This is a genomic window from Amycolatopsis keratiniphila, assembly GCF_000400635.2.
Classification (GTDB): domain Bacteria; phylum Actinomycetota; class Actinomycetes; order Mycobacteriales; family Pseudonocardiaceae; genus Amycolatopsis; species Amycolatopsis keratiniphila.
In genome coordinates this window covers 1,763,789-2,225,161 of sequence record NC_021252.1, presented here as the reverse complement: position 1 = coordinate 2,225,161, position 461,373 = coordinate 1,763,789, and the positions used below count along the sequence as shown (strand labels likewise).

414 protein-coding genes, 3 tRNA genes, 3 rRNA genes, 2 pseudogenes and 2 riboswitches (2 of these 424 only partly in view) are annotated in these 461,373 nt (G+C 69.2%); of the genes and pseudogenes, 215 read left to right on the top strand and 207 right to left on the bottom strand.

What is annotated here, in order from left to right; translation table 11 throughout:
- The 3 genes from AORI_RS51335 to AORI_RS51325 all read right to left on the bottom strand — a co-directional run.
- A protein-coding gene (locus tag AORI_RS51335) for a DUF4153 domain-containing protein (RefSeq protein WP_016332450.1) crosses the window boundary here: on the bottom strand, positions 1–602 show its beginning. 991 nt of this gene lie to the left of the window's left edge; only the first 602 of its 1,593 coding nucleotides appear in the window; its start codon is at positions 600–602; its stop codon lies beyond the left edge, outside the window.
- A 69-nt stretch (positions 603–671) separates the two neighbouring features.
- Positions 672–1,697: a HAMP domain-containing sensor histidine kinase gene (locus tag AORI_RS51330; RefSeq protein WP_016332449.1), complete on the bottom strand. Its 1,026-nt coding sequence runs from the start codon at positions 1,695–1,697 to the stop codon at positions 672–674.
- Positions 1,694–2,377 carry a response regulator transcription factor gene (locus AORI_RS51325; protein WP_016332448.1) on the bottom strand — a complete coding sequence of 228 codons (684 nt, stop codon included), beginning with the start codon at positions 2,375–2,377 and terminating at the stop codon, positions 1,694–1,696. The genes AORI_RS51330 and AORI_RS51325 overlap by 4 nt, the downstream gene beginning before the upstream one ends.
- Before the next feature lie 241 nt (positions 2,378–2,618).
- On the opposite strand from AORI_RS51325, the gene AORI_RS51320 reads away from it, so the two are divergent.
- From AORI_RS51320 to AORI_RS51305, 4 genes are read left to right on the top strand one after another with little or no spacing between them, the layout of a single operon-like run.
- Positions 2,619–4,190, top strand: coding sequence for an NCS1 family nucleobase:cation symporter-1 (locus tag AORI_RS51320; RefSeq protein WP_016332447.1), 1,572 nt, complete (start codon positions 2,619–2,621; stop codon positions 4,188–4,190).
- Complete coding sequence (locus AORI_RS51315) at positions 4,141–4,983, top strand: nitrilase-related carbon-nitrogen hydrolase (RefSeq protein WP_016332446.1); 843 nt, start codon at positions 4,141–4,143, stop codon at positions 4,981–4,983. The genes AORI_RS51320 and AORI_RS51315 overlap by 50 nt, the downstream gene beginning before the upstream one ends.
- Complete coding sequence (gene hydA, locus AORI_RS51310) at positions 4,983–6,368, top strand: dihydropyrimidinase (protein ID WP_016332445.1); 1,386 nt, start codon at positions 4,983–4,985, stop codon at positions 6,366–6,368. The genes AORI_RS51315 and hydA overlap by 1 nt, the downstream gene beginning before the upstream one ends.
- A 12-nt stretch (positions 6,369–6,380) precedes the next feature.
- Positions 6,381–7,370 (top strand): TIGR03842 family LLM class F420-dependent oxidoreductase, encoded by a 990-nt coding sequence (locus AORI_RS51305; RefSeq protein WP_016332444.1) that lies wholly within the window; start codon positions 6,381–6,383, stop codon positions 7,368–7,370.
- Between the two features lie 60 nt (positions 7,371–7,430).
- Here AORI_RS51305 and AORI_RS51300 read toward each other — a convergent pair whose 3' ends face one another.
- Positions 7,431–8,921 carry an FAD-dependent monooxygenase gene (locus tag AORI_RS51300; RefSeq protein WP_016332443.1) on the bottom strand — a complete coding sequence of 497 codons (1,491 nt, stop codon included), beginning with the start codon at positions 8,919–8,921 and terminating at the stop codon, positions 7,431–7,433.
- Between the two features lie 174 nt (positions 8,922–9,095).
- Here AORI_RS51300 and AORI_RS51295 point away from each other — a divergent pair, with 174 nt between their 5' ends.
- Positions 9,096–10,559, top strand: a complete 1,464-nt coding sequence (locus AORI_RS51295; RefSeq protein WP_016332442.1) for an alpha/beta hydrolase — start codon at positions 9,096–9,098, stop codon at positions 10,557–10,559.
- 277 nt (positions 10,560–10,836) lie between these two features.
- Here AORI_RS51295 and AORI_RS51290 read toward each other — a convergent pair whose 3' ends face one another.
- Genes AORI_RS51290 through AORI_RS51280 form a run of 3 tightly spaced genes read right to left on the bottom strand, consistent with a single transcriptional unit; the run spans position 10,837 to position 13,354 of the window.
- On the bottom strand, positions 10,837–12,072 hold the full coding sequence (locus AORI_RS51290) for a serine hydrolase domain-containing protein (protein ID WP_016332441.1): 1,236 nt from the start codon (positions 12,070–12,072) through the stop codon (positions 10,837–10,839).
- Positions 12,073–12,082: 10 nt separating this feature from the next.
- Positions 12,083–12,883, bottom strand: coding sequence for a siderophore-interacting protein (locus AORI_RS51285; protein ID WP_016332440.1), 801 nt, complete (start codon positions 12,881–12,883; stop codon positions 12,083–12,085).
- Positions 12,884–12,913: 30 nt separating this feature from the next.
- Positions 12,914–13,354: an SgcJ/EcaC family oxidoreductase gene (locus AORI_RS51280; RefSeq protein ID WP_016332439.1), complete on the bottom strand. Its 441-nt coding sequence runs from the start codon at positions 13,352–13,354 to the stop codon at positions 12,914–12,916.
- A 76-nt stretch (positions 13,355–13,430) separates the two neighbouring features.
- On the opposite strand from AORI_RS51280, the gene AORI_RS51275 reads away from it, so the two are divergent.
- On the top strand, positions 13,431–14,111 hold the full coding sequence (locus AORI_RS51275) for a TetR/AcrR family transcriptional regulator (RefSeq protein WP_016332438.1): 681 nt from the start codon (positions 13,431–13,433) through the stop codon (positions 14,109–14,111).
- Here the strand turns inward: AORI_RS51275 and AORI_RS51270 are convergent.
- The 4 genes from AORI_RS51270 to AORI_RS51255 are packed head-to-tail and all read right to left on the bottom strand — an operon-like array spanning position 14,108 to position 17,989.
- The gene (locus AORI_RS51270) at positions 14,108–15,127 is read right to left on the bottom strand and encodes a hypothetical protein (RefSeq protein ID WP_016332437.1); all 1,020 of its coding nucleotides are present in this window, start codon (positions 15,125–15,127) and stop codon (positions 14,108–14,110) included. The genes AORI_RS51275 and AORI_RS51270 overlap by 4 nt on opposite strands.
- Entirely contained in the window at positions 15,121–16,164 is a 1,044-nt protein-coding gene (locus AORI_RS51265; protein ID WP_016332436.1) for a hypothetical protein, read from the bottom strand. The genes AORI_RS51270 and AORI_RS51265 overlap by 7 nt, the downstream gene beginning before the upstream one ends.
- Positions 16,161–17,264, bottom strand: coding sequence for a hypothetical protein (locus AORI_RS51260; protein WP_043847980.1), 1,104 nt, complete (start codon positions 17,262–17,264; stop codon positions 16,161–16,163). The genes AORI_RS51265 and AORI_RS51260 overlap by 4 nt, the downstream gene beginning before the upstream one ends.
- Positions 17,264–17,989: a hypothetical protein gene (locus AORI_RS51255; protein ID WP_016332434.1), complete on the bottom strand. Its 726-nt coding sequence runs from the start codon at positions 17,987–17,989 to the stop codon at positions 17,264–17,266. Before AORI_RS51255 ends, AORI_RS51260 begins: the two co-directional genes overlap by 1 nt.
- Positions 17,990–18,311: 322 nt before the next feature.
- Between AORI_RS51255 and AORI_RS84710 the strand changes: the two genes are divergently transcribed.
- From AORI_RS84710 to AORI_RS51235, 4 genes are read left to right on the top strand one after another with little or no spacing between them, the layout of a single operon-like run.
- Positions 18,312–20,546: a glycosyltransferase gene (locus AORI_RS84710; RefSeq protein ID WP_016332433.1), complete on the top strand. Its 2,235-nt coding sequence runs from the start codon at positions 18,312–18,314 to the stop codon at positions 20,544–20,546.
- The gene (locus AORI_RS51245; protein ID WP_016332432.1) at positions 20,543–21,820 is read left to right on the top strand and encodes a hypothetical protein; all 1,278 of its coding nucleotides are present in this window, start codon (positions 20,543–20,545) and stop codon (positions 21,818–21,820) included. The genes AORI_RS84710 and AORI_RS51245 overlap by 4 nt, the downstream gene beginning before the upstream one ends.
- 22 nt (positions 21,821–21,842) lie before the next feature.
- Positions 21,843–23,645, top strand: coding sequence for a carbamoyltransferase family protein (locus AORI_RS51240; RefSeq protein ID WP_016332431.1), 1,803 nt, complete (start codon positions 21,843–21,845; stop codon positions 23,643–23,645).
- The gene (locus AORI_RS51235; RefSeq protein ID WP_016332430.1) at positions 23,642–24,346 is read left to right on the top strand and encodes a hypothetical protein; all 705 of its coding nucleotides are present in this window, start codon (positions 23,642–23,644) and stop codon (positions 24,344–24,346) included. Before AORI_RS51240 ends, AORI_RS51235 begins: the two co-directional genes overlap by 4 nt.
- Positions 24,347–24,590: 244 nt before the next feature.
- Here AORI_RS51235 and hemW read toward each other — a convergent pair whose 3' ends face one another.
- The 3 genes from hemW to AORI_RS51220 all read right to left on the bottom strand — a co-directional run bounded on the left by hemW (position 24,591) and on the right by AORI_RS51220 (position 26,725).
- Positions 24,591–25,805 (bottom strand): radical SAM family heme chaperone HemW, encoded by a 1,215-nt coding sequence (hemW, locus tag AORI_RS51230; protein ID WP_016332429.1) that lies wholly within the window; start codon positions 25,803–25,805, stop codon positions 24,591–24,593.
- 64 nt (positions 25,806–25,869) lie between these two features.
- Positions 25,870–26,226, bottom strand: coding sequence for a hypothetical protein (locus AORI_RS51225; RefSeq protein ID WP_016332428.1), 357 nt, complete (start codon positions 26,224–26,226; stop codon positions 25,870–25,872).
- A gap of 85 nt (positions 26,227–26,311) precedes the next feature.
- Complete coding sequence (locus AORI_RS51220) at positions 26,312–26,725, bottom strand: VOC family protein (RefSeq protein ID WP_016332427.1); 414 nt, start codon at positions 26,723–26,725, stop codon at positions 26,312–26,314.
- An 81-nt stretch (positions 26,726–26,806) separates the two neighbouring features.
- Here AORI_RS51220 and AORI_RS51215 point away from each other — a divergent pair, with 81 nt between their 5' ends.
- The 10 genes from AORI_RS51215 to AORI_RS51175 all read left to right on the top strand — a co-directional run bounded on the left by AORI_RS51215 (position 26,807) and on the right by AORI_RS51175 (position 34,775).
- Positions 26,807–27,379 carry a TetR/AcrR family transcriptional regulator gene (locus AORI_RS51215; protein ID WP_016332426.1) on the top strand — a complete coding sequence of 191 codons (573 nt, stop codon included), beginning with the start codon at positions 26,807–26,809 and terminating at the stop codon, positions 27,377–27,379.
- A gap of 153 nt (positions 27,380–27,532) precedes the next feature.
- Positions 27,533–27,619, top strand: coding sequence for a putative leader peptide (locus tag AORI_RS84745; RefSeq protein WP_350573702.1), 87 nt, complete (start codon positions 27,533–27,535; stop codon positions 27,617–27,619).
- A 36-nt stretch (positions 27,620–27,655) separates the two neighbouring features.
- Positions 27,656–29,350, top strand: a complete 1,695-nt coding sequence (locus tag AORI_RS51210; RefSeq protein ID WP_016332425.1) for a nitrite/sulfite reductase — start codon at positions 27,656–27,658, stop codon at positions 29,348–29,350.
- Complete coding sequence (locus tag AORI_RS51205) at positions 29,347–29,499, top strand: eL43 family ribosomal protein (RefSeq protein ID WP_016332424.1); 153 nt, start codon at positions 29,347–29,349, stop codon at positions 29,497–29,499. Before AORI_RS51210 ends, AORI_RS51205 begins: the two co-directional genes overlap by 4 nt.
- Entirely contained in the window at positions 29,496–30,191 is a 696-nt protein-coding gene (locus AORI_RS51200) for a phosphoadenylyl-sulfate reductase (RefSeq protein ID WP_016332423.1), read from the top strand. The genes AORI_RS51205 and AORI_RS51200 overlap by 4 nt, the downstream gene beginning before the upstream one ends.
- Before the next feature lie 11 nt (positions 30,192–30,202).
- On the top strand, positions 30,203–31,123 hold the full coding sequence (gene cysD / locus AORI_RS51195) for a sulfate adenylyltransferase subunit CysD (protein ID WP_016332422.1): 921 nt from the start codon (positions 30,203–30,205) through the stop codon (positions 31,121–31,123).
- Positions 31,123–32,385 (top strand): sulfate adenylyltransferase subunit 1, encoded by a 1,263-nt coding sequence (locus AORI_RS51190; RefSeq protein ID WP_016332421.1) that lies wholly within the window; start codon positions 31,123–31,125, stop codon positions 32,383–32,385. The genes cysD and AORI_RS51190 overlap by 1 nt, the downstream gene beginning before the upstream one ends.
- Complete coding sequence (locus tag AORI_RS51185; RefSeq protein WP_016332420.1) at positions 32,382–33,119, top strand: sirohydrochlorin chelatase; 738 nt, start codon at positions 32,382–32,384, stop codon at positions 33,117–33,119. The genes AORI_RS51190 and AORI_RS51185 overlap by 4 nt, the downstream gene beginning before the upstream one ends.
- Positions 33,120–33,298: 179 nt before the next feature.
- Positions 33,299–33,922 (top strand): hypothetical protein, encoded by a 624-nt coding sequence (locus AORI_RS51180; protein ID WP_016332419.1) that lies wholly within the window; start codon positions 33,299–33,301, stop codon positions 33,920–33,922.
- A 79-nt stretch (positions 33,923–34,001) separates the two neighbouring features.
- Positions 34,002–34,775 carry an enoyl-CoA hydratase family protein gene (locus AORI_RS51175; protein ID WP_016332418.1) on the top strand — a complete coding sequence of 258 codons (774 nt, stop codon included), beginning with the start codon at positions 34,002–34,004 and terminating at the stop codon, positions 34,773–34,775.
- On the opposite strand, the gene AORI_RS51170 is transcribed toward AORI_RS51175, so the two are convergent.
- The 3 genes from AORI_RS51170 to AORI_RS51160 are packed head-to-tail and all read right to left on the bottom strand — an operon-like array spanning position 34,772 to position 35,819.
- Positions 34,772–35,128: a barstar family protein gene (locus AORI_RS51170; RefSeq protein WP_016332417.1), complete on the bottom strand. Its 357-nt coding sequence runs from the start codon at positions 35,126–35,128 to the stop codon at positions 34,772–34,774. The genes AORI_RS51175 and AORI_RS51170 overlap by 4 nt on opposite strands.
- Positions 35,125–35,604 (bottom strand): guanyl-specific ribonuclease, encoded by a 480-nt coding sequence (locus AORI_RS51165; protein ID WP_016332416.1) that lies wholly within the window; start codon positions 35,602–35,604, stop codon positions 35,125–35,127. The genes AORI_RS51170 and AORI_RS51165 overlap by 4 nt, the downstream gene beginning before the upstream one ends.
- Positions 35,605–35,615: 11 nt before the next feature.
- Positions 35,616–35,819, bottom strand: coding sequence for a CDP-alcohol phosphatidyltransferase family protein (locus tag AORI_RS51160; RefSeq protein WP_016332415.1), 204 nt, complete (start codon positions 35,817–35,819; stop codon positions 35,616–35,618).
- Positions 35,820–35,878: 59 nt separating this feature from the next.
- On the opposite strand from AORI_RS51160, the gene AORI_RS51155 reads away from it, so the two are divergent.
- The 3 genes from AORI_RS51155 to AORI_RS51145 all read left to right on the top strand — a co-directional run bounded on the left by AORI_RS51155 (position 35,879) and on the right by AORI_RS51145 (position 39,627).
- Complete coding sequence (locus AORI_RS51155) at positions 35,879–36,844, top strand: zinc-binding dehydrogenase (protein ID WP_016332414.1); 966 nt, start codon at positions 35,879–35,881, stop codon at positions 36,842–36,844.
- Positions 36,845–37,028: 184 nt separating this feature from the next.
- Complete coding sequence (locus AORI_RS51150; RefSeq protein ID WP_016332413.1) at positions 37,029–38,072, top strand: alpha/beta hydrolase; 1,044 nt, start codon at positions 37,029–37,031, stop codon at positions 38,070–38,072.
- A 79-nt stretch (positions 38,073–38,151) separates the two neighbouring features.
- Positions 38,152–39,627 carry an amino acid permease gene (locus AORI_RS51145; RefSeq protein WP_016332412.1) on the top strand — a complete coding sequence of 492 codons (1,476 nt, stop codon included), beginning with the start codon at positions 38,152–38,154 and terminating at the stop codon, positions 39,625–39,627.
- Here AORI_RS51145 and AORI_RS51140 read toward each other — a convergent pair.
- The gene (locus AORI_RS51140) at positions 39,602–40,654 is read right to left on the bottom strand and encodes an NAD(P)H-dependent flavin oxidoreductase (RefSeq protein WP_016332411.1); all 1,053 of its coding nucleotides are present in this window, start codon (positions 40,652–40,654) and stop codon (positions 39,602–39,604) included. The genes AORI_RS51145 and AORI_RS51140 overlap by 26 nt on opposite strands.
- A 153-nt stretch (positions 40,655–40,807) precedes the next feature.
- Between AORI_RS51140 and AORI_RS51135 the strand changes: the two genes are divergently transcribed.
- Both AORI_RS51135 and AORI_RS51130 read left to right on the top strand, forming a co-directional pair.
- Positions 40,808–42,571, top strand: a complete 1,764-nt coding sequence (locus AORI_RS51135) for a family 20 glycosylhydrolase (RefSeq protein ID WP_016332410.1) — start codon at positions 40,808–40,810, stop codon at positions 42,569–42,571.
- Between the two features lie 56 nt (positions 42,572–42,627).
- Positions 42,628–43,074: a pyridoxamine 5'-phosphate oxidase family protein gene (locus AORI_RS51130; RefSeq protein WP_016332409.1), complete on the top strand. Its 447-nt coding sequence runs from the start codon at positions 42,628–42,630 to the stop codon at positions 43,072–43,074.
- 49 nt (positions 43,075–43,123) lie between these two features.
- Here AORI_RS51130 and lepA read toward each other — a convergent pair whose 3' ends face one another.
- Positions 43,124–44,965, bottom strand: coding sequence for a translation elongation factor 4 (gene lepA, locus AORI_RS51125; RefSeq protein ID WP_016332408.1), 1,842 nt, complete (start codon positions 44,963–44,965; stop codon positions 43,124–43,126).
- Positions 44,966–45,078: 113 nt separating this feature from the next.
- On the opposite strand from lepA, the gene AORI_RS51120 reads away from it, so the two are divergent.
- On the top strand, positions 45,079–45,666 hold the full coding sequence (locus tag AORI_RS51120; protein WP_016332407.1) for a class I SAM-dependent methyltransferase: 588 nt from the start codon (positions 45,079–45,081) through the stop codon (positions 45,664–45,666).
- On the opposite strand, the gene AORI_RS51115 is transcribed toward AORI_RS51120, so the two are convergent.
- Together AORI_RS51115 and AORI_RS51110 are read right to left on the bottom strand one after the other, a co-directional pair.
- Positions 45,663–46,037, bottom strand: coding sequence for a VOC family protein (locus AORI_RS51115; RefSeq protein WP_016332406.1), 375 nt, complete (start codon positions 46,035–46,037; stop codon positions 45,663–45,665). The two genes, AORI_RS51120 and AORI_RS51115, sit on opposite strands and share 4 nt — an antisense overlap.
- A gap of 23 nt (positions 46,038–46,060) precedes the next feature.
- Positions 46,061–46,966: an EamA family transporter gene (locus AORI_RS51110; protein ID WP_016332405.1), complete on the bottom strand. Its 906-nt coding sequence runs from the start codon at positions 46,964–46,966 to the stop codon at positions 46,061–46,063.
- A gap of 331 nt (positions 46,967–47,297) precedes the next feature.
- On the opposite strand from AORI_RS51110, the gene rpsT reads away from it, so the two are divergent.
- Positions 47,298–47,558, top strand: a complete 261-nt coding sequence (gene rpsT, locus AORI_RS51105) for a 30S ribosomal protein S20 (protein WP_005158599.1) — start codon at positions 47,298–47,300, stop codon at positions 47,556–47,558.
- Positions 47,559–47,609: 51 nt separating this feature from the next.
- Here rpsT and holA read toward each other — a convergent pair whose 3' ends face one another.
- The gene (gene holA / locus AORI_RS51100) at positions 47,610–48,593 is read right to left on the bottom strand and encodes a DNA polymerase III subunit delta (protein ID WP_016332404.1); all 984 of its coding nucleotides are present in this window, start codon (positions 48,591–48,593) and stop codon (positions 47,610–47,612) included.
- Between the two features lie 135 nt (positions 48,594–48,728).
- A riboswitch (SAM riboswitch) is annotated at positions 48,729–48,861 on the top strand.
- 13 nt (positions 48,862–48,874) lie between these two features.
- On the opposite strand from holA, the gene thrC reads away from it, so the two are divergent.
- The gene (gene thrC, locus AORI_RS51095; protein WP_005158594.1) at positions 48,875–50,140 is read left to right on the top strand and encodes a threonine synthase; all 1,266 of its coding nucleotides are present in this window, start codon (positions 48,875–48,877) and stop codon (positions 50,138–50,140) included.
- Positions 50,141–50,157: 17 nt separating this feature from the next.
- On the opposite strand, the gene AORI_RS51090 is transcribed toward thrC, so the two are convergent.
- The 7 genes from AORI_RS51090 to nadD all read right to left on the bottom strand — a co-directional run bounded on the left by AORI_RS51090 (position 50,158) and on the right by nadD (position 56,687).
- Positions 50,158–52,563, bottom strand: coding sequence for a ComEC/Rec2 family competence protein (locus tag AORI_RS51090; protein ID WP_016332403.1), 2,406 nt, complete (start codon positions 52,561–52,563; stop codon positions 50,158–50,160).
- Entirely contained in the window at positions 52,560–53,282 is a 723-nt protein-coding gene (locus AORI_RS51085) for a ComEA family DNA-binding protein (protein WP_016332402.1), read from the bottom strand. The genes AORI_RS51090 and AORI_RS51085 overlap by 4 nt, the downstream gene beginning before the upstream one ends.
- Before the next feature lie 146 nt (positions 53,283–53,428).
- Positions 53,429–54,274 carry a DegV family protein gene (locus tag AORI_RS51080; RefSeq protein ID WP_016332401.1) on the bottom strand — a complete coding sequence of 282 codons (846 nt, stop codon included), beginning with the start codon at positions 54,272–54,274 and terminating at the stop codon, positions 53,429–53,431.
- Positions 54,275–54,284: 10 nt separating this feature from the next.
- Positions 54,285–55,013 (bottom strand): diglucosylglycerate octanoyltransferase, encoded by a 729-nt coding sequence (octT, locus tag AORI_RS51075; protein ID WP_016332400.1) that lies wholly within the window; start codon positions 55,011–55,013, stop codon positions 54,285–54,287.
- Positions 55,014–55,016: 3 nt separating this feature from the next.
- Complete coding sequence (locus tag AORI_RS51070; protein WP_016332399.1) at positions 55,017–55,631, bottom strand: histidine phosphatase family protein; 615 nt, start codon at positions 55,629–55,631, stop codon at positions 55,017–55,019.
- Positions 55,628–56,032, bottom strand: coding sequence for a ribosome silencing factor (gene rsfS / locus AORI_RS51065; RefSeq protein ID WP_016332398.1), 405 nt, complete (start codon positions 56,030–56,032; stop codon positions 55,628–55,630). The genes AORI_RS51070 and rsfS overlap by 4 nt, the downstream gene beginning before the upstream one ends.
- A gap of 22 nt (positions 56,033–56,054) precedes the next feature.
- Complete coding sequence (nadD, locus tag AORI_RS51060) at positions 56,055–56,687, bottom strand: nicotinate-nucleotide adenylyltransferase (RefSeq protein ID WP_073846459.1); 633 nt, start codon at positions 56,685–56,687, stop codon at positions 56,055–56,057.
- Between the two features lie 161 nt (positions 56,688–56,848).
- On the opposite strand from nadD, the gene AORI_RS51055 reads away from it, so the two are divergent.
- The 3 genes from AORI_RS51055 to argS all read left to right on the top strand — a co-directional run bounded on the left by AORI_RS51055 (position 56,849) and on the right by argS (position 62,128).
- Positions 56,849–58,954, top strand: a complete 2,106-nt coding sequence (locus tag AORI_RS51055; protein WP_016332396.1) for a RecQ family ATP-dependent DNA helicase — start codon at positions 56,849–56,851, stop codon at positions 58,952–58,954.
- A gap of 91 nt (positions 58,955–59,045) precedes the next feature.
- Entirely contained in the window at positions 59,046–60,332 is a 1,287-nt protein-coding gene (locus tag AORI_RS51050) for an MFS transporter (protein ID WP_016332395.1), read from the top strand.
- Positions 60,333–60,403: 71 nt separating this feature from the next.
- Positions 60,404–62,128 carry an arginine--tRNA ligase gene (argS, locus tag AORI_RS51045; RefSeq protein WP_016332394.1) on the top strand — a complete coding sequence of 575 codons (1,725 nt, stop codon included), beginning with the start codon at positions 60,404–60,406 and terminating at the stop codon, positions 62,126–62,128.
- On the opposite strand, the gene AORI_RS51040 is transcribed toward argS, so the two are convergent.
- The gene (locus tag AORI_RS51040; RefSeq protein ID WP_016332393.1) at positions 62,123–63,397 is read right to left on the bottom strand and encodes an FAD-dependent oxidoreductase; all 1,275 of its coding nucleotides are present in this window, start codon (positions 63,395–63,397) and stop codon (positions 62,123–62,125) included. The two genes, argS and AORI_RS51040, sit on opposite strands and share 6 nt — an antisense overlap.
- Before the next feature lie 91 nt (positions 63,398–63,488).
- On the opposite strand from AORI_RS51040, the gene AORI_RS51035 reads away from it, so the two are divergent.
- The 3 genes from AORI_RS51035 (at position 63,489) to AORI_RS51025 (ending at position 65,426) form a co-directional block, all read left to right on the top strand.
- A complete protein-coding gene (locus AORI_RS51035) occupies positions 63,489–64,124 on the top strand; it encodes a TetR/AcrR family transcriptional regulator (RefSeq protein WP_016332392.1) in 636 nt (211 codons plus the stop codon).
- Between the two features lie 76 nt (positions 64,125–64,200).
- On the top strand, positions 64,201–64,692 hold the full coding sequence (locus AORI_RS51030; RefSeq protein ID WP_016332391.1) for a SigE family RNA polymerase sigma factor: 492 nt from the start codon (positions 64,201–64,203) through the stop codon (positions 64,690–64,692).
- A 2-nt stretch (positions 64,693–64,694) separates the two neighbouring features.
- The gene (locus tag AORI_RS51025; RefSeq protein WP_016332390.1) at positions 64,695–65,426 is read left to right on the top strand and encodes a hypothetical protein; all 732 of its coding nucleotides are present in this window, start codon (positions 64,695–64,697) and stop codon (positions 65,424–65,426) included.
- Here AORI_RS51025 and proB read toward each other — a convergent pair.
- The 5 genes from proB to AORI_RS51000 form a co-directional block, all read right to left on the bottom strand.
- The gene (proB, locus tag AORI_RS51020; RefSeq protein ID WP_043847979.1) at positions 65,423–66,532 is read right to left on the bottom strand and encodes a glutamate 5-kinase; all 1,110 of its coding nucleotides are present in this window, start codon (positions 66,530–66,532) and stop codon (positions 65,423–65,425) included. The two genes, AORI_RS51025 and proB, sit on opposite strands and share 4 nt — an antisense overlap.
- Positions 66,529–67,992, bottom strand: a complete 1,464-nt coding sequence (obgE, locus tag AORI_RS51015; protein WP_016332388.1) for a GTPase ObgE — start codon at positions 67,990–67,992, stop codon at positions 66,529–66,531. Before obgE ends, proB begins: the two co-directional genes overlap by 4 nt.
- Before the next feature lie 112 nt (positions 67,993–68,104).
- Positions 68,105–68,362, bottom strand: a complete 258-nt coding sequence (gene rpmA / locus AORI_RS51010) for a 50S ribosomal protein L27 (protein WP_007034782.1) — start codon at positions 68,360–68,362, stop codon at positions 68,105–68,107.
- A gap of 38 nt (positions 68,363–68,400) precedes the next feature.
- Positions 68,401–68,715 (bottom strand): 50S ribosomal protein L21, encoded by a 315-nt coding sequence (gene rplU / locus AORI_RS51005; protein ID WP_005158538.1) that lies wholly within the window; start codon positions 68,713–68,715, stop codon positions 68,401–68,403.
- Positions 68,716–68,881: 166 nt separating this feature from the next.
- Positions 68,882–71,941 (bottom strand): translation initiation factor IF-2 N-terminal domain-containing protein, encoded by a 3,060-nt coding sequence (locus tag AORI_RS51000; protein WP_016332387.1) that lies wholly within the window; start codon positions 71,939–71,941, stop codon positions 68,882–68,884.
- Positions 71,942–72,562: 621 nt separating this feature from the next.
- Here AORI_RS51000 and AORI_RS50995 point away from each other — a divergent pair.
- On the top strand, positions 72,563–73,993 hold the full coding sequence (locus AORI_RS50995) for a S8 family peptidase (protein ID WP_016332385.1): 1,431 nt from the start codon (positions 72,563–72,565) through the stop codon (positions 73,991–73,993).
- A gap of 4 nt (positions 73,994–73,997) precedes the next feature.
- Here the strand turns inward: AORI_RS50995 and AORI_RS50990 are convergent, their stop codons facing one another.
- Genes AORI_RS50990 through AORI_RS50980 form a run of 3 tightly spaced genes read right to left on the bottom strand, consistent with a single transcriptional unit; the run spans position 73,998 to position 76,556 of the window.
- Entirely contained in the window at positions 73,998–74,825 is an 828-nt protein-coding gene (locus AORI_RS50990; protein WP_016332384.1) for an ABC transporter permease, read from the bottom strand.
- A gap of 1 nt (position 74,826) precedes the next feature.
- Positions 74,827–75,642, bottom strand: a complete 816-nt coding sequence (locus AORI_RS50985; RefSeq protein ID WP_016332383.1) for an ABC transporter permease — start codon at positions 75,640–75,642, stop codon at positions 74,827–74,829.
- Complete coding sequence (locus AORI_RS50980; RefSeq protein WP_046199923.1) at positions 75,642–76,556, bottom strand: ABC transporter ATP-binding protein; 915 nt, start codon at positions 76,554–76,556, stop codon at positions 75,642–75,644. Before AORI_RS50980 ends, AORI_RS50985 begins: the two co-directional genes overlap by 1 nt.
- Before the next feature lie 145 nt (positions 76,557–76,701).
- On the opposite strand from AORI_RS50980, the gene AORI_RS50975 reads away from it, so the two are divergent.
- A complete protein-coding gene (locus AORI_RS50975) occupies positions 76,702–77,685 on the top strand; it encodes a M14 family zinc carboxypeptidase (RefSeq protein ID WP_228688333.1) in 984 nt (327 codons plus the stop codon).
- A 59-nt stretch (positions 77,686–77,744) separates the two neighbouring features.
- On the opposite strand, the gene AORI_RS50970 is transcribed toward AORI_RS50975, so the two are convergent.
- The 4 genes from AORI_RS50970 to AORI_RS50955 form a co-directional block, all read right to left on the bottom strand.
- On the bottom strand, positions 77,745–81,089 hold the full coding sequence (locus AORI_RS50970) for a phosphodiester glycosidase family protein (protein WP_016332380.1): 3,345 nt from the start codon (positions 81,087–81,089) through the stop codon (positions 77,745–77,747).
- Positions 81,090–81,216: 127 nt separating this feature from the next.
- Positions 81,217–81,960, bottom strand: coding sequence for a maleylpyruvate isomerase family mycothiol-dependent enzyme (locus tag AORI_RS50965; RefSeq protein ID WP_016332379.1), 744 nt, complete (start codon positions 81,958–81,960; stop codon positions 81,217–81,219).
- Positions 81,961–82,016: 56 nt separating this feature from the next.
- On the bottom strand, positions 82,017–82,427 hold the full coding sequence (gene ndk / locus AORI_RS50960; protein ID WP_005158515.1) for a nucleoside-diphosphate kinase: 411 nt from the start codon (positions 82,425–82,427) through the stop codon (positions 82,017–82,019).
- Between the two features lie 64 nt (positions 82,428–82,491).
- Positions 82,492–82,839: a winged helix-turn-helix transcriptional regulator gene (locus AORI_RS50955; RefSeq protein WP_016332378.1), complete on the bottom strand. Its 348-nt coding sequence runs from the start codon at positions 82,837–82,839 to the stop codon at positions 82,492–82,494.
- 112 nt (positions 82,840–82,951) lie between these two features.
- Between AORI_RS50955 and AORI_RS50950 the strand changes: the two genes are divergently transcribed.
- Positions 82,952–83,845, top strand: a complete 894-nt coding sequence (locus AORI_RS50950) for an NAD(P)-dependent oxidoreductase (protein WP_043847978.1) — start codon at positions 82,952–82,954, stop codon at positions 83,843–83,845.
- On the opposite strand, the gene AORI_RS50945 is transcribed toward AORI_RS50950, so the two are convergent.
- On the bottom strand, positions 83,799–85,355 hold the full coding sequence (locus AORI_RS50945) for an alkaline phosphatase D family protein (protein WP_016332376.1): 1,557 nt from the start codon (positions 85,353–85,355) through the stop codon (positions 83,799–83,801). The two genes, AORI_RS50950 and AORI_RS50945, sit on opposite strands and share 47 nt — an antisense overlap.
- Positions 85,356–85,600: 245 nt before the next feature.
- Between AORI_RS50945 and AORI_RS50940 the strand changes: the two genes are divergently transcribed.
- Entirely contained in the window at positions 85,601–86,845 is a 1,245-nt protein-coding gene (locus tag AORI_RS50940) for an HNH endonuclease signature motif containing protein (protein WP_016332375.1), read from the top strand.
- Between the two features lie 282 nt (positions 86,846–87,127).
- Here the strand turns inward: AORI_RS50940 and AORI_RS50935 are convergent, their stop codons facing one another.
- Complete coding sequence (locus AORI_RS50935; protein ID WP_016332374.1) at positions 87,128–87,526, bottom strand: DUF4233 domain-containing protein; 399 nt, start codon at positions 87,524–87,526, stop codon at positions 87,128–87,130.
- Positions 87,523–89,199, bottom strand: coding sequence for a bifunctional tetrahydrofolate synthase/dihydrofolate synthase (gene folC / locus AORI_RS50930; RefSeq protein ID WP_016332373.1), 1,677 nt, complete (start codon positions 89,197–89,199; stop codon positions 87,523–87,525). The genes AORI_RS50935 and folC overlap by 4 nt, the downstream gene beginning before the upstream one ends.
- 70 nt (positions 89,200–89,269) lie before the next feature.
- Here folC and AORI_RS50925 point away from each other — a divergent pair, with 70 nt between their 5' ends.
- Positions 89,270–89,899 carry a class I SAM-dependent methyltransferase gene (locus AORI_RS50925; RefSeq protein ID WP_016332372.1) on the top strand — a complete coding sequence of 210 codons (630 nt, stop codon included), beginning with the start codon at positions 89,270–89,272 and terminating at the stop codon, positions 89,897–89,899.
- A gap of 107 nt (positions 89,900–90,006) precedes the next feature.
- Positions 90,007–90,882, top strand: a complete 876-nt coding sequence (locus AORI_RS50920) for an SGNH/GDSL hydrolase family protein (protein ID WP_016332371.1) — start codon at positions 90,007–90,009, stop codon at positions 90,880–90,882.
- A gap of 60 nt (positions 90,883–90,942) precedes the next feature.
- Here AORI_RS50920 and AORI_RS50915 read toward each other — a convergent pair whose 3' ends face one another.
- Entirely contained in the window at positions 90,943–93,576 is a 2,634-nt protein-coding gene (locus tag AORI_RS50915; protein ID WP_016332370.1) for a valine--tRNA ligase, read from the bottom strand.
- Positions 93,577–93,683: 107 nt separating this feature from the next.
- On the opposite strand from AORI_RS50915, the gene AORI_RS50910 reads away from it, so the two are divergent.
- From AORI_RS50910 to AORI_RS50895, 4 genes are all read left to right on the top strand, one after another.
- Positions 93,684–94,661 (top strand): hypothetical protein, encoded by a 978-nt coding sequence (locus AORI_RS50910; RefSeq protein ID WP_016332369.1) that lies wholly within the window; start codon positions 93,684–93,686, stop codon positions 94,659–94,661.
- Positions 94,662–94,690: 29 nt separating this feature from the next.
- Positions 94,691–95,008 (top strand): hypothetical protein, encoded by a 318-nt coding sequence (locus tag AORI_RS50905; protein ID WP_016332368.1) that lies wholly within the window; start codon positions 94,691–94,693, stop codon positions 95,006–95,008.
- Positions 95,009–95,051: 43 nt separating this feature from the next.
- Entirely contained in the window at positions 95,052–97,364 is a 2,313-nt protein-coding gene (locus tag AORI_RS50900; protein WP_016332367.1) for an FdhF/YdeP family oxidoreductase, read from the top strand.
- Positions 97,365–97,445: 81 nt separating this feature from the next.
- On the top strand, positions 97,446–98,333 hold the full coding sequence (locus tag AORI_RS50895) for a hypothetical protein (RefSeq protein WP_016332366.1): 888 nt from the start codon (positions 97,446–97,448) through the stop codon (positions 98,331–98,333).
- Positions 98,334–98,339: 6 nt separating this feature from the next.
- Here AORI_RS50895 and AORI_RS50890 read toward each other — a convergent pair whose 3' ends face one another.
- The 4 genes from AORI_RS50890 to AORI_RS50880 are packed head-to-tail and all read right to left on the bottom strand — an operon-like array spanning position 98,340 to position 102,036.
- Positions 98,340–99,743 carry an LCP family protein gene (locus AORI_RS50890; protein WP_016332365.1) on the bottom strand — a complete coding sequence of 468 codons (1,404 nt, stop codon included), beginning with the start codon at positions 99,741–99,743 and terminating at the stop codon, positions 98,340–98,342.
- Positions 99,744–99,791: 48 nt separating this feature from the next.
- Positions 99,792–100,535: an SDR family NAD(P)-dependent oxidoreductase gene (locus tag AORI_RS50885; RefSeq protein WP_016332364.1), complete on the bottom strand. Its 744-nt coding sequence runs from the start codon at positions 100,533–100,535 to the stop codon at positions 99,792–99,794.
- A 14-nt stretch (positions 100,536–100,549) separates the two neighbouring features.
- Positions 100,550–100,678 (bottom strand): MFS transporter small subunit, encoded by a 129-nt coding sequence (locus AORI_RS84545; RefSeq protein ID WP_016332363.1) that lies wholly within the window; start codon positions 100,676–100,678, stop codon positions 100,550–100,552.
- A complete protein-coding gene (locus AORI_RS50880; protein ID WP_016332362.1) occupies positions 100,675–102,036 on the bottom strand; it encodes an L-lactate MFS transporter in 1,362 nt (453 codons plus the stop codon). Before AORI_RS50880 ends, AORI_RS84545 begins: the two co-directional genes overlap by 4 nt.
- Before the next feature lie 101 nt (positions 102,037–102,137).
- On the opposite strand from AORI_RS50880, the gene fdhD reads away from it, so the two are divergent.
- Positions 102,138–102,968: a formate dehydrogenase accessory sulfurtransferase FdhD gene (fdhD, locus tag AORI_RS50875; RefSeq protein ID WP_016332361.1), complete on the top strand. Its 831-nt coding sequence runs from the start codon at positions 102,138–102,140 to the stop codon at positions 102,966–102,968.
- A 305-nt stretch (positions 102,969–103,273) separates the two neighbouring features.
- Here fdhD and AORI_RS50870 read toward each other — a convergent pair whose 3' ends face one another.
- The gene (locus AORI_RS50870) at positions 103,274–104,716 is read right to left on the bottom strand and encodes a carotenoid oxygenase family protein (RefSeq protein ID WP_016332360.1); all 1,443 of its coding nucleotides are present in this window, start codon (positions 104,714–104,716) and stop codon (positions 103,274–103,276) included.
- A 70-nt stretch (positions 104,717–104,786) separates the two neighbouring features.
- Between AORI_RS50870 and AORI_RS50865 the strand changes: the two genes are divergently transcribed.
- Both AORI_RS50865 and AORI_RS50860 read left to right on the top strand, forming a co-directional pair.
- The gene (locus AORI_RS50865) at positions 104,787–105,485 is read left to right on the top strand and encodes a TetR/AcrR family transcriptional regulator (protein WP_016332359.1); all 699 of its coding nucleotides are present in this window, start codon (positions 104,787–104,789) and stop codon (positions 105,483–105,485) included.
- Positions 105,486–105,583: 98 nt separating this feature from the next.
- Complete coding sequence (locus AORI_RS50860) at positions 105,584–106,525, top strand: alpha/beta hydrolase (RefSeq protein WP_016332358.1); 942 nt, start codon at positions 105,584–105,586, stop codon at positions 106,523–106,525.
- 6 nt (positions 106,526–106,531) lie between these two features.
- Here the strand turns inward: AORI_RS50860 and AORI_RS50855 are convergent, their stop codons facing one another.
- The 6 genes from AORI_RS50855 to tig form a co-directional block, all read right to left on the bottom strand.
- Positions 106,532–107,452, bottom strand: coding sequence for a sensor histidine kinase (locus AORI_RS50855; RefSeq protein ID WP_016332357.1), 921 nt, complete (start codon positions 107,450–107,452; stop codon positions 106,532–106,534).
- A gap of 76 nt (positions 107,453–107,528) precedes the next feature.
- Positions 107,529–107,909 (bottom strand): hypothetical protein, encoded by a 381-nt coding sequence (locus tag AORI_RS50850; RefSeq protein ID WP_016332356.1) that lies wholly within the window; start codon positions 107,907–107,909, stop codon positions 107,529–107,531.
- 103 nt (positions 107,910–108,012) lie between these two features.
- Positions 108,013–109,308 carry an ATP-dependent Clp protease ATP-binding subunit ClpX gene (gene clpX / locus AORI_RS50845; RefSeq protein WP_016332355.1) on the bottom strand — a complete coding sequence of 432 codons (1,296 nt, stop codon included), beginning with the start codon at positions 109,306–109,308 and terminating at the stop codon, positions 108,013–108,015.
- Positions 109,309–109,526: 218 nt separating this feature from the next.
- Positions 109,527–110,198 carry an ATP-dependent Clp protease proteolytic subunit gene (locus tag AORI_RS50840; protein WP_016332354.1) on the bottom strand — a complete coding sequence of 224 codons (672 nt, stop codon included), beginning with the start codon at positions 110,196–110,198 and terminating at the stop codon, positions 109,527–109,529.
- A gap of 27 nt (positions 110,199–110,225) precedes the next feature.
- Positions 110,226–110,828, bottom strand: coding sequence for a ClpP family protease (locus tag AORI_RS50835; protein ID WP_016332353.1), 603 nt, complete (start codon positions 110,826–110,828; stop codon positions 110,226–110,228).
- A 172-nt stretch (positions 110,829–111,000) separates the two neighbouring features.
- On the bottom strand, positions 111,001–112,371 hold the full coding sequence (gene tig, locus AORI_RS50830) for a trigger factor (protein WP_016332351.1): 1,371 nt from the start codon (positions 112,369–112,371) through the stop codon (positions 111,001–111,003).
- Positions 112,372–112,824: 453 nt separating this feature from the next.
- Between tig and AORI_RS50825 the strand changes: the two genes are divergently transcribed.
- The 7 genes from AORI_RS50825 (at position 112,825) to AORI_RS50795 (ending at position 123,816) form a co-directional block, all read left to right on the top strand.
- Entirely contained in the window at positions 112,825–114,837 is a 2,013-nt protein-coding gene (locus AORI_RS50825; protein ID WP_016332350.1) for a fatty acid desaturase, read from the top strand.
- Positions 114,838–115,231: 394 nt separating this feature from the next.
- On the top strand, positions 115,232–116,758 hold the full coding sequence (locus AORI_RS50820; RefSeq protein ID WP_016332349.1) for a sensor histidine kinase: 1,527 nt from the start codon (positions 115,232–115,234) through the stop codon (positions 116,756–116,758).
- 4 nt (positions 116,759–116,762) lie between these two features.
- Complete coding sequence (locus AORI_RS50815) at positions 116,763–118,610, top strand: ArnT family glycosyltransferase (RefSeq protein ID WP_016332348.1); 1,848 nt, start codon at positions 116,763–116,765, stop codon at positions 118,608–118,610.
- 74 nt (positions 118,611–118,684) lie between these two features.
- Positions 118,685–119,938, top strand: a complete 1,254-nt coding sequence (locus tag AORI_RS50810) for a bifunctional glycosyltransferase family 2/GtrA family protein (RefSeq protein WP_123798338.1) — start codon at positions 118,685–118,687, stop codon at positions 119,936–119,938.
- A 3-nt stretch (positions 119,939–119,941) separates the two neighbouring features.
- Positions 119,942–121,792 carry a glycosyltransferase family 39 protein gene (locus AORI_RS50805; protein ID WP_016332346.1) on the top strand — a complete coding sequence of 617 codons (1,851 nt, stop codon included), beginning with the start codon at positions 119,942–119,944 and terminating at the stop codon, positions 121,790–121,792.
- Positions 121,793–121,834: 42 nt separating this feature from the next.
- Entirely contained in the window at positions 121,835–122,656 is an 822-nt protein-coding gene (locus AORI_RS82810; RefSeq protein ID WP_228688332.1) for a hypothetical protein, read from the top strand.
- Positions 122,657–123,117: 461 nt separating this feature from the next.
- Positions 123,118–123,816, top strand: a complete 699-nt coding sequence (locus tag AORI_RS50795) for a PP2C family protein-serine/threonine phosphatase (protein WP_016332344.1) — start codon at positions 123,118–123,120, stop codon at positions 123,814–123,816.
- Between the two features lie 9 nt (positions 123,817–123,825).
- Here AORI_RS50795 and AORI_RS50790 read toward each other — a convergent pair whose 3' ends face one another.
- From AORI_RS50790 to AORI_RS50775, 4 genes are all read right to left on the bottom strand, one after another.
- Positions 123,826–124,290 carry a DUF2127 domain-containing protein gene (locus AORI_RS50790; RefSeq protein WP_016332343.1) on the bottom strand — a complete coding sequence of 155 codons (465 nt, stop codon included), beginning with the start codon at positions 124,288–124,290 and terminating at the stop codon, positions 123,826–123,828.
- 43 nt (positions 124,291–124,333) lie between these two features.
- Positions 124,334–124,738 carry a hypothetical protein gene (locus AORI_RS50785; RefSeq protein WP_016332342.1) on the bottom strand — a complete coding sequence of 135 codons (405 nt, stop codon included), beginning with the start codon at positions 124,736–124,738 and terminating at the stop codon, positions 124,334–124,336.
- 39 nt (positions 124,739–124,777) lie between these two features.
- Positions 124,778–126,235: an amidohydrolase gene (locus tag AORI_RS50780; RefSeq protein WP_016332341.1), complete on the bottom strand. Its 1,458-nt coding sequence runs from the start codon at positions 126,233–126,235 to the stop codon at positions 124,778–124,780.
- A gap of 92 nt (positions 126,236–126,327) precedes the next feature.
- Positions 126,328–126,780 (bottom strand): MarR family winged helix-turn-helix transcriptional regulator, encoded by a 453-nt coding sequence (locus tag AORI_RS50775; RefSeq protein ID WP_016332340.1) that lies wholly within the window; start codon positions 126,778–126,780, stop codon positions 126,328–126,330.
- Between the two features lie 143 nt (positions 126,781–126,923).
- On the opposite strand from AORI_RS50775, the gene AORI_RS50770 reads away from it, so the two are divergent.
- The 3 genes from AORI_RS50770 to AORI_RS50760 all read left to right on the top strand — a co-directional run bounded on the left by AORI_RS50770 (position 126,924) and on the right by AORI_RS50760 (position 131,019).
- Positions 126,924–128,105, top strand: coding sequence for an MFS transporter (locus AORI_RS50770; protein WP_016332339.1), 1,182 nt, complete (start codon positions 126,924–126,926; stop codon positions 128,103–128,105).
- Positions 128,106–128,133: 28 nt separating this feature from the next.
- Positions 128,134–128,967, top strand: coding sequence for an aldo/keto reductase (locus AORI_RS50765; protein ID WP_016332338.1), 834 nt, complete (start codon positions 128,134–128,136; stop codon positions 128,965–128,967).
- A 210-nt stretch (positions 128,968–129,177) separates the two neighbouring features.
- A complete protein-coding gene (locus tag AORI_RS50760; protein ID WP_228688331.1) occupies positions 129,178–131,019 on the top strand; it encodes a M48 family metallopeptidase in 1,842 nt (613 codons plus the stop codon).
- A 4-nt stretch (positions 131,020–131,023) separates the two neighbouring features.
- On the opposite strand, the gene AORI_RS50755 is transcribed toward AORI_RS50760, so the two are convergent.
- Together AORI_RS50755 and AORI_RS50750 are read right to left on the bottom strand one after the other, a co-directional pair.
- Positions 131,024–131,854, bottom strand: coding sequence for an SAM-dependent methyltransferase (locus AORI_RS50755; protein ID WP_016332336.1), 831 nt, complete (start codon positions 131,852–131,854; stop codon positions 131,024–131,026).
- A gap of 139 nt (positions 131,855–131,993) precedes the next feature.
- A complete protein-coding gene (locus AORI_RS50750) occupies positions 131,994–133,091 on the bottom strand; it encodes a sialidase family protein (RefSeq protein ID WP_081809653.1) in 1,098 nt (365 codons plus the stop codon).
- A gap of 145 nt (positions 133,092–133,236) precedes the next feature.
- On the opposite strand from AORI_RS50750, the gene AORI_RS50745 reads away from it, so the two are divergent.
- Both AORI_RS50745 and AORI_RS50740 read left to right on the top strand, forming a co-directional pair.
- On the top strand, positions 133,237–134,553 hold the full coding sequence (locus AORI_RS50745; protein ID WP_016332334.1) for a serine/threonine-protein kinase: 1,317 nt from the start codon (positions 133,237–133,239) through the stop codon (positions 134,551–134,553).
- 48 nt (positions 134,554–134,601) lie between these two features.
- Positions 134,602–134,988: a hypothetical protein gene (locus tag AORI_RS50740; RefSeq protein WP_016332333.1), complete on the top strand. Its 387-nt coding sequence runs from the start codon at positions 134,602–134,604 to the stop codon at positions 134,986–134,988.
- Here AORI_RS50740 and AORI_RS83855 read toward each other — a convergent pair.
- Both AORI_RS83855 and AORI_RS50735 read right to left on the bottom strand, forming a co-directional pair.
- Entirely contained in the window at positions 134,981–135,154 is a 174-nt protein-coding gene (locus tag AORI_RS83855; RefSeq protein ID WP_167337765.1) for a hypothetical protein, read from the bottom strand. The genes AORI_RS50740 and AORI_RS83855 overlap by 8 nt on opposite strands.
- A gap of 59 nt (positions 135,155–135,213) precedes the next feature.
- On the bottom strand, positions 135,214–135,756 hold the full coding sequence (locus AORI_RS50735; protein WP_016332332.1) for a type 1 glutamine amidotransferase domain-containing protein: 543 nt from the start codon (positions 135,754–135,756) through the stop codon (positions 135,214–135,216).
- 97 nt (positions 135,757–135,853) lie between these two features.
- On the opposite strand from AORI_RS50735, the gene AORI_RS50730 reads away from it, so the two are divergent.
- Positions 135,854–136,861 carry a DNA topoisomerase IB gene (locus AORI_RS50730; RefSeq protein WP_043848655.1) on the top strand — a complete coding sequence of 336 codons (1,008 nt, stop codon included), beginning with the start codon at positions 135,854–135,856 and terminating at the stop codon, positions 136,859–136,861.
- On the opposite strand, the gene AORI_RS50725 is transcribed toward AORI_RS50730, so the two are convergent.
- Entirely contained in the window at positions 136,844–138,421 is a 1,578-nt protein-coding gene (locus AORI_RS50725) for a SpoIIE family protein phosphatase (RefSeq protein WP_016332330.1), read from the bottom strand. The two genes, AORI_RS50730 and AORI_RS50725, sit on opposite strands and share 18 nt — an antisense overlap.
- Positions 138,422–138,551: 130 nt before the next feature.
- On the opposite strand from AORI_RS50725, the gene AORI_RS50720 reads away from it, so the two are divergent.
- Positions 138,552–142,955, top strand: coding sequence for a HAMP domain-containing protein (locus AORI_RS50720; protein WP_051552888.1), 4,404 nt, complete (start codon positions 138,552–138,554; stop codon positions 142,953–142,955).
- Positions 142,956–143,122: 167 nt separating this feature from the next.
- Here AORI_RS50720 and AORI_RS50715 read toward each other — a convergent pair.
- Positions 143,123–143,196 (bottom strand) — tRNA-Gly (locus AORI_RS50715).
- A gap of 84 nt (positions 143,197–143,280) precedes the next feature.
- On the opposite strand from AORI_RS50715, the gene AORI_RS50710 reads away from it, so the two are divergent.
- The 9 genes from AORI_RS50710 (at position 143,281) to AORI_RS50670 (ending at position 151,402) form a co-directional block, all read left to right on the top strand.
- A tRNA-Pro gene (locus AORI_RS50710) sits at positions 143,281–143,354 on the top strand.
- Positions 143,355–143,575: 221 nt separating this feature from the next.
- Positions 143,576–144,016, top strand: a complete 441-nt coding sequence (locus AORI_RS50705; protein WP_043848654.1) for a GNAT family N-acetyltransferase — start codon at positions 143,576–143,578, stop codon at positions 144,014–144,016.
- Between the two features lie 60 nt (positions 144,017–144,076).
- Positions 144,077–145,243, top strand: coding sequence for an ROK family protein (locus tag AORI_RS50700; protein WP_016332327.1), 1,167 nt, complete (start codon positions 144,077–144,079; stop codon positions 145,241–145,243).
- Positions 145,244–145,333: 90 nt separating this feature from the next.
- The gene (locus tag AORI_RS50695; protein ID WP_016332326.1) at positions 145,334–146,353 is read left to right on the top strand and encodes an ABC transporter substrate-binding protein; all 1,020 of its coding nucleotides are present in this window, start codon (positions 145,334–145,336) and stop codon (positions 146,351–146,353) included.
- Complete coding sequence (locus AORI_RS50690) at positions 146,350–147,111, top strand: ABC transporter ATP-binding protein (protein ID WP_016332325.1); 762 nt, start codon at positions 146,350–146,352, stop codon at positions 147,109–147,111. Before AORI_RS50695 ends, AORI_RS50690 begins: the two co-directional genes overlap by 4 nt.
- A complete protein-coding gene (locus AORI_RS50685) occupies positions 147,108–147,944 on the top strand; it encodes an ABC transporter permease (protein WP_016332324.1) in 837 nt (278 codons plus the stop codon). Before AORI_RS50690 ends, AORI_RS50685 begins: the two co-directional genes overlap by 4 nt.
- Positions 147,941–149,263, top strand: coding sequence for an LLM class flavin-dependent oxidoreductase (locus AORI_RS50680; protein ID WP_016332323.1), 1,323 nt, complete (start codon positions 147,941–147,943; stop codon positions 149,261–149,263). The genes AORI_RS50685 and AORI_RS50680 overlap by 4 nt, the downstream gene beginning before the upstream one ends.
- Positions 149,260–150,162, top strand: a complete 903-nt coding sequence (locus AORI_RS50675; protein ID WP_016332322.1) for a TauD/TfdA dioxygenase family protein — start codon at positions 149,260–149,262, stop codon at positions 150,160–150,162. Before AORI_RS50680 ends, AORI_RS50675 begins: the two co-directional genes overlap by 4 nt.
- 25 nt (positions 150,163–150,187) lie before the next feature.
- Complete coding sequence (locus AORI_RS50670; protein ID WP_016332321.1) at positions 150,188–151,402, top strand: RNA polymerase sigma factor; 1,215 nt, start codon at positions 150,188–150,190, stop codon at positions 151,400–151,402.
- 462 nt (positions 151,403–151,864) lie between these two features.
- On the opposite strand, the gene AORI_RS50665 is transcribed toward AORI_RS50670, so the two are convergent.
- Entirely contained in the window at positions 151,865–152,308 is a 444-nt protein-coding gene (locus AORI_RS50665; protein ID WP_016332320.1) for a nuclear transport factor 2 family protein, read from the bottom strand.
- 3 nt (positions 152,309–152,311) lie between these two features.
- Positions 152,312–153,187, bottom strand: a complete 876-nt coding sequence (locus tag AORI_RS50660; RefSeq protein WP_016332319.1) for a TIGR03619 family F420-dependent LLM class oxidoreductase — start codon at positions 153,185–153,187, stop codon at positions 152,312–152,314.
- Between the two features lie 112 nt (positions 153,188–153,299).
- On the opposite strand from AORI_RS50660, the gene AORI_RS50655 reads away from it, so the two are divergent.
- Entirely contained in the window at positions 153,300–154,073 is a 774-nt protein-coding gene (locus tag AORI_RS50655) for a hypothetical protein (protein WP_016332318.1), read from the top strand.
- Between the two features lie 234 nt (positions 154,074–154,307).
- Here AORI_RS50655 and AORI_RS50650 read toward each other — a convergent pair whose 3' ends face one another.
- Positions 154,308–155,117: an Fpg/Nei family DNA glycosylase gene (locus AORI_RS50650; RefSeq protein WP_016332317.1), complete on the bottom strand. Its 810-nt coding sequence runs from the start codon at positions 155,115–155,117 to the stop codon at positions 154,308–154,310.
- A gap of 1 nt (position 155,118) precedes the next feature.
- The gene (locus AORI_RS50645; RefSeq protein WP_007034718.1) at positions 155,119–155,592 is read right to left on the bottom strand and encodes a ribose-5-phosphate isomerase; all 474 of its coding nucleotides are present in this window, start codon (positions 155,590–155,592) and stop codon (positions 155,119–155,121) included.
- A 45-nt stretch (positions 155,593–155,637) separates the two neighbouring features.
- Between AORI_RS50645 and AORI_RS50640 the strand changes: the two genes are divergently transcribed.
- The gene (locus AORI_RS50640; protein ID WP_016332315.1) at positions 155,638–156,357 is read left to right on the top strand and encodes a 2-phosphosulfolactate phosphatase; all 720 of its coding nucleotides are present in this window, start codon (positions 155,638–155,640) and stop codon (positions 156,355–156,357) included.
- Positions 156,354–157,157, top strand: coding sequence for an MBL fold metallo-hydrolase (locus AORI_RS50635; protein ID WP_016332314.1), 804 nt, complete (start codon positions 156,354–156,356; stop codon positions 157,155–157,157). The genes AORI_RS50640 and AORI_RS50635 overlap by 4 nt, the downstream gene beginning before the upstream one ends.
- Here AORI_RS50635 and AORI_RS50630 read toward each other — a convergent pair.
- Positions 157,154–157,774 carry a mycothiol-dependent nitroreductase Rv2466c family protein gene (locus AORI_RS50630; RefSeq protein WP_016332313.1) on the bottom strand — a complete coding sequence of 207 codons (621 nt, stop codon included), beginning with the start codon at positions 157,772–157,774 and terminating at the stop codon, positions 157,154–157,156. The two genes, AORI_RS50635 and AORI_RS50630, sit on opposite strands and share 4 nt — an antisense overlap.
- A gap of 167 nt (positions 157,775–157,941) precedes the next feature.
- Between AORI_RS50630 and pepN the strand changes: the two genes are divergently transcribed.
- A complete protein-coding gene (gene pepN, locus AORI_RS50625; protein ID WP_016332312.1) occupies positions 157,942–160,515 on the top strand; it encodes an aminopeptidase N in 2,574 nt (857 codons plus the stop codon).
- A gap of 84 nt (positions 160,516–160,599) precedes the next feature.
- Here pepN and AORI_RS50620 read toward each other — a convergent pair whose 3' ends face one another.
- The 3 genes from AORI_RS50620 to AORI_RS50605 all read right to left on the bottom strand — a co-directional run bounded on the left by AORI_RS50620 (position 160,600) and on the right by AORI_RS50605 (position 162,576).
- Positions 160,600–161,082, bottom strand: coding sequence for a DUF5130 family protein (locus AORI_RS50620; protein ID WP_016332311.1), 483 nt, complete (start codon positions 161,080–161,082; stop codon positions 160,600–160,602).
- Positions 161,069–161,332, bottom strand: a complete 264-nt coding sequence (ctaJ, locus tag AORI_RS50615) for an aa3-type cytochrome oxidase subunit CtaJ (protein WP_016332310.1) — start codon at positions 161,330–161,332, stop codon at positions 161,069–161,071. Before ctaJ ends, AORI_RS50620 begins: the two co-directional genes overlap by 14 nt.
- Before the next feature lie 749 nt (positions 161,333–162,081).
- Positions 162,082–162,576: an HNH endonuclease gene (locus AORI_RS50605; protein WP_016332308.1), complete on the bottom strand. Its 495-nt coding sequence runs from the start codon at positions 162,574–162,576 to the stop codon at positions 162,082–162,084.
- A gap of 418 nt (positions 162,577–162,994) precedes the next feature.
- Here AORI_RS50605 and AORI_RS50600 point away from each other — a divergent pair, with 418 nt between their 5' ends.
- From AORI_RS50600 to AORI_RS50590, 3 genes are read left to right on the top strand one after another with little or no spacing between them, the layout of a single operon-like run.
- Positions 162,995–163,975 (top strand): mechanosensitive ion channel family protein, encoded by a 981-nt coding sequence (locus AORI_RS50600; protein WP_016332307.1) that lies wholly within the window; start codon positions 162,995–162,997, stop codon positions 163,973–163,975.
- Positions 163,976–163,995: 20 nt separating this feature from the next.
- On the top strand, positions 163,996–164,391 hold the full coding sequence (locus AORI_RS50595; RefSeq protein ID WP_016332306.1) for a globin: 396 nt from the start codon (positions 163,996–163,998) through the stop codon (positions 164,389–164,391).
- Positions 164,391–165,944: a glycoside hydrolase family 13 protein gene (locus AORI_RS50590; RefSeq protein ID WP_043847975.1), complete on the top strand. Its 1,554-nt coding sequence runs from the start codon at positions 164,391–164,393 to the stop codon at positions 165,942–165,944. Before AORI_RS50595 ends, AORI_RS50590 begins: the two co-directional genes overlap by 1 nt.
- A 21-nt stretch (positions 165,945–165,965) precedes the next feature.
- On the opposite strand, the gene AORI_RS50585 is transcribed toward AORI_RS50590, so the two are convergent.
- Complete coding sequence (locus AORI_RS50585; protein ID WP_016332304.1) at positions 165,966–167,426, bottom strand: LVIVD repeat-containing protein; 1,461 nt, start codon at positions 167,424–167,426, stop codon at positions 165,966–165,968.
- A gap of 87 nt (positions 167,427–167,513) precedes the next feature.
- Between AORI_RS50585 and AORI_RS50580 the strand changes: the two genes are divergently transcribed.
- On the top strand, positions 167,514–168,155 hold the full coding sequence (locus tag AORI_RS50580; RefSeq protein WP_016332303.1) for a DUF305 domain-containing protein: 642 nt from the start codon (positions 167,514–167,516) through the stop codon (positions 168,153–168,155).
- On the opposite strand, the gene AORI_RS50575 is transcribed toward AORI_RS50580, so the two are convergent.
- The 9 genes from AORI_RS50575 to AORI_RS50535 all read right to left on the bottom strand — a co-directional run bounded on the left by AORI_RS50575 (position 168,152) and on the right by AORI_RS50535 (position 182,498).
- Positions 168,152–168,430, bottom strand: coding sequence for a hypothetical protein (locus AORI_RS50575; protein ID WP_016332302.1), 279 nt, complete (start codon positions 168,428–168,430; stop codon positions 168,152–168,154). The genes AORI_RS50580 and AORI_RS50575 overlap by 4 nt on opposite strands.
- Positions 168,431–168,493: 63 nt before the next feature.
- Complete coding sequence (locus AORI_RS50570) at positions 168,494–169,129, bottom strand: DUF8010 domain-containing protein (protein ID WP_016332301.1); 636 nt, start codon at positions 169,127–169,129, stop codon at positions 168,494–168,496.
- Complete coding sequence (locus tag AORI_RS50565) at positions 169,122–169,541, bottom strand: acyl-CoA thioesterase (RefSeq protein WP_016332300.1); 420 nt, start codon at positions 169,539–169,541, stop codon at positions 169,122–169,124. The genes AORI_RS50570 and AORI_RS50565 overlap by 8 nt, the downstream gene beginning before the upstream one ends.
- Positions 169,541–174,514, bottom strand: a complete 4,974-nt coding sequence (locus tag AORI_RS50560; RefSeq protein WP_016332299.1) for an NAD-glutamate dehydrogenase — start codon at positions 174,512–174,514, stop codon at positions 169,541–169,543. Before AORI_RS50560 ends, AORI_RS50565 begins: the two co-directional genes overlap by 1 nt.
- A gap of 342 nt (positions 174,515–174,856) precedes the next feature.
- On the bottom strand, positions 174,857–177,409 hold the full coding sequence (locus AORI_RS50555; protein ID WP_016332297.1) for a tetratricopeptide repeat protein: 2,553 nt from the start codon (positions 177,407–177,409) through the stop codon (positions 174,857–174,859).
- A 16-nt stretch (positions 177,410–177,425) separates the two neighbouring features.
- Positions 177,426–179,102 carry an energy-dependent translational throttle protein EttA gene (ettA, locus tag AORI_RS50550; protein ID WP_007034699.1) on the bottom strand — a complete coding sequence of 559 codons (1,677 nt, stop codon included), beginning with the start codon at positions 179,100–179,102 and terminating at the stop codon, positions 177,426–177,428.
- Between the two features lie 96 nt (positions 179,103–179,198).
- Complete coding sequence (locus tag AORI_RS50545; RefSeq protein WP_228688329.1) at positions 179,199–179,648, bottom strand: single-stranded DNA-binding protein; 450 nt, start codon at positions 179,646–179,648, stop codon at positions 179,199–179,201.
- A 176-nt stretch (positions 179,649–179,824) separates the two neighbouring features.
- Positions 179,825–180,373, bottom strand: coding sequence for a hypothetical protein (locus AORI_RS50540; RefSeq protein ID WP_016332295.1), 549 nt, complete (start codon positions 180,371–180,373; stop codon positions 179,825–179,827).
- A 97-nt stretch (positions 180,374–180,470) separates the two neighbouring features.
- On the bottom strand, positions 180,471–182,498 hold the full coding sequence (locus AORI_RS50535) for a bifunctional copper resistance protein CopD/cytochrome c oxidase assembly protein (RefSeq protein WP_016332294.1): 2,028 nt from the start codon (positions 182,496–182,498) through the stop codon (positions 180,471–180,473).
- A gap of 42 nt (positions 182,499–182,540) precedes the next feature.
- Here AORI_RS50535 and AORI_RS50530 point away from each other — a divergent pair, with 42 nt between their 5' ends.
- Positions 182,541–183,179: a histidine phosphatase family protein gene (locus AORI_RS50530; RefSeq protein WP_016332293.1), complete on the top strand. Its 639-nt coding sequence runs from the start codon at positions 182,541–182,543 to the stop codon at positions 183,177–183,179.
- Here the strand turns inward: AORI_RS50530 and AORI_RS50525 are convergent.
- Entirely contained in the window at positions 183,153–184,286 is a 1,134-nt protein-coding gene (locus tag AORI_RS50525) for a sensor histidine kinase (RefSeq protein WP_043847973.1), read from the bottom strand. The genes AORI_RS50530 and AORI_RS50525 overlap by 27 nt on opposite strands.
- A 103-nt stretch (positions 184,287–184,389) precedes the next feature.
- On the bottom strand, positions 184,390–185,568 hold the full coding sequence (locus AORI_RS50520; RefSeq protein ID WP_016332291.1) for an MFS transporter: 1,179 nt from the start codon (positions 185,566–185,568) through the stop codon (positions 184,390–184,392).
- 121 nt (positions 185,569–185,689) lie between these two features.
- Here AORI_RS50520 and AORI_RS50515 point away from each other — a divergent pair, with 121 nt between their 5' ends.
- The 3 genes from AORI_RS50515 to AORI_RS50505 all read left to right on the top strand — a co-directional run bounded on the left by AORI_RS50515 (position 185,690) and on the right by AORI_RS50505 (position 187,633).
- Positions 185,690–186,739, top strand: coding sequence for a LacI family DNA-binding transcriptional regulator (locus AORI_RS50515; RefSeq protein WP_016332290.1), 1,050 nt, complete (start codon positions 185,690–185,692; stop codon positions 186,737–186,739).
- A gap of 188 nt (positions 186,740–186,927) precedes the next feature.
- Positions 186,928–187,317 (top strand): peptidase inhibitor family I36 protein, encoded by a 390-nt coding sequence (locus AORI_RS50510; RefSeq protein WP_016332289.1) that lies wholly within the window; start codon positions 186,928–186,930, stop codon positions 187,315–187,317.
- Between the two features lie 242 nt (positions 187,318–187,559).
- A tRNA-Arg gene (locus AORI_RS50505) sits at positions 187,560–187,633 on the top strand.
- Between the two features lie 293 nt (positions 187,634–187,926).
- Here the strand turns inward: AORI_RS50505 and AORI_RS82390 are convergent.
- On the bottom strand, positions 187,927–189,093 hold the full coding sequence (locus tag AORI_RS82390) for a peptidogalycan biosysnthesis protein (RefSeq protein WP_016332288.1): 1,167 nt from the start codon (positions 189,091–189,093) through the stop codon (positions 187,927–187,929).
- Complete coding sequence (locus AORI_RS50495; protein WP_081809652.1) at positions 189,090–190,340, bottom strand: MFS transporter; 1,251 nt, start codon at positions 190,338–190,340, stop codon at positions 189,090–189,092. Before AORI_RS50495 ends, AORI_RS82390 begins: the two co-directional genes overlap by 4 nt.
- A 230-nt stretch (positions 190,341–190,570) precedes the next feature.
- Here AORI_RS50495 and AORI_RS50490 point away from each other — a divergent pair, with 230 nt between their 5' ends.
- From AORI_RS50490 to AORI_RS50435, 12 genes are read left to right on the top strand one after another with little or no spacing between them, the layout of a single operon-like run.
- Positions 190,571–191,779, top strand: a complete 1,209-nt coding sequence (locus AORI_RS50490) for a peptidogalycan biosysnthesis protein (protein ID WP_016332286.1) — start codon at positions 190,571–190,573, stop codon at positions 191,777–191,779.
- A gap of 3 nt (positions 191,780–191,782) precedes the next feature.
- Positions 191,783–192,544, top strand: coding sequence for a beta/alpha barrel domain-containing protein (locus AORI_RS50485; RefSeq protein WP_016332285.1), 762 nt, complete (start codon positions 191,783–191,785; stop codon positions 192,542–192,544).
- The gene (locus tag AORI_RS50480) at positions 192,541–193,788 is read left to right on the top strand and encodes an aminotransferase class III-fold pyridoxal phosphate-dependent enzyme (RefSeq protein ID WP_081809651.1); all 1,248 of its coding nucleotides are present in this window, start codon (positions 192,541–192,543) and stop codon (positions 193,786–193,788) included. Before AORI_RS50485 ends, AORI_RS50480 begins: the two co-directional genes overlap by 4 nt.
- Positions 193,789–193,804: 16 nt before the next feature.
- Complete coding sequence (locus tag AORI_RS50475) at positions 193,805–194,923, top strand: zinc-dependent alcohol dehydrogenase (RefSeq protein WP_158509122.1); 1,119 nt, start codon at positions 193,805–193,807, stop codon at positions 194,921–194,923.
- A gap of 13 nt (positions 194,924–194,936) precedes the next feature.
- Positions 194,937–196,106 carry a pyridoxal phosphate-dependent aminotransferase gene (locus AORI_RS50470; RefSeq protein ID WP_016332282.1) on the top strand — a complete coding sequence of 390 codons (1,170 nt, stop codon included), beginning with the start codon at positions 194,937–194,939 and terminating at the stop codon, positions 196,104–196,106.
- Complete coding sequence (locus AORI_RS50465) at positions 196,103–197,089, top strand: aldo/keto reductase (protein ID WP_016332281.1); 987 nt, start codon at positions 196,103–196,105, stop codon at positions 197,087–197,089. The genes AORI_RS50470 and AORI_RS50465 overlap by 4 nt, the downstream gene beginning before the upstream one ends.
- Complete coding sequence (locus AORI_RS50460) at positions 197,068–198,090, top strand: heme oxygenase-like domain-containing protein (protein ID WP_016332280.1); 1,023 nt, start codon at positions 197,068–197,070, stop codon at positions 198,088–198,090. Before AORI_RS50465 ends, AORI_RS50460 begins: the two co-directional genes overlap by 22 nt.
- 6 nt (positions 198,091–198,096) lie before the next feature.
- Positions 198,097–199,068, top strand: coding sequence for an aspartate/ornithine carbamoyltransferase family protein (locus tag AORI_RS50455; protein ID WP_016332279.1), 972 nt, complete (start codon positions 198,097–198,099; stop codon positions 199,066–199,068).
- Entirely contained in the window at positions 199,065–200,528 is a 1,464-nt protein-coding gene (locus tag AORI_RS50450; protein ID WP_016332278.1) for an amidase, read from the top strand. The genes AORI_RS50455 and AORI_RS50450 overlap by 4 nt, the downstream gene beginning before the upstream one ends.
- A gap of 3 nt (positions 200,529–200,531) precedes the next feature.
- Complete coding sequence (locus AORI_RS50445) at positions 200,532–201,341, top strand: ABC transporter substrate-binding protein (protein WP_016332277.1); 810 nt, start codon at positions 200,532–200,534, stop codon at positions 201,339–201,341.
- Between the two features lie 4 nt (positions 201,342–201,345).
- Positions 201,346–202,023: an amino acid ABC transporter permease gene (locus AORI_RS50440; protein WP_043848650.1), complete on the top strand. Its 678-nt coding sequence runs from the start codon at positions 201,346–201,348 to the stop codon at positions 202,021–202,023.
- 7 nt (positions 202,024–202,030) lie between these two features.
- A complete protein-coding gene (locus AORI_RS50435; protein ID WP_016332275.1) occupies positions 202,031–202,780 on the top strand; it encodes an amino acid ABC transporter ATP-binding protein in 750 nt (249 codons plus the stop codon).
- 25 nt (positions 202,781–202,805) lie between these two features.
- Here AORI_RS50435 and AORI_RS84665 read toward each other — a convergent pair whose 3' ends face one another.
- A complete protein-coding gene (locus tag AORI_RS84665) occupies positions 202,806–203,636 on the bottom strand; it encodes a helix-turn-helix transcriptional regulator (RefSeq protein ID WP_275451464.1) in 831 nt (276 codons plus the stop codon).
- A 345-nt stretch (positions 203,637–203,981) separates the two neighbouring features.
- On the opposite strand from AORI_RS84665, the gene AORI_RS50425 reads away from it, so the two are divergent.
- Both AORI_RS50425 and AORI_RS50420 read left to right on the top strand, forming a co-directional pair.
- Positions 203,982–204,464 (top strand): GNAT family N-acetyltransferase, encoded by a 483-nt coding sequence (locus AORI_RS50425; RefSeq protein WP_016332273.1) that lies wholly within the window; start codon positions 203,982–203,984, stop codon positions 204,462–204,464.
- A 9-nt stretch (positions 204,465–204,473) separates the two neighbouring features.
- The gene (locus AORI_RS50420; RefSeq protein ID WP_016332272.1) at positions 204,474–205,097 is read left to right on the top strand and encodes an MFS transporter; all 624 of its coding nucleotides are present in this window, start codon (positions 204,474–204,476) and stop codon (positions 205,095–205,097) included.
- Between the two features lie 3 nt (positions 205,098–205,100).
- Here the strand turns inward: AORI_RS50420 and AORI_RS50415 are convergent, their stop codons facing one another.
- Entirely contained in the window at positions 205,101–205,511 is a 411-nt protein-coding gene (locus tag AORI_RS50415) for a MarR family transcriptional regulator (protein WP_016332271.1), read from the bottom strand.
- An 87-nt stretch (positions 205,512–205,598) separates the two neighbouring features.
- Between AORI_RS50415 and AORI_RS50410 the strand changes: the two genes are divergently transcribed.
- From AORI_RS50410 to AORI_RS50395, 4 genes are all read left to right on the top strand, one after another.
- Positions 205,599–206,675 carry a substrate-binding domain-containing protein gene (locus AORI_RS50410; RefSeq protein WP_267283972.1) on the top strand — a complete coding sequence of 359 codons (1,077 nt, stop codon included), beginning with the start codon at positions 205,599–205,601 and terminating at the stop codon, positions 206,673–206,675.
- A gap of 84 nt (positions 206,676–206,759) precedes the next feature.
- Positions 206,760–207,269 carry an AmiS/UreI family transporter gene (locus tag AORI_RS50405; RefSeq protein ID WP_016332269.1) on the top strand — a complete coding sequence of 170 codons (510 nt, stop codon included), beginning with the start codon at positions 206,760–206,762 and terminating at the stop codon, positions 207,267–207,269.
- A 27-nt stretch (positions 207,270–207,296) separates the two neighbouring features.
- Positions 207,297–208,295 (top strand): aliphatic amidase, encoded by a 999-nt coding sequence (locus tag AORI_RS50400; RefSeq protein WP_016332268.1) that lies wholly within the window; start codon positions 207,297–207,299, stop codon positions 208,293–208,295.
- Between the two features lie 29 nt (positions 208,296–208,324).
- Positions 208,325–208,789: an SRPBCC family protein gene (locus AORI_RS50395; RefSeq protein WP_043847971.1), complete on the top strand. Its 465-nt coding sequence runs from the start codon at positions 208,325–208,327 to the stop codon at positions 208,787–208,789.
- Here AORI_RS50395 and AORI_RS50390 read toward each other — a convergent pair.
- The gene (locus tag AORI_RS50390; RefSeq protein WP_016332267.1) at positions 208,729–210,222 is read right to left on the bottom strand and encodes an MFS transporter; all 1,494 of its coding nucleotides are present in this window, start codon (positions 210,220–210,222) and stop codon (positions 208,729–208,731) included. The two genes, AORI_RS50395 and AORI_RS50390, sit on opposite strands and share 61 nt — an antisense overlap.
- Positions 210,223–210,271: 49 nt before the next feature.
- On the opposite strand from AORI_RS50390, the gene AORI_RS50385 reads away from it, so the two are divergent.
- Positions 210,272–210,700, top strand: a complete 429-nt coding sequence (locus tag AORI_RS50385) for a winged helix-turn-helix transcriptional regulator (RefSeq protein ID WP_081809649.1) — start codon at positions 210,272–210,274, stop codon at positions 210,698–210,700.
- An 8-nt stretch (positions 210,701–210,708) separates the two neighbouring features.
- On the top strand, positions 210,709–211,683 hold the full coding sequence (locus tag AORI_RS50380) for an ROK family transcriptional regulator (RefSeq protein ID WP_016332265.1): 975 nt from the start codon (positions 210,709–210,711) through the stop codon (positions 211,681–211,683).
- Here AORI_RS50380 and AORI_RS50375 read toward each other — a convergent pair.
- The 5 genes from AORI_RS50375 to ligD (AORI_RS50355) form a co-directional block, all read right to left on the bottom strand.
- Positions 211,661–213,049, bottom strand: a complete 1,389-nt coding sequence (locus tag AORI_RS50375; protein WP_016332264.1) for an amino acid permease — start codon at positions 213,047–213,049, stop codon at positions 211,661–211,663. The two genes, AORI_RS50380 and AORI_RS50375, sit on opposite strands and share 23 nt — an antisense overlap.
- Positions 213,050–213,081: 32 nt before the next feature.
- Entirely contained in the window at positions 213,082–214,446 is a 1,365-nt protein-coding gene (locus AORI_RS50370) for a pyridoxal phosphate-dependent decarboxylase family protein (RefSeq protein WP_016332263.1), read from the bottom strand.
- Positions 214,447–214,525: 79 nt separating this feature from the next.
- Complete coding sequence (locus AORI_RS50365; RefSeq protein WP_123798827.1) at positions 214,526–215,059, bottom strand: MarR family winged helix-turn-helix transcriptional regulator; 534 nt, start codon at positions 215,057–215,059, stop codon at positions 214,526–214,528.
- 114 nt (positions 215,060–215,173) lie between these two features.
- Positions 215,174–215,443: a hypothetical protein gene (locus AORI_RS50360; RefSeq protein ID WP_016332261.1), complete on the bottom strand. Its 270-nt coding sequence runs from the start codon at positions 215,441–215,443 to the stop codon at positions 215,174–215,176.
- Between the two features lie 60 nt (positions 215,444–215,503).
- Positions 215,504–216,421 carry a non-homologous end-joining DNA ligase gene (ligD, locus tag AORI_RS50355; protein ID WP_016332260.1) on the bottom strand — a complete coding sequence of 306 codons (918 nt, stop codon included), beginning with the start codon at positions 216,419–216,421 and terminating at the stop codon, positions 215,504–215,506.
- A 46-nt stretch (positions 216,422–216,467) separates the two neighbouring features.
- On the opposite strand from ligD (AORI_RS50355), the gene ligD (AORI_RS50350) reads away from it, so the two are divergent.
- Positions 216,468–217,433 (top strand): non-homologous end-joining DNA ligase, encoded by a 966-nt coding sequence (ligD, locus tag AORI_RS50350; RefSeq protein WP_043847970.1) that lies wholly within the window; start codon positions 216,468–216,470, stop codon positions 217,431–217,433.
- Here ligD (AORI_RS50350) and AORI_RS50345 read toward each other — a convergent pair.
- Both AORI_RS50345 and AORI_RS50340 read right to left on the bottom strand, forming a co-directional pair.
- Positions 217,411–217,806 (bottom strand): VOC family protein, encoded by a 396-nt coding sequence (locus AORI_RS50345; RefSeq protein WP_016332258.1) that lies wholly within the window; start codon positions 217,804–217,806, stop codon positions 217,411–217,413. The two genes, ligD (AORI_RS50350) and AORI_RS50345, sit on opposite strands and share 23 nt — an antisense overlap.
- The gene (locus AORI_RS50340; RefSeq protein WP_016332257.1) at positions 217,803–218,645 is read right to left on the bottom strand and encodes a sigma-70 family RNA polymerase sigma factor; all 843 of its coding nucleotides are present in this window, start codon (positions 218,643–218,645) and stop codon (positions 217,803–217,805) included. The genes AORI_RS50345 and AORI_RS50340 overlap by 4 nt, the downstream gene beginning before the upstream one ends.
- A gap of 104 nt (positions 218,646–218,749) precedes the next feature.
- Between AORI_RS50340 and AORI_RS50335 the strand changes: the two genes are divergently transcribed.
- From AORI_RS50335 to AORI_RS50320, 5 genes and pseudogenes are all read left to right on the top strand, one after another.
- Positions 218,750–219,163 carry a VOC family protein gene (locus AORI_RS50335; RefSeq protein WP_016332256.1) on the top strand — a complete coding sequence of 138 codons (414 nt, stop codon included), beginning with the start codon at positions 218,750–218,752 and terminating at the stop codon, positions 219,161–219,163.
- A 141-nt stretch (positions 219,164–219,304) separates the two neighbouring features.
- Positions 219,305–220,120 carry a DUF4097 family beta strand repeat-containing protein gene (locus AORI_RS50330; protein ID WP_043848646.1) on the top strand — a complete coding sequence of 272 codons (816 nt, stop codon included), beginning with the start codon at positions 219,305–219,307 and terminating at the stop codon, positions 220,118–220,120.
- A gap of 282 nt (positions 220,121–220,402) precedes the next feature.
- Positions 220,403–220,546, top strand: a pseudogene (locus AORI_RS84190) (IS30 family transposase); the annotation flags it as partial.
- A 155-nt stretch (positions 220,547–220,701) separates the two neighbouring features.
- Positions 220,702–221,958, top strand: a complete 1,257-nt coding sequence (locus tag AORI_RS50325; RefSeq protein WP_016332254.1) for an HNH endonuclease signature motif containing protein — start codon at positions 220,702–220,704, stop codon at positions 221,956–221,958.
- Between the two features lie 386 nt (positions 221,959–222,344).
- Positions 222,345–222,959, top strand: a complete 615-nt coding sequence (locus tag AORI_RS50320; protein WP_016332253.1) for a tyrosine-protein phosphatase — start codon at positions 222,345–222,347, stop codon at positions 222,957–222,959.
- Here AORI_RS50320 and pip (AORI_RS50315) read toward each other — a convergent pair.
- Entirely contained in the window at positions 222,956–223,894 is a 939-nt protein-coding gene (gene pip / locus AORI_RS50315; RefSeq protein ID WP_016332252.1) for a prolyl aminopeptidase, read from the bottom strand. The two genes, AORI_RS50320 and pip (AORI_RS50315), sit on opposite strands and share 4 nt — an antisense overlap.
- A gap of 148 nt (positions 223,895–224,042) precedes the next feature.
- On the opposite strand from pip (AORI_RS50315), the gene AORI_RS50310 reads away from it, so the two are divergent.
- Positions 224,043–225,125, top strand: a complete 1,083-nt coding sequence (locus tag AORI_RS50310) for a carboxylate-amine ligase (RefSeq protein ID WP_228688328.1) — start codon at positions 224,043–224,045, stop codon at positions 225,123–225,125.
- An 11-nt stretch (positions 225,126–225,136) separates the two neighbouring features.
- Here AORI_RS50310 and AORI_RS50305 read toward each other — a convergent pair whose 3' ends face one another.
- Complete coding sequence (locus AORI_RS50305) at positions 225,137–225,742, bottom strand: response regulator transcription factor (RefSeq protein ID WP_043848645.1); 606 nt, start codon at positions 225,740–225,742, stop codon at positions 225,137–225,139.
- 457 nt (positions 225,743–226,199) lie between these two features.
- On the opposite strand from AORI_RS50305, the gene AORI_RS50300 reads away from it, so the two are divergent.
- Positions 226,200–226,898 carry an AraC family transcriptional regulator gene (locus AORI_RS50300; RefSeq protein ID WP_016332248.1) on the top strand — a complete coding sequence of 233 codons (699 nt, stop codon included), beginning with the start codon at positions 226,200–226,202 and terminating at the stop codon, positions 226,896–226,898.
- Between the two features lie 78 nt (positions 226,899–226,976).
- Here the strand turns inward: AORI_RS50300 and AORI_RS50295 are convergent, their stop codons facing one another.
- Complete coding sequence (locus AORI_RS50295) at positions 226,977–227,972, bottom strand: DUF1702 family protein (protein ID WP_043848644.1); 996 nt, start codon at positions 227,970–227,972, stop codon at positions 226,977–226,979.
- A 422-nt stretch (positions 227,973–228,394) separates the two neighbouring features.
- Between AORI_RS50295 and AORI_RS50290 the strand changes: the two genes are divergently transcribed.
- The 3 genes from AORI_RS50290 to AORI_RS50280 all read left to right on the top strand — a co-directional run bounded on the left by AORI_RS50290 (position 228,395) and on the right by AORI_RS50280 (position 230,678).
- The gene (locus tag AORI_RS50290; RefSeq protein WP_043847969.1) at positions 228,395–229,000 is read left to right on the top strand and encodes a response regulator transcription factor; all 606 of its coding nucleotides are present in this window, start codon (positions 228,395–228,397) and stop codon (positions 228,998–229,000) included.
- Positions 229,001–229,166: 166 nt separating this feature from the next.
- Positions 229,167–229,946, top strand: a complete 780-nt coding sequence (locus AORI_RS50285; protein ID WP_016332245.1) for an AfsR/SARP family transcriptional regulator — start codon at positions 229,167–229,169, stop codon at positions 229,944–229,946.
- Between the two features lie 45 nt (positions 229,947–229,991).
- A complete protein-coding gene (locus AORI_RS50280) occupies positions 229,992–230,678 on the top strand; it encodes a winged helix-turn-helix transcriptional regulator (protein WP_016332244.1) in 687 nt (228 codons plus the stop codon).
- Between the two features lie 38 nt (positions 230,679–230,716).
- Here the strand turns inward: AORI_RS50280 and AORI_RS50275 are convergent, their stop codons facing one another.
- Entirely contained in the window at positions 230,717–231,337 is a 621-nt protein-coding gene (locus AORI_RS50275) for an L-threonylcarbamoyladenylate synthase (protein WP_005154159.1), read from the bottom strand.
- A gap of 326 nt (positions 231,338–231,663) precedes the next feature.
- Between AORI_RS50275 and AORI_RS50270 the strand changes: the two genes are divergently transcribed.
- Positions 231,664–233,985: a sensor histidine kinase gene (locus tag AORI_RS50270; protein ID WP_081809778.1), complete on the top strand. Its 2,322-nt coding sequence runs from the start codon at positions 231,664–231,666 to the stop codon at positions 233,983–233,985.
- Here AORI_RS50270 and AORI_RS50265 read toward each other — a convergent pair.
- The 8 genes from AORI_RS50265 to AORI_RS83850 all read right to left on the bottom strand — a co-directional run bounded on the left by AORI_RS50265 (position 233,982) and on the right by AORI_RS83850 (position 238,904).
- The gene (locus AORI_RS50265; protein ID WP_043848643.1) at positions 233,982–234,587 is read right to left on the bottom strand and encodes a response regulator transcription factor; all 606 of its coding nucleotides are present in this window, start codon (positions 234,585–234,587) and stop codon (positions 233,982–233,984) included. The genes AORI_RS50270 and AORI_RS50265 overlap by 4 nt on opposite strands.
- A 245-nt stretch (positions 234,588–234,832) precedes the next feature.
- On the bottom strand, positions 234,833–235,024 hold the full coding sequence (locus AORI_RS50260; RefSeq protein ID WP_016332241.1) for a hypothetical protein: 192 nt from the start codon (positions 235,022–235,024) through the stop codon (positions 234,833–234,835).
- Positions 235,025–235,293: 269 nt separating this feature from the next.
- Complete coding sequence (locus tag AORI_RS50255) at positions 235,294–235,848, bottom strand: carboxymuconolactone decarboxylase family protein (protein ID WP_016332240.1); 555 nt, start codon at positions 235,846–235,848, stop codon at positions 235,294–235,296.
- The gene (locus AORI_RS50250; protein ID WP_016332239.1) at positions 235,820–236,296 is read right to left on the bottom strand and encodes a DUF6187 family protein; all 477 of its coding nucleotides are present in this window, start codon (positions 236,294–236,296) and stop codon (positions 235,820–235,822) included. The genes AORI_RS50255 and AORI_RS50250 overlap by 29 nt, the downstream gene beginning before the upstream one ends.
- Positions 236,289–237,608, bottom strand: a complete 1,320-nt coding sequence (locus AORI_RS50245) for an FAD-dependent oxidoreductase (protein WP_016332238.1) — start codon at positions 237,606–237,608, stop codon at positions 236,289–236,291. Before AORI_RS50245 ends, AORI_RS50250 begins: the two co-directional genes overlap by 8 nt.
- An 8-nt stretch (positions 237,609–237,616) precedes the next feature.
- Positions 237,617–238,102: a DUF6423 family protein gene (locus AORI_RS50240; RefSeq protein WP_016332237.1), complete on the bottom strand. Its 486-nt coding sequence runs from the start codon at positions 238,100–238,102 to the stop codon at positions 237,617–237,619.
- Positions 238,103–238,342: 240 nt separating this feature from the next.
- A complete protein-coding gene (locus tag AORI_RS50235; protein ID WP_016332236.1) occupies positions 238,343–238,651 on the bottom strand; it encodes a DUF6235 family protein in 309 nt (102 codons plus the stop codon).
- A gap of 103 nt (positions 238,652–238,754) precedes the next feature.
- Entirely contained in the window at positions 238,755–238,904 is a 150-nt protein-coding gene (locus AORI_RS83850) for a hypothetical protein (protein ID WP_167337764.1), read from the bottom strand.
- Positions 238,905–239,194: 290 nt separating this feature from the next.
- Between AORI_RS83850 and AORI_RS83845 the strand changes: the two genes are divergently transcribed.
- On the top strand, positions 239,195–239,371 hold the full coding sequence (locus AORI_RS83845; protein ID WP_016332235.1) for a hypothetical protein: 177 nt from the start codon (positions 239,195–239,197) through the stop codon (positions 239,369–239,371).
- Between the two features lie 127 nt (positions 239,372–239,498).
- On the opposite strand, the gene AORI_RS50230 is transcribed toward AORI_RS83845, so the two are convergent.
- The 16 genes from AORI_RS50230 to AORI_RS50160 form a co-directional block, all read right to left on the bottom strand.
- Positions 239,499–239,690, bottom strand: coding sequence for an acyl-CoA carboxylase subunit epsilon (locus tag AORI_RS50230; RefSeq protein ID WP_016332234.1), 192 nt, complete (start codon positions 239,688–239,690; stop codon positions 239,499–239,501).
- Positions 239,691–239,701: 11 nt separating this feature from the next.
- Positions 239,702–241,243: an acyl-CoA carboxylase subunit beta gene (locus tag AORI_RS50225; protein WP_420806985.1), complete on the bottom strand. Its 1,542-nt coding sequence runs from the start codon at positions 241,241–241,243 to the stop codon at positions 239,702–239,704.
- A 158-nt stretch (positions 241,244–241,401) separates the two neighbouring features.
- Complete coding sequence (locus tag AORI_RS83840; RefSeq protein WP_167337763.1) at positions 241,402–241,569, bottom strand: DUF6222 family protein; 168 nt, start codon at positions 241,567–241,569, stop codon at positions 241,402–241,404.
- 17 nt (positions 241,570–241,586) lie between these two features.
- Entirely contained in the window at positions 241,587–242,159 is a 573-nt protein-coding gene (locus AORI_RS50220; RefSeq protein ID WP_016332232.1) for a flavin reductase family protein, read from the bottom strand.
- A gap of 1 nt (position 242,160) precedes the next feature.
- A complete protein-coding gene (locus AORI_RS50215; protein WP_005154182.1) occupies positions 242,161–242,601 on the bottom strand; it encodes an acyl-CoA thioesterase in 441 nt (146 codons plus the stop codon).
- A 1-nt stretch (position 242,602) separates the two neighbouring features.
- Positions 242,603–248,422: a type I polyketide synthase gene (locus tag AORI_RS50210; RefSeq protein WP_016332231.1), complete on the bottom strand. Its 5,820-nt coding sequence runs from the start codon at positions 248,420–248,422 to the stop codon at positions 242,603–242,605.
- Positions 248,423–248,830: 408 nt separating this feature from the next.
- Entirely contained in the window at positions 248,831–249,781 is a 951-nt protein-coding gene (locus AORI_RS50205; RefSeq protein ID WP_016332230.1) for a carboxymuconolactone decarboxylase family protein, read from the bottom strand.
- A gap of 2 nt (positions 249,782–249,783) precedes the next feature.
- On the bottom strand, positions 249,784–251,436 hold the full coding sequence (locus tag AORI_RS50200; RefSeq protein WP_016332229.1) for a GMC family oxidoreductase N-terminal domain-containing protein: 1,653 nt from the start codon (positions 251,434–251,436) through the stop codon (positions 249,784–249,786).
- Positions 251,433–251,990: a DUF5987 family protein gene (locus tag AORI_RS50195; RefSeq protein WP_016332228.1), complete on the bottom strand. Its 558-nt coding sequence runs from the start codon at positions 251,988–251,990 to the stop codon at positions 251,433–251,435. Before AORI_RS50195 ends, AORI_RS50200 begins: the two co-directional genes overlap by 4 nt.
- Before the next feature lie 5 nt (positions 251,991–251,995).
- Positions 251,996–253,348 carry a cytochrome P450 gene (locus AORI_RS50190; RefSeq protein WP_016332227.1) on the bottom strand — a complete coding sequence of 451 codons (1,353 nt, stop codon included), beginning with the start codon at positions 253,346–253,348 and terminating at the stop codon, positions 251,996–251,998.
- Positions 253,345–254,334, bottom strand: coding sequence for a hypothetical protein (locus AORI_RS50185; RefSeq protein ID WP_016332226.1), 990 nt, complete (start codon positions 254,332–254,334; stop codon positions 253,345–253,347). The genes AORI_RS50190 and AORI_RS50185 overlap by 4 nt, the downstream gene beginning before the upstream one ends.
- Positions 254,331–256,295: a CRTAC1 family protein gene (locus AORI_RS50180; protein WP_016332225.1), complete on the bottom strand. Its 1,965-nt coding sequence runs from the start codon at positions 256,293–256,295 to the stop codon at positions 254,331–254,333. The genes AORI_RS50185 and AORI_RS50180 overlap by 4 nt, the downstream gene beginning before the upstream one ends.
- Complete coding sequence (locus AORI_RS50175) at positions 256,292–257,245, bottom strand: DUF1702 family protein (protein ID WP_267283979.1); 954 nt, start codon at positions 257,243–257,245, stop codon at positions 256,292–256,294. Before AORI_RS50175 ends, AORI_RS50180 begins: the two co-directional genes overlap by 4 nt.
- A 159-nt stretch (positions 257,246–257,404) precedes the next feature.
- Positions 257,405–258,307 carry a helix-turn-helix domain-containing protein gene (locus AORI_RS50170; RefSeq protein ID WP_420806976.1) on the bottom strand — a complete coding sequence of 301 codons (903 nt, stop codon included), beginning with the start codon at positions 258,305–258,307 and terminating at the stop codon, positions 257,405–257,407.
- A gap of 235 nt (positions 258,308–258,542) precedes the next feature.
- Complete coding sequence (locus AORI_RS50165) at positions 258,543–259,988, bottom strand: SagB family peptide dehydrogenase (RefSeq protein ID WP_016332222.1); 1,446 nt, start codon at positions 259,986–259,988, stop codon at positions 258,543–258,545.
- Between the two features lie 42 nt (positions 259,989–260,030).
- Entirely contained in the window at positions 260,031–262,301 is a 2,271-nt protein-coding gene (locus AORI_RS50160; protein WP_016332221.1) for a TOMM precursor leader peptide-binding protein, read from the bottom strand.
- A gap of 223 nt (positions 262,302–262,524) precedes the next feature.
- Between AORI_RS50160 and AORI_RS50155 the strand changes: the two genes are divergently transcribed.
- From AORI_RS50155 to AORI_RS50140, 4 genes are all read left to right on the top strand, one after another.
- Positions 262,525–263,364 carry an AfsR/SARP family transcriptional regulator gene (locus AORI_RS50155; RefSeq protein ID WP_016332220.1) on the top strand — a complete coding sequence of 280 codons (840 nt, stop codon included), beginning with the start codon at positions 262,525–262,527 and terminating at the stop codon, positions 263,362–263,364.
- Positions 263,365–263,398: 34 nt separating this feature from the next.
- Positions 263,399–264,085: a winged helix-turn-helix transcriptional regulator gene (locus AORI_RS50150; protein ID WP_016332219.1), complete on the top strand. Its 687-nt coding sequence runs from the start codon at positions 263,399–263,401 to the stop codon at positions 264,083–264,085.
- Between the two features lie 116 nt (positions 264,086–264,201).
- Positions 264,202–264,780 carry a hypothetical protein gene (locus AORI_RS50145; protein WP_016332218.1) on the top strand — a complete coding sequence of 193 codons (579 nt, stop codon included), beginning with the start codon at positions 264,202–264,204 and terminating at the stop codon, positions 264,778–264,780.
- Positions 264,777–266,111, top strand: coding sequence for a copper resistance CopC/CopD family protein (locus AORI_RS50140; protein WP_043847968.1), 1,335 nt, complete (start codon positions 264,777–264,779; stop codon positions 266,109–266,111). Before AORI_RS50145 ends, AORI_RS50140 begins: the two co-directional genes overlap by 4 nt.
- Here the strand turns inward: AORI_RS50140 and AORI_RS50135 are convergent, their stop codons facing one another.
- Entirely contained in the window at positions 266,112–266,807 is a 696-nt protein-coding gene (locus AORI_RS50135) for a maleylpyruvate isomerase family mycothiol-dependent enzyme (protein WP_046199763.1), read from the bottom strand.
- Between the two features lie 212 nt (positions 266,808–267,019).
- On the opposite strand from AORI_RS50135, the gene AORI_RS50130 reads away from it, so the two are divergent.
- Positions 267,020–267,688 (top strand): hypothetical protein, encoded by a 669-nt coding sequence (locus AORI_RS50130; RefSeq protein ID WP_016332215.1) that lies wholly within the window; start codon positions 267,020–267,022, stop codon positions 267,686–267,688.
- Here AORI_RS50130 and AORI_RS50125 read toward each other — a convergent pair whose 3' ends face one another.
- On the bottom strand, positions 267,689–268,051 hold the full coding sequence (locus AORI_RS50125) for a YciI family protein (protein ID WP_016332214.1): 363 nt from the start codon (positions 268,049–268,051) through the stop codon (positions 267,689–267,691). It lies immediately after the preceding gene.
- Between the two features lie 168 nt (positions 268,052–268,219).
- Here AORI_RS50125 and AORI_RS50120 point away from each other — a divergent pair, with 168 nt between their 5' ends.
- Entirely contained in the window at positions 268,220–268,501 is a 282-nt protein-coding gene (locus AORI_RS50120) for a metal-sensitive transcriptional regulator (RefSeq protein ID WP_007034631.1), read from the top strand.
- Here the strand turns inward: AORI_RS50120 and AORI_RS50115 are convergent.
- From AORI_RS50115 to AORI_RS50110, 3 genes are read right to left on the bottom strand one after another with little or no spacing between them, the layout of a single operon-like run.
- Positions 268,452–270,680 carry a heavy metal translocating P-type ATPase gene (locus tag AORI_RS50115; protein WP_016332213.1) on the bottom strand — a complete coding sequence of 743 codons (2,229 nt, stop codon included), beginning with the start codon at positions 270,678–270,680 and terminating at the stop codon, positions 268,452–268,454. The two genes, AORI_RS50120 and AORI_RS50115, sit on opposite strands and share 50 nt — an antisense overlap.
- Positions 270,677–270,838: a hypothetical protein gene (locus AORI_RS83835; RefSeq protein WP_167337762.1), complete on the bottom strand. Its 162-nt coding sequence runs from the start codon at positions 270,836–270,838 to the stop codon at positions 270,677–270,679. The genes AORI_RS50115 and AORI_RS83835 overlap by 4 nt, the downstream gene beginning before the upstream one ends.
- Positions 270,835–271,041, bottom strand: a complete 207-nt coding sequence (locus tag AORI_RS50110) for a heavy-metal-associated domain-containing protein (RefSeq protein ID WP_016332212.1) — start codon at positions 271,039–271,041, stop codon at positions 270,835–270,837. Before AORI_RS50110 ends, AORI_RS83835 begins: the two co-directional genes overlap by 4 nt.
- 96 nt (positions 271,042–271,137) lie before the next feature.
- On the opposite strand from AORI_RS50110, the gene cobF reads away from it, so the two are divergent.
- The gene (gene cobF, locus AORI_RS50105) at positions 271,138–271,908 is read left to right on the top strand and encodes a precorrin-6A synthase (deacetylating) (protein ID WP_016332211.1); all 771 of its coding nucleotides are present in this window, start codon (positions 271,138–271,140) and stop codon (positions 271,906–271,908) included.
- Positions 271,909–272,232: 324 nt separating this feature from the next.
- On the opposite strand, the gene rrf is transcribed toward cobF, so the two are convergent.
- From rrf to AORI_RS50090, 3 genes are all read right to left on the bottom strand, one after another.
- Positions 272,233–272,349, bottom strand: a 5S ribosomal RNA gene (rrf, locus tag AORI_RS50100).
- Between the two features lie 84 nt (positions 272,350–272,433).
- A 23S ribosomal RNA gene (locus AORI_RS50095) occupies positions 272,434–275,571 on the bottom strand.
- A 322-nt stretch (positions 275,572–275,893) separates the two neighbouring features.
- A 16S ribosomal RNA gene (locus AORI_RS50090) occupies positions 275,894–277,412 on the bottom strand.
- Together the 16S, 23S and 5S rRNA genes form the textbook arrangement of a ribosomal RNA operon.
- Positions 277,413–277,872: 460 nt before the next feature.
- Here AORI_RS50090 and AORI_RS50085 point away from each other — a divergent pair.
- Positions 277,873–278,676 (top strand): alpha/beta fold hydrolase, encoded by an 804-nt coding sequence (locus AORI_RS50085; RefSeq protein WP_016332210.1) that lies wholly within the window; start codon positions 277,873–277,875, stop codon positions 278,674–278,676.
- Positions 278,676–279,434, top strand: coding sequence for an SDR family oxidoreductase (locus AORI_RS50080; protein ID WP_016332209.1), 759 nt, complete (start codon positions 278,676–278,678; stop codon positions 279,432–279,434). Before AORI_RS50085 ends, AORI_RS50080 begins: the two co-directional genes overlap by 1 nt.
- On the opposite strand, the gene AORI_RS50075 is transcribed toward AORI_RS50080, so the two are convergent.
- Complete coding sequence (locus tag AORI_RS50075; protein ID WP_043847967.1) at positions 279,373–280,971, bottom strand: IS1634 family transposase; 1,599 nt, start codon at positions 280,969–280,971, stop codon at positions 279,373–279,375. The genes AORI_RS50080 and AORI_RS50075 overlap by 62 nt on opposite strands.
- 185 nt (positions 280,972–281,156) lie before the next feature.
- Between AORI_RS50075 and AORI_RS50070 the strand changes: the two genes are divergently transcribed.
- The 4 genes from AORI_RS50070 (at position 281,157) to AORI_RS50055 (ending at position 287,332) form a co-directional block, all read left to right on the top strand.
- A complete protein-coding gene (locus AORI_RS50070) occupies positions 281,157–283,712 on the top strand; it encodes a bifunctional FO biosynthesis protein CofGH (protein ID WP_016332207.1) in 2,556 nt (851 codons plus the stop codon).
- Positions 283,713–283,850: 138 nt separating this feature from the next.
- Positions 283,851–284,702: a HalD/BesD family halogenase gene (locus AORI_RS50065; protein WP_016332206.1), complete on the top strand. Its 852-nt coding sequence runs from the start codon at positions 283,851–283,853 to the stop codon at positions 284,700–284,702.
- Positions 284,703–284,711: 9 nt separating this feature from the next.
- The gene (locus AORI_RS50060; protein ID WP_016332205.1) at positions 284,712–285,554 is read left to right on the top strand and encodes a class I SAM-dependent methyltransferase; all 843 of its coding nucleotides are present in this window, start codon (positions 284,712–284,714) and stop codon (positions 285,552–285,554) included.
- A complete protein-coding gene (locus AORI_RS50055) occupies positions 285,551–287,332 on the top strand; it encodes a choline/carnitine O-acyltransferase (protein WP_016332204.1) in 1,782 nt (593 codons plus the stop codon). The genes AORI_RS50060 and AORI_RS50055 overlap by 4 nt, the downstream gene beginning before the upstream one ends.
- A gap of 112 nt (positions 287,333–287,444) precedes the next feature.
- Here AORI_RS50055 and AORI_RS50050 read toward each other — a convergent pair whose 3' ends face one another.
- On the bottom strand, positions 287,445–287,882 hold the full coding sequence (locus AORI_RS50050) for a hypothetical protein (RefSeq protein ID WP_016332203.1): 438 nt from the start codon (positions 287,880–287,882) through the stop codon (positions 287,445–287,447).
- Between the two features lie 15 nt (positions 287,883–287,897).
- Complete coding sequence (locus AORI_RS50045) at positions 287,898–289,235, bottom strand: LVIVD repeat-containing protein (RefSeq protein ID WP_016332202.1); 1,338 nt, start codon at positions 289,233–289,235, stop codon at positions 287,898–287,900.
- Between the two features lie 100 nt (positions 289,236–289,335).
- Here AORI_RS50045 and AORI_RS50040 point away from each other — a divergent pair, with 100 nt between their 5' ends.
- Entirely contained in the window at positions 289,336–290,778 is a 1,443-nt protein-coding gene (locus AORI_RS50040; protein WP_016332201.1) for a peptide ABC transporter substrate-binding protein, read from the top strand.
- On the opposite strand, the gene AORI_RS50035 is transcribed toward AORI_RS50040, so the two are convergent.
- Positions 290,758–291,657 carry a LysR family transcriptional regulator gene (locus AORI_RS50035; protein WP_016332200.1) on the bottom strand — a complete coding sequence of 300 codons (900 nt, stop codon included), beginning with the start codon at positions 291,655–291,657 and terminating at the stop codon, positions 290,758–290,760. The genes AORI_RS50040 and AORI_RS50035 overlap by 21 nt on opposite strands.
- Before the next feature lie 71 nt (positions 291,658–291,728).
- Between AORI_RS50035 and AORI_RS50030 the strand changes: the two genes are divergently transcribed.
- Positions 291,729–292,763: an SDR family oxidoreductase gene (locus AORI_RS50030; protein ID WP_016332199.1), complete on the top strand. Its 1,035-nt coding sequence runs from the start codon at positions 291,729–291,731 to the stop codon at positions 292,761–292,763.
- Positions 292,764–293,599: 836 nt separating this feature from the next.
- Here AORI_RS50030 and AORI_RS50025 read toward each other — a convergent pair.
- A complete protein-coding gene (locus tag AORI_RS50025; RefSeq protein WP_016332198.1) occupies positions 293,600–294,340 on the bottom strand; it encodes an SDR family oxidoreductase in 741 nt (246 codons plus the stop codon).
- Positions 294,341–294,589: 249 nt separating this feature from the next.
- On the opposite strand from AORI_RS50025, the gene AORI_RS50020 reads away from it, so the two are divergent.
- Together AORI_RS50020 and AORI_RS50015 are read left to right on the top strand one after the other, a co-directional pair.
- A complete protein-coding gene (locus tag AORI_RS50020) occupies positions 294,590–294,937 on the top strand; it encodes a YegP family protein (RefSeq protein ID WP_016332197.1) in 348 nt (115 codons plus the stop codon).
- A gap of 156 nt (positions 294,938–295,093) precedes the next feature.
- Positions 295,094–296,185 carry a substrate-binding domain-containing protein gene (locus AORI_RS50015; protein ID WP_016332196.1) on the top strand — a complete coding sequence of 364 codons (1,092 nt, stop codon included), beginning with the start codon at positions 295,094–295,096 and terminating at the stop codon, positions 296,183–296,185.
- 72 nt (positions 296,186–296,257) lie between these two features.
- Here the strand turns inward: AORI_RS50015 and AORI_RS50010 are convergent, their stop codons facing one another.
- From AORI_RS50010 to AORI_RS50000, 3 genes are all read right to left on the bottom strand, one after another.
- Positions 296,258–298,150 carry a S8 family peptidase gene (locus tag AORI_RS50010; RefSeq protein ID WP_016332195.1) on the bottom strand — a complete coding sequence of 631 codons (1,893 nt, stop codon included), beginning with the start codon at positions 298,148–298,150 and terminating at the stop codon, positions 296,258–296,260.
- Between the two features lie 197 nt (positions 298,151–298,347).
- Complete coding sequence (locus tag AORI_RS50005) at positions 298,348–299,250, bottom strand: sortase (protein WP_016332194.1); 903 nt, start codon at positions 299,248–299,250, stop codon at positions 298,348–298,350.
- Positions 299,247–301,601 carry a hypothetical protein gene (locus AORI_RS50000; RefSeq protein ID WP_016332193.1) on the bottom strand — a complete coding sequence of 785 codons (2,355 nt, stop codon included), beginning with the start codon at positions 301,599–301,601 and terminating at the stop codon, positions 299,247–299,249. Before AORI_RS50000 ends, AORI_RS50005 begins: the two co-directional genes overlap by 4 nt.
- Positions 301,602–301,858: 257 nt before the next feature.
- Here AORI_RS50000 and pstC point away from each other — a divergent pair, with 257 nt between their 5' ends.
- From pstC to AORI_RS49980, 4 genes are read left to right on the top strand one after another with little or no spacing between them, the layout of a single operon-like run.
- Positions 301,859–302,848 (top strand): phosphate ABC transporter permease subunit PstC, encoded by a 990-nt coding sequence (gene pstC / locus AORI_RS49995; protein WP_051552886.1) that lies wholly within the window; start codon positions 301,859–301,861, stop codon positions 302,846–302,848.
- Positions 302,848–303,972 (top strand): phosphate ABC transporter permease PstA, encoded by a 1,125-nt coding sequence (gene pstA, locus AORI_RS49990; protein ID WP_016332191.1) that lies wholly within the window; start codon positions 302,848–302,850, stop codon positions 303,970–303,972. Before pstC ends, pstA begins: the two co-directional genes overlap by 1 nt.
- 23 nt (positions 303,973–303,995) lie before the next feature.
- Positions 303,996–304,811 carry a phosphate ABC transporter ATP-binding protein gene (locus AORI_RS49985; RefSeq protein WP_420806984.1) on the top strand — a complete coding sequence of 272 codons (816 nt, stop codon included), beginning with the start codon at positions 303,996–303,998 and terminating at the stop codon, positions 304,809–304,811.
- Positions 304,808–306,364, top strand: a complete 1,557-nt coding sequence (locus tag AORI_RS49980; RefSeq protein ID WP_016332189.1) for a substrate-binding domain-containing protein — start codon at positions 304,808–304,810, stop codon at positions 306,362–306,364. Before AORI_RS49985 ends, AORI_RS49980 begins: the two co-directional genes overlap by 4 nt.
- A gap of 72 nt (positions 306,365–306,436) precedes the next feature.
- On the opposite strand, the gene AORI_RS49975 is transcribed toward AORI_RS49980, so the two are convergent.
- Complete coding sequence (locus AORI_RS49975; protein WP_016332188.1) at positions 306,437–307,690, bottom strand: HNH endonuclease signature motif containing protein; 1,254 nt, start codon at positions 307,688–307,690, stop codon at positions 306,437–306,439.
- Between the two features lie 164 nt (positions 307,691–307,854).
- On the opposite strand from AORI_RS49975, the gene AORI_RS49970 reads away from it, so the two are divergent.
- A complete protein-coding gene (locus tag AORI_RS49970) occupies positions 307,855–308,448 on the top strand; it encodes a hypothetical protein (RefSeq protein WP_016332187.1) in 594 nt (197 codons plus the stop codon).
- Positions 308,449–308,480: 32 nt separating this feature from the next.
- On the opposite strand, the gene AORI_RS49965 is transcribed toward AORI_RS49970, so the two are convergent.
- Positions 308,481–309,392: an NADP-dependent oxidoreductase gene (locus AORI_RS49965; RefSeq protein ID WP_016332186.1), complete on the bottom strand. Its 912-nt coding sequence runs from the start codon at positions 309,390–309,392 to the stop codon at positions 308,481–308,483.
- Positions 309,393–309,491: 99 nt separating this feature from the next.
- Between AORI_RS49965 and AORI_RS49960 the strand changes: the two genes are divergently transcribed.
- On the top strand, positions 309,492–309,953 hold the full coding sequence (locus AORI_RS49960; RefSeq protein ID WP_016332185.1) for a GNAT family N-acetyltransferase: 462 nt from the start codon (positions 309,492–309,494) through the stop codon (positions 309,951–309,953).
- Here the strand turns inward: AORI_RS49960 and AORI_RS49955 are convergent.
- On the bottom strand, positions 309,931–310,884 hold the full coding sequence (locus tag AORI_RS49955) for a helix-turn-helix transcriptional regulator (RefSeq protein WP_043848635.1): 954 nt from the start codon (positions 310,882–310,884) through the stop codon (positions 309,931–309,933). The genes AORI_RS49960 and AORI_RS49955 overlap by 23 nt on opposite strands.
- A gap of 62 nt (positions 310,885–310,946) precedes the next feature.
- On the opposite strand from AORI_RS49955, the gene AORI_RS49950 reads away from it, so the two are divergent.
- The 3 genes from AORI_RS49950 to AORI_RS49940 all read left to right on the top strand — a co-directional run bounded on the left by AORI_RS49950 (position 310,947) and on the right by AORI_RS49940 (position 313,539).
- Entirely contained in the window at positions 310,947–312,083 is a 1,137-nt protein-coding gene (locus tag AORI_RS49950; RefSeq protein ID WP_016332183.1) for an epoxide hydrolase family protein, read from the top strand.
- 3 nt (positions 312,084–312,086) lie between these two features.
- Complete coding sequence (locus AORI_RS49945; RefSeq protein WP_016332182.1) at positions 312,087–313,166, top strand: winged helix DNA-binding domain-containing protein; 1,080 nt, start codon at positions 312,087–312,089, stop codon at positions 313,164–313,166.
- 76 nt (positions 313,167–313,242) lie between these two features.
- The gene (locus AORI_RS49940; protein WP_016332181.1) at positions 313,243–313,539 is read left to right on the top strand and encodes a hypothetical protein; all 297 of its coding nucleotides are present in this window, start codon (positions 313,243–313,245) and stop codon (positions 313,537–313,539) included.
- A 17-nt stretch (positions 313,540–313,556) separates the two neighbouring features.
- Here AORI_RS49940 and AORI_RS49935 read toward each other — a convergent pair whose 3' ends face one another.
- Positions 313,557–314,327, bottom strand: a complete 771-nt coding sequence (locus AORI_RS49935; RefSeq protein ID WP_016332180.1) for an FHA domain-containing protein — start codon at positions 314,325–314,327, stop codon at positions 313,557–313,559.
- 98 nt (positions 314,328–314,425) lie between these two features.
- On the opposite strand from AORI_RS49935, the gene AORI_RS49930 reads away from it, so the two are divergent.
- From AORI_RS49930 to AORI_RS83245, 3 genes are all read left to right on the top strand, one after another.
- On the top strand, positions 314,426–314,797 hold the full coding sequence (locus AORI_RS49930) for a PH domain-containing protein (RefSeq protein ID WP_043848634.1): 372 nt from the start codon (positions 314,426–314,428) through the stop codon (positions 314,795–314,797).
- A 920-nt stretch (positions 314,798–315,717) separates the two neighbouring features.
- On the top strand, positions 315,718–316,455 hold the full coding sequence (locus AORI_RS83250; RefSeq protein ID WP_123798329.1) for a hypothetical protein: 738 nt from the start codon (positions 315,718–315,720) through the stop codon (positions 316,453–316,455).
- A gap of 58 nt (positions 316,456–316,513) precedes the next feature.
- Positions 316,514–317,005 carry a hypothetical protein gene (locus tag AORI_RS83245; protein WP_158509120.1) on the top strand — a complete coding sequence of 164 codons (492 nt, stop codon included), beginning with the start codon at positions 316,514–316,516 and terminating at the stop codon, positions 317,003–317,005.
- 43 nt (positions 317,006–317,048) lie between these two features.
- On the opposite strand, the gene AORI_RS49925 is transcribed toward AORI_RS83245, so the two are convergent.
- A complete protein-coding gene (locus AORI_RS49925) occupies positions 317,049–317,519 on the bottom strand; it encodes an NUDIX hydrolase (RefSeq protein ID WP_016332178.1) in 471 nt (156 codons plus the stop codon).
- Positions 317,520–317,529: 10 nt separating this feature from the next.
- A complete protein-coding gene (locus AORI_RS49920) occupies positions 317,530–318,273 on the bottom strand; it encodes a DUF5919 domain-containing protein (protein ID WP_016332177.1) in 744 nt (247 codons plus the stop codon).
- Positions 318,274–318,396: 123 nt separating this feature from the next.
- Between AORI_RS49920 and AORI_RS49915 the strand changes: the two genes are divergently transcribed.
- Entirely contained in the window at positions 318,397–318,636 is a 240-nt protein-coding gene (locus AORI_RS49915) for an AMED_5909 family protein (RefSeq protein WP_043848633.1), read from the top strand.
- A gap of 43 nt (positions 318,637–318,679) precedes the next feature.
- Here the strand turns inward: AORI_RS49915 and lpdA are convergent, their stop codons facing one another.
- The 4 genes and pseudogenes from lpdA to pip (AORI_RS49900) form a co-directional block, all read right to left on the bottom strand.
- The gene (gene lpdA / locus AORI_RS49910) at positions 318,680–320,065 is read right to left on the bottom strand and encodes a dihydrolipoyl dehydrogenase (RefSeq protein WP_016332175.1); all 1,386 of its coding nucleotides are present in this window, start codon (positions 320,063–320,065) and stop codon (positions 318,680–318,682) included.
- 47 nt (positions 320,066–320,112) lie between these two features.
- Complete coding sequence (locus AORI_RS49905; RefSeq protein WP_016332174.1) at positions 320,113–320,883, bottom strand: lysophospholipid acyltransferase family protein; 771 nt, start codon at positions 320,881–320,883, stop codon at positions 320,113–320,115.
- 63 nt (positions 320,884–320,946) lie between these two features.
- Complete coding sequence (locus tag AORI_RS84820) at positions 320,947–321,354, bottom strand: nitroreductase family deazaflavin-dependent oxidoreductase (RefSeq protein WP_435818375.1); 408 nt, start codon at positions 321,352–321,354, stop codon at positions 320,947–320,949.
- 63 nt (positions 321,355–321,417) lie between these two features.
- Positions 321,418–322,356 (bottom strand): annotated as a pseudogene (gene pip / locus AORI_RS49900) (prolyl aminopeptidase); the annotation flags it as partial.
- 38 nt (positions 322,357–322,394) lie between these two features.
- Here pip (AORI_RS49900) and AORI_RS49895 point away from each other — a divergent pair.
- The 5 genes from AORI_RS49895 (at position 322,395) to AORI_RS49875 (ending at position 327,794) form a co-directional block, all read left to right on the top strand.
- A complete protein-coding gene (locus AORI_RS49895) occupies positions 322,395–323,435 on the top strand; it encodes a LacI family DNA-binding transcriptional regulator (RefSeq protein ID WP_016332172.1) in 1,041 nt (346 codons plus the stop codon).
- Positions 323,436–323,513: 78 nt separating this feature from the next.
- Positions 323,514–324,665 carry a dihydrodipicolinate synthase family protein gene (locus tag AORI_RS49890; protein WP_016332171.1) on the top strand — a complete coding sequence of 384 codons (1,152 nt, stop codon included), beginning with the start codon at positions 323,514–323,516 and terminating at the stop codon, positions 324,663–324,665.
- Positions 324,665–325,471, top strand: coding sequence for a sugar phosphate isomerase/epimerase family protein (locus tag AORI_RS49885; protein WP_016332170.1), 807 nt, complete (start codon positions 324,665–324,667; stop codon positions 325,469–325,471). The genes AORI_RS49890 and AORI_RS49885 overlap by 1 nt, the downstream gene beginning before the upstream one ends.
- 69 nt (positions 325,472–325,540) lie before the next feature.
- The gene (locus AORI_RS49880) at positions 325,541–327,013 is read left to right on the top strand and encodes an apolipoprotein N-acyltransferase (protein WP_016332169.1); all 1,473 of its coding nucleotides are present in this window, start codon (positions 325,541–325,543) and stop codon (positions 327,011–327,013) included.
- Between the two features lie 76 nt (positions 327,014–327,089).
- The gene (locus AORI_RS49875) at positions 327,090–327,794 is read left to right on the top strand and encodes a response regulator transcription factor (protein WP_016332168.1); all 705 of its coding nucleotides are present in this window, start codon (positions 327,090–327,092) and stop codon (positions 327,792–327,794) included.
- Here the strand turns inward: AORI_RS49875 and AORI_RS49870 are convergent.
- From AORI_RS49870 to AORI_RS49860, 3 genes are read right to left on the bottom strand one after another with little or no spacing between them, the layout of a single operon-like run.
- Entirely contained in the window at positions 327,788–328,903 is a 1,116-nt protein-coding gene (locus tag AORI_RS49870) for an FtsX-like permease family protein (protein WP_016332167.1), read from the bottom strand. The genes AORI_RS49875 and AORI_RS49870 overlap by 7 nt on opposite strands.
- The gene (locus AORI_RS49865; RefSeq protein WP_016332166.1) at positions 328,900–329,559 is read right to left on the bottom strand and encodes an ATP-binding cassette domain-containing protein; all 660 of its coding nucleotides are present in this window, start codon (positions 329,557–329,559) and stop codon (positions 328,900–328,902) included. Before AORI_RS49865 ends, AORI_RS49870 begins: the two co-directional genes overlap by 4 nt.
- A complete protein-coding gene (locus AORI_RS49860; protein ID WP_228688324.1) occupies positions 329,556–330,071 on the bottom strand; it encodes a P-loop NTPase family protein in 516 nt (171 codons plus the stop codon). The genes AORI_RS49865 and AORI_RS49860 overlap by 4 nt, the downstream gene beginning before the upstream one ends.
- 77 nt (positions 330,072–330,148) lie before the next feature.
- Between AORI_RS49860 and AORI_RS49855 the strand changes: the two genes are divergently transcribed.
- The gene (locus tag AORI_RS49855) at positions 330,149–331,513 is read left to right on the top strand and encodes a sensor histidine kinase (RefSeq protein ID WP_016332164.1); all 1,365 of its coding nucleotides are present in this window, start codon (positions 330,149–330,151) and stop codon (positions 331,511–331,513) included.
- 222 nt (positions 331,514–331,735) lie between these two features.
- Positions 331,736–332,356 (top strand): TetR/AcrR family transcriptional regulator, encoded by a 621-nt coding sequence (locus AORI_RS49850; RefSeq protein WP_016332163.1) that lies wholly within the window; start codon positions 331,736–331,738, stop codon positions 332,354–332,356.
- A 100-nt stretch (positions 332,357–332,456) separates the two neighbouring features.
- Here the strand turns inward: AORI_RS49850 and AORI_RS49845 are convergent, their stop codons facing one another.
- Entirely contained in the window at positions 332,457–333,194 is a 738-nt protein-coding gene (locus AORI_RS49845) for a TetR/AcrR family transcriptional regulator (protein WP_016332162.1), read from the bottom strand.
- A 61-nt stretch (positions 333,195–333,255) separates the two neighbouring features.
- On the opposite strand from AORI_RS49845, the gene AORI_RS49840 reads away from it, so the two are divergent.
- The gene (locus AORI_RS49840) at positions 333,256–334,125 is read left to right on the top strand and encodes an alpha/beta fold hydrolase (RefSeq protein ID WP_016332161.1); all 870 of its coding nucleotides are present in this window, start codon (positions 333,256–333,258) and stop codon (positions 334,123–334,125) included.
- Positions 334,126–334,218: 93 nt separating this feature from the next.
- Positions 334,219–334,701 (top strand): hypothetical protein, encoded by a 483-nt coding sequence (locus AORI_RS82380; protein ID WP_051552885.1) that lies wholly within the window; start codon positions 334,219–334,221, stop codon positions 334,699–334,701.
- Here AORI_RS82380 and AORI_RS49830 read toward each other — a convergent pair.
- Positions 334,650–336,125, bottom strand: a complete 1,476-nt coding sequence (locus AORI_RS49830) for a carotenoid oxygenase family protein (protein WP_016332159.1) — start codon at positions 336,123–336,125, stop codon at positions 334,650–334,652. The two genes, AORI_RS82380 and AORI_RS49830, sit on opposite strands and share 52 nt — an antisense overlap.
- A 97-nt stretch (positions 336,126–336,222) precedes the next feature.
- Here AORI_RS49830 and AORI_RS49825 point away from each other — a divergent pair, with 97 nt between their 5' ends.
- Both AORI_RS49825 and AORI_RS49820 read left to right on the top strand, forming a co-directional pair.
- Complete coding sequence (locus AORI_RS49825; RefSeq protein ID WP_016332158.1) at positions 336,223–337,188, top strand: winged helix-turn-helix transcriptional regulator; 966 nt, start codon at positions 336,223–336,225, stop codon at positions 337,186–337,188.
- A gap of 74 nt (positions 337,189–337,262) precedes the next feature.
- Entirely contained in the window at positions 337,263–337,451 is a 189-nt protein-coding gene (locus tag AORI_RS49820; RefSeq protein WP_016332157.1) for a DUF5302 domain-containing protein, read from the top strand.
- Positions 337,452–337,548: 97 nt separating this feature from the next.
- Here AORI_RS49820 and AORI_RS49815 read toward each other — a convergent pair whose 3' ends face one another.
- The 4 genes from AORI_RS49815 to AORI_RS49800 all read right to left on the bottom strand — a co-directional run bounded on the left by AORI_RS49815 (position 337,549) and on the right by AORI_RS49800 (position 341,742).
- Positions 337,549–338,619, bottom strand: coding sequence for a Glu/Leu/Phe/Val family dehydrogenase (locus AORI_RS49815; protein ID WP_016332156.1), 1,071 nt, complete (start codon positions 338,617–338,619; stop codon positions 337,549–337,551).
- Between the two features lie 159 nt (positions 338,620–338,778).
- On the bottom strand, positions 338,779–339,972 hold the full coding sequence (locus AORI_RS49810; protein ID WP_016332155.1) for a PLP-dependent aminotransferase family protein: 1,194 nt from the start codon (positions 339,970–339,972) through the stop codon (positions 338,779–338,781).
- A complete protein-coding gene (locus AORI_RS49805; RefSeq protein ID WP_016332154.1) occupies positions 339,969–340,751 on the bottom strand; it encodes a tryptophan 2,3-dioxygenase in 783 nt (260 codons plus the stop codon). The genes AORI_RS49810 and AORI_RS49805 overlap by 4 nt, the downstream gene beginning before the upstream one ends.
- Before the next feature lie 169 nt (positions 340,752–340,920).
- Positions 340,921–341,742, bottom strand: a complete 822-nt coding sequence (locus tag AORI_RS49800; RefSeq protein WP_016332153.1) for a PaaX family transcriptional regulator — start codon at positions 341,740–341,742, stop codon at positions 340,921–340,923.
- Positions 341,743–341,790: 48 nt separating this feature from the next.
- On the opposite strand from AORI_RS49800, the gene AORI_RS49795 reads away from it, so the two are divergent.
- Genes AORI_RS49795 through AORI_RS49780 form a run of 4 tightly spaced genes read left to right on the top strand, consistent with a single transcriptional unit; the run spans position 341,791 to position 345,528 of the window.
- Positions 341,791–342,516, top strand: coding sequence for a creatininase family protein (locus AORI_RS49795; RefSeq protein ID WP_016332152.1), 726 nt, complete (start codon positions 341,791–341,793; stop codon positions 342,514–342,516).
- On the top strand, positions 342,513–344,015 hold the full coding sequence (locus tag AORI_RS49790; RefSeq protein ID WP_016332151.1) for a benzoate-CoA ligase family protein: 1,503 nt from the start codon (positions 342,513–342,515) through the stop codon (positions 344,013–344,015). Before AORI_RS49795 ends, AORI_RS49790 begins: the two co-directional genes overlap by 4 nt.
- Positions 344,012–344,704 carry an SDR family NAD(P)-dependent oxidoreductase gene (locus AORI_RS49785; protein WP_016332150.1) on the top strand — a complete coding sequence of 231 codons (693 nt, stop codon included), beginning with the start codon at positions 344,012–344,014 and terminating at the stop codon, positions 344,702–344,704. Before AORI_RS49790 ends, AORI_RS49785 begins: the two co-directional genes overlap by 4 nt.
- A complete protein-coding gene (locus tag AORI_RS49780; protein WP_016332149.1) occupies positions 344,701–345,528 on the top strand; it encodes an enoyl-CoA hydratase family protein in 828 nt (275 codons plus the stop codon). Before AORI_RS49785 ends, AORI_RS49780 begins: the two co-directional genes overlap by 4 nt.
- Positions 345,529–345,817: 289 nt before the next feature.
- Here the strand turns inward: AORI_RS49780 and AORI_RS49775 are convergent, their stop codons facing one another.
- On the bottom strand, positions 345,818–347,071 hold the full coding sequence (locus tag AORI_RS49775; protein ID WP_016332148.1) for an HNH endonuclease signature motif containing protein: 1,254 nt from the start codon (positions 347,069–347,071) through the stop codon (positions 345,818–345,820).
- 124 nt (positions 347,072–347,195) lie between these two features.
- Positions 347,196–348,155 carry a helix-turn-helix transcriptional regulator gene (locus tag AORI_RS49770; RefSeq protein WP_016332147.1) on the bottom strand — a complete coding sequence of 320 codons (960 nt, stop codon included), beginning with the start codon at positions 348,153–348,155 and terminating at the stop codon, positions 347,196–347,198.
- Between the two features lie 62 nt (positions 348,156–348,217).
- Between AORI_RS49770 and AORI_RS49765 the strand changes: the two genes are divergently transcribed.
- Positions 348,218–348,688, top strand: coding sequence for a VOC family protein (locus tag AORI_RS49765; RefSeq protein ID WP_016332146.1), 471 nt, complete (start codon positions 348,218–348,220; stop codon positions 348,686–348,688).
- Here AORI_RS49765 and AORI_RS49760 read toward each other — a convergent pair.
- The 5 genes from AORI_RS49760 to AORI_RS49740 form a co-directional block, all read right to left on the bottom strand.
- Positions 348,680–349,597, bottom strand: a complete 918-nt coding sequence (locus AORI_RS49760; RefSeq protein WP_016332145.1) for an SMP-30/gluconolactonase/LRE family protein — start codon at positions 349,595–349,597, stop codon at positions 348,680–348,682. The genes AORI_RS49765 and AORI_RS49760 overlap by 9 nt on opposite strands.
- 10 nt (positions 349,598–349,607) lie before the next feature.
- A complete protein-coding gene (locus AORI_RS49755) occupies positions 349,608–350,264 on the bottom strand; it encodes a histidine phosphatase family protein (RefSeq protein ID WP_016332144.1) in 657 nt (218 codons plus the stop codon).
- Positions 350,264–351,328 (bottom strand): phosphotransferase family protein, encoded by a 1,065-nt coding sequence (locus AORI_RS49750; RefSeq protein ID WP_016332143.1) that lies wholly within the window; start codon positions 351,326–351,328, stop codon positions 350,264–350,266. Before AORI_RS49750 ends, AORI_RS49755 begins: the two co-directional genes overlap by 1 nt.
- Entirely contained in the window at positions 351,325–352,077 is a 753-nt protein-coding gene (locus AORI_RS49745; protein WP_016332142.1) for an SDR family oxidoreductase, read from the bottom strand. Before AORI_RS49745 ends, AORI_RS49750 begins: the two co-directional genes overlap by 4 nt.
- 101 nt (positions 352,078–352,178) lie before the next feature.
- Complete coding sequence (locus tag AORI_RS49740) at positions 352,179–353,429, bottom strand: S8 family peptidase (protein ID WP_016332141.1); 1,251 nt, start codon at positions 353,427–353,429, stop codon at positions 352,179–352,181.
- 261 nt (positions 353,430–353,690) lie between these two features.
- On the opposite strand from AORI_RS49740, the gene AORI_RS49735 reads away from it, so the two are divergent.
- On the top strand, positions 353,691–354,647 hold the full coding sequence (locus AORI_RS49735; RefSeq protein ID WP_016332140.1) for a hypothetical protein: 957 nt from the start codon (positions 353,691–353,693) through the stop codon (positions 354,645–354,647).
- On the opposite strand, the gene AORI_RS49730 is transcribed toward AORI_RS49735, so the two are convergent.
- Positions 354,644–356,278: an acyl-CoA synthetase gene (locus tag AORI_RS49730; protein WP_016332139.1), complete on the bottom strand. Its 1,635-nt coding sequence runs from the start codon at positions 356,276–356,278 to the stop codon at positions 354,644–354,646. The two genes, AORI_RS49735 and AORI_RS49730, sit on opposite strands and share 4 nt — an antisense overlap.
- A gap of 150 nt (positions 356,279–356,428) precedes the next feature.
- Between AORI_RS49730 and AORI_RS49725 the strand changes: the two genes are divergently transcribed.
- On the top strand, positions 356,429–358,135 hold the full coding sequence (locus tag AORI_RS49725) for a bifunctional 3'-5' exonuclease/DNA polymerase (protein ID WP_016332138.1): 1,707 nt from the start codon (positions 356,429–356,431) through the stop codon (positions 358,133–358,135).
- 200 nt (positions 358,136–358,335) lie between these two features.
- On the opposite strand, the gene hrpA is transcribed toward AORI_RS49725, so the two are convergent.
- From hrpA to AORI_RS49700, 5 genes are all read right to left on the bottom strand, one after another.
- Positions 358,336–362,220, bottom strand: a complete 3,885-nt coding sequence (gene hrpA / locus AORI_RS49720) for an ATP-dependent RNA helicase HrpA (RefSeq protein WP_016332137.1) — start codon at positions 362,218–362,220, stop codon at positions 358,336–358,338.
- A gap of 69 nt (positions 362,221–362,289) precedes the next feature.
- Positions 362,290–363,453: a lactate 2-monooxygenase gene (locus tag AORI_RS49715; RefSeq protein ID WP_016332136.1), complete on the bottom strand. Its 1,164-nt coding sequence runs from the start codon at positions 363,451–363,453 to the stop codon at positions 362,290–362,292.
- A 13-nt stretch (positions 363,454–363,466) separates the two neighbouring features.
- Positions 363,467–364,675: a cation:proton antiporter gene (locus tag AORI_RS49710; protein WP_016332135.1), complete on the bottom strand. Its 1,209-nt coding sequence runs from the start codon at positions 364,673–364,675 to the stop codon at positions 363,467–363,469.
- Positions 364,676–364,717: 42 nt separating this feature from the next.
- Positions 364,718–365,029, bottom strand: a complete 312-nt coding sequence (locus tag AORI_RS49705) for a hypothetical protein (protein WP_016332134.1) — start codon at positions 365,027–365,029, stop codon at positions 364,718–364,720.
- 63 nt (positions 365,030–365,092) lie between these two features.
- Positions 365,093–366,559, bottom strand: coding sequence for an APC family permease (locus AORI_RS49700; RefSeq protein WP_043847963.1), 1,467 nt, complete (start codon positions 366,557–366,559; stop codon positions 365,093–365,095).
- Positions 366,560–366,747: 188 nt separating this feature from the next.
- On the opposite strand from AORI_RS49700, the gene AORI_RS49695 reads away from it, so the two are divergent.
- Positions 366,748–367,389, top strand: coding sequence for a GOLPH3/VPS74 family protein (locus AORI_RS49695; protein WP_016332131.1), 642 nt, complete (start codon positions 366,748–366,750; stop codon positions 367,387–367,389).
- Between the two features lie 49 nt (positions 367,390–367,438).
- On the opposite strand, the gene AORI_RS49690 is transcribed toward AORI_RS49695, so the two are convergent.
- Complete coding sequence (locus AORI_RS49690; protein WP_228688323.1) at positions 367,439–367,819, bottom strand: hypothetical protein; 381 nt, start codon at positions 367,817–367,819, stop codon at positions 367,439–367,441.
- Positions 367,820–367,964: 145 nt separating this feature from the next.
- Here AORI_RS49690 and AORI_RS49685 point away from each other — a divergent pair, with 145 nt between their 5' ends.
- Together AORI_RS49685 and AORI_RS49680 are read left to right on the top strand one after the other, a co-directional pair.
- Entirely contained in the window at positions 367,965–368,921 is a 957-nt protein-coding gene (locus AORI_RS49685; RefSeq protein WP_016332129.1) for an ArsR/SmtB family transcription factor, read from the top strand.
- Between the two features lie 107 nt (positions 368,922–369,028).
- Entirely contained in the window at positions 369,029–369,880 is an 852-nt protein-coding gene (locus AORI_RS49680) for a chitosanase (protein ID WP_016332128.1), read from the top strand.
- Positions 369,881–369,927: 47 nt separating this feature from the next.
- Here the strand turns inward: AORI_RS49680 and AORI_RS49675 are convergent, their stop codons facing one another.
- The 3 genes from AORI_RS49675 to AORI_RS49665 are packed head-to-tail and all read right to left on the bottom strand — an operon-like array spanning position 369,928 to position 372,101.
- Positions 369,928–370,920, bottom strand: coding sequence for a PHP domain-containing protein (locus AORI_RS49675; protein ID WP_016332127.1), 993 nt, complete (start codon positions 370,918–370,920; stop codon positions 369,928–369,930).
- 18 nt (positions 370,921–370,938) lie between these two features.
- A complete protein-coding gene (locus AORI_RS49670; protein WP_016332126.1) occupies positions 370,939–371,442 on the bottom strand; it encodes a metallophosphoesterase family protein in 504 nt (167 codons plus the stop codon).
- A complete protein-coding gene (locus tag AORI_RS49665; protein ID WP_016332125.1) occupies positions 371,442–372,101 on the bottom strand; it encodes a GntR family transcriptional regulator in 660 nt (219 codons plus the stop codon). Before AORI_RS49665 ends, AORI_RS49670 begins: the two co-directional genes overlap by 1 nt.
- Positions 372,102–372,137: 36 nt before the next feature.
- Here AORI_RS49665 and araD point away from each other — a divergent pair, with 36 nt between their 5' ends.
- The 4 genes from araD (at position 372,138) to AORI_RS49645 (ending at position 378,451) form a co-directional block, all read left to right on the top strand.
- On the top strand, positions 372,138–373,856 hold the full coding sequence (araD, locus tag AORI_RS49660; RefSeq protein WP_016332124.1) for an L-arabinonate dehydratase: 1,719 nt from the start codon (positions 372,138–372,140) through the stop codon (positions 373,854–373,856).
- 150 nt (positions 373,857–374,006) lie between these two features.
- A complete protein-coding gene (locus tag AORI_RS49655) occupies positions 374,007–375,809 on the top strand; it encodes a VanW family protein (RefSeq protein WP_016332123.1) in 1,803 nt (600 codons plus the stop codon).
- 74 nt (positions 375,810–375,883) lie between these two features.
- The gene (locus AORI_RS49650; protein WP_016332122.1) at positions 375,884–377,095 is read left to right on the top strand and encodes an MFS transporter; all 1,212 of its coding nucleotides are present in this window, start codon (positions 375,884–375,886) and stop codon (positions 377,093–377,095) included.
- Positions 377,096–377,236: 141 nt separating this feature from the next.
- The gene (locus AORI_RS49645; RefSeq protein ID WP_228688322.1) at positions 377,237–378,451 is read left to right on the top strand and encodes a GGDEF domain-containing protein; all 1,215 of its coding nucleotides are present in this window, start codon (positions 377,237–377,239) and stop codon (positions 378,449–378,451) included.
- Between the two features lie 79 nt (positions 378,452–378,530).
- On the opposite strand, the gene AORI_RS49640 is transcribed toward AORI_RS49645, so the two are convergent.
- On the bottom strand, positions 378,531–379,883 hold the full coding sequence (locus AORI_RS49640; RefSeq protein ID WP_016332120.1) for a TrpB-like pyridoxal phosphate-dependent enzyme: 1,353 nt from the start codon (positions 379,881–379,883) through the stop codon (positions 378,531–378,533).
- Positions 379,884–379,959: 76 nt separating this feature from the next.
- Here AORI_RS49640 and AORI_RS49635 point away from each other — a divergent pair, with 76 nt between their 5' ends.
- Genes AORI_RS49635 through AORI_RS49620 form a run of 4 tightly spaced genes read left to right on the top strand, consistent with a single transcriptional unit; the run spans position 379,960 to position 382,842 of the window.
- Positions 379,960–380,844 carry an arginase family protein gene (locus AORI_RS49635; protein WP_016332119.1) on the top strand — a complete coding sequence of 295 codons (885 nt, stop codon included), beginning with the start codon at positions 379,960–379,962 and terminating at the stop codon, positions 380,842–380,844.
- Positions 380,841–381,530 carry a dienelactone hydrolase family protein gene (locus tag AORI_RS49630; protein ID WP_016332118.1) on the top strand — a complete coding sequence of 230 codons (690 nt, stop codon included), beginning with the start codon at positions 380,841–380,843 and terminating at the stop codon, positions 381,528–381,530. Before AORI_RS49635 ends, AORI_RS49630 begins: the two co-directional genes overlap by 4 nt.
- A gap of 49 nt (positions 381,531–381,579) precedes the next feature.
- Entirely contained in the window at positions 381,580–382,374 is a 795-nt protein-coding gene (locus tag AORI_RS49625) for a PIG-L family deacetylase (RefSeq protein WP_016332117.1), read from the top strand.
- Positions 382,375–382,377: 3 nt separating this feature from the next.
- Positions 382,378–382,842 carry a YfbM family protein gene (locus AORI_RS49620; RefSeq protein WP_016332116.1) on the top strand — a complete coding sequence of 155 codons (465 nt, stop codon included), beginning with the start codon at positions 382,378–382,380 and terminating at the stop codon, positions 382,840–382,842.
- Positions 382,843–382,933: 91 nt separating this feature from the next.
- Here the strand turns inward: AORI_RS49620 and AORI_RS49615 are convergent, their stop codons facing one another.
- Positions 382,934–383,341: a RidA family protein gene (locus AORI_RS49615; RefSeq protein ID WP_228688321.1), complete on the bottom strand. Its 408-nt coding sequence runs from the start codon at positions 383,339–383,341 to the stop codon at positions 382,934–382,936.
- Positions 383,342–383,389: 48 nt separating this feature from the next.
- Between AORI_RS49615 and mtnA the strand changes: the two genes are divergently transcribed.
- Complete coding sequence (mtnA, locus tag AORI_RS49610) at positions 383,390–384,355, top strand: S-methyl-5-thioribose-1-phosphate isomerase (RefSeq protein WP_016332114.1); 966 nt, start codon at positions 383,390–383,392, stop codon at positions 384,353–384,355.
- On the opposite strand, the gene AORI_RS49605 is transcribed toward mtnA, so the two are convergent.
- From AORI_RS49605 to AORI_RS49595, 3 genes are read right to left on the bottom strand one after another with little or no spacing between them, the layout of a single operon-like run.
- Positions 384,352–385,572, bottom strand: coding sequence for a GNAT family N-acetyltransferase (locus tag AORI_RS49605; protein WP_016332113.1), 1,221 nt, complete (start codon positions 385,570–385,572; stop codon positions 384,352–384,354). The genes mtnA and AORI_RS49605 overlap by 4 nt on opposite strands.
- A gap of 54 nt (positions 385,573–385,626) precedes the next feature.
- The gene (locus AORI_RS49600) at positions 385,627–385,842 is read right to left on the bottom strand and encodes a ferredoxin (RefSeq protein ID WP_016332112.1); all 216 of its coding nucleotides are present in this window, start codon (positions 385,840–385,842) and stop codon (positions 385,627–385,629) included.
- A 2-nt stretch (positions 385,843–385,844) separates the two neighbouring features.
- On the bottom strand, positions 385,845–387,035 hold the full coding sequence (locus AORI_RS49595; RefSeq protein WP_016332111.1) for a cytochrome P450: 1,191 nt from the start codon (positions 387,033–387,035) through the stop codon (positions 385,845–385,847).
- 112 nt (positions 387,036–387,147) lie between these two features.
- Between AORI_RS49595 and AORI_RS49590 the strand changes: the two genes are divergently transcribed.
- On the top strand, positions 387,148–387,714 hold the full coding sequence (locus AORI_RS49590; protein ID WP_016332110.1) for a TetR/AcrR family transcriptional regulator: 567 nt from the start codon (positions 387,148–387,150) through the stop codon (positions 387,712–387,714).
- A gap of 40 nt (positions 387,715–387,754) precedes the next feature.
- The gene (locus AORI_RS49585; protein ID WP_016332109.1) at positions 387,755–388,657 is read left to right on the top strand and encodes a phosphotransferase family protein; all 903 of its coding nucleotides are present in this window, start codon (positions 387,755–387,757) and stop codon (positions 388,655–388,657) included.
- Here AORI_RS49585 and AORI_RS49580 read toward each other — a convergent pair.
- Both AORI_RS49580 and AORI_RS49575 read right to left on the bottom strand, forming a co-directional pair.
- A complete protein-coding gene (locus AORI_RS49580; protein WP_016332108.1) occupies positions 388,638–389,840 on the bottom strand; it encodes a cytochrome P450 in 1,203 nt (400 codons plus the stop codon). The two genes, AORI_RS49585 and AORI_RS49580, sit on opposite strands and share 20 nt — an antisense overlap.
- A 45-nt stretch (positions 389,841–389,885) precedes the next feature.
- Positions 389,886–390,437, bottom strand: a complete 552-nt coding sequence (locus AORI_RS49575; RefSeq protein WP_016332107.1) for a TetR/AcrR family transcriptional regulator — start codon at positions 390,435–390,437, stop codon at positions 389,886–389,888.
- 52 nt (positions 390,438–390,489) lie between these two features.
- On the opposite strand from AORI_RS49575, the gene AORI_RS49570 reads away from it, so the two are divergent.
- Positions 390,490–391,038, top strand: coding sequence for a hypothetical protein (locus tag AORI_RS49570; RefSeq protein ID WP_016332106.1), 549 nt, complete (start codon positions 390,490–390,492; stop codon positions 391,036–391,038).
- Here AORI_RS49570 and AORI_RS49565 read toward each other — a convergent pair.
- Complete coding sequence (locus AORI_RS49565) at positions 391,018–393,783, bottom strand: FAD-binding and (Fe-S)-binding domain-containing protein (RefSeq protein WP_016332105.1); 2,766 nt, start codon at positions 393,781–393,783, stop codon at positions 391,018–391,020. The two genes, AORI_RS49570 and AORI_RS49565, sit on opposite strands and share 21 nt — an antisense overlap.
- A gap of 94 nt (positions 393,784–393,877) precedes the next feature.
- On the opposite strand from AORI_RS49565, the gene AORI_RS49560 reads away from it, so the two are divergent.
- The 7 genes from AORI_RS49560 (at position 393,878) to AORI_RS49530 (ending at position 401,092) form a co-directional block, all read left to right on the top strand.
- Complete coding sequence (locus AORI_RS49560) at positions 393,878–395,053, top strand: GAF domain-containing sensor histidine kinase (protein WP_016332104.1); 1,176 nt, start codon at positions 393,878–393,880, stop codon at positions 395,051–395,053.
- Positions 395,038–395,664 (top strand): response regulator, encoded by a 627-nt coding sequence (locus AORI_RS49555; protein WP_038517767.1) that lies wholly within the window; start codon positions 395,038–395,040, stop codon positions 395,662–395,664. The genes AORI_RS49560 and AORI_RS49555 overlap by 16 nt, the downstream gene beginning before the upstream one ends.
- A gap of 573 nt (positions 395,665–396,237) precedes the next feature.
- On the top strand, positions 396,238–397,047 hold the full coding sequence (locus AORI_RS49550; RefSeq protein ID WP_043848629.1) for an ABC transporter ATP-binding protein: 810 nt from the start codon (positions 396,238–396,240) through the stop codon (positions 397,045–397,047).
- The gene (locus AORI_RS49545; protein ID WP_016332101.1) at positions 397,044–397,820 is read left to right on the top strand and encodes an ABC transporter ATP-binding protein; all 777 of its coding nucleotides are present in this window, start codon (positions 397,044–397,046) and stop codon (positions 397,818–397,820) included. Before AORI_RS49550 ends, AORI_RS49545 begins: the two co-directional genes overlap by 4 nt.
- Entirely contained in the window at positions 397,817–398,695 is an 879-nt protein-coding gene (locus AORI_RS49540; RefSeq protein WP_016332100.1) for a branched-chain amino acid ABC transporter permease, read from the top strand. The genes AORI_RS49545 and AORI_RS49540 overlap by 4 nt, the downstream gene beginning before the upstream one ends.
- On the top strand, positions 398,688–399,845 hold the full coding sequence (locus tag AORI_RS49535; protein ID WP_016332099.1) for a branched-chain amino acid ABC transporter permease: 1,158 nt from the start codon (positions 398,688–398,690) through the stop codon (positions 399,843–399,845). The genes AORI_RS49540 and AORI_RS49535 overlap by 8 nt, the downstream gene beginning before the upstream one ends.
- Positions 399,842–401,092: an ABC transporter substrate-binding protein gene (locus AORI_RS49530; protein ID WP_016332098.1), complete on the top strand. Its 1,251-nt coding sequence runs from the start codon at positions 399,842–399,844 to the stop codon at positions 401,090–401,092. Before AORI_RS49535 ends, AORI_RS49530 begins: the two co-directional genes overlap by 4 nt.
- Here AORI_RS49530 and AORI_RS49525 read toward each other — a convergent pair.
- Positions 401,034–402,092 (bottom strand): Glu/Leu/Phe/Val dehydrogenase dimerization domain-containing protein, encoded by a 1,059-nt coding sequence (locus AORI_RS49525; protein WP_043847961.1) that lies wholly within the window; start codon positions 402,090–402,092, stop codon positions 401,034–401,036. The two genes, AORI_RS49530 and AORI_RS49525, sit on opposite strands and share 59 nt — an antisense overlap.
- A 111-nt stretch (positions 402,093–402,203) precedes the next feature.
- Between AORI_RS49525 and AORI_RS49520 the strand changes: the two genes are divergently transcribed.
- The 3 genes from AORI_RS49520 (at position 402,204) to AORI_RS49510 (ending at position 403,693) form a co-directional block, all read left to right on the top strand.
- The gene (locus tag AORI_RS49520; RefSeq protein ID WP_016332097.1) at positions 402,204–402,683 is read left to right on the top strand and encodes an Lrp/AsnC family transcriptional regulator; all 480 of its coding nucleotides are present in this window, start codon (positions 402,204–402,206) and stop codon (positions 402,681–402,683) included.
- A gap of 132 nt (positions 402,684–402,815) precedes the next feature.
- Positions 402,816–403,085: a hypothetical protein gene (locus tag AORI_RS49515; RefSeq protein WP_016332096.1), complete on the top strand. Its 270-nt coding sequence runs from the start codon at positions 402,816–402,818 to the stop codon at positions 403,083–403,085.
- 41 nt (positions 403,086–403,126) lie between these two features.
- Positions 403,127–403,693, top strand: a complete 567-nt coding sequence (locus AORI_RS49510) for a GNAT family N-acetyltransferase (RefSeq protein ID WP_043847960.1) — start codon at positions 403,127–403,129, stop codon at positions 403,691–403,693.
- Between the two features lie 186 nt (positions 403,694–403,879).
- On the opposite strand, the gene AORI_RS49505 is transcribed toward AORI_RS49510, so the two are convergent.
- Complete coding sequence (locus tag AORI_RS49505; protein ID WP_016332094.1) at positions 403,880–404,509, bottom strand: YigZ family protein; 630 nt, start codon at positions 404,507–404,509, stop codon at positions 403,880–403,882.
- 551 nt (positions 404,510–405,060) lie between these two features.
- Here AORI_RS49505 and gltB point away from each other — a divergent pair.
- From gltB to AORI_RS49485, 4 genes are all read left to right on the top strand, one after another.
- Entirely contained in the window at positions 405,061–409,599 is a 4,539-nt protein-coding gene (gene gltB, locus AORI_RS49500) for a glutamate synthase large subunit (RefSeq protein WP_016332092.1), read from the top strand.
- Positions 409,592–411,043 (top strand): glutamate synthase subunit beta, encoded by a 1,452-nt coding sequence (locus tag AORI_RS49495; protein ID WP_016332091.1) that lies wholly within the window; start codon positions 409,592–409,594, stop codon positions 411,041–411,043. The genes gltB and AORI_RS49495 overlap by 8 nt, the downstream gene beginning before the upstream one ends.
- Before the next feature lie 327 nt (positions 411,044–411,370).
- Entirely contained in the window at positions 411,371–412,783 is a 1,413-nt protein-coding gene (locus tag AORI_RS49490; protein ID WP_016332090.1) for a Dyp-type peroxidase, read from the top strand.
- A 262-nt stretch (positions 412,784–413,045) separates the two neighbouring features.
- A complete protein-coding gene (locus AORI_RS49485; RefSeq protein WP_043847959.1) occupies positions 413,046–413,831 on the top strand; it encodes a DeoR/GlpR family DNA-binding transcription regulator in 786 nt (261 codons plus the stop codon).
- 163 nt (positions 413,832–413,994) lie between these two features.
- Here AORI_RS49485 and AORI_RS49480 read toward each other — a convergent pair whose 3' ends face one another.
- The 5 genes from AORI_RS49480 to AORI_RS49460 are packed head-to-tail and all read right to left on the bottom strand — an operon-like array spanning position 413,995 to position 418,517.
- On the bottom strand, positions 413,995–414,888 hold the full coding sequence (locus AORI_RS49480) for an ROK family protein (protein ID WP_016332088.1): 894 nt from the start codon (positions 414,886–414,888) through the stop codon (positions 413,995–413,997).
- Positions 414,889–414,944: 56 nt separating this feature from the next.
- The gene (locus tag AORI_RS49475; protein ID WP_016332087.1) at positions 414,945–415,574 is read right to left on the bottom strand and encodes a response regulator; all 630 of its coding nucleotides are present in this window, start codon (positions 415,572–415,574) and stop codon (positions 414,945–414,947) included.
- The gene (locus tag AORI_RS49470) at positions 415,571–416,854 is read right to left on the bottom strand and encodes a sensor histidine kinase (protein ID WP_016332086.1); all 1,284 of its coding nucleotides are present in this window, start codon (positions 416,852–416,854) and stop codon (positions 415,571–415,573) included. The genes AORI_RS49475 and AORI_RS49470 overlap by 4 nt, the downstream gene beginning before the upstream one ends.
- A gap of 3 nt (positions 416,855–416,857) precedes the next feature.
- Entirely contained in the window at positions 416,858–417,598 is a 741-nt protein-coding gene (locus AORI_RS49465; protein ID WP_016332085.1) for an ABC transporter permease, read from the bottom strand.
- Positions 417,599–417,608: 10 nt separating this feature from the next.
- The gene (locus tag AORI_RS49460) at positions 417,609–418,517 is read right to left on the bottom strand and encodes an ABC transporter ATP-binding protein (RefSeq protein WP_016332084.1); all 909 of its coding nucleotides are present in this window, start codon (positions 418,515–418,517) and stop codon (positions 417,609–417,611) included.
- 313 nt (positions 418,518–418,830) lie between these two features.
- On the opposite strand from AORI_RS49460, the gene AORI_RS49455 reads away from it, so the two are divergent.
- A complete protein-coding gene (locus tag AORI_RS49455; protein WP_005162643.1) occupies positions 418,831–419,037 on the top strand; it encodes a CbtB domain-containing protein in 207 nt (68 codons plus the stop codon).
- Positions 419,038–419,052: 15 nt separating this feature from the next.
- Positions 419,053–419,805, top strand: a complete 753-nt coding sequence (locus AORI_RS49450) for a CbtA family protein (RefSeq protein WP_016332083.1) — start codon at positions 419,053–419,055, stop codon at positions 419,803–419,805.
- Here AORI_RS49450 and AORI_RS49445 read toward each other — a convergent pair.
- The gene (locus tag AORI_RS49445; protein WP_016332082.1) at positions 419,802–421,259 is read right to left on the bottom strand and encodes a cobyric acid synthase; all 1,458 of its coding nucleotides are present in this window, start codon (positions 421,257–421,259) and stop codon (positions 419,802–419,804) included. The genes AORI_RS49450 and AORI_RS49445 overlap by 4 nt on opposite strands.
- A complete protein-coding gene (locus AORI_RS49440; protein ID WP_043847957.1) occupies positions 421,256–422,188 on the bottom strand; it encodes a cobalamin biosynthesis protein in 933 nt (310 codons plus the stop codon). The genes AORI_RS49445 and AORI_RS49440 overlap by 4 nt, the downstream gene beginning before the upstream one ends.
- Positions 422,189–422,224: 36 nt before the next feature.
- On the opposite strand from AORI_RS49440, the gene AORI_RS49435 reads away from it, so the two are divergent.
- Genes AORI_RS49435 through AORI_RS49425 form a run of 3 tightly spaced genes read left to right on the top strand, consistent with a single transcriptional unit; the run spans position 422,225 to position 424,594 of the window.
- Positions 422,225–422,830, top strand: coding sequence for a bifunctional adenosylcobinamide kinase/adenosylcobinamide-phosphate guanylyltransferase (locus AORI_RS49435; RefSeq protein WP_016332080.1), 606 nt, complete (start codon positions 422,225–422,227; stop codon positions 422,828–422,830).
- A gap of 7 nt (positions 422,831–422,837) precedes the next feature.
- Complete coding sequence (cobT, locus tag AORI_RS49430) at positions 422,838–423,851, top strand: nicotinate-nucleotide--dimethylbenzimidazole phosphoribosyltransferase (RefSeq protein ID WP_016332079.1); 1,014 nt, start codon at positions 422,838–422,840, stop codon at positions 423,849–423,851.
- The gene (locus tag AORI_RS49425) at positions 423,848–424,594 is read left to right on the top strand and encodes an adenosylcobinamide-GDP ribazoletransferase (RefSeq protein WP_016332078.1); all 747 of its coding nucleotides are present in this window, start codon (positions 423,848–423,850) and stop codon (positions 424,592–424,594) included. The genes cobT and AORI_RS49425 overlap by 4 nt, the downstream gene beginning before the upstream one ends.
- 250 nt (positions 424,595–424,844) lie before the next feature.
- Here AORI_RS49425 and AORI_RS49420 read toward each other — a convergent pair whose 3' ends face one another.
- Both AORI_RS49420 and AORI_RS49415 read right to left on the bottom strand, forming a co-directional pair.
- Positions 424,845–425,465, bottom strand: a complete 621-nt coding sequence (locus AORI_RS49420) for a hypothetical protein (RefSeq protein ID WP_016332077.1) — start codon at positions 425,463–425,465, stop codon at positions 424,845–424,847.
- 125 nt (positions 425,466–425,590) lie between these two features.
- Positions 425,591–425,983, bottom strand: a complete 393-nt coding sequence (locus AORI_RS49415) for a MerR family transcriptional regulator (protein WP_016332076.1) — start codon at positions 425,981–425,983, stop codon at positions 425,591–425,593.
- A 64-nt stretch (positions 425,984–426,047) separates the two neighbouring features.
- On the opposite strand from AORI_RS49415, the gene AORI_RS49410 reads away from it, so the two are divergent.
- A complete protein-coding gene (locus AORI_RS49410; RefSeq protein ID WP_016332075.1) occupies positions 426,048–426,920 on the top strand; it encodes an NAD(P)-dependent oxidoreductase in 873 nt (290 codons plus the stop codon).
- Here the strand turns inward: AORI_RS49410 and cobC are convergent.
- From cobC to AORI_RS49390, 4 genes are read right to left on the bottom strand one after another with little or no spacing between them, the layout of a single operon-like run.
- Positions 426,893–427,906 (bottom strand): Rv2231c family histidinol phosphate aminotransferase CobC, encoded by a 1,014-nt coding sequence (cobC, locus tag AORI_RS49405; protein WP_016332074.1) that lies wholly within the window; start codon positions 427,904–427,906, stop codon positions 426,893–426,895. The genes AORI_RS49410 and cobC overlap by 28 nt on opposite strands.
- On the bottom strand, positions 427,899–429,233 hold the full coding sequence (locus AORI_RS49400) for a cobyrinic acid a,c-diamide synthase CobB (RefSeq protein ID WP_016332073.1): 1,335 nt from the start codon (positions 429,231–429,233) through the stop codon (positions 427,899–427,901). The genes cobC and AORI_RS49400 overlap by 8 nt, the downstream gene beginning before the upstream one ends.
- Positions 429,227–429,841 carry a cob(I)yrinic acid a,c-diamide adenosyltransferase gene (gene cobO / locus AORI_RS49395; RefSeq protein WP_016332072.1) on the bottom strand — a complete coding sequence of 205 codons (615 nt, stop codon included), beginning with the start codon at positions 429,839–429,841 and terminating at the stop codon, positions 429,227–429,229. The genes AORI_RS49400 and cobO overlap by 7 nt, the downstream gene beginning before the upstream one ends.
- The gene (locus AORI_RS49390) at positions 429,841–431,796 is read right to left on the bottom strand and encodes a putative cobaltochelatase (protein WP_016332071.1); all 1,956 of its coding nucleotides are present in this window, start codon (positions 431,794–431,796) and stop codon (positions 429,841–429,843) included. Before AORI_RS49390 ends, cobO begins: the two co-directional genes overlap by 1 nt.
- A 61-nt stretch (positions 431,797–431,857) precedes the next feature.
- On the opposite strand from AORI_RS49390, the gene AORI_RS49385 reads away from it, so the two are divergent.
- Genes AORI_RS49385 through AORI_RS49365 form a run of 5 tightly spaced genes read left to right on the top strand, consistent with a single transcriptional unit; the run spans position 431,858 to position 438,625 of the window.
- A complete protein-coding gene (locus tag AORI_RS49385; RefSeq protein WP_016332070.1) occupies positions 431,858–432,997 on the top strand; it encodes a bifunctional cobalt-precorrin-7 (C(5))-methyltransferase/cobalt-precorrin-6B (C(15))-methyltransferase in 1,140 nt (379 codons plus the stop codon).
- The gene (cobM, locus tag AORI_RS49380; protein ID WP_016332069.1) at positions 432,994–433,755 is read left to right on the top strand and encodes a precorrin-4 C(11)-methyltransferase; all 762 of its coding nucleotides are present in this window, start codon (positions 432,994–432,996) and stop codon (positions 433,753–433,755) included. The genes AORI_RS49385 and cobM overlap by 4 nt, the downstream gene beginning before the upstream one ends.
- The gene (locus tag AORI_RS49375) at positions 433,752–434,747 is read left to right on the top strand and encodes a Gfo/Idh/MocA family protein (protein WP_016332068.1); all 996 of its coding nucleotides are present in this window, start codon (positions 433,752–433,754) and stop codon (positions 434,745–434,747) included. Before cobM ends, AORI_RS49375 begins: the two co-directional genes overlap by 4 nt.
- Positions 434,744–435,487, top strand: coding sequence for a cobalt-precorrin-6A reductase (locus AORI_RS49370; RefSeq protein WP_016332067.1), 744 nt, complete (start codon positions 434,744–434,746; stop codon positions 435,485–435,487). The genes AORI_RS49375 and AORI_RS49370 overlap by 4 nt, the downstream gene beginning before the upstream one ends.
- A 33-nt stretch (positions 435,488–435,520) precedes the next feature.
- Complete coding sequence (locus tag AORI_RS49365) at positions 435,521–438,625, top strand: arabinosyltransferase domain-containing protein (RefSeq protein ID WP_016332066.1); 3,105 nt, start codon at positions 435,521–435,523, stop codon at positions 438,623–438,625.
- 57 nt (positions 438,626–438,682) lie between these two features.
- On the opposite strand, the gene helR is transcribed toward AORI_RS49365, so the two are convergent.
- Together helR and AORI_RS49355 are read right to left on the bottom strand one after the other, a co-directional pair.
- On the bottom strand, positions 438,683–440,869 hold the full coding sequence (gene helR, locus AORI_RS49360) for an RNA polymerase recycling motor ATPase HelR (protein WP_016332065.1): 2,187 nt from the start codon (positions 440,867–440,869) through the stop codon (positions 438,683–438,685).
- A 478-nt stretch (positions 440,870–441,347) separates the two neighbouring features.
- On the bottom strand, positions 441,348–445,007 hold the full coding sequence (locus AORI_RS49355) for an nSTAND1 domain-containing NTPase (protein WP_051552934.1): 3,660 nt from the start codon (positions 445,005–445,007) through the stop codon (positions 441,348–441,350).
- A 94-nt stretch (positions 445,008–445,101) separates the two neighbouring features.
- Between AORI_RS49355 and AORI_RS49350 the strand changes: the two genes are divergently transcribed.
- Positions 445,102–445,731, top strand: coding sequence for a response regulator (locus tag AORI_RS49350; RefSeq protein WP_228688320.1), 630 nt, complete (start codon positions 445,102–445,104; stop codon positions 445,729–445,731).
- On the opposite strand, the gene AORI_RS49345 is transcribed toward AORI_RS49350, so the two are convergent.
- Genes AORI_RS49345 through AORI_RS49335 form a run of 3 tightly spaced genes read right to left on the bottom strand, consistent with a single transcriptional unit; the run spans position 445,722 to position 448,917 of the window.
- Entirely contained in the window at positions 445,722–447,221 is a 1,500-nt protein-coding gene (locus tag AORI_RS49345; RefSeq protein WP_016332062.1) for a precorrin-2 C(20)-methyltransferase, read from the bottom strand. The two genes, AORI_RS49350 and AORI_RS49345, sit on opposite strands and share 10 nt — an antisense overlap.
- A complete protein-coding gene (locus AORI_RS49340) occupies positions 447,218–447,841 on the bottom strand; it encodes a precorrin-8X methylmutase (RefSeq protein WP_016332061.1) in 624 nt (207 codons plus the stop codon). The genes AORI_RS49345 and AORI_RS49340 overlap by 4 nt, the downstream gene beginning before the upstream one ends.
- The gene (locus tag AORI_RS49335; RefSeq protein WP_043848624.1) at positions 447,838–448,917 is read right to left on the bottom strand and encodes a precorrin-3B synthase; all 1,080 of its coding nucleotides are present in this window, start codon (positions 448,915–448,917) and stop codon (positions 447,838–447,840) included. The genes AORI_RS49340 and AORI_RS49335 overlap by 4 nt, the downstream gene beginning before the upstream one ends.
- A gap of 99 nt (positions 448,918–449,016) precedes the next feature.
- Here AORI_RS49335 and AORI_RS49330 point away from each other — a divergent pair, with 99 nt between their 5' ends.
- The 11 genes from AORI_RS49330 to cobN form a co-directional block, all read left to right on the top strand.
- Positions 449,017–449,922 carry an ABC transporter ATP-binding protein gene (locus AORI_RS49330; protein WP_016332059.1) on the top strand — a complete coding sequence of 302 codons (906 nt, stop codon included), beginning with the start codon at positions 449,017–449,019 and terminating at the stop codon, positions 449,920–449,922.
- Positions 449,919–450,770, top strand: coding sequence for an ABC transporter permease (locus AORI_RS49325; RefSeq protein ID WP_016332058.1), 852 nt, complete (start codon positions 449,919–449,921; stop codon positions 450,768–450,770). Before AORI_RS49330 ends, AORI_RS49325 begins: the two co-directional genes overlap by 4 nt.
- A gap of 3 nt (positions 450,771–450,773) precedes the next feature.
- Complete coding sequence (locus AORI_RS49320) at positions 450,774–451,019, top strand: helix-turn-helix transcriptional regulator (protein WP_016332057.1); 246 nt, start codon at positions 450,774–450,776, stop codon at positions 451,017–451,019.
- Entirely contained in the window at positions 451,016–451,666 is a 651-nt protein-coding gene (locus AORI_RS49315; protein ID WP_016332056.1) for a UvrB/UvrC motif-containing protein, read from the top strand. Before AORI_RS49320 ends, AORI_RS49315 begins: the two co-directional genes overlap by 4 nt.
- Before the next feature lie 132 nt (positions 451,667–451,798).
- Positions 451,799–453,052 (top strand): HNH endonuclease signature motif containing protein, encoded by a 1,254-nt coding sequence (locus AORI_RS49310; protein WP_016332055.1) that lies wholly within the window; start codon positions 451,799–451,801, stop codon positions 453,050–453,052.
- A 265-nt stretch (positions 453,053–453,317) separates the two neighbouring features.
- The gene (locus AORI_RS49305) at positions 453,318–454,754 is read left to right on the top strand and encodes an SLC13 family permease (protein ID WP_016332054.1); all 1,437 of its coding nucleotides are present in this window, start codon (positions 453,318–453,320) and stop codon (positions 454,752–454,754) included.
- 17 nt (positions 454,755–454,771) lie between these two features.
- Positions 454,772–455,926, top strand: a complete 1,155-nt coding sequence (locus tag AORI_RS49300; RefSeq protein ID WP_016332053.1) for a glycerate kinase family protein — start codon at positions 454,772–454,774, stop codon at positions 455,924–455,926.
- A gap of 56 nt (positions 455,927–455,982) precedes the next feature.
- Positions 455,983–456,222: a hypothetical protein gene (locus tag AORI_RS49295; protein ID WP_016332052.1), complete on the top strand. Its 240-nt coding sequence runs from the start codon at positions 455,983–455,985 to the stop codon at positions 456,220–456,222.
- Positions 456,206–457,648 carry a sensor histidine kinase gene (locus AORI_RS49290; protein WP_228688319.1) on the top strand — a complete coding sequence of 481 codons (1,443 nt, stop codon included), beginning with the start codon at positions 456,206–456,208 and terminating at the stop codon, positions 457,646–457,648. Before AORI_RS49295 ends, AORI_RS49290 begins: the two co-directional genes overlap by 17 nt.
- On the top strand, positions 457,633–458,310 hold the full coding sequence (locus tag AORI_RS49285; RefSeq protein WP_016332050.1) for a response regulator transcription factor: 678 nt from the start codon (positions 457,633–457,635) through the stop codon (positions 458,308–458,310). Before AORI_RS49290 ends, AORI_RS49285 begins: the two co-directional genes overlap by 16 nt.
- Before the next feature lie 53 nt (positions 458,311–458,363).
- A riboswitch (cobalamin riboswitch) is annotated at positions 458,364–458,436 on the top strand.
- Between the two features lie 53 nt (positions 458,437–458,489).
- Positions 458,490–461,373, top strand: partial view of a cobaltochelatase subunit CobN gene (gene cobN, locus AORI_RS49280; RefSeq protein WP_016332049.1) — the 5' portion only. The gene runs 698 nt beyond the window's last position; 2,884 of the gene's 3,582 nt are visible here — the first part of the coding sequence; the start codon lies at positions 458,490–458,492; its stop codon lies beyond the right edge, outside the window.

The window sequence follows — 461,373 nt, the reverse complement described above, 5'->3', positions numbered from 1 at the left end:
GGCACCAGGAACCGCGGCCGCGTCCGGCCTTCCTGTTTCGTGCCGAGCTTCCTCAGCCCGCGCCCGGCCCACGGGATCGACAGCAGCGCTTCGATAGGGACCGCGAAGACGTCGTAAACGATCGTGTTCACGGTGCGTTTCCCGACCACCGCGAGGGATCCCGCGACGAAGGCGGCCAGCACGCACAACACGTTCAGCCAGACCGACGCGCGGAACATGCCGACGGCGAGCAGACCGAGCGCCGCGGCCGCCCACAGCGCGTTGACCAGCCGGAAGTGTGGTTCGGCGTCGCCTCGGGCACGCTTGTCGGCGAAGTAGACGGCCACCGCGAAGGCGAGCCCGGCCACGAACCAGCCGGCTCCGGGGTCGTCCGGCATGACGAAGGCGGCGACCAGCCCGGCCGCGACCGCCGCGGGCAGCACGGAGGCGGGCAGCGGGACGATCGCCGATTTCGGCGGCACCCGTGGCCGCATCAGCACCGGCACCTGCGGCGCGGGCGGCATGGGCTTGGGCGGCAGGGCTCCGTCGGGCATGGTCGGAGCCATCGTGCTCGTCGCCTTCGGGGGCGACGCGTGCGCCTGCTTCTCCTGATCTTCGCTCATCGAATCCTCCAGTTTGCGAAAGCACATACCGTTGGCCGTGTTCGGCCGCCCGGAAAAGCGGCCAGGGATTTAAGGAACGGGGATCACGACGCGGATGACACAGCCCGGCCGTCCTTCGGGGGTGACGACGGCGATGCTGCCGTCGTGCAGGTCCACCACCCACCGCGCGATCGCGAGCCCGAGGCCGGTGCCCCCGCCGCCCGCCCGTTCACCGCGGGTGAACCGCTCGAACACGCTGTCCCGCTCCCCCGGCGGGATGCCGGGGCCTTCGTCTTCGACCTCGATGACGACGTCGGCCTCACGGGCCTCCGCCCGCACCCGGACCTCTCCCCCGGCGGGTCCGTGCCGGACGGCGTTGTCGAGCAGGTTGACCACGACCTGGTAGAGCCGGCCGCGATCGGCGACGGCGGTCGCGCCGGGTGGCTGGACGTCGACGGAGAACCGCACGCCGCGACCGGTGACCCCCGCTTCGGTGGCGACCTCCTCCAGCAGCAGTTCGAGATCGAACTCCTCCAGCTGCAAGGGGAACGCGCCGGCGTCGATCCGCGAGAGATCCAGGAGTTCCGAGACCAGCCTGCCGAGGCGTTCGGTCTGCTGCAGCGCGGTCTTCAGCGTCGCCGGATCGGGTTGGGCGACCCCGTCGACCAGGTTCTCCAGCACCCCGTTCAGCGCGGTGATCGGGGTGCGGAGCTCGTGGGAGACGTTCGCGATCAGCTCGCGGCGGCGCTGGTCCGAGGCGTCCAGGTCGGCGGCCATCTGGTTGAAGGCGTGCGACAGCTCGCCGACCTCGTCGCGGGCGGTCGCGCGGACCCGCCGGGTGTAGTCGCCCTTGGCCATCGCGCGGGCGGCGGCGGTCATCTCCCGCAGCGGCCTGGTCATCCCGTGCGCCAGGATCTGCGAGGTGACCACGGCCAGCACCATGGCGGCGATCGTGGTCCGCGGCGGCAGCCAGCCGATCTGCCAGTTGAAGAAGGCGAACGCGATCCCGCCCGACGACACCAGCAGGATCGCGAGCTTGAGCTTGATCGAGCGGACCGGGTCGAGCGGTCTCGGGAGCGCGTCGACCACGCGGCCGAGCAGCGGGCGGAGCTTCACGATCCCACCTCCAGGGCGTACCCGACGCCGTGCACGGTGCGGATGAGGTCCGCGCCCAGTTTGCGGCGCAGCGCCTTGATGTGGCTGTCGACGGCGCGGGTGCCCGAACCGGTGCCCGCGACGTCCCAGTCCCAGACCTCGCTGAGCAGCCGTTCCCTGGGTTGCACCGCCCTCGGGCGTTTCGCGAAGTGGACGAGGAGGTCGAACTCGATCGGCGTCAGCTGGGCCTGGGTGCCCGCCCGCGTGACCCGCCGCTGGTCGACGTCGATTTCGAGGTCGCCGAGCACGATCTTCGTGCCCGTTTCCCCGCCGTCGGCGCGGGCGGACCGCTCGACGCGGCGCAGCAGCGCGTGCACCCGCGCCGAGAGCACCCGCATCGAGAACGGCTTGGTGAGGTAGTCGTCGGCGCCGACGCCGAGGCCGATCAGCATGTCCGTCTCGTCCGAGCGGGCGGTCAGCATCAGCACCGGGACCGGGCGCCGGGCCTGGATCCGGCGGCAGACCTCCAGCCCGTCGAAGCCCGGCAGCATCACGTCGAGCACCACCAGGTCCGGCTCGCGCTCGGCGTCGGCCTCGACGCCGGAAGGGCCGTCGTGCGCCAGGTCGACCGAGAATCCTTCGGCCCGCAAACGCGCGGCGATGCTCTCCGCGATGGTCACGTCGTCCTCGACGACCAGCACCCGGCGTCCTCCCAGTTCCATGGGGATGACTGTAGGCATCGGCCGTGGAGACCATCCGGGTGAGCTGTGGAGATCCTGTGGAGATGTTTCGGCCGGTTTGCCGGATTACTACGTCCGTGTGTGTGACGCACGTCATGCACCAGTGGCCTTCGAACGCAATCGACAGTCTGCGTTCCGACGCCATCAACAGTGAACAGTCTGCCAGTCCCACCCGCGCGGCGCGGGCGAGCACGATTCCGCAATGGAGCCGACGGCACGCGGTACGCAGCACGTGCATCCTGATGGCCGGGTGGAACTCGGCGAGGTCGAGTCCTTGAAGGACAGCCGCTTCTACAACGAAGAACTCGCCCCGGTCCCGGTCGAAAAGCGGACCTGGACCACGTACACCTACTTCGCGCTGTGGATGGGCATGGCGCACAACATCCCGTCCTACGCGCTCGCGGCCTCGCTGATCGCGCTCGGCATGGACTGGGTGCAGGCGCTGCTCACCATCACCATCGGCAACCTGATCGTGCTGATCCCGATGCTGCTCAACAGCCACGCCGGCACGAAGTACGGCATCCCGTTCCCGGTGTTCGCCCGCGCCTTCTTCGGGATGCGCGGCGCGAACCTGGCGGCGTTGCTGCGGGCGTTCATCGCGTGCGGCTGGTTCGGCATCCAGACCTGGGTCGGCGGCGAGGCGATCTACATCATCGTCGGGCGGCTGGCGGGTTCCGGATGGAAGGATTCCACCGTCGTCCTCGGCCAGCACTGGACGCTGTGGCTTTCGTTCGGCCTCTTCTGGCTGTTCCAGATGCTCATCATCTGGCGCGGCATGGAGGCGGTCCGCCGGTTCGAGAACTGGACGGCGCCGCTGGTGTCGGTCGGCTTCCTGATCCTGCTCGGCTACGTGCTGGTCAAGGCGGGCGGTCTCGGCCCGATCCTGTCCGAACCCGGGAAACTCGGCTGGGGGCCGGACTTCTGGAAGGTGTTCGCCCCGGCGCTGATGGCGATGATCGCGTTCTGGTCGACGCTTTCGCTGAACATGCCGGACTTCACCCGGTTCGGCGGCAGCCAGGGCAAGCAGGTCCGCGGCCAGATCCTCGGCCTGCCGACCACGATGACGTTCATCGCGATCGTGGCCATCCTGACCACCTCGGGCGGCAGCGTCCTCTACGGCGAGCAGATCTGGGACCCGGCGAAACTGGCCGACCGGTTCGATTCCCCGGTCGTGGTGGTGGTCGCGCTGATCGCGCTGGTGCTGGCGACCGTGTCGGCGAATCTCGCGGCCAACGTGGTCAGCCCGTCCTACGACTTCTCCAACGCCTTCCCGAAGAAGATCACCTTCGCGGTCGGCGGGCTGATCACGGGCATCATCGGCATCGTCATCCAGCCGTGGCGGCTCTACTCCGACCCGAACATCTACATCTTCGCGTGGCTCGGCTTCTACGGCGGCCTGCTCGGCGCCGTAGCCGGGGTGATGGTCGCCGGCTACTGGGTCGTCTACCGCACCAAGCTGCGCTTGCGGGATCTGTACACCGAACGCGGCGTCTACTGGTTCAACGGCGGCTGGAACTGGCGTGCGCTCGTCGCGACGCTGGTCGGCGCCGTCCTCTCGGTCGGCGGCGCGTACGGCGGGCCGTTCCCCGCCGACGGGCTGATCCCGTTCCTGAAACCCCTCTACGACTACAACTGGGTCGTCGGCCTGGCGGGCGCCTTCGTCGTCTACCTGCTGCTGTCCCTGCCCGAACGCAAGCGCACCACCGATATCGAGGAGGATGCAAGTGAGCGACGTGGTCCGAGCCGGATTGATCCAGCAGCGGTGGACGGGTGACAAGGAGTCCATGATCGCGAACGCGGTCGAAGCCATCGGCAAGGCCGCTTCGCAGGGCGCGCAGGTCGTCTGCCTGCAGGAGTTGTTCTACGGCCCGTATTTCTGCCAGGTGCAGGACACCGACTACTACTCCTACACCGAAGGCATCCCCGACGGGCCGACGACGAAGCTCATGCAGGAGGTCGCCGAACGCCACGGTGTCGTGCTGATCGTCCCGATGTACGAGGTCGAGCAGCCCGGCGTGTACTACAACACCGCCGCGGTGATCGACGCGGACGGCACCTACCTCGGCAAGCACCGCAAGAACCACATCCCGCAGGTGAAGGGCTTCTGGGAGAAGTTCTACTTCCGGCCCGGGAACATGGGTTACCCGGTGTTCGACACCGCAGTCGGCCGCATCGGCGTCTACATCTGTTACGAGCGGCACTTCCCGGAGGGCTGGCGCGCGCTGGGCCTGGCCGGGGCGAAGATCGTGTTCAACCCGTCGGCGACCAGCCGGGGCCTGTCGGAGTACCTGTGGCGGCTGGAGCAGCCGGCGGCCGCGGTCGCGAACGAGTACTACGTCGGCACGATCAACCGTGTCGGGGTGGAACCTTTGGGCGACAACGACTTCTACGGGCAGTCGTATTTCGCGGACCCGCGCGGCCAGCTCGTCGGCGAAGCCGCGTCCGACACCGAGGAGGAGATCGTCGTCCGCGATCTCGACATGGGCAAACTCGCCGAAGTGCGGGATCTGTGGGCCTTCTACCGGGACCGGCGTCCCGACAGCTACGGACCTCTCGCGGAGGCGTGATGACCACCCTCATCAGCGGCGGGCAGGTGCTGTCCACGATGGGCGCTTCGGCGGCGGACGTCCTCGTCGACGGCGAGACGATCTCGGCCGTCGGGGCCCCCGGCACGCTGGGGCCCGCCGACTCGGTGATCGACGCCACCGGGAAGTACGTCATGCCCGGCGGGATCGACGCGCACACCCATATGGAGATGCCGTTCGGCGGAACGCATTCCGTCGACACCTTCGGCACCGGGACGACGGCGGCGGCGTGGGGCGGGACGACCACGATCATCGACTTCGCCGTCCAGGCCAAGGGCACCTCACTGCTGTCCACCATGGACAAATGGCACGAGAAGGCCGACGGCAACTGCGCCATCGACTACGGCTTCCACATGATCGTCTCCGACGTCAACGACTCGTCGTTGAAGGAGATGCAGGCCTGTGTCGACGGCGGGGTCGGCAGCTTCAAGATGTTCATGGCCTATCCGGGGGTCTTCTACTCCACGGACGGCGAGATCCTGCTGGCCATGCAGAAGGCGCGCGAGATCGGCGCGACGATCATGATGCACGCGGAGAACGGCATCGCGATCGACCAGCTGGCCGCGCAGGCGTTCGCGGCCGGGAAGATCGACCCCGTGCAGCACGGCCTCACCCGGCCGCCGGAGCTGGAGGGCGAAGCGACCTCGCGCGCGATCCAGCTCGCGAAGGTGACCGGGGCGCCGCTGTACATCGTGCATCTCTCGGCGTCGCAGGCGCTCGCGGCGGTCGCGGAAGCACGGAACGAGGGGCAGAACGTCTTCGCGGAGACGTGTCCTCAGTATCTCTATCTGTCCATTGAGGACTTGGCGAAGCCCGATTTCGAGGGCTCGAAGTACGTCGCTTCTCCCCCGCTGCGGGAGAAGTCGCATCAGGCGGATCTGTGGCGAGGCCTGCGCACCAACGACCTCTCGGTGGTGTCGACGGATCACTGTCCGTTCTGTTTCAAGGACCAGAAGGAACTCGGCCGCGGCGACTTCCGCGCGATCCCCAACGGGATCCCCGGCGTCGAGCACCGGATGGACCTGCTGCACCAAGGGGTCGTGGCGGGCGAGCTCACCCTCGGCCGCTGGGTCGAGACCTGCTCGACCACCCCGGCGCGCATGTTCGGGCTGTACCCGCGCAAGGGCGTGATCGCGGCGGGTTCGGACGCGGACATCGTCGTCTACGACCCGGCGGCGAAGCAGACCCTCTCGGTCGAGACGCATCACATGAACGTGGACTACTCGGCCTACGAGGGCATGGAGATCACCGGCAAGGTCGACACGGTGCTCTCACGCGGGCGTGTGGTGGTGTCGCCGTCCGGCTTCTCGGGCAGTACGACGCACGGGAAATTCCTCTCGCGCGACCTGAACCAGTACCTGAACTGAGGCGGTGGCCGGATGGATTTCGGGATTGTTCTCCAGACCGATCCGCCCGCACGTGACCTCGTGCGGCTGATGAAGGCGGCGGAGGACCAGGGTTTCCGCTACGGCTGGACGTTCGACTCGTGCGTGCTGTGGCAGGAACCGTTCGTCATCTACTCGCAGATCCTCGCGGCGACGTCGTCGATGATCGTGGGTCCGATGGTGACCAGCCCGGCCACCCGGGACTGGTCGGTGATGGCGTCGACCTTCGCCACGCTCAACGACATGTACGGCAACCGGACGGTGTGCGGGATCGGCCGCGGCGACTCGGCGCACCGGGTGGTCGGTATGCCACCGTCCACTTTGGCCACTGTGCGGGAGTGCATGCACGTGGTCAAGGAACTGGCCGAGGGACGCGAAGTCCTGTTGCGGGACAAGCCGGTGCAGATCCCGTGGATCCGCAACGGCAGGCTCGAGATGTGGATGGCGGGATACGGGCCCAAGGCGCTGAAGACGGTCGGCGAGCACGCCGACGGCTTCATCCTGCAGTGCGCCGATCCCGCGATCGCCCGGTGGACCATCGGTTCCGTCCGCGAGGCCGCTCGCGCGGCGGGGCGGGATCCGGCCGGGATCACGATCTGCCTCGCGGCCCCGGCGTACGTCGGCGACGATCTGGCGCATCAGCGGGAGCAGCTGCGCTGGTTCGGCGGGATGGTCGGCAACCATGTCGCGGATCTCGTGGCGCGGTACGGCGATTCCGGGCCGGTGCCGCACGAGCTGACCGACTACATCCGTGAGCGGCAGGGTTACGACTACGCGCACCACGGGCGGGCCGGGAATCCGTCGACCGATTTCGTCCCGGACGAGATCGTGGACCGGTTCTGCCTGCTCGGGCCGTCTTCGGCGCACGTCGAGCGGCTGGAGGAGCTGGCTTCGCTGGGAGTCGACCAGTTCTCGCTCTACCTCATGCACGACCAGCGCGAGGAAACCCTCAAGCGCTACGGCTCGGAGGTCATCAACCGCTGACACCCGCATTTCGTCCTCTGAATGCGGGAGAACGCATTCAGAGGACGAAATGCGTGGGGGTCAGGCGCCGAACCAGGTGGCGAGGGATTCGCGCAGGCCGTCGGCGTCGTCGCCGGCCCAGGCGACGTAGCCGTCCGGGCGGATCAGGAGGACGTCGGCGGGCCTGTCCTCGGCCTTCGCGGTGTGGACGTCGGCCCGGCCCTGCGCGAGATCACGCAGGTCGGGCCGTCCCGCGAGGTCGAGCAGCACCGGCCGCGCCCCACGCAGCAGCTCGGCGACGCTGGTCGCCCCGTCGTCGGTCTCCAGCGCGAGGTCCGGGACGAACCTGCCGGCGAGCGCGTGCGGGGTACCCGGCATCGGGTAGCGCGTGTCGGTCCCGGCGACGTGGGAGGCCAGCCGTCGCGCGGCCGACTCGTCGTCCAGCAGTTCCTGGAAGACCGCGCGGAGCGCCTCGGCGGCTTCGTCATGCCCGCGCCGCAGCCCCACCTGCGCCCGGGACTGCAACAGCGCACGCGCACCGGCGGCGTGCCGTTCCGCGTGATAGGTGTCCAGCAGTCCTTCCGGCGCCCGGCCCTGGATCTCGGCGGCCAGTTTCCAGGCGAGGTTGACCGAGTCGGACATGCCGACGTTGATCGCCGTGCCGGTGGAGGGCAGCAGGTGCGCGGCGTCGCCCGCCAGCAGGATCCGGCCTTCGCGATAGCGCTCTGCCTGGCGGGCGGAGAACTGGTAGCGCGAGAGCCGGACCGGTTCGCCCAGCGGGACGTCGCCGCCGAGCACGCGGCGGATGCTGTCCCCGAGTTCGGTCAGGGTCATCGGCACGTCGTCGTCGATCTCGCCGGGATCGTCCTCCGTGGTCTGGATGAACACGATCCCCGGCGTCAGCGAACCGAGCGCGAACACGCCGGTGCCGGTGCGGGTGAAGCCCGCCTTGATCCGGCCCAGCTCCGGGGTTTCGATGTCGCCGTTGTCGTGCACGGTCAGCCCCTCGGGGATCTTGACCTGCCCGATCCGGTTCACCTCCGGATAGGTGGTGCCGGGGAATCCGATCCCCGCCATCGACCGGACGGGGCTGCGCCCACCGTCGCACCCCACCAGATACGGGGCGGTGACCTCGTACGTCCCGTCCGGGCCGCGCACCTCGGCGGTCACCGACACGTCGTCCTGGCGCACCCCGGCGACCTCGTGCCCGCGACGCACTTCCGCGCCGAGCTCCGTGGCGTGCTCCTCCAGCAGCCGCTCCAGCGACTGCTGCCGGACCGAAAGCGCCTTCAGCGGCGGCTCGCCGAACCGCGTGAGGTCGACGTGGACCCCACCGAAGGGGAAACGGTGCGGCGGCACGGGATCGGTGACGAGCCCCCGCACCTTCTCCAGCAGGCCGCGATGATGCAGCAGGTCCAGGATCTGCCCGCTGAGGCCGTGGGCCTTCGGAGTCTTCCCCTGTTCCGGCCGCCGTTCCAGGACCAGCGGGCGCGCACCGGCCAGCCGCAGTTCGGCGGCCAGCATCAGACCGGTCGGGCCGGCACCCACGATGATCACGTCGACGTCCGTCAAATCTTCACTCCTGTTCGGCCTGTTCTGGCTACGGCCGAGGATTCTGCGGTATCACCGGGGTCTTGCCGCAAGCCCCCCGGTGCGCTATATGTTGAACGTGGAGGGGCTTACCCCACCATTTTTCCGGGTGCGCGCACCAGGGATCGCGCGTCCGCGAGGCGAGACGCTGGCCCGGTGACCAGAATCCGCGTCGCCGCCGCGCTCACACTTTCCGCACTCGCCGCCCTCACGATCACGCCCGCGGTTTCGGCCGCGCCGAAGGGCCTCACCTGGGGCCCTTGCCCGGCCGGATCGCCACCGGGCTACGACTGCGCCGAGATCGAGGTCCCCTTGTCCTATCAGGATCCTGGCGGACCGCGGATCACGATCGCGCTCGGCCGTCTCCCCGCGACGGACCAGAAGCACAAACGCGGCACCCTCTTCACCAACCCCGGCGGCCCCGGGAACCAGGGCCGCTTCAGCAGATTCCAGACCCCGTCCCTGCACCGGCAGTTCGACATCGTCGGCTTCGACCCGCGCGGTATCGGGGCCAGCACACCGGTCCGCTGCTTCACGTCCGACGCCGAAACGGAGCCGCTCAAACGCATCCTGGGCACCTTCCCGATCACCCCCGAACAGGAGGCCCGGCATTTCGCCGACGCCCGCGAGGTCACCGCCTCCTGCGGCCGCAACGCCGGGCCACTGCTGAACCACCTGTCGACCGCGAACGTCGCCAGGGACCTCGACAGGATGCGCCAAGCCGTCGGCGAGCCCCGCCTGCGTTACTACGGGCTTTCCTACGGCACCTACGTCGGCGAGGTGTACGCCAACCTGTTCCCGCATCGGGTCGGCGCCTTGGCACTGGACGCCGTCGACGATCCGATCGCCTGGTCCACCGGACACCGCCCGGAGGACGCGAACGTTCCGTTCAGCACCAGGCTCGGCGGTTTCCGCGACGCCGACCGTGCGCTACAGGCCTTCCTCGACACGTGCGCGGCCGACACCCGGTGCGCGTTCCGTGAGCCGGGGACGGATCTGCGGGCCAAGTACGACGCGCTCCTCGACCGGCTCGAAACCACGCCGGGACCGGTCACCTATCAGGAGGTCGTCCGGCGCACCCACCACGCGCTGACCGACGAGGCCCACTCGCCCGCGCTGGCGCAGTTCCTCCAGTCGGTGACGAAACCCGTCGCGGCGAAGGCCATCGCGACGCCGTTCGATTCCGCGATGGGTGGCGGCGGGACGATCTGCGCGGACACCACGAATCCGCGTGACCCGGCCGCCTGGCCCCGTGCCGCCCGCGCGGCCGACCGTGAGGGCCGCGGTTTCGGTTCGTACGACACGTATCTCTCCCTGCCCTGCGCCTTTTGGCCCGCTACCGACGAGGCGCGGTACACAGGACCGTGGAACCGGCCGACCGCGCCGATCCTGTTGCTGGCCAACGGCAAGGGCGACCCGGAAACCCCGTACGCCGGGGCGAAGCGCACCGAACGCATCCTCGGCAACGCCCGGCTCCTGACGCTGGACGCCTGGGGGCACGGCGCGCTGAACCGCAGCGCGTGTGTCGACGCGGCCGTCGATGCGTACCTGTCCCACGGACGTCTTCCGGCACGCGGCACCGTCTGCGCCCCGGATCACGCGCCTTTCGACGTCAGGTAGGCCAGGGTTGGTTTGGGGCGGGTCTTGATCCCAAGTGGTGAAGGTTGCCGCAGGTCAAGCGCTCGGTTGCCCTGGCCAACGGGGCGAATCATGCTCAAGCGTCCACTGTGGACACATTTCGATAACTACATGTCCGATTAATGGCGAAACAGGCGATTCCGCCGAGGGGTCGTGAGTGGCAATGGTCGTTCTAACCCTCATTGCCACTCACGACCCCCTGGGGCGAAAGTGGTCAGCCAGGCGGACACCATGATCCGCACCTATCCGCGGCGCCCCCTCAGTCGAGCAAGGCCTGATACACCAAGTTCCTCAATTCGACACGGATCGGGTAGGTCGACGACGGCAGCAACTGGGTGAAGAACAGGACCGTGATGTCCTCGTCCGGATCGACCCAGAACGCGGTGCTCGCCGCGCCGCCCCAGGCGAACTCCCCGGCGCTGGCGAGCGTCTTGGCCTTCACCGGGTCGTCGAGTACGGAAAAGCCCAGCCCGAAGCCGAAACCGTCGTACGGCGCCTCGGAGAACCCGGTCCGTCCGCAGGTCTCCAGATCCACGCCGCCGGGCAGGTGGTTGGTCGCCATGAGCCGGAGCGTGCGCGGACCGAGCAGGCGGACGCCGTCGAGCTCGCCGCCGCGCACCAGCATCTGGGCGAACCGGTGGAAGTCACCGGCCGTGGAGACCAGCCCACCACCGCCCGAAAAGCACGTGGGCGTGACACGGCCGACGGCGCCCATCTCGTCGTGACGGAACGGCGCCTTCGTCACCGGATGCGGCACGTAGAGCGCGGCCAGCCGGTCGAGGGCGCCGGGGTCGGCTTGGAAACCCGTGTCGTGCATGCCGAGCGGGGTGAAGATCCGCTCGGCGAAGAAGATGTCGAGGGGTTGCCCGGAGACGACCTCGACGAGCCTGCCGAGGATGTCCGTCGCGACCGAATAGTTCCATTCCGAACCCGGCTGGAACAGCAACGGCAGCCGCGCGATCGCCTCGGAGACACCCGCCAGGTCGAGCCCGGGCGCGGTGCCGAAATCGAAGCCCGCCTCACGGTAGAGCGCGTCGACCGGATGCGTGCGATGGAACCCGTAGGTGAGCCCCGCGGTGTGGGTGAGCAGATGCCAGACCCGGATCGGTTCGGCGGCGGGCACGGTCGCCTGCTTCACCGACGAACCGGCCGCGTAGACCCGCGGCTCCGAGAACTCCGGCAGCCAGCGGGAGATCGGATCCTTGAGGTCGACGAGCCCCTGTTCGACGAGCATCATCGCGGCGACCGACGTGACCGGCTTGGTCATCGAGTAGATGCGCCAGATCGTGTCGGTCTCTACCGGCAGCCCGGCTTCGATGTCGCGCTGCCCGTTCGCCGCGAGATGCGCGACCTTCCCGTTCCTGGTCACCACGGCCAGGTACCCGGGGAGCCGGTTCCGGTCCAGGTACCCGTCGAAGTGCCGGTCGATCCGTCGCAGCCGCTCCGCGTCGAAACCCACCTCGGCCGGGTCGACGTCCACCTTCAGCTCGATCATGCGACCGAGGCTACGCGTTCCGTTCGGCCTGTTTCTCCAGTCGCCACGCCTCGTCGGTCTTCCCGATCCGCCAGTATCCGGAAATCGACAGCAGGTCGCGCCGCATGCCCCGGTCGTCCAGCAGATGACGCCGCAGGTCCCGGACGAACCCGGCCTCGCCGTGGACGAAGGCCTGCACGACACCTTCGCGCCACTCGAGCGCGCGGACGGCGGTGGCGAGATCGTCGCCCCGGCTCCGGTGCAGCCAGGTGATCCGCGCGTCGCCCTTGGTGGTCAGCGACTGCTCTTCGGCGGAATCCTCGACGAGGATGAACGCGTGCACGGGAACACCCGCCGGCATCGCCTCGAGCGAGGCGGCGATCGCCGGCAGGGCGCTCTCGTCACCGGCGAGCAGATGCCAGTCCGCCTCCTCACCCGGCGCGTACGCCCCGCCGGGCCCGGAGATCAGCAGCTCGTCGCCGGGTTTCGCGGCGGCGGCCCACGGTCCGGCGACCCCCTCGTCGCCGTGGTGGACGAAGTCGAGCACCAGTTCGCCGAGGTTCGCGTCGAAAGCGCGGACGGTGTAGGAGCGCATCCGCGGCCACTGCTCGCGCGGCAGCTCCTCGCGGATCCGCGCCAGGTCGAACGGCTCGGGGTAGGTGACGCCGGGCACCCGGAAGTGCACCTTGACGTAGGCGTCGGTGAAGTCGTTGGGCCGGAACGAACCGATCTCCTCGCCCCCGGCGACGATCCGGACCATGTGCGGGGTGATCCGCTCGGTGCGCAGTACCCGCAACCGGGTCGTCGACACCGCTCTCCGCGCCTCGGCCATCCACACTCCCTCTTTGTGACTTAGGTGAACCTAACCGAGCGTACGCCTCTCCCCGCCCATCGGGACACCGGCGGCCGGATCACTCACCCTGGTGTTCTGGAAGGACGCGACCCGCCAGCCGCCGGACTCCTCGACGAGGACGTACGTCAGCGTCGATTCCCGGCCCGGCCCGGGTTCGCCGCCCGAGAGGGAAGACCCGCCGCCGGACACGACGATCGCGACGTCCGGCCGGACGAACCGGACCTTGGGTTCCCCGCCGCCCGAGACCAGTTTCGACCCGCGGAGCGGCCCCTCGAACAGGGCACGGTGCGCGCTTTCGATGGTCGCGCGGCCCGGCATGTTCATCCCGAAGAAGGTCACGTAGTCGGCGTCTTCGGTGAAGTGCGAGGCGTACGCGGCCGCGTCGCCCGCGTTCCAGGCGTCGGCGAGCTCGCCCAGCACGGCCAGCACTTCGTTCTGTCGATCGGTCATGACTTCCTCCGGTTAGACGAACGCTGTTCGCGTCAAGTAGAGTTCCCGGCGAACCCCGGATCAGGAGGCGAACGAAGTGAGCAGGCCCCGGCGTCGCGCCGAGAAACCCGTGCTGTCCCAGGAGCTTGTGGTGAAGACGGCACTGGACCTCCTCGCCCGCGAAGGGCTGGAGGCGGTGAGCATGCGGTGTGTGGCCAAGGCGCTGGAGACCGGCCCGGCGTCGCTCTACGCCCATGTCGCGAACAAGGAAGAGCTCCACGAGCTGATGGTCGACCACGTGCTCGCCTTCGGCCCGTTCCCCGAACCCGATCCGGATCGCTGGGTCGAGCAGGCGAAGGATCTGCTGCGCGACAACGTGCGCGCGCTGACTTCGGTCCCCGGGATCGCCAAGATCGCGTGGGCCATCCCCGTCCCGGTCGGCGCGAACGCCCTGCAGCAGGCCGAAGCGATGCTCGCGGTCCTGCGCGCCGGCGGCCTCGACCTCAAGCGGGCGCTGTTCGCCGCCGACGCTTTATGGCTCTACGCCAAGGCTTTCGCCTACGAAGGCGCCGGCTGGCAACACGGCGACATCGACCTCGCCGAGCAGGAACAGCGCGGCAGGCGGATGGTCGAGTACATGACGTCGTTCCCGCCCGGCGCCTTCCCGAACCTGCTGGGCGCGGGCGAGTACTTCACCGCGGAGACCGCGCAGGAGCGGTTCGAGTTCGCCATCGACCTCTTCCTGCGCGGCTTGGCCTCCGCGCCTCGGGAGGCTTAGAGCAGCGCGACCGCGGCCGCGTACTGCGGCACCAGATGCGCCCCGAGCGAGGCCTTCATCTCGGACATCTTCTTGCCGAACACCACCTGCGGCCGCCCGGCCCCGATCGCCCAGCGCACCACTTCGCCGTAGAAGTGGAAGTACAGATTGGGCCGCCCGCCGAGTTCCGGCGGCAGCGCCGCCCAGTGCCGTGCGACCGGCAGCGCCGGGTGGTCGAGCAGGGTCGCGATGGCGATCGCGCGGCCGGTGGCGGTCTCGCGGTACTCGATGACGTGTACGTCCGGCTGCCGCAGCAGCGCGCCGACGTAACCGACGAACGCCGGCAGCGGCACGATCGGCACATCGTGGTGTTTGGTCTCGTTGTACCGCAACAGTTCCGCGATCTCGACCGGATCGGCCTCGGCCCCCGGCCGCACGCGCACCGCGAGCGACGGATCGGCCTCGAAGGTGCGGAAGATCTTGCGCAGGTTCTGTTTGCGCTTCCTGGCCAGCGAGTGCATCCAGTCGTCCCGGCTCGAGAACGGCGAGACGTCGAGGACGGCCACGTCCTCCGTCCGGCGCACCATCTTCAGCCCGCGGACACTGTCCACTCCGGACTCCCCGACCTGGCGCACCAGCAGAGCGCGCAGGCCGAGCCCGAGTTCCGCGCGCATGGCGGGGACGAAGGTGTCCAGCAGTCTGCCGACGCCGCCGTCGCCGTCCTCGCCGTCGAACCACCAGCCCGGCATCGCCCCCGCGCCCGGGGAGCGGACGTCGAGCCCGCCGAGCCGCCCCCGTCCCGCCGTGCGGGCGAACCGGTGCCGCCGGGTGAGTCCGGTGACCCACGCGGAGCTGACCACGCCCCGCGGTTCGCCGTCTTCGAGCAGGACCGTGACCGGCTGTTCGGTGCGCACCGCCCACGCCTGGGTGGTGAGCACCTCCCAGCTCCAGTCCGCGCGCAGTCCCGCCTTGCCCCGCAACGCTTTCCAGTACGCGGGTTCCGGGTCGCGGCGGGGGTCCAGCACCTCGGTCACCATCGCGTCACCGGTCTCGGCACGATGACCCCGAGCAGCGGGACTGGCTGGAAACCGAGCGTCGCCTTCAGGTCGGTCAGGCCACGGCCCATCGACAGGGACTTCCGGTTGCCCTCGATCATGTAGCGCACGTTCCGGACGACGGCCTCGAAGTAGAGGTGCTTCGGCCGTCCCTCCTCCGGGGCGAGCGCGGCCCAATGCTGGTGCAGCGGCGCGACGGGGTGGTCGAGCACGTTGGTGAACGCGAGCAGCCTGCCCTCGCCGTCGTGGTAGGTCGAAGTGATCACGTCCGGCCTGCGCACGAGTTCGCCGAGGTATTCGGCGGTGACCGGACCGCGCCGGTCGAACTTCACCGGTCCCATCCGCTCGCGATGCTCCCGCAGCAGGGTCGCCAGTTCCAGCGCGTCGAGGTCGGTGCGGGCGGCTTCGGTGCGGACGATCACGTCCGGGTCGGCGGCGATCTTCTTCGACTGGCCGCGCAGGCTCAGCCGCCTGCTCCGGCGCAGCGACGCGAGCCAGCCGTCGACGTCGACGAACCGGTTCTCCAGCACCGATGTGGGCATCGTGTCGCGAACGAGTCTGCCCCGTCCGGTCAGCATGGCGAGCGACTCCGGCTCGACGGTCCGGTAGAGCACGCCGACGCACCCGGGTCCGGTGAAGCGGCAGACGGCCCGCTCGAACCGGCGCATGATCTCGCGCCGGTCGGCCGCGTCGAGGCCGTCGGCGAACAACCACGGCGGGTATCCGGAAAGCCACGCGTGCTGCACCTCGACCCAGCGCGGACCCAGCCGGGCCATGCCGCGCACGGCACCGGGGCCGTCCGGGGAGATCGGGGCGCACAGCATCGCCAGCACCGCGGCGACGATCTCGCCGCCGTCGCTGATCACGGTGAGCACGTTGGGGCTGCGCGAAAACCGGGACTCCACCCGCAGCAACCCGTAGTCCCACGGGACCGGGGCCTGCTGCGCGGCGAGGAGTCCCGCCCAGCCCCCGGGTTCCGGGTCGGTCCGCGGGTCGAGTACCCGCACTTCCCAGGTCATCGGCCCAGCACCGGTCTCGGTACGGCGACCGACACCAGGGACCTGGTGCCGAAGCCGAGCGGGGTCTTGTTCTCCAGCATCGCCCGGCCCGCGGTCAGTTCGGGGCGCCGATGCGTGATCATGTGCTCCACTCCCCTGGCGTAGAAGTCGACATAGAGGCCTTTCCGTCCGCCTGCCGCGCTCGGCAGCGCGGCCCATTGATGCAGCGCGCATCCGTCGTCGGCGTCGAACACCGTGCCGAAGCCCAGCAGCCGCCCGGATCCGTCCCGGTAGGTTCGGGTGAGGACGTCCGGGCGGCGGATCAACGCGTCCAGATAGGACGGTGCGATCGGGCTCCGGGTGTCCATGTGCAGCCCACCGAACCGCGACCGCTGCCCGCCCGCCCAGGCCCGGTCGTCCTGCCTGCTCCGGTGGGCGTTGAGCAGCACGGCGAGCTCGTGGCAGTCCAGATCCCGGCGGGCGGTGGCCGCCTCGGTGCGCAGGTCCCCGTCTGCCCGCAGTTCGTGCAGTGTCTTCCGGGTCTCGTCGCCGAGTGCCCGTTCCCAATCGTCCACAGTGGAATACTCGTTGGACAGCACGGCGGCCGGGTCGATCTCCCGGGACATCCGGCCTCGGCCTTCCAGCGCCGGGAGGAGCTCCGGGTTCATCGCGCGGTAGATGAGGCCCAGCAGTCCCGGGCCGAGGTGGGCGCACAGTGCCTGTTCGAACCGGCGGACCACTTGCCGCCGCTCGGCCTCGTCGAGCCGCTCGTCGAGCACACCGGCGGGATAGCCGCTGAGCTGCCAGAGGTAGGCCTCGGCCCAGCGAGGACGGAACCGTCCGCCGAAGACGGACAACGGCGCGAAGTCCCCCGCCCGCCAGCTTCGGCACACCATCACGGTGAACGCACCGACGATCGTCCCGTTCCGGCGGAGCACCGCGAGCACCGCGGGATTCTTCGCCATCCAGGCTTCCCGGCGCAGGACGTCGTACTCCCAGACCGGCCACAACTTCGCCCGCCGCCGGAAGCCACTCCAGCCTTCGGGTTCGGCCGCGGTCCTCGGATCGAGCACGTCGACCTCGAACACGGTGCTTCTCGCCGCCACCTTCGTCGTCCCCATCACGTGAGCACGACCGGCGTCCCGTGTCGCGGGCACGGCGCGATCTCACCGCGGACGCCACCGGCCGGGAGCACGTCCACGAACCGCGGGGAATCCTGGCGCAGCAGGGTGAACGCGAGTCCGCCCGTCGTCGGGCGCGCGTAGACACGGGGCCAGTCGAGGTGCCAGCGGCCGCATTCCTCGATCGCGCCCAGGTAACCCAGCGCCGGATCGTGGAGCACCCCGTACGGGCCGGAGTCCATTGTGTCCAGTTCCCGTCGCGGTACGGATTCGACCCGGTACGCACGGTCTTCGGGCAAGGCCGCGGCGAAGACGGCCAGCTGCTTGTCGTCGCCGACCGCGAGCACGCGACGGCCGCGGCGCAGCGCGGAGGACAGTTCGGCCAGCACACTGGGCCCCGGGACGTCGGGATCCACCACACAGCACCGGACCCCGCGCGGCAGGTCCGACGGTGGCCGCACCCCGTCCCCGCCGAGCACGACGACCAGTGCGTCCCCGCTCACCGAACGTGCCTTACGCAGCACGGGACCCAGGCCCCGGCTCGGCTCGATCCGTTGCGCGCCACCGGCGAGCGGGACCAGGTCGACGATCTTGTGCACCGCCTCGGCCAGTGGCGCCGCGCCGGAATCCGTCCCGGTGCGCCCCGGCACCAGCACGGGATCCGTTCTGCCGTCGAGAGCCCAGCGTTCCCGGTAGAACGGCACCGTCGCGAAGGCCGACCGCACGGACCGCCGATAGGCAGCCCGCCAGGCAGCACTCACCCCCACAGTCCACATGGCGCGCAAGCCTGCGTCATCGACGCCGGTTTGGGAATACCCCGCGCCGGGTTCATCCGGTTTTCGGCCGACTTCCCACCTTTTCGACTGAGCTGAAAGGACGAACTTGCGGATTCCGCTAGCGGGAACAAAGCGAGTCTGCCTATAACACGGGAACTTTCGAGCCGGCACGACCTGCCGGACACCTGGGGCCAAGGGGACTCATGAACCGTGAAAACACAACGCGTGACGCTACGAACACATTAGCGTACTCACCGCAGGGATTCGACAGATGAGCTGGTCGACCCCCGGCCCTGCGGAAAGTGGACTCACCGTAGTCGTCCCGTGCTTCAACGAAGTCGACAACGTCGAGCCGTCGTACCAGGAGATCGTCGCCGAGTTGGGGAATCTCCCACTCGAACTGCTCTATGTGGACGATGGCAGCACCGACGGGACGCTGGACGTCATCCGCGCGCTGGCGCACACCGACCCCCGGGTCCGATACCTGTCCTTCACCCGGAACTACGGGTTCGAAGCGGCTTTTTCCGCCGGTTATCGGTACGCGGGAAAACCCTGGTTACTGCACATGGACGCCGATCAACAGTTCCCGGCGTCCGAGGTGGAGAAATTGATCATCGCGGCCGAGGCGGGCAACGACGCCGTTTTCGGTGTTCGCACCAATAGGCAAGACCCCTTACTAAGACGCTGGGGTACCGCCGCCTTCCATTTCCTCGGCCGGCGCGTCCTGCGCATCGAGATCCCGCCCGGCGCGACGGCGTTCCGCCTGGTGCGCACGGAGCTCGCGCGCAAGATCGTCGATCTCCGGCTGGGCACCCCGTACTTCCTCGCCACCGTGCCGAGGCTGACCAGCCGCTACACCACCGTCCACGTGGCACATCGGGCCCGCGAACGCGGCGAGTCCAAAGTGGGCTTCGGTTTCCTTTCCTCGCACGCCATCGAGTTGTTCGTCGGCTTCACCCGGCGGCTGACGACGATGGCTTCGACCACGGCGGTGCTGACCGCGGTGATCTCGGTGCTCGCCGGGATCGCGGCCGCCACCGGGCTTCTCGGGCTGACCGCCGCGTCGACGCTGACGTTCGTCATGTTCTCCGTGCTGCTGACCGTGCTCGCGTTGTCCGTCCGCTACCTGGTCGTGGTCGGCGCGGGGCAGGCGCGGCCACGGCAGTTCTACATCAGGGAAGCCAACTTCCCGGTCGACGAGGACGACCGGCTCTACGCCTCGGCCATGGCCGAGATCCATCCTGGGGAAAGGCAAGCGGGAGTGAAGAACACCGAAGACACGGCGGTGGTACGGAGCCTGGTGATCCTGGGCGGCGCCGACGGTTCGGTCAGCACGTACCACCGGGCACGGGAGCTCGGTTTCCGCACCATCTGCGTGGATGTCCGCGCGAGCGCGCCCGCGGTGGCGCTGGCCGACGAGTTCGTCCAGGTCAGCGTCCGCGCGCCGGAACAGATCGCGGCGGCGCTCGACGGGCGGGACGACATCGCCGGGGTGCTCTGCCCGGCCAGCGACGTCGGGCTGCCCGCGCTCGCCTGGCTCACCCGGCACTGGAACCTGCCCGACCCGTTGCCCGAGGCCGCCGTCGCCGCGTCCGTCGACAAGTCGGTCTTCCGTGAACTCTGCGACAGGCTGCGTCTGCCGACCTATCGCAGCGTCGGCGGGAAGCCCGGCCCGGACCTCGCGCTCGCCGCGCAGCAGCTGCGGTTCCCGACGCTGGTGAAACCGGTCGACTCCTCCGGGAGCCGAGGTGTCATCTCGTGCGCGAGCCCCGGCGGTCTCACCACCGCGTTCTCCGACTCCCTCGCGTTCTCGCCGTCCGGCAAGCTGGTCGTCGAGGAGCACCTCGACGGCTCGCACTACACGATCGAAGCACTCGCGGTCGACGGCCGGATCGTGTTCCACGCGGTCACCCGGCGCACGCTGACGCCGCCGCCGTTCTTCGTGACGGCGTCGCATCTGCTGCCCGCCGGGTTGCCGCCGGTGGTCGACCGCGCGCTGCCGGTGATGCTGACCGCGTTGTGCGCCGAACTCGGCTACCGCACCGGGCCGCTCACCCTCGACGCCGTCCTCGGCCGGGACGGGAAGTTCTACCTGATCGAGATGGGCGCCCGAATGGGCGGGAACGGCCTCGCCGAAGCGATCGAGCACAGCACCGGCGTCGATCTGATCGCCGCCGGGATCGCCGCCGCGACCGGCGACGAGGTCGTGCTGTCCCCGCGCGACCCGCGGCCGACGCTCATCCACATCCTCGCCTCCGACCGCGGCGGCCGGATCGTGCGCATCGAAGGCGTCGACGAGGTCCGCGCCATGCCCGCGGTGCACAACCTGGAACTGTTCGCGGAAGAGGACTCCTACGTCAAACCGTATGAGCAGGCCGGCTACAAGATGGGCTACGCCGTGCTTTCGGCGCCGACGGTGCCCGACGTGCTCGCGGCGGAGGACGAATTGCGCGGCACGCTGAAGTTCCTGCTCGACGAGCAGGGTGCGGCGGTACCGCTCCCTTGACCGGCACTTCGCTCACCGGCGCCGGCACCGCCTCGATCGCGGCGCCGAAGCCGTCGATGATGCTCCGGCTGCTCGCCGGTCGCGGCGTGTTCCGGCTGGCGATCCAGGCGATGGGCCTGGTGCTGGTCACCGCCTGGGGCGCGCACGACTACGGCCGGTTCGCCACCGCGCTCGGGCTGATGACGTGGCTCAACTTCGTGCCGTCGGCGGCGGAGAAGTCGGCGTTGAAGTGCTTGCCGCGCTTGAGGATGACGCGGGACGCGGTCGCGGCGCTGGCCGTCCGCGTCGCCGTCGTCCCGGTGCTGGTGGTAGTGGCGGCGATGGCCGTCGCGCTGCTCGTGGCGCCGGACTCGGACGCCGCGCTGTACCTGACGGCCGCGGGCTGGTCGATCTCCGGCGGTCTGCTGATGACCGTCTCTGGCCTGCACCGCTTCACCGGTAAGTCCACTTTGGATGCTTTGGCGTTCACCGCGGGCGCGCTGGTGGTCGGCGCGGTGACGGTGGGCACCTGGTTCATCCGCTGGTCGCCGTTGACGCATCTCGGCCTGCTGCTCGGCGGGATCCTGCTCATCCTCGGCTTCTCCGCGGCGCTGCTGCCGAGGAAGTGGCTGCGGGTGGAAAGGATCGACGGGCACCGGCTCCTACCCGCCTTCGGCCGGACCACCGTGCTGCTCGGGATGACCGAGGTGCTGGACGTCCTCGCGACGTCGACGGTGTTCGGTGTGCTGGCACTGACCGGGCGGACCGTCGACAGTGGACCGTTCTACGTCGCCTTGCTGGCCAGTAGTGCGTTCTGCTCGCTGCTGTTCTATCAGCTCCGGGTGCACCAGCCGGCGATTTCGGCGCGGCTGCGCGGTGGCGGGGCGGCGGCGGGCCGGGCTCGCGCGGTCGACCTGCTGAAACTGGTCGAACGGGGTGCGCTCGCGTTCCTCGTCTTGGTGGGGGCCGCCCTCGCGATCCCGGCGGCCCGCGCGGTGCTGACCGCCGAAGACACCGCCGGCGCGTACGTCGTCCTCGGCGTCTTCGTCCTGGCTGAAACGGTGTTGTTCGCCGTCCAGCTCTACGCGGGTTTCCTGATCGAGAACACCAACAGCAAGGTCCTCACGCTCACGGCGTCGGCCTCGATCGCCGGGCTGATCGCGACTCCGGCGGCCGCCGCCGCGCTCGTCCCGGCGATGGGGCAGGTCGGCGGATTCGCCGCCCTCGTCGTCGGCATCGGCGTCCGGGCCACCGTCCTCCGGCGGCTGCTGCGCCGCCACCACCCCGAACTCTGAACGTCCGCACTGGAGAAGGAACATGTACGTACTGGGAATCAGCAGGGTCCACGACTCGGCGGCCGCGCTGGTGCGCGACGGCGAGATCATCGCGTTCGCCGAAGAAGAACGCTTCACCCGCAAGAAGCACGACGGGGACTTCCCCGCCGAGGCGATCAAGTTCTGCCTGGAACGCGGCGGGATCACCCTCGCCGACGTCGACCACGTCGCCTACTACTGGCAGCGCTGGCGCGAAGGCATCCACGCGGCGAAGGTGTTCGCGAAGTACTTCCCGGGAACGTTGGAGGTGTTCCGCAACCAGAACGGCGACGAGGGCGGCTCGTCGGCGGGCATGGTGGAGACGTTCAAGACCGGTGGCGGCAAAGGGGTCGACGACTACCACGTCGGCGGCGCGGTGCTCGCGCACATCAAGCGGTCCTTCACCCTCGAACGCGACGTGAAGGAGGCCGTGGGCTGGACCGGCCCGACGAAGTTCAAGACGCATCTGGTCGACCACCACAAGGCGCACGCCGCCAGCGGCTACTTCATCTCGCCGTGGGAAGAGTCGGCGGTGCTCACCTTCGACGGCATCGGCAGCGACGGCACCGCGACCTATCTGGGCCACGGCAAGGGAAACCGGATCATCGACATCCGGCGGATCAAGTTCCCGCACTCGCTCGGCGCGATGTACGCGGGCGTCACCGGTTATCTGGGCTTCTACCCCACCCGTGACGAGGGCAAGATCATGGGGCTGGCGCCGCTCGGCAACGACACCTACGTCGACGCGTTCAAGCAGCTGATCCACCTGGACGACGACGGCGGGTACGAGCTCGAACTGAGCTTTTTCGGCCATCACCGCACCGGCAAGCACGTGATGTCGAAGAAGTTCACCGATCTGTTCGGCCCGGCACGGCCCAAGACCCGGGTCACCGCGGAGAACCCGGTGCCGCAGCACTACTGCGACATCGCCTACGCCCTGCAGGTCACCCTGGAGGAGGCCGGGCTGCACATCGCGCGCTGGCTGCAGCGCGAGACCGGATCGCGGCGGCTGTCCGTCGCGGGCGGGGTCGCGCTGAACAGCGTGATGAACGGCCGGATCCTGCTGGAGACCCCGTTCGAGGACTTCTTCGCCCAGCCCGCGGCCGCCGACGACGGCTGCGCGCTCGGTTCGGCGCTGGAGGTGTCGGTCGGCAAGTACGGCAAGCCGCGTCCTCGCGACGGCTACACCTACACCGGCCCGGACTACACCGAGGCGGAGATGGAGCTCGCGCTGCAGGACGCCGGGGTCCGCTACACCAAGGTCGACGACATCGCCGCGCACACGGCGAAGAAGATCTCCGAGGGCAAGATCATCGGCTGGGTGCAGGGCCGGATGGAGTGCGGGCCGCGCGCGCTCGGCAACCGCTCGCTGGTGGCCGACCCGCGCGACCCCGACTCGAAGACGCGGATGAACGAGAAGGTCAAGCACCGTGAGGCGTTCCGGCCGTTCGCGCCGTCGTGCCTGGCGGAACGCGCGGGCGACTGGTTCGTCAGCGACTACCCGTCGCCGGTCATGCTGCTGGTGTTCGACGTCCTGCCGGACAAACGCGACGTGGTCCCGGCCATCACCCACGTCGACGGGACCGCCCGCGTGCAGACGGTGACCGAGACGGACAACCCGCTGTACTACCGGATGATCAGCGAGTTCGAGAAGCTCACCGGCGTGCCGATGGTGGTCAACACCTCGTTCAACGACAACAACGAACCGATCGTCGCCAGCCCGGCCGACGCGGTCGCCTGCTATCTGAAGACCGACGTCGACGCCCTCGCCCTCGGGCCGTTCTGGGCAGAGAAGGACGACCTGTGACCGCCACCCTGCCCGAAACGGACGGCTGGATCCCCGCGCTCTACCGGCGGCGCAAATGGCTGTGGCTGGTGGCCGCCGTCCCGGCCGTGGTGACCACGCTGCTGATCATGGTGATCCTGCCGCCGGACCAGACGCTGGACAACGTCGCGGACTGGGCGTTCAAGCTGTGCCCGTTCGTCTTCGCTGTCGCCACGGTGGCGCTGTTCCCCCGCACCAAATGGGGTCCGGCGCTGATCGTGCTCGCCGTGTTCGTCTACATGTCCTATTTGGACACCGAGCTGATCATGCGGATCCAGGCGTTCGCCAGGAACGCCGCCACCGACGACGACGCCTTCCAGCCGGTGTACCAGTTCGAGCTGTTCATCGTGACGTTCATCGTCCTGTTCGGGCTGATGGCGTACCGGCTGGGCGGCGGCCGGACGGCGAACGTGCTCAAGACCGGGGTCGCGGCGATCCTCGTGGTGATCTCGGGTGCGAACGACCTGACGTTCTGGGCGCTCAACGACGTCTGGGCCGCCGGGACGAAACCGACCGAGCTCAAATGGGCTTCGCATATGATCGTGTTCCTCGGCGGGCCGCCGAGCGTGCCGGTCGCGGTGCTGTTCATGCTGGTGCACCTGGCGCTGGCGGCGGTCGTGGTGGCGCTTCCGGTGGGCCGGTGGGTCGACCGCAGCTTGTTCGTCAGGTCAAAGCGAGCGTGAAAATACCTGCCGTGCGTGGGCTGAAGGCTCCCTTCGTCGCGTCTGATGCGGCGAAAGGAGCCATCGCACCGGGCGATCAGCCGGCCTTCGGGCCTACCCCTCGCCGAACAGGGCGAACTCGACGTGTGGAGGGCGCTGAAAAGGAGCGCCGGTTGCGGCGTTCGATGACAGCGGACGCTCTCCGTCCCGAATCCTCCCCGCTCGCCGACGTCGGCTCCACCACGGCGACAGGACGGCGTCTGGCTCAGGTGAGCCGTCGCACCAGGCCGTCGGCCAGCAACCGGCCCCGGTCGGTCAGCACCGCCCGGCCCTGACCGTCCAAAGCGGACTGTTCCAGCAATCCCTCGGCGGCGGCGGCGCGGGCTTCGGCCCGGCCGTCGTCGTCGAGCGCGTCGAGCGGAAGTCCTTCGGACAGCCGGAGTTCCAGCATCACGCGTTCCAGATGCCGGTCCTCGTCGGTCAGCAGTTCGCGGCCGGCGGCAGGCGACTCCCCGGCCGCGAGGGACGCGGCGTAGCGGGCCGGATGCTTGACGTTCCACCAGCGCACGCCGCCGACGTGGCTGTGCGCGCCCGGCCCGGCACCCCACCAGTCCCCGCCGCGCCAGTACCCGATGTTGTGCCGGCAGCGGGCCTCCTCCGAGGTCGCCCAGTTGGACACCTCGTACCAGCGCAACCCCGCCGAGGCGAGGACGCGGTCGATCATCTCGTAGTCGGCGGCCAGTACGTCGTCGTCCGGGGCGGGCAGTTCGCCGCGGCGGATGCGGCGGGCGAGCGCGGTGCCCTCCTCGACGATCAGCGCGTACGCCGAAACGTGGTCGACACCGGCGGCCAGCACCGCGTCCAGCGACGCCTGGAGATCCTCGGTCCGCTCCCCCGGCGTGCCGTAGATGACGTCGAGGTTGACGTGGTCGAATCCGGCGGCGCGCGCCTCCTCGGCGGCCGCGACCGGACGGCCCGCGGTGTGCACCCGGTCGAGGATCTTCAGCACGTGCTGCGCGGCCGACTGCATGCCGAGCGAGATCCGGTTGTATCCGGCGTCGCGGATGCCCGCGAAGAACTCGGACGACGTGGACTCCGGATTGGACTCGGTCGTCACCTCCGCGCCCGGCGCGAGCCCGAAGGTCTCACGAACGGCGTCGAGAACGCTTCGGAGCCCGTCGGCGCCGAGCAGGGACGGGGTGCCGCCGCCGACGAAGACGGTGTCGACCGCGGGCGGCGCCTTCAGCACGCGCGCGGCCAGGTCGAACTCGCGCTTGAGGCCTTCGAGCCACGACTGCGGCGACGAACCGCTGTCCAGCTCTCCGGCGGTGTAGGTGTTGAAGTCGCAGTAGCCGCACCGGGTCGCGCAGAACGGGACGTGCACGTAGACGCCGAACGGTCGCGTGCCGAGCCCTTCCAGCGCGCTCTCGGGGAGCGCGGATTCGACGGGCGTGGTGGTTTCGGGCAGCAACGCGGGCACACCCCAGTGTCCCCCACGCCGTGAAGGCCTCCTTCCCGGGGGAAAGAGGCCTTCACGGAACGCGTCATCGGTCGGCGATGCGCACCTTGACCGAGGTCGAACGGGTGCCGTCGTCGAAGCGCACCCAGACGAGGATCTCCATGTTCAGCGAGTAGTCGTTGACCACGTGGTCGACCGACCAGTCGCCCTGCTCGTCCACGACGGCATCGCGGCTCATGGCGACCTCGACCAGCACGGTATGGGCCAGATGTCCCCGGACGCCCGGCGAACAGCCGACCGCCTCGAACCGGTACGAGTCGCCCTTGTGCAGTACCGCCCCTTCCTCGGGCGAGACCAGCCTGCAGCCCTGCTGAGCCCCGGAAGCGGTACCCGGGATCAGCAGGGACGCCAGCACCATCGCGGCGACCACCCATCGGCGCATGCGCAACTCCTCCGTCCTCTGTGGATCGGAGACCGAAGCTAGCGGCGACGGCGGCCCCGCGCGGCCTCACTCACCCGAAGCGGTACTACGCCAACCCGTTAGCGGCCAGCCACTCCGCGGACGGCGGGATGGCCTCGATGATGTCGATCAGGAAGCCGTTCAGGTCCTCGATGTAGAAGTGCCGCTGGCCGAACTCCTCGTCCACGAGTTCCGTCACGATCTTGACCCCCTCCTCGCGCAGCCTTTCGTACTCGGCCGCAGCGTCGGCGACCATGAGGCCGACCATCGACCCGGCGGGCTCCTGCGCCCGCCAAGGCTCCGGCGTGGACTCGTGCCCGCGCTTCACGAAGCTCATCTCATAGCCCGGCACTCCGACGTTGAGGCTGGAGAACCAGTCCAGCTCGATCGTCACCGTCAGCTGCAGGTGCCGCTTCCACCAGGCGGTGGTCTCGGCGATGTCCTCGACGACCACGCAGGCGCCGAAACCGTTGAGTTGCATCTGGTGTTCCTCCCAGGTTGAACCACTTGATGCGTAGTACTATAGACATAGTGGTTTGACCGAAGCAAGGAGAATGTCCCGATGCGACAGAACCCGGAGCGCCGGACCGCGCTCACCGACGCCGCCATCACCGTCCTCGCCCGCGAAGGCGCACGCGGGCTCACGTACCGCGCCGTGGACGTCGAGGCGGACGTGCCGCCGGGTACGACGTCCAACTACTTCCGCAACCGGGACCAGTTGCTCGGGGAGGTCGGCGTCCGCGTGCAGGAGCGACTGTCGGCGCCGGCCGAGGTGATGGCGAACCCGCAGGCCGAGTCGCCGTCCCACGACCGGGTCGGCGTCCTGCTCGGCGAGCTCATGGGGCGGCTGACCGGCCACCGGGAGCCTTATCTCGCCTTGCTCGAACTCCGCCTCGAAGCCACCCGCCGCCCGGATCTCGCGGCCGAGTTGTCCAAGACCGTCCGCGAAGGCATCGACATGAGCGTCGACTGGCACGTCGCGGCGGGCATGCCGGGCGGGCGCGCCGAAGTACTGCTGATGTACCTCGCACTGACCGGGCTCACCGTCGAACGGCTCACCCTTCCGGAGGTGCTCGCGGACGTCACCGACGAGGAGGTCATCCGGATCATCGTGGACCGCGTCCTGCCCTCTTGAGTCGTGCGCGTTCTGCGTCACAATGCCCGGCCGCGAACCCGGGCTTGACCCGCGAAGCATGCCCTTGACCAGCGAAAACCGTGGAGTTCGGACGCTGTTCCCAGTATTCGGACCGGCCTAGACCACATAGTGGGCGCGTGGCACGCTGAATGAATGACCCGCGCCGGAATCAGCCTCGTGGCCCGCCGCCACGTGGACCTCCGTCGTGTGGCGAGCGCGCTCTGTGCGACGAACCGCTGACTCCCCGCCACCACCACGATCAGCCGGAGGACTCCCATGTCGTCGCCCACGCGCGAGACCCCTGCCCGCACGCCCCGGGTCAAACAGAAACGGGGCGAGGGACAGTGGGCACTGGGGTATCGCGAGCCGTTGAACCCCAACGAACGGTCCAAGAAGGACGACAACCCGCTCAACGTCCGGGCGCGGATCGAGAACATCTACGCCCGCGGCGGCTTCGATTCGATCGACCCGGGTGACCTGCGCGGCCGGTTCCGCTGGTTCGGTCTCTACACCCAGCGCAAGCCGGGGATCGACGGCGGCCGCACCGCGACGCTGGAGCCCGAAGAGCTCGACGACCGCTACTTCATGCTGCGGGTGCGGCTCGACGGCGGCGCGCTGACCACCGAGCAGCTGGCCGTGCTCGCCGAGATCTCGCAGACCCACGCACGCGACACCGCCGACATCACCGACCGGCAGAACATCCAGTACCACTGGATCCAGATCGAGGACGTCCCGACGATCTGGGCGAAGCTCGAGAAGGCCGGGATGACCACGATGGAGGCGTGCGGCGACAGCCCGCGTGTCATCCTCGGCTCCCCCGTCGCCGGTATCGCCGCCGACGAGATCATCGATGGCACCCCCGCGATCGACGAGATCAAACGCCGCTACATCGGCGACCCGCGCTACTCGAACCTGCCGCGCAAGTTCAAGACCGCGGTCTCCGGGCAGCAGGACGTCGCGCACGAGATCAACGACGTCGCCTTCGTGGGCGTGAACCACCCGGAACACGGCCCCGGCTTCGACGTCTGGGTCGGCGGCGGCCTGTCCACCAACCCGATGATCGGGCAGCGCCTCGGCGCCTGGGTCTCGCTCGACGAGGTCCCGGACGTCTGGGAAGGCGTGATCAGTGTCTTCCGCGACTACGGCTACCGGCGGCTCCGCGCCCGTGCGCGGATCAAGTTCCTGGTGAAGGACTGGGGCGCCGCGAAATTCCGTCAGGTGCTGGAAGACGAGTACCTCAAGCGCAAGCTGACCGACGGCCCGGCGCCCGAGGTGCCCGCCACCCAGATCGACCACGTCGGCGTGCACCCGCAGATCGACGGCCGGTTCTACGTCGGCGCCGCGCCGGTCGCGGGCCGCGTCTCCGGCGCCACTTTGCTGGCGGTCGCCAAGGCCGCCGAGCGGGCCGGGTCGAACCGCGTCCGGCTCACCCCGCACCAGAAGCTCGTGGTCCTCGACGTCCCCGAGGCCGAGGTGAACGGGCTGAAGACCGAACTGGCCGACCTCGGCCTGCAGACCGAGCCCTCGCCGTGGCGGCGCGGCATCATGGCCTGCACCGGCCTGGAGTTCTGCAAGCTCGCGATCGTCGAAACGAAGGCCCGCGCGATCGAACTGGTCACCGACCTGGAGAAGCGCCTCGCCGACATCCAGGCCGAGATCGAGAACCCGGTGACCGTGCACCTCAACGGCTGCCCCAACTCCTGTGCCCGGGTGCAGACCGCCGACATCGGGCTCAAGGGCCAGATCGTCACCGACGAGGACGGCAAGCAGGTCGAAGGCTTCCAGGTGCACCTCGGCGGCGGGCTCGGCCTGGACGCCGGATTCGGCCGGAAACTGCGCGGGCACAAGGTGACCGCGGCGGAGCTGACCGCGTACGTCGAGCGGGTCGTGCGGGCGTACCTCGCCGGCCGCGAACCCGGCGAACGGTTCGCCCAGTGGGTCCTGCGGGCCGACGAAGGCGTCTTGCAATGACCGAACGCGCGACCCCGTACTACTGCCCTTTCTGTGGCGATGAAGACCTCCGGCCGGAGGAAGGCGGCTCGTGGCTGTGCGCGGGCTGCCGCCGGGTCTTCACCGTGAAGTTCCTCGGACTGTCCTTTCCGGAGGTGTCGCAAGGATGACCGCCACTGCCGACTACAAGACGCTCGCCGAACGGGCCTCGAAGGAGCTCGCGGAGGCGACCGCGACCGAAGCCCTGCGCTGGACCGCGGAGACCTTCGGCGACGACTTCATCGTCGCGTCGAACATGCAGGACGCCGTCCTGATCGATCTGGCCACCCAGGTCAAACCCGACGTCGACGTGCTGTTCCTGCAGACCGGCTACCACTTCCCGGAGACCATCGGCACCCGTGACGCGGTGCAGGCGGTGTACCCGGGCGTGCGGATCGTCAACGCCGAAGCCGAACAGAGCGTCGCCGAGCAGGACGCGGAGTACGGCCCGAAACTGCACGAGCGCGACCCGAACCAGTGCTGCCACCTGCGCAAGGTGGTACCGCTGCGGAAGACGCTCGCGAAGTACTCGGCGTGGGTGACCGGCGTCCGCCGCGTCGACGCGCCGACCCGCGCGAACACCCCCATCGTCACCTGGGACGACCGCAACGGGCTGGTGAAGATCAACCCGATCGCGCCGTGGTCCGACGACGAGTTCAACGGCTACATCAGCGAACACGGGATCCTCGAGAACCCGTTGGTGTCCATCGGCTATCTGTCGATCGGCTGCGCGCCGTGCACCGCGAAGGTCGCTCCGGGTCAGGACCCGCGCAGCGGCCGCTGGGCCGGGCAGGGCAAGACCGAATGCGGCCTGCACGGGTGAGAAGGGACGAAATGACCACGCTCGAACCGGCCACAGACGCCGCCCAAGACAACCTGGCGGCGCTGGAATCCGAGGCCATCCACATCTTCCGCGAGGTGGCGGGTGAGTTCGACCGGCCGGTGATCCTCTTCTCCGGCGGCAAGGACTCCACGCTCCTGCTGCACCTGGCGATCAAGGCCTTCTGGCCCGCCCCGGTGCCGTTCCCGTTGCTGCACGTGGACACCGGGCACAACTTCGACGAGGTCATCGACTTCCGTGATCGCGTCGTCGAGCAGCACGGGCTCCGGCTGGTCGTGGCGAAGGTCCAGGACTGGATAGACGACGGCAGGCTCGAAGAGCGCGCCGACGGGATGCGCAACCCGCTGCAGACCACGCCGCTGCTCGACACGATCGCCGAGAACAAGTTCGACGCGGTCTTCGGCGGCGGGCGCCGCGACGAGGAACGCGCCCGCGCCAAGGAGCGGATCTTCAGCCTGCGCAACGCTTTCGGCCAGTGGGAGCCGCGACGGCAGCGTCCGGAACTGTGGAACCTCTACAACGGGCGGCACCGCCCCGGCGAGCAGGTCCGCGTGTTCCCGCTGTCCAACTGGACCGAGGCGGACGTCTGGAACTACATCGCGCGGGAGAAGGTCGAGCTGCCGTCGATCTACTACGCGCACCGGCGCGAGGTCTACCAGCGCGACGGCATGTGGCTGGCCGAAGGCCCGTGGGGCGGCCCGCGGCCGGACGAGGTCGTCCGGGAACTGACCGTGCGGTACCGGACCGTCGGCGACGGTTCGTGCACGGGCGCCATCGAATCGACCGCCGCCACGGTGGACGAGGTCATCGCCGAGGTCTCGGCCTCCCGGCTCACCGAACGCGGCGCCACCCGCGCCGACGACCGGATGTCGGAGGCGGCGATGGAAGACCGCAAGCGGGAAGGGTACTTCTGATGTCCAGCCTCCTCAGGCTCGCGACCGCGGGCAGTGTGGACGACGGGAAGTCGACCCTGGTCGGGCGGCTCCTGTACGACACCAAATCCGTCCTCGCCGACCAGCTGGACGCGGTCACCCGCGCCAGTGTCGACAAAGGACTGTCCACTCCGGACCTCTCGCTGCTCGTGGACGGCCTGCGCTCGGAACGCGAGCAGGGCATCACGATCGACGTGGCGTACCGGTACTTCGCGACGCCGAAGCGCAGTTTCGTGCTCGCGGACACGCCGGGTCACGTGCAGTACACGCGGAACACGGTCACCGGGGCGTCCACCGCGCAGCTGGCCGTGCTGCTGGTCGACGCGCGCAAGGGTGTCATCGAGCAGACCCGCCGCCACGCCGCGGTGCTCGCGCTCCTCGGCGTCCCGAACCTGGTGCTGGCGGTGAACAAGATCGACCTCGTCGGCTACGACGAAGCGACGTTCACCGTGATCGCCGAGGAGTTCGCCGAGCACGCCGCGTCCCTGGGCTACGAACGGGGTTCCGTGCTCGCGGTGCCGGTTTCGGCGCTGGTGGGCGACAACGTGGCGGAGAAGTCGGACAAGACCCCGTGGTACTCGGGCCCGACCCTGCTGGAGCACCTGGAAACCGTGCCGGTGGCGCCGGATCCGCACGATTCGGCGTTCCGTTTCCCGGTGCAGTACGTGATCCGGCCACGCACGGCCGATCATCCCGACTACCGCGGGTACGCCGGGCAGATCGCGGCCGGCACCGTCCGGCCGGGCGACGAGATCGTCGTGCTCCCGCAAGGAATCCGCAGCCGCGTGGAGGCCATCGACACCGCCGACGGGCCGCTCGCGGAAGCCGGCGCGGGTACCTCGGTGACCCTGCTGCTCACCGACGACGTCGACATCTCGCGCGGCGACCTGATCGCCGCCGCCGATCGGCAGCCGACGGTGACCGACGAGATCACCGCGACTCTGTGCTGGCTCTCGGCGAAACCGCTGAAGCCGGGTGCGCGGGTACTGGTGAAGCACGGAACGCGGACGGTGCAGGCCCTGGTCGGCGAACTCCACGCCCGCTTCGACGAACAGACGTTGTCCAGTGTGGACGATCCGGCCACGCTGGAGCTCAACGACATCGGCCGGGTCACGCTCCGGCTGGCCGAGGAGATCGGCGTCGACGACTACGGCGTCAGCCCCCGGACCGGCGCGTTCCTGGTCATCGATCCGAAGGACGGCGATACACTGGCGGCCGGACTCGTCGGCGAAAGGTTCGCATGACCCCACCGCTCCTCGCCGTCGCCCACGGCAGCCGCGATCCGCGGTCCGCCGCGACCATCCGCGCCCTGCTCGACGTCTCCCGTGGGCTGGCACCCGAACTCGACATCCGCGAGTCCTTTTTGGATCTTTCGGAGCCGTTGCTCACGGACGCCCTCCGCGGCCTGTACGCCGAGGGACACCGCGAGGTCGTCGTGGTGCCCCTGCTGCTCGGCGTGGCCTACCACGCCCGGGTCGACCTGCCCGCGCTCGTCGCCGAAGTGACCGCCGAGTGCCCGGGCCTCGACGTGCGGGTTTCCGCGGTGCTGGGCATCGACCCGCTGATCGAGACGGTCGCGCTGGACCGGCTCACCGAGGCGGGCGCCGATCTCGACGACCCGGAGCTCGGTGTCCTGCTGGCCGGCGTCGGCTCGTCGAACGTGGCGGCGAACGACGCCGTCGCCGGGATCACCACTCGCTGGCATCTGCGTCGCGGGCTGCTCGCGACCCCCGCCTTCGCCAGCGCCGCGCAGCCGGACATGCCCGCCGCCATCGCGCGTTTGCGGCTCAACGGCGCCCGGCGGCTCGCGGTCGCGGGCTGGTTCCTCGCACCGGGACTGCTGCCGGACCGGATCGCGCGCCTGGCCCGCGAAGCCGACCCGTCGGTGATCGTCGCCGGGCCGCTGGGGCCGGATCCGCGGATCGCCGGGCTCGTCCTGGACCGCTACGACGTCGCCGCCGCCCGGCTCGCCGCCTGAGTAGCACGACCCGTCCCGTACGGGCGCTTGATACCGATTTTCGGTGGGTTCCGTTCCCAGTTCCGTGACACCCCGCGTATGGGAACGGAGATTTCTTGACGAGTTACTTAACTTGCCGGTAACTCTCTAATCGCTGCGCAGCTCCCTCTCTCCCCATCGAACCCCCAGGTAGGTGGAACATGAAGGCTGCCATCCGTGCCCTCGTCTGCGCTTCGGCCGTACTCGTCCCGATCGCCGGTCTGGCCGCGCCGGCTTCGGCGGCGACCACCGTCGTCTTCGACTGCGAGGCCAAGCCTCCGCTCGTCGGCAACAAGTACCTCAAGCTGAACCAGGACGCGGACGTCACCGCCCCGGCGACGGTCGCCCCCGGCGCCGCGCTCGACGTCGTCATCGACCCGGCGCCCAACACCGTCCCGGCCGAGGTCAGCGGCTACCAGGTCAAGAACATCAAGGACTTCTCCCTGAAGATCCCGATCCCGGCGAACTCGACCTGGGTGGGCGCCGACCTCGCCGGCGGCTCCGGCATCGGTTCGACCCCGCCGAAGATCACCGTCTCCGGCAGCGTCGCGACGCTGAGCTTCCCCGGTCCGATCGCGGGCGGCTCGACGTTCGAACTGCCGACCGTGACCGCGCATCTCACCGCGGGCTCGTCCGGCACCATCGAGACGAAACTGGGCGGTTCCAGCTACAGCGATCCGGGCCTGACGTTCACCGCCGTGGTCAGCGCCGGTTTCGACGTCTCCGCCCCGACGGCGTGCTTCCCGAACCCGAGCCCGACGTTCACCACGACGACGATCGGCTGACCCGTGCCTGCGCCACCGTCGCCTGCGATGGTGGCGCAGGCCACTGCCCGGCCCGACTTCGCCCGTGCGAAGGTGGGGCATGGCTGACGAACTGGTGCACTACGACGTGGTGGGCGGCACCGCCACGATCACCTTGGACTCCCCGCACAACCGCAACGCGCTCTCCGCCCAGCTGCGGCGCGAACTGAGCGAATCGCTGGACAAGGCACAGGCGGACGACGCGGTGCGGGTCATCGTGCTCACCCACACCGGTCCGGTGTTCTGCGCGGGTATGGACCTCAAGGAGGCCCGCGGCGCCGGTGCGGGCGCCCAGGGCGTGAACGAGTTCCCGAAGATCCTCGAGCAGCTGTGGACCAGCCCCAAGCCCGTCGTGGCGAGGCTCGCGGGCCCCGCCCGGGCCGGCGGGATCGGCATGGTGGCCGCGACCGACATCGCCGTCGCCGTACCCGAAGCGACCTTCGCCTTCTCCGAGGTGCGGATCGGCGTCGTACCCGCCGTCATCTCGCTCACCGTGCTGCCGCGGCTCAACGCCCGCGCCGCGCACGAGCTGTTCCTGACCGGTGACACCTTCGACGCGAAGCGCGCCGTCGAGATCGGCCTGCTGAACTCGGCCGTCCCCGCCGACGAGCTCGACGACGAGGTCGCCCGCTACGTCAAGGCGCTCGCGCTCGGCGGCCCGAAGGCGCTCGCGGCGACCAAGGAACTGCTCAGCAAGCCGCGCCCGGCGACCCCCGCCGAAGGCTTCGAGGCCATGAACAAGCTGTCCGCCGGATTCTTCGCGAGCGAAGAAGGCCAGGAGGGCATCACAGCCTTCGCGCAGAAGCGCAAGCCGAACTGGGTCCCGGAGGCCTAGTCGGGCAAGACGACGGTGAGGCGCCGGGAGTCCGTCCGGTCCCCGGACGGGCCCAGCGCCCTCTGCGCGTCGGAAAGCACGCTGCGGACGGCCAGATACGCCTTGGGATCGCGCTCCCGAAGCCCCGAGGAACCGGCCCAGATCAGAACGTGCTCGCCCGGCGGGAGCCAGGACAGGTCGGTGAGGCAGTCGTAGAGCGCGTCGAGGTTCTTCCCGAAGTAGTCCGGGAACGACAGCGCCTCCGCGATCGCGTCGAGCGTCGAGTCCTTGTCGACCGTCCGCGCACCGTCGAGCAGGTGCGGATACGCGCCGCGGGCGAACGCCTTGTCCGCCGCTTCCTTGCCCGCGCTCATCGGCTGGGGTCCACGACGACGAAGGACTTGTAGTGGTCCTCGGTGTAGTACAGCTCCTTGCCACCACCGGTCACCAGCCGCCTCGCCCCGCGATCCGGGCTGCCCGGCGTCTTGACGGTGTACTCCCGGTAGTAGCCGGAACCCTTGGCGGGCAGGACCTTCTCCCGGTTCTGGAAGGTGACGTCGTCGTTGCGCGGATACGGGTACGGCCCGCCCGCCTGGATGAGCTTCCAGGTGTCGGACGCCTGGGCAGGAAGCTTCGTCAGCGGCTTGACCGGGAGACCGGATTCCTCGCCCGCGACCTTGCCCTTCGCCCCGCTCGCCGCGGCGTCGCCCGACGGCGCGGCCGAAGCGGACGAACTCGCCGGAGCGCTCTTCGTGTCGTCACCGCTGATGCCGTCCTTGACGAACCAGCCTGCGAGCACCAGCACGATCAGGCCGATCAGGGCGGCGGTGATCCGCCTACGGTTGAACATGGTGTGCCAGCTTAGGACGGCCGGTCGGGGTCGTTCGCATCGCGGGCGGTGCCGAAGCGCCGGGCGACCTTGCCGAAGACCGTGTCGAGCACCCAGGCCGCGACCAGGCACAGCGGCACCACGACCGCCATGACCAGCACGAACTGCACGGGGAACGGGGCCTGCGCGAGCCACAGTTCGACGCCGTCCCACCAGTCCGCAAGCCCGTTGAACACACTGTGAGCCTACGCGCGCACCCGGTGCCGCCACCGGTCAGGCCATGTAGGTTGCTGACATGTTCGCCGTTTACGCTTCCGAACCCAACGCCGAAAAGCCGCTGGACTCGCTGGTGATCGGCGAGCGACCCGAACCCGAGGTCCCCGAAGGCTGGGTGCGGGTCAACGTCAAGGCCGCCAGCCTCAACATGCACGACCTGTGGACTTTGCGCGGCGTTGGCATCAAGCCCGAGCAGTTCCCGATGATCCTGGGCTGTGACGGCGCGGGCACCCTCGACGACGGCACCGAGGTCGTCGTCCATTCGGTGATCAACGCCCCGGGCTGGCAAGGCGACGACACCCTCGACCCGAAGCGCACCCTGCTCACCGAGAAGTACCAGGGCACCTTCGCCGAGCAGGTCGTGGTCCCTGCACGCAATGTCGTTCCGAAGCCGTCGGGCCTGAGCTTCGCGGAAGCCGCGACCATGGGCACGGCGTGGCTGACCGCGTACCGCATGCTGTTCGTGAAATCCGGGCTGCGGCCCGGACAGACGATGCTCGTCCAAGGCGCCTCCGGCGGTGTCTCGACCGCGCTGATCCAGCTCGGGCGTGCGGCCGGTTTCCGGGTCTGGGTCACCGGACGTAGTGAAGAGAAGCGTGCGCTCGCCGAGAATCTGGGCGCACATCAGACCTTTGAGTCCGGCGCGCGGCTGCCCGAGCGGGTCGACGCGGTCTTCGAAACCGTCGGCAAGGCGACCTGGTCCCACTCGGTGAAGTCGCTGAAGCCGGGCGGCATCATCGTCGTCTCGGGCTCGACCAGCGGCCCGGACGCTCACGCGGAGTTGCAGCGCGTGTTCTTTCTGCAACTGCGCATCGCCGGTTCGACCATGGGGACCAGGGACGAACTGAACGATCTCCTCGCGTACCTGGAACTCACCGGGGTCCGGCCGCAGATCGGCGCCGAACTGCCGTTCGCCGAAGCCGAAACCGGGTTTAAGAACATGCTCGACGGGGAAACTTCTGGCAAGGTGGTCTTCACGCATTGATCGGAGGGGTGAGTTCGCCCCCCTCGCCCGGATCAAGCGCGCACACAAACGCACGTCCGCGCGTTCCGCGCAGGTCAAACAGCCATTTCGCGGTCTTGTCAAGTGTCAAGAACGTTATGACTTGGCGAGCTTCTTACGACCAAAGTTCGACCAAAATCCGACCTCTCGCGGTTAGCCTGGAACCATGACCGCATCGCAGCGGCCCGAACCGGCGGACCCGGGGGGCCGGACCACCACCGACACCGACCCGATCCGCGTCTCGTTCCGGCGCTACGCCGGTGTCCGCACCAGAGTGCTCGAAGTCGGGCCGCCGCCGGTGGAATCCACCGACCGCACCCCTCGGCGGATGCTCGGGAAGCGGGCCACGGCACGCGGGCAGGTCAAGCCGACCGCACCGAGGCTGGTGCTGCTGCACGGCTACTGCGACAGCGCCGACACCTGGCGCCCCGTCCTGGAGCTGCTCGCGGCCGCCGGTGTTCCGGCGGTCGCGGTCGATCTGCCCGGATTCGGTGACGCTCAGCCACTGCGGCCGGGACCGATGCTGCCGCAGCTGGACGCGTTCACCGCGGCCGTGGTCAAGGAACAGGCCGTACTCGGCACGGTGGTCCTCGCCGGCAACTCGCTCGGCGGCACGATGAGCCTGCGTGCCGCGGAGAACCACCGGCTGCCGGTCGCCGGCGTGGTGTCGATCGCCGCGCCCGGTTTCGTGGACAGCTGGCTCATCCGCACCGTGGCCAGGTACCCGCTGCCGCTGCGGATGTACTCGGCCCTGCCGCTGCCGATCCCCGGCTTCCTCGTGCGCGCCGTCGCCGAGCAGGTCGTCCCCCGGCTCCTGTACGCCGACTCAGCCGCCGCAGACGCGGACCAGGTGCGCCGGTTCACCTCGCTGTTCCCGGACTACCGCTCCACCACCACCAGGCTCGAACAGGCGAGGCAGCTCGTCGAAGAGCTGGCGAACGCGTACCGGCTCGAAGAGGTCCGCGTCCCGCTCCTGGTGGTGGTCTGTGGCAAGGACAAGCTGGTCAGCGCCGCATCCGGACGGCAGCTGCACGCACTGGTCCCGCACAGCAGGCTGATGGTGCGCGAGGACTGGGGCCACTGCCCGCAGCTGGACGACCCCGTCGAGATCTCGGAGCTGCTCACCTACTTCTCCGCCGGCGCGTCCCGGCCGTCGAAGATCGCCGCTCGTGTCGCCGCCGAAGTGAGCGAGGACACCGTCGCCGGATAGGTGCGATCGCCCGTCTGCCAGTACGGTGCCCTTCGGACTGTGACCCAGTCCGAAGGGCACAACCTGTTGGGAGACGACGATGTCCGCACCGCGCAGCCTGGGCTCGGGATCCGGGATTTTCCGCCGTAAACCGATCGATCAGATCCAAGAACTCAGTGGAGGCGGAGGGCTCCAACGCACGCTGGGCCTGCGGCAGCTGACCGCGATCGGCGTCGGCGGCATCATCGGCGCGGGGATCTTCTCCCTGGCCGGCGCGGTCGCGAACAAGACGGCCGGACCCGCCGTGCTCATCTCGTTCCTCATCGCGGGTATCGCCAGCGCCGCCGCCGCGTTCTCCTACGCCGAGTTCGCCGGGCTGATCCCCCGCGCCGGGTCGGCCTACACCTACGGCTACACCGTGCTGGGCGAGATCGTCGGCTGGTTCATCGGCTGGGACCTGCTGCTGGAGTACACCGCGATCGTGGCGGTGGTCGCGATCGGCATCTCCGGCTACTTCAACGAACTGCTGGGCTATCTCGACATCAAGCTCCCGACGTGGATGCTGGGCGCTCCGGGCACCGAAACGGGCGATGTCGCACCGGGGTCCTACAAGATCAACCTGTTCGCCGTGCTGCTGTGCCTGCTGATCGCCTTCATTCTCAACCAGGGCATGAAGAACGCGGCCCGTTTCGAAACGCTGCTGGTCTACCTGAAGGTCGGCCTGGTCCTGCTGGTGATCGTCGTCGGCGTCTTCCACATCAACACCGACAACTACTCGAACTTCTTCCCGTTCGGCCTCAGCGGCGCGTTCACCGGAGCGGCGACGGTGTTCTTCGCGGTCTTCGGGTACGACGCCATGTCCACCGCGGCCGAGGAATCGACAGACTCCCAGAAGCACATGCCGAAGGCGATCATCTACTCGCTCGCGATCTCGATGGTGCTCTACGTGCTGGCCTGCCTGGTCCTGACCGGGATGGTCAACTACAAGGACATCGACAGCGAAGCCGCCTTCTCCAGCGCCTTCGCCGGCCTCGGGATGAAGTGGCTCGGCCTGATCATCGCCGTCGGCGCGATCATCGGTATCACCACGGTGCTGTTCACCTTCCTCATGGGCGCGAGCCGCGTCGGCTACTCGATGAGCCGCGACGGCCTGCTGCCCAAGTGGTTCAGCAAGACCCATCCGGTGCGCAAGGTGCCGAGCCGGATGACCTGGGTGCTCGGCGTCGCGTCGGCGGTCATCGCCGGCCTGCTGCCCATCGGCGAGGCCGCGGAACTGACGAACATCGGCATCCTGCTCGCGTTCGTCGTGGTCTGTGTCGCGGTGATCGTGCTGCGCTACAAGCAGCCGGACCTGCCCCGGTCCTTCAAGACCCCCGGCATGCCGATCGTGCCGATCATCGGGATCGTCTTCTCGATCTGGCTGATCACGTTCCTGAACCCGGAGACCTGGCTGCGGTTCGCGGCCTGGTTCGGCGTCGGCCTGATCATCTACTTCGCTTACAGCCGCCGTCACTCGGCGATGAACGCCAACAACGGCGACGCGAAGCAGGTCAGCGGAGACGACTCAAACGCGTAGCGGCTTCGCGGGCTTCGGCCTGGAGGCGTTCGACGATCGACGCCGCCGGGCCGGAGCCCGCGAGTTCGTAAGTCTGCCCCGCGTAGAGGGACATGATCTCGGGGTCGCCCGCCTTCCCCGCCGCCGCGCGGATCGGCTTCGTCAGGTTGTTGACCTCCGGATACGCCGACGGCGCGGTGGCCGAGAAGTCCGCGACCGCGCGGTTGACCAGCGACCGGGCGGGACGTCCGCTGAACGCCCTGGTGAACGCCGTCGGCCTTCGCCCGTCCGCCAGCGCCTGCCGGTGCGCGGGCTGGGTCCCGGCCTCGTCCGCCCGCAGGAACGCGGTGCCCAGCTGAGCCGCGACGGCCCCGGCCGCCAGCACCGCCGCGATGTCGGCGCCGTGCACGAGTCCACCGGTCGCGACGAGCGGCAGGTCGGTCCGTGCCGAGACCAGCCGGAGCAGGCTCAAGACGCCATACTGCGCGCCCCCGCCTTCGGCCTCGGGCTCATCGGAGAAAAGCCCTCGATGCGCTCCCGCCTCGAATCCCTGGACCACGAGCGCGTCCGCGCCGACGGCCACGGCCCGATCGGCTTCCACCGGGCTGGTGACCGTCACGGCCACCTTGCTCCCGTTGGCGTGCAAGCGTTCGACGTCCTCGGCCGAAGGAGTGCCGAAGGTGAAGGAAACGACCGGCACTTTCCGTTCCAGGACGACCTCGAGCTTCGCGGCATAGGCGTCGTCGTCCCAGCTCGGCTCACCCGGCTCGACGCCGAGGCGCTGGGCTTCCGCGCGCCAGCGCTCGATGTGCACACCGAGATCCGCTTCGGCGGCGGAGCCACCCGATACGAAGAGGTTCACGCCGAACGGCTCACCGGTCAGCTCGGCCGTCTTGGCGATCCGGTCCGAGAGGGCGTCGGCGCTGAGATAGCCCCCGGCCAGAAAGCCGAAGCCGCCCGCCGCGGTCACCGCGGCGACGAGCCCGGGAGTGGTCGGCCCGCCCGCCATCGGGGCCGCGATCACGGGAAAACGCAAGTCTTCGAACACGTTTCCGACGATAGTCCCCTCGCGGTGGCACGCATTGTGACGTTCGAGTCACTCCAAGGTTCCTTCCTGGTGGTCTAGACCTTTAACGGCGAAAATGCGACGATCGGACAGTCGTGACGCACGTCACGGCCCCCGTCCCCCTTGGAGGCCCCGGTGAAGACCTTGAGAGCGCGACTGGGCCGCGCCTTCGTCGGGGTGGCGCTGCTCGCCGGCGTCACCACCGCAGCCGCCCCCGTCGCCGACGCGGCCACCCCGCCACTGCAGGCGATCGTCCCGATCCCGGTCTCGGCCCAGGCGGTCACCGGCTCCGACCACACCCTGACCGCGAACACCAAGATCTACACCCAGGCCGGGTCGGCGCAGGCCAAGGCCGTAGGCGAATACCTCGCCGGGATCTTCCGGACGTCCACCGGCTTCCCCCTGCCCGTCGCCGACGCGCCGTCGGGCACCCCGGTCGACGGGATCTCGCTCCTCCTGTCCGGCGCCGACTCCCGTGTCGGCGAACAGGGCTACCAGCTGAACTCGACGTCCGCTTCGGTCATCCTGCGCGCGACGACGGCACAAGGCCTCTTCGGCGGCGTGCAGACCCTGCGCCAGCTGCTGCCCGGCAAGATCGAAAGCCCCACGGTGCAGCAGGGTCCTTGGACGATCCCGGGCGCGAACATCCTGGACTACCCGCGCTTCGGCTACCGGGGCGCGATGCTCGACGTCGCCCGGCACTTCCACCCGGTCGCCACGGTCAAGCGGTACATCGACCAGCTGGCCCAGTACAAGATCAACAACCTGCACCTGCACCTCGCCGACGACCAGGGCTGGCGCATCCAGATCGACAGCTGGCCACGGCTGACCACCTACGGCGGCAGCACCCAGGTCGGCGGCGGCCCCGGCGGCTACTACACCAAGGCGCAGTACTCGGAGATCGTGAACTACGCGGCCTCGCGATTCATCACGGTCATCCCGGAGATCGACATGCCGGGGCACACCAACGCCGCCTTGGCGTCGTACGCCGAGCTGAACTGCAACAACACCGCTCCTCCGCTGCGCACCGACACCGCCGTCGGCTACAGCTCGCTCTGCATCTCGAAGGAGATCACCTACACCTTCGTCAACGACGTCATCCGTGAGGTCGCCGCGCTGACGCCCGGACCGTACTTCCACCTCGGCGGCGACGAGGCCCAGGCCACCAGCGACGCGGACTACCGCACGTTCATGAACCGGGTCCTGCCGATGGTGGCCGCCGCGGGCAAGCAGGTCGTCGGCTGGCACGAGATCGGCAAGGCCACCCTGCCCGCCACGGCGACCCCGCAGTTCTGGGGTACGACGACGTCCAGCACGGAGGTCTCGAACGCCGTCGCCCGCGGCAGCAAGGTGATCCTGTCGCCGGCGAACAAGGCGTACCTGGACATGAAGTACAACTCCAGCACGCCGATCGGGCTCTCGTGGGCGGGCTACATCGAGGTCCAGGACGCCTACAACTGGAACCCGGGCGCCTACCTCTCCGGGGTGCCGGAATCCGCCGTACGCGGCGTCGAATCCCCGCTGTGGACCGAAACCGTGGTGACCCCGGCGAACATCGACTACCTCGCCTTCCCCCGGCTCCCGGCGCACGCCGAACTCGGCTGGTCGCCGTGGTCGACGCACGACTGGAACACCTTCCGCGTCCGCCTCGGCGCTCAAGCCCCGCGCTGGCAGGCACAGGGCCTCGACTACTACAAGTCGGGCCAGGTGCCTTGGGAGACCGGATCCGGCAACCCGGGCACCTGCACGCTCCCCGCGTGGGACCGTGCCGCGGTCTACACCGGCGGAGCGACCGTCTCCCACAACGGGCACAAGTGGACGGCCCAGTGGTGGACGCAAGGCGAAGAGCCCGGAACGACCGGCCAATGGGGTGTCTGGCGCGACAACGGCACCTGCTGACCGTCCCCGTAGCCCGCTCGGCCCCTTCACCGGGCCGAGCGGGCTACGGTGGTTCCATGGCCGCAGACCTCGAACTCGTCCGCACCCTTTCCTTGCGCGAAAACGGACTCGCGACCGTCTCGACGGTCCGCGCGGACGGCACCGTCCACTCGTCCGTGGTCAACGCCGGTGTCTACGAAGACCCGGTCACCAAAGCACCGGGAGTCGCTTTCGTGGCGATGGGCGGCGTGAAGAAACTCGATCTGTTCCGCCGGGCGGGCCACGCCACGATCACCTTCCGGCGTGGCTGGGAATGGGCGGCGGTCCAGGGCAACACCCACCTCATCGGCCCGGACGACCCGGATCCCGGCTTCGATCCCGCCGGTCTCCCCAAGCTGCTGCGTGAGGTGTTCATCGCGGCGACGGGGACTCACGACGACTGGGACGAGTACGACCGTGTGATGGCCGCCGAACGCCGTGTCGCCGTCTTCGTCACCGCGAACCGGATCTCCGGCAACCGCTGACACGAAAGGCCGCCCGGACGGTGATCCGGGCGGCCTTCGCGGGTATCGGTTACTTCTTCTTGCTGCCGGCGTCCTCAGTGGACAGAGCGGCGACGAAGGCCTCCTGCGGGACCTCGACCCGGCCGACGGTCTTCATCCGCTTCTTGCCTTCCTTCTGCTTTTCCAGCAGCTTGCGCTTACGCGAGATGTCACCGCCGTAACACTTCGCGAGCACGTCCTTGCGGATCGCGCGGATGGTCTCGCGGGCGATGATCCGCGACCCGACGGCCGCCTGGATCGGCACCTCGAACTGCTGCCGCGGGATCAGCTCGCGCAGCCGCGTCGCCATCCGGTTTCCGTAGCCGTACGCGGCGTCCTTGTGCACGATCGCCGAGAAGGCGTCGACGGTCTCCCCCTGCAGCAGGATGTCGACCTTGACCAGATCGGCGATCTGGTCGCCGCCCTCTTCGTAGTCGAGCGACGCGTAACCGCGCGTACGCGACTTCAGCGTGTCGAAGAAGTCGAAGATGATCTCCGCGAGCGGGATGTTGTAGCGAAGCTCGACGCGATCCTCGGAGAGGTAGTCCATTCCCAGCAGCGTGCCGCGCTTGGCCTGGCACAGCTCCATGATCGTGCCGACGAACTCCGACGGCGCCAGGATGCTCACCTTGGAAACCGGCTCGTGGACCTCGGAGATCTTCATCCCGGACGGCCAGTCCGAGGGGTTCGTCACCACGACCTCGCTCTTGTCCTCGAGCACGACGTTGTAGATGACGTTCGGCGCGGTGGAGATCAGGTCGAGGCCGAATTCGCGCTCGAGCCGGTCACGCGTGATCTCCAGGTGCAGCAGGCCGAGGAAACCGCAGCGGAACCCGAACCCGAGCGCCACCGACGTTTCCGGCTCGTAGGCGAGCGCGGCATCGTTGAGCTGGAGCTTGTCCAATGCCTCACGCAGTTCGGGGTAGTCCGAACCGTCCACCGGGTAGAGGCCGGAGTAGACCATCGGCTTCGGCTCGCGGTAGCCCGCGAGCGGCTCCGACGCGCCCTTGCGCTCGGAGGTGACGGTGTCACCCACCTTCGACTGGCGGACGTCCTTCACCCCGGTGATGAGGTACCCCACCTCGCCGACCCCGAGCCCCTTGCTGGCCTTGGGCTCCGGCGAGATGATCCCGACCTCGAGGAGTTCGTGGGTGGCGCCGGTGGACATCATCTTGATGCGCTCACGCGGCGTGATCTTGCCGTCGACGACCCTGATGTAGGTCACCACGCCCCGGTAGGTGTCGTAGACCGAGTCGAAGATCATCGCGCGGGCCGGCGCGTCCGGGTCACCGACCGGCGGCGGGACCTGCCGCACGCACTCGTCCAGCAGATCCGTCACGCCCATGCCGGTCTTCGCCGACACGCGGAGCACGTCGGAGGGCTCGCATCCGATGATGTGCGCCAGCTCGGCCGCGTACTTGTCCGGGTCGGCCGACGGCAGGTCGATCTTGTTCAGCACCGGGATGATGTGCAGGTTCTTCTCGAGCGCCAGGTAGAGGTTCGCCAGCGTCTGCGCCTCGATCCCCTGCGCGGCGTCGACCAGCAGAATCGCCCCTTCACAGGCCTCCAAGGCCCGAGAGACCTCGTAGGTGAAGTCCACGTGGCCGGGGGTGTCGATCAGGTGCAGGACGTGGTCCTGGCCGTCGACCTTCCAGGGCAGGCGCACGTTCTGCGCCTTGATGGTGATCCCGCGTTCCCGTTCGATGTCCATGCGGTCGAGGTACTGAGCGCGCATGGCCCGCTCCTCGACCACGCCGGTGAGCTGCAGCATCCGGTCGGCCAGGGTCGACTTGCCGTGGTCGATGTGCGCGATGATGCAGAAGTTCCGGATGAGCTCCGGGGGCGTGAAGGTCGTGTCGGCGAACGTCGTCAACGGGTTTCCTCGCGAAGGTCGGGGTGTGCCACCTCTATGGTCCCATGCCGCTCCGGGTGCGAGTGGGGGTCATCCCCGATGCGGCCCGTGATGAGCTGTGGTGCCCTCGAAGTATGAGTACTTCACTGTCCCAAATGCTCGACCGGACGTTCGGTCATCCCCGGGGACTGCTCGGCCGGTTCGGCGGGCGGGCGATGGCGCACGGCAATGCCGCCACCGAGCTTCGCGTCGTCGAGCTGGCGTCGATCGAGTCCGGCGAGACCGCCCTGGTCGTGGGCCCCGGCCCGGGCGTCGGCCTGCAGGCCACGGCCGAACGCGCGGGCCGGGCGATCGGGGTCGACCCCTCCCAGGAGATGCTTTCCCGCTCTCGCCGTCGTTGCGGCGACAACGTGGAGCTGCGGCAGGGCACCGCGGACTCCACCGGTGAACCCGACGACAGCGTCGACGTGGTCCTGAGCGTCAACAACGTGCAGCTGTGGGACGACCGGGCGGCCGGGTTCGCCGAACTGTTCCGGGTGTTGCGTCCCGGTGGCAGGCTGCTGCTTTCCTCGCACGAGAAGTGGTTGCCGGTGTCCAGGCACGAGCTGGCCGAGGAGGCGGCCGCCGCCGGCTTCGTCGACCTGCAGACCTGGACCTGGGACCCGCCGGGCTTCGGCGCGTCCCTCGCCGCTCAGCTGCGCGCGATCAAGCCCCTGGACTAGCGCGGGTCGGTGCGCAGCGGGTGCTCACGCGGCACTTCGACCAGCACGATCCTGGTGCCGTCCGGGTCGGCGATCCACGCTTCGTCCAGCCCCCAGGGCTCACGCCGTGCCCCGCGAACCGGCTCCAAGCCCTTCCCCGCGAGTTCCTCGAGCGCCGCGGGCAGGTCCCGGACCTGGAGCCACAAGGCGACGTCAGGGGTCGGGCCGGTCTCTCCGGTACCGACGATCTCGATCGACCCGTTCCCGGCGAAGAACACCGTCCCGCCGGGGAACTCCTTGTCGATGGCCAGGCCCAGGGTGTCCCGATAGAACGCCGTCGACACGTCGAGGTCCTTCGGGTGGATCAGCACCCTGCTGCTCAGCACGTCCATGGCTCAATCCCTACCGGATGGGTTCAGGCCATCGCAATCGCGGCGATACCCGCCAGCACCACCACCGACCCGGCCAGCCGCCGGACGGCGTTCGCCTCCCCGAGGACCAGCCAGGCGGCGATGCCGCCCAAGACGATGCTCAGCTCCCTCGCGGGCGCGACGAGGCTCACCGGGGCGATCTGGAGGGCGTAGAGCACCAGCAGGTAGGCGACCGGGGAGAACACGCCGACGATGACGACCTCACGCTTGTGCTCGCGCCAGAGCCACGCGACCTCCTCGCGGTCCTTGAGCGCGTACGGCGCCATGAGCAGGCTCTGCACGATCGCGCCGGTTCCGAAGTACACGATCGGCGGGACACCGAGCCCGGTGACCGAATGCGCGTCCCACAGGGTGTAGGCGGCGATCGTGAGGCCGGTCAGCAGGCCGTAGAGCAGACCTTTGCGGCGGGCGACACGCTCGGCGGCGCCGACGTGGGCCGGTGCCCGCCCGGTCCCGATCACCAGTACCCCGGCGATCACGAGGAAGGCGCCCACCAGGCCGAGGATCCCCGGCCGCTCGCCGAGCAGCACGACCGCGGCGAGCACCGAGATCAGCGGCCCGGTCCCGCGGGCGACGGGATAGACGACGGACAGATCGCCGACGGCGTACCCCCGCTGGAGGACGACGCCGTAGGTGACATGGAACACCGCGGTGACCACGGCGGCGAACAGCCAGGTCCACTGTGGACGTTGTGGTTCCACGGCCAGCGAGATCGCCATGACGGGGACGAGCAGGATCGCGGAAAGACTGTAGTAAGCCCAGACGAACCGGGCTCCGCCACGGCGGATCCGTTTGGCGGCGAGGTTCCAGCCCGCATGGATGACGGCGGCGATGACGACGAAGGACAGAGCGGTGGCGTTCACAGCGGACCTTTCACGTTTTCCGCGCATGCGGAAAACCGGGTCCTCCAGGCTTTTGTCCCGTCAGATGAACGGCGGTGCTTCCGGCTCCGCCGATGGTGCCGCTCGGACCTGTCCCGTCTGCCCTGATTGTGTGTTTTCGCTGGCCGGGCAGGCGGCGGAACCCTAGGCACTACGATCTTCACCGTACCGCAAGCACCCCTCCCGAGGCTGCCGCGAGCCGCGCCGGGACGGCTGTTAAGCTTGCCTTTCACCGTCGTGTGGCATTCCGTCATGGAGGAAACCCGCGCCGCTCCACGAGCACGCAGGGCCGGTCACAGCGCGGCGGTGAAACCACCGAGAGATTCAAGAGGAGCGCCCCGTGGCCAACATCAAGTCGCAGATCAAGCGCATCACCACCAACGAGAAGGCGCGTCAGCGCAACCAGGCGATCCGGTCCTCGGTGAAGACCGCGATCCGCAAGTTCCGCGAGGCCGCCGACGCCGGCGACAAGGCCAAGGCCCTGGAGCTGCAGAAGGACGCGGCCAAGAAGCTGGACAAGGCCGTGACCAAGGGCGTCATCCACGCCAACCAGGCCGCCAACAAGAAGTCCGCGCTCGCGAAGCGCGCGAACTCTCTCTGATCGGCTTTCGAAGGGCCCCGGCGACTCGGTCGCCGGGGCCTTTCGCCGTTCTCAGCGGCTTGTGCCGTGAGCGTCGACGACCTCCAGGACGGCACGCTCCAGGGCGTACTCCGGGTTGGCCGCGACTCCCTTGACCTCGGCGTTGAGCCGGGCGACCACTCGCATCGCGGTGGCCAGCCCGTCCTGCCCCCAGCCGCGGGCCTGTCCCTGCGCCTTGCGCACCTTCCAGGGCGGCATCCCCAGCTCGCCGGCCATCTGGTTCGGGTTACCGCGACCGGCGCCGGACACCCGCGCGATCGTCCGGACGGCGTCGGCGAGCGCGTCCGCGACCAGGACGTGCGGTACGCCCAGCTGCATCGCCCAGCGCAGCGACTCCAGCGCCGCCGCCTTGTCACCGGCGACGGCCTTCTCGGCGACGGCGAAACCGTTCACGTCCGCGCGGCCACGGTGGTAACGCCGGACGGCCTGCTCGTCAACCGCCCCGCCGGCGTCCGCGACGAGCTGCGTCGCCGCCGACGACAGCTCACGCAGATCGGAACCGACGGCGTCGATCAGCGCGAGCACGGCCGCACCGTCGATCTTCCCGCCGACCCGCCGAACTTCGTTGCGGACAAAGGATTCCCGCTCGGCGGCCTTGGTCAGCTTCGGGCACTCGACGACCTCCGCGCCCGCCTTCTTCAAGGCGGCTGGAAGCCCTTTCGCGGCCTTGCTCCGGCCGCCTCCGCTGTGCACGACGACGAGCACGATGCCGTCGGCGGGCGCCTTGACGTAGGCCATCACCCCGTCGGCGAGCTCCTGCGAGATGTCGTGCGCGGATTCGAGGACGATCACCCTGCCCTCGGCGAACAGCGAGGGGCTGACCATTTCCGCGAGCGCCGGGACTGTGAGGTCCGACACCCGGATCCGGGTGAGATCCGCCGTCGGATCGGCCGCTTTGGCCGCGTCCGAAGCACTGCGGACCGCTCGCTCGATCAGCAGCTCTTCCTCACCGAGAACCAGGACCAGCGGCGATGGGGCGGAAGCTTGCGTCGTCACGGTGACGATCCTGCCACTCCTCCTCTCGTGTGCTTTGTCCGGTGATGTGTTCCGGGCACGGTGGCCCCACCGGAGCCTCATGTCGTACGGTGTTGGCGAGGCGACGCGATGACACGCGTGCCGACAATCGAATACCGCTCATCCAGAGGGGCAGAGGGAACGGCCCGATGAAGCCCCGGCAACCGGCGTCAGCCTGTCATCCCGCGATCGCGGGGTAGCTGACGAACACGGTGCCAATTCCGGCCCGCCACGGCGGGGCAGATGAGGAAAGGAACCTCGCGATGACCGCAACCCTCGGCACGACCTCCACCACCAAGACCCCGGATCTCGGACCGGCCGTCGAACTGGTGTCGAAGGAAGAGGGCCACCGGCAGCCGCTCGCCCCCGAATTCGTTTCCGCCGAGGACTTCTCGCCGCTCGAGGTCGCCTACGACTTCGGCCGCGTGCGCCGCGAGGACATCGAAGCCGGGCCGAAGAACATCTGGCGCTACAAGAAGCTCCTTCCCGTTCCGTCGAACGTCGAAGAAATCCCCAACACCGAACCCGGCGCCACGCGGCTCATCCAGGCCGACAGGCTCGCGAAAGCCTTGGGCGTCAAGAAGGTCTGGGTCAAGGACGACACCGGGAACCCCACGCACTCGTTCAAGGACCGCGTGGTCGCCGTCGCGCTGGCCGCCGCCCGCGAATTCGGGTTCGACGTGCTGGCCTGTCCGTCGACCGGCAACCTGGCCAACGCCGTCGCCGCCGCGGCGGCCCGTGCGGGCTGGCGGTCGGTCGTCCTGATCCCGAAGACCCTTGAGCGCGCCAAGATCCTCACCACCGCCGTGTACGACGGAGACCTGATCGCGGTCGACGGCAACTACGACGACGTGAACCGGCTCGCCACCCAGCTCGCCGCCGAACAGGAGAGCTGGGCGTTCGTGAACGTGAACGTCCGGCCCTACTACTCGGAAGGCTCCAAGACGCTGGCCTTCGAGGTCGCCGAACAGCTCGGCTGGCGGCTCCCCTCCCAGATCGTGGTGCCGATCGCCTCCGGTTCCCAGCTCACCAAGGTGGACAAGGGTTTCCGTGAGTTCGGCCAGCTCGGCCTCGTCGACGAGACGCCGTACAAGGTGTTCGGCGCGCAGGCCACGGGCTGCTCCCCCGTCTCGGCGGCCTTCCGCGCCGGCCACGACGTCGTCCAGCCGGTCAAGCCGGACACGATCGCCCGGTCGCTGGCGATCGGGAACCCGGCCGACGGCCCCTACGTGCTCGACGTGGTCAACCGCACCGGCGGTGCGATCGAAGACGTCACCGACGAAGAGGTCGTCGAGGGCATCCGGCTGCTCGCCCGCACCGAAGGCATCTTCACCGAGACCGCGGGCGGCGTCACCGTCGCGACGGCCAAGAAGCTCATCGAGACCGGCAAGCTCAACCCGGACGAGGAGATCGTCCTGCTGATCACCGGTGACGGCCTCAAGACCCTCGACGCCGTCGAGGACAAGATCGGCCCGAAGGCCACCGTCAGCGCCTCGGCCGACGCGGTCCGCGAAGCTCTGGGTATCTGAGTTCCCGCCGGCCCGCCTCAGGAACGAGGCGGGCCGCGGGGCTCACCCCGTCGTACCAGGGCGAGGCCTCGCCCGTCGGCGATCACCGCGGTGTCGCCGTCCGTGTCCGTCCGGGCGACCGACGCGCCGACCGCCACCAGGTTGTCCAAAGTGGACTTGTTCGGATGACCGTAGGTGTTTCCGGCACCGACACTCACCAAAGCGGCCCGTGGCGCGACGGCGTTGAGGAAATCCGGTGCCGTGTAACGGCTTCCGTGGTGCGGGACCTTCAGGATTTCGGCACGCAGGTCTGCTCCCTCGGCCATCAGGTCGGCCTGTGCGGCGAGCTCGATGTCGCCGGTCAGCAGTAACCGGCCCGCCGGGGTCCCGGCGCGCAGGACGACCGAACCGTTGTTGATCACCGTACCGTCCTGTTCACGAACAGAGCGCCGGGTGACATAGCGCGGACCCAGTACGTCGAGTGACAACGCCTGCCACTCCAGGCGTTGGCCGATCTCCAGCTCCAGCAAGGGAATCCCGCGGCGCGCCGTCTCGTCCGCGACCTGCTGCCACGCCCAGGCCGGAGCCCGGCCAGGCCCGACGGCGACCGCTCCGACCGACCGGCCCTCGAAGACTGATCCGAGACCGCCGATGTGGTCGGCGTGCAGATGACTCAGCACGATCAGCGGCACGCGGTCCACGCCGAGCCTGCTCAGGCATTCGTCCACCGGTCCCGGTTCCGGCCCGGTGTCGACCAGGACCGCCCTCCCCGGCTCGCCCGTGGCGAGGGCGACGGCATCTCCCTGCCCGACGTCGCAGGCGACGGCATTCCACGCCGACGGCGGCCACGCCGGCGCCAGCACCCGCACCGGCACGAAGACGACCAGCCCGGTGGCCAACGCGACCGCCAGCAGGATCCTGCCGTGCCGCAACCGGACGACCACGAGCAGAACGGAGAGCAGCCCGGCCGCCAAAAGCCCACCCCACCAGCCATCCGGCCAGTCCACGACCGCGCCCGGCGCCCGGGCACCGTGACGGGCCACGGTGATGAGCCAGCTCGCCTCGGGTTCGGTCAGGCGGACGAGCAGTCTGCCCGCCGACGGCCACCATGGCCCGACGGCGGTGGCGAGCACGCCGAACACGGTGGCCGGTGCGACCACCGGCGCGGCGAGCACGTTGGTCAGCACCGAGACGAGACTGACCGATCCCGCCATACCCGCGATGACCGGCGCCGTCATCACGAACGCGGCCAGCGGGATGGCCAGTCCCTCGGCATAGCCGGCCGGAACGCCGCGTCCGACCAGCCAGTCCGCCCACCTCGGCGCCAGCAGTACGAGCCCGGCCGTGGCGAGCACCGAAAGCGCGAACCCGAAGTCTGCGGCCATCGCGGGATCGGCGACCACCAGCCCTGCCACCGCGAACGCCAGCGCGGGCAGCGCCGAACCCCGGCGCCCCAGTGCCAGCGCCAGCAGCCCGACCGCCCCCATCACCCCGGCGCGGAGCACGCTGGGCGCGGGCCCGGCGAGGACCACGAACCCGGCGAGCCCCACGGCGGCCGCGGCGGCGGAAGTCCGCGGCCCGACCCGGAGCACTCGCAGCAGGAGCAGGATCGAGCCGCAGACGATCGCCACGTTCCCACCGCTCACGGCCATCAGGTGGGACATGCCGGAGTCGGTGAACTCGTGTTCCACCCTCGGGGAGAGGGTGCTCGTGTCCCCCACGACCAGTCCGGGCACGAGACCGGCTTCCTCCTCCGGGAGGACGGCGCACAGCTCCCGGAGCCCGGTGCGCAGCGATTCCGCGGCTCGCTGCCACCAGGGCGCCGGCGCGACGGCCGACGGCGGGCCTCGCACCGAGAGGACCGCGACCGTCAGCTCGGCCCCCTTCGCCGGTGCGAGCCGCCCGGAGGCGGTGACCTGCTGCCCGGGCAGCAGGTCCGTCCATCCCTCGGCGGGAGCGAGCAGGAGAATCCGGCCGGCCGAATCCACCACCCGCTCACCCGCCACCGCGGTGCCCACCGTCGCGGCGATGACCATCAGGCGGGTGCCCGCCCGGCGATCGGCGTATCCGGCTCCGCGGACCGGACGTGGCCGCTCGGTGACCACCACCGTCGTGGTGGCGTCGCTCCCCCGTGCGGCGGCGGCACGGAGGTCGTCGTGCTCGGCGGCCCGGATCCGCAGCGCCACCGGGCCGGCGGTGAGCACGCCGAGGACCGCCAGGGCACCCAGGCCCGCCACCCACCGGGACGCCGTCCGGCGGGCACGGACACCGGCGATGATCGCGAGCACCACGGCGGCCGCACCGCAGAGCATCGTGATCCACCAGCCGGCGAGAAGCCCGGAAAGTGTGCCGAGCCAGGCCGTCGCCGCGGCCGGTAACAGCCGCAGGTCTTGACCCCGCCACGACGCGGTGTCCACTTCGGACGGATCGGCGGACGGGTTCATCCGACGGACACCAGTTCCCGGAGCTTTCGGTACTTGCTTTCGCCGATCCCTTCTACGTCACGGAGTTGCTCGACGGTGGTGAACCCGCCGTGCCCGGACCGCCAGTCGACGATGCGTTTCGCCATCACCTCGCCGACCCCGGGCAGCGTGTCGAGTTGCTCGGCCGTGGCCGTGTTCAGGTCGAGCTTTCCCGCCGGTGCCGCCGTTCCGGCCGCGGCCGGGACGGGGACACCGACGGCCACCTGCTCACCGTCGGTGAGCCGCCGGGCCAGATTCACTCCGGTCAGATCCGTTCCGGGCTGTGCCCCACCGGCCGCCGTGAGGGCATCGGCGACCCGTGCGCCCGGAGGGATCGTGACCAGGCCGGGTCTGTGCACCCGGCCGACGACGCTGACCACCAGAGGCGCCTTGCCCGCCGCGGCGGGGACGTCTCCGGCGGCCTTCGCCGACGGCAGGGGCGGCACGGTCTCCGCCCCCGGCCGGTGTCCGAACAAGGCGATCGCTCCGGCCACGATCACGGCCACCGCGATCAGCACGGCCACCACGGCGAACCACCGCCGGTTCACCGGGATCCCGTCCGCCGTGAACCGGGCGGGCACCCAGCGGCGGACGAGCCTGCCCGCGGGCGGGCCCTGGGTGGGCGGCGACAGCTGGGCGGCCAGCCACGCCAGCCTGGCGTTGACGGAGGGACCCGGTGACCGGGCGGTTTGGTCGAACACGTGAACGACCCTACGGAGGGGAGGCGGCGGGCGGGAGTGGTGAATGCCGAGGCTGTGGACAAGTGGGGTGTTGTGGACAACTCGGCCGCGACCGGGACCGGATCACCGTTTCCCGTCGGGACCTTGTGGGACGCTGGCGGGTTTCCCTAGCCCGTTCGCTGGATCACGACACCGAGCACACCGGGTCCGGTGTGGGCCCCGATGACCGCGCCGATTTCCGAGACCACGCACCCTTCCGGGCAATCGATGGATTCCTCGAGCCGGTTGGCCAGTTCGACGGCGCGCTCGGGCGAGGCCAGGTGATGGACGGCGATGTCGGCGAGCCCGCCTTCGGCCGCCTTCACGGCGAGTTCGACCAGCCGCGCCACCGCGCGATTCATCGTCCGCACCTTCTCCAGTGGCTGGATCCGGCCTTCGGACATGTGGAGCACCGGTTTCACCGCGAGCGCCGTACCGAGCAGGGCCGCCGCCGGGCCGATCCGTCCGCCGCGGCGCAGGTATTCGAGGGTCTCGACGGCGAACAGGGTCTCCGAACGGTTCACCGCGTCGACCGCGGCCGCCTCCACCTCGGCCGGTTCCGCTCCGGCCGCGGCGGCGCCCGCCGCGCGCAGGGCGGCGAACCCGAGCCCCATCGCGGTGCTGCGCGAATCGACCACGCGCACCTTGTCCGGCCCGACCTCCTGGGCCGCGAGTACCGCCGCCTCCCAGGTTCCCGACAGCTCCCGCGACAGGTGGACCGACACGATGGCGTCCGCGCCCTCGGCCAGCGCCGCCCGGAACTCCTTGACGAACTCGGCCGGCGTCGGCCGGGAGGTCGTCACCAGGCTGCGTTTGCCGAGCGCCTCGGCCAGGGCCGCGGGCCCCATCTCGACGCCGTCGAGGAACACGACGCCATCGACGAGGACATGCAACGGGACCACCCGGATCCCGTTCCGTTCGGCGAAGCCTTCCGGCAGGTGGGCGGTGGAATCCGTGACTACGGCGACCGACACGGCAGCCAGCCTACGTTGCCGAGGGGCGGAGCACCGGGGCCATCAGGCGGGCCATTTCCGCGCCGACGGCGGCATGTCCTTCCCATCCCCAGTGCATCCCGTCCGGATTGCCCCGTCCGCTCAGCACGTGGTCGCCGACGACGGCTTCGAGATCCAGCAGCGGGACGTCCGCGCGCCGCCCCCAGGCGGCGAGGGCCGCGGCGGCACCGGCGCGGGCGGTGTGGACGCGGCCGTACGAGTCGGATCGATGCACGGAGGGCAGCATGCCGAAGATCGGCAGCTCCGGTCGCAGCGTGCGCAAAGCGCCGACAGCGGTGTCGAGGTACTGGATCGTGAGCTTCGACGGCAGGACCACCGGACGTCCTCGGAGAGCGATCGCGAGCCGCGGCTGGGCGGCCAGATAGGCCTTGCGCGCCACTCGCCGCAGCGGATCGGGCCGCAGGTACCGCAGGCCGGTGCGCAGGTAGGTGGGCAGCGGCGAGGGCAGCGTGTCCATGCTCCCGACGGCCAGCACGACGGCGTCGACGTGACGGAGATCCGCCCAGACCCGCGGGTCGCCGATCAGTGACCACCAGGCGTCACGGGCGGTCCAGCCGAATCCGGCGACGAGGTCCACCCCACCACCGCCGAGCGCCTCGGCCGCGACGTTGGGCCACAGGCGCGCGTCGTCGGCGGCGTGCGGGCCGTCCGGGCCGTGGAAGCTGAGGGAATCGCCGAACACCAGCAGGCGCGGGGCCATGGATCAGCCGGTGATTCCCGCGTTGTAGGCGGCCAGGCGCCAGTTGCCGTCACGCCTGGTCAGCTCGACCCAATGGCAGTTCGCGATCCCGCCCAGCGACGGCCACGACGCGACCGGCAGGCCGAGCAGTTTCGCGGTCAGGGCGATGATCAGACCGCCGTGCGTCGCCAGCAGCACGGCGTCGCCGGCCTCGGAATTGGCCTGATCGAGGTCCGCGACGACCTCCAGCGCGCGTTCGGCGACGTCGACCCGCGACTCGCCGCCGGGCGGCGCCCAGGTCGCGTCGACACGCCAGCGGGCGCGTTCGCCGGGGTACGCCTCGTCGACCTGCTGGCCGGTGAAGCCCTGCCATTCACCCAGATGGGTTTCCCGAAGGCGCTTGTCGATGCGCAGCGGGACGCCGATGGCCTCGGTGAGCACCGTGGCCGTGTCGGTCGCGCGGCGCAGATCCGAAGCGATCACCAGATCCGGGGAGAACCGGGCGAGCGCAGGAACGGCGAACCTGGCCTGGTTCCAGCCGACCTGGGTCAGCGCGGAGTCCAGATGCCCCTGCATCCGGCCCGCCGCGTTGTAATCGGTCTCGCCGTGGCGCCAGAGCACCAGCCGCCGCGGGCTCACGAGGCGCCTTGCGCGTCGGCGGGGTCCTCCTCGGCGGGTGTCTCCAGACCGGCGACCTCGATCCGCGGGCAGTCCTTCCAGAGCCGCTCGAGACCGTAGAAGGAGCGTTCCTCCTGGTGCTGGACGTGGATGACGACGTCGACGTAGTCCAGCAGGACCCAACGGCCTTCACGGGCGCCTTCGCGGCGGACGGGCTTGTGCCCGCCGAGCCGCAGCTGCTCCTCGACGTTGTCGACGATGGCGCCGACCTGGCGCTCGTTGGGCGCGGACGCGATGACGAAGGCGTCGGTGATGACCAGCTGGTCGGACACGTCCAGCACGACCACGTCGCTCGCCTTCTTGTCCGCCGCCGCATGGGCGGCCGCTACGGCCAGCTCTCGTGCCTCGGACGTGGCTGTCACAGTTCTCCTCAAACAGATGGCTTTACTCGCGGGTGCGCCCGACGAGGGTACCCGGTGGCGAACCCCGGTCTTTGCGATAGAGGTCCTTTTTGGCGATGTAGCGCACCACACCGTCGGGAACGAGGTACCAGACGGGCTCCCCGCCTTCGACCCGCTCGCGGCACGCGGTGGACGAGATCGCCATCGCGGTCACCTCGACCAGGCTCACCTTCCCGCTCGGCAGATGCTGCGAGTTGAGACGGTAACCCGGCCTGGTGACACCGATGAAATGCGCGAGGTCGAACAGCTCGTCGGCGTTGCGCCAGGTGAGGATCTGTTCGAGCGCGTCCGCGCCGGTGATGAAGAACAACTGGTCGTCCGGATACTCCGCGCGCAGGTCGCGCAGGGTGTCGACGGTGTAGGTCTGCCCGACGCGGTCGATGTCGACGCGGCTGACCGAGAAGACGGGGTTGGACGCCGTCGCGATCACCGTCATCAGATAGCGGTCCTCGGCGCGGGTGACCACCCTGTCGGACTTCTGCCACGGCTGACCGGTGGGCACGAAGATGACCTCGTCGAGCGCGAATCGCGACTGGACCTCACTGGCCGCGACGAGGTGCCCGTGGTGAATGGGGTCGAACGTGCCGCCCATGACCCCGATCCTGCGTGGTGACATGGGTCGTGAGCCTATACAGCGCGCGAGGCTTCACGCTCGGGTCGCCGAACCCACCGAACAGGAGTGATCTGGATCACATTACAGTCGGTTCCATGGATGAACGGTCCGTTCACGACATGCCGATCGCGACTTCGTCGGTGGCATGGGGTAGAGGTGGGGACGTGGACACATCGACTCTCCGGGATCGCGCCGAGACCCTCCTCCAGTCGCTGGCGGGCGAGGGCGCCCGGCTGCGCGACGACCAGTGGACGGCCATCGAGGCGCTGGTCGCGCACCGCCGTCGCGCGCTCGTCGTGCAGCGCACCGGCTGGGGGAAGTCGGCCGTGTACTTCCTGGCCACCGCGTTGCTGCGAGAGCGGGGCAACGGCCCGACCGTGATCATCTCGCCGCTGCTCGCGCTGATGCGCAACCAGATCTCCGCGGCGGCGAGGGCGGGCATCCACGCGGCGACGATGAACTCCGCGAACCCGCAGGAGTGGGATCAGGTCCAGGCCGCGATCGCGGCCGGCGAGGTCGACGTCCTCCTGGTCAGCCCGGAACGGCTCAACAACCCGGACTTCCGGGACACCGTCCTGCCGAAGCTGACCGCGAGCGCCGGTCTGCTCGTGGTCGACGAGGCGCACTGCATCTCGGACTGGGGTCACGACTTCCGGCCGGATTACCGGCGCCTGCGGACGCTGCTGAAGGACCTGCCCGACGGCGTCCCGGTGCTCGCCACCACCGCCACCGCGAACGACCGCGTGGCGACCGACGTCGCCGAACAGCTCGGCATCGGCAACGGGGGCGACACCCTCGTCCTGCGTGGCAGCCTGGATCGCGAAAGCCTGCACCTGTCGGTGGCCAAGCTGCCGACGTCGCAGGCACGGCTCGCCTGGCTGGCCGAGCATCTGGAGGAGCTGCCGGGTTCGGGGATCATCTACACGCTCACCGTCGCCGCCGCCCACGACGTGGCGGGCCTGCTGACCGAGCGCGGGTATCCGGTCGCCGCCTACACCGGGAAGACCGACCCCGCGGACCGCCAGGCGGCCGAAGACGATCTGTTGAACAACAACGTCAAGGCGCTGGTGGCCACTTCGGCGCTGGGCATGGGGTTCGACAAGCCCGATCTGGGCTTCGTCGTCCATCTCGGCGCTCCGTCCTCCCCTATCGCGTACTACCAGCAGGTCGGCCGTGCCGGGCGTGGCGTCGATCGCGCCGAAGTGATCCTGTTGCCGGGCCACGAGGACAAGGACATCTGGGCGTACTTCGGCTCGCTCGCGTTCCCGGACGAACTGCGGGTGACTCAGGTGCTCAACGCGCTGGCGTACGCGGACCGTCCACTGTCGACACCCGCGCTCGAACCGTTCGTCGAGCTGTCCCGTTCCCGGCTGGAGATGGTCCTCAAGGTGCTGGACGTCGACGGCGCCGTCCGCCGGGTGAAGGGCGGCTGGGAAGGCACCGGCGAGGAGTGGCGCTACGACAAGGAACGCTACGCGCGGGTGAGCGCGGCGCGGACGAACGAGCAGAACGCCATGCTGGCCTACCTCGAAACCACCGGCTGCCGGATGGAGTACCTGCGGAAGCAGCTGGACGATCCCGAGGCGACACCCTGCGGACGGTGCGACAACTGCACCGGGAAGCATTGGGACACCACGATCTCCGACGACGTCGTCGACGCCACCCGGCAGCGGCTGCGCCGTCCGGGGGTCGAGGTCGCGCCGAGGAAGATGTGGCCGACCGGGATGGCCGGGCTGGAGGTCCCGCTCTCCGGACGGCTGCCGGCGGGCGAGCAGGCCGAAACCGGTCAGGTCGTCGGGCGGGTGACCGACGTCGGCTGGGGCACGCGGCTGCGCGAACTCGTCGGTCCGTCCGCGGCGGACACCGAACTCCCCGATCCGGTCTTCCAAGCCTGCATCGAGGTGCTCAAGGGCTGGCAGTGGGCGGAGCGTCCGGTCGCGGTCGTGGAGGTGCCGTCCGCCACCCGCCCGCGTCTGGTCCACAGTCTGGCGACGAAGCTGGCGTCCATCGGACGGCTGGACTACCTGGGCGCCATGACTTCGACGGGGCCGCCCCCGCGTCAGGCGAACAGCGCGCAGCGGCTGGCCGACCTGTGGAATCGCCTCAGTCTTTCCGAGGAGCTCGCCGCCGAAGTCGCCTCGGCAGCGGGCCCGATCCTGTTGGTCGACGACCTGATCGACACCGGATGGACGATGACCCTGTCCGCGCGCTTGCTCCGCCAGGCCGGGGCTCGCGCCGTACTGCCGTTCGCTCTCGCGAGCACCTCGTAACCGGGGATCCCGATCCCGACATTCGACAGGTTCTTTCCCGCGCGGGAACTTTCTGGCAATGTTCCGTCCACGCGCGAGTACGGAGGTGCCGATGGCGGACGCAACGACGGAGCGGCTGAAGCATCGGCTCCCGGTGAAGAAGTTGTTCGCCGCCAGTGTCGGGAACGCGCTGGAATGGTTCGACTGGACCATCTACGCGACCTTCAGCATCTACTTCGCCAGTGAGTTCTTCCCAAAGGGCAACGAAGCCCTGGCGTTGATCAACACCTTCGCGACGTACGCGCTGGCGTTCTTCTTCCGGCCGCTCGGCGGGATGCTGCTCGGGCGCTTCGCCGACATCAAGGGCCGGAAGCCCGCGATGATCCTGACCATCGTGCTGATGGCGGGTGGTTCGGTGGCCATCGGCCTCCTGCCGACATTCGACCAGGTCGGCTGGCTGGCCCCGATCCTGTTGCTGCTGGCGAGGGTGGCGCAAGGACTGTCGCTCGGCGGCGAGGTCTCCAACGCTTCGGCGTACCTCGGCGAGATCGCGCCGCCCGCCCGCCGCGGGCGGTACTCCGCCTTCTTCTACATCTCGACCGGTTCCGCCGTTCTGATCGCCTCGATCCTCGGATTCGTGCTCGCGCGGACCATGTCCAAGGCGGATCTGACGGCATACGGCTGGCGGATCCCGTTCCTGCTCGGTGGTGTTCTCGGCATCATCGGCCTGTGGCTGCGGCGCAGTCTCGCCGAGACCGAGATCTTCGAGGAGAAGAAGTCGACGGCGCGCCGGGTCGAGCGACCGCTGCGCACCACCCTCCGCGAGCACCCGCGAGCCGTCGTGCAGCTCGTGGGCTTCTCGATGCTGTCGACCCTTTGCTACTACACGTTCTTCAGCGCGCTGACCTCGTTCGCGGTCAAGACCCGCAAGGCCGACGACGTCGACGTGTTCCTCGCGTTGTCGATCGCGACGGCGTTGTTCGTCGCGCTTCAGTACCCGATGGGTGTCCTGTCGGATCGCTTCGGCCGCAAGCCACAGCTGCTCGTCTGGGCGGCGGCGACCGCCATCCTCATCGTCCCGCTGTCCACTTTGGTCCGGCCGGGGCTACCTGGTCTGCTGGTCGTGTTCTGCGTCGGGCTCTGCCTGTACACGGCGATGACGTCGATCGCGCCCGCGATCATGAGCGAGCTGTTCCCCACCGAACTGCGCGGCCTGGGCATCGGCGCCTGGTACAACCTGACCGTCGCGTTGTTCGGCGGGACCGCTCCGCTGGTGCTCACGGCGCTGTCCGACGCCGGGCTTTCGACGCTGTTCTTCTGGTACGTGGCCGCCGGCGCGGTGATCGCCTTCTTCGTCATCCGGACCCTGCCGGAGACCAAGGGCAGCGACCTGCGCTGAAACTCCGTCGCCGACGATGTGGGTAGGTGGCTACTCTCGCGCTCCTACGACGAGCGCGAAGGAGGGACACCGTGTTGTTCGGCGATGTAAGCGAGGAATTGGCGCGACGCTTGGTGAAGGCCCTTCGCCACGTCACCGACTTCGAACCGCCGTCCGTCCTGGTGCGGGTTTCCGCGCAGAGCGGCGTCGACTATCAGTGCGATCTCGCGATGAGCTTGGGCAAACGGCTCGGCAAGCCGCCGAGGCAGATCGCCGCCGACATCGCGGCCCGGCTCGACGTCGCCGATATCGCCGAGCCGCCGGAAGTCGCGGGGCCAGGCTTCCTCAACTTCACCCTGCGCTCGTCCTGGCTCGCGGAGCGGACGACCGCGCTCAACGGTGACCCGCGGCTGGGCGTCGCGGCGGCGCCGCGGCCCCGGCGGATCGCCGTCGACTACAGCAGTCCGAACGTGGCGAAGGAAATGCACGTCGGGCACCTGCGGTCGACCGTCATCGGCGACGCGATCGTCCGGCTTTCACGGTTCGCCGGCCACGAGGTCGTCCCGCACAACCATCTCGGTGATTGGGGGACCCCGTTCGGCATGCTGATCGAGCATCTGCTCGACGAACGCCCGTCGGGCCCGTACGCGATCGGGGACCTCAACGGCTTCTATCGGGCCGCCCGGTCGAAGTTCGACACCGACGAAGGCTTCGCGACCCGCTCGCGCGAGCGGGTGGTGCTCCTGCAAAGCGGCGACGAAGAGACGCTCTCGCTGTGGCGGCGCCTGGTCGACGAGTCGACACGGCATTTCACCCAGGTCTACGAACTGCTCGGGATCGGCCTGGCGAGCGAGGACGTCTACGGCGAGAGCTTCTACAACCCGTTTCTCGCCGCGGTCGTGGACGACCTGGGCACCGCCGGGCTGACCGAGATCAGCGACGGCGCGGTCTGTGTCTTTCCCGACGGTTTCCGCAACCGGGAAGGCGAACCGCTGCCGCTCATCGTGCGGAAGCGGGACGGCGGCTACGGCTACGCGGCCACCGATCTCGCGACCCTGCGGTACTGGACGGAACAACGCGGCGTCACCGATCTGCTCTACGTCGTCGGCACGCCGCAAGCGCAGCATTTCGCGATGGTGTTCGCCGTGTGCCGGGCGGCCGGCTGGCTCCGCGAGGAGCACCGAGCCGAGCACATCGGGTTCGGCTCGGTGCTCGGTGAGGACGGCCGCGCCATGAAGACCAGGGCGGGTGAGTCGGTCCGGCTCTCCGACCTGCTCACCGAGGCGATCTCCCACGCCGCCGAAGTGATCGACGACCGGGCCGACCTCTCCCCCGAAATCAGGGAAGAGGTCGCCAAGGCGATCGGGATCGGTGCGATCAAGTACGCCGACCTTTCCGGTGATCGCGAACGTGACTACGTCTTCTCCTGGGACCGGATGCTCGCCAAGAGCGGGAACACGTCGGTCTATCTGCAGTACGCCAACGCGCGGATCCGTTCCGTGCTGGCGAAAGCGGATCAGGACCTCACCGGCGCTCGAGTCCTGCTCGGCCACCCCGCGGAACGCGCGTTGGCGCTCGCGCTGGCTCGCTTCCCCGAGGCGATCGGCGCGGCGACCGCCGGACATCTCCCCCACAAGCTGTGCACCTATCTGTACGAGACCGCGGTCGTCTTCTCGCGGTTCTACGAACAGTGCCCGGTGCTGGAAGCGGAAGGCCCCGGCGTCCGCGACTCGCGACTGCTGCTGGCCGAACTCACCTCGAGGACACTGACGCTGGGCCTGTCCCTGCTGGGCATCTCCACTCCCGCCCGGCTATGAGTCACCGTGGTCGCTGAAGACCTTGCGCTTCAGCGGAGGGACCGCCTGGAAGAAGCGGAACATCCCCCGTGCCATCGTGCGGCCCGCCCGGTTCTCCGACACGAACTGGCGGGCACTGCGTTCCGAGTCGCGCACCGCCGCGAAGCCGTAGTCACGCATCCGGTGCTCGTAGTCGGCGACCGCGGAGCGCACCGTGCCGGTCTTCCGTGCTTCGACGAGGTTGCGGCACAACAGTTGCGCGTCCCGGAGCGCGGTGTTCGCGCCGATGCCGCGAAACGGGGTCATGCTGTGGATCGCGTCGCCGATCAACGTGACGTTGCTCGTCGGCCATGGCTCTACGGGCTTCGACGTGAAGATCGGCAGCCGGGACACCGCCTCCTCGGGCGAACCGGCGACCAACTCTTTGAAGGCGGGGTCCCAGTCGTGGATCAGGTCCAGCACCAGGGCCCGCAGCTCCGCACCGTCCAATGAGGTCAGGTTGTCCGGGTAGCGCCGGGCGTCCGCCGCGTACGCCCACATGACGTAACTCGAGGTGTTGTCGAACAAGACGGGTTCGTAGTCCACGGTCTCGTCGTTCACCGAAGGGACGCCGGCCAACTCGTGCGGCGCGGTGAACAAGCCCGCCCCGGTACGCGGCATCACCATGCTCGGACCGTCGGTGAGCCGGGCGGGCAACCGCTTGCGGGTCTCTTCGGTCAGCGGATGCTTGCCCGCGATCGCGATGATCCCCGTGTCCACCCGCTCGGCGCCGGGAAGAAACTGTTTGCGCACGCGGGAATTGGCCCCGTCGGCGCCGATGACCAGGTCGGCTTCGACGGTGCTGCCGTCGGCGAACTCGCAAACGACCACCTCGCCTTCACGGCGGTAGCCGACGAATTCCTTGCCGTGGTGCAGAACTCCTTCGAGCCCGTCGGACAGCACCTGATGCAGGCTGATTCGGCTGACCGAATGATGGTCCGACGCGGGATCGGGGCTCGACGTGAGCTCGGTGTCGATCACCATCAGGTCCCGCAGCCGCTCGGTCACGAAGGAGAACGGGCCGCTAGTGGTGCCGGTGGTCTCCAGGAACCGCTGCCAGAGCTCGGCGGGCAGGCATTCGTGCAGGGCGGCGGAGCCGTGCGGGTTGATGTGCACGCGATAGCCCTGCAGGCGTTCGGTCCGGGTGCGGCTGCGTTCGTGAACGGATACGTCGATTCCCGCCTGGCGCAGTCCTTGCGCCAAGCAGAGACCGCCCGTTCCGCCGCCGATGATCGCGATTCTCGTGGTCATGGGGTTCTCCTCTCTCCGCCGACAACTATCAACCATGTGGATGATAGTGTCAACCGTATGTTTGAAAGAGTCAGCGGCTAAGCTGAACCGCATGTCCGAAGCCGCCCCGCGCAGCCCTCGCCGTGCCCCCGTCGAACGCCAGCGCGATCCCGAGCGCACGAAGGCTCAACTCCTGGAGGCGGCGAAGGCGGAGTTCGGCGCGAAGGGCTACGCCGCGGCACGCGTCAGCGAGATCGCTGCTAAAGCGGGCGTGAACAAGCAGCTGATCTCGTACTACTTCGGCGGCAAGGAAGGGCTGTACAACGCGCTGACCGCGACGATGTACGACGACTACGTCGCGGTCGCCGACCACGAGAAGCCGTTCGCGGAGGTCGTCCGGTTCTTCGCCCAGTCGGGAGTCCGGGACCACGACCTCGCCAAGCTGTTCCTCTGGGAGAACCTGACCGATGGCGCCCCCGACGCGATCGGTGTCGAGGGGCAGCGCGAATTCCTCCAGCGGCAGGTGGAGTACGTGCGGGCCCGTCAAGCCGCGGGCGATTTCCCCGCCGACCTCGACCCGGCGTTCCTGCTGGTGATCTTCATGGCCGCGTCCAGCGCCGCACTGGCGCTGCCTCGGATCGTCCGGGCCGTCTCGGGCCAGGACCCCCAATCGGCCGAGTTCGCCGAGGCCTACGGCGAACAGCTGGCGCGTCTGGTCGGCCACCTCGCCGATCCGGGGAAGCGGTAGCAAAGGTCCCCTGCTGTCGCTTGAACCTTTCGGGCCTCCTCCGGACTAGAGAGGGCAGACGAAGAGGGGGTGGCCGATGGGACAAGCGAGAGACACCGACTTCAGCGAGTACTTCGCGGCCCGTGTACACCGGTTCCGGCGACTGGCGTTCGGTATGTGCGGCGACTGGCACGGCGCCGAGGATCTGGTGCAGGCCACGTTCGTCCAGTTGTACCGGCGCTGGCGGCGCGTCCGGCCGGACACCGTCGACGCCTACGCGCGCCGGATCCTGCTCAACCTCTTCCTCAGCGGGAAACGCAAACACCGCGGGGAACTGGTGACCTCGGCGCCGCCGGACCGGGCCGCGCCGGCAGGCCACGACAGCCACGACCGGATCGATCTCGAGCGGGTGCTCAGCGACCTGACGCCGCGTCAACGCGCGATGGTCGTACTTCGCTTCCTCGAAGACCTCTCGGTCGCCGAAGTCGCTTCGCTGCTCGGCGTCGCCGAAGGCACCGTCAAAAGCCAGACCGCCCGCGGGGTCGAGGCACTGCGCGCCGTACTGGCCTCCCCGACGAGCAAGGAGTAGTCATGGAAGACCAGGATGTCCGCTCCGCGCTGAAGGAGTACGTGGCCGAGACGGAGCCGCCGATCGGGCTCACCGAGGAGGGCGTGCTCGGTGCCGGTCGCCGCTCACGGCGCCGTCGTCTGACGACAATGGTCACGGCCGTCGCGCTGGCCGCGGCGGGATTCCCGGTGGGAACCGCTCTCATCGTGCTGCAGGACCGGAACGAACCGGCCGCGACCTCACCCTGCGGTGAGAAGTCGCCCGGCGAAAGCCGTGACGCGGTGACCGCGCGGTTGGATTGCCTGCTCGAACGGGCGATCCGCACCTACGTCACCCCGGCGGACCCGCTCGACCTGGAGACCTATCCGGGGCCGGATAAGACGCTCTACCTCATGTCGGCCGACGTGGGCGACCGGACGGGATCGGTCTTCGTGGAACTGATGACCAACGACGGCACGCTGCTTTCGGCGGAAACCGCCTGCAAAGTGCAGGTCCCGGCTCCGACCACTTGCTCGGCGAGCCTGGTTCGCGGCGGAACCCTCGTGGAGACGACGATCAAAAAGCCCGACAGCCCGGGTTTCGTCGCCTACCAAGCCGCCTACCGGACCGCGCAGGCCATCGTCGTCATCACTTCCACCAACAGCACCGAAGCGGGCACTGACGCACGGCCGTATCCACCGGCTCAGCGTGAACTGCCTCCCCTGACCGAGGCCCAGGTCCGTGAAATCGCCCTGACCCCGGGGCTGGTGCCCTAGCGGCGCAGGGGAACGAGATCGTCCGCGTGGACGACCTCGCGACGCTGTTCCGCGGGGAGGTCGTGACTGGAGCGTCCGATGAGGTCGGGCAGTTCGCCCGCGTCGAAGGCCACGACACCCCGTGCCACGGTCCGCTGCCGGAGATCGACGAGATCGACGACGTCGCCCGCCTGGAAATCGCCGTCGACGCCGGTGATCCCGGCGGCCAGCAGGGAGCGACGGCGGCGGACGACGGCCGCGACCGCGCCGTCGTCGAGATGCAGTTTCCCGGACGCGCCCGCGGCGTAGCCCAGCCAGAACCGGCGGGCCGACAGCCGGGAGTCCGCGGCGGCGAACGCCGTGCCGACCTCGGCGGTGGTCAGGGCGCGCGCGGCCTCGGAAGCGGCGGCGAGCAGGACCGGGATCCCGGCGCCGGCGGCGGTGCGGGCGGCGGCGAGCTTCGACACCATGCCGCCGGTGCCGAGCCCGGAGCTCGACATGCCGACGGTGATTCCGTCCACATCGGACTCCCCGGCGACCTCGGCGATCTTGCGGGTCGCGCCGTCACGGGGATCCCCGTCGTACAGACCGTCCACATCGGACAGGAGGACGAGCGCGTCGGCGCCGATCAGGTGCGCCACCAGCGCGGCCAGCCGGTCGTTGTCGCCGAAGCGGATCTCTTCGGTGGCCACGGTGTCATTCTCGTTGACCACGGGAACGGCGCCGAGGGCCAGCAGCCGGGTGAACGTGTTCTGCGCGTTGCGGTAGTGCGCACGGCGCACGACGTCGTCCGAGGTCAGCAGAACCTGGCCCACTGTCAACGAAAACCGGCCGAACGACTCGGCGTAGGCGTGGGCCAGCGCGAGCTGCCCGACACTGGCCGCGGCCTGCTGGGTGGCGAGATCACGCGGTCGTTTGCCGAGCGAGAGCGGCGCGAGCCCCGCGCCGATCGCGCCCGAGGACACCAGCACGATCTGTGTGCCGCGGGAGACCCGGTCGGCGATCGCGTCCACCAACGCGTCCAGCCTGGTCACGTCGAGACCGTCGCCGGCGGTGGTCAGTGCGGAGGAACCGACCTTGACGACCACACGCTTCGCGTCGGCGATCGCCACCCGGGTTGAGCTCACTCGTCGTCCATCTCGTCTTCGTCTTCGACGCCGTCCGGACCGTCACGACGGATCCGGCGGGCTTCCTTGCGCTCGGCGGCACCGACGCGGCTGGTGTTCTCCAGCCGCACGTCCGTGCCCCGGCCCGACAGGTGCACCGCGACCCCGGCCGGGGTCGACGGCTCCCATTCGAACTGGACGTCGCCGATGGTGACGGGGCTGCCGGGTACGGCGCCCTTGCGTGCCAGTACTTCCTCGACACCCAGCCGGTTGAGCCGGTCCGCGAGGTAACCCACGGCTTCGTCGTTGCCGAAGTTGGTCTGCCGGATCCACCGCTCCGGACGGGAGCCGCGGATGATGAACGCGCCTTCCTCCTCCGGGTCGAGTTCGACGGTGAAGCCGGCGTCGTCGACGGCCATCGGCCGGAGCACGACCTTCGCCGGCTCGGGGGCGGGCTGTTCGGCGCGGTACTTCTCGACGACGGCGGCGAGCGCGTAGGTCAGTTCCTTCAGGCCCTGCCGCGACGCCGTCGAGATCTCGAACACGCTGAGCCCGCGGGCTTCCAGTTCCGGACGCACGAACTCGGCGAGCTCGGCGGCGTCCGGGATGTCGATCTTGTTCAGCACCACCACCCGCGGCCGGTCGGCCAGGTCGCCGCCGAGGCTCGGGGTGTAGCGGGCCAGCTCCTCTTCGAGGGCGTCGATGTCGGACAGCGGGTCACGACCGGGCTCGAAGGTGGCGCAGTCGACGACGTGCACCAGCACGGCGCAGCGTTCGATGTGGCGCAGGAAGTCGAGGCCGAGGCCTTTGCCCTCGCTCGCGCCGGGGATCAGCCCCGGCACGTCGGCCATGGTGAACACGGTCGATCCGGCGGTGATCACGCCCAGGTTCGGCACCAGGGTGGTGAACGGGTAGTCGGCGATCTTCGGCTTGGCCGCCGACAGCACCGAGATCAGCGACGACTTGCCCGCGGACGGGAAGCCCAGCAGCCCGACGTCGGCGACCGAACGCAGCTCCAGGACGAGGTCGCGGGTCTCCCCCGGCTCGCCCAGCAGCGCGAACCCGGGTGCCCGGCGGGCCTTGGAGGCCAGCGCCGCGTTGCCGAGGCCGCCACGGCCGCCCTGGGCGGCGACGAAGGTGGTGCCCGGCCCGACCAGGTCGGCCAGGATCTCGCCGTCCTCGGTCATCACGACGGTGCCGGACGGGACGCGCATCTCCAGCGTCTCCCCCGCCGCACCGGCGCGGTTGCCGCCCTGGCCCAGCTTGCCGTTGCCGGCGCGGGCGTGCGGGCGGAAGTGGAAGTCGAGCAGCGTGTGGACGTTCGGGTCGACGACCAGCAGCACGTCGCCGCCGTTGCCGCCGTTGCCGCCGTCCGGGCCGCCGAGGGGCTTGAACTTCTCGCGGTGCACCGAGGCGCAGCCGTTCCCACCGTCGCCGGCGGCCAGATGGATCACCGCTCGGTCCACGAACCGGGACGCCATGACTTGCCTCTATTCACTCGCGAAAGAAAAGGGGATACACAAAACAAACGAGGGGTGGGCCCGGATATTCCGGCCCCACCCCTCGTCCGAGGTTCTAACTCGAAGCCGGAACTCAGGCTTCGGTCGGCACGATGTTGACCGTCTTGCGGCCACGCTTCTCGCCGAACTGGACCGCACCGGCGGCCAGCGCGAACAGCGTGTCGTCGCCGCCACGGCCGACGTTCACGCCGGGGTGGAACTTGGTGCCACGCTGGCGGATCAGGATCTCGCCCGCGTTGACTTCCTGACCGCCGTAGCGCTTGACGCCCAGCCGCTGCGCGTTCGAATCGCGACCGTTGCGGGAGCTGGACGCACCCTTCTTGTGAGCCATGGCTCAATCCTCTTTCTGACGAAGATCCGGAGAAAGTCCTACTTGGAGATGCCGGTGACCTCGACGCGGGTCAGCTTCTGCCGGTGACCCTGGCGCTTGTGGTAGCCGGTCTTGTTCTTGAACTTGTGGATCCGGATCTTCGGACCCTTGGTCTGCTCGACGACCTTGCCGGTGACCGAGACCTTCGCCAGCGCGTCGGCGTCCGTGGTGACGTCGCCACCGTCCACAAAAAGGACTGCGGGGAAGGTGTGCTCGGTACCCGGCTCGCCTTCGAGCTTCTCGACCTCGACGACGTCGCCGACGGCCACCTTGTACTGCTTGCCGCCAGTCTTGACGATCGCGTACGCCGACACGGAAGTCTCCTGCTTACTCGACAACGGGTGGGGGCTTGCGTGATCGGCCCACCCAAGTTTCGGTGGTCCGGATGCTGCGCAAGGTGCCCGCTCTAGGTGGCGGGCCGTTCTACAGGTTACGTGGGGCTCCCCGGTGCGATCACACCGGGGTGCCCCTAGGTGTTCACTAGCTCTTTTCCGACGCCTTGACCGGCGGACCGGCCGGCCGTGAGGCCGCCCGTCGCGGACGACGGCGGGTGGTGGAACGCACGGCCGGGGCCGGGACGTCCACGTCGGGCTCGGTCTCCTCCTGAACCGAAGAAGGAGCCTCGGAAACCTCTTCCGTCACGACAGCCTCAGGAGTCACCGGCACCTCGGGCGCTTCGGGCTCCGGGCCCGATTCCGCGACGACGGCGATCTCTTCCTCGCGCACGGCCGGAGCCTCGTCGTCCGGAGTCGTCACCGGTTCACCGGCGAGTTCCGTCGCGGGTGCCTCGGCGACCGGCTCGGAGACCGGCTCAGCGGCCGCCTCGGCCGCCTGTTCGACGGTCGCTTCGGCAACGGGCTCCGAAACCGGCTCGGCCGACTGCGGGGCGTGCCCGTTCAGCGCGGCGCCCTCGGCGTTCTCGGTGGCCTCGTGCGGGTGCTCGCCCTTGGCCGCCTTCGTGGCGTTGGCCACGGCCTGGACCGCCGAAACCACCGACTCGCGCTGGGCGGGCGGAGGCGTTTCGGCCTTGGCCGCGGCGGGCTCGTTCTGCCCCTGGTCCTCGCCCTTGCCCCGGCCACGGGACCGGCGGGAGCCCTGCTCCTTGGTGCCGCCGCCACCGCCACCGCCGTGGTTGTGACCGTTGCCGCCGCCACCGGTGCGCTGCGGCTCGGTCGAGACGACCACACCGCGGCCCTTGCAGTGCTCGCATGGCGTCGAGAACGCCTCGAGCAGCCCGGTGCCGATCTTCTTGCGGGTCATCTGCACCAGGCCGAGCGAGGTGACCTCGGCGACCTGGTGACGGGTGCGGTCGCGGCCGAGGCATTCGGTCAGCCGGCGCAGCACGAGCTCACGGTTGGATTCGAGCACCATGTCGATGAAGTCGATGACGATGATGCCGCCGATGTCCCGGAGCCGGAGCTGGCGGACGATCTCCTCCGCCGACTCCAGGTTGTTCCTGGTCACCGTCTCCTCGAGGTTGCCACCCGATCCGGTGAACTTGCCCGTGTTGACGTCGATGACCGTCATCGCTTCGGTGCGGTCGATGACCAGGTACCCGCCCGAGGGCAGCCAGACCTTGCGGTCCAGCGCCTTGGTGATCTGCTCGTCGATGCGGTGGTCGGCGAACGCCGAGCCGGTTCCGGTGTACCGCTTGACGCGATCCGCCAGGTCCGGCGCCACGTGCTGCACGTAGTTGTAGATGGTGTCCCAGGCCTTGTCGCCCTGGATCTCCAGCTTCGCGAAGTCCTCGGTGAACAGGTCGCGGACGACCTTGACCAGCAGGTCCGGCTCTTCGTAGAGCATGACCGGGGCGCTGTTCTTCTTGCCGCCGTTGCCGGCTTCGGCCTTCTCCTTGATGACGTCCCACTGCGCCTTGAGGCGGCGGACGTCCCGGTCCAGCTCCTCCTCGCTGATGCCCTCGGACGCGGTGCGGATGATCACACCGGCGTCCTCGGGGACGATGCGCTTGAGGATGTCCTTCAGACGGCGGCGCTCGTTCTCCGGGAGCTTCCGGGAGATACCGGTGGCGCCGCCCGCGGGCACGTAGACCAGGAAGCGGCCCGGCAGCGAGATCTGCGTGGTCAGCCGGGCGCCCTTGTGCCCGACCGGGTCCTTGGTGACCTGGACCAGCACGGAATCGCCGGTGGAGAGCGCCTGCTCGATCTTGCGGGCCTTGCCCTCGAGACCGGCGGCGTCCCAGTCGACCTCGCCGGCGTAGAGCACGGCGTTGCGGCCGCGGCCGATGTCGATGAAGGCGGCCTCCATCGACGGCAGCACGTTCTGCACTCGGCCGAGGTACACATTGCCGACGATCGAGCCGGTGCCCGACGACGTCACGAAGTGCTCGCACAGGACGCCGTCCTCGAGCACGCCGATCTGGGTGGACTCGCCCTTCTCGGCGACGACCATGGTGCGCTCGACCGACTCGCGGCGGGCGAGGAACTCGGCCTCGGACAGGATCGGCGCACGACGGCGGCCCGCCTCGCGGCCGTCCCGGCGGCGCTGGCGCTTGGCTTCGAGCCGGGTCGAGCCGCGCACGCTGCGGACCTCGTCCCGCGCGGGGCGCTCGGTCTCGGCGGCCTTGGCCTGGCGCACGTGAACGACCGTGTTGGGCGGGTCGTCGCTGGTGGCCTCGGCGGTGTCGTCGTCCCCGCCCTTGCGACGGCGGCGGCGACGGCGGCGCTTGCTGCCGCTGTCCGATTCGCCGTCGTTGTCCGGCTCGGCCTCGGCGGACGCCTCTTCGGCGCTCTCGGCGCCGGCCTCTTCGGTCTCAGCGTCCTTGTCCTTCGCGCGCTGCTGACGACCGCGCGGGGCTTCGGAAGGCTGCTCGTCCTCGTTCTCGGCCTCGGCCGAGCCCTCGTCGCCACCCTTGCCGCGGCCACGGCCACGACGTCCGCGACGACGGCGGCGACGGCCGTTGGCGTCGTCACCGTCCTCGTCGGTGCCCTGGCCTTCGGCCTGCTCGGGCTGCGTCTCGTCCTCGTCGGAAGCGGGCTCCTCGGTCGGCGCGAAGGCGGGCTCCGGCTTGCGGGCGGGCTTCGCCGTGACGGGCTCCGGCGGCAGGAACACCGGCGACGGCGCGGCGAACACCGGGACGTGCACGGCGGCCTTCGCGGGCCTGGTCGTCGGCTGCGGCGGCTCCGGGGTCACCGGGGCGGCCAGCGCGGGCGGAACACGCCGCGAAGGCGCCTCGACCTGCGGAGCGGCGGGCTCCGGCTCGGCCTTGACCTCAGGCTTGGCTTCGGCCTCGACCTCGGGAGCCGCGGGGGCCTCGGCGACCGGCTCCTCGGCGGTTTCGGGCTCGTCTCCACCCGCGAGGGCTTCGGCGAGCTTGAGTGCCACTTCGCGGGTGACGCTGGACTGCGCGCTGCGTACGGTCTCGCCGAGCTCACCGAGCTTGGCCATCAGTTCACGGCTGTTCGATCCGAGCAGCTTCGCCAAGGCGTGCACCCGGATGCGGGGCGGCAGTTCGGCCAGCTGACCTGCGATGGGTGTGGCGGTATTCCCGCCGGTGACGGCGGGTGTGTCCGCGTTCGACATATATCTCCTCCGCCCCCGGGCGCGTCGGCTGGCTCACACCGGCTCGACGCGGCCGCGCAGGGGCCCCTTTCTGTTCGTTCCGCCGTGGTGGTCACCAGCAGCGGGAATCCTTGCCCGGACCGCGACGGCGCCGGGGTTGTCCGGGCGCCGCGTACGGCTGAAGGTCTGCTCGGCGGAGCGCTGGCCACGTTCGCGACATCGGGCCGCCCGCCACGTCGTCGAGCCGCATACAGCGGCGACGCGTGTGGAGGATGTGCAGCACACCACCGGGCCACGAGACCGCGAGCGCCACCTCTCACGTGTGCCCGTCGGCCAGCGGCCACCGCGAGTATCCCACACCCCGGCCCCACTCCGGTGTACTCGGTGCCACAGGGCCTGTTGGCGGAGCTGGACCTCGCCCCCGAAAAGCGACCGAACGTGTGAACCCGGCCCGCTATCGCGGACGCGGGTTCACCTCCGGACAACACAGACCTGGCTCCCGGGCGCGCCGCGGCCACCGGCCGAGCGAACTTCGCGGGAGAGCTTGTCGACCCGGCCGAGGGTGGCTAGCGTGCCGCTCGGGGGTACCGAAGCGTAGGCAGCGGTGCCCTCGTTGTCCGATGTTCTCCGGTGGGAGGTCCGGTGTCCCTGCTGGGGCGGTCCCTGCGAGCGGCCGTATGCGCCTTCGTGGTGCTCTGCGGTTCGGTCGCCGCTGTCGCGACGGCCGAGGCCGAGCCCTCGTGTCATCCCCAGGGACGGGCCCTCCGTTACGTCGTCGCCTTCGACAAGGGCACCTCCGAGGCCGAGGCCAGGGCGGCCGTCGCCGACGGCTGCGGCAACACGACCGTCTACTACCCGCAGATCGCCGTGGCCGTGGCCACCTCGGCCGACCCGGACTTCGCCGGACTGGTCCGGCCCGCCGCCGCGTTCAGCGCGCAGGCCGAACGGCTGGCCGTGCAGCGGGCCAACGGCACGTCACCGGCCAGATCCGCGCCCGCCCGCGCCGAACTCGAACCGACGGATCCGGCGAAGGTGCCCTTCGCCGATCGCACCGGCGAGCAGTGGGACATGCGCGCGATCGGCGCCGACCGGGCCCACTCGATCGAACCGGGCAGCCGTGACGTCGTCGTCGGCGTCCTCGACTCCGGCATCGACCCGACCCACCCCGACCTGGCGAACGCCCTCGATCCGGGCAAGTCCGCGGGCTGCCTGACCGGCGCGCCCGACCGGAACTGGGCCGCGACGACCTCGGTGCACGGCACGCACGTCGCCGGCGTCATCGCCGCCGCCGACGACGGCAAAGGGGTCACCGGGGTGGCGCCCGGCGTGCGGATCGCCTCGGTGAAGGTGATCGACGATCGCGGGTACGCCGACCCCGAAGCCGCCGTCTGCGGGCTGATGTGGGCCGTTTCACAGGGCATGGCGGTGACGAACAGCAGCTACTTCGTCGATCCGTGGTCGCTCTCCTGCGCCCACGCCGACGAGCGGGGCGTGGTGAACGAGGTCATGGCCCGCGCCGTCGAGTACGCGACCTCGGCGGGCACCCTCAACGTCGCGGCGGCGACCAACGAAGCCGCCGAGCTGGTGCCGTCACCGCGCTCGGGTGCCCGGCGCCAGGCCGAAGGCTGTCAGGCGCTGCCCGCCGGTCTGCGGGACGTCGTCGCGGTGTCGTCCGTGAGCGAAGAGCGGGTCAAGGCCGGCTACAGCTCGTACGGGCTCGGCGTGATCGACGTGACCGCTCCGGGTGGCGAGGCCGGGCAGTGCGTGCTTTCGACCGTTCCCGGCGGGTACGCGCCGCTGTGCGGGACGTCGATGGCGGCGCCGCACGTCGCCGGTGTCGCGGCGTTGCTCGCTTCGAAGCATCCCGGCTACAGCGCCCGTCAGCTGCGGCGGACGCTGGACGCCCAGGCCACCCCGATCGCGTGTCCCGCCGACTACGACCTGACCGGTGACGGCTCGCAGGACGCGTACTGCACCGGGTACGCGGGGTTCAACGGCTTCTACGGGCACGGCATGGTCGACGCGCTGGCCGCCGTGGCGCCCCGGCGGACGGGCGCGAACCCGGCCCGATGACCGGTCAGCGCAGCAGGAGCTTGCCGAACCGCTTCGAGGACGCGTAGATCCCGACCGCCGCCAGCGCCACCAGGTACGCCACGTTGCCGGCCATGCCCCACGACAGGACACCTGCCGAGAGCCCGCGCATCAGCTCGATGCCGTGGTACAGCGGGAAGATCTGCACGATCCACTGGATCCCGGCCGGGTACACCGAAAGCGGGTAGAACGTCGTGGAGAACAGAAACAGCGGCATCAGCACGAGGTTGATGTAGTCGAACTGCGACACCGACCGCAGGAAGGTCACCAGCACGATGCCGATGGCCGAGAACGCCATCGCGATCAGCAGTGCCGCCGGGATCATCAGCAGGGCCCACCACGACCCGGGCAGCCCCATCACGGTCATCACGCCGAGGAACGTCGCCGAGTAGATCCCGCCGCGCAGCACCGACCAGCCGACCTCGCCGAGCGCGATGTCCAGCGGCCCGATCGGGGTGGCGAGCATCGCGTCGTACAGCTTGGCGTACTTCAGCTTGAAGAACAGGTTGTACGTCGAGTCGAGGATCGCGCCGTTCATCGCCGACGCCGCGAGCAGGCCGGGGGCGACGAACGCGACGTAACTCATCGCCTGTCCGCCGGGCCCGACGACCTCGCCGACGAGCTTGCCGAAGCCGAGCTGGAAGGCCATCAGGTAGAACAGCGGCTCGAAGACACCGGACACGAACAGCATCCAGGCGTGCGAGTACGTCAGGAAAGTGCGCTCCAGCACCGCCGTCGACCGGCCGCTGTACAGCGCGGACGGCAGGATGCGCAGCAGCACCCCGCGGCGCGGGGCCTCGGTGAGCACCGCCATTTCAGACCACCAGCCGTCGGTAGAAGTACTTGTGCGCCAACGCCCAGCCGACCCCGGCCAGGACGACCAGGAAGGCGAGGTGGCCCAGCGTGGCGAGCGGGCCGACGGTGCCGAGGCTGACCGCCCTGGCGGCCTCGTTGCCGTGCCACAGCGGGGAGATCCAGGCGATCCACATCAGCGGGGCGGGCAGTTCGCTGATCGGGAAGAACGTGCCGGAGAACAAGGTCATCGGGATCAGGATGAACCGGAAGACCAGGCCGAACCGGGTGCCCTCGTCGTAGGTGGTCGCGGCCAGCGCCATCACCGGGGTGCCGCAGGCGATGCCGGTGAGCGTGCCGATCAGGATGACGGCGAGCACGCCGAAACTCGTCCAGGAACCGAAGAGCGCCGCGATGACGGCGTAGATCGTGCCCGCGAGGGTCAGCCGCAGGCTCACCCACATGATCTGGCTGCCGAGCACCTGCCCCGGCGTGATCGGGGTGGCGGTGACGGCGATGTAGTCCTGCTGCCATTTGAACCCCGACAGCACCGGGTAGCTCGACTCCCCCACCGCCAGCTGCGCGGCACCCGCCACGAGCAGTGCCGGGGCGACGTACTCCAGGTACGAGAACCCGCCCGTCGCCGCGCCCGCCTGCACCTGCGAGCCGAAGCCGAGCCCCATCGCGGCCAGGAACAGCACCGGTTGCAGGCCCGTCGAGTACAAAGTGGACACCCAGTAGCGGCGGTACCACATCCAATGGCCCTCGACCCGCAGCCAGGCTCCCGCCCAGCGCGAGACCACGCGGCCCGTCGACGCCTTCGTCTGCGCTGTGGTCATCAGTCCACCAGCGTCCGGCCGGTGAGGCGGAGGAAGACGTCCTCCAGCGAACTGCGGCGGACCAGGCTCGACAGCGGACGCAGCCCGCGCGCGTGCGCCTGCTCGAGGGTGGCCTCACCGGTCATCGTGTAGAGCAGGACGCGGTCCGGCAGCACCTCGACGCGTTCGGCCAGGCCCTCGATCCGCTTCGCGGCCGCCTCCTGCTCGCCGTTCGGGAAGCGCAGCTCCACGACCTCGCGGGTGGAGTACCGGCTGATCAGGTCCGCGGGCGAGCCTTCGGCCGCGATCCGGCCGTTGTCCATCACGACCAGCCTGTCGCAGAGCTGCTCGGCTTCGTCCATGTAGTGCGTGGTGATGATCAGCGTGGTCCCGCCGGCCTTGAGCCGGAACAGCCTGTCCCACAACAGGTGCCGGGCCTGCGGATCCAGCCCCGTGGTCGGCTCGTCGAGCAGGAGCAGCTCCGGGTCGTTGACCAGCGACCGCGCGATGGTCAGCCGCCGCTTCATCCCGCCGGAGAGCGAATCGACCTCCGCGTTCGCCCGGTCGGTGAGCTGGGCGAACTCCATCAGCTCCTCGGCCTTGCTCCGCACGTGCGACCGCGAAAGGCCGAAGTAGCGGCCGTAGATCTGCAGGTTCTGCCGGACGGTGAGCTCGGTGTCGAGGTTGTCCTGCTGCGGCACCACGCCGAGCCGGGCGCGGATCTTCGGCCCCTCGACGTCCGGATCCATACCGAGGACCCGCAGGTCGCCGTCGGTGCGCGGGGAGACGCTCGCGATCATCCGCATGGTGGAGGACTTGCCCGCGCCGTTGGGCCCGAGGAAGCCGAAGGCCTCCCCCGGGCGGACCTCGACGTCGATCCCGCGTACGGCCTCGAAATCGCCGAAACGCTTGACCAACGCCTTCGCCTGCACCATCGCCGGTTCGTGCTCCGAATCACCCACGGTAGGCACCCTAGGACCTGCCACCGACAAAATTCGACCGGTTTATCCGTGCCCTTGTCGGCCGTTGCCCGCTCGTCGATACTCACCGACCATGAGTCTCAAGCCCAAAATCGCCCTGTTGTCCGTTTTTGTCAGCGCCGGGCTCCTGATCGCGCCCGCCGCGCAGGCTGCCGAGACCCGTGCGGCCACTGTGGACCCGCGGCCGTCCACCGCCAAGCTGGCCTTCGAACTGCACAAGCTGGCGGCGCTCAGCCACGGGAAGATCCGCGTGGACAAGATCGGCCGCAGCAACGAGGGCCGTCCGGTGTGGGCGGCCAGGGTCGGCCACGGCAAGACCCGGATCCAGTACGTCACCCAGCAGCATGGCGACGAGCCGCTCGGCACGCCCGCCGCGCTCGGTTTCCTGCGCGAGGTCGGCGTCGGGAACAGCGCGTGGGCGCGGAAGCTGCTGGCGAAGGTGACCGTCGACATCGTCGTGCGGGCCAACCCCGACGGGCACGAGCGCGACTGGCGCTACAACTACGACCCGGACGCCACTCCCGAATACGGTGAGAAGGGCAAGGGGTACGACATCAACCGCTACCACGACCCGGCCGTCGCGCCCAAGGACAACCCGGCCACCGAAGCGGGCCTGATCCAGCGGCGGAACGCGGAGTTCAAGCCGGACATCATGGTCGACTACCACATGCAGGGCCGCTACCAGGACGCGAACGGAAAGGAGATCACCGCTTCGACGATGTGGCCGACGCATCCGGGCGTGAAACCGTCCGATGTGGACTTCGCGAAGCAGATCGCGGTCGTGGTGCAGCGGTCGATCGACGGTAACGGCGGCTACGTCTCGCAGTATCCGGGCGGTTCGTACCAGGGCATCGCGCGCAACGGGTACGGGCTGCTCGGCAACGGCAGCGTGCTGATCGAGCTGAGCCTCATCCCGGAGCGGGAACAGCAGCAGATCCAGGACGCCAAGGCCTCGATGCTCGCGATCGCGCGGGCCGCGGCCGACGGTTCGGTGCGGAACGTGGACCCGGCCGCCGCCGACGCGATCCCGCCGCGCGGTCCGGCGCTGCCGGGCACGGTCGAAGAGGCGCACGAAGCCGCCTGACGCGTGCAATGAAAGGTCCTTTCCTTGCAAATTTTGCAAGGAAAGGACCTTTCATTGCCTCAGCGGACGGTGACCGAGAGGCTCTTCGTCACCCCGTTGACGGTCACCGAGAGGTTCGCCGTCCCCGGCCGCAACGCGGTCAGCACCCCGCTCGCCGGGTCGTACGACGCGACGTCCCACGGCATCGCGGGCAGGAATCCGCCGGCGACGTGCGTACCCCAGCCGCCCTTCCAGTCCGCGCTGACCGGGTACGAAACCGGCACCTGACGCGCTCCCTGCGTCACCACCGCCCGGATGTCCGCCTTCTCCCCGCGCGCCAGCGAAGTGGGCCCGGACAGCGTCAGCGCGTCGACGTTCGGCCACGTCTCGAACCGCACCGGCTGCGCCTTGTCCCCCGGCTCGAACCGGACCATCGTCCAGCCGACGAACCCGCCGTCACCCGGAGCCGCCGCGGGCGACTTCCCGGAATTGCCGTTCACCAGATACGGCACTCCGTCGACCCGCGAAAGGTTGAAAACGCCCGCGTGCGAGGCGATCGCGGCCGCCTGCTTGCCCGATTCGCGTTCGAAGGCGGTCAGCCAGCCGGTCAGCATGGCCGCTTCCTTGCGGTCGGCCAGCTGCGAGTTCCCGGCGGGGCTGGGGTCCTTCACCGGATGGTGCATCGCGACGACCACGCCGCGGATCCGCCGGTCCGCCTTCGCCCCGTCGAGCGCCTCGCGCAACATCCGGATCTGGTCGAACCCGCCCGCGCGCAGCGATCCGCGCGAGGAATCCATCAGTACCAGCCGGATCCCGGCGATGTCGGCGACGCGATGGGTCTCCCCGAACGCCGCCTGGAACTCGGCGAGCCCGTGCCCGCCGTCGGCCTCGTGGTTGCCCGGAACGTAGTACCAGGACGCCTTGCCGACGAGCTCTTCATCGATGACCGACTTCGCCAGCACGAAATCGGCGGCCGTACCGCGGTCGACGAAGTCGCCGTTGATCAGCACGAGATCCGGTTTCGCCGCCACTGCCTCGCGCAGCGCGCGCCGGGCCTGGGCGACCAGCGGGCCGTCCGGCTGGTCGGCGGTGAACTGCGCGTCGCTGACCACGGCGATCCGCAGGCCGCCGGTCGCGGCGCCGTCGGTGATCAGCGCCGGATCACGCGGCGCCGGGTCGGCGGGGACGGCGGCCGCGGGCGCGACCTCGAAGGTGAGGTCGTCGAAGACCAGCCGCCCTTCGTACTGCTGGGCGGGAACGTTCTCGACGGCATAGAACTTCGTCAGCCGCTGCCCGTCGGGGAGCCCGGCGGGGATGGCAGCGCGGACGTAGCGCCAGCCCGTCCAGTCGACGCTCAGCGACAGGTCCACGACGGACGGGACGTTGGCGGCGTCACGGAGTTCCGCTCGCAGCCAAGCGCCCTTCGCGTCGCCGTTGACCCACAGGCCGAGGCGCTGGGTGCCGGACGGCAGCGCGAGCGGGGGCGCCGAGTTGACGTACGCCGCACGCGTGGCGTTGGTCCCGTTCAGCCGGTAGTCCAGGGCGAGACCGCGACCGCCGTCGCGGCCGGGTGCCTCGGAAAGCGCGGCGCCGACGACGGCCGGGAAGACGCTGGCGGTCCAGCCCGCCGGGCCGTCCAGCGTTGCCGCGACACGGGATTCCGTGCCGACGGAGGCCGCCAGATGCGTCACCTTCCCGCCCGCGGTGGCGGTGATCGCCGAAGCGCCCGACGCCTTGAGCGCGGTGACCGCGAACCCGTCACCGGACGGTTCGATCTTCACCACGGAGGGGTCGTAGTCGAGTTTGACGTCGTCGGGCTCGATCCACGTGCCGTAACCGTCGGCGTCGTAGCCGAACACCTTGAACGTGCTCTTGGCGCCTTCACCGGACAATGCGACCTGCTCGGTGCTCGTGCCCAGCCGGACCGGTGAGCCGAGGACGTTCAGCGTGGTCTTGCCCATGACGCCGCCACGTTTCGCCAGGACGTCGACGTTCGCGGGCGCGTCGGGCCGGAGCCGGTCGGCGTGCGCGGTGAACACGCCGTCGGTCACGGTGCCGCGGAAGGGATTCGTGCTGAGCCACTGGACGTGGGCGTCGACGGCGGCGCCGGTCTCGTCGTGACCACCGGCGACGAGCTTCCGCGTCAGCCCGGAGAGCACACGGGTCGCGTCGGCGGTGTCCTGCGCGGGGGCGGGCGCGAATCCGGTCAGCCGCCCGCTTCCCGGCACGGTGGCGACGCCGATCCCGTTGGGCACCAGGCGTTCCCCGCCGTCCGACGGCGAATTGCGCACCAGCGGCGACTTCTCGCCCTCCTCGCGGGCGAGCATCGTCGAGGAGCCGCCGCCGTCGAGGTTGAGGGCGTCGTCCGCGCCGAGCGACTTCATGTGCCGGGCGAGTTCGAGCTCGGTCATGCCGCGGCTGTCCGCCTGGCGGCCGTCGACCGTGGCCAGCCACATCTTCGTGCCGTCGGTGGAGAACCCGACCGCGGTCCGCGGGTGCATGGCGACGTTGTCGACCGGCTGGACCACGCCTTCACGCAGCAGGACCTTGTTGCCGCCGACCGAGACGGACAGCTTGCCCGCGTCACTCTTCGGCGCGTACGCGATGCCCACCTTGTCGCCGGGCGTCAAGCCGGACAACGAGTCCACGCCGCCGTCACGGGCGAGCAGGATCGTCGCTCCCGCGACGATCGGGCCGTCGGCGGGCTGCGGCCGCACCTGCGTGACGACGCCGTCGGAAACCTCGACCTCGACGACGCGCTGCGCGCCCGCGACCGAGGTCCGCCGCGAGGACGCGCCCCACAACGGCGTGTAGACACCGATCGCGTCGCCGCTCAGCACGGGGCTGTTGAAGTTCGAGGCGGGCACGACCTTGCCGTCGGGCAGGGTCACCGACGCTTCGAGGAACACCTCCGCGAGCCGTGCCTTGCCTTCTTCGGTGATCGACGCGGTCAGGTTGTGGCCGCGCGCGGGTGCCGTCTGGAGTTTCCCGGCGTCGACGCCGACACCGATCGGCGCGCCGGAAGCGTTGATATCGAAGAAATCCCCGTTGACCCCGGCGACCGCGCCGGCCCTGGCGACCTGCTGCGAAAGCGGCGTCCGCGCGGAAACCGTGCCGGGGCTGAGGTACGTCGGCTTGAGCGTCTTGCTGGTGAGATCGACGGCGAGGGTGTCGCCGCGGATCCAGCCCGCCGGGTCGTAGCGGTCGAACTCGGTGAGGCTCAGCCCCGGCGCCACGCGGGAAGTCGCGCTGGTGGTGACGAGCCCGTCGTCGGGCGCGGCCACGGCGTACGCGGACGGGCCCTCCTTCGCCGAAGAGGCCGCTGGGGCGGCTTCGACGGGCGCCGGGCCGAGCGGAGCGGCCAAGGGATCGGCGTGCGCCGGTGCGGCGACGAACAATCCGGGCAGCAGGGCAGCGAGCAGCAATAGGCGTGAATTTCTCACGAATTACCCCACGATCGAGTGATAGGCAGCATCGCTCAGCACAGCGGACGCGAGCCGCCAGGAGAAGACCCCGAGGTGAACGTGAACCGAACGGCGTAGGGCGCGAAGGTCAGGGCGTGACCGGCCCGGCGAGCAAGGTCTTCGCGGCCGCGGCGTCACCGGTGATTTCGAGCCCCGCCCCGTCGAGCTCGATCCGTTGCCACAGCAGCAAGTCCAGCGCTTCCGCGGTCCCCGCGACGACGGCGCCCGCCGCTTCGGCGGGGTCTGCCTGCCGCGAGCCGGGGACGTCGGTTTCACCCGGCGGTGTGATCAACCAGGCGTGTCCGGTGTCGGATGTCTTCAGCAGCAACGGAACGGTGACCACGGGCGGGGTGTGCCAGCGCTTCACCTTCGGCAGCATGCCGAGGAGGACCTCGTCCACGCCGTCGGCGGCGAGGTTCGGGTCCAGGGTGTATCCGGTCCCTGCCGCGCGGTGTGCGTCGAGCAGGTGCACCGCGGTCTCGTGGACCTGGCGGCGGAACCAGAAGGCTTTGGTCTTGGCGGCCGCGGTGAAGTTCCAGGCGCCGTCTTCCGGGGAGGACTCGCGCAGCGCCCCGATGAGGTCTTCGGCGCTTTCGCGGTACCAGGCGGCGAGGTCCGCACCGGGTTCGTCCTCGAAGCTCTGCGGGGCGAGCTCACCGGTACGCACGATCCCGGCCGCCCAGCGGTGGACGTTGCCGAGGTGGACGACCAGGTCACGCAGGCGCCAATCGCCACAGCACGGCACGGGCGCGGCGTGGTCCCCGGTGCTCGCCACCCGCGCGAAACCGGTGGTGAGCTCCCGCAGGCGCTCCAGGTACTCGTCCGGTGTCATCGCGGCTCCCCCGGGTTCGTGGACGGCGCGGCTTCCCCACGCCGTCCACGAGTGTGTCAGACCTCGGGGAACCAGAGCTTGAGCTCGCGCTCGGCCGACTCCGGGGAGTCCGAACCGTGCACCAGGTTGTACTGGGTCTCCAGCGCGAAGTCGCCGCGCAGGGTGCCGGGGGTGGCCTTCTCGACCGGGTCGGTGCCGCCGGCGAGCTGACGGAAGGCGGCGATGGCGCGCGGGCCCTCGACGGCGATCGCGACCAGCGGGCCCGAGGTGATGAACTCGAGGAGGTCGCCGAAGAACGGGCGCTCCTTGTGCTCGGCGTAGTGCTCCTCGGCGACCGAGCGCTCGACGGTGCGCAGTTCGAGGGCGGCGAGCTTCAGGCCCTTGCGCTCGATGCGAGCGATGACCTCGCCGACGAGGCCGCGCGCGACGCCATCGGGCTTGACGAGGACCAGCGTGCGTTCAGTCACGGCGGTATTTCTCCTTGGGTGGGATTCGTGCTATTCGCCCGGAGCCTACTGGGTGCTTCGCGGCTCACTTCACGTCGGACCAGGGAATGGCCTCGATGCGCTCGAGGTGCTCCTCGCCCCACTCCCCGAGCGCGGCCATCGCGGTGTTGAGGGAATCCCCGAACTCCGTCAGCGAATACTCCACCTTCGGCGGAACCTGGTGATACACCTCGCGATGCAGCAGCCCCGCGGTCTCCATCTCGCGCAACTGCAGGATCAGCACCCGCTCGCTGATGCCGGGCACCGCGCGCCGCAGCTCCCCGAAACGCAGCGGCCCGTCTTGGAGTGCGAACAGGATGAGCCCTTTCCATTTGCCGCCCACGACGGCTATCGCGGCGTCGAGGCCGCAGGTGAACGTGCGGTTCTTGGTCATCGATCACTTACCTTTTTGTCGGTACCCGGCAAAATAGTAGGTACTTGATCGAATGTACGCGACCGCCCAGCATGGAGTCATCCCGAAGATTTCCTTTGACTGGAGCGAAAAAATGCCGAAGACACCGGTGACCGTCGTGGGCCTCGGCTCGATGGGCTCGGCCCTCGCGGGCGCTTTCCTCGCGGCCGGGCATCCGACCACCGTGTGGAACAGGACGGCCTCGAAGGCCGATCCTCTCGTCGCACGCGGAGCGATCCTGGCCGCGACGGCCGACGACGCGGTGCGGGCGAGCCCGTTGACCATCGCCTGCCTCACGACTTATGAAGACACACGCGCGGCCTTGGAAGCGGCCTCACTGACCGGACGTGCTTTGGTCACCTTGAACAGCGGCTCCCCGGCCGAAGCACGCCGGATGGCCGGATGGGCAAAGGATCGCGGCGCGCGCTACCTCGACGGCGCGATCAAGAACGTGCCGTCGGCCGTGGGAGCGCCGGACACGCTGCTGTACTACGGCGGCGACAAGGCCGTCTTCGACGAGCACCGGGAAACGTTGCGGGTGCTGGGCGGCGACACCGTCCACCTCGGCGAGGACACCGATCTCGCGGCGCTGTACGAAACGGCCGTCGGCGGCACCCTGTTGCCCGCGCTGGTCGGGTTCTTCCAGGGTGCCGCCGCGCTGCGGTCACGCGGGCTCGAAGCCTCGACGCTCCTGCCGTACGCCACCAAGTGGTTCGAGATGATCATCTCGGTGCTTCCGACGCTCACCAAGGAGATCGACAGCGGTGACTACTCGGATCCCGCGTCCTCGGTGGACATCTTCCACGCCGGCGCCGCCGCCGACCTCGGGCTGGCCGAGGAAGGCGTCGACGTCGCGTGGCAGCTGCCGATGCACGACCTCGTGCGGCGGGCCGTCGAGGCCGGGCACGGCGATCGCAGCATCTCGGTCCTGACCGAACTGCTCAGCGTTGGGGCCGCAGGGTCTTCGACCACAGCGAAGCGCCCGTAGCGTCCCTCAGGTCGACCGTGAGCGCGCCGCTCCGCCCGTCGATGTTCACCTCGCCGAAGTGCTGGAAGCCGTCGGCGGGCGAGGTGTTCGCGGCGGGCGGGGCGTGCACGAACACCGCTTCCGGCCCGAAGGTCGGGTCGAGCTTGTTCGGGCCGAACGCGCCGGCGTTGAGCGGGCCGGAGACGAACTCCCAGAACGGGTCGAACTCGGTGAAGGAAGCGCGATCCGGCGAGTAGTGGTGCGCTGCGGTGTAGTGCACGTCGGCGGTCAGCCAGACGACGTTGCGCACCCGGCGCCGCGAGATCTCCCGCAGCACCCAGGCGAGTTCGGTCTCGCGACCGCCGGGCGCGCCGGGAAGACCGTTGGCGACGCCTTCGATGGCCTTGCCGTCCGGGACGGTGAGCCCGACCGGGAGATCGGCCTGGATGATCTTCCAGGTCGCGGTGCTGCGGTCGAGCGCGTCGACGAGCCAGCGGGCCTGGCGATCGCCGAGGATGCGGCCCGGCTTGGTCTGGTCCGAGGTGTTGGCGTCCTTGTAGGTCCGCATGTCCAGCACGAAGACCTCGGCGCGGGAACCGTGCCGGAAGTTGCGGTAGACGCGGCCGTCGACGGCCTGGCGCCGGTCGATCGGGTGCCATTCGTGGAACGCCTGGAACGCGCGGGCGGCGAGGACGTCGACGCGCTTCTCGGTGTATTCGGGGCGGTCGTCGAGGATCTCCCCCGGGTACCAGTTGTTCACGACTTCGTGGTCGTCCCACTGGACATAGGACGGCACGCTCGCGGTGAAGCGCTTGAGGTTCTCGTCGAGCAGGTTGTAGGCGAACTGGCCGCGATACTCGTCGAGCGTCTCGGCGACCTTCGACTTCTCCGGGGTGACGATGTTGCGCCACACCCGCCCGCCGGGCAGCGCGACGGTCTCGGTGAGCGGGCCGTCGGCGTAGACCGTGTCTCCACAGTGGAGGAACAGATCCGGACGGCGGTCGGCCATCGCGCGGTAGATCGTCATACCGCCGAGTTCGGGGTTGATGCCCCAGTTCTGCCCGGCGACGTCACCGGACCACAGCAGCCGGACGTCGGAGCGGCCGACGGGGGCGGTCGTGAAACGGCCGGTAACGGCCTCGCTGCGAGTGCGGCCGTCGAGGTCCTCCGCGGTCACGCGGTAGTGGACTTCGGTCCCCGGCATGAGCCCCGCGACGCGGACCTTGCCCGTACCGCCGGTCTCCGGGCTCATCACCGGGCCGCGCACGCGGCGCGCGTGCCGGAACGACGGGTCCCGGGAGACCTCCACGATCAGCCGCGACGGCCGGTCGGCGCGCGACCAGACGATGCCGGAACCGGTGGTGACGTCGCCGGACTGGACGCCGTGGGTGAGCACCGGACGGTCGCGGCGGAGCAGCGGGACCGGGTTCGCGGTCGCGGTTCCGGGGAGAAGCAGGCCGCCCGCGGCCACTCCGGCGCCGGTGAGACCGGCTTTGAGCAGCGTGCGGCGGTTGTGGTGGGTTGCGGTCATGGCGCGGTTCTATCCCGCGGCCACGGCCGGTGGGCCAACGGCGGTTTGCGCGGTGATGAACGAACGGACGGTAGCCGTTCCGGCGGTTTCCGCGACTCTATTCGACTTCGCGTGTTCTAGGCAGATTTCGCCGCCGAGAAGATGCTTCGCGACAAAGAGTCCACCCAAGGAATGTGAATCAATTTTCGAATGATTTGCCATCTATCGACTCGAACTTTTGTTCGATTCACTGGTATTCTTGCGGGGTGTCCGGACAACGTATCCTCGAACCGCCGCAGGAGCTGTGGCGTGCCGGTGCGCGCGAGCTCGCGCACGGTGTCGTCGAGCGGTTGTCGGTGGCACGACAGGCGTTGGCGGAGGTCGGTCAGTTCCTGGTCGAGATCGAATCCCGCGGCCCGATGGAACTGTTCGGGCACGGCTCGACCGCCGGCTGGTTCGCCGAGACCGCCCGAATCACCCCGAACGAGGCCCGCGACACCGTCACTCGCGCGTTGGCGGTGAACGAGAGCCGGAATCTGGATGGCACTCCCGTCCCGGCGTTCGCGCCGATCGCCGGTGCCGCGGCGGCAGAGGGTGACCTGGGGCATCAGCAACTCGACCCGATCCTCGCGGTGCTGAAGAAAATCCCAGCCGACGCCTCGGCCGACGACCGGACCGGCGCCGAACAGATCCTGGTGACCTTGGCCCGCCACGCCGGACCGCAGGAGATCAGCAACGTCGGCGCCGAACTCCTCGCCCACCTCGACCCCGACGGCAACGAACCCAAAGACGAAGACCTCAAACCCCCGTCACGCGAAGTGCACCTCCACAAGCGTGACGACGGGTGGTGGCGGCTCAACGGCCTCCTGGACCCCGAATTCGGGGCCCGCGCCAACGCCCTGTTCGAAACCTGGGGACAACGAAGACCCGTCGACGAGGACGGCAACCGCGACCCCCGCACCCCCGGCGAGCGCAATGGGGACGCACTCTTCGACGCGATCCACTACGCGATGACCAACGACAAAGCCCCCACCCTCTCCGGAGACCGGACGACGGTCGTGGTCACCATCCCGCTGGAGACTTTGACCTCAGGGCTGGGGGCGGCCTGTGTGGACGGGGTCGCGCAGATCACCGCCCGGCACGCCCGGATGCTGGCCTGCGACGCGAAAATCATCCCCGCGCTCCTCGGGAGCGAGAGCGAACCCCTCGACATCGGCCGTGCCGCCCGCAGTGTCACACCCGCTCAACGCCGGGCCTTGAACCTGCGCGACCACGGGTGCGCGTTCCCCGGCTGCCGGCGAAGACCGAAACACTGCGAAGCCCACCATGTTTTGCCGTGGGGACAGTTCGGTGACACCGATCTGAACAATCTCTGCCTGTTGTGCCGCTATCACCACATGGTCATCCACGGCCAATCCGGCTGGAAAGTCCAGATCACAAACGGAAGACCCGAATTCATCCCACCGCAGTATTTGGACCCACTGCAAACACCCCGCCGCAACCATCGCTGAACCCGAGGGAGCCCGCCGACCACATGGCGACGGGCCCCTCGGCATGCGCGGAAATCAAGACTCGACCGCTGCTTCAACGGCCTGCCGCTCGCCTAGCGGCCACTCCCGCAGGCGTTCCGGAACACCTCTCCGACCCGCATGCCCGACTCGGCGAAAGCTTGGAGAAAGGGTGCCCCCAGCAGGACATCTTCCGGCCCAGCCACGTCGAAGAAGCGGTGAAGCTCGCCATCCATGGCTCCCGTCCCGGTGAACATCCCCGAGTCGGCCCGGACGGCGACGCCGTTACTGCGGTTGCTGCTGCTGACTCGGCAGCGTCCCCGCCGCCATCCGCCGCGCCACGTCCCGCCGCAGCCACAGCAGCCACAACCAGATCCCGAGGAAGATCACCCCGAGGATCGCCACGGCGGGCAGCGCGACGAAGAACGCGATCAGCGCGGCCTGCAGCACCAGCACCGCGGGCACCGCCCAGGGCTTCTTCAGAAAACCGCACAGCACGATCAGCGCGACCGCGATCACGATCACCGACCAGCCGGTGAACGAGCCGACCCCGCCGCCGAGTTTCGCCACCACCGGCAGCGCGAGCGCGACGGTGATGCCCTCCATGATCAGCGAACCGGCCATCACCCCGCGGAAGGACTTCATCGGGTCCTTGGCGGGCGGCTTCGGGGTCTCGTCGGTCACGCCGGCTCCTTACCGAACAGGGTCCTGGCCTCGCCCGCGGTGACGACGGAGCCGGTGACCAGCACGCCGCCGCCCGCCAGTGGTTCCTCGGGGTCGTCGCTCTGCTCGACGAGGCCGATGGCGGTCTCGATCGCGGCGTCCAGGCTGGGCTCGGCCACGACCCGGTCTTCGCCGAAGATCGAGATGGCGATGTCGTTGAGTTCGTCGAGCGGCATCGCGCGCGGGGAAGAGTTCTTGGTGACGACGATCTCGGACACCACCGGTTCGAGGGCGTCCAGGATGCCGCGCGCGTCCTTCTCCGCCATCACGCCGACCACGGCGGCGAGGCGGCGGAAGGCGAACTCCTCGGCGACGGTGGTCGCGAGTGCCTTCGCGCCGTGCGGGTTGTGGGCGGCGTCGAGCAGCACGGTCGGGGCGGCGCGGACGCGCTCCAGCCGACCGGGGGTCTCGACCTCGGCGAAGGCCTCGCGTACGGCCTCGATGACCAGTTGCTTGTCCTTGCCCGCGCCGAAGAACGCTTCGACGGCGGCCAGCGCCAGCGCGGCGTTGGCGGCCTGGTGCGCGCCGTGCAGCGGCAGGAAGATCTCGTCGTAGACCCCGCCGAGGCCCTGCAGTTTCAGCATCTGCCCGCCGACGGCGACCTCGCGCTCCAGCACGCCGAACTCACTGCCCGCGCGGGCGACGCTCGCGTCGACCTCGATGGCGCGTTCCAGCAGGACCTTCTGCACTTCGGGGTCCTGCTCCGCGATGACCGCGACACTGCCGGGCTTGATGATCCCGGCCTTCTCCACCGCGGCCTTGACCGGGGAGCCGCCGAAGTACTCGACGTGGTCGACGCCGATCGGTGTGATGACGGCGACGTCGCCGTCCACGACGTTGGTGGCGTCCCAAGAGCCGCCGAGCCCGGTCTCGATGACCGCGGCTTCGACGGGCGCGTCGGCGAAGGCCGCGAACGCCATCCCGGTGAGCACCTCGAACTTGCTCATCGGCACCGCGTCCTGGCCGCCGGCGTTGTCCACCATGGTCACGTACGGCGCGACGTCGCGGTACAGGTCGACGTACGCGGCGGCGGAGATGGGGGCGCCGTCGAGCGCGATCCGCTCGGTGACGAGTTGCAGATGCGGGCTCGTGTACCGGCCGACGCGCAGGCCCATGCGGGTCAGCAGCGCGTCGATCATCCGGGTGGTCGAGCCCTTGCCGTTGGTCCCGGCGACGTGCAGCACCGGGTAACCGCGGTGCGGTTCACCCATGAGGTTGACCAGGGCCGCGATCCGGGCGAGGGACGGCTCGATCTTGGTCTCGGGCCAGCGCTGGTTCAGCTCGGCCTCGACGGCGAGCAGTTCCCGGCGGGCCTGCTGCCCGTTGGGGTCGGACGGGGCGAACGCGTCGCCCTGGTCGTCCAGTTCGTGCAGTTCCACGTCCTCCGGGGCGACGAGGTCCGGCACGGGGCCGAGCGCGAGGTTGTCCCCCAGCTGCCCGATCCCGCCGATGCCGCCCCGCGCACCGCCGCCCGCCTGGTACGCGGCGTCGGGTGCGTCCAGATCCGGGTCGGTGTCGTCGGACGGATCGTGGGCGCGGGCCCCCAATTCGTCGACACCGGCGAAACTGTCCAGATCTGCCAGGTCCGGGGATTCCCTGAAATCTTCGGAATCCCGGCCGTCACCTCGCGGCACGAACTCTCCTCTTAGCCTTGCTGCCTGTCACGCCGAGTCTACGTGCGGCTTTTCCTGGCACTCTCGACGCATGGGGTTCAACCACAACGACCACTATCACCCGCTGCTGCTCGACCAGTTGCCTCCCGGGCCCGGCGTGGCGCTGGACGTGGGCTGCGGCAGCGGGCGGTTCGCGCGGCGGCTCGCGGCCACCGGGATGCACGTCGAGGCGATCGACCGGTCCGGTCCGATGATCGACCTCGCCCGCGCCGCCGGCTCGCCGGGCCCCGGCACGATCTCGTACCGGCAGGCCGACGTGGTCGCCGAAAAGCTGCCGGAAGAGGCGTACGACTTCATCTCCTGTCTCGCGATGCTCCACCACGTGCCGTTCGACACGGTCACCAGGCTGCGTGACGCGCTGGTCCCCGGCGGGGTGCTCGCCGTGCTCGGCCTCGGCAGGCCCAGCACCGTCGCCGACTACGCGCGTGCCCTCGTGGCCTCACCGGTGAACGCGCTGGCCAGGGTGGTCGTGTACGCGGGCGAGCGGCTGAACGGCGGCGCCGACCCTCTGCCGACGGCGCCGATCGTGGAGACCTTCCCGCCGATGAACCGCGTCCGGCGCGACGCGGCCCGCCTGCTGCCCGGCAGCCGGGTCCGGAACCTGCTCTTCTTCCGCTATCTGCTCGTCTACCGGCGGCCCGAAGACGATCACCCGATGTGACACCCCAAGCGGGTGAAACCGGCGCCCGACCACCCGATCGGCGGCGCCGACGGGGGCGGATCCGGTTCATTTTTGAGAGGCCATCCAGTCCGGAGATCGGGGTCCTCATGCGCTACAGACGCGTCCTGTTCGCGGCCGTCTCGACCGTCGTCCTGCTGATCGCCTCCGCCACGGCGGCCACCGCCACCACGCGGTCCTACCGGAATTACGTCGCGCTGGGTGATTCCTACACCTCCGGACCGCTCATCCCGCTCCCCCGCCTCGATCCGCTCTTCTGCGGCAAGTCGACGCAGAACTACCCGTCGATGCTCGCCTCCGCACTGCGGGTCCGTTCCTTCACCGACATCAGCTGCGGCGGCGCCGACACCACCAACATGACGCAGCGCCAGAGCGTCACCCTGGGCAGCAATCCGCCCCAGTTCAGCGCCCTGCGCGCGAACACCGACCTGGTGACGGTCGGTATCGGCGGCAACGACTACGGCGTCTTCGGCACGCTCGTCGGCACCTGCCCGTCGCTGCGGGCGAGCGATCCCACCGGAAACCCGTGCCAGGACAGGTTCACCGTCGGCGGCGTCGACACCATCAAGGCCAAGATCGCCGACACCGGCAAGAACGTCGAGAAGGTGCTGGCCGGGATCCACGCCCGCTCGCCGCGTGCCAAGGTGCTCGTCATCGGCTACCCGCGGATCGCGCCGGAACGCGGCTACTGCCCGAAGATCCTGCCCTTCGCCGAGGGCGACTACGCGTGGCTCAACGACGTCGAGAAGGCGCTGAACTCGGCGATCGAGAAGGCCGTCGCGGCCGACGGCAAGGCGACCTTCGTGGACACCTTCGGACCGTCCGCCGGGCACGACGCCTGCGCGAAGAACGGGGCCGCGTGGATCAACGGGCAGCACACGAAACTGCTCGCCGCGGCGGCTTACCACCCGTACCGCACGGGGATGGCGGGGGTGGCCGCGGTGGTCCTCCGTCACCTCCGCTGAATGTCATGAAAGGGTCGTTCAGGACAAAAAATGTCCTGAACGACCCTTTCATGACATTGGTCAGGAGGCGGGGAGGGCGGCCAGCCGGGCGTTGATGCGCTCGATGTCCGCGACCGCGGTCTCCTTGCGGGCCCGGATCTTGCCGATCACCGGTTCCGGCGCCTTGTCGATGAAGGCCTGGTTGCCGAGCTTGGCCTCGGCCTGCGCCAGTTCCTTCTCCGCCGCGCCGAGGTCCTTCTGCAGACGCTTACGCTCCGCGGCGACGTCGATCGTGCCGGACAGGTCCAGCTCGACGGTGACCACACCGGCCGACAGCCCGACCTCGAGCGACGCGCTCGGCGCGAAACCCTCTTCGGGCTGGGTCAGCCGGACCAGCGAGCGGATCGGCTCGTCGTGCCCGGTCAGCTCGGCGAACCCGTCACCGGACAGCCGCGCGGCCACCTTCTGGCTGGGCTTGAGGCCCTGGTCGGCGCGGAACCGGCGCACCTCGGTCACCAGCTTCTGCACGTCCGCGATCCGCTTGTCCGCCACGGCGTCGGCGTACGAGGCGTCGGCCACCGGCCACGGGGCGATCACCAGCGACTCGCGGCCGGTCAGCGCCGTCCACAGCTTCTCGGTGATGAACGGGATGAACGGGTGCAGCAGCTTCAGCACGGTGTCGAACACGTGCCCCAGCACCGCGCGCGTCGCCGTCACGCGGGCCTCGTCGCCCTGGAAGACCTGGACCTTCGACAGCTCCAGGTACCAGTCGCACAGCTCGGTCCAGGTGAACTGGTAGAGCGTGTCGGTGGCCTTCGCGAACTGGTAGTCCGCCAGGTAGCCGGTGACCTCGTCGACGACGTTCCCGAGCCTGCCGAGGATCCAGCGGTCGGCCTCGGTGAGTTCGGCGGCCGGCGGCAGCGGGGCGTTGGCGTCCGCGCCGTTCATCATCGCGAACTTGGTGGCGTTCCAGAGCTTCGTGGTGAAGTTCCGGGAGCCCGCGACCCACTCTTCGCCGATCGGCACGTCGGTGCCCGGGTTGGCGCCCCGCGTGAGGGTGAAGCGCAGCGCGTCGGTGCCGTAGGCGTCCATCCACTCGATGGGGTCGACGCCGTTGCCCGCGGTCTTCGACATCTTCTTGCCGAACTGGTCGCGGACCATGCCGTGCAGCGCGATGGTCTTGAACGGCGCCTCGCCGGTGGCGTAGAGGCCGAACATCATCATCCGCACGACCCAGAAGAACAGGATGTCGTAGCCGGTGACCAGCACCGACGTCGGATAGAACTTGTTCAGGTCCGGGGTCTTCTCCGGCCAGCCGAGGGTGGAGAACGGCCACAGGCCCGACGAGAACCAGGTGTCGAGGACGTCCGGGTCCTGGGTCCAGCCCTCGCCCGAGGGCGGCTCCTCGTCCGGTCCGACGCAGACGACCTCGTCGTTCGGGCCGTACCAGACCGGGATGCGGTGGCCCCACCACAGCTGCCGCGAGATGCACCAGTCGTGCAGGTTGTCGACCCAGTCGAAGTAGCGCTTCTCCATCTCCGCCGGGTGGACGTTGACCCGGCCGTCGCGCACCGCGTCACCGGCGGCCTTCGCGAGCGGGCCGACCTTGACGAACCACTGCAGCGAAAGCCGCGGCTCGATCGGCTCCTTCGAGCGCTCCGAGTGCCCGACGCTGTGCAGGTACGGGCGCTTCTCCGCGACGATGCGGCCTTGCTCGCGCAGCTTCTCCCGCACCGCGACGCGGGCCTCGAAGCGGTCCATGCCGTCGAACTCGGTGCCGGTGCCGTCGATCCGGCCCTGCTCGTCCATGATCGTGATCATCGGCAGGTCGTGCCGCTGGCCGATCTCGAAGTCGTTCGGGTCGTGCGCGGGGGTCACCTTGACCGCGCCGGTGCCGAATTCCGGGTCGACGTGCTTGTCCGCGACGATCGGGATCTTGCGCCCGGTCAGCGGCAGCTCGACCTCGGTGCCGATGAGGTGGGTGTAGCGCTCGTCGTCCGGGTGGACCGCGACGGCGGTGTCGCCGAGCATCGTCTCCATCCGGGTGGTGGCCACGACGATCGCGTTCTCGCCGTCGCCGTAACGCATCGAGACGAGTTCGCCTTCGACCTCTTCGTGCTTCACCTCGGCGTCGGACAGCACCGACCGCAGCTCCGGCGACCAGTTGACCAGGCGCTCGGCGCGGTAGATGAGGCCGTCGTCGAAGAGCTTCTTGAAGATCGTGTTGACGGCCTTGGACAGACCGTCGTCCATGGTGAACCGCTCACGGGTCCAGTCGACGCCCTCGCCGAGGCGTTTCATCTGGGCGAGGATCTTGCCGCCGTGCTCGTTCTTCCACTGCCAGACGCGCTCCACGAAGGCCTCGCGGCCGAGTTCGCGGCGGCTGGTGCCTTCGGCGCGGAGCTGCTTCTCGACCAGCGCGTGGACCGCGATGCTCGCGTGGTCCATCCCCGGCAGGTACAGCGTCTCGTCGCCGAGCATGCGGTGGTAGCGGGTGATGGCGTCGATCAGCGTGTGCTCGAACGCGTGCCCGATGTGCAGCGAACCGGTCACGTTCGGGGGCGGGATGACTACCGTGAACGGCGGCTTGTCCGACGTGGGGTCGGCCGTGAAGTAGCCGGCGTCTACCCAACGCTGGTAGAGCGAGGCTTCTTCGTCGGCCGGGTTCCAGGTACCCGGAAGGTCGGTCTGCTGCGGCTGGGCGTTCTCGGTCACAGTTGACAAGTCTACGAACCCCCTCTATCGACTTCCTCACCGGCCGTAACGCCCGCCGTTCACAGCCGATGAGGGGATGTCGTGACGCACTGGGGAGGGGCGGGCTCTTGGAAGACCGGCGGCTGGAGACGCATCCGGATCTGATGGATCCGGAGTGGCGCAAACGAGCCGAACGCGAGGCTCGGCTCGGCGCGAAGAAGGACCGCAAACGGCAGCGGAAGCAGCGGCCGCGCCGCCGGTTCCGGATGACCCGCAGGGTCGTCGTGGTCCTGTTCGTGATCGGGACCGTGGCATTGCTCGGGGCCGCGGCGGTCGTCGTGCACCAGATGCGGGGAAGCTCCGCTCCCGGGCCGCAGCCTCCGAAGGCGGCCCCGGTGCTCACCGGCGTCGACCTCGATCGGCCGTTCGACCGCACGCCCGCCGCGAACTGGCGTGAAGGGACGGCCGGGATCACCGTGCCGCCGGGGCAGGCCGTCGGCGGCTTCACCGCTCAGGAGGTCGACGCCGCGTACCGGAAGGTGACGGAGGCCATCGCGGCCGCGCGGCTCGGGTCCCGGGCGCTGCGGGACCACGACGGTTCGGAACTGCTCGCGCTGCTGGCCCCGAACGAGCGCGCCCATCTCCAGGAGATGCTCACGAGCGGTCCCACCGTCGAGAAGAACCGGTACTTGACCCTCATCGGGCCGAAGGCGCTGTCGAAGGTTCCCCCACGGATGACCGGCGCGCTGACGGCGAAGCCCGGTGGCAAAGGCGAACTGGTCGTCCACGCGAGCTACACCACCGCGTACGCCTTCGACGCACGCCCGGGCGAGGCACTGTCGCCGGTGGACATCGTCCCGTTCCTCCGCGAAGAACAGGACTACGTGATCCGCAAGGCACCGCCGTTCGCGAAGGCCGACGCCGGGCTCTCCTTCGGGGAAGGGAGGGGCTACCGCTCACGCATGGCCTGCGACGCGATCAAGACCGGTCTCCTCGCACCCCAGTACGCTGACAAGGACAGACCTCTCGCCGGCCCACCCGTCGCCGACGAGGTCGCCACCTACGACCCGACGAAACCCCTGCCGTCGCTGGACACCTGCGGGTAGCAGGCCGAACCCTGGGGAAGAGGACCGAGATGGACGAAGAGGACCGGCGGATCGAGACCCATCCGGATCTGATGAACCCGGACTGGCAGAAACACGCCGAACGCGACGCCTGGCTGGGTGCGAAGAAGGAACTCAAGAAGAAGCGTCGTAGGCAGCAGAAGGCCGCCGGGGGCGGTTACTCCGCGCCGGGGACGAGCCGGTGGCCGGGTATCGCGGCGCTCGTCGGCCTGATCGTGCTGGTCGTGGCCGCGGTGACGGTGAACGCGGTGCAGGAACGCGGCGTCAACGAGACACCTTGGTTCCCGCTCGACGAGTCGCAGATCACCAGGATCGTCACCGACGCCTGACCCCTCGGTCGCGCGCGAAGACGGCAAGGCGCACGATGGGGTCATGACCCGCGAAGCACCCGCGAACGACGTTGACGAGACACAGCTCGAGGTCGGGAAACCGAAGAGCTGGGCGGCCGGGATCCCCGGTGTCGCCGTCTCCCTGATGCGCGGCATGGAGCAGATGGGCGCCGCGCGCACCGTGAAGACGCTGCGCCTGCTGAACCAGCGCGACGGCTTCGACTGTCCCGGTTGCGCCTGGCCGGAGCCTCGCGAGGTCGACGGCGAGCACCGCAAGCTCGCGGAGTTCTGCGAGAACGGGGCGAAGGCCGTCGCCGAGGAGGCGACGAAGCGCCGCGTCGGCCGCGAGTTCTTCGCCGCGTATTCCATCCACGAGCTGGCGGACAAGACGGACTACTGGCTCGGCCAGCAGGGCCGCATCACCGAGCCGTTCGTGCTGCGCGAAGGGGCTTCGCACTACGAGCCGATCTCCTGGGACGACGCGTTCACGCTGGTCGCGGACGAGCTGCGGGCGCTGAGCGACCCGAACGAGGCGATCTTTTACACCTCCGGCCGCACCAGCAACGAGGCCGCGTTCCTCTACCAGCTGCTCGTGCGCTCCTACGGCACCAACAACCTGCCGGACTGCTCCAACATGTGCCACGAGTCCTCCGGTGCGGCGCTCGCGGCCACGACCGGGATCGGCAAGGGCTCGGTGTCGCTCGCCGACATCCACAAGGCGGACCTGATCGTGGTGGTCGGCCAGAACCCGGGCACGAACCACCCGCGCATGCTGTCCGCGCTGGAGGAGGCCAAGGGCAACGGCGCGAAGATCGTGGCGGTCAACCCGCTGCCCGAAGCCGGCCTGATGCGGTTCAAGAACCCGCAGAACGTCCGCGGTGTGATCGGCAAGGGCACCCCGCTGGCCGACGAGTTCGCGCAGATCCGGCTCGGTGGCGACCTCGCGCTGTTCCAGGCGATCGGGCATCTCCTGCTGAAGTGGGAAGAAGAGACCCCAGGCACGATCGTCGACCACGCGTTCATCGAGTCGTCGTCCGAGGGCTTCGAGGACTACGCGAAGCATCTGCGGGAGATCGACTGGGCCGAGGTCGATGCCGCGACCGGGCTGCCGCGTGAGCAGATCGAGCGGCTGGCGCGGATGATCGCGACGTCGAAGCGGACCATCTACTGCTGGGCGATGGGGCTGACGCAGCACAAGCACGCGGTGCAGACCATCTCCGAGGTCGCCAATCTGGCGCTGATGCGCGGCATGATCGGCGAGCCGGGCGCGGGACTGTGCCCCGTGCGCGGGCACTCCAACGTCCAGGGCGACCGGACGATGGGCATCTGGGAGAAGATGCCGGAGTCGTTCATGGACAGCCTCGACGCCGAGTTCGGCATCAAGGTGCCGCGAGACCACGGTCACGACACCGTCGCCGCGATCCGCGCGATGCGGGACGGGCACGGCAAGGTCTTCTTCGCCGTCGGCGGCAATTTCGCTTCCGCCACACCGGATACTGAGCTGACCGAGAAGGCACTCAAGTCGTGCTCGCTGACCGCGCACGTGTCGACGAAGCTCAACCGCTCGCACGTCGTGCCCGGCAAGACCGCGCTGATCCTGCCCACCCTCGGCCGTACGGAACGCGACGTCCAGGCCGGCGGCGAGCAGTTCGTCACCGTCGAGGACTCGATGTCGCAGGTGCACACCTCGCGCGGCAGGCTGACCCCGGCCAGTGAGCATCTGCTCTCCGAGGTCGCGATCATCTGCCATCTCGCGGAAGCCCTGCTCGGTGCCGGGCACCCGGTGCCGTGGCGGGACTTCCACGCCGACTACGACCTCATCCGTGACCGGATCGCCAAGGTCGTCCCCGGCTGCCACGACTACAACGCCCGCGTGCGTGAGCCCGACGGGTTCGTCCTCCCGCACGCGCCGCGCGATTCGCGGCAGTTCAACGGAACCGCGAACGGCAAGGCGAACTTCACCGTCTCCGAACTCGAGTACCCCCAGGTGCCCGAAGGCAGGCTGCTGTTGCAGACGATGCGCAGCCACGACCAGTACAACACCACCATCTACGGCCTTTCCGACCGTTACCGCGGCATCGAGGACGCGCGGCGCGTGGTGCTGGTCAACCCCGACGACCTGACCGCGCTCGGGCTGGCCGAAGGCGCGATGGTCGACCTGGTCTCGGAATGGCGGGACGGCGACCGCCGGGCACCGCGGTTCCGAGTGGTCTCCTATCCGACGGCGAAGGGCTGTGCGGCCGCGTACTTCCCCGAGGCGAACGCGCTGGTGCCGCTGGATTCGGTGGCGGACAAGTCGAACACCCCGGTGTCGAAGGCGGTCGTGGTGCGGCTAGAGCCGGTGGCCGCACCTTAAGCTGCCCGCTTGGCGGTGCCGCCCGGCGCCGGACGGGGTCCACCGTGAAAGGGCCAACCCCTTTCGCGGAAAGGCCTTGTCATGTCACGAAGATCGACCTCGCGTTGCTTCGCCGCCCTGGCTTCGCTCCTGCTCGTCGCGGTGTTGCCCGGCGCGGCCACCGCCGCTCCGGGTGCACCGCCGCCGCTGCCCTTCGTCTCCCAGCTCGACCTGTCCTGCTACCGGACCGAAGGCTACAAACCGCCGCCGACGGAGCTCACCCTCAAGCACCTCAACCCCGTGCTCGGGGATCTGCCGGTGGAGACGGTCAAGCTCGGTGAACGCCAACAACTGTGCGTGCCGGTGGCGAAGAACGGCGCGATCCCGCCGCCGGGGATCGTCGACTACGTCCGCTGGGTGGATCTGTCGTGCTACCGGATCGAAGGCCGCGCGGTGGACTTCCCGCTGACGCTGAGCCATCTGAACCCGGTCGTGCAGAAGCTCGGCATCCAGGATTCGCACGTGACGATGTTGTCGCCGGAGCAGTTGTGCGTCCCGGTCGCGAAGAACGGCAAGCTGCCGCCGCCGGAGATCCTGTCGTTCGTACGGCACATCGACCTCGCGTGCTACACCCTGCGCGTCCTCGGCATCCCGACCATCCCGTTCCCGCTCACACTCGGCCATCTCAACCCGGTGCTGGCCGACCGGCCGAAGGTGGACGTGAAGGTCGGCAACGCGCGGCAGTTGTGCGTCCCGGTGGCCAAACGCGGTGACGAGATCCCGCCCGAGGTGCTCGGCACCGTCCAGTGGCTGGATCTGGCGAAGGCGGACATCAGCACCGCGCCGAGCGTCGTCGGGCCGGTCACGCTGAAGCTGACCCACCTGAACCCGGTGCTGTCCCACTTCCCCAGCGAAGCGGCCGTCATCACCGAGCCGGTTCAGCTCGGCCTTCCGGTCGCCAAGAACGGGAAGATCCCGCCTAGGGAGTGACGCGGCTCAGTCGATGCACTCGGTGCCTTCGGCCCTGATCGGCTGCTGGCCGAGCGCACCGGTCGCTCCCCCGCCCGCGGAGACGCCCGGTCCTTTGTAGACCTGGCCGAGGACGACCTCGACCTGGCCCGCCGCGACCGAATCGGCTTTCTGGACGTCCAGTCCGCCGAGCAGTTTCGCGATCTCCGCGGCGGGTCCGGCCGCGTCGCTGTACCGGACGACCGACGTCCGGCGGCCGGCCTCGGCCTTCGTGTCGCCCTTGCCGTATCCCTTCTCCGCCAAGAGTTCCGAGACGCGCGCGGCGAGACCGTCCTTGCCGCTCGCGTTGACGACGTCGACCTTGGGCCCGGCGGGCGCCTGCGGGGTCGTGGGCTGGGCGCCGATCAGCGAGGCGGCGAACGCGCGCACCTGGGCGGGATCCACCTGCACGGCGGTCCAGGTCGGATGCCGGGGGTCGTAGCGGTAGTCGGGGTTGACCACCGGGATGGTCTCGAACGCGATACCGCCACCGGACACCCCGCGCATCTGCCGCACGAAGTCGAGCAGGTTCCACGAACCGTCGAGCACGACCGAACGCTTCACCGCGTCGATCAGGTCGGACACGCGCGCCGGGTTGGCGAGGGTCCCGCCGGAGAGCACCTGTTTCGCCAGCCCCGCGAGGAACACCTGCTGGCGGCGGACGCGGTCGAGGTCGCTGCGGGGCAGGTTCTTGCGCTGGCGGACGAAGGCGAGCGCGTCGGCGCCCTGGATCGTCTGCGGCCCGGCCGGGAAGTCCGCGCCCGAATCGCGGTCCTTGGTGGCGTTCTTCAGGCAGACCTCGACGCCGCCGACGGCCTTGCTGATCTCGTAGAAGCTCAGCAGGTTGACCTCGGCGAAGTGGTCGATCTTGACGCCGCTGAGCTCTTCGACGGCCTTCAGGGTCGCCTTGCGCGCCGCGGTGATCGCCTGCTTGTTGATCTCGGCCTTGTCGGTCTTGCCCGCCGCGCGCTGCTCGTTCGCCGAGGCGAACTTGGTCCGGCCGAAGATCTCGTTGATCTTGCTCTTGTCCTTCGTGCCCGGCTGCGCGACCCAGGAGTCACGCGGGATCGAGAACGCCTTCACCGCCTGCTGTCCGTTGGGGATGCGGAGCACGATGAGGGTGTCGGTCAGGTCGTCGCCGTTCGCCCCGGCCCGCAGTTCGCGCAGGATCTCCGGCGGGAGCGGCCGGTCCTGGTTGTCGGTGCGCGCGTCCCGCCCGACCAGCAGGATGTCCAGCGAACCGTCGGCGGGCTGCTCCCCCGGATCCGGCGCCTCGATCACGTCCTCGCGGGTGATGCCGTCGAGCGACTCCAGCGTCGTGTATCCGTACGCGGTCCCGCCGAACACCGCCACCGCGAGCGCGGCGACCAGGACCTTCCCCAGCTTGTGCACGTTCCATAGACGCGCCGGAAGCCGTCACCGCTGCATCAGTGATCCAGTTCACATCCTCAGATGCGAGGCGCCGTTCAGGTCGAGGATCGCCCCGGACGCCCACGCGGCCTCGCCGGAAGCCAGGTAGAGCACCGCGGCCGCGACCTCCTCCGGCGTGCCAACCCGGCCGAACGGGCTCTCGCTTCGCGCGCCTTCGACCTTCGCCGCCACCCGGTCCGTCGCGGTGAAACCGGGCGCGACCGAGGTCACGGCGATCCCGTGCGGGGCGAGGGCCACGGCGAGCGACTGCCCCAGCGAGTGCAGCGCCGCCTTGCTCGCACCGTACGCCGGGAACTCGGGCTCGCCCTTGAAGGCTCCCCGCGAGCCGATGTTGACCACGCGGCCGGGCGCGCCGCGCTCGATCATGTGCCGCGCCACGCAGTAGGTCACGTTCGCGGTGCCGAGCACGTTGACGTCGAGCATCCGTCGCCAGACCCGCTGCCAGTCCGCATAGGACACTTCGGCGACCGGATGCGCCGAAGCCGCGGACGGCGCGAAGGCGGCGTTGTTCACGAGGACGTCGACACCGCCCACCAATGCCTCGGCCTCGTCGGCGACCCGTTGCGCCACTTCGGGTTCCGCAAGGTCGCCCTGGATCAGGCCGTGCCCGGAACCGGGCAGCTCGCCGAGGGTGCGCTCGGCTTCCTCCCGCTTCGAGGCGTAGTGGACGGCGACACGGTCGCCCTTTTCCGCGAAGGCGCGGGCGATCGCACGGCCGATGCCGCGCGACGCCCCGGTGACCAGAACTCCCACGAGCCGACCCTACTTCAGCCGCCGAAGAGCTGGACCACCTTGCGGAACAGTTCGTAGACGCCGTAGGCGAACGGGAGCGCGACCCACAGCCACGCGAAGACCATCAGCCCGGTGCGGCGGCGTTCGGGAACCTGTTCGGTCATCGGGCCTCACTCCTCGCGGGCTCGCCGGACGGCGCCGGCTCGTGGTACTTCGGGTTGACCGGGCGCACCAGCTCGTTGGCGACGAAACCGACGACCAGCAGGCCGATCATGATGAACAGCGACGTCGAGTACAGCTCCGGGCCGACCTTGCCCGCCGCCTTCCGGCTGTCGGCGATGGCGTTGACGATCAGCGGCCCGAGCACGCCGGCCATCGACCACGCGGTCAGCAGCCTGCCGTGGATCGCGCCCACCTGATAGGTGCCGAAGAGGTCCTTGAGATACGCCGGCACGGTCGCGAAGCCGCCGCCGTAGAAGGACAGGATCAACATCGCGCACAGGACGAACACGAGCTTCGAGGCGTTGGTGGTCAGCGCGATCACCAGGTACAGCAGGGCGCCGACGCCGAGATACAGCCGGTAGATGTTCTTGCGCCCCACCAAGTCCGAAGTGGACGACCAGACGAACCGGCCGAGCATGTTGGTCAGCGAGAGCAACGCGACGAACCCGGCCGCGGCGGCGGTGCCGACCGGGGTCGAGGTCTCGCGGAAGAAGTCCGCGATCATCGGCGAGGCCTTCTCCAGGATGCCGATGCCCGCGGTCACGTTGAAGCACAGGACCACCCAGAGGAGCCAGAACTGCGGCGTCCTGATGGCGTTGCGCGCCGACACGTTCGCGGTGGTGATCATCGCGTTGCCGTGGTCGGTCTTCGGTTCCCAGCCCTTCGGCTTCCATCCGTCGGCGGGGACCCGCACCAGCAGGATGCCGAGGGTCATGAAGACCGCGTAGACCAGGCCGTGCACGAGGAAGGCGGTCGCGACCGTCCCGATGGACCACGGCGCCGCGCCCAGCATCTGCGAAGACCACGGGGAGGCGATCAGCGCGCCGCCGCCGAAGCCCATGATCGCGATGCCGGTGGCCATGCCGGGCCGGTCCGGGAACCATTTGATCAGAGTCGAAACCGGTGAGATGTAGCCGATCCCGAGCCCGATGCCGCCGATCCCGCCCCAGCCGAGGACGACGAGCCAGTACTGCGACGTCGCCACGCCGAGCGCGGAGAGCAGGAAGCCCGAGCTGAAGCAGACCATCGAGACGAACATCGCCCAGCGCGGCCCGTTGCGTTCGACCAGCGTCCCGCCGAAGGCCGCCGACAGCCCGAGCATCACGATGCCGAGCTGGAACGGCAGCGCGCTCTCCGTCCCGGTGAGGCCGAGGGTCTTCTCCAGCGGCGGCTTGAAGACGCTCCACGCGTACGCCTGCCCGATCGAAAGGTGGACGGCCAGCGCGGCGGGCGGCACCAGCCAGCGGCTCCAGCCCGGTGATGCGACGATGCGGGAACGGTCCAGGAAGCCGACAGCCATCCGGCGCCTCCGTACTCTGAGGATGTGCACTGGGAATGTATTACTTAATTCCCGACGTTGCAGTATCCGAGTGTGGAATTACCGGTCAGAAGGGTGGACAAGTGGGCAGGGTGACGGTGCGGCGTCCGGTGCGGAAGATCTCCGCGACCAAGGACGTGCGGCGGCCCGACGCGCTCGCGGCCGAAGAGCCGCTGGAGATCCGCGTCGGTGGCAAGGCACTCGCGGTCACCATGCGGACACCCGGCAACGACGTCGAGCTGGCGCACGGGTTCCTGTTGTCCGAAGGCGTGCTCGCCTCGCGTGAGGACGTCGCAGTCGCGCGGTACTGCGACGGCGTCGACGACCAGGGCCGCAACACCTACAACGTCCTGGACATCGCGCTGGCCGAAGGGGTCGCCCCGCCGGAGACCGGCGTCGAGCGGAACTTCTACACCACGTCCTCGTGCGGCGTCTGCGGCAAGGCCGCGCTCGACGCGGTGAAACTGAAAAGCCGGTTTTCCCCGGAGAAGTCCGAATTCGCGGTGAGCACCGACGTGCTGGCGAAGCTCCCGGACACCCTCCGCGCACACCAGAAGGTGTTCTCCAGCACCGGCGGGCTGCACGCGGCCGCCCTGTTCGACGGAGACGGGAACCTCGCCGTCGTCCGCGAGGACGTCGGCAGGCACAACGCCGTCGACAAGGTGCTGGGCTGGGCACTACAGGAGGGCCGGATCCCCGCGGCGGACACCGGGCTGCTGGTGTCCGGCCGCGCCTCGTTCGAACTGGTGCAGAAGGCCGCCATGGCCGGGATCGGGCTGCTGGCGGCCGTCTCCGCGCCGTCGTCGCTGGCCGCGGAACTAGCCGAGGAGAACGGCATGACGCTCATCGGTTTCCTACGCGGCGACAGCATGAACCTCTACAGCGGGGAACAGCGGGTGCTCGGCCTCGGCTGAGCGGCGAGGACGGTTAGAACCGTTTTCCTGCACCTACTGGCCCGAAGTCCGTGAAGGCGTGACTCGCGTGATCAGGCACGTGACTCGCGTGACTGGAGGCCGCACTCAGGTGTCCCGCCTTCCAGCACTTCAGCGGTTTCGCGTGACCAGATGGACGGCACACGTGATTGCGTGGACGACACTCGTGATCAGCGGGACGGCAACGCTCGCGGCCGAGCCCCACCGCGAGCCGTCCGTCCAAACACGGGTGTCCTCCACGCAATCACGCGAAAGTACCGGTTCGGCACCGCCGGTCACGGGACCCTTTACTCCGTGCCCACCCAGTTGCCGTGGAAGCCGTTCGGCACCCGGTCCGGCAGGTGCACGGCCCCGACGGTCTCCAGCGTCCCCGCGTCCAGAATGGTCAGATCGCTCTTCTGCGTCGCGGGATCGTAGACGAACCCCATCAGCACGCCCTCGTCCTCGCCGGCGTCCACCGAGGACGGCACGAAGACGAACTCCCCCACCTGCGCGCCGTCGCCGAATTCGCGCGACTGGACCGACCGATTCCACAAATCGTGCTTGAGCAAGGAACCCGAGGACGCCGAACCATCCTTTGTGGACACCGCGTAGCCGAAGCGGTGCCTGCGCCCCACCAGCCGTTCGTCGACACGCGGGAACTCCTGCCCCTGGTCGTCGAGACGTTCCTCGATGACCTTGCCGACACTCAGGTCGACGGTCCAGCGATCCAGGGTCGGCGGCCCCTCGGCGGGGCCGAGGAGTTCGGTGTCGAACATCTTCGGATGCCGCACGACGTCCAGCACGATGTCGTCGCCGTCGTCGTAGGCGTTCATCGGGTGGAACACGTAGCACGGCTCGATCTCGAACCAGCGGACGTCGCCATTGCCGCCTTCGCGCGACATCACGCCGATCCGCGCCGGGTACTTGGGGTTCCAGCGATACGGCAGGCCCGCGTTACCCGTGATCCGCTGGCGCAACCGCGCGCTGAGCGGATCCGGCACCTTCACCTTGCCCACCAGCGCGGACACCACCAGCTGGGCGGGCGTGCGCAGGAACGGCGGGACGGAAGCGGCGACGGCCTGCTCGGTCGCGAACGTCACCGGGAGGTCGTAGAAGACGACGTGCTTCTCGGTCAGGGAGAAGTCGTGCATCATCGGCGAACCGGCGACCTCGATGTCCACCTTGCGCCGCGCGCGGCCCTGCGCGTCGATCACCGAGTACTGCACCTTGTTGCCCCAGCCGAAGAAGTACGACACGGCGTGCAGTTCGCCGGTCTCCGGATCACGCTTCGGATGGGCGGTGTAGCCGCCGGGAAGGGTGCCGTCGAAATCGCAGGCGCCGACGGTGTCGAGTTCGTCGGTCAGTTCGAAGTTCGTGGGTCCGCCCTCGATCAGCGCGAGGGTTTTGCCCGCGTGGCCGATGACGTTCGTGTTGGCCCCCATCGACGCGACCCCGGAGACCGGCCCGCCTTCCCAGCGCTCGCCGATCTCCGCGGACAGCCGGGGGTTGCGCACCCAGCGGTTGCGGTACCACTCGGCGCGGCCGTCCCGCAGCCGGACACCGTGCACCATGCCGTCGCCCATGAACCAGTGGTACGTGGCGGGGTCCACTTCGGACAGCGGGTTGGGCCCGTTCCGCAGGTAGCGCCCGTCCAGGTACTCCGGGATGTGCCCGGTGACGCCCAGTTCGGTGATCGTGTGCTCTCGGCTGACCGGGGCGAAATTGCCCTCGAGGAACTTGTTTCCCATCACAGCCCCCTAGCCTGGGATAACGATGTTATGCGCTCATTTATAACAGAGTTATGAGATACTGGCAAGCATGGCACCGAAACCCTCCGCCACCGAGGTCAAGGGAAAGCTGATCGAAGCGGCGATCCGGCTGCTCGCGCACGGCGGCCCGGAGGCGCTCCAGGCCCGCAAGCTGGCGGCCGAGATCGGCGCGTCCACCATGGCCGTGTACACCCACTTCGGCGGGATGGGCGCCCTCGTGGACGAGGTCGCGCGCGAGGGATTCCGGCGGCTGTCGGCGAACCTGGGCCGGGTCGAGGAGACCGACGACCCGGCGGCCGACATCCTCACCCTCGCGCTGGCGTACCGGCGGACCGTCGTGGACGATCCGCAGCTCTACGCGGTGACCTTCGGCCAGAGCCAGCCCAGCGGGCAGAAGGTGACCCTCGGCGACATGACCAACGAGGAGACCCGCCAGAACGCCAGCGAAGAGGGCATCGAGGCCTTCGGCTACCTCGTCCGCGCCGCGAAGCGGGTGATCGACGCCGGCCGGTTCCGCCCCGCCCCGGAGTTCGAGGTCGCCGCCCAGCTCTGGAGTGCCGTGCACGGCTACATCACGCTGGAGGTCGCCGGCCACTTCGGCGACGGCGAGAATGGTGTGGACCACATCCTGATTCCCCTGGCCACCGCATTGGGCGTGGGTCTGGGCGACACTTACGAGGCCGCGACGCGGTCCGCCCGCCGCTCGATCGAGGCCTGGCGCGCGAAAGAGGGAAACATCGGCACCTGATCCGGCGATACCCCGGTCACAGGTCGGTGAATCGTGCAACCTTCGAGCGGAAACGCGCGTCTGACCTGGTGGAAGCTCAACAGGGGGAACGGGGATCGGTGAACGAGGACGACCAGGGGCACACGACGCTGCCGGGGGTGGACGGCGCCCGCCGGTGGCTGAGCCGTCGTTCCGTGCTGATCGCGGGCGCCTCCGGCCTCGGGGTGGCCGGGCTCGCCGCCGGAACGGCCACCGGAGCCCTGCCGTTCAGCGAAGCGCTCCAGCGGGCGCTCGGCGTCGCGTCGCCGACCCCGGCCACCCAGCTGGGCAGCCCGCGTGTCGAACGCGTCTACTCCGAAGCCCGCGGCCGCGAGGTCGATCTCGTGCTCATGCTGCCGACCAAGGCGCCGCCCAAGGGCCTGCCGATGTCGCTGATGCTGCACGGCCTCCACGGCACCGCGCGGCACGCGGCCCCGACAGGACTGCTGAAGCAGCTCGGCAGTGAGGTCGCCCGCAAGGCGGTGCCCCCGTTCGGGTTCGTCGCCGTCGACGGCGGAGACCACTACTGGCACGAGAACAAGCCGGGTGACAACCCGATGGCGATGCTGCTCGAAGAGGTCCCCCGCTGGCTCGCCGCGCGCGGCCTCGGCGGCCGGGACGGGCAGCCGTTCGCCGCCACCGGGCTTTCGATGGGCGGCTTCGGCGCGCTGCTGTACACCCGGCGCCGTCTCGAACGCCGTCGCCCGCCCGCCGCGGTCGCGGCCCTCGCGCCCGCGCTGATCACGTCGTGGGCCGAGATGAGCAAACGGCGCGCGTTCCGCGACGCCGCGGACTGGGGCTCGCTGGACCCGCTGCGCCACATCGACGTCACCAAGAGCGTGCCGACCGGGATCTGGTGCGGGACCGAAGACCCGTTCATCGGCGGGGTGCGGAAGTTCATCGCCGAGGCCCGGCCCATGGTCGCGCACACCTCGCGCGGCAAGCACGGTGACGCCTTCAACCGCACCGTCGTGCCAAGCCTGATCGCGTTCCTCGGCAAGCACGTCCCGAAGAACGCCTGAGGCCCCTCAGACCCGGAAGTAGATCCTGGTCACGGTCGACCCCGGTCTCAGGTACTGCCGGACCAGGTCGGCCACCTGGTTCACCAGCACCAGGCCACGTCCGCCGATCTGTCCCGGCGAGGCGGGACGGCGGCCTGCCAGCGGATCGCTCAGCGTGCCTTCGTCGATGACCTCACAGAGCACGTAGTCCTCTTCACGCCAGACGCGGACGACACCGTGCCCCGAACCGTGCAGCACGCTGTTGGCGGACAGTTCGGCCACGGCGAGCACAAGGTCTTCCACGCGCTCCAAGGCGAGCCCGTACTCCTCGGCCCGGTCCTGCGCGAAACTCCGCACCGCGGCGAGCCGGGCGAGGTCGAAACGGAACGCGTCGGCCATCCGCGGTTCGGGCAGCGGGAGGTTGTACTTCTCGACGACCGCGTCGGGGGCGTACCCCGCGCTCGGGCGGTCTCCCCCGGTGCCGGACAGCGTCGGATGGGTCCGCTCGGCGTCGGCGAGGACGTCGTCTTCGAGCCGGTCGCGGTCGTACGGGCAGAGGATACTCAGCTCGCGGTCCCCGAAAGCGAAGTTGATCAGCGCCTCGTGCTGCGCGCAGGCCGGGTACTCCAGGGCCGACCGGCCCGCCCAGATCGGTTCGCCGATGATCCGCACCGGCCCCGGGCGGTGGTCCGCGAACGCGAGCAGCACACCGGGGAGGATGCGGCCGGGATTGCGGCCCGCCTCGGTCATGTCGATGAGCTCGACCTCGGCCGCGGAATCGCCCAGGGCGGCTTCGATCAGCGCCAGATTCCGGCCCGGGACGGCCACCGCGACGGGCCGGCCGAGCTTCAGGCCCTCCAGGATGTACGGAACCGTACCGTCCAAGTACTCGGTGTCACCGGAGTAGAGCAGGCCCACGTGCGAGAAGAGACCCGCGGTGACTGTCACGGACTCGTCTTACCCCGTGAAGACGATTCTGAAACCCTGCTAACGGAGGGAAATCGCCGAAACGGCACCGGGCCGATCAGCCGAGCCAGCGTCCCGCCATCGAGATCAGCCAGAATCCGGCGAGCGTCGCACCGGTGAACAGTCCCGTCCAGGCGACCAGCGACTGGTTCACCTCGGCGCTTTTCGCCGCCTTGAGCCGGACGAGCGCGTACGCCGAAACGGCGAAGAACGGCAGCGGGATCAGCGGCAGTGGCGACAAGCGGACGACCCCGGCCACCAGGCAGGTCACCACCAGCACGCCCAGCGCGATCGTCAGCGCGCGCGGGAGCCACGGATGCCCGCGGTAGGCCCCGACGACGATGCGTTCGGTGAGTTCGACGAGTCCCCTGACCTCGCGTGGACTCGCGGCTTCCAGCTCGGGAGCCTCGTTCTCGTCCTTCGTGGGAGTCAGCGGCACCTTCGCATCCTATCCCGGTCGGGTCCCCGGCCGGACCGGGCCGGAGAAACCGATGCCCCGGCCGGAGGTTTCCGGCCGGGGCATCGGTGACGAAACAGCTCCGTCAGGCGGACTTCTCGCCGCGCTCGCTGCTGCGACGGCGTGACGGCTGACGCGCCACGATCGTCGGGTTCACGTTCTCGCGGACGGTCTGCTCGGTGATGACGACCTTCGCGACGTCGTCGCGGCTGGGGATGTCGTACATGACCGGCTGCAGGACCTCTTCCATGATCGCGCGCAGGCCACGGGCGCCGGTGCCGCGGAGCACGGCCTGGTCGGCGATGGCCTCGAGCGCGGTCTTGGTGAACTCCAGCTCGACGTTGTCCATCTCGAAGAGCTTCTTGTACTGCTTCACCAGCGCGTTGCGCGGCGTGGTCAGGATGCTGACCAGCGAGTCCTTGTCGAGGTGGGTCACCGTCGCGACGACCGGGAGACGCCCGATGAACTCCGGGATCAACCCGAACTTGATCAGGTCCTCCGGCATGGTGTCGGAGAAGATGTCGCTCTCGTCGATCTCCGCCTTGGTGCGGATCTCCGCGCCGAACCCGAGACCGCGTTTGCCGACCCGCTCGTTGATGATCTTCTCCAGCCCGGCGAACGCGCCGGCCACGATGAACAGCACGTTCGTCGTGTCGATCTGGATGAACTCCTGGTGCGGGTGCTTGCGGCCGCCCTGCGGCGGCACCGACGCGGTGGTGCCCTCGAGGATCTTCAGCAGCGCCTGTTGCACGCCCTCGCCGGACACGTCGCGGGTGATCGACGGGTTCTCCGACTTGCGGGCGATCTTGTCGACCTCGTCGATGTAGATGATGCCCGTCTCGGCGCGCTTGACGTCGTAATCCGCCGCCTGGATCAGCTTGAGCAGGATGTTCTCGACGTCCTCGCCCACGTACCCGGCCTCGGTGAGCGCCGTGGCGTCCGCGATCGCGAACGGGACGTTCAGCATCTTCGCCAGGGTCTGGGCCAGGTAGGTCTTGCCGCAGCCCGTCGGCCCGAGCATCAGGATGTTGGACTTCGCCAGCTCGACGGTCTCGTCCTTGGAATCCTTCGGCCCGGCCTTGTCGTCGGACTGCACACGCTTGTAGTGGTTGTACACCGCCACGGCCAGCGAACGCTTCGCGTCGTCCTGGCCGATGATGTACTGCTCGAGGAACTCGTGGATCTCGGCGGGTTTGGGCAGCTCGTCGAGCTTGACCTCGCCGGCCTCGGCCAGTTCCTCTTCGATGATCTCGTTGCAGAGATCGATGCACTCATCGCAGATGTAGACCCCGGGGCCGGCAATGAGCTTCTTCACCTGCTTCTGGCTCTTGCCGCAGAAAGAACATTTCAGCAGGTCGCCGCCGTCACCGATCCGTGCCATGGCCGTTGACCTCGTCCCCTCCGGCGCGATACGCGCCTGACTGTCTTACCGCCCCGGTCACGGATGACCTCTCGGAGCCTCACACACTGCCACTGACGGTACCCGTCCGATGCCGCCGACGGGAGAACCAACGTCACATCTGAGCACGCCAGAAGCTGACCATAGACCAGGGGTCCGGTGCGTGTCGTCTCCCGACACGCACCGGTCCCCTCGCTCGATCAGCTGCTCGAAGCCTTGCGGTACTCGAGCACCTCGTCGACGATCCCGTACGCCTTGGCCTCGTCGGCCGTCAGGATCTTGTCGCGCTCGATGTCCTTCTTGACCTCGTCGGCGTCCTTGTTGGTGTGCTTCGCCAGGATGACCTCCATCTGGCGCCGCACCCGCTGGATCTCGTTGGCCTGGATCTCCAGGTCCGACACCTGGCCGTAGGTGCCCTCGGTGGCGGGCTGGTGGATCAGCACGCGCGAGTTCGGCAGCGTGAACCGCTTGCCGGGGGTACCGGCGGCCAGCAGCACGGCGGCGGCCGAGGCGGCCTGGCCGATGCACATGGTGACGATGTCCGGGCGGACGTACTGCATCGTGTCGTAGATCGCCATCAGCGCGGTGAACGAGCCACCGGGCGAGTTGATCAGGATCATGATGTCGCGGTCCGGGTCCTCGTGCTCGAGGTGGAGCAGCTGGACCATCACGTCGTTGGCCGACGCGTCGTCGATCTGCACGCCGAGCATGATCTGACGCTCTTCGTACAGCTTGTTGTACGGGTTCGATTCCTTGATGCCGTAGCTCGTGCGCTCGACGTACGAGGGCAGGACGTACCGCGACTGCGGCAGCTGGAGCCGCGACTGCATCCCGGGCGCCTGCGACCCGATCGGAAGCTGGAAGTTGCTCATGAAATTCTCCTGTGTGCCGGGCGCGGATCAGCTGTTGGGAAGCGGGTTCTCACGAGTGAGGACCTGGTCCACGAAGCCGTAGTCCTTCGCCTCCTGCGCGGTGAACCAGCGGTCGCGGTCACCGTCCTTGACGATCTGCTCGACCGTCTGGCCGGTCTGCTCGGCGGTGATCCGGGCCAGCTCCTGCTTCCACTTGCCGAACACCTCGGCCTGGATGGCGATGTCGGAGGCCGTGCCGCCGACACCCGCCGAGGGCTGGTGCATGAGGATGCGCGCGTGCTGCAGCGCGTACCGCTTGCCGGGCGTGCCGGAGGAGAGCAGGAACTGCCCCATCGACGCGGCCAGGCCCATCGCGTAGGTCGCGACGTCCGGGCGGATCAGCTGCATGGTGTCGTAGATCGCGAAACCCGCGGTGACCGAGCCACCGGGCGAGTTGATGTAGAAGCGGATGTCCGACTCGGAGTCGTCTGCGTCGAGCAGCAACAACTGGGCGGTGATCCGGTTCGCGACCTCGTCGTTGACCTCGGAGCCGAGGACGACGATGCGCTCCTGGAGCAACCGCTCGAAGACCGAGTCGGTGAGGTTGAGCCCTGCGGTACCGGTCCGCGCCTGGGGCGTGTGCTGCGTCACGTCATGCCTGCCTTTTCGCCGACGGCGGCGGGTGGAACGTTCGCCGCCGCGTATGTCCAGATGCTTGAGGATCTTGCAACCGACCCTAACGAACTTGGGCGGTGCAGAATGCCTGACACCGCCCAAGTTCGCTTACAGCTTTACGGTCCGTTTCGACCGGACCGGATATTCCCTACTCGGCCGCAGTCTTCGCGGTCTCCTCGGTGACCTGCGTCTCCTCGGCTGCGGGGCCGAAGAGCTCTTCGAGGTCGACCGTGGCGCCGGAGGCGTCGGTCACGGTGGTCTTGCGGACCACCGAGGCCAGCGCCTTGCCGCGGCGGACGTCGGCGTAGATCGCGGTCAGCTGACCGGACTGCTGCGCCCGCTGGACGTACTCGTCCGGGCTGACGCCGAAGCGCTGCGCCTGGTAGATGATGCGTTCGGTGAGCTCGCCGTCGTTGACCGACGTCTGCTCCGCGTCGGCGATGCTGTCCAGCAGCAGCTGCGTGCGGACCGCCTTCTCCGACTCCTCGCGGACCTCGGTGTCGAACTCTTCGATCGTGCGGCCTTCGGCCTCGAGCGCCTTCGCGAACTGCGCCTCGTCGTGGTCGAAGGGGTGGATCGCGTCGTGCTTGCGGTTCTCGATCTCGGCCTCGAGGACCTTCTCCGGGATCGCGACCTCGGTGCGCTCGAGGAGCTCCTCGAGGACCTTGTCACGGGCCTGGACGCCCTGCTGCATCTTCTTGACGCGGCCGAGGCGCTCGCGAAGGTCGTTCTTCAGCTCTTCGATCGTGTCGAACTCGCTCGCCATCTGGGCGAACTCGTCGTCCGCCTCGGGCAGCTCGCGCTGCTTGATGGTCTGCACGGTGACGGTGACGTCGGCGTCCTTGCCGGTGTGCTCGCCGGCGACCAGCTTCGTGGTGAAGGTCTTGGTCTCGCCGGCGTTCGCGCCGATGATCGCCTCGTCGATGCCGTCGACGAGCTGGCCGGAGCCGATCTCGTAGGACAGGCCGGTGGTCGAGGCCTCCTCGACCTCCTGACCGTCGACGGTGGCCGCGAGGTCGATCGAGACGAAGTCGCCGTTCTCGGCCGGGCGGTCGACGCCGGTCAGCGTGCCGAAGCGGGCGCGCAGCTCGTCGAGCTGCTCGTCGACCTCGGCGTCGGTCAGTTCGACGTCGTCGACGCTGACCGCGAAGCCCTCGAGGTCGGGCAGCGAGATCTCCGGGCGGACGTCGACTTCGGCGGTGAACTCGAGGACCTCGCGGTCCTCCAGCTTGGTCACCTCGAACTCGGGCTGGCCCAGCGTGCGGACCTCGCCCGCGCGCACGGCTTCCATGTACTTGGCCGGAATGACCTCGTTGACGACCTCGTCGAGCACCGGGGCTCGCCCGATCCGGCTTTCCAGCACGCGAGCCGGCGCCTTGCCCGGGCGGAAGCCGGGGATGCGCACCTGCTGGGCGATCTTGCGGTAGGCGCGGTCGAAGTTCGGCTTGAGCTCGTCGAACGGCACCTCGACATTGATCTTGACTCGCGTCGGGCTGAGCTGCTCGACGGTGCTCTTCAACGTATTCTCCTCGAGCGGTAAACGATGTGTTGGGGCATCCGCATGTCTTCGACGGCGGATGTGCCCTGGTCACCTTGCAGACCGGGCCGTCCGAGTCTAGGCCGTGTCCCTTCCCGGTCCGGGCCCGGGGCCATCAGCCCGCCCTCTCCCGCCCGTCACAGGTTTCGGGCAACGTCCGACCAACAGGTCCCCGACCACCCGATCGGACGAGTTTTCGGTTCTTCTCTGTTACGAACCGGCCCTTTCCTGGACACGGATGCGTGCCACGCTTCACCATCGGACGCCGTGACGAGGCGTTTCGGCGATCGGATGAAGTTTACAAACCAGTACTAATTGTCTACGTTGTGCAGGCTTGTCCCGGTAGCCATCGACCGAGGGGAACGATCGATGACCGTCGCCGTATCCCGGTCCGAGGACACGGGGGAATCACCCGAGAGAAGATCGAGACGCGGCGTGCCCAACCCGCGGATCCCGTTGCCGCCGGTCTCGGTGCCGACGGTGCTGCTGTTCACCGGTGGCGCCATGGTCTGGACGGGCGCCACCTGGCTGGTCGTCAACGAGGCCGCGCCGCTCTGGGTGACCATTCCCCTGCACGCGCTCGTCACCTTCACCATGTTCACCGTGCTGCACGAGTCGACGCATCACGCGGCCGGGCGGCTCACCTGGGTCAACGAACTGCTCGGCAGGCTCGCGATGCCGTTCGTGGCGGCCTACGGCTCCTTCCCCCTGGTGCGCTACATCCATCTGGAGCACCACCGCAACACCAACGAGGACGCCCACACCGACCCCGACGCCTGGACCGCGCACGGCCCCTGGTGGCAGTTGCCGCTGCGCTGGCTGACCATCGACTTCTGGTACGCCCGCTTCTACGTGGCGCGGCAGCGCACGCGGCCGCCGTCGGAGCGGAACGAGACCGCGGCCGTCGTCATGCTGAGCCTCGCCGCGTTCGCCTGGCTGACCGTGAGCGGCCACGGCTGGGAACTGCTGATGGTCTACCTGATCCCGCAGCGCGTCGGGCTGGCCGTGCTGGCCTGGTGGTTCGACTGGCTCCCGCATCACGACCTCGGCGCGCAGCGGCAGAACCGGTTCGGCGCGACCCGCGTCCGCGTCGGGCTCGAATGGCTGATGACGCCGATCATGCTGTGCCAGAACTACCACCTGGTGCACCATCTCCACCCGGCGATCCCGTTCTACCGGTACCTGCGCACGTGGCGGGACAACCGCGACGCCTACCTCGCGAGGGACGTCCCGATCGCGACCCCGTGGGGCCGCGAGCTGACGGCGTCGGAGTACCGCGAATGGCGACGGCTCACCGGCTCGTTCGACGAGGAGCCGCCCGCGCGCCAGCCGCTGCGGCCGAGCCGGTTCCACTCGCTGCGGGTCGCCGAGGTCCGGCCGCTGTGCGAGGGCGCCGTCACCGTGACGTTCGACGTGCCGGAGCGGCTGCGCGAGACCTTCCGTTTCACCCCCGGCCAGCACCTCGTCATCCGCGCGGAGGTCGACGGGGAAGAGGTGCGGCGCGCCTACTCGATCTGCTCGACACCGGACTCCGGCGTGCTGCGGATCGCGATCAAGCACCAGCTCGGCGGCGCGTTCTCGACATTCGCCACCACGGAGCTCGCGGCGGGTGACGTGCTGGACGTCCTGCCGCCGGACGGCGAGTTCACGCTGATCCCGGAGCGGGGCCGCGCCGGGCGTTACGTCGCGCTCGCCGCGGGCAGCGGGATCACGCCGATCCTGTCGATCCTGGCCGCGACCCTGCGCGACGAGCCGAACAGCAAGGCGACCTTGCTGTACATCAACACCTCCGGCGCCAGCACGATGTTCGCCGGCGAACTCGGCGAACTCGCCGCACGGCTGGGCGGACGGCTGCACGTCGTGCACTACCGCACCGACGAACGCGACCCGGACCTGCGCACGCAACGGCTCGAGAAGCCGTTCGACATCGTCGGCGAGGCGCTGGCCATCTCGCACGAGCGCTACCAGCGCGGCCGGCTCGACAGCACTCGCCTCCGCGCGCTGCTGCAGGCACGGCTGCACCCGGCGAAGGTGGACGACTGGTTCCTGTGCGGCCCGCGCGACCTCGTCGACATGGCCCGCCGGACGCTGGCCGACCGGGACGTCCCGGAGGAGAACGTCCACTTCGAACTGTTCCAAGGCGCGCTTCCGGTCCGCCCGTCGCGGCGCCCCGGCTCGACGCTGACGGTGACCGCCGGCGGGAAGACCGTCGAAATCCCCGCGACGGTGGGCGAAACCGTGCTCAGCGCCGCACTGCGGCACGGCGTCGACGCGCCGTACGCGTGCGTCGGCGGGGCTTGCGGCACGTGCCGGGCGACCGTGGTGCACGGCGACGCCCGGATGGACGTGCACTACGCGCTCGGGGACGACGAGGTCGCGGCGGGACGGATCCTGACCTGCCGCGCGGTGGCCACCTCCCCGGCACTCGGCGTCGACTACGACCGCTGACCCCGCCCATAACGGTGGCGCGCACGACAGCCCTCCGATATGTCGCGAAAGTGGCTTTCGCGACACCGGGTCGCACGCCGTCGATGGGGTCGTGAGTGGCGACTCGTGTTCTAACCCGAATCGCCACTCACGACCACCCGGACCAAGTCGTTGCGTGACTGAGTGGCCGACGCGTGTGATCAGACGGACGACACGCGTGATTGGGTGGACGACACTCGGACGCGACCGATCCTGCCGCGAGGCGTCCTTCTGGACACGCGTGTCGTCCGTCTGATCACCTGTGGCGTCCGTCTGATCACATGTGTTGCCCGACGGCAGGTACGTGACCGCGGCACACAGCGGGCTCACAGGCGGGACACAACGCGCGCATACGACCGCGGCGCACGCTCGGGGCATGGCATCCGGTCCGACCGCCGGCCCGCGCCGGTGGCCCCGGCCCGGGCGGCTTTCCCTGCGCGCCAAGCTGACCGGCTCGATGGTCTTGCTGCTCACGTTCGTCTGCCTGGTGATCGGCGTCGCCAGCGAGATCGCGTTGCGGTCGTTCCTCACCCGCCAGATAGACGACCAGCTCTCGGCCGCGTCGGACCGCGCCCACGACTTCGCGAGCAGGCCGCCGGAGGACGGCCTCGGTCCCAACCCGCTCAACGCGCCGGGCCAGGCTTCCGGGACGCTCAGCGTGCGGGTCTCCGGAGACCGCGTGCTCTACGCGGGAGTCCTTACCGTGCAAGGACTTCCGCAAGGACTGTCGGCCGAGCAGGAGGCCGGGCTGTTCTCGATCCCGGCGGACCGGCCGCCGATGACGCTGACGATCGGCGGGCTGGGCGACTACCGCGTGCAGGCCTCCTCGATCCCCGGCGGCGTGGTCGTCACGGGGCTCCCGCTCGGGCCGATGCAGGACACCCTGACCACCGTCAGATGGATCCTGTTCGGGGTCGCGGCGGCGGGCGTCACCGGCGCCGGGTTCCTCGGCGCGTTCGCCGTCCGGCGCACGCTGCGGCCACTCGACCGGGTCGCGGCGACCGCGGGCCGGGTGTCGGCGATGCGGCTCGACCGCGGTCAGGTCGCGCTTTCCGTGCGGGTGCCCGAGATCGACACCGATCCGCGGACCGAGGTCGGCCAGGTCGGTTCGGCGCTGAACCTCATGCTCGGGCATATCTCGCGGGCCCTGGAGGCCCGTCAGGCCAGTGAGACCCGGGTCCGCCGGTTCGTCGCCGACGCGAGCCACGAACTCCGCACGCCGCTCGCGGCGATCCGCGGGTACGCCGAACTCGCCGGCCGCGGCAGCGCGCTGGCACCGCCGGAGGTCGCGCGTTCGATGTCGCGGATCCAGTCCGAGGCGGCCCGGATGACGACGCTGGTCGAAGACCTCCTCCTGCTGGCGAGGCTCGACGCCGGACGGCCGCTCGAAGCGGGCGAGGTCGATCTCGCCCGGCTGGCCGCGGACGCCGTCGGCGACGCGCACGTCGCGGGCCCGGACCATCGCTGGGAACTCCGGCTCCCGCCGGTACCCGTCCTCGTCAGCGGCGATGTCCAGCGCCTGCACCAGGTACTGGCGAACCTGCTGTCCAACGCCCGCACGCACACCCCGCCGGGCACCACGGTGGTCACCGCGCTGACCCGCTCGCCCGTCGGCGCCGCGGTGCTCACCGTCACCGACGACGGCCCCGGTATCGCACCGGAGCTCCTGCCGACCGTGTTCGAACGCTTCGCCCGCGGCGACTCCTCCCGCTCACGGACCGCGGGCGGCACCGGGCTCGGGATGGCCATCGCGTCGGCGATCGTCGTGGCCCATCACGGCACGATCGAGGTGCACAGCCGCCCGGGGCGCACCGAATTTGCCGTCCGTCTTCCGGTGATCGGATCCTCACAGCGGGTGCACAGCTTCGGCACAACCACGCCCCAGGTCGGCCCCCGACGCTGAGGCCATGACCCTCCTCGCCTCCCGCGACGATGCCGATCGAACCGCTCCCCCCGCCCGAGGCAGGCCCGCGGATCCGCGCTGGGTCCGGCCGTCCCTGGCGGCGCTTCTGCTCGCGACCGCCGTCCTGTACCTGTGGAACCTCGGGGAATCCGGCTGGGCCAACGCCTTCTACTCGGCGGCCGCGCAGGCCGGATCGCTGAGCTGGAAGGCGTTGTTCTTCGGTTCCAGCGACGCCGCGAACGCGATCACGGTCGACAAGACACCGGCCGCGTTGTGGGTCATGGGCCTTTCCGCGCGCCTGTTCGGCGTCAACGCGTGGAGTGTGCTGGTACCGCAGGCGTTGATGGGCGTCGGCTCGGTGGCGTTGCTGTACGCCGCGGTGCGCCGGACGTCCGGCCCGGCGGCGGGGTTGCTGGCGGGCACGGTCCTCGCGCTCACCCCGGCCGCCGCGCTGATGTTCCGCTTCAACAACCCCGACGCGTTGCTCGTCCTGCTCCTGACCGCGGGCGCGTACTGCGTCGTCCGCGCGCTGGAGAAGGCGAGCCCGCGCTGGCTGGCTTTGGCCGGGGTCGCCGTCGGTTTCGGCTTCCTCGCGAAGATGCTGCAGGCGTTCCTGGTGCTGCCCGCGTTCGGGCTCGCCTATCTGATCGCCGCACCGACCTCGCCGGGCAAACGTCTCTTGCACCTGTTCGGCGCTTTGGCCGCGACCCTCGCCTCGGCCGGCTGGTATCTCGCCGTCGTCGCGGTGTGGCCCGCCGCCGACCGGCCTTATATCGGCGGCTCGCAGGAGAACAGCCTGTGGGAGCTGGCTTTCGGCTACAACGGCCTCGGCCGCATCACCGGCAACGAGGTCGGGAGTGTCGGCGGGAATCCCAACGGCGGTTGGGGCGGCACGGGCTGGGACCGGCTGTTCGGCGACGAGATGGCGGGTGGGATCGCCTGGCTCCTGCCGGCCGCCGCCGTCGCGCTGGCCGCCGGGCTGTGGTTCACGCGCCGTGCCCCGCGCACCGATCGCGGGCGGGCGGCGCTGATCGTCTGGGGCGGCTGGTTCCTGGTGACCGCCGTGGTGTTCAGCTACATGGGCGGCATCATCCACGCCTACTACACGATCGCGCTCGCCCCGGCGATCGCCGCGCTCGTCGGGATCGCGGGCACGCAATTGTGGCGGGCACGGGGGAATCCGGCCGCCGCGGGCACCATGAGCGCGGGGATCGGGATGACCGCCCTGACGGCGTATCTCCTGGTGTCACGGCAATCCGGCTGGCTTCCCGGGCTCGGGATCGCGATTCTCGTGGCCGGCCTCCTGTGTGCTTTTCTGGTGTTCTTCGCCGCGCGTTTGCCCGACGTGGCAAGGCGTCTGGTCGCCGCAAGCACCCTCGTCACCATTCTCTCAGGCACCGGGGTGTACACGGTCGCGACGGCGGCCACCCCGCATTCCGGCGCGCTTCCCTCCGCTGGGCCGGATACGGGCCGGGGCATGCGAATGGGTGGCGGCGGACTGCTCGGGACGAGCCTGCCCGGTGACGACCTGGCCGCCCTGATCCGGCAGGACAGCGCGAACTACACCTGGGCGGCGGCGACCGTCGGCTCCAACAACGCCGCGGGGTATCAGCTGGGCAGCGGCGCGCCGGTGATGGCCGTCGGCGGGTTCAACGGCACGGATCCCGCCCCCACACTCGAACAGTTCCAGGAATACGTCCGAAAAGGACAGATTCATTACTTCCTCGGCGAGGGCATGATGATGCGCGGGGAGACCGGCAGCGACGCCGCCGAGCGGATCGCCGCCTGGATCGCGGAAACCTACACACCGACCACTGTGGACGGTGTCACCGTCTACGACCTGAGCCGGTGAATCCCGTGACAGGACACAGCGACAGCACAGCTCGGGCACAAGGCGACCTCAGCGCGATGACCGAGATTGACGTCATGACAACCGCGATCCTCTCCGGCGCCGACACCGGCCGCCGCCCCGCCATCGCCCCGGACGGCTCCCCGGTCCTCGACGTCGTCATCCCGGTCTACAACGAGGAGAACGACCTCGAACCGTGCATCCGCGGGCTGCACGCGCACCTCGTGGAGCAGTTCCCGTACCCGTTCCGGATCACCGTCGCCGACAACGCCAGCACCGACGGCACGCTGCGCGTCGCGGAACGGCTGAGCCGCGAGTTCGACGCCGTCGAAGTCCAGCACCTCGAAGAAAAAGGCCGCGGCCGCGCGTTGCGTGCCGTTTGGTCCACTTCGGACGCTCCGGTGCTCGCGTACATGGACGTCGACCTGTCGACCGATCTGGCCGCGCTCGGACCGCTCATCGCGCCACTGCTGTCCGGCCACTCCGACCTCGCCATCGGCAGCAGGCTCGCCCGCGGCGCGCGGGTGGTGCGCGGGCCGAAGCGGGAGTTCATTTCCCGTTGCTACAACCTGATCCTGCGCGGCACGCTGGCGGCGAGGTTCAGCGACGCGCAATGCGGCTTCAAAGCGATCCGCGCCGACGTCGCCGAGCGGCTGCTCCCCCACATCCAGGACACCGGCTGGTTCTTCGACACCGAACTGCTCGTGCTGGCGCAGAAGGCCGGGCTGCGGATCCACGAGGTCCCGGTCGACTGGGTGGACGACCCGGACTCGTCGGTGAACATCCTCGCCACCGCGACCGCCGACCTCAAAGGCATCGCACGGCTGACCAAGGCCACGATCACCGGCCGGATCCCGATCAGCGGCCTGCGCGAACAACTCGGCCGCGCGCCGATCCAGGTACAGGCGCCGGGGGTGGCGCCGAGCCTGGTGCGGCAGCTGGTGCGGTTCGCCGCCGTCGGTGTCGCCAGCACCGTCGCCTACCTGGTGCTCTTCCTGCTGCTGCGGACGTTCACCGGCGCGCAGGCGGCGAACCTCGTCGCGCTGCTGGTGACGGCGATCGGCAACACCGCGCTCAACCGGCGGCTCACCTTCGGGATCCGCGGCCGGGAAGGCGCCGGGCTGCACCAGTTCCAGGGCCTCATCGTGTTCGGTCTCGGGCTGGCGCTCACCAGTGGCGCGCTGGCGCTGCTGCACACGATCACCGCGCCGGGGCTGGCGCTGGAGATCACCGCGCTCGTGCTCGCGAACCTCGCGGCCACCGTCCTGCGTTTCCTGTTGCTGCGGGGCTGGGTGTTCCGCCGCCGCCCCGCCACCGAGATGGAGAACTGAGCCATGACCACCGCACTCGCTTCCCGGGTGGAACCCGGCCACGCCGGGGAAACCGCCACGAAGCCACCCGGCCGCTGGGTCCGGCCCGCCGTGTTCGGGCTGCTCGCCGCCACCGCGCTGCTGTACTTCTGGAACCTGACCGCCTCCGGCTACGGCAACTCGTTCTACGCGGCGGCCGTGCAGTCGGGCACCCAGGACTGGAAGGCGTGGCTGTTCGGCTCCCTCGACGCGGGGAACGTGCTGACCGTCGACAAACCCCCGGCCGCGCTCTGGGTGACGACGGCGTTCGCCCGGATCTTCGGGTTCTCCGGTTTCACCGTGCTGGCCCCGCAGGCGCTGATGGGCGTGGCCTCGGTCGGCTTGCTGTACCTGACGGTGAAACGGACCTCCGGACCGATCGCCGGCCTGTTCGCCGGGGCGGCGCTCGCCGTCACGCCGGTCGCCGCGCTCATGTTCAAGTTCAACAACCCCGACGCGCTGCTGACACTGCTGCTGATCGCGGGCGGGTACTGCACGATCCGCGCGATCGAAAAGGCGAGCCCGCGGTGGCTGGCGCTGGCCGGGGTCGCCGTCGGATTCGGCTTCCTGACCAAGATGATGCAGGCGTTCCTGGTGCTGCCCGCCTTCGGGCTCGCGTACCTGGTCGCCGCGCCGGCCTCGCTCGGCAAACGCCTGCTGCACCTGTTCGGCGCGGTGGTCGCGGTGGTCGTGTCGGCGGGCTGGTTCATCGCGCTGGTCGATCTGTGGCCGACCGATTCCCGGCCGTACATCGGCGGCTCGGACGGCGACAGCCTGCTCGAACTGGCCTTGGGCTACAACGGGCTCGGCCGGATCTTCGGCATGGGCGGCGGCATGATGGTCGGCGGCCCAGGCGGGGCCGTCAGCTCTGGTGTCGGAAACGTCGGATTCGGCGGCGAGAGCGGCCTGACCAGGATGTTCGGCGCCAGCTTCGGCGGCGAGGTGTCGTGGCTGCTGCCCGCCGCGCTGATCGGGCTGGTCGCGGGGCTGTGGTTCACGCGGCGGGCGGCCGGCACCGACCGGACGAGGGCCGCGCTGATCATGTGGGGCGGCTGGATGCTCGTCACCTCGCTGGTGTTCAGCTTCATGAGCGGGATCGTGCACCCGTACTACGCCGTCGCGCTGGCGCCGTCGATCGCCGCGGTGGTGGCCATCTCGGGGACCTCGCTGTGGCGCGGCCGGGCATATCTCGCGCCGCGGGTGTTCCTGTCGCTGATGATCGCGGTCAGCGCCGTCTGGGCGTACATCCTCTTGGACCGCCACGCGGACTGGCTGCCCGCGGTGCGCTGGATCATCGCCGGCCTCGGCCTGGTGACCGCGACCGTCGTGCTGGTGGGTGTCCCGCCGATGCGCAAACTCGCCGCCGTCGTGGCCACGGTCTCCGTGCTGACGATCGGCCTCGGGACCACCGCGTACGGCATCGAGACCGCTTCGCGGTCGCACTCCGGCTCGATCCCGATCTCCGGCCCGTCCACCGGTGACGAGCGCGGCATGGGGATGGGCCCGGAAGAGGAATCTTCGGCGGAGATCGGGGCCGTGCTCGCGGCGACCACGACGAAATGGGCGGCCGCGACGTCGAGTTCGCAGTCGGCGGCGAGCCTGGAACTCGCGAGCGGGAAGTCGGTGATCGGCATCGGCGGGTGGAGCGGCCGGGATCCCGCTCCGACGCTGACGGAGTTCCAGCAGTACGTGGCGAACGGCGACATCACCTACTACATCGAAGGTGGCCGCGGCGGCGGGCCGGGCGGCGGCTCGAACGAGATCTCCGAATGGGTCGCCGAAAACTTCACCGCCACCACGGTCGGCGAGCGGACGGTGTACCGCCTGCTGTCTTAAATGCTTCGACAAACCTTGGGGCGCACGGGAATCCTGGACGGCGTGAATCGGCCGTACCGCTGGGATCTCGTGCGCCCCGACCAGCTCGGGACGCTACTGGAGCGCGCCGGGGAACCGTCGTTGTGGTTCCTGGACGAACTGATCGAATGCGCCGCGAAGGTGATCGCCCGGGCCGGCGACGCGGATCTCTACTTCGTCGGCCGCTCCGCGGACAGCGTGTACGACCTGCTGAGCGGAACCCCTTGGCGGGAACGGATCCACCGGTTGCCGCTGTCGTTCGCGGGGACCGGTTCCGGGCTGTCCGAGTCCGATGTGGACACTCTTCGCGGCTATCTCGCATCGGCGGGTCTGAGCCCGTACGACCTGGCGCGCGGACGGCCGAAGGTGTTCGTCGACCTCGTCTACACGGGACAGACGTTCACCGACCTCTACTCGCTGCTGCGGAAGTGGGTCGACGACGAGCGCGAGGCGTGGAGCATCATCCGCGGGCGGCTCCGGTTCCTCGGGATCACCATCCGCGAGGACACCTCCCCGTCGGCGTTCCGCTGGCAGCGGCACTTCGGCTGGCCTGCCGACCTGCCCGCGAACGGCGTCCGGAACATCTCACTCGACGAGCCGGTGTGGCTCTACTTCGGGAACACGCAGCCCAAGCTGACGGCGTCGTTCCCGCGGCCGCGCTGGTCGGACGAGAACGGCCGGGCGCCGGAGCATTCGGAGACACGGCTGCGGGGGCTCGCCGAGGCGGTCGCGATCGTCGAGGCGGGGCGCTCGAAGGCGGGGCGGGACCTGCTCGTGCGGCATCTGCGGAAGGAACCGGCGATGGCGGAGAGCTGGCTGCGGACCCTGATCACCCGTCTGCGCTGACCGAGGCCTCGTGCGCGGTAAGGACGGTCATTGAGGAGTGAGTCAAATGTGGCGCGTTGTGTCACCCGAGGCCTCTGGTGTCCACAGTGGTCACCTTCCGGGCAGCGTACGCCTGCTTTGTGCCCTTAAGTCCGGTTTCTCGGGGAGTCGTGAGCGGTAAAGACGGTTAGAACGATCATTGCCACTCACGAACCCCTGGCAATACTGCGCAAAATTCGCAAACCGGACACGCGGACCTCGAGCGTGTCCTTTTTGGACAGTCCAAGGGCGCGTGAGGCCTCGGTGGCGAGCCCGTTCGCGCAGCCGACTTCATCCCGCCACTTTTGACTTACCCCTCAGTAACCGTCCTCGCCAGATCACGAGACGCGACCGACAGCTGCCTTTCACCTATCCCTCAGCCGCCCCACAGGATTCGGGCGCACTCTGGAAGCAGGGCATCACCCAGGGGTGAGGAGAAGACGATGAGGGAGCTTCCGCACTGGCACACGGCGAGCGCGCAGGGACCGCGCGACTACAACGCGGACGCCGTCGCGGCGTACGCGGCGGCGGGCGGCCGCGGGATCGTGTTCGCGCTGGCCGATGGGGTCGGAGATCACCCGAATGCCGCACAAGCGGCGCGGACGGCGGCCTCGGCGGCGGCGAGGACACCGGTCGAGCAGGGGGCGGTCGGGGCCGTTCTCGCTGCTCAGCGGGCCGTGCTCGCCCTCGGCGGGGCCGGTGACTGCGTGCTCGTCGTGGCCGTCCGGACCGGCGATGGGTATGGCATCGCGTGGGTCGGGGACGCGCGGGCGTACGCTTGGGACGGTTACACCGTGCGGCAGGTGACGAAGGACCATACGCTCGCGCAGTACTTCCGCGACCACGAACAACCCGTGACACCGCGGATGGAACACGTCGTCACCACCAGCGTCCGCACGGCCGGTGCACACGAGATCGGCACGGCCACCGTCACCACCGGTGGGCTTCTGCTCACCAGCGACGGTGTGCACAAGACGCTCAGCGGTCCGACCATGCTCGACATCCTCGGGATGCCGGACAGGGCGGCCACGGAGCTGGTGCGGACGGCGATCTCGCTCGGTGGCTCCGACAACGCCACCGCGATCGTGGTGGATCCGCCCGGCGCGGAGGTCACCACGGAAAAGTTTCGCGTCGCGGCCTGAACCGGGCGGTCAGGCCGCGACGCGATCCCTCTTCAGCTGACGGTATTCACGCAGCACCAGCACGACGATCACGACGTCGAGGGCGGCGAAGAACGGCAGCGCGAGCGAGTGCGTGTGGATCGCGCGGAAGATCTCGTAGACCACGAACGCCGAGAGCACCACGGCGGCCACGGGGTACGCCCGCATCACCTTCTTCGCGAGTGCCCAGACCAGGCCGAGCTTGATGAGGCCGTGCGCGACGAGGTACACGACGGCGAAGGTCCGGCCCTCGGCGAAGTGGCCGGCGGCGAGTTCGAGGTGGCGGGCCAGCGTCCCCTCGGGGTCGCCGAGCAGGTCGCGGGTGACCACGGCGTGCGCGAAACCGGAGATGACCGTCGCCGGGACGATCATCAGGACGAGTCCGCCCACCAGCTGCAACGCGCCGTCGAGACCCTTCAGGGTGATGGCGATCCGGAACAGCTTCTCGGTGCTCATGTCACCTCACCCTGCCGCACACGGGGGCCGTCCGCAGCCACCGTCACCGGAACAGGCGGTCCTGGCAGGCCGGGCACCGTTCGTGCCGGGCGGTCCGGCCGGAGGGGTCCCTGCCGTAGAACGGGAAGCACGGCGCCCCGCAGACGGCGAGATAGATTCGCCCGCACCGCAGCGGCCGCTCGCCGACGTGGTGGGCCACGACCAGCGCCCGGTGGCGCTCGCCCGCTTCGGGCAGCCAGCCGTCGTCCGGCAGCTTCGCGAGCACGTCCGCGTCGACGTCGTCCGAACGGGCGAGCAGCGCCGTGCCGAGGTTGGTCAGCCGTTCCCCGAGATCACGGAGGACGTCGGCGCGCGGCGCCTCGTCCTCGACCATCCGGGTGACGAAGGTGATGTCGGTGCCCAGGGAGCCGTGGAGGTCCCGGAGCCGGTCGATGAGACAGTGATCCATGCCCTTCCATTAAGGCGTTGCGCCCCGGCAAGGAAAGGGTCACGAGGCGTAGGTGACCCGGCCGTTCATGACGGTGGCGGTGACGGGGATGTCGCGCAGTCCGGCCGGGGACAGGCGCACCGGATCCACCGCGGTGACGACCAGATCCGCGACGTCCCCGACGCCCACCGAAGTCCGGCCGCCGGACGATGCCGCGAGCGCGGCCTCCAGCGGCATGGCCTGCTCGGGATGCCACGCCGGACGGTCGTCGTCGGTGCGGCTGACCGCCGACGCGATCGCGTCCCACGGGTCCAGCGGCGCGACCGGGGCATCCGAGCCGAACTCCAGGCGCACCCCGGCGCGGTGCAGGGCGCCGTACGGGAACGCCCGATCGGTCCAGCCGTGCCAGTGCCGGTCGGCGACGTCGCGGTCGTCCGGCTGATGGGCGGGCTGCACACTCGCGACGACACCCAGTTCGGCGAAGCGGGCCACGTCCTCGGAACGCAGCAGTTGCGCGTGCTCGATGCGGCCGGCGCAGCCGACGTTCGCGAAGGCGTCGAGCGCGATCTTGTTGGCGTGATCGCCGATCGCGTGCACCGCGGGTGAGAGACCGTGTTCGGAAGCCTTGCGCATCAACGGCTCCAGCTCCCCGGGCGGCAGTTCGAGCAGCCCGTGGGACTCGGTTCCGGCGTAGTGGCCCACGCAGTACGCGGTGCGCGTGTTCAGCGAACCGTCGACGAACAGCTTGAACGGGCCCACCGTGAGCAACCCGCCGCTGCCCTCCAGGACGTCGCCGGAACGGTGGCCGCGTTCGATGGCCGTGTCGAGCAGATACTTAGCGATCACGCAGGAAACCCGGACCGGCAGGGGTTTCCGCGCCAGCCGTCGCCGCCAGTCGGTGACGGTGTCGGCGTATTCGTAGTCGACGATCTTGGTGACGCCGCGGGCGGCCGCCGCGTCGAGGGCGTCGGCGACCCAGCCGTCGATGACGTCGTCGGGGGCGACCGGGAGTTCGGCCGTCGCGCTCATGCAGTCGTTCTCCAGCAGCACGCCGGTCGGATGCTCGCGGCCGATGAGCTTCAGCGCGGCGGGGCTGAGCCACAGCGTGTGGAGGTCGGCGCTGAAGAGCGCGACCGGATGGCCGGGCAGCGCCTTCTGCAGCAGATCCTTGTGCGGGGCGTCGGGCCAGAGGCCGTCGCGGAACCCGGCGCCGAGCACGAGCTCGCCGGGCGGCGCGGGATGAGCCAGCAGATGGGCGAGCACGAGCTCGACCGTGTGGGCGGCGGAAGTCGCCTCGCCCAGCGGGATCCGGCGGCGCGCGGCCGACCACTGCGCGGTGTGCACGTGCGTGTCGACCAGGCCGGGCAGCAGCGTGCCGCCGTGCCCGTCCAGGATCTCCGACGCCTCACCCGCCTGCCCCGGGCCCGCGATGGCCGCGATCCGGCCGCCCTCGATCCGCACGTCCGACAGGGAACCCGCCAGCCCGACCCGGACCCGGCGCAACAGAAGATCGTCCACGCCCTCACCTTGCCAGCCCGGCCGCGTTTAGTCCTCTGAATGCGGTCCTTGCACGCGCAACGATCGCATTCAGAGGACGAAATGCGGGCGGGTCAAGAGCCGGCGAAGGTGAGCTTTCCGAGCGCGGCGACCAAAGGGGCGAGTTCGGGGAGTTCCTCGGCGGCGGCGAGGGCCTCGGTGAGGACGGTGTCGTGCGTCGGCCGCGCGGCCGCGAGCAGTTCCTGCCCCGACGGCGTGACCTCGGTGTAGATCCCCCGCCGGTCGTCCGGGCACAGGTACCGCTGCAGCAGGCCCCGGTCCTCCAGCCGCGACACCAGCCGGGTGGTCGCCGACTGGCTGAGCACGACGGCGTTCGACAGCTGGTTCATCCGCAGGTGGAAACCGTCCTGGCGGGCGAGCACGTCCAGCACGGTGTACTCGCTCACGGACAGCGAGTGCTGCTGCGCCAGCGCGCGCTCGAGCGCGTCCTCGATCCGCGCGTGCAGTGCGGCGAGGGTCCGCCAGCCCTGCGCGCGTGCCTCCACGGCGTCGTCGGCCAGTGACACGGTTCACCTCTTCCCCGGTTGCCCGAGCTTCGTTGCGTCATGCATCATCAAGCGTGTGCAATATACGGCGCGTGCAACTATTTCAGACGCCCGTAGTTGCTAACGCCAGCCAACACCACTCTACGGGAAGAAGTGAGCCTCCAATGCCTGCCGCTCTGCTCGCACTGGCGATCAGTGCCTTCGGTATCGGCACCACCGAGTTCGTGATCATGGGCCTGCTGCCCGAGGTCGCGGGCGACTTCGGCGTCTCGATCCCCTCCGCCGGACTGCTGATCTCCGGATACGCACTGGGGGTCGTGGTCGGCGCCCCGCTGTTGACCGCGCTCGCGTCGCGGGTGCCGCGCAAGACGGTCCTGGTCGGGCTGATGGTCCTGTTCATCGCCGGCAACGTCCTGTCCGCGCTGGCCCCCACGTACGGCCTGCTGATGACCGGCCGCGTGGTCGCCGCGCTGTCGCACGGCGCGTTCTTCGGCGTCGGCGCGGTCGTCGCCGCCTCGCTGGTCGCGCCGACCAAGCAGGCGGGCGCCATCGCGATGATGTTCACCGGCCTGACCGTGGCCAACGTCCTCGGCGTGCCCGCCGGGACCGCGCTCGGCCAGGCGCTGGGCTGGCGCTCGACGTTCTGGGCGGTCAGCGCGCTCGGGGTGATCGGCCTGATCGGGATCCTCGCGCTGGTCCCCGCGCAGGCGACGACGCAGAGTGCCGGGCTGCGCAGCGAACTCGCCGTGTTCCGGCGCCCGCAGGTGTGGCTCGCGCTGGCGATGACCGCGCTCGGTTTCGCCGGGGTGTTCGCGTCCTTCACCTACATCGCCCCGATGATGACCGAGGTCGCGGGCTTCTCCCCCGGCGCGGTGACCTGGCTGCTGGTGCTGTTCGGCGGCGGCCTGTTCGTCGGCAACCTGCTCGGCGGCAAGGCGGCCGACCGGTCGCTGATGCCCAGCCTGTACGTCATCCTCGCCGTGCTTGCGGCCGTGCTGGTCGTGTTCGTCTTCACCGCGCACGCCCAGCTCCCCGCCGCGATCACCATCGCGGTCTTCGGCGCCGCCGGTTTCGCGACCGTCGCGCCGCTGCAGGCCCGTGTCATGAACAAGGCCGAAGGCGCGCCCGCGCTGGCTTCGGCGGCCAACATCGCCGCGTTCAACCTCGGCAACGCCGGGGGCGCGTGGCTCGGCGGCAAGGCCATCGACGCCGGTCTCGGCTACACCGCGCCCAACTGGATCGGCGCCGCGCTCGCGCTCGCCGGACTGCTGGTCGCGGTCATCTCGGGCATGCTCGACCACGGGCGGCGAAAGGCTCGTCGCGCCGAACTGGCCCCCGCCGTCTGAACCGGAAACACCCATGAAAGGAACGCAAGTGACCGACATTCCCACCGTCAAGCTCAACAACGGGGTGGAGATGCCGCAGCTCGGGTTCGGCGTCTTCCAGGTGCCGGACGAGGAGACCACCGCCGCGGTCAAGGCCGCGCTGGACGCGGGCTACCGCAGCATCGACACCGCCGCCATCTACGGCAACGAAGCGGGCGTCGGCAAGGCACTCGCCGAGTCCGGGATCGCCCGCGACGAGCTGTTCATCACCACCAAGCTGTGGAACAGCGAACAGGGCTACGACGCCACGCTGAAGGCGTTCGACGCCAGCCTGGCCAAGCTGGGCCTGGAGCAGCTGGACCTGTACCTCATCCACTGGCCGACGCCCGAGCGCGACCTCTACCGCGACACGTGGAAGGCCTTCGAGAAGCTCTACGCCGACGGCCGGGTGCGCGCGATCGGTGTCTCCAACTTCCAGCCCGCCCACCTCGAACGGCTGGCCGAGGCCGGTTCCGTGACCCCGGCGGTCAACCAGGTCGAGGTGCACCCGTACCTGCAGCAGGCCGAGGTGCGCGAATACGACGCGAAGCACGGCATCGCGACCGAGGCGTGGAGCCCGCTGGCCAAGGGCGGCGACCTGCTCGGCGAAGACGCGGTCAAGGCGCTGGCTTCGAAGCACGGCCGCACGCCGGCGCAGATCGTGCTGCGGTGGCATCTGCAGCTGGGCAACGTCGTGATCCCGAAGTCCGTGACCCCGTCGCGGATCAAGGAGAACCTGGACGTCTTCGGGTTCACGCTGTCGGAGGAGGACATCGCCTCGCTGTCCGTGCTGGACCGGGGCGAGCGGACCGGACCGGATCCCGACACCTTCAACGTCGCCTAGTCACAAGTCCGTGAAGGCCTCCTTGAGGGACTCTGGTTCCCTCAAGGAGGCCTTCACGGACTTTCGCAGGTAGTGGGCGTAGCGCTTTGTTTTCGCCCGAGCCCGCTGCGTAGCCGGTTACTATTCGGCCGCACAGACGGCACTTGTGCGAAAAGAGGTAACCGGACGATGCAGGCCCGAGGACGCGCCGTCCTCGCGACACTTCTGCTCGTGGCGTTCCCAGTGGTGGTCGTCGCGGTGGGTGTCGCCAGTGTGCTGGCGGGCCTGCGGATCCAGGGCAAGATCGGCACCTACGTCATGCTCGGCGGGCTCGCGATCATGGTCGCGCTCGGCTTCGGGCTGATGAGCGCGTTGCGGGCACGGCGTCCACCGATCGAGGGACCGCGGCTGGACCGCGAAGCCCATCCCGCGTTGTGGGAGATGATCGACGACCTCGCCGCCCTGGTGAAGACGCGGCCGCCGGACGAGATCGTGCTGATCGGCGAGATCAACGCGGCGGTCAGCGAGGACGCCCGGTTCCTCGGTCTGCGGCCGGGCCGCCGCACGATGCTGATCGGGCTGCCGCTGCTGGCGGCGATGAGCGTGAGCGAGCTGCGGTCGGTCCTCGCGCACGAACTCGGCCACTACAGCGGCGGCCACACCCGCCTGCTCGCGCTGACCTATCGCGGCACCCAGACGCTCGCCTTCACCGTCGACAGGCTGGACGGCGGCCCCGCCAGGGCACTGCTCTCCGCCTACTCGAAGCTGTACCTGCTGGTCGCGCGGTCGGCGAACCGGCGGCAGGAGCTCCAGGCCGACGAGGCGTCCGTGCTCGCCGCCGGCAGCCGGACGGCGGCCGCGGCACTGCGGAAGGTCGCGACGCTGAGCCCGCTGTGGAAGGACTACGCCGAGCGCTACCTCTCGCTAGGCGCGGCGGCGCGGCGCACTCCCCCGGTCCTGCTGGGGTTCCGTTCGTATCTCAACCACCCCGTCCAGCGGGACTGGATGGCGGAGTACGCCGAAGACATCATCGACGGCGAAGAACTCTCGAAATACGACAGCCATCCGCCCACGAAGCGGCGTATCGCGGCGCTGGTGGGAGTCCCGGACAACCCGGTGAAGCCGGACGCGCGACCGGGCTGGTCGCTGCTGGGCGCGCCGAAGATCGACGTGCCGGAGGCGGAGCTGGACGTACTGATCCGCGACGTCGGGCCGCGCGCGGACTGGGACGAGGTCGTCAAACGCGCGGGCCGCGCGTCGGTGGCGGAGGGCGCGAGGCTGCTGACCGCGGCCGGGATCGAGAGCAGGCTGGCGCCGCGCGGCACGATCGGCGAGGTCGTGCGGGTCCTGCGGGACGGCGACGCCGACGCGCTCGCGAAACCCCTGCGTGCGCCGTCCCGCGAAGAGGGTCTCGACCTGCTGACCGAGCTGTTCGCCGACACCGTCACCGCCGCGATGATCGACAACGGCGTCGCCGCGCACCGCCTGAACTGGGGCGGCGGCTGGGAGCTGTGCCTCGGCGACGGCGAGCCGTTCGACGTCACCGAACTGGTCGGCGCGGCGGTGCGCAGCCCGCGCGCGGTCGACGAACTGGTGCACAACCTGCAACTGCTGAGCGTGCCCGCCGCCTACTTCTGCAAACAGGAGCCGCAGCCGGAACCGGATCCCGCCGAAGCCCGCATGCTCGGGATGTTCACCGCGCTCAAGGCCAAGCGGAAGCTCTACGACCTGATCGTCTGCGACACCGAAGTGGTGCTGCTGCCGTTGGCGCGTTCGGTGCTGCTCCGCCGCGGCCTGGCCGGCCTGATCGGGGCGCGCGGCGTGTCGGATCGCAAGCGGATCCGGAAGCTGCGGGAGCGCGGCCTCGACGATCTGCGCGCCGAACCGGGAGCCCGGCGAATCCCGTTCCCGGACATCGTCGCGGGCGGTTTCCCGCGCCGGAAACTCACCACGTACCTGACGCTGGAACTGTCCGACGGCGAGACGCTGGAACTGGCGATCACCGGCAACACCGAGGACTTCGGCGCCGCCCACGACGAACTGACGGCGTTCTTCGCCTCGCTGAAAGCCTGACGCCTTAAGGCTTGATCCCCACTCCACCGAGGCTCAGGTGGTTCAGCTCCGTCAGCGGAGCGAGACGCGGCCCCTCCGGCCACCACTCGTGCAGGTGCACCACGCCGGGCTCGAGGATGTCCAGCCCGTCGAACAGCGACTCGATCTCGTCGCGCCCGCGGTGCACCGTGCGATGCCCGGTGCTTGCCATCAGATCGTCGAGCTTCCGGGCGAGCGCGCCACGCGAGCCCTCACCGGGTGTGAAGTCGTGCGTGATCAGCACGTAGGACCCCGGCGCGATCGCGTCGACGTAGGCGCGCACGACGGCCCGCGCCTTGCCGAGGTCTTCGATGTGGTGCAGCACCGAGTTCAGGATCACCGCGACCGGGCGGTCGAGTTCGATGTGCTCGGTGACCACCGGATCGGCGAGGGTCTGCGCGGGATCGGTCAGATCCGCGCCGCTCACGTGGACGAGGTGGTCCTCCAGCAACGCCAGGCCGTGTGCCTGGACCACCGGATCGTGGTCGACGTAGACGACCAGCGCGTCCGGGTTGTACCGCTGCGCCGCCTGGTGGGTGTTCTCCGCGGTGGGCAGCCCGGAGCCCAGATCGAGGAACTGGTCGATACCGCGGGCGTCGGCGAGGAAGCGGACCACGCGGTTCGCCCAGGCGCGGAATTCCTTGGCCATCGCGGCGGCGTCGGGGGCGAGGGCGAGCAGGTCTTCGACGGCGCGCCTGTCGACCTCGTAGTGGTCGTGCCCGCCGAGCAGGACGTCCTTCATCCGGGCGAGATTGGGCTTGCTGTAGTCGAGGGGGAGCGGGCGCCTCGGCACAGACCGGACCTCGTCCGAAGTCATGGACACGTTCCACCCTTCAGCCGCGCACAGGCCACGCGAACGTGCCCACGGCTCCCTCGACATCGACGGACCGTACACAGATTACGACATGGCGTGCACCCTCGTGAACCTCCCCAAGGGCCTTGACTACCTGCGACGATCACCCGAAGCCGAGTTCACGCCAGGTGCGTCCGCCATCGGTGGTGCGGTACACGGCGGACCCGCCCTCGGCGTCCGGCAGGCCGTCCACGACCACGCCGACCCGTTCGTCCGGGAAGTCCAGATCGTTGAGGCAGACCCCGCGGCCGCTGAGCACGGTGGTCGTCCAGGTCGTCCCGCCGTCGGCGGTGCTGTGCAGGAATCCGGTGCCGCCGCCTTCCGCCGCGACGGTCGCCGCCGTGGGCGAAGCCGCGCTGAAACTCTGGTCGATCCCGAGCGTCGGCGCTTGCCCCGTTCCGGTGAACTGCCCGCCGAGTTTCGGCGCGCGCCACAGCCGCCGGACGGTCGCCCCCGGCTGCGGCGTCCCCGGTCCCCCGCTGCACAACGCCAGCACCTGTCCCCGCCGGACTCCGCTCAGCGAAGCCGAACTGTCCGCCGGGCAGGGCGGCGGCGCGGTCGCGAAGGTCAAGCCGTCCGAAGACGTCCAGTACTTCTGGACGCGGTAATCCGCCCCCATCGACACCTGGACCCCGCCACTCGTGGCGATGTCGCCGTAGGTCGTGGAGCCGGTGACGGTGAAGCCCGGGACCGGCAGGAGAAGCCGTGTGCCGGAGATCCCGGCGTACAGCGTCGTCGTCGACGGGCTGCCGAAACCGGTGACCATCGCGAACATCCGAGGGCCGGCTTCGGTGATCTTCGAAATATAGAAGGGTTCCCGCACCCCGGCGAGCCTGACCTCGGCCCAGCTGCCGCCACCGTCGCGGCTCGCGAGCAGCCGGGTGCCGTCGGAGAGGAACACGTCACGCTCGCCGATCACCGTGAGCTTGACCTGATTGTGGTTGTCCGGCAACGAGATCGGCGGTTCGCCCGCGCGCCGCCACCGCTTCCCGCCATCGGTCGTCGACAGCAGGGACGCGCACCATCCCGGTTTCCCGCATGGCGAAAACCCGAGGACGAAACCGCGCGACGGTCCGGTCCAGCTCGTCGACGCGGGAGCGAAACCCTTGGGCACCAGTGGATCGGCGACGGCGGACGGGGCGAAGACGGCCAGGGCGGTCAGTGCGGCGGCGGCGAGCGCGGCCCACCGGTTCGGCTTCATGACCACGAGACGTCCCGCCCGCGCCGGGGTTGCCCGCCGTTCGGGGTGAACCCTTCGGTCGTCTCCGGTAGGCTCCCCAACCTTGTTTCGCCCGGGGCCGGACCGGGTATACGGCGTTCGGCCGGTGAGACGGAGGTAACCCCCGATGGACGACGCGGGTTCGCGTGCTGGTGGTGAGGAAGAGGAACCCGATGCCGGGACCACTCAACGCCGGTTCAGCCTGAACGTCCACGACCCGGACCATCTTCCGCGCAAACTCGCCGGCCGCTACGAGGTCGGTGAGCTGCTCGGCCGCGGCGCGACCGCACGCGTCTTCCGCGCCCGTGACCTGCTCGAACGGCGCGAAGTGGCGCTGAAGCTGTTCCACGCCGACACGATGACCCGGGACGAGCGCCGCCGCCAGCAGGAGATCCAGACGCTCAGCGCGGTCCGGCATCCCGGGCTCGTCCCGCTGTACGACGCGGGCTCCGACGACGGCTACACCTACCTCACGATGCGCCTGGTCGACGGGCCGAACCTGGCCCAGCGGCTGCGCTCCGGCCCGCTCCCCCAGGACGAGGTCGTCGAGCTCGCCGCCCGGCTGGCCGACGCGCTCGCGCACGTCCACGCGCACGGCATCACCCACCGTGACCTCAAGCCGGCGAACATCCTGATCGCCGAAGACGGTCCGCTGATCGGCGACTTCGGGGTGGCGCACGCCTTCGACGCGACCAGGGTGACCGAGACCGGCGGTGTCGTCGGCACGGCGGCGTACATGGCGCCCGAACAGGTCCGCGGCGAGAACGTCGGCCCGCCCGCCGACGTCTATTCGCTCGGCTTGGTCCTGCTCGAATGCCTCTCCGGGGAACGGGAGTACACCGGGACACCGGTCGAGGCCGCGGTCGGACGGCTGCACCGGCCACCGCGGATCCCCGCCGGGCTGTCGGCGACCATGACGACGTTGTTGCGCGGGATGACGGCGAGGAAGCCGTCGCAGCGCCCGACGGCCGCGGCGATCTCGCGGATCCTGCTGGAGGATTCCACCGGTACGAAGGTCGCCCACCTCGCGCCGGTCACCCGCAAACGGGCGGCCGTGGTCGCCGCCATCAGCGCGCCCGCCGCCGCGATCACCGTCGGGGTGCTGCTCGCGATGAACCAGGCCCCGGGTGAAGGGCCGATCCAGCCGGCCGGCCCGCTCCCCCCGGCCGCGACCGGCTCCTCCATTCCGGTGGTGGGCCAAGGGCCGCAGTCCTCGGAGGCGGTCGAGGTGGCCACTCGCGATCCGAAGGTGAGCAACGGCACCGTCGTGGTGACCGAAGCCGTGCCCGCGTCCGGGGATCCGTCCGGTGCCACCGAAAGCGCCGGCGCCACCTCGACACCGAGGGACACGACCGCCGCCGGCGAGCGGCAGAGCACCTCGGGCAAGCCGAGCAAGACCCGGCCCAGCCCGCCGACGAAGAGCAGGCCAGGCCCTCCCGGCTGAGCGACCGCCCGACCGGGTGTCCACAGTGGACGATGATGGGAGACGGCGATGAGCTACATCAACGACCCGCGCGAGCCACCGGAAGAAATCGTCGAACAGACACCGGCCAGGATCCGCGCCGTGCGGATCATCAACGCCGTCGTCCACGCGGTCTGCTGGGTCTTCGCGCTGGTGCTGATCGTGCACATCCTGCTGGTGTTCGGCGAAGCCAATCCGGGGAACGGGTTCGCGCAGCTGATCGACCAGTGGTCGCGAGCGGTCTCGCTCGGGCTGCGGAACCTGTTCACCCCGGAGGGGATCAAACCCCGGACGCTGTTCAACGACGGTCTCGCGGCGCTGTTGTGGCTGATCATCGGCGGCGTGGTGACCGATCTGGTCTCGCGGATCGGCCTGCCCGGCCCGAAGCGGGTCTGGTACCGGCGACCGCTCAGTTGAGCGAGCCCGGTCTCGCCTCCGGAGCGTCACCGGCCTGGGCCTGCTCGGCCTGGGGGTCGGTGACCTCCGGGGCGGCCTCGGTCTCGGCCGACGGCTGCTCCGGCGCGTGCTCCGTCTCGAAGTGCTCACGGCACCAACGGCCGTAGCGTCTGGCATGCACGGTCATCGCGGCACCTCCTCCTCTGCCCACCACGATCCCCCATCATTGTGACGCGCGCCACTCGTTTATCCGGCGAATCGGGCCACGATCGCCGCGCAGAACGCGGGCAGGTCGCCGGGATTCCGGCTGGAGATCAGGCCGTTGTCGTCGACCACCTCCTGGTCGACGACGGTGCCGCCGGCGTTGCGGATGTCGGTGCGCACGCTCGGATACGACGTGAGCGTGCGGCCGCGGACCACATCGGCCTCGACCAGCGTCCACGGCCCGTGACAGATCACCCCGACCGGCTTCCCGCTGTTCACGAAGTCGCGCACGAAGCGGACCGCGTCCTCGTCGGCGCGCAGATTGTCCGGATTCATCGTGCCGCCGGGCAGGACGAGCGCGTCGAAGTCGTCGACCGTGACGTCCTTGACGACCCGGTCGACGGTGAACTTGTCCGCCTTGTCGATGTCACCGTTCATGGCCTGGATCTCGCCGGGTTCCAGCGAGACGAGCTCGGCCGTCGCCCCGGCGTCCGTGACCGCCTTGCGCGGTTCGACCAGTTCGACCTGTTCCACGCCGTCCGCGGCGAGGATGGCCACGCGGCGTCCGTTCAGTGATGTCGTCATCGGTTCCCTCCTGAAGTCGTGTTCGCCCCCGGCTACCCCGGGGCGGCCTCGCCGAACCATGGGTATGAACCGCGATCGCCGGGGGTATTCGCCGCGCATGCGATTGCGGCGAGCGGATCTGGGGTCCCCCGGTATCGGGAGGCGGCGAAGAGGCCGGGGTTTCGGCTACCTGACGCCGGACGGCGAACCACTGAAGGACGAGGAGACGATCGAGCGCATCGAGGCGCTGGCGATCCCGCCCGCGTGGCGGCGCGTCTGGATCTCGCCGCACGAGAACGCCCACATCCAGGCCGTCGGGGTCGACGACGCCGGGCGGAAGCAGTATCTCTACCACGGAGAATGGCGACGGGCCCGCGACGAGGAGAAGCACGAGCGCGTCCTCGCGCTCGCACGGCGGCTTCCCGGGATCCGCCGGACGATCCGGGAAGATCTCGACTCCCGCGGCCTCACCCGCGAACGGGTGCTCGCCGGCGCGCTCCGCATGCTCGACCTCGGGGTGTTCAGGACCGGCGGCGAAAGTTACGCCGACGAGAACGGCACGCACGGGGTGGCGACCTTGCTGTGCGAGCACGTGTCGATCCGCGAAGGGTGCCTGCTCTGCGACTATCCCGCGAAAGGCGGGATCCAGCGGAAGGTCCGGCTGCGGGATGACGGCCTCGTCCGGCTGATCCGCTCGCTCCGGCGCGCCCGCGGCGACGAGGTGCGCCTGCTCGCCTACCGGAACGGCCGCGGCTGGCAGGAGGTGCGGGCCGAAGACGTCAACGAGCGGTTCAAAGAACTCGCGGGCGACGGCTTCACGGCCAAGGACCTGCGCACCTGGAACGCCACCGTCCTGGCCGCTTCGGCTTTCGCGGGGACCGAAAAGCCTTCCAGTGAAAGAGGATTGAAGCGGGTCGAGAAGGCCGTGATGACCGAAGTCGCCGAAGGACTCGGCAACACGCCCGCCGTCGCCCGACGGTCCTATGTGGACCCTCGGGTGATCACCGCCTACCGCCGGGACCGGACGATCGCGCACGCGGCGCGACGAGCGGACAAGATCTCCGATCCCGACGAGGCGCGCGAAATCGTGGAGCGGGCGGTGGTGCGGCTACTGAACGGGTCGTGAGGCTTCGATGGCGAGGACGGCGATGTCGTCGTGCGTCCCGCTGCCGAGCCATTCCCGCACCGCGGTGCGGACGCGGGCGACCACCTCGCGGCCGGACATCCCACGGCAGCCGGCCAGCAGTTCACGCAGCCGCTCGTCGCCGAACAGGTCCGACGGCCGCTCGTGATGGCGCGCCTCGGTGATGCCGTCGGTGTAGAGCAGGCAGACGTCGCCCTCGCCCAGCCGGATGGCCGTCTCGGCGAACCGGGCCTGCGGCGAGATCCCGACCAGCGTGCCGGGCAGGGTGATCTCCTCGACGCCGCCCCGGCGGCGCACCACCAGGGGCGCGGGATGCCCACCGGAGGCCAGGGTGACACCGAGCCCCTCGTCACCCGCCAGGACCGAACCGAGCACCAGGGTCGCGAACCGGCCGCTGCCGCCGGTGATGAGCAGGGAGTTGAGCAGGCTCAGCAACGTCGTGTTGTCGTGCTCGACGAGGTCGAGCGCGGCCAGGGTCTGCCGGACCCGGCCGGTGAGCGCGGCCGCCTCGGCACCCTTGCCGCAGACGTCGCCGAGGACGAACATCGCGCTGCCGTCCTCGCGCGGCAGGACGTCGTAGAAGTCGCCGCCGACGTCGAGCAGCCCGCTCGACGGCTCGTACCAGACGTCGAACTTGACGCCACGCACGTCCGGCGGCGGCGTCGGGCGCAGCGTGGTCTCCAGACCGCGCGTGGCCTCTTCCTGGCGGGCGTAGCGATGCGCGTTCGCCAGGGCCGTCCCGGCCGCGCGGGCGAACTCGGTCACCGCGCGCGAGTGGTCCTCGCCGAACGCGGGCGCGCCGCGCCTGCCGAGCACCACCGCTCCGGTGACCCCGGCGCCGCCGTCGAAGCCCAATGAGACCACGGTCACGGACGGATGGACGGCGAGCCGTTCCGCGACGATCGCGGGCAGCGTCGCGACCTCCTCCTCCGGGACGGCCTTCGCCTCGGTTTCCTCGGTGGAGGCGAAGGTGCCGGCGAGCACCGGCGCGAGCTGGGCCGGAACCCGGCGGATCCGGCCGTGCCCGTGGTTGGTGCGGCGATCGCAGCTCCACCATTCCCACCGGCCGCGGGTGGTCGGCAGCAGCACGAACACGCAATCGGCGAGCTCGGCGGCGGCGACCTCGGCGATCACCTTCGCCGTCCCGTGCCGTCCCCGCGCGGAGGCCAGCCGGGGCGCCGAAGCGGCCAGGAAGCCGTCCACGCGCGGGCCGTCGGCCGCGACCGCGGATGTCACCGTCCACGCGTGCCAGCCGCCGGGCAGCGTCCGGATCCGGGCCGGGAACCGGCGGCCGGTGTGTTCGACATGCCCGACGTCGGGGCCTTCGGCGGTCAGTATCGGGCGGGCGCCGCCGAACAGCTCGCGGGCGGCGGGATTCGACCAGCGCAACGCGCCGCCGACGTCCTGCACGAGCACCGCGTCACGGACGTCTTCCAGCAGCTCACGCCAGAACCGCCCGGATTCGGGCAGCGCGCCCTCGCTGGTCGCCGTCGACGACTCCGAGGGGAGCGACGTCGAGGCCGGGGCCGGCCGTGACACCATTCCCGGACCTCCTCCTGCCTGGCGGGTAGCGCAGTGTGAGCGGGCGGACTGGCTCGAAGTGTAGGTCGAATCATGGCACGCTGATGCGACGACCATGGCTTGGCATGCGTGGTGGAGAGGGTCGACACAGATGACACAGCACTCCCAAAGGGACCGGATCCCCGTGGAAGGTGGTGGCGGCCAGGTGGACGAAGCGACCCTGGAACGCCTGCTCGCGGCGGCTCGTGACCTCGGGGACGGCAACTTCCGGCGGCGGCTCGTGGCGCACGGCGACGGGCTCGCGGCCCAGCTCGCGGGCGCGTTCAACGACATCGCCGAACGGAACCAGCGACTGGTGACCGAACTCCTGCGCGTCCGCGAGGCGGTCGGCAAGGAAGGCAGGCTGACCGAGCGCGTCGCGGCCGAGATCGGCCCCGGCGGCTGGGCCACCGCGGTCGACGTCGTCAACGGGCTGATCGAAGACGTGAGCAGGCCCACGGCCGAGCTCAACCGCGTCCTCGGCGCGGTCGCCGAGGGCGATCTGTCCGAGCCGATGCCCCTGGAGGTCGGCGGACGGCCGCTGCAGGGTCAGTTCGCCGAAGTCGCGAAGACGGTCAACGGCCTGATCAAGCAGCTTTCGCGGTTCGCGACCGAGGTCACCAGAGTGGCCCGCGAGATCGCCACCGAAGGACGGCTCGGCGGCCAGGCCGAGGTCCCGGGGGTGGCGGGCACCTGGCGTGATCTCACCGACAACGTCAACGTGATGGCCAGCAACCTGACCGACCAGGTGCGCAACATCGCCCAGGTGACCACCGCGGTGGCGCGGGGCGACCTGACCCAGAAGATCAACGTCGACGCGCGCGGCGAGATCCTGGAGCTCAAGAACACCGTCAACATCATGGTCGACCAGCTCTCGTCGTTCGCCGACGAAGTCACCCGGGTGTCACGCGAGGTGGGTAGCGAAGGGCGTCTCGGCGGCCAGGCGCAGGTCCCCGGCGCGGCGGGTACGTGGCGCGACCTCACCGACTCGGTGAACCTGATGGCGGACAACCTGACCGACCAGGTCCGCAACATCGCCCAGGTGGCCACGGCGGTGGCGAAGGGCGACCTCTCGCAGAAGATCAACGTCGACGCCAAGGGCGAGATCCTCGAACTCAAGAACACGCTCAACACGATGGTCGATCAGCTGTCGTCGTTCGCCGACGAGGTCACCCGCGTCGCGCGCGAGGTGGGCACGGAAGGCCAGCTGGGGGGCCAGGCTCAGGTACCGGGCGTCGCCGGGACGTGGCGCGACCTCACCGGGTCGGTCAACTTCATGGCGAACAACCTCACCGCGCAGGTCCGGAACATCGCCCAGGTGGCGACCGCGGTGGCGAAGGGCGATCTGTCGCAGAAGATCGCCGTCGACGCCAAGGGCGAGATCCTCGAACTCAAGAACACGCTCAACACGATGGTCGATCAGCTCTCGTCGTTCGCCGACGAGGTCACGCGAGTGGCCCGCGAGGTCGGCAGCGACGGGCGGCTCGGCGGCCAGGCGCAGGTGCCCGGCGTGGCCGGGACGTGGAAGGACCTGACCGACAACGTCAACTTCATGGCGAAGAACCTGACCGACCAGGTCCGGAACATCGCCCAGGTCACCACCGCCGTCGCGAAGGGCGACCTGACCCAGAAGATCATCGTCGACGCGCGCGGCGAGATCCTGGAGCTCAAGAACACCGTCAACATCATGGTCGACCAGCTTTCGGCGTTCGCCGACGAAGTGACCCGGGTGTCGCGCGAGGTCGGTACCGAAGGCAAGCTCGGCGGCCAGGCGCAGGTGCGTGGCGTCGCCGGGACCTGGAAGGACCTCACCGACAACGTCAACGTCATGGCCACCAACCTCACCGACCAGGTGCGGAGCATCGCGACGGTGACCACCGCGGTGGCGAACGGCGACCTGTCGAAGAAGATCTCGATCGACGCGCAGGGCGAGGTCGCCGTCCTCGCCGAGACGATCAACAGCATGGTCGAGACGCTGCGCGCGTTCGCCGACGAGGTCACCCGTGTCGCCCGTGAGGTGGGTACGGAAGGCATCCTCGGCGGCCAGGCCCGGGTGCCGAACGTGGCGGGCACGTGGAAGGCGTTGACGGACAACGTGAACGTCATGGCCGACAACCTGACCGGCCAGGTGCGGAGCATCGCGACGGTGACCACCGCGGTGGCGCAGGGCGATCTGTCGAAGAAGATCGACATCGACGCGCGCGGCGAGATCCTCGAACTCAAGACGACCATCAACACGATGGTCGACCAGCTGTCGGCCTTCGCCTCCGAAGTCACCCGTGTCGCCCGCGAGGTCGGCACGGACGGCACGCTCGGCGGCCAGGCCGAGGTGCCCGGCGTCGCGGGCACGTGGTCGCGGCTGACCGAAAGCGTGAACCAGCTGGCCGGGAACCTGACCACTCAGGTGCGCGCGATCGCGCAGGTGGCCACCGCGGTGACCGCCGGCGATCTGACCCGGCACATCACCGTCGACGCGTCCGGGGAGGTGGCCGAACTCAAGGACAACATCAACCAGATGATCGCGAACCTGAAGGAGACCACCCGGGCGAACCGCGAGCAGGACTGGCTCAAGACCAACCTCGCGCGGCTGTCCGCGCTGATGCAGGGTCACCGCGATCTCGCGTCCGTGGCGTCGCTGATCCTGTCCGAGCTGACGCCGCTGGTGTCCGCGCAGCAGGGCGCGTTCTTCCTCGCCCGTGAGGACGAGCAGGAAGAGGTGGTCCTGGAGAGCATCGCCACCTACGGGCTGGCGAAATCCCAGACCGGGCTGCGGTTCTCCCCCGGCGAATCGCTCATCGGGCAGGCCGCCGTCGACCGGCGCACGATACTGGTCCACGAGGCCCCGCCGGAGTACGCGCTCATCTCGTCGGGACTGGGTTCGGCCGCGCCGGTCAACGTGATCGTGCTGCCGGTGCTGTTCCAGGGCGAGGTGCTCGGTGTGCTGGAACTGGCGACCATCAACGCGTTCAGCACCGTGCACATCGACCTGCTGGAGCAGCTGAAGGAGACCATCGCGGTCAACGTCAGCACCATCCAGTCCAACTCGCGCACCGAGGCGCTGCTGACGGAATCCCAGCGCCTGGCACAGGAACTGCGCGCGCGGTCCGAGCAGTTGCAGGCGCAGCAACGGGAACTGCGCCGGTCCAACACGGATCTGGCGGAGAAGGCGGCGCTGCTGGCGCAGCAGAACCGCGACATCGAGGTCAAGAACAGCGAGATCGAGCAGGCGCGGCAGGAGCTCGAAGAGCGTGCCGGGCAGCTGACCATGGCGTCGCAGTACAAGTCCGAGTTCATGGCGAACATGTCGCACGAACTGCGGACCCCGCTCAACAGCGCGCTGATCCTCGCGAAACTGCTCTCGGAGAACCCGGACGGGAACCTGTCGGAGAAGCAGGTCCAGTTCGCGCGGACGATCTACTCGGCGGGCAGCGACCTGCAACAGCTGATCAACGACATCCTCGACATGGCCAAGGTCGAGGCCGGGCACCTGGACCTGCAGATGTCCGACGTCACGCTGCCCGAGCTGGTCGAGTACGTCGAATCGATCTGCCGTCCGCTCACTTCGGACAAGGGCCTGGAGTTCGCCGTCCTCATCGACCCGCCGGTGCCGTCGTCGATCCACACCGACGAACACCGCGTGCAGCAGGTGCTGCGGAACCTGCTGTCCAACGCGGCGAAGTTCACCGACGAGGGCGGCGTGCGCCTGCACATCCGGATGGCGGACCCGGGCGAGGTCGAAGCCGACTCGCTCCGCAACGCCCCCGGCGTCCTCGCGTTCGCCGTGGAGGACACCGGGATCGGGATCGCGCCGGACAAACTCGCGATCATCTTCGACGCGTTCCGCCAGGCCGACGGCACCACCAGCCGCAAGTACGGCGGCACCGGGCTGGGGCTGTCGATCAGCCAGCAGCTGACGGAACTGCTCGGCGGCGAACTGCGGGTGCGCAGCGAGCCGGGCAAGGGCAGCACGTTCACCCTGTACCTGCCGGTGAGCGCGTCGAACCTGGTTGTCCCGACCTCCGCCGCGGCGAGCGGTGTCCCGCTGATCATGGCCGTGCCGCAGGTGATCCCGGTGCCACCGTCGCAGCGGTTCCACGGCGAGAAGATCCTGATCGTCGACGACGACCTGCGCAACGTCTTCGCGCTGGCCGCCGTGCTGGAACGCAACGGCTTGGAGGTCATCTACGCCGAGACCGGCGTCGCGGGCATCCGGGCGCTGGAACGGCACGAGGACACCGCGCTCGTCCTGATGGACGTGATGATGCCCGAACTGGACGGCAACGCCACGATCACCGCGATCCGCGCCGAGGCGGCGCACGAAGACCTGCCCGTGATCGCCGTCACCGCGAAGGCGACCGCGGAGGACAAGGCGCGGACGCTCGCTTCGGGGGCGGACGACTACGTGACCAAGCCGGTCGACACGGACAAGCTGCTGGACCTGATCGCGGCGCATCTGGAGGCGGATGCCGCTTCCAGCGGGCTCTCGCAGGCCGTGGCCCCCGCCGAGTCCGACTGAGGCGTTGGCCGGGTTGGTCGTGAGTGGCGTTTCGGGTTAGAACCCGGAACGCCACTCACGACCACCTGGACCCCTGCTGGCGCGTGTCCTTCAGGACGTGCGGACGCTGGCCCCAGCAACGAAAGAACCCGCAGGCCAGAAGGCCTACGGGTTCGGATGTGGAGCTGTGGAGCGGGTGACGGGAATCGAACCCGCGTAGCTAGTTTGGAAGACTAGGGCTCTACCATTGAGCTACACCCGCGTGCCCCCGGAGTACCGGGTGCGAAAACAGCTTAGCGTGACCCGCTAGGCTGTGCGCACACCCCCCGGGAAGATCGGGGAGTCACGGGATGTGGCGCAGCTTGGTAGCGCATCCGCTTTGGGAGCGGAGGGTCGCAGGTTCAAATCCTGTCATCCCGACTCTAGGTCCTTGACCTGCGAGTTCACCGGCGTTTCGGCTCGACCGTGCCGGTTCGACGGTTGGCGTCGTGGTCAGCGACCCTCCGCTTTGACGGTTACCGTCCCGCGTGACCGGACCGATCACGACGGGTGTGTGGAGATAGGGACACTCAACGTCCCTATTTCCACACACCCCTCACTCCGAGTCAGCGGCCATCGCACGTCCGGGCAAGATGGCGATCATGGAGATCCGCCACGCCCGCGCCACCGACGCCCCAGCCGTGACCACCCTCCTCGCCGAGCTCGGCTACCCCGACAACACCGAGACCGACGTGCGCGGCCGGCTCGAACGCTGGGCCCGCCATCCCGAAGGCGCCGCGTTCGTCGCCGAATCGGACGGCACCGTGGTCGGTGTCATCGCGGTGGTCGCGATCCCGCTCCTCGAGCGGGAAGGGGCCGTCGGACGGATCGTGGCCCTGGTGGTGGACGAGACCCAGCGCGGTACCGGGGTCGGCCGCGCACTGATCACCACCGCCGAAGAGCAGGCGTTGCGGTGGGGCTGCGGCGCCATGGAGGTCAGCAGTTCACGCCGCCGGACCGGCGCGCACGCCTTCTACCGGGCGCGGGGGTACGAGGACCGTTGTGAACGCAGCGCCAAGTTCTTCCGCGAACTGACCACCTGACCGGCTCCCGGATCGTGAGAGCCCTAGGCCCGCCGCCACCCGCTTGCGAACATCGGCACCGTGACCGGCAGGCGGAGCGCCAGTGCCAGCGCGGTGCTCCGCGTGGTGCTGGACGAAGGGGCGACAGCGCGCAGCACCATCGCGCGCCGCACCGGGCTCAGCGCCGCGGCCGTCACGGGGCATGTGGCGGAACTGCTGCGCCGCGGATTCCTCGTCGAGCTGCCGGAGGTCGCGGGCGCGGTCGGCAGGCCGTCCGTGCCGCTGGACCTCGACACGGAGCGGTTCGTGGTGTGCGGAGCGCATGTCGCGGTCGACCATCTCACCGTCGGGCTGCTCGATCTGCGCGGGAAAGTGCTGGCACAGCTGGAAGCCCCGCATCACGGCGCCGAGCCTGCCGTGCAGGTCGCGCAGATCGCGGAGCTGCTCGACGACCTCCTCGTCGGGCACGCACCGGAGCGGACGCCGCTGGGGCTGGGGGTGGCGACCGGCGGATGGGTCGACGAAGCCTCGGGAACGGTGGTGGAGCACGGGTTGCTCGGCTGGCACGGGGTCCCGTTGCGCGATCTGCTCACGGAGGTCACCGGTCTCGACGTCCGCGTCGACGGGCATTCCCGGGCGCTCATCCACGCCGAACGCCTGCTGGGGCAACCGAGAGCGCGCCGCAGTGTGGTGCAGTTGTTCACCGGCAACGTGGTCGACGCCGCCTTCGCCACCGGCGACACCGTCCATCATGGACCGCGCTCGGCGGCGGGCGCCGTCGCGCATCTTCGGGTGGACGACAGCGAGGAACCTTGCCGTTGCGGGCGTTCCGGCTGCCTCGAAGCGACGGTGTCCGAGCGCACCATCGCCCGTAAAGCCGCCGAAGCACACATCATCGAAGAACCGGATTTCACCGAAGTGCTCCATTTGGCGAAATCGGGAAACAAAAGCGCCGTCGCTCTTTTCCACGAGCGCGCGAGAATCATCGGACAGGCCGCCGCGTTGCTCTTCGACGTGCTGAATCCGGAAATCCTCATCGTGCTCGACCAGAGTGTACGCGACGTCGAGGGCTGCCTTTCCACGATCCGGGACGAGGTCTCCCAGCGGTCCTGGATCTGCCAGGACGCGGAGAAGAACGTTGTGGCGTCGAGCTTTCCGGGTACCGAGCTCGCGACGGCGGGCGGGGCGGTCATGCTGAACGCCCTCTACGATGATCCGCTTTTCACCGACCTCGCCGACGCCTCCTGAGTTACTTCACTAAATCGCAAAATTGACGCTCTCCGCCGGGCCTGCGTTGAATCGTCTTCAACGACGCGAACCCGAACGAAAGAGCCCACCGTGAAGAAACCAGTGCCCTTGATCGCCGCGCTCCTCGCCGGATTGGCGCTGTCGGGCTGCGGCGCCTCCGCGACCCCGGCGGGCGTGGCCGGGCAGCCGGAGAAGCTCGAACTCCGCTACCAGGGGTCGGCGAACAACGTCACCTTCCCCGAGCTCGCCGAAGACCTCGGCTACTTCGGCCCGGTCAAACTCAAGTGGGTCGGCAACACGATCAGCGGACCGCAGGACATCCAGTCCGCCGCCACCGACCAAACCGACTTCGGCGGCGCCTTCACCGGCGCGGTCGCCAAACTCGTCGACGCCGGCGCCCCGATCAAGGCCGTCGTCAACTACTACGGCTCCGACGAGAAGACCTTCCTGGGCTTCTACGTCAAGGAGGACAGCCCGATCCGCACGGCGCGCGACCTCATCGGCAAGAAGGTCGGCGTCAACACCGTCGGCGCGAACCTCGAGGCCGTCCTCGACACCTGGCTCAAGCGCAACGGCCTGACCGACGCCGAAATCGACCAGGTGCAGCTCGTCGTCCTGCCGCCGATCAACACCGAACAGGCCCTGCGCAACGGTCAGATCGACGTCGCCGCGCTCAACGGCGTCCTCCAGGACCGCGCCGTGGCGGGAGGCGGCGTGCGGCCGATCGTGAAGGACGTCGAGGCGTTCGGCCCGTACAACGGCGGGCCGTACGTGCTGCGGACCGACTTCATCAAGAAGTACCCGGAGACCACGAAGACCTTCGTCACCGGCGTGGCCAAGGCGATCGAATGGGCGCGCACCACTCCGCGCGATGAGGTGATCGCCCGGTTCACCAAGATCATCCAGAACCGCGGCCGCAACGAGAACACCGAAACGCTCAAGTACTGGAAGAGCACGGGCATCACCAAGGGTGGGCTGATCTCGGACAACGACTACACGCTCTGGACGGGCTGGCTCAAGCAGTCCGGGTTCATCAAGAACGACCAGGTCGACCTGAAGAAGATCTACACCAACGAGTTCAACCCGTACCGCGAAGGCGGTGGCGCATGACCGCCAAGATCAGCCTGCGCTCGGTCACCAAGACCTTCGGCGCGTTGACCGCACTCGACGACGTCTCCCTCGACATCGAGGACGGCACGTTCCTCTCCCTCGTCGGACCGAGCGGTTCCGGCAAGTCCACGCTGCTCGACCTGCTCGGCGGGCTCGCGAAACCCACCTCCGGCGAAGTCCTGATCGACGGGAAACCCGTCACCGGGCCGGGGCTGGACCGCGGGGTCGTGTTCCAGCAGTACGCGCTGTTCCCGTGGCGCACCGCACGCGCCAACGTCGAGTTCGGCCTCGAAGGCGGCACCCTGAACAAACGGCAACGCGCCGAGCGAGCGCGGGAATTCCTCGACCTGGTCGGGCTTTCCGGCTTCGAGGACCACCTTCCCCACGAGCTTTCCGGTGGCATGAAGCAACGTGTCGCGATCGCGAGAAGCCTCGCCTACGACCCGGACGTGCTGCTGATGGACGAGCCGTACGCCGCGCTGGACTCCCAGACCCGCGAACTCCTGCAGGAGGAGCTGCGCCGGATCTGGAAACGCACGGGCAAGACCATCGTCTTCATCACCCACAGCATCGAAGAAGCCGTCTATTTAGGACAGAAGGTCGCGGTGCTCACGTCCCGGCCGGGCAGGCTCAAGGACGTCGTCGACATCGATCTCGGCGACCGTTCGAACGACGACCTGCGCTCGGCACCCGCCTTCGTGGCCCATCGCCATCGGCTGTGGGAACTGCTGCACGACGAGATCCGGAGGGCCGCATGACCGCGACACTCGAAGCACCGACCATCCGAACCGGACCGAAGCCGGTCGAGAAAGCACGCAAGAAGAGCAGGCTCAGCAAGGCTTTCCGCAGTTCCGCGGCGATCCTGCTCTTCCTCGCCGTCTGGGAGCTCGCTCCCCGGTACCTGCTCGACGAAGGCATGAGGACCTTCCTTCCGCCGCTGTCGGAAGACCTCGCCGCGCTCTGGGAGCTGATCCTCAACGGGCAGCTGGCCGACCATCTGCTGGCGAGTCTCGGCCGGTCCGCCGCCGGATTCGTGATCGCGGTGGCGGTCTCGGTGCCGCTCGGCCTGCTGATCGCCTGGTACCGGCCCCTCGCCGAATTCCTGAACCCGCTGCTGGAACTGGCCCGCAACACAGCCGCGCTCGCCCTGCTGCCGGTGTTCACGCTCCTGCTCGGCATCGGCGAGGTGTCCAAGATCGCGCTGATCGTCTACGCCTGCGTCTGGCCGGTGCTGCTCAACACCATCGCCGGGGTGAACACCGTGGATCCCTTGCTGGTCAAGGCCGCGCGCTCGCTCGGGCTGTCGAGCCCGAACCTGTTCCGCAAGGTGATCCTGCCGTCGGCGGTGCCGACCATCTTCACCGGCATCCGGATGGCGGCGGCGTACTCGATCCTCATCCTGATCGCCGCCGAGATGGTCGGCGCCAAGGCCGGGCTCGGCTATCTGATCAACAACTCGCAGGTCAACTTCCAGATCCAGCAGATGTACGCCGCGATCATCACGGTGTCGGTGCTGGGCCTGGCCATCAACGCGGGTTTCGTCGCGCTGGAGCGGCGATTCTCCACCTGGCGGGTCAAGGAGAAGGCATGAAACACCTGCACCTCAACGCGTTCGTGATGCCGAACGGTCATCACGAGGCGGCATGGCGGCATCCGAGCACGGATCCGCACCGCGCCGCGACACTGAAGCACTACGTCGACATCGCCCGTACGGCGGAGCGCGGCAAGCTGGATTCGCTGTTCCTCGCCGACGGTGTCGCCCTGTGGGGCAACGTCCGCTACAACTCGCACACCCTGTTCGAGCCGCTGACGTTGCTTTCCGCGCTGGCCGGGGCGACCGAGCGCATCGGGCTGATCGCCACCGCGTCGACGACCTACAACGAGCCGTACCACCTGGCACGGAAATTCGCGTCGCTCGACCATCTCAGCGGCGGGCGCGCGGGCTGGAACATCGTCACGTCGGCGGGCGAGGACGAGGCCCGCAACTTCAACCGCGACGCCCGGCCGGCGCACGCGCTGCGGTACGAGCGCGCCACCGAATTCGTCGAAGTGGCCAGGAAACTCTGGGACAGCTGGGACGACGACGCGGCGGTGATCGACAAGGCGAGCGGCGTCTACGCCGACACCGACCGCATCCACCCGATCGACCACAACGGCCCGCATTTCCAGGTTCGCGGCCCGCTCAACATCCCGCGCCCGGTACAGGGACATCCGTTGCTCGTCCAGGCCGGTTCGTCGGAGACGGGCAAGGAGTACGCGGCCCGGTTCGCCGAGGCGGTGTTCACCGCGCAGCAGACTTTCGCCGAGGGCAAGGCTTTCTACGACGACGTCAAGGGAAGGCTCGCGAAATACGGCCGCTCGCCGGAGGAGATCAAGATCCTGCCGGGGATCAGCCCGATCCTGGGCCGCACCGAGGCCGAGGCGAAAGAGCGCGAGGCAGAACTCAACGCCCTCATCACGCCCGCGTACGGCGTGCGGCAGCTGTCGAACATGCTCGACCACGACCTGACGCCGTATCCGCTCGACGGTCCGCTGCCCGACGTCGGCACGTTCACCGAAGGCGCGCAGAGCCGGTTCGAGCTGGTCACGGGCCTGGCGCGGCGCGAGAACCTGACAATCCGCCAGCTGATCGAGCGGCTGGCGGGCGGCCGGGGACACCGCGTCTTCGCCGGAACCGCCACCCAGGTGGCCGACCAGCTGGAGCACTGGTTCACCGAAGGCGCCGCGGACGGCTTCAACGTCATGCCGCCGACGCTGCCCGGTGGACTGGAGGACTTTGTCGACCTCGTGGTCCCCGAATTGCAGAAGCGCGGGTTGTTCCGCACCGAGTACAACGCCACGACCTTGCGCGGCCACTACGGCCTCGCCCGTCCAGTCCGCCGCACCCCAGTAAAGGAGCACGCCGCATGACCGCCCTCAACACCCAGGTCGAGGTCCGCAAGATCACCGGCAGGATCGGCGCGCAGGTCCTCGGCGTCGACCCCGCCAAGGATCTCGACGCCGCGACCGTCGCGTTCGTGACCGACGCCCTGCACGAGCACAAGGCACTCGTCTTCCGCGACGTCGATCTCGACGACGCGGGCCAGCAGCGGTTCGCCGGGCACTTCGGCGAACTGACCAAGGCGCACCCGACCGTCCCGTCGGTCGACGGCGAGCCCGCGATCCTGCCGGTCGACAGCGAACAGGGCCGCGCGAACCAATGGCACACCGACGTCACTTTCGTGCTCAACCCGCCGAAGGCCAGCACGCTGCGCAGCCTGGTCGTCCCTCCGTACGGCGGAGAGACGCTGATCGCCAACTCGGCCGCCGCGTACCGGGATTTGCCGGAGCCGCTCCGGGCGTTCGCGGACACGCTGCGCGCCGAGCACACCAACGACTACGACTACGCGAAGGCGCCCGAGACCCTGGACGACGCGGAGCGGGAACGCCGCGAGGTGTTCGTCTCGCAGAAGTTCCGCACGGTCCACCCCGTGGTGCGGGTGCATCCGGTGACCGGGGAACGCGGGCTGTACATCGGCGGGTTCGCGCAGCGGATCATCGGGCTGTCGAAGGGCGAGTCGCGGGACATCCTGCGGTTGCTGCAGTCCTACGTCACGCGGCCGGAGAACGTCGTGCGGGTGAGCTGGGAGCCGAACCAGCTGGTGCTGTTCGACAACCGCATCACCCAGCACTACGCCGTCGACAACTACGACGACCTGCCCCGCCGCCTGAACCGGGTGACCGTGGCGGGTGACGTGCCGGTGGGCATCGACGGGGTGCCGAGCGAATCCCTCGAAGGCGACGCTTCGCACTACTCCCCCGTCGCCTGACGACCGAAGTGGTAAGACTGGCGGCGTGAAGACCGATCGTCAGGTGGAAGCGCTCCTGAGGGAGCTGGCCCCGCAGGTCATCGGGCTGCTGGTGCGCAAGCACGGGCAGTTCGACGCCTGCGAGGACGCCGTCCAGGAAGCCCTGCTCTCGGCCGCGCAGCAATGGCCGGAGCAGGGCATCCCGGACAGCCCGAAGTCCTGGCTCGCGACGGTCGCGTCACGGCGGCTGGTCGACGAGTGGCGCAGCGAAAGCGCACGCAGGCGGCGCGAAGAGAACGACGCGCTGATGGACCCCGCCCCGGCCACCGTGTCCGATTCGGACGACACGCTCACCGTCCTTTTCCTGTGCTGCCACCCGTCTTTGTCCGCGCCGTCGCAACTCGCGCTCACGCTGCGCGCCGTCGGCGGGCTGACCACGGGCGAGATCGCGAACGCCTTCCTGGTCCCGGAATCGACGCTGGCCCAGCGGATCAGCCGGGCGAAACAGACCATCAAGAAGGCGGGCGCCGAGTTCGTCCTGCCGCCGTCCGCGGAACTCGGCGAACGGCTCCGTGTCGTCCTCCAGGTGTTGTACCTGATCTTCAACGAGGGCTACACGACCAGCGGCGGCCCCGATCTGCACCGCGCCGACCTGACCGCGGAGGCGATCCGGCTGACCCGGCTGCTCCGGCGGCTCATGCCGGACGAGGACGAGGTCACCGGCCTGCTCGCGCTCATGCTGCTGACCGACGCCCGCCGGGCCGCCCGCGCCGGCGACGACGGCTCGCTCGTCCCGCTCGCCGAACAGGACCGAACGCGCTGGAACGCGGACACGATCGCCGAAGGGGTCTCGCTGGTGAGCGAGGCTCTGGAGGCGGGTCCGGTCGGGCCGTATCAGGTGCAGGCCGCGATCGCCGCCATCCACTCCGAGGCGGCCACCGCGGCCGACACCGACTGGCCCCAGATCCTCGCGCTTTACGACGTTCTCGAGAAGGTCTCGCCCGGCCCCGTCGTCACGCTCAACCGCGCCGTCGCGGTCGCCGAGGTCAATGGGCCGGAAGCGGGCCTCGAACTGCTGGCCACGCTCGACGACGACAGCCGCATGAGCCAGACGCACCGGCTCGATTCCGTCCGCGGGCACCTGCTGGAACTGGCCGGGGATACCGGCGCCGCGCGCGAGGCGTACCTCCGTGCCGCCGGCAAAACCGCGAGCGAACCCGAGCAGCGGTACCTGACCCGGCGCGCGGAGCGGCTCGGCTGAGCCTCACATGCGCAGGCAGAACGAAGGTGTCGAGCAGGCGTTTGCTTTCGGCGTCGTAGGCCTTGTAGGTGTACTGGACACCGGTGACCGCGACGGAGAGCGGCGGCTTGCCTTGCCGCTCGTACCCGTCACAGGTGCCGACGCGCTCATTGGTCGGCTTCGGATATTCGCACACCACCACCTGCACGGCTCCCTGCTGGGACGTGCCCATCGGCAGATACCCGTCGGCGGTGTCGCTGAAGTCCCTCATGCCCTTGTCGTCGACCACGAAGTAGGCAAGCCGATGCGGGCCGGACGGCGTGCGTGGCTCCGTCTTCCCGTCGAGGCCGGACGGGGAACGCACGCGATCCGAGGCCGCGGTGTCCGGGCAGAAGGCGATGGGTGGTTGCGCTGTCGTCACCGGTGCGGGCGGCGGCGCGCCGGGCCCGGCCAGGAGCGTGATCACGAACCGCCGCCGCATGCTCAGCCCTCTTGACGGGCCGTCGCCATGGCGCGTTCGGTCTCCCAGAACGCGCGCATCGACACGATCAGCCCGTCCTCGCGCACCCGGTAGACGAACACGCCGTCGGTGTCGACGCGGTAGCCGCCGGGCAGGTACGTCGTGATCGTGCCGACGTTCGCGACCTCGTCCCCGGCCGCGTGGGAATCGCGGATGGTGAACTGGAAACGTTCGACATTCGCGATCGTCTTGTCCCAGAAGGCACTGATCCCGTCGTGCCCATGGTGTCCCTTGCCTTCTTCGTCGAACATCGACTTGCCGATGGGGTCCTCGACGACGGCGTCCCCGGCGAAGAGTCCGAGCCAGGCGGTCTTGTCCCCCGCGGTGACCGCGGTCATCGAAGCGAACGCGGCCCGCCGCGCGGGCGGCTGCTCGGTGGCCGGGTCCCAGCAGACGTCGACACCCATGGTTCAGTCTCCGATCTTCGCGATGATCTCGTCGCCGAACTTCCTGATGGAATCGAGCTTCGGGCCGACTTCGGCGTCGAAACCGAGGCCGTCGAACACCCACGGCATGGTGATGATGTCGGTGACGCCGATGTCGCCCTGCTCGCGGTAGCCGTCGAGGCCGAACTTGTCGATGCAGACGGCCTGATACTCGAAGGGATCTTCGGCGCGGCCCTGTTCGGCCAGCAGCCCGCGCAGCTTGGCGATGGTGTCGGCCAGGTCGTCGAACTTCATCATCGCCGAAGACCAGCCGTCGGCGACGCGGGCGGCCCGGCGCAGCGCGACGTCGGTGTGCCCGCCGATGTAGAACGGGACCCGCGACGGCGGTGTCGGGCTCATGCGGAGCTTGTCGAAGTCGAAGAACTCGCCGTGGAACTCGACCATCCCGCCGTCGAGGATCAGGCGCAGCACCTCGATGGCCTCGTCGACGCGTTTGCCGCGCTTCTCGTACGGCGCGCCGCACCAGCGGAACTCCTCCGGCGACCAGCCGACGCCGAGGCCGAGCCCGAAGCGGCCGCCGGTCAGCGCCGCGACCGAGTTGACCTGGCGGGCGAGCAGGACCGGGTTGCGGGAGCCGAGTTTGAGCACGGAGGTGTAGAAGGTGAGCCGCTCGGTGACCGCGCCCATCGAGGCGGCCGCGATCAGCGGATCGGCCCAGGGCGTCTCCTCGGTCCAGAAGCGGCTTCCGTCGGGCGTGTACGGGTAGTCGGCCGAGACCGTTTCGGAATAGAACAGGGAATCCGGGAGCGCGATCGAGGAGAAACCCGCCTCTTCGGCGGCCCGGGCGAGCTCGCCCAGCTGATCGAGCGGATTCATCGCGATCGACAGGGTGAACTTCATGGAGCCGAACTATAACGTGTTCTAGTTTCACCCGCCAGTGCGCGCGGGGAACCCCCGGCGGGTTCCCCGCGTTGATCCGGTCAAAGGCCGAACGATTCCTGGAGTTGAACCCATGGGCACCGCGATCTTCCTGATCGTGCTCCTCGTCGTCGTGGTCGGCGGCGGCATCTACTTCGCGAAATCCCAGGCGGCGGCCAAGAAGCGCCAGCTGGACGACGCGAAGGCGGACGCACGGCGCCTCGTCGAACGACTGGGCGGTCAGGTCATGAACCTCACCGGCACGGACACCGCCTCCCAGCAGGCGATGGCGGACGCGTCCGAACGTTTCACCGCGGCCGGCTCCCAGATGGAGCAGGCGCAGACCGTCGAGCAAGCCCGGCTGGTGCGCGAGACCGCCATCGAGGGGCTCTATTACGTCCGCGCGGCGCGGCTCGCGATGGGCATGGACCCCGGTCCGGAACTGCCCGGCAGCGAAGAGCGCGATCGGGCGGGCAAGGTCACCGAGTACCGCTCGGTCGACGTCGAGGGCGAGCACTACGAAGCCTCGCCGGACCCGAGCCAGCGCACGCCGCACTACTACCCCGGTGGCCGCGTCGCGGGCCGTCCGGTGCCGCAGGGCTGGTACAGCGAGCCGTGGTGGAAGCCCGCGCTCGTCGCCGGTGCCTGGGGTCTCGGTTCGATGCTGCTGTTCAGCGCGATGTTCTCCGGGATGGCGGGCATCGCGAGCGCGTCGGCCTGGGAGTCGGGCTATGACGCGGGCCAGGAGGACGCCGGGGCCGCGGACGCCGGCGGTGACGCCGGAGGCGACATGGGCGGGGACGCCGGTGGGTTCGACGGCGGCGGCTTCGATGGTGGCGGTTTCGACGGCGGGGGCTTCGACTTCTAGCCCGGTCCGAAGGGGCCCTTCGGACGCGACTAACTCAGAGGGCTCGTCTCGTGATCAGACGGACGACACACGTGATCAGAGGGACGACACGATCGTGACCCGGTCTTGCCGCGAGTCGTCCATCTGATCACATGTGTCGTCCATCCCGTCACGTGTGTCGTCCGTCTGATCACGCGAAACCGCCACTCGACCCGAGTACGTGAAGGCCCCCGTCAGGTACTTGCCGAAAGCGAGTCAGGCGGGCTGGCAGGTCGGGCACCAGAAGAGGTTCCGCGCCGCCAGATCGCTCCGCAGCACCGCCGTCCCGCACACGAGACACGGCATCCCCTCGCGCCGGTAGACGTAGACCTCGCCTCCGTGCCGATCCTGCCGCGGCGCGCGGCCGGTGGCCTCGGGCAGGTGCTCCGGCGCGACCGTGTCGATCCGGCCCACGCGGACACCGTGCCGCATGAGCGTCACGAGATCCGCCCACATGTCGTCCCACAGCCCGCGGTCGAGCGCGCGGCCCGGGACGAGCGGGGCGACACCGTGCCGGAACAGCACCTCGGCGCGATACACGTTGCCGACGCCCGCCAGCACCGACTGGTCCATCAGCAGTGCCGCGATCGACGTCTTCGACCGCGAGATCCGCTCCCACGCCTTGTCCGGCTTCGCGTCGCGGCGCAGCGGATCCGGGCCGAGCCGCGCTTTGATCGCGTCGACCTGCGGCGCGTCCAGGAGTTCGCACCGGGTCGGGCCGCGCAGGTCGGCGTAATGCGTCGGACCGGCCAGCCGCATCCGCACCTGCCCCACGGGCTCTGGAGCGGGCAATGGCTCGTCGGAGAACGTGCCGTAGAGGCCGAGGTGGACGTGCACCGTCCCGTGTGGACCGTAGTCGTGGAACAGGTGCTTCCCGTACGCCTCGGCCTTCACCAGCACCCGGCCGTCCAAACGGGACGCTTCGGCGGCGAACCGCCCCTGCGGGCTGCTCACCTCGACCGGGTGACCGGCGAAACGGCGTTTGTGCAGACGTGCCAAGCGATGGAGCGTGTGCCCCTCGGGCATGTCAGTGCTCGGGAAGCGGCGGCGGCCAGCCGGTGTTCTCGTAGTCCAGGATCTGCTGGACGCGGCGGCCGTGGCGCTCGTCCGGGCTCGGCGGGGTCGCGAGGAACGCCTCGACGATCTCCGTGGCCTCTTCGGTGGTGTGCATCCGCGCGCCGACGCCGATCAGCTGGGCGTGGTTGTGCTCGCGGGTGAGCTTCGCGGTCTCGACGCTCCACGCGAGGCCGGCGCGAGCGCCCTTGACCTTGTTGGCCGCGATCTGCTCGCCGTTGCCGGAGCCGCCGACGACGATGCCGAGGCTGCCCTCGTCCGCGACGACGCGGCGGGCCGCCTCGATGCAGAACGCCGGGTAGTCGTCGGCCGCGTCGTAGACGAAGGGGCCGACGTCCTCGACGTCGTGGCCCTGCTCCTTGAGGTGGGCCACGAGGTGGTTCTTCAATTCGAAACCGGCATGGTCAGAGCCAAGGTAAACACGCACAGCGCGGAGTCTGCCATCACGTTCCGGCGCGGGCATGCTGTGGGGGTGGACATCAGGCTCGAATGGGGACCCGAGGGTGTCGCCGCCCTGGGCGCGGGCTGCGCCGTACTCGTCGTGGTCGACGTGCTTTCCTTCTGCACCACAACGGATCTCGTACTGGGAAACGGCGGCCGCGTGCTGCCCGTCCGCTGGCGCGATCGTCGCGGCGAAGAGGCCGCGAAAGCGCGCGGCGCCATCCTCGCGGGTGAAAGCGAATGGACTTTGCGACCTTCGTCTGTGACGCAAATCCCTTCCGGAACGCTTTTGGCGCTCCCTTCCCCCAATGGCGCCACGCTGTGCGACGCCGCCGCCACGACCGGTGCCGAAGTCCTGGCGGGCTGCCTGCGCAACGCGTCCGCCGTCGCCGCCCGCGCGGCGGAACTCGCGAACGGACGGCCGATCGGTGTCGTCCCGGCCGGAGAACGCTGGGGCATCGACCTGCGCACCGAAACGAAGACGTTCGGACCGCTCAGGCCGTGTGTCGAGGACCAGCTCGGGGCGGGGATGATCGTCGCGGCACTGGACGGCTACGGCCGCCTGTCCGCCGAGGCCCGTCTCGCGGCCGTCGCGGCAAAAGCGATCGACATCGACGATGCGCTGACAGAATGTTCTTCAGGGCGCGAGCTCGCCGAGGCCGGGCACGCGAACGACGTGCGGCTCGCCGCGAGTCTCGACAGCAGCGGCACGGTTCCTGTGCTGCGCAACGGAATTCTGGAGGATTCGTGACTTGGCTCGAACTCGCGGACGGCGTGTACGCGCGCCGTTACGAGGAGCTGGACCTGACCGTCGGCCTGGTCGTGGGCAGCGAGCGCTGCCTGGTCGTCGACGTTCGCGGTGACGTCGACCAGGGCGCCGAACTGGCCGCGGCGGTACGGGAGATCACGCCGCTGCCGTGGTCGGTCGTCTACACCCACGCGCATTTCGATCACGCCTTCGGCACGACGGCGTTCCTGCCGTGCGACGTGTGGGCGCACGAAGGGTGCCTGACCGAACTGACCACCTTCGGCGACGGCGCACGGCTCAAGTGGATCCAGCACTATCTCGGCGAAAACCGTCCGGAGATGGCGGAGGCGTTGGAGCGCACCGAGATCACCCTTCCGGACAAAACCGTCGTCGACACCGCCGAGATCGACCTCGGCGGCCGCACCGTCGTGCTGCGGTTCCTCGGCCGGGCCCACACCGATCACGATCTGTTCGTGCACGTGCCCGACGCGGGCGTGATCTACGCGGGCGACGCCGTCGAGAACGCCGAAGCCGGCTTCAGCGCGTTCTCCTTCAACGACGGCACCTTCCTCGCCGAATGGCCGGGCGTGATGGACGCGATCCTCGCGCTGGAACCGAAGATCATCGTCGCCGGGCACGGGGACCCCGTCGACACCGCCTTCATCGAGAAGCACCGCGACGGGCTGCGCGAACTCGTCGCGCTCAAGGCCGGGATCGCGGCGCGAGACCTCACGACGGACGAAGCCGTCGCGAGGTCCTCCTACCCCGAAGCTGTCACCAGGGGCGCCCTGGAGACCCCTTAGTCGAAGTTCAGCTCACCGGACCGGGTGCGCTTCAGCTCGAAGAAGTCCGGGTAGCTCGCCAGCGCGCGGGCGCCGTCGAACACCTTGACGGCGTCCTCGCCACGCGGGATCGAGCTGAGCACCGGGCCGAAGAAGGCGACACCGTCGATGTGGATGGTCGGGGTGCCGACGTCCATTCCGACCGGATTCATACCTTCGTAGTGACTCTTTTTGAGCGCTTCGTCGTACTCGGTCGACTCCGCGGCCTCGGCCAGCTCGGCCGGGGCGCCGATGGCCTCGAGGGTCTCCTTGATGACCTTCGGGATGTCCTTGTCGCCCTGGTTGTGGTGACGCGTGCCGAACTCCGTGTAGAAGTCGCGCAGGGCCTCCTCGCCGTTCTTCTGCGCCAGCGCGGTGGCGACGCGGACGGGACCCCAACCGCTCGCCAACAGCTCCTTGTACTGCTCAGGCAGGTCCTCACGGCCGCTGTTGAGCTCGGACAGGCTCATGATCCGGAACCTCAGGTCGAGGTCGCGGTGCTTCTCCACCTCGAGGATCCAGCGCGAGCTGATCCAGGCGAAGGGGCAGATCGGGTCGAAGTAGAAGTCGACCTTGGTCTTCTCGGACGGGGCGGTCATCAGGTTCTCCCAGTGCCATCGTCTTGGGGTGGTCCGGTACACACACAGTGCTACACAGCGGCCAACATCGCCGCCGTCGGCGTTGTTCCCGTCGTCAGCACGGGCTCCGACATGATTGGATGCCTGTAGTTGGAAACCAAAACCGATACCGATGACCAGAGGTGCCAGTGCCCGCCCCCAACCTGACCCGAGACCAAGCCAAGCTGCGCGCGGACCTGCTCGACGTCGAGTCCTACGACATCGAGATGGATCTGACCGACGGCCGTGGCGGTCCCGGTGAGAAGACCTTCACGTCGAAGACGACGATCAAGTTCGCGAGCGCCAGAAGCGGCGAAGCGTCGTGGGTCGACATCGTCGCCGAGGGGATCGAGTCGGCCGTCCTCAACGGGACGGACCTCGACGTCAGCGGGTACGTCGAGGACAAGGGCATCGAGCTGCCCGGCCTCGCCGAGTCGAACGAGCTCGTCGTGGACGCGGTCTGCCGGTACATGAACACCGGCGAGGGCCTCCACCGGTTCGTCGACCCGGTCGACGACGGCGTCTACCTCTACACGCAGTTCGAGACCGCGGACGCGAAGCGCATGTTCGCCTGCTTCGACCAGCCCGACCTCAAGTCGGTCTACCGGCTCACCGTGATCGCGCCGAAGGACTGGAAGGTCATCTCGAACGCGCTGATCGAATCCACCGAGGAGACCCCGGAAGGGGCCGTCCGCACGGTGTTCAAGGTGTCCGAGCGGATCTCGACCTACCTGGTCGCGCTGATCGCGGGCCCGTACAGCGAGTGGCGCGACGAATTCTCCGACGAACACCGCACGATCCCGCTGGGCATCTACTGCCGCGCCTCGCTCGCCGAGCACATGGACGCGGACAAGCTGTTCACCGAGACCAAGCAGGGTTTCGCCTTCTACCACGAGAAGTTCGCGACCCCGTACCCGTTCTCCAAGTACGACCAGCTGTTCGTGCCGGAGTTCAACGCGGGCGCGATGGAGAACGCCGGCGCGGTCACCTTCCTGGAGGACTACGTCTTCCGCAGCCGCGTCACCCGCTACGCCTACGAGCGCCGCGCCGAGACGCTGCTGCACGAGATGGCGCACATGTGGTTCGGCGACCTGGTCACCATGCGCTGGTGGGACGACCTGTGGCTGAACGAGTCGTTCGCGACCTTCGCGAGCGTGCTGGCCCAGGCCGAGGCCACCGAGTACAAGAACGCGTGGACCAGCTTCGCGAACATCGAGAAGTCGTGGGCGTACCGGCAGGACCAGCTGCCCTCGACGCACCCGATCGCCGCGGACATCGTCGACCTGCACGCGGTCGAGGTGAACTTCGACGGCATCACCTACGCCAAGGGCGCGAGCGTGCTCAAGCAGCTCGTCGCCTATGTCGGGCTGGAGCACTTCCTCGAAGGCCTCAAGGTCTACTTCGGCAAGCACGCCTGGGGCAACGCGACCCTGGCGGATCTGCTGGGCGCGCTGGAAGAGGCCTCGGGCCGCGACCTGTCGTGGTGGAGCGCGCAGTGGCTGGAGACCACCGGTCTCAACTCGCTGAGCCCGCGCTACGAGGTCGGCGCCGACGGCACGTACACCGCGTTCGCCGTCACCCAGACCGGTGCCAAGCCGGGTGCCGGTGAGCTGCGCACGCACCGCGTCGCGGTCGGTGTCTACGACGAGGACGAGAACGGCAAGATCGTCCGCAAGCACCGCGTCGAGCTCGACGTGGACGGCGAGCGCACCGAGGTGCCGGGGCTGGTCGGGCTCCCGGCGGGCAAGCTCGTGCTGGTCAACGACGACGACCTGACCTACTGCACGATGCGGCTCGACCCGGCGTCGCTGACCACGCTGATCGACCGCATCGCCGACATCACCGAACCGCTGCCCCGCACGCTGTGCTGGTCGGCGGCGTGGGAGATGACGCGCGAGGCCGAGCTCAAGGCCCGCGACTTCGTCACGCTGGTGCAGCGCGGCGTGCACACCGAGACCGAGGTCGGCGTGGTGCAGCGGCTGCTGCTGCAGGCGCAGACGGCGCTGAACTCGTACGCGAAGCCGGAGTGGGCGGCGGAAAAGGGCTGGCCGGAGTTCTCCGCGCGGCTGCTGGAGCTGGCGCAGGGCGCCGAGGCCGGTTCGGATCACCAGCTCGCGTTCGTGAACTCGCTCGCCGGCTGCGTGCTCGACGACAAGACGCTGGCGATCATCGCGGGCTGGCTCGACGGCACGGCGCCGCTGGAGGGCCTGACCGTCGACACCGACCTGCGCTGGCGGCTGCTGCACGCGCTGGTCGCGCACGGCAAGGCGGAGAACCCCGAGATCGACGCGGAACTCGGCAAGGACGACACCGCCGCCGGACGGCGCCAGGCGGAGCGCTCGCGGGCGCTGCGGCCGACCGCCGAGGCGAAGGCCGACGCGTGGCAGCGGGCGGTGTACGACGACGAGCTGCCCAACGCGGTCAGCGACTCGCTCATCACCGGCTTCTCCCACCCGGGTCAGAAGCACCTGCTCGGCGACTACGTGACGCGCTATTTCGAGGTCATCGACGAGGTGTGGCAGCGGCGCTCCAGCGAGCGGGCGCAGCCGACCGTGGTCGGGCTGTACCCGTCGTGGGCCGTCGAGCCGGCGACCGTCGAGGCGTCGGACGAGTGGCTGGCCGGGGAGCACCCGGCGGCGCTGCGCCGTCTCGTGTCGGAAGGCCGGGCCGGAATCGTGCGGGCGCTGGCCGCCCGTGAGTTCGACTCGCAGGCCGGGGTCTAGTCCCGTAACGCAATGAAAGGTCCTTTCCTTGCAAATTTTGCAAGGAAAGGACCTTTCATTGCGCTTGAAGCGGCTTGAAGAGCGTCAGTGCTGCGGAGCGCCCGCCTGGTCGCTCAGCATGCGGAGCGCGTTCACGAGGCCACCGATGAGGTCGCCTTCCTTGAACGAGGCCACCATACTGGCCACGGCGAGCTTCGCGCCGCGGTCGGGCAGGCGGTGCCGGGCCTGCGTGCCGGTCACGACCTCGATCGCCCGCTGGCCGGGCGACACGGCGATGACGACCCCGTCGGCCGGGTTGTCGGTCGAGGTCAGCAGGCCTTCGGCGGTGGCGCGGGTGTCCTCGCCGAGGTCGCCCAGGTACACGCTGAAGTCCAGGCCGGTCTCACGGCTGGCGAGCGTCAGCGCCTCGTCCAGCCGGGCGAGCTGCTGGGTGGTGAATGGGCTGATCGGACCAGCCGGTTCGTACATCTTGGCGGCGGAAATCCGGCCGCTCGAGGTAACGACGGCGCCGTAACCGGGCTCTTCGTCAACAGCGGTGGACGAATGGGTCAGTTCACCAGTTGCCACGAGCGCCTCCCGTCACCGAAGCTCCGTCCGCCGCGACGACGGCGGTCGCGCCGCCCTCGGTCGCGTGCGAATGCCTTGCGCCGACACCGTCGGGGTTGGCGCTCCACCACATGGCCGGGTACTCCCACGGCTGCCCCGGCCGGTACCGGGCGACGCCCGCGCCCTTCGACCGCAGCGTGGCCACCCCGCACAGCGCGTAGATGACCAAGGGGATCACCGCGAAGACCAGGATCGTCTCGACAAGGTTCACGCGCGTGAGCGTATCCGATGGCGTGCGACCGCACCCGCTCGCACGGCCCCTACCGCTCGTCGTCCTCAGGTGGCCGTCCGCCGCTTGCCGCGAAAGCGCTCCCACGTTGGGGCGAAGCCCGCAAGGCCGAAAGGTTGCAACTCAACGTACGGGCGGCCGCACCCGGCGCTGTCGTCTTGTCGCGGCCTTGAAATCCTCGTAGCTTTTTCACCTGTACGGGCCTTGCGCCCAGCTCCCCCACCCCAGCAGGTAACGCACCGGTCGCAGGAGGATATGTCATGCAGAGCACCCAGACACCCGGCCAGGCGATCATCGACGACATTTCGTCACTCTTCGAAATTGGATTCGTCCCCGGTACGCGTGTGACGGCGGGCACACGGGTTACGCGCGGTACTCGTGTCACTCGCGGTACGCGGGTCACCGCCGGCACCCGGGTCACCCGCGGAACTCGCGTCACCCGGGGCACCCGCGTCACCGCCGGCACTCGCGTCACCCGCGGCACGCGAGTCACCCGTGGAACCCGCGTGACGGCGGGCACCCGCGTCACCTGCGGCACGCGCGTCACTCGCGGAACCCGCGTCACCCGCGGCACCCGCGTCACCTGCCAGAGCGACTTCTCGCTCGCCGCCTGAGTCCGCGCACGACCGGTTAGTAGGGGACGGCGTACTCGTAGCGAGTTTCACCACGGCGTCATCGGCCCGCCCCGGCCGCCGAAAGGCAGCCGGGGCGCCGACGTGTTCACGGTCTGATCAGGCCGCGGTTCCCAGGTACGGCCGCCACAACGGGTCGGCCTCCTTCGAATGCGCGAGCAGCCGCCAGTGCGGCCCGTGCGGGGCCCTCGGCACGACGCGCAGGCGCCAGCCGATCTCGGAAAGCAGCTTGTCCGCCTTCCGGTGGTTGCACTTGGCGCAGCAAGCCACGCAGTTCGTCCAGCTGTGGGGGCCTCCGCGACTGCGCGGGACGACATGGTCGATGGTCTCGGCCCGCCCCCCGCAGTAGGCGCAGCGGTACCGGTCGCGGTGCATCAGCCCGGCCCGGGTCAGCGGCACCTGCGCGCGGTAGGGCACTCGCACGTAGGTGCTCAGCCGGATCACCGAAGGCACGGGCAGCGAGACCGTGGCGGCGTGCAGCTCGATCCCCGCCGGGTCTCCGTGCACCACCTCGGCCTTGCCGCACATCACCAGGACCACCGCGCGCCGCAACGGCAGCGCCGTGAGCGGTTCGAACGTGGCGTTCAACAGCAATACCCGTCTGCGGCCCCAAGACGACGCTGATGTCGTGGTGGGTACCGCCGTGGTCGACGGGTCCCGCCCTCTACGCTGTCCGGGCGGGCGGGCAACACCCCCTGGCCGCGTTCCCGGCCCGCCCGGTGGAGCCCCGTGCGAGGGGGCACCTCCCGGATGGGCGCGCAACACGACCTCCGGCGCCTGTCCGGCCACGGCTTGGCTCGGGACGCCGAGGGGGATGGGTTGTCGGTCTGGCACTCGACCACCTCCACCGGTGCAGGCATAGTCGACCACAGATCAGCCCCAAAGTGCACGTGTGTTACTGGACGTGTCACATGCGCGCGACCCGGCGGCCACATGAAGTTGGGTGTTTCGCATCCGCCGGGGCGTGTGGCGTGACCGATCTCCGCCGAGTACGAAAGGACATTTCCTCTCCGTGAACCTGCTGCCCACCGAACCCCCGGCCTGCACGCGCGAAGCCGGGAGCCTGTGCTACCAGGTGTTCCAGGTCACAAAGAACGAATGGCTCTCCGCGTCGGCGGGCTGGCTTCTGACGAAGCCGCTCAGGATCCTGATGATCGTCGCCGTGGCGTTCCTGCTGCGGTACCTGGTGCGACGCCTGATCAACCGCGTGACGCGGATGCCCGGCGGTGGCTCCTCGAAGCTGCCCGCCCTGTTGAGACCGCTGCGGGAGAGGGCTCCCGAGGTGCTCGGGTCGGCGGTGATGGAACGGCGCCGTCAGCGCGCCGCCACCATCGGCTCGGTCCTCAAGTCGATGGCGACGTTCCTGATCTACGGCCTCGCGTTCATCCTCGTGCTGGGCGAACTGGGCATCGACCTCGCGCCGATCATCGCTTCGGCGGGCATCGTCGGCGTGGCGCTCGGGTTCGGCGCGCAGAACCTGGTCAAGGACTTCCTGTCCGGCATGTTCATGATGATCGAGGACCAATACGGCGTCGGTGACGTCGTCGACGTCGGCGAGGCGTCCGGCACCGTCGAGGCCGTCGGCCTCCGGATCACCACCCTGCGTGACATCAACGGCACCGTCTGGTATGTCCGCAACGGCGAGGTGCTGCGGGTCGGCAACTCGAGCCAGGGCTTCGCGGTGGCCGTCGTCGACGTCCCGCTCAGCTACTCCGCCGACGTCGAGAAGGCCACCGAGCTGATGGCCGAGAAGGCGAAGACGCTCCTGGAGAGCGAGAGCCTCGCCCCGAACGTGCTGGAACCGCCGGAGATGCTCGGCGTGGAGACCGTCACCCCCGAGGGCATCAAGCTCCGGCTGACGGTGAAGGTCCGGCCGGGTAAGCAGTGGTCCGTGCAGCGCGCGCTGCGGGCGCACCTGCTCGCCGCGCTCGACGAAGCCGGCTTCGAGCCACCTCTGGGGCGCTTTATGTCGTCCGGCCCGGCCCCGCAGTAGGAGAAGGGCAGAATGGAGCTGTGTCCGTGACCGAACCTGAGCCCACCACCTTGTACGAAGCCATCGGCGGTGAACCGGTGTTCACCCGGATCGTCGCGCGGTTCTACGCCGAAGTGGCGGTCGACGAGGTGCTTCGCCCGCTGTACCCGGAGGAGGACCTCGGCCCGGCCGAGGAGCGTTTCCGGCTGTTCCTCATGCAGTACTGGGGCGGCCCGCACACCTACTCCGACCAGCGCGGTCACCCGCGGCTGCGGATGCGGCACGCGCCGTTCAAGATCGGCCCGATCGAACGCGACGCCTGGCTGCGCTGCATCAAGATCGCGGTCGACGAGGAGAACATCGAGGAGCCCTACCGCGGGCAGCTGTGGGCGTACCTGGAGATGGCCGCCAACAGCATGATGAACAGTTTCGTGTGATGGAGCGCGACGTGGCTTGGTGGGACCAGGCGGTCTTCTACCAGGTCTACGTGCGCTCGTTCGCCGATTCGGACGGGGACGGCGTCGGTGACCTCGAAGGCATCCGCGGCAAGCTCGGGTATCTGGAGCTGCTCGGGGTCGACGCGCTGTGGCTGACGCCGTTCTACCGCTCCCCCATGGCCGACCACGGCTACGACATCGCCGACCCGCGCGACGTCGACCCGATGTTCGGCACCCTCGGCGACTTCGACGTCCTGCTGACCGAGGCGCACAAACGCGGTATCAAGGTCACCGTCGACGTCGTCCCCAACCACACCAGCAACACCCATGCCTGGTTCAAATCGGCGATGGCGGCGCCGCCGGGCAGCCCGGAACGGGATCGCTACATCTTCCGTGACGGGCTCGGCCCGCGCGGCGACCAGCCGCCGAACAACTGGGTCAGCTCGTTCGGCGGCCCGGCGTGGACGCGGGTGCCGGACGGCCAGTGGTACCTGCACCTGTTCTCGCCGCAGCAGCCGGATCTGAACTGGGCCAACCACGAGGTCGCCGCCGATCTGGAGCGGACCCTGCGGTTCTGGCTGGACCACGGTGTGGACGGCTTCCGCGTCGACGTCGCGCACGGTATGGCGAAACCGCCGGGCCTGCCGGACATGGATCCGCGGGTGAACCCGCTCGGGCCGAGCGAGTTCTACGATCCGCGCTTCGACAACGACCGCGTCCACGAGATCCACCAGATGATCCGCAAGGTGCTCGACGAGTACCCCGGCACCATGGCCGTCGGCGAGATCTGGGTGACCGACGAGGAACGCCTCGCGCGCTACCTGCGGCCGGACGAACTGCACCTGGCCTTCAACTTCCGGCTCGTGCTCACGCATTTCGACGCGGACGCGCTGCGGACGGCCATCGAGCGGTCCTTGGCGGTGCCGAAGGCCGCCGGGGCCCCCGCCACCTGGACGTTGAGCAACCACGACGTCTGGCGGCAGGTCAGCCGGTACGGCGGCGGCGAACGCGGGGTCCGGCGCGCCAGGGCGATGGCGCTCGTCGAACTCGCGCTGCCCGGCGCGGTCTATCTGTACAACGGCGAGGAGCTGGGGCTCGGCAACGTCGACATCCCGCCCGACGCGGTCGCGGACCCGCGCGCCAAGATCTCCGGTGCCGAGTTCGGCCGGGACGCGTCGCGGGTGCCGCTGCCATGGGAAGGCGACCTGCCGCCGTTCGGTTTCTCGCGCAATCCGCGCACGTGGCTCCCGATGCCGGCTTCGTGGGCGTCGGTGACCGTCGAGGCGCAGCTGGAGGATCCGTCGTCGACGCTGTCGCTGTACCGGCGGGCGATCGAGATCCGCAAGTCGCACAACGCTTTCCGCGGGGACGAGCTGGAGTGGTACGGCGCGCCCGCGGGGTGTTTCGCGTTCCGGCGGCGCGGTGGCGGGCTGGTCTGCGCGCTGAACACGTCGGCGAGCCCGATCGCGCTGCCGCCGGGCGAGGTGCTGCTGTCGAGCGTGCCGTTGGTGAACGGGAAACTGCCGCCGGACGCGGCCGCCTGGCTCGTCTGAGCCAGGCGGCCGCTTAGCGGACTACTTGTTGAAGCCCGGGTGCAGCTTGTACTGCGTCTGGGCGTTGAACTGGTTCTGCCGGACCAGCTTCGCCGGGAAGGTCCGCCAGTCGTTGAGGTCCAGGACGTCCAGGCCCTTCACGATGTCGGACGAGTAGATGTGGCCGTTGTACCAGTAGGCAGACCACGTCCCACCGCCGACGAGCTTCTCGTTCGAGAGCGGGCCACGCTCCCAGAACGCGATCTCCTTCGGGTTCTTCGCGTCGGTGAAGTCCCACACCGAGACACCGCCCTGGTACCAGGACTGGACCATGATGTCCTTGCCCGGCACCGGGATCAGCGAACCGTTGTGCGCCACGCAGTTCTCGGTCTCGGACTGCAACCGCGGGATCTTGTAGTAGCTGACGAACTCCAGCTTGCGGTCGTCGCCGCGGCCGGTGATCTGGTAGATGCCGTTGGCGCCGCGGGTGGGGCCGAACTTCTCCAGGCAGGTCGCCATCCCACCGCCGCCGAGCTCGTCGGTGAAGACGATCTTGGTGGCGTCGTTGTTGAAGGTGGCGCTGTGCCAGAACGCGAAGTTCACGTTGTCCTGCACGCGGTTGAGGACCCGCGGCTTGAGCCGGTCGGAGATGTCGAGCAGGACGCCGTCACCCATGCAGGCACCGGCCATCAGGTCCTTCTCCGGCAGCGCCGTCAGGTCGTGGCAACCGGTGGTCGCCGAGCGGCGGGTGCCGTCGGGGTTGGTGCCACCGGGGTTGCCGCCGCCGTCCTCCGCCGGGAACAGCACCGGCGTCGCGACCAGCGCGGCCTTCGCCGGGTCCTTCACCGGGACCTTGATGATGGACAGCTTGTCGTGCGGCGGCTGGCAGTCGGGCAGGTTCGCCGCCGGCGCGTACGACGAGACGTAGATGTAGACGTCCTTGCCGCGCTTGTCCGGCACCAGGGTGTTGGTGTGCGAACCGCAGTCGGTCTCGATCGCCGCGACGTACTTCGGCGCCGCGAGGTTCGAGATGTCGAAGATCTTGATGCCCTCCCACGACGTCTTGTCCGAGGCGGGCTTCGAGACGCTGTTGCACGAGTTGTCGCTGCGCGACGCGTCGGTCGACAGGAAGAGCAGGTCTCCGGAGATCGACACGTCGTTCTGCCCGCCGGGGCACAGGACCTGGCTGACGATCTTCGGGCGGTACGGGTTGCGGACGTCGTAGACGTTGAACCCGTCGTAGGTACCGATGATCGCGTGGCCCTTGGTGAACGCGATGTCGGTGCCGGTCGAGTCCTTGGTGAACGGTCCCTGCTGCGGGACGTTCGCGATCGACCGGAGGTTCGGGCTGTGGACGATCTCGTCCACACCCGGGATCGCGGTCGCCGACGGTTCGGCGACGACGGCCGGCGCGGCGAGCGCGCTGGAGGCCCCGAGGGCGGCGACCGCGGCCGCCGACACGAAGACCCTGGTCAAGCGGCGTTTCAGCCCAGGCTGCAGCACGATATGGCTCTCCTTCCACCCAGCTTTACGCGCACCTTATTCCTTATTTAGGCTCAGCAGATACCGACCAACGGAGGAACTCCCGGGATGCGAAAAAGTTTGACATCGGCGCTGGTCGCCGCCGCTTTCCTGGTCTCGGGCTGCACCGGTGACGCGGAGCCCGCCGCACCGGCCCAGAGCGCGCCGGTGATCGCCCCCGGCAAACCCGGCGAGCAGGCGAGCACCGGCTCCCGCGGCCCGGTGAACCGCGATCAGCCCAACGAGGCCGACGTCGAGTACATGACGATGATGATCCCCCATCACCAGCAAGCGAAGGTGATGACCGACCTGGTGCCGGGCAAGACGGCCAACGAGCAGATCCGGGCGATCGCCGGGCGGATCTCGGTCGCGCAGGACGGCGAGATCACGATGATGAAGACCTGGCTCGCCGATCGTGGCAAGCCGGTGCCGGGCGAAGGGCACGCGGGCCACGGGGGCGAGCACGATCACGCGCTCATGCCGGGGATGGCGACCGAGGCCCAGCTGGCGGATCTGCGCGCGGCGAGCGGGGCGGCGTTCGAAAAGCTGTTCCTCGACCTGATGATCGCGCACCACCAGGGCGCGCTGACCATGGCCGAAGCCCAGCTCGGCAAGGGCGTGGAGATCAAGGCGCAGGAGATGGCGCAGGAGGTCATCACCGGGCAGACCGCCGAGATCGAGCGCATGAAGACGATGCGCGGAAAGCTCTAGGCCTCGCCGGAGCCCATGTCGCCGAACCCGGAGTCGCCGGAGTCGTCGTCGAGGGTGCCAGAGACGATCCAGGTCGCCAGCGCGGCGGCCTGGACGTAGGGCGCCGCCTTCGCCGCGGCCCGGCCGGCGCTCTTGGCGCGGCCCCACTTCTCCGGACGTTCGGCGCGTTCGGGCGCCTCCTCACCCGGCGGCCGCTCGGTCCGCCACGGCGTCTCCTCAGGCCTGACCTCGGCGAGGAAGTCCGCGGTGGGGTCGTCCCCGTCCTTGTCGTTCATGGAGACAGCATGACGCCGCGGGCGGCCGGAAGCCACCCGCGGCGTCAAGCGGTAAGAAACCCGTCAGAACAGCAGCGGCAGGAGCGCGTGGCGCCGCTTGAGGACGGCGCCGTAGCGGGCGTCGATGCGCATCCACGATTCCGTCGCGGTGACGCGGACGACGTCGCCGTCGATCGACGAGTCCACGAAACCCATCCCCGACAACGCGAACAGGCACCGCATCTGGACCTTGATCTCCAGCTCGTTGCCCGAAACGGTGAGCACCGCCTGGTCCATCAGCGACGCCGGCGGCGTGCCGTGCGGGCCGACGTTGTCGCGGGCCAGGGTGACCCCGCGATCGGCCAGCTCGGAGATCACCGTCGCCGGCAGTTCGTCCACCAGCTGCCAGCGGCCCGGCGCGGGCAGCTCCGAATGCCACATCAGGTCACGGGCCGGGCCCGGATCCATCCGCTCGCCGCCGGCGACGGTCAGCGCGGCGAGCAGCTCGTTCCCGGACACGGTGATGTCCGACGGCGTGATGTCCCCGGCGACGGCCCTGGTGGCCAGGACCTCGAACGGCGTCGCGCACCACGCCTCGACGACACCGTCACCACGCTGCCGCAACCGCACCAGCGTGTTCTGGTCGAGCCGGACCGCCCTGGCCACGAACGCGCCGAGCGTTTCGCGGTCGCCCGCGTCCGGGATGACGAGCTCAGGCATCCGCGAACCCCTTCTCCAGGAAGGCACGTTCGTCCTCGGTCAGCCGGCGGGGCCGCTCGGACGCGGTGTCGAACGGCGCGAGCACCGTCTCCGCGGTCACCGCGACCTTGTCGGTCTCGGCGGGCCCGGAGTGCACCCGGTAGCCGAGGGTGAAGCTGGCGTGCTTCAAGTCCTTCAACGAGATCTCCACCCGGATGTCCTGATCGGACACCACGATCGGCGAACGGTAATGGACGGCCAGCTTCACCACCACGATGCCCTTGGGCAGTTCGGTGAGCCCGGCGCGGACGGCGTCCCCGAACAACAACGGGATCCGTGCCTCTTCGAGCAGGGTCACCATGTTCGCGTGGTTGACGTGCCCGTAGACGTCCATATCCGACCAGCGCGGCCGGATCAGGGAAATGTAGCTCACTACCTCACCGTGCTCCGGATCTGCCTCGCCGCCACCGACAGCGTCGCCAGGTCGAGCTTGCCGAACTGGCTGATCTCGTCCAGCGCGACACGGGCCCGCTGCAACCGCGAAGCGTTCGTCTTCTCCCAGTGGGCGATCTTCTCGTCCGGGTCGGTGCCCGAATCGCTGTGCCGCAAGGCGTCCAGCGTGATCGTCCGCAGGGAACCGTAGACGTCGTCCCGCAGCGCCAGCCGCGCGAGCGCGTGCCAGCGGTTGCCGCGTTCGAGACCGCTGATCGACGTCAGCATCTTGTCGATGCCGAGGTGGTCGGACAGCGCGTAGTACAGGCCCGCCGTCTCCGCCGGGGTGTGCACCGCGTCGATCCCCGCCTGCTGCTCGGCCAGCTCCGCGACGTCGGTGACGTCGAGCAGGCCGTAGGTGTGCAGCAGCAGCGCCACCCGTCCGGCGAGTTCCGCCGGGACGCCCTTCTCGATCAGCCGCTCGGTGTTCGCGTCCACCGAAGCGCACTCGACACCGCGAAGCAGCTCGTGCGCCCTCGGGGCCAGCTCGCCGACGACGCGGCCGAACCGGTTGATCTCGGCGAGCGGGGCCAGCGGCTGCGGCCGGTTGGTGAGGAACCAGCGAGCGGCCCGGTCGAGCAGCCTGCGGGTCTCCAGCATCATCTCGTCCGCGACCTCGGTCGGCACGACGTTGTCCAGCGCGTCGATCTGCGCCCACAGCGAGGGAAGGTCGTACACGTGGGTGACCACGGCGTACGCGCGGACGGCGTCGGTCGCGGTCGCGTTCATCTCCTCCATCAGGCGGAAGACGTACGAGATCCCGGCGCCGTCGACGACCTCGTTGGCCACCATCGTCGTGATGATCTCGCGCTTCAGCGGGTGCTGGAAGATCGCGTCGCCGAAGCGCTCCCGAAGCGGCTTCGGGAAGTACTCGGGCAGGCGGCGCGAGAACACCTCGGAGTCCGGCAGCTCACTGGCCAGCAGCTCGTCCTTGAGGTCGAGCTTGACGTGCGCGAGCAACGTCGCCAGCTCCGGCGAGGTGAGGCCCTCTCCCGCCTTCTCCAGCGCGCGGAACTCCGCCGAACTCGGCAGCGCTTCGAGCTTGCGGTCGAAGGCGCCCTTCGCGACCAGCGCCGCGACGAGCCGCTGGTGCACCGAGACCATCGGGCCGGCGTGCGCCCGGCTGACGCCGAGCACCGCGTTCTGCCGGTAGTTGTCGGCCAGCACCAGCTCGCCGACCTCGTCGGTCATCTGCTCGAGCAGTTCGTTGCGCTGCTCGGCGTCCAGCGATCCGGTCGAGACCAGGTGGTCCAGCAGGATCTTGATGTTGACCTCGTGGTCCGAGCAGTCCACGCCGGCGGAGTTGTCGAGCGCGTCGGTGTTGATCTTGCCGCCCGCGCGGGCGAACTCGATCCGGCCGAGCTGGGTCAGGCCCAGGTTCCCGCCCTCGCCGACGACCTTGACGCGAAGCTGGTTGCCGTTGACGCGCAGGGCGTCGTTGGCCTTGTCACCCGCGTCCGCGTGGGACTCGTTCTCGGCCTTCACGTAGGTGCCGATGCCGCCGTTCCACAGCAGCTCGACCGGGGCCAGCAGGATCGCTTGCATCAGGTCGTTGGGCGCCAGTTTCGTGACGTCCTCGCCGAGGCCGAGCGCCTCGCGGACCTGCGGGCTGATCGGGATCGTCTTCGCCGACCGCGAGTAGACCCCGCCGCCCTCGCTGATCAGCGAGCGGTCGTAGTCCTCCCACGAGGAGCGCGGCAGGTCGAACAGCCTGCGCCGCTCGGCGAACGAGGTCGCCGAATCCGGGTTCGGGTCGAGGAAGATGTGCATGTGGTTGAAGGCGGCCACGAGCCGGATGTGCTCCGAGAGCAGCATCCCGTTGCCGAAGACGTCACCCATCATGTCGCCGATGCCGACGACGGTGAAGTCCTCGGTCTGGGTGTCCTTGCCCAGCTCACGGAAGTTGCGCTTGACGCTCTCCCAAGCACCCTTCGCGGTGATGCCCATGGCCTTGTGGTCGTAGCCGACCGAGCCGCCGGACGCGAAGGCGTCGCCGAGCCAAAACCCGTAGTTCGCCGAGACCTCGTTCGCGATGTCGGAGAACTTCGCGGTGCCCTTGTCCGCGGCGACCACGAGGTAGCTGTCGTCGCCGTCGTGACGGACCACGCGCGGCGCCGGGACGGTCTTGCCCTCGACGCGGTTGTCGGTCACGTCGAGCAGGCCGGAGATGAACATCCGGTAGCAGGCGATGCCCTCGTTCAGCTGGGCGTCGCGGTCCAGGCCGGGGTCACCCGTGGGCGCCGGCGGGCGCTTCACGACGAAGCCGCCCTTGGCGCCGACAGGCACGATGACCGCGTTCTTGACCGCCTGCGCCTTGACCAGGCCGAGGATCTCCGTGCGGAAGTCCTCCCGGCGGTCGGACCACCGCAGGCCACCGCGCGCGACGTCGCCGAAGCGCAGGTGCACACCCTCGATCCGGGGCGAGTACACGAAGATCTCGTACTTCGGCCGCGGCTCGGGCAACTCGGGCACCGCGCTCGGGTCGAGCTTGAGCGCCAGGTACTGGCGGGAGTTCCCGTCCGCGTCGGTCACGTGGTAGTTCGTGCGCAGCGTGGCGAGGATGACCGACATCAGCCGCCGCAGGATCCGGTCCTCGTCGAGGCTCGTCACCTCGTCGACCAGCTTGCCGATCTCGGTGGTGAGCTGATCGGCCTGCGACGCGCGCGCCTCGTCGCCGAGCGCGAGGTCGAAGCGGGTCTCGAACAGCCGCACCAGCGCGGTGGCGATGTCCGTGTGCGCGAGGACGGTGTTCTCGATGTACTCCTGCGAGAACGGGATCTTCGTCTGGCGCAGGTACCGCGAATAGGCCCGCAGGATGGCCGCCTGGCGCCAAGTGAGCCCGGCGCGCAGGACGAGACCGTTGAAGCCGTCGACCTCGCAGTCGCCGCGCCAGGCGGCGTGGAAGGCGTCCTGGAAGCGGGTGCGCAGGTCGCTGTCGGCGTGGTCGAGGACCTGCGGGTCGATCCGCAGGCCGAAGTCGTAGATCCAGGACCGGCCGCCGTCCTCGCGGCGCAGTTCGTAGGGCCGCTCGTCGACGACCTCGACGCCCATCCGCTGCAGGACCGGGAGCACCTGGGAGAGCGTGACGCCCTCGCCGCGCAGGTACAGCTTGAAGCGCCGCTCCCCCGCCTCGGCGTCGGCCGGCAGGTAGAACGACATCGACAGGTCGCCCTCGTCGGTCAGCGACTCCAGGGCGCGGAGGTCCGCGAGCGCTTCGAGCGCGGTGAAGTCCTCCTTGTAGCCCTCGGGGAACACCGCGGCGAACCGCTGCCCCTGCTCGCCCGCCGACTCCTCGACCAGCAGGCCGATCGCGACGCCGCTGTCCCCGGCGCGCTCGCGGCGCTCGGCGAGGATCGCCTCGACCATCCGGTCGTCCCAGCTGCGCACGGCCTCGTTGAGCCGTTCCTGGATGCGCAGGGTGTCCGGTTCGGAGCGCTGGGACGGATCGGTGTGCACGATGAAGTGCACCTGCGCGAGCACGGTCTCGCCGATGCGCGCGCTGTACTCCAGCTGCGTGCCTTCTAGTTCTTCGAGCAGGACCTCCTGCATCGCGAGCCGCGAACGGGTCGTGTAGCGGTCACGCGGGAGGTACACGAGGCACGAGTAGAAACGGCCGTACGGGTCGCGGCGCAGGAACAGGCGCAGCCGTCTGCGATCCGAAAGCGTGATCGCGCCCGTCGTCGTCGAGTAGAGCGAGTCGGAGTCGGCCGAGAACAGGTCCGCGCGCGGCCAGTTCTGCAGGACTTCGAGCATCCGCTGGCCGGAGAAGGACTCCATCGGGAAGCCCGCGCGGTGGATGACCTCGCGGACTCGGTTGCAGACCACGGGGATGTCGAGCACGTTCTCGTGCAGCGCGGTGGTGGTGAACATGCCGAGGAAGCGGTGTTCGCCGGTGACGTTCCCGTTGTCGTCGAACGTTTTCACGCCGACGTAGTACGGATACACCGGGCGGTGCACGGTGGACGGCGCGCTCGCCTGGGTCAGCACCAGCAGTGTCGGCGCGAGCGCGGAGGCCGCCGTGTCGGGGCCAGCGGTGAGGCTGCGCGCGGCCAGACTGTCCTGACGCAGCACGCCGAGCCCGGTGGCGAGCACCGCGCGCAGGGCGGGCTCGTCGCTGTCCGGGTGCGGGTTGTCGATCAGCTCGTACCGGCGGTAGCCGAGGAAGGTGAAGTGGCCGTCGGCGAGCCAGCGCAGCAGCCGGGCTCCTTCCGCGACCTCGTTGGCCGGCAGCCGCGGCGGGTTCCCGTCCAGCTCGTCGGCGAGACGGCGCGCCGTCTCCGTCATCTTGTCGGTGTCCTCGACGACCTCGCGGACGTCACCCAGCACCGAAGACAGCCGGTTGTCCAGCTCGCGGGCGCGGTTCGGGTCCGTGACCAGGTCGATCTCGATGTACATCCACGATTCGGCCGCCGAATTCGCCGGCGGCTCCGCCGGGTCGGCGTCCGGGTGGACCTCCAGCAGCTCACCGGTCAGATCCCGGCTCACCACGACGATCGGGTGCACGATGCGCTGCACCTGCACCCCGTCGCGAGCGAACTCGGCCGCGACGGAATCCACCAGGTACGGCATGTCGTCCGTGACGACCTGCACCACGGTGGCCTCACGCGTCCAGCCGTCCTCGGGCCCCGTCGGGTTCAGCAACCGCACCGCGGGACGGCCGGGCATCCGGTCCTTCGCGAGCTGCAGATGCGAGCGGACTGCGCCGACGAGGTCGACCGGGTCGTCACCGAGAATCTCTTCGGCCGGGATGTGCCGGTAGTACAGGCGGATCAGGTCGCCGATCTCCGGGGCGTACGCCGCGGCGGCGTCGATCAGGTCGTCCCGGATCTGCTCCGGGTTCGCCGACCGGCGCCGGGCGCCATCCTCGGTGCCGACATCTGTTCCGGGCAGGGACGAGACTCCCGTCGAGCTCATTTGAGGCAACTCTCCACTGTAGCGAGATTGACACCGCGACCGGCACGACTCTGTACCGGCCCAGACCCAACCTACAGCTCCGGACAGTCGGCTCCACAAGGCCGGGTCATTCCCGCCCGTCGAAGATTTCCCTGCTCAGATACCGGAATCGCCGTGATCGGTTCAGCTACTCGCCGGTCACATAGGCGGTCTGTCCGGGCCCTTCCGCGCATCGCCGCACCGGGGTGACCAGCACCCATTCCCCCGCGCGACCCCGGCGAGCGACCTGAGGGGGTCAGCTGAATCGTTCAAGCCGACCGCGGCTCCCACCGAGGTGAGCAAGGGACCTTTGCTACCGCGGGGTCAGTCGCTCCCGTTGGCGCGGTGCCGGTCGTGGCCGTTGACCGGACGCTTTCCCGAGTCCTGGGAGCCGAGCTGCTTCACGAGCGCGGCGGCGCTGGCGGTGCCCGCCTGATGCTCGGCGAGCGCGCGGGCGAGCAGGTCGGCGAGACCGGCGTCCGGCGGCGGTTCCTCCTCCGCGATCGCACGGGCGTAGCTCTCCGGGAACGGCGTGATCGGCCGCCAGGAACCGGTGTCGGTCAGCGGATCCAACGCCGGCGGCATCCGCAACCGCGGCAGCCACGGATCGGCGACCTCTTCCTTCGCGGCCGGGCGAACGCTTTCCTGAGACGGCGAAGGCGCGGGATCCTCCCGAGGCGGCGGTGCGAGCGGAACGGCGGGCTCGCTGTACTCGACCGGTGGCTGCTCCCGGCGGGTATCGGCGCGTTCTTCGGCGACAGGTTCGGGGTGCACCGGATCCGTGGCGCCGTCCGCACGACGACGGCCGCCGCCATGTCCGCCTGCGCTCGAGATCCCGAGCCGGTCCAGCACCGATTTCGCCGCCACGGAACCGTGTTCGACGTCGTGCCTGGTCTTGCGCGAGACGGGCGCCGACGACCGGCGGGCACGCTCTTCGGCCGCCCACTCGTCGCTCTCCCACAACGGGGCGGCGGTGCCGGGCGGACGCGGCGGCATGGCCTCGGCCGCCATCCGCGGCCGGGGCTCGGCCGCGGGCTCGGGAGCGAGCAGCAGTTCCGGGACGACGGGTTCCGAAGCCGCCACGGGCGCCGGCTCCTCGATCCGGACGGGGATCTCGGCCTCGGGCCGCCACCGCGCGGCCGGAGCCGGGGTTTCGGATGGGGCGACCACCGGTTCGGCGACGCTCTCGCGCGCCGCGGGCTCCTCCTGACGACGGCGGCGCCCGGGCTCCGGTTCGGGACGCGACACCGGCGCGGGTTCCGGTTTCGGCGGCATCAGTTTCGGTGCGACGGGTTCGGCCTTGGGCTCGAACCTGATCGACGGCTTGGCCTTCTTCGGCACCCGACGACGCCAGTCGCTGTCCGACGCCGCCACTTCCCGTGCGGGCTCCGGACGGGACGGCGGCTTCAACACCGGTGCTTCACTCTTTTCGGCGACCGGCGCCGCGGGCCGCTCAACCGGACGCGGCGGCTCGACTGGACGCGCAGGCTCCGCGGGACGCGACGGCGCAGCCGCGCGCGCAGGCTCGACCGGCGCCTGCCGCACCGGCGGGGGCTCCGGCTGCCTGCTCTGCCGCACGGGCTGCGGCTCACGACGAACCGGCGGCTCGGCCGCGGCCCGTTTCGGCGGTGCCACGTCGATCGGCGGCATCACCGCGGTCACCTCGGCCGGTTCCGGAGCCGGAACCGGGGACGGCGTGGACACCGCGGCGGCCGACCGCGCGGCGACGGCCCGCAAGACGTCGTCGAGGTCCACAGCGGCGTTCTCGGCCGAGCCGAACTCGCCGACCAGGACGTTGCACGCCTGCCTGCGCGCACGGGCGTGCAAATGTTCGGCGGCCCGCGAACGGTGCAGGCAGCCGATGGCCTCTTCGGCCCGGCCCAGCCGTTCCTCGATCTGCGCGAGCTCCAGCCACAGCCGTGCCGTGACGGCGTGCAGGTTGTGGTCACCGGTCCCGGCGACCGCCTCACGGACGAGCATGCCCGCGGCCTCGGCGGATCCCGCGGGCAACAGGACACGGGTGGCCACCGCCAGCCGCAGCCAGGCGGCCGGGGCGATCCCCGCGGCCCGGACGGGGGCGTCGAGGATCGGCTGCGCGACCTCGAGCGCCATGTCCGTGTCGCCCCGGTCCAGCAACGTGCAGACGAGCTGCAGGACCAGCCTGATCCGGACGAGACCGCCGTCGTCGTCCGGGTTTCCGAGCTTTTCGAGCATGCCCAGCCCGGTCCGCGCGGCATCGGCGGCCGCTGTCAGGTCGCCGTGCCGACGGCGGTGCGCCGACACCCCGACCCGCAACATCGCGCGGATCAACAGCTGCGAATCCGCCGTCATCGAACCGTCGCCGAGCACGAGCTTGTCCGCCTCGGCGAGCACGCGGTCCAGTTCCGCCTTCCGGCCGAACTGCGCCAGGCAGCCGACGAGGTGACACAACGCCTCGGCCCGGTGCGACGGCGAAACCGCCGGATCCGCCAGCAACGGACGCAACGCGGCCAGCCCCGTCAGCGGGATGCCGACGCTGCGCGCGCAGACGGCAAGGTCGATCCTCAGCCGGGCGGCGATGTCGCCGTAGCCCGCGTGTTCCGCGGCGCGCAGGGCGACAACGGCACGGCCGACCGTCCGGGGGCGGCCACCGAGCCGCACCCGGGCGCTCACCACCAGGCTCTCCGCACGGATCCACTGCTCGTCGGCACCGGCGGCCTCGGCGAGCGCGGCCGCGCGCTCCCCGAGGACTAGTGCGAGCTCGGGCGCCCTCAGGTGCAGGGCGTCCGCGCGTTCGATCAACCTGCCGACAGCGGACAGGGTTCCCCCGGTGGCAGCCGTCCGCCCACCCACCATGGTGGTGGGCGAGCCCGGCCGTTGGCGCTTGCTGGCTTCCACGGGGAACCCCCGGCCCTCAGTCGCGGGTCAGCTTGCGATGGGTGACGCGGTGCGGACGAGCCGCCTCGGCACCGAGACGCTCGACCTTGTTCTTCTCGTAGCCCTCGAAGTTACCTTCGAACCAGAACCATTGCGAGGGGTTCTCGTCCGTGCCTTCCCAGGCGAGGATGTGCGTCGCGACCCGGTCGAGGAACCACCGGTCGTGCGAGATGACCACGGCGCAGCCGGGGAACTGCTCGAGAGCGTTCTCCAGCGAGCCCAGGGTCTCGACGTCCAGGTCGTTCGTCGGCTCGTCGAGCAGGATCAGGTTCCCGCCCTGCTTGAGGGTCAGCGCCAGGTTCAGCCGGTTGCGCTCACCACCGGAGAGCACGCCCGCCGGCTTCTGCTGGTCCGGGCCCTTGAAACCGAACGCGCTGACGTAGGCACGCGAGGGCATTTCGGTCTGCCCGACGTGGATGTAGTCCAGCTTGTCCGAAACCACCTCCCATACCGTCTTCTTCGGGTCGATCCCGCCACGGTTCTGGTCCACATAGGACAGTTTGACCGTTTCGCCGATCTTGACCCGGCCGTCGTCCGGCTCCTCGAGCCCGACGATCGTCTTGAACAGGGTCGTCTTGCCGACACCGTTCGGCCCGATCACGCCGACGATGCCGTTGCGCGGCAGGTCGAACGAAAGCCCGTCGATCAGCACGCGGTCGTCGAAACCCTTGCGCAGCTTCTCGACCTCGACGACCACGCTGCCCAGCCGGGGCCCCGGCGGGATCTGGATCTCTTCGAAGTCGAGCTTGCGGTGCTTGTCCGCCTCCGCGGCCATCTCCTCGTAGCGGTCGAGCCGGGACCGCGACTTGGTCTGGCGGGCCTTGGCGTTGGACCGGACCCATTCGAGCTCGGACTTCAGCCGCTTCGCGAGCTTGGCGTCCTTCTTGCCCTGGACCTCGAGGCGCTCGCGCTTCTTCTCCAGGTACGTCGAGTAGTTGCCCTCGTAGCCGACGACCCGGCCGCGGTCGAGCTCCATGATCCACTGCGCGACGTTGTCCAGGAAGTACCGGTCGTGCGTGACGGCGAGGACGGCGCCGGCGTAATTCGCCAGGAACTGTTCCAGCCACAGCACGCTTTCGGCGTCCAGATGGTTGGTGGGCTCGTCGAGGAGCAGCAGGTCGGGCGCGGACAGGAGCAGCTTGCACAGCGCGACCCGGCGGCGCTCACCACCGGAGAGGTGGGTGACCGGCTCGTCCGGCGGCGGGCAGCGCAGGGCGTCCATCGCCTGCTCGACCGTGGAGTCGATCTCCCAGGCGTCGGCGTGGTCGAGCTCCTCCTGGAGCTTGCCCATCTCCTCCATCAGCTCGTCGCTGTAGTCGGTCGCCATGAGCTCGGCGACCTCGTTGAAGCGGTTGAGCTTGACCTTGATGTCGCCAAGACCCTCTTCGACGTTCTCGCGGACCGTCTTTTCCTCGTTGAGCTCCGGCTCCTGCATGAGGATGCCGACGCTGGCGCCGGGCTGGAGGAAGGCTTCGCCGTTACTGGCCTGCTCGATCCCAGCCATGATCTTCAGAACGGTGGACTTACCCGCGCCGTTCGGCCCCACCACGCCGATCTTGGCGCCGGGGTAGAACGCGGTGCTGACGTCGTCGAGGATGACCTTGTCCCCGACGGTCTTGCGCACCTTCTTCATGGTGTAGATGAACTCGGCCATACAAGCGATCGTAGAGCGAGCCGATCGCGGCCTTGACGGCGGTCACCACCGAGCTACCGACAGTCAGCCCGATATCACTGAACGAGCATCGGTACCTCACGCCACGGGTGCGTCCTCCAGTGCGATGACCATGGGATTCCCTGCGGGCGGCGGTACCGCCGGGATCGCCCTGGGCCGATCCCGGCCCATCCGGTGGATCTCGGCCGAGCACCGCGCGAGGTTGGGGCCGATGGAGAAGGCCTCAAGCTCAGGTAGACCCAGAGGTGCCGGGATCTCCTCCGCCGTCTCGGCGCCGCGCAGCCGCCCGGCCACGATCACCGGGTCGCCCTTGCTCAGGCAGGAGAACGCCGCCATCGCCAGCTTGCGCCAGCAGGTGACCTTGACCGCGAGTTGCCGCCCCTCGCCCCACTCCCCTCTCTCCTTGTCGTACCGGCGTTCGACACTCCGCAAGCCGAACGACACGACGTCGTGCCCGTGCACCCGCTCCGGATGGTGGATCGGCTCGCTGGTCAGGTTGCCGATCATGGTCACCCACGTTTCGCCCATCGCCATCACACTCGCCCTTCTCCTCGGCCCGAGACCTTCCCGGTGTTTCCCTTGAGCACAGATTGCCGCGGATCAAGGGCGGGAAAGGGACGTGAACCGGATCTGTGGACAACTCCGGGCGTTGTGGACAACTCGGTTCGGGAGCGGGGGGTCGTCGGCGAGGCGTGGTAGAGGACCTAACGGTCGCGGGTCAGCTTGTACGGCACCAGATCGACCACCAGCTCGTCACCCTGCACCTGGAGATACAGGGAAAGCGGCGACGGCGGATTCCGCAAATACGCGACCGCGGCCTCGGTGAACCGGACCCTGCCGCCGCCGAGGTGCGTGATGCCTTGAGGTTCTTCCAGCGTGGTGAGCCATTCGGCGTGCCCCGGGTCGACGACCGCGGTATAGGTCTTCGTGGCGGCGCCCGGCCTCCGCTCGACAGCTCGAAGGATGTCGGCGGACCGGGCGTGGTCGAGAACGGCGCGGATGGCCGCGTCGAACGTCGGCACTCCCACGGCCACCTGGGCGATGTCGTGATAACCGCCCTTGGGGACCCGGGCGTACGCGAGCCATGTCCTGCCGCCGGCTGTCGCGATGACGTGGCCGACCGGGAAACCACCCGGTGTCCTGTCGTCGGCGCAGACGTACACGACCTTCCCGACGTCGTCGTTTTCCGTCTTCAGGAAGAGGTTCCGTTGTTCCAGAAGCCTGCGGACCGCGGCTCCGACGTGGTCTTCCATTGCGGTCTCCCCCGGCGATGGTGATGTGCCTTGGACGACCGAGGTTCCCACCGAACGGCCGGGCGGACCGCCCCGTTGTCCTGTTGCGGCCAAAGCGCTAGGAGCCGGACCCAGGCCCCCGACCCTGATCGGCGAGTTTCTTCAGCATCGCGTTGTAGGCGTTCAGATCCGCGTCGCCCGAGGCGTCCTCGCGGCGGTCACGGCGCCGCGCCTCCCGCTCGTCCTGACGCGCCCACTGCACCAGCAGCGCGACGAGCACCAGCAGCACCGGCAGCTCACCGGACGCCCACGCGATCCCGCCGCCGAGGCGCTGGTCGGTCAGCAGGTCGGTGACCCACGGCAGCTTCAGCCCGCGGTAGAAGTCCTGCCCGAGCACGGTCTGCATGCTCATCAGCGCGATCCCGAAGAACGCATGGAACGGCATGGCGGCGAACATCATCCCCAGCCGTCCCAGCGGCGGGAGCCGTCGTGGCGCCGGGTCGACCCCGATCACCGGCCAGTAGAAGACGTAGCCGGCCAGCAGGAAGTGCGCGTTCATCGCGAGATGCGCCCAGTGGTAGTTCAGCGCGGAGTCGAACAGGCCCGAGAAGTACAGGCCGTAGAACGAGCCGACGAACAGCAGCAGCGCGACGATCGGATGCGTCAGGAACCGCGAGAGCGGCGAGTGCACGAACGCGAGCAGCCATTCACGCGGCCCGGGCGGGGCGTCCTTGCCCGCCGTGGGCAACGCGCGCAGGGCGAGCGTCACGGGGCCGCCGAGGACGAACAGCACCGGCGCCACCATGGACAGCAACATGTGGTTGCCCATGTGCACGCTGAACATCGCGGGCGCGTACCGCCCGATACCGGACGACGTCGCGATCAGCAGCACGAAACAACCCGCGAGCCACGCGACCGTCCGGCCGGTGGCCCAGGTGTCGCCGCGACGGCGCAACCGTCGCACCCCGGCGAGGTACAGCCCGGCGAGAACGATCGCGAGGGTGCCGTAGACGAGGTCGAACCGCCAATCCGTGAGCAGGCGGAGCACGGTCGGCGGACCGTAGAGGTCGTAGCCGATCAGCAGTTCCGTGGTCGACGGCTGGGTGAGCGATTCCTGCGGCGGAGGGGTCTTCGCGAGCCCGGTGGCGATGCCGATCGTGATGAACATGATCAGCACCTCGACCGCGGCCAGCCGCAGCAACTGACCGCCGCCGGCACCGTTCACCAGCCCGGCGACGCCCTTCTGCCGCTGCTGATGCCCGAAGACACCGAGCAGCAGCAACGCGACGATCTTCGCGACCACCAGCAGGCCGTAGTCGGTGGTGAACAGGTCGGCGATCCTGATCCGCACCAGCGCGTTGACGACGCCGGAGACCGCCATCACGATCCAGCAGACCAGTGCCAGCTTGGAGAACCGCGTCGCGGCGAGCTTGAGGTTCTCGCCGCGGCGCCAGCCGAGCGCGAGCAGCGCCACGAGCCCGCCGACCCACAGCGCGGCGGCGACCAGGTGGTACAGCAGGCTGTTGGTCGCCATGTCGTGCGAGCCGCCGCTCGCGGAATGCCCCGTGACCGCGACCGGTACGAGGCCGCCGACGGACAGGAAGAAGACCACCGTCGTCCAGCCCCAGGTCAGCGCGAGACGGCAGCCGAGCGCGACCAGCAGCGCGATCAGCGCGGTGAACAGCCAGGCCTTGGGCTGTTCGATGGCATCCACGAGGTCGATCAGTACCTGCGGCGAGAGCACCTCGGTGAACGGGCGACCCGCGCCGTCGGCCGCCGAGAAGAAGATCGACGCGGCGGCCGCGAAGAACCAGACCCACGCGGCGGCGCCCGCGACACGGATGGCCGCGTACCCGTCGGCCGCGAGCGTGCCGGACTTCTGTGGTGGGACGAGGAACGCGGCGAGCAGCAGCGAACCCACGCACAGCACCGAAGCCGCCTCGGCCAGCACGCGCACGACGGTGATGCCGTAGCGCGTCACCAGCCCCGGGTCCGGGAGTCCGGCGATGACGTAACCGGCGCCACCGGTCAGCGCGACCAGGCCGACGGCCACCACCGCGGCCAGGAGCGCCCCGATCGACACCAGCGGCAGGACACCGGCCTTCCGCGCGGATGGGGCCGGTTTCGTCTCGGGGTCTGAAGGCACGTCACGAGGGTATGCCGGACGCGCAACCGGCAAGATGGCGGCGTGCGGATCATCCTGCTGAGGCATGCCGAGTCGCTCGGCAACGTCGACGAGCTCGCCTACACCCGGATCCCCGACCACGCGCTGCCGCTCACCGAAGCAGGCCGCGAGCAAGCCAGGCTGGCGGGCCCGGAGATCGGGGAGATCCTCGACGGACAGCGGCCGGCGGTCTACGTCAGCCCCTACCTGCGGACGCGGGAAACGTTGCGGCTGATGGACATCCGTGACTCCTGCGAGCGGATCGTGCCGGAGCCGAGACTGCGGGAACAGGACTGGGGCAACCTCCAGGATCCGCGGGACCAGGAGGTCCAGAAGCAACGGCGCCACGAGTTCGGACATTTCTTCTACCGGCTCCCGTTCGGCGAGTCCGGCGCGGACGTGGACGACCGGGTCGCCGCGTTCCTCAGCGAGCTGGCGTCGTGCGGCGAAGATCACCCCGAAACCGTGCTGGTCGTCTCACACGGGCTGACCATCCGATTGCTGTGCCGACGGCTGTTCGGCTGGAGCATCGAGCTGTTCGAGTCCCTGTCCAACCCGGCGACCTGCGAATACCGGGTCGTCGAGCGGGTGGGCGACAAGTGGACGCTGGACCGCCCGTTCCGCCAGTGGCGGGACTCACCCGACGGGGAGACGCAGGACTGAAGGAGCGAGGAGGACCACCCTCGTTCCCAGCCCCGGACTGGATTCGATCCGCGCGAAACCGCCGATCTCCGCCATCCGCGCGATGATCGAATTCTCGAGGCCGAAGCCACGCCGCCGGTCGCCGACATCGAATCCGGCGCCGTGATCGCGCACCGTCAAGGAGACACCGCCGCCGATCTCTTCGACGCTGACCACGGCCCGTCTGGTCCCGGAGTGCTTCAACGTGTTCCGCAAGGCCTCCCTGGCCGAGTCGTGCAGTGCCGCGGCCGCTTCTTCCGCGAGCTCCGGGGCGCAGTCGTCCTGGACGACGACCTCGGCTCGTAGCCCCTCAGCGGCCATTTCGGCGGCGAGCAGCCGCAGCCGCTGGTGCAGCCCGATCCCTTCGGCGGATTCGTGTTCGAGGCTGATCCGGATGCGCATCGCCTGGGCGCGAGCGGTCCGGCGGACGCGGTCGAGGCTGGCCGCCGGGTCGAGTTCGTCGGCGGGCGCGGGGATCGCGAACGACTCCATCACCTGCAGGACGGTGTCGTGGACGTCGCGGCGATGCCGTTCACGTTCCGCCGCCCGGCCCTGCTGCTCCCCGAATCCGAGCGCGAACCGCATCGAAGCCCCGACCACGCCGACGATCGCGAGCGACGCCACCAGCGCGGTCGCGAGCGTGAGCAAGAGACCGAGCGCCGAGTCGAGGTGCAGCACGGTGTACAGCAGCACCGAGCCGCCGATGGCCAAGGCACCCGCCGGCGCGCCACGCAGCAGGGCGCAGATCATCACCGTGCCCATCAGGTGGGTCCAGGTGATCGACGTGATCGCGCTGTCCTGGGCGAACGGCGCGGCCGCCAGGACGAACAGGGCGCCGAACCCGGCGTCCACCGCGGGAACCAGCCGCGTCCCGGCCGGAGGGCGGCGGAAGATCCAGACGGCTTCGGCGACGTTCGGCATCAGGTGGAGCAGCACGAACATCCAGAGCACCGACCCGCCGGTGCCCGCCGTCCAGAGTGCCTGCGCCAGCATCACCAGGCGGAACGCCACCGCGACCAGGATGAGCCAGGGCAGCGTGGTCTGCACCAGCCGCGCCGGGATCCCGGCGCCCCCTCCGAGCATCAGCACCCTCACGCTGCCCCTCCCCGGATCAGCCTTCCTGAAATGGCGACAACGCCGCATTCATTTCAGTTTACCGAGCAGTCAGCTTGCCCGGGCTCCGGCGAGGATGTCAACGGGCGACGGGCTCGGCGGCCTCCTCCCGTTTCCCCGCCCGAGCCGCGGCCACCGCGGACGGCACGATCAGCGCGGCGGTCAAGCCGACGAACAGGAACGACACCGAAAGCGACGTCACCTGCGCGATCCCGCCGATGAGCGGCGGCCCGGCGAGGAAACCGGTGTAGGCGATCGCGGTGACGAAGGCCAGCTCCCGTTCACCTCCGGTGCCGTCGGCGCGTTTCCCCGACGCCCCCGCGAGGCTCAACGCGATCGGGAAGGCGGCGGCCAGCCCGGCACCCGCCAGAGCGAAACCGACGAACCCGAACACCGGCAGGCTCGCCACCGCGGCCAGCACCAGGCCCGCCGCGGCGATCCCGGCGCCGACCGCCAGCGCACGCGTCGCGCCGAAACGGTTCTGCAGCCAGGCACCCGCGAGCCTGGCGAGTGCCATGGCCAGCGCGAACCCGGAGTAGGCGAAGGCCGCGGCACCGTCGCCGACCCCGTGCACGGACGTCATCAGCAGGGCGGACCAGTCCGAACTCGCGCCCTCCGCGATCGCCGAGAACAACGCGATGGCGGCGAGCAGCCAGAGGACGGGACGTTTGATCGGCGGCACCCGCGGTTTCTCGACGGGCTCGGTGTGCACGGGCCGCGCGCCGGGCACGGCCGTGATGACGATGGCCAGCACGACCAGCGCGGCCAGTGCGGCGACCGTGAGGTGCCGTCCCGGCGACCACTGGTGCGACGCGGCGAATCCGGCGGCGACCGAGCCCGCCAGCGCGCCGAAGCTGAATCCGGCGTGCAGGATCGGCATGATGGCCCGCCCGGACCGGCGTTCCACCTCGACTCCCGCGACGTTCATCGCCACGTCCAGCGCGCCGACGCTCGCGCCGAGGACGAACAGCGCCCCGGCGAGCAGGGCGACCGACGTCGAGAAGCCGATCATCGGCAACGCGGCGGCGGCGATGATCGTGCTGCCCGCGACCACCGCGCGGGCACCGTGACGTTCGATCAGCCGCCCCGATACCGACGCCGCGATCAGCATGCCGACGCTGGCGCCCAGCAGGGCCAGCCCGAAAACACCCGGCGAGGCGTTCACTCTTTCCGACAACGCCGGCGTCCGCGGCGCCCAGGAGCCGAGCGCGGCCCCGTTGAGCGCGAACACGACGAAAACGGCCGTACGGTCACGCATAGACCCCTGTCTCCTTTCGATTCCTCTTCCCTCAGAATGACTTAAGCGCTTCAGAAAGTCCACCGGCGCAGCTCGGGACTACACTGCGCCGGTGACCAGCACGCGACGGCGAAGGCCGACGTTGGACGATGTCGCCGACGCCGTCGGGGTGTCGCGGGCGACCGTGTCCAACGCCTACAACCGGCCCGATCAGCTGTCCGCCCAGCTGCGGGAAGAGGTGCTTCGCGCGGCCAAGAAGATCGGGTACGCGGGGCCGAACCCGACCGCGCGCAGTCTCGCCACCAGCCGCACCGGCGCGATCGCCGTCCTGCTCGACACGAACCTTTCGACGGCGTTCTCGGATCCCGCGTTGTCACTCACCCTCGACGCGCTCTCGACCGTCGTCGACCCCGAGGGCCACGCCCTCCTGCTGCTTCCCGGCGACGGCGAGAGCGGCGGACCGCGCGCGGAGCGGATCCTGACCGCGCAAGCCGACATCGCGGTGGCGTATTCGCTGGCCGACGGCGCGCCGGCGCTGAACGCCGTCCGGGACCGGGGGATGCCGCTGGTGGTGATCGACCAGCCGCATCTCCGCGGTTCGGCCAGGATCGGGGTCGCGGACCGGGCGGGAGCGGCCGCCGCGGCCCGGCATCTGGTGGAGCTCGGGCACCGGCGGATCGGGATCTTCTCCGCACAGTGCCTCTCGGCGCCCCGCGGCGGGGAATTGAGCGTGGCCGAGGCGGGGAACAGCCGGTTCCACGACAACCGCGAACGCATGGCCGGTTACCTCCAGACGCTGGCGGAGGCGGGGATCCCGGCGGCGGACGTGCCGATCTGGGAGGCTTCCGGGCTCTCGGTCGAAGGAGCCCTGCCGAGCGCTTTCGGCCTGCTCGACCGGCATCCGCGGCCGACGGCGCTGCTGTGCATGTCGGATCTGCTGGCGCTGGCGGCGATCTCGGCGGCCAGACAGCTCGGCCTGTCGGTCCCGGATGATCTTTCGGTCGTGGGCTTCGACGACGTCCCGCCCGCCCGGTGGTCCGAACCACCGCTGACGACCGTCCGGCAGGATCTCGCCGCCAAGGGCCGGGCGGCCGGCGAGCTGGTGCTGGGCCTGCTGCGCGGGGAGAAGGTACCCGCCCCCGCCGAGGTACCCGCCGAGCTGGTCGTCCGGGACTCCACCGCGCCCGCGTAGCAGCCGATTTCGGCGAGCACAAGGCGCTCCCGGCGATATGTGGACAACTCGCCCCGATCGAGCGGCGCACAACTACTTATCCACAGAAGTAGAAATGCGGGCAGACAAAGCCTTCCCCGCGCGCCATCGTGGAATCACACATTCACCGACGGCGATCGAGCCGCCGATTCACGGGGGAGAACCCAGCCATGCAACGACGTTTGACGAACCTGCGCGCCCGCCTCCCGCACGTGCTCCTGCTCGCCCTGGCGAGCTTGCTGACCAGCGCGGGAGTCGCCAGTGCCGCCACCGTGCCGCCGCAGCCCGACTGCCAGAAGGGCGAGTTCTGCGTATGGGGCGCGGAATCGTACGGCGGCGCGATGCACAAATTCGACCTGCGCACCTCCAATCCCGAGGAATGCATTCCCCTGCCCCAGGGCTTCGACGGGCATTCGTTCGTCAACCGGCTGAGCCGTGACGTGACGATTTACCAGAGCGAGGAATGCACGACCGAAGGAGATTTCATCACCTATCCGGGTGGCGGCACCTACGTACCCCAGGGACCGTTCGTGATCCGCGCCCTCAAGATCTGGGACTGACCACCCCGGCGGTTCGCGCCGGTCGCTCGCGGACGAGTCGACTCGCGACCTGCGCGAACCCAGGGGCCGCTCCCCCGAAGCGGCCCCGGCCCGTGAGCGCGTCACCCCGCGTCGTGACGCGCTCACGGGTGTTCCAAAAAACGGTGGGCTCGACCTGAAACGATCTGGCGGTGTCGAACGATCGACAGGTTGGCGACGGCTAAGCTGCCGATGCTGGGCGACACCCAACGTCGCCGACGTCGGCCCTCGTAGCTCAGCTGGATAGAGCAAGAGCCTTCTAATCTCTAGGTCGCAGGTTCAAGTCCTGCCGGGGGCACGTCGCAGAGGAGAACGGGACCGGAGGGGCCGCACAGGCCCCTCCGCCCGCGACGTCACTTCTCTCGGATCGCGCCACCAGGCATCCTTCCTCGAAGGTTCACCGAAGCGCCGGAAGCGGCGCCTCAGCCGGTGTGATCCTGCCTACAGCCGAGCTCATCCCACATCGCGTCGAGGCACAAATTCCGGTGGAAAGTTCCTCAAGCGAGGCCAGATCAGGTTGCTCGTTAACTCCGTCCACTCGGCCTTGATCGCGGGTTGCCGTCCTGGTAGTGGATGCCGTCGCCGCACGGCTCAGCGGGAGAGGACACCCACCGACTCCGCGAGTTCAGGAGACAGGTCCGACCAGAGCGACGCCGGAGCCACCGACCGCAGCTTCGTCGCCTCGGCGGTCAGCAGCTCGTAGCGGTTCGCGGTGTGCGCTCGTCCCCGCTGCTCAGTCCACAACGGACGGTCCGAGAGATCGACCGCCCACAACGCGCGGAAGTTCGCGCCGCGGGCCACTTTGGCGGCGGCCGTGCTGTGCCCCAGTTCGACCCAATCGAATCCTCGCGTGATCGCGTAGCGCAGGGGTTCGTAGACGAGGAGGTTGAAGTACTCCGCCTTGTCCGGGCGGTCGTAGTCCTTGCCGAACATGCGCACGAGCAGGTCCGGCCAGGAGTGGTAGGAAAGGCAGGCCGCCGCCAGCGCGCCGTCACGGCGAGCGGTGAACACCGAGGTGTGCTCGTCTCCCGCTTTCGCCTGTCTTGTCAGTGACGCGAGCATCTCTTCGGCATCACCGCCCACACCATGCCTGCTCTCGAGTTGGGCGGCCAACGGAGCGAATTCCCGGAGACACGATGCGAGCGACTCGACGCCGACCTCGTAGCCCGCGCCCGCGAACTTGCGCATCTCGCGGCGGATCTGTCCTCTCCGCTGATGAGAGAACCGATCGAGGTAGCCCTCCAGTCCGTCGGCCGGAACCTCGATCCCCGCGCATCCGTCGAGCAGTACGGCTCGGCGTATACCCAACACACCGGTCAGCCGCAGCATGGTGGAGGTGTCCGCGTAGAGCGCGAGCACACCCGAGGCACCGTGTTCGGCAGCGTGCCGATTCGCCGCCTCGGTCAGCGGCGGGATCAGTGACCGCGAGTCGATCCCGTCGCGGGACAGCACCCCGCTGCGATAGGACTTTTGAAACCCCATCACCGCGTAGCAGACCCCGGTGACCCCGAGATCTCCTAGCAGCAGCGCCGGTGTCCTGAACTCGTGTTCGTCCGCCGTGGTGAACCACAACGGCATCACCGCGGCGAGCCCGCGTCCGTCCCGCGCGAAAACGTACGCGCATCGCCTGCCGGTCTCCGCCTCGGCGAACGCCGTCCACGACCAACTGGCGTAACAGCCCGCGGGCTCGGCGAGCACGTCCCAGTCGTGCGGGGTGAATTCGTGCACGCTGGTGGCGATGTCGACGGTCCAGGTCACTCGGAGACCTCCTCTTGGGAAAGTTCCGCGCCGACGTCGAGTTCTTTCGGCCGCGAGGTCATCAAGCTCGTGATCACGAGCATGAGCCCGCCTCCCGCCATCAGCAGGACGGCGGCGGCCGTGAAGGTGGCGGTGATCCCCAGTCCGAGGAGCACGGGCCCGGCGATCGCGAGCCCGAGCGGGCGCAGCGCCGTCGACCCCAGCCACTCGTACGCCGAGATCCGCGAGACGTACTCCGGCTCGGCCGACGCCTGCACCGACAGGTCCCACAACACGCTCGCGTAGGCGATTCCCGCCCCGGCGAGCGCGTGCGCGGCCAGTTGCCATCCCAGCGGGGCGGCCCAGCCGAGACAGAGCAGAGCGGGCACCATCAAGACCAGAGCGCAGTAGAACGCGTGCAGCGGATTCGACGTGCGCCATCGCAGGGTGAGCGCGCTGCCAGCCACCGTGCCACAGCCGTAGGCGGCCGCGATGAATCCCCAGACGTCGGGTCCGCCGAGCCTTTCGTCGGCTACGAGCGGCCCACCGACGTAGTACAGCCCCATCACCACGAACTGGAAGAGGCCGAGAAAGAGCACTCCGCTCCACAACCAGGTGAGTTCCTTGAACGCGTTCCAGCTGGTGACCATGTCCCGCACCAGGCCGGGCCCCGCCGAACGGGGCGCCCGCCCGCAAGGGACCTTCACCAGCAGCAGGATCGCGACCACGAAGGCCGCGACGCCCACGAGCAGGGCGACCGTGGGGCTGGCGACGACGAGCAGTCCGCCTGCCAGCAACGGGCCGCCGCCGGTGGCCAGGCTGGTGATGATGCCCACCTGGGCATTGGCGGAGGCCAACCGGGAGCGGGGTACGAGGTGCTGGATCACGCCGTTCGTCGTGGGCAGATAGGCGGCGACCGCTGCCCCGTATCCGCATTGCAGTGCGACGATCGGCCACACCGAGGACACACCGCCCAGCAACAGCAGGACGGTCGACACCTGCACGAGGACCTTGACCGCGTTGGCGGCGATCAGCACCGCGGCGCGCGGCACCCGATCGGCGATCGCTCCGCCGAGGAGCAGGAAGGCCGTGGTGGACAAAGCGCGCGCACCGAGCGCCAAGCCCACCTCGACCGCGCCGCCGATCGAGAGGATCGCCAGTGGCAGAACGACCTGGGCGTACTGGTCGCCCGCCATCGAGAGGCCGTTGGACACGGCGAACCGCCGGAACAGAGAAGCCCTCCACGACAGGGCCAATGCCACCGTCATCCTCCCGACAATTCGATGCTTTCGCCCCAGGAGCGAATTACCGATTTCGCAGACGTCGAATAGCGGGCCAAATATCACGCGAGGGTTTCATGATGGCAAGTATCCACCACTTCCCTCAATACTCCGATTGAGGGAAGACTTTCGGCGTACATCTTAGTTTCACAAATCCATCGTTCGCTTGACCCGCTTCGACGGACCCTGCGTAAAGTCCTCATAGCTGCGATCGGACCGTGAGCGACCAGGGGGAGTCCTTCGTGCTGGAAAGGTACGATTCGATCGACCAACTGACCGGTATGGGGTACGGGCAGGTCGCGGACACCGAAAACCTCTTCGTATCGTCGCGCTGGTTACGGCTCGAAGAACGCGTGAGCCGCGACAAGCCCTTTTACCTGACCGTCAGGAACCAGGAAGGTTCGCTCATGTCGGCGCTTCCTTGTTTCCTGCTCGACGACCGCTCGGCGGGTTCACCGTTCATCCGGCTCGACACGTTCCTGGCAGGTCTGCTCCCTGAACCGGTCCGGGGCGACGTCTCCGGCACGGACCTGGCGAAATCGACACTGCCCACCCTTTTGTGCGGTGGCAGGCGAACCTCGCATACCGCGGCACCGATCCGGCCGGGGTTGACCGCGCCGGAGAGACACGCCGTCCTGGCCGCGGCGGTGCGAGAGCTGGACCGGCTCGCCGAGGACCTCGGAGCGGCGAGTACCGCGTTCCTCTACGTCGCGGAGAACGACCACTCTTTGCGGGACTGCCTTTCAACCAACGGGTACACGGAATTCCCCAGTCATCGCAACCATATGCTGACCGTTCCCGCCGACGGTTTCGACGGATATCTGAAGAGTGTCTCCAAGCGGCGCGCGCAGGCGATCAGGCGCGAGGAACGACGGTTGGACGCTGCCGGTGTGGTCGCCGCCGTCGAGCGATGCACCTCGCCGGTGATTCGCGAGCTTGCCCCTTTGCAGCAGGCCCACGAACTCAAGTACGGGGTGACGATCGAGGTCGAGCATCTGGTGGCCCGGCACGAACAGGCCAGGGAGGTCTTCGGGGACGACTACCTGGTCGCGACGGCGCGCACCCGGGACGGCACCCTGCGCGGATTCACGACGTTCATCCCGGCGGGCCACACCATCCACGTCCGCGAGCCCGGCCGCGAATACGGCTGGGAGCCCTCGCTGCCGATCTACTTCCAAACCGTCTTCTACACACCGATCAGACATGCCGTCTCTCACGGTTTTCAGTACATCGACTACTCCATCAGTGCAGAAGAGACCAAGAAGTCCCGGGGCTGCGAGTCGCAGCCCCGATTCGCCTACGTCAAATTCGCCGAATCGCGACGCCGGGCACCTGAGGGCACTTTGCGGACCGTGCTTCGCGCCCTGGCGGACACGGGCAGGCCTGCTCCGGAAACAAGCCGAACGGGACAACCGACCGAGGGGTAAAACATGCTCAAGCAGGAAATCGAGGTCGCCGGGCTGACGATGAGCCGGTTGTGGCACTGTTTCGGGACCGAACGCCACCGCGCCTCGCTGGACACCGTGATCAAGTTGCTGAAGGCGTCGGGAACGAACGTACTCCCGATCAACACCCACCATCTCGACGCCGCCGGCGATCGCGCCGCACTCGAACTGGGGTTCGCCGGTGTCACCTATGACACGCTCGGCGAGCGGATCGACGCCGGACGTTACGTCAAGATGCTCAACATCAACCTCCGCACCAGCGCGGACGCGGCCGTGGAAGCGGCGAAGACCGCCGTCGCGCTCACCGGTGAAAAAGTGCTCAAACTCGAGGTGCTCACACCGGATCTGAAAGCGTCGCGAGACGACCAGGTGATCGAAGCGGCGACGCGGCTGATGAGCTGGGACCCGTCGCTGGCCGTGTTCCCACTGCTGTCCTGCGATCTCGCCGCCGCGAGGGCCGCCGCCGACGCCGGTTGCGGGTTGCTGCGGGTGATGGGCTCCAACATCGGCACCGGGGCCGGGATCACCGACCCGATCACGTTCGGCGGGATCTGCGAGCTCCCGGTGCCCGTGGTGCTGGACGGCGGGGTCGGCAAACCGGCCGACCTCGCGCTGGCGGCGAAGCTCGGCGCGGACGGCGCCCTGGTGAACAGCGTGTTGTTCGACGACGGCAGGCCCCCGGAGACCGTGATGGCCGACTTCGTCGCGCAAGCACGGGACACCTTCGTCCTGACCGCGGCACGATGACCTCGGATGACCCCCGTCTGTCCCGGAACACCATCCCCCGCCGGGGGACGATCTCGGTGGTGGGCGGGGACGGCGCGGTCATCAGGGACGCGGCGGGCCGGGAATGGCTGGACCTCAGCAGCCAGACCGTGAACCTCCTTTTCGGACAGTCGCACCCATTCATCACCGAACGGGTGATCGGGCAGCTGCGGGACTACACCTTCGTCGACCAGGATTTCGACTGCCCGCGCGACCGCATGGCCATCAAGCGGTTGCAGCCTCTGCTCCCACCTAACCTGACCTCGTTCAACATCCGGATGTGCAACGGTTCCGACGCGGTCGAGTGCGCGGTCAAACAGGCCAGACGGGCCACGGGGCGGTCCCGAGTGCTCACGGTGGACGGCATCTACCTCGGCCAGACCACCCAGGTCATCCATTTCCGCGGGCTCGGCGAGCGACCGTCGGACATCCTGCGCGGCAGTACGGAGGACGTGCTGTTCGCGCCGACGCCGTACTGCGACGACCACGGTCACGATCCGCTGGAATGCCCGGCCGAGAACGGCGAGATCACCGCCGAACTGATCGCACGCCACCATCTCGAACTCGCCTGTGTCCTGGTCGATCCGGTGCTCCTGAGCAAAGGGGTGTTCCTGGGGCGGGCCATGTCCGCGTTCGTCACCACTGTCGCGGCCGCCTGCCGTGAATACGGCGTTCCGCTCGTCCTCGACGAATGCCAGTCCTTCGGCTGGGTTCCCGAGAACACGTTGTCGACGTTGTGGCAGGTGCGACCCGACGCGCTCGTGCTGGCCAAGGGTGTCGCGGGAGGTTTCCCGCTCTCCGTCTGCGCGACCACGGCGGAACTGGACAACCTCAACTGGGGTGAAGCCGACTACACCAACGGCGGGCATCCTGTCGCGGTTTCGGCGATGGACGCGACCTGTGAACTGCTGGCGGATCCCGCCCAGCAGCGCGACTTCGGCGAACTCTGCTCGGTGCTCGACGAGCATCTTCCCCCCGAGGGCGGAGCCCATGCCCGGTCGCGAGGGATCGGGATGGTGCGGGCGTGGGAGATCCTGTCCGACGGTGTACCCGCCGATCCCGCATATGTCAGGCACATCTCCGACGCCTGCCTCGACGCGGGGGTTTATGTGCGCCCTTATGGCAGCGCGCTCGGCATCAAACCGCCTCGTTCGATCACCGCCGATCAACTCGCCAAAGCACTGCACACCATCGGCAGGGTCGTCGACGAAGCGCGGGGCCACTAGAAATGGGGAGCCATCAGTGAAAACGTCTGAAGCACGAACGGTGGTCTGGGACGGAACCGCACTGTCCGAGCACACGGTCCAGCACGTGCACCGGACCGACAGCACCGTGCTGGAGGTCGTCGCCGCCGGTATCTGCGGAACCGACCTGCATGTCATGGCGCACAGCGGTTTCGGCAGGCCGGACAACGTGCTCGGGCTCGGGCACGAGATTCTCGGCCGGGTCCAGCGGCCGGGGCCCGCGACGCCGGTGGTCGGCGGCGGCACGATCGCCGCCGGGGATCTGGTGCTCGTCGTTCCCGGCAAGGCCTGTGGGCGGTGCACCATGTGCCTGTCCTTCGGCGCGCATGAGCACCTGTGCCCGCGGCGCGTCGTGCACGGATTCTCCGCGTTCCGCCCGGACGGCGCTTTCCCGCTGGGCGGGTTCTCCACCGAGATCGAGCTCGCGGACGACATCGCCGTGATTCCGGTGCCCGAGGGCATGGACGTCAACCGCGCGGTGCTGGGTGAGCTGGTCTCGGTCGCGGTGCGGGGCGCCGAACGCGCGCTGGGCCACGGCAGGCCGGACATCGGGATGGGGACCCTGCTCGGGGGAACCGCGGCGGTGCTGGGGGCCGGGCCGGTGGGTGCCGTCGTCGCCCTGGTACTGGCCGCGGCGGGGCTCGAGGTCACGGTGACCGAGACGAACGAGTGGCGGGCCAAATACGTCGGGGAAAAGCTCGGACTGCGCGTGATCGTCCCCGAGCCCGGCACCCCCTGGCTCGACGAAATGATCGGCGGCTCCCCCGGCGGTCTCGGCTTCGACGTGGTCATCGAATGCGGTGGCGTCCCGGAGTTGTTCACCGACGCGCTGACCCTCGCCAGAGCGGGTGGCCGCGTCGTGGAACTGGGGCACTTCATCCCGAACGGGACCGTCCCGACCGATCCGGCGGTGATCTGCCGCAAGGACCTGGAAGTGGTCGGTTCGGTGCTCGCCCCGCCCACCGCCTATCCGAAGGCGCTTCGCTTGCTGCAACGCGAAGATCTCGCCTTCGACGAGATCGTGTCTTCGACACTGACGCTCGCCCAGCTGACCGACCTCGATCTGGTCCTCGGCGAACGCGATTACCTCAAGCGAGTGGTGCGGCCGAACGGCTGAAGAGAGGAAGACGATGACGACTCCCCTGATCCGACCGGATCTTCCCTTGTCCGCCGTCGCCGCGATCGCCGAACGCGCCGCGGCGGCGGGGTGGCCCGACGTGATCCCGATGGCGGGCGGCGAACCGCGGTTCCCCTGCCCGCCCGGCCTGCTGGACTCCTTGCACGCGGCATCACCGGACGTGCTGACCAAGTACTCGCCGTTCAAGGGAACGGCGGACTTCCTCGAAGCCGCGCGGGACAAGCTGAACGAGGTCAACCATCTCGACGTCGCCCCGGACGAGATCATCGCCGTGCCCGGTGGCGCGCAGGCCTTGTTCTCCACCTTGTCGATCCTCGTGCACGGGACCCGCAAGAAGGTGATCATCACCGATCCGTGCTGGGAACACTACCCACGGATCGCGATCGCGGCCGGCGCCGAAGTGGTGCGGGTGCGGACCACCCGTCACTCGGCGCACGACACGATCGACCTCGACGACCTGGACCGGCTGATCGACCACGACACGGCCGCCGTCCTGCTGAACACCCCGCTCAACCCCACGGGATCGGTGCTGAGCGAGGACGAACTGGACCGCGTCGGCTGGCTGTGCGAGTCACGCGGCGCACGCATGGTCGTGGACGAAGAGTACGAAACCTTCGTCTACGGCGCCCACCGGCACACCACCGCGCGTGCGGCGCGCCGGTCCGCGATCTCCCTGTTCAGCTTGTCCAAGAGCTTCGCGCTGACCGGGATCAGGATGGGGTACATCACCGCGGACGCGCCCACGATCGACGCGCTGAAGCGGTTCGGCCTGTTCACCTACATGTACAGCTCCAGCCCCGCCCTGGTCCTCGGCACGGCCGCGCTGCGGACCGACCTCGCCACCTACCTGGCAGGTGTTCGCTCCGAATACGAGGAGAAAACGGCCCGCCTGGCCAAAACGCTGGACGCGATCCCCGGGATCGAGTGCGCCATGCCGGAGGGTGGCGTCTACGTCTTCCCCCGGATCGCGGACGCGAGCGGCGAGTCGCTAGCCGAACGCATCGTGTCCGAACAACATGTGCTGTGCGTTCCCGGCGAAGCGGCGGGAAGCAGCGGCCGGGGTCACGTGCGGTTCTTCGTCGGCCTCGCCGACGACGTGGCGGCCACGGCCGCCGGAAGGATCCGCACGCTGCTCGGCGTCGCGGAGCATCCGGGCCCATGAACCGGATGACGCTCGGCACCGTGCACTTCGCCAAGTTGCCCCCGGAGGCAGCGTACCGGGTGCTCGACGCGTTCGCCGAAGCCGGTGGCTCCGCGGTGGACACCGCGTCGTTCTACGGCCGCGGCTATGTGGAGTCCGTAGTGGGCTCCTGGCTGCGCCGGGTCGGGCCGGTGGTGCGTGTGCGCACGAAGCTCGGCTATTTCGAGAAGCCGGAACACCATCGCGAGCACGTGGCCGTGCGCGAGGCGTTCGAACGCAGCGTCGCCAGGCTGGGCGGCCTGCCTGGCGAAGTGCTGCTGCACGAGGCGGATTGGGCGTGCTGGTGGGATCCTCGCTCCTCGCCGGGCGAGCTGGGCGCCCCGACGGCGGGGCGGCCGGTGCCCGCCTGGGAGGCGCTGCGCGAACTCGCCGCCGAGACCGGGGTCGGTATCGGGGTGTCCGGCAACAACGCCGGGCTCCTCGCCACCTCGGCGGCCCGGCTGCCCGCGACCAGGGTCCTCGTGGCCAAGCAGTACGACCTGCTGTGGCGTTCGGCCGAAGTCCTTCTCGCCACCCCTGGCCTCCGCGTCGATCTCGGTGCCCCGTTCCATCAAGGAAGGTTGTTCGATCTCGCCGCGCTCACGAAGGTCCCCGGGCTGGCAGCGGCGGCGGCTCGGCTGCGGACGCTGCTGCGGGAGGCCGGGGTCCGGGTCGAAGACGTCGCGGTGCCCTTCGTGCTGGCCGAGCACCGGGCCCGGGGAGTCTGCGTCGGCCTGTCGTCGGTTTCCGAGGTCGCGGCGCTGACCGCCGCGGTGGCGCGCGTCCTGGATCCCGGCCTGCTCGCCGCCTTGCGCACCGTCGGTGTGCGGCATCCGCCCATGCCCGGCCCCGCGGGCACCCCCGAATATCTCGCACCGCCCTGGCGCGTCGGACCTTCCGTCGCGCCGTCCAGCCACCCGGACCGGAGAGAGGAACCACGAACATGGTCACCAAGCCGTATCTGAAGCCCGCCGCGGTCATCGACCGCGAGAGCGAGAACCTGCGGTTCACCTATCGCGGCCGGGCCTACACCTTCCCCGTGTCCCTGACCAAGCCCGTGGAACTCGCCACGATGGCCATGGACGGGCGCACACCACTGCCGGAGATCGCACTCAACAGCCTGCTCGCCACCGACGAAGTCCAGGACCTGGTGACCAAGCTGTCCGGCACGCCGCTTCTGCTCGACGGAGAGCAGGAGGTGCTGGCGGACGGCGGGCTCAGCGGCCGCGAGGCGTACTGGCGGTTGGAAGGCCAGATGTGGGACTGGCGCGGCTTGGGCCAGCGTACCGACATCCGGCCGGTGACCCCCCTCGACGTCGAAGTCGGGGCCGGTCGCGCGCCGATCGACGTCGTCAAGGGGTTCTGTCTGGAAATCTGCCACCAGGTGTCCAACGCGCCGCGCGAGATCTCTTTGGCGATCGCGAACGCGCCGACCAAGGCCGCTCGCGACCTCTACATGGAGTTCTACGAAGAAGAGCATCCGCACGGCGACATGTTGCGCGAGGCGCTGGCGCACTGGCTGCCCGAGACCGGGATCGACGCGGCGGTACCGCTCCCCCAGACCCTCGGCCTGCTCAACACGTACAACTGGTGGGCACAGAGCGACCCGCTGCTGTACGCGGTGGCGCTCATGCGCGACGAAGGCAGCGGCCTGGACGCGACGCCCGCCCCGGAAACCGACGTGTACGAGGCCATGCGCACGCACTACGACGTTCCGAAGGAAGTCACCGAACGCTTCCACTGGCACGCCACCCTCGACGCGGACCTCGACCACGGATCGTTCCCGCTCGACGTCTTCTCCACCGTGCCCGTCATCGAACCGCTCAGGTACGCGGCACTCACGAAGGCGGCACGCGGCATCGTCGAGCTCTACGACGCCTTGATGAACGGCGTCCTCGAGTACTACTCGGCGAACTCGGCCGAGTCGCGCTGGTCCCAGGTCACCACGCAGGCCATGGCCCGATAGCCCGCCATGTCCACGGAGATCCGGCATTTCACCTCTGTGCGGTCGATGGACAGGAAAGCCATCCGGCGCATGTTCGACCTCGCCGCGGGTATTCGCGCGCTCCCGGCCGCGGAGCGGTCGACGCTGCTCGAGGGCCGCGTCGTCGTCAGCGCCTTCTACCAGCCGAGCACCCGCACCCGGACCGCTTTCGAATCCGCGGCACTGCGCCTCGGGGCGGCGTGCACCGGGTTCGCGGAAGCGTCCTCCACCAGGGCCGGTGATTTCTACCAGGAGACGCTCGAGGACGTCGTGGCGAACTTGGGCATGCTCGGCGACGCGGTGGTGCTGCGGCATTTCGAGAGCGGTGCCGCCGCTCGCGCGGCAGTGGTGTCACCGGTTCCGGTGATCAACGCCGGCGACGGCTACAACGAGCATCCCTCGCAAGCCCTGGGCGACGTCTGGACCATGTGGCAACTGCTGGGTGACCTCGCCGGTACGAGCATCGGGTTGCTGGGTAACGCCAACGTGCGTTCCCTGCACTCGATCACCTTCGTACTGGCCAAGTTGCGCCCGGCCGAGGTCGTGTTCCTTCCCGAGCCGGGGACTTCGGTTCCCGAAGACAGCCGGCTCGCCTTGGAAGCGGCGGGAGTCCGCTGGTCGACGGTCGACGACGTGGAAGACCTGCTCACCCGATGCGACCTCGTGGAGACGATCGGTACCCGGCATCCGGACCACAGCACGGCACAGCAGCTCGCGAACGCGGCCGACGTCAGCACGACCCCGGAACGGTTCCGCATCGACGCGGCGGTGCTGAAACGGGTGAACCGGGAGGTGCCGATCCTGCATCCCGGTCCGCGGACCGACGAGGTGTCGACGGACGTCGACGGTCTCCCGGTGGCGCATTACCTTCCCCAGGTCCGGCACGGCATGTGGATGAAGGCGGCGATGCTGGCCTCCTGCTTGTGCACGCCGGAGCAGCTGGCGGTGGGGATCCGGTGACCGAAGTGGAGGCGGGATCCGGCGAGTGGGCCGCGCCCCGCTCCACGACGGCACTCTGGACGCTGTCGGCCACCGAGCTGCTGGCCGCGCTGCGCGGCGGGACGGTGACCGCGGCCTCCATTATGGAATCGGTGCTCGATCGCGTCGCCGCCGTCAATCCTCTCCTGAACGCTTTCGTAGAGGTGGACTCGGCGGGAGCCTTGAAGGCGGCGCACGCGGCCGACGACGCGTACCGGCGGGGAGGAGCCGGGCCGTTGTCCGGGATCCCGTTCTCCGTGAAGGACCTGCATCCGGTGCGCGGGATGCGGACCGGTCACGGGAGGGCGGTCCGCGAGACGGAACCGGATACCGAGGACGACCTGGTCGTCGAGCGGCTGAGGGCCGCGGGGGCGATCCCCTTCGGGAAGACCCGCTCTCCGGAACAGGGCTACAGCTACTCGTCGATGTCCAGCGACGGCGTGGCGGCACGCACACCGTGGCGGCTCGATTACGGTGCCGGCGGTTCCAGCAGCGGAGCAGCCGCCGCGGTAGCAGCGGGAATGGGCCCGCTCGCGCTGGGCAGCGACGGCGGTGGGTCCATCCGCGTTCCGGCGGCGTTGTGCGGTGTCGTGGGTTTGAAACCCTCCTTCGGCAGAATCCCGGCCTTCCCGGTAGCGGACGCTTTCACCGCCCCGAGAGTCCACATCGGCCCCTTGGCCCGAACGGTCGCCGACGCGGCGCTCTTCCTCCAGGTGGCACAGGGCGCCGACTCCCGGGACCCGTTCTCGTGGTCGGACCCGATGGAGGCCGGCCTGGCTGCCCGGCGACCGGGCCCATTGCGGTTGGCCTGGACGGAATCCCCCCAAGGCGCGCCGCCGGTCGACCCTGAGGTCGCCGCGATCACCGGAGAAGCGGCACGAAGACTCGCACAGGCACTCGGGTCCGCTCCCCCGACGCCGTCATCCGGCTGGGAAGATCAGAGCGAGGTACAGCGGGTGCTTTGGGAATGCGGACTGGCGATGCGCTATCCGGGTCCGGTCGACTCCTCGTGCCCGGCTCCCCTGCGACGGCTGGTCCAGCGTGGAAGAACCTGGTCGATGGCCGACCTGGGGGCCGCCGGCCGGGCCAGGACCCGGCTTTTCCACCATTTCCGGGAGTTCTTCGAGAACTGGGACGTGTTGATGACCCCGACCTGCCCGGTCGCGGGCTGGCCGCACGACCGGACCCCCGGGCTGACACCCGGCCGGGAGGACGCCCTGTTGTCCGGTGCGGCCGTCTATCCCTTCAACCTCACCGGCAATCCGGCGATCACCTTGCCCGCGGGGTGGACCTGCGGCGGGCTGCCCGTCGGGCTGCAGCTGATCACCGGCTGGCGAGCCGACCCGCTCCTGCTGGAAGTGGCACATGTGTTCGAGCAGGTCCGGCCCTGGACGAGCCGTCGTCCGGTCCTGCGCCTGCCGGATTCGGGAAATGGAGGGTGATCCATGCGGAAACCACGTGTTCTGCTCGGTCTGCTGCTGGTACTGGTACTGGTCTCTTCGTCCTGCGCCGCGACCGATCAACGGACGAGCCTCCAGCGCATCCGGGACGAGAAGGTGCTGCGCGTCGGGATCGGCGCCTCTCCACCGCTCACGATCCGGCGTGGCGACGGCTCGTACATCGGCCTGGACGTCGACCTGATCGATCAGTTCGCGCGGAGCCTCGGCGTACGGGTGGAGTACGTGGGGACCAGTTACGCCACGATCATCGCCGGTCTGCAATCGGGGAAATACGACATGATCACCTCCCTGCAGGCCAGGGAAGAGCGCCGGAAAGCGGTTGACTTCGCCGATCCCCTGCTGTCCATGGGCGGCGCCTGGCTCGTGGCCAAGACCGACGCCAGGCTCACCGACCTCGCTTCGCTCAACGACCCCTCGGTCACGATCGCCTGCCTCGCCGGTGGCGCACAGTGCCTGATCTGCCGTCACATCGTGCCGAAGGCGAAGTTGCGGGAGCTGCCCTCGGCTGGATCCGGTCTGCCGGAATTGATCTCGGAACTCGGCAGCGGCCGTGCGAACGCCGTCGCCGCCGAGGCGCTGATCATGCCGGCGATCCTGGCGAAGTACCCACAATTCCGCGTGATTCCCGAATCCCCCGAGGGAGTCGACCCGGTACCTGTCGGCTGGAGCGTTCCCAAGGGCGACCACGAACTGCTCGCCGAACTCAATCGGTTCGTCGCCGAGAAGAAGGCGGACCGGACCATCGACGAAGCACTCAAGAAGTGGATCACCCCCGAGAATTCGCTGGGTGGGTGAGGGGATGGCAGCGACGGACTACACGTTCGACTGGACCTACCTGTTCACCGGAGAGGCGCTGGACGCCGCGCTCGGCGGGCTCGCCTTCACCGCCGGCCTTTCGGTGGTGTCTCTGCTGGCGGGCAGCGTGGTCGGCCTGTTCTGCGCGCTCGTGCGCGCCAACAACGTGCCGGTGCTCGCCCAGCTCGCCTATGCCTACACCGAGTTCTTCCGCACCACGCCGGGGCTGGTGCAGCTGATCTGGATCTTCTACGCGCTGCCGATCCTGCTCGGAGTCGAGCTGCCGGTGATCTCGGCCGGGGTACTGGCCTTGACCCTGAACTCGGGAGCGGTCCTCGGGGAGGTGTTCCGCGCGGGTATCACCTCGGTCGGCCCGGGTCAGCTGGAGGCCGCGGCGGTGCTGCGGTTCACCCGGTTGCAGACCATCAGCCACGTGATCCTTCCGCAGGCATTCCGCCACGTGCTTCCCGCGCTGGCGACCACTCTGATCCTCCTGATCAAGGAGTCTTCGCTGCTGAGCGTCATCGCGGTACCGGAGATCACCTACCGGGCCCAATCCATCGTCAACGCGACCTTCCGGCCGCTGGAGGTCTACACCCTGCTCGCCGTCATGTACTTCGTCGTCACCTACCCACTGTCCATGCTGAGCGGCAGGCTCGAACGCAAACTCGCGATGGTGTAGGAGAAGCATGGACGAGACCCGGGACGGGAGCGCGGCCGAGGTGCTGGCCGTGCGCGGTTTGTCGTTCGCCTACCAAAGCGGATCGCCGGTACTGCACGACATCCACCTCTCGGTGGGAGAACGGGAACTCGTGGCGGTCATGGGCCGCAGCGGCAGCGGCAAATCCACGCTGCTCCGCTGCATCGCGGGCCTGGCGGAGCCCGACGCCGGCGCGGTGCTGGTCCGGGGCCGTCGGATCAGCGGCAAAGAACGCAGGCGGGACAACGCGATCGGAATGGTGTTCCAGCAGTTCAACCTGTTCCCGCACCGGACGGTCAGGGACAACATCGTCATGCCGCTGAGGGTGGTGGACCGCGTTCCCCTGGCCACCGCGGTCCAGGTCGCCGACGAGCACCTGGAGATGGTGGGGCTCTCCGGCCTCGGCGACCGCCGCCCCACCACCCTGTCCGGCGGGCAGCAGCAGCGGCTCGCCATCGCCCGTATGTTGGCCATGCGGCCCCGGATCCTCCTGCTCGACGAGATCACTTCGGCACTCGACGCCACGTTGACCGCGGACGTGCTCGCCATCATCCGACGGCTGGCTGACACCGGGCTGCCCATGTTGATGGTGACCCACGAACTGACCTTCGCCAAACGGTTCGCCGATCGGATCGTCGTGCTCCACGACGGCCGGATCGTCACGGAAACGTCACCGGAGTACGAACAGACGCTCACGCCGGTCACCGAAATGGACCAACCTCCGAACGTCCAGCGATGACTCCTCGGAGCGGTGCCCGGCCGTCTCAGTGCGCGTCCTTCTTTTTCAGCTGTACGCCCGGTCCCCGGCGGGGCGCCGATCGGACCAGCGCCGTGATCTCGGCACGCTGCCCTACTTCGAGTTTGCGCAGAATTCTCGAGACGTGCGTCTTCACAGTCGGTTCGCTGATGTAGAGGCACCGGGCTATTTCCCTGTTGCTGTGCCCTTTCGCCACGAGTTCGGCGACTTCCTTTTCCCGGGGTGTCAGCCGGGATACCAGGTTCTCCGATTTGCGGGCAGGCCCGGTGAGAAGACTGAACATCTCGTTCCACACCGCTCCGAAGGTCTCGTTCAATTCCTGGACGGCGCGCTGGAGAGCGACTTCCTCGCTCGGCGCCGTCCGCCTGACCCGGGCGATACCCGCGCGAAGCGGCAGCAGCTTCCCGCCGATGCTGTCGGCCAGCCCTGGCGGGTAGGACCATCCCGCCGGAGGATCTTCGTCCGGGTGGCCTCCGGGACCTTCGGACCATCGTTCCGCCGACTCGTCGATCATCGTCCGTGTCAGGCGCAAGAACGCCTCGACCGCCTGCGCGTCATAGACATCCGGGCTGCACGACAATGCGGCGGCGAAGCCGATCACCCGGCACCGGCCCGCGTGCCCGGGATCGAGCACCGGCACCACGATCGCGTCCTGGAAACCGAATCGCAGGGCTTCGAGCCAGGGACTTCCGCGCAGCACCACGCCTTCGTCCTGATCGACGGTGTACGGCCACCGGCGCCCCAGGATCCAGTCACCCAGCGCGTCGGCGTCCAGCGGCGGATCCGTCTCGCCGAGGCGCAGGACACGCACCGAATCCGTCGGCCAGAAAGTATTCATCGCCACCAGAAGATGGGCTCGCAAAGAGCTTTGTTCCCGGCCGGCGACCAGCTGCGCGATCTCGTCGGTACTCTCGAGGAACGTGACGACGCGGCCCGGTAATCGAGACGTCGTCGAGTGCGACAAGGGACATGCAGGCGGCTTATCGCGACAATGGCAGAGCAACAGGTACCCCCACAGTTACCTTTGACGACCTGACGCAGATAAATGACAAAAAGGCCTCGCCATCCACGCTACGCGCGACCTCATCACCGTCAACCCGGCAAAAGCGTGGTGATCGCCGCTGATCCTGGTGATCGGCCTGTCACCGGGACCGGGACCTTCGCACCATGCCAAGATCAGGTCATGACGTCTTCGCACACGGTGTCGATCCGGCAAGCCGGCGAGCACGACGTGCCGGCACTGGCGGCGCTGCGGCGAGCATGGACGGAAGAGCAAGCGGGACAGCCGGTCGACGACGACGGTTTCGAAGAGCGCTTCGCCGGGTGGTACGCCGCCGAAGCATCGCGCCGATCGGCGTTCTTGGCCGAACTCGACGGTGAGGCCGTCGGTATGGTGAACCTCGCCCTGATCGAACGAATGCCGCGGCCCGGCATCCCCGCCACTCGATGGGCCTACCTGGGCAACGCTTTCGTGCTCGCCACGCACCGCGACCGGGAGATAGGGTCCGCTCTGGTCGACGCGGCAACCGCACACGCGCGCGTATGCGGTTGCGATCGTATCGTCCTGTCTCCCACCGAACGGTCGGTGCCCTTTTACCGGCGAGCGGGATTCGGCCCGGCGACCATGCTTTTGGCTCGGGTTCTCGACGAAGGCCGGGCGCTATAGGTTGTGCGCATGTACGTGCCGACGCCGACACAGCACGACCCACGTCCGACCGGGCAGCCGTGGTGGCTCGTCATCGGGCCGGGGTTCGCCGCGCTCATCGGACTGTTCCTGCTCACCGTGATCTACCGCTTCGACGGCGAGTCTCCCCTGCGAATCGATCTCGGCATGTCCGGCCAAGCGCTACTGCTGAACGGTCTCGTCTCGTATCTCGTCGCGGCCGCGATCGCCTTCCCCGCGGGCCTGCTGCTCGGCGCGCGCTTCCCGACGTCGGTGACCGTGCCCGCGCTCGTCCTGATGCTCATGGGCGTCCTCTTGGTCGCCTTCGTCCCGGGCAGTGGCCTGCTCCTGGTCGGCCGGGTGCTGAACGGGCTCGGCGCGGGCGCCGTCCTCGGCGTGACCGTCGCGCTGATCCGACGGCTCCAGACCGGTCGCGGCGTCGCGGCCGGGGTGGCGGCCGGTCTCGGTGTGCTCGCCTTGGCGATCGCACCGGTCCTCGGCGGCCTGCTTTCGGACGCCACCGGTTTCCGCGTGGTGTACGTGGTGGCCGCGCTGTTCGTCCTGCTCGCGCTCGTGGTCGCCGGGGTGCTCGGCATCGTCACGCTGGCCAAGCCGAAACCCCTGCCGCACGCCTGACTTTCAGGCGCCGAGCTCCCGGAGGGCCGTGAGCACGTCGTCCGGCACGTCGAGGCCGGCTTCCACTTCCGCCACCTTCGCGGCGACGCGGCGGTACGTCGCGCGGCCACGGGCGCTGAGGTGGACGAGCACGCGACGTCTGTCGGCGGCATCGACCTCGCGGTAGGCCTGCGCGGTGGTGACCAGCTTGTCGACCACCCTGGTCAGCGTCGGGGCGGTGGCGAGCGTCCGGTCGGCGAGGTCGGCCATGGCGAGACCGCCCTTGCCGCTCAGCGCGTCCAGCACCAGCCACTGGTCCAGGGTGAGGCCTTCCTTGGCGAGCACCTGCTCGACCCGGGCGGCGACGGCACGGGCGGCGCGGGTGAGCGAGCCGGTGAGCGACGTTCCGGCGGTCGTGACGCCGCGTGTCCCCATATCCCGTCCCCTTGCCAAAACCGGACACCCTCGCAATACTTCCAGGTGAAAGCACTTTGACCTTACCGGGCCACCGCACGGAGCGCCATGCCCCTACGCCTCGCCACCCGGCCCCGCGACGACACCTGGCGTGTGGCCATGGTGGTCCCGTTGCAGGGGCCCGCCGGGCTGTTCGGCCCGTCGTGCGAGGCGATCACGGAGCTGGCCGTCCACGAGCTCAACGAATCCGGCGGCATCCTCGGCCGCCAGGTCGAGGCCGAGGTCGTCGACGGCGGCGGCACCCCCGCGCAAGTGGCGGGCGATCTGCGGCGTCTCGTCGACAGCGGGCGGGTCGACGCGGTGAGCGGCTGGCACATCTCGTCGATCCGGCACGCGCTCGCGCCGGTCGTGGCCGACAGGATCCCGTACGTGTACACGTCGCTCTACGAAGGCGGCGAGCGCCGCTCGGGCATCTTCTGCACGGGCGAGACACCGCGCTGCCAGATCGAACCGGCGCTGCGCTGGCTGCGTGATCACCTCGGCACCCGCCGCTGGTTCGTCGTCGGCGACGACTACGTCTGGCCGCACCGTTCGACCCGCGCGATCCGGCAGTACGCCAAGGATCTCGATCTGCGCATCACCGGAGAGGCGTTCGTCGGGCTCGGCGCCGGTGACATGTCCACAGTGGTCCGTGGGATCGAACAGTCCACAAGCGACGGTGTGCTCATGTTGCTGGTCGGACAGGACGCGGTGCGGTTCAACCGCGCCTTCGCCGCGCACGGGCTCAGCGACCGGCTGGTCCGGTTCAGCCCGCTGATGGAGGAGAACATGCTCCTGGCGAGCGGCGCGAACGCCACCGGCAACCTCTACGTCTCCGCCGCCTACTTCCGTTCCATGGTCACCGCCGACGCGATGGACCTGCTCGGCCGCTACGTCGACCGCAACGGTCCCGGCGCCCCGGCCCTGAACAACGCCGCCGAATCCTGTTACGAGGGGCTGCATACGCTCGCGGAGCTCGTCCGCCGGGCGGGGACGCCGGAGCTTCCCGCGCTCAACGCGGCGATCGACGGCGTCGCCTATCACGGCCCGCGCGGCACGATCGAATTCCGCGGGCAGCAGGCCGATCAGCACGTCCATCTCGCGGTCGCCGACGGTTACGACTTCGAAGTCCTCACCCGGCTCTGAGCAAGCACCTCTTGACTCGCCCCGGCACACCACATACTTTCATTTGAAATTATTCCATGTGACGTCGATTACGCGGAGGTGAGCATGGGCGACGTGGGCCTGCTCTACGTCGGCGCCGCTCTGATGATCAACGGCCTGATGCTGCTCGGCCGGATACCGCCGCGGTCGGCGGCGGTGCTGAACCTGTTCGTCGGCGCGCTCCAATGCGTCACCCCGACCGTGCTGATCGTGCAGGCGGGCGGCGACCGGGACGCGATCCTCGCCGCCTCCGGCCTGTACCTGTTCGGTTTCACCTATCTGTACGTCGGCATCGCGAACCTCGCGGGCCTCGCACCCGAAGGGATCGGCTGGTTCTCGCTCTTCGTGGCGGGTGCCGCCGTGGTGTACGCGGGAATCGCCTTCTGGCACGACGGCGATCCGGTGTTCGGCGTCATCTGGCTGTCCTGGGCACTGCTGTGGACCTTGTTCTTCCTGGTCCTCGGCCTGGGAAAGGAGCATCTGACGCGGCTCACCGGCTGGACCGCCCTGCTGCTCAGCCAGCCCACGTGCACGGTGCCCGCCTTCCTCGGCCTCACCGGCGTTTACCCGTCCTGAAAAACCGTTCCGAGAAAAGGAGTCCTCATGCGACACGGTGACATTTCCGCCAGCCCGGACACGGTCGGCGTCGCGGTGGTCAACTACAAGATGCCGCGGCTGCACACCAAGGCCGAAGTCCTCGCCAACGCCCGCAAGATCGCCGAAATGGTGGTGGGCATGAAATCCGGCCTTCCCGGCATGGACCTCGTGGTGTTCCCGGAGTACTCGACGCAGGGCATCATGTACGACCCGAAGGAAATGTACGAGACCGCCGCGACGATTCCCGGCGAGGAGACCGAGATCTTCGCCGCCGCGTGCCGCGAAGCTCAGACGTGGGGCGTCTTCTCGATCACCGGAGAGCGGCACGAGGACCACCCGGACAAGCCGCCGTACAACACGCTCGTGCTCATCAACGACCGAGGCGAGATCGTCCAGAAATACCGCAAGATCCTGCCCTGGTGCCCGATCGAAGGCTGGTACCCCGGCGAGGACACCTACGTCAGCGACGGGCCCAAGGGCATGAAGATCTCGCTGATCATCTGCGACGACGGGAACTACCCGGAGATCTGGCGCGACTGCGCGATGAAGGGCGCCGAACTGATCGTGCGCTGCCAGGGCTACATGTACCCGGCCAAGGAACAGCAGATCCTGATGGCCAAGGCGATGGCGTGGGCCAACAACTGTTACGTCGCCGTCGCGAACGCCGCCGGTTTCGACGGCGTGTACTCCTACTTCGGTCATTCCGCGATCATCGGTTTCGACGGGCGCACGCTCGGCGAGACCGGCGAAGAGGAATACGGGATCCAGTACGCGCAGCTTTCGGTTTCGGCGATCCGCGACGCGCGGACCTACGACCAGTCGCAGAACCACATCTTCAAGCTGCTGCACCGCGGGTACACCGGCGTGCAGGACGCGGACGAAGGCGACAAGGGCGTGGCGGACTGCCCGTTCGACTTCTACAAGCTCTGGGTCACCGACGCCAAGAAGGCGCAGGAGAAGGTGGAGTCGATCACCCGCGACACCATCACTCCGCGGCATCCCTGACGAGGACAGCGCGCCCTAGACTCGGCGCCATGGCCAGGATCGACAGCGGCAGCCGGACGATCGCCGCCCCGCCCGAGACCGTCTACCAGGCACTCCTCGACCGGGAGTCCCTCGAAGCCTGGCTGCCGCCCGAAGGCATGCGAGGCCGGATCGAGCACTGGGATCCGCGGCCCGGCGGCGGTTTCCGGATGACCCTCACCTACCTCGACGCGTCCGCCGCGCCCGGCAAATCGTCGGACGCGACGGACGTCGTCGAGGTCGGGTTCGCCGACCTGGTTCCCGCGAAACGTGTGGTGCAGCAGGCCGTCTTCGCATCCGAAGACCCGGCGTTCGCGGGCACCATGACGATGACCTGGGACCTGGCCGCCGCGGGTGACGGCACCGAAGTGACCGTCACCGCGACGGACGTGCCGTCCGGCATCGGCCAGGCCGATCACGAGGCCGGGATCGCCTCCTCGCTGGCCAACCTGGCTTCCTTCGCCGAGACTCGCTGACGGCCGGCCGCGATGACGATCGCGGCGAGCACGGCCATCACCAGCGGCACGACCAGCGCCGCCCGGAACCCGCCGAGCGCCGCCTCCGGCGAACCACCCGTGCCGAGGACGGCGACGTTGACGGCGGTCACCACGGAAAGCCCGAGCGCCGCGCCGAACTGGAACGCCGTGTACAGCAGACCGCCCGCGAGCCCCTGTTCGTTCTCGGCGATCCCGTCGGTGGCGACGATCGTCAGCGGACCGTAGGCGAGCGCGAAGCCGAGACCCAGGATGATCATCGACGGGAACATCGCCGCGTACGTCCAGTCCAGGCCCAACGGCAGGAAGAGCGCGTAGGACACGGCCGCGAGCACGAGCCCGCCGAAGATCAGCCGCGTGTTGCCGAACCTCGCCACCAGCCGCGGGGTGAGCGTCGGCGCGAGGATCGCGTCGATCCCGACCGCCAGCAGCGCCAGGCTCGTCTCCACCGTCGACCAGCCCCGCAGTTCCTGCAGGTACAGCGTGACCAGGAACTGGAAGCCGAAGAACGAGCCCGCGAACAGCAGCGCGCTGACGTTCGCCCGCACCAGCGGCCCCGACTTCAGGATGCCCAGCCGCACCAGCGGCGCGGGCGAGCGGCGTTCGACGGACACGAAGGCCACCAGCGCGGCCACTCCCCCGGCGAACGAGGCGACGGTCCAGCCCCAGCCCTGCCCGGGGTGTTCCAGCCGGACCACCGCGTAGGCGATCAGCAGCATCGCCGCCGTGACGGTGACCGCTCCGGCGAGGTCGAGGCGACGCGGCCCGCGTTCCTCACGGGCGGGTTCCTTGATGAGCCAGAGCGCGGCGAGCAGGATGACCGCGGACAGGATCACCGGGGTGAAGAACACCCAGCGCCAGTCGATCCTGGTCAGCAGGCCGCCGATGACGAGGCCGAGCGAGAAGCCGCCCGCCCCGGTGCCGGCGTAGAACAGCAGGGCCTTGTTGCGCTTCGGGCCCTCTTCGAAGCTCGTGGTGATGATGGACAGGCCCGCCGGGGTCATGAAGGCCGCGGCGACGCCGGTGACGAACCGGGCGAGCAGCAGCATCCAGCCTTCGGTGGCGAAGCCGCCCAGCCCGGAGAAGACGAGGAACACCACCAGCCAGCCGACGAACATGCGGCGGCGGCCGTACAGGTCGGCGGCGCGCCCGCCCAGCAGCATGAACCCGCCGTAGCCGAGCACGTAGGCGCTCACCACGCCGCTCAGCGTCGCGGTCGACAGGCCGAGTTCGGCCCGGATGGACGGCAGCGCCACGTTCAGCATCGCGACGTCGATGCCCTCCAGGAAGATGGCGCCGCACAGCACTACGAGCACGCCCCAGGCCCGCCCGCCCATCCGGTCGGCACGCGGAAGCGTTTGCGAGTTGCTCAAGATCGGATCTCCCTCGGTGAACGGGAACCGACGGTTACCCATCGGCCGGTCGGTTCCCTCTTGTAACCAAGGGGATCTTCCGTCACCATCGATGACCATGGAAGAAGGCACTTTGAACTCACCTAGTCGTTGTGAACTCACCGAGGAGGACTACGAGGCCTTCCAGTGGGACACGCGCGAGGACTGCGAGGTCCGCCAGATCCTGGACCGGGTGGCGGACAAGTGGTCGCTCCTGGTGATCGCCCTGCTGGACCGCAACACCCTGCGGTTCACCGAGCTCAAGTACAAGATCGACGGCATCAGCCAGCGCATGCTCACCACCACGCTGCGGCATCTGGAACGCGACGGGCTGGTGAGCCGGACCGTCTATCCGGTGGTGCCGCCCCGGGTCGAGTACGCGCTGACGCCGCTGGGCATGACGCTGCACAAGACCATCCAGTCGCTGGTCACCTGGACCGAGGACCACCAGAGCGAAATCGCCCTCGCGCGCGCCCAGTACGACAAACGCGTCACCGCCTAGGGAGTCGCATGGCCAGGCTGTCCGGAGGGGATCCGTCACTGCTGCGGCGGCTCAACGCCATCGCCGTCCTGCGCGCGCTGTACGCGGCCGAGGAGCTCACCCTCGCGGAACTGGTCAAGGCGAGCGAGGTCTCCCGGCCGACCGTCGAGGAGATCGCCGCGGACCTCGGCGAACAGGGCTTGGTCGAGGAGGTCCCGCTCTCCCCCGGCGCGCCGCGGCCGCGGGGCAGACCAGCCAAGCGGTACCGGTTCCGCCAGGAGTCCGGGCACGTCGCCGGCCTCGAGATCGGCCCGCATCAGGCGTTGTGCCTGGTCGCCGACCTGCGTGGCGACGTCGTCGGACGGGCGCGGGCCGGGCTCACCCCGGAAACGGCCGCCGCCGACCGGCTCGGCGCCGCGCACCGGGTGCTCGGCGCGGCCGCCGAAGGCCATGCCAACCTGCGGATACTCGGTGTCGGCACCACCGGTGTGGTGTCCGGCGGCAAGGTCGTCCACAACTACCGGCTTCCCGGCTGGACCGGCGTCGACCTGCCGGCGGAGTTCGGCGGCGGCTGCCCGGTGCTGGCAGGCAACGACACCGAACTCGCGACGCTGGCCGAACACTGGCGCGGCGCCGCGCACGGCCTCGACGACGTCGTCTACGTGCGGGCCGGACCCGCCGTCTCGCTGGGCCTGCTGCTCGGCGGGAAGCTGCACGCCGGCCACCACGGGGCGGCGGGCGAGATCGGCGCCCTGCGGCAGGCGGGCGGGTTCCTCGAGCTCGTCGCCGCCACGATCATCGCCGTCGACCCGGAGCTGGTGGTGATCGGCGGCGCCGAGGACCCGCTGACGGTGCCGCTGCGCGCCGAACTGGCCCGTCTGGCGCTGTTCCCGGTGCGCGTCGAAACGTCGGCGCTCGGCGAGGACGCGGTCGCGCTCGGCGCGGTCCGGCTGGCGCTGAGCCGGGTCGAGCGCGAACTGTTCAGCGTCGCGGACGTCGCCTGAGCAGGCTGATCGCCACGATCAGCACGGCCACCGCACCGCTGGTGAACAGCTGCGTCCGCGCGTCGGCGTCCGTCCACATGAGAACGAGGACGCCCGCCATCGCGAGCAGCGCGACCCAGCTGAGCCACGGGAAACCCCACATCCGCACCGGCAGGTCGGCGGCCGTGCCGTCACGTTCCGCCGCCTTCCGCAGCCGCAGCTGGGAGACGGCGACGAAGATCCAGACCAGCAGGATGTTCGCCCCGATGGCGTTGAGCAGGAACGGAAGCACGTGTTCGGGGGCGAGGAAGTTCAGCAATACGGCCACGAAACCGAAGGCCACCGAAGCGAGCACCGCCGTCCGCGGGACACCCGTGCCGGACAGTTTCAGCATCGCGCGCGGCGCTTCACCGCGTTCGGCCAAGGAGAACACCATCCGCGAGGCACCGTAGAGGTTCGCGTTGAGCGCCGAGAGCAACGAGGTCAGCACGACGAAACTCATCAGCAGCGCCGCCGACGGCACCCCGACCTTCTCCAGGATGGTGACGAAGGGGCTGGTGTTGGCCGAAGCGGATTCCCACGGCAGCAACAGCACCATCAGTGCCACGGAACCGATGTAGAACAGCAGCAGCCGCACGATGACCGTGCGCGTGGTGCGGCGGATCGAACCCGCCGGGTCGTCGGACTCCGCCGCCGCGATGGTCACCAGTTCCATGCCGCCGAAGGAGAACGCGACCGCGAGCAGGCCGGTCAGCACCCCTTGGAGGCCGTTGGGCAGGAAACCGCCGTGTCCGGTGAGATTGCTCAGCCCGACCGGCGTCGTGCCCGGCAGGACCCCGAACACCGCGAGGGTGCCGAGTACGAGGAAGGCGACCACGGCGGTCACCTTGATCGCGCCGAACCAGAACTCGAACTCCCCGAACGAGCGCACGGCGAACAGGTTCACCACGGTCAGCACCGCCATGAACAGCAGCACCCAGGTCCACTGTGGAACCTGGGGCAGCAGCTCGTTCGCGATCGCCGCGGCCGCGGTCGCCTCGGCGGCGACCACGACCACCAGCAGCGACCAGTACAGCCAGCCGACGGTGAACCCGGCCCAGCGGCCGAGCGCCTTCTCCGCGTACACCGAGAACGAGCCGCTGCTCGGCTCGGCGGCCGCCATCTCGCCCAGCATGCGCATCACGAGCACCATGAGCAGGCCCGCGACCACATAGGACAGCAGGATGCCGGGGCCCGCGGTCTTGATCCCCGCGCCGGTGCCGACGAACAGCCCGGCGCCGATCGCCCCGCTGATGGCCAGCATGGTGACGTGCCGCCGCCGGAACCCGTTTCCGAGCGATTTCGTCTCGATCGCGGTCACGGGTTCGGCGGGACCTGGTGCGGGCATGGCGGATCCATTCGTCTGCGGTACTGGCGAGCTCAACCGCGGGACAACTCTTCCAGCCGCTCGTGCAGCCGGTCGACGTGGTCCTCGCTTTCGGGCTTCATCAGCACGCTACGCAGGATCCTCGCGCCGTCCGCATCCGCGTCGACCCCGGTGTGACGCAGACCGAACTGCGCCTCGCCGATCCGCAGCGTGCTGAGGAACACCGGCTCCCTGGCAGCCGCCATTCCGGTGCGCAGGATCCGCGCGCTCTCCTCGTCGATCCTCGACAGCGAAAGCGGCTCCGTGCGGGGGAAGTAGGTGACGATGTCGAGTTCCGGTGGCTGGTACAGGTCGAACCGCTCGGAGTCCTCCAGCAGCTTCGCCCACCGCAACGCCGCGCGGCGCCCGGCCGCGAGCACCTTGCCCAGTCCGTCGGGGGTGGGCGGCAGGACGCGGAAGGTGAGCCACAACGCGGCGGCGGCCGCGCCCGCCCGGGAGCATTCGAGGCTGATCTCGCCGAGATGCAGCTCTTCCGAGGTGAAGTAGGTGTACGGCGAATCGTGCAGGAAGAACCGGCCCACCGCGGGGTCGGAGAACAGCACCGCGCCGCAGCCGTAGGGCTGGAGGCCGTGCTTGTGCGGGTCGATGACGATCGAGTCGGCCTCGGCGATGGCGTGCCACGGGGCTTCGGGCAGCCCTTCCGGACCGTCCAAACCGGACAGAAGCCGGAAGAATCCCCCGTAGGCGGCGTCGACGTGCACCCGGACGCCGTAGCGCTCGCGCAGTGCCAGCGCCTCGTGGATCGGCTCCACCGTGCCGAGCGCGGTCGTCCCGGCGGTGAGGACGACGGTGCCGATCTTCCCGGTGCGCAGCAGCTTTTCGAGCGCGTCGAGGTCCATCGCGCCGCGCGCGTCGACGGGTACCGTGTGCCCCTCGACGCCGAGGACGCCGCACATCCGGCCGTGCGTGTAGTGCGCCTCGGCGCTGTACGCGATGCCCTTGCCGGGATGCGTTTCCCGCGCGACGAACAGGGCCTCGAGGTTCGCGATCGTGCCACTGGTGGTCAGATGCCCCAGATGCTCGGTGTAGCCGAACATCGTGGCCAGGGCCTGGACGACCTCGCGTTCCATCTCGGCCGTCGCGGGGCCGCCGTCGAGCGCGTGGTTGTTGGGGTTGACCAGCATCGCGGTCAGGTAGCCGACCACGGCGGCCGGATGCGGCGGTTTGAGCATCTGGCCGGCGTAGGACGGGTGGAAGAACGGGTAGTTGTCCTTCAACCGCTCGGTGAGCTCCTCGAACGCCGTCTCGAACCGCCCGTCGGAGATCTCCAGCGACGGATGCGGCCGGACGGGGGTGAACGTCTCCGCCCACGCCTCGTTCGACGTCAACGCCTGACCGAGCCAGTACCGGAAGTCCATCAAGGGCGCCCTTCGCTTCGTTCGGCTCCAAAAAACGTAGGAGTCGCCGGAGGTTTCGCGCAACCGTCTTCGGTAGGGGTCAGCTTCCCCGGGTCCGCCGTTCTTCGCCCTTCTCCTCCAGCTGCCGGACGATCTCCCTCAGTGAAGCGGCCAGCTCGGTGCACTTCTCGGAGCTGAGCCGTTCGGTGACGAACGCTTCCTCCTGGTTGAACTCGGGGAAGAGCTCCCGCATCAGCCGCTCGCCCTCCGGGGTCAGCGCGAGCAGCACCAGCCGTCCGTCGACGGGGTGTTTGCGCCGGGTGACCAGGCCGTGCGCCTCTAAGGTCTTCATCACCCCGGTCAGCGTCCCCTTGGTGATCCCGGATTCCGCGGCGACGTGCCTGGTCTCCTTCTCGCCGAAGATCCACACCACCCAGAGCACCACGAACGCGGTCCAGGTGAGGCCCGCGGTGCGCAGTACCGAGTTCTCGAAATGCAGCCGGACCGCGGTCGCGGCGCGGTGGAGGTTGGCCACCGCCTCCATCCGCTCCCACAGCAGCGGGATACCGCCCAGTTTGGCCCGGACGGCGTTCTCGGTCTCGGCCAGCGTGTGATACCCGGTCAACAGCCACATCCTCACCGGCCCCGGAGGCACCAGCCCGGTGGGCACGCACCCCCGCGCACCCGCTCCGCAGATCGTATGCGGAACGGGCGGGAGTCCACAGTGGTCTTTCCGGGTTGCTCTTCGCTAAGCGGCGGGCGCCAAGGGCTCCAGCAGATCCTGTCCTGTTTCGGACAATTCCGCGGGTACCCGGCTGCCGGGAACGCCGCCGGGGGGCCGGATCAGCCCGGCGTGGGCCAGTCGGTGGGCCGTGCTCTGGTCACTGCACGGCAGGCCGTCGACGTAGAGATCGGGCTCCAGGCTGACGGTCATCTCGGCCCTGCCCTGTGCCACGGCTCGCAGCATGGCCAGGGCTCGCGCTGACCAGCCTTCGGGATCTTTGGTGTGTTCGGTCATTCGGGGTCACTCCTCTGACCTGAGGTTTTCCCGGCGGCCGCGGTTCAAACATGAGCCCGGTCACCGTTGGGGAACGGCCGCGCGGTGCTCGGCGATGTCCCCGAACAGGTCACCCATCTCCTCGACGCGTTCGAGCACTTGTTCGGCGGTGAACAGCAGGTCGGCGGCCTTGCGGCAGGCTTCGACCTCCTCCCAGGTCACCGGCGTGGAGACGGTCGGGATGGCGCGGCCGCGCAGCGAGTACGGCGCGATGGTGGTCTTGGCGGTGTTGTTCTGGCTCCAGTCGATGAACACACGGCCTGGGCGGATGGCCTTCGTCATCTTGGCGACGATGGTTTCCGGTGACCGGCGCGCGAGTTCCTCCGCGACGGCCTTGGCGTACTCGGACGTGCGTTCGTCGGAGCGCGTGCGCACCGGGCAGTACAACTGCATTCCCTTGTTGCCGCTGGTCTTCGCGTACACCGTGAGACCGTCTCCGATGAGCAGGTCGCTGAGCGTCTCGGCCACCCGGCAGCAGTCGACGACGTCCGCGGGCGGTCCGGGATCGAGGTCGAACACCAGCAGATCGGGGGATTTCCGCGCGCCGCGCGGGCCGACCGTCCACTGTGGAACATGCAGTTCCAGCGCGGCGAGATTGGCCGCCCACATCAGCGTCGGGAGATCGCCGACGACGGGGTAGTCGAGCGTCTCCTCCCCGCCCCGGCGGCCGCGGTTGGTGAGCCGCGCGGTGCGCACCCAATCGGGCGCGTGGCGGGAAACGTTCTTCTCGTAGAACGGTTCGCCGTCGACCCCGTCGGGGAACCGGCGGAAGGTGGCGGCTCGGTCGCGCAGATGCGGGAGCATCACCGGGGCTATCCGGCGGTAGTAATCGAGGACCTCGCGTTTGGTGAACCCGTGCGCGGGATAGAGCACCTTGTCCAGATTGGACAGCCCCAGCCGCCGACCCTCGACCTCGACCGTTATCCGCTCCTCAGGCACCCTTCGACGATAGATCACCGGCGGGGTTTCCGGGGTACCGTGAGGCATGAGTACCGTGCCGGACGCGATCGCCCCGATGCTGGCGACCGACGGTGACCTGCCCACCGGCGGGTGGGGGTACGAATACAAATGGGACGGCTACCGCTGCTGCCTGCGTGTCGCGCGCGACGGCGAAACGCGCCTGACCAGCCGCCGCGGGCTCGACATCACGGCGACGTACCCGGATGTCACCGGCGAGGCGCTCGATGGTCACGAAGCCGTCCTCGACGGCGAGATCGTCGTGCTCGACGAGCAGGGGCGGCCCAGCTTCCCGCTGCTCCAGACCCGGCACCTGCGCACGCCGGACGCGTCGCTGCTGGAACGCAGCCCGGTGCACTTCTTCGCCTTCGACGTGCTGCTCCTCGACGGCGACGTCCTGCTCGACGAGCCGTACGAGGCCCGGCGCGAGGTGCTGACGTCCCTGGGCGCCGGCGGCCGCATCGCCATCCCACCGGGGTACACCGACGAAGACATCTCACCCGATCAGCTGCTCGACGTCGTCCGGCAGCACGGGCTCGAAGGCTTGATCGCGAAGAAGCTCGACAGCCGGTATTACCCCGGCAAGCGGACACGGCAGTGGGTCAAACGGGCGGTGTGGCACACCCAGGAGGTCGTGGTCGGCGGCTGGCGGCCCGGCGACGGGCGTCGGTCGGGGACGCTCGGCGCGTTGCTGCTCGGCGCCCATGACGAAGCCGGGGACCTGCGGTACATCGGCGACGTCGGGACCGGGTTCACCGACAAGGTCCTCGAAGACCTGCATGCCCGGCTCACCCCGCTGGAGCGGAAGAAGCCTCCCTTCGCTTCGGAGGTCCCGCGCGATCGGGCGCGGCGGGCGCACTGGGTGGAGCCGGAACTCGTCGGCGAGGTCGTGCACCGGAACTGGACACCGGACGGCCGGCTGCGGCATACGACCTGGCGGGGTTTGCGGGCGGACAAGACGCCTGAGGACGTCAAGCTTCCCTCCTCTGGATGAAGCGCAGCAGATTGCCGGAGGGGTCGAGGAACGCGCAATCACGTACCCCGCCGGGCCGGTCGATCGGTTCCTGCATCACTTCCGCACCCGCGGCCTCGATGCGCTCGAAGGTGCCGTCGCAGTCGTCGGTCGCGAAGACGAGCCGGTTCAGCAAGGCCTTGGACATCAGGTCTTCGATCGCGGACCGGTCGGCCGGTGAGGCACCGCGGTCCGCGTCGGGTGGTTCGAGGACGATCCGCACGTCCGGCTGCGAAGGCGGCCCGATGCTCACCGGTCCGTCACTCCACACGGTGAAACCGAGCACGTCACGGTAGAAACCGAGCGCGCTGCCGAGATCGTGGACGGCGAGCGTGCACGAGAAGAACCGGATCATTTGGCGCTGAGGAAGACGATTTCGAGACCGCGAAGGCGTTCCGGGTCCGTGTCGATGTCGATCCGGGTGATCCTCCCGTCGCGAACGCTGAACGTGAAGACGGCCTTCGCTTCGCCGCGATGCGACCAGACCGCCGACGGATCCCCGCCGACCAGGGCCGGCCGGGCCGCCTCCGCGCGTCCGGAGAAGAAGGCCGCGACCGCGTGGCCGCCGCGGACCTCGCCGACCACGGCGTCCGGGTCGAGCACTTCGAGGAGGGCTTCGAAATCACCGTTCCGGGCGGCTGCCAGGAAGGCGGCGATGACCTCCCGTTTCGGGGATCGCGCCGCGTCGGTCTCGTCGGAAGCGGTCCGCACCCGGCGTCTGGCCCGGCTCGCGAGCTGCCGGGCTGCCGCCGGTGAACGGCCGAGAACCGTGCCGATCTCGCCGAACGACACGGCGAACACGTCGTGCAGGACGAACGCGAGCCGCTCGGCGGGGTTCAGCTTGTCCAGCACCACCATCAGCGCGACCCCGACCGAGTCGGCCAGCAGCGCCTCGTCCTCCGGATCCTCCTTGGTGACATCGGGCAGGGCGGGCTCGGGAGGCATCGCCCCCGCGGCCTCCTCCCGTCTGGCGCGGCGGGCTTCCAGCATGTTCAGGCAGACCCTGGCGACGACCGTGGTCAGCCAGCCCGCCGGATTCTCGATCTCGTCGGTATCCGCGCGGCTGACCCGCAGCCACGCCTCCTGCACCGCGTCCTCGGCCTCCCCGGGCGAGCCGAGTATCCGGTAGGCCACCGCCCGCAAGCGGCCCTGGTGCTCGGCGAACCGCTCGCTCACCCACTCCTGCTCGGCCATCTGTCACATTCCTCCGTCCGGGTCTGTCACTGCGAATGACCGGCGAACCCGTCCCGATGTGACATCGCCGGTCCGACCACCCGTTTCGAATCCAGGAGATCATCATGAAAGCGCACGTCAGCTCGATCCTCCTCGGCGTCAAGGACCTGGCCAGGTCCAAGGCGTTCTACACGGAGGGCCTCGGCTGGAAGATCAAGGACGACTACGGCGTCTCGGTGTTCTTCGAACCGGACGGCGGCACCTGGGTCGGCTTCTACGGCCGCGAAGGCCTCGCGGCCCAGGTGGGCACGAGCCCGGAGGGCACTGGCTTCAGCGGGCTGGTCCTCAGTTACGTCGTCCGCAGCGAGGCGCGCGTCGACGAGATCGTCGCCGAGGCCGAGAAGGCCGGGGCCACGGTCCTGAAGCCCGCGGGCGCCCTGGCGTGGGGCGGGTACGGAGGCACCTTCGCGGACCTGGACGGCTACGTCTGGAGCATCAGCTACAGCGGGAAGAGCACGGATCAGCCGTACGCGGAGTGATCACCGGGTGAGCCTGGGCCCCTCGTGTTCTGGCGAGGGGCCCGGTGTCTCCGGCGTGTCAGCGCCGTGGCGGTCCGGTGTCAGGCGGGTCGGCGATCGTTGCTTTCACAACGAGAGATCACCACCACCAAGGAGTTCGAGATGTCCGTCTTCCCCACCCCGCAGCCGATCGCCGCCACCCTGACCGTCGCCGGCGCCCGGGTCCGCCTCACCGCCAGCGACCGCACCGACACAGTGGTCCTGGTCGAGCCGATCGACGCCACGAGCAAGTCGGACGTGAAGGTCGCCGAGAACACCAAGGTCGGCTTCGACGGCGGCAAGCTGTCGATCGAGACGAAGAAGGCCGGCGGCAAGAACGGCTCGGTCGCGATCACGATCGAGATGCCCACCGGTTCTCAACTGGCCCTGAACACCGCTTGGTCGGACGTCGACGCCGACGGCCGGTTCGGCGACTGCGTGCTGGAGATGTCGTCGGGACAGGTCCGGATCGACCGCGCCGCGGCGGTACGGGGCGACCTCGCCGCCGGTGAGATCGCGATCGGGCACGTCGCCGGGGCCGTGGCCATCGAAGGCGGCTCGGCCGGAGTCCGGATCGGCGAGGTCGAAGGCACCGTCAAGTATTCGGGCTCGACCGGGAAGGTCTGGATCGGGCACGCCCGGTCCGACGTCGAACTTTCCGGCTCCAGCGGAAGTTTCGACATCGACCGCGCCGACGGTGACGTCGTCGCGTCGGCGGCGAACTGCCCGATCCGCGTCGGGCGGCTGTCGCGCGGCGAGGCCGAACTGATGAACGCTTCCGGCGGCATCGAGGTCGGCGTCGACGCGGACACCGCGACGGTGGATGCCAAGAGCACCAAGGGATCCGTGCACAACTCCTTCGCGCCCGCCGTCGAGGGCGGCGTCAAGATCCACGCCCGCACGCGACTGGACGACATCGTCATTCACCGCGCCGCGTGATCCCGGCTGATTCGGGTGGGGTGGCCGCAGTTAGCCGGCTAATTGCGGCCACCCTCGCTCTCCCGGGCGCGAGTGGAATTCCGGCACCTGCTGCCGGTACTTCCTTCATCACAGGAGCCCGCAGGCCATTTCCTGGGGCGATATCTTGGAATCAAACGGTCATTGCGCCACGAGGGATCGTGACGATGTTGCCGAGTGATGGGCGCGGCGAGGTGCTCGTGGTGTTCCGTTGCACGCGATGGAGCGTGAGTTGATCGCGTTGGGGATCAAGCAGGGGATGTCGTTTCGCGAGATCGGGGCGTGGAACTGAGCTGGTACGCCAAGTTCACCATTGCCACCAACATGCCCGACTACTTCTGCGATCCGCACTCACCATGGCAACGCTGCAGCAACGGTCTACTTTGCCAGCACCTTCGACGACGAACTCAATGACCGTCCACGTGAGACCCTTGGCTGACTCAAGCCTACCGAAGTCTTCAACAAACTCCCGCTAGACTCAGGTGGCGCATTGATCCAATGAAACCGCCTATAGTCTGAACATGCTATAGCACAGGTGTTCGATTCGGCGTAGCATTGATCTTGTGTCCAGCGACGATGCAGCCCCGAAGACGACCACCGAGTGGTGGCGCGTCGATACCGCGACGCTGCATGCCCGCAAACAGGAACTCGAAGTGCTGAAGCGACAGTTGGATGCCGAGCAGAACGCGATCCTCGCCGAAATCAATTCCCGCGGGATACGCGGCTGCTCCGGTCATTCGACGCTGGCGGGGCTGATTCTCGAGGACTTCCTGGTCTCGGACAAAGAAGCCGCTGCCCGCGCCGACCGCGTCCTCGCCCTGCACCCCGGCCCCTCGATCGGCGGAGACCCCGAACCCCCGTTGGCTCCGTTGACCGCCGAGGCTGCCTCGGAGGGCGCGATCGGTGGCGGTCAAATCGACGCGATCATCAAGACGCTCGCCCGCATCCCGTCCAGTGTCCCGGACGAGGACGTACGGGCCGGGGAGAAGATCCTCGTCGAACTGGCCCGGCACGCCGGGCCGAGGCAGATCGCCCGCGCCGGACGCCGCCTGCTCGACGAACTCGACCCCGACGGCAAAGAACCCCGCAACGAGGACCCGAAAGACACCCGCCCCGAACTACGGTTCATCAAGCACCGCGACGGCACCTTGGGGCTGAAAGCGCGACTGGATCTGGAAACCTACGCCCGGTTGAAGTCCGATCTGGATCCGATGGCGAAACCCCATAAGGCCGTCGACGGGGTCCGGGATGCTCGGACTCAGGACGAGCGCTACGGGGACGCTTTCACCGACTATGTGCGGTTGAAGACCACCAGCCGGAACCTTCCCGGCCAAGCCGGGGAAGCCACGCACATCCTGGTTACCATGTCCTACGGAGATTTGATCCGGGACATCGGTGAAGCCCACCTGGATCTGGTGGGGCCGATCAGCGCCACCGACGCGAGGATCCTCGCCTGCGACGCCCGCGTCCGCCCCGGCGTCCTCGGGACGGCGGGCGAGCCCCTCGACATCGGCCGATCGAAACGCACCGTGTCGCTGGCCCAGAAGTACGCGCTCACCCTCCGCGATGGTGGTTGCGCGTTCCCGGGCTGCGACATGCCCGTACCGCGCTGTACGGCCCACCACATTGTTTTCTGGCGCCATCACGGCGAAACGAAGATCGACAACCTTGTTCTGCTCTGCACGAAGCATCACCGGTTGATCCATCGCAGCGAATGGAAAGTCCAGATCGCCCAAGACGGACTCCCCGAATTCACCCCACCCACCTACCTCGACCCCACCGGAACCCCAAGGCGGAACACCATGCACCTACGGACATAAGCCGACCCCGCGAACCTTCAGAACCGAACCCACAACCGGCCGAGAGAACCCCCGGCCGCGATCGCCTCTGCCCACGGACGGAAGTCCATGCCTCCCAATACTGCCAACCTCACACCCCGCCGGAACACCGAGACGAAACACCATTCACCTACAGACATGGGCCGATCCGTCGTCCTCGAAAACCGAACGCACCACCAGCCAGGCGAACTCCCGGCGGCGGCCGCCCTTGCCTCCAGACGAAATGTTCAGACCGCCAAGACTCCCCACCTCAACCGCACCGGAACACCGAGATGCAACCACCTCCTACCTTGGGACATGAGGGCCGACACGACGAAGCCGCCTAGACTCGGAACCCACGAAACTGAATACAAACACGGAGTCGCTCGATGAAGTTGCTTTGGGAAGGCTGCCTCAACAGCCGCGACGTCGGCGGCTTGCTCTCGGCCGATGGACGACGGATCCGTTCCGGCGCGCTTTTCCGGTCCGACAGCCACAATCGATTGACCGCCAAGGGGATAGCCGCGGTCCGGGCGGCGGGGATCGGCCGCATACTCGACCTCCGTTGGGTGCGGGAAACCGAGCTGGAGCCCAGTCCGTTCGCGGACGATCCGGTGTACCGCAACGCGCCCTTGATCGCCGAACTGGCCGAACAAGGCACCACCATGCCGGACGCGTACCGCACGATGCTCGACGACAACCGACCTCAGATCACCGGCGTTTTCATTCAGCTGAGCGACGCTCCGCCCGGGCCGCTCGCAGTGCACTGCAGCGCCGGGCGAGATCGGACGGGAGTGCTCGTCGCGCTCGCGTTGAGTGTCGCGGGCGTGCCACCCTCGGCGATCGCCGAGGACTACGCGCTCACGGAAGGATGCAGCGGCGACACGATTCTCCGTACCCTGGCCCACTTGGAGAACCGCCACGGAGGCGCATACAACTACCTGACGAAGGGAGGAGCTACCAGGACTCAACTAAGCCAGGTGAGAGATCGTCTGCTCGCTTAAGAAGAAGCGAACCGGTCCAGCGCCGCGAGCTTCCAGGCCCGCTTCACGTCGCTCGAATGGTGTCCTGAATCGTCGTCGATCAGCAACTCCGCGCCGGGCCAGGCGCGGGCGAGTTCCCAGGCCGTGTCCACCGGGCAGCTCAGGTCACGGCGGCCGTGGATCAGCACTCCGGGAATGTCACGCAACAGGCCGGCATCGCGGATCAGCGCGCCGGGCTCCAGCCAGCCGGCGTGGGAGTAGTAGTGCGTGACGATGCGCGCGAGCGCGAGTTCCCATTCGCCGATCGGACCATTGTGGACGGTGGCGTCGGGTTCGAGTAAAAGCACGGTGTCCTCCCAGCGGCACCAGGAACGGGCGGCCTCGATTCGCACCCGTGGGTCGGGATCTTCCAGGAGCCGCGCGTAGGCGGCGACCAGGTCACCGGAGAGATCACCGCGAAAACGGTCCCATTCCTCGGGGAAGAACCGGCCGGCGCCGTGATACAGCCAGTCGATCTCGGAGGGCCTTGTCGTGCTGATGGCGCTGACGACGATCTCGGTGACCCGCTCCGGGAATCGTTCGGCGTAGGCGAGCGCGAGGGTGGTGCCCCACGAACCGCCGGTGACGAGCCAGCGTTCGATCCCCAGGTGTTCCCGCAGACGTTCCATGTCGGCGACGAGATGATCCGTCTTGTTGTGCCGCATGTCGGTGGCCGGGTCGCTCGCGTGCGGGGTGCTGCGGCCGCAGCCGCGCTGATCGAACAGCACCGCGCGATAACGGGCCGGGTCGAACATCCGCCGCATTCCCGGCGTACAGCCCTGCCCGGGGCCGCCGTGCAGCATGACCGCGGGCTTCCCGGCGGGGTTCCCGCAGGTCTCCCAGTAGACGAGGTTGCCGTCACCTACATCGAGCAGTCCCTTGTCGTACGGCTCGGCAGGTGGGTACAGATCGATCATGAACGCAGACTAGACCGTCAGTGAGGCCTCGAAACACTTTCGCCGCAACGAAGTTCAGCACACCGGCCCTTTCCTCGCCGCGCCCGAAGGGGCAGATTCGGAGGTTCACCGGCGAAACCACGAACGGGGAACCATGGCGGTCGACGGCATGACCTACACCGTTGGGGTGGAAGAAGAGTTCGTCCTGCTCGACCCGGTCGACGGCTCGGTCGCGTTGCGCGCGCCCGAGCTTCTCGAAAGCCTCGCCCCCGGGACCGACGTCACCGGTGAGCTGATGCGGTTCCAGATCGAGACCGCGACCGGTGTCTGCCGCGGTCTGGACGAGGTGCGTTCGGAGCTGACGCGGCTGCGGCAGATGGTCGCGACGGCGGCGGAAGCCGACGGTTGCCTGATGGTGGCGGCGGGGATCCCGCCCGCCGGCCTGCGGGGAGACACGCTCACGCCCGAACCCCGCTACCGGCGGATGGCGCAGGCGTTCCCGGACCTGATCGGCGAGGCGGGGACGTGTGCCTGTCATGTGCATGTCGGCCTGCCGTCGCGGGACCTCGGCGCCCGCGTCCTCGCCGGGCTGCGGCCGTGGCTCGCGCCGTTGCTGGCGCTCAGCGTCAACTCCCCGGTGGAGAACGCTGCCGATTCCGGCTGGGCGAGCCGGCGTTTCCCGATCTGGAACCGGTGGCCGACGGCGAAGCCACCCGAGGAATGGTCCGGCGCGGCCGCGTACGACCGGAGCATCCGGGAGGCCTTGCGCCGCGGCGCCGCGCTCGACGCGGCGGGCGTGTACTTCTACGCGCGCCTTTCCCCTCGGCATCCCACGGTCGAGGTGCGGATCGCCGACGTCTGCCTGGCCGTCGACGACGCCGTGCTCCTCGCGGCGCTGGTGCGCGGGCTGGTCGCGACCTGCGCCGCGACGACGAGACCGCCACGCGCCCGCGGCGCCCGGATCGACGCCGCCTTGGCGGCCGCCGCGCGCCGCGGTCTCGACGGGCCGGGCGTCGACGTCTTCACCGGCCGGGAGGCCGATCAGCGGGAATTACTCGGCGAACTCGTCGAGTTCATCCGGCCGGCGCTCACCGCTGCGGGCGACGCCGAAGACGTCGACCGGGGGTTGGACTCACTGTTCGAACACGGCACCGGCGCGGCCCGGCAGCGCCGGTTGCTCGCGGAAGCGGCTTCTCCCGGCGAGTTCGCCGCGGATCTCGCCCACGCGACGATGAACGTCCCCGCCCGTTAGGCGGGCCGGCGTCACAGCCAGCCGGACTCGCGCGCGATCCGTACGGCGTCGACCCGGTTGCGGGCGCTGAGCTTCGAAACGATCGTCGTCAGGTAGTTCCGCACGGTGCCCGCGGACAGGAACAACTCGGCGGCGATCTCGGTCGGATCGGAGCCGACCGACGCCAGCCGGAGCACCTCGATCTCGCGGGCGGTGAGCGGGCATTCCTCGCTGTCCCAGGCGGCGAGCGCCAGGTCGCCGTCGACGACGCGCCGTCCGGCGGCGACCCCGCGGACCGCGTTGGCGAGCCGGTCGGCGGGCGCGTCCTTGCGCAGGAAACCGTTGACCTTCGCGGCCAGCGCCCGCCGCAGGGTGCCGGGGCTGCCGAGCGAGGTGAGGATCAGCGTGCGCACACCGGGCAGTTGCTCGTGCAGTTCGGCGGCCGCGGTGAGCCCGTCCTTGCCCGGGAGGTCGATGTCGATCAGCGCGATGTCGGGGCGCGCGGACTGGGCGAGCGGGAGGATCTCGTCGCCGCTGGCGCATTCGGCGACGACTTCGATGTCGGGTTCCAATCCGAGCAGCGCGACCAGGGCCCCCCGGACAATGTGCATGTCCTCGGCCACCAGGACCTTGATCATCGACCCCATCTGCCTTTCGCCTGCGTCTCGCCCCACGAGCCGACGATACTATCGTCACACACTCGTTCCGCGAAATGGAAACCGGCCCTTGACCGCCGCGGGGGACGCGGTCAAGGGCCGGTTCTGTGTTGCCGCGGGAATACGTTCTTCGGACCGCGCCAACACGGCCGGGGAGGTTCCGGCGTGAATGCGCTACCAGGAATTCTGCGGCCACCGGCCACCGGGATCCAGTGCGCGCACCACCCGTGGGGCATGGTTTTCGCATGCTCGCCCACCCCGTGAAATTTTCACGTCGGCGCACACAGGAATCCATATCCGGCGGTGAATCAAGCACTTCAGGAGAAGCCGTGGCGAACACTACTGTCGGAAACCGCAAAGCATGCCAGAAATCCTCGAGCGAAAGGACGGCACAATGGATGAGACTGTCCGGCGAGCCGTGGAGCGAGCCATTGGGGCCATGAACGAGAAACTGGGCGAAGAGCTCACTATCGACGACATCGCCCGCGCCGCGACCTTCAGCAAATTCCATTTCACCAGGGTGTTCCAGCAGGCCACCGGGGTCTCGCCCGGCCGGTTCCTCTCCGCGCTGCGGCTCGACGAGGCCAAGCGCCTGCTGCTGACCACCTCGATCACGGTCGCCGACATCAGCCACCGCGTGGGCTACAACAGCGTCGGCACCTTCAGCACGCGGTTCAGCAGCCGCGTCGGCCTGTCCCCGTCCGCGTACCGGCGGCAGGGCGGCTTCCAGCGCCGCCTGGCAGGCGAGCCCCGTCCCGGCCCGAAGCGGGCGATCGTCCGCGGTTTCGTGTCGGCGCCGCCGGAGATCTCGCCCGGCCTCGTCTTCGTCGGCCTCTTCCCGACGCGGATCCCCGAGGGCGCGCCCGTGCGGTACACGGTCATCGACGCCCCCGGCCCCTATCAGCTGACCGAGGTCCCGGAGGGCGACTGGCACCTCGTCGCGCACTGCGTGACCGGCCCGCTCACGCGCCGCGGTACCGGGTACACCGGGCACCACGGTCCGATCACCGTCGAGCCGGGGGTCACCGCGCGGCTCGCGGACCTGCGGATGCGTCCCAAGCGCCTGTTCGACCCGCCGGTCCTGCTCGCGCTGCCCGATCTGCGGCACCGGCCGGAGCCGTTCCAGCGCGCGGCCTGACCCTCACCCGGATGTCATGAAAGGGTCGTTCAGGACGGAAAACGTCTTGAACGACCCTTTCATGACATCCACGGACCCTCAGGCGGAGAGCCGGCCCGCCGACGGGGCCAGACCCTCCCGGATGTTCTGCCGCCACAGCTCGTACGCGGGTGTCCCATCGGCGGCGTCCTCGGTGACCTCGGTCGAGTCGGCCAGCTCGACGGCCTCCTCGACGCTCAGTCCGGCGAGCGCGCGGGCGGCACGGCGGGTGTGCGGCGGGACGAACGACGAGAACGTCCTCGCCTTCACCGCGAAGACCACGCCGAGCCCGAGCTCGTCCTGGTGCTCCCCCGCCGCCTCGCGAAGCCTCACCAGCCCTGGCCGGTCGCAGCCGCCCGCGAAGGTCGAAGCCAGCCCGACCCCGCTCCAGAGGTCCGGACGGCGTCCGGCCGGGAAGCGGTCCACCGCCGCGGCGACCTTCACCGGATCGCCGCCGTTGATGAACCACAGCGCCCGGCCGATGCCCTGATCGCAGGCGCGCGGGAAGTACGCGGGGGCCCCTGCCCACGGGTACTGCTTGGGGACGAACTGCTCGTCGACCCACTTGCGCGTGTCGAAGTAGGCGCGGTCGAACGCGTAGCCGTCGACGGCCAGCCAGCTCATCGTCGGGTGGAACGGCACGCCGTCCAGCTCCGGCAGCACCTTCTTCCACAGCGGCCGGGGCAGCCGGGCCATCGCGAACCCGATGCCGATGTAGGTCAGGAACACGTGCGGGAGGCCGGGGCCGCTCATCAGTTCGGCCGTGCGGTCCTTGCGGCCGCCGGGCATGACGTCGAGGATGGTGAACGCCATCGCCGCGCCCTCGTAGGCGAACCCGCGCATCTCCGGCTCGACCATGTCCAGCCGCCGTTCGGCCTCCCACAGCGCCGGCGCGTCGATCCCCCACTCGAAGCCGCACACCACCGACTGCGGGATCGACTCCAGCCGCGCGGTCGACGGCGTCCGCGGCACTCCGAAGCCGCGCCCCTCGAAGCCGACCGAAGCCAGCGAAGGCGCGAACATGACCTTGCGCAGGGCACCCAGCAATGAGCTCATCATACGTCCTTTGTGGATAGTGGCGGCATCGCGCGAACCGGCTCGTGCCGAGGAGACCATGCCGCGATCGACGTCCGATCGAGGCCGGCGCCGGTACCGCCGAACAGTCCATCGCCCTCTCCGGAATGGAGAGAGTTCACCCGTTCGCCGGACTGATTCACCGGAATGGAACGTACTCGACGGGGAATGAAAACCACTCGAGGTAGCAATTTTACCTTCTTCTGACCTGACAGCCAGTAATCGATCGCTCGCAGTTTCAGTACTCTCGAAGCCGACGCATCGCCGCAGCTCACCAGCACATTGATCACGTCGGGCAGACCCCAAGGAAAAGCGCAACCTTGCATCGTGCGATTCCGATTCACTCTTCCGGGTTTGCTATGTACACTGAGAGTTAGCGCGTTTCTGGGGAAGAGGAGGTCGGAGTGATCCGAGTCCTATTGGCCGAGGATATGCACATGGTCCGTGGCGCCTTGGTCGCTCTGCTGAACCTCGAACAGGACATCGAGGTCGTCGCCGAGGTCAGCTCCGGCGACAAGATCCTCCCGATGGCCGCGGAGTATCTCCCGGACGTCGCGATCATCGACATCGATCTACCGGCCAAGGACGGGCTCGCGGCCGCTTCCGAGCTCTGCCAGCAACTTCCGAGCGTCCGCACGCTGATCCTCACCTCGCTCGGCCGCCCGGGCACCGTGCGCCGCGCGCTCGACGCGAAGGTCAACGGCTTCCTGCTCAAGGATGCGCCGGCCGACAAGCTCGCCAACGCCGTCCGGTCGGTCGCCATCGGCCGCCGGGTCATCGACAGCGAACTCGCGTTGTCCGCCTGGGAAACGGAGGACTGCCCGCTGACCCCGCGGGAAGCGGAGATCCTCCGCCTCGCCGCGAACGGGCGCACGGTCGCCGACATCGCGGCGGAACTGTTCCTGTCGCCGGGAACCGTGCGGAACTATCTCGCCACCGTGGTCACGAAACTCAACGCCCGCAACAGGGTGGACGCCATCCGTATCGCCACCGATTCGGACTGGCTCTGACCCGTTCCGCGTCTTCTCTTTTGCCACAACCGGTTCATCGCTCCAGGTCGTGACGATCGCATACCGCGCAACGAAGAAATCATGGCCTGCCGGGTGTTTCCGGCACTGTTCCGAAGGTTCCGCCTCTGTCACCGTCATCGAGGGGGACTCCGCCGGAGGGGCAGGGATGCACGCGATGACCATCGAAGCGGGTGACACGGCCAGGCTGCTGGGGCCACTCGAGCTGCACATCGGCGGCGCCGACCGCGCGCCGAGCACGCCGAAACTCCTGCAACTGCTGGCGATGCTGCTCATCCGTCCCGGCAAGACGGTCCACGTCGACTCCCTCGTCCACGAGCTGTGGAACGACGCGCCCCCGCGCAGTGTCCGCCGGACCCTGCACACCTACGTCCACCACCTCCGCCGCCACCTCGACCCCGGCGGCAACGGCGGCCTGCTGGTCACCAGCTCGCCCGGCTACCGGCTCGAGATCGACGCGGGCGTGGTCGACGTGTCGGAGTTCCAGCGGCTCCACCGGCTCGGCAGCGACCTGCTGGACGAGGGTGACAACGCGGCGGCCGCGCACGCGTTCCGTACCGCGCTGGACCTGTGGTCCGGTCCCCCGCTGGCGAACATCCACTGTGGACCGACCTTGGCCGCCTACACCGTCTATCTGCTGGAGCATCGGCGCAACGCCCGCGACCTGTGGATCGAGGCCGAGATCCGGTCGGGCAGGCACCGGGAGATGCTCGGCGTGCTGCGGTCGCTGACCACCGCCGACCCGTTCGACGAAACCCTGCACGCCCACCTGATCCGAGCGCTGGGGCTCAGCGGACGGCGCAGCGACGCGCTGGCGTCCTACGAGTGGCTGCGATCCAGGCTCGAGGACGAACTGGGGGTGACACCCTGCGCCGAACTGCGAGAGCTGCACCGCGAGCTGCTCTCCGAGGGACATCCGGTCCGCTGAAGCACCACCCGCCACCACCAGATCAAGGAAACTGAGGAGTCAAGCATGACCGCTCGTACCTATGGCCAGTTCTGCGGCCTCGCCCGCGCGCTCGAGATCATCGGGGAACGCTGGTCCCTGCTCGTGATCCGCGACCTCGTGCTCGGGCCGAAGCGCTTCGACGAGCTCCAGCACGGCCTGCCGAAGATCCCGACGAGCATCCTGTCGACCCGGCTCAACGAACTCGAGCGGCACGGCGTCGTGCAGCGCCGGGTGCTCTCGCAGCTCGACGCCGGGGTGGTCTACGAGCTGACCGAATACGGCAACGACCTCGACCAGATCCTGCTGCAGCTGGGCCTGTGGGGCGCCCGTTCGCTCACCGACCCCGCCGCCGACGACCTGTTCACCCTCGACGCGGCCATCCTGTCGCTCTACACCACGTTCCAGCCCGACGCGGCCCGCGGCATCGACTGCGCGTTCGAACTGCACTACGGCGATCAGATGATCGTGCACGCGGTGGTCGAGGACGGCGCCATGACCGCCGGGGAGGGCCCGCACCCGAACCCCGACCTCGTCATCGAGCCACGCGGCCCGGTCGTGCTGAAGCTGCTGAACGGCGAGATGGACGCCGCGAGCGCGCTCACCTGCGGCGCGGTGGCCATCAAGGGCGAGCCGGCCATGCTGGAGCTGTTCACGCGGCTGTTCCACATCCCCTCGGCCCCGTCCAAGGCCGAAGGGCTCGTCACCCACTGAACCGCGGGCGCGTGGGACCGGGACGCCGGTCCCACGCGTCATTCGAAGCGCGAGGTGTCGCCCGCGCCCCGGCGCACGATCTCCGGCTCGCCCGACGAGAAATCGATGACCGTGGTGGGCTCGACCCCGCAGTCGCCGGAGTCGATCACCGCGTCCACCACGTGCTCCAGATGTTCCTTGATGTCCCAGCCCTGGGTCATCGGCTCCTCCTGGTCGGGCAGCAGCAGCGTGCTCGACAGCAGCGGCTCGCCGAGTTCGCCGAGCAGTGCCTGGGTGACCACGTGGTCGGGGATGCGCACACCGACGGTCTTCTTCTTGGCGTGCAGCAGCCGGCGCGGCACCTCCTTGGTGGCCGGGAGGATGAACGTGTAACTGCCCGGTGTGGACGCCTTGACCGCGCGGAAGACCGCGTTGTCCACGTGCACGAACTGGCCGAGCTGGGCGAAGTCCTGGCACACCAGGGTGAAATGGTGGCGGTCGTCGAGTTTGCGGATGCTCCGGATGCGGTCGATGCCCTGTTTGTTCCCCAGCTGGCAGCCGAGGGCGAAACAGGAGTCCGTCGGATACGCGATGAGCCCGTCCTCGCGCAGGATGTCGACGACCTGTCCGATCGCGCGCCGTTGCGGATTCTCCGGATGTACGTCGAAATACCTGGCCATGCGCAGAGCTTAGGGCCACCGGTGCCCGCCCGCCCCGCGTGGCGTACAAAGTGGAACCCACGTCTTCCATCGTGGCGTGTTCCGCGATCCCCGGTGTGGTCCGAACGCCCCACACCCGCACGGGTGACCATGGCGATTTTCCCTGTCCCGGACGGGAAAACTTCTCCTTGATCATCCTCCTCCCCGCCACGGAAGCGGGAACCGGGGTAACGAAGATGGGTTAGGATCCGAATCACACCGCGATGGAGGTCGTGCGGCGGCCCCGGCCGTCGCAAGGGGGCAGCACGACAAGGATCAAGACGTCTTCTGTTACCACTGGGGTGCCCGTGCCGGATCAGCTCGCCGTGACCGCCGAACCTCTGGGTACCGCGGGGGTCGACCGGCGCCCGCGCCGGGCACTGTTCCTCGCGGGCCTGATCATCACCGTCGTCTTCGTCAACTCCTGCCTGTTCGGTCTCCTCGCGGTCTTGTTCCGGCCGGGGGTGGACTTCTGGCAGGGCCTGCTGGCCGTGCTCTACGTCGGGCCCGTGCTGGCGATCCAGCTGCTGTACTTCAGCCGTCCGGCGGTCCGGCTCGACACCAGGCTCGCGAAGGCCATGCTGGCGGTGCAGGCGTGCCTGGCGTTCCTGCCGACCCTGCACTTCGACGCGGCGCTGAGCTCGCTGACCACCCTCGCGGCGGGCAGCGCGCTGCTGCTGTTCCGGCCGCGGACGGGCTGGACGGTGTTCACCGTGTTCATGGCCGGCACGATCTGGATCCTGTGGACCTACGACGAGACCTGGCTCGGCGCGGTGTTCGACAGCGTCACCGCGGTCCTCTACGCCCTGGTCGTGTACCTGCTGACCTGGCTCGCGCGGCTGGTGACCGAACTGCACCAGGCCAGGACCGAGCTGGCGAGGCGGGCCGTGGCCGAACAGCGGCTGGCCTTCGCGAGGGACCTGCACGACCTGCTCGGCCTCAGCCTGTCCGCGATCGCGCTCAAGGGCGAACTGGTGCACCGGCTGCTGCGGAAGTCGCTGGACCGGGCGCGTGAGGAGCTCGCCGAGATCACCGGGATCGCGCAGCGGACGCTGTCCGACGTGCGGTCGGTGGCCAGGGGTTACCGGGAGCTTTCGCTCGACAAGGAATCACGGACCGCGGTGTCCCTGCTCTCGGCGTCGAACGTCGCGGTGCGGGTCGACCTCGAACAGGTCGACCTCCCGGTGAAGCTGCGCACCCTGCTGGCGAAGGTGCTCCGCGAGGGTGTCACGAACGTGCTCCGCTACACCGGCGTCGAGCACTGCGAGATCACCGTGCGCGAGAGCGGCGGCCGGGTCGCGCTGGAGATCGTCCACGACGGGACGGCGCACGACGACGTGCCCGAGGAGACGGCCGAGAGCCTGCGCGAGGTGACCGGGGAGGTCGCCGGGCACGGCGGGAAGCTGAGCGCGGGCCCCGACGCGGCGGGCCGGTGGCGGCTGCACGCCGAACTCCCGGTGCCCGAACAGGCCGAGCCCACCGAGACGGCGCTGGCCGAGGGTTCCGGGCACTGGTCACGGATCGACGCCAGGAACGTCCAGTGGACGATGACGGTGGTCTTCATCGTCTTCAGCCTCTCCGCGATGGCACGGGCGTTCATGCTGACCGACGACGGCTGGTCCCTGGCGCTCATCGCCGGCTACCTCACCGCGCTGACCACACTGCAGCTGTCCTACTTCGCCCGCCCGAACGTCCGGTTGCGCTCGCGGCAGAGCTACGCGCTGCTGTTCGTGCAGGCCTGCCTGATCTTCCTGCCGCTGATCCCGCTCGGGAGCGCGTGGGTGAGCCTGCCCAGCCTGTTCGCCGGCACCGCGCTGCTGGTGCTGCCGCCGCTGGCGGGCTGGACGGCGTTCGCGGTGACCGCCGCCGGGGTGGTGCTGATCCGGATCGCCTACGGCACCGACTTCCTCGGCGGCTTCTACACTTTCGCGTCCATCCTGAACACCGGGCTGATGGTGTTCGGGCTGATCTGGCTGATCCGGCTGGTGACCGAACTGGGCGAGACCAGGAAACGCCTCGCCGAGGTCGCGGTCGCGGAGGAGCGGCTGCGGTTCGCCCGCGACCTGCACGACCTGCTGGGGATGAGCCTGTCGGCGATCGCGCTGAAGAGCGAGCTGACCACCCGGATCATGGACATCGACACCGATCGCGCCTCCGCCGAGCTGCTGGAGATCCTCGGGCTGACGCGGCAGGCGCTGACCGACGTCCGGTCGGTGGCGAGCGGCTACCGCGAACTGTCGCTGGATCAGGAGTCGCGGTCGGCGCAGGCGGTGCTGGTGGCCGCCGACGTCCAGGTGCGGCTGGAGATCGAGCACGAGGACCTGCCGACGACGGTGCGGACCGTGCTGGCCGTGGTGCTGCGCGAGGGCGTGACGAACGTGTTGCGGCACAGCAAGGTCGAACGCTGCGAGATCGCCGTGCGGCGGACCGGCGACGGCGTCGCGCTCGACATCGTCAACGACGGCGTGGTGAACGGGCGGCCGCCGAAGCCGGAGCAGCCGGTGCGGGTGGAGGCTCCGGGCAGCGGCATCACGAACATGTCCGACCGCGTCGCCGGGCTCGGCGGGGAGCTGACCGCCGGTGTGGAGCCCGACGGGCGGTTCCGGTTGCGTGCCGTTGTGCCCGTCTAGATCCAGCCGGACTCTTTCGCGATCCGGATCGCGTCGACCCGGTTGCGCGCGTTGAGCTTCGACACGATCGTGGTCAGGTAGTTGCGCACGGTTCCGGTGGAGAGAAAGGCCTTCGCCGCGACCTCCAGGGTGTCGCGGCCTTCGGCGGTCAGCCGCAGGACGTCGATCTCCCGCGGCGTCAGCGGGCATTCCACGGTGTCCCAGGCGGCGAGGGCCAGATCGCCGTCGACCATCCGCCGTCCGGCCGCCACCCCGCGCACGGCGTTGGCGAGCTTCTCCGCGGGGGCGTCCTTCAGCAGGAAGCCGCTCACTTTGGCCGCCAGTGCCCGGCGGAGCGTGCCGGGCCTGCCGAGGCTGGTCAGGATCAGGGTCCTGACCTCCGGGAGCTGCTCGTGGAGTTCGGTGGCCGCGGTGAGCCCGTCCTTGCCGGGGAGGTCGATGTCGATGATCGCGACCTGGGTGCGGGAGTCCCGTGCGGCGGGGAGGATCTCGTCACCCGACGCCACTTCGGACACCACTTCGATATCCGGTTCCAGCCGCAGCAGCGCCACGAGCGCCCCGCGGACGATGTGCATGTCTTCGGCCACGAGAACTCTGATCACCATGGCGCCGTCCCCTCACGCACACCCCCATGGCCCCCAACATAAACACGCCCGCACGGAACGCGTTCCACCGTTCGGGTGGTGAGTCGGCCGGGGCCGTCTCGGAGGCGACAGCGCGAAAGGGTCACCTGCCGACGGAATCCGCAGTCGGTCGGCTACTTTCCGTCGTCCTGGCGGGAGACACCCCGCATACGACACCGGCCGCCACTCGCCTTCGGGGAGCGAGTGACGGCCGGAAAGTGCGTTCAGCTCGCTTCGGCCAGCGGCGGGGCGGTGCAACAGGCGCCGGTGAAACAGCTGAATGCCTCACTGCGGTGCTGGTTGGTCCAGTGGTCGAACCGGTCGATCACCAGCTCGACCTCATTCCCGGCGAACCCGGTGTCGATCCCCCGGACGGCGAAGAGCGAGCGGACGTTGTCGGTCGCGGTGTTCATCATCGATGGCTCCCAGGCTGTTCGGTGGTGTTCCTTCGATGAGGAAATCGTGCTGCTCAGGGCGGGTACGCGGCCAGTGCCATGCATCATCGCGGGGATGTGCTTTTCACCTACGCCGGAAGGTGCCTTTCATCTGCTCCGTTTCCGCGATCATGGCCATCGAACGGAGTAACAGGCACCGGTTTCGACAACGGAAAGTGGCAGTGCGATCTCGGGGTGACATGGTGACCCCCCGTGACCGACACCCGGTTACCCGCACTCGAATGGCCCAGTCAGCGGGATGCCTCGTCGAGCAACGTCGCGAGGCCGGCGTAGCCGCCTTCCTTCAACCGCACGCCCGAAATCTTCGCGTAGGCGGCGTCGGCGCGGATCCCGAGCCCCTCGACCATCCGGTTCATGAAGTTGAACAGGGCGCACACGAGGACGGCGTCGTGCAGCGCAGTTTCGTCCCAGCCCGCCGCGTACACCGCTTCGGCGTCCGCGTCGGTCATCCGTGCCGGAGTACGCGTCAGCTTGCCCACGTAGGCCAGCACGGGCTTCATCCGGTCGTCCACGGGCGAAGAGTCGAGATCGGCCAGCGCGGCGGCCAGAAGTCCTTCCGGCACACCGAAAGCCTCCGCGGTGACGGTGTGGACCCCGTGGCAGTACCGACAATCGTTGACGCCGGAGACGTAGGCCGCGATCAGCTCCCGCTCCCCCGCGCCGAAGGCCGACGGCGCCCGCATGAGGAGTTCGTGGAGCTCCAGCAGTTTCGACGCGGGCGCGGGGAATTTCTGGAAGACCTGCAGCAGTGTGGCGTCAGTCGGCAAAGACCCGAGATAGGACATCCTGTGTACCGCTCCCCTTTTCCGGCGCCCGCCCGTGCGCGGCGAACTCATCGACGTCGTCGCGACGCAGCCAGCAGGCCGCGAGGCACGCCACCGATGCCGGCCCCAGCCCGGTCACCGTGGCGGTGACCCGCGCGGTGGCGTGTTCCCATTCTCGGCGCAGGGAACCCGCCGCCGTCATCTCCGGACCTGCTTCGATCAACGGGCGGACCGCGCGCCAGCGAACGATTCCGGCCTCGACGAGCGCGCCGAGGCCGAGGTCGAGCGCCTCGTGCCGGGCCTGGTCCACGGCGAGGGCCACCAGCGCGGGCTCGTCGGCGAGCCGGGCCAGCCCGACCCCGGCGAGCAGGCGTTCGGCGTCCAGGCCCAGCAGGATCACCCCCGACTCGGTCGAGGGCGCGTCGTCGATCGACGGCAGGGTGAACCGGGAGTCGTAGGGCTCAGACACGGGCGACGTCCTTCGTGGCCGTCCGCAGCGGGGTGTCCCGGCGCAGGTTCTCGGCGACGGCCGCCGCGACCCGGGCGGTGGCGACCCGGTGGCCGTCGATGTTGCGGGCGGCCGGGCCCAGCGCCATCCCCGCTGCCGCGCCGACCGCGAAGACCCGGGGCGCGCCGGTGTAGGCGAAGGTGCGCTCGTCCAGCCGCGGCCAGCCGCCGCGATCGAGCACCGCCTCGTCGGGCATCAGGCCGTCGCCGATCGACGGCGTGGTGCCGAGCGCCAGTACGGCGTGGTCCGCGGAAACCCGCGAACCGTCTTCGAGGTGGAGCCCGACGCCCGGCGTCACCTTCGTGATCGCCTTGCCGCGATGCACGATCAGCCGCCCTTCGGCTTCGGCCGCCTCGAGCATCGGCCGGAACTCGAACATGATCGACGCGCGCCGGAACCGGCCCATCAGTTCGAGCCGCTCCGCCCAGCTCACCCCGTCGAAGCGGGCACGGCCTTCGGGCCGGAAGAACGACGAGTTGACGTCGGCGCACTGGTAGCGTTCGCCCGCTTCACGGACCACCCAGTGCACCTCGCGCCCCTGGGCGAGCCCGTTGGAGATCAGGTGCGCGGCGGTGAGTCCGGCGCCGACGACGGCGAGGCGCTTCCCGCCGCCGGGCACGGGTTCGTCCCAATAGGTCACTCCGCGCGGCGGATGGCCGCCACCCCACCAGGTGTCCGGGGCGGACCGGCGCTCCTCGCCGAGGCAGAGCACGACGTGGCGCGCGGTGACGGAGAACCGGTCGGCGCGCACGGTGACCGCGTCGGAGGTCGGCAGCACCTCGCGCACCGAACCGCGCCAGGTCCGTTCGGTGACGTGGTGGCTCGCGGCCAGATGGCGGCAGTAGGCCTCGAAGACGTCGACCGGGACGACCGAGCGATGTCCGGCCTGCGCCATGCGGATCTCCCGGCGCTCCACCGGGGTCAGCACCGACCAGTGCAGCCGCGCGAAGTCCAGCAGTTCGCAGTCGCGGTAGCCCTCGACGCCGGGGTGGTGTTCGTACGGCGACCGCAGCACGCGCTGGCCGAGCAGGTCGACGCGGTCGAAGAACCGGCCGCAGGGGCGGCCGTCGCGGTCGATGAGGACGAGGTCGCGGACGCCGTGGTGCCACAGGGCGGAGGCGACGGCGAGCCCGGCCGGGCCCGCCCCGACGATGACGACGTCGGCGGCGGACGGCGGCTCGGGGGTCATCGCCGCACGGGAACCGGGGAGAACCGGCCATTCCCGCCCGCGCGGCGATTCGAGCAGATGCGGTTCCGGGACGAAGGTGATCACCGGCGTGCTCAGCCGATCACGGTCACCGGGACGATCAGCTCGATCACGGGGCGCTGCTTCATCCCGTTGCTGATCAGTTCGTCCAGGGTCTGCTGGGACTGCTCGGCGGTGTCGGTGGCGATCGGGCTGTAGCGGGAATAGGAATAGGTCGGCTTCCGCCCGCCGGCGTCGAGCGAGTACACCTTCAGCACGGCCTCGCCGGGCCGGACCTCACCGTCGTAGAAGGTGAGACGGCGCTGATCCGGCGTCATGAAGGATTTCGAGAACTGGCGGGAAAGCACGAGGGTGTCGGCGTCGTTGACGAAAGTCGAGTCCTCGTCGGTGACGACCTGCATCGCGACCCAGGTCTTGTCGGTCAGGTTGGTCTCGGACTTGATCACCTGCCAGCGGCCGGGTTCGGGGAGATTGACGCTGACCGAGATGTCGTGCTCGGTGGTGTCGATCGCGCCGGAGATCATCAGCACCCTCCGGCGGACGTCGGCGACGCCCGCCATCTGAATGTCACGTGCGCGCACCCGTGTGGAAACATCCAATCCCGGGAATTCAGGAGATGACATCTTTCATGCCTCCAGACCTCGACAACCGCAATTCCAGACCGGCAGAATTTCCCCATCCGCAAACACTCGCAGAATTTCACGCCGAACTGGACGATGTCAAGGTGAGGAACACATGATCCACTGGTACGAAAGGCTGCCGGTACCGATGCGCGGACTGGGCCGTTCAGCGGTACCGGCTCAGGAGCCGTCGACGTCGTCGGCCCATGCCGCGGCGGGTGTGCCGTGCTCCAGCGCGCCGATGTAGACGATCTCGAACGAAGAATCGGTTCGTTTGAGCCCTATCCTGATGACGAGATCATGTTTCACCAGAATGATGAACTGGTGCGGATCGCGGCCATCTCCGAAAATGTCGTAGATGAGAAAAGCGGATCCGTCGGCTACCGCGAAAAGCGCTTCGTAGATAACATTGCGGTCGGCCTGCGGAGCATTGATCGCCCATTCTTCCAGCACCTGCAAACCCGACGTGAGCTGGAGGCGCATAGCCATCCGGAGGCCTCCTCGTGATCTGGCCGGTTCGCGGGCGATCTTCATTCTCGCGCGCGCGATATCCGGCGGTCTTCTTCGTCCGTGCTGTCCGTACAGGGGTGAGCTAGTTGTAGCCGAGGACGATGTGCTCGGCCGGGAAATCGTTTTCGGCGGCCTGCCTCGGCTCCGGGACGAACGCCGTCACGTCGGCCTCGACGGCCCCGCGCGGGTCGAGATCATCGGTCACGACCCAAATTCGCACCTGTGCCGTCATGGCGTTCCTCCCGGCCTTCGATGAACGACTCACTTGACAACCAAGGATGACCCCGTCCGATCGGGAGCCGGTCGTGACGCGATCGAGGATGCCGGGCGCGCGCGGTGAGCAAAGGAAAAGTCGCCGGTGGTGGGGTGCCGGTAGTGCCCTTGTGGTACCCCGAAACCCAAGGAGCGCGCCATGACCGAACGTCTCGACCCGTATGAGATCTACGCCGAAGACGAGCTCGACGTCGACCTGCTCGGCCTGTCGTGGCCCGACCCCGCGGTCCCCGAGCAGCGGGACCGGCAATGAGCGCGGCGGAGCGGCAACGGACCTGCGCGGCCTGCGGGGGCGCGTTCGAGCCCGGGGAGCGGACGGAGCTGGAGACGGTGGTCGACGGCGGGATCCTCTACGTCGCCGTGCACACCCGCCACAGTACGTATCCGCCGCGGCGGGAGACCGAGGCCGCGCGCCGGCTCGCGTGAGGACAGCAATCCCACGCCGGTAGCCAACGGGCGAAGGCTCCCGTCGCCGCATCAGACGCGACGAAGGGAGCCTTCAGCCCACGCACGACAGCACGGAACGCGCAGCGAGGCCGTTTTCGCGCGCGGCTCAGCGCAGCGCGGAGGTGCGCCAGGTCGGCGCGACGAGCGGCGACCAGGCCGACCGGGCCGGCGCCGCGGGCGGGGGCGCGGCCGAAGCCAGCGCGGTGAAGACGGCGACGAGCGCCGCGAGGTCGGCGTCTTCCGGGTCCCCCCGCAGGACCCGGAAGACCGGCGCACTGTCCATTCCGGACGGTGACATGGTTCCCCCGTTCAGATCGGGTGGTTGCCGTGCTTGCGCTGAGGCGCCGCCTTTCGCTTGTCCTGCAGCATGTCCAGCGCTCTGGCGACGGCGGACCGGGTGTCCGCCGGGTCGATGATGTCGTCGACCAGGCCGCGTTCGGCCGAGTACTGCGGGTTCATGAACTCCTCGGTGTACTCGGCCACCAGGTGGGCACGCAGGGCGTCCGGATCGGGCGCGACGGCGAGATCCTTGCGGAACAACACGTTCACCGCGCCCTCGGCACCCATCACGGCGATCTGGTTGGTCGGCCACGCCAGCGAGAGGTCGGTCCCGATGGACCGCGAGTCCATCACGATGTACGCGCCGCCGTACGCCTTGCGCAGGATGACCTGCACACGCGGCACGGTCGCCTCGCAGTAGGCGTGCAGCAGCTGCGCGCCGTGCCGGATGATCCCGGAATGCTCCTGTTCGACGCCCGGCAGGAAGCCCGGAACGTCCACAAGGGTCACCAGCGGGATGCTGAACGCGTCGCAGAACCGGACGAATCGCGCCGCCTTCTGCGAAGCCGGGCCGTCGAGCACGCCGGCGAACACCACCGGCTGGTTGCCGACCAGGCCGACCACGCGCCCGTCGATCCGCGCGAGCGCGCACAGCACGTTCTGCGCCCATCGCTCGTGCAGCTCGAAGAACTCGCCGTCGTCGGCCAGTTCCGAGAACACGTCACGCATGTCGTAGGGCTTGTTCGGCTCCACCGGGACGAGTTCGGCGAACCGCGGCCGCCGGTCCTTGCCCGCGTCCTGCGACGGCTCACGGGGCGCGGGGTCCAGGTAGTTCGACGGGAGCAGCGACACCAGGTACCGCACGTCGGCGAGGCAGGTCTCCTCGTCGTCGTGCACCACGGTCGCCACGCCGGACGACGCGCCGTGCACGTCCGCGCCGCCCAGTTCGTCGTGGCTGACCCGTTCCCCGGTCACGGTCTCGACGACGTCCGGCCCGGTCAGGTACATGCGGGCGGTGTCGCGCACCATGAAGACGAAATCCGCGAGGGCGGGCGAGTACGCCGCCCCGCCCGCGCACGGCCCCAGCACCACGCTGATCTGCGGGATGACACCGGACGCCTCGACCTGGCGGCGGAAGATGCCGCCGTAGCCGTTGAGCGCCATGACCCCTTCCTGGATCCGCGCTCCCCCGCTGTCGTTGAGCCCGATCAGCGGCGAGCCGGTGGCGATCGCCAGATCCATCACCTTCTGGATCTTCGCCGCGTGCGCCTCGCCGAGCGAACCGCCGAAGACGGTGAAGTCCTGCGCGTATACGAACACGCGCCGTCCGTCGATGGTGCCCGAGCCGGCGATCACGCCGTCGGTGTACGGCCGGTTCTCCGCCAGCCCGAGCCCGCTCGCCTGATGCCGCCGGTACAGCTCGACCTCGGTGAAGGAATCGGGGTCCAGCAACAGATCCAGCCGTTCGCGCGCGGTGTGCTTGCCGAGCGAGTGCTGGCGGCGGACGCCGTCGAGCCGTCCGTCGACGATGTGCTCGCGCAGTTCGTCGCGCTGGGTGCGCAGCAGCGGCATCGTCGGTTCCGGTGGATGCACCGGCTCCGCACCGCGGGCGAGCGGGATCACCCGCCCGTCGGTCGGCCTCGGGATCCGGGAGCGCCGCAGCCGGTCTTCCGGCAGCGGCACCACCTCGGAGTCCTCCGTGCGCTGGGCGCCCGGATCGCCCTGCAGGGTCACGCCGCCTCCCTCATACGGGCCTCGCGCTCGAGCTCGTCGAGTTCGATCTCGCGCACGATGTCGCGCCAGCACACCCCCCGTCCGAGGCGGGGCATCGTGGTCACCACCGGCGGCCGTTCGGCGGTGGGCGCCGGAGCGGGCGTGGCGGATTCGTTGGTGGTCATGACATTTCCTCTCCCTGTCAGGCGGATGCCCGGATGCGGCCGTCGATCTGGTGGTAGCCGCCGCTGTAGAAGACGAGCGAGTCCTGCGCGGTGCCGCGGCAGGAGGCGACCACCTTGCCGAGGAAGATCGAGTGGTCACCGCCTTCGTAGACCTCCGCCAGCTCGCATTCCAGCCACGCCAGCGCCCCGTCGAGCAGCGGGGCGCCGGTCTGCGGCCCGGCCGTCCAGTCCACCGAGTCGAACTGCGCGATCCCGGCCGGGCGGCGCCAGTCCGCGAAGTACTTCGCCAGGTCCTTCTGGTCCGACGCCAGCACCGTGACCGCGTACGAGCCCGCCGTCACGATCGCCTCGTGCATCCGGGCCGCGCGGGAAACGCAGCACAGCACCATCGGCGGCTCCAGCGACACGGAGGTGACGGCGTTGGCGGTCATCCCGTGTGCCCGTTCGCCGCCGGCGGTCAGCACGGTGACGCCGGTGGCGAACTGGCCCATCACCTCCCGCAGGCCGGCCTGCGCGGACAACCGGCGCCGGGCGACGGGTGCCGGCAGCCGTTTCAGCACCGGCCGCGAGGGTTCCTCCAGCGTGCCCACGTCATTCCCCCTTGCCGTCGACCGCGTACGGGGCCAGCGCCTCACGCAGCTGTTCGGGCACCCGGCTGGGCACCGTGGCCGTGTTCGGGCCGCGCATGCACGCGATCCGCTGCCGTCCGCGGGCCACCAGCCGCTCGCCTTCCGCGGTGAGGTGGACGTAGTCGAAGGTGAACTGGATCTGGGTCTGGGTCAGCTCCTCCAGCCGCAGCCGGATGGACAGCTCGTCGAACGCGGTGATCTCCGCGTAGAACTCGCAGTCCACCTTGAGCGTGAACAGCTTGAGGTCGTGGCGGACCTCTTCGAGCACCGCGGGCGCCTTCTCCTTCAGGAACATCTCGCGGCACCGGCCCTGCCAGCGCACGTAGTTCACGTAGTAGACGTTGCCCACCAGGTTGGTCTCTTCGAATCCGACCGTGTGGAGGATCTCGTAGTAGTCGGCCATGTCAGCTCTCCTCTCCCTGGAGCACCGCGAAGACGACGGGATCGGTCCGGTCGTTGACGGTCGTCACCCAGGTGGCGATGCGGGCACCGCCGTGGGAAAGCACCGCCCAGCCGTCCGGGTCGACCCGGTGCACGGTGAGCGCCTGTGTCATGTCCCCGGTCTTGCGCACGCATTCCAGTGCGCTCCAGACCCTGGTGTGCGCCACCGAAAGCGGCTCGCGGGCGTCCGCGGCCAGCAGTTCGCCCACCGCGAGCAGATCCTCGCCGAGCAGGCCGGCCCAGTCCTCCGGCGTCCGTTCGATCGCCGTTTCGACGTCACACGCGATCCGTCCGGCGCCCGCGATGGCCAGGGTGAGGTCGGCGCTGTGCGACGCGCTCACCTCGACCCCGTCGGCCTCCGGTTTCCCGTCCGGGCGGTAGCGGATCTCCAGCGGCGCGTCGACGGCTCGGCCGGCGGCCAGTGCCGTCTGCGCCCGCCGCTCCGGCGTGGTCTCCACGGGAACGCCCACCGGATCCGGTTCGACGACGATCGCGCGGGACGAGCCGAGCAGCCGTTCGACGGAACGCTCCAAATAGGACCCGAGCATCGACGGGACCCAAGGCCCTTCGCCGTCACGCTTGCGCACCGCGCGCAGCTTCAGCCCTTCCCACCGCTCGACCAGCTTCCCGTCGGGGTTGCGGACGTCGAGGTCGTAGACGTAGCTGTCACCGTCCTGCGAACGCTCGCGGGCGTCGAGGAGCACGTACTCCGGGTGCTGCTCACCGGGTTCGGCGAGGTACAGCCGCTCGATCCCTTGCGGCAGCAGGGTCGCGTCCGGGACACAGCACTGGATCGCGTGCATCATCGCGTCGCGGGTGCCCGGGTCGGCCAGGAGCTGCTCCTGCGGGAGGAACGGCGCGAACCAGTCGACCTCGGCACCGGTGGCGACCTCCGCGACCGCGTGCCGCGCGCTGGCCCGCCGGTATCCGGTGACCCGCTGGAATCGCTTGCCCTGGAACAGAACCGTGCCGTAGAGCTCGGTCGTCGGGTCCACCGGCACCGGCGGCAGCGCGACGTCGCGGGCGACGGTGTCACCGAGCGGATCCGGCCGCGAGAAGCTCAGCCGGGCCCGGAAGTGGTCGGCGCTGAAGCCGGTCTCCCCGCTGCGCAGCACCACGTCCACCGTTTCGGCGTCCCTGGCCAGCGCGGCGAGCCGGATCGTGGTCGACCCGCCCGGCGAGACGATGATCGGGCGCAGGAACTCGACGTCGGAGAACACCGGCGCCGGCAGCGTTTCCGCGGCCAGCGCGGCCTTGGCGACCTGGGTCATCGCCTCCATGCCGATCACCGCCGGGAACAGCAGCTGACCGTCGAGCAGGTGGTCGGCCAGATACGGGTCGCTGCCCGCGGACAGGTCGGCCTCGGTGATCAGCTCGACCCCCGGGTAGTGCACGACGGCGCGGTCGACGAAGCGGGTCAGCGGCAGTTCGCGCTTCTCCACCGGAAGGGTGGCCAGCCCGGCGGTGCGGCCGCAGACGACCAGTACCGACGGGGCGGCCGGGTCGCCGACGACCTGGCGGAGGATCTCGATGCCCTCCTCGGTCGGGATGGGGGTGATGCCGTCGCGCATCAACGCGCTGACCACACCGAGCTTTTCGCCCATCCCGGTGCCGGACCAGACCGACCATTCGAGCGCGATCGCCTTGGCCCGGGGGTGTTCCTGGCCGAACCGCACGGTCAGTTCGGTCATCCAGTCGTTGGCCGTGGCGTAGTGCGCCTCACCGCGCAGGCCCGCCCGGCCGATGATGCTGCCGAAGGTCACCAGCAGCTTGATCTTGTCCTTGTCGACGGCGTCGAGGACGGCGTTGAGACCACCGATCTTCGGCGCCAGCGTCTTGCGGAAGCTCTCTTCGGTCAAGGAGAACAGCGCGGCGGGCTCGTTGCGGCCCGCGCCGTGCAGCACCGCGGTGACCGGGCCGAATTCGGCCTGCACCCGGCCGATCGCGTCGGCCACCTGCCGTCCGTCGGTGACGTCGGCACGCTCGTAGCGGTAGGTGATGCCCGCCGCCGCCATGCGGCCGAGGTTCTCCGACAGTTCGGCGTCGTCGGCCGGGTCGCTCCGGCCGAGCAGTGCCAGCTTCGCGCCGGAATCCTTGGCCAGCGCCAACGCGCTCTCGGCGGTGATGCCCTTCCCGCCGCCCGTGACGAGCAGGACGTCGCCGGTGTCCAGCGGGGTGCCTTCGGCCTCGGCCGGGGTCAGCGCCGCGAGCTTCGGCACCGTGCGGACTCCGGCGGTGTCGTAGCGGACTTCGCTGAAGTCGGTCGTCGCCGCCACTTCGGTGACCACAGTGGACACCGCGGCGTCGAGGGCTTCGGGGTCGACCGGGCCGAGGTCGGCGAGGTCGACGATCGTGGTGCGGGCCGACGGGTCCTCCAGCCGGAGCGTCTTCGCCAGCCCCGAGGCGCCGAGACCGTGCTGCACCACGACGAACCGCGTGCCGTTGGGCGCGGCCAGCACCGCGCGGCCCGCGTCCAGGAACAGGCCGACGTCGCCGGAAGCGCTGTCGGCGTTCAGGCAGAGGAGGACACCGTCGCCGACGCCCGCCGTGGCCAATGCCGCGCGCAGCGGCTCCGCCAGTGGGTGACCGGCCGGGGCGAACGCCGTCCACTCCGCGGTGGAGATACCCGTGGCGAGATCGGGCGACGGCTTCGGCGCGACGACGTACTCCACCGCGAACGGCCGGACCCACGGGCCGACGCCGGCGACCTCGGCCTGGTTGCTGTCGGCGGGTTTGGCGGTCTGCGCGAGCTCGTCGATCATCTCGGCGAGTTCGCCGAGGCACACGGTCGCGAAGTTCGGCATACCCTCCAGCGCCGGCCGGCCGAGCGCCCTGGTCACGTCGTTGACCAGCTGGCCGACGGTGATCGACGAAAGGTGCAGATCGTCGAGGGGATGCGTGTCGGCGGTGACCGCTTCGAGCGGCAGCTCGACCCGTTCGGACGCGAGCTTGCGCAGCAGGTCGAGGGTGCTGCTGCCACCGCTTTCCGAGGCCGTTCCGGCGGCGGCCTCGGCGGGCTCGGCGACTCGGTCGCGGGTCAGCACGGCGCCGATGGACGGCGCGGCCTCGCACGGGCTGGCGAGGAACGAGAACTCGCCGTCCGCGGGCAGGGCCCGCACGACCCGGCCGTCGAACAGCGTGGACGTCTCCAGCTGCGCGCCGAACGCGAACGCGGCACCGGCGACCTTCAGCACCGGCGCGAGCGTCAGGCTGTCGGTGTCGATCGAAAGCACCGGGGTACCGGGCGCGATGGTGCCGAGCAGGCCGGTGAGCACGCGGCCGGGGCCGACCTCGATCACCAGGTCGCTGCGCTCGGCGACCTTCGCGGCCGCCTCACGGAAGCGGACCGGCAGGACCACCTGGTCGCGCAGCAGATCGCGCAGGTCTTCGGCGGCGTGCAGGACGTCACCGGTCACCGTGGAGACGACGGGCCGGTCGAGCCGCGCGAAGTCGATCGCGGCGAGTTCCCCGGTCATCGCCTCGGCGGCCGGGACGACCGCGGGCGAGTGGAAGGCGTGCGAGACGTTGATGCGGGCGGCGGTGACCCCTTCCGCGCGGGCACGGGCGACCACGCGGTCGATCGCCTCCGCCGGTCCGGAAAGGACAGTCTGCTCGGGGGCGTTGTAGCCCGCGATGACGACCTCTTCGCCCTCGGCCAGGCCCTCGGCGACACTCGGCGTGGCCGCGATCGCCGCCATGGCCCCGTCCCCGTCGCTGGCGGTCGCCATCACCTTGCCGCGGATCTTGGCCAGTTTGAGCACTTCGCGTTCGGTGAGCGCGCCGCCCCAGTGCAGGGCGGTGAGCTCGCCGAGGCTGTGGCCCGTGACCGTGGCCGCCTCGATGCCGAGGCTCTTCAGCACCCGCAGCCCGGCCAGCGAACCGGTGACGATGCGCGGCTGGGCGACGTCGGTGGCGACCTGGTCGGCGCCGGTGGACAGGTTCGCGGCGCGGTAGATGTCGTCGGCGTGCGCGAAGCGTTTGCGCAGCGCGCCGACCCTGCCCTGCCCGGAACCCTGGCCGGGGAACAGGAACCCGATCTTCGGGGACTGGGAGCGGGATCCGGCGAAGATGCCTTCCTTGGCGGAGAAGACTTCCGGCTCCCCCTCACCGAGAAGGTCGAGGAGTTTGGCCAGTTTGCGCTCGGCGTCGTCCGGTCCGGCCGCGACGACCGCCGCCCGGACCGGTTTCCCGGACAGCTCGGCCGAAAGCGTGCCCGCGAGGTCCGCGAGTTCCGCGAACGAGAGCTTCGGGACGACCTCCAGCAGGCCGGTCACCTTGCCACGCAACGACGCGGCGTCGTCGGCGTCGAGGAGCAGCAGTTCACTGTCCTGCCGTCCGGCGACCAGCGACCTGGTCCGCTCGTCGAGCTCCTTGCGACGGGCCGCGCCCGGCGCTTCGGTGACGGTGACGTGCGAGTTGATGCCGCCGAACCCCATCGCGGAGACACCGGCGCGGACCGGCTGGTCCGAGGGCCACAGCCCGGCCTCGGCGGGCACGTACATCCGCGCCGAGTCGCCGACCAGCGACTCGTGCGGTTCGAAATGGCCGGTCGCGGGCGGGATGACCTGGTGGTACACCGCCAAGGTCGCCTTGATCAGCCCGGCGACCCCGGCCGCGGCCTTGGTGTGGCCGATGTTGCCCTTGATCGTGCTCAGCGCGGCCCGCTCGGCGAGCGGATCGGCGTCGCGGCGGGCGGTGGAGAGCGCCTCGATTTCGGTGGCGTCGCCCAGTGCGGTCCCGGTGCCGTGGCCCTCGAAGTAGGAAACGGTCTCGACGCCGTACCCCGCCTTGTCGTACGCCCGCTTGAGCGCGAGGCGGTGCCCCGAGGCCTCGGGGCGGGTGATGCCGCCCTTGCCGTCGGACGAGACGCCCCAGCCGCCGATGGTGGCGTAGATCCGCTTGCCCTGCGCGATCGCGTCCTCCTCGCGCATCAGCACGAGCATGCCGGACCCCTCGCCGGGCCAGAACCCGTTGGAATCGGCGTCGTAGACCTTCATCTCGCGTTTGGCGAGCGCGCCGGTCTTGGCGAACCCGATCACCTCGAACGGGTCGATCGACAAGTCGACACCGCCCGCGATGGCGACGTCGAGGTCGCCCTCCGAAAGCGCGTTCGCCGCCGTGACCACGGAAAGCAGCGACGACGAACAGGCACCGTCCACAGTGAACCCGCCGCCGCCGAAGTCGAAGAAGTTGCAGACCCGGCCGGCGATCGTGTTCGCCAGCCCGCCCGCGAGCGTGTCCTCGTCGATCTCCGGGAAGGGGGCCTTGTACTGCGCCTCGAGATCGTGGAGGAACTCGGCGGTGTCGCCGTCGGCCCAGCCGCGCTCGGCGAGCGCCGCCGCCACCGTGCGGCGCACGTACGGCCAGCGCAGCCGCATGATGTTGGCACGGGAGAACTCGCCGGTGAGGCTGTTGCCGATGACCACGCCGGTGGCGGGCTTCGGCAGCCCCTCGCCCTCGGGGAAGCCCGCGTCGGCCAGCGCCTGCGCGGCGACGTCGAGGGCCAGCCAGTGCGTGGTGTCGGTCGAACGGAACGTGCTGCCCGCGACCTTGTACTTGATCCGGTCGAATTCGTAGTCGCGGAGGACCGCGGCCTTCTGGGCGTAGAAACGGTCCGGAGCCTTGGGGTCGGGCGAGTAGTAATCCTCGCGGTTCATCCGCTCGTCGGGCAGCCTCCGGAACGCCCGGCGGCCGGCGAGGACGTTCTCCCACAGCTCTTCCGGGGAACCGGCGTCCGGGTATCGGAGACCGATACCGACAATCGAAATCCGCTCAACGCTCATGCCACCGCACTCCCCTAGCTCTCAACCACTCAAGTCACGGAATCCGGTCCCGGCGCCGGTTCTGTCCCCAGATACGCGGCCGCCGTCCGTTCGCGCAGTCCGGTCAAGCATGAACCGGGGGCGGACGCGGAGTCTTCTCTCAAGTTGTTGACCGGGATCGGTCATCCGCCCGAGTGATCCGGCCCTGGCACGTTCGCGATGGCGGTCAACGGAGTCCCGCGGCCTGGTCGGTGGTGGGGTGAAGGCTCCCTTCGCCGCGTCTAACGCGGTGAAGGGAGCCTTCATACCGGTCACTTACCCGCGCCGACCACGTTTTCCGCCGGCACCCACCGACGACGCGAAAGCCACTTCCGCAACGTTGAACGTTGCGAAAGTGGCTTTCGCGTCATAAACAGGCAGTACTCCGCACTAACCAGGAAGCGGGGCGACCGAAACAGCGCGGGCGGCGGCGGTGAAACCCGCCCACCCCACCAACTCGACCAGTTCCCGGTCTCCCAGTCCCGCCGCCGCCACCAAAGCGTCGTCCACCTGATAAGGCGCCTTCGCGACCACCAAGGCCAAACGGACCGCGGGATCGTCGAAGGCCTCCACCCAGGACCGGCTCAACCCGGGTGGCGCACCGTCCCAAGTAGACAGTTCTCGCTCCACGACGTCCCGCACCGACGAAGGCACCGGCAACGCGGCGAACGCCGACGCGGCGCGGGAGAACGCGTCCTCGACCACGGGATTGCCCGCGGCCCAGGCGAAATCCCGGGAGCCCACCGGCAACAGGTCCAGCGACTCCCCCGGCGCGGCCCCGGTCACCGGCCGAAGGAACCGCCCCAAGACGGCCTTCGCCTTCGCCCGCGCCGAATCCGGCACGGACGACGGCAGCGGTGACGGCCCGAGGAAAACGCTCACCACCCGGTTCAGGTAGTGGAACGTGAACGCGACCGCGGTCAGCTCCGCCCGGGCCCCCGCCGAAAGGATTCCCGTACGAGGATCCGTCACGGGCCGCCCCGAGGCGATCGCCGCGGCCTCCACAGAGCGCCCGAGCGAGTCCAGCGCCATCCCGTGGACCTCGACACAGTACGGACACGAGTTCCCTCGCGACACCACCGTCGCGACGATCTCCCGGTCCGCCCGGCTCGTCTCCCCCGCCGCCACCAGCGATTCCCGCAGCATCACCCAGCTCGCCGCGAGCACCGGCGGTGACGGCGAATGCACCGCGACCGGCGGGGCCAGCATCCCGAAATCGCGTTCCAGCCGTCCGTAGACGTCGCGCACGAGCCCGGTCGCCCGGCCGAAGGGCACCGGCCGGACGTACCGGGCTTCACGCACCGCGCGCCGCAGCGCGAGCTTCACCAGCACGGGTGCCACGCTCAGCTCCCGGCCACCAGCGACAGCTTGCCGACGGCCCGCCGCCCCGTGATCGAACCGTCCGGGGCGGGAGCGCCGTAGGTGACGTCGACACCGCGAGCCTGCAACGCCCGCACGATCCCCGGCACCGAACGCTCGGCCAGGGCCGCGATCGTCATCGCCGGGTTCACCGTCAGCGCGCCCGGTACGGAAGCGCTGTCGGTCACGAAGATCCCGGGGTGGTCGCGGAGTTCGTGGTTCGGGTGCAGCGCCGAGGTCGCCGGGTCGTCACCGATCCGGCACGACGCCAGCGGGTGCACGGTGTACGCGCCGACGACGTCGTTGGTCCACGGCGCCACCTTCGCCAGGCCGTCCTTCTCGAGGATCTCCTTGCACTCCGCGTCGGCCAGCGCCCAGCCGTGCCGGGTGTTCGGCGTCGGGTCGTACTTCAGCGGACCGCGGCCGAGCATCTGCTGCGAGATGCGGTAGGCGTTGCCGGTGGGCGGCGGCGCGCCGAAGACGCCCTCGTTGTCGTCCTCGGTCATCAGGAAGATGGTCAGCCAGGAGGCCCACTTCTTGAGGATCTCCTTCTTCTGCACTCCGAACCAGCGAGGCTCGTCCCCGTCGGGCACCTGCGCGAGAATCGTGCCGAGCCCGGGCGGGAAGTACAGCTGCTCCAGCGAATACCGCTCGTACTCCGGCAGCGAGCCGTCGAGCTTGTCCCAGTTCGCGACGGTCGGGCCCTTGCCGATGTGGTTGGCCTCGTAGACCTTCCCGTCTTCACGGGACAGCCCGAGCACCTCGCGCACGCGCTCCTCGTTGATGATCGCGGTGTTGAGCCGCTCCCCGTTGCCCGAGAAGTACCGGCCGACCGCGTGCGGCATGGTGCCCAGCGCCGCCTCCGAACGCTGCAGGATCACCGGTGTCGCGCCGGCGCCCGCGGCGATGATGACGATCTTCGCGTCGATCGTCCCGCTGCCGGACTGGAGCCGGTAGTCCTCGTCGTCGACGATGTTGAAGTGCACGCGGTAGTCGCCGTCGTCGATCCGCTCGATCCGCTGCACCTCGTGCAGTGGCCGGATCTTCGCGCCGTGCGCGAGCGCCGCGGGCAGGTAGTTGGTCAGCAGCGAGCGTTTCGCGTCGAACCGGCAGCCCGCCATCATGAAGTTGCAGTTCACGCAGCGGTCGTTGTCCACCGCCACCGGCGCGGGGTTGGCGGTCCGGCCGGAGTGGTTGCAGAACGCCGCCCACAGCCCGCCCGCGTACGAGACGTCGTTCCAGTCCTGTGTGGACACCGGAAGCGACTCCGAAACCCGATCGTACCAAGGTTCCAGGGTGTCACGCGTCAGCACCGAAGGCCACATGCGACGGCCGATGCTCCCGTGCCGTTCGAACACGAACTTCGGCGCGCGGGGCATCGCGGCGAAGTACACCACGCTGCCGCCGCCGACACAGTTCCCGCCGAGCACGCTCATCCCGTCGCCGACGACGAAATCGAAGGCCCGGGTGTAGGACGAGCCGAGCAGATAGTCGTGCTCGAACTCCTTCGTCTCCAGCCACGGCCCGCGTTCCAGCACGGTGACCTTCGCCCCGCCCGCGGCCAAGTGGTAGGCGGGGATGGAGCCACCGAACCCGCTGCCGACGATGACGACGTCGGTCTTGTCGTAGGCGGTCATGCGGGACTCCCGGAAGGCGTGGTGTCGGGGTGGACTCGGGCCAGCTCGCGGCGGTAGGAGAACTTGGGGAACCGCCACAGACCGTCTTCGTCCGGCGCGGTGTACCCCATCGCCAGCAGGCCGGGGTGACCCTCGGCGATGGCTTCGGCGGTGTGCTTGTGCGCGGCGCTGTCGAAGGACATGTTGCAGAACAAGGCGAGGCTGACCCAGCCGTCCTTCTCCGGATGTCCCGGCGCGGTCAGCGACCGCACGAGCGCCGTCCTGTCCGCGAAGGACAATGCGACGAACGCCGGCAGCGACTCGTCCAGCGTGATGTCGTGTTCCTTGGCGTAGACCTTCGCGTGGTCGTTGAGGGACTGCGCCAGATAGGGCAGCCCGACGGTCACCCCGGTCGCCTCGGTGTGCAGCAGTTCGAGCGCGCCCGCCGCGACCGCGCCCGGCCCCGGCGAAGCGCCGGCGATGGCGTGGTCGCCGGGGAAACGCTTCTCCCCCGGCACGATCGTGTCCGCGTAGGCCTCCAAAGTGGACACCTCGACCTGTTCGTCCGAATCCACGGAACCTACCTCCTGTTCCTGGTGTGCACGGTCATCGGCAGCCCGCCGCGCACCCGGAGCGACAGCATCGCCTCGGGAACCACGTCGTAGCCCGGGAGCTTTCTGAGTTCGAGGTCGCGCAGGACCATCGTCAGCACGAAGACGGCCTCCATCACGCCGAGGCTGTTGCCGATGCAGAACCGCGGCCCGGCGCCGAACGGGATGTAGGCGTAGCGGGGCCGCCCGCTCGGCCGGTCCGGGTCGAACCGGTCCGGATCGAACCTCTCCGGCTCCGGCCAGAAATCCGGATGCCGGTGCAGGGTGAAGGGCACGACGACGACGTCGGATCCGGCGGGGATGTGATAGCCGCCGATCTCGTCGTCGGCCTGCGCCACCCTCGGCAGCAGCCACACCGGCGGGTACAGGCGCATGACCTCTTCGACGACCCTCGCCGTGTACGGCAGCCGATGCAGATCCTCGTGCGTCGGCAGCTGGTCGCCCAGTACCGCGTCGGCCTCGGCACGCAGTTTCGCCGCGATCTCCGGATGCTCGTCGAGCAGATGGAACGCCCACCCCAGCGTGCTCGCCGTCGTCTCGTGCCCGGCCAGCAGCAGCGTGATCAGCTCGTCGCGCATCTGCCCACGGGTCCCGTCGGTGGCGATGAGGCGCGAAAGCACGTCCTCGCCGTTCTCGACCGGGTTGGCCAGCCGCTGCTCGACGAGTTCGTCGGCGATGCGGCGGAGGTCGTCCCGCGATTCCCGGAACCGCAGCTGTTTCTTCAGCGGCGCCCACTGCGGGACCATGCTCAGCGTCACCGCTTCGAACATCGCCTGGTCCTGCACCGCCTCGAACGAGTGCCCCAGCGAGGTGAACCCGCCCAGGTCCGCGTCGAGCAGCGTCTTGCCGAGCACGCCGAGGGTCAGCCCGGTCATCTCGTGCAGGATCTCCACCGGTCCCTCGGTGTCCCGCAAGCGTTTCACGAGTCCTTCGACCTCGTTCGCGACGACCGAGGCCTGCCGTGCGATCCGCTTGGGCTGGAACACCGGCTGGATGGTCCGGCGCTGCTTCTTCCAGACGTCGCCGTCACTGGTGAGCAACCCGTCGCCGAGTGCCCGTCTCGCCTCCTGGAGGCCGATTCCCTTGTGGTAGTTGGCCGCGTTGTCCGCGAGTACGTGTTTCGCCAGTTCGGGGTGGTTCACCAGGTACATCGTCTTGGGACCGATCGCGATCCGGACGACGTCCCCGTGTGCCTCCGCCGAGTCCGACATGAGCGCCAGCCGATCGGTGAAGAGCTTCTTCAGCAGACCGAAGGTCGCCCGGCGCGGCGGGCCGGGCGGCGCGAGACGCGCCGCCCGGCTGCTTTCCGCACCGGGGGTCATGCCGCCACGGCCCCGGTTTCCGGCTTCTCGGCCGGCTTCGGCAAGGAGGTGATCTCGGCCGACTTCGCCTGCTCGGCCTCCCATTTCTCGGTGGCCTTCTTGGAGAAGTGCAGGCCCCACAGGAACATCCCGCGGATGAGGCAGACCAGCGCGGTGGCGAGGAACAGACCGTAAGCCACGTGCACGACCATGAAGAACCCGTACGCCAGCGCCACTCCCGAGCCGAACAGGATCTGCGACGCGGGCTTGGACGGGGTCGTCCCCGGGTCGGTGACCATGTAGTTCGTGTAGAGCACGAACGCCACACCGGTCATCATCCCGAGCGCGCCCGGGATCGCGGTGTCGAACACCAGGCCACGGATGATCGCCTGGAGCGCGAAGGTGATCAGCCAGGCGCCGATCAGCCACATGCGCTGGGTCAGCATCGCGTTGAGCACGGTGCCGGAGACGATGATGATGCCGACGATCAGCCAGCCGACCCACGAGTCGACCTGCTCGGTGAAGTGATACGGCGGGGCGATGCTCGCCCAGGGGAACACCAGCAGGATGATCGTGATGCCGAAGTTCGACGGGTTCATGTAGTGGCGGAGCCTGCCGCGCACCGGGGCCTGCAGGACCCACTTGGCGCCGACGGCGACCACGACGCCGAACATCATGACCAGCACCTGGTCGTTGACGTAGGTGAGCATGTTCAGCGCGAGACCGGTGATATGCGCGGGGAAGAGGAACTCCACCAGTCCCTTGAACCCGTTGCCCCGGAAGCGGACGCCGCGCCCCTGTGCGCGGGCCCCGATGATCTCCAGCAGGATTTCCGTGGCGTACGCCGTGGCCAGCGCGATGAACGGATAAGTGTAGGGCTGCTCGAAACCGAGCACGGTGTAGCCGATGATGTTGAAGATGGTGATCGAGATCGCGAACCGGCGCAGCGCCGTGATCGTCTTGTTGCTCTTCGGTGCGGTGAGTGTCTGCTCAGCCATGACGGTCATTTCTCCTTAGCCTGAGCGCCGAGCTGGAACGTGTGGTCGCCCGGGGTCAGCTGGACTTCCTGCGTGCGGATCTGCCCGGTCAGGTCGCGCCACTGCAGGCAGACCTTCACCGGCCCGGTGACCTTGCCCAGCCCGATCTGGATCTCGTGGCTGCGCTTGCCGGAGTGGCCGCTGCCGCCGTCGACGCGGTCCATGTACTTCTTGCCGTCGGGGGTGACGACGGTGACCTGCGCGCCGATCGCCGCGGTACCGGCCGCCTTGAGCGGACCGTCCGCCGAAGCCTTGTCGTGTACCAGCTTCAGGTTCAGGTAGGACCCGGTGCCGGGGCTGACGTTGCGGTAGAAGATCGGCTGTTCCCACTGGCGGGCCACGGCGAAGTCGAGCTTGCCGTCGCCGTCGGCGTCACCGGTGGCGATACCGCGGGTGGGCACCGGGACCGCGAGACCGAGGCGCGGGGCCAGGTCGGTGTAGCGGCCGTCGGAGCTCTTGGCCCAGAAGTGCAGCGTGTGGTCGCCACCGACGTCGTCACCGGCGACCATGTTCGGCCAGAAGTACGGGTGCTTCAGCAGTTCGTCGTTCGACGTCGCCAGCTCCTGCAGCTGCGGCCAGCGGTTGACGTCGCCCTTGACGAACCCGGTCGCCTGGGTGATCACCGATTCGCCGCTGTTGTCGTAGTCGGCGATCTTGACGTCCCAGCCCCAGCCGGACCAGGCGGTGCCGGCCTGCGCGCTGCGGTCCACCCACGGCGCCTCGCCGCCCTGCAGACGGCCACGCAGATCCGCGGTGTCCTTGGCGGTGTTCATGAACTGGAAGTGGCTTTCCTCGATACCCCAGGAGGTCGTGATGTTGCTGACGTACAGGTCGTAGAGACCGTCGTGGTCGAGGTCGGCGAAGTCGACGCCCATGCCCTTGAAGGAGTCGTTGCCGATCACCTTGGACTTCGGCTCGTTGGGCCCGCGGATGCCCTTCACCTCGGCGAATTCGACGTGACCGGGGCGGGACTTGTTGTACAGCAGGCGGTCGTGGCCGAAGTCGTTGCCGATGTAGAGCTCGGGCAGGTTGTCCCCGTCGACGTCGGTGGCGCTGGCCGCCAGCGACCAGCCGCCCTGGGAGTCGGCCGGGATGGCCTTGTCGTCGAGGGCGAACGTCGCGCTCGGCTTCGCGCCCTGCGTGGCGCCGGTGAACCTCAGGATGTACTTGCCGCCGGCGTTGTCGGCGTGCGACATCGACTTGTTCATCTCGACCCCGCCGGAGACGCGGTCGTCCAGCACCGCGCTGTCGGGGAAGTAGTTGCCGATGAAGATGTCCTGGTGGCCGTCGCCGTCGAAGTCACCGACGGAGGCGGCGTTGGTGTTCCACAGTGGACCGGAGTACTCGCCGTTCTTGGAGTTGTTGCCCGGCACCAGTTCCACCGGCTCGTAGGCCTTCGGCTCCAGCTTCGTGGCGCCCGGCTTCGAGAGGAACAGGATCGGCGTGCGGCCCCAGTAGTAGGCCAGCAGGTCGACCCGGCCGTCCTCGTTGTAGTCCGCGGGGACACAGCCCATGGGCGCGATGTACTTGCCCATCGGCAACGGTGCCGCGTCGAGCGCGAACGGCGCGTAGCGGTCGCCGCCCTTGCCCGGCGTCGGGGTGATGACGACCTGGTCGCTGCGCGGATCGACGAAGCACAGGTCGTTCGCGAGCTTGTCGCCGTCGAGGTCGTTCACCGCGATCGCGGCGCCGACCGAGGAGATCCAGGCGCGGATGTGCTCGTACTCCTTGTTCACCGTCCGGATCGACTGGCTCTTCGCCGCTTCCGGCAAGGCGATCGTCAGCGGCTCGAACGCGTACTTCGAAGCCATGGTGTCGGCTTCGGCGGTCGAGACGGTGGGCAGCTGCGCCACCACGAACAGTCCCGCCATCAGCACCAGCGCCACGATGCCCGCAAGCTGCTTGCGGAGCCAGCCCAAGGTCGCGGTCATTTCCCTGCACCTCCAGAAAGAATCGCTTCGGCGATGCGCTGTCGCCAGGTTTCGAATGCCGGGAGTTCGCCGTCGACCACGGTCGCCGGGCGCACCTCCTGGGTGATGGCCGCGGCCCGCTCGGCCGGCAGCCCGCAGATCGCCCGCGTGGCGACCTCGGTCTCGGGGATCAGCAGCCCGGCGCGGACGCGGGCTTCGGCGGCGAAAGCGCTGCCCTGGGCGAGGTTCCCGCGGTGCTCACCGGCGAACTCGGCCAGCTTCAGCAGTTCGTCACCGGTGACACCGCACGCGTAGGTCGAGGCGAGCCCGATACCGGCGTACAGGTCTCCGTGCCGCCGTTCCGGGAACCGCGCGACCGTGTCGGCGACCAGGTCGACGTCGGTGCCGCAGATGAACCACAGCGCCCGCCCGATGCCCTGGTCGATCGCCCGCAGCGCGTAGCCGTCGTTCCCGGGCGGCCAGGAGAAGTCCGGGTCCTGGAACTGCCCGTCGACGTATTTCGCCGTCTTGAAGTAGGCCTGGTGGAAGCCGTAGCCGTCGAGCACCAGCCAGCGCAGCAACGGGTCGAAGTCCTCGGCGGACGGCCAGCGGAAGCGCGGCAGGCGCGCCATCGCCCAGCCGACGCCGACGTAGATGATGTAGTCGTGCTTCTCGCCGGGGCCGTCGAGGAACCGTTCGACGTGGCGGCGGCCGCCGCCCGGCAGCCCGTCCAGCATTCCGTAACCCATTCCCGCGCCTTCGTAGGCGAAACCGCGGTATTTCACCGGAATCTGTTCGAGCCATTCTTCCGCCTGTTCGACGGACCGTGCTTCGACCGCGTGCGCGTAGCCGAGCAGGAACTTCTCACCGACGGTCTCCAGCAATTCTTGAGCGGCCGGGCTCTTCTTGTGGAAACCGCGCTTGTCCAGTGACGTCTCGGAGACGTCCGGCGTGATCATGCGACGTCTGATCGTGCGCCAACCATTGCCCAACGCACTCTCCCCCTAACGGGTGGATTCGAATTCCGGATTGCTTAAAGGCTCACATGCGTGCCGATCACGCGACCACTCCACGGTTGCGCCCGCGGTTCTCCCGGTTTGCGGGATCGGGAGACCGCGGGAACAACTCGGTCAGGCCACCGCGCGGAGGTACTCGGGAGCGGGCATGGTCATCCGGTTCCCGGCGGAGCTCGGACCGCCGGCGAGGGTGATCGCCATCGGCGCGTCGGTGGGCCGCGGGGCACGCATCGGCATCCTCAGGTGGACCCTGCCGTACCGGGTGATGTCGACGCGGCCGGGCAGCGTGCCCACGGAGAACGAGGAGGCCGCGGTCCCGGCGGCGTGCTCGGCCACCCCGATGACGGTCCATCGTCCCTCAGGGACGTTCTGGATCTCGATGTCCGCGGACAGGACGTTCGCCCTGCCCCCGAAGGCGACGGGGCCGCACTGCGGGATCGACTCGGCGAACAGTCCGATGAGGACACTCGCCGGGCCCGCCCCGCGCGGGGTCTCGACCCGTACGCTGATCGTGCCGGTGCCGCTGCGCATCGTGGCGCTGCCCATTCCGGCACTGTGCAACGCTTCCAGCGTCGGGAGGCGCTGGAAATGCGGGGCCAGCGCGACGAGCAGCTCGCCGACCTCGGGATCGCGGTACTGGGTCGGGGTCATCCCGACCGCACGGGTGAAGCGGCTGGTGAACGTGCCGACACTGCTGTAGCCGACGCTGCACACGATGTCCGACACCGTCAGCGATGTCGTCAGCAGCAGTCGTTTCGCCTCGAAGAGCCGGATCGCGGTGAGGTACCGGCCGGGGGTGATCCCGGTCGCCTTGGTGAAGATCCGCGAGAAGTGGAACGGGCTGACGAAGACTTCCGATGCCAGGTCGCCCAAGGTGATCGGGTCGAAGTACCTCGCGTGCATCGATGAGATGGCCTGCAGCACCGCAGGTTGCAAGGGGGACGCCGGCTCGGGGAGCCGACCGGGTTCGGTGACGCCTTTCTCGTTCGCCGCCATGGCGACTGTTCGTAGCTGCATCAGACCAACCTCGGATTCGCTGTCGCTTTTCCTCTGTACGCCAGCAAACGCGGTGTCGATTTCAGTGCACTCGACGAGCGATCGAGATCCGCAAGGCCGAACTCGCGTGATCCAGGGCGTGACACGCGTGATTGGGCACGGAACTCGCGTGATCAGAGGGCGATCATCGAGTTTCGCGCCCAATCACGCGAGTCACGTCTCCAATCACGCGAGTCACGCGCGGGTGCACGAAGGGTCAGACCGGGAGGTCGAGGACGCACTCGCCGACGCTGACCTCGGCGGGCCAGTCGAGCTTCAGCGCGCGATCGACGCGGTCGCCGGCGTCCACCGGGACGGCGTGCGCGGCCAGCCCCATGGCTCGAGCGACGAGGTACAGCGTCTGTTGCAGCGCACCGACGTGCGCCAGCGTGGTGGCGTACGCGCCGCCACCGAGGACGGACGCCATCCGCGGCATCCGCGCGGTCACGGTGATCAGCGCCGAGGGCCGCCGATGGTTGCCGCCACCGATCATCGCCATGTCGAGCATCGCGTCGAGGTCGGCCTCGTCGGCGTTCACCAGGGCGAGCCGGTGCTCCAGCGGGTCGTAGTGGTAGATCCCGCGATCCAGCCCCGAGCAACGGTTGACGGAGACGTACAACTCGAGTTCGTACAGGCAGGCGACGCTGAAGTACGGCCGCTGCGAAGCACTGTGCGCGGGCCCGTTCGGCAGGTGCGCGGGCCCGATGGACCGGATTCTCGCGCCACGGAACAGGAACTCGCCGATCTGCTCGGCGGTCAGCACACCCTCGGTGAATTCGGGGCAGGTGTGGTCGTTCTCCAGCAACGTCGTCAGCGTCGGGTCGGTCACCGCGCGGTCGGCCAGATCCGGCCGGTACAGCGGGTGGACCGGCCCCTCGCCGGTGGCGGCCTTGACCACCGGCGGTTTCCCGAGACCGGGCAGATCCGCCGGGCCGCCGGGCCGCCAGGTGCGGCTGGTGGTGTGGAACGAGAGTTCGTCCGGCGACCACAGGCTCAGTTCGGGATCGTCGTCCTCGGCGAACCGGCCGTCTTCGCCCGCCACCTGGACGACACCCGCGGCGACCAGATAGGACACGATCGCGCCGGCCACCGAGGCGTCGATCCCGGTGGTGGACACGATGTCCCGGACCGATTTCGCCGTCGCCAGTGTCGCCGCGACATGCACCGCCCACGGCTGGGACAGCACCACGCGGTAGCGCGCGGACGGCGACTCCAGCCCCATCCCGTCCGCGTCGGACCGCAGGGAACTGAAGCGGGACAACCGGATCGGGCGCGTGGGCGGGATCTCCACCGGCGCGAACACCGGGGCGAGCACGACCGGTATCACCGACAGCAGCGGTCCCCTGCCGTCGGCGAGCCCGAGTGAGCGCACCACGGAACCACCGAGTTCCTTGAGTACCTGCCGCAACGCGTCGGCGCCTTCGGCCGTCCAGCTCAGTTCGCCTTCGAGGTCGGGCTCCCGTTCGAAGGGCTCCCACGAAGACGTCACGTTCGCCAGCGAGACCGGCCCCAACGCCATCCGCCGCAACGATTCCAGCACCAGCGGTTCCGCGCGGTCGAACTCGTACTCGCCCCAGCGGGTGACGACCACCAGCGAGCCGTCCTCACCGATCTCGACAAGGCTGTCGTCGGTGAGCGACCACAAGGGGATCGTTTCGGCCACTCCGCCGGGGGGATCTGTCGTCAACGGTTGCTCCAGAGCGCTCTATAAGAACATGGGGAATGGGTTGAGCCGGTCGTAGGGAGTCGGCTCGGCGAGCCTGCCCAGCCGCACCGGCACGTCGAACAGGCGCCCGGGGGCGAAGCGGCTCCAGAACGGGCGCAGCCCCGGAACGACCACCCGGACCACCGGGAGGTCGATGTCGGGTCTGGTCTGGTCCAGCACGAGCGTCTCCATTCCCAGCGCGGAAAGCTTGCGGACCAAGCACTCCACGTCGTCACGGACATCGGGCCGCCGGACGAACTTGAAGTCCGCGGCGCGTTTCGCCGACCGCCCCGGCGCCGGCAGCAGATACGGCTGGTTCCCGACGGTCGCGTACTTGAGCCACGCCGACGCGTCGGGATCGTCGAGTTCGACGTCGTTCGCGAGCACCGCCGGGATCATCTGGTTGAGCTCGCTGACCGCCCTCCGCAACGCCGTCCTGGGGTCCAGGTGGGCGCCGAAGCCCATCATGACGTTCTCGCGCGGCCCGGCGATACTCCTGGACAGCGCGACCATCACCGGCACACCGAGGTCCGCGGTCAGGTCGAGCACCCACAGCTCCCGGCCTGCCCGCGCGTACTGGCCGACCATCTCCTCGGCCCACGGGTCGTCGAACGACGCGATGTCGACGCCGGGCACGGGAAGCCGGTTGTACCACCACATCGCGACGGCGTCGCGTTCCACGAGTTCGAGCAGGCCCTGCAGGATCGCGTCCTCGACGCTGCTGCCGGCCGCGCAGCCGTTGGAGTCCGCGCGCATCCCGGTGAGCCCGCACTCCGGCGGCACCCCGTAGTAGAGGTACGCCGTCGGCATCAGCTTCCGCCGCTGCTGCGAGAGCGACCACAGCGGTGTCCAGTCGACGGCCGCCTCGGTGTCGAACCGGTCGGGGACGTGCTGGAAGTTCGCGTGCCTGGCGTTCCAGTCGACGCGCGTTTCGTACTGGCGCTCGTCGAAGAGCATGCACGTGTTCGGGTGGACGGCGTCGTCACCGAGCGCGCGGAAGGTGTCGCGGATCCGCAGTTCGTCGCCCTGGTAGTTCGCCGAGAACCGTTCGATCGCCTCGCACAGCGCGCCGACCTCGGCGTCGATCGGGCTCGCGCCCTTGCCGCCGTTGTCCCCGCGCAGCCCGGCCTGCAATCCCGCCTCGCCGCGCACACGGCGGGCGACGTTCAGCCCTGAGCGGTACGCGTTCACGAACGCGGGCGCCCTCGGGTCGCGGGCGATCTCCTTGACGATGCCGGTGACCGGGCTGACCAGATGGCCGTAGCGGTCGAGCACCTCGACCGGGGTGAGCGTCCGGTGCCCGCCACCGCCCGACGTCGCCTTCTTCGCCTCCCGCAGCACGACCGGTTCGGCCGTCTGCGCGGCGACGATGCCTTCGTCACCGCATTCGGGGCATTGCGGGCGGCGCCGCAGTTCGTGCAGCCGCCCCTGCAGGTCGAGGGTGTCGAGGATCCACACGGCCTGCTGCCCCGGATAGCGGTGCCCTGCCAGCCATTTGGACGCTTCGAGCGAGATCAGGTGCGACGCGGCCGCGGTCAGCGGCGGCACGGCGGGCATCGGGAACGACGCGGGACCGTCGTGCCCCAGCACCTCCTGCACACAGGCCTCGGCGTGCCGGTGCCCCCACAACCGGTTCGTCAGGCAGTGCCAGCAGCCGGACCGGCCGGGCTGCATGATCGGCCCGATCCACACTTGGGATCCCGAAGGCCGTGCCAGCAGCCAGGGCCGCCCGGTGCGCCGGTGCTCGGCGTCGATCCCGGCCAGCCTCGGGTCGAGGTAGTCGTCGCACAGCACGATGGCCAGCTCGGACGCCGTCTCGACCACTTCGATCCCGCTCGCGGCCAGCGCGTTAGCCACCTGCGACGTATCGACGCCGCGGCCGATCGCGGTCAGGCTCGCCGTCGCCGGCTTCTGACGGCAGGCCACCGCGGACGCGTCGAGCCCGCACGCGTCCCAGTACGCGAGCGCGCGCTCGTCCCCGCTGAACTCGTCCGGGACGCGGACGGTCACCAGACCGGCCTCGACCAGCCGGGCCACCACGCCGGTGACCTGTTCGGCGTTCATCCCCTCCGGGCAGGCGGACAGGAGCCCGTCGAGGTCACGGGTGCCGTCGAGCAGGGCCGCCACCGACGCGACCTGTGCGCCGCGGATGGCGATGACCCCCTGTTCGGAGAACAGGTAGGCACCGTTGCCCTCGCTGATCTCCGCACGCAGATGCCGCTTGAATCCCAGTCCGCCGATCGAGGTGGGTGTGGTCGATGCCTCGCGCATGATGACCCCCAGTAGGTCGGTTCGATTCTCGAATCCTGCTGTGTGGGGCCGGTGAGCGGCCAGTGTGCGATTCACGCGTCGGATGTGAAAAACCCATGTTCTTCCGGGAGACACGCATGCGGGCCCTGGTGGACGGCTCACTGGCCCGGCGACCGGCCGCTCTGTCACTGTCGAAGCACTGGGATTCAGGTCACGACGCGTATCGAGCTGGAGGGCGCTTGCGATGTACACCGGATCACGAGTAGCGGACAAGCACCACGGCTCGGCACCCAACCCGATTCCGGCCGCGTCCGCAAGCCCCGTCCGCTTCAGCCTGCTCGGCCCGCTCGAACTCGTGCGGGACGGGATCGACTACGCGCCGACGACGCCGAAGCTGCTGCAGGTGCTCGCCATGCTGGTCATGAGCCCGGGGAAGATCGTGCACATCGACACGATCGTGCAGGAACTGTGGGCCAACGACCCGCCGCGCAGCGTCCGCACCACCATGCACACCTACGTCTACCAGCTGCGCAAGTGCATCGACGAGAACGAGCTGGCCCCGTACGGCGAGACCATGCTGGCGACGAAACCGCCGGGGTACGTGTTCCGCATCGCGCCGGAGCAGGTGGACGTCTTCGAGTTCCAGGAGTTGCAGCACAAGGGCCGGGAGCTGCACCTGCGCGGCGAGCACACCGAAGCGGCGAAGGCCTTCCGGTCCGCGCTCGACCTGTGGTCCGGCCCGCCGCTCGCGAACGTCCACTGTGGACCGGTGCTGTCGGCGTACGCGGTCGACCTCGTCGAGCAGCGGCGCAGCACGCTGCACCTGCGGATCGAGGCGGACATCGCGGCCGGGATGCGGCACGAGCTGATCGGCGAACTGCGTTCCCTGGTCACCGCGAACCCGCTCGACGAGGCCCTGCACGGGCAGCTGATCCGCGTGCTCGGCCGCAGCGGGCGCCGCTCCGACGCGCTCGCCACGTACCGTCAGGTGCGGGCGAGACTCAACAACGAACTGGGCGTGGAACCCTGTGACGAACTGCAGGTCCTGCACCACGACCTGCTTTCCGAAGGTGAACCCGCGTGAACCCCGCCACGGAAACGAAAGTGAGGATCGACGGATGAGCAGTCGTACCTATGGACAGTTCTGCGGGCTGGCCCGCGCGCTGGAGATCATCGGCGAACGCTGGTCGCTGCTGATCGTCCGCGACCTCGTCCTCGGCCCGAAGCGGTTCACCGAACTGCAGGCGGGTCTGCCGAAGATCCCGGCGAGCACGCTGTCCGCGCGGCTCAACGAACTCGAGCAGTCCGGTGTGCTCCGCCGCCGCCTGCTCCCCCAGCTCGACGCCGCGGTGGTCTACGAACTCACCGAATACGGCAGCGAACTCGACCAGATCGTGCTGGACCTCGGGCTCTGGGGGGCGCGATCGCTCGGGCAGCCCGCCGCCGAGGACGTCTTCACCCTGGATTCGGCGATCCTTTCGCTGTACACGACCTTCCGGAGTGAAAAGGCCAAGGGCGTCCAGGTGACCTACGAGCTGCGCTACCCGGGCGAGATGGTCCTGCACGCGATCGTCGAGGACGGCGCGCTCAAGGTCGCGGAGGGCGCGCACCCCGGCGCCGACGCGGTCATCGAACCGCTGGGCCCGTTCATCAAGGACCTGCTGAGCGGGGATCTCGCCGCCGCCGACGCGACGCGGACCGGGAAGATCCGCATCGAGGGCGACTTCGAATATCTGGAGCTGTTCACGGAATTGTTCCACATTCCCGCCGCTCCGAAAATGTCCGACGGAATCGTCGTCCGCTGATCCATCCGGCGTAACACCGCTGGTCGGATCAGCAATCCGGAGTAACGGAAATCCTCGGAACGCGGGATATCGTCGACATCCGTCACCGGTCGGTCTTTCGCCCTAGGAGCCCTTTCATGGCCGCACTCGATTCGCCTCGTCCGGGTCTGCTCGCCTCGCTCAACGGGAAGTACCACCGCGCGGCGCTCCTCACCTTCGCGGTGGTCGTCGTGGCCCACTGGGCGGAGCACCTCGTGCAGGCCTTCCAGATCTACGCGCTCGGCTGGAAGACCCCGGACGCCCGCGGTGTGCTCGGGATCCCGTTCCCCAAGCTGATCAGCTCCGAATGGCTGCACTACGGCTACGCCATCGTCATGCTGATCTTCCTGTTCGCCCTGCGCAAGGGTTTCGCCGGCCGCTCGCGGCAGTGGTGGAACCTGGCGCTCGGCCTGCAGTTCTGGCACCACATCGAGCATCTGCTCCTGCTGATCCAGGCGCAGACCGGCTGGCGGCTCGGCGGCGGCACCGCGCCGAGCAGCATCATCCAGCTGTTCATCCCGCGCGTGGAACTGCACCTGTTCTACAACACGATCGTCACCATCCCGATGATCATCGCGATGCTCGTGCACCGGAAGGCCTCCGCCGCCGAGCGGGAGCTGACCGGCTGCACGTGCTCGCCCGTCAGCCGGCGTGAGCTGGCGACCGCGGCGTCGTGACCGGGAGACTCTGCGCACTCCTGGCCCTCGTGGCGGCGTGGTTCGGGGTCGCGGTCCTCACCGCGGCCCCGGCCTCGGCCCACGTCGAGCTCCTCTCCTCGAACCCCGCCGACGGCGCCCGGCTCACCTCGGCGCCGGCGCGGGTCTCGATCACCCTGTCGGAGAACATCGGCATCCAGCCGAACTCGATCAAGGTCGTCGATCAACAGGGCACCGACGTGGTGTCCGGCCCGGTGTTCCAACCCGGTGAAGTCGCCGAAGAGGTCGCCGTCGCGCTCGAACCGGACCTTCCCGACGGCAGCTATCTCGTCGAGTACGCCTTCGTCTCGACCGACTCGCATCCGGTACGCGGCACGATCGCGTTCGTGATCGGCACCGGCCCCCTGATCACGTCGGCGGGCGCGGTGTCCGCCTCCACCGGGACCGACCCGGTGACCGACGCGCTGTTCACCACGTTCCGCTGGGGATCCTTCGGCGGGGTCGCGCTGCTCGGCGGGCTGGTGTTCCTGGTGGTCTGCCGTCCGGGCGGCCGGGCGGACCCGGCGGCACGGAAGCTGATCACCGCCGGCCTGTGGCTCTCCGGTGTGACGGCCGTGGCCGGGTTCCTGCTGCAAGGCCCGTACGTCGCGGGGCGCGGGGTGGGCGCGGTCTTCGACGGCGCGCTGATCGAGGCGACCCTGCGGGTGGCGTACGGGAAACTCCTGCTCCTGCGCCTGGCAGCGATCGTCGCGCTCGCCGTGATCGTGCGGCGGCTGCTGGCCGGCGACCTGCCGGACCGGCTGCGGTCGCGCTACGAGAACCTCGGCATCGCGGCCGGGTTCATCGTGATGCTGAGTTTCTCCGCGACCGGGCACGCGGTGGCCGACAAGATCATGTTCCTCTCGGTCAGCGCGGACCTCGCGCATTTCGGCGCGATGGCCGTCTGGGTGGGCGGGCTGATCCAGCTGGCCGTGCTCCTGCGCGGCCGGTATTCGGCGTCGGAGGCCGAGCCCGCGCTGGCGCGGTTCCACCCGATCGCCACCCGGTCGATCGTGATCATGGTGGTCAGCGGTGCCTACCTGGGCTTCCGGCTCGTCCCCTCGGTGGAGGCGCTCTGGACGTCGGCGTACGGCATCGTCTTCGTGCTGAAGCTCACCGGGTTCGCCGCGTTGCTGCTGGTGGCGAACCTGAGCCGCACCGCCGTCCGGCGCGGGATCTCCGGGCGCGGCGGCACCGGAGTGGTGACCGCCGACCTGCGGAAACTGCGGGTCAGCGTCGGGGTCGAGGTGCTGATCGTGGCCGTGGTGCTCGCGCTGGCCGCGGCGCTGTCCTCGATGTCCCCGGCCGGCTGATCACCGTTCGATCTCCGCTTCCGGCGGGGTGAACGGTCCCCAGGTGAAGGCCCGGAGCCACGGCCCGGGATCGCCCAGCCAGTCCATGGCGGTGATCTGGGCCGGGCTCCGGCGCCCGGCGAGCGTCCGGTACAGGTCCGCGGGCGCGCCCGAGAGCACCGCGGCGACCGGTTCGGTGCCGGCGATCCAGGTCGCGCCCTCGGTCTCGATCCGCAGCCCCGGCAGCCCGTGCCTGCCCAGCGAGGCGCCGAGCCCGCTGACGAGCACTTCGAATCCCCGAAGCCAGGCCGCGTGCGCTTCGGGCGGCGGAGCGCCGAGCGCGTACCGGATGTCGAGCTCGTGGGTGAAGGCGTCCATCACCATGATGTCGCCACGGCTCTTCCCGTCGCCGTCGGCGGCGAGGAGGGTGTCGGCCTCGGGACCGCGTTCGAGCCAGAGTTTCAGCAATTCGACGGCCGAGGCCGACTCCGGAATCGGGCAGGCCTCACCGCCGAACCGGGTGATCACCCGATCGCAGATCTCGGTCAGATGCGCGATCAGATCGCGCACGGTCCACTGTGGACAGGCGGGGACGGCCCGCTCCCCCGCCCCCGCGTGATCGGTGACCAAGATCGCGATGTTCTCCCTGACCTGCCGATATCCTTCGGCCGCTGTCGCCGTATTCCAGCCAGGGACCCGAATTCGGCTGCTCGTCACGCGGCCACCTCCCGTGGGGTATGCGATGGTCGTCCATTCTCCCATCGCCGGGGAGCTTCACCCTTCTTCCCGCTTGCGGCGGACCGTTCACCGCAAAGACCACCCACCCGTGGCGCGTGTCGTCGCGCCTTCAGGCACACTGGTCGTTGAAAGCCCCGTGTGGCAAAGAAAAGCGCCCAACGGCGACACATCGACCACTGTGGAGGTGACCAATGGAGATGCCCGGCTTCGATCTGGCGTGGCGCGGTTTCAATCGCGCGCAGGTCCGGGAATTCGTCCGCGAGGTGGAAGCCGAACTACGACGAGTGGAAGCCGAACGCGACGAGGCGATCCGCCGTGGGCAAGTTCTCGCCGGCGAGCTCGCCGCCACACAAGAGGAAAATCGCGAACTGAAGGCCAGCGTCGACCGGATCAGCCGCGTGCCGATCGCACCGGACGCGTTGCAGGAGCGCTCGCGCCGGATGCTCGAACTCACCCGCGAGGAAGCCGACGACATCGCCGCGCGAGCCGCCGAAGAAGCCGCGAAGGCCGAAGAAGAACGGAAGCGGGTCGCCGAAGACTTCGAGCGCGCCATGACGCTGCGCCGCGCGGAGGCGATGCGCGCGCTCGCCGCGCGGGACGAAGCCGCGCAGGCGAAGGCGCGGAAACTGCTCGACGACGCCGCCGAAGAGGCCGAGCGCCTGGTCGCCGAAGCGCGGCAGAAGGCCGATGTGGCCCTCCGCCTGCGCGACGACGTGCTGAAACAGCTGGCCGGCTGCCGCGAACTGCTCACCGAAGCCGGCGTGGTGCTGGCCGTACCGGACTCACCGAAACCGGAAGTGCCCGTTCAGCGCCGGAGCAGGCCCGAAGCCCGCACCGGCACCGAAGCCGCCGCCACCTGACTAAGCGTTGTCGCCGGACGAGAAGACCACCGGCCGGATCTCCATCGCGTTGACATGCGCGTCCGGGATCTGGCCCGCGATCTCGATCGCCCGCTCCTTGCTGTCGCATTCGACCAGGTAGAAGCCGGCCAGGTACTCCTTCGACTCCGCGAACGGGCCGTCGGTGACCACCGGGACGCCGTCACGCACCCGGACCACCGTGCTTTCCTTCGGCTCCGCCAGCGCCTGCGTCCCGAGCAGTTCGCCGCTCTCGGTGAGCTTCTTCATGAAGGGGTCGATGCGGGCGACCACCTCGTCGCGCTCCTCTTCGGGGAGGGCGTCCCAGGCGGTGGGGTTCATCGTGATCATGATCATGTACTTCATCGGTGTTCCTCCTGGTCGCGCGGCCGGTGCCCGGCCACTCACGCAGGAGTCGGAGCGGCCGGATCGTTCTCGACATCCTGGCACCCGCGAATTCGGCTCCGTCCGGCACATACGTGGGGTGGGTATAGTGGGACCACGACAGGGAACGACGAGAGAACGGGTGCGGGAATGACGGGCTACGGCACCGAGCGGGAGGCCTACCTCAAGCGCCTGCGCCGGATCGAGGGGCAGATCCGCGGTTTGCAGCGGATGGTGGAAGAGGACAAGTACTGCATCGACATCCTGACCCAGGTGTCCGCGGCCACGAAGGCGCTGCAGTCGTTCTCCCTCGAACTGCTGGACGAGCACCTCGCCACCTGTGTGGTCCACGCCGCGGCCGCGGGCGGTGAAGAGGCCGACCTCAAGGTCCGGGAGGCGTCCGACGCCATCGCCCGGCTGGTCCGGTCCTGAACCGTCGCAACCGCAGGCTGTTGGTGACGACGAACACCGAGGAGAACGCCATCGCGGCCCCGGCGATCATGGGGTTGAGCAGGCCGAGCGCGGCCAGTGGCAGCGCGGCGACGTTGTAGGCGAACGCCCAGAACAGGTTGCCCTTGATCGTGCCGAGCGTGCGGCGGGCGAGCCGGATGGCGTCCACGGCCGCGCGCAGGTCGCCGCGCACCAGGGTGAGGTCGCCCGCTTCGATCGCGGCGTCGGTCCCGGTCCCCATCGAGAGACCGAGGTCGGCCTGCGCGAGCGCGGCCGCGTCGTTGACGCCGTCGCCGACCATGGCGACCACCCGGCCTTCGGCTTGCAGCCGCTTGACGACGTCGACCTTGCCGGCCGGCAGCACCTCCGCGATGACCTCGTCGATCCCCACTTCGGCGGCGACGGCCGCCGCGGAACCGGCGTTGTCGCCGGTCAGCAGGACCGGCCGGAGCCCGAGCGCCTTCAACCCGGCCACGGCCTCGGCCGAAGTCGGCTTGACCGTGTCGGCGACGACCACCACCCCGCGTGTCTCGCCGTCCCAGGCGACGACGACGGCGGTCGCGCCGCGTTCCTCGGCGACCTTCTTGACCTGGGCGAACTCGTCGCCGACGGCGATGCCGTGCTGGTCGAGGAGGGCGGACCGGCCGGCCAGGACGGTCTTGCCCTCGACCTCGCCGACGACACCCAGGCCCTCGACGTTGCGGAACCCACCGGCCTGCGGCAGCTCGCCCAGCCTCTCCTCGGCGGCCGCGACGATGGCGCGGGCGATCGGATGCTCGGAATGGTGCTCGACCGCCGCGGCCAGGCGCAGGACCTCGGTCTCGTCCTCGCCGAACAGGTCCGTGAGACTCATCTTCCCCGCGGTCACCGTGCCGGTCTTGTCCAGCACGACGGTGTCGACCGCGCGAGTGGACTCGAGCACCTCCGGGCCCTTGATGAGGATGCCCAGCTGCGCGCCGCGGCCGGTGCCGACCAGCAGCGCCGTCGGCGTGGCCAGCCCGAGCGCGCAGGGGCAGGCGATGATCAGGACCGCGACGGCGGCGGTGAAGGCGGCGTCGGCCCCGCTGCCCGCGCCGAGCCAAAAGCCGAGCGTGCCGACCGCGAGGGCGATCACCACCGGGACGAACACGGCCGACACCCGGTCGGCGAGGCGCTGGACCCGCGCCTTGCCGTTCTGCGCGTCCTCGACCAGCCGCGCCATCTGCGCGAGCTGCGTGTCGGCGCCGATCCGGGTGGCGCGGACGACGAGCCTGCCGCTCGCGTTGACCGTTCCGCCGACGACGGCGTCCCCGGCCACCACCTCGACCGGGACGGCTTCACCCGTCAGCATGCTCAGGTCGACGGCCGAGCCACCGTCGGTCACCACCCCGTCGGTGGCGACCTTCTCTCCCGGCCGCACGACGAACTCGTCGCCCGTCCTCAGCTCGCCGATCGGGACACGGCTCTCGATGCCGTCCTTGAGGAGCGCGACGTCCTTCGCGCCGAGTTCGAGCAGGGCCCGCAGCGCGGCGCCGGAGCGGCGCTTGGACCGGGCCTCGAAGTAGCGGCCCGCGAGGAGGAACGTGGTCACCCCGGCGGCGACCTCGAGGTAGACGTTGCCCGCGCCGTGCCCGCGTTCCATGGTCAGCTCGAAGCCGTGGCGCATGCCGGGTGTCCCGGCGGTGCCGAACAGCAGCGCGTACAGCGACCAGAGCGTGGCGGCGACGACGCCGAGCGAGATCAGGGTGTCCATGGTGGCGGCGCCATGGCGGAGGTTCGTCCAGGCGGGGCGGTGGAACGGCCACGCGCCCCAGGTGACGACGGGCGCGGCCAAGGCCAGCGAGACCCACTGCCAGTAGGTGAACTGCCAGGCCGGGACCATCGCCAGCACGATCACCGGCACGGCGAGCACGGCGGAAACCACGAGGCGGGTTCTCAGGGAGCCGGTCTGCTCCGCGTCTTCGTCGGGCTTGGGCGGCTGGGCCGTGTAGCCGGCGGACTCGACGACGCCGACGAGGTCTTCCACCGAGACCGCGGTGGGGAAGTCGACCTGCGCCTTCTCGGTGGCGTAATTGACCGTGGCGGAGACGCCATCGACCTTGTTCAGTTTGCGTTCGACCCGCGCGGCGCAGGACGCGCAGGTCATTCCGCCGATGGCCAGTTCGACGCGCTGGGACGTCACGGCGTACCTCCCGGGTGGTGCCCGTGGTGCTCACTGGCCGGCGCCGGCGGGGGCGGCTCCTCGTCCAGTGGCCCGACGGCGGAGCCGATCGCCCAGGCGACGGCGAACACCGCGACCAGAGCCGCGGCGAACGCCGACACCTTGACGGCGGTGCTCACGAGACGAGCTGGTAACCGGCCTCGGTGACGGCCGCGTCGACGGCTTGGACGTCCAGCGGCGCCTCGCTGGTGACGGTGACCTTGCCGCTGGCGACGTCCACGTTCACGGCGCTGACGCCCGCGATGCCGCTGACCTCTTCGGTGACGGAGGAGGCGCAGTGCCCGCAGGACATGCCCTTGACGGTGTAGGTGGTTTCGGCCATCGGTTCGAACTCCTCTACAGGACAGGTGGAGCGATCACTTCCTTTATACCCCGTGGGGGTAGGGGTGTGCACAGAGGGTGCGGGGACACTGCGGAAATGAGGAAGATCTCCGCCATCGGCATCGGCGCCGGCGACCCGGACCACCTGACCGTCCAGGCGATCCGGCGGCTCAACGAGACCGATGTGTTCTTCGTGCTCGACAAGGGCTCGGAAAAGCAGGACCTGGTGGCTCTGCGCCAGGAGATCCTCGACCGCTTCGTCGAGCAGCCCGGCTACCGCGTCGTGCGGGCACCGGACCCCGAACGCGACCGTACTCCTGACGACTACCGGAAGGCCGTCGCCGACTGGCACCGGCTCCGCACCGACGTCTACGAGAACATGATCGCTTCCCTGGGGCCCGACGAGCGGGGCGCGTTCCTCGTCTGGGGTGACCCGGCGCTCTACGACTCGACCCTGACCCTGCTGGACGCGGTGCTCGACCGGGGCAACGTCGAGTTCGAGTACGACGTCATCCCCGGGGTCAGCAGCGTGGCCGCGCTGACGTCCCGGCACCGGACCACGATGAACCAGATCGGCCGCCCGGTGCTCGTCACCACCGGCCGCCGCCTCGAGGCCGGCTGGCCCGCGGACGTCGACGACGTCTTCGTCATGCTGGACGCTGGGTGCACGTTCTCCCGCTTCGTGGACACGGGCCTGGAGATCTACTGGGGCGCGTACCTCGGCACCCCCGACGAGCTCCTGCTCTCCGGCCCGCTGACCGCGGACCTCGCCGAGGAGATCCGCTCCGTCCGCGCCTCCGCCCGCTCCCGAAAGGGCTGGATCATGGACATCTACCACCTCCGCCGCCCCGCCCCCTCCCGCATTTAGTCCTCTAAATGCTCGGGCCCCCGCCCCTCCCCCACGTGCCCGACCCCGTCACTCGCGTGCTCCAGGCCGCAACTCGCGTGATTGAAGGCGTCACTCGCGTGATTGGACGGGCGACACGTGTGATCAGGTGGACGACACGCGTGTTGGGCGGGACGACACGACCGGGGCATCGTGTCGTCCGTCTGATCACGCGTGTTCCGCCTTCAATCACGCGTGTCGCGTCTTTAATCACGCGTGTGGCGGGTTCCGGGTATGAAAAAAGGTCTGGGACCTGGGAGAACTCTCGGTTCTCGACCAGGTCCCAGACCCTTTTCTTCAATGTTAGTCCGGCGGTGTCCTACTCTCCCACAACCCTTCGGTTGCAGTACCATCGGCGCTGTCAGGCTTAGCTTCCGGGTTCGGAATGGGACCGGGCGTTTCCCTGACGCTATAACCACCGAAACACTATGAAACACTCCCCCACAACCTCACAACGAGGGGGTTGTGTGGTGTTTCAGAGCTGTAGAGTGGATGCGTAACATCTTTGTGGGCAAGTCCTCGGCCTATTAGTACCAGTCAACTCGACAACACATTACTGTGCTTCCATTTCTGGCCTATCAACCCAATGGTCTGTTGGGGGCCTTAACCCACAAGGGGTGGGATACCTCATCTTGGAACAGGCTTCCCGCTTAGATGCCTTCAGCGGTTATCCCTTCCGAACGTGGCCAACCAGCCATGCCACTGGCGTGACAACTGGCATACCAGAGGTTCGTCCGTCCCGGTCCTCTCGTACTAGGGACAGCCTTCCTCAAGTATCCTACGCGCGCGGCGGATAGGGACCGAACTGTCTCACGACGTTCTAAACCCAGCTCGCGTGCCGCTTTAATGGGCGAACAGCCCAACCCTTGGGACCTACTCCGGCCCCAGGATGCGACGAGCCGACATCGAGGTGCCAAACCATGCCGTCGATATGGACTCTTGGGCAAGATCAGCCTGTTATCCCCGGGGTACCTTTTATCCGTTGAGCGACACCCCTTCCACCAGGTGGTGCCGGATCACTAGTCCCGACTTTCGTCCCTGCTCGACATGTCTGTCTCACAGTCAAGCTCCCTTGTGCACTTGCACTCAACACCTGATTGCCAACCAGGCTGAGGGAACCTTTGGGCGCCTCCGTTACTCTTTAGGAGGCAACCGCCCCAGTTAAACTACCCATCAGGCACTGTCCCTGAACCAGATCATGGTCCGAGGTTCAGATTCCCAATCCGACCAGAGTGGTATTTCAACAACGACTCCACCAACACTAGCGTGCCGGCTTCACAGTCTCCCACCTATCCTACACAAGCCGAACCGAAAACCAATACCAAACTATAGTAAAGGTCCCGGGGTCTTTCCGTCCTGCCGCGCGTAACGAGCATCTTTACTCGTAGTGCAATTTCGCCGGGCCTGTGGTTGAGACAGCCGGAAAGTCGTTACGCCATTCGTGCAGGTCGGAACTTACCCGACAAGGAATTTCGCTACCTTAGGATGGTTATAGTTACCACCGCCGTTTACTGGCGCTTAAATTCTCAGCTTCACCCCCAAAGGGGTTAACCGGTCCTCTTAACGTTCCAGCACCGGGCAGGCGTCAGTCCATATACATCGTCTTGCGACTTCGCATGGACCTGTGTTTTTAGTAAACAGTCGCTTTCCGCTGGTCTCTGCGGCCACCCACCCCTAGTCCGCAAGGGACTTCAGAGTGTTTGGCCCCCCTTCTCCCGAAGTTACGGGGGCATTTTGCCGAGTTCCTTAACCACAGTTCACCCGATCGCCTTAGTATTCTCTACCTGACCACCTGTGTTGGTTTGGGGTACGGGCCGTGCACGCACTCGCTAGAGGCTTTTCTCGGCAGCATAGGATCACTCTACTTCACCTCAATCGGCTACGCATCACGTCTCAACCTATATGAATGGCGGATTTGCCTACCATTCGGTCTACACGCTTACACCAGTACTACCACTCACTGGCGGAGCTACCTTCCTGCGTCACCCCATCACTCGACTACTACGGAATCAGATCCCACGCTCCACACTCGCGTATCCACCCGAAGGCTTCAACACGAGGCTTTGGGTGGTTAGTATCAACCGCCTCATCCTGGGCGCACGTGCTCGGGTACGGGAATATCAACCCGTTATCCATCGACTACGCCTGTCGGCCTCGCCTTAGGTCCCGACTTACCCTGGGCGGATTAGCCTGGCCCAGGAACCCTTGGTCATCCGGCGGCAGAGTTTCTCACTCTGCATTCGCTACTCATGCCTGCATTCTCACTCCCACACCCTCCACGACTGGCTTCCGCCGCCGCTTCCCTGGATGCAGGACGCTCCCCTACCCATCCGTGCGACTAGACATCCCTTCAAGAGAGACGCCGATCTATATGCACGAATGACACAGCTTCGGCGGTGTGCTTAAGCCCCGCTACATTGTCGGCGCAGGACCACTTGACCAGTGAGCTATTACGCACTCTTTCAAGGGTGGCTGCTTCTAAGCCAACCTCCTGGTTGTCTGGGCAATCCCACATCCTTTCCCACTGAGCACACACTTAGGGGCCTTAGCTGGTGTTCTGGGCTGTTTCCCTCTCGACGACGAAGCTTATCCCCCGCCGTCTCACTGCCACACTCTCACACCACGGTATTCGGAGTTTGGTTGATTTCGGTAACCCGGTAAGGCCCCTAGACCATCCAGTAGCTCTACCCCCGTGGAGAAACATGTGACGCTGCACCTAAATGCATTTCGGGGAGAACCAGCTATCACGGAGTTTGATTGGCCTTTCACCCCTACCCACAGCTCATCCCCTCAGTTTTCAACCTAAGTGGGTTCGGCCCTCCACGTCGTCTTACCGACGCTTCAGCCTGGCCATGGGTAGATCACTCCGCTTCGGGTCTAGACCACGCGACTATGACGCCCTATTCAGACTCGCTTTCGCTACGGCTACCCCACACGGGTTAACCTCGCCACGCAGCACTAACTCGCAGGCTCATTCTTCAAAAGGCACGCCATCACCTCAACATCACAAGGATGTGCTCGGGCTCTGACGGCTTGTAGGCACACGGTTTCAGGTACTCTTTCACTCCCCTCCCGGGGTACTTTTCATCTTTCCCTCACGGTACTAGTCCGCTATCGGTCTTCAGGAAGTATTTAGGCTTACCGGGTGGTCCCGGCAGATTCACAGCAAATTCCACGAGCTCGCTGCTACTCGGGAACACCAGACAAACAATCCACAACGTGTTTTCGCGTACGGGACTCTCACCCACTCCGGTCGCCCATCCCAAGGCGTTCCACTAACACGCGTAATCGTTCCGAGGACTGTCAGATCCTCGACGCTGGGTCCCACAACACCGCTTATACAACGCCTGACAGCTTGACATATAAACGGTTTAGCCTCTTCCGCTTTCGCTCGCCACTACTCACGGAATCACGGTTGTTTTCTCTTCCTACGGGTACTGAGATGTTTCACTTCCCCGCGTTCCCTCCACGCACCCTATATATTCAGATGCGGGTAACACCACATAACTGGTGCTGGGTTTCCCCATTCGGAAATCCTCGGATCACAGCTCGGTTGACAGCTCCCCGAGGCATATCGCAGCCTCCCACGTCCTTCATCGGCTCCTGAAGCCAAGACATCCACCATGTGCCCTTAACAACTTGACCACAAAGATGCTCGCATCCACTCTACAGTTCTCAAACACCACACCAGAAACAAACGTCCCAGAGGGTACTAGCCCCTTGGCGTGTTGCCTCAGGACCCAACAGCATGCCAGCGAACACCATCCCCAACCATCCCGGGATCACCCTTTCCACGCTCACAAGGAGCAGTACTCAAGCGCCCCGGCAACCGCCGGCGATCGCATAAACCAGTAGTTCCACAATTCCTTGAGCAACCCAGGCAGAAACACATTCGGTTTCTAGGCCTGAGCCACTCCACAGTGCTGGTCTCGGGTATCCCGAGGACTGTGGATGTGTTGCTCCTTAGAAAGGAGGTGATCCAGCCGCACCTTCCGGTACGGCTACCTTGTTACGACTTCGTCCCAATCGCCAGTCCCACCTTCGACCACTCCCCCCCTTGCGGGTTGGGCCATGGGCTTCGGGTGTTACCGACTTTCATGACGTGACGGGCGGTGTGTACAAGGCCCGGGAACGTATTCACCGCAGCGTTGCTGATCTGCGATTACTAGCGACTCCGACTTCACGCAGTCGAGTTGCAGACTGCGATCCGAACTGAGACCGGCTTTAAGGGATTCGCTCCACCTCGCGGTATCGCAGCCCTCTGTACCAGCCATTGTAGCATGTGTGAAGCCCTGGACATAAGGGGCATGATGACTTGACGTCATCCCCACCTTCCTCCGAGTTGACCCCGGCAGTCTCCCACGAGTCCCCGCCATAACGCGCTGGCAACGTAGGATAAGGGTTGCGCTCGTTGCGGGACTTAACCCAACATCTCACGACACGAGCTGACGACAGCCATGCACCACCTGTACACCAACCACAAGGGAAGCCCTATCTCTAGGGATGTCTGGCGCATGTCAAGCCCAGGTAAGGTTCTTCGCGTTGCATCGAATTAATCCACATGCTCCGCCGCTTGTGCGGGCCCCCGTCAATTCCTTTGAGTTTTAGCCTTGCGGCCGTACTCCCCAGGCGGGGCGCTTAATGCGTTAGCTACGGCACGGACAACGTGGATGTCGCCCACACCTAGCGCCCAACGTTTACAGCGTGGACTACCAGGGTATCTAATCCTGTTCGCTCCCCACGCTTTCGCTCCTCAGCGTCAGTATCGGCCCAGAGACCCGCCTTCGCCACCGGTGTTCCTCCTGATATCTGCGCATTTCACCGCTACACCAGGAATTCCAGTCTCCCCTACCGAACTCAAGTCTGCCCGTATCGCCCGCACGCTCCACGTTAAGCGTGGAGTTTTCACGAACGACGCGACAAACCGCCTACGAGCTCTTTACGCCCAATAATTCCGGACAACGCTCGCACCCTACGTATTACCGCGGCTGCTGGCACGTAGTTAGCCGGTGCTTCTTATCCAGGTACCGTCACTTGCGCTTCGTCCCTGGCGAAAGAGGTTTACAACCCGAAGGCCGTCATCCCTCACGCGGCGTCGCTGCATCAGGCTTGCGCCCATTGTGCAATATTCCCCACTGCTGCCTCCCGTAGGAGTCTGGGCCGTGTCTCAGTCCCAGTGTGGCCGGTCACCCTCTCAGGCCGGCTACCCGTCGTCGCCTTGGTAGGCCATTACCCCACCAACAAGCTGATAGGCCGCGGGCTCATCCCGTACCGCCGGAGCTTTCCACTTCCACGGATGCCCGCAGAAGTCATATCCGGTATTAGACCCAGTTTCCCAGGCTTATCCCAAAGTACAGGGCAGATTGCCCACGTGTTACTCACCCGTTCGCCACTAATCCCCCACCGAAGCGGGTTCATCGTTCGACTTGCATGTGTTAAGCACGCCGCCAGCGTTCGTCCTGAGCCAGGATCAAACTCTCCAACAATGTCAAATTTGATCGAGGCAATTTAATGCTCTCAAAGGAACCTCAATATGAGGTTTCAATACATAAGCTCTACTGGCTTAGTTCACTAGCACACTGTTGAGTTCTCAAGCAACACACCCCGAATCGCACCGTGGCTACACGGCCTTATCCGAAGCAGTCATTCCTAGCAGTTTTTGGTGGGACACCCACTCAATCGCACTGAGCGAGAGCTTGGTTCGTGTCCCGGTCGGCCGCTCGGTTTCCCTGGCGACGAAGAGAACTTTACATGGCCGGAAACCCCCGAAAACAGGGGGGTACCTTAACGGCATTCGTGCAGGTCAGAGGCCATAAACGAGCCCGGACCCGGCGATCACGCGGTGATCGCCCCGGGAGACCGCGGATGAACTCCCGGGCAAGAACATTGCTCCGAGTACATTGCACCGTATTGATCCCGTCGATTGCTCCGATTAGCGTCGGGCTCATGAGTACTGCGGAACTCGACGGCATCTCCGTCGCTTACGACGACCTCGGCACCGGGCTGCCCGTCGTCCTCGTCCACGGCCACCCCTTCAACCGTTCGATGTGGCGGCCCCAGGCCGAACGCTTCAGCCGGGAGGGTTACCGGGTCATCACCGCGGACCTCCGCGGGTACGGCGAGACGACCAAGCCGGCGAAGGACCAGAAGACGGGTCTCGATGTCTTCGCAGCCGACATCGTCCGGCTGGCCGACCACCTCGGTCTCGAACGCTTCGTGCTGGGCGGCCTCTCCATGGGCGGGCAGATCGTCATGGAGTTCCACCGCACCTACCCCGAGCGCGTCGCCGGGCTCCTGCTCGCCGACACCTCTCCCCAGGCGGAGACGGAGGAGGGCAAGCGTGTCCGCAACGAGATGGCGGACCGCGTCCTCGCGGAGGGACTGAACCCTTATGCGGAGGAAGTGCTGACGAAGATGGTCTCCCCGGAGAACGTCCGCACGATGCCGGACGTGGCCGCGCACGTCCTCGGGATGATGCGCACGACACCGAAGGACGGAGCGGCGGCCGCGCTCAGGGGGCGGGCCGAGCGTCCGGACTACCGGGAGAGCCTCACCCGCGTGGAAGTACCGGCCTTGGTCGTCGTCGGGACCGAGGACGAGTTCACGCCGGTCGCGGACGCCGAACTCATGCACGACCTCATCCCCGGCTCCACCCTGGCGGTGATCGACGGCGCCGCGCACATGCCTAACCTGGAGCGCGAGGCCGAGTTCAACGACGTGTTCGCACAATTCTTGAAAGAGATTGACTGATGCCCGAGAAGACCGTTTTCGTGACCGGTGCCAGCGCCGGGTTCGGCGTCGAGATCGTCCGCCGGTTCGCCGCCGACGGCGCCAAGGTCGTCGCGGCCGCGCGCAGCAAGGACCGGCTCGACAAGCTCGCGGACGAGCTGGGCGAGAACGTCCTCCCCTTCGAGCTCGACGTCCGGGACGCCGACGCGGTGGCCGCGCTCCCCGGCTCGCTGCCCGCCGAGTTCGCCGAGGTCGATCTGCTGGTGAACAACGCCGGCCTCGCGAAGGGCCTCGAGCCCGCCCACCGGGCGAAGCTCGACGACTGGGACCAGATGATCGACACGAACATCAAGGGGCTCGCGCACCTCACCCGCGCCCTGCTGCCCGGCATGGTTGAGCGCGGCCGCGGGCACGTGATCAACATCGGGTCGGTCGCGGGCAGCTACCCCTATCCCGGCGGCAACGCGTACGGCGCGACCAAGGCGTTCGTCCACCAGTTCAGCCTGAACCTGCGCGCGGATCTGCAGGGCACCGGCGTCCGGGTGACCAACGTCGAGCCGGGCCTGGTCGGCGGCACGGAGTTCTCGGTGGTCCGGTTCGAGGGCGACCAGAGCAAGGCCGACAACGTCTACAAGGGAACGACACCGCTGACGGCCGCCGACGTGGCCGAGTCCGTCTTCTGGGCGGCTTCGCAGCCGGAGCACGTGAACATCAACGTCATCGAGTTGATGCCGGTGGTGCAGAGCTTCTCCGCGCTTCATATCCACCGAGAGAGCTGAGCCCGAAGAGGTCGAAGAGCGCCTGCTGTTCCGAATTCCGCTCGGTCAGCAGGCGCCGCGTCCGCGGTCGGCCGCCGGTGGACGGATACCGGAGCACCGTCTCCCCTATCCCCGCGAGGCTGTCCATCAGTTCGCGGACCGACAGGTTCATCCCCGCGCGGTCGGCCTCGCGCCGCATGAGGTGGGTGACCGTGGACGCGAGCACCGTGACCAGGGTGTGCACCTCGATCCGATGCGGCGTCCACTCCCACCGCGGCGCCGGACCGGCGACGGCGGGGCCGGTCAGCCAGCGGAACGTCGAGTCGAGGTGGGTGCGGGCCCGGTACGCCGTGACGACCTCGGACACCGGCCAGTCGTGATCGGTGACCAGCACCTGCTTGCCGAAGAACTCGTCGTGCAACCGCGACACCGCGGCGTCGTCGACCTTCCAGGTCAGCCGGATCTCCCCCGGCTTCGTCCCGGTCAGTGCCGGTGAGAGCACCCGTTCGACGCGGCGGCCGCGGGTGATCCGGGCGATTTCGGCGTTCACCTGGCCGCGGTCGCCCCGGTACGTGCCCGAGGCCAGCGCGGCGTCGAGGCCGGCGAGTTCGCGGGTGGCGGTGCCCAGTTCCTCGCCGAACGCGCGTGCCTGCGCGTTGTGCAGGGTCTCCGAATGGGTCAGGATCACGCGCCGTCGCACGCCGGCGACGACGGCCCTGGTGTCGAGGGCGGTCAGCCCGGCGAAGCGTTCCGGGTCGACGGGTTTGCGCGCGGACGGCGGTTTCGCCAGCAGTTCCGGATGGTCCGAGAGCGGGAGCGCGCCGACGAAATGCCGCCCGAGGTCCAGTTGCGCGGCCTGGCCCGCGGTGAAGACCAGCGTGACGGGATACAGCGAGCGGAGTTCCTCGGCGAGTGCGGCGAACGGCGGCGCCCCTTCCCTCGGGTACACGTGCGACGCCAGCGGGATCGCGCCGTCCTTGGTCACCACCAGGCCGAGGCCGGCGAGTTCGCAGCGGCAGGGATCGGCGGTGGTGAAGGTGGCGAACTGCGGGACGTCGACGGCGAGCGCGGCGTCGCCCGTCCCCAGCCAGGAGAGCACCGCGCCGGCAACGGCGGTCTCGATCCGGGCGATCCGTTCGGGCGTGAGGCGTTGCAGCGCCCGACGGTGATTCGGAAGGTCGGCCTGGATGAATTCCCTGGCGACGGAGTCGCGCCACCAGTCGCCCAAGTGCGTGTCGGGCGCGGTCGCCCGGTGCAGGACGGCGAGCGCGAGATGAGTCCCCAGAGTGGTCGACGCGCGCTGGGCTCCGACGGCTTCGTCGACCCGGCGCACGAAGTCGAGCCGCCGTAGCGTGGCCCACACCGCCGCGACGTCGCCAAAGGTCCGGTGACGCGCTTCGCCGGGGGCGGAGACGTCGCCGTCCATCGCCCGCCCGATCTCCTCGGCCGTGCCGAGATACCGCTGCGACACCACCCTCGGCTCGCCGCCGACCCGCGCGGAGGTGACGAGGTAGTAGTACGTCCGCCCGCCGACCTTCTTGCCGATCACCGAAGCCACACTTTAGGTAATACACTCGCACCCCCTGATCGGCAACCAAGATCATGCTCTGACCAGCGGAAACGGTGACCTTACCCACGTGGGTGACGCGGTGGCGGGTTGCACACTGGCAGGTGGAGCGAGTCCGGCCATAGCGTGCGGGAATGGCATCCCCTGCTGACCCGAACGCCCCCACCACCTCGGCGATGCGCCGGGCGCTCGCCAGGGCGCGCGACGGGAAGACCCTCGACATCACCGAGGCCTCGATCCTGCTCCAGGCGCGCGGCGACGACCTCAAGACGCTGTCCGAGCACGCCTCGAGGGTCCGCGACGCCGGGCTCGTCGCGGCGGGCCGTCCCGGCGTGGTCACCTACAGCCGTTCGGTGTTCATCCCGCTGACCCGGCTGTGCCGGGACCGCTGCGGCTACTGCACCTTCGCGACCGTCCCCGGCCGGGTCGAGTCGCCGTTCCTCTCCCCCGACGAAGTGCTCGACATCGCCCGCAAGGGTGCCGAGATGGGGGTCAAGGAAGCGCTGTTCACCCTCGGCGACCGTCCGGAGGACCGCTGGAAGGCGGCGAAGGACTGGCTCGACGCGCACGGCTACGACGACACGCTGTCCTACGTCCGGGCGATGGCGATCCGGGTGCTGGAAGAGACCGGCGTCCTCCCCCACCTCAACCCCGGCGTGCTGAGCTGGCAGGACTTCCAGCGGCTCAAGCCGGTGTCGGCGTCGATGGGCATGATGCTGGAGACGACGGCGAAGCGGCTGTACACCGAGAAGGGCGGCCCGCACTACGGCTCGCCGGACAAGGACCCGGACGTCCGCCTGCGGGTGCTGGAGGACGCCGGCCGCAGTTCGGTGCCGTTCACCACGGGCATCCTGATCGGCATCGGCGAGAACTTCGAGGAGCGCGCCGACTCCCTGTTCGCCATCCGCAAGGTCGCGAAGACCTACGGCGGCATCCAGGAGGTCATCGTCCAGAACTTCCGCGCGAAGCCGGACACGAAGATGCGCGCGACCCCGGACGCCGACCTCGAAGAACTCGCCGCGACCATCGCCGTCGCCCGGCTGGTGCTCGGGCCGCGGATGCGCATCCAGGCGCCGCCGAACCTGATCGGCCAGCAGTACGAACTGATGCTGAACGCGGGCATCGACGACTGGGGCGGCGTCTCGCCGCTGACCCCCGACCACGTGAACCCCGAACGCGCGTGGCCGCAGATCGACGAGCTCAAACGCCGCACGGAGGCGCTCGGGTTCACCGTGCGCGAGCGGCTGCCGATCTACCCGGAGTACGTCAAGGCGGGCGAGCCGTGGCTGGACCCGCGGATGAACGCGCATCTCGCGCCGCTGACCGACACCGAGACCGGGCTCGCGATCGAAGAGGCCATCCCGGTGGGCATCCCGTGGCAGGAGCCGGACGGCGGATGGAAGGAGGCCGGGCGTACCGATCTGCACGTCGAGGTCGACACCGTCGGGCGCACCGAGGACCGCCGCAGCGACTTCGACTCGGTCTACGGCGACTGGGCCGAGATCAAGGGCAACATCAAGACCGGGCCGCAGCGCTTCGACACCGACATCCGGGATGCCTTGCGCAGCGCGGAAAAGAACCCCGCCGGCCTCTCGGACGACGAAGCGCTGGCCCTGTTGCACGCCGATGGGCCGGAGCTCGACGCCTTCACCAAGATCGCCGACGACCTGCGTCGCGAGGTGAACGGCGACGACGTCACCTTCGTCGTCACGCGGAACATCAACTTCACCAACGTCTGCTACACCGGCTGCCGGTTCTGCGCGTTCGCCCAGCGGCGCACCGACGCCGACGCGTACACGCTTTCGCTGGAGCAGGTCGGCGACCGGGTCGACGAAGCGTGGGCCGCGGGCGCGACCGAGATCTGCATGCAGGGCGGCATCCACCCCGATCTGCCGGGTACCGCGTACTTCGATCTCGCGGCGGAGGTGAAACGCCGTCAGCCGGACATCCACCTGCACTCGTACTCGCCGATGGAGGTCGTCAACGGCGCTTCGCGGACGAACCTCTCGATCGAGGACTGGTTGGCGCGCGCGAAGGAAGCCGGCGTCGACTCGCTGCCGGGCACGGCCGCGGAGATCCTCGACGACGACGTGCGCTGGGTACTGACGAAGGGCAAGCTGCCGACGTCGGAATGGATCAACGTCGTCACCACCGCGCACAAACTCGGCATCACGACGACGTCGACGATGATGTACGGCCACGTCGACACCCCGGCACACTGGGTCGGGCATCTGAAGCTGCTGGCGAAACTGCAGCGGGAAGGCCTGGAGCGCAACGGGCGGCGCGGGTTCAGCGAGTTCGTGCTGCTGCCGTTCATCCACCAGAGTTCGCCGATCTACCTCGCCGGGCTGGCGAGGGCGGGCACGACGCTGCGCGAGAACCGCGCGGTGCACGCGCTGGCCCGGCTGCTGCTGCACGGGATGATCGACAACATCCAGAGTTCGTGGGTGAAACTCGGTGAAGAGGGCAGCCGAGCGGTGCTCCAGGGCGGGGTCAACGACATCGGCGGGACGCTGATGGAGGAGACGATCAGCCGGATGGCGGGTGCGGCGAACGGGTCGTACAAGACGATCAGCGACATGCGCGCGATGGTCGAGCCGCTGGGCCGTCCGCTGCGGCAGCGGACCACCGAATACGGCACGCCGACCGCGGAGCGGATCGCCGCTGCCCAGGCGTCCGACGGCGTCGCGACCGCGGTGCGCCGTCCGCTGCTGCCGCTTGTCACCAGCTGACGAAAAGCCACTGACGGCCTCCTGACCCGAGTCAGGAGGCCGTCACGTTGCGTGTGGCACCGCTCACAAGGCGCGGGGGTCGCGGGCGTTTTCTGTGCTAAACCCGAGAATCACTTCCGGGCAGCCGAGAGGACGTCGATGACCGCGAGCGCAGTCCAAGTGGCCGATACCGCCCGCTATCCGTTGTCCGAACCGGGAAGCCCCGCGTGGCGCGAAATCGTTTCCCGCACCCGTGCCGAACTGCGGGAAACGGGCTGCAGTGTGCTGGCCGACTTCATCCGTCCGGAATTGCGTGACGTCCTTCGCCGCGAAGGCGCGAAGATCGCTCCGGAGGCGTACGCGAAGGTCGAACGCGTCAACGCCTACAACATCGCCATCGACACTCCGCTGCCGGAAGACCATCCGGGCCGCACGATCATGGAACGCGGCAACGCTTTCGTGGCGCGCGACCGGATCCCGGCGACCGCGGTGATCCAGCAGCTGTACTCGAGCCCGGAGTTCCAGCGGTTCGTGGCCGGCTGCTTCGAACTCCCCGAGCTGCACGAACTCGCCGATCCGCTGTCCGGGCTGGTGCTCAACGTGATCGAACCGGGCCGCTCGCATCCGTGGCATTTCGACACCAACGAGTACACGGTCAGCATGCTCACGCAGGAAGCGGCCGATGGCGGTGTATTCGAATTCTGCCCGAACATCCGCTCCGAAACGGCGGAGAACTTCGACGACGTCCGTGCCGTCCTGGCCGGCGAAGGCGATCACCTGATCAGGCGGCTCACTCTCCGTCCCGGTGATCTTCAGCTGTTTCGCGGACGCTTCGCGCTGCACCGGGTGAGTAGTGTTCAAGGGGCAGTCGCCCGCCATTCCGCGATCTTCGCGTACAGCGAGCGCCCTGGGGTCATCGGCAGTCCGGAGCGGACGAGACAGCTGTTCGGCCGGGTCCTGCCGGAACACGTCGCTTCGGCGGCGGTCCGGGGCGATCAGCTGCTCGACTAAGTCAGGAGCATGGCCGTGCCTTTGGATTCGACCGGCAAGATCAATTTCGACGACATCTACACCGCTCCCGATCCACGCGCCTTCTTCGGCACCTTGCGTCCGCTGGACTACGACATCCCGCAGCAGGCGAAGGCCTACTTCGCGAAACTGATCGACGAATATCGCGCGGAAGCCGATGTCAAGGTGCCGACGGTGCTCGACCTCGGCTGTTCGTACGGCGTGAACGCGGCACTGCACCGATGCGACACGTCGATGGAACGGCTGTACGACCACTACGCGTCCGCCGCGTCGCTGAGCCGTGACGAACTGATCGCGCGCGATCGCCGGATGGTCGAGGACGACACAGTGCGCTTCATCGGTCTCGACGCCTCCGCGCCCGCGCTGGACTACGCGCTCGCAGCGGGCTTCATCGACGAAGCGATCCACGCCGATCTGGAGAGCGAAGACCCGACGGACGAACAGCGCGCGTTGCTGTCCGAGGTCGACATCGTCATCTCGACCGGCTGCGTCGGCTACGTCACCGAGAAGACCCTCGTGCGGATCGCGCGGGAAAACCGGCCATGGATGGCGCATTTCGTCCTCCGGATGTTCTCTTACGGCCCGGTCGCCGACAGCCTCGGCGAACTGGACTACGAGACGACCGGGGTCGAGGGCGTCTTCCGGCAGCGGAAGTTCGCTTCGGCTGAGGAACAGACGCAGATCCTGGACAATCTGTCCGTCGCGGGCGTCGACCCGCGTGGGCTGGAGGACGGCGGCCGGCTGTACGCGCGGCTGTTCGTCTCCCGCCCGAACGGCGCGGCGGGCGGGCTCGCCTCCGCGCTGAACGCCCTTCCCCTTCGAGATCAAGGATGATCGTGAGCAGTCCGGAACCGTCCACCCGCACGTTCGGCAACGAGGACATCCTGCCGCGGGTCCCCGTCCCCAGCCTGGAGGACACCTGCCGCCGGTTCCTCGAGTGGTGCTCGCCGCTGCTCACCCCCGGCGAGCTCGCGGAGACCGAAGGCGCCGTCGCCGAGTTCCTCGCGGCGGGAAGCCCGGCGCACGAACTGCAGAACGCGCTCGAGGCCTACGACAAGCGCGAAGACGTCCGAAGCTGGCTCGACACCTTCTGGCCGTACCGCTACCTCGGCCGTCGGGACCGGATCGCCCTCAACGCGAACTTCTTCTTCCTGTTCACCGAGTCCCCGCTGGGGCAACTGGAACGCGCGGCCGAACTGGCGGCTTCGGCGGTGGACTACAAGCTGAAGCTCGACGAGGAACTGGTGCCGCCGATCCTGCTGCGCGGTCAGCCGCAGTCGATGGTGCAGCACAAGTTCCTGTTCTCGGCGACGCGGATCCCCGGCGCCGTCCAGGACACCGCGCGCACGCCGTACCGCGAGGACTGGCCGGGGCCGTCGAGGGCGCGGCACATCGTGGTCTTCCACCGCGATACACCGTTCCGGATGGACGTCATCGCGCCCGACGGCCGCCCGTATTCCCCCGAACAGCTGGTCGCGGGGCTGCAAGCGATCGTCAAGTCGGGGAACTTCATCGACGATCCGAGGACCGCCGCCGGGCATTTCACCACCAAGGCCAGGGCCGAGTGGGCGGCGACGCGGGAAGCGTTGCTGGCGGCGGGGAACGCGGCCGCGCTCGACGACATCGAGACGGCCTTGTTCTGCCTGTGTCTGGAGGACTTCACGCCGTCGGGCACGCAGGAGGCGTGCGACCACCTGCTGCACGGCGACAGCGGGAACCGCTGGTTCGACAAGGCGGTGTCGCTGATCGTGTTCGAGGACGGCACGGCGGGGATCAACGTCGAGCACTGCGAACTGGACGGGACCACGATCCTCGGGTTCACCGACGCGCTGCTCAGCGGGGCACGGCTGGAGCGGCCGCCCGCCGACGGGGTGCCGTCGTCCGAGGTCATCGAGTTCGTCCTGGGCGACGCGCTGCGCGATGACGCCCGAGCCGCCGCGGCGGCCTTCGCCGAGTACGCCGACGCGACCGCTACGAAGACGGTGTCCTTCACCGACTTCGGTGCGAACCGGGCGAAGGAGCTCGGGATGTCCCCGGATGCCTTCGCGCAGATGGCGTACCAGCTCGCGCACAAGCGGGCGAAGGGGATCACGGGCGCGACGTACGAGTCGATCGCGACGCGGCAGTACCAGAACGGGCGCACCGAAGCGATGCGTGTGGTGACGCCCGAGGTGCTGTGGTTCGTCCAGGTGATGAACGACCCGCAGGCCGACCGCCAGACGCGCCAGGCGGCTTTCCGCGCGGCGGCCGCGAAGCACGTCACGCGGGCGAAGGAGTGCCAGGCGGGCGACGCGCCGGAGCAGCACCTGTGGGAGCTGCAACTGATCCAGAAGCGGCGTGGCGTCGAGGACTCCCCGTCGCTGTACTCGTCACCCGGCTGGCTGAAGATGCGCAACGACTACCTGAGCACCAGCTCGGCGCCGTCGGTGAACATCCGGTACTTCGGTTTCGGGTCGACCAGCCCGCAGTGCATCGGCGTCGCGTACGTGCTGCTGCCGGAGTCGTTGAACCTGTATCTGTGCACGCCGAAGCACGTGGCGCACGAGATGGAGCTGTTCGCGACGGAGCTGACCGCGGCCGTGGCGGAACTGCAGGAGTTACTGGCCTCTTGAGCGGGGCGTGAGTTGGGGCGAAGGCGTCCTTCGCCGCGTCGGATGCGGTGAAGGACGCCTTCGGCCCAGGCCGGGGCAGTGCGGCCAAGCCCACGACCGACATCGCTCCCCGCTACATGGTTGTCGAAGTGAGGAAGGCCTGTTCGGACCCCTCGGCGACGAACGCGGTCCGCGACTTGGTGGTCGTGGGCAGCGCGCAGGAAAGCCACTTCAGCCCGGACGGGAAGAGGCCCTTCAAGGATTCAGGCACCGCCGGGGAACCCGCCTGGCACTTGTAGTCGGCGAGCACCTTCGCGACGGCCTCGCGACGAAGCTTCACCACCGCGGACAGCCGGAGGTCGGACGGACCCGGCGCCGCGACCCGCCCTTCTGAGGTGCCCATCCGCTCCTCGACCCAGGACGCCTGGACGATCTCGCCGACCTCCGGGAACGTCTCGGCGACCGGCGCCGGATCGGTGTGGACGGCCACTTCCTTCGGCGGGACCGGGTCACAGGCCGCGATCAGGACGATCGCGGCCGTGATCCCCAGGATCTTCCCCATGGTGCGCATGGGGAAGATCCTGCCTCAGGCGGTGAGCTTCAGGATGTCGATTCCGCGAGTGTTGTCGGCGACATAGACGTAACCCTTGTGCCAGTACGGCGCCCACGCGCTGGCGTCCGCCGGGCGGAAGTAGGCGATCTGCTTCGGGTCGGTCGGGTCGCTGACGTCGAGGAAGCGCGTGCCCTGCGCGTAGAACGACTGCACGAGGACCTTGCCGCGGATGTCGAAGTAGTGCGCGGAGCAGTCACCCGACGCCGGGTCGCTGCCCTCCTGCCCGGCCACGCTCCAGGTGCCGACGGACTCGAGACGGAACGGCTTCTCCGGCGTCGAGCGCCAGCCTTCGCCGTTGTAGGAGTTCCGCAGCGACGAGATCGTCAGCACACCGTCACCGGCACAGCCGTCGAGGAAGCTCTCTTCGGTGGCGTAGATCAGGTCGCGGCCGCGCCAGCGGTTCGAGTCGGCGCCGTCGGCCGAGCGGTGGCCCGCCGGATGGAAGCTGTTGTGCATGAACTTCGACGGCGCCGCCGTCTCCTCGATCCCGCCGCCCGCGTACGGCACGGGGTCGAACGCCGTCGCGCGGCGCACCTTGCCCTGTACGGGATCGCGGTGGTAGCCGTTGGTCCAGTAGCCGCGGACACCGCCCCGCCCGGACACCCACGCCACACCCTCGGCGTCGACCTGGACGTCGTGCACGTAGTCGGTCTTGCCGTCGTTGCGCGCGAGTTCGATCGGGTTCGGGAACGTCTTGGGGTTGCGCGGGTCGCGGATGTCGGTCACCCAGATCGGGCGGCCGCCCCACTCCGCGGGCTGGTTCGCGGCCTTCGAGGGGCCACCGGTCCAGAGATACCGGCAGTCGTCGACGCAGCTGGTCGTGTGACCGGCGGGCACCTTGGTGTAGCTCAGGAGGACCGGTTTGTCCGGGTTCTTCAGGTCGATGATGTAGATGCCGGATTCACCGGTCTGCGTGGTGCCGCCGTAGGCACGCGGGTCCCGCGCGAGGAAGACGAGCTTGCGCTTGACGTCGACCTCGGTGTCCTCGGTCTCCCACAGGCCGGGGAGACTGACCTCGCCGATCAGCTTCGGGGCGGTGGGGTTCTTCGTCAGGTCGTAGACCTTCAGGCCGAACTCGCCGGAAACCGCCATGACGTCACGCTTGCCGTACTGCAGGAACCCCATGGCGATGGCGCCTTGCGCGTCGGGCACGTTGCCGACGGCCTTGACGTTCTTCACCGCACCGGGCGCACCGGCGACCCGGACCTTTTCGGCGGCCGGTTTGTCCTCGTCACCGCACGCGGCGGCGGGCAGGCCGGTGGCGATCAAGGTCGCGGTGACCGTGGTGAGCGCCAAACACGAACGGAGCAACCAGTTTCCTCGCACAGAAACCTCCCAGGCTGGTCCCCGCACCTTATGATCGTCACTTTGCCCGCACAACCGCCATTGGTCGGTGTGGGACTGCTATGACATGACCATGCGCTTGCGTCTTCTGGCCCCGCTCCTCGCCGCCGCCCTGGTCGCGGCGGGCTGCACCGAATCCGGCGAACCGCCCGCACCGGACGTTCTTCGCGTGAGCCTGGCCACCCCGGCGACCCTGCTGCCCGCGGACGTCCGCGACCAGTCCGGGCGGATGGTCGCCGGCGCACTGTGGACACCGCTGGCCGATTACGACCCGGCGACGGGGAAGACGGCGCCGCGGGCGGCCGAGTCGTTCTCCAGCCCCGATCGGGTCACGTGGACGGTGAAGCTCAAGGACGGCGGGAAGTTCCACGACGGCACCCCGGTGACCGCTCAGTCCTATGTGGACACCTGGAAGACGATCGGTGCGGAGCAGTGGCAGGCGTCCCGGGTGGTCAAGGATCTCCTGCGGGCCAAGGAGATCACCGCACCCGACCCGCTGACGATCCGGCTGGTACTCGACCGGCCGTCCGGACAGGTCCCGGCGCTGCTCTCCTCGCCCGCGCTGGTCCCGCTGCCCGCGTCCGCGCTGGCTTCGCGTGATTGGGCGGGCTTCGCGCAGCGGCCGGTCGGCAACGGGCCGTTCCGGTTGGACGGCGCGTGGCAGCCGTCGGGCGGCAAGCTGGTCCGGGTCGCCGACGCGCCGGGCAAGGCGCGGGTGGTCGAATTGAAGACCGGCGACGCGGCGGCACAGTACGACGAGGTCAAGGCCGGGAAGCTCGACCTGTCCACGTTCGTCCCCGGCGATCGCCACGAGGCCATGCACGCGGATTTCGCGCAGCGGCACGTGATGTGGGCCCTGCCCACCGCCGCCTACCTCGGCTTTCCGTTGAGCGCACCGCATTTCTCCGACGCGACCGTCCGGCACGGCTTCGCGCTCGGCATCGACCGCGCGGCGCTGGAGGCCGGCGCGCTCGGCAAGCAGGTGGATCCGGCGAAGTCGCTGCTGCCGCCCGCGGTCGCCCCCGGTGAACGCAGCAGCACCTGCCGCCCCTGCACGTTCGACGCCGGAGCCGGGAAATCCCTGCTGACCCAAGCGGAGTTCCCGGCCACGCCTGTCCACTTCGGACAGTCGCAGGCGAACTGGCAGCGGCCGCTCGCGGAGCAGGTCGGCAAGGCCGTCGGTGTCCCGCTCGCCGCCGAGCCCGGACAAGGACCGTTCGCGATCGACGTGGCCCTGACGACGCCGAGCCCGCAGGAAGTGCTGGCCGAGATCGTGAAGGCGACCGGTTACCAGAGTGACGGATTCGCCGACCTGCTGAAATCGGCCGAGGAGATCGACGCGGGCGAAAGCGGCGAGATCTACCGGCTGGTGGAGAACCAGTTGCTGCGGGATCTCCCGGTGGTACCGCTGTGGTCCGGGCACGGGCACGCCGTCTGGGCGGATCGGGTCGGCGACGTCAAGGCAACGACGTTCGGCGGCGTGGACCTCTCAGGGATTTCCGTGCGGTGACCCGAGGGTGCACTCACCCGCGACGACGTCGATGAAAGCTGACGTCAGCGGGTCGGGCGTGCTGCGGCAATAGGCGGCCAGCGTGCGGCGGATCGCCGGTTCGGGCCGGAGGACGCGGCCACGGAAGCCTTCGGGCAGCACGTTGGCCGGGACCAGCGCGGGGCCGAGGCCCGCCGCCGCGAGCATCGGCGCGGCCGCGCTCTGCTCGGTGCGGACCGCGGCCCTCGGCTGGAATCCCGCGGCGGCGCAGGCCTGGTCGACGAGGTCGGCCAGCCCGTTGCCCGGCGCGTAGTGCACCCACGCGCAGTCGGCGAGGGTCGCCAGGTCGACGACGCCGGTGCCGTCGTCCTCGCGCGGCCCGTCGATCGGCAGGACGACGACGAACTCCTCGACCCCGAGTTCGCGCACCGGACCGTCCCAGTCCGGCGGGACCGGGCCGACCGCGACGTCGGCCTCTCCTGCCGCCATCGCCTCCCTGAGTTCGTCCGCGTGCCGGAACTCCACCAGCCGGACGTCGACGTCGGGCCGCTCGCGGCGCCACACCCGCAACGCCGAGGGCAGCACCCCGAGGCCGACCGAATAGACCGTCGCGATCTGCAGTTCGCCCGCTTCCAGCCCCGACGCCTGCCGGGCCGCGCACCGCGCGCGTTCGGCGTCGGCGAGCGTGGCGCGCGCGTGCGGCAGCATGGCGCGGCCCATCGGGGTGAGCCGGACGCTGCGCGGCAACCGTTCGAGCAGCGGGCCGCCGACGCCCTTCTCCAGCGCGCGCACCTGATGCGACAGCGCGGGCTGCGTAACGTGCAGCAACTCGGCGGCCTTGGTGAAGGAGCCGGTGTCGACGACGGTCACCAGGTATTCGAGCTGCCGCAGACTGGTCATGAAGAGAGTTTATCGGAGCCGTGAGATCTATGCCTTGGACTTATCCCTGAGCCTGGTCCAGGCTCGGAGACATGAACGAAGAACGCAAGGTCGCCCTGGTCGCCGGGGCCAACGGGGTCATCGGCAAGAACCTGATCGCACACCTGGAGACCCTGCCCGGCTGGCGCGTCATCGGCCTGTCGCGGCGCGGCGGCCCCGGCCAGATCGCGGTCGACCTGCTCGACGCGGACGACACCCGCGCGAAGCTCGGCGGCCTGGACGACGTCACGCACGTGTTCTACGCGGCCTATGTCGACAAGCCGACCTGGGCCGAACTGGTCCCGCCGAACCTGGCGATGCTGACCAACCTCGTCGATGCGATCGAACCCGTGGCGCCCGGCCTGCGGCACATCAGCCTCATGCAGGGTTACAAGGTCTACGGCGCCCACCTCGGCCCGTTCAAGACCCCGGCGCGCGAGGACGACGCCGGGCACATGCCGCCCGAGTTCAACGTGGACCAGCAGCAGTTCCTGGAGAAGCGACAGGCCGGGAAAGCCTGGACGTGGTCCGCGATCCGGCCGTCGGTGGTCGGCGGGACCGCGCTGGGCAACCCGATGAACCTGGCGCTGGCCATCGCGGTCTACGCGTCGATCTCGAAGGAACTCGGCCTGCCGCTGCGGTTCCCCGGAAAACCCGGCGCGTACGACAGCCTCCTGGAGATGACCGACGCCGGACTGCTGGCGAAGGCCACCGTGTGGGCCACCGGCTCGGAGAACGAGGCGTACAACATCGCGAACGGGGATCTGTTCCGGTGGAACGACCTCTGGCCGCGGATCGCGCGCTACTTCGACCTGGAGGTGGCGCCGCCGCTGCCGATGTCGCTGAACGTCGTCATGGCGGACAAGGAACAACTCTGGACCTCCATCGCCGCGAAGTACGGCCTCGAAGTGCCGTACAGCGCAGTTTCGTCGTCGTGGGCGTTCGCGGACTTCGTGTTCGGCTGGGATTACGACATGTTCGCGGACGGCTCGAAGGCACGGCGGGCCGGTTTCCACGAGTACGCCGAGACGCCGGAGATGTTCTTCCGGCTGTTCGACGAGTTCCGGAAGGCGAAGGTGATCCCGTGAGGGCCTAGGGATTCCGGGAGTGGTCGCCGGCCAGCGGGTGTCGCGAAAGCCACTTTCGCGACACAGGCGCCGGAGGCGAGGTGGTCGGCGCGGGTAAGTGACCGGGGCCGAAGGCTCCCTTCACCGCATTAGACGCGGCGAAGGGAGCCTTCACCCCACCAGCGACCCGCCCGCGACCACGACACCTTGCCTTACCGCTCAATAACCCAATGCCACGTGGCTCAAGGTGATCTTTAGCGGTGATCTTCAGCGGTTGCCGGTCTGATCGGTCAAGCCGGATAAGGTCACCGGTAGCGGGTCGGGGCACGACTGTCCACAAGTGACGCCAGTCCGGATCAGGTTGCCCGATTTGGGCGCTTTGTGCAGTTTCAGGTGGGTGTCGTGAGTGGCAAAGAGGGTTAGAACGACCTTTGCCACTCACGACCCCTCGAAAGAATCGCCCATGTCGTCACTAATCAGACATTCAGCCGCCGAGAAGTGACCACAGTGGACACTGGGGGCATGGCCGACTCCCGTCAGCCCTGACAACCGGGCGCTTACCCTGCGACAACCGTCACTACTCGATCAAGACCCGTCCAAGATCAACCTAAGCTACGTGGCATTGGGTTCTATTGAGGAGTAAGTCAAGGTGTGTGATGGAGTCCGCGGCGCGAGCGGGCTTGCCGCCGAAGACCCATCACGCCACCTTTGACGTTCCCCTCAATAGATGTCCCGAAAGTGGCTTTCGCGACAAGCGCTCCACTGCGGACCAGGAGAGGCCGGGGTGAAGGACGCCTTCCCCGCATCCGACGCGACGAAAGCGCCCTTCACCGCGTGAGATGCGGGGAAAGTCCCCTTCAGCCGCGCCCGATGTACGGCATCGTGGTCGCCGTGACGGTCAGGAACTGGACGTTCGCGTCCAGCGGCAGCCCGGCCATGTACAGCACGGCGTCCGCGACGTGCCGGGCGTCGAAGGTCGGCTCGGCCTTGACGCTGCCGTCGGCCTGCGGGATCCCGTCGGCCATCCGCAGCGTCATCTCGGTGGCGGCGTTGCCGATGTCGATCTGTCCACATGCGACGTTCCAGGCGCGGCCGTCGAGGGAGATCGACTTCGTCAGCCCGGTGACCGCGTGTTTCGTCGCGGTATAGGCGACGGACGCGGGGCGCGGGGCGTGCGCGGAGATGGAGCCGTTGTTGATGATCCGGCCGCCGCGCGGGTCCTGCGCCTTCATCAGCCGCACGGCCTGCTGCGCGCACAGGAACATCCCGGTCAGGTTGGTGTCGACGGCGCGTTTCCAGTCCGCGAAGGACAGTTCGTCGACCGTCCCGCCCACCGACACCCCCGCGTTGTTCACCAGGAGATCCAGGCGCCCCCACTCCGCGCGGACCGTCTCGAGCAAGGCGGCGACGGAATCGGGGTCGGCGACGTCGGTGGGCACGGAGAGCGCGTCCGCGGCGCCGCCGGCGGTCTCGGCCAGCGCGTCCGCGCGGCGTCCGGCGAGGGCGACCCGGTAACCGGCGCCGAGCAACGCGCGGGAGATCTCCCTGCCGAGCCCGGAACCCGCCCCGGTGACGACCGCGATCCTGCCGTTGCCCATCGATCCTCCTCGCAGACCGTGCCGGACCGGACCGGCACGGTGATTGTTCTCCGATTACCCGCGTCCGTTCAGGCTAGCGCGCCGCCGCCGGGGGAAAACGTTCACCCGGCGGCCGTCGCGCCTTAAGCGAATCCGGTAACCCCTTCACCACATCGAGGCGATTCACGGGATGTGACCAGGGGGAATTCAGCACCGAAGAATCCACGCTTTCAACTCGTCCAGACCGGTGAGCAGACCCTTCGATGGCGGTTGCTCGGCGGCAACAACGTGTCGCTGGGTTCGGCGCCCGACGACTATCCGCGAGCCGAGGAATGCCTTGTCGCGATCGCTTGGCTCAGCGCGCACGTTTCCGAATTGACCAGCGATTTCAGTCATCTCAGCGGCGGCCGCTGGCGGTGGCGGCTGCATACCGGCGACCGGCTCGTCGCGATCGCCAGCCATGCCTACGGACGGCGTATCGAGGCCCAGCGCGGTCTCGACCGGTTCCGCTCGGCCACCACCGAAGCGTCCATCGGCGAAGGAATCGAGACGATCGCCGATTGGCGCCGGAAATACCGTCGCGATTCCGGCGGACATTCACCGAATCGTTCTCCGTGACGGCCGATCACGGAAAGTGCGTTCCCCGGAGATTAACCACCATGACGTCGGGCGGGAACGCGAAGCACCGCCGCCGGACAGTGTTGCGGAGCGAGGATTGTGCCAAGTCACGGAATCCCGCGACTACTTGGGGACTAGAGAAAGAGTGCAAACAAGATGCGTGCTCGTACCACTCGGTTTCTCGGCGCCACCGCGATCGCCGCGTGTGCCTGCCTCACCCTGACCGGCACCGCCTCGGCGGTCGCCCCGGCCAACGGCCTCGAAGACGTCCTGGCCGCGGCGGGCTCGGACACCACCGTCGACATCACCGGCGCGATCCTGGCCAACGCCAACGGCGCCGCCTGGAACACCGACCCCGACAACCACGTCAACATCCCGCCGCTGCTCGCCGGGGGTACGACGTTCACCGTTCCCGGTGACCTGTACGCCGACCAGGTCGTCTACAACACCACGACCACCCTGCCGCCGAACGGTTCTTCCCAGGGCAAGGCCGCGCTCAAGGCCTCCGGCGACGCGGGTGACGGCAAGATCGACATCGCGCGGTCGTCGTCGCCCCGCGGCTCGTCCGACCCCGCGTCGTTCGAGTACTACGCCTTCGCCACCGACGGTGTCACCTGGTCCTCCTCGGCGACCGGTTCGGGTGCGGGCCTGTCCCTCACGCTGGCGCAGCTGCGCGGCATCTACGACGGCTCCATCACCAACTGGAACCAGGTCGGTGGCGCCAACGCCGCCATCGTCGTCTACCTCCCCCAGACCGGCTCCGGCACGCTGAGCTTCTTCACCACCACCGTCCTCGGCTTCGACCCGACCACCAAGCCGGTCACCATCAAGCGGTTCCAGGAGCACGACGGCACCTCGATCCCCGCCGCCGACCGCGCCAACGCGATCGCCCCGTTCTCCATCGCGCAGTGGATCGCCCAGGGCAACGCGGTGACCGCGGACAAGCGCGCGGGCTTCACCGTGAACCCGCTGACCGGTGCCGGCTTCAACGGTTCCCCGGTCGCCGGCTCGGCCGGTAACTACACCCCGGCCTTCACCACGGCGTTCCTGGGCTCGCGCAGCGTCTACCACGTCCTCGACACCCGCACGCCGAGCTACGACCAGGCCCAGCGCGCCGTCGGCTTCGCCGCCGGTGACACCGCCGCGACCGCCAGCCCGCTGTGCGGCGGCCAGCTCGCCACCACCATCAAGCGGTACGGCTTCCTGACCGTGTCGGGCCCGAACGGCCTGTCCTGCGTCAAGTCCTGACCCCCTCCTAGCGCGTGAAGGCCCCCTTTCCTCTGCTGAGCCGAGGGAAGGGGGCCTTCACGCGCTACGGGACTACTTCGGGGCGACGCCCAGTGCGGCGAGCGCCGGGCCGGTCATGATCACGCCCGCGCCGGTGACCGGGTCGAAGCCCGGGGCACCGAGGTCGATCGCGGTCGACACGAGCGCGTTGCGGATCTCCGCCGGGGTCGCGGCCGGCTTGCCCTGCTTGAGCAGCGCGGCGATGGCGGCGGCGCTCGGCGCGGCGGCCGAAGTGCCGAAGAAGGGCTGGAAACCGCTCACCGAGGTCGCGACGCCGTCGGCCGCGGTGATGTCCGGCTTGTTCCGCGTCGCACCACCGGTCGACGACACGTTGCCGGGGGTGATCACCGAACCGTCCGGGTTGTAGAACTGGTGACGGCGACCGTCCGAAGTGAACCGCTCCCACTTGCTGGCGGCGGTGAACAGGCCCGGGTACGGACCGGCCGGGTTCGCCGGGTCACCGGCTTCGAGCGCGCGGCCGAAGGCACCGGCGGCCGGGGCGGCCGCGACGCTGAAGGCGTTGACCGCCGCCGAGTGGCCGGACGTGACGCCGTTGGTGCTGAAGGCTTTCAGGTCACCCGAGGCGACGAAGCGGCCGCGGATCACGTTGAGCGCGATGAACCGGTCGGAGCCGCTGTATTTGACCACGGCGACCTTGAAGCCCGAGCCGCTGGCCGGGACCTGGGCGATCTCGTACGGGTTCTGGGTGCCGTTCTGCGCGCCCTCGCTGGAGGCGACGACCGCACCGGACGAGTTCAGCACGAACAGGTCGTAGTCGCTGGTGGCCTTGCCCCACGGGTCGGACCAGAACAGGGTGACGTAGCGGCCGACCGAGTTCGGCGAAAGCGCGTTGTACAGCTGGGTCGTGGCGCTCGGGTCGAAGTCGTGCGGCGTGCCGGTGATCCCGGAGATCTTGCTGCTGGAGCCGCGGAAGTCGCCTTCGTAGTAGCCGCTGGTGCCGTCGGTCAGGTTGCCCGAGTTCCCCGCGGAGGAGAAGTAGAGCGCGCCGTTCGCGGTCACGTCGTTGACGGCCTGCGCGACCGGGCCGTCCTGGAACGGCGACTCGTCGAAGTAGGAGACGTCGTCGACGATGATCGTGCACTTGCCGGTGTTCCGCAGGGCGCGGATGTTGTCGGCGAAGCTCTGCTCGCTGGTGAACGCGGTGGCGAAACCGAGCGCGGCGCCGGGCGCCATGTCGTGGATGATCTCCAGCATCGCGGTGCCCTCGTCACCGCTGCCCGCCTGGCCGGGGAGGACGTCGACGGCGGGGAGCTCGCCGGCGGTCTGGGACGCCTTCAGCGACTTGATGCCGTCGGAAAGCACGCAGACCTTCTGGCCCGCGCCGGTGACGCCGTACTTCGTGCGGGCGGTGTCGTTGCCGTGCGCCTTGTCGCCCTCGGCGACCTGCAGCGCGGCGGCGGTCTGCTTGACCGCGGCCTGCCGCCGGTCCTGCGGCGCGGATTCGTTCCAGGTCATGGCCTGCGAAGCGGCCTTGACCTCGGCGACGTCCCCGCGTCCGGCGATCGCGTCGACGGCGTTCAGGGGGAGGTCTGCGCGGATCGCGCCGGCGGGCGAGGCGTAACGGACGGTGCCGCCCGCCGCCTTGACAGCGTCCACCAGGGACTGTCCGGCGCCCTTGATGTCCACCGCGACCGTGCCGGCGTCGCTGACGCCCAGCCCGGTCCGGTACTCGGGCAGCTTGCCGGCCAGGCCCTTGTCGGCCCGCAGGCGCTTCTCGACGACGAGCTGGCTCGACTGCTTGCGCTCAGCCGGGGTAAGGCTCTTCTTGATGCTCTGCAGGGCGCTGATCCCGGCCTGGGTGCGCACCTCTTCCGACGGCTGGGCACCCGAAACCGCCGTCGACAGCAGCAAAGCACCGACCGCGACCGGAACCGAGCATGTGACCACCCGGCTGAATCTGCTCATTGAATTCTCTCCCTGTTCCCACACGGCACAGCCCGTGACAGGAATTCCTTCGGCCGCCCGAATGAATTACCCCTGACCGGGTGTAATGGGGAGAATCTAAAGAGCGATCAGTGAGGAGTCCACCGACCAAAGTCGGTATCGGGGGAAGATCCACATCGTGGGAGTGATTTCGGTCCGAAAAGACCGAAATCAGACTCCTAAGCCCAAGCGGGAAACAGTCGCCAAAGCGCCAAAGCCGCCAGTGACGCCAGGGTGAGCAGCACCGGGCCGGTGATGACGTAGGTGGAAACCGGCCGCCACCGGCGGTAGAGGAACGTCGCCCCGGCCGCGGCCGCCACGAACCCGCCGAAGGCCAGCACGAGCCCGGCCCACGCGTCGCCGTCGCCGGTCCGGCCGTCCTGCGTGTCCGCCTTGCCGTTCTGCTGGGTGGGCCGGAACGGCCTGCCCTCCAGCACCGCGGTCACCACGGTCGCTTCCGCCGCCGCCAGCGGCCACCACGACGCCGACGTCACCAAGGTCAGCCGGTCGTTCTGGGTCTTGCCGTAGTCGGCTCCCTCGTCGAGCGGACGGATGGCCTTCTCGGTCACCCGGTAGACGGACTTGCCCTGGGTCGTCGCGACGACTATCTCGTCACCGGGCTCCAGCGCGTCCAGCGAACCGAACGGCCCGCCGTAACCCGCGTTGCGCGCCACGATCGCGGCGTTGCCCGGCTGCCCCGGCCCGGCGGTGCCCGGCACGTGGCCAGGCCCGGACGCGGTTTCGCCGCTCGACGCGCCTTCGACGACGACCTGCTGCACCTTCAGCGCGGGGATCTCCAGCACCGCGACCGGCTTGCCGAACTCGACCGGTTCGGTGGGCGGAGCGGCGCCGAAGAGGCTTTGACTGGCCCCCAGCGCCAGGCCGATCTCGCCGCGGATCTCGCCCAGCGCCTTCCGCTGGTCGCTCGCCTGAAGCATCGGACCCAGCGCGTAGACGACCAGCGCCAGCGCCACCAACGTGGTGACCAGCCAGGCGGCCAGGACGGCGCCGATCCATCCAGGGCCGAAATACAGGAAGCGGGTTTCCGGTTCGCCTTGTCTCTCTTCGACGGTGGTGCTCACGCCGCGCCTCCGGCCGTCTTCCGCCGCAGGAGACCGAAGAGCATCGAGAACGCGGCGGCGATCTCGGCCAGCGCGACGACCAGCCACCTCGGCACCGGGCGCCCGGCGGCGACGTACGCCGTCGCGGACGGGAGCGTCGCCAGGATCACCAGCGCCACCAAGGGAACGAGCGCGCCCAGCACCCCGGCCCCGGCGAACTTCGGGATGTCGATCGACTCGGCGAGATTCTTGGCCGCCAGCACGCTTTCCGGGGTCGGAGCGGCCGCGGCGGCGGGTCCGGTTGCGGCCGCGGGCGACGACGTCCCGGCCGGTGAACCCGTTCCCCCGGAGGGACCGGTCAGCGAGGAATTGGCGGCCGTCGTGGCGCCGGCGCCACCCGCGGGTGGCGGATTCTTCGCTTCTTCCCTTTCCTGGCAAGCTTCTTGGACCGTCCCGGTGCCGATCTTGGCCACTCGCGCGGGAACGGTGGCCGCCAGGCCGGGGCTCAACGGGGTCATCCCCGGCGGGAGCAGAGACTGGCCGAAGCCGCTCGCCAGCCCGGCGACCGCCTTCAGCTGAGCCTGCTTCTCGGTCATCGGCTTGCAGGTCGCGTCGATCAGCGGATTGACCGGCGCGGCCAGGTACTCCACGAAGGTCAGCGGATACGCGCCGTCCTTGGTCGCGGTGCCCGGCTGCACGGTCCCGTCCGCGCCGACCCGCATCGAATCGGCGGCCAGCTGCAGGCTTTCCTTGGTCGGTGCGACGAAGTTCCCCTTGCCGTCCGGGACCGCGACCGGTGCCCAGCCATAGGCCCTCGCCGTCGCGAGATCGGTGATCACCCAGCTCATACAGCCGCCGGTGCAGACGAATCCCGTTCCCACGACACCGTTCTGCACCGTCTTGCGCACGGCGAGCTGACCGGTTTTCGCGTCGACGTTGTGCAGCGAAAAGGCGCCGGGGTCGAGCGCGTTCAGATCGGAGATCACCCCAGGCGACTTCCCGTCCAGCTCACCGAAGTATTCCTTTCCCTTCTTCGGGAACACCCAGGCCGACGGCGCGGCCTCCGCGAGCACCTTGCTCAACGCGAACGGGACGGTGCCCGGTCCGGATTCCCCGGTCACCCCGAAAAAGTCCAGGCTCTCGGCGCCCGCCCTCGCCCTGGCCGCGTTCGCCTCGTTCTCTCTCGTGACGGAGACGAGCCCGGGATTGCGGCCGACGAGCGGGGAGCCGTTCCGGAAGATGCCGCCCCGGCCGTCGAGATCGGGTTCCTGCCCGCCCTTGGTGATCATGTTCGCGAGTTCGTCGTGGGTGAACCGCAGGGTGCCGGTGAACTTCGCGTTGAGCGAGTTCCCGTTGTCGTCGATGTCGGTGGGCGACCAGCCGACGGCGGCCACGACGGCCGCGTTGATCCCGACCGGGATGTACTGCCGGTCCCGGACGGTCTGGGTGGCGAGCGCGTTCCCGCTGCCGGTGACGACGAGATCCGAGGTGCCCTTGTCGAAAGCGGTCAGGCCGGCGTTCTCCGTCTCGCTCACGATGTTGAGCGGCTGCTCGGCCTGGGTGGGCGCGCAGAGCGCCTGGTTCCAGGCGACCGCGGCCCGGCCGAGCCGCTCCGGCATGCTGGCGCCGAGCGTGTGCTGACCGGCGCCCTTGCACCCCTTGACGCCGAGCTCCTGCTGCGACGGCGTGAAGTGGATCGAGCTGTCGATCCAGGTCACGAACGCGCCGTCCGCGTTCTTCGCGGTGATCGTGACCGCGATCGCACAGGGATTGTTCTCGTCGCACCGGAACGAATACTTGTTGCGGGTCTTCGCACCGGTCGCCGGATCGACGACGTCGGGATTGGCCGCCCAGGAAACCGTGGGCGGCTTGTCCGCCTGACCTTCCGCGTTCTTGTTGAAGGTGGTGTACAGCGGATCCCAGATGATCGGTTTCGGGGTGGAGGAACCGAGCGGGATCTGGGTGTCGACGACGATGTCGCCGGTTCTGCTGCTGCGGCGGCCGGTGGCACTGTCCATATGCGCCGCGTTCGCGATGAACTCGTCCTTCAATCCTCCGCAGTAGGCGTTGACCCGCGCGTTGACGGAAGTCTCCCGATTCCACGGCGGCCTCGCGGCGACCTTGATCAAATTGTCCGGCAGGACCGCGGGGCAGACCTTCAGTGACGCTTGCGCACCGCTCGCCAATCCCGAGATCGTGAGCCGCACCGGGTCGCCGTTGCGGGCCGCCGACAGATCGGCGGGCTCGGTTTTGAGGGTGTACGGCGGATTCGACGGCGCTTGCGCCTGCGCCGCGGGGACGGCCACTCCCGTGACCATCAGCACCCCGCAGATCAGCAAGATCCCGACTTGTCTCGCACGGACGAAGAACACGGACGACCCCCAGGGTGCGCGGGCATACGGCGGAGAGCGGGACTCGATCACGAGCCGCGCCGAAACCAACGTCCCCGAGTCGCCCGTTCGGGGTCAACCGCACCCGGACCCGCCCCGGCACAGATTCACACGCGCCCCGTCGGGCGTTCTCCGCTTGGACACCTTTCGCGGGAGGGAGCACCACATACTGGCCGCATCGAGGGGCGAAGTGGTGTGCCCTGAACACGTTTGCTCACCGATACGAAGGAAGGCCGCTCGTGACCGTCGCGCCACCCCGGCCCGACCCGTCCCCACCGGGAGCACCGGTGCGGCGGGCGATCACCGAAGTCCTTTCCCGGGCCGACCGGGCGTTCCACCGGGTCACCACCGGCGCCGGGCTGGCCATGCTGGGCATCCTCCTTATCATCGGCTTCTTCCTGGTCTATCGGTCCGGACCCGCCTTCGACAACAGCGGTTTCGGCTTCTTCACCACCATCCGGTTCGACCCCGCCTCCGGTGTGCTCGGTGTGCTGGGCCTGCTCTACGGGACGATCGTGGTCGCGCTCATCGCGGTCGGAGTCGCCGTGCCGCTGAGCATCCTGGCCGCGCTGTTCATCACCGAATACTCCAGCGGCCGGATCCGCGGCTTCCTCACCGGTCTCGTCGACCTGCTCGCAGCCATCCCGAGCCTGTTGTACGGCCTGTGGGGATTCAGCTTCCTCGGCCCGCAGATCGTCCCGGTTTCGACGTGGCTGACCGAAAATCTCGGCTGGTTCCCGCTGTTCGCGTCCAAGGAGAACACGCTGTACATCCAGTCCATGTTCATCGCCGGGCTGGTGGTCTCGCTGATGGTCCTGCCGATCACGACCTCGGTGATCCGTGAGGTGTTCGCGCAGACCCCGCCCGGGGAAAAGGAAGCGGCGCTCGCGCTGGGCAGTACGCGGTGGGGGATGGTCAAAACGGTCGTGCTGCCCTTCGGCCGCGGCGGCATCATCGGCGGTTCGATGCTCGGGCTCGGCCGCGCACTCGGCGAGACGATCGCCGTTTCCCTGCTGCTGCCCCAGGTTCCGGAGATCACGAAGCACATCCTCCAGTTCGGCGGCGCGACGATCTCCGGGTTCATCGCCAACAACTCCGGCGCCTCAGGCCTTTCGCTGTCCGGACTGATGGCGGCGGGGCTGGTGCTGTTCGTCTTCACCCTGGCCACGAACTTCACCGCATCGGTGATCATCTCCAAGAGCCGGTCCGGCGCGGGAGTGGATGCCTGATGACCACGACGACCACGCCCCCGGTCACGTCCGCTCCGCGCAAACTCGTCAAACGCCGCCCGTCGGAGACCACCCGGCAGGACCGGCTGGCGGCACTCGGCTGCGCGGTGTCGGCCACGCTGCTCACCTGGTTCGTCATGCATCTGCTGCTGGATTCCCCCGGCTGGCTGGCGGATCTGATCGTCGCGTACCTGCTGTACCTGGCGATGCTCTACCTGGTCACCCGCGACCGTTTGGGCAGACTGGCCGCGTCGGACCGGATCGTGTCGACGATCGTGGTCTCCGGGGCACTCACCCTGCTCGTCCCGTTGCTGTTCCTGTTGACCTACATCGTGATCGAGGGCGCGCCGTACCTGCGGCTGGGTTTCTTCACCCATGACATGTCCGCGGTCGCGCCGACCGATCCGGTCACCGCGACCGGTGGTCTGCACGCGGTGGTCGGCACCCTTCAGCAGACCGCGCTGACCCTGGTTTTCGTCGTTCCGCTGGGCGTGCTCACCGCGATCTTCCTGAACGAGACCCGGTCGCGGTTCCGCCGTCCGGTGCGGATCATGGTCGACGCGATGAGCGGTCTGCCGTCGATCGTGGCCGGCCTGTTCATCTACGCGGCGCTGATCATCCCCGGTATCCAGGCGGGCGTGGGATTGTTCAGCTACAACGGTTTGATGGCCACCTTGGCGCTGACCATGGTCATGCTGCCGACGGTGACGCGGACCGTGGACGTGGTGCTCCGGCTGGTCCCGGACGGCCTGCGCGAGGCGTCGCTGGCACTCGGCGCGAGCCGGGCGAGGACAGTGTGGTCGGTGGTCCTGCCCACCGCGCGCACCGGCGTCACGACCGCCGTGATCCTCGGCATCGCCAGGGTGGCGGGGGAAACGGCACCGCTGCTGTTCACCTCGTTCGGCTCGCTGGCGATGAACGCCAACCCGTTCTCCGCGCCGCAGGAGAGCATCCCGCTGTTCATCTTCCGCTTCATCAAGCAGCCACTGGAAAACGTCCAGCAGCGCGGTTACGTCGGCGCGCTCGTGCTGATCCTGCTCATCTTCGGCCTGTTCGCGATCGCGCGGATCGTCGGACGCGACCGGTCGAAGCGCAAGGCGAAAAGAACGAAGGAGAACCGGTGACCGACACCATCGATTTGTCCACTGTGGACGGCAGGCCGCCGGTCACCCTGACCGGCGGTCCCCCGCCCGGTGCGGCGGAACTCGAGTCGCGCGAGATCGGTGCCTGGTTCGGCGACCGGCTGGTCCTCGAAGGCGTGTCGTTGCGGATGCCCGCCAAAGAGGTGACCGCGCTGATCGGCCCGTCGGGCTGTGGCAAGTCGACCTTCCTGCGCATCCTCAACCGGATGCACGAGCTCGTCCCGTCGGCGTCGCTGACCGGCGAGGTCCTGTTGGACGGCCAGGACATCTACGCCGACGGGACCCGGCCGCAGCAGGTCCGGCTGCGCATCGGCATGGTGTTCCAGAAGCCGAACCCGTTCCCGGCGATGTCCATCCGGGACAACGTGCTCGCGGGGCTGAAACTCGCCGGCGTCAAATGCGACGACAAGAACGCGCTCGTGGAACAGAGCCTCGAACGCGCCGGGCTGTGGCGTGAGGTCCGCGATCGGCTGGGCTCGCCCGGCGGCGCGCTCTCCGGTGGACAGCAGCAGCGGCTCTGCATCGCCCGTTCGCTCGCGGTGCAGCCGAACGTGCTCCTGATGGACGAGCCCTGCTCCGCCCTCGACCCGACGTCCACCCGGCGGATCGAGCAGACGATCGCCGAGATCGGGCACGAGGTCACCGTCGTGATCGTCACGCACAACATGCAGCAGGCCCAACGGGTGTCGGATCACTGCGCGTTCTTCCTGGCGGCCGAGAACGAACCCGGCCGGGTGATCGAGCATGGTCCGACGGACACGATCTTCAACGCGCCGTCGGACGAACGCACCTACGACTACGTGAACGGGCGATTCGGATGACGACCTTGCGCAGGCTGGGCGCCTTGGCCGGGGTCTCGGCGCTCCTGCTCTCGATCTCCGTGACGGGCGCGCCCGGCGCGGCGGCGCTCAGCCGGGTCACCGGCTCGGGGTCCAGCTACGTCGGCGTGGCGATGACCGACTGGCAGAACGGCGCGACGTCGCGGGGGATCCCGGTCAACTACTCGGCCACCAACTCACCCGCCGGGGTCAACCAGTACGGCGACCGGACGGTCGACTTCGGCGGGACTGAGGCCGAAGTGTCGTCGCTCCTCGCGGCCGGCGGTGGTGGCGTGACCGCGCAGACCCGCGGCTACCAGTACGTCCCGGACGTCGCCGGCGCGGTCGCCGTCATGTACAACGTCACCGACCAGGCCGGGAAGCGGGTCGACTACCTGCATCTCACCCGCGAGGTGATCGGCCGGATCTTCAGCCGGGACATCACCCGCTGGAGCGATCCGGCGATCACCGCGACCAACGGCGGGAAGTCCCTGCCGGACCAGCCCATCACGCTCGTCGGCCGGACCGGGCAATCCGGGACGACGGCGCTGTTCTACGACTTCATCGCGCACGCGGCGCCCGACGCCTACCAGCGTTTCGTCTCCCGCAACGTCGGCAACGGGATGGGCAGCCTGCCCGCCGGGGTGCGCCCGATCCAGCTCCCCGAACGGGGGCCGGACGCGGATTGGTACCGGCTGCTCGCGGACTCGGACCAGATCGCGCAGGCCATCGGCAAGGCGACCATCCCGTTCTCCATCGCCTACGACGAATTCGCCTACGCGCAGCGCCACAACGTGCCCGCGGCCTGGGTGCAGAACGGCGCGGGCCAGTACACGCAGCCCTACGCGGAGAACATCGCGTCCGCGCTGAAATTCGCGGAACTCCGCCCGGACCTGAGCCAGAAACTCGACAAGGTCTACTCGAACACGGATCCGAAGACGTACCCGATTTCGGCGTACTCCTACATCATGATGCCGTGCACGAGCGGGCGGGACACCTGCCGCGGCGGCTACGGCGACCAGGGCAAGACCGACACCATGACCGCGTTCCTCGAACACGTCGCCTGCGACGGCCAGATCAACATGGCCCGGATCGGCTACTCGCCGCTGCCGCCGAACCTGTCGCAGGAGATCATGAACTCCAACGCGCGGCTCACCGGGCAGCCGCCGAAGCAGCTGAACGCGGGCAACTGCGCCAACCCGACCTTCCGCGGCAGTCTCGGCGCCGGTGCCGCCAGCCCGCCCGACCCGCTGGTGACCGCCGGGATCATCGCCCCGAACGGCAAACCCGCGGCCGGGCCGGGTGCGGGCGGGCCGAGCAAGCCCGCCGGGCCCGGCACCGGCCCGGCCACCGGCGACAAGACCGCAACCGCGACGGCGAACCCCGACGAGGAATCGGCGGGCGGCGGCTCGAAGAACTGGCGGGAAGCCGCTCCGGCGGCCTACGACGAAGGTGGTTTCGGCGGCTTCGGGGGCTGGGCGGCTTTGGTCCTGTTCGTGGCCATCGTGACGCCGTTGGTGGTGCGCGGGGTGATCCGGAAGCTGCGCCGGGCTTAGCGTCTTGAGTCTGCGCGGCGTCGGGCATGGCGAGGGGCCCGTCGCCTGGGTGGCTGGCGGGCTCCTCGGGGCCTAGACGTGATGCAGGATGTTGCGCCGGGGATATCGGAGCGGATCCCGGTACTGGGGTGGGATGAACTCCGGTAACCCATCGGCGGCCATGCGTACTTCCCAGTCGCCGTGGTGAATCAGGCGGTGATGGAAGCCGCAGAGCAGCACGAGATTCCGGAGATCTGTCGGTCCGCCGTCTGCCCAGTGCTCAATATGATGAGCGTGGCAGTTCTTGGGCTTCCGATGACATCCTGGGAAGGCGCAGCCACCATCGCGTATGTTCAACGCCCGACGTTGGCCCGGGGTGACGAACCGTCTCAGCCGCCCCATATCCAACGGCTCACCTGAGGTCCCCATCACGACGGGCAGCATGAGGCAGTCGCAGGCCGCGAGCCGCGCTTCCCGCGCGGTCATCGTCCCCACGAAATCCAGGCAGGCGGTCCCGAGACCCGATCTGAGTTCCTCAAGCCCGACGGTGACATGCACCAAGGTCCGGTAACCACTGGTTCCCGGCTGATCCGGGCACGCGATCGCCAGGTCCAGGAGCTCGGCCCAGGCATCGCCCATGCGCTCGCACTTCATCCGCAAATCCGCTTGGCCGAACTCGTCCACCGGCCGCGGCTGGGAGTGTGCTTCCAAAGCGGCGGCGGTGCGGGCACCGGTCTCGCCGTCGAGGAGACCGGTGAGTTTCCAGAACCCGTCCTTCCGGCGCTCCAGGGTGATTTCGCGACGCGGTTCCTTGGGCTCTGGATCCTTCGGCTCGTTGCCGTCGGGGTTGAGCCAACCCATCAGTTTCGTCTCGGCGTTGGAGAGTTGCCGGGGTCCGGCGTTCGGGGCAAGCTCGGCCAGAATCTTCTCTGCGGCCGCCCGATCCTCAGCAGACGTGTCGGCCGGGAGTCTCTTCAAGATCTCCAGGATCTGGTCGATCCGCTCATCCCCGACCAACCCCTGAGCGGCGACCGCGGCAGTAGCGGGAGCGACAGGCGGAACCTCCGTGCCATCCAACGCCCGGGTGGGATTCAGGGCGATCGCCCGCTTCACCACCGCACCCGCCTCACCCCGCGACAACCCCGCCATCTCCGCGAACCAACTCGCCGTACTCCCATGCCCGTATAAGTCTTTAACGCCCCGATTCTCGATCTCCGCCAGAAACTGCCCCAATCCGGCAGTGGCCATGCGAATCACCTGCAAGAACTGCTGCACGCCATGAGCAAGCTCCAGCTTGCCGGCGCGCCACAACTCCTGCGGCAGTTCGGGGAGAAAGGTCTCGGACACCCCTCAATAATACCGCAATACGTCGAACACGTGTTCGTAATTTTAAGCGACAGTCAAAGCGCACATTTGCCACTGAAGGGTGATGCCGACAGGAGTTGACGTAACGCCGCGCGCGGATCGAACGAGTACGTCCGGCAAGCACCACCACAAAGCGGGAGAGCGCCATGTACATCCCACCCGAACCGGCCGCGCGTCCGGCCAAACCCCGACGCTGGCCGTGGATACTCGCTGCCGCCATCGTCGTCGCAGCGCTCACGGCGACCTTGACACTCGTACTGCTCGGCAACGAACGCGACGGAAAGAAGGTCGCGTCGAAATCGACCGCATCACCTTGCCGGGACCAGACACTCAAGCCGCCGTGCCAAGGCATCAGCGGCTGGATCCTGGCCGATGGCTCCTATGAAAGCACCACACGCGCGACCCCGCCCGCCTACGTGGCACCGACGACGCCCAGTCCGCCACCGCTCACTCCAGCGGATTTCACCCTCGATCTGAAGACATATTCCAAAAAATGCTTCGGCTCCGCCGGCTGCATCGTGGTCGTCGAACCCGCCCTGACCTACAAGGGCTCCGCGGAAACCATGGCAAGCCACGGAATGTGCTCGTTGACCTACGACATCACAGGCGACGAGTCGGGCACGGTCACCGATACGCTCAGTTTCGTCGGAACGAACGTGACCGCACACCGCTCGGTCCTTTCGACGCCGTCCTCGAAGACCAAGGTGACGGTCAAGATCGTCAGTGTTTCCTGCACCTGACCGAGGGCGCCCCCACGCCCCCGGTCGGCCCGTTAGGGGAAGGTCAGCACGATCTTCCCCCGCCCGTGCCCGGTCTCGATCTCCCGGTGCGCCGCCGCGGCCTCGCCGAACGGATACGTCCGCCGCACGAGGAAACGCAGCTCTCCCTTGACGTACAACGACGCCAGCATCCCCAGCCGCTCGGCCGACCGCGTCCCGGTGACCACACGCGCCCCGGCCCCAGGCGCGCGGCCGTGCTCGACCAGCGTGAGCACGCGGTCCGGATTCCCGACCAGCTCCAGGGAAAGGTCGAAGGCGACCCCGCCCGCACCGTCCAGCGCCGCGTCGATCCCGGCGGGAGCGAGCGCCCGCACCCGGTCGGCGAGGCCGTCGCCGTAGACCACCGGTTCGGCGCCGAGCGAACGGACGTACTCCTGGTTCGCCTCGCTCGCCGTCCCGATCACCTTCGCCCCGCGCAGCACGGCGAACTGGACGGCCGCCATGCCCACTGAGCCCGCCGCCCCGTGGATCAGCAGCGTCTCGCCACGGGCGACCCGCAGCGCGTCCAGCGCCAGGTACGCCGTCTGCGTCCCCGCCGTGAACCCGCCCGCGACCTCCCACGGCATCTCCGCCGGCTTCGGTGTGACGTTCTCCGCGGGCACCACGATGTACTCGGCGTACGCCTGTACCGCGGTGAACCCGAGCACCTCGGCCCCCGCGACGAGGCCGGTAACCCCGGAACCGACCTCGTCGACGACCCCGGCGAACTCGTTCCCCGGGACACGCGGCCAACGCAGCTCCATCCCCGCGGGTTCCCAGCCCGCCCGCACCGCCGCGTCGTACGGCTGCACCCCCGCCGCCTTCACCCGCACCCGGACCTCCCCCGCTCCGGCGTGCGGCTCCTCCAGCTCCAGCACCCGGAGCACCTCCGGGCCACCGGCTTCCGTGAACGCGGCCGCTTTCATCTCGTTCCTCCAGTTCGTCCCCAGCTGTCGGAACCCAGCCTGATACCTCTAGATAGCTGGAGGTCAAGAATTGTCGGTGTGACGTTCTAAGCTGCGCTCGTGACGAGCTACCGCATCTCCAGGGCAAGCGCTTCCGACGCCGGCAGGCTGACGGCGCTGATGCAAGAATCGGCCGCCTACCAAGGGGAATACGCCTCGATCCTCGACGGCTACCAGGTCACCGAGGACTACCTCGCCACCCATCCCGCGTACGTCGCGCACGCGCAGCGGGACGTGGTCGGTTTCTACAGCCTGATCGAGTACCCGGCCGAGCTCGACCTGCTGTTCGTCGCCGATTCGGCGCAGGGCACGGGTATCGGCGCGTGGCTGGTCGAGCACATGCTCGGCCAGGCGGCGGAGCTCGGCATGACCGAGGTCCGCGTCGTCTCCCATCCACCGGCCGCCGGGTTCTACGAGCGGATGGGCGCCCGCCGCGTCGGCGTCGTACCGCCCAACCCGCCGAAGATCGCCTGGGAGCGCCCGGAGCTGGTCTTCGACGTCAAGCACCCACCGCGCGGCTGAACCGCCCGATCAGTTTGCGCAGGTGGCCGGCGAATTCCGGCGAGTCGACGACCTCGAAATCGGCGTCGAGCAGGCCCAGGTAGAGCGCCAGGTACTCCAGCGTGTCCGCGCCGGCTTTGAGCAGGCAGGTCCGCTCGTCGACGGCTTCGACGACGACGGCGGGCGGCACCTTCGCCGCGGCTTCGGCGGCCGAGGCATGCAGCCGGATCGTCGCGTGGTGCCGCCACAAGGCCGCGCCCACACCACGCTGGAGGTAAGCGACCACGCCGCCTTCGGGTGGTTCGCGTTCCTCGAAACGGCGCCCGTTCGGCGTACGCGGCCGCACCCGGTCCGCGCGGAACGTGCGCCAGTCCTGCTTGTCGACGTCCCAGCCGACGAGGTACCACCGGCGGCTCATGTGCACGACGCGGTGCGGCTCGACCTGCCTTCGGGTCTCGGATCCGTTGTGCCCCACGTAATCGAAGCGCAGGGTCTCGCGGTCACGGCAGGCACCGGCGATGGCGGAGAGCACTTCGGCGTCGACCGTGGGCCCGCCGCCCTGCACCGCGAGGGTCGCGGAATTCAACGCCGCGACTCGGTGCCGTAGCCGCGACGGCAGCACCTGCTCCAGCTTCGCCAGCGCGCGCACCGACGTCTCCTCGATCCCGGCGATCGTCCCGCCCGCGGCCGTGCGCAGGCCCATCGCCACCGCGACGGCCTCCTCGTCGTCGAGCAGTAGCGGTGGCATGGCCGCACCGGCGCCCAGGCTGTACCCACCGGAGACGCCGGGCGTCGCGTCGACCGGGTAGCCCAGCCCGCGCAGGCGCTCGACGTCGTTCCGGATCGTCCTGGTCGTGACGTCGAGCCGCTCCGCCAGTTCCGGGCCGGTCCAGTTGCGCCTGGCCTGCAGCAACGACAGGAGCCGCAGCAGTCTCGCCGAAGTTTCCGCCATGAATTCCACCTTGTCCGCAATCGCGGAACGAAACTTTCCGCAATCGTTCCTAATCTAGCCCCATGACCGAGATCAAGCCCTTCCGCATCGCCATCGACCAGGCCGAACTCGACGACCTCAAGGAGCGCCTGAGCCGCACCCGCTGGCCCCGCGAGGTCACCGGCGACTGGAGCCGAGGCGTTCCCGTCGCCTACCTCAAGGGACTGGCCGAGTACTGGGCCGACGGCTTCGACTGGCGCGCCCAGGAAGCGGAACTGAACGAGTTCCCGCAGTTCACCACCGAGATCGACGGCCAGACCATCCACTTCCTGCACATCCGGTCGACCGCCCCGGACGCGCTGCCGGTGGTCCTCACACACGGCTGGCCGAGCTCGCCGTTCGAATTCCGGCGGGTCGTCGAGGAGCTCAGCGGCGAGTTCCACCTCGTCATCCCGTCGCTGCCCGGTTACGGGTTCTCGAGCCCGGTGAACGGACCTGGCTGGGGCAACCTGTTCCGCGTCGCCCAGGCGTGGATCACGCTGATGGACCGCCTCGGCTACGAGCGCTTCGGCGTCCACGGCACCGACGCGGGCGCCGGGGTCGCGAACATCCTGTCGATGATCGCCGCGCACCGGGTGGTCGGCACGCACCTCACCGGGACCAGCGCGGGTATGCCGTTCGGCCCGGCGGTCGACCTCGACGGCCTCGACGAGAAGGACCGCGAGCGCGGCGAACGCTTCAACCGGTTCCAGGCCGACGGTCTCGGCTACCTGCACCTGCAGGCGACCCGGCCGCAGACGCTGGCCTACGCGCTGAACGACTCCCCCACCGGCCAGCTCGCGTGGATCGTGGAGAAGTTCGCCGAGTGGACCGATCCGGCCAAGGAACTGCCGGACGACGCCGTCGATCGCGACCACCTGCTGACCGCGGTCAGCCTGTACTGGTTCACCGGCGCCGGCGCTTCCTCCGCACACGCCGTGTACGAAGGCATGGAGGTCTACCGTCAGATGGCGCAAGGCGGCTGGGACGGCGGCGGCGAGGCGCCCGCCGGCCCGCCGCTCGGGATCGCCGTCTTCGCCGGGGACACCACGATCCGGAGCCTTCAGGACGGTCCGGTGGCACACTGGTCCGAGTACGACACCGGCGGCCACTTCCCGGCGATGGAGGTCCCCGGTCTGTTCGCCGAAGACCTCCGTTCCTTCCTGCGAAAGTGCGTCTGACGAATGGATCAGCTCAGCCCCCGGGCCCTCAACCGCGCGACCCTGGCCAGGCAGCTCCTGCTGGATCGCGCCGATCTTCCCGCCGTCACCGCGATCGAGCGGCTGGCAGGCCTTCAGGCGCAGGCCCCCGACTCGTCGTATGTCGGGCTGTGGTCGCGGCTTCGCGATTTCCAGGTGGACGAGCTGGCGAAGCCGCTGGCCGCCCGCGAAGTCGTCCGGATGACCTTGATGCGCGGCACGGTGCACCTGGTCACGGCCGCCGACGGTCTCGCGCTGTGGCCCACCCTCGCACCGGTGGTCGAGCGCGGTTTCCTCGGCCATTATTCGCGGGAGGTCGCCGGGCTGGACCTCGCCGCGATCGCCGAAGCGGGGCGGTCCCTGCTCGCCGAACGGCCACGCACCCGCGCCGAGCTCCGGACCGCGCTGGCGCCCCGATGGCCCGACGCGGACCAGCCGACACTCGGCTACGCGGTCAACAGCCTGCTCCCTCTCGCGCACGTGACTCCGCGTGGCCTGTGGGGACAGACCGGCCCGGCCGCGTTCGCCCTGCTCGAAGACTGGGTCGGTGAACCGATCACGGCCGGGATCTCCCTCGACGACCTGGTGCTGCGCTATCTCGGGGCGTTCGGCCCGGCGACCGTCCGCGACGCGCAGCTCTGGTCGGGACTCACCCGGTTGAAGGAGGTCTTCGAACGGCTGCGGCCACAGCTGATCACCTTCACCGACGTCGAGGGCAAGGAACTGTTCGACCTTCCCGACGCACCGCGCCCCGATCCGGAAACCCCGGCGCCACCGCGGTTCCTTCCCGAGTACGACAACGTCCTGCTCTCCCACGCCGACCGCGCGCGGGTGATCCCCGACGGCCGCCGCGTGCCGCTGCCACCGGGTAACGGCGGACGAAGGGGCACGCTGCTCGTCGACGGTGAATTCCTGGCCATCTGGGCGATCAAAGGGGCGACGCTGACGATCGAATCGCGGGAACCCTTGCGAGATCAGGATTCGATCGCCGAAGAGGGCGCGCGGCTACTGGAATTCGTAGTGCCGGATTCCGGGCACGACATACGTTTCGGCATCGGCGGGTAACGGTCCGGCCTTTTGCCGTAACGATGGGCACCGTTCGGGCGAAGCATGGGCGCAAAGAGCCTGAAGGGAGCGGGCCATGAGCAGGAACTACGGTTTCATGACGGTGCTGGCGGGCCTCAGCGCGCTCGCGGTGATCGCGGTCGCGGCGGTGTGGCGGTATCCGAACACGTCGGACGTGACGGCGGTGATCACCGCGGCGGGGACGGTGATCGGCACCGTGGTGGGCGCCTTCTTCGGCGTGAACGCGGCCTCGGCGGGACGCGTGAAGGCCGAAGAAAGCCGGGATCAGGCCACGGCGGCACTGGTCAAGGTGGCCACCAAGGCCGACGAGGACAGCGACGTCGCGAAGGCGGCGATGGAGGGCGTGCGCTGACCGTCCTCTATGGACACTCAGTCGAGCGCTTCGAGCAGGGCGAGGTCCGGCGGGACGAGCGTCGTGGACAACACCAGTTCTCGCAACAGGTTGTCGTTCAACGCGTTGCCGACCGGCTCGCCGACCTCCTCGCGCCTCAGCCCGAAAACGCCGCCGGCGGACAAGCGCCCGCGCACGTCGATGACGACGTGCTCGACCCGGCGGGCGGTCCACGTCTCGCCGGGCCTGAGTTCGGAGAGCACCTCGGCCGTCTGCTGGCGGGACAACGGCTGCGGATTGAGGTCGTGCAGGAGGTAGCGCTGCCCGAAGACGACCAGGACCAGGCGTTCCTCCGCGCTGAGGCGCCAGCGGCGGGGCGGCACGGTGACGTCGTCGTGCCGGGTGGCGGGATGCCCGCCCTCGGGACCCGCGACGTACAACTCGAGCAGGTGCTCCCGCCTGCCCGAACCGCGGACGAACAGCGGCGTGTACCCGTCCGACAGGGGAATCGGCTCCTCGCCGCGGGAAAGCCAGCGGGAATTCGGCAGGCGGATGGGCAACTGGCCGGTGTTGCTGACCCACCATCGCCCGTCGGTGAAGTTCAGCAGCCCGTGCTTGCGGCTGACCTGCAGGTCGTTCTCCCCCACACAGACGTCGACCTGCGGCCGGTTACGCCCGAAGGAGATCTCGCCGCCCTCGCCGGGATCGACGGACACGCCACCCGCGAGCGTGAGCGCGAACACCGCTCCGGGCGCCGATCGGGGCACGCCGAGCGCCAGGCTCTCGTGCGTCGTCGTGAGCCGCTTCATCGTCCCTCCTCCTGATCCCCGGCATTATGCGAGATCCCGCCGGGGACGGGTCCCGGTGTCGCGGTCGTCCGGTTGTTTTCGTCCGTATGTTGGAGTACATGATTGACTTCTCCAAGGACACCGTCTTCAAGCTCACGCCGTGCAAGCCGAAGGACATCGCGCCGACGGTGCAGCCGATCATCATCCCCGGCGAGGAGATCATCTCGTCGTTCAAGGCGGTGCGCGACTTCGTGGTGTTCACGAACAAGCGGCTGATCGCGGTGAACGTGCAGGGCATGACGGGCAAGAAGAAGGACTTCACCTCGCTGCCGTACAACAGGATCCAGGCCTTCTCGATCGAAACCGCGGGCACCTTCGACCTCGACGCGGAACTGGACCTGTGGTTCAGCGGGCTGGGGAACGTACGGCTTGAGTTCCGGGGTTCGAACATCCGGGCCATCGGGCAACTGATCGCCATGCACACGCTCTAGCCCGCCTGCGCTTGCTTGCGGGAACCGGGCTGCGGGTGGCCGTTGGGTCCCGCTGGTCGTGAGTGGCGATTCGGGTTCTAACCCTGATCGCCACTCACGACCCACCCGACCGACCTGCCCCCTGGCGGCTACGGGCTTTGCACGGGTGGCCGTCTCGCGTGACTGGACGGACGACACACGTGGCAAGAGAGACGACACACGTGCTTGAACGGACGATTCGCGCCCGGCGCGCACGTGTCGTCCATCCAGCCACGCGTGTCGTCCACCGGATCACGCGAACCCGCCGGGCGGTACCGGCGGTCGTGAGTGTTTCGGGTCGTTAGAGCGACCCGAAACACTCACAAGGTTCTACATGTTGATCTTTTGATGCCGGGGCCTCGCTGACCTCGGCATGATCGCCGCTTCTGGCCGTTGACCTGCGCGGACAGGGCTGGACACTTCTCGCGTGTTCTCGCCCCTACCCGACGTATGACGGCCTGGAGACGGCCTGACCACTCCTCCCCCATCTCCCCGATACGAAGCCATCCACGCGGCCGTCTCGTCGGGTCAAGGCACGCTTTCCCGCCTTGACGCGTCGTGACGGCCGTTGTGACGATCTGGCATCGGGGCGATGGCTCCGCGTAACAGCCGTTGGTCCGTCTGCGACATTGCGGGCACGAATGTCTCAGCGAGGAGGCCGACGTGCTCTTTGGCGTACCTGCGCGCCGCTGGCGGCGGCAACATTTGCCCACGGCTTCAGCGGGCGCACCGCCCGGCCGGTGGGCGGAGCGGAGCGGCAGCCGGCCGTGTCGGGCAAGGTGCGCCCGCAGGCGAGACGCGGACGCAAGGTGACCAGCGCGCCGCCGACGGCGCACCTTGATCCCATAGAGCCAAGTTCGACAGCGACCTGAACAACAGAAAGAAGAAGTTCGAGGACCATAATGAGCGATGCTAACGAGTTCTGGCTTCAAACCTGGATTAAAGAATTCGACGTGAGCTCCAATGGCGAATTCAAGAAAGCTGCCAAGTCGCCAACCGCAATCAAGAGACTTTTCTCGTTAGCAACAGAGAAGAGTTCGCGAAACCTTGAAGAACACGCCACCAAGCTCCCCGCGTACAGCGTTCTCGCCGGAAGATCTCTCGATCTCTCGGGCGCATACCACCATTCATGCGCAAAATGTCTCTCTACGGAACTTTCCATGCTACTTGCCCGAACGGTGCACTTTTTCGATCGAGCAATAGTAAGCGGGCCTTCCGTTACAGAGGTAGCATCAGGCCTGCAACACAAGAACCTGAACATCCGCGAGAAGACCTTATGGAACCTCAAAGGCCAGGTCGAGTTTATCAACTATATCAATAAGATTGGCGCAGCCGACACGGTCACCTACGCACCGAAGATTGAAGCCTACTGCGATACCTGCTTCCACAATTGGGCAAAAAGAGCAAGGATATCCGCGCTAGAAAGCGAAGAGCAGTCCGAGAAGATCGTCGAACAACTCTTGAACGAAGCTAAATTCATTACCATTCGAGATCGCACAGGAAACTGGACCTCGAATGTTACGCACCCGAATTTGATAGGTGGAACTTGGTCTCGACGCCGACCCTATAGCCGTCGCCCTACCCGAAAAAAAGGTCGCTTGGGATCTATTCTACGGAATGAGCCGCCCGACGATATATGACCTTTCGACCGCACAACATTACAAAGTGCCCCTGCTAGACGCCTACCAAGTAAAGTGGATGGCAACCGACTCCAGCAGAGGTAAAGCATCTGCTGACGACGTCGCACTCGAACTCCGCATACCACAGCTCAGCGGCCTACCACTAGAAGATCTAATTCGAATCAAGCAAGAGGAAAGGGATCATTTAGTACGATTCCAGCAGGCGATCTCAGCCGCGATTCGCGAGATGGTCTCGAAACGAGAAATGGACTCACCAAGCACGATCGCCGCAGCCGTCGTTCGAGAATACATTGAACCAGAAATTGCAGCTATGGAAGCGCGAATGAAGAGCAAGCAACGCGCCTTTGGGAAAAAGTTGGCCTCAGCGGCAGCATTGGGCACCCTGGTGACAACAGTGGGAGCGATTCAGGCAGTGCCACTAGTGTTAGCTACCGGGGTAGCGGCTGCTGCAACGTCACTAACCCAGCTCTACAAATACTTCGACGATAAAAGCGAGATTGAAACTTCAGACTTATACTTTATTTCCCGACTATCGAAGATCAAGCACTGACCTGTCCATCAAATGTCAACCACTCCGGAATACCACCTCGGAATCAGGTAAAATAGGGAGCCTTTCCTGTTTCCAAGGCATGCTTGATGCGCAGCCGTATTGAATCATGTATCCGCAGAGAGGCAAGGCGATCAACTTCAACCCAGCCAACAACCTTACTTTCACTGCTGACACGTTCGACACCTCCAGTTGCCTTAGCTCGAAAACAAATCGAGAACTCCTGCCGAACCTCCCCATCGTCGTACGCGATGACGTGGTTGGGGTTCGAGTACAGCCCAATGACGCCAGTCACCTCGCACTCAATCCCGGTCTCCTCACGAACCTCCCGCACAGCGGCCTGAGCCAGAGTCTCGCCGAGTTCGAGCTGCCCACCAGGGATCGAGTACAGGTCGTTGTCCGTCCGCCGGATCATGAGAATCCGGCCCTCGTCGTCCTGGATGAACGCGGACACCGCAACCGCGATGCTGTTCGCCTTGGGGGCGTTCGGGTCGTTGTAGTAGTCGACGCGTGCCATGGGTGGCCTCCTAGAAGGTGGCGGGCTTGGCGAGATTCCAGACGGCTTCGAAGCTCTCCGAGTACGTCTCGAAGAGGTCCCCGGCGGACAGCCGGCGGAGGTGCAGGGATGGGGCGTGGGCTCCTTGAAAGCCGTAGACGTGCGTGTTGACGATCATTTCGTCGTCGAAGCGGAAGATCGAGTTGTAGAGCGTGGTGTCGTGGAAGCGCATCTCCACCCCGTCTACCCCGACCAGTGGCCGGTAGAACGCCAGCGCGTTGCGGATGCGCGCCGCGAGCGTCCCGTCGCCTAGCTGCTCCTCCTCTCCGCGCAGAGCAATGCTGTCGCTGGAGGGGTCACCGAAGAGCAGGCGGACACGCGCGCCCGCAGTGGCTTTGGCGGTCAGGTCCTTGACGAACCGCGGGCGTTCCACCAGGAACAGCCCGGCGTGGACCAGAACCTCAACGGTCTCCGACGCTTCCTTGATCAGCCGGTCCCACAGCTCGGCCGGCATGACATTGCGGTGCGGGAACACCTGCACGACCTCGGCGGCGGCCATCTCCGCCTTGCGCTCCGGGGCCACCGAGTCCGGCCACAGGTAGGTCTCGGACTCGCGCGCCATGGCAGCGATCTTGTGCCGGTGCTTCGGGTACGGCGTCCGCCCCTTGGTGATCCACCGTTCCACGGTCTTCTGATCGACCCCGATGGCGTCGGCCACCTGCTCCAACGAGAAGCCATTACGCAGCAAGGCGTCCCGAAGGCGTTCGTTCGGCATCCGCGCTCCAGGGACTTGTAGGGACGTCTTCGACCGTACCAAGGACGTCCCAAGATGTCCCGCCGTGAGGTGGTCACGTCCCCGCCGTTGCCGAAAACTGACGACATCGAGAGGGAGGGGTCGATGAAGACCGAGCCGCAGACTCTGCGTGACGCACACACCGACGCGGCGAGCCGGCGCCCTCGGCCGGAGGCGGATATGTCGGAATGGCTGACGTTTCACCGGGCGAACGCGCGGATGTATCGCGAGGTGTCCGAGGTGGACCGGTGGCACCACCACGAACTCAAGTACTGGGTGGGTTTCGAGGAGCGTAAGGCCGAGGAACTAGCCGCACGAATCGCTACAGCCAGAACCAGCTCGTGAGTGGTAAGGACGCTTCTAACCGTCCTTACCACTCACGAGCCCCTTACATGTTGATCATGTGGCCCGCGAGACCGTGCACGGCTTCCTTGACCGCTTCCCCCAGCGTCGGGTGAGCGTGCACGTTCCGCGAGATTTCGTGCACCGTGAGGTCCCACTGCTGCGCCAAAGTCAGCTCCGGCAGCAGTTCGGTGACCTCCGGGCCGATCAGGTGCGCGCCCAGAAGCTCGCCGTGCGTCGCGTCGCTCAGGATCTTCACGAAGCCGACGGCCTCGCCGAGGCCGTGCGCCTTTCCGTTGGCGGTGAAGGGGAACTTCGCCACCTGGACGTCGAAGCCCTTTTCGCGGGCCTGTTCTTCGGTCCAGCCGAAGCTGGCGATCTGCGGCTGGCAGTAGGTCGCGCGCGGGATCATGACGAAGTCGAGTTCCATGGTCTCGGCGCCCGCGATGGTTTCGGCGGCGACGACGCCCATGGATTCCGACGCGTGCGCGAGCATCAGTTTCGCGGTGACGTCGCCGATCGCGAAGATGTGCGGGACGTTGGTGCGGCCCCGCGCGTCGACGGCGATGGCGCCGCGGTCGGTCAGTTCCACGCCGGTCTTGTCCAGGCCGTATCCCTCGACCCGGGGCTGGAAACCGATGGCCTGCAACACCTTGTCCGCTTCCAGGACACGCTGCTCGCCGTTCTTCGACACCGTCACGCGCACGCTGGAGCCGGTGTCGTCGATGGACTCGACCTTGGTCGAGGTCAGCACCTCGATGCCGAGCTTCCGGTAGCGGCGCGCGAGTTCCGCGGAGACCTCGGCGTCTTCGAGCGGGACCATCCGGTCGAGGTATTCGACGATGGTCACCTTCACGCCGTAGTTGTGCAGCACATAGGCGAATTCGACGCCGATCGCGCCCGCGCCGGCGATGACGATGCTCTCCGGCAGCTCGTTTTCCATGATCTGCTGTTCGTAGGTGACCACGCGGTCGCTGCGCGTGGTGCCCGGCAGCAGGCGCGCGGTCGCGCCGGTGGCGATCACGCAGTGGTCGAAGGTGATCCGCTCGCCGTTGACCTCGATGGTGTTGGCGTCGAGGAAGGTGCCGTGCCCGTCGTATTCGGTGATCTTGTTCTTCTTCATCAGGAAGTGCACGCCCTTGACGCGACCGTCCGCGACCTTGCGGCTGCGGTCGAAGGCGGCCTGGTAGTCGAAGCTGACCTTCCCTTCGACCTGGATCCCGAAGGACTTCGCCTCCTTGGTCACGATGTGCGCGAGTTCGGCGTTGCGCAGCAGTGCCTTCGACGGGATACAGCCGACGTTGAGGCAGACACCGCCCCAGTACTTCTCCTCCACGACCGCCGCGCTCAGCCCCAGCTGCGACGCCCGGATCGCCGCCACGTAACCGCCGACCCCGGCCCCCAGGACAACGACGTCATAGTGTGCACTCATACCTCGAAACCTACCCCTCACCGAGACGGTCCGAAGGGTGAGACTGCCTACTCGGGACGCGAGCCGCGGATCTCGATCAGCAGGTCGGTCACCGCGGTCATGATCCGCTTGGTCGCCTCCTCCAGCACCTCACGGGACGGCGAGGGCGTCATGAGGTCCGAGAGGTCCACCGGCGGGCCGGCGACCAGGTTCACCGTCTTGCGCGGGAAGGCGCGCGGGAGCACGGCGTCCGACGGCAGCAGGTGGTGCGTGCCCCAGTTCGCCAGCGGGATCACCGGGACACCGGTCTCCAGCGCGATCCGCGCGATTCCGGTCTTGCCGCGCATGGGCCACCCGTCCGGGTGATCGGTGAAGGTGGCTTCCGGGAAGATGACGACGCATTCACCCTCACGGACGGCGCTGACGGCGTCGCGGTACGCGTCCGACGCGGTGGCGGCCCCGCGGTAGACCGGGATGTGCTTGCCGGAGCGCATCACCGAACCGATGACGGGCGCGTCCCACAGGCTCGCCTTCGCCAGGTAGCGCGGCACGCGCCCATGGGCGAGGCAGTACGCCGTCACCGTCGTCGGGTCGGCGAACGAGAGGTGGTTCGACGCGACCAGGAAGCCACCGGACGAGGGCAGGTGCTCCCCGCCGCGCACCCGGAACCGGGTGAACAGCACCAGGAACGGCCACACGACGTTGATCGCGAAGGCGAACCAGGCGCCCCGGCCGGCGCGGGCGAAGCGCCGGCCGAAGGCGATCATCTGGCGGAACGTCAGCAAGTCCCCCGAAGCGGGGCTCAGCGCGGTCCAGCGTTCACGGGGTCTCAGCACCATGGACGTAATTCGTAGCCGAACCCGCCCTGGTTCGGCTGAAACCACGCGCGAACGCGGCGCGGATCACACGCGCTCGAGCACCACCACGGGGATCTCGCGGTCGGTCTTCTTCGCGTACTCGTTGTAGTCCGGCCACACGGCGGCGAGCTTGTCCCACAGCTTCGCGCGCTCCTCGCCTTCGAGGGTCCGGGCGCGCGCGGTGAACTTGTCCGCCTTGACCTGGGCCTTGACCTCGGGGTTGGCCTGCAGGTTCTTGTACCAGCCCGGGTCCTCCGGCGCGCCGCCCTTCGAGGCCACGATCACCGGGTTGTTCTGCTCGTCGAACTGGTAGATCAGCGCGAACTTGCGGTCCTCGCCGGTCTTGCGGCCCTTGGTGGTGAGGATGAGGCAAGGCGCGCCCTTCTCCCAGTCGTGGCCCACCTCGCCGTCGGTCTCTTCGTAGCGACGGACGTGCTCGTCACCGAAAAGCATGTCTGTGTTCCTCTCGTCCTGGCGTGTACCGGCGCCCACCCAGTCTGACGCGAACCGGTCGGTCGCGCTGATCAACTCGTGCAGGGTGCCGGGTTCGTCGAACGCGTGACCCGAGTCGCCGACCATCACCAGTTCGGCGGAGGGCAGCACCTGGCTGAGCTCCCACGCGGTGATGGCCGGGGTGACCACGTCGTAGCGTCCCTGGACCAGAACGCACGGGATGTCCCGGAGCTTCCCGGCGTCGCGGAGCAGCTGATCTTCGGCCAGCCAGCCGCCGTGCCGGAAGTAGTGGTTCTCGATCCTCGCGATCGCGAGGGCGAACGCGGGATCGCTGAACGCGTCGATCACCTCGTCCTGGGGACGCAGTTTCACCGTCTCCCCCTCCCAGCGGCTCCACGCGATCGCGGCGGGACCGTGCACGGCGGGATCCGGATGGCTCAGCAGTTCGTGATAGACCTCGATCAGGTTCTCCTGGCGGCGCGAGTACGGCACCGGGGCCAGGAACCGCGACCACGCCTCGGGGAAGAGGAACGCCGCTCCCCCGCCGTAGAGCCATTGCAGTTCCTTCACCCGCAAGGTGGCCACGCCGCGGAGGACGAGTTCCGTGACGCGTCCCGGGTGGGTTTCCGCGTAGGTCAGCCCGAGCACGCTCCCCCAGGAGCCGCCGAAGACCATCCAGTGTTCGATGTCCAGATGCTCGCGCAAGCGCTCGATGTCGGCGACCAGGTGCCACGTCGTGTTGACGGAGAGGTCCGCCTCCGGGGTGGCGCAGTTCGGCGTGCTGCGCCCGCAGCCGCGCTGATCGAAAAGGACGATGCGGTACCGGTCCGGATCGAACAGTCTGCGATGTCTCGGACCCGAACCGCCCCCGGGGCCGCCGTGCAGGAAAATCACCGGCTTGCCCTCGGGATCGCCGCATTCCTCCCAATAGATCTCGTTGCCGTCACCGACGGGCAACATCCCTTGGACGTAAGGTTCGATTTCCGGATAAAGGCCGAGCATGTCCGCCACTATGCCCCAAACGCCAGCTTGGAGGATCGATGAAGGCCCGCCCCCACGTGACGCTGGAAGATGTGGCGCGCACCGCGGACGTGTCGCTCGCGACCGCGTCCCGCGTACTCAACGGCACCGCCACCGTCCGGGGAGATCTCCGCGAACGAGTGATCGCCGCGGCGGCCGAGCTCTCGTATACCCCCAACGCTCACGCTCAGGCGTTGGCCGGTGGCTCACAGCCGACCGTCGGAGTGATCTGCCACGACGTCGGCGACCCGTATTTCGCCGCGATCGCGGGCGGGATCATGCGCGCGGCGAGTGAGAACGATCTTCTGGTGATGCTTGCGAGCACGTTCCGCGATCCGGCCAAGGAGGTCGCCTACGTTTCGACGCTGCGTGCCCAGCGCGCGTCGGCGATTCTGCTGATCGGTTCCGCGTTCGAGGACAAGGCCTGGGAAAAGGCGATGGCCGCCGAACTCGAGCCGTACCGGCGCGGCGGCGGGCACGTCGCCGCGGTCAGCAGGCACCGCGGGCTCAAAGTGGACACCGTCCAGCCCGACAACCGGGGTGGCGGCGCCGAACTGGCGAAGGCCCTGCTGGACTTGGGACACCGCCGGTTCGCCGTGCTCGCCGGGCCGAAGAGCCTGACCACCGTCGTCGACCGCCTCGACGGATTCGCCGCGGAACTGCTGGAGCACGGCGTCGAACTGGCCGAGGACGACGTCTTCGAGGCGGCGTTCACCCGTGACGGCGGCTACGAGGCGATGGAAAAGGTCCTCGCCCGGCCGCGCAAGCAATGGCCGACGTGCGTGTTCGCGGTGACCGACGTGATGGCGATCGGCGCGATGTCGGCCTTGCGCGACGCCGGTGTCTCCGTGCCCGGCGAGATGTCGATCGCCGGTTTCGACGACATCCCGGTAGTGCGCGATCTCACCCCCGCGCTGACCACGGTCGCGCTGCCACTGGAGAAGCTGGGCGAACGGGCCATGGACCTGGCACTCAAGGCCTCCCCCGGCACCCGGCCGCGCGTGGTGAAGATGTCCGGCGAAGTCGTCCTGCGCCGCAGCACCGCGGCCCCCGGTCGCTGAAACCCTTGTGTGCGGCCCGCGGGGTGACTTAACGTGGTCCGAGAAAGCGCTTTCTCACACCCGCGCCACGGAGACCCGATGACCTTGATCGCCCTTCCCACCGCCGACGGCGGCTTGGCGGAGTGGACGCCGCGAGGGGCGGAAACGCCCGCGAAACCGGCGACGCCGCCGACCTCCCGGATCGCCTACGCGGCCGCGCACGTGGTCGCCGACCCGTTCGCCCCCGCCGACCCCGAAGAAGGCGCGGTGCTGGACTGGGACACCACGCTCGCCTTCCGCGAGCACCTGTGGTCCTGCGGTCTCGGCGTCGCCGAAGCCATGGACACCGCGCAGCGCGGGATGGGCCTGGACTGGGCCACCACCAAGGACCTGATCCGCCGCACCGGGGCACTCGCCGCCGGACGGCCGTGGGTGGCGGGTGTCGGCACCGATCAGCTCCCCGACGGCGAAGCCACCGCAGGGTCCATTGTGGACGCCTGGCGCGAGCAGCTGGATCTGGTCGGCGAGGCGGGCGCGATCCCGGTCGTGATGGCCAGCCGCGCGCTCGCCGCCTCGGCTTCCGGGCCCGCGGATTACCATGCCGCGTACGGGAAACTGCTCTCCGGGGCCGACCGTCCGGTCCTGCTGCACTGGCTGGGCGAGCAGTTCGACCCGGCACTGGCGGGCTACTGGGGCCACGGCGACGTCCGCAAGGCGGCCGAGGAACTGGGCAGGCTCTGCGCCGAGCACGCCGGCGTGATCGCCGGGGTCAAGGTTTCGGTGCTCGACGCGTCGATCGAGACCGCATGCCGCCGCGCGCTGCCCGAAGGCGTCAAGTGCTACACCGGCGACGACTTCAACTACCCGGAGCTCATCGCCGGAGACGACCAGGGCCACAGCGAAGCGCTTCTGGGCATCTTCGACGCCGTCGCGCAGGTCGCCGGTGCCGCGCTCGCCCGCCTCGACGAGGGTGACGCGGCCGGTTTCCACGGCCTGCTCGACCCGACGGTGGCGCTGAGCCGGGCCATTTTCCGCGCCCCCACGAGGAACTACAAGACCGGCGTCGTCTTCCTCGCCTACCTCAACGGGCACCAGGACCACTTCCGCATGGTCGCCGGCCGCGAGTCGGCCCGCTCCATCACGCATCTGGCCGAACTGCTGCGCCTGGCCGACGCCGCGGGCGCGCTCACCGACCCGGAGCTGGCCGTCGCGCGGATGCGGCCGCTGCTGGCCGCGGCGGGGGTGGCCTGATGGACCGGTTGAGCCTGAACCAGATCACCACCAAGGCCTGGTCGCTGCCGGAGGCCGTCGCGGGCTGCGCCGAGGCGGGCGTGCGCTGGATCGGCCTGTGGCGGGACAAGGTCGCCGAGACCGGCGTCGAGGAAGCCGCCCGGCTGCTCAAGGAGTACGACGTCGGCGTGTCGTCGTTGTGCCGTGGCGGTTTCTTCACCGGGGTCACCCCGGAAGGGTCTCCTGTGGACGGTGTCGCGCAGACCAGGCAGGCGATCGACGAAGCCGCGGCGCTGGGCGCGGACGTCCTCGTCCTGGTCGTCGGCGGGGTGAACGGCAGCCTGAAGTCGTCTCGGCAGCGCGTCGCGGACGCGGTCGGCGAGCTGGCGCCGTACGCCGGTGAGCGCGGGGTCCGGCTCGGCCTGGAACCGTTGCATCCCATGCAGTGTGCCGAGCGTTCGGTTCTGTCCACTGTGGACGAGGCACTGACCATCGCGCTGGAGCATCCGGCCGATCAGGTCGGCGTGATCGTCGACGAGTTCCACGTGTGGTGGGACCCGCGGATCGAGGAGTCGATCGCCGCGGCGACGGGCCGGATCGCCGGATTCCACGTCTGCGACCAGAAGGTTCCCCTGACCGACACCCTGCTCGGCCGGGCGCTGCCCGGCGACGGCCCGATCGATCACCGGCACTTGAAGGCCTGTGTCGAGGCCGCCGGGTACACCGGTCCGATCGAGGTCGAGGTGTTCGACGCCGACCTCTGGCGCCGCCCCGGTGGCGAGGTGCTGGCGGAGACCATACAGGCCTACCGCGACCACGTTTCCTGACGAAAGTAAGGGTCGCTCGCTGCCCAAGGTCCGCTGTCCGGGCGGCCGTGGTCTCCTACCGTTCGCGGCATGAAACCACGGCTGCTCTGGTGGCTGGGCACAGCGTTGCTCCTGCTCGCCGTCCACACCGACTGGAACGTTCCGCTCGCGGCCTGGGTTTTCCCGGTCTTCCTCCTCCGCTACGCCCGGCTGGTGCCCACGCGCCGCGCGATCCCGATGGTGGGCCTGTCCCTGCTGATCGGGCAGGTGTTCTGGCTCGGTGTCACCGGTCTGCTGTTCGTGCTCTCCGCGCTGCTCGTCTTCACCTTGCTCGCCGTGCTGCAGACGACGGCGTTCCTGGCCGACCGTCTGCTCGCCGACCGCGCCGGCCCGTTGAGGACGCTGGTGTTCCCGGTGACGCTCGTCGCGGGTGAGTACCTCTTCACAGTGATCACCGGATTCGGGGACTTCGGCGCGCTCGGCAGCACCCAGTCCACGAACCTGCCGCTGCTCCAAACGGCCTCCGTGACCGGCGTGTACGGCCTCACCTTCGTCCTGGCGTGGTTCGCGTCGGTGGCGAACACCGTTTGGACGGAAGGGTGGCGGCCGGTCAACCGCACGGTCGTCGTGCACCTTTGCCTGCTCGGCGTGGTGTTCGCCGCCGGTGGCGCGCGGTTGCTGTTCGACGCGCCCACGACGAAGACGGTGCGGGTCGCGGGGATCAGCCCGTCGGCCGAGGCGGACCGATCGAGTTCCGACGCGCTGGAGCGGATCGGTGTGAAGTACTGGCGTGCCGAAGAAGTCGTGGCCGCCGACCCGGCCGCGGTCGGCGCCGCGTTCGCGCCGGTCACCGAAGATCTCGTGACGAGGACCCGGCAGCAGGCGTCGGCGGGGGCGAAGATCGTGCTCTGGCCGGAAACCCACGCCAGTGTGCTGGAGCGCGACCAAGCGGCGCTGCTCGCCCGCGTCGGCACCGAAGCGAAGCAAGCGGGGATCCACGTCGGACTCGCGTACTCGCTCTACACCGCGCAGGCTCCGTTCATCCGCAACGTGGCCGTGCTCGTCGGGCCGTCCGGCGAGGTGCTGTGGACCTACGACAAGACGCATCCGACGCCGATGGAGCCGATGACCCCCGGCCCGGGCATCGTCCCCACCGCTGATTCGCCGTACGGACGGATCGCGTCGGTCATCTGCTATGACGCGGATTTCCCCGGTCTGATGCGCCAAGCCGCGGACAAGGGGATCTCGCTGATGCTCGTCCCCGCCAACGACTGGCCGGGATTCGGCTCGCTGCACGCGGAAAAGGCCGTCTTCCGCGCGGTGGAGAACGGATATTCGCTCTTCCGGCACTCCACCCACGGGAATTCCACAGCCGTGGACGATCAGGGCCGGGTGCTCGGGCACGCCGACTACTACCGCACCGATCAGCAGACGCTCGTCGCGGATCTGCCGGTGCAGCCGAGAACACAGACCGTGTACGCCCGTGTCGGTGACGTGTTCGCCTGGCTGTGCCTCGCGGCCGCCGCGCTCTGTCCTTTATGGACATATCGAAGGAAACGTTAGCGCCCCGTTACGGAAGGCGTGGTGTTCCTAACGTCTCAGCCGAAAAGAACAGTGTTCAACGGTTAAGCTCCCCCGCATGCCGAAACTGCTGGTGGTGGAAGACGACGACGCGATCGGCGGCGTCCTCGAATCGACCCTCCGTCTGCACGGCTACGAGGTCTCCTGGCAACGCGACGGCCGCACCGCGCTCGCGGCCGCGGCGGACGGCGACATCGACTTCGTCCTGCTCGACCTCGGCCTGCCGGATCTGGACGGGGTCGAGGTCTGCCGTCGGCTGCGGGCGGAGCTGCCCGGCGCCGTCCTGGTCATCCTGACCGCGCGGCAGGAGGAGATGGACGTCGTCGTGGGCCTGGAGGCAGGCGCCGACGACTACCTCACCAAACCCATCCGGCTCGGCGAACTGCTCGCCAGGGTGCGGGCGCATCTGCGGCGCGGGACGGCGCCGCCGGAAAGCAGGCCCGCGATCGCCATCGGCTATCTGCGGGTGGACACCGCCGGCCGCCGCGTCAGCGTCGGCGGCAAGGAGATCGCGTTGCGGGCCAAGGAGTTCGACCTGCTCGCCCGGCTGGCCGAACAGCCGGGCGTCGCGGTCAGCCGCGACACCCTGATGTCCGAGGTGTGGGACGCGCATTGGTACGGCTCCACGAAGACGCTCGACGTCCACATCGCGGCGCTGCGCCGGAAACTGACCGAGTCGGCGCCCACGCCCGAGCAGGCGCCGAGGATTTCGACCCTGCGCGGCCACGGCTACCGCCTCGAACAGCCCTTCGAGAGTCAGTAGTCACGCAGGTCGGAGACCTCGTCGCGGGCGGCGAGCTGCGCGATCCGGGCCGACGCCGCCACGCACGACACGATCACCACGAGCGCCAGCAGTCCGAAGTAGCCGTGCGGCGAAGGCACCCTTTCCACCTTCGAGACCAAGACGAACAGCACGCCCAGCAGATGCCCCGCGATCAGGCCACCGCCGCCGACCACCAGCGCGTCGCCCGCGATGAACGCCGCCACCTGCCGCCTTTTCCCGCCGAGCGTGCTCACGATCAGCAGGTCGCGGCGACGTTCGTTGAGCGCCGCCCCGAACGACGGCCCGGCCGCGGCGGCCGCGAGGATCAGGGACGCGATCAGGTCCACCTCGGCCTCGCCGCAGCCGTCCCTGGTGAGGGCGGTCGCGATGGCGAACGCCACCGCCAGCGCGACCAGCACCACCGACCGCGCCAGTAGCGCGCTCCGCCACGAAATGGACAGCGCGATCACCCCCGCGAGCCCCGAGACGAGCGGCCGGAGTATCCCGCCGATCGCCCGCTTCCCCTTCCGCAGCCCCAATTCCACCAGCCGCCACAGCAGCATCGTGCCGCCCGCCCAGCCGAACAGCGGCCAGACGAAGGCGAGCGCGAGCAGGATGAAGTCGAGGCCGTAGGGCGACCACCAGGGCGGCCCGCCGTCGGCCGGGACGAAATACCACTCGCGCAGCACCGGGGGCAGGATGGCGAGTGCCGCGACGAGCACTCCGGCGAGCAGCAAGAGAACGATTTCCCGGGCGACGGCTACGCCCGTGCCCGCCGAAAAGCCACAGGCCAGTGACACGGTCACCCCGACCACACCACCGGCGAACCCGGCCGCCGCGGCTTCGGCGGCGGCCAGTCCGATCACTTGCCTGCCGGTGGCGCCGCGGGCGCGCAGCAGGTCCTGATCCGCCCGCAGCACCCTCGCCGAGGGGGTGGACAGCAGCACCACGAGCACCATCGCGGGTATCCAGCGCGGCGCCGGAGTCCAGGTCCAGTCGTGCACGGCGAGCAGCGTGGTCACGATCGCGACCCCGGCGGCGGGCACGCCGAGCCTGGCAGGGCGCACGCGCGCTATCCCGCCGACCCACAACGCCATCGCCGCGATCACCGGTCCAGCACCAGCTTCCCGTCGACCATGGCCCAATGTTCGCCGAAGAGCCCGGTCGGGGCAGGTTCGGCCGTGGCCACCAGCAGTCCGGCGGCCAGCTGGTCGGCGGCGCGCACGAGCCTGCCGAGGAGCCGCTCGCCCTCGCGCTGGTCGAGCCAGCCCGCCGGGTCGTCGGCGAGGATCAGTTTCGGGGCGGGCGCGAGTGCCCTGGCCAGGATGGCGAGCCGGATCTGCTCGCCGGTCAGGTCGCGGGGCGCCTTCTTGGCGAAGCCGTCGAGGCCCACGAGTTCCAGCGCGCCGTCGACGGCGTCACGGACCGCCGTGCCGGTCCGCCCGGCGAGCACGAGCGGCAGGGCGACGTTGAGCCGGACGTCGAGGTCGCGCAGCAGCCCGCCGTCCTGCAGCACCAGCCCGATCAGGTCGGGGCCGGGCGGTGACGGCTCGAAGGCGGGCCAGTCGACGGTGCCGGCCGTCGGTTTCTTCATCCCGGCGAGCAGATGCAGCAGCGTGGTCTTCCCGGCGCCCGCCCTGCCGGTCACCACCGCGCGGGTCTCCTCGGCGATCACGCAGGTGACGCCGTGCACCGCGACCACGGCGGTCAGCCCGGAACCATAGGTGTGTGCCAGCTCGTCGGCGCGGACGAGTGGCGGCGTCACGCCACTCTCACGATCCGCTGCGCGGCCGCCGCGATCTCGGGGTCACGGGTCGCCACGACGACGGCCGTCCCGCGGGCCGCGACGGCGCACAGCAGATCCATGAGTTCGAGTGCGGCGAGCCCGTCGAGTTCGCCGGCGGGTTCGTCGGCGAGGAGCACCTCGGGCGCCCCGGCCAGCGCGACGGCGACTCCGGCCCGCGCGCCTTCCAGCGCCGACAGCGTGTCCGGGTAGTCGTCGCCCCGCCCGGGCAGCCCGACCAGTTCGAGCAGGTCGTCGGCGGAGCGGAGAGAGCGGCGGCCGGCGAGCCTGCCCGCCAGCACGACGTTCCGCCCGACGGTGAGGTGATCGAAGAGGTTCCCTCGCCGGAGCAGCACGCCTGCCCCGGGAGCGCCGATGGGGGCCTCGCCACCTCCTGCGGGCAGCACGGCCACACACTCGCCCGGGACGGCGAACCGGACGAGGGGGACGGATCCGGGCCCCGGGCCTGCCATGACGGCGGCACGTCGGCGCATGGCCCCAAGGTAAAGCGAAAGGGGTCAACATCGCCTTGATCTCAGGTCAACGGACGGCAAAATATCGCGTCGGGTGGGTGATCCTCTCGCTCTTCGGCCACACTCTGAGCGTGCGCCGCCGGATCGTCACCCTCACCGTGCTGGCCGCGGTGCTGGCGATCACCCTGTTCGGGGCGCCGCTGGCGGTCGCGGTCGCCAAGTTCCACGAGGGCAACTCCACCCACGACCTCGAACGGGTCGCCGACACCGTCGTCCTCGGCGTCACCGGCGATCTGGCGAACGGCCGGATCCCGGAACTGAGACCGGTCAAAGCGGAGGAAGGCCGGATCCGGGGGATCAGGGTCGCGGTCTACACGCCGACCGGCAGGCTCCTGGCGGGCAACGGTCCGGCCAGCGAAGACCGCTTCGTCCGCGAAGCGCACTACACCGACATGGCGACCGGCATCCGCGACGACGAGGTCGTGCTGGCCGTCCCGGTGCTCAGCGGACCGTCACTGGTCGGGGTGGTCCGCGCCGCCCATCCCCGGTCGGAACTGGACGCCAAGATCCGCCTGACCTGGCTGAAGATGATCGCGCTCGGCGGGATCGCGATCGGCGCGAGCTGGCTGATCGGGCGCCGGATCGCCACCCGGCTGGCGCGGCCGCTGGAGGATCTGGCCGCCACCGCCGAACGGCTCGGCGAGGGCGACTTCACCGTCCGCACCCGCCGGACCGGGGTCCGCGAGATCGATCAGGTCGCCGAAGCGCTCGACGCCACCTCCGAGCGGATCGGCGAGACGCTGGACCGCGAGCGGACCTTCTCCTCCGACGCCTCACACCAGCTGCGGACGCCGCTGACCGGGCTGCGCCTGCAACTGGAGGCGGCGCTGGAAAGCCCTGATCGCGACCCCTACGCGACGATCCGGGACGGCATCGCCTCGGCCGACCGGCTAGAACGCACCATCGACGACCTCCTCGCGCTGGCCAAGCAGACGAGGGCTCCGCGAGCCTTGCTCGACCTGGGCAAACTCTTCGAAGAGGTCCGGCAGACCTGGCACGGCCTGCTCGCCGGACGCGGCCGCGCGCTGCGGATCAGCGGCCGTGACGCGCTGCCGGCGCGGGCGGCGGACGCGGCGGTGCGGCAGGTGCTCGCCGTACTGCTGGACAACGCGGCGACCCACGGGCGCGGCACGGTGTCCGTCCTCGCGCGCGACGCCGGGGACGCGCTGGCCATCGACGTGAGCGACGAGGGCGCCATCGAGGACGGGCGCGATCCGTTCGCGACCGTCGACCGGACCGAGGACCACGAAGGCAATGGGATCGGGCTGCGGCTGGCGCGGAGCCTCGCCGAGGCGGAAGGCGGGCGGCTGCGCCTGACCAGCCCGGCGCCGACGACGTTCACGCTGCTGCTGCCGGCCGAACGCCCCTCGCCGAAAGAAGAAGGCCCGGGCCTGGCGAGCTAGGGGGGGTTACTCGCCAGGCCGGGCCGGTAGGAGGCAAACGCGCCCCGACAGCGCGCACGGCATGCCACCTGACTGAAGACGGTAAAGACCAGCGGGCCAACAGACGGTACACGCCGGATTAACTGACACTTTGCTTTTGAATGTCACAGCGCTTTTCGATGTCGCAAGGGATCCAGAGCCGTTGTCCGGCCGGGCTGAATCGATCGTGGGAAGATTGACCGCATGACCACCGAGCCGGCGCCGAGATGGCGGAGACTGGAACCGGACGAGCGCAAGGAGCAGATCTTCGCCTGCGCGGCCCGCCTTTTCTCCGACCGTCCCTACTCGGAAGTGTCCACTTCGGACATCGCGGCGGAGGCCGGGGTCGCCAGGGGGCTGATCAACCATTACTTCGGCACGAAACGCGAGCTCTACCTGGAGATCATCCGGCGGGCACTGACCGTGCCGCGGCTCGCCGTCGAGATCCTGCCGGAGGGGCCGCTCGAACTGCGCGCCGACGTCGCCATCGACTGGTTCCTGGACATGGTCACCAGCCAGGAGAAGATGTGGCTGGCCGCGATCGCGCCGGAGGGCATCGGCCGCGACCTCGAGGTCGAACGGATCCTCGAAGAGGCCGATCGCGAATCGGCGGACCGGGTGCTCGAAGCCGTCGGCCTTTCCCGCGAAAGCGAGCACGGACCGGAGCTGAACGCGCTCGTCCGCGCGTTCGGCGGGATGGTCAAGGCGGCGGGCCGCGAATGGCTCGTGCGCGGCGCGCTCGACCGCGCGCAGGTGCACACCCTGCTCAGCAAATCTCTGGTCACGCTGGTCGGCGAGGTCTTCCCCGAGATCCAGCGAGGCTGAGAAGGGAGAAGCCCCCGGCACCTCGAGGGGGAGGTTGGTGCCAGGGGCTTCGGGACCGGTGACGAGCACCGGTATTCCTCCACACTACGCCGATTCCCTGTCAGGGCTCTGTCAAACGTCCGATTGCGTTCAGCTGGGTGAGCCGGAGTTCGAGACCGTCGAGACAGCGCTGCACGGCGTAATGGTAAAGCCGCTCGTAGTAACCGGCCGCGAGGTCCGGATCCGCGACCAGCTCGGCGACCGACTCGCCCAGCGCCGCCATCCCGGGCAGATCGTCGCGCGTGCGGTACGCCGCGTAGCCCTCGCATCGGTCGAGCTGGAGCGCCATCGCGCTCTCGCGGTCGTCCTCCATCGCGACGAACTGGCAGGCGGTGGCCAGCAGCAGGTTGTAGGCGAACGGCGCCTCGCCGCCGAAGCCCGCCGAGAGCAGACGGCCGATCCCGGCGTTCATGGTCGGCACGGCGGCGGCGACCGACGGGCCGAACAGGGCCAGGCGTCGCGCCGAGCCGGGATAGCGGCGGAGCACGGTCCGCACCGTCGGCAGGAACTCGTCGAACCAGTCACGCCATGGCAGGGTCTCGGCGGGCAGCGTCAGTTCGCCGACCACCCGGTCCAGCACCGCGACGACGACGGTGTCCCGGTCGCCGACGTGGTGGTAGACCACCGCGGGGTAGGCGTCGACGGCGGCCGCGAGCTGCCGCAACGTCCAGTTCTCCAGGCCCGACTCGGCCGACAGCTCCAGCGCGGCGTCGACGATCCGGTCCCTGGTGACGGCCGGCCGTCCGGAAGCCGCGCGGGACCTCGGCCGGGAACCCGCGTCTTCGGAGAAAGTCGGCATGCGGGCTACCGTATCCGCATTCGGCTGGTCGGACGGCGGGGGCTTCCGGCAGGATCGGGCCATGCCCCGCGCGCGTGTGAACGGTCTCGAACTCGAGTACGACACCTTCGGCTCCCCCACGGATCCGCCACTGGTCCTGGTGATGGGACTCGGCGCCCAGATGGTGACGTGGGAGATCGGCTTCTGCGAACTGCTCGCCGAGGGCGGATTCCACGTCGTCCGCTTCGACAACCGCGACATCGGCCTCTCGTCCTATCTGGACGATCTCCCCGCACCGGATCTGGCCGCGCTCGCCGCGGGCGACCTGACCTCCGCGCCGTACCTGCTGTCCGATCTCGCCGCCGACGTCACCGGGCTGTTCGACGCGCTCGGATTCGCCCGCGCGCACGTCGTCGGCGCGTCGATGGGCGGGATGATCGTGCAGCAGCTCGCGATCGACTCGCCGGAGCGGCTGCTCAGCCTCACGTCGATCATGTCGACCACCGGGGATCCGTCGGTCGGGCATCCGGAGCCCGCCGCGCTCGCCGGGCTGACGCGCCCGCCCGCCGCCACGCGGGCGCAGGCGATCGAAGACGGCATCGAATGGTTCCGGCTCGTGGGTTCGCCCGGTCACCCGTCCGACGAAGAGTTCCTGCGCATGAAGGCCACTCGCAACTACGACCGCGCGAATCACCCCGAGGGCGCGCTGCGGCAGGCCGCCGCCGTCGTCGCTTCGGGTGACCGCACGGCGAAGCTGCGCGACGTCCACGTCCCCACGCTCGTCATCCACGGCGAGAGCGACCCGCTGATCAACGTCAGCGGCGGGAAGGCGACCGCGGAGGCGATCCCGGACGCGGAACTGCTGCTGTTCCCCGGTATGGGGCACGAACTGCCGCGGCAGCTGTGGCCCGCGATCGCCGGCGCGATCATCGCGCACGCGCGGAAAGCCTGAGCGGGGTCAGGATTCCGTCAAAGTTCCGCGCGAGGCCGTAGGGAACGCGTTCACGCCCGCGGCACGGCCGGTGACGCGGAGTTGACTGGGCGGATGAGGAAAACCGAGTGTTTCGGCTTCCCGTTCGGTTGCGCCTCCGTCGTCGTCGCGGCGTCGGTGGCCGGACTCCTCGGTTCGGCGCGACATCACGTCTTTTCCTTGCTGGCTTTGGGTTTCGTCGTACTCGTCACCGGGGTCGCGACGAGATTGAGCGCGACCGCCGGGACGGCGGTGGTCGCCTGGGGTGTCCATTCGGGATTCACCGCCGGAACGCTCGGCGAGATCCAGTTCACCGCCGAGACGGGGCTCGCCGCGGCCGTGTTCGCCTCCGCTACCGCGGTCGGCGCGCTCGCCGGAGCGGCCCGGCGTTTCGTACGGGATGCCGCGTCCGGGTCGCCCCACCCCCTGGAAGGGGCGACCCGGACGCGGCTTTCCGGCCCTGACACACCTGCCCACACCCCTCCGGTGGGCGAATGCGACGGGGATCATCGATCACGGGAAGGTTCCAGCTGGTCCGCTCGTACCCAGGTCGCGTGAAAACCGAGCGGGACACGCTGGGGCAACAGGACCCTGGCCACGGGTCCGGCAGCGAGATCGGCGGCGTCGAAGACGTCCAGCTCCGAGCGCCCCTCACGCTCGTCCTGGACGAAGGTCACCAGATAGCCGTCGGCGGAACCGGCGGCCGCGCCGTCGCGGGGTGCGAACGGCGCCTCACTGCCCCACCGGCCAGGACCGAAACGGTGTTCGGTCTTGACGCCGGCAAGATTGTCGTAGCACACCAGGCCGTCGAACTTCAGTGTCGACTCCGGCGAGATGTGCACCGCGTAGGAGAAGCGATTCCGGCCGCCGACCACCCTCGAATCGACGGACGGAAATTCGGTGTTGTCGTCGTCGAGCTGGTTCTCCAGGCACTGCCCGGTCCGGAGGTTGAACCGGTAGCGGTGCAGGGAGGCGTCCAACCGCAGGTACGACAGCATCTTGGCGAGCGGGGTGCGGGCGTCGGCGCGCGGTTGCGGGCGCTGGACGCGGCAGACGTCGAGGACGATTTCCTCGCCCTGCTCCCAGGAATTGACGACGTGGTAGATGTAGCACGGGCTGGCTTCGAACCAGCGGATCTGGCTACCGTTACCGTAGCGGGGAAGCACCCCGAAACGACTCGGCAGCGACCGGTCGAACAACAGCCTGTGACGGCCGTTGCGCGCCGCCTCCCTGTCCTGGACCAGCGGTAGATCCATCAGGACGGCGTGGTTGTCGGTGATCGCCATGTCGTGCGGCAGGCGCGGGCCGGGCAGCTCGATGTCGGTCGTGCTCGCGACCTTGCCGTCCGCGCTGATCACGCCGTAGCGCAGGTACGGCGGGCGCGGGCCGTAGTCGAACCAGAACATCTCGCCGGTGCGCTCGTCGATCTTCGGATGGGCCATCATGTCGCCGACCAGCGTGCCCAGGAAGTCTTCGGCGCCCAGCGTTTCCAGCGAAAGCGGGTCGACCGAGTACGGCGTGCCGCACATGTACCAGGTGGAGAGCACCTTGCCGCGATGGAAGACCAGGTCGGTATTGGCGCTGTCCTTGACGTTCAGGCCGTGCGTGTTGCCGAACGGGTTGCCCTTGGGCGATTCCATGACGCCCTTCCAGAGCGCCTTGCCCGCTTCGGATTCGGCCTCGAACGCCTTGGTGCGCACCCAGCGGTTGCGGTAGCGGGCCTTGCCGTTCTCCAGGTGGACGGCGTGGATCATGCCGTCGCCGTCGAACCAGTGGTAGCGCCCCTCCGGCTCGAACCGGGGGTTCGGCCCGTTGCGCAGGTACACGCCGTTGAGGTCCGCGGGGATCTTGCCGATGATTTCGAGCTCGCTCGCGTCGATCTCCTCGCCGACCGGGGCGTAGACGCCCATCAGGTACGGGTTGACCTCGGGTTCGCCGGTGGGGGCTGCCACCAGCACCGGCTGCTCGGAGGTGCTCGTCATGGCCGAGACACTACGATTGCTGTAGTCAGGTGTCAATAGGCTCCTACTGCTGTAGTCAGTAGTACGCTGACCGCGACTCCCCCTCGGAAGGAAGCACGTGACAGAGGCGACGGCGCCCCGCGTCCGGCCGGCCGGCGACCCGCTGCGCCGGGCGCTCGAGCTCCTCGGCGATCAGTGGACCTTGCTGATCCTGCAGAGCCTTTTCCTGCGCTTCCGCCGTTACGAGGAACTGCGGCTGCGGCTCGGCATCTCCCCCACCGCGTTGTCCGGGCGGCTGCGCGACATGGTCGACGCGGGCGTGCTCGTCCGCACGCCGTACCGGGACGCGCGCCGCACCCGGCACGAGTACCGGCTCACCGAACGCGGCCTCGATCTGTGGCCGCTGCTGATCTCGATCTGGGCGTGGGAACGGGAATGGGTCGAGGGACGGCGCGCCGTACTGCCGACGCTGATCCATCTCGACTGCGAACTGGCCACCTCGGCGCCGCTCGGCTGCGCCTCCTGCGAACGCCGGGTCGACGCCCGCGACGTCCGCGCGCGACGGCTCGACGACACCGGCGTCGTCGAAGCGACGGCGTCGAAACGCTTCCGCCGCAAGGACGCCGAGTCCCTCGCGGGCGATCCGCTGATGTTCTTCCCGGACACCATGGAACTCCTCGGCGACCGATGGTCGACCGGGGTCGTGGTGAGCGCGCTGCTCGGGGCACGGCACTTCTCGGAGTTCGAACGCGAACTCGGCATCGGGCCGAGCGTGCTCTCAGGGCGGCTTTCGCGACTCGTGGACGTCGGCGTGCTGCGGACCGGGATCGCGAAGACCCGCACCGACGCGCACGACTACCGGCTGACGGCGAAAGGCCTCGCGTTCTTCCCCGCGCTGGCCTTCATCGCCGAATGGTCGCGGGGTTTCGAGGTCCCCGGCCAGGAGCCGGACATCACGCTGGAGCATGTGGACTGCGGCAACCGGCTGAAGCCGATCCTGCTGTGCGATCACTGCTGGCATCCGCTGCTGCGGGACCGGGTCCGGTTCGGCGGCCCGGTCCAGCTGCCCGCGCCGTCCAGGTGACGTAAATCGACTCGCCAAGCCGGTCGGTTCCTGACAGGCTGGCGTGGTCACACGTCGTCACCTCGGAGGTAAGAATGACTGAACCCGCACCGTCCCCGGCGGATGGCGAAGAGGACGACACGAAGCGCAAGTTCCGCGAGGCCCTGGAGCGCAAGCAGGCTCAGGCCCGCTCCGGTTCGTCGCACGAGAACGGCGGCGGGAAGAACCTGCACGCGCACGGTCCGGCGGCGAACAAGCGCACCTTCCGTCGCAAGAGCGGCTGAGTCCCCGGCACACCCAAGTGCCATGAAAGGTCCTTTCCTTGCAAAATTTGCAAGGAAAGGACCTTTCATGGCGTTCAGGGGGCCGCGTCCGGGGGAGCTACACGGTCAGGATCGACCGCAGCCCGCCGACCTCGGCCATCCGGCGTTCGGCCAGCCGGTCCGCCGCCGTCGCCGGCGGGACACCGTCGGCCTTCGCCAGCGCGAAGACCGCCTTGGTGGTGTCGAAGATGGCCGTCGTCTTGCGCTTGGCGCGCGCGAAGTCGAAGTCGTGCCGCTCGTCGTCGACCTGGATCACGCCACCGGCGTTGACCAGGTAGTCCGGCGCGAAGAGGATGCCGCGGTCGTCGAGCTGCTTGCCGACGCCCGGATGCGCGAGCTGGTTGTTGGCCGCGCCGCAGACGATCTTGGAGCGGAGCAGGCCGACGGTCTCGTCGGTGAGCACCCCACCCAGCGCGCACGGCGCGAAGACGTCGAGTTCGGTGCGGATCAGCGCGTCGAGGTCTTCGACGACCTCGACCCCGGGGTACGCCGCGCGAGTGCGCTCGATCGCCGCGGGCGAGACGTCGGTGATGACCACCTGCGCGCCCGCCTCGATCAGATGCCCGACCAGGATGTGCCCGACCTTGCCGACCCCGGCGACGCCGACCTTGCGGCCCGCGAGCTCCGGGACACCCCAGACGGCGTCCGCGGAAGCGCGCATGCCCTGGTAGGTACCGAAAGCGGTGAGCACCGAGGAGTCGCCTGCGCCGCCGTTCTCCGGCGAGCGGCCCGTGACGAACTCCGATTCACGGGCGACGATGTCCATGTCCTGCACGTAGGTGCCCACGTCGCAGGCGGTGATGTAGCGGCCGCCCAACGTCTGGACGAACCGGCCGAAGGCGCGAAGCAGCGCTTCGGTCTTGTGCTTCTGGGGGTCGCCGATGATGACGGCCTTGCCGCCGCCGAGGTCCAGCCCGGCGAGCGCGTTCTTGTACGCCATCCCCTTCGACAGCGCGAGGACGTCCGCGAGCGCGGCGTCTTCGGATTCGTAGGGGTAGAACCGGGTCCCGCCCAGTGACGGCCCGAGCGCCGTCGAGTAGATCCCGATGATGGCCTTCAGGCCGGTGGCCTGGTCTTGACAGAAGACGACCTGTTCATGGCCGGTACCTTGGCCGAACACTTCGGTCACTGTGGTGACTCCTTGTCCTGGAGTGCACGCTGCTTGTGGCTCACGTGCGAAGTTCCTGCAACAAGGCACAGCCTCCGACGAAGGTCGTCCGGCGGCGACGGTGCCACATCGCAAACCTAGATCGCCCCGGTCCGTTCGCCAAGCCGGGGGCGAGGTGTCTCAGCCGTTGACGACCTCTCGAAGGACGTGGAGCGCGGAATCGAGCTGGCGGTCGGACAGATACGGCGCCGGCCCGAACCTCAGGTACGAGCCGCGGCTGTCGGTCCGGACGCCGCGTTCGGCAAGCGCGGCCTGCAGCGCACCGGCGTCGGCGCACTTCAGCGACAGGAAGCCGCCGATGCGGTCCAGCGGCGTTTCCCTGTCGCGGGTGATGACGTCTTCGGGCAGCCCGAGCCGGTCGAAGCCCTCGGCGAGGAAGCCCACCTGGTGCCGCGACACCTCCCGCAGGAATTCGGGCGTGAGCCCGTGCTCGGCGAAGAACCGGAAGACGCGAGCGCCCCGGTAGTGGCTCGTCGGGTCGTAGGTCGCCCCGGCGAACCTGTCCGATCCGGCGGCGTAGGCGATCTGGCCGGGACGGCGCTCGTCCGCGAGCGCGCCGAACTCGGCGTACCAGCCGGTGACGACCGGCCGCAGTTCCTGCGCGTGCGCGGGCATCCGCAGGAAGCAGTTGCCCTCGCCGAGCTGGAGGTACTTGTACCCGCCGCCGAGCACCCAGGCGTTGGTGAGCCCGAGGTCGTGGAGCGAGAACGGGACGACGCCGAGCGCGTGGTAGGCGTCGACGACGAGGTTCACCGACTTCGAAAGGCAGACGTCGGCGAGATGCGCGAGGCCCGGCACGAGCCGGGAGGTCTCGAACAGCACGGCCGAGACGAGTACGGCGGCGGTGTCTTCGGTGACCTCGGCCGCGACACGTTCGGCCAGCGTGGCGACCGGCGCCGCCGGGACGCGGACCACCTCGACGCCTTCTTCCGCCAGCCTGCCCAGCTGACGGCGCAGGGTGTGGAACTCGCCGTCGGTGGTGACCAGGCGCGGACGGCGAGGCAGGTCCATCGCCGAGAGGAACCGGATCACCAGATCGTGGGTGCTGGCACCGAGCGCGATGGCGCCGTGCGGGTCGCCGAGCAGCGCCCGGAACCCGGCCCGCATCTCGTCGGCCTTCGCGAAGGCACGGTCCCATTTCGTGTCGACCTCTTCGGCCGCGTCGGCGAAGGCCTCGAGAAGGCCCTCCCGCGCGACGTCCGGCCATGCCTGATGTGAGTGCCCGGTGAGCAGGATCCTGTCCGCCACACCGAAGGCCTGGTAGTGCTCCGCGAGCGCGTTGGGATCGCGGCGGAGTTCGTCGAGGTTCGTCAAAGCCTGCTCCGCACCGCCCAGAGATCCGGGAACATCGGGGAGAAAAGCGTCGTACGCAGATAGTGCGCGCCCGACGAACCCCCCGTCCCGGTCTTGTCTCCGATGGTGCGCTCGACCATCTTCACGTGCCGATACCGCCACTCCTGCATCCCTTCGTCCAGATCGACCAGGTGCTCCGCCACGACGGACGGCCCGGTGTCGTCGCGGTAGACCCGCAACAGAACCTCTTGGAGCGCCGGAGAGGGTTCGAGTGGCTTGGTGACATCGCGCCCGGTCGGGACGTCGTACTCCTTCACCGCGAGGTAGGTGACGAAGGAGTCGAAGAGCGACGGCCGTGACATCGCGTCCGCGATCTGGGCGCGCTGTTCACCGCCTTCGGGGTAATGCGCGAACACCCGCTCGTCCCGGCGGCCGAGGACGGCCTCCAGGACACGGAACTGAGCCGACTGGAACCCGCTCGAAGCGTCGAGTCGCGCACGGAAACTGGTGAACTGGCTCGGAGTCATCGTCTCGAGCACATCGATCTGCGCGACCACCACCTTGAAGATAGTCAGGATTCGGCGCAAAGTGCGGACGGCGTGAGCGGTGTTACCCGCTTCGAGTTGCTCCTGCAGGTAAAGCGCCTCGTGGAGAACTTGTTTGAACCAAAGTTCATACACTTGGTGGATCACGATGAAGAGCAATTCGTCGTGCTCGTCGGACCGCGGATGCTGTGCGTCCAGCAATTCGTCCAGCGAAAGGTAGGACGTGTAACTCAATGCGGCCTGAGTGTCGTTCATTTTTCTGTCACTCCATCGATATCGCGCCGACCGTGATCGCGCTGCCAGGGCGCACTCTTCCCGATCAGCGCACGTTGCCCACGACGGCGCCCTGCCATCGCGATCACGGGGCCTGCCGGCCGAAAACGGCGCGACCCCGAAAAGATCAAGAGCCCCTTCCGGTCACCTTTCACTTTTCTGTCACCTCGTCGAAATGGCGTTGCGCCGCCGGGGCCAGCGCCTGATAGAGATCGTGGAACAACTCGACCGCCGCCGCCCGGCTCGGCGGAGCGGGCACCAGCCCGACCGGAAGCTCCGGATCGAGCGACGGGAAGGCGCGGAACGTGTGCGTCAGCCAGGTTCGGACCTGGAACGCCTCGGCGTCAGGCAGGTCGCCTGAATATCCACCGAAATCCCGGACGAACGCGTCGTAACGCGCGGCGAGGCCGTCGAGGTTCCACGCCCGCGCGGCGAACCGCCGGACGTCGAGCCCGGCCGACGGTTTCCCGAGCATCAGCCCGGCGTGTTCGGCGACGTCCAGTTCGGCCAGCAGGGCGAGCACCTCGGCCTCGCGGTCGTGCGGCGCGATCCAGGTGCCGTCCTGGACCGGACCGAACCCGAGGAAGCGCAGCCGCCGCACCAACCGCTCTCGGGCCTGACGGCGGCTTTCCGGGATGCTCTGCCACAGCACGGTCCACTGCCCGACCTCGCGCTCGCGCCTGCCGAGGGAGAAGATCCGGCGGTCGCCGTCCTCCAGCAGCGCGATCGTGCGGCGGGTCAGCGAGTAGTGGACGAGCCTGCCCGCCTTGTGCCGCGCGAGCAGGTCGCGGCGGGCGAGCCTGGCCAGCGCGATCCGCGCGGCGCCGTCGGAGAAGCCGAGCCCGGCGAGCACGCCGACCAGGCCGCCGGACCAGACACGACGGCTCTCGCGCGGCGACACGTAGGTGCCGAGCAGCGTCATCACCAGCTCCTGGGGACCTGGGTCGCCGTGGGGCGGGACCGATTCGGGCATGAGCGCAACTCTATACACCTCAGGCCGCTGCGGTGTAGCTTGATTCGAGTGACGTACTTCGCGGAGTTGAGCTCGCGTCAGGTGGCCGCACTCGCGTCCGACGCGCGCGTTCCCGTGCTGCTGCTCCCGGTGGGCGCCGTCGAGCCGCACGGACCGCACGCGCCGCTGGGCACCGATCCCCTGATCTCGCGCGGGATGTGCGAACGTGCCGCCGCGCGGCTGGCCGGCGATCCCGGCTTGCGCGTGCTGATCCTGCCCGAGGTGCCGTACGGGGTGACGCGGTTCGCCGCCGGGTTCGCGGGCGGCGTCTCGATCGGCGAAGAGACCCTGTACGCGCTGCTGACCGAGATCTGCGGCGCCCTCACCGAACAGGGACTCACCCGGATCCTGCTGGTCAACAACCATTTCGAACCGGCACATCTGGCCGTGCTGCGCCGGGTGGCGGAGACGGCGGGCGTCGGCTTCGTCGACCTCGTCCGCCGCCGGTACGCCGCACGGCTCACCGACGAGTTCCGCTCGGGCGAATGCCACGCCGGGCAGTACGAGACGTCGCTGGTGCTCGCCGACCGGCCGGATCTCGTCGACGCCACCGTCCAGCGCGCACTGCCCGCGGTCCATGTCGACCTGGCACGCGGCGGGGTCACGGATTTCGCCTCGGCCGGGATGACCGAGGCCTACTGCGGGACCCCCGCCCAGGCGACCGCCGAAGAAGGCGAGAAGACCTTCTCGGTGCTCACCGACATCCTGGTCGAAGCGATCCGGGAGCTGGTATGACCTTCAATCTGGCGACCCATTTCGTGGACCGCCTTCCCGGGCAGCGGACGGCGTTGCTGTGCGGCGACGAGGAAGTCACGTACGCGCAGCTCGGTGCGCTGGTGAACCGGGCCGGGAACGTGCTGCGCGAGCTCGGTGTCCGAAGTGGACAGCGGGTCCTGCTGGCGCTGAACGACGGCGTGGAGTTCGTGGCCGTCTGGTACGCGGCGCAGAAGATCGGCGCGGTCACCGCCGAGGTCTATTCCTTCCTGCAGGCCAAGGATTACGCGTACTACCTCGGCTACACCGAGGCCGTCGTCGTCATCGCGGACGCCTCGACGCTGCCCGCGCTGCGCGAAGCCGGGGCACGGAACCTGCTGGTCGTCGGCGACGTGGAGTTGCTGCCCGGCGAGCACTCGTTCTCCACGCTGATCGCCTCGGCATCGGACGAGCTGGAGGCCGCGCCGACCACACTGGACGACGTCGCGATCTGGAAGTTCACCACCGGCAGCACCGGCGCGCCCAAGGCGTGCGTGCACCCCGCGCGCAGCGCGCTGGAAAGCTTCGACCGGTACGCGCTCGGCGTTCTCGGACTCCGCGAGGACGACCGCGTGCTGGCCGTGCCGAAGCTGTTCTTCGGCTACGCTCGCGACTTGACGGCGTTGTTCCCGTTCGGCGTGGGCGCGTCCGGCATCGTCTTCCCGCAGCGCAGCACCGCCGACCTGCTGTTCTCGCTGATCGAGCGCTACCGGCCGACGATCCTGGTCAACGTGCCGACCATGATGAGCGCGATGATCGCCCATCCGGCGGCGTCTACTGTGGACATGAGCTCCCTGCGGCTGGCGACGTCGGCGGGCGAGGCCTTGCCGTCCGAGTTGCATCGCAAGTGGGACAACCTGTTCGGTGTCCCGGTGATCGACGGGATCGGCTCGTCGGAGGCATACCACATCTACCTGTCCAACGTGCCCGGCGCGCAACGGGTCGGCAGCCTCGGCCGCGAGGTCCCCGGCTACACCGCCCGCGTGCTGGACGAGAGCGGCGATCCGTTGCCGGACGGGGAGATCGGCACCCTGGAGGTGACCGGCCCGACCATCGCTCGCGAGTACCACGGCGACGCGGAGAAGACCGCGCGGACGTTCCACGGCGACACCCTGCGCACCGGCGACCTGTTCAGCCGCGACACCGACGGGTACTTCCACCACCACGGCCGCGCCGACGACCTGCTGAAGGTGTCGGGCGTGTTCGTCGCGCCGAGCGAGATCGAAGACTGTCTCATCGGTCATCCCGCCGTCGTCGACTGCGCGGTGCTGGGCGTGACCGTCGACGGCCTCGTCGTCCCGCGGGCGTGCGTCGTCCTGACGGAGGGCGCTTCCGTCACGGCCGAGGAACTCAAGGACCACGCGCGGGCCAACCTGGCGAAGCACAAATACCCGCGCGAGGTGGTGTTCGTGACCGAACTCCCCCGCACCGCCAACGGAAAACTCGATCGGCGCGCGCTGCGCCGGGTGGAGGCAGAGTGAGCAGGATCGTCGTCGTCACCGGCGGGACCCGCGGGATCGGCGCGGCCATCGCCGCCCGGTTCCGGGCCGCCGGCGACAAGGTGCACGCCCCCGGCCGGGCCGACTGCGACGTCACCGACGAAGACGCCGTCGCGCGGTACTTCGACGGACTCGGCCCGGTGGACGTGCTGGTGAACAACGCCGGGATCTCGGCGAGCGCCCCGCTGGCGAAGACCTCGCTGGAGCAGTGGCAAACCCAGCTCGAGGTCAACGCGACCGGCGCTTTCCTGTGCACACGGGCGGTCCTGCCCGGCATGCGGTCGCGCGACACCGGGCGGATCGTCACCGTCGCCTCGACGGCGTCGCATATCGGCTACCGCTACACGGCCGGCTACACCGCGTCGAAGCACGCCGCCGTCGGCCTGATGCGGGCGACCGCCGCGGAACTGGCGGGCACCGGTGTCACCGCGAACGCCGTCTGCCCGGCCTTCGTGCGCACGGACATGACGGCCGCCTCCGTCGCCCGGATCCAGGAACGGACCGGCCGCGACGAAGCCGACGCGGAAGCCGCCCTCGCCGCCGCGTCGCCACTCGGCCGCCTGCTCGAACCCGACGAGGTCGCCCACGCGGTGACCTTCTTCGCGGCGCCCGAAGCCGCCGCGATCAACGGACAGACACTCGTCCTCGATGGAGGTGGGATCCAGTCATGAGCCCGTTCCGCGCCACGCCGCCGATCACGACGGACTGGGAGCACTTCGAGTTCACCGTGGACGACGGCGTCGCCACGGTCACCTTGAACCGCCCCGACAAACTGAACGCGCTCACCTTCGACAGCTACGCCGACCTGCGTGACCTGCTGGCCGAATTGCCGCATCGCGGCGACGTCCGAGTGCTGGTCATCACCGGGCAGGGGCGTGGTTTCTGCTCGGGCGGCGACGTCGAAGAGATCATCGGCGAACTGCAGAAGATGGAGTCCGCGGAACTGCTGGAGTTCACGCGGATGACCGGCGCGGTGGTGAAGGCGCTGCGGGAATGCCCCATCCCGGTGATCGCCGCGGTGAACGGTGTGGCCGCGGGCGCGGGCTCGGTGATCGCGCTGGCGAGCGACTTCCGGCTGCTGGCGTCGTCGGCGAAGTTCGCTTTCCTGTTCACGAAGGTCGGCCTGGCCGGCGCGGACATGGGCTCGGCTTACCTGCTGCCGCGCCTGGTCGGGCTCGGCCGGGCGACGGAACTGCTGATGCTGGGCGACAAGATCGACGCCGCCCGGGCCGAAGCGATCGGCCTGGCTTCGAAAGTGGTGCCCGACGATTCGCTGGCTTCGGAGGCTTCCGCGTTGGCTCGGCGTCTTGCCGATGGACCGGCTCTGGCGTACAGCACGACGAAGGTGTTGCTGACGCGTGAGCTCGACATGGACCTGGGGAGTTCCATCGAGCTGGAGGCGATCACGCAGGCTTTGCTGATGACGGCGAAGGATCATGGGGAGTTCTATGCGGCCTGGACGGCTGGGCGTTCGCCTCAGTGGACTGGCCGGTGAGCTCTTTTCGCTGACCGTCGCTTTGTCGGGCGTCGCCGGATCGGTTCCGGCGACGGACTCTTCGTGAGGCGTGGGCGGGATCAGCTCCGGTAGGCCATGCGAACTTCCCGGTCGTCGAGCAGGACCAGATTTCGGAGCTCTGCTCGGGTCGGCGCTACGTCCGCCTGAGGTACGGATGTCTTCGTCGCCGAAGCAGTGAACGAGTCCTGAGGATCTCGGCTCGGTTTCCTGTCCTGTGCTGGGCATGCCGAGGGGCCCGTCGCCTGGGTGGCTGGCGGGCTCCTCGGGCCTAGACGTGATGCAGGGTGTTGCGTCTCGGTTTTCGAAGCGGATCTCGGTATTGGGGTGGGATGAACTCCGGTAACCCATCGGCCGCCATCCGTACTTCCCAGTCACCATGATGAATCAACCGATGATGGAAACCGCAGAGCAGCACCAGATTCCGAAGATCCGTCGGTCCGCCGTCTGCCCAGTGCTCAATATGATGAGCGTGGCAATTCTTGGGCTTCCGATGACAACCCGGGAACGCACAACCACCATCGCGGATGTTCAACGCCCGTCGTTGGCCCGGGGTGACGAACCGTCTCAGGCGCCCCATATCCAACGGCTCACCCGAGCCGCTCATCACGACCGGCAACATCAAGCAGTCGCAGGCAGCGAGCCGGGCTTCCCGCGCGGTCATCGTCCCGACAAAGTCCAAGCACGCGGTCCCGAGACCGGACTTCAACTCCTCAAGCCCGATGGTGACATGCACCAACGTCCGGTAGCCGCTGGTTCCCGGCTGATCCGGACAGGCGATGGCCATGTCCAGCAGCTCGGCCCAGGCATCGCCCATGCGTTCGCACTTCATCCGCAGATCCGCCTGGCCGAACTCGTCGACCGAACGTGGCTGGGCATGGGCTTCCAAGGCGGCCGCTGTCCGGGCCCCGGTCTCGTCGTCCAGGAGGCCGGTGAGTTTCCAGAAGCCGTCCCGGCGGCGCTCCAGAGTGATCTCGCGGCGCGGCTCTTTGGGCTCGGGATCCTTCGGCTCGTTGCCGTCCGGATCCAGCCAGCCCAGCAGTTTCGCCTCAGCCTCGACGAGCTGGCGGGGACCGGCGTTCGGGGCGAGCTCGGCCAGGATCTTCTCCGCACTGGCCCGATCCTCAGCGGAGGTGTCGGCAGGGAGCCGTTTCAAGATCTCCAGGATCTGATCGATCCGCTCATCCCCGACCAATCCCTGAGCGGCGACCGCGGCAGTGGCGGGAGCGACAGGCGGAACCTCCGTGCCATCCAAGGCTCGGGTGGAGTTCAGGGCGATCGCCCGCTTCACCACCGCACCCGCCTCACCCCGCGACAGCCCGGCCATCTCCGCGAACCAGCTCGCCGTGCTGCCATGCCCGTATAAGTCTTTGACGCCCCGAGAATCGATCTCCGCCAGGAACCGCGACAACGCTGCGGTCGCCATGCGAATCACCTGTAGAGACTGCTGCACGCCATGGGCAAGCTCCAGCTTGCCGGCGCGCCACAGCTCCTGCGGCAGTTCGGGGAGGAAGGTCTCGGACACCCCTCAATAATAGCGCAAACCCGTCGAACATGTGTTCGTAATTTTAAGCAACCAGCGAAACCGCGTGAACAACACCGAAGGGTGAAACAGTCGCCAAGGCCGAATCACCCTGAGCGACTCGCAATTAGTCGGCTAAATGCGAAGACAAAGAACCGGCCGCACTCAGCAACCGATCCGCCAGAACCCGGCACCGCTCCCCCAATTCCACCGGCTCGATCACCTCGAACGCATGCCCCAGCACCACCACGTGCATCAGCAAGAAATCGAGATCCCCGGCCCCGCTCACCACCTCGCACCGCGCCCGGCCCCGTTCCCGCACCACCGCGGCCGACGCCGGGATCTGCGAACGCACGACCGGAGCGGGCGCGTGCACCAAAAACCGCGCCTGGTGCCGGTAGACCCTGCTGGCGATGTTCTCCTGCACGTACGCCGCCGCGTCCGGCGCCTCGCGCGGGCGGAAACGCCACGACCGCGCGGAAACCTCGGTCATCTTGTCGACCCGGAAGGTGCGCCAGTCGTCGCGGTCGAGGTCGTAGGCGAGCAGATACCAGCGCCGCCCCGAGGCCACCAAACGATACGGCTCGACCCGCCGCGGCGTGGAACCCGAAGACGGGTACTCGAAGGCCACCTCGACCTCGTCGCGACAAGCGCGGGCCAGGGTCATGAGCACGTCGGGATCGATCGGCGCGCGGCTTCCGTCGAAGGCCACCACCGAGCCGGACAGCGCGCTCACCTCGTGCCGCAGTCTGGTCGGGAGCACCCGGTCGAGTTTCGTCAGAGCCCGCAGCGCGGCTTCCCCGCTGCCCGTGCCGGCGAGCAGCGAGACCGCGGTGGCGATCGCCTCCTCGTCGTCCAGCAGCAACGGCGGCATGTCGTGACCGGGCCCGAGCTGATAGCCCCCGCCGACCCCGTTGCTCGCCTGCACCGGGTAGCCGAGCGCGCGCAGCCGCTCGACGTCGCGGCGGATGGTGCGCGGCGTGACCCCGAGCCGCTCCCCCAGCTCCGGGCCGGTCCACACGGCACGCTGCTGCAACAGCCCGAGCAGGGTGAGCACCCGCTCGGTCGTCCCCCGCTCGTCCTCCATGTCACCCACTCTGCCAGAGATAGCGGACCGATCCTGTCCGCTAGGCATGTCAGAGTGGTCCCATGAACCGCAAGAGCCGCGAATTCCAGGTCAGCTTCGACGCCCTCGACCCGAAAGCCCTGTCCACCTTCTGGCGCGACGCGCTGGGCTACGTCCACCCCGGCCCGCCCGGGGTCGAGGTGCCCGAGGGCACCGATCCGCTGGACGCGTGGGACGAGTTCCTCGAGCGGGTCGGCGTGCCCGTGGATCAGCGCAACAGCCGCTCGGCCCTCGAAGACCCGGCGGGCGAAGGGCCGAGGATCTTCTTCCAGCAGGTCCCGGAGGACAAGATCGCGAAGAACCGCGTCCACCTCGACATCCGCGCCGCCCCTGGGCTGCAGGGAGACGAGCGCATGGCGGCGCTCGAAGCCGAATGCGACCGTCTCGTCGCCCTGGGCGCGACGCGAGTGAAGCGTTTCGAGCCCGAGCAGCCGTTGAGCCTCGGCTTCATCGTGATGAACGACCCGGAGGGCAACGAGTTCTGCCTAGACTGACGTCACCGCGATCGCGTTGTCCTCCAGCGAGCCGAAATAGAGGGTCCCGGCCCGCTCACGGACGCCGACGAGCACGTGGAACCCGTCGATCTCCCCGCGCAGTTCGTGGACGAGCTTCCCGTCCGGAGTCACGCCCCGCACCCCGCATTCCCGCGCGGGTGCGGGCTGCAGGGCCGTCGGCAGCGCCCGGACCCCGGCCCGCAGCGGCGCGGGGAGCTTCTGCACCAAGGAAAGCGCGGGGACCTTCGGGCTGGCCACGGTGATCCAGATCAGCCCGTCGCTGCCGGTCGAGATGTTGTCGGGATAGCCCCACAGATCGTCGACGAGGTAGTCCCGCGTGCCCGCCTTGTCGCCCGTGAGCCATACGCGCGCGACCCGGTAGGCGCCGGTCTCCGCGACGGCCACATAGGACTCGTCGGGCGGCAGCGCGACGCCGTTGGCGAACTGGAAACCGTCCGCGAGCTGCTCGATCTTCCCGTCCGGCGTGCGGCGCAGGAGCCGTCCGCCGCCGGTCTGCTCGATCAGGTCGTCGCGCCATTTCTCGATGCCGAAGCGGCGCGACGAGTCGGTGAAGTACACCGTGCCGTCGGCGGCGACGGCGGCGTTGTTGCAGAACACGAAGTCGAGCCCCACCGCCGAAGTCGCCAGCGTGGTGACCGGGCCGCCCGCGAGGGGCATGGTGAGCAGACCGGCCTTGGCGTCGCAGATCAGGAGGTCTTCGCCGTAGAACTCCAGGCCCAGCGGACGGCCGCCGGTGTCGCCGAGGACGTCGATCCGCTTGCCGTCCGGCGTGACGCGCAGGATCCGCCCGTCGTCCACGCCGGTGTAGATCCGCCCCTGGTCGTCGACCACGACGTCCTCGGGACCGTGCCCGTTGACCGGGATGACCGTGACCTCGCCGAACGCCATCGCGTTTCTCCTAGCGGTAGGTGAGCAGTTCCGCGGCTTCCGCCTCGAAATGCGGATGTTCGTTGAACGACAACAAGGTCACTCCGCCGCGGCCGGACACCAGTTTGGTGATGCCCGCGTTCACGGTGACCCGGTTCAGTTTCAGCAGCCCCGCCTCCGGCGTGCCCATGAGCGCGCCGCAGACCGTCGCGATCACCCCGCCGGAGCTGAAGACGACGGCGTGCTCGCCCTTGCCCAGCGAAGCCACGACGTCGGCCAGCGCGCCCTTGACCCGCTCCAGGAACTGAGGCCAGGTCTCGGCACACGGGCTCGAATCCCCTGACGACACCCAAGCGCTCAGCGCACCGTCCAAAGCGGCCTGGTACGCCCGCGAGTCGGTCTGCTGGACACCGGCGGCGTGGTACTTCGCGATGTCGACGTGGTCGTATTCGTTCCAGCGTTCGTCCTCGACGACGGCGATCCCGGAGCCGAGCACCTTCAACGCCGTCGCGGCCGTGTCCCGTTGGCGGGCAAGGGAACCCGCCCGCGCCTGGGTGAACTCGACGCCTCGCCGGAGCAGTTCCTCACCGACCACAGTGGACTGTTCGAAACCGCGCGGCGAGAGCTGGTCGTAGTTCTCCGCGCCGAACGACGCCTGCCCGTGCCGGACCAGATAGATCGCGCCCATCAGGCGTGCCCTTTCGCGATGATCCGGCGGCAACGGCCGTCGAGGTAACCGACGAACTGCCAGAGATCCTTCAGCGCCGGATTGGTCGTCTGCCCCGCGTGGTAGCGGTAGTAGATCTGCTGGATCACCACCGCGAGCCGGAACAGGCCGTACACCTCGTAAAACGTCCAGTCGCCGATTTCGAGGCCGGACCGCTCCGCGTACCGTCGCACGAATTCCTCGCGCGTGTACATCCCCGGCAGATGCGTCGGCTGGCGACGGCTGAGCTTCATGACGTCGTCATCGTCGTCCTGCACCCAGTACGCCAGGGTGCTGCCCAGTTCCATCAGGGGATCGCCGAGGGTGGCCATCTCCCAGTCCAGCACGCCGACGATGCCCAGATCGTCGTCGAGTACCAGGTTGTCGAGCCGGTAGTCGTTGTGGATCAGGCAGATCTTCACCTCGGACGGCTGGTTCTCCTTCAGCCACGCCATCACCTCGGCGCAGTCCGGGACGTTCTCCGTGCGGGCCTTGAGGAACCGCTCCGACCAGCCGCGCACCTGACGCTCGACGTAGCCGGCGCCCTTGCCGAGGTCGGCCAGCCCGGCGGCTTCGACGTCGACGGCGTGCAGCTCGACGAGCCGGTCGACGACCTTGCCGCACAGTTCGCGCGCGCTCTCCGGCGACAGGTCGAGCCCGGCGGGCAGATCTCCGCGCAGGATCAGGCCTTCGAGCCGCTCCATCACGTAGAAGTCGCCGCCGAGCACGGTTTCGTCGTCGCAGAAGGCGAGAACCTCCGGCACGTAAGGGAAGACCGGCCGCAACGCCTGCTGGACCCGGAACTCGCGGCGCATGTCGTGCGCGGACGCGGCCTTGTGCCCGAGCGGCGGGCGCCGCAGGATCAGCTCGCGATCCGGATAGGACAGCAGATAGGTGAGATTCGAGGCACCGCCGGGGAACTGGCGGACTCCGGGCGGCGCATCGCCGAGCCCGGGCACCCGCGCGGCGAGCCAGGCGTGCACCGCGGCCGGGTCGAACGAGTCCTCACCGCGTACCTCGACGGTCTTGTCCGCGGCCAAGGTCATGCGAACTTCTTCAGCACCGACGCCGGGACCAACGGGAACACCTTGGCGAGCACGGCCCATGGCCACGAGGGCACATACGCCTTCGCGGCTTCTGATTCGATCGCCTTGACCAGTGCCTGCGCACCCGCCTCGGCCCTGGTCCCGAGCGGGACCTTCGTGATGTCCTCGTTCATCTCCGATTCGATGAATCCGGGGAGCAGCGTGGTGACCTTGATCGGCGTCTTCATCAGCTCGATCCGCGTGCCTTCCGCCAAAGCCGAGACACCCGCCTTCGAGGCGGCGTAGGCGGTCAGATTGCCGGGGAAGGCGCGAAGCGCGGAGAACGAGGAGACCACCACGAGGTGGCCTTCCTTCTGTTTCCGGAAAATGCCGACGGCGGCTTCGATCTGGGCGGCCGCGGCGAGGAAGTTCGTCTGCAGGGTCTGACGGTTGGCGTCGAACCGGCCCGAGCCGATGGGCTGACCCTTGCCGAGCCCCGCGTTCACGATCACGCGATCGAGGGAGCCGAGCTCCTCGCGGAACTCCTCGAAGACGGCGAAGACCTGGTCGTGGTCGTTCACGTCCAGCTTCCGGGTGACCACGGTGATGCCGGGGTACGCCTTCTTGAGCTCCGCGGCGAGGGCTTCGAGCCGGTCGACCCGGCGGGCGGCCAACGCCAGATTGCGGCCTCTCGCGGCGTACTGCCTGGCCATTCCTTCGCCGAGTCCGGAGCTCGCCCCGGTGATCAGGATGTTCTTCCGCAGGACCATGGGCAGGAGCTTACCCGTTGGTAACAATTCTGGGAGCCCCTTGGACAGGGGGCTGCCCCCGGCGCCTGGAGTTCGCCGGGGGCAGCCTGTCCGCAAGGGTCTTACTTGACCTGGAGCAGCTTGTTGGCCGTTCCACCGGTCGGGTTGCTGATCTTGCCGTCCGCGGCCGCGCCGACGAGACCTTCGGCGACCTGGGCCGGGGTGGCGTCAGGGTGCGCCGAGAGGTACAGCGCGGCGGCGCCGGCGACGTGCGGCGCGGCCATCGAGGTACCGCTGATGGTGTTGGTGGCGTCGTCACCGGTGCCCCACGTCGAGGTGATGTCGACACCCGGCGCGTACAGGTCCACGACCGAACCGTAGTTCGAGAAGCTGGCCTGCTTGTCGGTCTTGTCGCTGGCGGCCACCGTGATGGCCTCCTTCACCCGGGCCGGGGAGGTGGTGCCGGCGTCGGAGGACTCGTTGCCCGCCGCGAGCGCGAAGGTCACGCCCTTGTCGATGGCACCCTTGACCGCCGCGTCCAGGGCGTCGTCCGCGCCGCCGCCCAGGCTCATGTTGGCGACCGACGGGCCCTTGGCGTTCGCCGCGACCCAGTCGACCCCGGCGACGACACCCTCGGTGGTGCCGCTGCCGTTGGCGTCCAGCACACGGACGCCGACGATCTTCACGCCCTTGGCCAGGCCGTGCTCCGTGCCGCCGATGGTGCCGGCGACGTGCGTGCCGTGACCGTGCTCGTCGTTGGGGGTGTCGTCGTTGTCGACGAAGTCCTTGCCGCCGGTGGCGCGGTCACCGAAGTCCTTGTGCGAGCCGCGGACACCGGTGTCGATGACGTAGGCGGTGACGTTGTCGGCCTTCACCGGGTAGGTGTACTTGTCGTCGAGCGGAAGGTCCGCCTGGTCGACCCGGTCCAGGCCCCACGACGGCGGGTTGTCCTGGGTCTCGCTGATCTTGAACGTCTTGTTCTGGACGACGTACGCGACCTGCGGGTCGGCGGCGAGGCGCTTCGCGGCGGCCTCGTCGGCCTTGATCGAGAAGCCGTTCAGCGCCGAGCCGAAGGTGCGGGACAGCGTGGTGCCGTACTGACCGGTGAGGCCCTGCGCCTTGGCGGCCACGTTCGCGGTGATCTCGCTCGCCGCGGCCACGCCCTGGCCGACGGCGGTGGGCTTGAGGACGACGATGTAGCTGCCGCCGACCGCGTTGGCCGCACCCGCGCCGCGGATCTCGCCCTGCTGCTCGGCGTTGGCCGCGCCCGCGCCGAACGTGGCGACCGCCGCGGTCACACCGGCGAGGGCGACTCCCGCCACGAGGCCGCTACGGGTCTTTCGGGACTTCAGGTTCTTCCGGGACTTGCTCACTGGTTCCCTTCCTGCCGCACCGTGCGGATCACCCGGGAGGATGATCGTTGTTGAGAGCCATGCAAGCCGGTGCCCAGGTGGGCGGGCAATGATTCACAGTTACCAGTACTAGGCCATCCGGAGTAATCACGCTCGTCCGGAAAGTCGTTTTCGCCTGGCAGAAGGCGCCCCTGAAGCGTTACCTCAGACTGTTAAAGTTATTCGTGTTGTTATCAACCGGGCGGTGTCAGGGAACGGCAGACGGGGGCGGTCGGGCAGCATATGGTGGCGGGGAGCGCGGCGGACCGAGTGACCACGGACGATGAGGATCAACCGCGTACCGCGTTCGCCACCGCGTTGCGCTCGGCCATCGCGACGAGCGGCCTGAGCCTCGACCGTATCCAAGCGCGGCTGCTCGCGCGCGGCGCGTCGGTGAGCGTGACCGCGCTGAGTTACTGGCAATCGGGCAAACGTCAGCCGGAACGGCAGAGTTCGCTGTCCGCCGTCCGGGTTCTCGAAGAGGTGTTGGCGATCCCCGCCGGATCGCTGCTCAGCCTGCTGCCGCCACCGCGGCCGCGCGGGGCGTCGTCGCGCCGCAGCCGGGCCACCACCGAGCAGCCGCTGACCTTCCCGCTCGAAGCGCTCCAGGCGCTGCTGGAGAAGGTCGGCGCGCCCAACGCGCTCGAACAGCACCATCAGCTGAAACTCGTCGGCCTGCACGACCTGTGCGAGATCGCCGAGGACGGCGGGCAGCGCGCGGTGACCGCGCGGGCGGTGTTCCAGGCGGGCGCGGACGGGCAGGACCGCTGGCTGCTGGTCTACGCCCAGGGCGACCCGGAAGCGGGGCCGCCGGCGCTGAACACGCTGCGCAACTGCCATGTCGGCCGCGCCGAGGTCGACGACGAGCACGGGCTCACGGTGGCCGAACTGCTCTTCGACCGGCCCATCGATCGCGGCGAGACACACCTGATCGAGTACTCGCTGACCAACCCCGGGCCGCCGTACCCGGAATGCCGGAACACGCATTACCGCGAGTTCCGGCGTCCCGTGCGCGAGTATCTGCTGGAGGTCCGGTTCGACCCGGAGTCCAGTCCGGCGAAGTGCTGGCAGTACTCCAGGCAGGGGCAGGGCACCTCGCCGATGGACCGGAAGGAACTCAAACCGGACCAGGGCAACGGTGTCCACGCCGTCGCGCTCGACTTCGGCCCCGGCGTGTTCGGCATCGACTGGGAGTACTAGCGCAGCTTGTTGCGCAGCACCTTCCCGGTCGCGTTGCGCGGAAGCTCGTCGAGGAATTCGACGTCACGCGGCACCTTGTACCGGGCGAGGTTCGCCTTGACGTACTCGCGCACGCCGTCGACGTCCAGGTCCGACTTCTCGGCCCGCACCACGAACGCCTTCAGCCGCTGCCCGAACTCGGGATCCTCGACGCCGACGACCGCGGCCTCGATCACGTCCTCGCGTTCGACCAGGAGGTTCTCCACCTCGATCGGGAAGACGTTCTCGCCACCGGAGACGATCATCTCGTCGTCGCGGCCGTCGATGAACAGCAGGCCGTCATCGTCGAAGTGCCCGACGTCGCCGCTGGAGAGCAGCCCGTCGATGATCTCCTTGTTGCGCCCGTCGGTGTAGCCCTGGAAGCTCAGCCCGCTGCCGACGAACACCCGGCCGGTGACGTGCGGCTCGGTGATCTTGCCGCCCTTTTCGTCGTACAGCGCCACCTTGCAGCCCACCGGCGCGCGGCCGACGGTGCCCGGCGCCTTGCGCCAGTCCTCGGGCGTCGCGACCGTCGCGACCGCGACCTCGGTGGAGCCGTAGAGGTTGTGCACGACGTCGCCGAACGCGGCGGTCGCGCGATTCCCGAGATCCGGGGACAGCGCGGAGCCGGCGACGAAGATGATCCGCAGGCTCGACGTGTCGTACTTGGCGCGGATCTCCTCGGGCAGGTCGACGATGCGCTGCAGCATCGTCGGCACGAGGACCAGCGTGGTGCAGCGGTTCTCCGCGACCCCGCGCAACGTCTCCTCCGGCACGAACTTGCGCCGCATGACGACCTTCGAACCGAGCGCGAAGGACAGGATGAACTGCGACAACCCGGTGCCGTGGAACAGCGGTGCGCCCATGTAGGTCGCCTCGCCGGTGCGCAGCGGGATGCGGTCGAGGAACTGCGCGGAGGCGAGCGCGGAGGTGTGCGGCCGCGGCGCGCCCTTCGGCGTCCCCGTGGTGCCGCTGGTCAGCAGGATGAATCCGCCGGGTTTGGCGGGCGCCGGCCACGGACGGTCGTCGGTGCTGGCGACCAGTTCGGCGACGACCGGGATGCCGGCCGGGCGCGCGGTGTCCGAATCGACCCAGGCGAGGTAGTGCTCGACGTCGCCCTCGACGGCGTCCAGCAGGTCGGTGAACTCCTGGTCGTAGACGAGCGCGGTGACGCCTTCACGCTTCGCGACGTCCGCGAGCTGGGGTTTGGCGAACCCGGTGTTCATCAGCAGCAGCTTGGCGCCGAGTTTGCCCGAGGCGAGCATCGTCAGCACGAGACCGCGGTGGTCGCGGCACAGCGCGGCGATCACCGAACCCGGGCCGAGGCCGCGTTCGGACCACGCCCTGGCCAGCGCGTTCGACTGGGTGTCGAGCTGCTTGAAGGTCAGCGGCCCGAGCTCGTCGATGATGCCGGTCGCGGTCGGGTCGCGGCGGGCGGCGATCATGTTCGCCCCGGCGAACGGGCCCCACTTCCGCACCATGACCAGCGAACGCAGGCCCTCGTCCACCCGAGGGATCGGGAGCAGGCCCGCTTGCCGCATCACGTCGATGCTGCGCACGGTCTCGGTCACCTTGCCCGCCACCAGGGTGGCGAGGCCGGTGGGGTTTCTCATCCGGGCACCTCCGTTGCTGCTGCGGCGAGACACCATGCCACCGGCGGTTCGCGTACCGGCGGTATGGGGTTGCTACTCGACAGTAGCCGACCGATAGCGCAGGCGCACTAGCCGTCTGGTGACAGAAATGTCGGAGGGAACCACCACAATGTGAGTGTGCAGGCGATCGCAGGTCAAGAGGAGGATGGCGACTTCGCGATCGCACTTTCCGGGCAGCCGCCGCAGCGCGGCCTGAAGCTCGCGGAGTTCGCCGGTGAAGTACGAAGTTTGGAGGCCGAGTATTCACCCCGTTGGGTGTTCCCGTCGGTCGAAGGGACGTACCCCGCGCTGATCAAGGCGGGCGTCCGGGTGCGGCGCTGCCACGACCTGACCTTGATCGAGGGATTGCTCCTGGCCCACGAGGGTCGGCCGCGGGAGTCGCGAAGCCTGCGCGCGGCGTTGGCGAGGGCGAACGGGCAGGAGCCTCCCGCCGACGAGCCGCCGCTCTGGGCCGAGGACGACCAGCCGACGCTGTTCGAGACGCGCGGCCCGCGGCTGCCCGCCGGTGTCACGATGATCGACGCGGCGCGCCGGGTGCTGGCCGAGCAGGAGAAACGGGTCGCGCTGACCGACCATCCGGAGCGGCTCCGGCTGCTCTTCGCGGCGGAGTCGGCGAGCGCGCTGGCGGCCGCGGAGATGTCGGCCGACGGGCTGCCGTGGCGTGCGGACCTGCATTTGGCGCTGCTCGCCGAGCAGCTCGGCCCCCGGGTCCCGGCCGGGCACCGGCCGAAGCGGCTGGTCGAGCTGGCGGCGAAGATCAGCGACGCGTTCGGCGGGCGCCCGGTCAACCCGGACGCCCCGGCCAGCGTCGTCCGCGCGCTCGGCCGGGAGGGCATCGAGGTCTCGTCGGCGAGGAAGTACCTGCTGCGCGACATCGACCATCCCGCCGTCCCGCCGCTGCTGGAGTACAAGGAACTCGCGCGGCTGCATTCGGCCAACGGGTGGACCTGGCTCGACGAGTGGGTGCGCGACGGGCGGTTCCGCCCGCATTACGTCGTCGGCGGGGTCGTCTCCGGCCGCTGGGCGAGCCGGGGCGGGGGCGCGCTGCAGATCCCGAAGGTCCTGCGGACCTGCGTCCGGGCCGATCCGGGCTGGAAACTGGTGGTCGCCGACGCCGCGCAGCTGGAGCCGCGGGTGCTCACGGCGTTGTCCGGGGACCGCAAGCTGGCCGACGTCGCCGCGGCCACGGACCTGTACGCGAGCCTCGCCGAGGCGATGTTTTCCGGCGTGCGCCGGGTGCCCGTGCCCGCGTGGGACGACAGGGACGATCGGGACCGCGCGAAGATCGCGATGCTGTCCGCGATGTACGGCGGGACCTCCGGGGAGGCCGGGCCGCTGCTGGCGTTGCTGCGCACCAGGTTCCCGGACGCGGTGTCCTATGTGGAGCGGGCCGCGCAGGCCGGGGAACGCGGGGAGCGCGTCCGCTCGCGGCTGGGCCGGACGTCGCCCGCGCCGTCGGAGGCGTGGCGCGCGCTGACCGGCGGGGTCGCGGCGGACGAGGCCGGCGAGCTGAAGGCGCGACAGGCGTCGCGCAACTGGGGCCGGTTCACCCGCAACTTCGTCGTGCAGGCGAGTGCGGCGGACATGACCGCGGTCCTGCTGGCGACCCTGCGCGGCAGGCTCCCCTCCCCCGCGCACCTGGTGTTCTTCCAGCACGACGAGGTCCTGGTGCACACCCCGGCCGAGTTCGCCGACGAGGTCTCGCAGTCCATTGTGGACAGTATGGCCGAGGCGGCGCGGCTGCTCTTCGGTGCCGCCTGCCCCGTCCGGTTCCCGTTGCACATCGCCGCCGTGGACACCTACGCCGACGCCAAGTGAGTTCCGCCCCCGATCACGCGAGTTTCGCCTCCAATCACGCGAGTTCGCCGTCCAATCACGCGTGTCGTCCGTCCAATCACGTGAGTTCCGCTTTCCCTGCCATGGAACGCGTGTGATCAGGCGGCGAACTCGCGTGATCAGAGGGACGACACGCGTGATTGGGGGCGCGACTCGCGTGATTGGGGGCGTAACTCGCGTGATCAGGCGGAGGCGGCGTCGTCCAGGGCCTTGATGACCCGCTTGAGCGAGACGGGGTGGGCGGTGCCCAGGGTCTGGGCGAAGAAGCTCACCCGCAGTTCCTCGATCATCCACCGGATTTCCCGCAGGGCGGGCGACGAAGTGCCCGGCGGCAGCGCGTCGAGGGCGGCCTGGTACTCGTTGCGGAGCCAGGCGATGTCGCCGGTGCGCTGGATGTCCCGGGTCGGCTCGGTCGGGAGCTTCTCCAGCCGCCGTTCGATCCCCCGCAGGTACCGGACGACGTGCTTGAGCCTGTCCTGCCCGGTCTCGGTGACGAAACCCTTGTGCACCAGCCCGTCCAGCTGCGCGCGGATGTCCGCGAGCGAGTCCTTCGGGCCACGCGTGTCGGCCAGCCGGGTTTCGACGTCGTTGGCCGCGCGCAGGATCTTCTCGACGTTGGTCAGCACGTCGAGCACCCCGGCGTTCAGGCCCGCGCGCACCTTTTCCAGCAGGACGGCGAATCCCGCCTCGTCCCAGCGCGGGCCGCCGTTGTCGGCGACGAGCTTGTCGACAGCGCAATCCACACAGTCTTCGAGCAACGCCGCCACCGAGCCGTGCGGATTCCGGTTCAGCACGAGTTTCGACGAGTTGCCGAGGCTGCGGGTGATGAACTTCATCGGCGACGGGATGTTCAGCCGCAGCATCCGCCGCGTACCCGCCCACATCGACTGTTCCTGCTGGCCAGGCGTGTCCAGCAGCCGCACCGCCACGGAACCGCCTTCGTCGACCAGCGCCGGATACGCCTTCACGTCGTGCCCGCGCTGCTTGCTCGCGAACACCTTCGGCAACTCGCCGAACGCCGGCGTCGTCAGGCCCTCGCGTTCGATGCTGTCGGCGGCCTTCGAGATCGTCGCGCGCACCTGGCCGCTCAGATCCCGTTTGAGCGCCTCGATGTCCTTGCCCTCGGACACCTTCTTGCCGCGGACGTCGACGACGCGGAACGTCATCTTCAGGTGCTCGGGAACCGTCGACAGCTGCCAGGCGTCGTCCGGGATCACGACCCCGCGCAACGCCTCCAGCTCGTCGGCGACGGCGTGCAGCAGCGGCCCGTCGGCCGGGCCGACCCGCGAAAGCACCAGTTTCGCGTGGTCGGGCGCCGGCACGAAGTTGCGCCGGATCGCCTTGGGCAGCGACTTGATCAGCTGCGTCACCAGTTCTTCGCGCAGGCCGGGGACCTGCCAGTCGAAACCGTCCGGGGTCACCTGGTTCAGCACCGGCAGCGGGATGTGCACGGTGACACCGTCCGCGTCGGCACCCGGCTCGAACTGGTACGTGAGCTTGAAGGTCTGCGTGCCCTGCGTCCAGAAGTCGGGGTAGTCGGCTTCGCGCACGCCGCCCGCGGTCTCGTTGATGAGCATCGTCTTCTCGAAGCTCAGCAGATCCGGCTGGGTGTGCCGCGCCTTCTTCCACCAGCTGTCGAAATGCCGCGCGGAGACGACGTCGGCCGGGACGCGCTGGTCGTAGAACTCGAAGAGCGTCTCGTCGTCGACCAGGATGTCGCGGCGGCGGGCCCGGTTCTCCAGGTCCTCGACCTCGTCGAGCAACGCGCGGTTCTCGCGGAAGAAGTGGTGCCGGGTCTCCCAGTCGCCCTCGACCAGCGCGTGCCGGATGAACAGCTCACGGCTGACCTCGGGATCGATGCGGCCGTAGTTCACCCGGCGGTCGGCGACGAGCGGGACGCCGTACAGCGTCACCTTCTCCTTCGCCATCACCGCGCCCTGCTTGCGCTCCCAGTGCGGCTCGGAGTAGTTCCGCTTCACGACGTGCCCGGCGAGCGGCTCGACCCATTCCGGCTCGATCCGCGCGTTGACCCGGCCCCACAGGCGCGAGGTCTCGACGAGTTCGGCCGACATGACGAACCGCGGCTGCTTCTTGAACAACGCCGAACCCGGGAACACCGAGAACCGCGCCCCGCGCGCGCCGAGATAGTCGCCCTTGGCCGGATCCTTGAGGCCGACATGCGACAACAGCCCGGCGATCAGCGACGTGTGCACACGTTGCGGATCGGCCGGGCCGGAGGTGGAGAGGGTGATGCCGAGGGGTTTGGCCAGCTGGCGCAGCTGGCTGAAGATGTCCTGCCATTCGCGGATGCGCAGGTAGTTCAGGTACTCGTTGCGGCACATCCGGCGGAACTGGTTGGTGGACAACGCCTTCTGCTGCTCGCTGACGTACTCCCACAGGTTGAGGTACGCCAGGAAGTCCGACGTCTTGTCCGCGAACCGCGCGTGCTGCTCGTCCGCCGCCTGCTGCTTCTCCGCGGGCCGCTCGCGCGGGTCCTGGATGGACAGTGCGGCGGCGATGATCATCACTTCGCGGACGCAGCCGTTGCGCGAGGCCTCCAGCACCATCCGAGCCATCCGCGGGTCCACCGGGAGCAGCGCGAGTTTGCGGCCGATCTCGGTGAGCTTCTTGCCGTCGGACATCTCGAAGGCGCCGAGCTCCTGCAGGAGCTGGACACCGTCGGTGACCTGACGGCGATCCGGCGGTTCGACGAACGGGAACGCCGCGATGTCGCCGAGGCCGAGCGAGGTCATCTGCAGGATGACCGAAGCGAGGTTGGTCCGCAGGATCTCCGGGTCGGTGAACTCGGGCCGCGCGTCGAAATCGTCCTCGGAGTACAGGCGGATGCAGATACCGTCCGACGTCCGGCCGCAGCGGCCCTTGCGCTGGTTCGCCGACGCCTGCGACACCGGCTCGATCGGCAGCCGCTGCACCTTGGTGCGGTGGCTGTAGCGCGAGATCCGCGCGGTTCCCGGGTCGACGACGTACTTGATACCCGGCACGGTCAGCGAGGTCTCGGCGACGTTCGTCGCGAGCACGACGCGGCGCCCGGTGTGGCGCTGGAACACCCGATGCTGGTCCGACGACGAAAGCCGCGCGTACAGCGGCAGGATCTCGGTGTTCCTCAGGTCCTGTTTGGACAGCGCGTCCGCGGCGTCGCGGATCTCCCGCTCGCCGGAGAGGAACACCAAAATGTCTCCGGGTCCCTCGTGCTGGAGCTCGTCGACGGCGTCGCAGATGGCCTGCGTCTGGTCACGGTCCTGATCCGCGTCCGGATCGTCGGGGTCGATGATCGGCCGGTAGCGGACCTCCACCGGATACGTCCGGCCCGAGACCTCCACGATCGGCGCGTCGTCGAAGTGCTTGGAGAACCGCTCCGGATCGATCGTCGCCGAGGTGATGATCACCTTGAGGTCGGGACGCCGGGGCAGGAGCTGCTTGACGTAGCCGAGGATGAAGTCGATGTTGAGGCTGCGCTCGTGCGCCTCGTCGATGATCAGCGTGTCGTACTGCCGCAGCATCCGGTCGGTCTGGATCTCGGCGAGCAGGATGCCGTCGGTCATCAGCTTGACCAGCGTGTCCTGGCCGGACTGGTCGGTGAACCGGACCTTGTAGCCGACGGTCTCGCCGAGTTCGGTGTTCAGCTCCGAGGCGATGCGATCGGCGACCGTGCGCGCGGCCAGCCGCCGAGGCTGCGTGTGCCCGATCTGGCCGCGGATGCCGCGGCCGAGTTCGAGGCAGATCTTGGGCAGCTGGGTCGTCTTACCCGACCCGGTCTCCCCCGCGACGATCACCACCTGGTGGTCGCGGATGGCCTCGGCGATCTCGTCCTTCCGCTGGCTGACGGGCAGCTCTTCGGGGAACGAGATCTTCGGGACGCTGTCCCGCCTGCGGGTGATCCGGAGTTCGGCGGCCTCGATGTCGGCCTCGATCTGCGCGGCGATCGACTCCGCGTCGCGCGCTTTGCGGGCACCGTCGAGCCGGCGCCGGAGGCGGTGCTCGTCGCGCGACATCAATTCGGGCAGGCGAGCGCGCAGGGCGCCGAGCGGGGAAGGTTGAGAAGCCATGACCGGCACCAGGATAGCCGTGCGTGACGATCCGGGCCTCCGAATATGCCGGAGGCGACACCGCGCTGGTCAGGAGCGGGTGAGCGAGCCCGGCGTGAGGTCGGCGAGCCGCCGGTGCCCGGACAGGCCCATGGTCAGGTCGAGGTCGGCGAGCAGACTCCGCAGCACGTGCCGGACGCCGTCCTCTCCCGCGTGCGCCAGGCCGTACACCCACGGCCGCCCCACCAGGACGGCCTTGGCCCCGAGCGCGAGCGCCTTGGCGATGTCGGCGCCGGTGCGGATGCCGGAGTCGAACAGGATCTCCAGCCGGTCGCCGACCGCGGCCACGATCTCCGGGAGCGCGTCGAGCGAGGCGACCGCGCCGTCGACCTGGCGGCCGCCGTGGTTGGACACGACGATCCCGTCCATCCCGGCGTCCACGGCGCGGCGTGCGTCGTCGGGGTGCTGGATGCCCTTGAGAACGATCGGCCCGTCCCAGTGCTCGCGCAGGAACGGCAGCCGGTCCCAAGTGCTGTCGGTGCCGGTGATCATCGAGATCCAGCGCAGGATCGCGGTGGGCGGGTCCTCTTCGGGCGTCTTCTCCAGCAGGCCGCGGAACACCGGGTCGCTCAGCGGGACGCCCAGGCCCACGCCCTTGATGAACGGCAGGTACGCGTGGTCGAGGTCGTTCGGCCGCCAGGCGAGCGTCCAGGTGTCGAGGGTGACGACGAGCGTGGTGAACCCGGCGGCCTTCGCCCGCGCCAGGATGCTGGCGCAGACGTCGTTGTCGGTCGGCCAGTACAGCTGGAACCAGCGCGGCCCCTCACCACTGGCCTCGGCGACGTCCTCGATGCTCGTGGACGACGCCGTCGACATGACGTAGGGCAGGCCGACCGACGCCGCGGCCCGCGCGGCCGCCGGCTCGGCGCCCTCGTGGACGATCGACTGCACGCCGACCGGCGCCAGCAGCACCGGCGCCGGAACGGGCGTGCCGAGAACCGTCGTGGACAGATCGCGTTCGGTGGCGCCGGTGAGCATCCGCGGCACCAGGCGCCAGCGGTCGAAGGCCTCTCGGTTGGCCCGGGCGGTGGCACCGGAACCGGCCGAACCGGCGACGTACCAGAACGGCCCGGGCTCCAGGATCTCCCGCGCCGACTCCTCCAGCTTCGTGGCGTCGGTGGAGCACGGCGGGAAGGTCCCGCCGAGCCCCTGCAGGTAGATCTCGTTCTGGTAGCCGCCGAACCGCTCCGTCACCCAGGCCTCCTCGTCACGTCGCCCTGGCCGGCTCGTCGCGGCGGGTCGAGCCTCGGACAATACTCGCCGGTAGCAACCAGGTGAGCTTCTCGGAACGGATGACCGCGACTGGACCGATCACGGCCAGCAGCAGGACGTAGCCCGCGACGAACGGCGCGACCCGCGAGTCGAGCCCGGCCGCGGTCGCCATCGCCGCGAGCACCAGCGAGAACTCTCCCCTGGTGAGCACGGTCAGCCCGATGTTCACCCCGGCCTGCCGATCGAACCCGTTGACCCGCGCGGCCAGCGCGCCCGCGCCCAGGTTCAGCACGATCGTCAGCGCCACCGCGATCAGCACCGGCACGACCACCGAGCCGACCGCGTTCGGGTCGATGCTGAGCCCGAAGATGAAGAAGAACAGCGCGCCGAACGCGTCCCGCAGCGGGAGCACCAGCTTGTGGATGCGCGGCGCGACCTTCGAACCGCCGAGCATCATGCCGACCATGAACGCGCCGATGGCGTCGGACACCCCGACCTCCTCGGCGACGGCTGCGCCCATGACCGCGACACCGACGAAGCAGACGGTCAGCAGCTCGTCGTCGGCCGAACCGAACAGCTTCGACACCACCCGGCCGCCCCAGCGGGCGAGCGCGGCCATGACGATCAGGAACGCGAAGGCCTTGCCGAAATCGGTGACCGCCGAGCCGAAGCTCCCGGCGCCGGACAGCACCGGCTGCAGCAACGCCAGGTACAGCGCGAGGAAGATGTCCTCGATCACGATGATGCCCATGATCAGCCGGGATTCGGGGTTGTCCATCCGGCGGGATTCGAGCAGGAGTTTGGTGACGATCGCCGACGACGAGATACCGATGGCACCGGCGATGACCAGCGCCTCCCTGGTCCCCCAGCCGAGCAGGAAGCCGAACGCGAGCCCGCCGCCGATGTTCAGGATCAGGTAGATCAGCCCGGACCAGACGAGTTTGCGCCCGCCCTTGGCCAGGTCGTCGAGGGAGAATTCGAGGCCGAGGTAGAACAGGAGGAAGACGAGGCCGAGACCGGCGAGCACACCGAGCTCGGCTGGATCGTCCACAAGGGACAGTCCGGGGGTGTTGGGGCCGAAGACGAAACCGGCCAGCATGAACAGGGGGATGGTGGGCAGCCCGATACGGGCGCCGGCTCTGGCGATGACACCGGCGGCGAGGAACGCCCCGCCGACGGCCAGCAGGGCATGACCGGAACTCATGGAGACCTCCGATGGATGGCTGATGCGGGAAGAAGACGCCGATCAGCGCGGAGGTGCCCGCGCTGGCGCCCGGGGCACCGCACGGGTGATGACGACGGGTTCGCCCTGCTCAGGGGCATGGCCGGCGTCGGGGAGGTCGACGGTCTCCGCTTCGGCGGGAGCGTCGGCGAGGGGAACGGCCTGCCCGCCGTGGAAGGCGGGCAGCGGATGGGTCGCGAAGACGGCGACGGGATCTTCCTTCGCGGCCCGGCCGTGCCCATGGGGAACGGTCGGCGTGACGAAGGCGAAGACGAGCAAGATCAGCAGGAAGAAGACGGAACGGTGCCGTGCGGCGGGGGCACGGGTGGTCGTCATCTGCCCGCCACTTTACCATTCCTTTATAGACAAATCGACGAGGGGTCCGTCACGTGCGTCCATTTAGGACAGCTTGGCGGCGGCGAGCTCCTCGTCTTCGAGCGGTCCGCCGATGGCGGCGTACGTCTCGGGATCCCTCGTCCGCAACACTTCCGCGCGCAGGAAACCCGCCAGTGCGGCGACGAGCACGAGACCGGGCAGCCCCCAGCGCAACAGGAACGTCCCGGCCGGGCCGAGCAGCAGATCGAAATTGAGCAGGATCAGCGCGAGGACGGTCGACAGCGCGAGGATCGCCAGCGACGGCGCGACCCAGCGGCGCCAGGCGTTTTCGGCGTCGCGGCGCCGTTTGAAAAAGCCGATCACCGAAAGCGAGACGGCGATCATGATCACCACGACCCCGGTGGACGCCGTCGTGCCGAGCCAGGTGAACAGTTCGGTCACCGGGTCGCGGCCCGCGATCGCGAAGAGCGACACGACCGTCAGCGCCAGCGCGGTCTGCGTGAGCGAGCCTGCCACCGGCGCGCCGGTGCGTTTGCTGGTCTTGGCCAGCGAGCGCGGCAGCAGCCCTTCCCTGCCCAGCGCGAAGAAATACCGCGCGACGGCGTTGTGGAAGCTCAGCAGCGCCGCGCACTGGCCGGTCACGAACAGCGTGTACGCGACGTCGGAGAACGTGCCGCCGAGATGTTCGCCCGCCAGGTTGAACAGCAGATCCGGCCCCTGGGCGGCCGCGGTCGTCACGATGACGTCCGGCCCGGTGCCCACGGCCAGCGCGAGCGACGAGACGACGTAGAGCACCGCGGTGAGCGCGATCGCGGCGAACGTCGCCCGGCCGACCGTGCGGCTGGGTTCCCTGGTCTCCTCGCCGTAGGTCGCCGCGCCCTCGAAGCCGATGAACGCGGCCGCGGAGAACGCGAACACCGCGCCCACGCCGGTGGTGAACAGGCTCGACGGCTCCAGCGGGACCCAGGAAACGCCGCCACCGGCCGGATTCGAAAACAACGCGATGTCGACGATCGCGACGACGGCCACCTCGAGGCACAGCGCCACCCCGAGCACCTTGGCGTTGAGATCGACCCGCAGGACACCGAGCGCGCCGACGAGGAGCACCATCACCAGCGCGCACAACCACCACGGCGGCGGGGATCCGGTGAGCGTGCCCAGCCAGGTCGACACCGACCAGCCGAACAGGCCGTAGATGCTGATCTGGATGGCGTTGTAGGAGATCAGCGTGACGAAGGCGATCCCGGCGCCGGTGGATTTGCCGACACCGTTGGCGACATACGGATAGAACGCGCCGGCGTTGGTGATGTAGCGGCTCATCGCCGCGTACCCGACGGCGAACAGGCCCAGGATCGGGGCGAGCAGAAGGAACGACAGCGGCACGCCGACATTGCCGGTGACCGCGTAGTTCGTCGGGACCCCGCCCGCGATGGCGAAGAGCGGACCCGCCGCGGCCACCACGAAGAACACGATCTGGGCGGCCCCGAGCCGTCGATGACCGAGACCGCGCCGCGGTCTTTGCGTACCCATGGACCCGTCCCCCCGGACGTCGGTATGGCGGTGAAAGATCTTGATCTTCCGAAGCCATCCCACCTTAGGGCCGGGTACCCCGGCGAGGTACGTCCGTTCAGGCTAAAAACGGACCTCGGGTCGCAGTGGTACGCGCGCTACCGCTACTTTGGCCGTCCCGCACTTCAACGCCGGAGGGCGTGCCATTCATGCGTCGGCTGACCTTGGTCGATTCCCTGTTCTTTCTCGCCCACGACGAGTTCACCGGAAAACCCGCGTTGCGCCGCACGGGACTCGGGATCGGAATGGCCGGTTCCGCGCTCTGCGATCTCCTCCTCGCCGAGCGGATCACCGTGGAACGCAAGCGAATCCGCCCGCTGTCACGACGCGGCCTCGCCCATCCCCCGCTCGACGGGGTGTTCTCGGAAATCCTGGCCGAACGCGAGCGGCACACCGTCCGGGAATGGGTCACGCATCTGCGGCACGACCTCGGCGAAACGGTCGCGGGGAATCTGCTCGCCGCCGGGGTGATCGACCGCGAGACCGACCGGATGCCCATGCGGAAGAATCACCGGTACCCGCCGCGGGATCTGCTGTTGTCGACGGCCGCGCGCAGCAAGGTGCGGGCGGCCGTCCTCGGCACCGAACAGCCGGATCCGCATTCGGTCTGCCTGGCGCTGCTGGCCTGGACCATCGGGCTCGACGACTTCTGCGAACCGGAACTCGACCGGGCGGGCCTGCGCGCCTGGGTGGAGTCCACTCAGCGGGAACTGCCGAAGGCGCTCGCCGAGCTGATCTCGGGGGTCGACGCGGTGTGCGCCGCCGTCGTCTACACCGGCGACCGGCGATAGCCCGGGTGGCCTGTGCGGACGACGGACGTGCCCACCGCGCGACCGAGGATCAGCCCGCCGGCACCGAGGAGAGGTGCGCCCACGGATTCGCGGCCTTGAGCCCGGTGAAGGTGAAGGACTGATTCGTGTTCTTGGGGCAGGCCTTGCGGCTGGTGTCCCAGCGGTTCTCGCTCGGCCAGTAGATCTTGAGCACGATGCAACGATTGTCGGCCGCGCTGTCGTAGACCTTGCCCTTGATGGTGACGGTGTTGCCGCTGCAGGTCGCCCAGAACTCGGTCCATCCGCCTGAGACGACCTCGTTGTACTGGAACTGCCTGCACTTCACCTCCCAGCTGTTGGTCGTCGCCGCCTGGGCGGGTGCGGCCGCGAACAGCGTCCCGAACGCCATCGCCGCACCCGTGGCGGCGATGCCGAGCTTCCTGATGTTCATCTTCATCCCCTCGGTAGTGGACCTTGCCCGACGAACCGTGCCAGGCCCGGTGCGACTCCCCCGGCCAGTTTTAGTTCTCGCTGAAACATCGCCAAGACGGGCATTCCGTGCGTTAATTCCTGCGGGGACCTGGGGAGGGGGCGCTGTGCTGCGCGTGCATTTTTCCGGAGACGATCTTGGCCGCGTCAGGGTCGCGACGAGGCCGGATCCGCTGTGGGAGACGACGTTGAGCCTGCACCGGCTGCAGCGCGGGGACGGGGACCTGCGGGTGCGGAAGTGGCGTGGCGCCGTCCGCACCCGCCTGCCGAAGGCCGCGGGTCCGTTGCTGACGCTCGTCCCGCCCAGCGGGTACTTCCCGGACTTCCTCACGCCCTCCGGCGAAGACCTCGACGAGCAACTGGACCTGGTGTGCCGCACCGAGCGCCTCGCCCTGCGGCGGGATCTGGCGACACTGGCCCGATCCCGGCGGCCGACGCCGTGGGCACGGGATCTGGGTGACGCCAACCCGGCGGCGCTCGGCGCGCTGACGCGAGCGGTCCGGTCCTACCACCGTGCGGCGATCGAGCCCGTCTGGAACGACGTCCTCGCCTGCTTCGACCGTCAGCGTGCGAGACAGGCACGGATTCTGCTCACGGAAGGCGTCGACGGGCTGTTGCGCGGGCTTTCCCCCGCGATGCGGTGGAAAGCGCCGGTGCTCGAGGTCGACTACCCCGTGCACCACGACCTCCACCTCGACGGGCGGGGGCTGCTGCTCATCCCGTCGTACTTCTGCTGGCGGACCGGGGTGACCCTGGTCGAGAACGATCGGGTGCCGGTGCTCGTCCACCCCATCGAAGAGCACGTTCCCGAAACCGTGCACCCCGGCCACGGCTCCGCCTTGGCCACACTGCTGGGGCACACGCGTGCGGCCGTGCTGGAGACGATCGAAGGCGGCGGGCGGACCAGCGATGTCGCGCGCCGCGCGGGGATCTCCATGTCGTCGGCGAGCCAGCACGCCACGGTGCTGCGTGAAGCGGGTCTCGTGCTCAGTACGCGTGAGGGCAACACCGTGCGGCATCACCTCACGCAACTGGGGTCGGCGCTGCTGCGCAAGAATCTTTAACCGGCTCGCCCTCTTGCCGGAAACTGTCACCCATGGTTATCGTGTGCCCACGCCGCAGCAACACCTGATGAGAAAATGACAATTCTCTGTGGAAAGGGACACCTTTCATGAGTGACACCCTGCGGCCCGCGATGCGTCGTGCTCTCGGCGCGGTCTCCGTGCTCGCCCTCGCCGTTTCCGGCCCTGTCGCGATCTCTTCGCTCGCGTCCGCGGCGCCCGTCCCGGCGTCGGCGTCGATCTTCGCTTCCGGTGGCGATCTCGCCTCGCCGGAGAAGAAGGAGATCGCGATGCAGATCGTCTCCAGTGCGGAAAACTCTTCCCTGGACTGGAAAGCGCAGTACTCCTACATCGAGGACATCGGCGACGGGCGCGGGTACACCGCCGGCATCATCGGGTTCTGTTCCGGCACCGGGGACATGCTGGAACTCGTCGAGCGCTACACGAACTCGGTCCCGGACAACCCGCTCGCGGAATACCTCCCGGCGCTGCGCGAGGTCGACGGCACCGAATCGCACGAAGGGCTGGGCACCGGTTTCGAAAACGCGTGGCGGGAGGCCGCCGGCCGTGAGGACTTCAAGGCGGCGCAGAACAGCGAACGGGACCGCGTCTATTTCGACCCGGCGGTGAACCAGGCGAAATCGGACGGTCTGGGCGCACTGGGACAATTCATCTATTACGACGCCATCGTGATGCACGGCCCCGGCACCAGCCAGGACAGCTTCGGCGGTATCCGCTCGGCCGCTCTCCAGCAGGCGAAGCCGCCCGCGCAGGGCGGTGACGAGACGGCGTACCTCAAGGCGTTCCTCGACGCGCGGCGCGTGGTCATGAAGCAGGAAGAGGCGCACGCGGACACGTCTCGGATCGACACCGCGCAGCTGGTGTGGCTCAACGACGGCAACCTCGACCTGCACACCCCGCTGAAGTGGGCGGTCTACGGGGACCCGTACGAGATCGACTAGCGCACGGCCTCGTGAGTGGCAAGGACGGTTCTAACCGTCCTTGCCACTCACGAGGCGAGCAGGTCCTCGGCGGTCCGCGTGTTGATCACCCGCTCCGGCTCGATCCCCAGTTCGTTGGCCCGCGCGCAGCCGAAGACCAGCCAGTCCAGCTGACCGGGCGCGTGCGCGTCGCTGTCGATCGCGAAATCGCAGCCCAGGTCCACGGCCAGGTTCAGCAGCCGCGTCGGCGGATCCCGGCGTTCGGGGCGCGAGTTGATCTCGACGGCGACCCCGTTGTCCCGGCACGCGGTGAACACCGCTTCGGCGTCGAACTCCGACTCCGGCCGTTTCCCGCGGCCGCCCATCACGAGCCGTCCGGTGCAGTGCCCCAGCACGCGGACCCGCGGATGCCGCACCGCGGCGATCATCCGCGGCGTCATCTCCTTCGCGGGCATCCGCAGTTTCGAGTGGACACTCGCGACGACGAAGTCCAGCCGCTCCAGCAGTTCTTCCTCCTGGTCGAGCGTGCCGTCCAGGTGGATGTCGACCTCGATGCCGTGCAGGATCCGGAACGGCGCCATGGTCTCGTTCAGTTCCGCGACGACGTCCATCTGACGGCGCAGCCGCTCGGGCGAGAGCCCGTTCGCGACGGTCAGCCGCGGCGAGTGATCGGTCAGCACCATCCATTCGTGGCCGAGCGCGCGGGCGGCCTCGGCCATCTCCTCGATCGGGCTCCCGCCGTCGGACCAGTCCGAATGGGTGTGGCAGTCGCCGCGCAGCGCCGCCCGCATCGCGCCGCCGTCGGGCAGCTTCGGCTCGCCGATCTTCTCGAAGTACGCGGGACGGCGGCCGGCGAGGACGTCTTCGACGACGGCCGCGGTCGCCTTGCCGATGTTCGGCAACGCGGTCAAGGTGCCCGCCGCGGCGCGTTTGCGCAGGTCGTCCGCCTCGATCTTGGCGATCACCGAGGCCGCCTGCCGGAACGCCCGTACCCGGTAGGTCGGCTCGCCCGCGCGCTCCAGCCGGAACGCGATCTCCCTCAACGCCTGCGCCGGTTCCATGCCTACCTGTCTACCCCGTCAGCGGCGAAGAGGCAGCTCATGCAGCGTGACGTCGCGCAATTCGCCGTCGCGGACCTCGGCGGTCTGATAGGTGCAGAACGGCTGCCGCCGCCGGTCGGTCGGCGAGCCGGGGTTCAGCAGCCGCAGCCCGTTCGGCGTGACGGTGTCCCAGGGGATGTGGCTGTGCCCGAACACGAGGACGTCGGTGTCCGGGAACTGTTCGTCGCAGCGCCGTTCACGGCCCTGTTTGCCGCCGGTTTCGTGGACGACCGCCAGCCGGACGCCGTCGAGGTCCGCCCGCGCGATCTCGGGAAGCCGCGCCCGCAGATCAGCGCCGTCGTTGTTGCCGTAGACGCCGATGAGCCGCTTACTCCGGGCTTCGAGTTCGTCCAGCAGGGCGGCCTCGACCCAATCGCCGGCGTGGACGACGACGTCCGCCTCGTCGACCTCGCGCCAGACCTGCTCCGGCAGCGCCTTCGCGCGCAGCGGCAGATGGGTGTCGGCGATGAGCAGCAGCCGCATCAAGCGTCTCCGATGGTCTCGAGGGTCCGCTCCAGGAAATCGCCGATGTGGGCGCGCAGCAACCGGGCCGCACCTTCGGCGTCACCCTTCTTCGCCGCCGCCAGCACCGCCTTGTGCTCGTTCCATTCCTTGCGCCAGCTGGGATTCGTCTCCCAGCCGACCACGCTGATCAGCGCGGCACGGTCCCTGAGATCGTCCAGCATCGAGACCATCAGCGGATTGCCGCAGCCGCTGTAGAGCGCCCGGTGGAACCGGCGGTTGAGCAGGCTGAGCGCGGCGTGGTCCTTGTCCGAAAGCGCCGCCGACGCCTCCTTCAGCGCTTCCGCGGCGTCTTCGAGCAGGTCCGGGGAGCGGCGTTCGACCGACCGGCGCACGGCCTCGGGCTCCAGCACCATGCGGACGTCGTACACGGACTTCGCCAGCTCCGCGTCCACCACGCACACCGAAGCGCCCTTGTACGGGCTGAACGTCACGAGCCCCGTGTTCGACAGCACCTTGAGCGCCTCGCGGACCGGCGTCTTCGAGACGCCGAGCCTGGCCGCGAGCTCGGCTTCGACCAGCGGCTGGCCGGGCTTCAACTCCCGGGTGAGGATGCCGCGGCGGATCTCGTCGAGCACCACTTCGGTCCGTGAAGCGGGCAGGCTGAAGGTCGAAGACATGGGCCCGATCATATATGAGATGCCATACTCGCGGTCATGAGGAACTCCGAGGAACTCCGGAGCCATCGCTGGTTCGGCGGCGACGAGCTGCGCGGCTTCAGCCATCGTGCCCGCAGCAGGCAACTCGGCTACAACCCGGAGGAACACCTCGGGAAACCCGTCATCGCGATCCTCAACACCTGGAGTGACATCAACCCCTGCCACATGCATCTGCGCGAGCGGGCCGAACAGGTCAAACGCGGAGTGTGGCAGGCGGGCGGATTCCCGCTGGAGTTCCCGGTCGCGACGCTGTCCGAGACGTTCCAGAAGCCGACGCCGATGCTCTACCGCAACCTGCTTTCCATGGTGACCGAAGAGATCCTGCGGTCCTATCCGATCGACGGCGCGGTGCTCATGGGCGGCTGCGACAAGACGACCCCGGCGCTGCTGATGGGCGCGACGAGCGCGGGGCTGCCCGCGATCTTCGTACCCGCGGGACCGATGCTGCGCGGGCATTGGCGGAACGAGGTGCTCGGCAGCGGCACCGACATGTGGAAGTACTGGGACGACAAGCGGGCCGGGTTGATCGGCGACGAGGAACTGTCCGAATTGGAGCGTGGGCTGGCCCGTTCCCCCGGAACCTGTATGACGATGGGCACCGCGTCCACGATGATGTCGGTCGCCGAAGTACTCGGGCTGACCTTGCCCGGCGCCGCGTCGATCCCCGCCGTCGATTCGGCGCATCACCGGATGGCGGCGGCGAGCGGCGCGCGTGCCGTCGAGATGGTGTGGGAGGGCCTCACCATCACGAAGATCCTCGACGAGCGCGCCTACGCCGACGCGATCACCACCGTGCTGGCGCTCGGCGGCTCCACCAACGCCGTCATCCATCTGATCGCGATGGCCGGACGCGCGCGGATCCCGCTGGCATGCGACGATTTCGACGCGATCGCGCGCCGGGTCCCGGTGCTGGCGAACATCCGGCCGGGCGGCGACTGGCTGATGGAGGACTTCTATTACGCCGGCGGACTTCCCGGCCTGCTCTCCCGGCTGACCGACCTGCTGCATACCGATCGGGTGACGGTGACCGGCCGAACACTCGGCGAGAACCTGGCTTCGGCGCGGGTACACGACGACGACGTCATCCGCACGCGTGACAATCCTGTCGCCACCGAAGGAGGAGTCGCGGTGCTGCGCGGGAATCTCGCGCCGTCCGGGGCGGTGATCAAGCACATCGCCGCCGAACCGCGGCTGCTCGTCCACACTGGACCGGCGGTGGTCTTCGACGACTATCGGGACTTGAAGAAGCGCATCAACGACCCCGCGCTCGGCATCACCGAGGACTCGGTGCTGGTGCTGCGCGGATCCGGCCCGCTCGGCGGCCCCGGCATGCCCGAGTACGGGATGCTGCCGCTGCCGGATCACCTGCTGGCCAAGGGGGTCCGCGACATGGTCCGCGTTTCCGACGCCCGGATGAGCGGCACCAGCTACGGCGCCTGCGTGCTGCACGTCGCACCGGAGTCCCATGTGGGCGGTCCGCTCGCGCTCGTCCGCGACGGCGACCCGATCACCCTGGACGTCCCTTCGCGACGGCTGAGCCTCGACGTCGATGATGCGGAATTGCAACGTCGCCGGGCGGAGTGGACCACGCCCGCCCCGCGGTACGAACGGGGTTACGGCGCGTTGTACGCCGAACACATCACGCAAGCCGATGAAGGCTGTGACTTCGACTTTCTCGCCAGAGTGGGCGAAAATCCGGAACCTGACGCCCAGTGACCACCCGACGGAGTGACCCGATCACCCAACCGGGCGAGTTGCAGGCTCACAAAACGCGCCCCGTATCTTGAACCTACGTCCGGAACGTGTGGAAGGCCCGGACGTTCGATCACGAAGCCCGGCGCTCGCCGGACCGTGGAGGGTGGAGAGTTGCCGCAGGAACCGCGCTGGCCCGAGTCCCACGCTGAGCAGACGGACATTCTCCCGGTCGTCACGCCCGGGTTCGCGGAGTCTGCCACGCCGCAGGAGCCCACGCCACCGAAGCGCCGTCGCAGCTATCGCAAGGCCGCCTTCATCGGCGGCGGCGTGTTCGGCCTCCTGGTCGTCGCGTACGCCCTCGACGTGCTGGTCTCCCAGGGCAGCGTCCCCCGCGGCGTCACCGTCGCCGGGGTCGACGTCGGCGGGATGGACCGCACGGCGGCCGAGAAGGAACTCCGTGGCGGTATCGAGCCGCGGCTGACCCGGCCGGTGAAGGTCGTCGCGGGCGACGCCGAGGAGTCGCTGGCGCCGAACAACGCCGGCCTGCGCCTCGACTGGCCCGCCACCCTGGACCAGGCGGGCGACCAGCCGCTGAACCCGTTCACGCGGATCGCGTCGTTCTTCTCGACCACCGAGGTCGGTGTCGTCACGCAGACCGACGACGCCAAGCTCACCGGCGCGCTGGAGAACCTGCGCGACAAGGTCGACCGCGACCCCGTCGAGGGGACCGTGCGCTTCGAGGAGGCCAAGCCGATCGCGGTCGAGCCGAAGACCGGGCAGAAGCTCGACCTCGAAGCCGCCAAGAAGACCATCCTGGAGCGCTGGGCCGGCGGCGAGCCGCTGACACTCGCGGTCACCCAGACCCCGGTGAAGGTCTCGCCGGAGGCCGTCCACGCCGCGCTCGAGCAGATCGCGAAGCCCGCCGTGGCGGCGCCGATGGTCGTCAAGGGCGAGGGCAAGGACGCGGTCGTCAAACCCGAGCAGATCGCGGCCGCGCTGACCTTCGAGCCCGTCGACGGCGGTGTGCTGAACCCGAAGGTGGACAACAACAAGATCATCGAGGCCGCGGGCCCGCAGCTGAAGTCCACCGAAAAGGAGGGCAAGGACGCGCAGATCGTCTTCGAAGGCGGCAAGCCGACCGTCCAGCCCTCCGAGGACGCCAACGTCGTCGACTGGGAGCCGAGCCTCAAGCCGGTGCTCGACGTGCTCAAGCGCGCCGCGCCGCGCGAGCTGCCGGTGACCTACAAGAAGACCCCGGCCAAGGTGACCACCGAGCAGGCGAACCAGCTCGGCATCAAGGAGGTCGTCAGCGAGTTCAAGACCGGCGGATTCGCCCCGGACTCGGGGACGAACATCCGGGTCGTGGCGCAGAAGGTCAACGGCGCCATCGTGAAGCCGAACGAGACGTTCAGCCTCAACGGGTTCACCGGGCCGCGCGGCGCCGCGCAGGGCTACGTCGAGGCGGGTGTCATCAAGGACGGCGCGCCCGGCCGCGAGGTCGGCGGCGGGATCTCGCAGTTCGCGACCACGCTGTACAACGCTTCGTACTTCGCCGGCATGAAGGACACCGAGCACAAGGAACACAGCTACTACATCAGCCGCTACCCCGCCGCGCGCGAGGCGACCGTGTTCCAGAACCACAGCGGTGGCAGTGTCATCGACCTGAAGTTCACCAACGACACGGACACCGGTGTCGCGATCCAGACCATCTGGACGCCGTCGGACATCACGATCCGGCTGTGGGGCACCAAGAAGTACACCGTCGAGTCGATCCCGGGCGGCCGCACCAACCCGTCCGAGCCGCCGACGAAGCCTGGCCCCGCCGAGAACTGCAAGCCCAGCAACGGCGCGCCCGGCTTCACCACCTCGGACACCCGGGTCATCAAGGACGCCGCGACCGGCCGCGAGATCCGGCGCCACACGCGGAACGTGCACTACAACCCGCAGCCGAAGATCACCTGCGGCACGGAGTAGCTCCGAGGGTTCACCACCCGCGCCCGGAGCGGTACGCTGAGTGACTCACTCGACCGGGCGGGGGTGGTCACCTCGTGGACTCCAAGGCGACCTTCCGGCAGATCCTCGCGGTCGGTGAACTACGCGCGATCTGGTTCGCGGAACTCCAGTCCATCCTCGGCGACCAGGTGGCCAGGGTCGCCCTGTCGGTGCTGGTGTTCCAGCGCACCGGCTCGGCGACGTGGCCCGCGCTGACGTACGCGCTCACCTACCTCCCCGACCTGATCGGCGGGCCGTTGCTCGGTGGGTTGGCCGACCGGTACCCGCGCCGCGCGGTGATGGTCTGCTCCGACGTCGTCCGCGCGCTCCTGGTCGCGGTGCTCGCCGTCCCCGGCATCCCGTTGCCCGTGCTCGCCGCCGTGCTTGTGGTGGTGCAGCTGGCCAACGCGCCGTTCACCGCCGCGCAGGCCGCGGTCCTCCCGTCGGTGCTCAGCGGGGATTCCTACGTGCTCGGCCAGTCCCTGCTGAAGATCACCAACCAGATCGGTCAGCTGGCCGGATTCGCGCTGGGCGGCGCGGTGATCGCCGCGATCGGGCCGGGACGCGGGCTGGCGCTGGACGCGGTGACGTTCGCCGTCTCGGCGGTCGTCCTGCGGCTGGGGGTCCGCGCGCGGCCGGCTTCGGGAGCGAGCGGACCGGCGACGTCGACCGTGCGGCGGCTTTCGGCGGGCGCCAGGACGATCTGGCGTGATCGCCGGTTGCGCGCTCTGGTCGGCGTGGCATGGCTGGCGGGTTTCGTGATCGTGCCGGAAGGGCTCGCCGTGCCCTACGCCGCGGAGATCGGCGGCGGGGCGGTGACCGCGGGGCTGCTGCTCGCGGCGCATCCCGCGGGGATCGTGCTCGGGGTCTTCGTACTGGGCCGCCTCGTGCGGCCCGAGCTCCGGTTGCGCCTGGTCGGCGTGCTGGCACTCGGCGCGATCGTGCCGCTCGCGGCGTTCTGGTTCCGGCCTTCGCTCCCCTACGCCGCCGGACTGCTCGTGCTGTCCGGGATGTGCGCGGCCTACCAGGTCACCGCGAGCACCACGTTCATGCGGCTGGTACCCGACACCGAACGAGGCCAGGCCTTCGGCCTCGCCGGGTCGGGACTCATCGCCGTGCAGGGAATCGGGCTGATCGCCGGCGGCCTGCTCGTCGGCGTGCTCGGTTCACCGGCGACGACGGTCTCGGTCATCGCACTCGCCGGTCTCGTAGTGGCTGTTCCGGCCACCCGGGCTTGGCGCCACGTGGCCCCACCGCACCCCCTTTAGACCGGAACCCGGTACTCACCAGTTCTGCCCGCGCATAGGGCTCACCCCCTCCGCTTTCCCGCTTCCGGTCACGCGTGGTGCACCCACGCCTACCCATACAGCGTAGTGACACCTAGTATCCAACCGATTACGTTCGTCTCCGTGGCGCTAACGAATTGGGCGCTGTGGCGGCTACCCAACCGTGGTTTGATCGGCTTCGTCCTCCTGGTGGACGTCGCGGCGATCGCCGGATCCGCCTGGTCTTTTCTCCGCGTCCCGTTCACCGAGGGCGACGCGGTGCCCTTCGCGATCCTGATCCTCAGCTCCGTGCTGTACACCGAATTGTCGCGCCCGGTGGAGCGGGTCCGGGAGCGGTTCGCCGGCACGCCGCACATCTCGCTCGACAGCGTGTGGACCTTCGCCGCCGTGCTGCTGGTGCACCCGGCGCTCGCCGCGCTGGTCATCGCCGTGTCGTTCTTCTACCGCTGGTTCCGCGGGCAGCCGAACCCGTTGTTCCGGCGGATGTTCTCCGCCTCCGCGACGGTGCTCTCGGGATTCGCCGCGGCCGCCTTCCTCGCCCGGTACGCGGAGCCGTTCGACGTGCTCCCCCGCGACGCCTCCTCGTTCGGTTCGGTGGTCGCGGCGGGCGGGGTGTTCCTGCTGGTCAACACCGTGCTGATGACGATCGCGGTGTACTACGGCACCCCGCACGAACGGCTGCGGGACGCGCTGGCGAAGCCGTTCGAGTACGCGCTCGAAGCGGCGACGATCGCGCTCGGCGTCATCGTCGCGTGGGCGCTGCGGGACTGGCCGGTGGTGCTGCTGCTGGTCGTCGGGATCACGCTGGTACTGCACCGCGGGGTCCTGCTGCGGCAGCTGAAACGGCAGGCGCGCAGCGACGCCAAGACCGGGCTGCTCAACGCGAAGGCGTGGCGTGAGGCCGCGACCGACGAACTCGACCGCGCGCGGCGCGCGGGGCGGCACACCAGCCTGCTGATGGTCGACGTCGACCGGTTCAAACTGATCAACGACCGGCACGGGCATCTGGTCGGCGACCGGTATCTGGCGGCGATCGCGGAAACGCTGCGGACCGAGGTGCGCGGCACGGATCTCGTCGGGCGCTTCGGTGGCGAGGAGTTCGTCGTCCTGCTGCCCGGCACGCCCGCCGTGCACGCCCACGCGATCGCGGAGCGGATCCGGTCGAGCGTGGCGTCGCGCGCCGGTGACCTGCCCGAGCACGTCACGGTGTCGATCGGGCTCGCCGACCGGCCGGGGGTCGCCGATCTGGACACGGTGCTCGCCGTGGCGGACCGGGCGCTGTACCAGGCGAAGAACACCGGGCGGAACCGGACTTCGGGCTACCAGGTGACCGGCTGACCCCTTCCCGGATGTCATGAAAGGGTCGTTCAGGACATTTTTCGTCCTGAACGACCCTTTCATGACATCCGCGCGAGGGTTACGGAAGGCCGGCGAGGGACTTCTCGAGGGCTTCGTCGGGCAGCGCGTGATCGGAGATGTTCCCCGCCAGGTACGCGCCGTACGCCGGAAGGTCGAGGTGCGCGTGCCCGCACAGCGCGGTCAGGATCACCTTCTCCTCCCCGGTTTCCTTGCACCGCAACGCTTCCTGGATACACGCGGCGAGCGCGTGCGTCGGCTCCGGCGCGGGGATGATGCCCTCCGTACGGGCGAACCGCACTCCGGCGGCGAAGCAGTCCTCCTGCCCGATGGCGATCGCGTCGATCAGCCCGAGTTCGTAGATATGCGAGATCAGCGGTGACATCCCGTGGTAGCGCAGGCCACCGGCGTGGATGGGGTCGGGGATGAAGTCGTGACCGAGCGTGTGCATCTTCAGCAGCGGTGTCAGCCCGGCGGTGTCCCCGAAGTCGTACGCGTACTTCCCGCGGGTGAGCGTCGGGCAGGCGGCCGGTTCGACCGCGCGGATCACCGGGTCCATCCGCCCGGCGAGTTTCTCGCGCAGGAACGGGAAGGCGAGCCCGCCGAAGTTGGATCCGCCGCCGGTGCAGCCGACGAGGACGTCCGGGGTGTCCCCGGCCAGCTCGAACTGCTTGAGCGCCTCTTCACCGATGATCGTCTGGTGCAGCAGCACATGGTTGAGCACGCTGCCCAGCGCGTAGCGGGTGTTCTCCGCCTGCGCCGCCTGCTCGACCGCCTCGCTGATCGCGATACCGAGGCTCCCGGTCGAGTCCGGATCGGCGGCCAGGATCGCGCGGCCGGATTCGGTCAGCTCGGACGGGCTCGGGTGCACCTTCGCGCCGAAGGTCTCCATCATCAGCTTGCGATACGGCTTCTGGTCGTAGGAGGCGCGGACCTGCCACACCTCGCATTCGAGCCCGAAGGTGGCGGAGGCGAACGCGAGCGCGCTCCCCCACTGCCCGGCGCCGGTCTCGGTGGTCAGCCTGGTGACGCCCTCCGCCGCGTTGTAGAACGCCTGCGGCACGGCGGTGTTGGGCTTGTGCGAGCCGACCGGGCTGACGCCCTCGTACTTGTAGTAGATACGCGCGGGGGTGCCGAGCGCCTTCTCCAGCCGCCGCGCCCGGAACAGCGGCGACGGACGCCAGAGCCGGTAGACGTCCAGGACCTCGTCCGGGATGTCGATGTACCGCTCGGTGCTGACCTCCTGGGCGATGAGCGCCTGCGGGAACAGCGGCGCGAGATCGTCCGGGCCGACCGGCTCGCGGGTGCCGGGATGCAAGGGCGGTGGCGGCGGCTCCGGCAGATCCGGGACGACGTTGTACCACCGGGTCGGCATATCCGCTTCGTCGAGGATGTACTTGGTCCGCTCCGCCATGGGGCCTCCTCCGTCCGTCCCATCAACCTAAAGGGACGGACGGCGCGGCACCAGACATCGCTACTACGGTGTGACCATGGGGAATCTCGTACTGCTCGACGCGCCGTCCAACCTCGGGCTGCGGCCGCCCGCCGAAGGTGTGGTCCCGGGCTGCTACAAGGCGCCGGGCGCGCTGCGTGACCACGGCCTGCTCACCCGGTTGGGGGCAGCCGACGGCGGCGTCGTCACCCCGCCGCGCTATCTGCCCGCCTGGTCGCCCGACGGCGGCGTGCGGAACGCGGCCGGGATCGCGGCCTACACCGAGGCCCTCGCCGGACGCCTCGCGAAGATCCGCGCGGACGGCGGCTTCCCGGTGGTGCTCGGCGGCGACTGCTCGATCGCGCTCGCCGCGATGCTGACGCTGCGTCGCGAAGGCCGCTACGGCATCGTCTACTTCGACGGACACGACGACTTCCGGCACCTCGGCAATTCCGAGTACGTCGCCTCCGTGGGCGGTGAGGCCCTCGCCGTCGTCACCGGCCGGGGCCAGCCGGAACTGGCCGATGTGGACGGTCTGAAGCCCTACGTCCGCGACGAAGACGTCCTCGTGCTCGGCGTTCGCGCGGAGGAGTCCGCCGAGGCACGGGACGCCGGGCTCCGGGTCGTGACCAGCCAGGAGATCATGGCGTCCGGCACTGACGGCGCGCTCGCCGCCGCACGGGAGATTTTCGCGCCACTGGAAGGTTTCTGGATCCACATCGACATCGACACGCTCGATCCGGAGTATGTGTCCGCTGTGGACAGTCCCGATCCGGGCGGGCTCAGCCCGGACAAACTCGTCGAGCTGCTCCGCGGTCTGCTCGCGATCCCCGGCGCCGCCGGACTGGAGCTGACCATCTTCGATCCCGACCTCGACCCCGACGGCACGCAGGCCGCCCTCGTGACGGATTGCCTCGTGCGCGCACTGGAAGGAACCCGATGACCAAGGTGACCGTCGCCGACGGCTCGTTCGACGCCCCGCTCTGGCTGCCCGAATCCGGCTCCGGCCCGGGCCTGGTGCTGATCCAGGAGATCTTCGGCCTCGACGACTACCTCAAGTCGGTCGCCGCGGACCTGGCCGCTCTCGGCTACGTCGTCGCGGTGCCCGAACTGTTCTGGCGGATCTCGCCCGGATGGTCGGCCACGCACGACGAAGCCGGGGTCTCCGCGTCGATGGCCGTCGCCGGCCAACTGGACCCGGCGAGCGCCGTCACCGACGTGCTCGCGACCCTGGCGACACTGCGCGCGCTGCCCGAAACCGACGGCCGCGCGGGCGTCTTCGGCTTCTGCCTCGGCGGCTCGATGGCCTACGCGGCCGCCGCCGAAGGCGACCCGGACGTCGCGGTCTCGTACTACGGCTCGCGTGTGCCCGAGCAGCTTCCGTTGCTGGATCGGATCACCTGCCCGATCCAGTTCCAGTTCGGGGGCGCGGACCCCTACATTCCCGTCGAAGGCGTGCGCCGCCTCGCCGACGCGGTCGCCTCCCACGACGGGGCGGAGATCCACATCCACGAGGGCGCGGGGCACGCGTTCCACAACCACGTGGCGCCGATGTTCCATCAGCCGGAGCCCGCGGCGGCGGCCTGGGCGCTGACGCTGGAGTTCCTGGGGCGGACCTTCCCGGCCTGAGGTGGCGGAACGCCGGAATATGTCGGTGCCTCCCGGTAGTTTCCCCACCATGGCCACATTGGTGAGTTTTCACGCCCACCCCGACGACGAGTGCATCGTCGCGGGTGGCGTCATGCGCAAGGCCTTCGAGGAAGGTCACCGTGTCGTGCTCGTCGTCGCGACCAGGGGGGAGGTCGGCGAGGTGCCGGACGGGTTCCTCGACGACGGAGAGGAGTTGTGGCAGCGCCGCGTGCAGGAGACGCACGCCTCCGCCGAGGTCCTGGGGGCCAAACGCGTGGAGTTCCTGGGGTACACCGATTCCGGCATGATGGGCGAGCCGCGCAACGACGTGCCCGGCACGTTTTGGCAGGCCGACGTCGAGGAGGCCGCGCAGCGGCTGGCCGCGATCCTGCGCGAGGAGCAGGCCGACGTCCTGACCGTCTACGACGACAACGGCGGCTACGGGCATCCGGACCACATCCAGGTGCACCGCGTCGGCATGCGCGCGGCCGAGCTGGCGGGCACGCCGCGGGTCTACGAGGCGACGAGCAACAGTGACGAGATGCGCCGCGGTATGGAGGAAGCGGTGCGGACCGGGCAGATGAAGGCCGAGGACCTTCCCGATTTCGAAGACGGTTCGGAGTTCGGCAAGCCGGAAGCGATCCTGACGGCGAGGGTGGACGTCACCGCGTACCTGCCGTACAAGCGGGCCGCGATGCGCGCGCACGCCAGCCAGATCAGCGAGGACTCGTTCTTCCTGGCGATGCCCGACGAGGCTTTCGCGCAGGCGTTCGGCGTCGAGTGGTTCATCCGTGCCGGGCAGGGTCCGGGCATCACGGAGACCGACATCATGGCCGGTCTCTGACCGATGGGCATGTGCGGTGCGTATCTCCGGGTCACGCCGGAGGAATTGCGCGAGCTGATCGAGGAGCCCGAGCGGTACTGGACCTACGCCGAAAAGGCCGACGGGACCGAGCGGGCGATGGACATCGACAAGGCGTGGAACGCGCTGTGGTTCCTGGCGAAGCGCGCCGGGTTCGAGGTCGACTTCGTACTGGGCGGGACCTTGCTGGGGGAAGCCGACAGCGACGGGCCACCGCGGTACTTCATCGCGGACCAGGTGCGGACGGTCTCGGCGGAGATGGCGCGGACCGGGTTCGATCGGCTCTTGGAAGGCGTCGAGCTCTCGGAACTGGAGGCCGAGGGTATCTACCCGTCGATCTGGGACGAGCCGGACGCGCTCGATTACGTTCGCGGGCACTACAACGAGCTGGTGACCTTCTTCGCTGAAGCCGCGAAGGCCGGGGAGCCGGTCGTCACGATCATCACCTGACGAAGCCTGCCGCAGTCCGTGAAGGCCTCCTTGAGGGACTCTGGGTCCCTCAAGGAGGCCTTCACGGAACTTCGCGGACTCGACGCGCAGGTCAGGCGGTGGCGGCGGTGACGTCGAGTTCGACGAGCTGCCCGGGGTAGCCGAGCTGCGCGACGCCGAGCAGGGTGCTCGCGGTGGTGAAGGCCTCCCCGATCGCCGACCCGACGAACCGGTCCCACACGGCCGAGAGCACGTCCGCGTCCGGCGTCACCACGTAGATCACCGTGCGCACGACGTCCGCCGGGGTCGCCTTGGCGAAGGCGAGCGCGGCGGCGGTGTTCGCGACGACCTGGTCGACCTGGTCGAGCACATCGCCTTCGACGACCTTGCCGTCTTCGGTGAGCGGACACTGGCCGGCGAGGTGGACGTCTCTGCGGCCTTCGACGATGGTCACGTGGTGGTAGGTGGGTGTGGGGTGCAGACCGGGCGGATGGTGGCGTTCAATGGTCACGAGCCGCATCCTCACCGAGGCGGTCGCGACGGGACAACCGGATTTCACGGGGGAGCCATGCGCAGGACGATCGACTGGACCGGTGGCGCGGTCACGATCATCGACCAGACCGTCCTTCCCGCCGAGTACCGCGTGCTCGAACTGCGCACGGTCGGCGAACTCGTCGCCGCCATCCAGCGGCTCGCGGTACGCGGGGCACCGGCGCTCGGCGCGGCGGGGGCGCTCGGCGTCGTGCTCGCCACCCGGGCGCAAGGCGACGTCGAGGCCGAAGCGCGTCGCGTCGCCCAGGCCCGGCCGACGGCGGTCAACCTGAGCTGGGGCGTTTCCCGCGCCCTCGCGAAGCTCCCGGAGGGGCCGGAAGCCGTTCTCGCCGAAGCGCTGGCGATTCTCGACGAGGACGAACGGATCAACCACGAGGCCTCCCGGCTGGCGGCCGACGTGGTGATCGAGCACTGCGGGCGGCGACCGCTGAAGCTGCTGAGCCACTGCAACGCCGGCCACCTCGCGACGGTCGCCTGGGGCAGCGCGCTCGGCGTCGTCTGGCATCTGCAGGCCCGCGGCCTGGTCGAGTCGGTGCTGGTCGACGAGACGCGGCCGCTGCTGCAGGGCGCCCGCCTGACCGCGTGGGAACTGGCCGAAGCCGGTGTCCCGTACCGGATCCAGCCCGACGGAGCGGCCGCCGCGGCGATGAGCCGCGGCCTGGTCGACTGCGTCCTCGTCGGCGCCGACCGGATCGCCGCCAACGGCGACGTCGCCAACAAGATCGGCACCTATGGCCTGGCGATCGCGGCGAAACACCACGGAATCCCGTTCGTGGTCGTCGCCCCGTCGTCCACTGTGGACACTTCGATGCCGGACGGCGCCGGGATCGTGATCGAGGAACGCGATCCCGGCGAGGTCCTGGCCTTCGGTGGCACGAAGGTCGCGCCCGAAGGCGCGGAGGTGTTCAACCCGGCCTTCGACGTGACGCCGCACGAACTGATCACCGCGGTGGTGACCGAGCACGGAATCCTGAAGCCCTAGAAGGATTCCAGGCAGGACGGCTCGCGGTCGGTGGCGAACGCGGCCGTCGCCCGCGAGACCGCGCCGGCGGTCCGCTCCTTGATGCGGCCCGCCGCGGCCAGAGTGCTCGGCCTGGTCCCGCCAAGGAAGATCGCGCCGAGGTCGGTGACGTCCAGTTCGAGATCCGGCACGTCCTCCACTCGCGTCACCTCCGCGGCGCCGTCGGCACCCGCGACGAGCCGCCAGTTCCCGGTGTTCCAGGGGCAGAAGGCGTCACGTACACCGAACACCAGGTCCACCGGACCGTTGTAGCGCCGGGTGACGAGGGCCCGATCGACGTCGACGAGCCGGAGCCACAGGGAGTCGCCGCCGGACCGGGTCATGGCCCGCGGGTTGGCGAGCAGATGGACGAGCGGTTCGTCGAGGGCGGCGGACACCTCCACCGTGACGACGAGGTCGTAGTCGAGCAGGAAGCGATACAGCGTCGCGTACGCCTCCGGCGTGGTCGCGACCAGCTCCTGCACGCTCAGGATTCCTCGCGGGCCCTCTTCGTTCCAGTCGTTCTTCACCCGGTAGATCACATAGCCGTCGGGAAGGACGGCGAATCTGAACGCGGTCGCGCCGTTCCTCCGCCGCTCCGGGTCGTCGAGGTTGAACTCCCACGTCGCCCCTGGCCGGTCCAGCGCGCCGACCCGCTGGGGCGCTTCCTTTTCGTAGATCGCCTTGATCAGCGGGATCGCCTGCTCGCGGCCGACTTCGCGCACGCGCTCGGCTTCGAGTTCGACGCCGGGCCGGAACGCGGACTTCGCGCGGATCTTCGCGCGGTAGAACTGTGCCGCGAGCCCGTATCCGAAGCGGGGGTAGATGACGGCTTCGGACGCCCACAACGCGGCGATCGGTTCGGCGCCGTCGTCGTGCAGGCCGTGCAGCTGCGCCCGCATGACCCGGGTGAGCGCACCCCGCCGCCGATGCCCCGGAGCGACGCCGACCGACGTGATCCCCGCGAACGGCGTCGGTCCTGTGCCGGGAACGGTGATCTTCCTGGTGAGGATCTCCCCCATCCCGATCAGTTCGTCGCCGTCGAAGACGCCGTGCGAACGCTCGGGTTCGAACACCAGCCCTTCGCGGTGTTGGAAGCCTTCCGAAGGATCGGCGAGGAAAGCACGCGCCAGCATGTCCGAGAGTGCGGGCAAGTCGTCGGTGGTCAGGGTGCGGAGGGTCAAGCCGTCGTCGCTCACCCTGTTCGTACTACGCCCCTTCACCGACGACCGCCACGCATTAAAGGGCGGCGTTCAGGGCCTCGGCCCGATCACCTCACCCTTTTCCGTCACCTCGATGGCCATCGCGGGGCAGGAATCCGCCGCGTCGAGCACCGTCTCGTCCGGATCCACCTCTCCCTTGACCACCGTCGCCACGGCGCCTTCGAGTTCGAAGACCTCCGGCATCAGCGCCGCGCACATCCCCGAGCCGATGCACGTGTTGCCATCGACCTCGACTTTCCAGCTCATGCTCACCATCCGATCGGCATGGAGCGGGGGCCCCGCACCAGCATCTGGGTCTTCCACACGATATCGCCGTCGAGGTGCAGCCCGGGGAGATCTCGCAGGAGCGCCTTCAAGGCCTCCTGCAGTTCGAGCCTGGCCAGCGGGGCGCCGAGGCAGTGGTGCACGCCGTGCCCGAAACCGAGGTGGGGATTGGCCTCCCGGCCGAATTCGAGGGTTTCCGCCGAGGTGAACTGGAGCCCGTCCCGGTTGGCGGCGCCGATCGCGACCATCACCGGCTCGCCCTCCTTCACCAGCACATCACCCACTTGGATGTCTTCGGTGGCGTAGCGGGCGAACCCGGCTCCGGCACCGAGCGGGACGAACCGCAGCAGTTCCTCCACCGCGGCCGGGATCAGGTCCAAGTCCGCGCGCAGGCGGGCGAGCTGCTCCGGCTGTTCGAGCAGGGCGTAGACGAAGTTGGGGATCTGGCTGGCGGTGGTCTCGTGCCCGGCGATCAGGATGCCGATGCACATGTCGACCAGTTCCAGCTCGCTCAGCCGGTCGCGGACGTCGCGCGCCTCGATCAGCGCGGTCATCAGGTCGTCCTGCGGTTCGGCGCGGTGCTGCTCGACGAGCACGTGCATGTACGCCCGCAGCTCGTCCTGGTTGGCCATCATCTCTTCGGTGGTCAGCGGGCTGGTCGACAACGCGGCGTCGCTCCACACGCGGAACTTCGGCCGGTCCTCGACGGGAACGCCGAGCAGCTCGCAGATCACCGCGACCGGGATCGGCAGCGCGTAGTCCTCGACCAGGTCCGCGGGCTGTCCCTTGGCCTTCATGTCCTCGATGAGGCCGGCCGCCAGCTCCGCGACGCGCGGGCGCAGCAGCTCGACGCGGCGCATGGTGAACGCCTTCGCGACCAGCGTGCGCAGGCGGGTGTGATCCGGCGGGTCCATGCTCAGGATCCCGCCGGGCCGCCTGCCGGGCGCCATCCGCGGCTCGTCCTTCTCCGCCGCCATCGCCCGGGAGAACCGCCGGTCGCCCAGCACGAACCGGGCGTCGGCGTATCGGGTGGCGAGCCAGGCGGGCTCACCGTGCGGGAGCCGGACGCGGAGCATGCCCTTGGTGGCGCGGGCCGCCGCGTACGCCTCGTTGAGTTCGAGGCCGGCGTCCTCGTTGAAGGGATAGGCGACGAATTCGGTGTCTGTGGTGGTCATTTGTCCGGAAACCCCCCGGCTCGGCGGTTTGTAAGCAACTGCTTACAACGCTAACCATGATCACGCTGAGCGTCAATGCGCCTACCGTGCGACGCCCGGCTAGCCTTTGCCGATGACGGAAGAACCGCAGGTCCGCAGGCGCGACGCGGCCGCGACCAGGGCGGCCCTGCTCGACGCGGCGGCGGCCCTCTTCGCCGAACGCGGCTTCGACCGGACGACCGTGCGCGACATCGCGAAACTCGCCGGCGTCAACCAGGCCCTGCTGTTCCGCTACTTCGGGTCGAAGGACGCGCTGTTCGAGGAGGTCCTGGCGCGCGGTGGACGCGAGCAGATCGCCACCACCCCACCGGACGAACTGCTCGGGACGGCGTTGCGCAGCATGCTGGAGTCCGACACCGGCCGCGACCGCACCCTCGACGCGTACCTGCGCTCGACCGGGCACGACAGTGCCGCGGCCGCGGTCCGGCGACAGCTCGGCGAGGAGTACGCGAAGGTGCTCGCCACCCTGAGCGACGCCGACGACGCGGAGCTGCGGGCCGACCTCGTCCTCGCCTGGCTGCTCGGGATCGGCCTGGTCCGCGACATCACCGGCAAGGAGCCGCTGGCCAGCGCGGATCCCGACGACGTCTGCCGCCTGGTGCTCGGCGCGGCAAGAACCCTGCTGGAGCGCAGCGGGTAATTGCGTCGCCGTCCACGGCACGCTGTTCTACGGTCGTGCCGTGATCACGTTCCCGCCCGCCGGCACCGAAGCCGAGTTCGACGCGCTGACCAGGCAAGACCTGCTCCCTGCCGTGATGTCACTCGGCTTCGGCGAAGCCGTCCCGTTCACCGAGGGCTCCCTGCCGGTCTACGCCGTCGGCGACGATCTCGTCCTCAAGCTCTTCCCGCCGGTGCATCTCGGCGAACTCCCCACCGAGCGGACGATGCTCGAGGTCCTGCACGGGAAACTGCCGATCCCGACCCCCGCCGTGCGCGAAGCCGGAGAGCGGGACGGCTGGGGTTACGTGCTCATGGAACGCCTGCGCGGCGAAACACTGAAGGACGCCTGGCCGAAACTGTCCACAGAGGACAAACACCGGCTCGCGCCCGAGCTCGGCGAAGCGCTGGCCGCCCTGCATTCGCTGCACGACCACCGCCTCGACGTCCTCGGCCCGCCGAACTGGGCCGCGTTCGTCGCCGAACAGCGCGCGAAGGTCGTCGAGCACCACCGGCGGACCGGACTCGACGAAAGCTGGATCGCGCAGATCCCGGCGTTTCTCGACTCCGTCGACCTGGGCAGCCCGCCGGTCGTCCCGCTGCACACCGAATTCATGCGCGACCACCTCATGGTCACCCACGACGGCGGCCGTCCGCGGCTGACCGGGCTCTTAGATTTCGAACCGGCCATGCGGGGCGCGGCCGAGTACGACTTCGTCGCCGTCGGCCTGTTCGTTTCCGGCGGGGACAAGGACTTCCTGCGGCGGCTGCTCACCGGTTACGGCGCCGAGCCGGACGAGGACTTCTCCCGTCGTTGCCTGGCATACGCGCTTTTGCACATCTACAGCAACTTCACCTGGTATCTCAGGGTTCTCCCCGCCCCGCCGGAACCGACGCTGGAGAGCCTCAGTCGCGCTTGGTGGTAGCCCAGGTCACGGGCACGGCCTCCGGGCCGCGGATCGAAAGCGGCGGACGCCACGCGATGGCCGAGGCGGGAACCGCGAGGTCCAGCCCCGGGAGCCCGTCGAGCAGGGTCCGGAACGCGATCTCCCCTTCGAGCCGGGCCAGCGCCGCGCCGAGGCAGAAGTGGAGCCCGTGCCCGAAGCCCAGTTGCGGCGCGTTCCGGCGCCGGATGTCGAACCGTGAGGCGCCGGGAAAGGCGGCTTCGTCGCGGTTCGCCGCGCCGGTGTGCGCCAGCACGGCCTCGCCGCGCCGGACCCGGCCGGCGCTCAGCTCGACGTCTTCCAGCGCGACGCGGAGCAGCGACGCGTCGGCCGGTCCGTCGAATCGCATGATCTCCTCGACCGCGCCTTCCGTCAGGCTCGGATCCGAGCGCAGCGCGGCGAGCTGATCCGGATGTGCCGTCAGCAGGACGATCCCGGTCGCGATCAGGCTGACCGTGGTCTCGTGCCCGGCGAGCAGGAGCTGGGTGGCGAGATCGATCAGCTCGGCCTCGGTGAGCCGGTCGCCGTCCTCGTCGCGAGCGTGCACGAGGACGCTCAGCAAATCCTCCCCCGGCGTCTCCCGTTTGACGGCGACGAGCGCCGCCATGTCGTCCGCCCCGTCACGCCGGGCCTGCGCCACTTCCGCCGGGCTGTACGCCATCGGCGTGACGATCACGCGCGACCATCGGCGGAACCGTTCCCTGCCTTCGTAAGGGACGCCGAGGATTTCGCACATGACCGCGGTGGGCAGCGGAAAGGCGAACATCTCCACGAGATCCAGCGGCGGCCCGTGTTCGGCCATCGCCCGCAGCAGCGTGTCGGCGATCTCCTGGATCCGCGGCCGGAGCCCGGCGATCCGGCGGACGGTGAAGGCCTGCGCCGTCAGCTTCCGCAGGCGCGTGTGATCCGGCGGGTCCATGTTCAGGATGCTGTGCTCGCCGGTGGAGAAGTCACCCGGTTCGATGAGGCACGGCGCGCCCGGGGCGAGCAGGTTCCGGGAGAACCGCGTGTCCGAGAAGATCAGGCGGACGTCTTCGTACCTGGTCACCAGCCAGCCTTCGCAGCCGCTGGGGAAGACGACCCGGGACATCGGCGGATATTCGGCGTAGATCGCGCCCATCGGGGTCGCGGGGTCGTCCTTCGCCGCGGGATAGGTGGCTGTCATGGAGCATGATGATGAGCGGCGCGGCGTGCGGCCGGAAGGCCCTTCTCACCAGGTGATAACCCCGCGCAGGAAGTCCAGATAGGCCGGGCGTTCCGTATCGGCCAGCAGGGTGCCGCCACTCGCCCGCTGCGCCTGGATCAACCCGACGAACGCCGTGTACGCCAGCAAAGCGCGATGGCGGGCCTCGGTTTCCGGGCAGTCCATCTCACGGAAGCACCGGACGATGAACTCGACGCGCCGCGCGGTGACGTCGGCGAGCAGCGGGCCGATCACGGGGTCGCCGGCGTGCGCGAGCAAGGCCAGCTCCTCCCGCTCGTCCTTCGACCCGAAGACGACTTCGAAGAGTTCACGCAGCCTCTCGGCCGGATCCGATATCCCGTCCAGCAACGTGATCAGCGCCTCGGTGTGCTGTTCGGCCCATCGGCGCACGGCGGCCTCGACCAGCGCGTCCCGGTTCGCGAAATGCCAGTAGAAACTGCCTTTCGTCGCCCCGAGTTTCGCCGCGATGGGCTCGACAGCGATCGCGCCGACGCCGCCTTCGCACAGCGCTTCGAGCGCCGCGTCCGCCCAATCCTCCCGCGCGAGCTTCCGTTTCACGCGACATACGCTACCGTATGGAAAACCATACGGCACCGTACGGGAGGCGGACATGCCCTTCGGATCACCCGCGAACTGGGGCGCGACCACGGAAGAACGCCGCCGCGCGCAGCCGGCGGACACCCTGCTCGACGGCCCGATCGCGCGCTTCGACCGCGCGGTCACCGTGCGGGCGCCCGCCGCGCTCGCGTACCGCTGGCTCTGCCAGATCTCGGTCGCGCCCTACAGCTACGACCTGCTCGACAACCGGGGCCGCCGCAGCCCCGGCAGCCTCACCCCCGGTGCCGACGAACTCGCCCCCGGGGACACGCTGATCGTGTTCAAGCTGACCGAGGTGCGGCGGGGCCACAGCCTCACTGGACGGACCTTCGCCGAATCCGAGAAGGTGTTCGGCCCGGTGGCCGCCACGTACTCGGTCGAACCGATCGACGAGCGGTCGTGCCGCATGCTGTGCCGCATCGTCGTGACCTCGAAGGGGCTGCGCGGGCGCCTCAAGGAGTTCCTGCTCGGCTGGGGCGACCTGATCATGATGCGGAAACAGTTGCTTACGTTGAAGAAGTACGCCGAGCGGGACGCCCGGCTAGGGCAGCGCGCGCCTTAACAACTCCGCCAGGTGCACGGCCCGCCGCCCGTCGAGCTGCTCGATCTGCGTCCGGCAGCTGAAGCCGTCCGCGACCACCTCGGTGCCCTCGGCCGCGGCGCGGATCGCGGGCAGCATGCGGTCTTCGGCGCAGGCGACCGAAACGTCGTAGTGCCCGCGTTCGAAGCCGAAGTTGCCCGCCAGTCCACAGCAGCCGGAGTCCATTGTGGAATTGTGGATACCCGCGGCGCGCATGGCGGCCTCGTCGGCGTCGAAGCCGAGCACGGCGTGCTGGTGGCAATGCACCTGGCTGAGCGTCTCGACGTCCAGCGAACGGAATTCCAACGGCGAATCCTCGACGAGTTCCGCGAAGGTCCTGGTCCGTTCGGCGAGCAGTTCCGCGACCGGGTCACCGGGGAGCAGCGCCGGGAGGTCGCCGCGGAACAGCGCCGTGCAACTCGGCTCCAGCCCGGCCACGAGGTACCCTGACCGCAGGTACGGTTCGAGCACGGAAAGCGTGTGGCGCAACACTTTCTTCGCCACGTCGAGCTGTCCGGTCGACACCCAGGTGAGGCCGCAGCAGACGCCGCGATCGGGCAGGACGACGTCGTAACCCGCGGCGGTGAGCACCTCGGCCGCGGCGTCGAGGACGTCCGGCGTGAGGTAGTTGTTGAACGAGTCGGGCCATAGCACCACGGGCCGTGAGCCGGTCGCCCAGCGCTTGAGATCCGTACGCCGCCGGGTGAACGGCGCCTTCGCGAACGTCGGCAGATCCCGTTCCGGCGCGATCCCGCCGAACTTCTTCAGCAGCCCGGAGAACCGGCGCGCCATGGTGTTCGCCAGCCGGGGCGCGAGCGACGCCGCGCGCAGCCACGCCGGCAGCCAGCCCATCGAATAGTGCGAAGCCGGGCGGATCCGTCCTTTGTGGTGCTGGTGCAGGAATTCCGCCTTGTACGTCGCCATGTCGACATCGACCGGGCAGTCGGACAGGCACCCCTTGCACGACAGGCAGAGATCCAGCGCCTCGGCGACCTCCTCCGAGCGCCAGCCGTCGGTGATCAGTTCGCCGTTCACCATCTCGGCGAGCAGATGCGCGCGGCCCCGCGTCGAATGCTTCTCCTCGCGCGTGGCGCGGTAGCTTGGGCACATGACGCCCGCCCCGGTGGTGTTGCGGCATTTCCCGACACCGACGCAACGCCGCATCGCCTGCCCGAAGCTCCCCCGGTCCTCCGGATACGCGAGCGCGGTGACGTCTTCGAGTTCCAGCGGCGCGCGGCGGACGCGGAGATCGGCGTCGACCGGCCTGGGGTTCACCAGGATGCCGGGGTTCATCATGCCCGCCGGATCGAAGATCCCCTTGAACCGCGCGAAAAGCGCGAGGATCTCGGGACTGTACATCCGGGACAGCAGCTCCGAACGCGCCTGGCCGTCGCCGTGCTCCCCCGACAGCGAGCCGCCGTGCGCGGCGACCAGGTCCGCCGCCTCTTCGAGGAACGACCGGAATCCGGCGATCCCTTGCGGTGAAAGCAGATCGAAGTCCAGCCGCAGGTGCAGACAGCCCTCGCCGTAGTGCCCGTAGACGACGCTCTTGCGCCCGTGCTCGCGCATGAGCCGCTTGAACTCCCGCAGGTACGCGCCCAGCCGCTCGGGCGGCACGGCCGCGTCTTCCCAGCCGGGCCAGGCTTCCGCTCCCCCGGCCAGCCGGGTCGCGAGACCGGCGCCCTCCTCCCGGATCCGCCACAGCCGCTTCTGCGCAGCCACGTCGTCGAGCAGTGCGGATCCGGTCAGCGCGCCGCGGAGCCCGTCGATCAGCCCGCGCGCCTGGTCCGGGTCCGCCATCTCGACGAACAACCAGGCGCCACCGGGCGGCAGGCCGTCGGCGCGACCGGGCTCCAGCAGCGCGACGAGATCGGCGTCGACGCCTTCGACGGTCAGCGGCGACCACGGCAGGATCGCGGGGACCGCGTCGGCCGCGGCGATGTCGGATTCGAAGCCGAGCACCGCGAGCACCTTGCGCCGCGGGACCTCGGCGAGCGAGACCGTCGCCTCCAGCACGGTGACGCAGGTACCCTCGCTGCCGACCAGCGCCTTGGCGACGTCGAAACCGTTCTCCGGCAACAGGTGTTCCAGCCCGTAGCCGGAGACCCGCCTGCTGAACGAGGACAGCTCCGTCCGCAGCAACGCCAGGTTGTCGTGGACGAGCGCGCGAAGCTGCGAGAAGACCCTGCCCTCCGTGCCGGGCCTGGCCGCGCGTGCGTCCACTTCGGACGGTGAGGTCGGTCCGACGGTCAGCCGGGTGCCGTCGTAGAGCAGCACGTCCAGTTCGCGGACGACGTCGACCGTGCGGCCCCAGGCCACCGAATGCGAGCCGCAGGCGTTGTTGCCGATCATCCCGCCGATCGTGCACCGCGAATGCGTCGACGGATCGGGGCCGAACCGGAGCCCGTGCGGCGCGGCGAGCCGCTGGAGGTCGTCGAGGACGGTGCCCGGGGCGACCCTCGCCGTCCGTGCCGCCGGATCGAGGCCGAGGACCCCGCCGAAATGACGCGAAGTGTCGATCACGACGCCCGGCCCGCACGAGTTGCCCGCGACGCTGGTGCCGCCGCCGCGGGCGATCACCGGCAGCCCGGCCCGGCGGCAGGCGGCGACGGCCTCGATCACCTCGTCGGCGCTCCGCGGCAGCACCACGCCCTTCGGCACGTGCCGGTAGTTGGAGGCGTCGGTCGTGTACAGCGCCAGTGTCGCGGCGTCGGCCAGGATCTCCACGGGTCCATTCAAGACAACCGCGGGCGAGAACGCATCGGTGAACCTCTCCGGACGGGTGTGTCGGAAACCACGTCCGGTGTGCGATCGTGAGCGCGTGACGGCGAGACGGCACGCCGCTGAAGAGCTCGCCGCCGAGCACAGCGCGGTGCTCGGCGGGCTTCTTCGCGAGCGCGAAGAGCTGCTCGCGACCCTCGACCGGGTCGCGGCCCTCAACGGCACCGCGCGGCTGATCCGCGAGTCGATCGGCACGCATTCCGGCTTCGTCGCCGAGCTGGCCGGGCCCGAACAGGCGGTGATCCGCTGGATGTCGGGCACCCGCACCGACGCCCTGCAGGATCTCGCCGTGCCGATCGGCCAGGGCATCGGCGGGCGGGTGCTCGCGCTGGGCAGGCCCGTGCGGGTCAACGACTACGTCAGCTCGCCGAGCATCACCCACCAGTTCGACGCGCAGGTCCGCGGCGAGGGGCTCGCCGCGATGATCGCCGTCCCGATCGTCAGCGGGACCGAGACCGTCGCCATCGCGTACGCCGCCATGCGCGAGCGCCGCGACTTCGGCGACGACGCGGTCCAGTCCCTCGAGGACATCGCCACCGAGGCCGGCCGGGCGCTGAAACTGGCGTCGGTCGCCGAGGCCGACCGCGAGACCGCGCTGTCCGCCGAGCGGCTCCGCATGCAGAGCGCGCTGCACGATTCGGTCGGCGCGCTGCTGTTCTCCATCGGCGTCCAGGTGCGGAACCTGCACGAGGACATCAGCGACAACCCGGCGCTCGAATCGCGGCTGCGGCGGCTGGAGGGCGACGTGTCGGCCGCGTCGAGGGCGCTGCGCGAGTCGCTGCTCGCGTTGTCGGAGTCGAGCCCGGAACGCGCGCTGCCGGTGGAACTGGCCGAGCACTGCCGTTCGTTCCAGGCGCGCTGCGGTGTCCCGGCGCGGTTCGTGCAGCTCGCCCCGGTGCCGCGGCTGGACGCCGAACGCACCGGCCTGCTGGTGGCGGCCGTCCGGGAGGGCCTGCTCAACGTGGAGAAACACGCCGAGGCGCTGTCCGTCGTGGTCAGCCTGCTGCCCAGCGACGACGGCGTGCAGGTGGTCGTCGCCGACGACGGGACCGGACATCGTTCCGAAGAGGATGAGCCCGAGCCGGGGACCGGGATGGGGCTGCGCGCGCTCGCCGAACGCGCCGCGCGGCTCGGCGGCCGGGTCAGCCTGGTCCGCGACGACGACGATGGGTGCACGCTGCGCGCCTGGGTGCCGGAACCGTGCCGTCGCCGGTGACGGTCCTCGTCGTGGACGACCATCCGGTGGTCCGCGACGGGGTGAGCCTGCTGCTGCGTTACGACCCGGCGATGACGGTCGTCGGCTCGGCCGAGACCGGCCGGTCCGCGATCCGGCGGGCGGGTGAGCTGAAACCGGTGCTGATCCTGCTGGACCTGCGGCTGCCGGACATGCTCGCGCCCGAGGTCATCGCGGAACTCCGGCGCGTGCACCCGGCCGGGCGGATCGTGGTGTTCACCGCGCACGGCGACCATCAGGGCGTGCGGGCCGCGCTGGACTCCGGGGCGCACGGCTGCCTGCTCAAGGACGTCGCCGGGACGGATCTGGTGGCGGCGTTGCGGCAGGTGCTCAAGGGTGAGCGCGTCGTCGATCCGCGGATCTTCCCCGACGACGGCCAGCGGTCCGACGCGCTGGCCCGCAGCGGGCTGACGCGGCGCGAGTACGAGGTGCTGCGGTTGGCCGCGCAGGGCCAGACGAATCCGGAGATCGCGGAATCGACCGGGCTGGCGCGGAACACCGTCAAGACCTACCTGCAGTCCGCGCTGCACAAACTCGGCGCGCGGAACCGCGTCGAAGCCATCGGCAAGGCCTCCGAAGCCGGCCTCCTCTGACGCGGGCTGAAAGCTCCTTTCGCCGCGTCTGATGCGGCGAAAGGAGCCTTCGCCCCGGCCTCGGATATGGGGTCGTGAGTGGCGTTTCGGGTTCTAACCCGAAACGCCACTCACGACCACCGGTTTGGGTCCCTGAAGTACGTGAAGGTCGAGTTTCCTCGGCTGAGCCGAGGGAAGGGGGCCTTCACGGGCCACCGCGGTGATTGCTGTGGTTGCTGGTGCAGGTGAGCTGAAGGTGGCGATCCCTGAAGGTACTGAAGGCCTCCTTCACTACCTTCAGGGTAGGCAAGGAGGCCTTCACGAACCCGACCCGCGATCAGCCACGGCCTGACGCCGGAACACCCGAGTGCGGCCTCCAATCACGCGAGTCACGTCCCTGATCACGCGAGTGACGCCTCTGCTCACGCCGCGCCTGCGTTCCTAGTCCGACCAGTAGGTACCCAAGGCCCCTTCAGCGCCTGTGTCCGTTTTGTGTCCGGGTGGGTCTCCAAGTGGGGGTAACGCGACGGAGGGTGCCCACGCAGGATGACCGCCACCGATCGTGACTCGCGTCACACGAACGGAGGAGGCGGCTTGCTGAGTGTTCGTGATCTCCAGGTGCGGTACGGCCGATCGGTGGCCGCACTGCACGGGGTCGACCTCGACGTTTCACCTGATGGCGTGCTGGCCGTCCTCGGCAGCAACGGGGCCGGGAAGTCGACGCTGCTGCGCACCGTCTCCGGCACGCTGCGTATGCACCGCGGCTCGGTTTCCGCCGGCGAGGTGCGCTACGACGGCAAACCACTGACCAAATTGGACCCGGCCCGCATCGTCGGTCTCGGCGTGGTCGGCGTTCCCGAAGGCCGCCAGGTCTTCGCGCGGATGACGGTCGAGGAGAACCTGCGCGCCGGCGGGATCGGCGCCCGCTCCCCCGAGCAGCGCGCCGCCGCCCGCAAACGCGTCGACGAGCTCTTCCCGGTCCTGTCCGAACGCGCCAAACAGCGCGCCGGCCTGCTTTCCGGCGGCGAGCAGCAGATGCTCGCGATCGGCCGCGCGCTGATGTCCGGCCCGCGGCTGCTGCTGCTCGACGAACCTTCGCTCGGTCTCGCGCCGAAGATCGTCGAGCGGATCGGGGACATCATCCGCGAGATCCACGAGCAGGGCACCGCCGTGGTGCTGGTCGAGCAGAACGCCGTGATGGCGTTGCGCGTCGCCGACCACGCGATCGTCCTCGAAGTCGGCCGGGTCGCGCTGGCGGGCACGACGGCCGAACTCGCGGCGAGCGAGGAGGTCCAGCGGCTCTACCTCGGCGGTCACGCCGAATCGCAGGCCACCGCCGAGGCCGAAGCCGCCGACGCCCGCAAGCACCTCGCGGGCCGGAGCCTGTCGAGGTGGGCAGGATGACGCCGCCCGAGTTGCGCGTCGAGAACGTGACCCTGCGCTTCGGCGGGATCCGGGCGCTGGACGACGTCTCGTTCACCGTCGGCTCGGGCTCGCTGCACGCGCTCATCGGCCCGAACGGCGCCGGGAAGTCCAGCTGTTTCAACGTGATCAGCGGCCTCTACCGGGCCAACTCGGGCAGCGTCCGGCTCGGCGACACCGTCCTTTCCGGACTCCCGCCGCATCGGCTGGCCCGTCTCGGGGTCGGCCGGTCGTTCCAGAACGCCGCCCTCTCCCCCGGCTCGACCGTGCTCGACAACGTCATGCTCGGCCGTCACGCGCTGACCAAGGGCGGCTTCCTCGCCTGCGGCCTCCGTCTGCCGTGGACGGTCCGGGCCGAACGCCGCCATGCCGAACGGGTGCGGGAGATCTGCGACTTCCTCGGCATCGGCGCGCTGGTGGACCTCCCGGTCGGCGCGCTGCCCTACGGCGCGGTGAAACGCGTCGACCTCGCCCGCGCGCTCGCCGTCGAACCGGTCCTGCTGCTGCTCGACGAGCCCGCTGCGGGCATGAACGCGACCGAGACCGCCGAGCTGGCCGGGACGATCCGCGACGTCCGTGACGAGCTCGGCATCTCGATCCTGCTGGTGGAACACGACATGGGGTTGGTGATGGGCATCGCGGACCGGGTCACCGTCCTGGACTTCGGCAAGCGCATCGCCGACGGCACACCGGCCGAGGTCCAGTCGGATCCGGACGTGATCAAGGCATATCTCGGCACGGAGGCCACGGCGTGAACACATTCCTGCAACTCGTGGTGAACGGGCTCGGCAAGGGCGCGGTGTTCGCGTTGCTGGCGTTGGGTTTCGTGATCATCTTCAAGGCCACCGAGGTGGTCAACTTCGCGCACGGCTCGCTCGTGCTCTTCGGCGGTTACCTGGTCGTCGTGACCCGTGAAGCGCTCGGCTGGGTGGGTGCCTCGCTGGTCGGCATCGTCTCGGCGGGCCTGCTCGCCCTTCTGCTGGAACGGTTCCTGCTGTCCCGTTCGCGGCACGCCGACGCGAACAGCCTGGCGTTGCTGACCATCGGCGTCGACGTGATCGTCACCGAGGAGATCGTGCGGCGGCTCGGTGTCACGTTGCCGTTCCTCGGCGACGCCTGGGACGCGAAACCGTTCCAGCTCGGCGGGATCACGCTGTTCCGCACGCATCTGGTGGCGCTGGTCGTCGCCGCCGTGCTGATCACCGCGTTCACGCTGGCGTTCAAGTACTCGAACTGGGGCGTCGCGATGCGGGCCCAGGCCGAGAACCGCGAGGCCGCCGCGCTGATGGGCATCCGCAGTTCCCGGGTGACGGCGACCGCCTGGGTGGTCGCGGGCGTGCTCGCCGGGGTCGCGGTGCTCTTCATCGCCACGCAGGACTTCTCCGGCGCGGGGCTGTCCCGCGGCACGCACTCCATCGCGCTCGCGGCGTTCCCCGCGGCCATCCTCGGCGGGCTGGACTCGACCGCGGGCGCGGTGGTGGGCGGCCTGGTCGTCGGGCTGGTCGAGGCGCTTTCGGCGCAGTACGTGTCGTTCGACTTCTCCAAGAGCGCGGTCTTCCTGGTGATGCTCGTGGTCCTGGTGGTGCGGCCGTCGGGGTTGTTCGGGACGAGGGAGAGCACACGTGTCTGACACCGCCGTGAAAACCCCCGCCGCCGCACCGACGGCACCGCCCCCGAAACGCGATCGGGGACGCCTGCTCAAGGCGCTGGCCTGGGTCGCGCTGCTCGTGGTCCTGCTCGCGATCCCGCTGTACCTCGACGCCGCCTGGCTGAAGGCCGGGCAGTACATGATGATCGGCGGCGTCGGCGCGATCGGGCTGACGCTGCTGGTCGGGCAGGCCGGGCAGTTGTCGCTGGCGCACGCGTTCTTCCTGCTGGCGGGCGCGACCGGGTACACCGTCCTTTCGGGACCGGCCGACGACGAGCGCGTGTTCGGCCTCGGGCTCGACCCCGGGCTGTCGCTGGTCGGCGCGGTGGTCATCGCCGCGTTGCTGGGGCTGGCGTTCGCGCCGGTCTCCGGACGGCTGCGCGGGATCTACCTCGGGGTCGCCTCGCTTTCGCTGGTGTTCCTCGGGCTCTACTTCGGACAGTCGGCCGAAACGCTGACCGGCGGGACATCGACCGGGCGCACCCCGGAACCGTTCTCGTTGTTCGGCTTCCCGTTCACCAACGACGGTCCCGAGATCGAGCTGATGGGTGTGCCGATCCGGCAGGCGGAACGGCTCTGGTACCTGTTCCTGCTGCTGACCGTGCTCGCGTTCGTCGTGGCCAAGGCGGCGGTGCGCAGCCGGGTCGGCCGGTCGTGGCGGGCGGTGCGGGACAACGAGGCCGCCGCGTCCGTGATGGGCGTCAGCGTCACGCGCGCCAAGGCCGGCGCGTTCGCGGTCTCGTCGGCGTACGCGGGGCTCGCGGGCGCGATGACCGTGCTGTGGTTCGACATCCTCAAACCCGACGAGAGCGAATTCGGCACGTACGGGATCAACATCTCCATCGCCTTCCTGGCCATGGTGATCATCGGGGGACTCGGCTCGGTGCCCGGCGCGCTGGTGGGCGCGCTGATCGTCAACGGGCTGCCGCAGGTGCTTTCGCTGTACTCCGCCGATCTCGGCTGGTTCTCCGGAACCGGGGACGGCGCCTTGACCCCGATTTTGGTCAGTTCGTTCGTCTACGGCGCCGCGATCATCCTCGTGGTGCTCTTCGAACCGGGCGGACTCGCCGCGATCGGACGACGGATCACACCCGCCAGGAAACCTCATCTCCCGGAGGAGCAAGACAAATGAAGCGTACATATCCGGCCGTCGCGCTGGCGGCGGTCCTCGCCCTTTCGGCGTGCAGCACGAAAGCGGGCGACTCGGGGTCCTCGGGGGCGGACGGTTCGGGCGTCAAGGCCGGCAAAGGGGTGACCGCCTCGGAGATCACCCTCGGCGTGATGACCGACAAGACCGGGGTGTTCAAGAACCTCGGACTCGGCATCACGCAGGGGAACGAGTTGTGGGCCAAGGACTTCAACGCCGCGGGCGGGGTGTGCGGCCGTCAGGTCAAACTCGAGACCGTCGACCACGGCTACAAGGCGGACACGGCGAAGACGCTGTATCCGCAGATCGAGCCGAAGGTCCTCGGCTTCGTGCAGTTGCTCGGCTCGCCGGTGGTGGCCGCGCTGAAGCAGAACATCGCCTCGGACAAGACCGTCGCCGCGCCCGCGTCGTGGTCTTCGGAACTGCTCGACAACCAGTACGTGATGATCGTCGGGACGACGTACGACCTGGAGATCATCGACGGGCTGTCGTACTTCCAGGAAAAGGGCCTGGTGAAGGACGGCGACACGATCGGGCACGTCTACATCGACGGCGAGTACGGCAAGAACGGCCTGCGCGGCTCGCAGTACTACGCGAAGAAGCACAACCTGACTGTGAAGGAGGTCAAGATCACCTCCACCGACAACGACCTCACCAATATCGTCACCGGGCTCAAGGGCGACGGCGTCAAGGCCATCGTCCTGACCACTTCCCCGGCGCAGACCGGTTCCGCGCTCGCGGCGAACAAGGCGCTCGGGCTCGACGTGCCCGTGCTCGGCAACAACCCGGTTTTCGACCCCGTGCTGCTGAAGAGCCCCGCTGCGAACGCGCTGGACAAGCTGACGATCGTCGCCAGCAGCGTCCCGTTCTCCGCCGACATCCCCAAGGCCAAGGAAGTCGCCACGAAGTACAAGGCGGCGTACAAGGAGACCCCGAACGGCGGGATCCCCTACGGCTACGCGGTCGGCGAGGTGTGGGGCGCGGTGCTCAAGAAGGCCTGCGAGAACAAGGACCTCACCCGTGAGGGCATCGCCGCGGCACTGAAGCAGACGACGTCGGCGAGCACGGGCGACCTCGTGGCGGCGCTGGACTTCTCGAAGGCGGGCACCCCGGCGACGCGTCAGGTGTACGCGGCGACACCGGACGCGTCGGCCGAGGGCGGGGTCCGCTACGTCAAGCCGCTGTTCGAGGCTCCCGAGGCGAAGGAGTACGTGGCCCCGCACCAGAAGTGAGTCTCGTTTCGGCGAGCGCGTCCGCTTCGGCCAACGGTGTGGTGCCGTTGGCCGAAGCGGCGTCGAGGATCTCTTGCGTGGTGTCCTCCAGGGTTTCGACGCGGGCGATCGCCTGTTCGTGTGTGAGGTTTTGGGCTTCCCTGCCGAGCGTGTAGACCACTCCCCCGGCGCTCGCGACGAAGTCCGGGATCCACAGGACTCCCTTCGCGGCGAGATCGGCCGCCACCGTGTCCTCGGTGAGCTGGTTGTTGGCCGGGCCGACGACCAGCGGCGCGTTGACCTTGGTGCCCGGGCCGAACACGCCACCGACCGCGGCCGGGATCAGGACGTCGGCCTCGATGCCGAGCACTTCTTCCGGCAGGGCCAGGGTCAGGCCTTGTTCGCGGGCCGCGGCGAGGCGTCGTTCGTCCACATCGGACACGACGACCTCGGCACCCTGCCCGGCCAGGTCCGTGGCCAGGTGGGCGCCGACCGAGCCGTATCCGCTGACGACCACTTTGCGGCCTGCCATGCCGTCGTCACCGAAGACGGCCCGCGCGCCCGCTCGCAGGGCGGCGAGCACGCCGACGGCGGTCGGACCGCTCGAAGAACCGGTGCCGCCGTGCTCCTCGGGCAGGCAGAAGACGTGCGGGGTCCGCTCACTCAGCACGAGCATGTCCTCCGGACCGGTTCCGACGTCGGGCCCGGCGAGATACGCACCGTCGAGTGACGCGATGAGGTCGGCGTGGTCGAGCAGGATCTCGCGCCTCAGCTCCGCGGACGGCACGCCGTCGAGCGCGACGACGCTCTTGCCGCCGCCGAAGTCCAAGCCCGCGACCGCGCATTTGCGGGTCATCGCCGCGGACAACCGCAGAACGTCGTCGATCGCGTCGTGGACGCGTGGATAGATCTTGAACCGGCAGCCGCCGACGGCCGGGCCGAGCGTGCTGGAATGCACGGCCACCGTCGTCGTCACCCCGGACCGGCGCCCCCGCCGGACGACCAGCTCCTGTACGGACATCTGGCTCCCCTTCTCGCATTTAGTCGACTGAATGCGCCGAAGTTAGGCTGATGCGCAGGGCTATGGAGATCTTGCCGAATGATATTCGGCAAGGCAGGTGAAGGAGTAAGCGTGGACGAACTTGATTCGGCGATCATCCGGGAACTCCAGGCGGATGCGCGGCAGTCGAACCGCGACATCGCCCGGAAGGTCGGCGTCGCGCCGTCGACCTGCCTGGAACGGACGCGGCTGCTGCGGGAGCGCGGCGTCATCCGCGGGTATCACGCGGACATCGACCTGCGCAGCCTCAACCGCGGCGTGCAGGCGATGGTCTCGGCGCAGGTGCGGCCGCTGAGCCGGGAGGTCATCGATTCGTTCCAGCGTTCGGTCGCGGAATTGCCGGAGGTCCTCTCCGTTTTCGTCACGGCGGGCAGCGACGATTTCCTGATCCACGTCGCCGCCCAGGACGTCGATCAGCTCCACGCATTCCTGGTGGATCGCTTGGCGAAGCGCAAAGAGATCATCGGCTTCCGGAGTTCGATCATTTTCCGGCATCTGCGCAAGACCGAGCTGGAACCCCTTCCGCGCCGAATACCGGGTGACACCCCCTAGGTCGTCACCCCGGAATACCCGACACACCACCCCTAAGTACGCCCGAAATCCGAGACTTCGCATCGTAGGAGACGGAAACTGTCGGGGGTATGGGTTTGACTGTTCACAGCGGAAACGGAAAGGAGGCGCGCCATGGACGTTCGGACGGACCTGAATCATCGTGAGCGGGCCACCCTGAGAGCCGTGGCCGAGGGCCACGCCGAGATCAGCTGCAGTTGCGAGCCGGATCTGTTCGTCGACGGTCTCGCCTGCTGCGACCAGCACACCGCGCATCGCCTCGCCCACCTCGGCCTGGTGATGCCCGCGCGGGGCGGCCGATGGGGCGAGCGCGTTCCCGCGCTGCTCACCGAGGCCGGGGCGATGGCGCTGGAAGGCGCGTTCCCTCCGCTGGCCGCCGCCTAAAAGCGTTTGCGGGCGCGCGCGGGGAGCGCCACGATCTCGTGATGCGTGTCTTCCTGGAGACCGAGCGGCTCGTGCTGCGGCAGTTCACCGGCGCCGACGTCGACGATCTGTTCGCGCTCTACGACGATCCCGAAGTCATGCGGTTCCTCAATGGGGGCGAACCCGCCGACCGGGCGGAGATCGAAAACCAAGACCTTCCCGCTTTTCTCGGTTACTACGAGCGTTTCCCCGGTTACGGGTTCTGGGCGGCGATCGAGAAAGCGAGCGGGGATTTCCTGGGGTGGTTCCATTTCCGCCCGCTGCGCGGGCACCACACGGACGACCCCGAGCTGGGCTACCGGCTGAACCGGTCGGCCTGGGGCAAGGGGTACGCGACCGAAGGTTCTCTCGCGCTCCTGGAGAAGGGGTTCACCGAATTGGGGGCCCGGCGGATCTGGGCGGCGACCATGGCGGTGAACCTGGGGTCCCGCCGGGTGATGGAGAAGATCGGGATGCGCCACGTCCGGACCTTTCACGAGCACTTCGACCACCCGATTCCCGGCACGGAGGAGGGCGAGGTCGAGTACGCCATCACCCTGGACGAGTGGCGGTCTCGCGCCAACCCGTAACTCGCGTGATCGAAGGCGTAACTCGCGTGATCACGCGGCGCACTCGCGTGATCAGAGGGACGACACGGCCCCACCCACGCCAGTCTCGTGTCGTCCGCCTGATCACGTGAGTGCGCCGTCTGATCACGCGAGTCCGCTCTCCAATCACGCGAGTTACGCCTTCGATCACGCGAATGACGGGTCCGGTCACGAGGTGGGCAGCCAGGTTTCGCCGATCTCCTCGGCCAGGGCCTCCCCGCCGGTGAGGTCGGCGAGCCAGGCGTGGAACGCGTCGCCCTGGTCCGGCGCGAGCCCGACATCGAAGTGCGCGACGTCCTCGAAGCGTGTCGCGTGCAGCAGGTACGGCGACGAGCGGATGTCGTTCTCCAGGCGGCCGGCCCGGTCGTAGTCGACGACGACCTCCACCAGCCGCAGCCGCCGGTACTCCCGCACCCCGATGACGTCGACGGCCTCCGAAACGGCCTGGCCGTACGCGCGGATCAATCCGCCGGCGCCGAGCAGGACTCCGCCGAAGTAGCGGGTCACCACGGCGACGGTGTCGGTCAGCTCGCGGCGGCGGAGCACCTCGAGCATCGGGGTGCCCGCCGTGCCCGCGGGCTCACCGTCGTCACTCGACCGTTGGGTCCTGCCGTCGGCGCCCAACACGAACGCGTGACAGTGGTGCCGGGCCGCCGGATCGGCCTTCTTCCTGGCGGCGATCAGCGAGCGGGCGGCCTCTTCCGAGGTGACCGGCGCGAGCGCGCAGAGGAAGCGCGACCGCCGGATTTCGATCTCGTGGACCCCGGTACCCGCCACGGTGAGATAACGATCCGCCATCGGCCAAGCCTCTCAAACCGGGCAGCTCACTCTGCCGTTCGGGCGATTCGGCGGTCACCCGGGGTCATCGCAACACCGGTGAAACCCACTCTCCCGCGCGACCCAGATCACACTTTCGGACCAGTCGGGCAGTGATAACCGCAGGTCAGCGGGCTGATGCCCCACTCAGTGGACACGTCATTCCAGCCAGTGGGCAGATGATGTTTGAAGTCAACGCCCGCGTGGCATTTCCCACCCCGACCAAGCGACGTATGTCGATAACAGCGATTTCACACTATCGTCATAAGACCGGCGAACCCGGGAGTAACACGTGTACCCGCCAGCCACCCACCACAGCGGCCAGGCGGCGCCCACGTGCACAGCAGTACCGATATGCGCATCGGCCGCCCAGTGCAGTGCGGCTCTACGAGGCCTGCCCCCGTTTCCGCGGGCGGGATCGTTCCCTCTCGACTGACCATCGCGGTCCCGGACCACTCCGTTAACTGGTTCACGTCCGAACCACCCGAACGGAGTGTTACCGGTCGCGCCGACGCCTTGGGAGGCGGCCAGCCGTGACCCACCATGCCAGCTACAAGGGCAGCAAGGCCCCCGAAGGCCTGTATGACCCGGAGTTCGAACACGACGCCTGCGGTGTCGCGTTCGTCGCCGATCTCTCCGGTAAACGCGATCACGGCATCGTCGCCAAAGCGCTGATCGCGCTGCGGAACCTGGAACATCGCGGGGCCCGCGGCGCCGACCCGGAGACCGGCGACGGCGCCGGGATCCTCATCCAGGTCCCCGACGAGTTCTATCGCGAGGTCGTCGGCTTCGACCTTCCCGCGCCCGGCGCCTACGCCGTCGGCACGGCTTTCCTTCCGCAGGACGAAAACGCCCGCGGCCGCGCGATGACGACCATCGAGCGCGTCGCCGCCGAAGAGGGCATGCGCGTGCTCGGCTGGCGTGACCTGCCGGTCCACACCGAACACGTCGGCACCGGCGCGGCCGAGACCATGCCGTATTTCAGCCAGTTGTTCCTGGCGGGCAACGACGCGCTGGAGGGCCTGGAGCTGGAGCGCGCGGCTTTCGTGGTGCGCAAACGCGCCGAGCACGAGCTCGTCGAAGACGACGTCTACTTCCCCAGCCTCTCCTCGCGCACGATCGTCTACAAAGGAATGCTCACCGAGCCGCAGGTCGAGAAGTTCTTCGCCGACCTCACCGACGAGCGCGTCACCAGCGCCATCGGCCTGGTGCACTCCCGCTTCTCCACCAACACCTTCCCGTCGTGGCCGCTGGCGCACCCGTACCGGTACGTCGCCCACAACGGCGAGATCAACACGCTGCGCGGCAACCGGAACTGGATGGACGCGCGTGAGGCGCTCCTCGAATCCGACCTGATCCCCGGCGACCTCAAGCGGATCTACCCGATCATCACCCGTGGCGCGAGCGACTCGGCGTCCTTCGACGAGGTGTTGGAACTGCTCCACCTCGGCGGCCGCTCGCTGCCTCACGCGGTGCTGATGATGATCCCGGAAGCCTGGGAGAACCATCAGGAGATGGACCCCGCGCGCCGCGCGTTCTACGAGTTCCACTCGACGCTGATGGAGCCGTGGGACGGCCCCGCGCTGGTCTCCTTCACCGACGGCACCCAGATCGGCGCGGTCCTCGACCGCAACGGCCTGCGCCCCGCCCGGTACTGGGTCACCGAAGACGGCCTCGTCGTCCTCGCCAGCGAGGTCGGCGTGCTGGAGCTGGAGCAGTCCACGATCGTCCGGAAAGGACGGTTGGAGCCGGGCCGCATGTTCCTCGTGGACACGGCCGCCGGCCGGATCGTCGAGGACGAGGAGATCAAGAACGAGCTCGCCACCGAGCATCCGTACGACGAATGGGTCGAAGACGGGCTGCTCCCGCTCGACGGTCTTCCCGAGCGTGAGCGCGAGATCCCGCCGCACGCCGCGCTCGTGCGCCGTCAGCAGGCGTTCGGCTACACCGAGGAGGAGCTCGACGTCCTGCTCGAACCGATGGCCCGCACCGGCGCGGAGCCGATCGGTTCGATGGGCAACGACTCCCCCATCGCGTCGCTGTCCAGCCGTCCGCGGCTGCTCTTCGACTACTTCATCCAGCTCTTCGCCCAGGTGACCAACCCGCCGCTGGACGCGATCCGCGAGGAACTGGTCACCTCGCTGGGCACCCAGCTGGGCGCGGAGCCGAACCTGCTGCAGGCCGACGCGAAGTCGTGCCGCCGCATCGTGCTGCCGTTCCCGGTGCTGGACAACGACGAGTTCGCGAAGCTGGTGCACGTCAACGACGACGGCGACCTGCCGGAGTTCCAGGCGGTCACCGTGCAGGGCACCTACGACGTCCACGGCGGCGGCGAGGCGCTCGTGCGGCGGCTCGACGAGATCCGCGCCGAGGTGTCCGCGGCCATCGCCGAGGGCGCGCGGCTGATCGTGCTGTCCGACCGCGGGATCGACGAAGACCACGCGGCCATCCCGTCGCTGCTGCTCACCGGCGCGGTGCACCACCACCTGGTGCGCGAGAAGACCCGCACGCAGGTCGGCCTCATCGTCGAGGCGGGCGACGCGCGCGAGGTGCACCACATCGCGTTGCTGATCGGCTACGGCGTCGCGGCGGTGAACCCGTATCTGGCGATGGCGACCGTCGAGGAGATGGCCGATCAGGGCCTGATCGCCGGCGCCACCGCCAAGCAGGCGACCGCGAACCTGATCAAGGCGCTGGGCAAGGGCGTCCGCAAGACGATGTCGAAGATGGGTGTGTCCACAGTGGCCTCCTACACCGGCGCGCAGATCTTCGAAGCGGTCGGGCTCGGCGACGAGGTCATCCAGAACTGCTTCACCGGCACCACTTCCCGCCTCGGCGGCGTCGGCTTCGACACGCTCGCGCTGGAGGTCGCCGAGCGGCACCGCCGCGCTTTCCCGCGCGACGGGTTCCGTGCGAACCACCGCGAGCTGGAGACCGGCGCGGACTACCAGTGGCGCCGCGAGGGCGAGCCGCACCTGTTCAACCCGCAGACGGTGTTCAAGCTGCAGCACTCCACGCGTGCCGGGAAGTACGAGGTTTTCAAGGAGTACACGAAGGCCGTCGACGACCAGGCGCAGAAGCTGTACACGCTGCGCGGGCTGTTCGACTTCAAGATCGGCGAGCGTCCCGCGGTCCCGATCGAGGAGGTCGAGCCGGTCTCCGAGATCGTCAAGCGGTTCGCGACCGGCGCGATCTCCTACGGGTCGATCTCGGCGGAGATGCACGAAACCCTGGCCATCGCGATGAACCGGCTCGGCGGCAAGTCGAACACCGGTGAGGGCGGCGAGGATCCGGAACGGCTCTACGACCCCGAACGCCGCAGCGCGGTCAAGCAGGTCGCGAGCGGCCGGTTCGGCGTCACGAGCGAGTACCTGGTCAACGCCGACGACATCCAGATCAAGATGGCGCAGGGCGCGAAGCCCGGCGAAGGCGGCCAGCTGCCCGGCGCGAAGGTGTACCCGTGGATCGCGAAGACGCGGCATTCCACGGCGGGTGTCGGGCTGATCTCCCCGCCGCCGCACCACGACATCTACTCGATCGAGGATCTGGCGCAGCTGATCCACGACCTCAAGAACGCCAACCCGGCCGCGCGCATCCACGTGAAGCTCGTGTCCGAGGTCGGTGTCGGCACGGTCGCGGCCGGGGTTTCCAAGGCACACGCGGACGTCGTGCTCATCTCCGGGCACGACGGCGGCACGGGCGCTTCGCCGCTGTCGTCGATCAAGCACGCGGGCGGCCCGTGGGAACTCGGGCTCGCCGAGACGCAGCAGACGTTGCTGGCCAACCGGTTGCGCGACCGGATCGTCGTGCAGACCGACGGCCAGCTCAAGACCGGCCGCGACGTCGTCATCGCCGCGCTGCTCGGGGCCGAGGAGTTCGGTTTCGCGACCGCGCCTCTGGTGGTGTCCGGCTGCATCATGATGCGGGTGTGTCACCTCGACACCTGCCCGGTCGGCGTCGCGACGCAGAACCCGAAGCTGCGCGAGAAGTTCAGCGGCAAGGCCGAGTACGTGGTGAACTTCTTCGAGTTCATCGCCCAGGAGGTCCGGGAATACCTGGCGGAGCTGGGTTTCCGGTCCATCGCCGAGGCCGTCGGCCACGCCGAGATGCTCGACAAGCGCAAGGCGATCGACCACTGGAAGGCCGCCGGTCTCGACCTGACGCCGATCTTCCACGTGCCCGACATGGCGCCCGCCGGCCTGCGTCACCAGCAGACCGTGCAGGACCACGGGCTGGAGAAGGCGCTCGACAACACGCTGATCCAGCTCGCCGAGGGCGCGCTGTCGTCCGGGGACAAGGTGCGGCTGGAACTGCCGGTGCGCAACGTGAACCGGACCGTCGGCACCATGCTCGGCCACGAGCTCACCAAGCGGTGGGGCGGCGAGGGCCTGCCGGACAACACGATCGACGTGACCTTCACCGGTACCGCCGGTCAGTCGTTCGGCGCGTTCGTGCCCAAGGGCATCACGCTGCGGCTCTTCGGTGACGGCAACGACTACGTCGGCAAGGGCCTGTCCGGCGGGCGGCTCGTCGTGCGGCCGCCGAAGGTGGCGCGGTACAACGCCGAAGAGCACATCATCGCGGGCAACGTGATCGGCTACGGCGCGACCAGCGGCGAGATCTTCATCCGCGGCAAGGTCGGCGAGCGGTTCTGCGTGCGCAACTCGGGCGCGCTGGCCGTCGTCGAAGGCGTCGGCGACCACGGCTGCGAGTACATGACCGGTGGCCGGGTCGTCGTGCTCGGCGGCGTGGGCCGCAACTTCGCGGCCGGGATGTCGGGCGGCGTCGCCTACGTGCTGGACCTGCCCGCGCACCGGATCAACCCGGAGATGGTCGACATCGACCCGCTGGATTCGTCCGATGTGGACTTCCTGCGCGAGGCGCTCGAAAAGCATTACAACGAAACGGAGTCCGCGGTCGCGCGTGCGCTGCTCGCCGACTGGGACGCCGCCGTCGACCGGTTCGGCAAGGTCATGCCGAAGGACTACAAGCGCGTGCTCGCGGCGCAGGCTGAGGCCGAGCGCGATGGGCGTGACGTGAACGAGGCGATCATGGAGGCCGCACATGGCTGACCCCAAGGGCTTTCTGACCACCACTCGCGAGACGCCCAAGAGCCGTCCCGTCGACCTGCGCCTGATGGACTGGCGCGAGGTGTACGAGGACTTCGCGACGTCGAAGCTGCAGAAGCAGGCCGGGCGCTGCATGGACTGCGGTATCCCGTTCTGTCACCAGGGCTGCCCGCTCGGGAACCTCATTCCCGAGTGGAACACGCTGACCTGGCGCGACGATTGGCGCGACGCGGCCGAGCGGCTGCACGCGACCAACAATTTCCCGGAGTTCACCGGGACCCTCTGCCCGGCGCCGTGCGAGACGGCGTGTGTGCTCGGGATCAACGACGATCCCGTCACCATCAAGCGGGTCGAGATCTCGATCATCGACCGGGCCTTCGAGGAAGGCTGGGTCACGCCGCAGAAGCCGGTGGCGCTCACTGGCAAGAAGGTGGCGGTGGTCGGATCCGGCCCGTCGGGACTCGCCGCGGCGCAGCAGCTCACGCGCGCGGGCCACAGTGTCGTGGTCTTCGAGCGGGCCGACAAGATCGGCGGGCTGCTGCGCTACGGCATCCCCGAGTTCAAGATGGAGAAGCACCGGCTCGACCGCCGTCTGGACCAGATGCGCGCCGAGGGCACGGAATTCCGGACTTCGGTGAACGTCGGCGTCGACCTCACCGTCGAGGAACTGAAGTCGTCCTACGACGCCGTCGTCCTCGCCGGCGGCGCGACCGCGTGGCGCGACCTGCCGATCCCCGGCCGCGAGCACGCCGGTATCCACCAGGCGATGGAGTTCCTGCCGCACGCCAACCGCGTCGCCGCCGGTGAGCTGGACGTCTCGCCGATCAGCGCCGAGGGCCTCGACGTCGTGGTCATCGGCGGCGGTGACACCGGCGCGGACTGCGTCGGGACGTCGCACCGCCAGGGCGCGAAATCGGTGACGCAGCTGGAGATCATGCCGAAGCCGCCGCTTTCGCGGTCCGACGCGCACCCGTGGCCGACGTACCCGATGATCTACCGCGTCTCGTCCGCGCACGAGGAAGGTGGCGAGCGGCTGTACTCGGTCAACACCCAGGAGTTCGTCGCGGACGCCGACGGCCGGGTGCGGGCGCTGAAGCTGGTCGAGGTGCGCAACGAGGGCGGCAAGTTCGTCCCCGTGGAAGGCACCGAGCGCGAACTGCCCGCGCAGCTGGTGCTGCTCGCGATGGGCTTCGTCGGCCCCGAGCGGGAAGGCCTGCTGGAGTCGCTCGACGTCGAGCTGGACCAGCGGGGCAACGTCGCCCGCGACAAGGCGTTCAAGACCAGCGTCGACAACGTGTTCGTGGCGGGCGACATGGGCCGCGGCCAGTCGCTCATCGTGTGGGCGATCGCCGAAGGCCGGTCCGCCGCGGCCGGGGTGGACGCGTTCCTCACCGGACGGGACGTGCTGCCCGCCCCGATCGCTCCGACCGACCGGCCGCTCACCTAGGCCGTTTTCGCGCGTGAAGGCCCCCTTCCCTCGGCTGAGCCGAGGGAAGGGGGCCTTCACGCGCTCGGCGTCGCGCCTACCCCGCCGCGTTTAGTCCTCTGAATGTGGTAGTTGCGCGTGCAACCACCGCAAGCAGAGGACTAAACGCGGGGAGTGAGCAGAGCATTGGTTCTTTCGAGTGAAAGAACCGCCGGAAGAGTGTACTTGCGGGTGATGACAGCAAGGTTTCGGTATCGGTTGTATCAAGGGGTAAGTCCCGTACGGCGGCGGGGACCGGCAAGACCTGCCGGGGCCGCCGGACGGTTCCCAAGGAGGGGGTTCCTTGACATGTCCGTCGATCTGACCGTGCCGCTGGAATGGAAGACCGCCACCGGCGATGCCGCGAAAATGCTCGAAGAACTACAGCCGAACATCCTGAAAGCGCACGCACGGGACCATTTTTCCGCGCTTTTCCTCCGTTTTTCGGAGCCCGGGAGCGCGATGAAGTTCCTCGCCTCGCTCGTCCCGCTGATGAAGTCCGCGAAGACCCACCTGACCGAGGTCGAGCGCTTCAAGACCGAAGGCGTGAAGGGGACGCCCTACGTCGGCACCGGGCTGACCGCGGCGGGCTACCGGTTCCTGAAAATCGAGGCACCGCAAGATGATTCCTTCCTCCTGGGTATGCGCGCGCAGGAGACCCGCGAGAAGCTGAACGACCCGCCGCGCTCCACGTTCGACAGCGGATACCACGACGAGATCCACGCCGTCGTCATCATCGGCGACGGCGCCGACGCTCCGATGACCGCGCGCCGGAACGCGGTTCTCGCGCTGATTCCGCCGACCGTTTCCGTCGTCGCCGAGGAAACCGGATTCGGCCGCGTGAACGCCAATGGCGACGGGATCGAGCATTTCGGTTACGTCGACGGCCGGAGCCAGCCGCTCTTCCTGGTCGAGGACATCCATGCGGAAAAGACGGGAACGGACGGCATCAGCGTCTGGGATCCGAGCGCCCCGCTGAACCAGGTGCTCGTTCCGGACCACGCGGCTCCCGATCCCGAAGTCCATTTCGGCAGCTACTTCGTTTTCCGAAAATTGGAACAGAACGTGCGGCGATTCAAGCTGTCGGAAGAGGCGCTGGCGGATCAATTGGGCCTCGTCGGCGAAGACCGGGAACGGGCGGGCGCGATGATCGTCGGCCGGTTCGAGGACGGCACGCCGTTGACCGCGCAACGGGAAGAGGGCGCGGAAAGCCCGGTACCGAACAATTTCGACTACGGAAGCGACATCACCGGCGCGAAATGCCCCTTCCAGGCGCACATCCGGAAGACGAATCCGCGCGGCAGCGGCGGCGCGGAACCACCGCCGCAGGAACGCCTGCACCTGATGGCCCGGCGGGGTGTGCCCTACGGCGAACGGGCCGACGATCCGAACGCCGATCTGCCGCCGTCCGCCCGGCCCAGCGGCGGGGTCGGCCTGCTGTTCATGGCGTTCAATTCGGCGCTGGGCGACCAGTTCGAGTTCACGCAGCAGAACTGGTCGAACAACCCGGGCTTCCCGATCCCGGCCGACGGGGTCAAGCCGCCGGGTCTCGATCCGGTCATCGGCCAGGGCCCGCGCCCGGAATCCGTCTACACCGCGGAATGGGCGGGCACGCGGACGGTGACCGCGGATCCGATCCCGCAGGCGGTGACGCTGAAGGGTGGCGACTACTTCTTCATGCCGTCACTCGCCTTCCTGCGCGGACTCGGCGGCAAGGGCTGACGCGTTATCCGCTGAACGTCACCGGAACGGGCGTAAAGCGGATATCAGTCCGGAGTCGGCGGCGATAGCCTGCGAAACGGGCCGGTCCTGGGCGTACCGGCCGCCGGGCGGGCGCCGGTCACACTGGGGGTGGCCGGCGCCCGTTCACTCCGCCCTTTCTTCCCGGCGCCCGAAATCCGCCGCTTCTCTCCGGCCGTATCGCGACGCGTAGTACTTTGTCCGGTGCGGTAAGCGACATCGCGCTTCGGGGAGGGAGCTGGTGATGAATCGGCATGAACGGCTGACGGCTTTATTGGACATGGTGGGAGAGCGGGAAAAAGTCGACGTCGAGGTTTCGGCGGGCGAACTCGGTGTCTCCCCCGCGACGATCCGCCGGGACCTCGATCATCTGGCGGGCCGCAATCTCGTGGTCCGCACCCGCGGCGGCGCCGTCGCGAGCAATGTCGCCTACGACCTTCCGTTGCGGCACAAGGCCGCGCGCAACGCGCCGGAACAGCAACGGATCTCCGCCGCCGCGGCCAGGATGGTCGATCCGGGCATGGTGGTCGGGCTCAACGGCGGCATCACGAGCACCGAGGTCGGCCGCGCGCTCGCGACCCGCCCGGACATGAGCGAGCCGACCGGCGGGCCGTCGCTGACCGTGGTGACGAACGCGCTCAACATCGCCCACGAACTCGCCGTGCGGCCCAATATCAAGATCGTGGTGACCGGCGGGGTCGCGCGGCAGCAGTCGTTCGACCTGTCCGGTCCGCTGTCGCAGCTGTTCCTCGACCAGATCTCGTTGGATCTGGTGTTCCTCGGCGTCGACGCCTTCGACCCGGTGCACGGCGCGCAGGCGCATCACGAGGGCGACGCGAACACGAACCGGCTGATGGCGGCCCGCGCCCGGCAGGTCGTCGTGCTCGCCGACAGCGGGAAGCTCGGCGGTCACGCCTTCGCGAAGATCTGCGCGACCGCCGACGTCGACGTGCTCGTCACCGACGGCCGCGCCGATCCCGCGCGGGTGCACGCCTTCGAAGAGGAAGGCGTGCGGGTGGTCAAGGCTTGAGCCGATCGGCGAAGCGGGAGAGGATCCGCGATCAGAACCGTACGCGTGAACCCGCCTCGGCCGAAGGCCCCGCTATCGCGGTGGCAGGACGCCCTGACCGCCATCCGCAGGTGGCTGACCAGGCAGCGTCCTGCCGACGTCGATCGCGGACGCGGGTTCACCATCAGACACTGAGCCGGTCCAGCGCCAGCAGCGCCGCGCCGAGCCTGCCCGCCTCGTCGCCGAGGCGCGCGATCCGCAGCTCGGGCATCCGCTGGAACTGCAGGTTCGCCGCCAGCCAGGCCCGCACCGGCTCGAGGACGTAGTCGCCCGCGGTGAACAGACCGCCGCCGAGGACGACGACTTCGGGCGCGAGCAGGGTGACCAGGGTCTTGATGCCGTGGCCGAGCCCCTCGAGCGCGTCGTTGACCACGGAGATCGCGGCCTCGTCACCGTGGCGGGCGGCGTCGACCACCTGCTCGGCGCCTTCGGCGGGCCGCCCGGTGTGCTCGCTGTAGCGGCGGGCGATGGCCGAAGCGGAAGAGATCGCTTCGAGGCATCCGGTCGCGCCGCAACCGCACGGCAGCCGGTGGCCGACGTCGATATGCCCGATCTCGCCGCCTTGCCCGCCCGCGGCGTACAGCCGCCCGTCGAGCTGGAGCGCGGCCGCGATCCCGGTGCCGACCGGGATGAAGGCGGCGTCGGTGCAGCCCTTGCCCGCGCCCACCCGGAATTCCGCGAGCCCGCCCGCGCGGACGTCGTGCCCGAACGCGAACGGCAGGCCGAGCCTGCTGTCGAGCATCTCGCCGAACGGCACGTTCCGGAAGTCGAGGTTCGCCGAGAACCGGGCCACCCGCTCGACCTCGTCGACGATGCCGGGGATGACCACGCCGACGGCGTCCGGCGTACCGGTCCCTGCCTGCTTGCCCAGCGTTTCGACGATCCGCGCGACCTGATCGGCGAGTGCCTCGCCGTCCGCCCCGCGCGCCGTCGGCTCGCGCAGGCTGGCGAGGTCCTTCAGGTCCGCGTCGTACAAGGCCGCCTTGATGGACGTTCCGCCGACATCGAGTGCCGCCACCGCAGGTGTCATGGCTGGATTTTGGCATGCGCCCCACCATGGACGGCAGGGCTCCGTCAGCCGCGCGGGGTCAGGTACCCCTGGGAGAACGCCGTGGCCACGGCGGCCGCCCGGTCGTTGACGCCGAGTTTCGCGTAGACGTGCAGCAGGTGTGTCTTCACCGTCGCTTCGCTGATGAACAGCCTCTTCGCGGCCTCGCGGTTCGTCGTGCCCTGGGCGATCAGTTCCAGGACTTCCAGTTCACGCTGTGAGAGCGGACCTGAGGCCGGCTGCCGCATCTGCCCCATCAACCGGGTCGCGACGGAGGGGGAAAGCATCGCCTTCCCCTCCGCGGCCGCCTCCACCGCACGGAACAGTTCGTCCCTCGGCGCGTCCTTCAGCAGGTATCCGGTGGCACCGGCTTGGATGGCGGGCAGCACATCGCTGTCCGTGTCGTAGGTGGTGAGCACGAGGATCCGCGAGGTCACCCCGCGTTTCGCCAGCTCCTCGATGGCGGTGACGCCGTCGATCCGCGGCATCCGCAGATCCATGAGGATCACGTCGGGCCGGAGCTTCACCCCGGCGGCGATGGCCTCCTCGCCGTCCCCGGCCTCACCGAGGACCTCGAAGCGCGGGTCGGCGCTGAACATGCCCCGCAGCCCGTCCCGCACCACGGGATGGTCGTCGACGATCAGCAGCGAGATCACCGCTCGGCCCCGGCCGGGATCGCCGGGACGGACGCCGAGAGCGCGGTGCCCCCGCCCGGCTCCGACTCGATGTCGAGGCGGCCGGCGAGGCGCTGCACACGCTGCCGCATCCCGGCCAGCCCGAACCCGCCGTCGGCGGAACCGTTGGCGCGCTTGGCTGTCGGCTCGAAGCCCACGCCGTCGTCACGCACGTCGAGCGTCACCAGATCCTCCATGTACGACAGGGTCAGGCCGACTCGGCCGGCCTTCGCGTGCTTGGCCACGTTGGCCAGCGCTTCTTGCGCGGCCCGGAGCAGCGTCACCTCGACATCGGCGTGCATGGGCCGGGGATCGCCGGTGGTGGTCAGCACCGCCTCGATGTGGTTCACCTCCGACCAGCGTCGGGTCACCTCGCCGATCGCGTCCTGGAGCCTGCCCTCGGCGAGCGGCTCCGGCTGCACCGCGTGCACCGTCCGGCGTGCCTCGGTCAGGCTTTCCCTCGCGAGGTTCATCGCGTTCGTCACGTGCCGGTGCGGCACCGAGGGCTCGTCCAGGGTCTGCTCGGCGGCCTGGAGCTGGGTGAGGATGCCTGCCAGCCCCTGGGCCAGGGTGTCGTGGATGTCCCTGGCGATCCGCTGCCGCTCGTCGAGCACCCCGGCTTCCCTGGCCTGGACCAGCAGCTGGGCGTGCAGGCCGGCGTTCTCCTCCAGCGCCGCCTCCAGCCTGGTGTTCGCCTCGTGCAGTTCGGTGAGCGCCTGCTTCTGTTTGAGATTGCGCTGGTCCGACTGCTCGGCGATGCGGGAGAAGGCGCCGGACAGCACGGTGATGATCACGCTGAGCGCCGCCCACGCCACCCACATGTCCTCTTCCTGGATCCCGGCCAGCCCACCCAGGTACGCCACCGCCGAGATCACGGACGTGGCGGCGACCCCGACGTACCGCCAGCGGCCTTTCAGGTAGTGGAACGCCTGGGGATAGCCGATGAAGGCGAACAGGCCGTACCACGGCGCGACCGCGACCAGGCAGGCCGTCAGCGCCATCAGCCCCGTGTAGTACAGGCCCATCAGCGGCCCGTTCCGGTGCCATTCCGGGTGGAGCGTGTGGAACCAGAAGGACCAGGCCAGGATCCCGGCCGAAAGCGCGAGCACGGCCGGGAGGTGCACCGGCACCCGCCAGATCGGCAGCAGCACCGAGATGAGGACGCCGATCGCCAGCAGGACGTACGGAAGGACCTTGAAGACCGTCGTCTCGACCCGTTCCCAGTGGTCGGACTCCGCACGCAGCTCCGCTTCGATGCCCACGAATCACTCCCAGCGGAAGTACCGGGCGGCCAGCCCGCCTGCCACGATCGTCCACCCCAGCAAGACCGCCACCTGCAGTGGTTGCGGCCAGTGACCGGCGGCGGCGTCCTGCAATGATTGCACGCCCGCGCCCAGCGGGGTGAAGTCGCTGATCTTCCGCAGGACGTCGTTCATCTCGGCGCGCGGCACCCAGAGACCGGCGAAGAACAGGATCGGGAAGAACAGCAGGGTCCCGATCGCGCCCGCGCTCTTCCCGGTCGGCGCGACAGAGGCGACCAGCAGGCCGATCGCGAACATCGCGAGCGCCGTCAGCAGGTAGGCGATGAGGTACGCGGGCAGCTGCCGGGGCAGGCCCACGTCGTACAGCACCCTGCCGATGGCCAGCAGGACCAGCATCGTCGCCACGGACATGATCGTGGACATCAGCAGCTGCGCGCCCAGCAGGACGTGCGGTTCGACCGGGGTGGTCCGCATCCGCCGCAGCACGCCTTTCTCCCGGTAGGTGGCGAGCAGCTGGGTCACGCTGTTGAGCGCGAACAGGGCGAGGCCCATCGTGACGATGATCGGCAGGTACAGGGTGATCGCCCTGGCGCCGCCGAGGTCCGCGCTGGGTTCTCGCAGCGCGGGGAACGCGCCGAGGACGACGAGCAGGAGCGGCGGGAACGCGAGCACGAAGAACACGAGCATCGGCTCGCGGAAGAAGAGTTTGGTCTCGGCGACGGTGAGCCGGGCGAGGGCGGACATGGTGTTCTCCTCAGGAGTCGATGGTGCGGCCGGTGAGCGCGACGAACGCGTCGTCCAGCGACGCCTGCTCGACCCGCAGGCCGGCCGCGGTGACCTGGTTGCGGGCGAGCACGGTGGTGACGGCGAGCAGCAGGTCGCCCGTGCCGGTCACGACGAGCTGGTCGCCCGCGCGGTCGACCGAGGCGACCTCGGGCAGCGCGGTCAGCACGGAGTGGTCCAGCGGGGCGGACGGACGGAACCGGATGCGTTGCCGGTCGTCGACGCCGGCGACCAGCCCGGCCGGGGTGTCGAGCGCGACGACGCGGCCGGAGTCGATCACCGCGATCCGGTCGCACAGTCGTTCCGCTTCCTCCATGAAATGCGTGACCAGCAGGATCGTCACGCCGCGGTCGCGGACGCGCTCGATCAGGCCCCACGCGTCACGGCGCGCCTGCGGGTCAAGGCCGGTGGTGAGCTCGTCGAGGACCGCCACCCTCGGGTTGCCGATCAGCGCGAGCGCGATCGACAGCCGCTGTTTCTGCCCACCGGACAACCTGCGGAACTGGGTGCCGATCTTGTCGGTCAGGTCGAGGATGCCGAGAAGTTCCCGCCAGTCGGCCGGTTCGCGGTAGAAGGAGCCGTACAGCTCCATCGCCTCGCCGACCTTCAGCTTGTCCGGCAGCTCGCTTTCCTGCAGCTGCGCGCCGAGCAGCTGCCGCAGCTCGCCGGTTTCGCTTCGCGGGTCGATCCCGCAGACCCGGATGGTGCCGCCGTCCGGGACGCGCAGCCCTTCGACGCACTCGACCGTCGTGGTCTTGCCTGCCCCGTTGGGGCCTAGGATTCCGAAGATCTCGCCCTGCTCGACGGCGAAACCGACCCCGTCCACCGCGGTGTGGTCGCCGTAGCGTTTGACGAGGTCTTCCACCTCGATGATTGCCATACGAAGACCATCCCGCGCGGCGCGGGTCCGCCGAATCAACCGCGTGGCCACGGCTGAGGCTGTCGATGGTGGAGCCCCCATCAACCGATCGGTGGATGCCCGTGACGTAACGAGCCTGGGCCGATCGGGTTCCGTCACATTGACCGGACGCTTCGTGGCGACCTACGCTCGGTCGGCCAGACGACGGCACCCGGAACGCGGTGAGAATCCGCGCGGTCGCGCCACTGTGACCCCGAGTCATCGGGGAAGCCAGACCCGGAGCCGTCGTGACACCCCTGAAGAGGCCGCGCTAGCCCGAGGAGGTCCCACCGCCATGTCCGAAGCGGTAGCCGCAGTTCCCGTCCCCGTCCGGATCCCCGTCCGCGAGATCCTGCCCTGGGCGGTGCTCGTCATCCTCCTTTCGCTGATCACCCTGTACTTCATCAGCGCCGAGCAGGGCGCGGTGTCGGTGTTCGCGAACTCGTACGTCCACGAGTTCGTCCACGACGGCCGGCACCTGCTGGCCTTCCCCTGCCACTAGGCGGGCAAGCGCCCCATGATGAGGACCTTGCTGGTCCGCGGCATGTTCGCGGGCCTGGTCGCCGGTGTCCTGGCGACCCTTTTCGCGTACTTCTTCGGTGAGCCTTCGGTCGAGACCGCCATCGGTCTCGAAGGCACGGCCGCGCATTCCCACAGTGCTCCGGGTGCCCACGAACACGCCCCCGCCGAGGCCGAGGAAGAGCTCGTCACGCGTGGTGTGCAGAGCACCGTCGGTCTGTTGACCGGCGTCGGCCTGTACGGCGTCGCGGTCGGCGGGCTGTTCTCGCTCGCGTTCGCCTTCACCTACGGCCGCCTCGGCACACTGCGGCCGCGGGTGACCGCGGCGCTGCTCGCGGGCGGCGCCTTCGTGGTCGTGTTCCTGGTGCCGTTCCTGAAATACCCGGGGAATCCGCCCGCGGTCGGCCAGGCGGGCACGATCGGAAGCCGGACTTCGCTGTACTTCGGCTTCGTCGCGCTTTCGCTGCTGGTCGGCATCCTCGCCGCGGCGTTCGGGCGGAAGCTGGCCGACAAGCTCGGCGCCTGGCGCGGCGGCCTGCTCGCCGCGGGCGGGTACATCGTGCTGATCTCGGTGGCGGCGGCGCTGCTGCCGTCGATCGACGAGGTGCCCGACGGGTTCCCGGGTTCCACGCTGTGGACCTTCCGGCTGGCGTCGGTCGGCACGCAGGTGGTGCTGTGGACCGCGCTCGGGCTGGCCTTCGGCGCTTTGGCGGAGAAGGCTTTGAAGCACGAGGAAGCCGTGCGGGCCTAGACGCCGGGCGGCACGAAAGGCAGGGAGCCGTCGGCACCGTCCTCGATCAGGCGCAGGAGCCGGGCGGTGTCGACGTGCTCTTCGACGGCGTCGGCGAGCCTGTCGAGCATGCTCTCCCGCAGCGCGCCGAACCCCGGTGCCCCGGCGGCCGGTGACCAGTCCGCCACTTCGCCCAGCCACGCGCGCCGGAAACCGTCGTTCTCGAACGCACCGTGCCACATCGTTCCCCACACCGCACCTCGCCGATATCCGTCCAAAAAGGACTCGGCGGGGCCGGTGGCGGTCACGGTGCCGTGGTGGATCTCGTACGCCTCCACGGATTGCCCGCGCCACGAACCCGTCGGCCGGGCCAGCACTTTGTCGGCACTGAACGAGACACGCGTCGGCAGCAGGCCGAGACCGGGAACCGTTCCGGCGCCCGATTCGACGTCGTCCTCGATCTCGGCGGCCAGCATCTGGTAACCACCGCAGATCCCCAGCACCGGACGGCCCGCCTCGGCCCGTGTGCGCACGGCGTCCGCCAGGCCACGCGCCCGCAACCACGCCAGATCGTCCACGGTCGCGCGGGAACCCGGCAGGATCACCACGTCGGCGGACCCGACCGTGTCCGGATCGGCGGTCAGCGCGACCGAGACGCCGGGCTCGGCGGCGAGCGCGTCGACGTCGGTCGCGTTGGAGGCCCGCGGGAAACGCACGACGGCGACCCGCAGCGACCCGCCGGAGGCACCCCACCCCGCGGCGGCCAGCGCGTCCTCCGAGTCGATCCACACCTGGTCGAGCCAGGGCAGCACGCCGAAGACCTCGCGGCCGGTGAGCTTCTCCAGCGTCTCCAGCCCCGGCCGCAGCAGGCCCACGTCACCGCGGAACTTGTTGACCAGCCAGCCCGAAACCAGCGCCTGGTCTTCGGCGGACAGCAGGGCGAGGGTGCCGAACATCGCGGCCATGACCCCGCCGCGGTCGATGTCGCCGACGACGACCACGGGCAGGCCGAAACGCCGCGCCAGCCCCATGTTGACGTAGTCGCCTTCGCGCAGGTTGATCTCGGCCGGGCTTCCCGCGCCTTCGCACAGCACGACGTCGAAACGCCTTCGCAGCGCAGAGAACGTGTCGAAGGCGATCTCGGCGAGCCCGGCCCGGCCCGTCGCGTACTCCCCCGCTTCCAGCGTGCCGAACGGTTTCCCGAGCGCGACGACGTGGCTGCGGCGATCACTCCCGGGTTTCAGCAGCACCGGATTCATCGCGGCTTCGGGTTCGACACGGGCAGCGCGCGCCTGGAGCCATTGCGCGCGGCCGATCTCGGCGCCGTCCGCGCACACCATCGAGTTGTTCGACATGTTCTGGGACTTGAACGGCGCGACCCGCACGCCCCGGCGCGCGAGCCAGCGGCACAACGCGGCGGTGACCAGGCTCTTGCCCGCGTCCGACGTCGTCCCCGCGACGAGCAGGCCGCTCACCGCGACACCACCACCGCGACGGCGAGCGCGGCGAGCCCGACCGCCCTCGACAGCCGGACCGCGCGGCGCACGTCCACCGGCTCCGGCTCGCGGCCGTCGCCGAGGACGCCGCGGCGTTCGGTGCGGCCGCCATAGCTGTTCGTGCCGCCCAGCTTGATCCCGAGCGCGCCGGCGAAGGCGGCCTCGACCTGACCCGCGTTGGGGCTCGGATGACGCTTCCCGTCGCGGCGCCAGATCCGGAACGCGGGTTTGGCGAAGCCGCCGGCCAGCGGCGCCGACGCCACGGTGAGCGCCGCACCGACCCGGGACGGCACCAGATTCGCCAGGTCGTCGGTCCGCGCCGACGCCCAGCCGAAGTTCGCGTACTTCGGCGATCGGTAGCCGACCATCGCGTCGAGCGTGTTGAGCGCGCGGTAGCCCAGCAAGCCGGGGATCCCGGCGACCGCGCCCCACAGCAACGGCGCGACGACCGCGTCGGAGGTGTTCTCGGCGATGGACTCGGTGGTGGCGCGCGCGAGCTGCTCGGTGTCGAGGCCGGTGGCGTCGCGGGCGCACAGATGCGAAAGGCGGCGCCGGGCTCCGGGCAGGTCGCCGTCGTCGAGCAAGTGGGCCATGCGCGTGCCCTCCGCCGCGAGGCCCTTGCCGCCCAGAACCACCCACGTGGACGCCGCGGTGAGCGCGAACCTCGCGAATGGACGCTTCCGGGTCAGGAACTGGGCCGCGACCCCCAATCCGGTGACGGTGCCCGCGCAGGCCGCGGTGTAGGCGGCGCCCCGCACCTTCGAATCGGCGTAAACCCGCTGTTCGAGGGCTTGCGCGGCGCGGCCGAACCCCGCGACCGGATGCCACTTCCGTGGATCTCCGAACACGGCGTCGGCGACGTAACCGGTCACGAGTCCGGCTGCGGTGGCGGCTTGTCGGAGTGGCACGTGGCGAACGGTAGCGCGTGCACGAGAATGCGGGGTATGACCAAGCTGACGCATCGCCTCGCGAGGGTCCTGGAGACCCTCGCGCGGGCACTTCGCCGCTATTCGCGCGACGACGGCAAGGTGCTGATACTGGGCGGCGTCCGCTCTGGGAAGTCACACCACGCCGAGCGGCTCGCGTCCCGTCACCCGCACCTGACCTACGTCGCGCCCGGGCTGCCGCCGAGCGCCGAAGATCCCGAATGGGCCGCCCGGGTGGCCGCGCACCGCGCGCGGCGGCCGAGCCACTGGAAGACGGTCGAGACCACCGACCTGGCCACGGTGCTGCGGACGGCGACGCATCCGCTGCTGATCGACTGCCTCGGCACGTGGATCAGCCGGGTGCTCGACGAGGTCGGCGCTTGGGACCAGCGCAAGGGCTGGGAACGGCGGCTCGACGACCGGCTGGAGGATTTCCTGGCCGCGTGGGAGCAGGCGGACGTGCCGGTGATCGCGGTCAGCAACGAGGTCGGCAGCGGTGTGGTGCCCGCGACGGTGTCCGGACGCGTTTTCCGTGATGTGCTGGGCGCGTTGAACAACCGGGTGTCCGCCGTGTCCGACCGGACCGTGCTGGTCGTGGCCGGACGGATGCTCGACCTGCCTTAGGAGTCCTATGCGTATCGCCACCCCGGACGCCGCCGCCGAAGCCGCCGCGCGCGCCAGACTGGACGGTCTGGTCAAGCCGCTCGGTTCCCTCGGACGGCTCGAAGACCTGGCCGCGTGGCTCAGCGCGGCACACGGTGCCGTCCCGCCGCGGCCGCTCGACGACGTCCGGGTCGTCGTCTTCGCCGGGGACCACGGGGTTTCCGGGATGTCGGCGTATCCGCGCGAGGTGACCGCGGCGATGGTCCGGGTGTTCCTCGCCGGGAAGAGCGGCGTCAGCGTGCTGGCCGGGCTGGCCGGGGCGAAGGTGCGCGTGCTGGACATCGCCGTGGACTGGGACGGCGCGGACGTGCCCGCGGAGGTCACCGCGCACAAGGTCCGGCGGGGTTCCGGCGCGATCGACGTCGAGGACGCGCTCGCCGAGGGCGAGGCGCGGGCGGCGTTCGAGCACGGGCTGGCGATCGCGGACGAGGAGATCGACGGCGGCGCGGATCTGCTCGTCCCCGGCGACATGGGGATCGGCAACACGACGATCTGCGCGGCCGTGGTCGCCTCGCTGCTCGGCCTGCTCCCGGAAGACGTCGTCGGCACGGGCACCGGGATCGACGAGGACGGGCGCGCGCGGAAGCTCGCGGTCGTCGAGGCCGCGTTGATCAGGGCCGGTGCGGTGAAAGACCCCTTCGCGTTGCTGACCTCGCTCGGCAGCGCCTGTCTCGCCGCGACGGCGGGCTTTCTCGTGCAGGCGGCGGTCCGCGGGGTGCCCGTGCTGCTCGACGGCGTGTTCTCCGGGGCCGCGGCGCTCGTCGCCCGCGAGATCGCGCCGGGGGCGGAGCGGTGGTGGCTGGCCGGGCACCGTTCGACCGAGCCGTCGCAGGCGTACGCGTTGAAGGCGCTTGACCTGGAGCCGATCCTCGACCTCGGGCTGAGGCTGGGCGAGGGCAGTGGTGCGGTTCAGGCGGTCCCGGTGCTGAGGGCGGCGCGGGCGATCCTCGCGGACATGGGTCTGCTGGCGGATCTGGCTTGATCGCCGACGCGCTGAAGATGGCCGTCGGCACCCTGACCACGGTCCGGGTGCCGACGCCGGGAGTGATCGACCGGCGGGTGGCGGGCGGGGCGATGGTGCTCGGCCCGCTGGCCGTCGTGCCGCTCGCGGCCGTCGCCGCGGTGATCGTGTTCCTGGGTGAGCTGATCGGCCTGCCCGCATTCGCGTCGGCGGCGCTCGCGCTGGGCGCGGTGGCGCTCGGCAGCCGCGGGCTCCATCTCGACGGGCTCGCCGACACGGCCGACGGGCTCGGCGCGTCGTACGACCGCGCGCGGGCGCTGGAAGTCATGCGGCGCGGGGATTCCGGGCCGACCGGGATCGCGACCCTGGTGCTGGTGCTGCTCGTCCAGGCCGGTGCGCTGGCCGGGGCGATCTCGGCCGGGCACGGGATCGCGGCGGCCGCGGTCGCGGTCATCGCCGGACGCGGGGTGCTGTCGCTGTGCTGTGCGCGCGGTGTCCCGTCGGCCCGGCCGGAAGGGCTGGGCGCGACCGTCGCCGGTTCGGTGCCGGTGTGGGCGGCGGCCGTGGTCTTCGCCGTACTGGCGGGCGCGGCGGCACTGGTGCTGCCGTGGTGGCAAGGGTTGATCGCCGTGGCGCTGGGTTACCTGGCCGCGTCGGCGCTGCTGGCGCGGTGCGTTCAGCGGCTGGGCGGGGTGACCGGGGACGTGCTCGGGGGTTGCGTCGAGGTCGCCGTCGCGGGGGCCTTGCTGGCTTCGTCGTTCTGAGGAGCCGCCAGTTTCTCGTCGATCTCCGGCAGGCCGACTGCGGATGCTGCGAAAGTGGCCTTCGCGACATTGGAGAACAGGCGCCTGGTCGGGCGTTGTCTCAGAGCCTGGTCTCCCCCGCGACGATGTAGGAATCGGGACACTCAACGTCCCAATTCCTACATCGTCAACTCCGACGCCCACGCAACCATCGTCCTCGTGCGGGTCAGGCGCAGGCAGGTAATACCGATCCGTTCTGAAGCGACCCCGGTCAAGCGGGCTTGTCCGTCGCCAGTTTCTCGTCGATCTCCGGCAGCCAGAAGCACAGTTCGAGGGTCTTCATCCCGGCCCAGAGGCCGAGCTTGCGGCCCTGGGAAACCAAAGTGAGCGAAGCGGACAACAGCAGCGCGGCGATCACGGCGGCGACGAACGGGTGCTTGCCCGCGAAGATGTCGACGATCGCCGCGACGGCGCCGAACAGCAGCGGCGGCGCGCAGTTGCGCACCTTGAGCCCGGACGCGCGCAGCCGCGTGACGTCGGCCGCGACCTCCTTGTCGTGCAGTTGCAGCGCGCATAGCAAGAGATGCGTGTTCTCCTTCAGGAACGCGCGCCCCTCGGCCGTGGGCATCCGGCGCACGAACTCCGCGGCCGCGTCCCGGTTCCGCCTGCGCGGCACGATCCGCTCCAGCGCTTCCCCGAGCGGATAGGCCAGATAGCCCAGCAGGAAGCTGAGCACCACGATCACGACGACCAGCACCACGGTCGGCACGCCGCCGATGCTCGCCGCCGTCAGGATGTGGAGCTTCGCCCCGAGATAGCCGAAGAACGCGACGTACAGCGCGCCGGGGATGGTGTAGGCGAAGAGATCGAAGACGCCGATCACGAAGTTCACCGGTTCATCCAACCACTTCGAGGGCCTGGTTGGTCGTAAGTGTTTCGGGTCGTTCCAACGACACTGGCCACTCACGACCCCCTGTACCGAACACGCCACATTGCCTTACTTCTCCATGACCGCCCTTACCGCTCACGAGCCAGTGCCTCGGCGACTTCGTCGGCATGCGGGACGGTCGCCGCGATGATGCCGTCCAGCACCTTCCGCGTCGCCGTCATCTCGTCGATCGCCGCGGTGATCCGGTCCCGCTCCCGGTACAGCTCGGGCAGCAGATCGACGCAGGCGGGCGCCAGGCCGTCCCCCAGATCGACCATGCACGGCAGCACGCCGGCGATGGTCGCGGTGCCCAGCCCCGCGGACAGCAGGGTGCGGATGTTGCGCACCCGCGCGACATCCGCTTCCGAATATTCGCGGTAACCACTCGGCCTTCGCACCGGATGCAGGAGGCCCTGTTCCTCGTAATAGCGGAGCAACCGTTCCCGCACGCCCGTCCGCCGCACCAGCTCACCGATCCGCATGAGAACAACCATTACACGATCAGGAGTTGACTCTCACATCGATGAGAGACTTTAGCCTTGCCCCATGACCGATCAGAACCTCCCGGTGACCGTCGCCGGGCTCGGCCCGATGGGCTCCGCGCTCGCCGCCGCCCTGCTCGACCGCGGTCACGACGTGACCGTGTGGAACCGCTCCCCCGGCAAGGCCGCCCCCTTGGTGGCGAAAGGCGCGCGGCAGGCGGACGACATCGTGGACGCGGTGTCCGCGAGCCGTCTGCTCGTGGTCTGCCTCGCCGACTACGACGCGCTTTACTCCGCGCTCGGCCCCGCGCGGGAAGCCTTGCGCGGCCGCGTAGTGGTGAACCTGAATTCCGGCACGCCGAAGGAGGCGAACGAAGCTCTCCGATGGGCCGAGCGACACGGAACGGGCTATCTCGACGGCGCCATCATGGTTCCCCCCGCGATGGTCGGCCACCCCGGCTCGGTCTTCCTCTACAGCGGTTCCGCCGAGGTTTTCGAGGAATACAAGGAGACATTGGCCGGTCTGGGTGATCCGGTCCATCTCGGCACGGAAGCCGGCCTCGCCGTGCTGTACAACACCGCGTTGCTGAGCATGATGTACTCGTCGATGAACGGTTTCCTCCACGCCGCCGCGCTGGTCGGCAGTGCCGGGGTCCCGGCGGCCGAATTCACGAAGCTCGCCGTCGACTGGTTCCTGCCCGCGGTGATCGGACAGATCATCAAGGCGGAGGCGCCCACCATCGACGAAGGCGTGTACCCCGGTGACGCCGGTTCGCTGGAAATGAACGTCACGACACTGAAGCACATCATCGGAACCAGCCAGGAGCAGGGCGTCGACACCGAGATCCCGGTCCGCAACAAGGAACTTCTGGACCGGGCCGTCGCCGCCGGGTTCGGCGAGAGCAGCTATTACTCGGTGATCGAACTGTGGAGGTGAGCCAGGAAAGCGTCCACCGTCTCCCGGTCCCGCACCGCGATCCGCAGGTACCGCGCGTCCAGCCCCGGGAAGGTGTCCCCACGCCGGACGGCGAACCCGTGCTCCCGCAACCGTTCCCGGACGACATCGGCATCAGGGAGCCGCACGAGCACGAAAGGCCCCCGGGGCTCCCCCAGCACCTCGACACCCAACGCACTCAAGCCCGAGACCAGGTACTCCCGATCCGCTTCCGCCGCCACGGCCAGTTTCTCGGCTTCCTCCAGCGCCGCGGGACGGCAACACGCCGCCACGGCGACGGCGGCCAGCGACGACACCGACCACGGGGGCTGGACGGCGCGCAAACGGTCCACAATGGACTCGTCCGCCAGGACGTACCCGGCACGCAGCCCAGCGATCCCCCACGTCTTCGTCAGGCTGCGGAGGACGACGAAACCCGGTTGTCCCGCAACGCTTTCGGTCTCGCCGGGGACGGCGTCGAGGAAGGCCTCGTCGACGACGACCAAGCGATCCGGGCGGCCCAGCGCGAGCAGGTCCGCGGCCGGATGCAGCACGGAGGTGGGGTTCGTGGGGTTCCCGACGAAGACCAGATCGGCTTCTTCCGGCACGTCGCCCAGCCGGAAGCCGTCGTCGGGCGACAGCACCACCCGGTGCACGGCGTGGCCGGCCGCGCGGAGGGCGGCTTCGGGTTCGGTGAACTGCGGGTGCACGACCACCGCGTACGACGGCCGCAACGCCGTGGCCAGCAACGTGAACGCCTCGGCCGCGCCGGAGGTCACCAGCACCCGGGATTCGGGCAGCGAGTGCCGGGCGGCGACCGCGGCCCTCGCGGCGGTGACGTCCGGATAGGCGGCCAGATCGTCCAGTGCCGCCGCCAGTTCGGCGCGCAGCCAGGCGGGCGGTGCAGGCAGGCGGACATTGACCGCCAGATCGACGAGACCTTCGCCGACCTCGCGATCGCCGTGGTGCCAGAGGTCGTAGTCAGCCATGGGCGCGCACCGCGGCGGCGAACCGCTCGGCGAGTTCGGGGTACCCCGCCCAGTGGACGTGCAGATACGACGCGTGCAGGGACGCCGACGCGAAGCCGTCCGGAGTGCGGTCCCAGCCCCAGGCCGGGGTCGGGCCGCTGCCGGGTTCGATGATCGTGCGGTGGAACTCGTGCCCGGTGACGCGTTGCCCGGCGACCGCGAGCACACTGTCGGCGGGCGAGAAAGCCTTGCGGTACCCAAGTTTTCCGCGTTTCGTCATGGTGGCCGACGCGTCGAGGACGCCGGTCATCGGCGTCCCGTCGATGTCCCGGCACAGGTACAACAATCCCGCGCATTCGGCCACGACGGGCATTCCGTCGCCGACGGCTCGCGCGATCGCCGTCCGGAGCGGCAGATTCGCCGACAGCTCTTCGGCGTGCACCTCGGGGAAGCCGCCGCCGAAGTACAACCCGGCGCAGCCTTCGGGAAGTTCCTTGTCCTGCAAGGGATCCACGTCGACGACGTCGACCCCGGCGGCGGCGAGCAGTTCGACGGCCTCGGTGTAGCGGAAGGTGAACGCGGGGCCCGCCGCGGCGGCGACCACCGTACGGCGTCCGTCATACGAGAACGGAGGCTGCCAAGGCTCTCCCGAAAGCCGGGAAGCCGACCGCGCCACCTGCACGATCGCGCCAAGGTCCACGCCCTCGCTGATCCAGGCGGCCAGCTCCGGCAGCAGCCGTTCCGACTCGCTCGCCCGTTCGGCCGCCGGGACCAGGCCGAGGTGACGGCTGGGCGCGTGGATCTCTTCGTTGCGGTACAACGTTCCCAGCAGCGGGACGCCGGTCGCCTCCAGCGCGGTGACGATCTCGTCCGCGTGCCGCTGCGAGCCCAGCTTGTTGAGGATGACACCGGCCAGCCGGACGCGGGTGTCGTACTGCGCGAATCCGAGCACGGTCGCGGCGACACTGCGCGACGCTGCCGACGCGTCCACGACGAGCACCACCGGAGCGTCCAGCAGCCGGGCGACGTGCGCGGTCGACGCGTACCCCTCGGTGCCGAGTGCCCCGTCGAACAGGCCCATCACGCCTTCGATGACCGCGATGTCGGCACCCGCGGAACCGTGCCGCAGCAACGGGATCAGCCGGTCCTCGCCTTGGAGGAACGGGTCGAGGTTGCGCGGCGGCGCTCCGGTGGCCAGCGCGTGGTAGCTCGGGTCGATGAAGTCGGGCCCGACCTTGTGCCCGGACACCTTCAGTCCCCGCGCGCGCAACGCCGCCATCAGGCCCGCGGCGATCGTGGTCTTGCCGTGCCCGGAGCCGGGCGCGGCGATGACCACGCGGTTCACCATTCGATGCCTCGCTGGCCCTTTTGCCCGGCGTCCATCGGATGCTTCACCTTCGTCATCTCGGTGACCAGGTCCGCCGCCTCGATCAGCTCCGGCGGCGCGTACCGGCCGGTGATCACCACGTGCTGGTGACCGGGACGCCCGGTCAGCGTCGATACGACGTCGTCCACTTCGAGCCAGCCCCATTTGAGCAGGTAGCTGAACTCGTCGAGGACGTAGAAGTCGTGGGTCTCGGCGGCGAGACGGCGTTTGATCTCGGCCCAGCCCTCACGCGCGTTCTCGGCGTGGTCTTCCTCGGAACCGGATTTACGCGCCCAGCTCCAGCCTTCGCCCATCTTGTGCCACTCGACGGCGCCGCCCTGGCCGGTGTCCTCGTGCAGCTTGCCCAGCGCGCGGAACGCGGCTTCCTCGCCGACGCGCCATTTCGCCGACTTCACGAACTGGAACACGCCGATCGACCAGCCCTGGTTCCACGCGCGCAGCGCCATCCCGAACGCGGCGGTGGACTTGCCCTTCATCTCGCCGGTGTGCACGGCGAGCAGCGGGCGGTTGCGCCGCTGGCGGGTGGTGAGACCGTCGTTCGGCACCGTTTCCGGTTTGCCCTGTGGCATTACGCCGCCTTTCCGGAGATACGGCTGCGGACGGCGCCCGCGAGGGTGTCGGCGGCGACTTCGGCGACCGGAACGTGTTCCGCGCCAAGGTGGTCCGCCAGTTCGGCGGCGAGCCCGAGGCGCATCTTCCCGCTCTCGCAGTCCATCACGACCGAGGTCACGGTCCCGGCCAGCAGCCCGGCCGCCTGACGGGCACGCTGGACGGCGTCGGCTCCGCTGGTCGCACGGCCGTCGGTGACGACGACGAGCAGCGGGCGCCGCAACGGATCACGGACCGCCTCGATACGCAGAACCCTTGCCGCTTCGAGAAGTCCTTCCGCCAGCGGTGTCCGGCCGCCGGTCGCGAGACCGTCCAAACGGGACGCCGCGGCGTCCACACTGATCGTGGGCGGGAGCGCGAGTTCGGCGCCCGAGGCGCGGAAGGTCACCAGGCCCACCTTGTCGCGGCGCTGGTACGCGTCGAGCAGCAGCGACAGCACGGCGGTCTTGACCTCGTGCATCCGCTGCCGCGCGCCCATCGAGCCGGACGCGTCGACGCAGAACAGCACCAGGTTGCCCTCGCGCCCTTCCCTCCGCGCGAACCGCAGATCCTGAGGCCGCACCACGAGTCCGGCGCCGCTGCGGCCGCGGGAACGCTGATGCGGCGCGGCCGCGCGCACGGTCGCGAGCAGATGCGGATGCCCGTCCTTGGTCCCGGCGGGCTGGACGCCGATGGTCCGTCCGTTGTCGGTGATCGCCCGCGACCGCCGTCCGGCCGCGCCCTCACCGGTGCCCTTCACCTCGAAACGCCTGGCACGGAAGGCTTCCCCGGCGCCGACCGGCTTCTGGTCGCCGCCACTCCCGCCACCTGACGGCTCCTGGCCACCTTGCGAGGGCGGCGGGGCGTCTCCGCCCTCAGGAGGGGCACCGGAACCGGGACCGTCGTCGTCGGGGCCGGGGCCTTCCGGTTCGGCGTCCTGCAACGCCTGCTCCAGCTGCTCCTCGGAGATCCCGGGCGCGTCGAAGGGATTGCGGCGACGGCGGTGCGGCAGCGCGAGCCGGGCCGCGACCCGGACGTCGTCGGTGGTCACCTCGGTACGCCCGGCCCAGGCGGCGTGCGCGACCGCGGTCCGCGCGGTCACGATGTCCGCGCGCATCCCGTCGACCTCGAACGACGCGCAGACCTCCGCGATCTGCCGCAGCGCTTCGTCCGGCAGTTTGACCGACGGCAGAAGTCGTTGCGCCGCCTCGATGTCCGCGGCGAGTTCGGCGTCGGCCGCGGCGTACTGGCCGGCGAAACCGTCGGGGTCCGCCTCGTAGGCGAGCCGCCGCCGGACGACCTCGACCCGCAGTTCGGGATCCCGGCTGGACGCGACCTCGACGGTGAGCCCGAAGCGGTCCAGCAACTGCGGCCGCAGCTCGCCTTCCTCGGGGTTCATCGTGCCGATCAGGACGAACCGGGCCGCGTGCGACACCGAAACACCCTCGCGTTCGACGGTCGCGCGGCCCATGGCGGCGGCGTCGAGCAGCGTGTCGACCAGGTGGTCGTGCAGGAGGTTGACCTCGTCCACGTACAGCAGCCCGCGATGCGCGGCCGCGAGCAGGCCGGGCTGGAAATCGGTGACGCCGTCGGCGAGCGCGCGTTCCAGGTTCAGCGAGCCGATCACGCGGTCTTCGGCCGCGCCGACCGGCAGTTCCACCAGCCGCGCGGGACGGCGGTGGGCGGGCGAGCCCTCCGCGTGCGGGCCGTCCGGGCAGGCCGGATCGGGCTCGACGGGGTCACAGGAGAACCGGCACGCGTCCACGACGTCGACGCCGGGCAGCAGCCCCGCCAGCGCGCGCACCATGGTGGATTTCGCCGTGCCCTTCTCACCGCGCACCAGCACCCCGCCGACAGCGGGCGAGATGGAGGAAAGCACCAGCGCCAGGCGCAGATCCGGCATCCCCACAACGGCGGTGAACGGGTACGGCTTCACAGCACTCCCTCATCCTCGACGACCTCCGGCCGATCATCGCATAGGAATTCCGTCATCTAACGTGACCGAGGTGCGCGAAAAATCACCCCTGACGGTCGTCGGGATCGGGGCCGACGGCTGGTCCGGCCTGTCCTCGCAGGCCAGGGAAGCGGTCCTGAACGCCGACGTGGTCGTAGGCGCTCCGCGTCAGCTCGCGTACCTGCCCGCCGGGATGAAATCCGAGCCCTGGCCGAGCCCGCTGTTGCCCGCTCTGGACGGTTTCCTCGCCGAGCGCGAGGGCCGCGTCTGCGTGCTGGCCAGCGGCGATCCGCTGCTCTCCGGCATCGGCACGACGCTGATCCAGCGCGGCTACGACGTCGAGGTCCTGCCCGCGCTCTCCTCGGTGACGCTCGCCCGCGCGCGGCTCGGCTGGGCGGCGGAGGAGACCGAGGTGGTGACCGTCGTCGGCCGCGCGATCGCCAGGGTGAGCCGCGCGCTCGCGCCCGGGCGGAGGATCCTCGTCCTCGGCGCGAACGCCGAAGACCTGCTCGACCTGCTCAAAGCCCGCGGTTACGGCAAGAGCCGCGTCACCGCGCTGTCCGATCTCGGCGGCCCCGGCGAACGCGTCGGCCCCGGCTCGCTGACCGTGTTCGCCATCGAGGCCGACGGTCCCGCGCTGCCGCTGACCGGGCTGCCGGACGACGTCTTCGAGCACGACGGCCAGCTCACCAAACGCGACCTCCGCGCCTCCGCGCTGGCCAGGCTCGCGCCGTCGCCCGGCGAACTGCTGTGGGACGTCGGCGGGGGCGCGGGCAGCGTCGGGATCGAGTGGTCCCGGCTGCATCCGCTGAACCGGGCGATCGCGATCGAGCGGTCGCCGGAGCGGGCCGCCAGGATCACCCGGAACGCGGACGCGCTCGGCGTCCCGGAACTCGATGTAATGATCGGCGCGGCGCCGGAAGCCCTCGACGGGCTGGCCACCCCGCAAGCGATCTTCATCGGCGGCGGAGTGACCGTGCCCGGTGTCCTGGACGCCTGCCTGGCGACCGGCGCGCGGATCGTCGCGCACGGCGTGACCCTCGAGTCTGAACAGGCCCTGGCCCGCGCGTACGGCGAACACGGCGGGGAACTGATCCGCGTCGCCGTCGAACAGGCCGCGCCGCTCGGCGGATTCACCGGCTGGACCCCGGCGCGAGCCGTGACCCAATGGAGCAAGTCGTGACTGTCCACTTCATCGGCGCCGGTCCGGGCGCGGCCGACCTCATCACCGTGCGAGGCCGTGACCTGCTCGCCCGCTGCGAAACCTGCCTGTACCCCGGCAGCATGACGCCCACGGCGCTCTTGGCGTACTGCCCTTCCGAGGCCGTGCTCGTCGACACCGCGAACCTCGACCTGCCCGCGATCGTCGAGCGCATGGTCGAGGCGCACGGGAAGGGCCACGAGATCGCGCGGCTGTGCTCGGGCGATCCGTCGATCTACAGCGCGGTCGCCGAGCAGATGCGCCGCCTCGACGCGGCAGGTGTTCCGTACGACGTCACGCCGGGCGTCCCCGCGTTCGCCGCCGCGGCCGCGCTGCTCAACCGCGAACTGACCGTGCCCGAGGTCGGGCAGAGCCTGGTCATCACGCGGGCCCAGGCCCGGTCCACGGCCATGCCGCCGGGGGAAACGCTGGCGAACTTCGCGCGCACCGGCACCACGCTCGCGCTGCATCTGGCGATCAACCGCATCGAGCAGGTAGTCGACGAACTGCGGCCGTTCTATCGCGAAGACTGCCCGGCCGCGGTGGTCGCGCTGGCGAGCCAGCCGGGTGAGCAGGTGCTGCGCGGCACGCTCGGCACCATCGCCGCGCAGTCCCGCGAGGCCGGGATCACCCGCGCCGCGATGATCTTCGTCGGGGAAGTCCTTGCCGCGGAAGGCTTTCCCGACAGTTTCCTGTATTCGGCCACCCGTGACCGCGCTAGCCAACCGGAGTCGCTGTGAAGAGCCTTCGCTGGGGCCTGCTGGCCGCCGGGACCATCGCCGCCGAGTTCGCGGCGGGCGTCGAAGAGAGCAAGCACGGAGTGCTCGAAGCGGTCGCCGCGCGATCCGGTGACCGGGCGGCCGAGTTCGCGAGCCGCTTCGAGATCCCGAAATGCTACGGCGCCTACGAGGATCTGCTCGCCGATCCGGACGTCGACGCGATCTACATCTCGACGCCGCATCCGCTGCACGGCGAATGGGCGATCCGCGCGGCCGAGGCGGGCAAGCACATCCTGTGCGAGAAACCGCTGACGATGTCCGTCGCCGAAGCCGAGAAGGTCATCGAAGCCGCCCGCGCCAACGACGTCTTCCTCATGGAGGCGTTCATGTACCGGCTGCATCCGCAGATCCGGCGGCTGGCCGAGCTGATCTCCTGCGGTGCCATCGGCGAGGTCCGCGCCGTGGACGTCGCCTTCAGCTACAACTTCGCCGTTCCCCGGCTCACCGATCCCGCGCTGGGCGGCGGCGGGATCTTCGACGTCGGCTGCTACTGCACTTCACTCTCGCGGCTGGTCTCGCAGGCGGCGACCGGGCAGGACGTCGTCGAGCCCGAAGAGGTGCTCGGGATGGCGAGGCTCGACGAGAACGGCGTCGACGAGGTCGCGTTCGGGCTGCTGCGGCTGCCGGGCGGGATCCTCGCGCAGCTGGCCTGCGGTTTCCAGCTCACGCAGGACGACCACATCCGCGTGTACGGCTCGGAAGGGCAGCTGTACGTGCCGAAACCGGCGTGGATCCACGAAATGCGCAAGCCGAAGACGTCGCAGATCGTGCTCACGCCGGAAGGCGGGGAGCCCGAGGTGATCGAAGTCGAAGCGACACAAGGCCTTTTCGCCCGCGAAGCCGACCACGTCGCCACCCACCTCGAAGACCGCCAGGCGCCTGAACTCACCTGGGCGGAGACGCTCGCGAACCTGCGCACGCTGGAGCGGTGGCGCGAGGCTGTGGCCCGATGAAGCTGCTGATCCTGGGCGGCACCGGCGAAGCACGCGAGCTCGCGAAGGAACTGGTGGCGCGCGGCGAGCACGTCGTGTCGTCGCTCGCGGGCCGCGTCGCACGCCCGAAGCTGCCTCACGGCGAGACCCGCGTCGGGGGCTTCGGCGGTCCGGAAGGGCTCGCGCGCTGGCTGACCGAGAACGACGTCGACGCGGTGATCGACGCCACGCATCCCTTCGCCGAACGCATCGGCTCGAACGCGGCCATCGCGGCGCGGGAAACGGGTACACCGCTGCTCAGGCTGGCCAGGCCCGGCTGGACCGAGCAGCCCGGCGACACCTGGCACTGGGCCGACGACCTCGACCACGCCGCGCGGCTGCTCCCGGCGCTCGGCGGACGCGTGTTCCTCACCAGCGGGCGGCAGGGCCTCGCCGCGTTCGCCGGGCTCGATCTCTGGTTCCTGATCCGCTGCGTCGACCCGCCCGAAGCCCCGCTCCCCCGCCGTCACGAAATCCTGCTGGACCGAGGGCCGTACACGGTGGAGAAGGAACGCGCGCTCATGGAGCGCCACCGCGTCGAGGTCCTCGTCACCAAGGACAGCGGTGGCTCGATGACCGCGGCGAAGCTCACCGCGGCCCGCGGACTCGGCCTTCCGGTGATCGTCGTGCGGCGGCCGCATCGGCCGGAAACGGCCAGCGTAACGACAGTTCAGGGCGCTATAACCTGGCTCGGCACCGAGACGAAGGGCAGCCCTGCGTAAGCCGTTCGGACCAGACCCGTTAGCGTTGCGCCGATGCGTTTGATCGCTGTCACGCTGGGGTTGCTGTCCGCCTTGTGCGCATTGGCTTTCCCCTTCCTGCCGGTGGTGCAGGACACAGCGGAGGTCGTCTGGCCAACGGGCGGCGACACCCGCTCCGTCAACGCGCCCTTGACCGGGTACTGGGCGCAGGACCTGCGCGTCGACCTGCCGTGCACGACCGTCCGTTCGCTGGACGCGCGTTCGCAGGGCCAGGCGCTGTTGTTCTCCACCGTGCCCGACGGCCGCACCGACCCGCGCGCGGGCAAGGGTGTCGGCCTCCAGCTGCGCATCGACAACGGCGTGCTGCTCGCCTCCAGCCAGGGCCAGCAGATCGTGCAGCAGCCCCTCCCGGAAAAGAACTGCGACGTCAAGCTCCGCGCGGACGCGAACCAGATGACGGTGACCGTCGCCGAGACCGTGGTTTTCCACGCCGAGGGCGACGTCCGGCCGCGGTTGGTGGGGATCTACTCGTCGATCAACGCGAGCAAGGACCCGATCGCCGGCCTGCACGTCTCGGTCGTCCCGGACACCCGCTACCAGACCTCGCCGACGGTGTGGAAGTGGATCGTCGGCGTCATCGCGGCGCTGTCGTTCATCGGCTGCCTGATCGCGGTGTGGCGGATGGACTCCGGATTCGCCCGCCGCGCGCCACGCTGGGCGCCGGTCGGCTGGTGGCGGCTGACCGCCCGCGACGCGACGGTGATCATCGCGCTCGGCGCGTGGGTGTTCATCGGCCCGGTCACCTCGGACGACGGCTACATCCTCACGATGTCGAGAGTGGCCGAAGAGACCGGCTACCTCACGAACTACCACCGCTGGTTCGGGGTCGCCGAAGCGCCGTTCGGCTGGTTCTACCACGTGTATCAGCTGATGGCGCACGTCAGCACGGTGCCGCCGTGGATCCGGCTCCCGTCGTTCGTGCTCGGCGTGCTGAGCTGGCTGCTGATCAGCCGCGAGGTCATGCCGCGTCTGGGCACCCAGGTCCGCACGAGCCGCGCCGCCGGCTGGGCCGCCGCCGCGGTGTTCCTGGTCTGGTGGATGCCGTTCAACAACGGGGTCCGGCCGGAGCCGGTCGCCGCGCTGGGCTCGCTGCTGGCGATCTGCGCCGTCGAGCGCGCGCTGGTGACCCGCCGTCTGCTGCCGTTGTGCCTCGGGCTGACCGCGGCCGGGTTCACCCTGGCCGCGACGCCGACCGGGCTGATCGCGGTCGCGCCGTTCCTGGTCGCCGCGCGCCCGCTGTACAAACTGGTCCGCCAGCGCGCCGAGAACGGCTGGCTGCCGGTGCTCGGGCCGGTGCTGGCCGCCGGGCTGCTGGTGCTGGTCGTGGTGTTCGCCGACCAGACCTTCGCCACCGTGCAGGAGGCGACCCGGATCCGCACCCTGGTCGGCCCGAACCTGTCGTGGTTCCAGGAACTCGCGCGCTACCAGCTGCTGTTCGAAAGCCTGCCGGACGGCTCCGTGCCCCGCCGGTTCCCCGTGCTGCTGGTGCTGCTGTGCACCGGGACCTGCCTGGTGGTGCTGCTGCGCCGCGGCCGGATCCCCGGCGCCGCGCTCGGCCCCAGCCGCCGCCTGATCGGCACGGTCGCGCTGTTCTTCCTGCTGCTGGCGCTCACCCCGACCAAGTGGACGCACCACTTCGGCGCGTTCGCCGCGGTCGGCGCGGCCATGGCGGCGTTGACCGCGCTGGCGACCAGCTCGACGGTGCTGCGCTCACGGCGCAACCGTGCGGCGTTCCTCGCCGGGCTGCTCGTGGTCGGCGCGCTGGCCGCGACCGGGCCCAACTCGTACTGGTTCGTCTCGAAACTCGGCGTGCAGTGGACCGCGGTGGCGCCATCGATCGGCGGGATCCCGCTGTCGACCATCCTGCTGATCGCGGCCGCGATCTCCGGGGTGTACGCGTTCGTGGAGAACGTCCGCGCGCACCGGCCCGGCCTGCAGGCGGGGCCGCAGGAAGGGCGGAGCCGGTCGCTGCGGCTCGGCTCGCTCTCGCTGGTGGTGGTCTGCGGCCTGATGGCCACGGGCGAGTTCGTCAGCATGGCGTGGGCGATCCACAACCAGCAGGGTTCCTACAGCCTCGGCGCCGCGAACTTCGGGCATCTGTTCGGCAAGAGCTGCAACCTCTCCGACCACGTGATGGTGGAACGGGACGCCGCGACCAGCATCCTGCGGGCCCAGCCCGAACAGCGGACGGTCCCGGTGAAGAAGGAGGAGCCGCCCGCCGGGCAGACCCCGCCGCCGCTGCCCGACCCCGAGCAGGACAACGGCCGGGTGCAGACCGGGTTCCACACCCGCGCGATCGACGACAAGGATCCGCTGGCCGAACCGCCGCACGGCTTCAAACCCGACGAAGTCCCGATGTGGAGCAGCTTCCTCGACCCCGAGACGCGGGCCGGGCGGCTGCGCAGCGACTGGTACGCCCTCTCCGAAAAGCCGGCCGACGGCCAGATCGTGGTCGCCACCGCGGGCGCGGCCCGGCGGCCGACGTCGGTCAGCCTCGACTACGGCGTGAACACCAGCGAAGGCGTGAAGGTCGTCCGCAGCCAGTTCGTGCTGCCGCCGGGCGCCGGGACGAACGGCTGGAACGACACCCGGATCAACCTGCGCGACCTGCCGGCCGAGACGACGTCCGTGCGGATCAACATCGTCGACAACGACCTCACCGAGGACGGCTGGATCGCCGCGTCCGCGCCCCGCGTGCCGACGTTCACCACGCTGACCGAGAAGATCGCGGGCAAGCCGGTGTACGTCGACTGGCCCGCGTCGTTCGTCTACCCCTGCGTGCAGCCGGTGACCTCGCACGACGGCATCTCGAAGATGCCCGAGTACCGGATCACCGCCGGCGCCGTCGCCGACGAGGCGAACTGGGCGTCCAGCACCAACGGCGGCCCGATCGGCTGGCTCGAAGAGGTCGCGGCCGAACCCGAGGTGCCCAGCTACCTGATCGGCCAGCCGAGCCAGTCCTGGGGCCAGCTGCTGCAGGTCGAACCGTTCACCGAGGGGATCGCGCCGACGATCGTCCACGGCGAGAAGGTCGTCCCCGGCTGGTGGTCACCCGGCCCGGGACCGCGGCAGCCGAACGGCAAGGACCCGACGCGCTAGTGGGCTGAAAGCGTCCTTCACCGCATCAGACGCGGTGAAGGACGCTTTCGTCGCGTCTCATGCGGGGAAAGCGTCCTTCAGCCCCCTCAACGCGGGCGGCAGCGGGCCTTCGTGAAGGACGCCGAGCCGCTGCGTAGCGCGCGTCAGCGCCACATAGAGCTCCGCGGCACCTCGCGGACCGTCGGCCAGGATCCGCTCCGGGTCCACGACGAGGACGGCGTCGTACTCGAGTCCCTTCGTCTCCGACGCGGGCACCGTGCCCGGCACGCCGGGCGGCCCGATCACGACACTGGTGCCTTCACGCCCGGCCTCGTCCTTGACGAACTCCTCGATGGCACCGGCCAGCGAATCCGCGTCGACCTGCCGTGCCCACGGCCGAACCCCGTTCGACCGCACCGATTCCGGCGCCCGGACCTCCGGCGCGAACTCGGCGAGCACCGACGCCGCGACGGCCATGATCTCCGCCGGGGTCCGGTAGTTCACCGTCAGCGAGCGGTAGACCCAGCGTCCCGGCACGTACGGCTTCAGCATCGCGTCCCACGAGCGCGCCCCGGCCTCGGACCGGCGCTGCGCCAGATCGCCGACGACGGTGAACGACCGGTTGGGACAGCGCCGCATCAGCACCCGCCAGTCCATTTCGGACAGTTCCTGCGCCTCGTCGACCACGACGTGCCGGTACGTCCAGTCCCGGTCCGCCGAGGCACGCTCGACGAGGCTGCGCGTGTCGTGCTCGACGAACCGGTCGGCGAGTTCGTCGGCGAAGAGCAGGTTCTCCGCCGAGAGCATGATGTCCTCGTCCATCTCCTCGCGGTCGAGTTTCATCGTGTCGAACACACCTTCGGCGTACTCGGCCTCGGCCTTCTTCTCCCGCGCGAGCGCTATCTCGGCGGCCTTGTCCTCCGCCTTGTCACGGCCGAGCAGGTCGACGAGTTCGTCGAGCAACGGCATGTCCGACACCGTCCAGGCCTCGCCGTCGGCGCGCAGGAGCGCCTGGTCGGCCCCCGCCGCGCGAAGCCGCTCCGAGGACGAGAGCAGTGTCCCCAGCAGGCTTTCGGGCGTGAGGATCGGCCAAAGGTCGTCGAGCGCGGCGGTGAACGTCTCGCTCTCCGCCAGTTCCTTGAGCAGATCCTTCCGCAGCCGCTCCCACTCGTCGCGGTCGTCCCGGCTGAGCCAGCCGCGGCCGATCCGCGCGATCGCCCGCTCGGTCAGCACGTAGGTGACGATGTCGGTGAACGTCCCGCGTGCTTCGTTGTGCGGCAGGCCGCTCTTGCGTGCCTCGTCGCGGGCCCATTCCGCGGTCTCGGCGTCGATCCGCACGGTGACGTCGGCGAGGTCGATCAGCACCGGCTCCTCCGGCAGCCGTTGCCGGTCGGCGACGGCGGCCTTGAGGACGTCCAGCATCTTCAGCGAACCCTTGAGCCGCGTGGCCTCCGGCCCGTCCTCGGCGGTGACGTGCTTGCCGGGCACGAGGTCGCCGGTGGTCATGAACACCACGTCGGTCTCGCCCAGCGACGGCAGGACGCGGCCGATGTGGTGCAGGAACGCCGGATTCGGCCCGACCACCAGCACGCCGTGGCGCTCCATCCGCTCGCGCTGCGTGTAGAGCAGGTACGCGACGCGGTGCAGCGCGACCACGGTCTTCCCGGTCCCCGGCCCGCCCTCGATCACCAGCACCCCGGGATGCTCGTGCCGGATGATCTCGTCCTGCTCGGCCTGGATCGTCGCGACGATGTCCCGCATCCCCTCGCCACGCGGCGCGTTGACGGCCGCGAGCAGCGCCGCGTCACCCTCCGCGTCGCCGCCGGGACGGCCGAACACCTCGTCGGTGAATCCGAGCAGCTCACGGCCGTGCGTGTGGAACTGACGGCGACGGCGCATCTTCTCCGGCGTCGCCGCGGTCGCGGTGTAGAACGGACGCGCCGCCGGCGCCCGCCAGTCGAGCAGCACCGGTTCGTAGTCGTTCTCCTCGTCGAAGAGACCGATGCGGCCGATGTGGGCGGTCTCCCCCGCCAGGCTGTCCAGCCTGCCGAAGCACAGCCCGTTGTCGACGACGTCCAGCCGCCGCGATTCCCTGGCCAGCGCGCGCACCTCGACGTCACGTTCCATGGCCGTCCCGCCGGTTCCGCCCAGCGCGGCCTGGTACTCCCCCTTCACCCGCGCGCGTTCGGCGTCCAGGCGTGTGTAGAGCCCGGCGACGTATTCGCGTTCGGACCGGAGCTCTTCTTCATGACCCTGAGTTGACACAGACTCCCATTTCGCCAGGTTTCGGCTACGGCGAGTGAGTCTGAGGCATCACCGGGGTCTTGTGGCAAGTCCCCCCATGCGCTATATGTTTATTACGGAGGGAGTTACTCCGTCCACTTCTCGGCCCCGTCGGGCCCTGTCCACCCAGTTCGCCGGTTACGAACGTGGCTTTCGCATCGCCGGCGGAGGCAAGTCGTCCATCCACTGATCAAGTGGGGGTCGTGAGTGTTTTGGGTCGTTCTAACGACCCGAAACACTCACGAGGCGACACCTGCGACCGAACCGCCGCTCCCCGTGGCCGACCGGGGGCGAAGGCTCCTTTCGTCGCATCAGACTCGGTGAAGGGAGCCTTCAGCCCACACCACTCCGCTAGTGCCTACTGACGCAGGTTGGATCAGCCGCAGCCCCAGCGAAAACCGTACAGCTAAACATCAAACGGACATCCGCTTGCCGACTGATGTCCTTTGTGGAAAGTCAATCATCCGCACGGTGGCGCGTATTCGAGCCCCGGAAAGTACTTCTCCCACTCTTCCCGCGTGATCCTCGGCGTCGCCAGCCTGCAGATCTCCTCGCTCACCTTCGTGGTGTCCGTCTGCCACAGCTGGACGCCGCTGCTCCCGATCGCGAGCGTATGCCCGTCGTCCCGGTACGCCAGCGAGTTGACCGTCGCCCCGAAACCGGTGAGCTGCGTCGTCTCCACCGGTTTCCGCGGATCGGCCACATTCCACACCCGCACCGTCCGGAACGCCGACGCCGCCAGTTCCCGGCCGTCCGGGCCGAACGCGAGCGGCCCGACGCCTTCGGCGTGCCCGCCCAGTTTGACCGGCCCCGCGACGTGCGCGCGATCGGTGATGTCCCAGAGGTAGACGTTCCGGTCGCTGCCGCCCGCGGCGACCGTGCGGCCGTCGGGGCTGAGCGCCATCTTGAACACCGTGCCGCCGTCGGGCCGCAGGGTCGACACCAGGCTGGGCCGCTGGGGATCGGCGACGTCCCACAGGGTCACCGCGGACGAGTCCGGCCCCTGGCTCGCCACGAGCGTCCGTCCGTCGGGGGTGAACGCGAGCGACCACACCGTGCCGTCGCCGACCGGCAGATCCCGCGGCCCGGTGAACCGCCGGGGATCGCTGACGTCCCAGAGCGTGATCGGTCCGTCGTCGCGGCCGGAGGCGAAGGTCTTCCCGTCCGGGCTGAAGGCGAGCGAGTAGGTCGGCAAGACCTCGGTCGACGCCAGTAGTTTCGGAGCCGTCGGCTCGCCGATGTCCCAGCGCTGGAGCACGAACGTCCCGCCGACTCCGGCGCCGGCGTGCGCGGCCAGCGCGAGACTCCGCCGGTCCGGGCTCACCGCGACCGCGGTGACGGTCGCCGGGCCGGGAAGCTTCGAAAGCTGCCTCGGGGCACGCAGATCGTCCATCGACCACAACCGCACGTCGTCCCCCGCGGTGACGAGGATGCGCCCCTGTTCGAGGAAGGTGCCGACGTTCCAGCCCGCGCTCGACGCCAGCGCGAGTTCGCCGACGTCCTGAAGCCGGACGGTGCGGTCGGCGCTGGTGGACACGATGGTCTTGCCGTCCGGGGAGAACGCGGTCCACCAGATGGAGTTCGTGTGCCCGGACAGCGGCGGCAGTTCCTTCGCCGGTCCCGTGACGTCCCAGAGACGCACGGACTGGTCGTCCCCCGCGGTCACCACCAGCCTGCCGCTCGGGCTGAACCCGGCCGCCCAGACCACGGCCGGGGTGGTCAACGTCGACAGTGGCCGCGGCGCCGCCGGATCGGCGACGTCCCACAGCTTCGCGGTGCGATCCCAGCTGGTGGTGAGCAGCCGCTTGCCGTCCGGGCTCCACGACGGGGTGAGCTGAAGATCCTTGTGTCCGGAAAGGACGGAGCGCCGTCGCGGCGCGGACGGGGTGGTGACGTCCCAGAGCTCCGCCGTCCAGTTCGTGTTCGTGACCGCGAGCAGCTTGCCGCCGGGGCTCAGGACGGCGCGTTCGAGCTGTTCGGCCGGGATACCGCCGAGCGGTTTCGGCGCGCCGAGGTCGCCGACGTCGGTGAGCCGGACCGTCCGGTCGACCGAGCCGCTGACGAGCAGACGGCCGTCCTGGCTGAAGTCGAGGGAGAGCAGGACGTCCCGATGCCCGGTGACGTCCGCTTTCCGCACCGGTCGCCGTGGATCGGTCAGATCCCAGAGCCGGACCCGATGGTCCCGGGTGGCCGTCGCCAGCGCGCGCCCGTCGCGGCTGAACGCCAGCGGACCGCGGACCTCCACCGAACCGGGCAGCGTCGACAGGAGATCCGGCTGCCGCGAGTCTGCGATGGACCACACCTGCGTCGCCCGGTAGGCGTCGGAGGTGATCATGAGCTGCCCGCTCAGCGCGACGGTGACGTCGCCCAGGTCGAAGACCATCCGGGTGGCGAACGGCACCGCCATCGACGCGAGCAGGCCGTCGTGGGTCTCCTGGATCGGCGCGAGCCGGTACGCGGCGAGACTGAGCTGGGTCGACAGCGCCGGATTCGACTCCCGCAACGTCTTCGCGTCGACGACGGCTTTCCGCGCGAGCGCCTCGTTCCGTTGTTCGGTGGCGGTCCGCCCGGCGTCGACGGCGTACCCCACGGCGACACCCGCCAAGAGCAGCAGGACACCGAGGAGCGCGACGAGCCTTCGCAGCCTCCGCGTCCGTTTGCGGCCGACGGCGGTCTCCTCGGCTTCGGCGTCGAGCCCGGCCTGAAGGAACGTCCGCTCGCGCGCGCTCAGCGCGTCCGGCTCCCGCTCCGCCCATTCGGCCGCGAGACCCAGCCGCGTGCCGCGATAGAGACTGCCCTTGTCGCGATCCAGCGACTCCCACAGCTCGGTCGCCTCGGCCAGTTGCCGGTGCAGGCGGTGCCCTTCGCGGTCCTCCGCGAGCCAGTCGCGCAGCCGCGGCCAGCTGCGGATCAAGGCCTCGTGGGCGATCTCGACGCCGTCGCGGTCGAGGACGAGCAGACGCGCGTCGGCGAGGCGTTCGAGCACCTCCGTCGTCGCCGGGTCGTCGTCGAGTTCGCGCCGGTTGAGACGGCGCTTCGTGTCTTCGGTGCCTTCGCCGAGCGCGGTCAGGCGAAGGAAGATCTGCCGCACGACGCGCTGCCGGTCCGGCTCCAGATCCGTGTAGACCGCCTCCGCGGTCCGCGCGATCGCGTTGAGGATCCCGCCCGCCGCCTCGTACGCCGCGCTGGTCAGCGTGATCCCCTGACGCCGCCGCCAGGTCTCCAGCAACGCGTGCGACACCAGCGGCAGCATTGCGGGCTGGCCGGTGGCGTCGGCGACGAGCGTCGTGACCAGCGCCGCCTCGACCCGGCAGCCCGCGCGGACGGCGGGTTCGACGATCGCGGTCCGGAGCTCGTCGGCGGTCATCGGGCCCACCATCACCTGCGCGTCGGTGAGCGCCTCGACCAGACCGGCGTGACGGCAGAGGTGACCGTAGAAGTCCGCGCGGACACCGAGGACGACCCGCGTGCCGTGCTCGTCGCGGGAGAGTGCGACCAGGGCGTCGATGAATTTCTCGCGTTCGATCCGGTCTTGGCAGAGCGTGTAGACCTCCTCGAACTGGTCGACGATCAGCAGTCGTCCCTCGGCGTCGAGGTCCTCGTCGAGTGAATGCGCCCCCGGCGTGCGGAGGACGACGGGGCGTTCGCTCGCCGCCGCCAGCCCGGCCCGCAGGACCGACGACTTCCCCGACCCCGAGGCACCGAAGACCCCGACGAGTCGTTTCTCCGCCAGCTTGCCGGTCAGCTCGGCGACCAGCCGCTCGCGGCCGAAGAAGCGGTCGGCGTCGGCGGTCTGGAACGCGGCCAATCCGAGGTACGGGAGTTCGGTTTCGTCGCGTACGCCGGAGGCCGCGGCGAGCCCGGCGGCGACCGCGCGCCAGCGCTCCTCCCACGCCGCGACGTCACCACCGCACGCGGTGACGTACGCCGTGGTGACCGCGAGCCCGGGCAGCTTCCGCCCGCCCGCGGCTTCGGAGAGCGCGGCGGCCGAGTAGCCCGCGCGGGTCGAGAGTTCGCGGTACGTCGGCCCGCCCGCCTTCTCGCGCAGCAGGCGAAGGTCCGCCGCGAAGCTCACGACGACGTCGTCGCCAGGCCCCAGCGGTCGCTCGCGTCTCGGCACCAGGCCCCCCTGATCGTCCAAGCGTTATCGAATGGACATTGTTCACCGAAAACGGCCGGACACTGTACAAAAGTTCTGCGCTACAACCGATGGCGTGCCGATTCGAACCCATGCGGTGACCGTGGTCTTCGCGGGCGTCCCCGAACCGCCCGCGTCCTCGGAGCTGGAGGTGGTCGCTCACACCCCCGACGAACGTGAGGCGGTCTGGCACGCCAGGGCGCTGCGGCCGGACGTCCTCGTCCTGTCCGTCCACCCGCCCTCGCTCGACGGGCTCGCCGTGACACGCGAGGTGTCGTCCCGCGTACCGGGCACCGCCGTGCTGGTGCTGACCCCGCCCGGCGACGGCGAACTCGTGGTCGCCGCGATGCTCGCGGGCGCCCGCGGCGTGCTGTCCCGCAGCGCGGGCCCCGACGACCTGGTCCGCTTCATCCGCGGGGTGGCGGCGGGTGCGGTGCTCTTCGGCGAGCGCGCCGCGGACCGGCTCTACGGCCTGCTCGCCGCTTCACAGCCGATGCGGGCGTTCCCGCGGCTGACCCCGCGCGAACACGAGGTGCTCGACCTCCTGGCGGGCGGCCTGACCATCCCGGCCGCCGCGCGGCAGCTGGGGCTCGCGCCCAAGACCGTGCGCAACGTCGTCACGTCGATCCACGCCAAGGCCGGCACGGACGACCGGGAGGTGTTGCTCGCCCAAGCCCGGAACGCCGGGCTGGGCCGTCAGTCGTAGGTACGCGGTGTCCAGACGACGCCGTTCTCGGCGCGGGTCTTCGACGAGCCGATGATCAGCAGGCAGCGCATGTCCACACCGGCCGGATCGAGGGTGCCGAGGGTGACCACGCGGATGTCCTCCTCGGGCCCGCCGACGTCGCGGGCGACGACCACCGGCGTCTCCGGCGCGCGGTGCCGGAGCAGGACGTCGCGGGCCTGCGCGAGTTGCGCGGTCCGCGTGCGCGACGCCGGGTTGTACAGCGCGAGCACGAGATCCGCCGCGCCCGCCGCGTCGAGCCGTCGTTCGATGATCTCCCACGGCTTGAGCCGGTCGGAGAGCGAAAGCACGCAGTAGTCGTGGCCCAGCGGCGCGCCGACCCGGGACGCGGCCGCTTGCGCGGCGGTCACGCCCGGCACGACCCGCACCCGGACACCCGCGCCGTGCCCGGCCGCGACCTGCTCCAGCACGGCCGACGCCATCGCGAACACGCCAGGATCGCCCGACGAAACCACCGCGACCCTGGCTCCGTTCGCGGCCAGTTCCAGTGCCTCGACGGCGCGGCCGGCCTCGACGCGATTGCCCGACGCGTGCCGCTGCTGGCCCGCGCGCTGCGGCACCCGGGCGACGTACGGGCCGTACCCGACGATGTGCTCCGCCGCGGCCAGTTCCGCGGTCGCTTCGGGGGTCAGCCAGTCCGGACCCGCCGGGCCCAGGCCGACGACCACGACCTCGCCGCCGGTGTGCGTTTCCACCTCACGGGTGACCTCGGGTTCGTCGGCGAGGCGGGAGGCGTAGGCGGGACTGGGCAGCAGCGCCAGCGAGAAGTACGGCACCGACTCCGGGTCGACGTCGGCGAGCGGCTCGACGCGCTGCGCCGGCCAAGTCGCCCGTTCGACGTAGAAGGCGTCGTCCAGTTTCCCGGCCTCGGCCAAGGCCTCGCGGACGTTGCCGAACGTGCGGCCGAGTTTGAGCACCGCCGCTGCCTGCGTGTCGGCCAGGCGGCGCGCGAGCTCCGGGGCGGGCAGTGTGCCCGGCAGGATCGTGAGGACCTCGTCGCGCTGCACCAGCGGGCGGCCGAGCACCGACGACGCCGCGCTGACCGACGTCACGCCCGGCACCACGGTCGCCTCGTAGCGGTCGGCGAGCCGTTCGTGCATGTACATGTAGGAGCCGTAGAAGAACGGGTCGCCTTCGCAGAGCACGACGACGTCGCGTCCGGCGTCGAGGTGTTCGGCGAGCCGTTTCGCGCTCAGCTCGTAGAAGTCGGCGATGGCGCCTTCGTAGCCGCCGGGGTGGTCGGTGGTCTCCGTGGTGACCGGGTAGACGAGCTTCTCCTCGATCTGCCCGTCACGCAGGTACGGCTCGGCGACCGAACGCGCGATGCTCCGGCCGTGCCGCGCGCTGTGATAGGCGATGACGTCGGCCTCGCCGATCAGGCGCGCGGCCTTGACCGTCATCAGTTCCGGGTCACCGGGTCCGAGCCCGACACCCCAGAGTTTCCCGCTCATTCGACCTCACTCGCCATCGCGTTGATCGCGGCGACGGCCATCGCGCTGCCGCCGCGTCGTCCGTGCACCACCAGGTACGGGGCGGGCGCCCGCTTCGCGAGCTCCACTTTGGACTCGGCCGCGCCGATGAAGCCCACCGGGACGCCGATGATCGCCGCCGGCGCGCCGACGCCCTCTTCGAGCAGTTCCAGGAGGCGGAACAGCGCGGTGGGCGCGTTGCCGATCGCCACCACGGAACCGGGCAGCTTGTCGCGCCACAGCTCCAGCGCGGCCGCGGACCGGGTGGTGCCCATCCGCTCGGCCAGCCCGGGCACCTTCGGATCGGACAGCGTGCACAGCACCTCGTTGGCGGCAGGCAAACGTTTGCGGGTCACCCCGGAGGCGATCATGTTCGCGTCGCACAGGATCGGCGCGCCCGCTTCGAGCGCGGCGCGGCCGGATTCCACCACGTCCAGGCTGTAGCGGAGATCGTCGACCAGGTCGACCATCCCGCAGGCGTGGATCATCCGCACGGCCAGCACCGCGACGTCGTCGGGCAGGATCGCGAGATCCGCCTCCTCACGGATGGTGGCGAACGAATGCCGGTAGATCTCGGCCCCGTCCCGGATGTAGTCGATCACTGTGTCCCTTTCTCCGCCAACGTTCTCGCCAGCTCGCCGACCGGGACGAACGCCCCGTCGACCAGATAACCGTCCTCCGTCGCGAGCACGTCGACGTGCTCGCGCGCGGGTTTGCCGCAGCGCCGTTCACAACCGGCGAAATGAGCCCTCGGCGTTCGCCCGACCCGCGCCGCGTCGGCCCGCACGTCGGCGAGCGACTTGGCACAGCCCGGCTGCCCGATGCAGGCGCTGACCCCGAGCGAGGGCGCGTCCGGATCGGTGATCAGCCCTGTGTCCGGCGCCAACGGACCGAGGACCAGGATCGACCGCCACGGCGTGACCACGGCGTTCCCGGCCTTCGCGATCGCGCGTGCCTGGGCCGAGGTGAGCCTGCCGAAGACCGGGGCGACCCCGATCGCGTCACCGATCGGCCCGATCGGGAGGCCCGGGTTCACCTCGAACCGCCGCGGCTCCGTCGTGTCGCCTGGGATGCCCCTGAGCAGCGGCTCGATGTCGGCGAGTTCGCCGATCCGCCACGCCGTTCCCCTCGTCCGAAGGAACGCGCGCGCGACCGAGAGCAGCGTCTCGACGGCCTGTCCGGCGGGGACGCGCAGGCCGGTGTCCTCGCCGGCGAGCAGCACGGCACCGTCGCGCCAGCAGACGTCGGCACCCTCACCGGCGACGTCGCCCTGGCCGCCGTCGAAGGCGAAAAGGAACCGTCCCGGGAGGTTTGCCAGCTCCGGAACGGCACACAAGGCTTCGTCGAGTTCCCGAGCGAGCTTTTGCGCGGTGTCGCTCAGCGGCGACGCGAGGATGTTGCGGACGCGTTCGTGCGACGGCGAAGGCAGGAGCCCGGCCGCGGCGAGCCTCCCCGCGAGACCCGGCCGGGTGACGCCGCGCAGCTGCACGTTGCCGCGGGAGGTCAGGTGGAGTGCGCCGTCACCGAGGTCGTCGGCGGCGTCGGCGAGTGCCCTGAACTGTGCCGCCGAGATGGCCCCGCCGGGCAGCCGGATCCGGGCGAGCGGACCGTCGGCCGCGTCGTGCGTGGCGAAAACACCAGGGCACGCGTCGGCTCGGACACGTGCGCTCGTGGACATGCGCTCACTGTAGATGGCCGATTCCACCGAGAGTATGTCTCAGATCATATGTAGTAGGTGTGCTACATTCGATCGCAGAACTGAGATGGGGGTGACCAAATGAGAGATCCACAGGACGTGATGATCTCCGTCAAAGATCTCCGGATGCGGTACGGCACGAACGACGTCCTCCACGGCGTCGACTTCACCGCGCACCGCGGCGAGGTGATCTGCCTGCTCGGCCCGAACGGGGCGGGCAAGACCACGACGATCGAGATCCTCGAAGGCTTCCGGATGCGGTCGGAGGGCGAGGTCAGCGTGCTGGGCGTCGACCCGGCGCACGCCGACGAGAACTGGAGGGCGCGGCTGGGGGTCGTCCTCCAGGCCTGGCGCGACCACGCGAAATGGCGGGTGCGCGAGCTGCTGGAGCACCTGGGCGGCTACTACGCGCCGTACTCCACGGATCGCATCAAGCGGCCGTGGGATCCGGACGAACTGGTCGCCGCGGTCGGCCTGACCGAGCACGCGGACAAGCGGGTCCGGATGCTCTCGGGCGGGCAACGGCGACGGCTCGACGTCGCGATCGGCATCGTCGGCCGCCCGGAACTGCTGTTCCTCGACGAGCCGACCGCCGGGCTGGACCCGGAGGCGCGGCGCGAGTTCCACGACCTCGTGCACCGGCTGACCGATGACGACGACACGACGATCCTGCTGACCACGCACGACCTCGACGAGGCCGAGAAGCTGGCCGACCGGATCCTGATCCTGAACCACGGCCGCATCGTGGCCGACGGTTCGGCCGACGCGCTGAGCAGGCAGATCGCCGGCGAGGCCGAGGTGCGCTGGACGCTGCACGGCCAGCGGTTCGTGCACTCCACGACCGAATCGACGAAGTACGTGCACGAACTGTTCAAACAGCACGGGGACGCCATCGGCGATCTCGAGGTCCGGCGGGCGTCGCTCGAAGACACGTACATGACCCTGGTCCGCAAGGCCGAGTCCCTGGAGGCGGTGGGCGCGCGATGAACACGATTCAGCACAGTGTCCGGCTGGGCGTCCGGCGCGGCTGGCTCGAAGCCCGCCAGATGATGACCAACCGGGAAGACCTCTTCAACACCTTCCTCTTCCCGGCGATCTTCGTGATCGTCATGTTCTTCATGCGCGGCGCGAAACTGCCGGGCACGGAGTTCTCGCTCGGCGCCGCCACCGTGCCGAGCGTGCTGGGCGCGTCGATCGTGTTCAGCGGCATGCTCGGGATGGCGGGAGTCCTCGCCGTCGAACGGGAAGACGGCACGCTCCTGCGCGCCAAGGCCACGCCGAACGGCATGATCGGCTACCTCGTCGGCAAGGTCGTCACGGTGTCGTTGAGCACCGTCATCGGCATGCTGCTGGTCCTGATCCCCAGCCTGATCCTGTTCGACGGCATCGCTCCCGGCGGGCTGACGTCGTGGCTGGGCCTGCTGTGGGTGCTGGTGATCGGCCTGCTCGCCACCATGCCGATCGGCGCGATCTTCGGCTCGCTGACCTCGAACGCGCGCAGCATCGGGCTGATCATGCTGCCGACACTGGGGATCGGCGCGATCTCGGGGATCTTCTACCCGATCACCGCCCTGCCGGAATGGCTGCAGTACCTCGGGCAGGTGTTCCCGATGTACTGGCTCGGCCTCGGCATGCGGTCCGCGCTGCTGCCGGAGTCGACGGTGATCATCGAGATCGGCCAGTCCTGGCGGCCTTGGGAGACCCTCGGCGTGCTGTCGGTGTGGGCCGTGATCGGATTGACGCTGGCCCCGGTCGTCCTGCGGCGCATGGCGCGGCGCGAGTCCGGGTCCTCGGTGGCGGCACGACGGGAAAAGGCGATGCAGCGAATTGGCTAGCTCATGAGCGAGGTCGTTTACAACCGGATCGCGATGTTGCGGGCGGAACGGGGCATCTCCCGCCGCGAACTCGCCGATGCGCTGGGCGTGCACTACCAGACCATCGGCTACCTCGAACGCGGCGAGTACAGCCCGAGCCTCTACCTCGCCCTGCGGATCGCGGAGTTCTTCGAGGTGACGGTGGAGATCATCTTCTCCACCGCCCCTTTCCCGCGGATCGGTGACTCTTCGTCGGAGCGGTCGGCGTGAGCCTGCTGGAGCGGGCGCACGCGCACGCGGTCCGGCTGGGACACGACCGCATCGGGGGCGAGGAACTTCTGCTCGTGGTTCTCGACGACGGTGTGGGGCATGCACTCCCTGGCGCTTTGGGGATCTCTCGCGATGTCCTTGTGTGGCAACTGGAGAAAGCTCCTTCGTCGCCTGTCGCCGGGACCGTCGACGGCTATCCGGTCACGGCCGAAGTCCTTGGCGTGCCTCGATCCTCGGGGCTGGTGGAGTTGGTCGTGGGCCTGCTGGCCGCCGGGGGCGGAGCGGCTCGCGTCCTGGGCGAACACGGGGTGACCGAGGAGCGGGTGCGGGAGGCTCATGCGCGGATTTGGGCTCCCTTTCTGGATGAGAACGCCGTCTGGGGAAGTTCCGTTGCGCGCGGCCCCGTGGACCCGCCCTTTGAGATCGACGCACTGACTTCCCAGATCGCCGAATACCGGCGACGCAAGGAAGCGGCCGTCGATGCGCAGGAGTACACCCAGGCGGGCCTCATCCGCGACAAGGAGAAAGAGGTCGAGCGGCGGCGATCCGTGCTCATCCGGGAATGGGCGGCCACCGTCGATCCGGTGGATCTGGCCGAGGCGGTCGTTTCGCTGCGGGCGGAGGTCGCCGCCCTTCGCCGCATTTAGTCGACTAAATGCGATTCGCTCAGGGTAATTCGGCGTTGGCGACTGTTTCACCCTTCAGTGTTGTCCGCGCAAGTGGCCTTGTTGCTTAAAATTACGAACACATGTTCGATGGGTTTACGGTATTATTGAGGGGTGTCCGAGACCTTTCTCCCCGAGTTGCCGCAGGAGTTGTGGCGTGCCGGCAAGCTGGAGCTTGCGCATGGCGCGCAGCAGTTCTTGCAGGTGATTCGCATGGCCACTGCCGGGTTGGGGCAGTTTCTGGCGGAGATCGAGAATCGTGGCGTCAAAGACTTGTACGGGCACGGCAGTACAGCGAGCTGGCTCGCCGAGATCGCGGGGCTGTCGCGCGGCGAAGCGGGCGCGGTGGTGAAGCGGGCTCTTGCCCTGAATCCCACCCGTGCTCTGGATGGCACCGAGGTTCCGCCTGTTGCTCCCTGCACCGCCGCGGTCGCCGCTCAGGGACTGGTCGGGGATGAACGGATCGATCAGATCCTGGAGATCTTGAAAAACCTCCCGGCCGACATCTCGGCTGAGGATCGGGCGTGCGCGGAGAAGATCCTCGCGGACCTCGCCCCGACCGCCGGACCCCGGCAACTCTCCAAGGCCGAAGCGAAACTGATGGGCTGGCTGAATCCCGACGGCAACGAGCCGAAGGATCCCGAGCCCAAGGAACCACGCCGGGAAATCACCCTGGAACGCCGGAAAGACGGCTTCTGGAAACTCACCGGCCTGCTCGACGACGAGACCGGTGCCCGCACCGCGGCTGCGTTGGAAGCACACGCCCAACCACGCCCCGTCGACGAATTCGGACAGGCGGATCTGCGGATGAAGTGCGAGCGCATGGGGGATGCCTGGGCCGAACTTCTCGATCTGGCCATCGCCTGTCCAGACCAGCCCGGCACCAGCGGCTATCGCACCCTCGTCCACGTGACCGTCGGGTTGGAAGAGTTGAAGTCCGGTCTCGGCACCGCCTGCCTCGACTTCGTCGGCACGATGACCGCGCGGGAAGCCCGGCTCGCGGCCTGCGACTGTCTGATGTTGCCGGTGGTGATGGGTTCCTCGGGTGAACCTCTGGATATGGGGCGGCTGAGACGGTTCGTCACCCCTGGCCAGAGACGTGCGCTGAACCTCCGCGACGGTGGCTGCGCGTTCCCTGGATGTCATCGGAAACCCAAGAATTGCCACGCTCACCATATCGAGCACTGGGCAGACGGCGGACCGACAGATCTCCGAAATCTCGTGCTGCTCTGCGGTTTCCACCACCGGCTGATCCATCACGGTGACTGGGAAGTACGCATGGCCGCCGACGGGTTACCTGAATTTATCCCACCCCAGTACAGGGACCCGCTCCGAAAACCCCGGCGCAACACCCTGCATCACGTCTAGGCCCCGAGGAGCCCGCCAGCCACCCAGGCGACGGGCCCCTCGGCATGCCCAGCGCCAGTGACCGTGTGGATTTCGGGACATCCAACGTCCCAAAATCCACACAGTCCATCACCAACGGACCGGTCACGACCAAAACACCGGCACCCGCAAAACCAGAGCCCCTCAGAACCTGCCCGCCGCACGGCAACAGCCGCCAAGCCAAACATGAAGACCTCCTCATCCGTCCTTAACGGACGATTCAGGAGCGCGCCACAAGCTGATCACCGTGACCGCCTACACCTACACGACCAGCCCACCAAGAAAGCCCACCCACTCCGGAAAACCCAAGCACACCAAGGCATGGCTGATCCCCACAGCAGCCATCCCGGCACTGGGCACCGCGCTCGTACCCGGCGGGCCGGGCTGGCAAGGCGCACTGGTCCTGGCCGTCTTCGCTGCGGCGGTGGGTGCCTGGGTCCTGACCAGCCTGGACGACACGTGGATCGCGCTTGCGGCGGTGGCCGTCCTGGCCGTGGCCGGAGTGCTGGCGCCCGCCGATCTGTTCGCCACCCTCGGCGCGGATCTGGTGTGGCTGCTGATCGCGGCGTTCGTGCTGGCGGCGGGGCTGACCGGATCGGGGCTGGTCGACCGGTTCGTGGCCATGGTTCCCGCGCGGGCGCGATCGGTGCGCGGGCTGGCGCATCTGTCGACGGTCGCGTTGGTGGTCTCGTCGCTGGTGGTCCCTTCGACGTCGGGGCGGGCGGCGCTGGCCGTGCCGGTGTTCACCGCCTTGGCGGGCGCGCTCCCGCGGATGGTCAAGGCGCTTTCGGTGCTGTTCCCGACGGTGGTGCTGCTCTCGGCGGTCTCGACGCTCATCGGCGCGGGCACGCATCTGGTGGCCGACCAGCTCCTGCGTGAAGCGACCGGCGACGGCATCGGCTTCCTGCGCTGGCTCTTGCTGGGCCTGCCGCTGGCGGTGGTCTCGTCCCATCTCGCGGCCGAGGTCGTCCTGCGGTTGTTCACCACCCGCGAAGACCGCCGTGAGCGGTTCGACCTGCGCGCCGAGTTCCCACCGCGAGGGCCGTGGACGCGGACGGAGCGGTTCGCGGCGGTCACCATCGGAGCCGTGCTGGTGCTGTGGTGCACCGAGCCGTGGCACGGACTGCCGCCCGCGCTGGTCGGCCTCGTCGGTGCCTTGGCGATGTGCGTGCCGCCGCATCGGGTCACCACTGGTACGGCGCTGAAGACCGTGCCGTGGTCGTTGCTGCTGTTCACCGCCGCGACGGCCGCGCTGGGCGGGGCGCTGGTGGCGTCGGGCGCGGCGGCGTGGGTGGCGGACGTGGCTTTGAGTCCGGTCCGAGGCGCGCCGGCGTGGGTCGTACTGATGGCGGTGATCGTGGTGAGCACGGCCGCGCACCTGGCGGTGCAGTCCCGGTCGGCGCGGTCTTCGGTGCTGGTGCCGGTGGTGATCCCGCTCGCGACGGCCACCGGGCTGGCCCCGGCCGCGGCGGTGTTCGCCTCCACCGCGGCGGCGGGGTTCTGCCACACCCTCACCTCGTCCGCCAAACCCGTCGCCCTGTTCTCCGGCATCGACGGCGTGCCGACTTATTCGTCCCGCGACCTGCTCCGGCTTTCGAAAGTGCTCGCGCCGCTGCACGTGGTCGTGGTCGCCGTCTTCGCCTTGCTCGTCTGGCCGTCCCTCGGCCTGCCACTCGTGCCCTGACCCATCAGGAGGAAGTCATGCGGATCGTTGTCGCCCCCAGTGGGTTCAAGGAAAGTCTCGGCGCCGAAGCCGCCGCCGACGCCATCGCCGAGGGCGTGCTGCGGGTCGTCCCGTTCGCGGAGATCGACCGCGTCCCACTCGTGGACGGCGGGGAGGGTTCGGCCGCGGCGCTGGCCGGGAGCACCGGCGGGAAGATCGTGGACACCGTCGTCACCGGGCCGGTCGGGCTGCCGGTGCGCTCCCATTTCGCGATTCTCGGCGACGGCTCGACGGCGGTGGTCGAGATGGCGGCGGCCGCGGGGCTCCGCCTGGTGCCCGCCGATCGCCGCGACCCCGGGCGCACCACCAGCCGGGGCGTCGGCGAGCTGATGATCGCCGCGCTCGACTCGGGTTGTTCGTCGGTGCTCATCGGCTGCGGCGACTCCGGCGTGTCCGACGGCGGGGCCGGGGCGCTCCAGGCGCTGGGTGCCCGGGTGCTCGACCGCGCCGGTCAGGAGGTGGGCCCCGGCGGGGCGGAGCTGGCGCGGGCCCGGCATATCGACGTGTCCGGCCTCGATCCGAGACTCGCGGACACCGAGCTCCGGCTGGCGGTCAACCCGCACAACGTGCTGTGCGGCCCCCGCGGCGTGGCGAGGGTGTTCGGCCCGCAGAAGGGCGCGACCCCCGAGCAGGTGGAAAGACTCGCCGCCGCGCTGGACAACTGGGCCGGCGTCCTGCGCCGCGACCTGGGCGCAGACGTCGCACTCACCCCCGGATCGGGTGCTTCCGGCGGCCTCGGCGCGGGACTGTGCGCGGCGCTGGGAGCCCGGCTGCTGCCCCGTTTCGAGGTCCTGCTGGACCACGTCGACCTCGACGCGCGGCTGGCGACGGCCGATCTCGTGGTCACCGCCGAGGGCACGATCGACGCCCAGACCCCGTACGGGAAGGTGCCCGCCGAGGTGGCACGCCGGGCCAAGGCGCACGGCAAGCCGGTGGTCGCGCTCGCCGGGCGGATCGGTCTGGACGCCGACACCACCTACGCGGTCGGTATCGACGCCTTCCAGGCCATCCAGCCCGGTCCGGTGGCTCTGGACGAGGCGATCTTGCGCGGAGCGGAGTTCCTGACCGACGCCGCCGAACGGTTGCTGCGGATCGTGCTGGTCGGCACCCGCCTGTCCGTGCCCGTTATGTGAAGATTCCTTCATCTTGTCCTCATTTTCGCCACATCGACGGCCGGGAAGGTGGAGCCATGGCCCGTTCGCCGCGTATCGCCCTCCTCGTCGCCGCCGTGGCGCTCCCGCTCGGTGCGGCGGCGGTCACCTGGGCGTGGCCGGAGCCGCCCGCGCCGCGGCCACCGATCGAGGTGAAGCTGCGAGATCACCCGGCTCCACCCCCACCGCCGAGCAGTTCGACGCCGGTGGTCGTGCCACCGCCCCCGGTGGTCCCGCCTGGCGACGACCAGGACGACGACGGTGCCGACGACGACTGAACCCAGGATGCGGGCGGTCCCCGCGCGGATCCGGATCATGGGCTGGCTGCTGCTGCTCGTCGCCGTGGTGACGGTGTCGACGACGCTGGTCACCTACAACCTGTTGCTGCGCGAGGTCGACAGCGACGTCAACGCCGCGCTCGAACAGGAAGCCGCCGAACTCGGCCAGGTACTGGAAGAAGGGGTGGATCGCGCCACCGGGCAGCCGTTCCCGGACGTGCGGTCCGCGCTTTCGGCGCATCTGCGGCGCCAGTACGTCGACGACGACGAAGTGGTGCTGGCCTGGACGCCGTCGTCCGGGCCGATCCTGCAGGACCGCGAGGAACCGTTCCGGCTTGGCGAAAGCCCGGGACTGCTGAACCCGATCCTCGCGGACCCGGCGCGCAGCGGCAGCGTCGAGACCCCCGCCGGGGAGATGCGCTGGATCCGCGTCGACGCGTCCGGCACCCGCGAGGGCGACCGGGGTTCCTTCGTCGTCGGCTACTTCGTGGACCGCGACCGTGCCGAGATCGCCACCACCGTGCGGACCCTGCTGTTCGTCGGGTTGCTCGGGCTCGTCCTGGCCGGGGCCGCGGCCTGGCTGGTCGCCGGGCAGATCCTCGCCCCGGTGCGGCTGGTGCGCCGCGCCGCCGCCGAGATCACCGAACACGACCTGACCCGACGCATCCCGGTGGACGGCCGCGACGACGTCGCCGCGCTCGCCGAACAGTTCAACGCCATGCTCGACCGGCTCGACCTCGCGTTCGCCACCCAGCGGCGCTTCCTCGACGACGCCGGCCACGAGCTGCGAACCCCCATCACGATCGTGCTCGGCCACCTCGAACTGCTCGACGACGACCCGGTCGCTCGGGCCGAGGCGATCCGGCTGTGCGTCGACGAGCTGGACCGGATGAACCGCATCGTCGGCGATCTCCTGCTGCTGGCCAAGGCCGAACAGCCCGACTTCGTCACCCTTGCCCCCACCGACGTCACCGAGCTGACCAGCGACCTTTACGCCAAGGTCCGCACCATCGGCGATCGTCGCTGGCGGCTGGAGGCGCTCGGTGAGGGCCAGGTGCCGCTCGACGAGCAGCGCACGACCCAGGCCGTGGTGCAACTGGCCCAGAACGCCGTCCAGCACACCGAAGACGGTGACGAGATCCTGATCGGCTCGGCCGTCTCCGAGGACACCGTGTCGTTCTGGGTGGCCGACCACGGTCCGGGTGTCCCGCAGGAGGACGCCGAGAGGATCTTCCAGCGGTTCAACCGGGGACCGTCGGGCGGCCATCGGAGCGGGGCCGGGCTCGGACTGGCGATCGTGCGCGCCATCGCCGAGGCCCAGCACGGCCTGGTGCGCCTGGAGTCGGCACGCGGCCGCGGCGCCCGGTTCACCATCGAGATCCCTGTTCATCCAGCCGAAGGAGGCACGCCGTGGCCCGCATCCTGATCGCCGAGGACGAGGAGCGCATCGCCTCGTTCGTCCGCAAGGGGCTCGTCGCCAACGGCTTCACCACCACCGTCGTCGCGGACGGTGAGCAGGCCCTCCAGTACGCCCTCGGTGACGGCTACGACCTGCTGGTGCTCGACCTCGGCCTGCCCTCCCGCGACGGCCTGTCCGTGCTTCGGACGCTGCGCGAACACCACAACACCACCCCGGTGGTGATCCTCACCGCGCACGATTCGCCGCAGACCACCCTGGCCGGGCTTGAAGGCGGCGCCGACGACTACATGGCCAAACCGTTCCGCTTCGACGAGCTGCTGGCCAGGATCCGGCTCCGGCTGCGCCGCACCGAACTCGTCGCCGAGACCACCGTGCTGCACGCGGGCCCGCTGTCGCTGGATCTGCGCACGCGCCGCGCGGACGTCGACGGCACCGGCGTCGACCTGACCTCGCGCGAGTTCGCCCTGCTGGAGCTGTTCATCCGCCACCAGGGCCAGGTGCTGACCCGCGAGCAGATCCTCTCCCACGTGTGGGGGTACGACTTCGACCCGGGCTCCAACATCGTCGACGTCTACGTCCGCACCCTGCGCCGCAAGATCGGGGCGGGCCACATCCGCACCGCGCGCGGCATGGGCTACGCGTTCGACCCCGGTCGCACATCACCTTGACTCGCGCCGGAGCGCACCGGAGAGTGAACCGGAGACCCATGCGACGGCAGAGGGAGGAACCCGGTGAGAGTCCGGGGCGGTCCCGCCACTGTCACCCTCCTTGCCAGGGAGGGGAGCCAGGAACTCCGGCCGTCGCGACCACACGACCCGGGGCGCGGACACCCCGAGTGAGGACTGCCGTGATCCTGCTTCTGTCCACTTCGGACACCGACCTGCTCAGCGCCCGCTCCAGCGAGGCCGAGTACCGGCTGGCCAACCCGGCCCGCCTCGACCTCGCCGAGCTGCCCGCCCTGCTCGACGGCGCCAAGATCGTCGTCGTCCGGATCCTCGGCTCCGAGCGCTCCTGGCAGGAGGGCCTCGACACGGTTCGCGCGAGCGGCGCGCACGTGGTGGTCCTCGGCGGCGAGCAGACGCCGGACGCGCAGCTCATGAAGCTGTCCACCGTCCCGGCGGGCACCGCGGCGGAGGCGCACGCGTATCTCGCGCAGGGCGGCCCGGCCAACCTCACCCAGCTGCACCGGTTCCTGAGCGACACCCTCCTGCTCACGGGTGACGGCTTCGAGCCGCCCGCCGTGCAGCCGCTCTGGGGTGTCCTGGAGCGCGAGCCGAAGAGCACCGAGGGCCCGGTCGTCGCGATCCTCTACTACCGGGCGCATCACCTGTCCGGGAACACCGAGTTCGTCCACGCCCTCTCCGACGCCGTCGAAGACGCCGGGGGCCGCGCGCTCCCGATCCATTGCGCCTCCCTGCGCACCCGCGAGCCGGAGATGATGGCCGAACTGGCCAAGGCCGACGCGCTCCTGGTCACCGTGCTGGCGGCCGGCGGCACCCGACCGTCGGAGGTCGGCGCGGGCGGGGACGACGAGGCGTGGGACGTCGCCGAGATGGCCGCGCTCGACATCCCGATCCTGCAGGCGCTGTGCCTCACCAGCGACCGCGAGACCTGGTCCGCGAACGACGACGGCCTCTCCCCGCTCGACGCGGGCAACCAGATGGCCGTCCCCGAGTTCGACGGCCGCCTCATCACCGTCCCGTTCTCGTTCAAGGAGATCGACGACGACGGCCTCCCCAAGTACGTGCCGGACGCCGAGCGCGCTTCACGGGTCGCGAAGATCGCGCTCGCGCACGCCCGGCTGCGCCACACTCCCCCGCCGGAGCGCCGGATCGCGCTGATGCTGTCCGCGTATCCGACGAAGCACTCCCGCGTCGGCAACGCCGTCGGCCTCGACACGCCCGCGTCCGCGATCGAACTGCTGCGCCGCATGCGCGACCAGGGTTACGACCTCGGCGAGGACCCGTTCCCCGGCGTCGAGCCCACCGGCACCGACCAGCCCGACGGCGACGCGCTGATCCACGCGCTCATCGCCGCGGGCGGCCAGGATCCGGAGTGGCTCACCGAGGAACAGCTGTCCGGCAACCCGATCCGCGTGCCCGCCGACAAGTACCGCGCTTGGTTCGCCGAGCTGCCCGCGGAACTGCGCGAGGGCATGGAGGAGCACTGGGGCCCCGCTCCCGGTGAGCTCTATGTGGACAACGGCGACATCGTCCTGGCGTCGCTGCAGTCCGGCAACGTCATCCTGATGATCCAGCCGCCACGCGGCTTCGGCGAGAACCCGGTGGCGATCTACCACAACCCGGACCTCCCGCCGAGCCACCACTACCTGGCCGCTTATCGCTGGCTGGAGGAGGAGTTCGGCGCGCACGCCGTCGTCCACCTCGGCAAACACGGTTCGCTGGAATGGCTTCCCGGCAAGACCGCGGGTCTCTCGGACTCGTGCGCGCCGGACGCCGTCCTCGGCAATCTGCCGCTGATCTACCCGTTCCTGATCAACGACCCCGGCGAGGGCGCGCAAGCGAAACGGCGCGCGCACGCCACGATCGTCGACCACCTGATCCCGCCGATGGCCCGCGCCGAGAGCTACGGCGACATGGCCCGCCTGGAACAGCTCCTCGACGAGCACGCCAATATCGCCGCGATGGACCCGGCGAAGCTGCCCGCGGTCCGCGCGCAGATCTGGACGCTGATCCAGGCCGCGAAACTGGACCACGACCTCGGCGTCGAGGAACGCCCGCACGACGCGGAGTTCGACGACTTCCTGCTGCACATCGACGGCTGGCTGTGCGAGGTCAAGGACGCCCAGATCCGCGACGGCCTGCACATCCTCGGTGCCGCGCCGGTGGGCGAGGCGCGGATCAACCTCGTGCTCGCCATGCTGCGCGCCCAGCAGATGTGGGGCGGCAAACGGGGCGCCGTCCCAGGCCTGCGGTCCGCGTTGGGACTCAAGGAGAACAGCGACGCGCCACTGTCCGAAGTGGACGCGATCGAGCAGACGGCGCGCTCGCTCGTCGAGGCGATGGAAGCCAGGGATTGGTCCCCCGCCGCCGTTGCCGAGGTCGTCGCCGAAGTGCCGGAACATCAGGAGGTCGCCCGCGTGCTGACCTTCGCCGCCACCGAGATCGTGCCGCGGCTGGCGGGCACCGGCGCCGAGATCGACGCCGTGCTCCACGCGCTCGACGGTGGTTACATCCCGGCGGGCCCCAGCGGTTCTCCCCTGCGCGGCCTGATCAACGTGCTGCCGACCGGCCGCAACTTCTACACCGTCGACCCGAAGGCCATCCCGAGCCGCCTCGCGTGGGAAACCGGACAGGCGCTCGCGGACTCGCTTCTCCGCCGCTACAAGGAGGACACCGGCGACTGGCCGCGTTCGGTCGGTCTCTCGGTGTGGGGCACGTCGGCGATGCGCACGTCGGGCGACGACGCGGCGGAAGTCCTTGCCCTGCTGGGTGTCCAGCCGATCTGGGACGAGGCTTCGCGACGCGTCACCGGCATCGAGGCCATCCCGCTCGCCGAACTCGGCCGTCCGCGGATCGACGTCACCGTGCGGATCAGCGGGTTCTTCCGCGACGCCTTCCCGCATGTGATCACCCTGCTGGACGACGCCGTGCGCCTCGTGGCGAACCTCGACGAGCCGGACGAGCAGAACTTCGTGCGGGCCCACACCCGCGCGGATCTGGCCGCGCACGGCGACGAACGCCGGGCCACCACGAGGATCTTCGGTTCCA

Bases quoted from the DNA above. Each gene is read 5' to 3' on its own strand.
- AORI_RS51320 (WP_016332447.1), top strand. From the start codon at position 2,619: ATGGAGCCGACGGCACGCGGTACGCAGCACGTGCATCCTGATGGCCGG.
- hydA (WP_016332445.1), top strand. From the start codon at position 4,983: ATGACCACCCTCATCAGCGGCGGGCAGGTGCTGTCCACGATGGGCGCT.
- AORI_RS51305 (WP_016332444.1), top strand. From the start codon at position 6,381: ATGGATTTCGGGATTGTTCTCCAGACCGATCCGCCCGCACGTGACCTC.
- AORI_RS51290 (WP_016332441.1), bottom strand. From the start codon at position 12,072: ATGATCGAGCTGAAGGTGGACGTCGACCCGGCCGAGGTGGGTTTCGAC.
- AORI_RS51285 (WP_016332440.1), bottom strand. From the start codon at position 12,883: ATGGCCGAGGCGCGGAGAGCGGTGTCGACGACCCGGTTGCGGGTACTG.
- AORI_RS51280 (WP_016332439.1), bottom strand. From the start codon at position 13,354: ATGACCGATCGACAGAACGAAGTGCTGGCCGTGCTGGGCGAGCTCGCC.
- AORI_RS51270 (WP_016332437.1), bottom strand. From the start codon at position 15,127: ATGGTGACCGAGGTGCTGGACCCCCGCCGCGACCCGGAACCCGCGTAC.
- AORI_RS51265 (WP_016332436.1), bottom strand. From the start codon at position 16,164: ATGACCTGGGAAGTGCGGGTACTCGACCCGCGGACCGACCCGGAACCC.
- AORI_RS51260 (WP_043847980.1), bottom strand. From the start codon at position 17,264: ATGGGGACGACGAAGGTGGCGGCGAGAAGCACCGTGTTCGAGGTCGAC.
- AORI_RS84710 (WP_016332433.1), top strand. From the start codon at position 18,312: ATGAGCTGGTCGACCCCCGGCCCTGCGGAAAGTGGACTCACCGTAGTC.
- AORI_RS51240 (WP_016332431.1), top strand. From the start codon at position 21,843: ATGTACGTACTGGGAATCAGCAGGGTCCACGACTCGGCGGCCGCGCTG.
- AORI_RS51225 (WP_016332428.1), bottom strand. From the start codon at position 26,226: ATGCGCCGATGGGTGGTCGCCGCGATGGTGCTGGCGTCCCTGCTGATC.
- AORI_RS51220 (WP_016332427.1), bottom strand. From the start codon at position 26,725: ATGCAACTCAACGGTTTCGGCGCCTGCGTGGTCGTCGAGGACATCGCC.
- AORI_RS51215 (WP_016332426.1), top strand. From the start codon at position 26,807: ATGCGACAGAACCCGGAGCGCCGGACCGCGCTCACCGACGCCGCCATC.
- AORI_RS84745 (WP_350573702.1), top strand. From the start codon at position 27,533: ATGACCCGCGCCGGAATCAGCCTCGTGGCCCGCCGCCACGTGGACCTC.
- AORI_RS51210 (WP_016332425.1), top strand. From the start codon at position 27,656: ATGTCGTCGCCCACGCGCGAGACCCCTGCCCGCACGCCCCGGGTCAAA.
- AORI_RS51205 (WP_016332424.1), top strand. From the start codon at position 29,347: ATGACCGAACGCGCGACCCCGTACTACTGCCCTTTCTGTGGCGATGAA.
- AORI_RS51200 (WP_016332423.1), top strand. From the start codon at position 29,496: ATGACCGCCACTGCCGACTACAAGACGCTCGCCGAACGGGCCTCGAAG.
- cysD (WP_016332422.1), top strand. From the start codon at position 30,203: ATGACCACGCTCGAACCGGCCACAGACGCCGCCCAAGACAACCTGGCG.
- AORI_RS51190 (WP_016332421.1), top strand. From the start codon at position 31,123: ATGTCCAGCCTCCTCAGGCTCGCGACCGCGGGCAGTGTGGACGACGGG.
- AORI_RS51185 (WP_016332420.1), top strand. From the start codon at position 32,382: ATGACCCCACCGCTCCTCGCCGTCGCCCACGGCAGCCGCGATCCGCGG.
- AORI_RS51180 (WP_016332419.1), top strand. From the start codon at position 33,299: ATGAAGGCTGCCATCCGTGCCCTCGTCTGCGCTTCGGCCGTACTCGTC.
- AORI_RS51175 (WP_016332418.1), top strand. From the start codon at position 34,002: ATGGCTGACGAACTGGTGCACTACGACGTGGTGGGCGGCACCGCCACG.
- AORI_RS51170 (WP_016332417.1), bottom strand. From the start codon at position 35,128: ATGAGCGCGGGCAAGGAAGCGGCGGACAAGGCGTTCGCCCGCGGCGCG.
- AORI_RS51165 (WP_016332416.1), bottom strand. From the start codon at position 35,604: ATGTTCAACCGTAGGCGGATCACCGCCGCCCTGATCGGCCTGATCGTG.
- AORI_RS51155 (WP_016332414.1), top strand. From the start codon at position 35,879: ATGTTCGCCGTTTACGCTTCCGAACCCAACGCCGAAAAGCCGCTGGAC.
- AORI_RS51150 (WP_016332413.1), top strand. From the start codon at position 37,029: ATGACCGCATCGCAGCGGCCCGAACCGGCGGACCCGGGGGGCCGGACC.
- AORI_RS51145 (WP_016332412.1), top strand. From the start codon at position 38,152: ATGTCCGCACCGCGCAGCCTGGGCTCGGGATCCGGGATTTTCCGCCGT.
- AORI_RS51130 (WP_016332409.1), top strand. From the start codon at position 42,628: ATGGCCGCAGACCTCGAACTCGTCCGCACCCTTTCCTTGCGCGAAAAC.
- AORI_RS51120 (WP_016332407.1), top strand. From the start codon at position 45,079: ATGAGTACTTCACTGTCCCAAATGCTCGACCGGACGTTCGGTCATCCC.
- AORI_RS51115 (WP_016332406.1), bottom strand. From the start codon at position 46,037: ATGGACGTGCTGAGCAGCAGGGTGCTGATCCACCCGAAGGACCTCGAC.
- AORI_RS51110 (WP_016332405.1), bottom strand. From the start codon at position 46,966: ATGCGCGGAAAACGTGAAAGGTCCGCTGTGAACGCCACCGCTCTGTCC.
- thrC (WP_005158594.1), top strand. From the start codon at position 48,875: ATGACCGCAACCCTCGGCACGACCTCCACCACCAAGACCCCGGATCTC.
- AORI_RS51090 (WP_016332403.1), bottom strand. From the start codon at position 52,563: ATGAACCCGTCCGCCGATCCGTCCGAAGTGGACACCGCGTCGTGGCGG.
- octT (WP_016332400.1), bottom strand. From the start codon at position 55,013: ATGGCCCCGCGCCTGCTGGTGTTCGGCGATTCCCTCAGCTTCCACGGC.
- nadD (WP_073846459.1), bottom strand. From the start codon at position 56,687: ATGTCACCACGCAGGATCGGGGTCATGGGCGGCACGTTCGACCCCATT.
- AORI_RS51050 (WP_016332395.1), top strand. From the start codon at position 59,046: ATGGCGGACGCAACGACGGAGCGGCTGAAGCATCGGCTCCCGGTGAAG.
- AORI_RS51040 (WP_016332393.1), bottom strand. From the start codon at position 63,397: ATGACCACGAGAATCGCGATCATCGGCGGCGGAACGGGCGGTCTCTGC.
- AORI_RS51035 (WP_016332392.1), top strand. From the start codon at position 63,489: ATGTCCGAAGCCGCCCCGCGCAGCCCTCGCCGTGCCCCCGTCGAACGC.
- AORI_RS51030 (WP_016332391.1), top strand. From the start codon at position 64,201: ATGGGACAAGCGAGAGACACCGACTTCAGCGAGTACTTCGCGGCCCGT.
- AORI_RS51025 (WP_016332390.1), top strand. From the start codon at position 64,695: ATGGAAGACCAGGATGTCCGCTCCGCGCTGAAGGAGTACGTGGCCGAG.
- obgE (WP_016332388.1), bottom strand. From the start codon at position 67,992: ATGGCGTCCCGGTTCGTGGACCGAGCGGTGATCCATCTGGCCGCCGGC.
- rpmA (WP_007034782.1), bottom strand. From the start codon at position 68,362: ATGGCTCACAAGAAGGGTGCGTCCAGCTCCCGCAACGGTCGCGATTCG.
- AORI_RS51000 (WP_016332387.1), bottom strand. From the start codon at position 71,941: ATGTCGAACGCGGACACACCCGCCGTCACCGGCGGGAATACCGCCACA.
- AORI_RS50990 (WP_016332384.1), bottom strand. From the start codon at position 74,825: ATGGCGGTGCTCACCGAGGCCCCGCGCCGCGGGGTGCTGCTGCGCATC.
- AORI_RS50985 (WP_016332383.1), bottom strand. From the start codon at position 75,642: ATGACCACAGCGCAGACGAAGGCGTCGACGGGCCGCGTGGTCTCGCGC.
- AORI_RS50980 (WP_046199923.1), bottom strand. From the start codon at position 76,556: ATGGTGCAGGCGAAGGCGTTGGTCAAGCGTTTCGGCGATTTCGAGGCC.
- AORI_RS50965 (WP_016332379.1), bottom strand. From the start codon at position 81,960: ATGACACCGGACGAGTACCTGGAGCGCCTGCGGGAGCTCACCACCGGT.
- AORI_RS50955 (WP_016332378.1), bottom strand. From the start codon at position 82,839: ATGACCAAGAACCGCACGTTCACCTGCGGCCTCGACGCCGCGATAGCC.
- AORI_RS50950 (WP_043847978.1), top strand. From the start codon at position 82,952: ATGCCGAAGACACCGGTGACCGTCGTGGGCCTCGGCTCGATGGGCTCG.
- AORI_RS50945 (WP_016332376.1), bottom strand. From the start codon at position 85,355: ATGACCGCAACCCACCACAACCGCCGCACGCTGCTCAAAGCCGGTCTC.
- AORI_RS50925 (WP_016332372.1), top strand. From the start codon at position 89,270: ATGGGGTTCAACCACAACGACCACTATCACCCGCTGCTGCTCGACCAG.
- AORI_RS50920 (WP_016332371.1), top strand. From the start codon at position 90,007: ATGCGCTACAGACGCGTCCTGTTCGCGGCCGTCTCGACCGTCGTCCTG.
- AORI_RS50905 (WP_016332368.1), top strand. From the start codon at position 94,691: ATGGACGAAGAGGACCGGCGGATCGAGACCCATCCGGATCTGATGAAC.
- AORI_RS50900 (WP_016332367.1), top strand. From the start codon at position 95,052: ATGACCCGCGAAGCACCCGCGAACGACGTTGACGAGACACAGCTCGAG.
- AORI_RS50895 (WP_016332366.1), top strand. From the start codon at position 97,446: ATGTCACGAAGATCGACCTCGCGTTGCTTCGCCGCCCTGGCTTCGCTC.
- AORI_RS84545 (WP_016332363.1), bottom strand. From the start codon at position 100,678: ATGACCGAACAGGTTCCCGAACGCCGCCGCACCGGGCTGATGGTCTTC.
- AORI_RS50880 (WP_016332362.1), bottom strand. From the start codon at position 102,036: ATGGCTGTCGGCTTCCTGGACCGTTCCCGCATCGTCGCATCACCGGGC.
- AORI_RS50870 (WP_016332360.1), bottom strand. From the start codon at position 104,716: ATGGGAAACAAGTTCCTCGAGGGCAATTTCGCCCCGGTCAGCCGAGAG.
- AORI_RS50865 (WP_016332359.1), top strand. From the start codon at position 104,787: ATGGCACCGAAACCCTCCGCCACCGAGGTCAAGGGAAAGCTGATCGAA.
- clpX (WP_016332355.1), bottom strand. From the start codon at position 109,308: ATGGCACGGATCGGTGACGGCGGCGACCTGCTGAAATGTTCTTTCTGC.
- AORI_RS50840 (WP_016332354.1), bottom strand. From the start codon at position 110,198: ATGAGCAACTTCCAGCTTCCGATCGGGTCGCAGGCGCCCGGGATGCAG.
- AORI_RS50820 (WP_016332349.1), top strand. From the start codon at position 115,232: ATGGCATCCGGTCCGACCGCCGGCCCGCGCCGGTGGCCCCGGCCCGGG.
- AORI_RS50815 (WP_016332348.1), top strand. From the start codon at position 116,763: ATGACCCTCCTCGCCTCCCGCGACGATGCCGATCGAACCGCTCCCCCC.
- AORI_RS50810 (WP_123798338.1), top strand. From the start codon at position 118,685: ATGACAACCGCGATCCTCTCCGGCGCCGACACCGGCCGCCGCCCCGCC.
- AORI_RS50805 (WP_016332346.1), top strand. From the start codon at position 119,942: ATGACCACCGCACTCGCTTCCCGGGTGGAACCCGGCCACGCCGGGGAA.
- AORI_RS50795 (WP_016332344.1), top strand. From the start codon at position 123,118: ATGAGGGAGCTTCCGCACTGGCACACGGCGAGCGCGCAGGGACCGCGC.
- AORI_RS50790 (WP_016332343.1), bottom strand. From the start codon at position 124,290: ATGAGCACCGAGAAGCTGTTCCGGATCGCCATCACCCTGAAGGGTCTC.
- AORI_RS50785 (WP_016332342.1), bottom strand. From the start codon at position 124,738: ATGGATCACTGTCTCATCGACCGGCTCCGGGACCTCCACGGCTCCCTG.
- AORI_RS50770 (WP_016332339.1), top strand. From the start codon at position 126,924: ATGCCTGCCGCTCTGCTCGCACTGGCGATCAGTGCCTTCGGTATCGGC.
- AORI_RS50755 (WP_016332336.1), bottom strand. From the start codon at position 131,854: ATGACTTCGGACGAGGTCCGGTCTGTGCCGAGGCGCCCGCTCCCCCTC.
- AORI_RS50750 (WP_081809653.1), bottom strand. From the start codon at position 133,091: ATGAAGCCGAACCGGTGGGCCGCGCTCGCCGCCGCCGCACTGACCGCC.
- AORI_RS50745 (WP_016332334.1), top strand. From the start codon at position 133,237: ATGGACGACGCGGGTTCGCGTGCTGGTGGTGAGGAAGAGGAACCCGAT.
- AORI_RS50740 (WP_016332333.1), top strand. From the start codon at position 134,602: ATGAGCTACATCAACGACCCGCGCGAGCCACCGGAAGAAATCGTCGAA.
- AORI_RS83855 (WP_167337765.1), bottom strand. From the start codon at position 135,154: ATGACCGTGCATGCCAGACGCTACGGCCGTTGGTGCCGTGAGCACTTC.
- AORI_RS50735 (WP_016332332.1), bottom strand. From the start codon at position 135,756: ATGACGACATCACTGAACGGACGCCGCGTGGCCATCCTCGCCGCGGAC.
- AORI_RS50730 (WP_043848655.1), top strand. From the start codon at position 135,854: ATGCGATTGCGGCGAGCGGATCTGGGGTCCCCCGGTATCGGGAGGCGG.
- AORI_RS50725 (WP_016332330.1), bottom strand. From the start codon at position 138,421: ATGGTGTCACGGCCGGCCCCGGCCTCGACGTCGCTCCCCTCGGAGTCG.
- AORI_RS50720 (WP_051552888.1), top strand. From the start codon at position 138,552: ATGACACAGCACTCCCAAAGGGACCGGATCCCCGTGGAAGGTGGTGGC.
- AORI_RS50705 (WP_043848654.1), top strand. From the start codon at position 143,576: ATGGAGATCCGCCACGCCCGCGCCACCGACGCCCCAGCCGTGACCACC.
- AORI_RS50690 (WP_016332325.1), top strand. From the start codon at position 146,350: ATGACCGCCAAGATCAGCCTGCGCTCGGTCACCAAGACCTTCGGCGCG.
- AORI_RS50685 (WP_016332324.1), top strand. From the start codon at position 147,108: ATGACCGCGACACTCGAAGCACCGACCATCCGAACCGGACCGAAGCCG.
- AORI_RS50680 (WP_016332323.1), top strand. From the start codon at position 147,941: ATGAAACACCTGCACCTCAACGCGTTCGTGATGCCGAACGGTCATCAC.
- AORI_RS50675 (WP_016332322.1), top strand. From the start codon at position 149,260: ATGACCGCCCTCAACACCCAGGTCGAGGTCCGCAAGATCACCGGCAGG.
- AORI_RS50665 (WP_016332320.1), bottom strand. From the start codon at position 152,308: ATGGGTGTCGACGTCTGCTGGGACCCGGCCACCGAGCAGCCGCCCGCG.
- AORI_RS50660 (WP_016332319.1), bottom strand. From the start codon at position 153,187: ATGAAGTTCACCCTGTCGATCGCGATGAATCCGCTCGATCAGCTGGGC.
- AORI_RS50655 (WP_016332318.1), top strand. From the start codon at position 153,300: ATGGGCACCGCGATCTTCCTGATCGTGCTCCTCGTCGTCGTGGTCGGC.
- AORI_RS50650 (WP_016332317.1), bottom strand. From the start codon at position 155,117: ATGCCCGAGGGGCACACGCTCCATCGCTTGGCACGTCTGCACAAACGC.
- AORI_RS50630 (WP_016332313.1), bottom strand. From the start codon at position 157,774: ATGACCGCCCCGTCCGAGAAGACCAAGGTCGACTTCTACTTCGACCCG.
- AORI_RS50590 (WP_043847975.1), top strand. From the start codon at position 164,391: ATGGAGCGCGACGTGGCTTGGTGGGACCAGGCGGTCTTCTACCAGGTC.
- AORI_RS50580 (WP_016332303.1), top strand. From the start codon at position 167,514: ATGCGAAAAAGTTTGACATCGGCGCTGGTCGCCGCCGCTTTCCTGGTC.
- AORI_RS50575 (WP_016332302.1), bottom strand. From the start codon at position 168,430: ATGAACGACAAGGACGGGGACGACCCCACCGCGGACTTCCTCGCCGAG.
- AORI_RS50570 (WP_016332301.1), bottom strand. From the start codon at position 169,129: ATGCCTGAGCTCGTCATCCCGGACGCGGGCGACCGCGAAACGCTCGGC.
- AORI_RS50560 (WP_016332299.1), bottom strand. From the start codon at position 174,514: ATGAGCTCGACGGGAGTCTCGTCCCTGCCCGGAACAGATGTCGGCACC.
- ettA (WP_007034699.1), bottom strand. From the start codon at position 179,102: ATGGCCGAGTTCATCTACACCATGAAGAAGGTGCGCAAGACCGTCGGG.
- AORI_RS50545 (WP_228688329.1), bottom strand. From the start codon at position 179,648: ATGGGCGAAACGTGGGTGACCATGATCGGCAACCTGACCAGCGAGCCG.
- AORI_RS50540 (WP_016332295.1), bottom strand. From the start codon at position 180,373: ATGGAAGACCACGTCGGAGCCGCGGTCCGCAGGCTTCTGGAACAACGG.
- AORI_RS50520 (WP_016332291.1), bottom strand. From the start codon at position 185,568: ATGCGTGACCGTACGGCCGTTTTCGTCGTGTTCGCGCTCAACGGGGCC.
- AORI_RS50510 (WP_016332289.1), top strand. From the start codon at position 186,928: ATGCAACGACGTTTGACGAACCTGCGCGCCCGCCTCCCGCACGTGCTC.
- AORI_RS50495 (WP_081809652.1), bottom strand. From the start codon at position 190,340: ATGACGGTGGCATTGGCCCTGTCGTGGAGGGCTTCTCTGTTCCGGCGG.
- AORI_RS50485 (WP_016332285.1), top strand. From the start codon at position 191,783: ATGCTCAAGCAGGAAATCGAGGTCGCCGGGCTGACGATGAGCCGGTTG.
- AORI_RS50480 (WP_081809651.1), top strand. From the start codon at position 192,541: ATGACCTCGGATGACCCCCGTCTGTCCCGGAACACCATCCCCCGCCGG.
- AORI_RS50470 (WP_016332282.1), top strand. From the start codon at position 194,937: ATGACGACTCCCCTGATCCGACCGGATCTTCCCTTGTCCGCCGTCGCC.
- AORI_RS50465 (WP_016332281.1), top strand. From the start codon at position 196,103: ATGAACCGGATGACGCTCGGCACCGTGCACTTCGCCAAGTTGCCCCCG.
- AORI_RS50460 (WP_016332280.1), top strand. From the start codon at position 197,068: ATGGTCACCAAGCCGTATCTGAAGCCCGCCGCGGTCATCGACCGCGAG.
- AORI_RS50455 (WP_016332279.1), top strand. From the start codon at position 198,097: ATGTCCACGGAGATCCGGCATTTCACCTCTGTGCGGTCGATGGACAGG.
- AORI_RS50445 (WP_016332277.1), top strand. From the start codon at position 200,532: ATGCGGAAACCACGTGTTCTGCTCGGTCTGCTGCTGGTACTGGTACTG.
- AORI_RS50440 (WP_043848650.1), top strand. From the start codon at position 201,346: ATGGCAGCGACGGACTACACGTTCGACTGGACCTACCTGTTCACCGGA.
- AORI_RS50435 (WP_016332275.1), top strand. From the start codon at position 202,031: ATGGACGAGACCCGGGACGGGAGCGCGGCCGAGGTGCTGGCCGTGCGC.
- AORI_RS84665 (WP_275451464.1), bottom strand. From the start codon at position 203,636: ATGAATACTTTCTGGCCGACGGATTCGGTGCGTGTCCTGCGCCTCGGC.
- AORI_RS50425 (WP_016332273.1), top strand. From the start codon at position 203,982: ATGACGTCTTCGCACACGGTGTCGATCCGGCAAGCCGGCGAGCACGAC.
- AORI_RS50420 (WP_016332272.1), top strand. From the start codon at position 204,474: ATGTACGTGCCGACGCCGACACAGCACGACCCACGTCCGACCGGGCAG.
- AORI_RS50415 (WP_016332271.1), bottom strand. From the start codon at position 205,511: ATGGGGACACGCGGCGTCACGACCGCCGGAACGTCGCTCACCGGCTCG.
- AORI_RS50410 (WP_267283972.1), top strand. From the start codon at position 205,599: ATGCCCCTACGCCTCGCCACCCGGCCCCGCGACGACACCTGGCGTGTG.
- AORI_RS50405 (WP_016332269.1), top strand. From the start codon at position 206,760: ATGGGCGACGTGGGCCTGCTCTACGTCGGCGCCGCTCTGATGATCAAC.
- AORI_RS50400 (WP_016332268.1), top strand. From the start codon at position 207,297: ATGCGACACGGTGACATTTCCGCCAGCCCGGACACGGTCGGCGTCGCG.
- AORI_RS50395 (WP_043847971.1), top strand. From the start codon at position 208,325: ATGGCCAGGATCGACAGCGGCAGCCGGACGATCGCCGCCCCGCCCGAG.
- AORI_RS50390 (WP_016332267.1), bottom strand. From the start codon at position 210,222: ATGGGTAACCGTCGGTTCCCGTTCACCGAGGGAGATCCGATCTTGAGC.
- AORI_RS50385 (WP_081809649.1), top strand. From the start codon at position 210,272: ATGACCATGGAAGAAGGCACTTTGAACTCACCTAGTCGTTGTGAACTC.
- AORI_RS50380 (WP_016332265.1), top strand. From the start codon at position 210,709: ATGGCCAGGCTGTCCGGAGGGGATCCGTCACTGCTGCGGCGGCTCAAC.
- AORI_RS50375 (WP_016332264.1), bottom strand. From the start codon at position 213,049: ATGCCCGCACCAGGTCCCGCCGAACCCGTGACCGCGATCGAGACGAAA.
- AORI_RS50370 (WP_016332263.1), bottom strand. From the start codon at position 214,446: ATGGACTTCCGGTACTGGCTCGGTCAGGCGTTGACGTCGAACGAGGCG.
- AORI_RS50365 (WP_123798827.1), bottom strand. From the start codon at position 215,059: ATGTGGCTGTTGACCGGGTATCACACGCTGGCCGAGACCGAGAACGCC.
- AORI_RS50360 (WP_016332261.1), bottom strand. From the start codon at position 215,443: ATGACCGAACACACCAAAGATCCCGAAGGCTGGTCAGCGCGAGCCCTG.
- ligD (WP_043847970.1), top strand. From the start codon at position 216,468: ATGAGTACCGTGCCGGACGCGATCGCCCCGATGCTGGCGACCGACGGT.
- AORI_RS50345 (WP_016332258.1), bottom strand. From the start codon at position 217,806: ATGATCCGGTTCTTCTCGTGCACGCTCGCCGTCCACGATCTCGGCAGC.
- AORI_RS50340 (WP_016332257.1), bottom strand. From the start codon at position 218,645: ATGGCCGAGCAGGAGTGGGTGAGCGAGCGGTTCGCCGAGCACCAGGGC.
- AORI_RS50335 (WP_016332256.1), top strand. From the start codon at position 218,750: ATGAAAGCGCACGTCAGCTCGATCCTCCTCGGCGTCAAGGACCTGGCC.
- AORI_RS50330 (WP_043848646.1), top strand. From the start codon at position 219,305: ATGTCCGTCTTCCCCACCCCGCAGCCGATCGCCGCCACCCTGACCGTC.
- AORI_RS50320 (WP_016332253.1), top strand. From the start codon at position 222,345: ATGAAGTTGCTTTGGGAAGGCTGCCTCAACAGCCGCGACGTCGGCGGC.
- pip (WP_016332252.1), bottom strand. From the start codon at position 223,894: ATGATCGATCTGTACCCACCTGCCGAGCCGTACGACAAGGGACTGCTC.
- AORI_RS50310 (WP_228688328.1), top strand. From the start codon at position 224,043: ATGACCTACACCGTTGGGGTGGAAGAAGAGTTCGTCCTGCTCGACCCG.
- AORI_RS50305 (WP_043848645.1), bottom strand. From the start codon at position 225,742: ATGATCAAGGTCCTGGTGGCCGAGGACATGCACATTGTCCGGGGGGCC.
- AORI_RS50300 (WP_016332248.1), top strand. From the start codon at position 226,200: ATGAACGAGAAACTGGGCGAAGAGCTCACTATCGACGACATCGCCCGC.
- AORI_RS50295 (WP_043848644.1), bottom strand. From the start codon at position 227,972: ATGAGCTCATTGCTGGGTGCCCTGCGCAAGGTCATGTTCGCGCCTTCG.
- AORI_RS50285 (WP_016332245.1), top strand. From the start codon at position 229,167: ATGCACGCGATGACCATCGAAGCGGGTGACACGGCCAGGCTGCTGGGG.
- AORI_RS50280 (WP_016332244.1), top strand. From the start codon at position 229,992: ATGACCGCTCGTACCTATGGCCAGTTCTGCGGCCTCGCCCGCGCGCTC.
- AORI_RS50275 (WP_005154159.1), bottom strand. From the start codon at position 231,337: ATGGCCAGGTATTTCGACGTACATCCGGAGAATCCGCAACGGCGCGCG.
- AORI_RS50260 (WP_016332241.1), bottom strand. From the start codon at position 235,024: ATGATGAACACCGCGACCGACAACGTCCGCTCGCTCTTCGCCGTCCGG.
- AORI_RS50255 (WP_016332240.1), bottom strand. From the start codon at position 235,848: ATGTCCTATCTCGGGTCTTTGCCGACTGACGCCACACTGCTGCAGGTC.
- AORI_RS50240 (WP_016332237.1), bottom strand. From the start codon at position 238,102: ATGGCGGGCGTCGCCGACGTCCGCCGGAGGGTGCTGATGATCTCCGGC.
- AORI_RS50235 (WP_016332236.1), bottom strand. From the start codon at position 238,651: ATGGCTATGCGCCTCCAGCTCACGTCGGGTTTGCAGGTGCTGGAAGAA.
- AORI_RS83850 (WP_167337764.1), bottom strand. From the start codon at position 238,904: ATGACGGCACAGGTGCGAATTTGGGTCGTGACCGATGATCTCGACCCG.
- AORI_RS83845 (WP_016332235.1), top strand. From the start codon at position 239,195: ATGAGCGCGGCGGAGCGGCAACGGACCTGCGCGGCCTGCGGGGGCGCG.
- AORI_RS50230 (WP_016332234.1), bottom strand. From the start codon at position 239,690: ATGTCACCGTCCGGAATGGACAGTGCGCCGGTCTTCCGGGTCCTGCGG.
- AORI_RS50225 (WP_420806985.1), bottom strand. From the start codon at position 241,243: ATGCCGCTGCTGCGCACCCAGCGCGACGAACTGCGCGAGCACATCGTC.
- AORI_RS83840 (WP_167337763.1), bottom strand. From the start codon at position 241,569: ATGACCACCAACGAATCCGCCACGCCCGCTCCGGCGCCCACCGCCGAA.
- AORI_RS50215 (WP_005154182.1), bottom strand. From the start codon at position 242,601: ATGGCCGACTACTACGAGATCCTCCACACGGTCGGATTCGAAGAGACC.
- AORI_RS50210 (WP_016332231.1), bottom strand. From the start codon at position 248,422: ATGAGCGTTGAGCGGATTTCGATTGTCGGTATCGGTCTCCGATACCCG.
- AORI_RS50200 (WP_016332229.1), bottom strand. From the start codon at position 251,436: ATGACCGCCTACGACAAGACCGACGTCGTCATCGTCGGCAGCGGGTTC.
- AORI_RS50190 (WP_016332227.1), bottom strand. From the start codon at position 253,348: ATGACCCCCGGTGCGGAAAGCAGCCGGGCGGCGCGTCTCGCGCCGCCC.
- AORI_RS50185 (WP_016332226.1), bottom strand. From the start codon at position 254,334: ATGACCGTCATGGCTGAGCAGACACTCACCGCACCGAAGAGCAACAAG.
- AORI_RS50180 (WP_016332225.1), bottom strand. From the start codon at position 256,295: ATGACCGCGACCTTGGGCTGGCTCCGCAAGCAGCTTGCGGGCATCGTG.
- AORI_RS50170 (WP_420806976.1), bottom strand. From the start codon at position 258,307: ATGCAGCTACGAACAGTCGCCATGGCGGCGAACGAGAAAGGCGTCACC.
- AORI_RS50160 (WP_016332221.1), bottom strand. From the start codon at position 262,301: ATGCGCGAGGCATCGACCACACCCACCTCGATCGGCGGACTGGGATTC.
- AORI_RS50155 (WP_016332220.1), top strand. From the start codon at position 262,525: ATGTACACCGGATCACGAGTAGCGGACAAGCACCACGGCTCGGCACCC.
- AORI_RS50150 (WP_016332219.1), top strand. From the start codon at position 263,399: ATGAGCAGTCGTACCTATGGACAGTTCTGCGGGCTGGCCCGCGCGCTG.
- AORI_RS50145 (WP_016332218.1), top strand. From the start codon at position 264,202: ATGGCCGCACTCGATTCGCCTCGTCCGGGTCTGCTCGCCTCGCTCAAC.
- AORI_RS50130 (WP_016332215.1), top strand. From the start codon at position 267,020: ATGGAGATGCCCGGCTTCGATCTGGCGTGGCGCGGTTTCAATCGCGCG.
- AORI_RS50125 (WP_016332214.1), bottom strand. From the start codon at position 268,051: ATGAAGTACATGATCATGATCACGATGAACCCCACCGCCTGGGACGCC.
- AORI_RS50120 (WP_007034631.1), top strand. From the start codon at position 268,220: ATGACGGGCTACGGCACCGAGCGGGAGGCCTACCTCAAGCGCCTGCGC.
- AORI_RS50110 (WP_016332212.1), bottom strand. From the start codon at position 271,041: ATGGCCGAAACCACCTACACCGTCAAGGGCATGTCCTGCGGGCACTGC.
- cobF (WP_016332211.1), top strand. From the start codon at position 271,138: ATGAGGAAGATCTCCGCCATCGGCATCGGCGCCGGCGACCCGGACCAC.
- AORI_RS50085 (WP_016332210.1), top strand. From the start codon at position 277,873: ATGAGTACTGCGGAACTCGACGGCATCTCCGTCGCTTACGACGACCTC.
- AORI_RS50080 (WP_016332209.1), top strand. From the start codon at position 278,676: ATGCCCGAGAAGACCGTTTTCGTGACCGGTGCCAGCGCCGGGTTCGGC.
- AORI_RS50070 (WP_016332207.1), top strand. From the start codon at position 281,157: ATGCGCCGGGCGCTCGCCAGGGCGCGCGACGGGAAGACCCTCGACATC.
- AORI_RS50065 (WP_016332206.1), top strand. From the start codon at position 283,851: ATGACCGCGAGCGCAGTCCAAGTGGCCGATACCGCCCGCTATCCGTTG.
- AORI_RS50060 (WP_016332205.1), top strand. From the start codon at position 284,712: ATGGCCGTGCCTTTGGATTCGACCGGCAAGATCAATTTCGACGACATC.
- AORI_RS50055 (WP_016332204.1), top strand. From the start codon at position 285,551: ATGATCGTGAGCAGTCCGGAACCGTCCACCCGCACGTTCGGCAACGAG.
- AORI_RS50050 (WP_016332203.1), bottom strand. From the start codon at position 287,882: ATGCGCACCATGGGGAAGATCCTGGGGATCACGGCCGCGATCGTCCTG.
- AORI_RS50040 (WP_016332201.1), top strand. From the start codon at position 289,336: ATGACCATGCGCTTGCGTCTTCTGGCCCCGCTCCTCGCCGCCGCCCTG.
- AORI_RS50035 (WP_016332200.1), bottom strand. From the start codon at position 291,657: ATGACCAGTCTGCGGCAGCTCGAATACCTGGTGACCGTCGTCGACACC.
- AORI_RS50030 (WP_016332199.1), top strand. From the start codon at position 291,729: ATGAACGAAGAACGCAAGGTCGCCCTGGTCGCCGGGGCCAACGGGGTC.
- AORI_RS50025 (WP_016332198.1), bottom strand. From the start codon at position 294,340: ATGGGCAACGGCAGGATCGCGGTCGTCACCGGGGCGGGTTCCGGGCTC.
- AORI_RS50015 (WP_016332196.1), top strand. From the start codon at position 295,094: ATGCGTGCTCGTACCACTCGGTTTCTCGGCGCCACCGCGATCGCCGCG.
- AORI_RS50010 (WP_016332195.1), bottom strand. From the start codon at position 298,150: ATGAGCAGATTCAGCCGGGTGGTCACATGCTCGGTTCCGGTCGCGGTC.
- pstA (WP_016332191.1), top strand. From the start codon at position 302,848: ATGACCACGACGACCACGCCCCCGGTCACGTCCGCTCCGCGCAAACTC.
- AORI_RS49980 (WP_016332189.1), top strand. From the start codon at position 304,808: ATGACGACCTTGCGCAGGCTGGGCGCCTTGGCCGGGGTCTCGGCGCTC.
- AORI_RS49970 (WP_016332187.1), top strand. From the start codon at position 307,855: ATGTACATCCCACCCGAACCGGCCGCGCGTCCGGCCAAACCCCGACGC.
- AORI_RS49965 (WP_016332186.1), bottom strand. From the start codon at position 309,392: ATGAAAGCGGCCGCGTTCACGGAAGCCGGTGGCCCGGAGGTGCTCCGG.
- AORI_RS49955 (WP_043848635.1), bottom strand. From the start codon at position 310,884: ATGGCGGAAACTTCGGCGAGACTGCTGCGGCTCCTGTCGTTGCTGCAG.
- AORI_RS49950 (WP_016332183.1), top strand. From the start codon at position 310,947: ATGACCGAGATCAAGCCCTTCCGCATCGCCATCGACCAGGCCGAACTC.
- AORI_RS49945 (WP_016332182.1), top strand. From the start codon at position 312,087: ATGGATCAGCTCAGCCCCCGGGCCCTCAACCGCGCGACCCTGGCCAGG.
- AORI_RS49940 (WP_016332181.1), top strand. From the start codon at position 313,243: ATGAGCAGGAACTACGGTTTCATGACGGTGCTGGCGGGCCTCAGCGCG.
- AORI_RS49935 (WP_016332180.1), bottom strand. From the start codon at position 314,327: ATGAAGCGGCTCACGACGACGCACGAGAGCCTGGCGCTCGGCGTGCCC.
- AORI_RS49930 (WP_043848634.1), top strand. From the start codon at position 314,426: ATGATTGACTTCTCCAAGGACACCGTCTTCAAGCTCACGCCGTGCAAG.
- AORI_RS83250 (WP_123798329.1), top strand. From the start codon at position 315,718: ATGAGCGATGCTAACGAGTTCTGGCTTCAAACCTGGATTAAAGAATTC.
- AORI_RS83245 (WP_158509120.1), top strand. From the start codon at position 316,514: ATGGCAACCGACTCCAGCAGAGGTAAAGCATCTGCTGACGACGTCGCA.
- AORI_RS49925 (WP_016332178.1), bottom strand. From the start codon at position 317,519: ATGGCACGCGTCGACTACTACAACGACCCGAACGCCCCCAAGGCGAAC.
- AORI_RS49920 (WP_016332177.1), bottom strand. From the start codon at position 318,273: ATGCCGAACGAACGCCTTCGGGACGCCTTGCTGCGTAATGGCTTCTCG.
- AORI_RS49915 (WP_043848633.1), top strand. From the start codon at position 318,397: ATGAAGACCGAGCCGCAGACTCTGCGTGACGCACACACCGACGCGGCG.
- lpdA (WP_016332175.1), bottom strand. From the start codon at position 320,065: ATGAGTGCACACTATGACGTCGTTGTCCTGGGGGCCGGGGTCGGCGGT.
- AORI_RS49905 (WP_016332174.1), bottom strand. From the start codon at position 320,883: ATGGTGCTGAGACCCCGTGAACGCTGGACCGCGCTGAGCCCCGCTTCG.
- AORI_RS84820 (WP_435818375.1), bottom strand. From the start codon at position 321,354: ATGCTTTTCGGTGACGAGCACGTCCGTCGCTACGAAGAGACCGACGGC.
- AORI_RS49895 (WP_016332172.1), top strand. From the start codon at position 322,395: ATGAAGGCCCGCCCCCACGTGACGCTGGAAGATGTGGCGCGCACCGCG.
- AORI_RS49890 (WP_016332171.1), top strand. From the start codon at position 323,514: ATGACCTTGATCGCCCTTCCCACCGCCGACGGCGGCTTGGCGGAGTGG.
- AORI_RS49885 (WP_016332170.1), top strand. From the start codon at position 324,665: ATGGACCGGTTGAGCCTGAACCAGATCACCACCAAGGCCTGGTCGCTG.
- AORI_RS49880 (WP_016332169.1), top strand. From the start codon at position 325,541: ATGAAACCACGGCTGCTCTGGTGGCTGGGCACAGCGTTGCTCCTGCTC.
- AORI_RS49875 (WP_016332168.1), top strand. From the start codon at position 327,090: ATGCCGAAACTGCTGGTGGTGGAAGACGACGACGCGATCGGCGGCGTC.
- AORI_RS49860 (WP_228688324.1), bottom strand. From the start codon at position 330,071: ATGCGCCGACGTGCCGCCGTCATGGCAGGCCCGGGGCCCGGATCCGTC.
- AORI_RS49850 (WP_016332163.1), top strand. From the start codon at position 331,736: ATGACCACCGAGCCGGCGCCGAGATGGCGGAGACTGGAACCGGACGAG.
- AORI_RS49845 (WP_016332162.1), bottom strand. From the start codon at position 333,194: ATGCCGACTTTCTCCGAAGACGCGGGTTCCCGGCCGAGGTCCCGCGCG.
- AORI_RS49840 (WP_016332161.1), top strand. From the start codon at position 333,256: ATGCCCCGCGCGCGTGTGAACGGTCTCGAACTCGAGTACGACACCTTC.
- AORI_RS82380 (WP_051552885.1), top strand. From the start codon at position 334,219: ATGAGGAAAACCGAGTGTTTCGGCTTCCCGTTCGGTTGCGCCTCCGTC.
- AORI_RS49830 (WP_016332159.1), bottom strand. From the start codon at position 336,125: ATGACGAGCACCTCCGAGCAGCCGGTGCTGGTGGCAGCCCCCACCGGC.
- AORI_RS49820 (WP_016332157.1), top strand. From the start codon at position 337,263: ATGACTGAACCCGCACCGTCCCCGGCGGATGGCGAAGAGGACGACACG.
- AORI_RS49805 (WP_016332154.1), bottom strand. From the start codon at position 340,751: ATGAACGACACTCAGGCCGCATTGAGTTACACGTCCTACCTTTCGCTG.
- AORI_RS49800 (WP_016332153.1), bottom strand. From the start codon at position 341,742: ATGCCCGAATCGGTCCCGCCCCACGGCGACCCAGGTCCCCAGGAGCTG.
- AORI_RS49790 (WP_016332151.1), top strand. From the start codon at position 342,513: ATGACCTTCAATCTGGCGACCCATTTCGTGGACCGCCTTCCCGGGCAG.
- AORI_RS49780 (WP_016332149.1), top strand. From the start codon at position 344,701: ATGAGCCCGTTCCGCGCCACGCCGCCGATCACGACGGACTGGGAGCAC.
- AORI_RS49770 (WP_016332147.1), bottom strand. From the start codon at position 348,155: ATGGAGGACGAGCGGGGGACGACCGAGCGGGTGCTCACCCTGCTCGGG.
- AORI_RS49765 (WP_016332146.1), top strand. From the start codon at position 348,218: ATGAACCGCAAGAGCCGCGAATTCCAGGTCAGCTTCGACGCCCTCGAC.
- AORI_RS49760 (WP_016332145.1), bottom strand. From the start codon at position 349,597: ATGGCGTTCGGCGAGGTCACGGTCATCCCGGTCAACGGGCACGGTCCC.
- AORI_RS49755 (WP_016332144.1), bottom strand. From the start codon at position 350,264: ATGGGCGCGATCTATCTGGTCCGGCACGGGCAGGCGTCGTTCGGCGCG.
- AORI_RS49750 (WP_016332143.1), bottom strand. From the start codon at position 351,328: ATGACCTTGGCCGCGGACAAGACCGTCGAGGTACGCGGTGAGGACTCG.
- AORI_RS49745 (WP_016332142.1), bottom strand. From the start codon at position 352,077: ATGGTCCTGCGGAAGAACATCCTGATCACCGGGGCGAGCTCCGGACTC.
- AORI_RS49735 (WP_016332140.1), top strand. From the start codon at position 353,691: ATGGTGGCGGGGAGCGCGGCGGACCGAGTGACCACGGACGATGAGGAT.
- AORI_RS49730 (WP_016332139.1), bottom strand. From the start codon at position 356,278: ATGAGAAACCCCACCGGCCTCGCCACCCTGGTGGCGGGCAAGGTGACC.
- hrpA (WP_016332137.1), bottom strand. From the start codon at position 362,220: ATGGCTTCTCAACCTTCCCCGCTCGGCGCCCTGCGCGCTCGCCTGCCC.
- AORI_RS49710 (WP_016332135.1), bottom strand. From the start codon at position 364,675: ATGAGTTCCGGTCATGCCCTGCTGGCCGTCGGCGGGGCGTTCCTCGCC.
- AORI_RS49705 (WP_016332134.1), bottom strand. From the start codon at position 365,029: ATGACGACCACCCGTGCCCCCGCCGCACGGCACCGTTCCGTCTTCTTC.
- AORI_RS49700 (WP_043847963.1), bottom strand. From the start codon at position 366,559: ATGGGTACGCAAAGACCGCGGCGCGGTCTCGGTCATCGACGGCTCGGG.
- AORI_RS49695 (WP_016332131.1), top strand. From the start codon at position 366,748: ATGCGTCGGCTGACCTTGGTCGATTCCCTGTTCTTTCTCGCCCACGAC.
- AORI_RS49690 (WP_228688323.1), bottom strand. From the start codon at position 367,819: ATGAACATCAGGAAGCTCGGCATCGCCGCCACGGGTGCGGCGATGGCG.
- AORI_RS49680 (WP_016332128.1), top strand. From the start codon at position 369,029: ATGAGTGACACCCTGCGGCCCGCGATGCGTCGTGCTCTCGGCGCGGTC.
- AORI_RS49675 (WP_016332127.1), bottom strand. From the start codon at position 370,920: ATGGAACCGGCGCAGGCGTTGAGGGAGATCGCGTTCCGGCTGGAGCGC.
- AORI_RS49670 (WP_016332126.1), bottom strand. From the start codon at position 371,442: ATGCGGCTGCTGCTCATCGCCGACACCCATCTGCCGCTGCGCGCGAAG.
- AORI_RS49665 (WP_016332125.1), bottom strand. From the start codon at position 372,101: ATGTCTTCGACCTTCAGCCTGCCCGCTTCACGGACCGAAGTGGTGCTC.
- araD (WP_016332124.1), top strand. From the start codon at position 372,138: ATGAGGAACTCCGAGGAACTCCGGAGCCATCGCTGGTTCGGCGGCGAC.
- AORI_RS49640 (WP_016332120.1), bottom strand. From the start codon at position 379,883: ATGGCGGAGCGGACCAAGTACATCCTCGACGAAGCGGATATGCCGACC.
- AORI_RS49635 (WP_016332119.1), top strand. From the start codon at position 379,960: ATGGGGAATCTCGTACTGCTCGACGCGCCGTCCAACCTCGGGCTGCGG.
- AORI_RS49630 (WP_016332118.1), top strand. From the start codon at position 380,841: ATGACCAAGGTGACCGTCGCCGACGGCTCGTTCGACGCCCCGCTCTGG.
- AORI_RS49625 (WP_016332117.1), top strand. From the start codon at position 381,580: ATGGCCACATTGGTGAGTTTTCACGCCCACCCCGACGACGAGTGCATC.
- AORI_RS49620 (WP_016332116.1), top strand. From the start codon at position 382,378: ATGGGCATGTGCGGTGCGTATCTCCGGGTCACGCCGGAGGAATTGCGC.
- AORI_RS49615 (WP_228688321.1), bottom strand. From the start codon at position 383,341: ATGCGGCTCGTGACCATTGAACGCCACCATCCGCCCGGTCTGCACCCC.
- mtnA (WP_016332114.1), top strand. From the start codon at position 383,390: ATGCGCAGGACGATCGACTGGACCGGTGGCGCGGTCACGATCATCGAC.
- AORI_RS49600 (WP_016332112.1), bottom strand. From the start codon at position 385,842: ATGAGCTGGAAAGTCGAGGTCGATGGCAACACGTGCATCGGCTCGGGG.
- AORI_RS49595 (WP_016332111.1), bottom strand. From the start codon at position 387,035: ATGACCACCACAGACACCGAATTCGTCGCCTATCCCTTCAACGAGGAC.
- AORI_RS49590 (WP_016332110.1), top strand. From the start codon at position 387,148: ATGACGGAAGAACCGCAGGTCCGCAGGCGCGACGCGGCCGCGACCAGG.
- AORI_RS49580 (WP_016332108.1), bottom strand. From the start codon at position 389,840: ATGACAGCCACCTATCCCGCGGCGAAGGACGACCCCGCGACCCCGATG.
- AORI_RS49570 (WP_016332106.1), top strand. From the start codon at position 390,490: ATGCCCTTCGGATCACCCGCGAACTGGGGCGCGACCACGGAAGAACGC.
- AORI_RS49545 (WP_016332101.1), top strand. From the start codon at position 397,044: ATGACGCCGCCCGAGTTGCGCGTCGAGAACGTGACCCTGCGCTTCGGC.
- AORI_RS49530 (WP_016332098.1), top strand. From the start codon at position 399,842: ATGAAGCGTACATATCCGGCCGTCGCGCTGGCGGCGGTCCTCGCCCTT.
- AORI_RS49525 (WP_043847961.1), bottom strand. From the start codon at position 402,092: ATGTCCGTACAGGAGCTGGTCGTCCGGCGGGGGCGCCGGTCCGGGGTG.
- AORI_RS49515 (WP_016332096.1), top strand. From the start codon at position 402,816: ATGGACGTTCGGACGGACCTGAATCATCGTGAGCGGGCCACCCTGAGA.
- AORI_RS49510 (WP_043847960.1), top strand. From the start codon at position 403,127: ATGCGTGTCTTCCTGGAGACCGAGCGGCTCGTGCTGCGGCAGTTCACC.
- AORI_RS49505 (WP_016332094.1), bottom strand. From the start codon at position 404,509: ATGGCGGATCGTTATCTCACCGTGGCGGGTACCGGGGTCCACGAGATC.
- AORI_RS49495 (WP_016332091.1), top strand. From the start codon at position 409,592: ATGGCTGACCCCAAGGGCTTTCTGACCACCACTCGCGAGACGCCCAAG.
- AORI_RS49490 (WP_016332090.1), top strand. From the start codon at position 411,371: ATGTCCGTCGATCTGACCGTGCCGCTGGAATGGAAGACCGCCACCGGC.
- AORI_RS49485 (WP_043847959.1), top strand. From the start codon at position 413,046: ATGAATCGGCATGAACGGCTGACGGCTTTATTGGACATGGTGGGAGAG.
- AORI_RS49465 (WP_016332085.1), bottom strand. From the start codon at position 417,598: ATGTCCGCCCTCGCCCGGCTCACCGTCGCCGAGACCAAACTCTTCTTC.
- AORI_RS49460 (WP_016332084.1), bottom strand. From the start codon at position 418,517: ATGGCAATCATCGAGGTGGAAGACCTCGTCAAACGCTACGGCGACCAC.
- AORI_RS49455 (WP_005162643.1), top strand. From the start codon at position 418,831: ATGTCCGAAGCGGTAGCCGCAGTTCCCGTCCCCGTCCGGATCCCCGTC.
- AORI_RS49450 (WP_016332083.1), top strand. From the start codon at position 419,053: ATGATGAGGACCTTGCTGGTCCGCGGCATGTTCGCGGGCCTGGTCGCC.
- AORI_RS49435 (WP_016332080.1), top strand. From the start codon at position 422,225: ATGACCAAGCTGACGCATCGCCTCGCGAGGGTCCTGGAGACCCTCGCG.
- cobT (WP_016332079.1), top strand. From the start codon at position 422,838: ATGCGTATCGCCACCCCGGACGCCGCCGCCGAAGCCGCCGCGCGCGCC.
- AORI_RS49415 (WP_016332076.1), bottom strand. From the start codon at position 425,983: ATGCGGATCGGTGAGCTGGTGCGGCGGACGGGCGTGCGGGAACGGTTG.
- AORI_RS49410 (WP_016332075.1), top strand. From the start codon at position 426,048: ATGACCGATCAGAACCTCCCGGTGACCGTCGCCGGGCTCGGCCCGATG.
- cobC (WP_016332074.1), bottom strand. From the start codon at position 427,906: ATGGCTGACTACGACCTCTGGCACCACGGCGATCGCGAGGTCGGCGAA.
- AORI_RS49400 (WP_016332073.1), bottom strand. From the start codon at position 429,233: ATGGTGAACCGCGTGGTCATCGCCGCGCCCGGCTCCGGGCACGGCAAG.
- cobO (WP_016332072.1), bottom strand. From the start codon at position 429,841: ATGCCACAGGGCAAACCGGAAACGGTGCCGAACGACGGTCTCACCACC.
- AORI_RS49370 (WP_016332067.1), top strand. From the start codon at position 434,744: ATGAAGCTGCTGATCCTGGGCGGCACCGGCGAAGCACGCGAGCTCGCG.
- AORI_RS49365 (WP_016332066.1), top strand. From the start codon at position 435,521: ATGCGTTTGATCGCTGTCACGCTGGGGTTGCTGTCCGCCTTGTGCGCA.
- AORI_RS49345 (WP_016332062.1), bottom strand. From the start codon at position 447,221: ATGAGCGGGAAACTCTGGGGTGTCGGGCTCGGACCCGGTGACCCGGAA.
- AORI_RS49335 (WP_043848624.1), bottom strand. From the start codon at position 448,917: ATGTCCACGAGCGCACGTGTCCGAGCCGACGCGTGCCCTGGTGTTTTC.
- AORI_RS49330 (WP_016332059.1), top strand. From the start codon at position 449,017: ATGAGAGATCCACAGGACGTGATGATCTCCGTCAAAGATCTCCGGATG.
- AORI_RS49325 (WP_016332058.1), top strand. From the start codon at position 449,919: ATGAACACGATTCAGCACAGTGTCCGGCTGGGCGTCCGGCGCGGCTGG.
- AORI_RS49320 (WP_016332057.1), top strand. From the start codon at position 450,774: ATGAGCGAGGTCGTTTACAACCGGATCGCGATGTTGCGGGCGGAACGG.
- AORI_RS49300 (WP_016332053.1), top strand. From the start codon at position 454,772: ATGCGGATCGTTGTCGCCCCCAGTGGGTTCAAGGAAAGTCTCGGCGCC.
- AORI_RS49295 (WP_016332052.1), top strand. From the start codon at position 455,983: ATGGCCCGTTCGCCGCGTATCGCCCTCCTCGTCGCCGCCGTGGCGCTC.